This window comes from Algoriphagus boseongensis, assembly GCF_004362805.1.
GTDB classification, from domain to species: Bacteria; Bacteroidota; Bacteroidia; order Cytophagales; family Cyclobacteriaceae; genus Algoriphagus; species Algoriphagus boseongensis.
In genome coordinates, this window is the sequence record NZ_SNYF01000008.1 from 55539 (window position 1) to 421442 (window position 365904).

The 365904-nt window shown below is 40.8% G+C and carries 306 protein-coding genes and 5 tRNA genes (1 of these 311 cut by a window edge); 170 read left to right on the plus strand and 141 right to left on the minus strand.

Annotated features, from left to right (window positions below):
• The 3 genes from DFQ04_RS14090 to DFQ04_RS14100 form a co-directional block, all read left to right on the plus strand.
• Positions 1-59, plus strand: the end of a protein-coding gene (locus DFQ04_RS14090; protein ID WP_133556952.1) for a sodium-dependent transporter. The gene continues 1327 nt to the left of window position 1, outside the view; 59 of the gene's 1386 nt are visible here — the last part of the coding sequence; its start codon lies off the left edge, out of view; its stop codon occupies positions 57-59.
• Positions 60-165: 106 nt separating this feature from the next.
• On the plus strand, positions 166-537 hold the full coding sequence (locus tag DFQ04_RS14095) for a response regulator (RefSeq protein ID WP_133556954.1): 372 nt from the start codon (positions 166-168) through the stop codon (positions 535-537).
• A 68-nt stretch (positions 538-605) separates the two neighbouring features.
• On the plus strand, positions 606-1205 hold the full coding sequence (locus tag DFQ04_RS14100) for a porin family protein (RefSeq protein ID WP_133556956.1): 600 nt from the start codon (positions 606-608) through the stop codon (positions 1203-1205).
• Between the two features lie 55 nt (positions 1206-1260).
• On the opposite strand, the gene DFQ04_RS14105 is transcribed toward DFQ04_RS14100, so the two are convergent.
• The 4 genes from DFQ04_RS14105 to DFQ04_RS14120 form a co-directional block, all read right to left on the minus strand.
• Positions 1261-3771 (minus strand): WD40/YVTN/BNR-like repeat-containing protein, encoded by a 2511-nt coding sequence (locus DFQ04_RS14105; RefSeq protein ID WP_133556967.1) that lies wholly within the window; start codon positions 3769-3771, stop codon positions 1261-1263.
• A gap of 143 nt (positions 3772-3914) precedes the next feature.
• Positions 3915-4619: a gluconate 2-dehydrogenase subunit 3 family protein gene (locus DFQ04_RS14110; protein WP_133556969.1), complete on the minus strand. Its 705-nt coding sequence runs from the start codon at positions 4617-4619 to the stop codon at positions 3915-3917.
• A 3-nt stretch (positions 4620-4622) separates the two neighbouring features.
• Positions 4623-6365 carry a GMC family oxidoreductase gene (locus DFQ04_RS14115; protein WP_133556971.1) on the minus strand — a complete coding sequence of 581 codons (1743 nt, stop codon included), beginning with the start codon at positions 6363-6365 and terminating at the stop codon, positions 4623-4625.
• 159 nt (positions 6366-6524) lie between these two features.
• Positions 6525-7208 carry an arylesterase gene (locus DFQ04_RS14120; protein WP_133556973.1) on the minus strand — a complete coding sequence of 228 codons (684 nt, stop codon included), beginning with the start codon at positions 7206-7208 and terminating at the stop codon, positions 6525-6527.
• Positions 7209-7449: 241 nt separating this feature from the next.
• On the opposite strand from DFQ04_RS14120, the gene DFQ04_RS14125 reads away from it, so the two are divergent.
• Together DFQ04_RS14125 and DFQ04_RS14130 are read left to right on the plus strand one after the other, a co-directional pair.
• Positions 7450-8127 (plus strand): ABC transporter ATP-binding protein, encoded by a 678-nt coding sequence (locus tag DFQ04_RS14125; protein WP_133556975.1) that lies wholly within the window; start codon positions 7450-7452, stop codon positions 8125-8127.
• Positions 8120-10645: an ABC transporter permease gene (locus DFQ04_RS14130; RefSeq protein WP_133556977.1), complete on the plus strand. Its 2526-nt coding sequence runs from the start codon at positions 8120-8122 to the stop codon at positions 10643-10645. Before DFQ04_RS14125 ends, DFQ04_RS14130 begins: the two co-directional genes overlap by 8 nt.
• Before the next feature lie 223 nt (positions 10646-10868).
• On the opposite strand, the gene DFQ04_RS14135 is transcribed toward DFQ04_RS14130, so the two are convergent.
• From DFQ04_RS14135 to DFQ04_RS14145, 3 genes are all read right to left on the minus strand, one after another.
• Positions 10869-10952, minus strand: a tRNA-Leu gene (locus tag DFQ04_RS14135).
• A gap of 147 nt (positions 10953-11099) precedes the next feature.
• Complete coding sequence (locus DFQ04_RS14140) at positions 11100-11396, minus strand: putative quinol monooxygenase (protein ID WP_133556979.1); 297 nt, start codon at positions 11394-11396, stop codon at positions 11100-11102.
• Positions 11396-12166 carry an SAM hydrolase/SAM-dependent halogenase family protein gene (locus tag DFQ04_RS14145; protein ID WP_133556981.1) on the minus strand — a complete coding sequence of 257 codons (771 nt, stop codon included), beginning with the start codon at positions 12164-12166 and terminating at the stop codon, positions 11396-11398. Before DFQ04_RS14145 ends, DFQ04_RS14140 begins: the two co-directional genes overlap by 1 nt.
• A 104-nt stretch (positions 12167-12270) precedes the next feature.
• Between DFQ04_RS14145 and DFQ04_RS14150 the strand changes: the two genes are divergently transcribed.
• The 12 genes from DFQ04_RS14150 to DFQ04_RS14205 all read left to right on the plus strand — a co-directional run bounded on the left by DFQ04_RS14150 (position 12271) and on the right by DFQ04_RS14205 (position 23643).
• On the plus strand, positions 12271-13260 hold the full coding sequence (locus tag DFQ04_RS14150) for a PhoH family protein (protein ID WP_133556983.1): 990 nt from the start codon (positions 12271-12273) through the stop codon (positions 13258-13260).
• Complete coding sequence (locus tag DFQ04_RS14155) at positions 13229-13663, plus strand: GNAT family N-acetyltransferase (protein WP_133556985.1); 435 nt, start codon at positions 13229-13231, stop codon at positions 13661-13663. Before DFQ04_RS14150 ends, DFQ04_RS14155 begins: the two co-directional genes overlap by 32 nt.
• 32 nt (positions 13664-13695) lie before the next feature.
• Complete coding sequence (locus DFQ04_RS14160; RefSeq protein ID WP_133556986.1) at positions 13696-14274, plus strand: porin family protein; 579 nt, start codon at positions 13696-13698, stop codon at positions 14272-14274.
• Between the two features lie 86 nt (positions 14275-14360).
• Positions 14361-16235, plus strand: a complete 1875-nt coding sequence (locus DFQ04_RS14165) for a ComEC/Rec2 family competence protein (RefSeq protein ID WP_133556988.1) — start codon at positions 14361-14363, stop codon at positions 16233-16235.
• 90 nt (positions 16236-16325) lie between these two features.
• Complete coding sequence (locus DFQ04_RS14170) at positions 16326-17105, plus strand: enoyl-CoA hydratase/isomerase family protein (protein WP_133556989.1); 780 nt, start codon at positions 16326-16328, stop codon at positions 17103-17105.
• Positions 17105-19039, plus strand: a complete 1935-nt coding sequence (locus DFQ04_RS14175) for a RecQ family ATP-dependent DNA helicase (protein WP_133556991.1) — start codon at positions 17105-17107, stop codon at positions 19037-19039. Before DFQ04_RS14170 ends, DFQ04_RS14175 begins: the two co-directional genes overlap by 1 nt.
• Positions 19020-19613, plus strand: a complete 594-nt coding sequence (locus tag DFQ04_RS14180; RefSeq protein ID WP_133556993.1) for a hypothetical protein — start codon at positions 19020-19022, stop codon at positions 19611-19613. The genes DFQ04_RS14175 and DFQ04_RS14180 overlap by 20 nt, the downstream gene beginning before the upstream one ends.
• A 1-nt stretch (position 19614) precedes the next feature.
• Positions 19615-20166 (plus strand): NUDIX hydrolase, encoded by a 552-nt coding sequence (locus DFQ04_RS14185; protein WP_133556994.1) that lies wholly within the window; start codon positions 19615-19617, stop codon positions 20164-20166.
• On the plus strand, positions 20166-20600 hold the full coding sequence (locus DFQ04_RS14190; protein ID WP_133556996.1) for an acyl-CoA thioesterase: 435 nt from the start codon (positions 20166-20168) through the stop codon (positions 20598-20600). Before DFQ04_RS14185 ends, DFQ04_RS14190 begins: the two co-directional genes overlap by 1 nt.
• A gap of 38 nt (positions 20601-20638) precedes the next feature.
• Complete coding sequence (locus tag DFQ04_RS14195) at positions 20639-21349, plus strand: tetratricopeptide repeat protein (protein WP_243739694.1); 711 nt, start codon at positions 20639-20641, stop codon at positions 21347-21349.
• A 1-nt stretch (position 21350) separates the two neighbouring features.
• A complete protein-coding gene (locus DFQ04_RS14200; RefSeq protein WP_133557000.1) occupies positions 21351-22313 on the plus strand; it encodes an L-threonylcarbamoyladenylate synthase in 963 nt (320 codons plus the stop codon).
• A 130-nt stretch (positions 22314-22443) separates the two neighbouring features.
• Positions 22444-23643 (plus strand): phosphoglycerate kinase, encoded by a 1200-nt coding sequence (locus tag DFQ04_RS14205; RefSeq protein WP_133557002.1) that lies wholly within the window; start codon positions 22444-22446, stop codon positions 23641-23643.
• A 43-nt stretch (positions 23644-23686) separates the two neighbouring features.
• Here the strand turns inward: DFQ04_RS14205 and DFQ04_RS14210 are convergent, their stop codons facing one another.
• Positions 23687-24133, minus strand: a complete 447-nt coding sequence (locus DFQ04_RS14210) for a DinB family protein (RefSeq protein WP_133557004.1) — start codon at positions 24131-24133, stop codon at positions 23687-23689.
• A 16-nt stretch (positions 24134-24149) separates the two neighbouring features.
• Positions 24150-24998, minus strand: a complete 849-nt coding sequence (locus DFQ04_RS14215; protein WP_133557005.1) for an endonuclease/exonuclease/phosphatase family protein — start codon at positions 24996-24998, stop codon at positions 24150-24152.
• Between the two features lie 63 nt (positions 24999-25061).
• Here DFQ04_RS14215 and DFQ04_RS14220 point away from each other — a divergent pair, with 63 nt between their 5' ends.
• On the plus strand, positions 25062-25964 hold the full coding sequence (locus DFQ04_RS14220; RefSeq protein WP_133557007.1) for a flavin reductase family protein: 903 nt from the start codon (positions 25062-25064) through the stop codon (positions 25962-25964).
• 133 nt (positions 25965-26097) lie between these two features.
• Here the strand turns inward: DFQ04_RS14220 and sppA are convergent, their stop codons facing one another.
• Positions 26098-27864 carry a signal peptide peptidase SppA gene (gene sppA, locus DFQ04_RS14225; protein WP_133557009.1) on the minus strand — a complete coding sequence of 589 codons (1767 nt, stop codon included), beginning with the start codon at positions 27862-27864 and terminating at the stop codon, positions 26098-26100.
• Positions 27865-27931: 67 nt separating this feature from the next.
• Here sppA and folK point away from each other — a divergent pair, with 67 nt between their 5' ends.
• Positions 27932-28432, plus strand: a complete 501-nt coding sequence (folK, locus tag DFQ04_RS14230; protein ID WP_133557011.1) for a 2-amino-4-hydroxy-6-hydroxymethyldihydropteridine diphosphokinase — start codon at positions 27932-27934, stop codon at positions 28430-28432.
• Between the two features lie 12 nt (positions 28433-28444).
• On the opposite strand, the gene fabD is transcribed toward folK, so the two are convergent.
• Positions 28445-29320: an ACP S-malonyltransferase gene (gene fabD, locus DFQ04_RS14235; RefSeq protein WP_133557013.1), complete on the minus strand. Its 876-nt coding sequence runs from the start codon at positions 29318-29320 to the stop codon at positions 28445-28447.
• A 228-nt stretch (positions 29321-29548) separates the two neighbouring features.
• On the opposite strand from fabD, the gene DFQ04_RS14240 reads away from it, so the two are divergent.
• Positions 29549-30508 (plus strand): sodium-dependent bicarbonate transport family permease, encoded by a 960-nt coding sequence (locus DFQ04_RS14240; RefSeq protein ID WP_133557015.1) that lies wholly within the window; start codon positions 29549-29551, stop codon positions 30506-30508.
• Here the strand turns inward: DFQ04_RS14240 and DFQ04_RS14245 are convergent.
• Both DFQ04_RS14245 and DFQ04_RS14250 read right to left on the minus strand, forming a co-directional pair.
• Positions 30505-30921, minus strand: a complete 417-nt coding sequence (locus DFQ04_RS14245; RefSeq protein WP_133557017.1) for a thiol-disulfide oxidoreductase DCC family protein — start codon at positions 30919-30921, stop codon at positions 30505-30507. The two genes, DFQ04_RS14240 and DFQ04_RS14245, sit on opposite strands and share 4 nt — an antisense overlap.
• Complete coding sequence (locus tag DFQ04_RS14250; RefSeq protein ID WP_133557019.1) at positions 30921-33698, minus strand: T9SS type B sorting domain-containing protein; 2778 nt, start codon at positions 33696-33698, stop codon at positions 30921-30923. The genes DFQ04_RS14245 and DFQ04_RS14250 overlap by 1 nt, the downstream gene beginning before the upstream one ends.
• 320 nt (positions 33699-34018) lie before the next feature.
• On the opposite strand from DFQ04_RS14250, the gene DFQ04_RS14255 reads away from it, so the two are divergent.
• From DFQ04_RS14255 to DFQ04_RS14270, 4 genes are all read left to right on the plus strand, one after another.
• Complete coding sequence (locus DFQ04_RS14255) at positions 34019-34699, plus strand: succinate dehydrogenase cytochrome b subunit (protein WP_133557022.1); 681 nt, start codon at positions 34019-34021, stop codon at positions 34697-34699.
• A 14-nt stretch (positions 34700-34713) separates the two neighbouring features.
• Positions 34714-36648, plus strand: a complete 1935-nt coding sequence (locus DFQ04_RS14260; protein WP_133557023.1) for a fumarate reductase/succinate dehydrogenase flavoprotein subunit — start codon at positions 34714-34716, stop codon at positions 36646-36648.
• Between the two features lie 30 nt (positions 36649-36678).
• Positions 36679-37428 (plus strand): succinate dehydrogenase/fumarate reductase iron-sulfur subunit, encoded by a 750-nt coding sequence (locus tag DFQ04_RS14265; protein ID WP_133557025.1) that lies wholly within the window; start codon positions 36679-36681, stop codon positions 37426-37428.
• 64 nt (positions 37429-37492) lie between these two features.
• Positions 37493-37933: a GNAT family N-acetyltransferase gene (locus DFQ04_RS14270; protein WP_133557027.1), complete on the plus strand. Its 441-nt coding sequence runs from the start codon at positions 37493-37495 to the stop codon at positions 37931-37933.
• Here DFQ04_RS14270 and DFQ04_RS14275 read toward each other — a convergent pair whose 3' ends face one another.
• From DFQ04_RS14275 to DFQ04_RS14285, 3 genes are all read right to left on the minus strand, one after another.
• The gene (locus DFQ04_RS14275; protein ID WP_133557029.1) at positions 37934-39031 is read right to left on the minus strand and encodes an SO2930 family diheme c-type cytochrome; all 1098 of its coding nucleotides are present in this window, start codon (positions 39029-39031) and stop codon (positions 37934-37936) included. It abuts the gene before it with no gap.
• 12 nt (positions 39032-39043) lie between these two features.
• Complete coding sequence (locus DFQ04_RS14280; protein ID WP_133557031.1) at positions 39044-40339, minus strand: parallel beta-helix domain-containing protein; 1296 nt, start codon at positions 40337-40339, stop codon at positions 39044-39046.
• A 72-nt stretch (positions 40340-40411) separates the two neighbouring features.
• Positions 40412-40975, minus strand: coding sequence for a Crp/Fnr family transcriptional regulator (locus tag DFQ04_RS14285; RefSeq protein WP_133557033.1), 564 nt, complete (start codon positions 40973-40975; stop codon positions 40412-40414).
• Positions 40976-41044: 69 nt separating this feature from the next.
• Here DFQ04_RS14285 and DFQ04_RS14290 point away from each other — a divergent pair, with 69 nt between their 5' ends.
• Positions 41045-41596, plus strand: a complete 552-nt coding sequence (locus DFQ04_RS14290) for an outer membrane beta-barrel protein (RefSeq protein WP_133557035.1) — start codon at positions 41045-41047, stop codon at positions 41594-41596.
• Positions 41597-41627: 31 nt separating this feature from the next.
• On the opposite strand, the gene ruvC is transcribed toward DFQ04_RS14290, so the two are convergent.
• Entirely contained in the window at positions 41628-42203 is a 576-nt protein-coding gene (gene ruvC, locus DFQ04_RS14295) for a crossover junction endodeoxyribonuclease RuvC (protein ID WP_133557037.1), read from the minus strand.
• Positions 42204-42224: 21 nt separating this feature from the next.
• Here ruvC and DFQ04_RS14300 point away from each other — a divergent pair, with 21 nt between their 5' ends.
• The 16 genes from DFQ04_RS14300 (at position 42225) to DFQ04_RS14375 (ending at position 56428) form a co-directional block, all read left to right on the plus strand.
• Positions 42225-43328 (plus strand): glycosyltransferase, encoded by a 1104-nt coding sequence (locus DFQ04_RS14300; RefSeq protein WP_133557039.1) that lies wholly within the window; start codon positions 42225-42227, stop codon positions 43326-43328.
• A gap of 34 nt (positions 43329-43362) precedes the next feature.
• Positions 43363-43614, plus strand: coding sequence for a hypothetical protein (locus DFQ04_RS14305; protein WP_133557041.1), 252 nt, complete (start codon positions 43363-43365; stop codon positions 43612-43614).
• A 3-nt stretch (positions 43615-43617) separates the two neighbouring features.
• Positions 43618-44829, plus strand: a complete 1212-nt coding sequence (locus DFQ04_RS14310; RefSeq protein ID WP_133557043.1) for a PP2C family protein-serine/threonine phosphatase — start codon at positions 43618-43620, stop codon at positions 44827-44829.
• Positions 44830-44832: 3 nt separating this feature from the next.
• The gene (locus tag DFQ04_RS14315) at positions 44833-45459 is read left to right on the plus strand and encodes a polysaccharide deacetylase family protein (RefSeq protein ID WP_133557045.1); all 627 of its coding nucleotides are present in this window, start codon (positions 44833-44835) and stop codon (positions 45457-45459) included.
• The gene (locus DFQ04_RS14320) at positions 45459-46565 is read left to right on the plus strand and encodes a glycosyltransferase (protein WP_133557047.1); all 1107 of its coding nucleotides are present in this window, start codon (positions 45459-45461) and stop codon (positions 46563-46565) included. The genes DFQ04_RS14315 and DFQ04_RS14320 overlap by 1 nt, the downstream gene beginning before the upstream one ends.
• Positions 46562-47338, plus strand: a complete 777-nt coding sequence (locus DFQ04_RS14325; RefSeq protein WP_133557050.1) for a TatD family hydrolase — start codon at positions 46562-46564, stop codon at positions 47336-47338. Before DFQ04_RS14320 ends, DFQ04_RS14325 begins: the two co-directional genes overlap by 4 nt.
• Positions 47335-48402 carry an asparaginase gene (locus DFQ04_RS14330; protein WP_133557052.1) on the plus strand — a complete coding sequence of 356 codons (1068 nt, stop codon included), beginning with the start codon at positions 47335-47337 and terminating at the stop codon, positions 48400-48402. The genes DFQ04_RS14325 and DFQ04_RS14330 overlap by 4 nt, the downstream gene beginning before the upstream one ends.
• 91 nt (positions 48403-48493) lie before the next feature.
• Positions 48494-48581 (plus strand) — tRNA-Ser (locus DFQ04_RS14335).
• A 553-nt stretch (positions 48582-49134) separates the two neighbouring features.
• The gene (locus DFQ04_RS14340) at positions 49135-49941 is read left to right on the plus strand and encodes a MotA/TolQ/ExbB proton channel family protein (RefSeq protein ID WP_133557054.1); all 807 of its coding nucleotides are present in this window, start codon (positions 49135-49137) and stop codon (positions 49939-49941) included.
• 51 nt (positions 49942-49992) lie between these two features.
• Positions 49993-50322, plus strand: a complete 330-nt coding sequence (locus DFQ04_RS14345; RefSeq protein ID WP_133557056.1) for a hypothetical protein — start codon at positions 49993-49995, stop codon at positions 50320-50322.
• Position 50323: 1 nt separating this feature from the next.
• Positions 50324-50959, plus strand: coding sequence for an ExbD/TolR family protein (locus tag DFQ04_RS14350; RefSeq protein WP_133557058.1), 636 nt, complete (start codon positions 50324-50326; stop codon positions 50957-50959).
• A 1-nt stretch (position 50960) separates the two neighbouring features.
• Positions 50961-51425 (plus strand): ExbD/TolR family protein, encoded by a 465-nt coding sequence (locus DFQ04_RS14355; RefSeq protein WP_133557060.1) that lies wholly within the window; start codon positions 50961-50963, stop codon positions 51423-51425.
• Between the two features lie 60 nt (positions 51426-51485).
• Positions 51486-52790 (plus strand): MFS transporter, encoded by a 1305-nt coding sequence (locus DFQ04_RS14360; protein WP_133557062.1) that lies wholly within the window; start codon positions 51486-51488, stop codon positions 52788-52790.
• Positions 52791-52799: 9 nt separating this feature from the next.
• Entirely contained in the window at positions 52800-54266 is a 1467-nt protein-coding gene (locus tag DFQ04_RS14365; RefSeq protein WP_133557064.1) for an NAD(P)H-hydrate dehydratase, read from the plus strand.
• A 63-nt stretch (positions 54267-54329) separates the two neighbouring features.
• Complete coding sequence (locus tag DFQ04_RS14370; protein ID WP_133557066.1) at positions 54330-55517, plus strand: MFS transporter; 1188 nt, start codon at positions 54330-54332, stop codon at positions 55515-55517.
• A gap of 68 nt (positions 55518-55585) precedes the next feature.
• The gene (locus DFQ04_RS14375) at positions 55586-56428 is read left to right on the plus strand and encodes a DUF3667 domain-containing protein (protein WP_133557068.1); all 843 of its coding nucleotides are present in this window, start codon (positions 55586-55588) and stop codon (positions 56426-56428) included.
• 32 nt (positions 56429-56460) lie between these two features.
• Here the strand turns inward: DFQ04_RS14375 and asnS are convergent, their stop codons facing one another.
• Positions 56461-57912, minus strand: a complete 1452-nt coding sequence (gene asnS / locus DFQ04_RS14380) for an asparagine--tRNA ligase (protein WP_133557070.1) — start codon at positions 57910-57912, stop codon at positions 56461-56463.
• A gap of 173 nt (positions 57913-58085) precedes the next feature.
• Between asnS and rpoN the strand changes: the two genes are divergently transcribed.
• Both rpoN and DFQ04_RS14390 read left to right on the plus strand, forming a co-directional pair.
• Entirely contained in the window at positions 58086-59543 is a 1458-nt protein-coding gene (rpoN, locus tag DFQ04_RS14385; protein WP_133557072.1) for an RNA polymerase factor sigma-54, read from the plus strand.
• On the plus strand, positions 59543-60163 hold the full coding sequence (locus DFQ04_RS14390; protein ID WP_133557074.1) for a phosphatase PAP2 family protein: 621 nt from the start codon (positions 59543-59545) through the stop codon (positions 60161-60163). The genes rpoN and DFQ04_RS14390 overlap by 1 nt, the downstream gene beginning before the upstream one ends.
• A 30-nt stretch (positions 60164-60193) precedes the next feature.
• Here DFQ04_RS14390 and DFQ04_RS14395 read toward each other — a convergent pair whose 3' ends face one another.
• Positions 60194-60937: a porin family protein gene (locus DFQ04_RS14395; RefSeq protein WP_133557076.1), complete on the minus strand. Its 744-nt coding sequence runs from the start codon at positions 60935-60937 to the stop codon at positions 60194-60196.
• Between the two features lie 176 nt (positions 60938-61113).
• Between DFQ04_RS14395 and DFQ04_RS14400 the strand changes: the two genes are divergently transcribed.
• Positions 61114-61187 (plus strand) — tRNA-Arg (locus tag DFQ04_RS14400).
• A gap of 82 nt (positions 61188-61269) precedes the next feature.
• Positions 61270-61506 carry a YgdI/YgdR family lipoprotein gene (locus DFQ04_RS14405; RefSeq protein WP_133557078.1) on the plus strand — a complete coding sequence of 79 codons (237 nt, stop codon included), beginning with the start codon at positions 61270-61272 and terminating at the stop codon, positions 61504-61506.
• Here DFQ04_RS14405 and DFQ04_RS14410 read toward each other — a convergent pair.
• The 5 genes from DFQ04_RS14410 to DFQ04_RS14430 form a co-directional block, all read right to left on the minus strand.
• Positions 61503-62879, minus strand: coding sequence for a glycoside hydrolase family 140 protein (locus tag DFQ04_RS14410; RefSeq protein ID WP_133557080.1), 1377 nt, complete (start codon positions 62877-62879; stop codon positions 61503-61505). The two genes, DFQ04_RS14405 and DFQ04_RS14410, sit on opposite strands and share 4 nt — an antisense overlap.
• A gap of 45 nt (positions 62880-62924) precedes the next feature.
• Positions 62925-64151, minus strand: a complete 1227-nt coding sequence (locus DFQ04_RS14415) for an MFS transporter (RefSeq protein ID WP_133557083.1) — start codon at positions 64149-64151, stop codon at positions 62925-62927.
• A 203-nt stretch (positions 64152-64354) separates the two neighbouring features.
• Positions 64355-67828: a gliding motility-associated C-terminal domain-containing protein gene (locus tag DFQ04_RS14420; RefSeq protein WP_133557085.1), complete on the minus strand. Its 3474-nt coding sequence runs from the start codon at positions 67826-67828 to the stop codon at positions 64355-64357.
• 118 nt (positions 67829-67946) lie between these two features.
• The gene (gene yaaA, locus DFQ04_RS14425; RefSeq protein ID WP_133557087.1) at positions 67947-68699 is read right to left on the minus strand and encodes a peroxide stress protein YaaA; all 753 of its coding nucleotides are present in this window, start codon (positions 68697-68699) and stop codon (positions 67947-67949) included.
• A gap of 1 nt (position 68700) precedes the next feature.
• The gene (locus tag DFQ04_RS14430) at positions 68701-74214 is read right to left on the minus strand and encodes a T9SS type B sorting domain-containing protein (RefSeq protein ID WP_133557089.1); all 5514 of its coding nucleotides are present in this window, start codon (positions 74212-74214) and stop codon (positions 68701-68703) included.
• 82 nt (positions 74215-74296) lie between these two features.
• Here DFQ04_RS14430 and DFQ04_RS14435 point away from each other — a divergent pair, with 82 nt between their 5' ends.
• The gene (locus tag DFQ04_RS14435) at positions 74297-75343 is read left to right on the plus strand and encodes a PorP/SprF family type IX secretion system membrane protein (protein WP_133557091.1); all 1047 of its coding nucleotides are present in this window, start codon (positions 74297-74299) and stop codon (positions 75341-75343) included.
• Between the two features lie 9 nt (positions 75344-75352).
• The gene (locus DFQ04_RS14440; RefSeq protein WP_133557093.1) at positions 75353-76585 is read left to right on the plus strand and encodes a M48 family metallopeptidase; all 1233 of its coding nucleotides are present in this window, start codon (positions 75353-75355) and stop codon (positions 76583-76585) included.
• A 150-nt stretch (positions 76586-76735) separates the two neighbouring features.
• On the opposite strand, the gene DFQ04_RS14445 is transcribed toward DFQ04_RS14440, so the two are convergent.
• Entirely contained in the window at positions 76736-78160 is a 1425-nt protein-coding gene (locus DFQ04_RS14445; RefSeq protein ID WP_133557095.1) for a Gfo/Idh/MocA family oxidoreductase, read from the minus strand.
• A 195-nt stretch (positions 78161-78355) separates the two neighbouring features.
• Between DFQ04_RS14445 and DFQ04_RS14450 the strand changes: the two genes are divergently transcribed.
• The 3 genes from DFQ04_RS14450 to DFQ04_RS14460 all read left to right on the plus strand — a co-directional run bounded on the left by DFQ04_RS14450 (position 78356) and on the right by DFQ04_RS14460 (position 81228).
• Complete coding sequence (locus tag DFQ04_RS14450; RefSeq protein WP_133557097.1) at positions 78356-79240, plus strand: phytanoyl-CoA dioxygenase family protein; 885 nt, start codon at positions 78356-78358, stop codon at positions 79238-79240.
• A gap of 41 nt (positions 79241-79281) precedes the next feature.
• Complete coding sequence (locus DFQ04_RS14455; protein WP_133557099.1) at positions 79282-80301, plus strand: ThuA domain-containing protein; 1020 nt, start codon at positions 79282-79284, stop codon at positions 80299-80301.
• A 75-nt stretch (positions 80302-80376) separates the two neighbouring features.
• The gene (locus DFQ04_RS14460) at positions 80377-81228 is read left to right on the plus strand and encodes a sugar phosphate isomerase/epimerase family protein (protein WP_133557101.1); all 852 of its coding nucleotides are present in this window, start codon (positions 80377-80379) and stop codon (positions 81226-81228) included.
• 72 nt (positions 81229-81300) lie between these two features.
• Here the strand turns inward: DFQ04_RS14460 and DFQ04_RS14465 are convergent, their stop codons facing one another.
• From DFQ04_RS14465 to DFQ04_RS14475, 3 genes are all read right to left on the minus strand, one after another.
• Positions 81301-82974 (minus strand): N-acyl-D-amino-acid deacylase family protein, encoded by a 1674-nt coding sequence (locus tag DFQ04_RS14465; protein WP_133557103.1) that lies wholly within the window; start codon positions 82972-82974, stop codon positions 81301-81303.
• A 153-nt stretch (positions 82975-83127) separates the two neighbouring features.
• Complete coding sequence (locus DFQ04_RS14470) at positions 83128-84210, minus strand: serine hydrolase domain-containing protein (protein WP_133557105.1); 1083 nt, start codon at positions 84208-84210, stop codon at positions 83128-83130.
• Between the two features lie 50 nt (positions 84211-84260).
• Positions 84261-84710, minus strand: coding sequence for a nuclear transport factor 2 family protein (locus DFQ04_RS14475; RefSeq protein WP_133557107.1), 450 nt, complete (start codon positions 84708-84710; stop codon positions 84261-84263).
• Between the two features lie 124 nt (positions 84711-84834).
• Between DFQ04_RS14475 and DFQ04_RS14480 the strand changes: the two genes are divergently transcribed.
• Positions 84835-86202, plus strand: a complete 1368-nt coding sequence (locus DFQ04_RS14480; protein WP_133557109.1) for a sulfatase family protein — start codon at positions 84835-84837, stop codon at positions 86200-86202.
• Between the two features lie 55 nt (positions 86203-86257).
• Here the strand turns inward: DFQ04_RS14480 and bglX are convergent, their stop codons facing one another.
• From bglX to DFQ04_RS14495, 3 genes are all read right to left on the minus strand, one after another.
• Positions 86258-88543 (minus strand): beta-glucosidase BglX, encoded by a 2286-nt coding sequence (bglX, locus tag DFQ04_RS14485; RefSeq protein WP_133557111.1) that lies wholly within the window; start codon positions 88541-88543, stop codon positions 86258-86260.
• Between the two features lie 138 nt (positions 88544-88681).
• Positions 88682-89650 carry a metallophosphoesterase family protein gene (locus DFQ04_RS14490; protein WP_133557113.1) on the minus strand — a complete coding sequence of 323 codons (969 nt, stop codon included), beginning with the start codon at positions 89648-89650 and terminating at the stop codon, positions 88682-88684.
• Positions 89651-90024: 374 nt separating this feature from the next.
• Entirely contained in the window at positions 90025-90816 is a 792-nt protein-coding gene (locus DFQ04_RS14495; protein ID WP_133557115.1) for a hypothetical protein, read from the minus strand.
• A 339-nt stretch (positions 90817-91155) separates the two neighbouring features.
• Between DFQ04_RS14495 and DFQ04_RS14500 the strand changes: the two genes are divergently transcribed.
• Genes DFQ04_RS14500 through DFQ04_RS14510 form a run of 3 tightly spaced genes read left to right on the plus strand, consistent with a single transcriptional unit; the run spans position 91156 to position 94434 of the window.
• Positions 91156-91446, plus strand: a complete 291-nt coding sequence (locus tag DFQ04_RS14500; protein WP_133557117.1) for a hypothetical protein — start codon at positions 91156-91158, stop codon at positions 91444-91446.
• 31 nt (positions 91447-91477) lie between these two features.
• Complete coding sequence (locus tag DFQ04_RS14505; RefSeq protein ID WP_133557119.1) at positions 91478-92218, plus strand: LytR/AlgR family response regulator transcription factor; 741 nt, start codon at positions 91478-91480, stop codon at positions 92216-92218.
• Positions 92218-94434 (plus strand): ATP-binding protein, encoded by a 2217-nt coding sequence (locus tag DFQ04_RS14510; protein WP_166637312.1) that lies wholly within the window; start codon positions 92218-92220, stop codon positions 94432-94434. The genes DFQ04_RS14505 and DFQ04_RS14510 overlap by 1 nt, the downstream gene beginning before the upstream one ends.
• Positions 94435-94482: 48 nt before the next feature.
• On the opposite strand, the gene DFQ04_RS14515 is transcribed toward DFQ04_RS14510, so the two are convergent.
• From DFQ04_RS14515 to DFQ04_RS14535, 5 genes are all read right to left on the minus strand, one after another.
• Complete coding sequence (locus tag DFQ04_RS14515) at positions 94483-94692, minus strand: helix-turn-helix domain-containing protein (protein WP_133557123.1); 210 nt, start codon at positions 94690-94692, stop codon at positions 94483-94485.
• 3 nt (positions 94693-94695) lie between these two features.
• Complete coding sequence (locus tag DFQ04_RS14520) at positions 94696-95232, minus strand: DUF2975 domain-containing protein (protein WP_133557125.1); 537 nt, start codon at positions 95230-95232, stop codon at positions 94696-94698.
• Positions 95233-95328: 96 nt separating this feature from the next.
• Complete coding sequence (locus DFQ04_RS18455) at positions 95329-95541, minus strand: GDCCVxC domain-containing (seleno)protein (RefSeq protein WP_133557127.1); 213 nt, start codon at positions 95539-95541, stop codon at positions 95329-95331.
• A 34-nt stretch (positions 95542-95575) separates the two neighbouring features.
• Entirely contained in the window at positions 95576-96517 is a 942-nt protein-coding gene (locus DFQ04_RS14530; protein ID WP_133557129.1) for an alpha/beta hydrolase, read from the minus strand.
• Positions 96518-96700: 183 nt separating this feature from the next.
• Entirely contained in the window at positions 96701-98749 is a 2049-nt protein-coding gene (locus DFQ04_RS14535; RefSeq protein WP_166637313.1) for a lipoxygenase family protein, read from the minus strand.
• Positions 98750-99175: 426 nt separating this feature from the next.
• On the opposite strand from DFQ04_RS14535, the gene DFQ04_RS14540 reads away from it, so the two are divergent.
• The 3 genes from DFQ04_RS14540 (at position 99176) to DFQ04_RS14550 (ending at position 107338) form a co-directional block, all read left to right on the plus strand.
• Positions 99176-100594: a hypothetical protein gene (locus DFQ04_RS14540; RefSeq protein ID WP_133557134.1), complete on the plus strand. Its 1419-nt coding sequence runs from the start codon at positions 99176-99178 to the stop codon at positions 100592-100594.
• A gap of 6 nt (positions 100595-100600) precedes the next feature.
• Complete coding sequence (locus DFQ04_RS14545) at positions 100601-105724, plus strand: adenylate/guanylate cyclase domain-containing protein (protein ID WP_133557136.1); 5124 nt, start codon at positions 100601-100603, stop codon at positions 105722-105724.
• Between the two features lie 180 nt (positions 105725-105904).
• The gene (locus DFQ04_RS14550; RefSeq protein WP_133557138.1) at positions 105905-107338 is read left to right on the plus strand and encodes a DmpA family aminopeptidase; all 1434 of its coding nucleotides are present in this window, start codon (positions 105905-105907) and stop codon (positions 107336-107338) included.
• A 182-nt stretch (positions 107339-107520) separates the two neighbouring features.
• Here the strand turns inward: DFQ04_RS14550 and DFQ04_RS14555 are convergent, their stop codons facing one another.
• The 11 genes from DFQ04_RS14555 to DFQ04_RS14605 form a co-directional block, all read right to left on the minus strand.
• The gene (locus DFQ04_RS14555) at positions 107521-108507 is read right to left on the minus strand and encodes a HupE/UreJ family protein (RefSeq protein ID WP_133557140.1); all 987 of its coding nucleotides are present in this window, start codon (positions 108505-108507) and stop codon (positions 107521-107523) included.
• A complete protein-coding gene (locus tag DFQ04_RS14560; protein ID WP_133557142.1) occupies positions 108504-109352 on the minus strand; it encodes a peptidyl-prolyl cis-trans isomerase in 849 nt (282 codons plus the stop codon). Before DFQ04_RS14560 ends, DFQ04_RS14555 begins: the two co-directional genes overlap by 4 nt.
• A gap of 4 nt (positions 109353-109356) precedes the next feature.
• The gene (locus DFQ04_RS14565; protein ID WP_133557145.1) at positions 109357-111225 is read right to left on the minus strand and encodes a DUF3604 domain-containing protein; all 1869 of its coding nucleotides are present in this window, start codon (positions 111223-111225) and stop codon (positions 109357-109359) included.
• Between the two features lie 179 nt (positions 111226-111404).
• Positions 111405-112577, minus strand: coding sequence for an alpha/beta hydrolase-fold protein (locus DFQ04_RS14570; RefSeq protein WP_133557147.1), 1173 nt, complete (start codon positions 112575-112577; stop codon positions 111405-111407).
• 128 nt (positions 112578-112705) lie between these two features.
• A complete protein-coding gene (locus tag DFQ04_RS14575; RefSeq protein WP_133557149.1) occupies positions 112706-113167 on the minus strand; it encodes a GNAT family N-acetyltransferase in 462 nt (153 codons plus the stop codon).
• The gene (locus tag DFQ04_RS14580) at positions 113168-113530 is read right to left on the minus strand and encodes a hypothetical protein (RefSeq protein ID WP_133557151.1); all 363 of its coding nucleotides are present in this window, start codon (positions 113528-113530) and stop codon (positions 113168-113170) included.
• 295 nt (positions 113531-113825) lie between these two features.
• Positions 113826-114221 (minus strand): YybH family protein, encoded by a 396-nt coding sequence (locus tag DFQ04_RS14585; protein WP_133557153.1) that lies wholly within the window; start codon positions 114219-114221, stop codon positions 113826-113828.
• A gap of 70 nt (positions 114222-114291) precedes the next feature.
• Complete coding sequence (locus DFQ04_RS14590; RefSeq protein WP_133557155.1) at positions 114292-115170, minus strand: NmrA/HSCARG family protein; 879 nt, start codon at positions 115168-115170, stop codon at positions 114292-114294.
• A gap of 94 nt (positions 115171-115264) precedes the next feature.
• Entirely contained in the window at positions 115265-115846 is a 582-nt protein-coding gene (locus DFQ04_RS14595) for a Crp/Fnr family transcriptional regulator (protein WP_133557157.1), read from the minus strand.
• Between the two features lie 289 nt (positions 115847-116135).
• Positions 116136-116765 carry a hypothetical protein gene (locus tag DFQ04_RS14600; protein ID WP_133557159.1) on the minus strand — a complete coding sequence of 210 codons (630 nt, stop codon included), beginning with the start codon at positions 116763-116765 and terminating at the stop codon, positions 116136-116138.
• A 170-nt stretch (positions 116766-116935) separates the two neighbouring features.
• Entirely contained in the window at positions 116936-117313 is a 378-nt protein-coding gene (locus DFQ04_RS14605; protein WP_133557161.1) for a hypothetical protein, read from the minus strand.
• Positions 117314-117461: 148 nt separating this feature from the next.
• On the opposite strand from DFQ04_RS14605, the gene DFQ04_RS14610 reads away from it, so the two are divergent.
• Entirely contained in the window at positions 117462-118217 is a 756-nt protein-coding gene (locus DFQ04_RS14610; RefSeq protein WP_133557163.1) for a DUF6090 family protein, read from the plus strand.
• 13 nt (positions 118218-118230) lie between these two features.
• Here DFQ04_RS14610 and DFQ04_RS14615 read toward each other — a convergent pair whose 3' ends face one another.
• Positions 118231-118482 carry an FUSC family protein gene (locus DFQ04_RS14615; protein WP_133557165.1) on the minus strand — a complete coding sequence of 84 codons (252 nt, stop codon included), beginning with the start codon at positions 118480-118482 and terminating at the stop codon, positions 118231-118233.
• 151 nt (positions 118483-118633) lie between these two features.
• Here DFQ04_RS14615 and DFQ04_RS14620 point away from each other — a divergent pair, with 151 nt between their 5' ends.
• Positions 118634-120160 (plus strand): DUF1593 domain-containing protein, encoded by a 1527-nt coding sequence (locus DFQ04_RS14620; RefSeq protein WP_133557167.1) that lies wholly within the window; start codon positions 118634-118636, stop codon positions 120158-120160.
• A gap of 21 nt (positions 120161-120181) precedes the next feature.
• Complete coding sequence (locus DFQ04_RS14625; protein WP_133557169.1) at positions 120182-121750, plus strand: sulfatase; 1569 nt, start codon at positions 120182-120184, stop codon at positions 121748-121750.
• A gap of 51 nt (positions 121751-121801) precedes the next feature.
• Here DFQ04_RS14625 and DFQ04_RS14630 read toward each other — a convergent pair whose 3' ends face one another.
• From DFQ04_RS14630 to DFQ04_RS14650, 5 genes are all read right to left on the minus strand, one after another.
• A complete protein-coding gene (locus tag DFQ04_RS14630) occupies positions 121802-122137 on the minus strand; it encodes a HopJ type III effector protein (protein WP_133557171.1) in 336 nt (111 codons plus the stop codon).
• Between the two features lie 93 nt (positions 122138-122230).
• The gene (locus DFQ04_RS14635) at positions 122231-122860 is read right to left on the minus strand and encodes a YdeI/OmpD-associated family protein (protein ID WP_133557173.1); all 630 of its coding nucleotides are present in this window, start codon (positions 122858-122860) and stop codon (positions 122231-122233) included.
• A gap of 63 nt (positions 122861-122923) precedes the next feature.
• A complete protein-coding gene (locus DFQ04_RS14640) occupies positions 122924-123640 on the minus strand; it encodes an SDR family NAD(P)-dependent oxidoreductase (RefSeq protein ID WP_133557175.1) in 717 nt (238 codons plus the stop codon).
• Between the two features lie 99 nt (positions 123641-123739).
• Entirely contained in the window at positions 123740-124849 is a 1110-nt protein-coding gene (locus DFQ04_RS14645; RefSeq protein WP_133557177.1) for an FG-GAP repeat domain-containing protein, read from the minus strand.
• A 109-nt stretch (positions 124850-124958) separates the two neighbouring features.
• Positions 124959-128114, minus strand: coding sequence for a PVC-type heme-binding CxxCH protein (locus tag DFQ04_RS14650; RefSeq protein ID WP_133557179.1), 3156 nt, complete (start codon positions 128112-128114; stop codon positions 124959-124961).
• Between the two features lie 327 nt (positions 128115-128441).
• Between DFQ04_RS14650 and DFQ04_RS14655 the strand changes: the two genes are divergently transcribed.
• From DFQ04_RS14655 to DFQ04_RS14690, 8 genes are all read left to right on the plus strand, one after another.
• Positions 128442-131543, plus strand: coding sequence for a SusC/RagA family TonB-linked outer membrane protein (locus DFQ04_RS14655; protein ID WP_133557181.1), 3102 nt, complete (start codon positions 128442-128444; stop codon positions 131541-131543).
• 45 nt (positions 131544-131588) lie between these two features.
• Positions 131589-133100, plus strand: coding sequence for a RagB/SusD family nutrient uptake outer membrane protein (locus tag DFQ04_RS14660; RefSeq protein ID WP_133557183.1), 1512 nt, complete (start codon positions 131589-131591; stop codon positions 133098-133100).
• Positions 133101-133307: 207 nt separating this feature from the next.
• Complete coding sequence (locus tag DFQ04_RS14665) at positions 133308-135995, plus strand: c-type cytochrome (protein WP_133557185.1); 2688 nt, start codon at positions 133308-133310, stop codon at positions 135993-135995.
• Positions 135992-136825, plus strand: a complete 834-nt coding sequence (locus DFQ04_RS14670; RefSeq protein WP_133557187.1) for a 3-keto-disaccharide hydrolase — start codon at positions 135992-135994, stop codon at positions 136823-136825. The genes DFQ04_RS14665 and DFQ04_RS14670 overlap by 4 nt, the downstream gene beginning before the upstream one ends.
• Positions 136826-137034: 209 nt before the next feature.
• A complete protein-coding gene (locus DFQ04_RS14675) occupies positions 137035-138093 on the plus strand; it encodes an aldose 1-epimerase family protein (protein WP_133557189.1) in 1059 nt (352 codons plus the stop codon).
• 92 nt (positions 138094-138185) lie between these two features.
• Positions 138186-139394, plus strand: coding sequence for a hypothetical protein (locus DFQ04_RS14680; RefSeq protein ID WP_133557191.1), 1209 nt, complete (start codon positions 138186-138188; stop codon positions 139392-139394).
• A 104-nt stretch (positions 139395-139498) separates the two neighbouring features.
• A complete protein-coding gene (locus tag DFQ04_RS14685) occupies positions 139499-140515 on the plus strand; it encodes a sugar phosphate isomerase/epimerase family protein (RefSeq protein ID WP_133557193.1) in 1017 nt (338 codons plus the stop codon).
• Positions 140516-140668: 153 nt separating this feature from the next.
• On the plus strand, positions 140669-141835 hold the full coding sequence (locus DFQ04_RS14690; RefSeq protein WP_133557195.1) for a Gfo/Idh/MocA family protein: 1167 nt from the start codon (positions 140669-140671) through the stop codon (positions 141833-141835).
• Positions 141836-141934: 99 nt separating this feature from the next.
• Here the strand turns inward: DFQ04_RS14690 and DFQ04_RS14695 are convergent, their stop codons facing one another.
• The 5 genes from DFQ04_RS14695 to DFQ04_RS14715 all read right to left on the minus strand — a co-directional run bounded on the left by DFQ04_RS14695 (position 141935) and on the right by DFQ04_RS14715 (position 145872).
• Entirely contained in the window at positions 141935-143038 is a 1104-nt protein-coding gene (locus tag DFQ04_RS14695) for an acyltransferase family protein (protein ID WP_133557197.1), read from the minus strand.
• Positions 143039-143128: 90 nt separating this feature from the next.
• Entirely contained in the window at positions 143129-143767 is a 639-nt protein-coding gene (trhA, locus tag DFQ04_RS14700) for a PAQR family membrane homeostasis protein TrhA (RefSeq protein WP_133557199.1), read from the minus strand.
• Between the two features lie 6 nt (positions 143768-143773).
• Complete coding sequence (locus DFQ04_RS14705) at positions 143774-144244, minus strand: hypothetical protein (RefSeq protein WP_133557200.1); 471 nt, start codon at positions 144242-144244, stop codon at positions 143774-143776.
• A gap of 118 nt (positions 144245-144362) precedes the next feature.
• Entirely contained in the window at positions 144363-144959 is a 597-nt protein-coding gene (locus tag DFQ04_RS14710; protein ID WP_133557201.1) for a DUF2911 domain-containing protein, read from the minus strand.
• 91 nt (positions 144960-145050) lie between these two features.
• Positions 145051-145872 carry a sugar phosphate isomerase/epimerase family protein gene (locus DFQ04_RS14715; protein WP_133557203.1) on the minus strand — a complete coding sequence of 274 codons (822 nt, stop codon included), beginning with the start codon at positions 145870-145872 and terminating at the stop codon, positions 145051-145053.
• 132 nt (positions 145873-146004) lie between these two features.
• Here DFQ04_RS14715 and DFQ04_RS14720 point away from each other — a divergent pair, with 132 nt between their 5' ends.
• Together DFQ04_RS14720 and DFQ04_RS14725 are read left to right on the plus strand one after the other, a co-directional pair.
• Complete coding sequence (locus DFQ04_RS14720; protein ID WP_133557205.1) at positions 146005-147045, plus strand: 6-bladed beta-propeller; 1041 nt, start codon at positions 146005-146007, stop codon at positions 147043-147045.
• 34 nt (positions 147046-147079) lie between these two features.
• Entirely contained in the window at positions 147080-147460 is a 381-nt protein-coding gene (locus DFQ04_RS14725; RefSeq protein WP_133557207.1) for a VOC family protein, read from the plus strand.
• A 31-nt stretch (positions 147461-147491) separates the two neighbouring features.
• On the opposite strand, the gene DFQ04_RS14730 is transcribed toward DFQ04_RS14725, so the two are convergent.
• The 6 genes from DFQ04_RS14730 to DFQ04_RS14755 all read right to left on the minus strand — a co-directional run bounded on the left by DFQ04_RS14730 (position 147492) and on the right by DFQ04_RS14755 (position 154808).
• Entirely contained in the window at positions 147492-148052 is a 561-nt protein-coding gene (locus DFQ04_RS14730) for a LutC/YkgG family protein (protein ID WP_133557209.1), read from the minus strand.
• Positions 148049-149407: a lactate utilization protein B gene (locus DFQ04_RS14735; protein WP_133557211.1), complete on the minus strand. Its 1359-nt coding sequence runs from the start codon at positions 149405-149407 to the stop codon at positions 148049-148051. The genes DFQ04_RS14730 and DFQ04_RS14735 overlap by 4 nt, the downstream gene beginning before the upstream one ends.
• The gene (locus tag DFQ04_RS14740) at positions 149404-150162 is read right to left on the minus strand and encodes a (Fe-S)-binding protein (RefSeq protein WP_133557213.1); all 759 of its coding nucleotides are present in this window, start codon (positions 150160-150162) and stop codon (positions 149404-149406) included. Before DFQ04_RS14740 ends, DFQ04_RS14735 begins: the two co-directional genes overlap by 4 nt.
• Positions 150163-150176: 14 nt before the next feature.
• Positions 150177-151505 carry an FGGY-family carbohydrate kinase gene (locus DFQ04_RS14745; RefSeq protein ID WP_133557215.1) on the minus strand — a complete coding sequence of 443 codons (1329 nt, stop codon included), beginning with the start codon at positions 151503-151505 and terminating at the stop codon, positions 150177-150179.
• A gap of 91 nt (positions 151506-151596) precedes the next feature.
• Positions 151597-152634: a GntR family transcriptional regulator gene (locus tag DFQ04_RS14750; protein WP_133557218.1), complete on the minus strand. Its 1038-nt coding sequence runs from the start codon at positions 152632-152634 to the stop codon at positions 151597-151599.
• A 53-nt stretch (positions 152635-152687) separates the two neighbouring features.
• Entirely contained in the window at positions 152688-154808 is a 2121-nt protein-coding gene (locus tag DFQ04_RS14755; RefSeq protein WP_133557220.1) for a bifunctional aldolase/short-chain dehydrogenase, read from the minus strand.
• A gap of 271 nt (positions 154809-155079) precedes the next feature.
• On the opposite strand from DFQ04_RS14755, the gene DFQ04_RS14760 reads away from it, so the two are divergent.
• The 5 genes from DFQ04_RS14760 (at position 155080) to DFQ04_RS14780 (ending at position 159767) form a co-directional block, all read left to right on the plus strand.
• On the plus strand, positions 155080-156483 hold the full coding sequence (locus DFQ04_RS14760; protein WP_133557222.1) for a purine-cytosine permease family protein: 1404 nt from the start codon (positions 155080-155082) through the stop codon (positions 156481-156483).
• Positions 156480-156665, plus strand: coding sequence for a hypothetical protein (locus tag DFQ04_RS14765; RefSeq protein ID WP_133557224.1), 186 nt, complete (start codon positions 156480-156482; stop codon positions 156663-156665). Before DFQ04_RS14760 ends, DFQ04_RS14765 begins: the two co-directional genes overlap by 4 nt.
• Before the next feature lie 74 nt (positions 156666-156739).
• A complete protein-coding gene (locus tag DFQ04_RS14770; RefSeq protein WP_133557226.1) occupies positions 156740-157981 on the plus strand; it encodes a TIM barrel protein in 1242 nt (413 codons plus the stop codon).
• Positions 157982-158150: 169 nt separating this feature from the next.
• Positions 158151-158537: a hypothetical protein gene (locus DFQ04_RS14775; RefSeq protein WP_133557228.1), complete on the plus strand. Its 387-nt coding sequence runs from the start codon at positions 158151-158153 to the stop codon at positions 158535-158537.
• Between the two features lie 222 nt (positions 158538-158759).
• Positions 158760-159767 (plus strand): SMP-30/gluconolactonase/LRE family protein, encoded by a 1008-nt coding sequence (locus DFQ04_RS14780; RefSeq protein ID WP_133557230.1) that lies wholly within the window; start codon positions 158760-158762, stop codon positions 159765-159767.
• Positions 159768-159793: 26 nt separating this feature from the next.
• On the opposite strand, the gene DFQ04_RS14785 is transcribed toward DFQ04_RS14780, so the two are convergent.
• Positions 159794-161113 carry a Gfo/Idh/MocA family protein gene (locus DFQ04_RS14785; RefSeq protein ID WP_133557232.1) on the minus strand — a complete coding sequence of 440 codons (1320 nt, stop codon included), beginning with the start codon at positions 161111-161113 and terminating at the stop codon, positions 159794-159796.
• Positions 161114-161998: 885 nt separating this feature from the next.
• On the opposite strand from DFQ04_RS14785, the gene DFQ04_RS14790 reads away from it, so the two are divergent.
• The gene (locus DFQ04_RS14790; protein ID WP_133557234.1) at positions 161999-163441 is read left to right on the plus strand and encodes an arylsulfatase; all 1443 of its coding nucleotides are present in this window, start codon (positions 161999-162001) and stop codon (positions 163439-163441) included.
• A 120-nt stretch (positions 163442-163561) separates the two neighbouring features.
• On the opposite strand, the gene DFQ04_RS14795 is transcribed toward DFQ04_RS14790, so the two are convergent.
• Positions 163562-164113, minus strand: a complete 552-nt coding sequence (locus DFQ04_RS14795) for a GNAT family N-acetyltransferase (RefSeq protein ID WP_133557236.1) — start codon at positions 164111-164113, stop codon at positions 163562-163564.
• 129 nt (positions 164114-164242) lie between these two features.
• On the opposite strand from DFQ04_RS14795, the gene DFQ04_RS14800 reads away from it, so the two are divergent.
• Positions 164243-164605 carry a transmembrane 220 family protein gene (locus DFQ04_RS14800; RefSeq protein ID WP_133557238.1) on the plus strand — a complete coding sequence of 121 codons (363 nt, stop codon included), beginning with the start codon at positions 164243-164245 and terminating at the stop codon, positions 164603-164605.
• An 86-nt stretch (positions 164606-164691) separates the two neighbouring features.
• Positions 164692-165441, plus strand: a complete 750-nt coding sequence (locus DFQ04_RS14805; RefSeq protein WP_133557240.1) for an NIPSNAP family protein — start codon at positions 164692-164694, stop codon at positions 165439-165441.
• Between the two features lie 95 nt (positions 165442-165536).
• On the opposite strand, the gene DFQ04_RS14810 is transcribed toward DFQ04_RS14805, so the two are convergent.
• The gene (locus DFQ04_RS14810; protein WP_133557242.1) at positions 165537-168980 is read right to left on the minus strand and encodes a ThuA domain-containing protein; all 3444 of its coding nucleotides are present in this window, start codon (positions 168978-168980) and stop codon (positions 165537-165539) included.
• Positions 168981-169151: 171 nt separating this feature from the next.
• On the opposite strand from DFQ04_RS14810, the gene DFQ04_RS14815 reads away from it, so the two are divergent.
• Complete coding sequence (locus tag DFQ04_RS14815) at positions 169152-171479, plus strand: glycoside hydrolase family 3 protein (protein ID WP_133557244.1); 2328 nt, start codon at positions 169152-169154, stop codon at positions 171477-171479.
• Positions 171480-171543: 64 nt separating this feature from the next.
• Here the strand turns inward: DFQ04_RS14815 and galK are convergent, their stop codons facing one another.
• The 11 genes from galK to sucD form a co-directional block, all read right to left on the minus strand.
• Positions 171544-172692, minus strand: coding sequence for a galactokinase (gene galK / locus DFQ04_RS14820; protein WP_133557246.1), 1149 nt, complete (start codon positions 172690-172692; stop codon positions 171544-171546).
• Positions 172693-172795: 103 nt separating this feature from the next.
• On the minus strand, positions 172796-173830 hold the full coding sequence (locus DFQ04_RS14825; protein ID WP_133557248.1) for a LacI family DNA-binding transcriptional regulator: 1035 nt from the start codon (positions 173828-173830) through the stop codon (positions 172796-172798).
• A gap of 73 nt (positions 173831-173903) precedes the next feature.
• Positions 173904-174884: a M28 family peptidase gene (locus DFQ04_RS14830; protein WP_133557250.1), complete on the minus strand. Its 981-nt coding sequence runs from the start codon at positions 174882-174884 to the stop codon at positions 173904-173906.
• Complete coding sequence (cysS, locus tag DFQ04_RS14835) at positions 174874-176367, minus strand: cysteine--tRNA ligase (RefSeq protein ID WP_133557252.1); 1494 nt, start codon at positions 176365-176367, stop codon at positions 174874-174876. Before cysS ends, DFQ04_RS14830 begins: the two co-directional genes overlap by 11 nt.
• 194 nt (positions 176368-176561) lie before the next feature.
• Positions 176562-178088 (minus strand): bifunctional phosphoribosylaminoimidazolecarboxamide formyltransferase/IMP cyclohydrolase, encoded by a 1527-nt coding sequence (gene purH, locus DFQ04_RS14840; RefSeq protein WP_133557254.1) that lies wholly within the window; start codon positions 178086-178088, stop codon positions 176562-176564.
• A 140-nt stretch (positions 178089-178228) separates the two neighbouring features.
• Complete coding sequence (locus tag DFQ04_RS14845; RefSeq protein WP_243739695.1) at positions 178229-178774, minus strand: dihydrofolate reductase family protein; 546 nt, start codon at positions 178772-178774, stop codon at positions 178229-178231.
• 157 nt (positions 178775-178931) lie between these two features.
• Positions 178932-179492 carry a phosphoribosylglycinamide formyltransferase gene (gene purN / locus DFQ04_RS14850; RefSeq protein ID WP_133557256.1) on the minus strand — a complete coding sequence of 187 codons (561 nt, stop codon included), beginning with the start codon at positions 179490-179492 and terminating at the stop codon, positions 178932-178934.
• A 128-nt stretch (positions 179493-179620) separates the two neighbouring features.
• Positions 179621-180481 (minus strand): ROK family protein, encoded by an 861-nt coding sequence (locus DFQ04_RS14855; RefSeq protein ID WP_133557258.1) that lies wholly within the window; start codon positions 180479-180481, stop codon positions 179621-179623.
• Between the two features lie 93 nt (positions 180482-180574).
• Complete coding sequence (locus DFQ04_RS14860; RefSeq protein WP_133557260.1) at positions 180575-182902, minus strand: PIG-L family deacetylase; 2328 nt, start codon at positions 182900-182902, stop codon at positions 180575-180577.
• A gap of 236 nt (positions 182903-183138) precedes the next feature.
• A complete protein-coding gene (locus DFQ04_RS14865; RefSeq protein WP_133557263.1) occupies positions 183139-184593 on the minus strand; it encodes a DUF294 nucleotidyltransferase-like domain-containing protein in 1455 nt (484 codons plus the stop codon).
• Positions 184594-184703: 110 nt separating this feature from the next.
• Entirely contained in the window at positions 184704-185585 is an 882-nt protein-coding gene (gene sucD, locus DFQ04_RS14870) for a succinate--CoA ligase subunit alpha (RefSeq protein ID WP_133557265.1), read from the minus strand.
• A 115-nt stretch (positions 185586-185700) separates the two neighbouring features.
• Here sucD and DFQ04_RS14875 point away from each other — a divergent pair, with 115 nt between their 5' ends.
• Genes DFQ04_RS14875 through DFQ04_RS14895 form a run of 5 tightly spaced genes read left to right on the plus strand, consistent with a single transcriptional unit; the run spans position 185701 to position 192775 of the window.
• Entirely contained in the window at positions 185701-189156 is a 3456-nt protein-coding gene (locus DFQ04_RS14875) for a sensor histidine kinase (protein WP_133557267.1), read from the plus strand.
• A gap of 47 nt (positions 189157-189203) precedes the next feature.
• On the plus strand, positions 189204-190379 hold the full coding sequence (locus tag DFQ04_RS14880) for a hybrid sensor histidine kinase/response regulator (protein WP_133557269.1): 1176 nt from the start codon (positions 189204-189206) through the stop codon (positions 190377-190379).
• Positions 190380-190382: 3 nt separating this feature from the next.
• Positions 190383-191012: an ABC transporter ATP-binding protein gene (locus DFQ04_RS14885; protein WP_133557271.1), complete on the plus strand. Its 630-nt coding sequence runs from the start codon at positions 190383-190385 to the stop codon at positions 191010-191012.
• On the plus strand, positions 191012-192313 hold the full coding sequence (locus tag DFQ04_RS14890; protein ID WP_133557273.1) for an ABC transporter permease: 1302 nt from the start codon (positions 191012-191014) through the stop codon (positions 192311-192313). The genes DFQ04_RS14885 and DFQ04_RS14890 overlap by 1 nt, the downstream gene beginning before the upstream one ends.
• A gap of 51 nt (positions 192314-192364) precedes the next feature.
• Entirely contained in the window at positions 192365-192775 is a 411-nt protein-coding gene (locus tag DFQ04_RS14895) for a hypothetical protein (RefSeq protein ID WP_243739699.1), read from the plus strand.
• A gap of 44 nt (positions 192776-192819) precedes the next feature.
• On the opposite strand, the gene DFQ04_RS14900 is transcribed toward DFQ04_RS14895, so the two are convergent.
• Complete coding sequence (locus DFQ04_RS14900) at positions 192820-193641, minus strand: aminotransferase class IV (RefSeq protein ID WP_133557277.1); 822 nt, start codon at positions 193639-193641, stop codon at positions 192820-192822.
• A 125-nt stretch (positions 193642-193766) separates the two neighbouring features.
• On the opposite strand from DFQ04_RS14900, the gene DFQ04_RS14905 reads away from it, so the two are divergent.
• A complete protein-coding gene (locus tag DFQ04_RS14905; RefSeq protein WP_133557279.1) occupies positions 193767-194195 on the plus strand; it encodes a hypothetical protein in 429 nt (142 codons plus the stop codon).
• Here DFQ04_RS14905 and DFQ04_RS14910 read toward each other — a convergent pair.
• From DFQ04_RS14910 to DFQ04_RS14920, 3 genes are read right to left on the minus strand one after another with little or no spacing between them, the layout of a single operon-like run.
• Entirely contained in the window at positions 194189-194638 is a 450-nt protein-coding gene (locus DFQ04_RS14910) for a c-type cytochrome (protein WP_133557281.1), read from the minus strand. The genes DFQ04_RS14905 and DFQ04_RS14910 overlap by 7 nt on opposite strands.
• The gene (locus DFQ04_RS14915; protein ID WP_133557283.1) at positions 194635-195267 is read right to left on the minus strand and encodes an SCO family protein; all 633 of its coding nucleotides are present in this window, start codon (positions 195265-195267) and stop codon (positions 194635-194637) included. The genes DFQ04_RS14910 and DFQ04_RS14915 overlap by 4 nt, the downstream gene beginning before the upstream one ends.
• On the minus strand, positions 195264-195806 hold the full coding sequence (locus DFQ04_RS14920; RefSeq protein ID WP_133557285.1) for a CopD family protein: 543 nt from the start codon (positions 195804-195806) through the stop codon (positions 195264-195266). Before DFQ04_RS14920 ends, DFQ04_RS14915 begins: the two co-directional genes overlap by 4 nt.
• Positions 195807-195887: 81 nt before the next feature.
• Here DFQ04_RS14920 and DFQ04_RS14925 point away from each other — a divergent pair, with 81 nt between their 5' ends.
• From DFQ04_RS14925 to DFQ04_RS14935, 3 genes are read left to right on the plus strand one after another with little or no spacing between them, the layout of a single operon-like run.
• Positions 195888-196265 carry a hypothetical protein gene (locus DFQ04_RS14925; RefSeq protein ID WP_133557287.1) on the plus strand — a complete coding sequence of 126 codons (378 nt, stop codon included), beginning with the start codon at positions 195888-195890 and terminating at the stop codon, positions 196263-196265.
• A complete protein-coding gene (gene meaB, locus DFQ04_RS14930; RefSeq protein ID WP_133557289.1) occupies positions 196262-197242 on the plus strand; it encodes a methylmalonyl Co-A mutase-associated GTPase MeaB in 981 nt (326 codons plus the stop codon). The genes DFQ04_RS14925 and meaB overlap by 4 nt, the downstream gene beginning before the upstream one ends.
• An 11-nt stretch (positions 197243-197253) precedes the next feature.
• The gene (locus tag DFQ04_RS14935; RefSeq protein WP_133557291.1) at positions 197254-198006 is read left to right on the plus strand and encodes a DUF3298 and DUF4163 domain-containing protein; all 753 of its coding nucleotides are present in this window, start codon (positions 197254-197256) and stop codon (positions 198004-198006) included.
• 52 nt (positions 198007-198058) lie between these two features.
• On the opposite strand, the gene dnaA is transcribed toward DFQ04_RS14935, so the two are convergent.
• Positions 198059-199474, minus strand: a complete 1416-nt coding sequence (dnaA, locus tag DFQ04_RS14940; protein WP_133557293.1) for a chromosomal replication initiator protein DnaA — start codon at positions 199472-199474, stop codon at positions 198059-198061.
• Between the two features lie 354 nt (positions 199475-199828).
• Between dnaA and DFQ04_RS14945 the strand changes: the two genes are divergently transcribed.
• Genes DFQ04_RS14945 through DFQ04_RS14955 form a run of 3 tightly spaced genes read left to right on the plus strand, consistent with a single transcriptional unit; the run spans position 199829 to position 205271 of the window.
• Positions 199829-201211: a methylmalonyl-CoA mutase family protein gene (locus DFQ04_RS14945; protein WP_133557295.1), complete on the plus strand. Its 1383-nt coding sequence runs from the start codon at positions 199829-199831 to the stop codon at positions 201209-201211.
• A complete protein-coding gene (gene scpA / locus DFQ04_RS14950; protein ID WP_133557298.1) occupies positions 201211-203331 on the plus strand; it encodes a methylmalonyl-CoA mutase in 2121 nt (706 codons plus the stop codon). Before DFQ04_RS14945 ends, scpA begins: the two co-directional genes overlap by 1 nt.
• 47 nt (positions 203332-203378) lie before the next feature.
• Positions 203379-205271, plus strand: coding sequence for a DUF389 domain-containing protein (locus DFQ04_RS14955; protein WP_133557300.1), 1893 nt, complete (start codon positions 203379-203381; stop codon positions 205269-205271).
• A 15-nt stretch (positions 205272-205286) separates the two neighbouring features.
• Here DFQ04_RS14955 and DFQ04_RS14960 read toward each other — a convergent pair whose 3' ends face one another.
• The 7 genes from DFQ04_RS14960 to DFQ04_RS14990 form a co-directional block, all read right to left on the minus strand.
• Complete coding sequence (locus DFQ04_RS14960) at positions 205287-206120, minus strand: hypothetical protein (protein ID WP_133557302.1); 834 nt, start codon at positions 206118-206120, stop codon at positions 205287-205289.
• A gap of 19 nt (positions 206121-206139) precedes the next feature.
• Positions 206140-206781 carry a fibrobacter succinogenes major paralogous domain-containing protein gene (locus DFQ04_RS14965; protein WP_133557304.1) on the minus strand — a complete coding sequence of 214 codons (642 nt, stop codon included), beginning with the start codon at positions 206779-206781 and terminating at the stop codon, positions 206140-206142.
• A 91-nt stretch (positions 206782-206872) separates the two neighbouring features.
• Positions 206873-207190 carry an AtuA-related protein gene (locus tag DFQ04_RS14970; protein WP_133557306.1) on the minus strand — a complete coding sequence of 106 codons (318 nt, stop codon included), beginning with the start codon at positions 207188-207190 and terminating at the stop codon, positions 206873-206875.
• Positions 207187-208509 (minus strand): acyclic terpene utilization AtuA family protein, encoded by a 1323-nt coding sequence (locus tag DFQ04_RS14975; RefSeq protein WP_133557308.1) that lies wholly within the window; start codon positions 208507-208509, stop codon positions 207187-207189. Before DFQ04_RS14975 ends, DFQ04_RS14970 begins: the two co-directional genes overlap by 4 nt.
• A gap of 1 nt (position 208510) precedes the next feature.
• Entirely contained in the window at positions 208511-209785 is a 1275-nt protein-coding gene (locus tag DFQ04_RS14980; protein ID WP_133557310.1) for a CitMHS family transporter, read from the minus strand.
• 3 nt (positions 209786-209788) lie between these two features.
• On the minus strand, positions 209789-211396 hold the full coding sequence (locus tag DFQ04_RS14985; protein ID WP_243739696.1) for a carboxylesterase/lipase family protein: 1608 nt from the start codon (positions 211394-211396) through the stop codon (positions 209789-209791).
• Positions 211335-212036, minus strand: coding sequence for an NUDIX hydrolase (locus DFQ04_RS14990; protein WP_133557312.1), 702 nt, complete (start codon positions 212034-212036; stop codon positions 211335-211337). Before DFQ04_RS14990 ends, DFQ04_RS14985 begins: the two co-directional genes overlap by 62 nt.
• Before the next feature lie 96 nt (positions 212037-212132).
• Between DFQ04_RS14990 and DFQ04_RS14995 the strand changes: the two genes are divergently transcribed.
• Positions 212133-213767: a carboxylesterase/lipase family protein gene (locus DFQ04_RS14995; RefSeq protein WP_133557314.1), complete on the plus strand. Its 1635-nt coding sequence runs from the start codon at positions 212133-212135 to the stop codon at positions 213765-213767.
• A gap of 65 nt (positions 213768-213832) precedes the next feature.
• Here DFQ04_RS14995 and DFQ04_RS15000 read toward each other — a convergent pair whose 3' ends face one another.
• The 6 genes from DFQ04_RS15000 to DFQ04_RS15025 all read right to left on the minus strand — a co-directional run bounded on the left by DFQ04_RS15000 (position 213833) and on the right by DFQ04_RS15025 (position 218343).
• Positions 213833-214204, minus strand: coding sequence for a hypothetical protein (locus DFQ04_RS15000; RefSeq protein ID WP_133557316.1), 372 nt, complete (start codon positions 214202-214204; stop codon positions 213833-213835).
• Between the two features lie 47 nt (positions 214205-214251).
• The gene (locus tag DFQ04_RS15005) at positions 214252-215940 is read right to left on the minus strand and encodes an amidohydrolase (RefSeq protein WP_133557318.1); all 1689 of its coding nucleotides are present in this window, start codon (positions 215938-215940) and stop codon (positions 214252-214254) included.
• An 18-nt stretch (positions 215941-215958) separates the two neighbouring features.
• Entirely contained in the window at positions 215959-216408 is a 450-nt protein-coding gene (locus DFQ04_RS15010; protein ID WP_133557320.1) for a YybH family protein, read from the minus strand.
• Between the two features lie 62 nt (positions 216409-216470).
• On the minus strand, positions 216471-216794 hold the full coding sequence (locus DFQ04_RS15015) for a 2Fe-2S iron-sulfur cluster-binding protein (RefSeq protein ID WP_133557322.1): 324 nt from the start codon (positions 216792-216794) through the stop codon (positions 216471-216473).
• Positions 216795-216809: 15 nt separating this feature from the next.
• Entirely contained in the window at positions 216810-217826 is a 1017-nt protein-coding gene (locus DFQ04_RS15020; RefSeq protein ID WP_133557324.1) for an NAD(P)/FAD-dependent oxidoreductase, read from the minus strand.
• A 67-nt stretch (positions 217827-217893) separates the two neighbouring features.
• Positions 217894-218343: a MarR family winged helix-turn-helix transcriptional regulator gene (locus tag DFQ04_RS15025; RefSeq protein WP_133557326.1), complete on the minus strand. Its 450-nt coding sequence runs from the start codon at positions 218341-218343 to the stop codon at positions 217894-217896.
• A 124-nt stretch (positions 218344-218467) separates the two neighbouring features.
• Between DFQ04_RS15025 and DFQ04_RS15030 the strand changes: the two genes are divergently transcribed.
• A complete protein-coding gene (locus DFQ04_RS15030; RefSeq protein WP_133557328.1) occupies positions 218468-219568 on the plus strand; it encodes a Gfo/Idh/MocA family protein in 1101 nt (366 codons plus the stop codon).
• A 12-nt stretch (positions 219569-219580) separates the two neighbouring features.
• Positions 219581-221317 (plus strand): family 43 glycosylhydrolase, encoded by a 1737-nt coding sequence (locus DFQ04_RS15035; protein WP_133557330.1) that lies wholly within the window; start codon positions 219581-219583, stop codon positions 221315-221317.
• Positions 221318-221326: 9 nt separating this feature from the next.
• Here DFQ04_RS15035 and DFQ04_RS15040 read toward each other — a convergent pair whose 3' ends face one another.
• On the minus strand, positions 221327-221551 hold the full coding sequence (locus DFQ04_RS15040; protein WP_133557332.1) for a DUF3820 family protein: 225 nt from the start codon (positions 221549-221551) through the stop codon (positions 221327-221329).
• Positions 221552-221691: 140 nt separating this feature from the next.
• Here DFQ04_RS15040 and DFQ04_RS15045 point away from each other — a divergent pair, with 140 nt between their 5' ends.
• Genes DFQ04_RS15045 through DFQ04_RS15055 form a run of 3 tightly spaced genes read left to right on the plus strand, consistent with a single transcriptional unit; the run spans position 221692 to position 225705 of the window.
• On the plus strand, positions 221692-222834 hold the full coding sequence (locus tag DFQ04_RS15045; protein ID WP_133557334.1) for an outer membrane beta-barrel protein: 1143 nt from the start codon (positions 221692-221694) through the stop codon (positions 222832-222834).
• Between the two features lie 5 nt (positions 222835-222839).
• A complete protein-coding gene (locus DFQ04_RS15050; RefSeq protein WP_133557336.1) occupies positions 222840-224624 on the plus strand; it encodes a Kelch repeat-containing protein in 1785 nt (594 codons plus the stop codon).
• Positions 224625-224679: 55 nt separating this feature from the next.
• On the plus strand, positions 224680-225705 hold the full coding sequence (locus DFQ04_RS15055) for an LLM class flavin-dependent oxidoreductase (protein WP_133557338.1): 1026 nt from the start codon (positions 224680-224682) through the stop codon (positions 225703-225705).
• 215 nt (positions 225706-225920) lie between these two features.
• On the opposite strand, the gene DFQ04_RS15060 is transcribed toward DFQ04_RS15055, so the two are convergent.
• Positions 225921-226820 carry a hypothetical protein gene (locus tag DFQ04_RS15060; protein WP_133557340.1) on the minus strand — a complete coding sequence of 300 codons (900 nt, stop codon included), beginning with the start codon at positions 226818-226820 and terminating at the stop codon, positions 225921-225923.
• Positions 226821-226980: 160 nt separating this feature from the next.
• Between DFQ04_RS15060 and DFQ04_RS15065 the strand changes: the two genes are divergently transcribed.
• The 4 genes from DFQ04_RS15065 to DFQ04_RS15080 all read left to right on the plus strand — a co-directional run bounded on the left by DFQ04_RS15065 (position 226981) and on the right by DFQ04_RS15080 (position 230548).
• The gene (locus DFQ04_RS15065; RefSeq protein WP_133557342.1) at positions 226981-228093 is read left to right on the plus strand and encodes a Fic family protein; all 1113 of its coding nucleotides are present in this window, start codon (positions 226981-226983) and stop codon (positions 228091-228093) included.
• A 196-nt stretch (positions 228094-228289) separates the two neighbouring features.
• On the plus strand, positions 228290-228937 hold the full coding sequence (locus DFQ04_RS15070) for a vWA domain-containing protein (RefSeq protein ID WP_133557344.1): 648 nt from the start codon (positions 228290-228292) through the stop codon (positions 228935-228937).
• 5 nt (positions 228938-228942) lie between these two features.
• Positions 228943-229290, plus strand: a complete 348-nt coding sequence (locus DFQ04_RS15075) for a DUF6717 family protein (RefSeq protein ID WP_133557346.1) — start codon at positions 228943-228945, stop codon at positions 229288-229290.
• Positions 229291-229399: 109 nt separating this feature from the next.
• Positions 229400-230548 carry a hypothetical protein gene (locus tag DFQ04_RS15080; RefSeq protein ID WP_133557348.1) on the plus strand — a complete coding sequence of 383 codons (1149 nt, stop codon included), beginning with the start codon at positions 229400-229402 and terminating at the stop codon, positions 230546-230548.
• Between the two features lie 386 nt (positions 230549-230934).
• Here the strand turns inward: DFQ04_RS15080 and DFQ04_RS15085 are convergent, their stop codons facing one another.
• Genes DFQ04_RS15085 through DFQ04_RS15095 form a run of 3 tightly spaced genes read right to left on the minus strand, consistent with a single transcriptional unit; the run spans position 230935 to position 237372 of the window.
• A complete protein-coding gene (locus tag DFQ04_RS15085; protein WP_133557350.1) occupies positions 230935-234291 on the minus strand; it encodes a helicase-related protein in 3357 nt (1118 codons plus the stop codon).
• 3 nt (positions 234292-234294) lie between these two features.
• A complete protein-coding gene (locus tag DFQ04_RS15090; RefSeq protein WP_133557352.1) occupies positions 234295-236127 on the minus strand; it encodes a phospholipase D family protein in 1833 nt (610 codons plus the stop codon).
• A 6-nt stretch (positions 236128-236133) separates the two neighbouring features.
• On the minus strand, positions 236134-237372 hold the full coding sequence (locus DFQ04_RS15095; protein WP_133557354.1) for a DUF6361 family protein: 1239 nt from the start codon (positions 237370-237372) through the stop codon (positions 236134-236136).
• A gap of 235 nt (positions 237373-237607) precedes the next feature.
• Between DFQ04_RS15095 and DFQ04_RS15100 the strand changes: the two genes are divergently transcribed.
• The 19 genes from DFQ04_RS15100 to brxL all read left to right on the plus strand — a co-directional run bounded on the left by DFQ04_RS15100 (position 237608) and on the right by brxL (position 265274).
• On the plus strand, positions 237608-238222 hold the full coding sequence (locus DFQ04_RS15100; RefSeq protein WP_133557356.1) for an alpha-ketoglutarate-dependent dioxygenase AlkB family protein: 615 nt from the start codon (positions 237608-237610) through the stop codon (positions 238220-238222).
• Positions 238223-238253: 31 nt separating this feature from the next.
• Positions 238254-242723, plus strand: coding sequence for a DEAD/DEAH box helicase (locus DFQ04_RS15105; RefSeq protein WP_133557358.1), 4470 nt, complete (start codon positions 238254-238256; stop codon positions 242721-242723).
• A gap of 2 nt (positions 242724-242725) precedes the next feature.
• Positions 242726-243349 carry a hypothetical protein gene (locus DFQ04_RS15110; RefSeq protein ID WP_133557360.1) on the plus strand — a complete coding sequence of 208 codons (624 nt, stop codon included), beginning with the start codon at positions 242726-242728 and terminating at the stop codon, positions 243347-243349.
• 102 nt (positions 243350-243451) lie between these two features.
• Entirely contained in the window at positions 243452-244030 is a 579-nt protein-coding gene (locus DFQ04_RS15115; protein WP_133557362.1) for a hypothetical protein, read from the plus strand.
• A 251-nt stretch (positions 244031-244281) separates the two neighbouring features.
• The gene (locus DFQ04_RS15120) at positions 244282-244866 is read left to right on the plus strand and encodes a BrxA family protein (RefSeq protein ID WP_133557364.1); all 585 of its coding nucleotides are present in this window, start codon (positions 244282-244284) and stop codon (positions 244864-244866) included.
• A gap of 2 nt (positions 244867-244868) precedes the next feature.
• The gene (locus DFQ04_RS15125) at positions 244869-245447 is read left to right on the plus strand and encodes a DUF1788 domain-containing protein (RefSeq protein WP_133557366.1); all 579 of its coding nucleotides are present in this window, start codon (positions 244869-244871) and stop codon (positions 245445-245447) included.
• Positions 245444-248947: a BREX system P-loop protein BrxC gene (gene brxC / locus DFQ04_RS15130; RefSeq protein ID WP_133557368.1), complete on the plus strand. Its 3504-nt coding sequence runs from the start codon at positions 245444-245446 to the stop codon at positions 248945-248947. Before DFQ04_RS15125 ends, brxC begins: the two co-directional genes overlap by 4 nt.
• Positions 248944-249633, plus strand: a complete 690-nt coding sequence (locus DFQ04_RS15135) for a hypothetical protein (RefSeq protein ID WP_133557370.1) — start codon at positions 248944-248946, stop codon at positions 249631-249633. Before brxC ends, DFQ04_RS15135 begins: the two co-directional genes overlap by 4 nt.
• A 3-nt stretch (positions 249634-249636) precedes the next feature.
• Positions 249637-253104 carry a BREX-1 system adenine-specific DNA-methyltransferase PglX gene (gene pglX, locus DFQ04_RS15140; RefSeq protein ID WP_133557372.1) on the plus strand — a complete coding sequence of 1156 codons (3468 nt, stop codon included), beginning with the start codon at positions 249637-249639 and terminating at the stop codon, positions 253102-253104.
• Positions 253105-253181: 77 nt separating this feature from the next.
• Entirely contained in the window at positions 253182-253724 is a 543-nt protein-coding gene (locus tag DFQ04_RS15145; RefSeq protein ID WP_133557374.1) for a hypothetical protein, read from the plus strand.
• A 121-nt stretch (positions 253725-253845) separates the two neighbouring features.
• On the plus strand, positions 253846-254235 hold the full coding sequence (locus DFQ04_RS15150; RefSeq protein ID WP_133557376.1) for a WYL domain-containing protein: 390 nt from the start codon (positions 253846-253848) through the stop codon (positions 254233-254235).
• A 16-nt stretch (positions 254236-254251) separates the two neighbouring features.
• A complete protein-coding gene (locus DFQ04_RS15155; RefSeq protein WP_133557378.1) occupies positions 254252-255283 on the plus strand; it encodes a 3'-5' exonuclease in 1032 nt (343 codons plus the stop codon).
• Positions 255284-255298: 15 nt separating this feature from the next.
• Positions 255299-257320, plus strand: a complete 2022-nt coding sequence (locus tag DFQ04_RS15160) for a hypothetical protein (protein WP_133557380.1) — start codon at positions 255299-255301, stop codon at positions 257318-257320.
• 200 nt (positions 257321-257520) lie between these two features.
• Positions 257521-258438, plus strand: a complete 918-nt coding sequence (locus DFQ04_RS15165) for a DUF805 domain-containing protein (protein ID WP_133557382.1) — start codon at positions 257521-257523, stop codon at positions 258436-258438.
• 227 nt (positions 258439-258665) lie between these two features.
• Positions 258666-259250: a DUF805 domain-containing protein gene (locus tag DFQ04_RS15170; protein ID WP_133557384.1), complete on the plus strand. Its 585-nt coding sequence runs from the start codon at positions 258666-258668 to the stop codon at positions 259248-259250.
• Positions 259251-259252: 2 nt separating this feature from the next.
• The gene (locus DFQ04_RS15175) at positions 259253-259849 is read left to right on the plus strand and encodes a hypothetical protein (RefSeq protein WP_133557386.1); all 597 of its coding nucleotides are present in this window, start codon (positions 259253-259255) and stop codon (positions 259847-259849) included.
• Positions 259850-259852: 3 nt separating this feature from the next.
• A complete protein-coding gene (locus DFQ04_RS15180) occupies positions 259853-260644 on the plus strand; it encodes a DUF4339 domain-containing protein (protein WP_133557388.1) in 792 nt (263 codons plus the stop codon).
• 75 nt (positions 260645-260719) lie between these two features.
• Entirely contained in the window at positions 260720-263218 is a 2499-nt protein-coding gene (gene pglZ, locus DFQ04_RS15185) for a BREX-1 system phosphatase PglZ type A (RefSeq protein WP_133557390.1), read from the plus strand.
• Position 263219: 1 nt separating this feature from the next.
• The gene (gene brxL, locus DFQ04_RS15190; protein WP_133557392.1) at positions 263220-265274 is read left to right on the plus strand and encodes a BREX system Lon protease-like protein BrxL; all 2055 of its coding nucleotides are present in this window, start codon (positions 263220-263222) and stop codon (positions 265272-265274) included.
• 336 nt (positions 265275-265610) lie between these two features.
• Here brxL and DFQ04_RS15195 read toward each other — a convergent pair whose 3' ends face one another.
• From DFQ04_RS15195 to DFQ04_RS15210, 4 genes are all read right to left on the minus strand, one after another.
• Positions 265611-266705: a hypothetical protein gene (locus DFQ04_RS15195; protein WP_133557394.1), complete on the minus strand. Its 1095-nt coding sequence runs from the start codon at positions 266703-266705 to the stop codon at positions 265611-265613.
• Positions 266706-266882: 177 nt separating this feature from the next.
• A complete protein-coding gene (locus tag DFQ04_RS15200) occupies positions 266883-267095 on the minus strand; it encodes a hypothetical protein (RefSeq protein WP_133557396.1) in 213 nt (70 codons plus the stop codon).
• Positions 267092-267493: a hypothetical protein gene (locus DFQ04_RS15205; protein ID WP_133557398.1), complete on the minus strand. Its 402-nt coding sequence runs from the start codon at positions 267491-267493 to the stop codon at positions 267092-267094. Before DFQ04_RS15205 ends, DFQ04_RS15200 begins: the two co-directional genes overlap by 4 nt.
• The gene (locus tag DFQ04_RS15210) at positions 267490-268383 is read right to left on the minus strand and encodes a helix-turn-helix transcriptional regulator (RefSeq protein WP_133557400.1); all 894 of its coding nucleotides are present in this window, start codon (positions 268381-268383) and stop codon (positions 267490-267492) included. The genes DFQ04_RS15205 and DFQ04_RS15210 overlap by 4 nt, the downstream gene beginning before the upstream one ends.
• Positions 268384-268502: 119 nt before the next feature.
• On the opposite strand from DFQ04_RS15210, the gene DFQ04_RS15215 reads away from it, so the two are divergent.
• Genes DFQ04_RS15215 through DFQ04_RS15225 form a run of 3 tightly spaced genes read left to right on the plus strand, consistent with a single transcriptional unit; the run spans position 268503 to position 271373 of the window.
• Complete coding sequence (locus DFQ04_RS15215; RefSeq protein WP_133557402.1) at positions 268503-269462, plus strand: hypothetical protein; 960 nt, start codon at positions 268503-268505, stop codon at positions 269460-269462.
• Positions 269463-269474: 12 nt separating this feature from the next.
• Entirely contained in the window at positions 269475-270125 is a 651-nt protein-coding gene (locus DFQ04_RS15220; protein ID WP_133557405.1) for a hypothetical protein, read from the plus strand.
• Positions 270126-270182: 57 nt separating this feature from the next.
• Positions 270183-271373 carry a PDDEXK-like family protein gene (locus tag DFQ04_RS15225; RefSeq protein ID WP_133557407.1) on the plus strand — a complete coding sequence of 397 codons (1191 nt, stop codon included), beginning with the start codon at positions 270183-270185 and terminating at the stop codon, positions 271371-271373.
• Between the two features lie 56 nt (positions 271374-271429).
• Here the strand turns inward: DFQ04_RS15225 and DFQ04_RS15230 are convergent, their stop codons facing one another.
• The 8 genes from DFQ04_RS15230 to DFQ04_RS15265 all read right to left on the minus strand — a co-directional run bounded on the left by DFQ04_RS15230 (position 271430) and on the right by DFQ04_RS15265 (position 278063).
• The gene (locus tag DFQ04_RS15230; protein ID WP_133557409.1) at positions 271430-272056 is read right to left on the minus strand and encodes a hypothetical protein; all 627 of its coding nucleotides are present in this window, start codon (positions 272054-272056) and stop codon (positions 271430-271432) included.
• Positions 272057-272677: 621 nt separating this feature from the next.
• Positions 272678-274222, minus strand: a complete 1545-nt coding sequence (locus tag DFQ04_RS15235; RefSeq protein WP_133557411.1) for a bifunctional DNA primase/helicase — start codon at positions 274220-274222, stop codon at positions 272678-272680.
• Positions 274219-274506, minus strand: a complete 288-nt coding sequence (locus tag DFQ04_RS15240) for a CHC2 zinc finger domain-containing protein (protein ID WP_133557413.1) — start codon at positions 274504-274506, stop codon at positions 274219-274221. Before DFQ04_RS15240 ends, DFQ04_RS15235 begins: the two co-directional genes overlap by 4 nt.
• On the minus strand, positions 274496-274771 hold the full coding sequence (locus DFQ04_RS15245) for a helix-turn-helix domain-containing protein (RefSeq protein ID WP_133557415.1): 276 nt from the start codon (positions 274769-274771) through the stop codon (positions 274496-274498). The genes DFQ04_RS15240 and DFQ04_RS15245 overlap by 11 nt, the downstream gene beginning before the upstream one ends.
• Positions 274772-275023: 252 nt before the next feature.
• Entirely contained in the window at positions 275024-275965 is a 942-nt protein-coding gene (locus DFQ04_RS15250) for a hypothetical protein (protein WP_133557417.1), read from the minus strand.
• 36 nt (positions 275966-276001) lie between these two features.
• The gene (locus tag DFQ04_RS15255; protein WP_133557419.1) at positions 276002-276532 is read right to left on the minus strand and encodes a hypothetical protein; all 531 of its coding nucleotides are present in this window, start codon (positions 276530-276532) and stop codon (positions 276002-276004) included.
• A complete protein-coding gene (locus tag DFQ04_RS15260) occupies positions 276529-277749 on the minus strand; it encodes a site-specific integrase (RefSeq protein ID WP_133557421.1) in 1221 nt (406 codons plus the stop codon). The genes DFQ04_RS15255 and DFQ04_RS15260 overlap by 4 nt, the downstream gene beginning before the upstream one ends.
• A 229-nt stretch (positions 277750-277978) precedes the next feature.
• A tRNA-Ser gene (locus DFQ04_RS15265) sits at positions 277979-278063 on the minus strand.
• Positions 278064-278304: 241 nt separating this feature from the next.
• Here DFQ04_RS15265 and DFQ04_RS15270 point away from each other — a divergent pair.
• Positions 278305-279873 carry a sulfatase family protein gene (locus DFQ04_RS15270; RefSeq protein ID WP_133557423.1) on the plus strand — a complete coding sequence of 523 codons (1569 nt, stop codon included), beginning with the start codon at positions 278305-278307 and terminating at the stop codon, positions 279871-279873.
• A 45-nt stretch (positions 279874-279918) separates the two neighbouring features.
• Here DFQ04_RS15270 and DFQ04_RS15275 read toward each other — a convergent pair whose 3' ends face one another.
• Genes DFQ04_RS15275 through mltG form a run of 3 tightly spaced genes read right to left on the minus strand, consistent with a single transcriptional unit; the run spans position 279919 to position 282358 of the window.
• Positions 279919-280896, minus strand: a complete 978-nt coding sequence (locus DFQ04_RS15275; protein WP_133557425.1) for a YihY/virulence factor BrkB family protein — start codon at positions 280894-280896, stop codon at positions 279919-279921.
• A 12-nt stretch (positions 280897-280908) separates the two neighbouring features.
• Complete coding sequence (locus DFQ04_RS15280; RefSeq protein WP_133557427.1) at positions 280909-281313, minus strand: acyl-CoA thioesterase; 405 nt, start codon at positions 281311-281313, stop codon at positions 280909-280911.
• 1 nt (position 281314) lies between these two features.
• Positions 281315-282358 carry an endolytic transglycosylase MltG gene (gene mltG, locus DFQ04_RS15285; RefSeq protein ID WP_133557430.1) on the minus strand — a complete coding sequence of 348 codons (1044 nt, stop codon included), beginning with the start codon at positions 282356-282358 and terminating at the stop codon, positions 281315-281317.
• 186 nt (positions 282359-282544) lie between these two features.
• On the opposite strand from mltG, the gene DFQ04_RS15290 reads away from it, so the two are divergent.
• From DFQ04_RS15290 to DFQ04_RS15305, 4 genes are all read left to right on the plus strand, one after another.
• Positions 282545-282964 (plus strand): (deoxy)nucleoside triphosphate pyrophosphohydrolase, encoded by a 420-nt coding sequence (locus tag DFQ04_RS15290; RefSeq protein ID WP_133557432.1) that lies wholly within the window; start codon positions 282545-282547, stop codon positions 282962-282964.
• 2 nt (positions 282965-282966) lie between these two features.
• Positions 282967-283593, plus strand: a complete 627-nt coding sequence (locus DFQ04_RS15295) for an L-threonylcarbamoyladenylate synthase (protein WP_133557434.1) — start codon at positions 282967-282969, stop codon at positions 283591-283593.
• A 147-nt stretch (positions 283594-283740) separates the two neighbouring features.
• The gene (locus DFQ04_RS15300; RefSeq protein WP_133557436.1) at positions 283741-284364 is read left to right on the plus strand and encodes a WbqC family protein; all 624 of its coding nucleotides are present in this window, start codon (positions 283741-283743) and stop codon (positions 284362-284364) included.
• 81 nt (positions 284365-284445) lie between these two features.
• Positions 284446-286977, plus strand: a complete 2532-nt coding sequence (locus tag DFQ04_RS15305) for an ATP-dependent Clp protease ATP-binding subunit (RefSeq protein ID WP_133557438.1) — start codon at positions 284446-284448, stop codon at positions 286975-286977.
• 73 nt (positions 286978-287050) lie between these two features.
• Here DFQ04_RS15305 and DFQ04_RS15310 read toward each other — a convergent pair whose 3' ends face one another.
• The 3 genes from DFQ04_RS15310 to DFQ04_RS15320 all read right to left on the minus strand — a co-directional run bounded on the left by DFQ04_RS15310 (position 287051) and on the right by DFQ04_RS15320 (position 290853).
• Positions 287051-288451, minus strand: coding sequence for an MBL fold metallo-hydrolase RNA specificity domain-containing protein (locus DFQ04_RS15310; RefSeq protein ID WP_133557440.1), 1401 nt, complete (start codon positions 288449-288451; stop codon positions 287051-287053).
• An 86-nt stretch (positions 288452-288537) separates the two neighbouring features.
• A complete protein-coding gene (locus tag DFQ04_RS15315) occupies positions 288538-290493 on the minus strand; it encodes a PspC domain-containing protein (RefSeq protein ID WP_133557443.1) in 1956 nt (651 codons plus the stop codon).
• A 30-nt stretch (positions 290494-290523) separates the two neighbouring features.
• Complete coding sequence (locus DFQ04_RS15320) at positions 290524-290853, minus strand: PadR family transcriptional regulator (protein WP_133557445.1); 330 nt, start codon at positions 290851-290853, stop codon at positions 290524-290526.
• A gap of 370 nt (positions 290854-291223) precedes the next feature.
• Between DFQ04_RS15320 and DFQ04_RS15325 the strand changes: the two genes are divergently transcribed.
• Positions 291224-292339, plus strand: a complete 1116-nt coding sequence (locus tag DFQ04_RS15325) for a putative type IX sorting system protein PorV2 (protein ID WP_449353861.1) — start codon at positions 291224-291226, stop codon at positions 292337-292339.
• Positions 292336-297360 (plus strand): putative type IX secretion system sortase PorU2, encoded by a 5025-nt coding sequence (gene porU2, locus DFQ04_RS15330; protein ID WP_133557449.1) that lies wholly within the window; start codon positions 292336-292338, stop codon positions 297358-297360. Before DFQ04_RS15325 ends, porU2 begins: the two co-directional genes overlap by 4 nt.
• Here the strand turns inward: porU2 and DFQ04_RS15335 are convergent.
• The gene (locus tag DFQ04_RS15335; protein ID WP_133557451.1) at positions 297357-298052 is read right to left on the minus strand and encodes a VTT domain-containing protein; all 696 of its coding nucleotides are present in this window, start codon (positions 298050-298052) and stop codon (positions 297357-297359) included. The genes porU2 and DFQ04_RS15335 overlap by 4 nt on opposite strands.
• A 132-nt stretch (positions 298053-298184) precedes the next feature.
• Between DFQ04_RS15335 and DFQ04_RS15340 the strand changes: the two genes are divergently transcribed.
• Positions 298185-299330, plus strand: coding sequence for a cystathionine gamma-synthase (locus DFQ04_RS15340; protein ID WP_133557453.1), 1146 nt, complete (start codon positions 298185-298187; stop codon positions 299328-299330).
• Here DFQ04_RS15340 and DFQ04_RS15345 read toward each other — a convergent pair whose 3' ends face one another.
• The 4 genes from DFQ04_RS15345 to DFQ04_RS15360 are packed head-to-tail and all read right to left on the minus strand — an operon-like array spanning position 299331 to position 307010.
• A complete protein-coding gene (locus DFQ04_RS15345) occupies positions 299331-300164 on the minus strand; it encodes a hypothetical protein (RefSeq protein WP_133557455.1) in 834 nt (277 codons plus the stop codon).
• Positions 300165-300166: 2 nt separating this feature from the next.
• The gene (locus DFQ04_RS15350) at positions 300167-301117 is read right to left on the minus strand and encodes a Smr/MutS family protein (RefSeq protein ID WP_133557457.1); all 951 of its coding nucleotides are present in this window, start codon (positions 301115-301117) and stop codon (positions 300167-300169) included.
• Positions 301118-302413: a cryptochrome/photolyase family protein gene (locus DFQ04_RS15355; protein ID WP_133557459.1), complete on the minus strand. Its 1296-nt coding sequence runs from the start codon at positions 302411-302413 to the stop codon at positions 301118-301120.
• Between the two features lie 40 nt (positions 302414-302453).
• Complete coding sequence (locus DFQ04_RS15360) at positions 302454-307010, minus strand: translocation/assembly module TamB domain-containing protein (RefSeq protein WP_133557461.1); 4557 nt, start codon at positions 307008-307010, stop codon at positions 302454-302456.
• Positions 307011-307057: 47 nt separating this feature from the next.
• Here DFQ04_RS15360 and tsaD point away from each other — a divergent pair, with 47 nt between their 5' ends.
• From tsaD to DFQ04_RS15380, 4 genes are read left to right on the plus strand one after another with little or no spacing between them, the layout of a single operon-like run.
• Positions 307058-308071, plus strand: coding sequence for a tRNA (adenosine(37)-N6)-threonylcarbamoyltransferase complex transferase subunit TsaD (gene tsaD / locus DFQ04_RS15365; protein ID WP_133557463.1), 1014 nt, complete (start codon positions 307058-307060; stop codon positions 308069-308071).
• 1 nt (position 308072) lies between these two features.
• The gene (smpB, locus tag DFQ04_RS15370) at positions 308073-308543 is read left to right on the plus strand and encodes an SsrA-binding protein (RefSeq protein ID WP_133557465.1); all 471 of its coding nucleotides are present in this window, start codon (positions 308073-308075) and stop codon (positions 308541-308543) included.
• On the plus strand, positions 308506-309303 hold the full coding sequence (locus DFQ04_RS15375) for an SH3 domain-containing protein (RefSeq protein ID WP_133557467.1): 798 nt from the start codon (positions 308506-308508) through the stop codon (positions 309301-309303). The genes smpB and DFQ04_RS15375 overlap by 38 nt, the downstream gene beginning before the upstream one ends.
• Before the next feature lie 4 nt (positions 309304-309307).
• Positions 309308-309826 (plus strand): HNH endonuclease, encoded by a 519-nt coding sequence (locus tag DFQ04_RS15380; RefSeq protein ID WP_133557469.1) that lies wholly within the window; start codon positions 309308-309310, stop codon positions 309824-309826.
• On the opposite strand, the gene DFQ04_RS15385 is transcribed toward DFQ04_RS15380, so the two are convergent.
• Complete coding sequence (locus DFQ04_RS15385) at positions 309823-310050, minus strand: hypothetical protein (protein ID WP_133557471.1); 228 nt, start codon at positions 310048-310050, stop codon at positions 309823-309825. The genes DFQ04_RS15380 and DFQ04_RS15385 overlap by 4 nt on opposite strands.
• A 247-nt stretch (positions 310051-310297) precedes the next feature.
• Here DFQ04_RS15385 and DFQ04_RS15390 point away from each other — a divergent pair, with 247 nt between their 5' ends.
• The 13 genes from DFQ04_RS15390 (at position 310298) to hisIE (ending at position 322289) form a co-directional block, all read left to right on the plus strand.
• The gene (locus DFQ04_RS15390) at positions 310298-311710 is read left to right on the plus strand and encodes an anthranilate synthase component I family protein (RefSeq protein WP_133557473.1); all 1413 of its coding nucleotides are present in this window, start codon (positions 310298-310300) and stop codon (positions 311708-311710) included.
• Between the two features lie 12 nt (positions 311711-311722).
• Entirely contained in the window at positions 311723-312289 is a 567-nt protein-coding gene (locus DFQ04_RS15395; RefSeq protein WP_133557475.1) for an anthranilate synthase component II, read from the plus strand.
• Positions 312290-312311: 22 nt separating this feature from the next.
• On the plus strand, positions 312312-313322 hold the full coding sequence (gene trpD / locus DFQ04_RS15400; protein ID WP_133557477.1) for an anthranilate phosphoribosyltransferase: 1011 nt from the start codon (positions 312312-312314) through the stop codon (positions 313320-313322).
• Positions 313323-313332: 10 nt separating this feature from the next.
• Positions 313333-314154 carry an indole-3-glycerol phosphate synthase TrpC gene (gene trpC, locus DFQ04_RS15405; RefSeq protein ID WP_133557479.1) on the plus strand — a complete coding sequence of 274 codons (822 nt, stop codon included), beginning with the start codon at positions 313333-313335 and terminating at the stop codon, positions 314152-314154.
• Positions 314154-314780 (plus strand): phosphoribosylanthranilate isomerase, encoded by a 627-nt coding sequence (locus tag DFQ04_RS15410; protein WP_133557481.1) that lies wholly within the window; start codon positions 314154-314156, stop codon positions 314778-314780. Before trpC ends, DFQ04_RS15410 begins: the two co-directional genes overlap by 1 nt.
• Before the next feature lie 46 nt (positions 314781-314826).
• Positions 314827-316005, plus strand: a complete 1179-nt coding sequence (gene trpB / locus DFQ04_RS15415) for a tryptophan synthase subunit beta (protein WP_133557483.1) — start codon at positions 314827-314829, stop codon at positions 316003-316005.
• A gap of 136 nt (positions 316006-316141) precedes the next feature.
• On the plus strand, positions 316142-316918 hold the full coding sequence (trpA, locus tag DFQ04_RS15420) for a tryptophan synthase subunit alpha (RefSeq protein ID WP_133557486.1): 777 nt from the start codon (positions 316142-316144) through the stop codon (positions 316916-316918).
• Positions 316919-317072: 154 nt separating this feature from the next.
• Entirely contained in the window at positions 317073-318092 is a 1020-nt protein-coding gene (locus DFQ04_RS15425; protein ID WP_133557488.1) for a bifunctional 3-deoxy-7-phosphoheptulonate synthase/chorismate mutase, read from the plus strand.
• Between the two features lie 203 nt (positions 318093-318295).
• Positions 318296-319078 carry a phenylalanine 4-monooxygenase gene (locus DFQ04_RS15430; protein ID WP_133557490.1) on the plus strand — a complete coding sequence of 261 codons (783 nt, stop codon included), beginning with the start codon at positions 318296-318298 and terminating at the stop codon, positions 319076-319078.
• A 74-nt stretch (positions 319079-319152) separates the two neighbouring features.
• Positions 319153-319749 (plus strand): imidazole glycerol phosphate synthase subunit HisH, encoded by a 597-nt coding sequence (gene hisH / locus DFQ04_RS15435; protein WP_133557492.1) that lies wholly within the window; start codon positions 319153-319155, stop codon positions 319747-319749.
• Between the two features lie 149 nt (positions 319750-319898).
• Complete coding sequence (gene hisA, locus DFQ04_RS15440) at positions 319899-320618, plus strand: 1-(5-phosphoribosyl)-5-[(5-phosphoribosylamino)methylideneamino]imidazole-4-carboxamide isomerase (protein WP_133557494.1); 720 nt, start codon at positions 319899-319901, stop codon at positions 320616-320618.
• A 183-nt stretch (positions 320619-320801) separates the two neighbouring features.
• Positions 320802-321557 carry an imidazole glycerol phosphate synthase subunit HisF gene (hisF, locus tag DFQ04_RS15445; RefSeq protein ID WP_133557496.1) on the plus strand — a complete coding sequence of 252 codons (756 nt, stop codon included), beginning with the start codon at positions 320802-320804 and terminating at the stop codon, positions 321555-321557.
• Between the two features lie 135 nt (positions 321558-321692).
• A complete protein-coding gene (hisIE, locus tag DFQ04_RS15450) occupies positions 321693-322289 on the plus strand; it encodes a bifunctional phosphoribosyl-AMP cyclohydrolase/phosphoribosyl-ATP diphosphatase HisIE (RefSeq protein WP_133557499.1) in 597 nt (198 codons plus the stop codon).
• A gap of 31 nt (positions 322290-322320) precedes the next feature.
• Here the strand turns inward: hisIE and DFQ04_RS15455 are convergent, their stop codons facing one another.
• Both DFQ04_RS15455 and DFQ04_RS15460 read right to left on the minus strand, forming a co-directional pair.
• Positions 322321-323640, minus strand: a complete 1320-nt coding sequence (locus DFQ04_RS15455) for a S41 family peptidase (protein WP_133557501.1) — start codon at positions 323638-323640, stop codon at positions 322321-322323.
• Between the two features lie 43 nt (positions 323641-323683).
• The gene (locus DFQ04_RS15460) at positions 323684-324076 is read right to left on the minus strand and encodes a Dabb family protein (protein ID WP_133557503.1); all 393 of its coding nucleotides are present in this window, start codon (positions 324074-324076) and stop codon (positions 323684-323686) included.
• Positions 324077-324209: 133 nt separating this feature from the next.
• Between DFQ04_RS15460 and DFQ04_RS15465 the strand changes: the two genes are divergently transcribed.
• Positions 324210-325196 (plus strand): aldo/keto reductase, encoded by a 987-nt coding sequence (locus DFQ04_RS15465; protein WP_133557505.1) that lies wholly within the window; start codon positions 324210-324212, stop codon positions 325194-325196.
• 34 nt (positions 325197-325230) lie between these two features.
• Here DFQ04_RS15465 and typA read toward each other — a convergent pair whose 3' ends face one another.
• Positions 325231-327036 carry a translational GTPase TypA gene (gene typA, locus DFQ04_RS15470; protein WP_133557507.1) on the minus strand — a complete coding sequence of 602 codons (1806 nt, stop codon included), beginning with the start codon at positions 327034-327036 and terminating at the stop codon, positions 325231-325233.
• Between the two features lie 168 nt (positions 327037-327204).
• Between typA and DFQ04_RS15475 the strand changes: the two genes are divergently transcribed.
• Together DFQ04_RS15475 and DFQ04_RS15480 are read left to right on the plus strand one after the other, a co-directional pair.
• Complete coding sequence (locus DFQ04_RS15475; protein WP_133557509.1) at positions 327205-328269, plus strand: bile acid:sodium symporter family protein; 1065 nt, start codon at positions 327205-327207, stop codon at positions 328267-328269.
• Positions 328270-328334: 65 nt separating this feature from the next.
• Positions 328335-329114 carry a hypothetical protein gene (locus tag DFQ04_RS15480; RefSeq protein ID WP_133557511.1) on the plus strand — a complete coding sequence of 260 codons (780 nt, stop codon included), beginning with the start codon at positions 328335-328337 and terminating at the stop codon, positions 329112-329114.
• A 1-nt stretch (position 329115) separates the two neighbouring features.
• On the opposite strand, the gene DFQ04_RS15485 is transcribed toward DFQ04_RS15480, so the two are convergent.
• Positions 329116-329772, minus strand: a complete 657-nt coding sequence (locus DFQ04_RS15485; protein WP_166637315.1) for a GDSL-type esterase/lipase family protein — start codon at positions 329770-329772, stop codon at positions 329116-329118.
• A 240-nt stretch (positions 329773-330012) separates the two neighbouring features.
• Between DFQ04_RS15485 and DFQ04_RS15490 the strand changes: the two genes are divergently transcribed.
• From DFQ04_RS15490 to DFQ04_RS15500, 3 genes are all read left to right on the plus strand, one after another.
• Positions 330013-331113, plus strand: coding sequence for a DUF4407 domain-containing protein (locus tag DFQ04_RS15490; protein ID WP_133557515.1), 1101 nt, complete (start codon positions 330013-330015; stop codon positions 331111-331113).
• Between the two features lie 81 nt (positions 331114-331194).
• Positions 331195-331452 carry a DUF6364 family protein gene (locus tag DFQ04_RS15495; protein ID WP_133557517.1) on the plus strand — a complete coding sequence of 86 codons (258 nt, stop codon included), beginning with the start codon at positions 331195-331197 and terminating at the stop codon, positions 331450-331452.
• Positions 331449-331865 carry a PIN domain-containing protein gene (locus DFQ04_RS15500; protein WP_133557519.1) on the plus strand — a complete coding sequence of 139 codons (417 nt, stop codon included), beginning with the start codon at positions 331449-331451 and terminating at the stop codon, positions 331863-331865. The genes DFQ04_RS15495 and DFQ04_RS15500 overlap by 4 nt, the downstream gene beginning before the upstream one ends.
• A 23-nt stretch (positions 331866-331888) precedes the next feature.
• Here DFQ04_RS15500 and DFQ04_RS15505 read toward each other — a convergent pair whose 3' ends face one another.
• The 8 genes from DFQ04_RS15505 to leuS form a co-directional block, all read right to left on the minus strand.
• On the minus strand, positions 331889-332653 hold the full coding sequence (locus DFQ04_RS15505; protein ID WP_133557521.1) for a DUF5995 family protein: 765 nt from the start codon (positions 332651-332653) through the stop codon (positions 331889-331891).
• A gap of 8 nt (positions 332654-332661) precedes the next feature.
• Complete coding sequence (locus DFQ04_RS15510; protein ID WP_133557522.1) at positions 332662-333381, minus strand: VIT1/CCC1 transporter family protein; 720 nt, start codon at positions 333379-333381, stop codon at positions 332662-332664.
• Between the two features lie 3 nt (positions 333382-333384).
• Complete coding sequence (locus tag DFQ04_RS15515; RefSeq protein ID WP_133557524.1) at positions 333385-334548, minus strand: dipeptidase; 1164 nt, start codon at positions 334546-334548, stop codon at positions 333385-333387.
• Positions 334549-335028: 480 nt separating this feature from the next.
• The gene (locus tag DFQ04_RS15520; RefSeq protein WP_243739697.1) at positions 335029-335682 is read right to left on the minus strand and encodes a peroxiredoxin; all 654 of its coding nucleotides are present in this window, start codon (positions 335680-335682) and stop codon (positions 335029-335031) included.
• Between the two features lie 83 nt (positions 335683-335765).
• On the minus strand, positions 335766-336218 hold the full coding sequence (locus tag DFQ04_RS15525) for a c-type cytochrome (protein WP_133557526.1): 453 nt from the start codon (positions 336216-336218) through the stop codon (positions 335766-335768).
• 4 nt (positions 336219-336222) lie between these two features.
• Complete coding sequence (locus tag DFQ04_RS15530; RefSeq protein ID WP_133557528.1) at positions 336223-336834, minus strand: DUF2202 domain-containing protein; 612 nt, start codon at positions 336832-336834, stop codon at positions 336223-336225.
• 116 nt (positions 336835-336950) lie between these two features.
• The gene (locus DFQ04_RS15535) at positions 336951-337979 is read right to left on the minus strand and encodes a glycosyltransferase family 4 protein (RefSeq protein ID WP_133557530.1); all 1029 of its coding nucleotides are present in this window, start codon (positions 337977-337979) and stop codon (positions 336951-336953) included.
• Positions 337980-338063: 84 nt separating this feature from the next.
• Complete coding sequence (leuS, locus tag DFQ04_RS15540) at positions 338064-340838, minus strand: leucine--tRNA ligase (RefSeq protein ID WP_133557532.1); 2775 nt, start codon at positions 340836-340838, stop codon at positions 338064-338066.
• A gap of 169 nt (positions 340839-341007) precedes the next feature.
• On the opposite strand from leuS, the gene DFQ04_RS15545 reads away from it, so the two are divergent.
• The 10 genes from DFQ04_RS15545 to lpxB all read left to right on the plus strand — a co-directional run bounded on the left by DFQ04_RS15545 (position 341008) and on the right by lpxB (position 353754).
• Positions 341008-342597 carry an amidohydrolase gene (locus DFQ04_RS15545; protein WP_133557534.1) on the plus strand — a complete coding sequence of 530 codons (1590 nt, stop codon included), beginning with the start codon at positions 341008-341010 and terminating at the stop codon, positions 342595-342597.
• Positions 342598-342714: 117 nt separating this feature from the next.
• On the plus strand, positions 342715-343167 hold the full coding sequence (locus tag DFQ04_RS15550) for a GNAT family N-acetyltransferase (protein WP_133557536.1): 453 nt from the start codon (positions 342715-342717) through the stop codon (positions 343165-343167).
• 117 nt (positions 343168-343284) lie between these two features.
• A complete protein-coding gene (locus DFQ04_RS15555; RefSeq protein ID WP_133557538.1) occupies positions 343285-343911 on the plus strand; it encodes a 7-carboxy-7-deazaguanine synthase QueE in 627 nt (208 codons plus the stop codon).
• Between the two features lie 4 nt (positions 343912-343915).
• A complete protein-coding gene (locus DFQ04_RS15560; RefSeq protein ID WP_133557540.1) occupies positions 343916-345844 on the plus strand; it encodes an OmpA family protein in 1929 nt (642 codons plus the stop codon).
• A gap of 456 nt (positions 345845-346300) precedes the next feature.
• Positions 346301-349345 (plus strand): SusC/RagA family TonB-linked outer membrane protein, encoded by a 3045-nt coding sequence (locus tag DFQ04_RS15565; RefSeq protein WP_133557542.1) that lies wholly within the window; start codon positions 346301-346303, stop codon positions 349343-349345.
• A gap of 22 nt (positions 349346-349367) precedes the next feature.
• Positions 349368-350873, plus strand: coding sequence for a RagB/SusD family nutrient uptake outer membrane protein (locus tag DFQ04_RS15570; RefSeq protein WP_243739698.1), 1506 nt, complete (start codon positions 349368-349370; stop codon positions 350871-350873).
• An 11-nt stretch (positions 350874-350884) separates the two neighbouring features.
• On the plus strand, positions 350885-351343 hold the full coding sequence (locus DFQ04_RS15575; RefSeq protein WP_133557546.1) for a Calx-beta domain-containing protein: 459 nt from the start codon (positions 350885-350887) through the stop codon (positions 351341-351343).
• Positions 351344-351415: 72 nt separating this feature from the next.
• The gene (locus DFQ04_RS15580; protein ID WP_133557548.1) at positions 351416-352081 is read left to right on the plus strand and encodes a hypothetical protein; all 666 of its coding nucleotides are present in this window, start codon (positions 351416-351418) and stop codon (positions 352079-352081) included.
• 82 nt (positions 352082-352163) lie between these two features.
• Positions 352164-352583, plus strand: a complete 420-nt coding sequence (locus DFQ04_RS15585) for a 6-pyruvoyl trahydropterin synthase family protein (RefSeq protein WP_133557550.1) — start codon at positions 352164-352166, stop codon at positions 352581-352583.
• Between the two features lie 67 nt (positions 352584-352650).
• On the plus strand, positions 352651-353754 hold the full coding sequence (lpxB, locus tag DFQ04_RS15590) for a lipid-A-disaccharide synthase (RefSeq protein ID WP_133557552.1): 1104 nt from the start codon (positions 352651-352653) through the stop codon (positions 353752-353754).
• 32 nt (positions 353755-353786) lie between these two features.
• On the opposite strand, the gene clpX is transcribed toward lpxB, so the two are convergent.
• The 4 genes from clpX to DFQ04_RS15610 all read right to left on the minus strand — a co-directional run bounded on the left by clpX (position 353787) and on the right by DFQ04_RS15610 (position 357260).
• On the minus strand, positions 353787-355010 hold the full coding sequence (gene clpX, locus DFQ04_RS15595) for an ATP-dependent Clp protease ATP-binding subunit ClpX (protein ID WP_133557554.1): 1224 nt from the start codon (positions 355008-355010) through the stop codon (positions 353787-353789).
• Complete coding sequence (locus DFQ04_RS15600; RefSeq protein ID WP_133557556.1) at positions 355010-355684, minus strand: ATP-dependent Clp protease proteolytic subunit; 675 nt, start codon at positions 355682-355684, stop codon at positions 355010-355012. Before DFQ04_RS15600 ends, clpX begins: the two co-directional genes overlap by 1 nt.
• 75 nt (positions 355685-355759) lie before the next feature.
• Positions 355760-357088 carry a trigger factor gene (tig, locus tag DFQ04_RS15605; RefSeq protein WP_133557559.1) on the minus strand — a complete coding sequence of 443 codons (1329 nt, stop codon included), beginning with the start codon at positions 357086-357088 and terminating at the stop codon, positions 355760-355762.
• A 90-nt stretch (positions 357089-357178) separates the two neighbouring features.
• Positions 357179-357260 (minus strand) — tRNA-Leu (locus tag DFQ04_RS15610).
• A gap of 169 nt (positions 357261-357429) precedes the next feature.
• On the opposite strand from DFQ04_RS15610, the gene DFQ04_RS15615 reads away from it, so the two are divergent.
• The 6 genes from DFQ04_RS15615 to DFQ04_RS15640 all read left to right on the plus strand — a co-directional run bounded on the left by DFQ04_RS15615 (position 357430) and on the right by DFQ04_RS15640 (position 365395).
• A complete protein-coding gene (locus tag DFQ04_RS15615; RefSeq protein ID WP_133557561.1) occupies positions 357430-359646 on the plus strand; it encodes a RelA/SpoT family protein in 2217 nt (738 codons plus the stop codon).
• A 52-nt stretch (positions 359647-359698) separates the two neighbouring features.
• Complete coding sequence (locus tag DFQ04_RS15620) at positions 359699-360166, plus strand: Fur family transcriptional regulator (RefSeq protein WP_133557563.1); 468 nt, start codon at positions 359699-359701, stop codon at positions 360164-360166.
• The gene (locus DFQ04_RS15625; RefSeq protein ID WP_133557565.1) at positions 360166-360507 is read left to right on the plus strand and encodes an STAS domain-containing protein; all 342 of its coding nucleotides are present in this window, start codon (positions 360166-360168) and stop codon (positions 360505-360507) included. The genes DFQ04_RS15620 and DFQ04_RS15625 overlap by 1 nt, the downstream gene beginning before the upstream one ends.
• 157 nt (positions 360508-360664) lie before the next feature.
• On the plus strand, positions 360665-361936 hold the full coding sequence (locus DFQ04_RS15630) for an adenylosuccinate synthase (RefSeq protein ID WP_133557567.1): 1272 nt from the start codon (positions 360665-360667) through the stop codon (positions 361934-361936).
• A 130-nt stretch (positions 361937-362066) separates the two neighbouring features.
• Complete coding sequence (locus DFQ04_RS15635) at positions 362067-364376, plus strand: PKD domain-containing protein (protein WP_133557569.1); 2310 nt, start codon at positions 362067-362069, stop codon at positions 364374-364376.
• Positions 364373-365395, plus strand: coding sequence for a PorP/SprF family type IX secretion system membrane protein (locus DFQ04_RS15640; RefSeq protein WP_133557571.1), 1023 nt, complete (start codon positions 364373-364375; stop codon positions 365393-365395). The genes DFQ04_RS15635 and DFQ04_RS15640 overlap by 4 nt, the downstream gene beginning before the upstream one ends.
• The last annotated feature ends 509 nt before the right edge of the window (positions 365396-365904 follow it).

The window sequence follows — 365904 nt, forward strand, 5'->3', positions numbered from 1 at the left end:
TGATTATCCTTTTGATCTTGAATATGATTGGATTATTTGGGGCCCCTCAAGCAGCATAAGATTTAATTCTCAAGAATTTGAAAAGGGAGTTTAATACTCCCTTTTTTTATTTTGTTTAAGGATTTAAATGGACTATCTTATAGATCGTTAGTTCTAAAGCACCAAATGAAGGTCCTCCTAGTAGATGATGATTTGATCCACTTGACGATTTTGAAGAAGATCTTTGAGAAATCACATGATGTCGTGATCACTGCTAGAAATGGAATTGAGGCCTTAAGGCAATTGGAGTTTGATCCGGGCTTTAATGTGATTCTTACCGATATCATGATGCCAGAGATGGACGGGGTAGAGCTTTTGGAGCATATTCGGGAAAGTGATTCCACCAAAAACATCCCAACTATTGGATTCACGTCCGGAGATGTTGAATTTTTTAGAAATAAAGCCCACAACCAATTCGATGAATTAGTGGCAAAGCCAATGGACTTTTTTGACCTCTATACCTTGGCAAAATCTCAGGCCAGAACCACAATTAATTAATTTCTTTGGCAAGAGAATTGCGAAAGGTGCGTTTACACTTTGAAAATTAAACGCTAAACCACAACGCAATGAAAAAATTACTCTTTTCTCTTGCCCTTTTTTGGGGAGTAACTCAGGCATTTTCACAAAATGGAGTTGGAATCAAAGCTGGATTGAGCAGTACTAGTCTTGATTTTAAAAGCAAGCAATTCGTACCTGCAGACGCCCAAACTGGGTATCATGTGGGTTTATTTGGAAGATTTGGCGGCGCTGGATTTTTTGTGCAGCCAGAGGTTCTCTTTACACAGACCAGCGGGGAATTCGCCTTCATCCCAAATGGGGCCAGCGGAGGAACAGCTCCTGAGAATTACAAAGCAGAATTTAACCGATTGGACATCCCGGTGATGGTTGGATTTAGGTTGCTCAAAGTCATTCGATTAATGGCGGGTCCAATCGCCAGTGTCAACATCGATTCCAAGCTAAAGGATGCGGGTAATACAGTTCAAGATGTGGAGTTCAAAAAAGCCACTTTAGGCTACCAAGCTGGTTTGGGGGTTGACCTAGGAAATTTGTCTATTGAAGGAAAGTATGAGGGAGGATTAAGCAAAGTGACGGAAAATATTGGTTCCTTCAGCACCGACAATAGAATCAACCAGTGGGTTTTATCTGTGGGATTTAGAATTTTTTAAGTCCATTTGAAAGTCAAAAAAAAGCCTCTGATTTAAATATCAAAGGCTTTTTCATTTACTTATTCTCCATCATCAGTGGCCCGGGCTTGGACCAATCGTGGATTTGTTTCAAGTCGACCACATAAACGCTTCTACCATGAGTTCCTATTACGAGATGGTTTTCTCTTTCCTGAATTACCATGTCGTAAATCGCCACATTTGGAATTTCCCCTTGGAATAGATTCCAATTCTTTCCTAAATCTGTACTGACATACAAGCCGTGATCTGTCCCTAAATAGAGAATGTTAGGCATTTTGGGATCCTCGATAATGATGTTTGTGGATTCATCAGGAAGATTACTTTTTAGCGAGGTCCAAGTTTTGCCATAGTCTTCACTCATGTAGACATAGGTATTGAACTCGTCAAAGCGATAGCCATTCAGCGTAATGTAGACACGGCCCTCCTTGAATTTTGAAGGGGAAATGCTGCTCACCCATCGATCTTGAGGAAGTCCAGCGTTCAGACTGGTCCAGTTACCTCCATTATTTCTGGTGATCCAAACATTTCCGTCATCTGTACCGGCATAAATCGTCCCAAATTCCAAAGGAGATTCCTCAACCACAGATAGCGTTGCAAATGGCACGTTACCGCTTTTCTGGTTTTTAGTAAGGTCTGGTGAAATTGTATTCCAGGTATTTCCTTGATCCAATGATTGATATACATATTGAGATCCCATGTACACAATATCCTGATTGTGGTAGCTTAATTCAGCTGGAGTTCTCCAGTTCCAACGATTCGGAGCATTTCCGATGTCATGACCAGGGGTGATTCTTCTTCGTTCTCCCGTCTTTTTATTGATTCTGAAATAGCTACCAAACTGGGAGCCAGTATAGACAATGTCGTTGTCTCGGGTATCTACAGCGACGACCATTCCATCACCCCCCATCAATGGATCCCATCGATCTTCTGGCTTATTGGTAGACTTACCATACCAAACTCCATTGTCCTGCATGCCCCCATAAATGTTATAGGGAGTGGCATTGTCTACCATAATAGAGTAGAATTGAGATATCGGCATCTGAGTATTGAGGTGATCCCAAATAGCTCCGCCACCAAAGCTTCGGTAAAGACCTCCGTCATTGCCCAATAAAATATGTTTGCTGTCTTTAGGATTAATCCACATGCTTTGGTGGTCTGAGTGCGGATCTCCGATGGAGTCGGTTCTGGAGAAATTTTTCCCTCCGTCTCTGGAAACCAGAAGTGGTACACCTAAGACAAAAATTTCATCCGGATTGCTGGTGCTTACCCGGATTTCTCCAAAGTAATAGCCGTACGTATTGTAGAGATTTCGAATGTCTGATTCCGAAACTAGCTTCCAGCTCTTACCTGCATCCTCGGAGCGATAAACTTCTGCTCCTTTAATCGGCTGGCCAAACATGGCCGCATTGGCATCTACTGCACCTCCATTATAGCTGGCAATTTGTGTAGTAGTGATTTTACCTGTTTGGAGTTGACGCTTGATTTCAGCAGCATCATATTTGGTTGAAAATTGATTCCTTCTCAAAAATCCATCGAGCTTTTTATCGTCCAACCCAAGAGCTTCTTCCATGCTCATGGTCTTGAAGCTTTCAAAAGTCAATGGGTTTTCTTCCTGCTGCTGATTGCCTCTTCTTCTTGGTTCTGGGGCAGGCTTATCTGATTTTCCTTGATTATCTAAAAGAGCATAGACTACATCCGGATCGCTTTGGGCAAAATCAAATCCGATTCTTCCTACGAATTCATCCTGAGGAAAACCGGTTATGGATTTCTTCCAGGTATTTCCCCCATCCTCTGATCTCCAGATTGCTGAGCCTTTGCCATTGCCGATAAAGTCATGCGCCTGTCTGAATCTTTCCCAGCTGGAAGCCAACAAAATGTCCGGATTAATTGGATGGACTTTGATGTCAATGATCCCGGTATTGTCATCGATGAAAAGAACCTTTTTCCAGGATTTTCCCCCATCAGTGGTTTTGTAAAGTCCACGTTCCTTGTTTTTAGAATACAAAGAACCCATGGAACCTACCCAAACGATGTCCGGATTGGTCGGGTGAACTTGAATTTGCCCGATATGGTGGGAGTGGAGCAAGCCCATCATTTCCCAGGTTTGGCCTCCGTCGGTAGATTTATAGACGCCTGCACCGGCATAGGTAGAGCGGCTGGAGTTGTTTTCCCCTGTTCCCACCCAAAGGATGTCGTTATTGGATTTGGAAAGTGCCATTGCACCAATTCCAAGGGCTCCTTGATTGTCAAAAATGGGAGTAAAGGATTGCCCATTATCGACAGTTTTCCAAACCCCGCCCGAGGCAGCCGCGATATAGTAAGTGTTAGTGTTGTTGGCGACTTCAATGTCCACTATCCTGCCGGACATATTGGTTGGGCCGACATTTCGAGCTTTGAAATCTTTTAGAGGTGTGGAGGAAAGTAAGGATTTATGCTTTTCTACCGATTCCTGAAGTGCCTTTTCAGAGGTAGGTTTGATGTCTTGCGCAAAGGAACTAAAGGAAATTAGGCCCGCAGCGACAAGAATAAAGTAAGAGGTGTTTTTCATGTGGATTTTTTTGATCAGAAGGGAATATAAGCAAAGGGAATCAAAGAGTCAGAATCTCCTTGAAAGGAGGATTAATATTAGGTTAATGGGTAAAAAAAATCCGCAACATCTGCTGCGGATTCTTAATTTTCAGATTTTGAAAGTTATCCGATCAAATTCCCTTCGTCATCCCAAACCGCAACTTTTGCCCGATCTTCTGGTTTGAGGTAGATGCTGAGATATTTTTCAGGATTGGAAAGCCCATGTTTGTCCAAGACGTTTTGAGGAACGCCATCCCATACATTAGCCTGATTGCCCATATAGCCCATATATTTCCAGCCGGCTTCGGTTGAAAAATAACCTGAGCAAGTGAGGTTTCTCAGCATATTAAACCAACGCACGCCACCGGAATATTCGGGGGTTGCTTTGTCAGGCCAGGCTACCAAGTCGACGATTTGGATCACCTCATCCTGAGATAATTCATTGAAGGTTTTGCCGAATAGTTCACCCGCCTCAAAGTCTAGCCACATTAATCCACCACGCATTGGAGTCTGCATTCCTGATTGGTCCTTCATCATAAATTCGATGAAATCAGGGACTTTTAATTCAGTTGCGGAGGGAGAATCTGGACCGGCAGGCATAATGATGTCTACTAGGGTGTTAAGCTTTTTCTTTTCCTCCTCAGTGAAAAAAGTCTCCGAAAGCAACTTTGCATCCCGGGCTTTTTCTTCCTCAGTTCTCCCACCTGGGGTTCCTCCGGAAAATACCTGGCCTTGAACAGCCTCTTGTTCAGGTTCGCATCCTGTCAATAATAAGCCTGCACCGACAGAGCCAGTAAAGAGCAGTTTTAGGTTTTCTCTTCTGTTCATGGCTTAGATATTTTTTTGTTTCAATTGTTCAACAATGTAATCTGAGGTTCTCCAGGAAAGCGCCAAAATCGTCCAGGTTGGGTTTTTATCTGCTTGAGAAACAAATGAGCCTGCATCAACCACAAAAAGGTTTTTGCAGTCATGAGCCTGACAATTTGAGTTTAACACTGAGGATTTTGGATCATTTCCCATTCTTGTAGTTCCTACTTCATGGATGATTCTTCCCGGAGCGGCTAGCCCGTACATAGTATCAGGACCTGGTTTATTCCCCAAAAGAATTGCTCCAGCATTGGTCAGGATTTCTTCAAAAGTATCTTGCATGTGCTTGGCTTGCTTGATTTCCTGGTCGGTCCATTTGTAATGGAAGCGAAGTACAGGGATACCATATTTATCCACCACATTAGGGTCGATTTCACAATAATTGGAGTATTGAGGGATACTTTCACCTCGGCCTGACATTCCTAAAGTTGATCCATAAACACGACGGATATCTTTCTTTAAGCCTTCTCCATAGCCTCCATTTGGACTTGGGTTTCCGAATTCATCCTTGAGATATTTTCTCAAAGAATCCATTCCATTTCCTGCTCCATATCCTGGCTGTCCCATTCCTCCCCAGTATTCAATATGGTATCCTCTGGCAAAGTCCAACTTTTTGTTATCCATCCACCAAGGGGTATACATGTGCATGCCGCCTACACCATCTTCGTTATATCGCTCCCGATCGATCAAATCTGGCATAATTCCGGATCGACTTGCTCCTGTTGAATCATGGAGATAGCGACCCAAAACTCCAGAATCCCCACCGATACCATTCGGATGTGATTTGGATTTGGAGTTCATCATGATTCTTGAAGTTTCGCAGGCTGAAGCTCCCAAGACAACTACCCTTGACTTCAACTTATATTCTTTCATATCCACTTTGGAAACGAAAGAAACTCCGGTAGCAAGTCCTTGGTCGTTGGTTGTAACTTTTCTTACCATGGAATAGGTGTAAAGGTCAACTTTCCCCTTTTTCATAGCTGGGTGAATCAAGCAAGTGCCAGATGAGAAATCTGCATAAGCCTGACAAGCCCGATTACATTGCGCACAGAAAAAGCAAACCCCACGCTCATTATTGATCGGGCGGGTCAGCATGGAAAGTCGTCCGGGAATCATAGGAATTCCGGCTTTATCAGCTCCTTTTTTTATAAAAAGCTCATGAAGTCTTGGTTTGGGAGGAGGTAGGAAAAAGCCGTCTGGCTCGTTGTAGATGCCTTCTTTGGACCCGAAAACGCCAATTAATTTATCGACTTTGTCATAGTAGGGTTTGACGTCCTCATAGCCAATTGGCCAGTCATCGCCCATTCCGTCTATGCTGGCTCTTTTGAAATCATTCGGCCCAAATCGTAAAGAAATTCTCCCCCAGTGGTTTGTTCGTCCTCCCACCATTCTTGATCTGAACCAGTCGAATTGGGTTCCGTCTTTTCTGGTGTAAGGTTCGCCCTCGATCTCCCAGCCTCCGATTGCCTGGTCAAAATCTCCAAAAGGACGGATTTGAGTACCTGCACCTCTTCGGGGAGATTCCCATGGTGGCCTGAGTTGGGTTCTATCTTCTTCTTTTGCCGGGTCAAAATCTCCTCCGGCCTCGACCACTGCCACGCTCAGACCAGCTTCAGAAAGGATTTTTGAGGCCATTCCGCCTCCGGCTCCCGAACCTACAATGATTACATCATAGGAGTCTGGGGATTCTTTGATTTGAAAGCTCATTTGCAAAAATTTTAAACAAGTCTAAAATATAGGGTAAAATTTTAGCTCATTAAAATCCATTTGTATAGAAATCCAAAAAGGGTTCTGTAAAAAGTGTGTGGAATCATAAAAATCAAAAAAGGCTCCTGAATAATAGTATTCAAGAGCCTTTTTCAAAACTTAAAGTTTAGCTTGTATATAGGGCCAAATCGTCTCAAGGACAATTTTGTGTCCAGCTTCAGTGGGGTGAATTCCATCTGGCAGATTTAGTTCAGGCATTCCCGCCACTCCTTCCAAAAGGAATGGAATTAGGGTTACATTTTTCTCTTTGGCCACATCTGGATAGATGGCTTTGAACTCTTCGGTATACTCCTGACCCATATTTGGTGGAATCTGCATTCCTGCCAAAATGATTTTGGTATTGGGATACTTGGCACGAACCTTATCGATGATTGCCAATAAATTACTCTTTGTCTCGCTTAGCTGAATTCCCCTCAGTCCATCATTACCACCTAGTTCCAAAACAAAAATCGAAGGTTCGTCTTCCAGGAACCAGTCCAATCGACTCAATCCTCCTGCTGTGGTTTCGCCACTTAGTCCTCCGTTGATGACTTTGTAATCCATTCCCAGACTATCAATTCTGGCTTGGGTAAGACCGGCAAAGGAATCATCCTGATCAATCCCATACCCTGCAGTAAGGCTATTTCCGAAGAATAGAATTGTTTTTTGCTTGGTTTCTACGGAAGTGGTTTCTGTATTACTTTCCTCGGCAGCTTTCTTTTCTGCGGAATTTCCGCAGGAAAGGATGAAAAAAGCCAAAGCAATTTGGAGTAAAAAGGAAGAAGCGTAGCGTTTGAATTTCATGTCTTGGGTTTTTCTTTCAAAAGGATTTTGATCCAAAAGGTTTTTATAAGACTTCGGGTTCAAATTTAACCCTAAAAATAAATTAAGTGTTTGTCGACCAAAATCTCTCTTCTGTCGAGTCTCATTGGGCAGGCATGTATAATTTTCTTTTCTTTATGTCAAATCCTAAACTCAAGGGAAATTTCTAACAAACTGCATTCTAGTTCGTTTGATTTTCCTATCTCTAAACACCAAGCTTTTCATGAGTATTTTATCCATACGAAATCTGAGTAAAACTTATCAGAGCGGAAGCCGAAAGCTCACCGTTCTTGAAAATGTGAATTTTGACATCCAAGCTGGCGAAATGATCGCCATCGTAGGCCCTTCAGGAAGTGGAAAAACCACACTCCTTGGACTTTGTGCTGGACTTGATTCTGGATCTGATGGTTCGGTGGTTTTGAATGGAAATGCTTTGGAAAAGCTCAATGAGGATCAAAGGGCTGAGGTTAGAAACAAGGATGTCGGCTTTATTTTTCAAAACTTCCAATTACTTCCTACCCTGACTGCTTTGGAAAATGTCATGGTTCCTTTGGAATTGAAGAAAAGAAAAGATGCCAAAGAAAAAGCGTTGGAACTCTTGGAAAAAGTAGGCCTAAAAGACCGGGCAACCCATTACCCTACCCAGCTTTCTGGTGGAGAGCAGCAGCGAGTTTCTATTGCCAGAGCTTTTGCCAATGAACCAAAGATATTATTCGCTGACGAACCAACGGGTAATTTGGATACCGAGACTGGTGAGATGATAGAAAAACTCATTTTTGACCTGAACAAGGAAAAAGGCACCACTCTAATTTTAGTTACCCACGATTTGGATCTGGCTGCCAAAACCCAACGAATCATTCATATCAAAGGCGGAAAAATACAGGAGGATGCCCATGCCTGATTACGGTTGGATTATTAAAATGGCCATGAGGGATTTCCGAAAAAATCTCTCGCGCCTGTTGCTTTTTGTTTCTTCAATTGTGGTAGGTATAGCGGCTTTGGTTGCTATCAGCAGTTTTGGAGAAAATCTGGTCAAAGACATAGACAATCAAGCCAAAGAGCTTCTTGGAGCAGATTTGGTTCTTGAAAATAACAAGCCTCTTGGCGATCAGGCCTTGGATACAGTTGCCACTCAGTTGGCATCTGAGGTCAATTTTGCATCCATGGTTGCATTTCCTCAAACTGGTGCTAGCCGTCTGACTCAGGTTAGAGCTTTGGAGGGGGATTTCCCTTTTTATGGGAAATTAGAGACAGTTCCTGTTGAGGGTGATGCAAATTTTAGAAGCGGGGGAAGAAAGGCTTTGGTCGAAAAAACCTTGATGGCTCAATTCAATGCACAAGTTGGGGATTCGATCAAAGTTGGTGCGGTCACATTTCAGATTGTAGGTGAGTTGCAAAAGGTTCCCGGGCAAACTGGAATCACGGCTACCGTGGCTCCTGCAGTGTATATTCCTATGGACTTTTTGGCGGAAACAGGATTGGTGCAATACGGCAGTAGAGTTGAATACAATCGCTACCTGCAATTTGCCGAAGGAACGAATGTTGAAGAACTGATTAAACCTTTCGAAGACGTATGGGAAATTGAACGGGTCGATGCAGATACAGTTGAAGACAGAAAGAGATCAACAGGGAGATCTTTCGGCAATCTCTCTAATTTCTTGAGCTTGGTGGCCTTCATTGCACTTCTTTTAGGATGTGTGGGTGTAGCATCAGCCGTCAATGTCTTTGTCAAAGAAAAACTGGCTTCAGTTGCAGTTTTGAGATGTTTGGGAGTTTCTTCCAAGCAAGTTCTTTTGATTTATCTGACTGAAATTGTAGTCATGGGCCTTGCAGGAGCCATTATGGGATCTGCCTTGGGTACTTTACTTCAATTTATTCTTCCGGCGGTTTTCTCGGACTTTTTACCAGTGGAGGTAACTGTTGGGATTTCCTGGACATCAGTTGGATTTGGGATCATTACAGGGCTTTTTGTCTCAGTGCTATTTGCGCTTCTTCCCTTGCTAAAAGTCAGAAATGTCTCGCCGATGGCAACGCTTCGCCCTGAGACTGCTGATTCTACACTGATTAAAGATCCTGCGAGATGGCTAGTCATTATTGGGATCTTGCTTTTTGTTTGGGGCTTTAGCTTCTATTTGCTGAAGCAAATGCTTTGGGCTTTTGGATTTACCGCATTCGTTCTGGTCGCATTTGGAGCACTTTGGGGGGTTGGAAATCTGATCATGTGGGCAGTAAGGCGGTTTTTGCCAATTACCTTGAGTTATCCTTGGAGACAAGCTTTGGCAAATCTCTATCGTCCTAATAACCAAACCATTTCTTTGATTGCCACGATTGGATTGGGTACAGCTATGATCAGTACCTTGTTTTTCTTGCAAAATCAATTGTTGGAGGAGGCAAAGTTTGCTGACAAGGAAGACCAGCCTAATATGCTGATGTTTGATATTCAGACTCCTCAGTTAGAAAACGTCAAGCAAAAAGTTACAGACAGAAGCTTGAGGATTCTTCAGGAAGTCCCTATCGTGACCATGCAGCTCAATGAAATCAATGGAGTTGACAAAAAAGAAAACGAGGAATTGCCTGATGAGGAAAACTATTCGCGTTGGTTGTACAATCGCGAATTCAGAGTGACTTACCGAGATACCTTAATTTCATCAGAGACACTCACTTCAGGGGAGTTGATCCCACTTGGATCAAGGGGAGATAGTATTTTTGTTTCTTTAGAAAAAGGTTTTGGAGAAGGAAATGGGCTGAAAATCGGGGATGAATTGGAATTCAATGTCCAAGGCCGACCGATCAAAACCTACATCGGAAGTTTTAGAGATGTGAAGTTTAATCAGGTTTCGACCAACTTTCTGGTTTTATTCCCAAGCGGAGTTTTGGAACAGGCACCTAAGTTTCATGTGATCATTACAAAAACCAAGAATGACAGGCAAGCCGCCGATGTGCAATCTGAAATCGTACGGGAGTTTCCGAATATTTCCATCATCAACTTGGGAACTATTGTCGAGACCCTCGAAGAGATTTTAGGTAAGATCAGTTTCGTAATTCAGTTTATGGCCTTTTTCTCCATTGCAACGGGAATTTTGGTGTTGATCAGTTCATTGATCATCAGCAAATATCAGCGAATGAGAGAAAGTATTTTGCTCCGAACCCTTGGGGCAAGCTCAGGAATTGTTCGGTTGATCAATACTTTGGAATATTTCTTCTTGGGAAGCTTGGCCTCTCTATCCGGAATTCTTTTGTCATTCTTGGCGATTTTCCTTCTAGGGAAATTTGTGTTTGAAATGAATTTCAGTCTGGCCTGGAAAGAAGGATTGGTCATTTATCTGGCTATTACAGGATTGACCATTGTGCTAGGGTGGTTGAATGGCAGAAGAATAATCAATCAACCTCCTATGGAGATTTTGAGAGGAAATGGGTAAAAATTAGAAATGAGAAAATAAAAATAATAAGAAGCCTTCGGAGACGGAGGCTTTTTCCTTGGGTGAAAAAACAAAAACCCCTTCAAAATTGCTTCTGAAGGGGTTTTTTGTACCCAGGGCCGGAGTTCCCGATATTCGCTTCGCTTCATCGGGATAAACTTCTCCTCCGTCAAGTCTTTAAATCAAAAAAGCTCCATCTAAGAAGAAGGAGCTTTATTTATTGTACCCAGGGCCGGAGTCGAACCGGCACGAGTGTAACCTCATTGGTGTTTGAGACCAACGCGTCTACCAATTCCGCCACCTGGGCAGGTGTTTCAATGAATGCTGGGGGTGTTTGACTTTCGTCTACCGTCCACGATAGCCATCGGGACAGCCACTTTAGCATTTCAAGTGATTCCGTTCCTTGCTGAACGGGCTGCAAATATGAAAACATTTTCTTTTCTCTCCAATACCCTTAACGGACTTCCTGCAATTTTTTTGAGCTAAAAGCGACAGGTTTTGCAGCAAATAGAGTCTTGGTAAAGCCCCAAACGGATTTAAATAGCTCAGAATCACGATACTTATTTAAGGCTTCCTCGCTTTCCCAAATGCTGTAAGTCAAGAAAATATTTTTTTCAGAAAAGTCCTGCCAAAGCTCTAAATGGGTGCATCCCGGAAAATTTCTGATATTTTCTTTGTTTGCTTCAAAGTTGGAAAGGAAATCAGCCGTCTTTTCCGGTTGAAAGGTCATACGTACTATCCGGACCAGCATTAGGATTCAAAGTTGATATATACTACACTGTCCCGCTTGAGGCCTAGGAGATTTCCTCCATGACCGTGATGGATTCCGATTTCCAATAAATCCAAGCTATTGAAAAATGCATAAGGGTCGCCTGCTTCGACTTGGTCGTAGCCAGTTTGTAATTTTTGCACAGATTCCCGACCAAATTGAATGGTAAATTTTCCTGGATTGAGTTTTTCAAAGACTTCCCTGCGAATATTTGTAATCAAATTGCCGTAGCGATCTATTCTGATCACATGTCCTAGAATATGTTCTTTGGTGGCCTTTGCCTGTCGGGACATCAGCTTTCTGAAATTTGTCAGAGGCCCGCCAAAATCATGAATAGCTGCGCCTGAAGCCACTTTTGCTGCGATTGGTGCCAAAATATCCCTTGTTGGAAAGGGGGTATCTTTCAAGTGAATATCTGCAAACTGAACCATGATCCCAGGATCTTGATCAGCCAATAGGCTAAGGATGCCATTATTTGGCCCGACAAAAATGTGGTCTTCCAATTTCACTCCGATATAACCATGAGTCATCGTTCCTGTTGTATTGATACCTACCAGATGGACAGTTCCTTTTGGAAATTCCCGGAAAGAATACCTCAAAACAAATGCGGCATGCTCTAAATCGTAGGGTTCTATGCTATGAGAAATATCAATAATGCTCAATTGTGGATTGATGGAAAGCATTCTGGCTTTAACAGCCGGAACGTAATAATCTTGATCCCCGAAGTCAGAGAGGAAAGTAACCAATGCCATACAAGCAAGTAGATTAAAATTGTGTAATTTTGTTAATGGGGGGCGAACAAAAATATAAATTTTATCCTTTAGCCTTCAAGGTTTAATTAAATCAAAAAACAAGTTTGGTAGAAAAAGTAATCACCTTAGAAAATGTCCCATTGGCTGAATTTTTAGGCACTGCCAATGAAAACATACGTCAAATCGCCCAGGCATTCCCTCAAAGTAAAATTGTGTCGAGAGGAAATGAAATTCGAATTCAAGGTGGAGCCCCTGAAATTCTTCGGATTAACGATCTGATCAATTTGCTTTTGGAGCATTTTGATCGATTTGGACACCTTACGCCTGAAAATGTAAAAGACTACCTAGATATCGAGGGAATTCCTTTTGAGGAAGCCAACCGAGACCAAGTTATTGTTTTTGGAAATAAAGGTTTGGTGATCAAACCTAAATCTGCCAACCAAAGAAAATTGGTAGAGGCAGCTATGAAAAATGATTTGGTTTTTGCCCTTGGTCCTGCCGGTACGGGTAAAACCTACATTGCAGTGGCTTTGGCTGTTCGGGCATTGAAGAATAGAGAAGTAAAGCGAATTATTATTACCCGACCAGCCGTCGAAGCGGGAGAAAATCTCGGGTTTTTGCCAGGGGATTTGCAGGAAAAACTAGATCCTTACTTGCGTCCAATCTATGATGCATTGGCGGATATGGTCCCGCCAGAAAAGCTCAAATACTACCAAGAAACTCGTGTAATTGAGATTGCTCCTTTGGCTTACATGAGGGGTAGGACCTTACACGATGCTTTTGTGCTGCTAGATGAAGCTCAGAACACGACTTCCGAGCAGATCAAAATGTTCCTGACCAGAATGGGGCCAAATTCCAAAGTTATAATTACCGGAGACCAAACTCAGGTCGACTTGCCGGTAAGGCAAAAATCTGGTCTTTCTGAAGCTTTAAGAATTCTTCATGAGGTTAAAGGAATTGGGATCGTAAACCTTAGTGGTAAGGATGTGATTCGTCATAAGTTGGTGAAGGCGATTATCGAGGCTTACGAAAAAAATCAGGAGGAAAAAGTTCAGACTAGAAATGACTCCCTCGGTAGAAAAAATAACGGATAAGAGCTCTTTAGAATCTGCTTTCGAGATTCGGAGACAGGTTTTTGTGATCGAACAAAACGTGGATCCGCTTCTTGAAAATGATGAATTTGAAGAATCTTCAACCCATTTTTTAGCCAAAATAGATGGGAAGGCAGTGGGAACTGCCAGATGGAGAATTACAGAAAAAGGGGTCAAACTGGAAAGATTTGCAGTTCTCCAAAATTCAAGAGGACGTGGGGTAGGTCAGGCCTTAGTTGAAGCGGTATTAGCCGATATTTCCAAAAATCCGGAATCAAAGAATAAGCTGAAGTACCTAAATTCCCAATTGACAGCTATTCCGCTTTATGCGAAATTCGGTTTCGCAAAGGTTGGGGAAATGTTTGAAGAATGTAATATCCAACACTTCCAAATGCAATTGGCCTAAAACTTGAACTAAAAAACTTAAAATCAATTGTTATGAAAAAAATTATCCTTTCTCTAGCCATTTTGTGCTTTGCTAGCCATTTTTCTATCGGACAGCAAGTGATTTCCTCTTCCTCAGGAAACGCCAATAATCCTTACGTAGGAAACTTCAATAATGAAATAAAGCTAAATTTCTTGAATTTGATCTGGCTTGGATCTTTTGAAGTCGCCTATGAAAAATATTTGAGCGAAAGTCATTCTATTGAATTCCAAGGTCTATTTAATGATCGATTTGGGTTTAATAATGAGAATAATGGGAAAAAATATAAGACCAACTCGGTGCAAGCTGCCATGCACTTTTATTTTGGTGACAATCCCAACGGAAGATTTCATATTTACCCTTTATTAAAAGTTAGATTTGGGGATTTCGAAGAGGTGAAAAATGGAGACTTAACAACTACAGATATGACTTCCTTTATATTTGGTGGTGGCTTTGGGTATAAGTGGGAGGTTTCTGATCATTTTGCATTTGGACCTTATGCCAGTATTTCCAGAGGCTTTAGCAAGGAAGTAAATGATAGATTTTCTGAGATCGAAGTAAACGGAGGATTCAGCTTGGGCTATAGATTCTAAAACTTACCAAACAAAAAATTAAGAGCTCTTTGGGGCTCTTTTTTTTGCCCAAAAGATCCTAAATTCAGGATAAGATTTTTTTTACGATGCGTTTTTCAAACTTTCCATTTTTAAGGTATTTGCCCTTTTTTGCCATAGGCATTTTGCTTGGTGAGCAAGTTAATATTCCCATATGGATTTCAGGTTTGTCTCTATGCATTGGCTGGTTGATCTATTTTCTGATTTTAAATCAGGGAGGAAAAATCAAAGTCAACGTTTTGGCTTCACTGGCCTATTTTCTACTTTTTGTTTTCGGGTTTACTTTGGCCCAGTGGGATGGAGAACTTAGACGTGAGAATAATAAACTTCATCCTCATCCAATTCTAGCGTATACGGCTGTGGTCCAAAAATTTGATTTGGCAAAGCCAAATTCTTCTGAAAACCTTCTTCAAATCATAGCTATAAAGGATTCTCTTGGCTGGCATCCATATAAGCAAAAAGTATTGGTGTATCATCAGAATGAGAATGGTTTGATTCCCGGCCAGACTCTCTTGGTATCCAAAACTCCTGAGGAAGTTGCTGGACCCACTTTTCCTAATGAATTTGATTACAAGGAATTTTTACTTCGAAAAGGGATTGTTTACCGCCAATTCATCGGGAAGGATTTTCAAATTATTGACTCTATTTCTCACCCTTCATCAAGCCAAAAACTTCTTTTTTTCAAGAATAGGCTTTCAGAGATTTTAGATCAAAACTTGAATTTTCCTGAATCCAAACAAATCGCCTCAGCCTTATTACTGGGAGAAAAGGACAGTTTGGATAAGGAATTGAGAAAATCCTACGCAGAAACTGGAACTATGCATATTCTTGCGGTCTCTGGACTTCATGTTGGGATTATATACGCAATCCTTCTTTTTCCCCTAAATCGCCTTAGAATCAGTACTTCGAAAAGAAAAATCTATCTGACTGGAGTAGTGTTGTTGATTTGGGTTTATGCTGTGCTGACTGGTTTTTCTCCCTCTGTGATCCGGGCAGCTACTATGTTCAGCCTTTTTTCTTTTGGACAAATGCGAGCCAGAAAGCCTTCTGTATGGAATATTCTTGCCTTTTCTGCCATGCTCATGATGGTTTTGGATCCTGGAGTAATCCATGAAGTTGGATTTCAATTGTCGTATGCAGCTGTTGCAGGGATTGTGGGACTTCAGCCTTTGATAGTTCGCTTATGGCTTCCCCGGCATTGGATTTTGGAATATTTCTGGCAATTGGCGGCAGTCAGCTTAGCAGCTCAATTGGCCACTTTCCCCTTATCCGTTTACTATTTCCATATTTTCCCGACTTATTTTCTTTTGGCAAATCTCATCATTGTCCCCATGGCCTTCGTCTCCATGGCTATAGGTTTGGGTTTTTTCGGAGTGTTTTGGATTCCAGGTTTGGGAAAAATCACTGCCCTGCTACTGGATTGGTGGATTTTTTTACAAAACTGGGTGACCGGGCTATTTCAGAATTTACCGGGAGGAGTGATGGAGAGGCTGACGATTTCTTTTGCTGCCATGGTATTCGTTTGGGCGCTTTTGGTGATTTGGGGAAATTGGGAATGGGGAAATCGAAAGCGGTTGATTTACTTTGGTCTTATCGTATTTGTTTTTTGGAGAGTTGAACTCTTGATTCAGGAAATAAAAAGTCCTGCGAAGGAGATTTTTATCTATTCTAGAGAAAATCAAAAAATACTAGATCTTCGGGTCGGGAGTCATTTTCTCTCTTGGAATCTCAGTTTTCCCGCTGAACAGCTTTCATTTTCTGTTGACCCAAATCGCCTGGCAAACACTTGGCCTCTGATTCCTGAGGAGATTAAAGGGGTCTCAAAGGATTCTTTAGTGTTTTTTCCAAGTTTTGGCTTAAGTTTTTCCTCCTCTCAAAATAAATTCGAGCTTGATCCAAGCTTAGGATTTACTTTGAGGGAATTTGGAATTCCCCAAGAGTAAATTTTCTATAAAATACTTTCCAATTAAAAAGTCTTACTTGGCGAAAGGCTAAGTATGGCCTAATTTACACCTACCAAATCAGGTATTTCTATGGAATCTCCAATCGTTTTAACTCAAGTAGAAAACAGGGTAGGCTTTATCATTTTGAATAGGCCGGAAAAACGAAATGCGCTGAGCCCTCAATTGATCAAAGAATTGGGAGAGGCTTTTTCGGCCATGGAGAAAAATCAAGATGTCAAAGTTGTGGTTTTGAAAGGCGAGGGGAAGGCGTTCTGCGCTGGCGCTGACTTAGATTACATCCAAGAGATGCAAAACTTTACTTTTGAAGAAAACCTAACCGATAGCCGAAGGCTGAAGGATCTTTTTCTTCAGATTTATGAGTTTCCCAAGGTCGTGATCGCACAGGTTGAGGGACATGCCTTGGCCGGGGGGTGTGGTTTGGTTACGGTTTGTGATTTTGCTTTTGCGGTACCTCATGCACTTTTTGGTTTCACGGAGGTCAGGATAGGCTTTATTCCTGCCTTGGTTTCGGTTTTTTTAGGAGAAAAAATAAATCAAGGAAAAGCTTCTGAACTATTACTCTCAGGTGAATTGATCTCCGCAGAAAAGGCCAAGGATTTCCAACTGATTTCGGAGGTAATGGAGCCAGAATCGATCGCTGAAAAAGTGGATCAGTTTGCCCAGAATCTGGTAAAAGACAATTCAGGATTTTCCATGATGGAAACCAAAAGCATGTTGCGTTCTTTTTCCAGAAAGGCGAGAATTGATGCCTTGGAAACGGCAGCAGAACTCAATGCCAAAGCCAGATCCCATGAGGATTGCAAAAAAGGGATAGCAGCATTCCTTGCCAAAACCAAACCTGAGTGGTGATGGAAAATCAACTCAGAGAGATTTTGCAGCAGGTTTTTGGATTTGAGGATTTCCGTCCAGTCCAAAAGCAGGTGATTCTTTCTGTAGTCCAAGGGAAAAATACGCTCGCTCTTTTGCCTACCGGAGGAGGTAAAAGTCTTTGCTATCAATTGCCCGGAATAGCTAAAGAGGGGATTTGCCTGGTAGTTTCTCCCTTGATCGCCTTGATGAAAGATCAGGTGGATCAGCTCAAAGCCAGAGGAATAAAAGCTGCGGCAATTTTTTCGGGGATGAGTTTGCGAGAAATTGATACAACCCTAGACAATTGCATTTACGGGGATTATAAATTCCTGTATGTTTCTCCCGAAAGGCTAAAATCAGACCTGTTCATTGAGCGATTCAAGCAAATGTCAGTCAATCTCATTGCGGTGGATGAGGCGCATTGTATTTCTCAGTGGGGCTATGACTTTAGACCTTCTTATTTGGAAATCGCTCTGATTAGGGCTCATCACCCCGATGTCCCGGTACTTGCTTTAACAGCCACAGCTACGCCCAAGGTGATTGAGGATATTCTGGAAAAACTGGAGATGAAAGCTCCTTCAGTTTTTCAACAGAGCTTTGCTCGGGAAAACCTGAGCTTCAGTGTCCGTTTGGTTGAAAATAAATTTGAAAAGGGTGTAGAAATTCTCAAAAAAATCCCGGGCTCGGCAATCTGGTATGTAAGAAACCGACAAGGAACTCACCAAATAGCGAAGGCCTTGAATCAGCTTGGCTTTTCGGCCTCAGCCTATCATGCCGGCTTATCAACCGAGGAAAGGTCGCATAGGCAGGATGCCTGGAAGGCCAATCAGGTTCGCGTGATGGTGAGTACAAATGCCTTTGGGATGGGAATTGATAAGCCCGATGTGCGGGTGGTTATTCATACAGACCTCCCTGAAAATTTGGAAAATTATTACCAGGAAGCAGGTCGAGCTGGAAGAGATGGGAAAAAATCCTTTGCTGTTCTGATTTCCAATGAACAGGACTTTGAGCAATTACTATCCAGATCAGAGATGGTTTATCCTCCTTTGGATTTTTTGAGAAAGGTCTATCAATGCCTTGCTAATTATTTCCAAATGGCTGTAGGAAGTAATATGCTCAGCAGTTTTGACTTTGAACTTGCTGATTTTTGCAATACTTATAATCTCCAGGTTTTGGAGATGTTTTATGCGCTGAAGGTGCTAGAGGAGGAGGGCTTTGTGGAATTGAATGAGAGTTTCTTTGCTCCCTCTCGCATTCATTTTTTAGTGAATCCAAGCCAACTCTATGAGATTCAGATCAAATATGAAAAGTTGGATCCAGTGATCAAGATGCTACTTAGGACTTATGGAGGGAATCTTTTCTCGGAATACATCAAGATTCAGGAATTCAAGCTGGCCAAATCTCTTGATATGAAAGAGAGAGATTTGATTCAGGCTCTGAATCAATTGGCTAAGCTCGAGGTAGCGGATTACGATCAGCGAAAGGATAAGCCTCAGCTGACCTTTCTTACTCAGCGATATGATGCAGGGAAATTGCCCCTGAATTTCAAAAGGATTGCAGAGCGAAAGAAATTGACCCAGGACAATGCCAACCTAATGGTTAATTATGCCAAACAAACCCGGATCTGCAGGACTCAATTTATTCAGGAGTATTTTGGAGAAAATACCGACCGAGCTTGCGGAATTTGCGATATCTGTCTGGAAAGTAAAAAAGCTGATCAGCCCCTGAGTTCTGAAGAAAAGTTAAAGAACTTGATTCTGGAAACTTTAGCCCAAGGTGGAGAGTTTACTGAACACGGGCTATTTGATCAGATTAGAAAACCTACTTCCCCGCAAAATCTTAGCGTTTTGAGGCAATTGGTAGATCAAGGATTGGTCAATAGAAATGAAAACGGAATACTCAACTTAACCTTCGATGGGAAATTTTCTGGATGATTTGTTCAAAAAGGTCTTCAATACTGAAGCCAAACAGCCAGTAAATTTCAAGGAGAATTTTACGGTGAAAGAGGGGGATTTTAAGGAAGTGGAAGTTTGGCAAAACAGCGAAGAGGCAGAAAAGCTTTTTGCATTAGTTTATAAAAATTACCACTTCAAGAGGACCAATATCCAAGAACATCCACAGGTTCATGTTTTCAGTTCTCCTTATGCAAACGGATTTGCAGTGAGTTATGAAGCTCCCTTTGACCCGAAATCTTTTTCCCTGCTTTTCTTGGCTTTAAGCAGACGTATCTTAGATTTGGGATATAGGCAGGTGAGTTTGGATAGAAAATTTGAAGAAATTAACGAGCAGGTCAGATTGACCGAGAAGTTTTACTTCAAACCACCCATTCAAGATATTTCCGAAGGGGAATTGATTTCCCAGTTATTTGGAAATATTGCTCTGGAAAAAATATCAATTGACAATCAACCCAGTTATATCAAACTACTGGCGACGGTATATTCCGATCGTCTTTATCACGATGCCGATACATTCGATAACCTGATGGATCGGCTATTCGAAACCCTTTGAAATGAACAGAATCCAACTGAAAGACCAACTCGAAAACTACCGAACTCCTTACGAAGAAGAAGCTGAATTTATCCAAGATTTTATTGAGTTGACCTCAGATCCTTTGGCTTTTAAAAGGGAGAGGCTAGAAGGTCATTTCACTGCCTCTGCCTGGATTGTCAATAAAAAAAGAACCCATACACTTCTGACCTTGCATCGCAAGTTGGGACGTTGGCTACAATTAGGTGGTCATGCGGACGGAAATGAAAATCTATTGGAAGTGGCCATGAAAGAAGCTCAGGAAGAAAGCGGGCTTCAATCTTTAAGCATGGTTGATTCCACGATTTTCGATATTGACAAACATATCATTCCGAATCGTCCCCACGTGCCTGAGCATTTTCATTACGATGTGCGTTACCTATTGGAGGCCGATATCAAAGAACCCCTCCAAATGAGTGATGAAAGCATCTCTTTGGCTTGGATCGCCTTTGATTCTGTGGTGGATATGATCGGATACAATCCTTCCATCCTTCGAATGTTAGAGAAAACCAGCAAATCAGAAATTCTTCTTTAATGGCTTCAGTTGATTGGGATCAGTTGAATCAGGAGTATAAGTTTTCCACTCCGATTCAAATCCGTTTTTCAGATATCGATGGATATCTCCACGTGAATAATGGAATCTATTTTAGTTACTTCGAGCACGCGAGGGCAGTTTTTTTATACAAAGTAGCTGGATGGAATGTCCTCACCGTGGGTACTGTGGTGGGTAGAATTGAGATCGATTACCTGCGCCCAATTCATTTGGAAGACCAAGTAGAAGCTTTGGTTCGATGTTCCAGAATTGGGAATGCATCATTTGACTTGGAGCAGCTTTTGGTTGGGAAAAATGCACAGGGAGAATCCCATGTTTTTGCCAAGTGCAAATGTGTAATGGTAGCCGTGGATATGAAAACCATGAAGCCAGTTTCTGTTCCCGAGGAATACCGTTTGAAGTTGGCCGACTCCTAAGCCGCAAAATCCCTATCTTTGCCGAAAATTTTACCCAAGTGAAAAAACTAGGAATTATCGCCTTGCTGCTGGCAAGCATTTTCGCCTGCTCTCCCAGCGAGGAGGAGCTTCAAAAAGCTGGAATTGAACAAATGGATGCCCAGGCTTGGCCACAGGCGGTTAAGATATTTAATCAGTTATTGGAGAAAAACCCAAACAATGCAATCGCCTTGAATGCAAAGGGAGTTGCGCTTTTTCAGCAAGGGAAAATTCAGGAAGCTATTCCAGTTTTTGATTTGGCGATAAAGGCAGATTCTACCAGCTATAAACCTTGGTTTAACCGTGGAAATGCTAAGATGGAATTGGAAAAATATAAGGAAGCATTAGCCGACTTTAATATTGCAACAGCCTTGGATGCTGCTCAGTCCGATATCTATTTTAATCGAGGCACTGCACTTTTGAATATGGAAGAGTATGAAGATGCCTTGTTGGATTTTCAGACTGTGCTTCAAGCTAATCCTAATCAAGCAGAAGCTCATTTTAGAAAAGCTAAAGCCGAACTTGGAATGAACGATCCCATTCATGGAATGGAAAGTTTGACCAACACGGTTAATTTGGATCCGAAAAATGCTGAGGCATATTACCTGCTTGGAGTGACTCGTATGAGCGCTTTAGGTCAGAAAAATGAAGGTTGTGCTGATTTGAAAATGGCACTTTCCCTTGGATATGCTAAGGCAGAATCTTGGATCAAAGACTTTTGCGAGGAATAACATGGCTCAAATCGGCAAAGACCTTGACTTGGCAAAATCCTTTCTCGAGAAAGGAGAATTGGTGGGGATTCCCACCGAGACAGTCTATGGACTAGCTGGAAATGCATTAAATTCTGGGGCAGTTGCCTCAATTTTTGAAACTAAAAACAGACCAAGCTTCGATCCCCTGATCCTTCATACTTCTTCCTTAAAAAGAGCGGAGGAGTTTGTTTCGGAGTTTCCAGAGAAATTAAAAATCCTGGCAGAAGCCTATTGGCCAGGTCCTTTGACTTTGCTTTTGCCTAAAAAAAGCATTGTACCGGATTTGGTCACCTCTGGCCTAGACAGGGTGGCGGTTCGGGTTCCCAATCATTCTTTAACCCTAGAACTTCTTGAGAATTTAGAATTCCCTCTTGCAGCTCCCAGCGCAAATCCTTTTGGGTATATCAGTCCCACGAGACCTGAACATGTGAATTCTCAATTAGGAGATAAAATCCCATATATTTTAGATGGTGGTCCTTGTCAGGTAGGTTTGGAGAGTACGATTGTTGGCTTGGAAAATGGAAGTCCTGTGGTCTATCGCCTTGGGGGCTTGGAGGTTTTTGAAATTGAAAAATTACTTGGAGAGGTGTTGATCAAGGATCATAGTTCCAGTAATCCTTCTGCTCCGGGCCAATTGGAAAGTCATTATTCTCCTAGGAAGCCTTTTGTACTGGGATATCTTCGGACCTTGATTCAGGAGAAAACGGCATCTGGAGTGAATTTTGGGGTGCTGAGTTTTTCGGAGACTTTTTCCGAAGTAGCAAAGGAAAAGCAAATTGCGCTCAGTCCAAATCGGAATTTGCCCGAGGCGGCCCAAAATCTTTTTGCAGCCATGAGAAAATTGGATGAGAGTCCTGTCGACTTGATTCTTTCAGAGCTGATGCCTGAAATTGGACTTGGTCGGGCTATCAATGATCGATTGAAGCGGGCAGCGGCAAAGTAAAATTTTTTCCAGGCCAGAAATTAAGTCTTAGCAATTTGATCATTGCTTTGGGTCGACTTTTGATCGAATTTGCCTTAACTTACCACTCGTTTTTAAAGAAAACCAATCTTCAATCTATTAAACCAAGACTATGAGTTTGAATGTGAAAAATGTGGACAGCTTGAATTTTGCAGGCAAAAAGGCCCTGATTCGCGTAGACTTTAACGTGCCTTTGGATGAAAATCTACAGGTGACAGATGATACCAGAATCCAGGCAGCCGTCCCAACAATCAAGAAAATCTTAAAGGATGGTGGTTCAGCCATTTTAATGTCCCATCTGGGCCGACCAAAGGGTGGTCCCGAGGACAAATATTCCTTGAAACACATCATCCCCGCTGTGGAAGCAGCTTTGGGACAAAAAATAAAATTTGCCAATGATTGCATCGGTGCTGAGGCGGGTGAATTAGCTGCTGGATTGGGCGCAGGTGAAGTTTTGCTTTTGGAAAACCTTCGTTTTTACAAAGAGGAAGAAAAAGGTGACCAAGAATTTGCTGCCAAGTTGGCCAAATTAGGTGACGTGTATGTGAATGATGCCTTTGGAACAGCTCACAGAGCTCATGCATCTACCGCTGTGATTGCAGAGAATTTCTCCCAAAAAGTTGCTGGATATTTGATGGAGTCAGAATTGACCAATGCGGATAAGGTTTTGGGGAATCCTGAAAGACCTTATACCGCCATCATGGGTGGAGCTAAAATTGCCGACAAGATCTTGATCATCGAAAGACTTTTAGAAAAAGTAGATAATCTGATCATAGGTGGAGGTATGTCCTACACTTTTGCTAAAGCCAAGGGAGGAACGATTGGAACTTCCCTATTGGAGGAAGACAAGTTGGACTTTGTGCTTGAATTGATGACTAAAGCCAAGGCAAAAGGGGTAAACCTAATTCTACCTGTTGACACTGTCATTGCGGATAAGTTTTCAAATGAATCAAATCAGGGTTTGGCAACCAGCGGTGAGATTCCAGACAATTGGATGGGATTGGATATCGGGCCAAAGACGCGTGAATTATTCGGAAAAGTGATTTTGGAATCCAAAACTATCCTTTGGAATGGCCCAATGGGAGTTTTCGAAATGGAGTCTTTTGATAAAGGCACCAAAGCGATTGCTGAGTATGTAGCTGAAGCCACCCGTAATGGAGCCTTCTCCCTAATAGGTGGAGGCGACTCTGCTGCTGCCGTAAACAAGTTTGGATACACTGACCAAGTGTCTTATGTGTCCACAGGTGGCGGTGCTTTGCTGGAGCATATGGAAGGGAAAGTACTTCCCGGTGTTGCTGCCCTAGCTGAATAAATCCATAAAAATTTCAGGCCAGCCCGAAAGGCTGGCCTTTCTTTTAAGCTCCCCTTGAAAGTGTAAGTGATAGTTGACCTGCGTGATGGGCGTTGTGAAAAAGAATGTGTGAAAACAGCCTCATTTTTGAGACAGGGCCGAAAAAGGGAGTTTCGATTATTGTAGTCCAATCTTCCTCTGCCGTATTTTTCACCAATTGTTCTAGCATTTGAAATCCAACTTCAATAAGCATTCTACTTTCAGCTACTTCATACCAGTCGCCTTTGTCTTCCTTTCCCATGGTTGTATTGGAAGTAGATGGACTGAAACCAAAGAAGTAACCAAAAAGATTCATGGTTTCTCCGATATGTCTGAATATGAATCCAATACTTGCTGTTTTGGGATTTAGTCTCCAAGTGGAGTTTTCTTGATTGATTTTTTCAAAAGCGAAGGAACAGGTTAACTTATTTTGTTCCAACATTTCTTTTAATAGATGGCTCACGCTACTCATTGATAATCGAATTAAATTAGAATTGGACCTCTACCAACACAGGAAAGTGATCTGAAGGATACTTTTTCCCATAATTATCAGTCAAAATTCCATGTCGTAGAACGTTAACTTTTCCATTCACAAAGATGTGGTCAATGATTCCATCAGGCATTTTTTCCCAATCAAAACCAGTAAAGGTCCCTTTCGGTCCATAGGAAGGGAGCTGAGATACTAAACGGGCGTCTTTCCATTCAGAATGGGAGATGATCGTTGTGTAAGCTGGATTTTCAGGAGTGACATTAAAATCCCCCATCCAGATGACAGGAAGGTTTTCCGTGTTGATTGCCTTGATTTTTTCTAAAACCAACTTGCTACTCTCCTCTCTGGCTTTCTGCCCAATGTGGTCATAATGGATGTTGAAGACATAAAATCTTTCTCCTGCTTGATCTTTGAATCTTCCCCAGGTGCAGATTCGGTTGAGGGCAGCATCCCAACCTTTGCTAGGCTTTTCGGGAGTTGGAGAAAGCCAAAAAGTCCCTGAATCTTCCAGCTCATAGAGTTTGGGATCAAAGTGAATCGGGGAAAATTCTCCCTTATCCATTCCATCGTCCCTGCCTACTCCAATCGAATTATATCCAAGGCCTTCATTGAGCTGCTTCATTTGGTGAGCTAGGGCTTCTTGAGTACCAAAAAGGCCGATTTGATGAAATTGAATCAGTTGAATCACATGAGGAGCCCGGTCTTTCCAAAGATTTCCCTCATCATTTGGATTGTCCCAGCGGATATTGAAAGTTGCGAATCGGTGCGTTTGAGCGATTATAGCATTGCTTACCATGAAGGAAAGAAAAGCCCCGAGAAAGATAGATTTCAGATTTAGAAAGCACATTAAATATGAACTAATTGGTGAAAAAAGACTTATACCTTTAAAATTGCATGTTATTTTGATCAAATGAAAAGTATTTATCCCAAAGACCTTAAGACCCAAGATTTACAGGCTGTGCTTCAAAGTGTGGTTGCTCCACGTCCAATTGCATTCGCAAGTACAATTGATAAGGAAGGAAATGTAAATCTAAGTCCGTTCAGTTTTTTTAATCTTTTCAGTGCCAATCCTCCAATTTTGGTTTTTTCTCCTTCCAGAAGAGTTAGGGACAATTCGACCAAACATACGCTTGATAATGTTTTGGAAGTGCCGGAAGTGGTCATACATGTGGTGGGATTTGATTTGGTTGAGCAGCTTTCCTTGGCAAGTACTGAATATCCAAAGGGAGTAAATGAATTTGTGAAAGCGGGTTTAAGCAGCCTTAAATCTGATTTGGTCTCCCCACCGCGGGTCAAAGAAGCTCCAGTTGCCATAGAATGTAGGGTAGTAGAAGTGAAAGCTCTAGGAACTGAGGGGGGGGCAGGGAATCTCGTAATCTGCGAGGTTGTAAAAATCCATTTGGACGAAAAAATCCTGGATGAAAATGGAATGGCAGATCCAAGAAAATTGGAGCCGGTGGCCAGATTAGGAGGGAATTGGTATTCCCGGGTGACTTCAGAGTCTCTTTTTCAAATTCCTAAACCCCTTACTACGCTTGGAATTGGAGTAGATAGCATTCCTGATATTATTAGAAATAGCCCTGTTTTGACAGGAAATAACTTGGGGAGACTTGGGAATGTAGAACAGCTCCCAACTTTAGAAGAGCTTGTAGCATTTGCTCAGACTGAGCCAATGGTAGAAATGAGGATCAGGTTTCAAAATGACCCTGAGTCTTGGCTTGACCATCTCCATAGATGGGCCAAGGAAGAACTTGAAAAAGGGTATGTGGACTTGGCCTGGAAAATATTGTTACAAAAGCAGGATGTACTTTAAAAGGTTCGTTCCCAATTAGCATCTGTACATTGAGACTTGTGAAGTCAGCATGTAGATTTATAAACACCGCCAAGCCTTCAACTCCGCTCAGTCTGACAAAAAAAGGGACCCTACTTATGGGGTCCCTTTTTGCTTATTTAATTTTTATTTCTTGAGGCATTCGCACCTGAATTCCTTGGTAATTCTTGATTCTATTGATGTTTTGATAGGTTGGATAAAGGTCTCCAAGTTGGGCTTGTAGAACTTTCGCCTGAACCTTATCCGTAAAGGAGGTCATGAATTCCTCAAACCAAGGTTTCTTTTCTGGATAGTAAACTACCCGATAATCCTCACCTGCTCCGATTTTATTGGCCGCCAATTCAATAGCGGTATCCAGTCCACCCAAAACATCCACGAGACCTCTGGCTTTAGCTTGATTTCCTGTCCAAACTCTTCCAGAAGCTACTTTTCTTACCGAATCAGGATGCATTCCCCTTCCTTCAGCCACTCTGGAGATGAAGGTTTCATAGCCTTCCTCAACTCCTGATTGGATAATAGTTCTTTCTACTTCAGTGAGTGGTCTTCCGGGATTCATGAAATCTGAAAGTTGTCCTGTGGAAACCACATCGGTTGTTATTCCAAGCTTATCATTCAAAAGCTCTTGAACATTAAACCATAGTCCAAAAATTCCAATCGAACCGGTGATGGTATTGGGTTGGGCTACGATGGTATCAGCTGGAGCAGAAATGTAATATCCTCCAGAAGCAGCAACTTCACCCATGGAAACATAAAGAGGCTTAGCCTTTTTGGCTTCGGACATTTCTCTCCAGATTACTTCTGATGCCAAAATTGATCCTCCTGGAGAATTCACTCGAAGTACGATTGCTTTGATATTATCATCTTTTCTTGCCTTGCGGATTTCCTTCGCAAATTTTTCTGAACTGATGACGCCTTCCACATTTCCATCAACAATTTCGCCTTCTGCAATAATTACCGCAATCCTATTTTTGGAGGTGATGTTTTTACTTTTGGCCAAAGAGGCAAGGTCGGTAGCATTGATGGTAGAAATCTCATCATCCTCCCCAATTCCTAGTTTCTCGCGAAGTTTGGCGTGGACTTGATCTTCGTATAGAAGCTCTTTTGCCAATCCGTAAGTCAAGGCATCCTTAGGCCTTTTTACCAGCATTTCATTGTTGATTTTCGTAAGGCTGTCTTTTGACATTCCTAAGCTTTGAGCAATTATACCCAAAGCCTCTGAGTTGATATCATCCAAGAAAAATTGGGTTTGAAGCCTATTTTCAGGACTCATTTTATCCAAAATAAAAGGCTCGACTGCACTTTTGAATTCACCTACTCTAAATACTTCCGGCTGGATTCCAACTTTTTCAAAGAATCCTTTCAAGAATATGGATTCAGAAGCAAACCCATTGAAATCAATTCCACCAAGTGGGTTGAGATAAACTTCATCCGCTACAGATGCCAGGAAATATCCTCCTTCGGTAAAGGCTTCGTCATACGCCAAAATGAATTTTCCTGAAGATTTAAAATCTTCCAAAGCTTTTCTCAATTCCAGCAAATTGGCCTGACCGGCCATAATCATACCTGTTCTGAGGTAGATTCCTTTGATCTTGTCGTTGGTCTTGGCTTCTGCGATTGCTTTTTTCAAATTCACAAGGCCAGCGTTCATTTGATTTCCAAAGGGATTTCCAAAAGAACCTAAATTCAACTCGTCATCTGAAGTCCGCTCTACTAGCATTCTTCCATTCAAATTGAGTTGAAGAATAGTGTTTTCTTTCAGGCTCACCTCTTTTTCTGAGGAAGAAGCGATCATCCCAATGATTCCAATGAAAATCAAAAAGCTGAGAATACTGAAAATAAAAAGCCCAACAATGACTGCTAATACGTTACCTAGAAATTTCATATAAACTTATTTTGGTGGCAAATTAACCTAAATTGTCCTACGTATAAAATCACTTAAGTGATAAGCGATGCAAACTGAGGTTGTATTAAGTCTAGGAGGGAACAAAGGAGATCGGGAAAAGTTGCTTTTTCGAGCCATTGAATCTCTCAATGATCATTTTCAGTTGATTAGGGTTTCAAAAATTTATGAGACTACCGCATGGGGAGGTGTGGCCAAAGGCAATTTTTTAAATCAGCTTGCGATCATCTTTACTGGTTTGGGGCCAGAGGAAGTTTTGGAAATCATTCAGCAAATTGAACATGATTTAGGCCGGCAGCGCCATGAACCTTGGGGAGATAGGACCATGGATATTGACATTTTGTACTTTGGAGATCAAATTCTTTCCACTGAAAAACTTAAAATTCCCCATCCCTTTATTGCAGAGAGAAAGTTTATTCTGGTTCCCTTAGCTGAAATTTTACCTGAAAAAATTAATCCTGTTTTAGGAAAGAATTCTGTGGAAATGCTGGAAGAATGCAAGGATCAGGAGGAAGTAAAGCTTTATAAAAAAATAAATCCCGCCATTTGACGGGGTTTGAATTTATAGTCCGGATACTTCTGCTTCTGGGTGAATTTTTTTCACCAAACCTTGTAAAACCTTTCCGGGTCCACATTCCACAAATTGAGTTGCCCCGTCTTTTACCATGTTTTGAACTGATTGGGTCCATTTCACTGGAGCAGTAAGCTGGGCAATTAAGTTTTTCTTGATTTCCTCAACATCAGAGACAGCCGTGGTACTTACGTTTTGGTAAACAGGACAGCTAGGTTTGCGAAACTGAGTGGCCTCGATAGCCTTCTGAAGTTTCTCCCGTGCAGGTTCCATCAGAGGAGAGTGAAAAGCTCCGCCCACAGGTAGGGGAAGGGCTCTTTTTGCTCCAGCAGCCTTCATTTTTTCGCAGGCGATTTCGATTCCTTTGTTAGAGCCGGAAATTACCAATTGTCCTGGGCAGTTGTAATTGGCGGGAACGACCACTTCCTCAGTTATTTCAGCGCAGATTTCTTCCACTTTTTCATCCGCCAATCCTAAGATTGCTGCCATAGTGGAAGGGTTAATTTCACAGGCTTCCTGCATGGCCATTGCCCGCTGATAAACCAATTTCAATCCGTCTTCAAAAGCCAAAGTTCCGTTGGCTACCAAAGCTGAAAATTCACCCAAAGAATGACCTGCAACCATGTCAGGAGCAAAATCAGGAGTGGTTTTGGCCAAAACGACAGAATGCAAAAAGATCGCAGGCTGTGTTACTTTGGTTTGCTTGAGTTCCTCTTCAGTTCCTTCAAACATGATGTCTGTAATCCGGAATCCCAGGATTTCGTTCGCTTTTTCGAATAATGCTTTTGCTTCAGCATTTTCTTCGTAAAGTGATTTTCCCATTCCCGGGAATTGGGCTCCTTGGCCCGGAAAAACGAATGCTTTCATAGAAGTAGTTTTGATTTTCAATGGACCAATGGTGTTCCAAGTTGATCCTTGATTGCGGCACAAATATAGCCCTTTTGTCAAAAGTCAAGAATTGGGGTTTATACGACTGGTAAAGTGGATATTAGATAAAATCCTCCTTTTGAAATTAAAATTTCTGAGTAAAGACTTCTCCTTAACCACCTACCCGGATTCTCTTTTATTGGAAATTTATTTTTAGATATTTGCCACATGGATTTTCAAATTCTGATTAACAACCTGACGAATCCGAGTTTACTCTTTTTCGTCTTGGGTATTTTGGCAGTTCGGTTTAAGAGTGATCTTGAAATTCCCGGAACCAGTGCCAAATTCATTGCGCTTTATTTGATGCTTTCCATTGGATTTAAGGGAGGGCAGGAGTTATCTCACAGCGCATTCACCCTTGATATTCTTTGGGCTTTGGTATTTGGCTTGGTGCTTTCAGCAGGGATTCCTTTTTATACGTTTTTCTTGACTAAAAATCGTCTAGGAGTAGCCAATGCCGCCGCCATAGCCTCAGCCTATGGATCTATCTCGGCAGTTACTTTTGTGGCCGCTGTAAGTTTTCTTGACCTACAAGGGGTCAGCTTTGGTGGACACATGGTAGCCGTTATGGCATTGATGGAGGCTCCAGCGATTATTTCTGGGGTGATTTTGCTGAGAAAATATTCAGAAAAGAAGCAGAAAGGTGGGATGAAAGAAATCGTGGTTCATGCCTTTACCAATGGATCGGTTTTGCTGATCATGGGAAGTTTGGTCATTGGACTGATTGCAGATGAGCAGCAGGCAGAAGGAATCAAGCCTTTTGTTACCGATATTTTCAAAGGATTTTTGGCGGTATTCTTATTGGATATGGGAATTCGCAGTGGGAAAAAGCTCAAGTCCTTTTTCAAAACAGGGTATTTCTCTGCTCTCTTTGCGATTTTTGTTCCTTTGGTAAATGGCTGCGCAATCGCTTTACTCAGCCATTGGATTTCTCCGGAGGCTGGAGATCGTTTGATTTTTGCGATTTTGGCTGCTTCCGCATCTTATATTGCCGTGCCTGCAGCGATGAAACTTGCGAACCCTGAAGCAGATGAGGGGCTGTATGTACCTATGGCTTTGGCAATCACTTTCCCTTTCAACATCACCTTTGGCATGCCCTTCTATTGGATGATCATCCAGAGCTTTTAATTCGGAAGCTTTTCCAAGGTTAAAAATTTTGCTTTTTCTTCCGGAGTGGGAAGTCGGCAAGTCGTCTTTTTCCCAAACCAGGAGTATCGGTTTTTGCCTATCCAATCATAAACTGGATCTCTAAGCCAGGCTGGGAGAATAATTAATGGATAAAAAATCGGCCAAAGCCCTGAAAGGTTTTTGGCAATTTTTAATGCTGCGGTACTTCTAAAGAATATTTTTCCTTCCTCAACCAATACCAAAGAATCCAGGTAATCTGTCCTTGCATTGAATTTTTGCAGGAGGATTTTTCCAGCTTCCTCCTGCAATGCCCCGACGAGAAAAAGGTTCTTTTTGTCCCTTTTTAAAATAAAATCAATCGAGGCATTGCAGAGGTTACAGACTCCGTCAAATAGGATAATGGATTTCTCCATTAGCGGAGAATTTGAATGGTTCCTTTAAGTTCTCGTTCTTTCAAAGCTGGATCCAAGACATCGAAATAGACTTTTCCGGAATAGAAATAGGTTCCAGCTGGCAAGTCATTTCCATTTTTGTCTTTTCCATCCCATCGGATGAAAATATCATTTTCGTTGCTCTCCAAGCTGTTGTATCGGAATACTTCAGCGCCCCATCGGTTGACAATAAACAAGTCTACCGCAGTGACGAATCGTGGACAGGCTGAGAATGGGTTGTCAAAAGCGATGAAGGTATCGTTATTTCCGTCCCCATTTGGAGTAAATGCATTTGGCAGATTATACACTGGGCAATTGTCCACACAAACTATATTGCTTGGCTCACTTTCATTACCTGATCTGTCAACTGCAGTGATATAGTAGCAGCCTCTATAAGTAGGCAAATTGGTGATTTTAGTGGCAGTTTGAATAGAAGGATATTCTCCTATCAGATTAAAGGTTCCTTCTTCTCCGTCAGGAGTGAAGTATAATCTATAGCCACTTAGCTCATCGTCGCAATCCCCAGAGAAATCAGGTTCCCAACTCAGGTCATGTTCAAATCTATTAGAACCACAAGGCTGCTCAGCTACAAATGCTGCGCATTCCGGACCTTCAAAAGTCAATACAGGCGCGCAAGGTAGTCTGTTGTCGTCCGGCTTTGCACAAGTAATCTGGGACTTGTTTTCCAGAGGATATACCAAACCGTCTACATTGTAGGCCCCTTTGGTAATCACATAATAGCAGTAGTCTAATTCCTTCTTAAGCGGTACTCCATTAAAGCTGCCGTCATCCAAGTATTTGAAACCACCTGTGGTAACGTCTACCTCGGCAATTTTTACAAAGGTATCCTCGTCTTGGGCGGCTGCGTCGGTTCTATTTCTCCACACTTCATGTTTGTATTGAGAAATTTGATTGTTCCAAGGCACGTTGAAGGCCCATTTCAGTTCAATTGCCTCGTTAATAATGGTAGGTTCCAGCCTTACAGAAGAAGCCGAAGAGGAAGTATCAATTTTTATATTTTGATCCAGCAAGACCACTTTATAATTGTATACCAGATTCTCCGTATTCAGTCCCGTATCTGTGAAAAGAGTATCTGAAGTTATTCCTAGGGAAGTTCTGTTTTGTGTTCCGGTAAACCCTTCACTTCGAAGTAATTCATAGGTATACGGGCCAGGAAACTGAGTTTTGTCTATGTCATATGGAGGGGTCCATTTTACGAAAATCTCACCTGTTTGCGTATCAGTTGCTTCAATACTCACATTGGTAATGATTGGGACATCGACATCGATAGTGATACAGATTTCTTCTGAAACGATACTTTGACCAGAGCGAGGGTCAGGGAATGCCGCCACGAGTCTATAGCAATAAGTATTACCTGGAGCTAAACCTTCGCCTCCGTTTAAATCAGTAAAATTGAAGGTTTTCATATCGGTAATTCCCACCAATTCATAACCAGCTCGAATTCCCGTTTCGCAAGAATCTGGGACATAAGGGTCAGAGTTGATTCTTCTCCAGATTTGCATTTCTGAAGCAGAATTGGCACAAACGTAAGGATCCCACTTCAGCTCCACCGTTCTACCTGGCTGCTGGATCAAGTCATCCCAAACGGGAGGAGGACCCACTACTTTAATTCTCCACGTCTGTATATCTACCAATGAAGGGCCTGATCTTGGTTGATCGGAGATACGAACTCGGACGTCATATTCTCTCGCTCTTACGTGGTTGCAGACAGTTTGCCATTTGAAATTGACAATTCCAGGCTGTGGTTGGAAAGTGTTTTTAGGCGAATAATCGGCCGGAGAAGCATTAATTTCTATAGGTTCTCCATAAACTTCAATTTTTATTGGATCCCCATCTGGGTCGGAGCCTTGGATAATCTCTTCGATCAAAGTTCCTGCTTCCACGCATAGATCGGGAGGTAAAATCAGCTCAGGCCTTCTGTTATTTGAGTTTTCAATGATGATTTGCATGTCTCGGACCACATATCCGATTTGCTCAAATTTCCCGTCTATTTTTCTCCACTCGATAATTCTAAAGGCCACATTAAACTGGCCAGCGGTACCAGGCGCATCCCAGATCAAATCCCCGAAAACCGGATCAATACCTAAAACAGCGGGAGTTGATCCATCTTGTTTGCTTTTGCTGAATTCAGCATTTGCTGGGCTTCTGTAGTTGTTAACTTCTCTTTGAAAAGCCTGCTTGGGGATGTCCATGACATAGGAAAGGCTGTCTCCATCTGGATCATAAGCACCTGGATTGTGGATATAGCGGACATTTACAGCTCCATTGTCTACTGGAGGAATGGTCAAAACTGGAGAATTATTAACTCCGATAAATGGATCGATGTTGATTTCAGTTTCAACATAAAAAGGGGTTTCCACCGAATTATCCATGTTTAGGGTCAAATCATTTCGGTTGAATTCCTGAAATCGGATTTTGTATCTTCCCGGACCCTGAAAAGTATGGGTAATTACGAAAGTGTTTTTTTCAATTTGGTCACCCAAGTCTTCTACCAAAGAAAAATCACTTTCTGTATTCAATTGCTCTTCTCTTCCATCTCCGAAGTTGATTCTTCCGGGACCAAAGACCACACTGGATCTCGTATCTGTATAACCTACCACCGTAATTCGGTAAGTTAAGGTTTGCACAGAAATTCGCTCAGCGATAATTTCACCTGCCCGAATGTGTGTTGCAAAAGATTCTATTACTATCCCAAATAGGGAAATGAAAAATGCAACAAGCGAAAGTTTAAGCTTCATGTTGGTCGACTTTGGTCTTTGTATTTCTGAAAACGCCCCAGCTTTGGGAAAAGTTACTGAAGCTATATTCAAAATCTTAATTCCGTTTACGGATTTCACTCAAGAAAGGAGAAAATCAGGTGTTTTTCAAACAATAAAAATAAACACTCTGTTGGGAAGAAGATTAAAAACAGTAGAAAAGGTGAAGAGATGTCTTATTTAGAACAATTTAAAATAGACGAGTGGTAGGTGATTCGATTGTTTGCTGTCACTACTGCTTGTAAATTTGGCCGCAATATTTAAGCAAAAAGAATTTCTTTATAAACTAATCGTAAACTTGTATGAGTTGGGTTACAAAAACCTTAAGTAGCTCCTTGGGCAGAAAGTTGATCATGGCCTTGACCGGGCTTTTCCTGATCCTTTTTCTCACAGGTCACGTTTCTGGAAACATGCTTCTTTTCAAAGGAGATGGTGGTGAGGCATTTAATATCTATGCCAAATTCATGACTACCAATCCTGCAGTAAAGTTGCTTTCCTATTTGACCTACATCTCTGTGATCGGTCACGTGATTTATTCCATTGTACTTTCCCAGAAAAACAAATCAGCTCGTCCGATCGGTTATGCTGAATCCAAAGCCTCAACTAGCAGCGCTTGGAATTCCAGAAATATGGGGGTTTTGGGTACAATCATTTTAATTTTCTTGGTCGTCCACCTTCAAGGGTTCTGGGCAAAAATGCATTGGGGAGAAGTTCCAATGGTTACCTACGGTGAAGAGGAATACAAAAATCTTTACCTAATCGTCAACGAGGCCTTCAAACAAGAATGGTTGGTTGCCTTATATGTGATTTCCATGGGTTTCTTAGGATTTCACTTGTCTCATGGTTTTGCCTCTGCATTTCAAACCTTGGGATTGAATCACAAGAAATATACTCCGGCAATCCAGGCTATTGGCAAAGTCTATAGCATCTTGGTTCCTGTGCTCTTCGCAGCCATGCCTCTTTACATTTATTTCACTAGCTAATCTATCGTCCCAATATGATACTAGATTCAAAAATACCTGCTGGCCCTTTAGCTGAAAAATGGACTAAGCATAAGTTTACCAGTAAACTGGTCAATCCAGCGAACAAAAGAAAATACGATGTAATTGTAGTGGGAACTGGTTTGGCAGGAGCTTCAGCAGCAGCCTCTTTGGCTGAGTTGGGGTACAATGTCAAAGCATTTTGTTTCCAGGATAGCCCGAGGAGAGCGCACTCCATTGCTGCTCAGGGTGGAATAAATGCTGCAAAAAATTATCAAAATGACGGCGACTCTGTCTATAGACTTTTCTATGACACCATTAAAGGTGGAGACTATAGAGCAAGAGAGGCCAATGTTTACCGTCTTGCTGAGGTTTCAGTAAATATCATCGACCAATGCGTAGCGCAAGGTGTTCCTTTCGCAAGAGAATATGGAGGACTTTTAGCTAACCGATCTTTTGGTGGTGCTCAGGTTTCCAGAACATTCTACGCACGTGGTCAAACGGGACAGCAATTGCTTTTGGGAGCTTATTCTGCTTTGAGCAGACAAGTTGCCGCCGGTAAGGTTAAACTATATCCACGTACTGAAATGATGGACGTAGTGGTGATCGATGGACAGGCGAAAGGTATCGTTACTAGAAATCTGATTACTGGTGCGGTAGAAACCCATGCAGCTCACGCAGTATTACTTTGCACAGGTGGATACGGTAACGTATTCTTCTTGTCAACCAATGCAATGGGTTCCAATGTGACAGCGGCTTGGAGAGCTCACAAGCGCGGTGCTTACTTTGCGAACCCTTGCTTTACTCAAATTCACCCAACTTGTATTCCTGTTTCTGGGGATCATCAATCCAAGTTGACTTTGATGTCTGAATCTCTCCGAAATGATGGTAGAGTTTGGGTGCCAAGAACACAGGAAATTGCGGATAAGCTTCGTAAGGGCCAGATCAAGGCAAACGACATCAAAGATGAGGACAGAGATTACTTCTTGGAAAGAAAGTACCCATCTTTTGGAAACTTGGTTCCTCGTGACGTGGCTTCCAGAAATGCAAAATATGTCTGCGACGAAGGTCGTGGCGTAAACGAGACTGGAGAAGCAGTATTCTTGGATTTCAGAGATGCTATCAAAAGAGACGGCCGAGATGTAATCGAGCAAAAGTATGGTAACCTTTTTGACATGTATAAGCAGATTACAGGAGAAGATCCTTATCAAGTTCCGATGATGATTTATCCTGCTGTTCACTACACCATGGGTGGCCTTTGGGTGGATTACAACCTGATGACTACGGTCCCTGGCTTGTATGCACTTGGAGAAGCTAACTTCTCAGATCATGGAGCCAACAGACTTGGAGCTTCAGCTTTGATGCAAGGCTTGGCTGATGGTTACTTTGTGATTCCTTATACTCTTGGTGACTATTTGGCTTCTATTCCGCCTAAGAAAGTGGAAGAAAACCATCCTGAATTTGAAAAGGCAAAGGCAGATGTTAAGGCAAGAATTCAAAAATTACTCAGCATCAATGGTTCCAAAACTGTGGATTACTTCCATAAGAGATTGGGTAAAATCATGTGGAATGAGTGCGGAATGGCCAGAACTGAGGAAGGTTTGAAGAAAGCTAAGGCGGATATTCAGGCTCTAAAGAAAGAATTCTGGTCTGATGTTAAAATATTAGGAACCAATGAAGAACTCAATCAATCTTTGGAAAAGGCACACCGAGTGGCGGATTTTATTGAATTGGGAGAGTTGATGGTCGATGATGCTTTGAACAGAAATGAATCTTGCGGAGGACACTTCCGTGAGGAATACCAGACTCCAGAAGGCGAGGCTTTGCGAGATGACGAAAATTTCGCTTACGTGGCTGCCTGGAAATATATGGGCGAAGGAGTACAGGAAGAGCTAAATAAAGAGCCTCTTGTTTTCGAAAATGTGAAACTTACCCAGCGCTCATACAAATAATCAATCTTGAACTCGTAGACTAGAAGCGATATGAAACTGACTTTGAAAATTTGGAGACAAAAGAATGCATCTGATAAAGGTGGTTTTGTAACCTACCCTGTGGATGGCGTTTCCAAAGACATGTCCTTTTTGGAAATGTTGGATGTGTTGAATGAGCAATTGACCGAAAAAGGAGAGGACCCGGTTCACTTTGACCACGACTGCCGTGAAGGTATCTGTGGAATGTGTTCCTTGTATATCAACGGAAAACCTCATGGACCATTGCAGACGACTACTTGTCAGCTGCACATGAGATCATTCAATGATGGAGAAACAATCACCATCGAACCTTGGAGAGCTAAGGCTTTCCCGGTGGTAAAAGATTTGGTTGTTAATAGATCTGCATTTGATAGAATCATCCAGGCAGGTGGATATATCTCCGTTAGAACTGGTGGTGTACCTGATGCCAATGAGATTCCAATTCCAAAAACCATTGCTGACCTAGCAATGGATGCAGCTCAGTGTATTGGTTGTGGAGCTTGCGTAGCAGCTTGTAAAAACGCATCTGCAATGCTCTTCACCTCTGCGAAAATTTCTCAGCTAGCCTTGTTGCCTCAAGGTCAGGTGGAAAGAAAAACCAGAGCGGAGAAAATGGTTGCTCAGATGGATGCTGAAGGATTTGGAGCATGTACCAATACCGGTGCTTGCGAAGCTGAATGCCCTAAGGGAATTTCCATTACCAACATTGCCAGAATGAACAGAGAATACTTCTCTGCTGTAGTGAGCAGTGACAATGTTTAAAATGAATTAATAAAATTGAAAGCCGGGATTAATCCCGGCTTTTTTCATTTAAACCCTCTTTCTCATGAATAATTTCCAGGTTTTTTCTTCCCACAATCCTTTATCAATGGCTCAAAGAGAGCTAGTCGCAGATTTCTTGGTTGAAGAGTTAGCGGAATTTGGAGATCCAAAAGAAGCGGTTTTGAAGTGTTTGAATTTTGCAATGGCAGATCCTTCGGGATTGGGGGGCTTAGTTATTCTAGTGGGAGACTTCAGTAACCTTGATGGAGCTTTGGTTTTAAATAAAACAGGGATGTCTGAATACATCCCTGAAAATATCCTGGTCTATTTTGCTGTGTCAAAAGACAAAAGAGGACAAGGTTTGGGAAAAGCTATGCTGGATTTTTTGTTGGGCCAGATCGAAGGAAGTATAGCCTTGCATGTAGAACCAAATAATCCTGCAAAAGCACTTTACGAAAGACTAGGCTTTACAAATAAGTACCTTGAAATGAGGTTGACTCGGTAATTATTTTGATTTTTCCATGGAGTTGATCCATTCCCGAATGAGCTCGACGCCTTCTTTATGAATAGAAGTTCTGCCTAATTCAGGCATTGCTACTCCGATTTCGGTACTGTTCATTCTATGGGTAAGAATGGATTCATCAGCCTTACCCGGAACAATATCATACTTGAAACTTCCTGCTCCTTTCCCTGCTGCTACAGGTGTTTTGTTTACACCTAGCTTTAAAGGCTCTTTTTCATCATAGGTTAGGAATAATCCTGAAGTGCTGGCTGGACCTTCTGCACGATGGCAATGGGAGCAATTGATGTCCAAATAGGCTTTAGCCCGCTCGTCTAAAGCTTGCCCTTTGTCCTCATAATTGATCAGGCTTGGATGATTTTCAGGAGAATCAAAACCTTCCAACTTTTCTAGTTTGGCCCAGTGAACAAGCTGATTTTCCATTTCCATTCCATAATCCAGAGTATTATTCAAATGCTTGATTTGAACGCCTATTGGAGCTAAAGCTTCATTTTTATTATGGCAGCTTTTGCATTGGTTTTTGTTTGGAACCAAGTAATTGATCACTTGCTCTTTTCCATTGTAATCGATAAATGAAACCTCAGTTTCAGCTCCGACGATTTTTAAAACGGCATCGGTTTGTTCCTCATTCCAAAGGTAAGGGTAAGCTTGCCAGCCTTTTGTCTCATGAATCATAAGCCTCGTTTCAATGATTCTTCTTCCATTTTCAGGTTTTCTGAAATCTGTAGGGTAGTAGAAGTTTTTGATCAAAATTGTACCAACTGGAAACTCCAATTCTCCATCCACCAAATTGGCTTTTGTTCCCTCTGGAAAATGGATAAATCGGCTTTTCCAGGCATAATCAGTGAAAAGAGAAGAGGCAGGATTGTAATAAATGATTTCTTCAGAAGGGCTAAGTAAATTCATTTCTCCTTCGAAAAACCCATACGTAGAAAGTCTTCGGTAGGGGTATTCTCCTGTTGCTTCCTCAGGCGCCAAAGCCCTGGAGGGAGCTTTTTCCTTTTCTACTTCTGCTTTTTGACAGGACAAAAAGCCAGCGGAAAAAATCAGGAGTGTTCCAATTCCAAGTAATATCCTTCTCATTACGATTATTAATTAAGGGATTTGAAGAAAGCTAAGGTTGGTGGTTACCGATACCTTACAGTTTTGGAATTTTTGGTAATCATCAAAGGAATCAATTTTGTCCTCGCCTTCCATCAAGTAAAACCTTGAGAATCTCAATCCCTCCATATTCTCACTGATACATATTTTCATGGGATTGGAGTCAATGGTTTTACTCAAATTCTCATCCCAGATTCCATCGTAGACAATGTCTTGAGCTTTTCCAAAACCATGCGCATTATAAACAGCTACCATTTTCCCCAATTCACGGGTAAAATCCGGAATTGAAAAACTTTTCCTTTCGTAGGAATTATCATGCACATAGATTCCAGTAGTATAAGGAGACCAGTTTGGAGCCTCTGCTGGAAATCCTGTGACTTGATAACTAGCGATAGCCACCCCCACAGTTTTATTTCGGTGAATTTTATTGCCGAAAATTTCCACATCCTTGGCTGCCAAAAGCACAATCCCAGATCCTGGAGGGATCATGGTTACGGTATTTCCGTTAGGATCTTCCCCTATAGGAACTGCAAAGTTTTTATGGTTATTGTCGCGGACTTCGTTGTTGTAGATCTTAGTATTTTTCCCATCTGATTTTGGAAGTCCCGGTAAATTGAAAACCAAAATCCCTCCCGAGTTATCTCTGGCCACATTTCCAAAGACTTCAGCATTATCGCAGTTTTCGATTTCTATCCCGGCCACATTTCCAAAAGCAAGAGAGTTTTTCACCACGATGTTTTCAGATTGTCCAACATAGATTCCTGCGTCTTTGGAATGTGAGGCGATGCATTCATCGATGAGTACATTTTTACACTGAACAGGATAGATCGCATAAGTCCCGTTTTTTGACTTGTTTCCGTTTGTCCAAGTCACATTAATTCTTCTGAAGGTAATGCCATCAGTATGTTGGGCTTTGATACCGTCACCCGGAGCATCTTCAATACTTAAATCTTCGATAGTGATTCCCTGACCTACGATTTTTACCCCTTCACCTCCTGATTTCAAATCCTTGAATGAGAGTACAGTTTTGTCCATACCAGCACCTTTGATGCTGATGTTTTTCTTATTGTCTAAAATCAATTGGGTGGAAAGGGAATAGAATCCCTCAGGGATATCTATGGTCGTAGAATCTTCGGCAAGAATAAATGCCTCGATGATTTGCTCGGTTTCCTCTGCACTCGCTCTTCGAATTTTGGAAGTATCAAAGGTTTGTTCAGTTGTGGAGGTTCCACAGGAGTAAATACCTAGCACCATAAGGAGTGCCAGAAGGTAAAAGGATATTCGTTTCATAGGCTTTGGGTCAATTTTAATTGTCAAAATTACCCTGTATGCCAGTAGAACCTGTTGAGAAAAATCAAATAATCAGATTTTACCTCTTATTCTGGAGAGGGTCTCAATGCTCATATCCAGAAAAGAGGCGATTTGACCTACGGAGGCTTTATGGATAATTCTTGGTCTGGTTTCCATCAAAGAAAGGTATCGGTCTCTAGCTGATTTAAATTTGGTAAAAATAAGTTGTTCCTCTAGTGCGATATAATAATGCTCTAGAATAATACGGTAAGCTCTTTCCAAGCTTGGGTGTTTTTCAAAAAGCTCCAATAATCTGGCGTGACTGATTTTACCGACCGAGGAGGATTCCATGGCTTCAATGTTTTCATAACCTGGTTGCCTGGAAATAAAGGAGTACATCGAGGTGGTAAATTCTCCTTCCAAAGCAAATGAAACGGTAATGTCTTTATTGTCTTTGAAATAAAAACTCCTCAAAGATCCTTCTATTACAAAGTAAAGGTGGCTACATACCGAGTCCATTTTTTCCAACAGATCTCCTCGCTCTACCTGGACTAGCTCCAAGGACTCTGCAAATGCAAGTTTCGCTTTTTCCTCTACTCCGGAAAATCTATTCAGCCGATCCAGTATTTGTTCCATAGAAAAAATTGAAAGTAAGGATTTCGATTTTCAAACGTTAGTTTTACAAAAATTAAAAGTATTTGATCTATGAAAAAAATTTTGTGGGTTTTCTTTCTTCTTTCACTCGCAGGAACAGCCAATGCTCAGTTTGGAATAAGGGCAGGATACAGCTCGGCAAACTTCTCAGACACCAACTTTAGCTCGAGATCAGGGTTTCATGCGGGTGCATATTATTCGATTGGAACAAGCTTTATCAAGATTGAGCCAGGGCTTCAGTTTGCACAGAAGGGATATAAAGGGACCGATGATTTTGGGGTAATAATTGATGAGCAGCTTAATTACATTGATATTCCTGTTTTGGTCAGATTAAGTTTACTTCCCATGGTCAATGTGTTTGCCGGTCCCCAGGCATCTTTGTTGGTCTCTAGAAATTACCAATTGGGTCCAATTAATTCCACAAGTCTTGATGTATTGACAGCTTATGATTTGGAAGGTGTGGTAGGTGCGCAGGTGAATTTGCCAATGGGTTTAAATCTTCAAGCCAGCTATGACATCGGGCTTCGCTCTTTGAATTACTTTAATACAGATGTGAAAAATCGGGTGTTTAAAATTTCCCTAGGCTACTCCTTTAACAATTAATCCTCTTAAATCCCGGGTCAAAATCCGGGATTTATTTTTTCACCCTATTGGGATTTTCTTCGATAAAAGATTTCCATCCTTCATTTCTCCCGCGGGTTTGAACTCTGCCTTCATGAAAATGATGACACAAAGCCACTGCCAACGCATCCGTGGCATCCAATAATTTGGGCAGTTCTGCAATTCCAAGTAATGTTTGAAGCATAGCCGCCACTTGCTCCTTGGAGGCATTTCCATTGCCGGTAACAGATTGTTTGACTTTTTTCGGAGAATATTCCGTGATCGGGATCTCTTTGGAAAGTGCAGCCGCCATAGCTACACCCTGAGCTCTTCCCAGCTTGAGCATGGATTGCACGTTTGCTCCATAAAAAGGGGCTTCCAAAGCCACAGAGTCGGGTGCGAATTCCTCAAGTATCCCACTGATCCGCTCAAAAATTTTCTTCAGCTTCAATTCGTGGGTTTCGTACTTTTTAAGATGAATTACCCCGTACTGGAGAATTTTATATTTCTTTCCCTCGGTCAAAATCAACCCATAGCCCATGACCGTGGTGCCCGGGTCAATGCCTAAAATGATTTTTTCTTTCGGTGGTTTTTGTTCTTCTTTACTCACCCCTGCAAGTTAGGCGAAAAGATGATCAGTTTTTACCTCCTTTGGTGTATTGGCTACTTTATCCTATTGGCTTTACTAAGTCAAAAATGGCCAAAAGATCATTTAACCTTCCCTTTTCGTCCTCTTTCTAAAAAAGTCTCTTTGATCATTCCTTTTCGAAATGAGCAGGAAAACGCATTGCCGCTTCTAAAAGAACTTAAAAAAATGGAGCAGGAAAATTTGGAAATTCTCTTAGTCGATGACCAAAGCGAAGACGATTCCTTTCAAATTTTCCTAGAAAACAGCAAGGGTTTTTCCTCCCTTCGTTTATTGAGAAGTCCTGGGATTGGGAAAAAGGCTGCCCTGGATTTTGGGATAAAAAATGCCCAAGGTGACTTGATTCTAACCTCTGATGCGGATTGTTTTTTTCCTGATAATTGGGTTGAAAACATGGTTTCGGCATTTGATGATATTCATGTTCAACTAGTAGCGGGACCGGTAATTTCCGACAAGAAAGAATTTAGTTTTTCTCTAAGTTTTCAACAGATTGAGTGGGCAAGCATTCTCTTATTGACCAATTTTTCATTCCAAAATCAAGCCCCATTGATGTGTAGCGGAGCAAATTTGGCTTTCCGCAAGATTGCTTTTCTGGAAGTTGAGGGATATCAGGGCAATGAACATTTACTTTCCGGGGATGATGAGTTCTTGCTCAAAAAAATATTTTCCAGATTTGGGCCGGATTCCTGCAAATACCTTCCAAGCTCAGCTGTTTTAGTAAACACCTCTGCTCAGGATACATGGGCTGGTTTAATTAATCAAAGGGTACGATGGGCGGGGAAATGGAAGGTGCATCATTCTTTTAGCCATGGGTTTGCTAGTCTTTTGGCCTTTGGAATTCAAATAATCTGGCTTTCCAGTTTTTACTTTTTGTTTCACAATCCCAAATTTTGGTTGATGATGTTGGTTCTTTGGGGTGCGAAAGTTCAGGCGGAGAAGATGGCTCTTGGAAAGGTATTGGATAGTCTGGAAGTCCCCAGGTCTAATTTTGATTTTATTTTGACCTCAATTATTCATCCTTTTTATGTCATTCGGGTCGGAATTGGGGCTATTTTAGGAAAATTCTCCTGGAAGGGCCGCTCCAACTGAAGTTTGATTAATTTTAAGACACAAACCTTTTCCCATGAGTGACGCAGAATTTGACCTGCTCGATGAGTTGTATTTTGTCCAGCATTATTCTTACCTCCAAGAAGTCTTGGGTTGGGAGGATCAATTGATCCTGACCACCTTGGATTTGCTTTATCAAAAAGGGATGATTAAATGCCTTAACGAACCGGATCAGGAGCGATTTGATCAAGTTGATCTTTTTAAAGAGGGAGAAAACCTCTACTATTTGGCCACCAAAAAAGGGCTTATGGCCCATAATGCAATCTAGAAATTGGCACAGGAAACTTATAAATATCAGCGTAAGGAACTTGAGCTTAAGGCTCTTTTGGAAATTACTCAGGCGATTAATGAAAATCAGTCTGAGTCTGTGTTGCTGAATATTTTCAAGTTTACCTGCCTTGTCCACTTGGATATCAAATCCCTGATTTTATATGTAGAAAGGGAAGGGGTTTTTGAGAAAAAGATCGCTCATGGGGTAAAAGGAAAAATTCCAGCTGAATTAGCCAAAAGCAAGGTTCATGATCAAAGAGAAACCGGAGAGTTGGAGTTGGAGCTTTCGGATGGATATTCCTTTGCCGAGTTGGAAACCTACCTTCCCGTCTATCACAAAGACAAGATGCTGGCGATCCTTTTCCTAAAAAGGAAATCTGAAGAGGTAGAACTGGATCTTGATTTTACACAGGCCATTGCCAATATTTTGGTAGTGGCTCTTGAAAATAAGCGCTTTGCCAGAAAGCAATTGCAGCAAGAAGTATTTAATAGAGAGGTAGCGATCGCATCACAGGTTCAGCAAATGCTTTTCCCTGCAGAACTCCCGGACACCCAAGAGATGAAGGCAAAAGTAACCTACTTTCCCCATAGCATGGTGGGAGGGGACTATTACGACTTGATCAGAAAGTCCAAGGAAAAGGTCTACTTCTGCATTGCAGATGTTTCTGGAAAAGGAATAGCTGCAGCTCTTTTGATGTCTAATTTTCAGGCTACACTCAGGACTTTGCTAAGAAGTGATGCCAGCTTGGAAGTGATTGTTCACCAATTGAACTATACTCTTTTTGAGAATACCAAAGGTGAGCGGTTTATTACTTTTTTCTTGGGTGAATATGATTTCGCCAAAAAGAAATTGAGATATGTGAATGCTGGACATAATCCCCCGATTCTTTGTTGGGAAAAATCCATGAAAGCCGAATTATTGGAAGCAGGAACTACCATTCTTGGTGCTTTCGAGGAACTTCCATTTTTGGAAATCGGGGAGAGAAAGGGTCTTGAAAAATTCACAATCCATCTTTACACCGACGGACTTACAGAGGCTATGAATTCCATGGATGAGGAGTATGGTGAGGATAGGTTTAGGGAATTTGTTGGACAGCATTTTTGCATTGATCCTGAGGTTTTTCATGAGGAATTTTTCAAGGAAATGCAGGCCTTTTCCCAAAAAGTCCCGCTTAAGGACGATTTGACATTGCTTTCTATCCGCTTTTCCTGAGTTATGGTTTTCCATTCAGTCCCAAAACCCATTCAACTGATTTTTCCTAAAAGAAAATGGGAAGGGGATGGGAAGGACGACCAGGTTTATCTCACTTTTGATGATGGACCTGTTCCGGGAGTCACAGATTTTGTTTTAGAGGAGCTTTCAAAGAGAGATCAAAAAGCCACCTTTTTCATGGTGGGCGATAATGTAAGGAAGCATTCATCTCTGGCAAAAGAAGTCCTTTCGGAAGGTCATGGGATAGGGAATCATACCTATAGCCATTTGAATGGGTATAAGACTTCCTACGAGACCTATTACAAGGATTTTTTAGTGGGAGAAAATATTTTCCAAGACAACTTGGGAATTAAAACCTCACTTTTTCGGCCTCCATATGGTTTGCTAAAGCATTCTCAAGCTGAGCAAGTGCGTGAAACCCATCAAATCATCATGTGGAGTGTACTTAGCGGAGATTATTCAACTGCCCTAGATTCCTCCCAAGTCTTGGTCGAAACCCAAAAAAGAACAAAAGCCGGAAGTATTGTGGTATTTCATGACCAGGAAAAAACCACCCAAGTCTTACCAGAAATTCTTCCAAGCTTTCTGGACTTTTTGATCGATAGAGGTTTGAAAACTGCCTTGCTCTGATGATTTGGTTAGCCTTGGCAATTTGTGTTTGGGGGATTTTCCAAAATCTAATTCAAATTCTGCTGATTTATTTTCGCTGGAAAAATCATTCAGCGGCCTCTCCTTCAAAATGGCCAATGGTTTCCATTTTAATTGCAGTTCGGAATGAGGAATTGGAATTACCCAAATTGCTGGAAAGCTTGGATGAGCTGGATTATCCAGAATCCAAATTGGAAATTCTTTTTGCTGATGATAATAGCACTGACAGAACTCTAGATTTACTCCAAGAATGGGCTGGAGGAAATGGGAACAGGCGAATTTTTCATATTGGCACCTCGGAAGAAGGGGAATTTCACCCCAATGGTAAAGCCAATGCCTTGGCGTTTTTAGGAAAGGAAGCCAAAGGGGAACACTTTTTTTTCACGGATGGAGATTGTGTGGTACCAACATCATGGGTCAAAGAAGGGATAAGTTCCTTTATTGGAAATACTGGAATTTTGATAGGAATTACTGCTGTTAAGACCAAAGGGTTTTTCAGTCAAATGCAAGCCTTGGATTGGTGGAATACCTTGGGTATTGTCAAAGTGGTCACTGATTTGAGACTACCCACAACCGGGTTGGGAAATAATATGGTGATTTCTCGAGACGCTTATATTAAAAGTGGAGGTTTTGAGAACTTGCCTGAGGGACTTACTGAAGATCTGGAAATTTCAAGAGCTATCGTCAATTCAGGATTTACTATTAATCAGCAGGTTTCTGATAAAATATTGGTGCATACTAAGGCGGAGTATTCCTTGAGAAAATTACTCGAACAAAGGAAAAGATGGGTGGGAGGAGCCATGACGCTCTCGCTTGGTTGGAAAATTCTTTTGGGTCTTCAGTTTATTTTCTTTCCGGCAATAATTTTTCTGATTGCTATGGATTTCAAAACCGGGATTTCGATTTGGTTAATTAAAGTCTTCCTACAATCTGTTTTCATTGCATTTTTTGCAAAAAAGGCCCGGCAGAAAATTGGGTTTTTGTATCTATTTGTCTTTGATTTTTACCAATTACTCTCCTATACCCTTACTATTCTTTATTACTTTTGGCCCTCACCAGTAGAATGGAAGTCCAGAAGATACCCATGAATTTGATCGATACCCATGCGCACATCTATTCCTCTAAGTTTGACTCTGACAGGGATCAGGTAATTGAGGAAATTATCCAATCCGGTGTGGAGCGTATTTTCATGCCTAATGTAGATGTGGAGACCATTGATAGGATGTTGGAATGTGAATCCAGATACGGAGATCTTTGCATTCCGATGATGGGGCTTCACCCTTGTGATGTGAAAGATGATTTTGAAAAGCAACTCTCCATCATGGAGGATTGGCTCAATAAACGATCTTTTGCTGCTGTGGGAGAGATTGGTACGGATTTGTATTGGGACAAAACGACCTTTGATATCCAAAAGGAAGCCCTGGAAATTCAATTGGGTTGGGCGAAGGCCAAAGGCTTGCCCGTAGTACTTCATTGCAGGGAGTCTATTGATCAGACAATTGAGATTATTGAAAATGCTCAGGATGGCACTTTAACAGGAATTTTTCACTGTTTCACCGGAACTTTAGCCCAGGCAAAAAAGATTACTGAATTGGGGTTTTTATTAGGGATCGGAGGAGTGGCTACTTATAAAAATGGAGGACTGGATCAGGTGCTTCCTTTTATTGGATTGGATCATCTGGTTTTGGAAACTGATGCACCTTATTTAGCTCCTGTTCCATTTCGAGGAAAACGAAACACACCTGCCTATTTGCCTTATATTGCAGAAAGAGTGGGTGATTTATTGGAGATTTCTTCTGCAGAAGTGGCTTTGAAAACTAAAGAGAATGCGCTTCGATTATTTAAGGAAATTGAGAAATGAATTATAAAATCGTAAGACTTAAGACCAGCGGGAAAATTGGTAAAACCGCTTCCGTCTTAATTATATATACTGGAGGGACCTTAGGAATGGCTTATGATGATTCAGGAGCCTTAGTCCCATTTAATTTTGGGTTGATTCTGGAAAAAATCCCAATTCTATCCAACATGAATATCGCCATTACGGTGATTTCTTTTCCAGAACCCATTGATTCCTCTAATGTGACCATGCGGCATTGGAAAGACATGGCCTATATCATTTATGAGAATTATGATAGCTACGATGGCTTTGTAGTAGTTCATGGTACGGATACCATGGCCTATTCCGCATCCATGCTAAGCTATATGCTAAATGGATTAAATAAGCCTGTGATTTTTACAGGAGCCCAGCTTCCTATCTCAGCCATGAGGTCAGATGCGCGGGAAAATTTGGTGACTTCCCTCGAAATAGCTTCAGCTAAAGTAAATGGGAATCCGATAGTGCCGGAAGTATGTATTTTCTTCAATCATATGCTACTTCGCGGAAATCGCTCCAAAAAGGTCCAGAGCATCCATTTCGATGCCTTTGAATCAGAAAATTATCCTCCTCTTGCAGAGGCGGGGATCGTTATAGATTACAATACCAATGCGATTCGCCCCTATGAAGCCAATAGAAAGTTGGTAAATATGAATCAGCTGGATAATAATGTGATGGTCTTGAAATTATTTCCGGGAATCACGGATAAGATTATGGATTCCTGTTTTGCTACTCCGGGATTAAAGGGAGTAGTATTGGAAACCTATGGTTCCGGGAATAGTCCATCTGAAAGTTGGTTTATGAAATCTCTGGAAAAGGCTATAAAAAAGGGACTCATTATATTAAATGTGTCTCAATGTAATGGCGGTAGGGTGATCCAGGGAAGATATGAAACCAGTAAGGAGCTTTTGGCGGTCGGCGTAGTAAGTGGGGCGGATATGACTACCGAGGCGGCAATTACTAAGTTGATGTTTTTGTTGGGTCAGAATTATTCCAGAGAGGAAATCAGTAAAAAGCTTACCCAATCTCTGGCAGGGGAAATCACGGCTTGATTTTCGGGAAATTTTAAAAGCTGTTTGGAATCGGGAGGAATAATAATTTTCTTTGCACTCCGATTCAGAAATGGGTCAGTAAATTCAACACAGAGAGGTGTCCGAGTGGTTGAAGGAGCACGCCTGGAAAGTGTGTATACCCCTAAAGGGTATCGAGGGTTCGAATCCCTTCCTCTCTGCAGATAAGCCAACTTTAGCAATAGAGTTGGCTTTTTTGTTTTACAAAACTCTAAGAAATTCGAGAATGAATAGGAATTCTTTGCCTTGAAATTTTAAAAAAGAGGGAAACAAGAATCGAATCCCTTCCAGTATGGGGAGATTTTTAGAACTAAATTTTGATAGAAAATAAAAATTTGGAGACTCTAATTTTTGAGCATTCAGGATTTATAATTTTTAAAATATTCCGAATTCAAATCAATAATCAGTTAAAAGGTATTTTAATAATCTTGAGACATATGTTTTAGTGTATTGATTTTCAACTGATTCACTTTTTATTAGGATCGTCGAAGGCCTAAACTTGGTTTTCCATAAAGATTTTTGACGAATTAGAACTGTGGTGATTTTTGCTCCATTCATGTAAAAATTGGCTCAAATTCACTTTAAACAAGGCATTCTTTCAAAAAAGTTAAAAGCACCCATTGTTTTTTGAATTTAAAAAATGATAACTTTAAAACTCGATTTTAATCTGGAAACCATTTAACCTTTATCAAAAGTCTATTTAAAAAACACATTATGAGAAAGTTAATCGCTTTGTTCATGCTTGCAGGTATCCTATTCGTTCCTGTTTTCGCTAACGCACAAGATGCTTCCGCAGATACTTCTGCCACCGAAGCAACCCAAGCAGTAGAAACACCTGCTGCATCTCCTACAGTTGTTGACGACGAGATCGTTGCTGAGGAGCAAAGCTTTCACCAGGTGATCAAAGAAAAGTTCATCGAAGGTGATCCAGTGTACATGACTCCTGTATTGATCTGTTTGATCTTGGGTCTTGCAATTGCATTGGAAAGAATCATCACTTTGAATCTTTCTACTACCAACACCAAGAAGCTTATCAACAAGGTAGAAGAGGCTTTGGCTTCTGGAGGAATTGAAGCTGCAAAAGACGTGACCAGAAACACTAAAGGTCCTGTTGCTTCTATCTTTACCCAAGGTCTGATGAGATACTCTGAAGGTATCGAGATGGTTGAAAAGTCAATCATCGCTTACGGATCTGTAGAAATGGGTAGATTGGAAAAAGGTCTAGTTTGGATCTCTCTTTTCATCTCTCTTGCTCCGATGTTGGGCTTCATGGGTACTGTAATCGGTATGATCTTCGCATTCGATACGATCGAAGCCGCTGGTGACATCTCTCCTTCTATCGTAGCAGGTGGTATCAAAATCGCCCTTTTGACTACTGTAGCGGGTTTGATTGTTGCAATCATCCTTCAGTTGTTTTACAACTATCTAGTATCGAAAATCGATTCTTTGGTTAACGACATGGAAGACGCTTCTATCTCTTTGGTAGACGTGTTGGTTAAGCACAAATTGACCGGTAAGTAATTCTTACTCCCTTTTGTCTAAATCAGTTCCTCATTAATTAAAGAAAATACTATGGATACTTATGATATCATGCTCTATGTGAGCTATGCGTTAGTAGGCCTTGGAGCAGTAGTCTCTATTCTACTTCCGCTGATCAAATCTTTGGACGATCCAAAGAGTTTGTTGAAGACAGGGTTGGGAGTAGTAGCAATTTTAGTATTGTTCTTCATCTGCTACTCTATTTCTTCCAACGAAGTTTTGCCTAAATTTGAGGGAGAGCCATTTAATCTGACTCCTCAAATGTCCCAAATGGTTGGTGGTCTGATGATCACTACCTATGTGTTGTCAATTATTGCTGTTGTGGGAATATTCTTCACGGAAATCAATAAAAGCTTGAAGTAATATGGCGAGAAGTAAAAACAGAACGAGTCAGGAAGTAAATGCAGGATCCATGGCGGATATCGCCTTCCTCTTGTTGATCTTCTTTCTCGTGACTACTACGATCGCTTCGGACAAAGGTATCCTGAATATCTTGCCTCCGAAGATTGATCCAAACGTGCCGCCTCCAGATATCAAGAAAAACGAACGTAACATCTTCAATATTCTGATAAACGCCAATGATGATTTGTTGGTAGAAGGAGAATATAGAAGAACACCAGAAGGATTGGATCAAGATATCAAGGAGTTTATATTGAATTTTGGAGCTCCTACTGAGAAAGGTTCTGCGCTTTGGAGTACCCTTCCGGCATCTCTTCAAGCTCAGGCCTTGAGAAGACCAGAATCTTCCGATGATCCGACTGAAGCTGTAGTTTCTATCAAAACTAACAGAGGCACAAGTTATGAGCTATATCTTGAAGTGTTTGACATGGCAAAAAAGGCTTACTTCGAGATTTATGGTGAGCGAGTTGGTTTGACAGCTGATGAATATCGTACTCTTACAGGAGATGATGAAGCTTCCAAAGCGCTACAGGATAAAGGAAAAGAAGGAATCCCTATGGCGATTTCTATTGCTGAACCTGATAAAATAGGAGGAAATTGATATGGCAAAGTTTAAGAAAAAACCAAAAGCTGATCCTGGTGTTTCTACCGCTTCTCTCCCCGATATCGTATTTATGTTGTTGTTTTTCTTCATGGTGACCACCGTGTTGAGAGAACAAGATTTATTGGTAGAGCAGAAGATCCCCCAATCTACTCAGCTTCAAAAGCTTCAGAATAAGACCTTGATTTCTTATTTATTTATTGGGAAACCAAAAAATGTAGGACTTTATGGGTCTGAGCCTAGAATCCAGGCAAATGATGTATTGATCACTGCTCCAGAAATAGTTCAGTGGGGCAACCAAGAACGTGATTTGCTTGCTGAGGCAGATCGTGGATTGATGACCGTTTCCTTGAAGGTGGATAAGGATGTGAAAATGGGTCCTATCTCCGACGTACAGACTGAATTGAGAAATGCAGATGCGCGACGGGTGTTGTATGCTTCCACTGCAAAGATCTACGAAGATTAAATTTCCTAATACTTATATTTAAAGCCATTCGATTATCGAATGGCTTTTTTATTTTATACTATGAAACTAACTCTTACGAATAAATCCAAGGTTCAAGGTGCTTGGGCAATGTATGATTGGGCAAATTCAGTCTATAGCTTGGTCATCACTTCGACTATATTTCCGGTCTATTATAATAGTGTTACAAAGGGAATAGACGGCTCCGATCGAGTAAGCTTTTTCGGCTGGGAGGTAGTTAATACAGTTCTTTATTCCTATTCCATTTCCTTTTCCTTCTTGATAATTGCTTTGATTTCACCTTTGCTTTCGGGGATTGCCGATGCTTCTGGCAGGAAATTGAGCTTCATGAAATTCTTTGCCTACTTGGGTTCCATTTCTTGTATGGGGTTGTTCTTTTTTGACGGTTCCAATCTTGAATTTGGAATACTCTGTAGTGTTATGGCCAGTATTGGTTATGCTGGTAGTATTGTTTTTTACAATGCCTATTTACCTGAAATAGCAAAGGAAAGTGAATATGATTTTTTGAGTGCCAAAGGCTTTGCCTTGGGGTATATTGGTAGCGTAATTTTATTGGTTTTTACTCTATTGACTATTCAATACCCAGATTTGTTTGGATTTCCAGAAGGCAGCTTTGCAGCTAGATTATCCTTCTTAATTACCGGATTATGGTGGGCAGGATTTGCTCAGATTCCGTTTAGATATCTTCCCAAGAATCCTTACAAAAAAAATATTGAAAGCCAATTTTTGGTAAAAGGATATCAGGAAATACGGAGTGTATTTAAATGGGTTAAGCAGATGCCTGTCATGTATCGATTTTTGGCATCCTTCTTTTTTTATTCCATGGGTGTTCAGACGGTCATGTATTTAGCAGCATCCTTTGGAGATAAAGAATTGGGCTTACCTGGAGATCAACTTATTCTTACCGTTTTGATTATTCAGTTTGTCGCTATTGGAGGGAGTTACCTATTTGCATTTGTATCCAAGAAATTCGGTAATAAGATCAGTTTGATGATCATGGTTTTGATCTGGATAGGAATATGCGGTGCGGCATATTATGTTTATTCCGTCTATGAATTCTATGCACTAGCTTTTGTAGTGGGAATGGTGATGGGAGGAATTCAATCTCTCTCTAGATCTACTTTCTCTAAATTAATTCCTGAAAGCAGTACGGAACATGCTTCATTTTTCAGTTTTTATGATGTTACGGAAAAGGTGGCCATTGTAATTGGGACTTTTACCTATGGAGCAATTGAGCAATTAACTGGAAGCATGAGAAATTCTGCTGTTTCACTCGGCGTGTTTTTCTTAGTTGGATTGGGATTCTTGCTTTTGGTAACTATTCCCAAAAAATCTCTATCATCCTAATTATTTCCCATGCTTAAAATTATTAAAGGATCGGATGTTCGTCATTTGGATAGCTTACATATCCAAAGGAAGGGAATTTCTAGCCTTTTATTGATGGAGAATGCGGCTCTAGGTTTCGCAGAATGGTTTAATTCTCAATCCTACTTGGGAAATGAAAGAGTAGCCGTTTTCTGTGGAGCTGGTAACAATGGCGGAGATGGTTTTGCTATTGCAAGATTACTCAGCAAACTAGGTTGGAAGGTTACTCTTTTTACCTGTTTTGAACCTGGAACCCTACTTAGCCCAGATGCAAAATCCAATTTTGACTTAGTACCTTCAGCGGTAAGATTGCAATCTTGGAAGGAATTTAATCCTTCTTCTTTCGATGTTTTGATTGATGCATACTTAGGGGTTGGGTTGAAAGGTGAATTGAGAAAAGAGGCAAAGGATATTATTCAGGCCATTAATTCCTTTCAGGGACAGGTCCTTTCAGTGGATGTCCCTAGTGGCTTGCCTTCTGATTCTAATTGTTCTTGGGAATGCGTCAGAGCCTCTCATACGCTCACATTTGCCTTTCCGAAATTGGCCCTTCTTTTTCCAGAAAATGCTCAATTTACCGGTGAATTGGTTGTGATTGATATTGGAATTGAAGATTCTGAATTGATGGAAATTGATTCTGATTACTTTTTTCTCCAAAAAAAAGATGTCCCCAACTATCATAGAAAGTTTAATCGATTTGCCCATAAAGGAGATTTTGGAAAAATTCTTCTCGTTGCAGGAAGTAAAGGAAAAATGGGAGCTGCCTATCTTTCTGCAAAAAGTGCTTTAAGAACTGGTTCAGGATTGGTCACTTGTCTAATTCCTGAATCGGAAAGGTTCATTATACAGTCTTCTCTTCCTGAGACCATGGTGGTTTTTGAGGATCAAGTTGATTATTCAAAATTTGATGCAATTGGTGTCGGGCCTGGATTGGGAATAGATAGTGTTGAAGTTCTGGAAAAAGTCCTGGACAATTATTCTTCCCCCATGGTTCTTGATGCCGATGCGCTAACCATTCTTTCCAAGCATAAAAATCTGATTAAAAAAGTTCCTAAAGGGAGTATTCTGACTCCTCATTTGAGTGAGTTTGAAAGGCTTTTTGGAAAGACAGACTCTCATCTAGAAAGATTAAAAATTGCGAAAGAGTTTTGCCTGCACTATTCTCTTAATGTTTTGATCAAAGGGGCGAACTCAGTCATTTGTCTGGTAGATGGCCGACAGATTTTCAATTCATCTGGTTCCAGATTTATGGCTACAGCTGGATCAGGAGATGTTTTGACAGGAATGCTTACATCATTTCTAGGGCAGGGTTATTCTCCTGAGCAGGCCTTGATTTGCGGAGTCTTTCAACATGGACTAGCGGGGGAGATTGCAGGAAAGGAAAAATTGAGGTCAACAATTGCCTCAGATATACTAGAGGCAATTCCGGAAACATTTAAGCAATTGTCAATTAGCTAAAGTTTTTTCGATGAGCGTAAACTTATTTTTTGTGCTGGAGGTTTTCACACCATACATTTTCTTATGAAAAGCGAAAAGGCTTTGCTGTGGACACTTGCAGCAATCAATTTTATCCACATTGTTGACTTCATGATACTCATGCCTCTGGGTCCTCAGTTGATGCGGCTTTTTGAAATCAGTCCAAGTCAGTTTAGCCTTTTGGTTTCATCGTACACCTTTAGTGCTGGGGCATCCAGTTTTTTTGGAGCATTTTTTCTGGATCGATTTGATCGAAAAAAAATCCTTTTCTGGGTTTATATAGGCTTTACGGTCGGGACTTTAGGTTGTGCCTTTTCTCCTAGTTATGGAATTCTATTAGCTGCCAGGGTAATTTCTGGAATTTTCGGAGGCTTAACTTCCGCTTTAATCTTGGCAATAATCGGAGATGTAGTTCCTTACGAAAAAAGAGGAAGTGCCATGGGACTTGTGATGTCTGCATTTTCTTTCGCTTCAGTAATGGGGGTTCCTTTAGGCCTATTTTTAGCCAGCCTTTCCGATTGGCACACGCCGTTTTACATTTTGACAGGCTTGTCAATCGTCAGTTTGGGAATGATTTACAAGTTCATTCCTTCTATTTCTGAGCATATGAACTTGGAAATAAAAAGGCCAAGTCCTTTGGAAGTAGTGTCAAGAGTAACCTCAAATAGCAATCAGATGCGAGCGATCACGCTGTCTATTATGATGATGTTTGGGCAGTTTATGATCATTCCTTTTCTGAGTCCCTTTAATGTAGCCAATGTAGGGTTTTCAGAAATGCAACTTACCTATATCTATATCGCTGGTGGTGGGTTTACCATTTTCACTTCGCCTTGGGTCGGTAAGCTGTCGGACAAATATGGGAAGCTTAAAATTTTCACCGTTTTTATGCTTTTGAACTTGGTGCCGATAGGAATAATCACGCATTTGGGAGTTACTCCAATTCCATTTGTATTGATGATAACGACCATGTTTTTTGTTACCTCCAATGGGCGATACGTACCCGCTGCTGCTATTATTACCGGAACAGCTAAGCCGGAAAATAGAGGTAGTTTTCTAAGTTTTAATTCTGCAGTTCAGCAAGTAGCGGCAGGTTTCGCTTCCTTGATCGCGGGATTGATTATAGGAGAAAATGAAGCAGGCCAATTGACCAACTTTAATATCGTAGGCTATATAGCCATATTTTTCAGCGTTATCTGTATTCCTTTAGCGAAGCGAGTGAAGGTGATCAGCTAAACCAAAAGTTAGAGGCTAGTAATTCAAGAGATTTTTTTTCATCTTAAGATTCAAACTTTTGAGTTTCCATGCAATCGTCCAATTCTACCTGTGTTCGATGTGGTCAAACTATCCAAGGGTATTATTGCGGTAATTGTGGAGAAAAGCGACTTGAAGAAAAGGACAAAAGCTTGATTCATTTTTTTGAAGAATTGGTTTCTTCAATTTTTGTGGCAGATGGAAAATTTCTCCAAACGATCAAGCTTTTGGTCAGTAACCCAGGAGAATTGGTTCGGAGTTATGTTATGGGAATTCGAAAAAAATATCTATCTCCGCTTCAGGTATTCTTTTTCGCCAACTTGATTTATTTCATTTTTCCTTTGATCTCGACTTTCAATACTAACCTTGAGATTCAAATGTACCATTTGCCTTATAGCGCTCAAGTAAGAGAAGTTGTAGAGGATTACTTGGAAGGTTCTGGGTTATCGATTGATATCTTTAAAGTTGAGTTTGAAAAAACTTCGAGTTCAAATGCAAAGCTTTTATTGATTGTTTTGGATTTACTTCAAGGTTTGTTTTTGAAGTTGCTCTATTTGAAGAATAAAAAGTTATTCCTGATTGATTTCTTTGCTGGTTCAGCCTATTTCTATGGGTTTTATATTTTAATTATTCTGGTTCTCTTTCCTGCATCTCTAAATTTCATTTCCAGTTTATTTGGGGTTGATATGGAGTCCCTGATCAATGAGCTAAACATGACCATTTTATTTTTACTCATAATCTTTACTTATATGTTTTTTATACTCAGAAGGGGTTATCAAACAAATATGATTGGGTCAATTTGGAGAAGCCTTTTAGTCGGGATATATATTGTCCCAAGTTTTATTCTCTATAGGTACATCCTTTTTTGGGTTACTTTCTGGATGGTAAAATAAAAATCCCCGACTCTTGACGGGGATTTTTAGGTTTAAAATTCTGCGTTTCCTGGTGTTCTTGGGAATGCGATTACATCTCTGATATTTCCCATTCCGGTGACGAATTGGACCATTCTTTCAAAGCCTAACCCAAAACCCGCATGTGGAGTGGCTCCAAATCGTCGAGTGTCTAGGTACCACCACAGTTCCTCCTCAGGAACATTCATTTCCTGCATTCGCTGAGTTAGTTTTTCAAGCCTTTCTTCCCGTTGAGAACCCCCGATGATTTCCCCAATTCCAGGGAAAAGGATGTCCATTGCAGCTACGGTTTTACCATCCTCATTTTGTCTCATGTAGAAAGCCTTGATGTCCTTAGGATAATCGGTTAGAATCACCGGCTTCTTGAAATGCTTCTCTACCAAATAGCGCTCGTGCTCAGACTGAAGGTCCGCTCCCCAAGATTCGATTAGGTATTGGAATTTCTTTTTCTTGTTTTGATTGGAGTTTTTGAGGATATCAATCGCTTCTGTGTAGGTCAATCTGACAAAATCATTTTCCACCACAAACTTGAGCTTTTCAATCAAACCCAACTCAGACCTTTGATCAGCTGGCTTAGTATTTTCCTCTTCCTGAGCTCTTTGAGCCAAGAATTTCAAATCCTCAGCACAGTTTTCAAGCGCATAGCCAATAATATATTTTAAGAAGTCCTCAGCCAGATTCTGGTTGTCCTCTGCGTCGTAAAAGGCCATTTCTGGTTCAATCATCCAGAATTCAGCCAAGTGTCGCGTAGTATTGGAGTTTTCAGCTCTGAAAGTCGGGCCGAAAGTATAAATCTCCGCCAAAGCCATAGCCGCCAGCTCCCCTTCCAATTGACCGGAAACAGTCAGGTTGGTTTCTCTTTCGAAGAAGTCCTGCTTGAAATCAATTTTCCCCTCCTCATTTTTTGGAGGATTCAATAGGTCAAACGTGGTGACTTTGAATGTTTCACCGGCACCTTCAGCATCCGATGCAGTGATAATTGGTGTATGGATGTAGAAGAATCCTTTATCATTAAAGTACTTATGCACAGCGAAAGCCAAGGCATGTCTCACTCTGAATACCGCACTGAAAGTATTGGTACGCATTCTAAGGTGAGCGATTTCCCTGAGGAATTCCAAGGAGTGCTTTTTAGGCTGCAAAGGATATTTTTCCGGATCTGCATCTCCCAAAACTTCAATGATTTTGGCATTGAGCTCGGATGATTGTCCAGAACCTTGAGATTCCACCACGGTACCTGTGATTTTTAGACAAGCACCTGTGCTGCATCTTTTCAAAATATCTTCTGAAATGACATTTGGATCTGCCACCACCTGATAGTTGGTTATTATGGAGCCGTCATTGAGAGCAATGAAAGAGACATTCTTGTTGCTTCGCTTTGTCCGTACCCAACCCATAAGGGTGATTTCTTGTCCAATCAGGTTTTGATCCAGGACTGTCTTGATTTTGACCCGTTTGTTAAATGCCATTTGTTCTTTATTTTAAGAGAAAATAGGTTTCTCGCCTTCCCTAAGAGGAATGCAAAAAAACGATTAAATAACCTTTTTATCAAAAAATTGCCTCTTTTTCCTAACTTTGATCAACGGGCTTTTTCAACTGAAAAAGCTTTTTTTGAACCCAAAAAGCAGGTTTAACACATTGCATGCAAAAGCTTAATCTTTCTCAGACTCTTTCACAGAAGTTATCTCCTCAGCAAATTCAATTTATAAAATTGCTGCAGGTCCCTACTGCTGAGCTAGATGCCAGGATAGAAGAAGAATTGGAAATCAATCCTGCCTTGGAAGAAGGCAGAGAAGAAGAGCCCGAAAAGTCTCAGGAGGATGATTTTGAGGACTCTTATGAAGATGATTTAGGCAGGGATGACAATGAACTTAATCTCGATGATTACCTGGATGATGAGTACAGTGGGTACAAAATGCAAGGAGATGGAAATTACAATCCTGATGAGGAAGATCGAGAGATACCAATTTCTTCCCAATCCACGCTTCATGAGCAATTGATTTCCCAGCTGAATTTTTTAAAGTTGGATGACCGACAAAAGATTATCGGACAGCAATTGATCGGAAGTATCGAAAACGATGGGTATATCCGAAGGGATTTGGAAGCGATCATAAATGACCTCGCCTTTTCCCAAAATATCGAAACAGATATCGATGAGATGGAGGAAATCCTCCGAAAGATCCAGAATTTTGATCCGGCAGGGATTGCTGCTAGAAATCTTCAGGAGTGTCTTTTAATCCAATTGGAAAGAAAAGAACATCCGGATGACCCCGTTGTGGTTCATGCGCTTTCCATTATTCATGATTGTTTCGAGGAGTTTACAAAAAAGCATTATCCCAAGATCCAAAGAAGACTGGATCTAAATGAAGATGAAATCAAAGATGCAGTAAACTTGATTACGCGTCTGAATCCAAAGCCAGGAGGGGTTTCTGATGGTTTGGTGAGAACCCAATACATCATCCCTGATTTTATTCTGACCAATAATAGTGGAAAGCTGGAGGTAAGTCTAAATAGTCGAAACGCTCCTGAACTGCGAATCTCCAGGTCTTATGCGGAGATGTTTGATGCCTATGACAAAAGTGATAAGAAGGATAAGAAGCTTAAGGAGACAGTAACCTTTGTGAAGCAAAAACTGGATTCAGCCAAATGGTTTATTGACGCCATCAAGCAAAGACAAAATACTTTGCTTCGGACTATGGAGGCGATTTTGCAGTATCAGAAGGAGTTTTTCATCGATGGAGATGAGACCAATCTCCGCCCCATGATTTTGAAAGATATCGCTGAAAAAATCGACATGGATATTTCCACCGTTTCCAGAGTGGCTAACAGTAAATCCATTCAGACCGAATTTGGAGTTTATCCTTTGAAATACTTTTTCTCTGAAGGCATTGCAACTGATAGTGGGGAAGATGTAAGTAATCGTGAAGTAAAATCTGTACTCCAGAGCATGGTGGATGCAGAAGACAAGAAAAAGCCTTTGTCAGATGACAAGCTGGTGAAAATGCTAAACAAAAAAGGGTATAATATCGCCAGAAGAACTGTAGCAAAATACCGGGAGCAGCTTCAGATTCCGGTGGCAAGATTAAGAAAGGAACTTTAGTGCTGAGGATTTTTGCTTTAGTTATTACCGTAGTTTTCCAGCCATTGTTGATGCCTGCCTTGGTTTATGGCTTGATGCTTTTTGCTGTTCCAGAAGCTACAAGCATCCCAGAAGAATTCAAGCTTCGCATTTTCTACTTGGTCGTTCTTTCTACGCTTTTGATTCCAATGGTCACCATTATTGGGCTAAGGTTGAGTGGGATGGTGAAAAGCCTTCACATGCCTACAATTAAAGAAAGGACAGTTCCTTTCATAATTACTTGCATTTACTTCGTGATGACCACTTATTTCCTTTATCAGAAAAGTGATTTGGACGAAATACTTTGGAAAGGAATGGCAGTGATTTCCATTTCCGTTTTAATCCTATCAGTGATTTCTTTTTTCTGGAAAATGTCTGCCCATATGACTGGGGCCGGAGGATTATTGGCAGTAGTTCTAGTTTTGGGGAAGAACTTCCCGACTTTTAATGAACTTACTCCTGTATTGTTGGGAGTCTTTCTATGTGGAGTTATTGCTTCTTCAAGATTGTACCTAAATGCGCATAAACCGCTCGAAGTCTACATAGGTTTTTTTACAGGATTTCTTATCTGCTGGTTTGGATTCTCCTTTATTTGGGGATAAAAAAATCCGGCTGAAAAGCCGGATTTGTATTTAGAAGACTGTTACTGCAATTCCAAAATTGATTTGGCTGGCCTGAGTTGCAAATGGCCCTCTTCCTGGCTGCCACATTTGGTTTAGGTAGAAATTAGACCAAACATAGAATCCTGGACTTCCTGCCTTGAATGTGATGGCATAGCGGAATTTTTCGAGTCCGTAGTTTTGAGAGTCTTTAATTTTTACATTTCCCTCAGCAGCAGATTCATATTTGATTTTGGTGTGGGCTTCGTATAGGTAGCCTACTTTAGCTCCAAGGCTTACTCGGAAACTTTTGCTGTAATTGTTCTTGTTGAAATGGTATCTGATGTCAATCGGAACCTCAAAGTAGTTAGTAGAAAAATTATTTTTCTTCAGGACAATGTTATCTCCATAAATATCTGAAACTGGGATAAGTCTTGAGGACTCTTTTCCCAAAGTTGGATTTGGAAATAGGTTTTCAGAATCACTAAACTCCAACTTATCAGACCCAATTCCGAATCCAGGATTGATTGTAAAACCCGTCTTTTCACCGACTTCGATTGGAAATTGATAAGAAACGTTGAAGGTTCTGGAACCGAAGAAATTGACCCCGATATCAGATGGCCGATTATTCAATTGGTTAAATCCAAATTCAAAATTGAGATCGCTGGGGATATTTGGGCGTCCTCCGATTGGGGTTTTAGGTTTAGATTCAGTTTCCTGTGCCAGAACTGGATTCAGGGATACTACTGCGAAAATCAGAAGGAGTAATTTTTTCATCAAAAGATTCTTCTTTGCTTAGAATGAGGGCAAAAATATAAAAACCAATAGGATTAACCCCCTAAATGCTCTTAATTATTCTTAAGTATCCAAGGTGCTTTCAGAATGAATTTGAAAATTCTTAGAAGCTGCTGTTTGGAGAAAATAGATTATTCGGTACTTTTGCAAACCAATTCGGCCTCGTAGCTCAACTGAATAGAGCACCTGATTACGGCTCAGGAGGTTTTAGGTTTGAATCCTAACGAGGTCACAAAGCCCGTTTCTTCATGATTCGGGCTTTTTTGTTTCACAAAAGTTTCTTTTTGACCATATTCGAATAAATAAATTATTCCATGAGGAGGCTTTTCTTTTTACTCTTAATTCTTTTTTCAAGTTGTGAGAAGCTTATCGATATCAATGAGATCGATGGACCTTGCACCATAGTTTTGACAGATGGATCTACCATTACTTCCAACGGAAACATTGAAATTCTCAAAAGCACAGGGGTCTTAACCTATAGGGATGAGGATGGAAAGCTTTGGTCCCTGACCTCTGAAGAATACCAATCCTACGACTGCAGCCCCAATTAATCCAAAGCGTCAATTATCAAGACCCAGTCATTGCCTCTTCCTTGGCTTGGGGTTTTTATTTCTACAGGATTAGCTTTGGTCACCTGATTGATTTGACTCTCCGGAAAAGTTATTCCTATCCTTGGATCATACCAGGTTAGTTTAAACTGGGGCCCTTTAAGGGTGGAAAGATCAAGTAGAGTTGTTTTTCCATCAGGGAAATAAATAAAGGCATATTGCCCGGTTTTGCTTCTTGTCGCAGAAACATAGGAATCATCTTGATTCTGTGGGGAATGGATTAAGCTTTGATCAGGAATTCTATCGAAGAAATCCCGGCTTAATAGTAAGTTTTTCAAGTGCTTGACCTGATTGGCTACTTCTAATTCTAAAGACAAATGCCAGGGTTTCAATGGGGCATTTACTGGATCTTTATCCAAATCATACATTTGCCATACCGCATGGCATCCATAGCTTTGGCCCGCCGCCCCAGCAAATACATTCCAATACATGATTCTTCGGATATCGGCTGCCTCACTGTACCCAAGTTCTTTTGCATTGAAGCACTTAGGGTGTTCTTCGTACATCGGCTCCCCATCTATACTTGGTTTTTGTGGAGAAAGGGCCAAGTCATGGCTGATTTTTTCGTAGGTGGGTTGGTTAGGACAATGCCCCGTCTGATGCATATTGAAGCTTAGCCAATCCGCGCTATGGAACCAGTTAGAGCTTCCTCCAGGTTCTGCAGGTTGGGGGTGAAAGGTGATCAATATAGGATTTGAGGGATTTTGGGTTTCTAGAATTCCTTTAGCCATTTGGTTCCAGACTTCAACATCCAAAGAATTTTCCCTAGGATTTCGATCTCCTCCCAAAACCCAAATCAGATTTTTTTGATTTCTGTAGCGATTGCCTATCCATTTACCGTAAGCATAAGCTGTTTCTGGGGTAAATATTTCAGGACCAATTCCCCATGAATTTTTAAATAATTTATCCCCCCAAGTAGGTAGAAGAGCAAGATGAATTTCTCTCTCGAGAGCGAGGTTGAGGATTTTATCCACATGTTCAAAATAGGCCTCATTGTATTGCCACTTGCTTGGATCAATAAAAGGTAAATCTCCATTTGCATTAGGAGAATTTATTCCATCAAGCTCTGCTAAAACTACCGCTTGAACCACATTGAAGCCTTGCTCTTTTCTTTTGTTTAAATAGAATTTTGCTTCCTCCTCGTCCAGACGATGAAATAATTCCCAAGCTGTATCCGCCATCCAGAAAAATGGTTTCCCTTCTGAGGTTGTTAAATATCTTTGATCAGGGTGGACTTTGATCGGGCCTTGGATTTCTTGAGCTTTTCCTGTAAAGCAAAAGGAAAGAAAAAGTGCTAGGGTCAAGATTTTTTTCATAATCCAAGATAAAAAAAGGCAGCCATTTGGCTGCCTTGATTTAGATTAATGTGCGGCTGCTGCGGCTGGTTTAGAGCCTTTTTGCCAAATAAAGAAAATGATAAATAGGACGATCAAAATACCTGGGAAAGTGACCATTTTCATTAATGTATCCTGACCTGCTGCCAATTCAAGGGCATCTCCTGCTAATCCAGCTGCACTTTGCGCTGCTCTGGAAGAGTCAATCCAGCCACCGATGATAGGCTGGAAAATAGCGGTAGAAAACATTCCCACACCTCCTATGATGGACATTCCCAATGCTCCAGAAAGAGGAACCCGCTGGGCCACGGCTCCTACCATCACTGGCCAGAAATAACAAACACCAATTGCAAAGATTAGTGCTGCCACGTAGGCCATTGGTCCGGTTACTGTGCTGAACAAGAAAATTCCAAGGGCTGCAAAGATTGCTCCTCCTAAAAGAACTCCTGTTTGGCCAAGGGCTTTTACCACTGGACCTGCAAAGAATCGTCCTACTGCCATTACCCCTGTGGTCAAAGCAAGGATTAACATTGGGCTAGCACCACTTGAGCTCATGATCAATCCCACCCACTGCTGAGGGCCAAATTCGCTGATAGCCGTAAGGGCCATGCAGAAGAAAAGGAAGATAAATACCGGGCTGAACATCGCCTTGATGTTGGATCCAACGGAAGTTGCTCCTTCCACACTTGGCTTTGGAAATGCCTTCCCGAAGAAAAGAACTGCATAGGCAATGGTAGGGATCATCATCACCCAAACTTGAGACTGCCAAGTCATTCCACCGTCTGTCATAAACTTGGAAACCAATGAACCAATTACGATTCCACCAGGGAACCACATGTGGAATCGGTTAAGCATTTTGTTTAGGGTAGTTCCGGAGTACATGTCTGCAATCAATGGATTACAAGCAGCTTCTGTACATCCATTACCAAATCCGATAAAAAGTGTAGAGATCAATAGCGTCGTATAACCTCCTGCGAAAATGGTCATCAAAATTCCGAGTGTGTGCATGATAAATGCAATTCTCATGATGTTTGCTGGACCTACCTTGTGATAGAATAAGCCACCCAAAATCATGGAAATTGGGAATCCAAAGAACCACATGGAGTTAATAAAGCCCAACTGCTCTGCAGTCAGACCAAACGAATCTCCCAATTGAGGAAGGATACCCGCCCGAATGGAAAATGAGAAGGCGGTGGTGATTAGCGCCAGACAGCTTGCATTGAATAGAGCGCCACGATTGATGGTTTGAGTCATAGATAAGTGCTTTTGGTTTTTGGGATGAATTGTGACTAAGATTGAAACGGTTCAAAATAGAAAAAAAAAAGGATTTAGCTTTCCCGTCCAAAAAAAATAGTACCCTTTGCTTTTATTCTACTGTAGGACTAAAAGGGAAGATGTAGTCATTCAAATAATCTTAGCAATGTCAACATTAAATTAGTTTTCGATTTCCAGGCACCTTAATCAATCACTAGGATCGAACCAAAATCCTCCTCTAAAATATTTTTTTCTATGTTTCTATAATTGATTCTTACCGCATAAGTTCCCGGTAAAACCTTTTTCCCGTTGTAAAATCCGTCCCAAATACAAGTAGATTCATCTTTGATCGGAGATGAGTTTTGGCAATGGAAAACCAAATTTCCCCATTTGTTAAAAATCCAGACATCCAATTCATCGACTAGGTAATTTGAGTAAATCAAGAATCCTTTGTCTGGATTTCCTGGTTGGATGGCATTGGGATAGGAGACCTTCAAATCACATTCTTCCTCTGTCAAGAAACTCATTTGGTAAGCACATCCCTCCTGGCTAAAAACTATCAAATTATAATTTCCAATTTGACTAGGCTTGAAAGTTGGATTGGTAGATACAAGTTGATCCCCCAAATACCACTCATATCCAGAAAAGCTCCCAGGATTTAAAGTGGGAGCTATATCGTATCTTGGACAAATCAAATAGGAGTCCTCCAGAATCGGCCTAACCTGATCCGTGCTTCGAATAACCAATACATTGTCAAAACCAAGCAAACAACCAAACTGATTAATTATTCTTACCTCATATGTACCCTCTTCATTAGCAAGAATTTCCGTTTTCCCTTTTTCATTTATCAATTCGCTTTGATTGTTACTTAGGTCAGTAAACCACCATTCAATTTTCAAGGACTCTTCCAAATTTGTAATTAAGGTGAGTGCCGCGTCAGCCTGGTCTGGGCAAAGCGTCTCAGCTTCTATTTCTGCAGGAATCGAAAGTGTTGGGACAGGAATTTCAAATGGAATTTCCTGATTGGAGCAAGGGATAGAACCTTTAGGTTGAACTTCAAGAGTGAATTCGCCATAGGTCAAGGTTCTTAATTCAGAGGAAGTACTTACCAAATTCCCATTAGGATCTTTCCAAAAGAAATCCACTTCATTAACGGGATAATTTTCAACTACTGCCTGATAGGTATACTCTCCATCACAGGTCAAATCGACTAGTTCTTGAGAGAATTGAACAGGTTGGTTGATGACAACATCGAATGTTTTCTGATTGGGGCAAAGAGGTCCTTTGATATCCGGATCATACCCAAGAATGGTATAGGTTCCTTCCTGATCAATAATAAATGATTCATTCCAATTTTTGATTTGGATAGATCCATCTGGATAGGTGAGTTCAAATTCCAAAGGACTACTTGAATCAGGAATCAGGGAATAGGGATCACAAATGGAAAGTGTGCTAGGAACATCAAAATCAACTTTGTCAAGAATGAGATTTAGATCAATGGTGCTTCGTCCAAGTTCACAATCTTTATTGATAGATGGGATTCTGCTGTAAACTGAAGCTTCATAGATCCCTGCCACTTCGGCTAAAATCTGCTTTTTATCTTTGAATTGGGGAAGAGGTTCAATATTTCCTAATTCATCATATCTCCTCCATTCTATATCGGTAACTTCTTCAGGGAAAGTAAATAACAGATCCACTATTGCTTTTGGACCATACTCACAGAGTTTGGTGGGATTTAGCGTCAAGTCTACAGCTAAAATGGGCTCTTTAATTTCGAATTCAATGGGTTGAATAGGGCAGGATTCAGTGTTAGCAGGCTGAACTTCTAACTTGAAAATCCCATTGGACACAGGGTTAAGAAATTGTCCTGTTCCAACCAAGTCGTTATTTTCATTATACCATCTAAAAATTACAGTGTTTGGATCTTTTCCGAAAATATCCGCTTTGTATGTTCGGTTTCCAAAGCAGTCCTGATTGACTAGAACAGGTGCATAATCCACGGCATCTACTAAAGTCACTTGAAATTCTTTCAAATCTGGACAAATTTCTGTTTGGTTAGGAATGTAACCTATCAATTTGTGTAGGCCAGCTTGGGTCAATGTGAAGGGTTCTCCTTTTTGCTTTATTTCTTCTGTTCCATCAGGAAATTCCAATGTAAATACTAAGCCCTGATCTGTTTCTGGCATCAAATCATACGATTGGCAAATATTTATTTCATCCGGAATTCCAAATTGGACTAAATCAACGCTCGGAATAATTATTTCTTTGGGTTCAGGAAGTGAGCAGTCATTTTTATCAAAGATTTCGAAGAAATAGATTCCTCCAGGAATTTCAATAAAAATTTCAGATGTTGAGCCCGTATCCTCTTCTCGGATTATGGCTCCTCTTTCATTGACGATTCGGAAGGATCCATCAAAAGGGCCATTTTGTAAGATGACTTTAAAGGAACCATTTTGCTTGCCCTTAGGGGTGCACTTCTCAGGTTGGATATCCTGAATAGCGAACTCCAATTGATCGGGAGGATTATCCAATGGTACAATTGCCGTGAAGGTATTTTGACAGCCTCCTAGCTGTGCTGTGATTGTATATGATCCAGATTTTAGATTAGGGAAATTTAAAATATCACCTACTTTAATATTGGTATAGCTTAAAGATCCTCCTTTGATTTCCAAAAAATTTATTTCTGTCAAGGCTTCAATTGATACTTCCCCATCAGGAATATTACAACCACTCGAAATCTGAGGATCCAGAAATTTTAAATTAGGCTTTTCGAAATAGGAAAAATTCACGGTTTTTTCAATATCACAATTTGGATTGGATGGACTTTCAGCTCGAAAAATGGCGGTATAAGTTCCAGGATTTGGTAAGTCCAAAATAGGTCTTATTGAAAGTTGTGTGGAATACCCGAATGGGAATTCTATACCGGAACTAGTCTCTTTAATAAACCAATTTCCTGATAATTGAGGGTTGGTTTTAACTGTTATCGTTTCATCTGGGCACGCTGATATTTTATCAATTATCAGATTGGTAGTTTGGGTTTCAATAATTTCAGTTTTTAGTATTGTAGTACACTCTTTGATTCCAAGAGAATTTAAAAAATAGAATTCTACTGTATATGACCCTAAAATTTCTGTTGTGAATTCGTTTTTGTCCCCCACCTGAATTCCAAATGAATCCTTCCACTGGAAACTGTATTTGTCAAGGTTTGGGTCAGATGGTGAAATTGCAATGAGGGTAATAGCCTCAGAATTGCAGGTTAAGTATTGATCATTTAAGACTATTTCCGGTCCCTTTATTACATCAACAGTATTGCTAAATTTCCCCACCTCTATCCCGCCTCTCGTTACTTGCAACTCTACCTTGTGTTGTCCATTGATGGAGAAAGTAAAGCTGATCGTCTGAAATCCGGCTCCACCTGAGCCGGTAAATAAAACTTGATTACTTGGCCCCAAAATTCTCCAAGAATACACATCTGTTAAGGGATTTCCTCCCCCTGAAAATGATCCAATAATACTTCCAAAAACATTACAAAGTCTGTCTGGTCCAGTTAATTCCGGCTGATTTAGAAATTCAACTTGGGAAGTTGTCTCTTCGGTCTTTAAAAAAAAGAATGCAGTTCCTCCAGCAGCCGTTACCAGCGAAATAAATACAGCTAGAAAAAAAGTGATTTTTCTCATTTTTAAATTGAGATACTTAAGCCAAAATATTGGAAAACAGGCTTCTAAACTACCAAAAAATTAGCCGACCAAAAAATGAAAAAGGGCTCATTTTCAATTCATTGAACCCTTTCCCTGTTTATCTTACAAATACCCATTCTTCGGCCGAACTGAAAGGTTCCGAATATTCATAGCCCTCTTGCTGGAATGTCTTCAGCATTTCAGGGTCAGTAATTTTATTTTTGATTGCAAAGTCAGTCATCATGCCCCTTGCTTGTTTGGCAAAGAGACCAATGATTTGATAACTGTCGTTTTTAAATTCTTTAAAATGAATGGTAATAACTTTTGATTTCAGGGCTTTTAAATCCACCGCCTTGAAATATTCCTGGGATGCCAAGTTGATTATGGTTTGATCCTTAGCCACTTCATTTATCGCTTTGGCAATTTTTGATCCCCAGTATTCGTAAAGGTTTTTACCCTTTTTTGTTTCTAATCGCGTTCCCATTTCCAATCGATAGGGCTGAATCAAGTCCAGTGGTTTTAGGAGCCCGTAAAGCCCAGAAAGAATTCTGAGATGTTTTTGGGCAAATTCAAACTCCTCCTTGGAGTAGCTGTCAACATCAATTTTAGTATAGACGTCCCCTTTGAAGGCCAAAAGAGCCTGTTTAGAATTATCAGGATTAAATTCTTTTTGGAAAGTCTTGTATCTTTTTTCATTCAACTCGGCCAGATTCTCACTGATATGCATCAATTCAGCGAGGTCTTGAGCTTTTTTCTTTTTCATCACCTGTACCAAAGTCTTAATATCATTGGTAAAGTCTGGATGGGTGAATTCTTGATAATGAGGATTGGAATAGTCTAAAGTTTTTGCGGGGGAAATCAGAATTAACATGCTATTGAATAATGGTAATCGCTTTGGTTTCTTTTCGAGTTAGATTTTGGTCTCTGGAAGTAAACTGCACCACTACAGCATATGTTCCATTTGGTACATTTTTTCCATTATAGGTTCCATCCCAAGGGCAGAATGGTTGTTTGGGTTCGAGATTTTCATGCTCGCAATAGAAAATCAACTCACCCCAACGATTAAAAATAAAGACCTCCACCTCATCAATATATTCGTTGGCGTAGAGAATGAAATTCCGATTGGGGTCTCCCAAAACCACACCGCTTGGATAAATTATTTTAAGCTCGCAATCTTCAAATACCGTAAAAGTTGCAGAATATTCGCAGCCTAGATTATCAGAAACCACCAATTCATAATTGCCTGGAAGGGTAGGTGTAAATATTCCTTCAGTGGAAACTTCCACCCCATTCAGTCTCCAAGAATAATTATCATAGGTTCCAGGATTTATACTGGTGGTCACTCCCTCGACGGCACAAATCGTAAACTCTTCGGGAATCACAGGTGGGATAATAGTGGATTTCACAACCAAACCACTGGCTCTTCCAAGTTCGCAACCTTGTACGCTTCTAAGCAGAACTTCATAGGACCCTTCATTGCTTACTTGCACAATTGGTAAATCATCAAAAGCTGGAATTCTTGTTTTTACCCCACCATTTACCGAAAACCATTCGATTCCATCGACATTGGTTAAATCAGCATTGACTGCTAAAGTTGTGGAGGTTTGGCTAAAGCAGAATGGTGTGACATCCAAAGTCACAGGAACAGGGCTTGGAAGCGTTTTAGCTGTGAATGGAATTTCCTGACTGGAGCACAATCCACCTGATGCTGGTTGAACTTCCAAAGAATAATTCCCATCTCTGCTTGGGACAAAAGTCTGCCTCCTTCCGACGATTACTCCCAAATCATCTTTCCATAGGAAAATGACATCTGCAGGCAAAGCATTAACCAATACGGCTTCATACCTCACTCCTGTTTGGCAATCTTCAATCGGTCCTGAAAGCGAGAAATTAATAGGCTGGGTCAGATTGACTACCATTGAGATTTCCAAAGGACAATCTATTCCAGCAGGATCCTCGCCTCTTACCGTGTAGGTTCCGCTTTGTGTGAAAGTGAAATTACCGTTGGTGTCAGGTGTCAAAATTCCTCCTGAGGAATTCCTAGCCGTGTAATTCAAAGGTTTTGGTCCAAGTGGAGTAAAGGAATAGGTTTCACATGCCGTGACGGAAGTTGGTACGGAAAATACCACTTCAAACTTTTGCCCAATGCTATATACGGTTGGGTCAGGAATTGAACAACCCGATAGGTCACTTACCTCTACCAAATAATCTCCATAAGGTACCTCTACATCAAATGAAGCCTGATTTGGCAGGGGACCAGTAAAGACTTGTCCATTACCTTGTCTTACTATTCTATATTCTCCTTGCTGGGCAATTCCCGAGTTAAACGAGATGGTAATTAATCCCGGATTTACACCTGTTCCTCCACAGACTTCATCTGCTGTAGCTACAGTAAACTCCAATAATGCAGGAGGATTTAGGTTTTCTACTGTCACGGAGGCGGAGTAGAAACAACCGGTCGAATTGTCGGCCTCCACAGTATATACTCCCGGCAAAACTCCAGTAACAGGGATTACATCTCCTGCATTTACATTTGAGAAAACTAGACTCAATTCTGGAACTCGTACTTCCGAGGCATTGCCTTGCATCTGTATTTCAAACGAACCATCAGGCGTGTTGCAGTCTGTTGCTGGGTTGGTTGCAGTTAAAGTGAATTGGGGAAGTTCGTTGACCAATAAATCCAACTTTTTCTCTACCACACAACCCGCCAAAATAGGATCCTCTGTCACAAAAATGATTTCATATTGACCGGGTCCTGGAAGTGTGTTTACAAACAATTCCAATTCAAAGAACTCACCCAAGGAAACTCTTGTCCCACTTTGATTGAGGTCATAAAACCATTCCCCAGAGATAGGTGTGTCCGGTGCAAAGGAGACAGTGACATCTTCAAAACAAACTTCAGTGGCACTTTGGGTTAATTCAAATTCAAATGCAGGGCCTACAAAAACCTCCGCTGAAGAAGGACAGGTTTCAAATAAAAGAGCTTCATCTGGAGAAAGCCCGCTAGGAAGTCTATAAGAAACCTGAACAGTATAAATGCTCTCTTCATCCACAATGATGGAATTTGAGTTTTCGTCTCCAAATACTTGTCCAGCAGCATTCGTCCATAAGAAATCATAAAGCCCATCCGAAGGATCGTACCCGTCAATAGCAGTTAGTGTAACTGGATTTCCAGCACAAAGAGTTACGTCCGATTCCAAGGTTAATTCAGGTGGGGCAACTACTTCAAATTCGCCCTCAAACTCAGCATAAGCTACTTCAGCACATCGGTCAACCCTGAGTTCAACTGTATAAATTCCAGGTTCATTGAAGACTTGCTCTAGGCTTTGGAACTCTTCTCCTGGCCCTCCAAATGCATTCAGAATGACTGTTCCATCATCTTTTGTAATAGTCCAAAAATAGCTGTCGATATCTGGTTCTCCAGCTCCCTCAAACAATCCACTTGCTCCAGTGGCTGGATCCAAACACAATCTTGTAGGTAAGGAAAGCGCAGGCTCAGGGATTGAACTTCCTGAATTTTGGACAAAGTTGGGTAAACCGAGATTCGAGGTACCAGGCATAGGTTCTACAGCATCCAAAGTAAAGGTGCTGGTGCCTGTACAGCCACTTCCAACTTGAATTTGGCCGATTCTATTGTCTCCAACTACTGCCACATAAACCTGTCCGTCAGAAGCGATTTGAAGAGCTCCAAGGTTTAAATTGGCAGTACCGCTTACTTGTTTTTTGGTAGAAAGAATACATGCTTCGCGTTGAGCCCTGGTGGTGGCATTTGCAAAGCAAGCTGGACAGGCTGCCGCATTTGGATCGTCATTATCGACTTGCTTGATTATAAATTCCTCAACTCCCGGCCCTCCATTTCTATAGGAAACCAAGACTCTGTCAGATTCATTGCTGAATTCCAGCCCGTAGATATCTCCATTACAACCCAAATTCAATCGGGCGTATTCTTTCATTTTCCCGGTCTTTTGATCAAACTCAAAGATTTCTGCACGATTACATCCTCCTTCTGAAATAGTAACCGCGACCTTGGTTCCATCCGGGCTGAACTTCATTGTTCCCACCCCGGAATTAAATCCATGATTACTTCCCACTGAGCTCAAAACAGGTTGTCCAATTCCGTTTGTAGTCACTGGATAAGCCCGGAAAGTATTGTTTCCTAGTTCATGAAACATCACCCAAGTCGTATCCCCTGAAGTTATGGCAGCGCTTTGCTCTGTAGATGGACTGAAAAGAAAATTATTTTTAGTGGAGACATTACCCACTCCCGTCAGATTTTCTGACTTGATATCTACCAAAGAGTAGGAAACAGTACTCGTCCCATTGGCTGAGCTTTGGGTAGTAAATAGGTAGAATAAAGTCGGCTGTGTAGGAACTCCCACCGCGACGACAGATTGACTGGAAGAATTGTCTCCCCCAATATTGTCCCCATTCTGCATCAAATCTCCATTCAAATCCCAAACAGAGGATCCGTCGGTAAAGAACAGAACTTGCCCAGCCTGATCTGAAATAGTAGTCGTACCAGCTGGAATATTTTGAGGATGTCTTTGAGCAATTGGCCTAGGAACTGGTGCATTTTCATCATCAGGATCCGGATTAAAATCCAAGCCCGCTCCGTCTCCAAAATACCAGATGTTGTTGGTTTGGTCTGGCACATCCCACATTTTTACGCGAATCTCGGCATAGGCATAGCACTGAGACCCTGGCTCTCTTACCAAAACCCAATACAATCCAGGCTTACAAATCTCATTAGCCTCCTTACCAATCCATCCCCGGTCTCTTTTGTTGGACCAGAAATATTCGTAATTACTTCCTCCTGCCCCAGGTGCTTCTCCGCCTTGTTCCCCCTCAGCGGATTGAGCTTGAAGTAGAGGCTCAATATCAAAGCAAGACTCGCAAAGAGTTGTATCGGAAGGAGTAAAATTGGCCTCCAGATTATTTTCAGTTAGTGGAATGTCCTTGGAGACATTCTTTTTGGTTCCATCAGCAAATTCGACCGTTAGCGTCACTGAAATACTGGTTCCGGTGGTTGCATCTTGAGGAATCAAGAAATGTTCTTGCTTAAAATCAGCTGGAAGTGGATTTCCATCCGAATCGGTCAACGGAGGATTAAATTCCCAATTGAAAGAAATAGGTTGGTAATTCTCAGGAGTTATTTCGCTGGTTAATTGAACCGGGTTATTAGAGCAAGGTTCTTCAGGATCCCAGGTGAAATCAACTGTAGGTTCAATGTCAGCATTGGGTGCAAAAGTTGGGAAAATCTTCCCGCAAAAGTCTGTTCCGTTAAATGGATCCTCTTCCAAAGTCACCAAACTCAGGTCAGGTTCATTTGGATTGGTGACTCGTCCGATAAGTTGTGGCCCCCCAGCCACTTCCTCATAGATATAATACAATTGCCCATCAGGTCCGGTCTTTATGTCAAAGATTTGACTTGGTGCATTGGGAATGGTGATTTCTTCAGGTGTTGCTGACAGATTATTGCTTGGAACTCGGAAAAGCTGATTTCCCCTAGAGAAATAGATAAAATCTCCATCAGGGGAAAAATCTGCTCCACCGATTTCACCTGCTCCTCCAGAATTGGAAATGGGCTGTGGGGCTCCAAAATTCCCAGTTGAGGTATCAAATGGAATCACCAAAATATCATCTCCAGAATTCTCCGAAATCACTAAAAGACGGCTGTTTTCCTCATCGAAAATGATAGCCTTTGGGGTAAACGGAATCCCCCGGGTATCTTTTTGATTAAATGATCCTTGGGTTGGAAGAAGCTCTCTTGAAATTAAATTCCCACCTGAAAAGCTGATCAAATAAGAAGGTGAAGCAGAAATTTTTACCACTAAGAGCGCTCCTTGACCAGGCCCAATAGCCTGGTCTTTGGCGATTACTTCTCCCAATGGCCTCTCATTTCCAGTTGCCTGTCCTGGGGCATTCATGTCCACTACCGCGTATTGAAGCTGACCTCCAGGGGAAAGGTAGAAAATGTAGAAAAGCTTGTTTCCGTTTGGGTTATATTCTAAAAATCCTGTTGCTACTTTTTGTCTTCCGTCAATGTCTCCATTTAATCCGGGAGCACTTCCCTCTAAAGGATTTGAGCCGAAATCGTAGACTAATTCGCCATTGGTTAAGAAAAGGGGTTGGCCAGTAATTGGGTCAATTGCTAGCGCATTATTATTGGCCCCTACCAAAACTGTGGATGGCAAGGTTTGAACATTTGGACTGCCACCCTTCCCAAAAGAAAGGTAATTATTGTCGCTTCCCGGACAATAACCAAAAATCCATTCGTTCTCATTAAAGCCCTGACCATAAGACGGGGCATTCATTCCTACCAAAATCAAAAAAAGTGACTTGGTAAAAATTAAAATGAATCTTATGGAAATCGGGATGCTTTTCATATTTTTCGAACTGCTTTCTAAAACAACCTATCGTCGAAAACGTTCTAGAAGCTACTTGACATTCAAATAAACGAACAATTCCTTGTTACGGTCTCTGCTTCACTTGGTTTTTTTTGCAACACTTACGGCAGCTCTTTCATTTAGAGCTTTTGCCCAAGATCCGCAATATAGCCAGTATTATGCAGCCCCTCTCTATCTAAACCCAGCCATGGCAGGGGGAGAACTTACCGGTAGGGTTGGTTTCAACTACCGAAACCAGTGGCCTTCCATTGATGCTCAATTCACCACTTTCTCGGCCTATTACGATACTTACCTTCCTGACTACAACAGCGGAATAGGCTTTCATGTTATGCAGGATACTGAAGGGGCAGCAAAATTAAGATCGACTTCCATTTCTGCGATGTATTCTTATGAGTTGAAATTGGGTGAAAACTCCTACTTCAGACCGGGATTCCAGGCCAGTTATATTCGAAGAGAAATTGGCTTTTATGAAAACTTGGTTTTTGCCAACCAAATCAACCCCAGTGATCCCTTTGGCCCAACCCTACCCGGTTCAGATATTCCAGGTTTAGGTGATCCTGTTGGATTACTTTCACTTTCCGTGGGTGGATTATTTTTTACAGAAAATATGTGGGCTGGTGTTTCTGCTCATCATGTGAATGAACCCAATCAATCTTTTATTGATGGAATTAGCCCGCTTCCGATGAAGTTGTCCTTCCATGCAGGATACAGAATTGATTTGGGAGAGGGATCTATGAGAGGTGATTTTACCCACATGAGAAAACAAAGATCATTGACTCCTACAGTCAATTACAAAATGCAAGGGCCTTTTGAGCAACTTGACTTAGGTGCCTATTTGTATTTGGAACCAATTGTTTTCGGTCTTTGGTACCGAGGATTACCATACAAGCCAGTTGAAAACCAAAGTAACCGTGACGCAGTTGTTATGATGGTTGGGGTGAATCTACTCTCAGGGCTTAATATCGGATACAGTTTTGACTACACTGTGTCCCAATTGGGAATCCAGTCTGGCGGGGCGCATGAATTGAGCCTTTCCTGGACCTTGCCTAATAGCTATCAAGGAAAGCCTTCTAGACGGGATACCATCCTTCCTTGTCCAAAATTCTAATCAATTTTTATGGGTGCAGAAAGTTTGAACTACCTGTTGGTGGGTGTTTTGGTATTTGGGTTTTTGATCAGAAAAACGCTCAAATATCTTAACATCAAAAATCCTGTTCCTAGAATTCCCGACACACTTGCTGAATATCTCAGCCAAGAAAAATTAGAGGAATCCAAAGCCTATCAAAAGGATAATTTCCGGTTTGGTTTGGTGACTGGAACATTTTCATTTCTGTTGACTCTTTTCTTTATTTATCAGGGCTGGTTTGGTTGGATTGATACTTGGCTGGCAGGCTATGGGTGGAATCCTTTAATCAAGTCCCTTGCCTTCTTTGGATTGATTTTTATCGGTTCGGATATCTTGAGTTTGCCGTTCGATTACTATTCGACTTTTGTGATCGAGGAAAAATACGGATTCAACAAAACTACGATAAGTACATTTTTTAAGGATAAGATCAAGGGGTACGTACTCTCAATCCTTGTTGGCGGTGGTTTGTTAATGGTTTTTCTTTGGCTGATTCACCAAATGGGAAAAGACTTTTGGTGGCAGTTTTGGGTCATTGCTACCGTGTTTATGGTTGTAGTCAACCTGTTTTACACCGCTTGGATTTTGCCTTTGTTCAATAAGTTGACTCCATTGGAGGAAGGCGAATTGAAAAATAAAATCGTGAGCTATGCCAAGTCCGTGGATTTTCCTTTGGATAATATTTTCATTATTGACGGTAGTAAGCGTTCGGCAAAAGCAAATGCGTTTTTTTCTGGCTTTGGGAGGAGAAAAAAAGTGGTGCTCTACGATACACTTTTAGAACAGCACCCACCGGAGGAAATTGTGGCCGTTTTGGCGCATGAAATTGGACATTATAAAAAGAAGCATATCCTATTGGGGATGATTACATCTATTCTTCAGATAGGACTGATGTTGTTTCTTTTGGCTCAATTTATTTTCTCTGAAACCATGAGTCTTGCTCTTGGAGGTCAAGCCTGGTCTGCCGAGTTGAACATTATTGGCTTTACCATGCTTTTCACCCCGATTTCGATGATTTTGGGAATTGGAATGAATTGGCTGAGTAGAAAGAATGAATTTGAGGCAGATGCTTTTGCAAAAGAAACGTACAGCGGAGCTCCTTTGGCAGAGGCTTTGAAAACCCTTTCCGTAAAAAGCCTAAGCAATATCAATCCTCATCCTTGGTTTGTCTTCGTCAATTATTCTCATCCGCCTCTTTTGGAGCGGTTGGAGAGATTAGAGAATTGAAAGACTAGAAAATTAGAAATCTTATTCAGTCCATTTTTGATCCTAAAAATCAAGGTTTGAGTTTTAGAAGTATTAAAATTAAAAAACCGCTAGGCACTCCAGCGGTTTTTGATTTCTTATGTCTAGTGTCTTAAATCTATTTTCTAAAGGCTAAACCCTATAAAACTCTTCCCAGCCTTTTCTCGGAGGCATTCCTGCTAAAACCTGATTCGCAAGCGGGTTATTGGTAATCTGACGGGTCTCTCTGTCGAATTCCAATTTTACACCCATCTGTTGGGCCATTACTCCCAAGCAGAATACCTGACTTAATGGTCCTGCGATTTCGAAAGGAGATCTTGTTTTCTCCTCGCCTTTACAAGCTTTAAGGAAATTTGCAAAGTGATTGGAAGTACTTTCAGGTACTTCCGGAAGTTTAGATTCCCATTCTTTGGCCTTTTCCGTCGGAATGATAGAAAGCGTACTTCCATGTGAGCCACCCTTAAAGGTTAACTCTTTACTGTAGATAATCTTACCGGGATTGAGTTTGGCAGGCTGGATTTGTCCGTTGCTTGGCGGTGGAATATTCGGGTCTAATTCAGACACACCGTATCCATCGGGTACAGCAGGAATATTATCCAATCCATCATACCAAGTGATTGTCAAAGGAGGCATTGCTTCCCTTGCCGGGAATTTGAACTCCAAAGTGGTCGACATCGGATAGAAGAACATGTTATGTCCACTTAGCTTGGTGGGGTTGATTTCGTAAGGCAATCCCAAATCCAAAAATTCATGGGCAGTATCGATGATATGAGCTCCCCAGTCTCCTAGGGCACCCATTCCAAAGTCATACCAGCATCTCCACTGCCCGTTGTGGTAATCTTTATTAAATGCATGAGGTCTTGCCTGACTTGTCCATACGTCCCAATCCAAGGTGGAGGGGATAGGTTCGGCCGCCGGGAAACTTGAAATATTGGGATCCCATCCGTGCCATCTTCTTCGGCTATTCATATGGGCAGTGATCGCAGTGACATCTTTGATAATTCCTGCTTCTTTCCAGGCCTTAAATTGAAAATAGTTGCCTTCCGAATGTCCCTGATTACCCATTTGGGTGACTAGCTTGGGATTCTTTTTTGCGGCAGCCATCATCAGGTCTACTTCCTGAAAAGTTCGAGCCATGGGTTTTTCTACATAGACATGCTTTCCTTCTGCCAAAGCCATCATAGTCACCGGAAAGTGTGAAAAGTCCGGGGTTGCGATGCTCACAGCTTCAAACTCACCTCCGATTTCATCAAACATTTTTCGGAAGTCCTGATATTTTTTCGCGTTAGGGAACATATTCATCACTTCAAGCGTCTGCTTGGCTCCCATGTCTACATCGCAAAGGGCTACGATATTGCAAAGTCCAGTTTTATCTAGGGCCTTGATGATTTCATTTCCTCTATTTCCGATTCCTACACAAGCCAAATTTACTTTGTCGGATGGGGCAACATAGCCCATTGATTTCCCCAATACTGAAGGTGAAATCACCGAAATTCCTGAAAGCCCCAGAGCTGCTGTGGCTCCGGTTTTTAAAAAGTTTCTTCTATTTGTTTTCATAAAGAGGTTAGTGGAATGGGTTAACTCGTTAATGATTAGGGCAATTTTACATTTCTAATCTACTTAGATATCCTCATTTTTTTAAAGGTGAAACAGTTTAATAACGGAATCGATACCGAAACCCATTTTGATGAACCATGATAGCACCAAGTCCAAAATTTCTTATCTTTTTACCGCTCAATAAACCCAAGCCTCATGAAAGATCTGGCAGACTATCATCACCCCATTACCGAATTATTTCCCCAACCTTTAAAAGCTACCGATTGGGATCAATACCGCATCAGTAAAGAACAGGTTGAGTTTTTTCATGAAAACGGATACTTGGCGGATATCAAGCTTTTGGACGAAAATCAAATTGAGTCTCTAAAAACTGCTCTGGATGAGGTCATGGATCCCAAACACCCATTGCATCATTTATTCCATGAGTTTCATAGCAATGAATCAGGGGATCCGAATAAGGTCCTTTTTCATTCATTGGGTCATTGGAGAATTGCTGAAGCTTTCCATGATGTGATCTGGAATCCTGCCTTTCGAATAGTAGCCTCACAGTTGCTTGGAGATCGTCCAGTAAGATTTTGGCATGATCAGCTCTTTTGCAAGCCAGCCCACCATGGGGGAAATGTGGCCTGGCATCAGGATTATTCCTATTGGACTCGAACCATAGAAATGCAGCATTTGACATGCTGGTGTGGGCTGGATGATGCTACTGAGGAAAACGGATGCCTGCAATATGTGCCGGGTTCCCATCGCTGGGGTCTTTTGGAAAAACCAGCCCTTGCCGGAGAGATGGATGGGCTGATGGCAATGATGACGGAAGAGCAAAAAGCGAATTTCAAGCCGGTGGCTATTCCACTCAAAGCAGGTCATGCTGCTTTTCACCATCCGCTTTTGGTGCATGGTAGCTTTGCCAACTTTTCCCCTCGATCCCGAAAAGCCTTTGTGCTCAATGTTTTTGCCGATGGGACTGTTTCGGATACCAATGAACCTCTTCTGGAGGGAGTTCCAATAATTCCTAAAGGTCACAAAATGGGAGGTAAGTTTTTCCCTCTGATTTTTGATCCTAAAGAACTTGAAAATTGAAGTTTCTAAATTATTTCTACCCCCAAAAAAACCTTCTGAAAATGAGCCAAAACCAATTCAAATCTTTAATTCTATTTATTTTTCTCTTGGGTTTTGCTTCACAAGCTTGTGCTCAAAATGGAGTTACTTTTCTTCAATTTGAGGGCGGATCGGGCCCAGGAAAAGGGAAACATATTGTTTTGGTGGCTGGAGATGATGAATACCGTTCCGAAGAATCCATGCCGATGTTGGGAAAAATTCTTTCTGAGCGATATGGCTTCAAAACGACTGTTCTTTTTCCCATCCATCCAGAAACCGGAGATATCGTCCCAAATTATCAAAACAATATCCCCGGGCTTGAGCATTTGGAAACGGCCGATCTGATGATCATGTTGATCAGATTTCGGGAATTACCCGATGAGCAATCCAAGCACATCGAGAATTTTCTCAAAGTAGGTAAACCGATTATCGGTCTTAGAACATCTACTCATGCCTTTTCCTATCAAAAAAATCTAGAATCCCCTTTTGCTAAATGGCATTGGATGAGTAAGGCCGAAGGATGGGAGAGAGGTTTTGGACAGCGGATTTTTGGAGAGACCTGGGTGAACCATCACGGGAACCATGGAAAAGAAGGAACACGTGCACTTCCGGATGGGGTAGATCAATTGAATGGACATCCAATCCTGAGAGGGGTTAAGGATATTTGGGGTCCTTCCGATGTGTACGGAATCAAGCATTTGCCTGCTGAGGCCAATGTTCTTCTATTCGGACAAAGTACAGCAGGAATGACGGCCGATTCGCCGATGATGTATGAAAAATCGGTGATGCCGATTGCTTGGACCAAGCCCTATCAGATCGAGGGAGGCTCTCCCGGAATGGCATTCGCTTCCACGATGGGTGCATCTTTGGATTTTCAAAGTGCGGATTTGAGAAGATTGGTAATCAATGCTTCTTTTTGGCTTTTGGGGATGCCTGAGGCCATAACGCCAGACATGAATGTGGATTATGTAGGAAGTTTTGAACCAACCATGTTTGGATTTGATACTTTCCGAAAAGGGATGAGGGTTTCTGATTTTAAGTAGACCATAGTCAATAGCTCATAGTCCATGGAGTCCAAAATCTATGGTCTATGGACAATGGACCATAAACTAAACACTATGAACAAAATAGGATTTAATGTGCTGGCCTGGTCAGCAGAGATTTCGGAAGCTTTATTGCCAATTTTGGATAGACTAAAGGAAATAGGCTATGATGGGGCTGAATTTTTTATCGGAGGTACAGATGAAAAGGCATGCAAACTGGTAGGTAATCATTGTCAAAATATTGGCTTGGAAGTCACTACGGTGACAGTAATGGGAGCGGATGAAAATCCAATTTCTTCTGATCCTAAGATTCGAGAAAAATCAGTTGAAAAACTCAAATGGATACTTGACCGAGCTGCGGATCTTAATTCCCAGGTGCTTTGTGGTCCCTATCATTCTGCATTTGCCACCTTCGCAAGTAGAGCTCCAATCGAAGAGGAATATATTTGGTCAGCCGGAGTTTTAAATGCTGTTGCTGATCATGCCCAAAAGCTTGGAATTCTAATGACTCCCGAGGCTTTGAACCGGTTTGAATGCTATCTCGCCAATACCATGGAGCAATTGGATTACTTGCTTGCCAAGGTCAATCATCCCAATGTCCAAGCAATGTTCGATACTCACCATGCCAATATGGAAGAGAAGAAGTTGGGAAAAGCTATCGAGTTAATCGCTCCAAGATTGGGTCATTTCCATATTTCAGAAAATGACCGTGGTACTCCTGGTTCGGGGCATGTGCCTTGGGATGAAACTTTTTCAACCCTCAAGAAAGTAGGGTATTCCGGTTGGTTGACTATTGAAGGATTTACACGAAACGACCCCGCTTTCGCAAATGCAATTGGAGTGTGGAGAAACTTCTCAGAGCCATGGGATATGGCGGAGAATGGGTATAAACTGATCAAAAGTATGGGTGAAAAGTATGGGCTGTAAGCTCTGGTTTTAATCTCAAAAAGAACATCCCCGTCAATCATCAGATTATCGGGGATGTTCTTTTAGTAAGAATTATTCTTTTGCTCCCGGACCTTTTACCACTCTTCCTGGTAGAGCTCCGGTATGTTCTCCGTCTTTGAGTACTTGGGTTCCATTGACAAAGACATGAACCATTCCAGTTGCGTATTGCATGGGGTTTTCGAAGGTGGCATGGTCCTGAATTTTGTTAGGATCAAAAATCGCCAAGTCCCCAAAATACCCTTCTTTCAAAGCTCCCCTTTTCTTGATTTTCAGATTGTTTGCAGGCAAAGTAGTGAGTTTGTATATGGCTTCTTCCATTGGAATGACCTGCTCATCCCGAACGTATTTTCCTAATAGCCTAGAAAAGTTTCCGAAAGCCCGGGGGTGTGTGCTTGACTTCAAAAATACTCCCTCATTTGCTAAGGAACCCCCATCCGAACCAAAACTCATATAAGGCAATGCAATTTGCTTTTTCACATTTTCCTCAGACATCAGAAAATAAACTGTCCCAACCCGGCTCCCATCCTGCACAACTAAATCCATGGCTGTTTCTTCAGGAGAGGTCTTCCGCATGGCAGCTACTTCTGCCAAGGTTTTTCCTGTCAAGTATTTTAAACTGTCATTTTTGAACCCGACTAAAATAATCTTCTCAGGCCCTTCAACGGCTTGCATCAGGCTTTCCCATTCTGTGGTAGGGGATCTCATTTCTTCTAAAACCTTTTTTCGAATCGCAGGATCCTGAAGTCTTTCTGCCCATTTGTCGTAGCCTCCTTCTTGCACCCAAGGGGGCATAGAAGCATCCAGACCTGTAGCTCCTGCGACGTAATTGTACATGTCTGTAGTGATTTCCAGTCCAGCTGCTCTTGCAGAATCGATTTTGGCAACCACTTGATCATATTTGCTCCAATTGTCCCTTCCGCTCATTTTGAGGTGATAGACTTCAGCTCGGATCTTGGCTTCAGAAGCGATCCGGATGAGTTCGTCCAAACTTTCTAATAGGCGCACCCCTTCACTTCTCATGTGGGAGATGTACATTCCATCGTACTCAGCGGCCACTTTGCAGAGCTCAATCAATTCCTCAGTACTAGCATAAAAAGCAGGAGCATAAATTAAGGAGGAGCCTACGCCCAATGCTCCTTCTTCCATAGCTTGGCGAACCAAAGCTTTCATCCTTTCCAATTCTTCTGGAGTAGGAGCTCTATCCTCATAGCCCAGTTCATGGATGCGAACCGTCGTAGCGCCGATAAAGGAAGCGACATTGGTTGATACCCCTTTTTGGGTTAGAAATTCTAAATATTCATTTAAAGTGGTCCAGGAAATCGGGTATTTAATATCCCCTTGGGATTTAAGCTCGTCGGCTTTCATGGTTTCTGAAAGAGGCCCCATGGAATTTCCTTCTCCAAATACTTCCAAAGTTACCCCTTGGCGGATATCGCTTTGGGATTTTCCATCTTCGATCAGGGATTCCACAGCCCAGCTGAGCATATTGATGAAGCCCGGAGCCACCACCAATCCAGTGGCATCGATTTCCAGTTCGCCGACTGCATTTTCCAAATTTCCGATAGCAGCAATGGTATCAGCATTGATTCCGACATCACCTATGAAAGAGGGATTTCCTGAACCATCCATGATCTGTCCATTTTTGATCAGTATATCGAATTTTTGGGGGGATGAACAGGAGAAGATTAAGATTAGACAAGAAATAAGGTAGGCAAATGATTTCATAGAAAAGTAGGAAAGTGGTTTAATCAAAAGATAAGAAAACTAATTCATAGTTAGAGCTTTATGGATTATCCATGTCAAAAAACTATTCAGATTTCAGGGTAAAACAATTGTTGAATCGAATCCTTAAATCTTCAAGTTGGTTAGGTTTTAGTTTTACTTTTTCTCCTCCAATATCTTCCCGAAAATCGGAGCTAAGCTTCCTCTCCAGCCTCCGGAATAATTGGCTGCCATGTATAGATCGAGTTCAGGAATAAAAATCACCTGGGTGCCCCAAAAGCCGGAATGGCAATAGGCATCCATTCCATTGACTTTGACTCTATACATTCCCATTTGATAATCCATTCTGGCTTTTTCGGTATAGCTGACAGGTTCTAGCATTTGCCCCAAAGTTTCTGATTGTTCGAAGATTTTTCCCTGAAAAAGTGCCTGAAAGAAATCCACCAATTCCTGAGTATTCGAGACAATCCCACCTCCTCCAAAATAATCCATGGTAGGGCTGAAGGTGTAGGTGTCCCGTCCCTGGAAATATTGATGGATTCTGAGTTGGTCAGTTAGAGGATCGATCCGCTCGAAATCAGTTCTTTCCAACCCAAGATTCTCCAATCTTAGCAATTCTTTGATTCCCCCATCCAGACTTTTACCAGTATACTTCTCTATCAATTCGCCTAAAATCACATATCCTGTATCCGAATAACTAAACTGCTTTCCCGGTGGGCCAATGGGTTCGCCCTTTTCTACACACATGCGTAGCTGTTCCGTTCGGGTCCATTCATGGTCGGGGGTTTGAAGCACTATCTCAAAGAATTCGGGAGCATTGGTATGGTCAAATATCCCTGCAGAATGCCTCAAAATTTGCCTGATCGTAATTTGATCAAGGTCATAATCCTGAGAAAGAATTTCAGCATGCATTGGGGAAAGATGCTTGGAGATCGGATCATCTAGGTTCAAAATCCCTATTTCCTTTAATCTGAGAATGCTTGCCGCAACATAGGTTTTGGTGACGCTGGCGATTCGAAAAGTCTGATTGGACTTCAGAGAGTCTCCAATTTCCAAATTATTCAAACCGGATGCTCCCGACCAAGAGAAGGATCCATCTCCAGATTGGATAGCAAATAAAATTCCCGGATTAGATTCGTTGATCTCAGAATTGAGAATGCTTTGGAAGTCTTGGGCCTCAACCTTTTCTAAGAAAAAATTGAAAAAGGAAATGCAGAGAAAAGAGAATATGGTTTTCATTGGAGCAGAATCAGTTTTGGTCAATCGCTTTTTGAAGATTCAAAAGCCAGTCATTTAATCTCTTCTTCGGGAATTGCCATGGTATGATTGCCTAGGAGACGGTAGCCAGAATTAGTTTTCACATAAGTTCTCATGAAATTATAAAGGGTTGGGCTGGGTGCTCTATCCACCAAAGTATAACCCGTAACTATCGCAGTATTTTCCAAAATCACCACTTGATGATCTCGGGAAGTTCTGCTTTTGGTAGTAATGGCTTGACCTGATTGGATGCGTTTAGCGCTGGCTACTACCTGAGGTTTCCCATCGATTAAACCCGCATGATTATGGACCCAAATGAAGTCATCTGACAATAGATTTTCCAGAAATTCCACATCAGAATCCAAGAGAGCTTTTTCCCATCCCAAATCCAGTTTTATCAGATTCTCTTTTTCAGAATTCTGGGCGAAACTTAAGGTGGTCAAGGAAATGGCCAATAAAAAGGATAGGAAGAGGATTTTCATGGATAATAGAATTTAGGCTAAATGAAAAGTAGCAGTTTTTTCCTTGATTTCCAGAAAAGAAAATTCCGATTGGTACAGGATAAAGCAGGTTGGGAAAAGTGGAGAATTAGGTTAAAATTGGTTTATGAGAAAATTATTCGTTTTAGCAATTCTCTTTTTGGTACTTGTGAAAGGATATGGCCAGAATTCCCGGCCTAATATCATTTTCATCCTCACCGATGATCAGAGATGGGATGCTTTAGGCTTTGCCGGAAATCCAATTATAAAGACTCCAGAAATGGATAGACTGGCTTCTGAAGGCACCTATTTCGAAAATGCCTTTGTTACCACTCCCATTTGCGCTGCCAGTCGTGCCAGTATTTTGACTGGACTCTATGAGCGCACCCATGGCTATACCTTTGGTCAGGGAGATATTCAGGACCCCTACATTAGTCAATCCTATCCTGTCAAACTGCGGGAGGCTGGTTATCATACCGGCTTCTTTGGCAAATTCGGGGTGAATTATGCCGGGTTTTCTGGACTTTTTAATGAAGGTGAAGACTACGATAGAAATGGGCAATTCAAGGATAGAAGGGGCTATTTTTTCAAAACCATTGGAAAAGACACTGTCCATCTGAGTAGGTATACCAGCCAGCAGGCTATTGATTTCATTAAAGCCGCTCCAAGTGATCAGCCCTTCATGCTTTCCTTGAGTTTTAGTGCGCCTCATGCTCATGATCCCGCCGAACTCCAATATTTCTGGTCACCGGAATATGATGTACTTTATCAGGACATTACCATTCCAGATCCTAAACTCGGAGAAGAGTCATACTTTTTGGCTCAGCCTAGCTATGTTCGGGAAGAGGAGAATCGAAGAAGGTGGTATTGGAGATTTGATACTCCTGAAAAATACCAGCACAGCGTCAAGGGATATTATCGGATGATTTCAGAGGTAGACGCGGAAATTGGGAAAATAAGAAAAGCGCTGGAGTCCAAAGGGCTTGCAGATAACACGGTAATCATCCTTATGGGCGATAACGGGTACTTCCTTGGGGAGCGTCAGTTAGCTGGTAAATGGTTGATGTATGACAATTCTTTGAGAGTTCCCCTGATAGTTTTTGATCCAAGGGAAAAAGGAGGAAAGCGAGTGAAGGATTTTGCCTTGAACATCGACGTTCCTGCTACTATTTTGGATTTTGCAGGAGTAAAATCTCCTGAGGCATGGCAGGGTCTAAGCTTGCGCTCAAAACAATTAGGAAAGCGAAAAGAGTTTTTGACAGAACACCTTTGGAAAACTCCTATTATTCCTCCAAGTGAGGCGATAAGAACCGAGCGTTGGAAGTATTTTCGGTACATCAATGATCCCCAGCATGAGGAGCTTTATGACCTAAGCGTTGATCCTTTGGAAATAAACAATCTAGCTTCTAACCCTTCTTATCAGTCTGTTTTGAAGGATTTAAAAAGTAAAATGGAGAAAAAAATCTCTCAATACACTGAGGATAAAATGAAATAAAAATGGTGCTCGGAGATTAAATTTTATCCCTGAGCACCATTTCTTTCATGTAAATCTATTCTACCGTCAAATCTACATTCATCTCACAAGAGGAATCACCTCCTACAAAGAGTTTGAAATCCCCTGGTTCAACTACCCATTCTCCAGTCGGAGTGTAAAAGCCAAGGCTTTTCTCATCTATAGTAAACTTCAGCATTTTAGATTCCCCCGGGGCTAGTTCTACTTGTTGAAATCCTTTTAATTCTCTAATCGGACGACTAGTGGAAGCTACCAGATCTCGGATATAAAGCTGCACAGTTTCTTTTCCTTTAACTCCTCCGGTATTTTTTAAAGTCACGCTCAGTTCCACATTTCCTGCATTGCTCATTTGAGGTGCTGAAAGCTTAAGGTCGCTGTATTCAAAGGTGGTATAACTCAAACCATATCCAAAGGGATAAAGTGGCCTGTTTGGGGAATCAATGTAATGTGACCAAAAAACCATATCCTGTCCTGGAATATCAGGACGACCAGTACTTTTTTGGTTGTAGTAAATCGGCACTTGTCCTACATTTCTTGGGAAGGTCATAGGTAACTTACCGCTTGGATTATAGTCACCATACAATACCTTGGCTATGGCATTTCCGCTTTCGCTACCCAATTGCCAAGCTTCCACAATCGCAGGAATGTTTTTAGCAGCCCAGTCGATGACTAAAGGACGTCCGTTCATCAGTACTAGGACTATATTTGGATTGACTTTGAAGATTTCCTCCAGAAGCTCCTGCTGAAGTCCGGGAAGTCCTAAATCTGTTCGACTTCTTCCTTCACCTGACTGAAATCCATTTTCGCCAAGAACCATGATCACTACTTCAGCCTGTCTTGCTGCCCGAATTGCTTCCTGAATTCCTGATCTGTCCTGCTGATTAACTTTCACTTCAGAAGCAAAATTCTGAGTGCCCTCAAAAACTAAGGGCCCTCTTTCGAAAAGGATTTGATTTTCTCCGTTTGCAGTAAGTCCTTCCAAAACCGAAACTGCAGAATTAGCTTCGACCATCCCTCTCCAACTTCCCAAGGGGCTATCCTTGTCCGCTGCAAGCTGTCCGATCAAGGCGATTTTGGTTCCACTTTTTTTCAAAGGCAAAATGCTGCCCTCATTCTTCAGCAAGACGATTGACTTTTGGGCCATGTCCAAAACCGCATCCCTGATTTCCTTTCTTCCTGTGATTTCCTTTTCCCGCTCAGGATTGCAGTAATTGTAGGGGTCTTCAAAAAGGCCTAATTCAAACTTCAATTTTAAAATTCTTCTGACTGCATCATCAATATCGCTTTCCTTGACTTTGCCTTCCTTAACAAGAGATACTAAATGTTCGACATACAAAACGGACTCCATGTCCATGTCTGAGCCTGCATTAACTGCAAGTTCTGCGGCATGTTTGCCATCTTTTGCAAAGCCATGAACCATCATTTCACCAATTGAACCCCAATCAGAGACGACAAAACCTTCAAATCCCCACTTTCCTTTTAAAATTTCTCGCTGCAAAAAGGAGTTTCCTGTTGCTGGAATACCATTCAGGATATTGAAGGAATTCATGAAAGTTTTCACGTCAGCATCTATAGCCGCCTGGAAAGGTGGAAAAATATCATTGTAAAGGGTGGAAGTACCTACATCCACCGTATTGTAATCCCTTCCAGATTCCGAAAATCCATACCCGGCAAAGTGTTTCGCTGTGGCCAGAATCGTATGAGTCTGGGATAAATCGTCCCCCTGAAATCCTTTCACTCGCTCGTAAGCGATAAGGCTTCCGAGATAAGTGTCTTCACCTGCTCCCTCCATCACTCGACCCCATCGTGCATCTCTGGAAATATCCACCATCGGGGCAAAAGTCCAGTTTATGCCAGCGGCGCTGGATTCTTTGGCTGCCATTTCAGCAGATTTTCGAATGGCTAGTAGATCCCAACTTGCCGCCTCTGCCAAAGGAATAGGGCTTAAGGTTTTAAAACCATGAATCACATCGTATCCTATTAGTAGGGGAATCCCCAAACGGGTTTCCTCTACAGCAATCCGCTGGACGGCTCGAACATTTTCTGAACCCGTAACATTAAGCATGGAACCAACTAGACCTTTCCTAAGATGGTCATACTTTTTGGCTGCATCTCCTTCCTTCGGAGCGGGACCAGTTACTTCCCAAAAACCGTTGTATTGGTTCATTTGGCCAACTTTTTCTTCCAAAGTCATCAGAGCCATTAAGGAATCAACTCGGGCATCCAAAGTGGAATCTTCAGTTGAACTGGACTTTGGTCCCTGGCATCCCAGAATTACAAGGAACATGAAGCTTGCGAGAATACTAGTACCTAGGTATTTCATAAGACAGGACGTTTTTTTCCAAAAGGAAGAATATGGAAAATATGATGCCCTAAGGTACTTCCAGCTTGGTTAATTAGTTCTGGAATTTATTAGCTAAGGAACTGATAAAAGTCAGGTCGAATATTGGTTTCTCTTAAATCAAGGAGTGTTTCCTGTTTCATCTAAAATACCCTCCATTTTAAGGTGAGTGATGACTGGTTCTTTTGCCATTCTGACAAGAGAAATATGGTCAAAAGCCATGGAATCATTTTTATTTTGACTTCCTCCGGTAGTTCCCAATATCAGATAATCCCGCCCCTTTCGAATCCTATGGGAAAAAGAATGAACATGTCCATTGATCAGGGTATAAGGTCTTTGGGCTAGAATTTCCTCTAGTTTACCAAGGCCTTTTTCATCCTCCCGCATCCAAACTGGTTTGTGCATCAATACAAAGGTCCATCGGACATTAGGGTATTTTTCAAGGACAGATTTGAAGTACTCAAATTGATCAGTTCCCATTGCGCCAAGGCTTCTTTCTGGCATTTTGAAATAGTCGGATTCTTCATAAATCCCTTCGATTTCCCCACTGATGATTTTTAGTGCTTTGTCTCGGGCTTGGTAGATTTCTTCCATTCGCTGGTCCTCATAGTCTTCCGAATCCATCATCAGGAAAAGGACATTTTCGTAGACAAAATGATAATAGCGAGGACCATAGCGCTTTTTCCAAAAATCCCGCATTTTCAGATTGGTCAAATCATGGTTTCCACCTAGGTAGAAAAATGGCATTTGAAGTTTGGCAGTACGCTGGTCAAAAAAGTCCCATTCTTTTTTTAACTGCAATGAATCCTCGGTACCCCCATCAATCAAATCTCCGACGCTCAATACAAATGTTGGATCAAGTCGATTGAGTTGATCTACCGCCTGACTGTAAACCCCTTCTCGCTCTCCTCCATTCAAATCTGAAATAATGGCAAAGGTGAAATCCTGCTCTTCCAATTCAAAATTTTCACTAGTCCAAGGTTTTGGACCTTCGGTAATGTCATGTTCAAATTTTGGCTGAACCGGAATTGGCTGGGAACAGCCGAATCCCAGGAGGCAAATTAGGGCAACCAAGGCGAGGTTTTTCATGACTGATTGAATTAGAATTTGAGGAACTCCAAGATATCCAATTATTGTGGAAAAGGATAGACTGTCCTAAAAACCAAAAGAGAGCAGAATCTGGAATTCTGCCCCCTTTTGAAGATTGAAAAGTTGGTAATCACCCTTACAAAAAATAGCTTTACTTCTAGTGTTAAGTGTACTTCGGCTAAGCCTTTTTTTATCCATTTTGATTGGCAAAAGATGGTCTTGTAAAAAGCTTTTCGACTGTTTGGTTATTCGAGTATACCAAGTTCAAGCTTCCTGTCCTATGGCTATTTATCCTATGCCTACCTCATTGATCAAACGGTTGATCGAGTGGGTCTTTGGAACATTTAAACTTGAATTTTGGGCTTATTCGTAACTCAATCCATTTTGATATTGGCATTTATTCTTGGGTTTTTGTTTTGAAGTATCGTGGTGATTTTGATTGACAGTGATTTTGAAACTGTTGCCTCTTCACAGATTGGAGTTTCTTCCCAAGTTTCTTCATCCACAATACTTCCTTTGTAAGAATCTTTAACCGTAGCTCTTAGATTTAAAACATCAGCAGTCTCTGGCTCTAATAAATAAATGATAAATCCAGGCCATAACTCAAGAGGAACTAAAGTTGAGGTGACTTTTCCAATTAGAGTTCCGTTTCCACCTTCGCAAATATTGGAATAGAGAGGTTCAAAAATAGGCCATTGGATCCATCCCCAATCGTCATAACCTACAACCTTCTTTACATTGGCTATTGCTTTTTTGGAATTAATGGAAAACTGGATTCTTCCGTTTGGAAGATATTTCATATCAAATTCCCCAGCAGGAACTCCAAAATCATATCCCAAATCGACTAAATTATCCCCATCTAGATCTTGATTAATGATATAATACTGTCCATAGGGCGAGGTCACCACCATAGCCCCATTTCCCTGTCCATTGATTTTCGAGTTTGGATTAGAATAAATAGTTTCTAATGCCTTTTTGTATTCTGGACTTTGGAGAAACTTTGCCATTTCTGAATGAAGTGATTTTTCCACCTTGTTTAATTCGGGATCAACTAGGGTTGTGTTCTGATCGATACTACAGCCGAAAGACAGCAAAAGGAGTATTGCGACTAAAAGGAATGACCTTCCGTTGGCAAAAGGGTTTTGGGTACTAAAAATTCGTTTCATATAAAGTTTTGTTTGGTTGATGGCAAAGTTTATGAAGTTCGTAACATGCTCACAAAGAGAATTTATCCTGCGAATCAAGGCTTGATCAATTGGCTGATCTAGTGGAAAAATGACTTGGTTTTGCCGTTGGATTAATCGTTCATTGAAATTTCTCCCATTTCCCTAACTTTAATTAGAATCGAGAAAGGTGTGCTCTAAGTCCTCGGATTCCATTTTCTCAATTCGTCAATGGTTCATTCATCTTTTCCCAAATGATGAAGTTATTTCACCTTGGATTTTCCTACTTCACATATCGACCTTTCCAATGTGGAAGCCATTTCGAGGGGTGATCCTCAGCGTATGAAAAAATATATTCTGCAGTTTCAGGAGTTGATCCCGGAGCGTTTGCTCTTGCTCAAGGAAGCTCTTCAAACAAAGAATAGGGTACAGATTCGTCAGATTACCCATAAAATGATCCCCCAATTGCAATTTTTTGGTGTGAGAGAAATCAGTGTTCCCATAAGTCGGCTAGAATATGAGTACATGAGCATGTCTATGGAGGAATTAGAGGGGATTGTATCCCATATTATTTCTACTTTGGAGAGGGCTTTGGATGAAGTTTCAAAAATTCTAAAGGAACGTTTTGACTAGTAAGCGAGAAATAGCGAACCCAATACCTTGCATGATCATTGATGATGATCCATTCATTAGGGACCTTCTCACGGATAAGTTGAATCAATACTTTCCTGAAGTGAAAGTGATTGGGACAGCAGAAAATGGAAAAGAAGGAATCAGGATTCTGAATGGGGCTAATCCTCAGCTGGTTTTTCTTGATGTTGAGATGAACGATATGACCGGTTTCGAAATGCTGGGAAAGCTTACTCAGATCAACTTCAAGACAATTTTTATCACTTCCTATAGACATTATGCGATTAAAGCTATCCGGTTTAATGCGCTAGACTACCTACTTAAACCCATTGATCTGGAGGAGTTGAGAAATGCCATCAGCAGATTTAAAAGCCAGAGCACATCTACCGAGTTTCAGGAATCAATTCAACAAGCTTTGGTCAATTTTGGTAATCCTAATCCCAAGGATCAAATATTATCTTTAAATACCCAAGATGGTTTATTGAGGATTCCATTAAAGGATATTGTTCACATTCAAGGTGATCGGAATTACAGCTCAATTTTTCTTAGTAAAGGGAAAAAACATGTAGTTTCAAAAACCCTATCGGATTTGGAGGAAATTTTAGCAGACAAAAACTTTTTCCGATGTCATAAATCCCACCTTGTAAATAAAACGCATATCCAATCGCAGCCAAATAGCTTTTCTATTCAATTGGCTACGGACCTAATTTTGCCAATATCCAGGAGAAAAAGGGATGAATTTACTGTTTGGTTTAACTCACAAACATGGGATTGATGAGGAAATGGATAGTCTTTGGAATCATTTTTTTGTGGAGTCCATGGGTATGGGCACAGCAGTCGGGGATCCCTTTTGATGAATATGAAAGTTTGACCTCTCAATTAAATAAAGCTAAAATTCAGAATGATGTCCCCCAAGAAATCCAAGTGCTTTGGGAGTTAATCCAACTTAGTTCTGAGACTATCAATTACAATCAGACTTACGCTTATTGTGTCGAACTTGAGAGCTTAATCATTGACCATATTAATCTCCCTGTTGTAAAAAAAATTATTCATCCGTTTTATTCTGAAATGGGGAGATTGCTAATTGCCCTAAGTGAATACGAGAGCAGCATGGAATATTACAAAAAAGCCATGTTCTGGGCAGAGCAGTTGGGACTTCAAGATGAAAAATACCATGATCTTGGGGCCTTTGCTTTTAATAAATTTCTAGTAGGAAAAAGGCAAGAAGCAGATTCAATTTTGAGAATCTATCTAAAAGATGCAGAAAATCTTAAAAAGCCTGAATTGATAGCCGATGCCCATTTTCGGTTTTATAATATTTACATTGATACTCTTCCTCAGCTAGCAATTTACCATTCCCGAAAAAGTCTTGAAACAAAGGATTTAAAGGATTTTGCGCACAGGACAATTAACCTGGGCACTTGCTTTTTCAGACTAGGAGAATCAGATAGTGCTCTTTACTATACAGAAAAAGGATTAACCTTGGCCAAAACCAATGGGTTTAAGACTCAAGAATCCAATGCGATCATCCAAATGCGAGAGATTTATCTCATGCTCGGGGATTATAAAAAATCCTTAGAATATTTTGAGGCCTTTTACTGGTTGCAGTATGAGGCCAATACTTTTCAGAATGGAATGAAATTGATGGTGGTTAATCAGGAAATTTTGAAAGAAAAATTGCAATTGCAAGAATCCTTGGCAGAGGTCAAAATATCAAATCAGAGAACCTTGATTTGGATTTTTGGAATATCTGTCTTGGTGTTGGGGATTGTTTTATTTCTGTTAAACAACCGGATCAGACTAATCAATCACCAGAAAAAAAGAATTGAGGAAGAGAAAAATAGGGCAGAAGAATCTGAGCGATATGTCGAGCAGTTCCTGACCAATCTTAGCCATGAAATCCGTACACCTATGCATGCGATCTCAGGAATGATTAATGCCCTTTTGAGAAACCCTGATTCTGAATTTAAGGGAGAGTATTTGGAGGCAATGCGGATTAGCTCTGATAATTTGCTGGTTTTGCTTAACGACATTCTTGATCTCGCCAAGATTGAATCAGGGAAGATGGAGATTTCTCCAGAGCAAATGAAACCCATGCAGGTAGCTTCAGGGGTAGTTCACTTGTTCAAGTTTAAAGCCTCAGAAAAAGGCTTGGATTTGGGTATTGAGGTTTCTGAGAATTTCCCGGAAACCATGCTGAGCGACCCATCCCGACTAACCCAAGTCTTGATCAACTTGATTGGGAATGCAATTAAATTTACTGATTCGGGATATATCCGATTGAAATTAAGCAGGGTAGGTGACAAAGCTCGGTTTGAGGTGATTGACACGGGTATGGGTATCCCGCAGGAAAAGCTAAAAGTGATTTTTGACAGCTTTGAACAAGTAGACCAACTCCAATCCCGAAAACAGGTTGGAACTGGTTTGGGATTGAGTATTTCAAAAAAGCTGATTGAACTTCAGGGAGGCGAAATTTGGGTGGAAAGTGAGCTTGGAAAAGGAAGCTCTTTCATTTTTGAACTCCCGATAATAGCAGAGAAAAATTCGGCCATAGACGTCTCAAGTAAGGATGACGTTGATTCAACCAGTTTGGGAAAAAAGCTTAAAGGAATTCGAATTTTGCTCGTGGATGACGATGAGTTCAATATGATGGTAGTCCAGGATGACTTAAGTTATTTCATTCCAGAAGTTGAATTAACCATTGGGAAGAGTGGGGAAGAAGCCATCGAACTTTTCAAAACGAGACCATTTGATTTGATTTTGATGGATATCCACATGCCTGGAATGGGTGGAATTGAGGCTGCAAAGAGGATTCGTGAACTTGAATCTTCTCAAGGCATTGAAAGAAAGATCCCAATCATAGCTTTAACGGCCAATATCGTCCAGTCTGAAATAGATAAATTTTTGGCTTCTGGAATGGAAGAATATATTCCCAAGCCCTATAAGATAGAGGAGATTCTGGTTAAGCTCAGTAGGTTTTATAAAAAGTGAAAAGGAGGCGATTGCCTCCTTTCAAAATTCATTGATTTAATCAAATACTCACTCCTCCGTCCTAAATTCCAAAATATCCCCAGGCTGACAATCAAGGGCTGAACAAATGGATTCAAGGGTACTAAATCGGATAGCTTTAGCTTTTCCTGTCTTTAAAATCGATAAGTTGGAAAGAGTGATGTCTACTTTCTCAGAGAGTTCATTCAATGACATTTTCCGCTTTGCCATCATCACATCTAGGTTTACAATGATCGGCATGGCTTAGACAGTTAGGTCGTTTTCATTTTGTAATTCCAGCCCCTTTTTGAAAATCTGGGCGATGATAAAGATGATTCCTGCCATCATAAAAAAGGCCTGATAATCTTCCCAATAGCCGCCTACACTCCCCAATTCATATCCTCGCTTTTCTAACCAGCGGGAGAACTCCCGGGTAAACCAGCCCAAAATCCCAATGAAAAAAGTGGAATAGCTGATTTTGAGAATTAACTCCGAGACTCCCTCACTGAAAGGCTTGACCAGATTGAGTTTGCTTTGGATTTGGATAATCAGGTAAAATACATGGGCCTTGGAAATGGAAAGGATGATCAGCAAGCTCAATATGGATTGATAGTAAATCTCATTGGATTGGTAAAGTGCGGATAGGTCCAGACCATCATATAAATTATGCGTCGCTGCCGGATTGAACCAGGCGAAGATATAATTGAAAATCAAGGCTCCGGCTTTGATGCTTAATCCGATGAATACTATCCAGGAAAAGACTTTTAGGATTTTGAAAATGGTTTCAGTTTTGGCAGACATAGAGATATCGGTTAGAATTGACTTGTCAAAAATCGGTAATTATTTATTGAAAAACAATAAATAATTATTTTTTAATGAAAAATATTTTCCCTTAACCTAGCAACACTTTTTGTCTTGTTGGATAGGGGGACACTTTACATCTCCATAGCTGCAATACACACAACAATCTCCAGACTTGGGCTTGAGAAGAGTGTGGCAATTCTCGCATTCGTAAAAAAACTGACAGGAATCCTCGGGCATGGTTTCCTTTTTTTGAAAACCGCAATTGGGGCAGGTGAGGGTAGAGGTGAGGATGATCTTCTTAACCATGAATAATTAGAATTTCAAATGGTATGCTTTGGATTTACTCCCCTTTGCTTAGAAACTTATTTACATCCAGCCAGTGAATAAATGCGTCAAACCAACGGTTACTGGTTCGGTTGGGATTTCCAAGTCCGAAGCCATGACCTCCGTTTTGGTAGAGATGAAATTCCACTGGGATACCTGCTTTGAACCAGGAATCAATCACGCCAAACTGGCCGCGGAAAAGAAAATCATCCGAAGCGATCACGTTAAACATGGGAGGGGCATTTTTTGGAACTTCCACAGGCCCCATGCCTCCATAGATTGGACCGATAAAGGCCAATTTCATTTTCTTGGAATTAAGGGTCGAATGCATGGTCAATCCAGCACCTGCTGAGAAGCCAATCATGCCAATTCTTTTGGTATCGACTCCCCATTCTTCAGCTCGATCAAGGATCATCTGGTAAGCCGCCTCAGCATCTTCTAATTGGTTGGATAAATCCAAAGGAGGAGGAGGGGCTGTTTGTCCAGTGGATCCATCACCAGATGGGGCAGGAGCAGGACGGGGGCGATTCATCCAAGCCGTAAAGTCGTCCAAAGATTCCGGAGTTGGGTGAAGGCGATATTTGAGAACAAATGCAGCGATTCCTTGCTTTGCCAATGCTTCTGCCACTTCCCATCCTTCATTTCCCATAGAAAGCCATCGGAATCCTCCTCCGGGAGCCACAATCACTGCTGCACCATTTGCTTTCCCAGGTTCTGGTAAAAAAGGAGTGAGGGTTGCAGTTGAAATATTCCTTGCCATGGGATCTCCCCATTGCCTAAACCAAGTTTCTTTAGCAGGTTGGTTTTCGACACCTCCCGTTCCTAATAAAATGGCTCTGGGTTCGGCAGGAGCCTCTAGAGGATAGATTGTGCCATCTTGGGCGAGGCTTGATCCTGCGATCAGGACCAAACATGCTAAAAGGAAATTCTTGGAGAATGAAATAAGTTTGGTGTACATGGGTTTAGGGTTAAGAGGTTTCTTTAAAAATAGATGGTTTATAGGGTATTAAAAATCTGCTCATCAAAAAATTGACATTCTATCAATACCTAACATCGCTTAATTAAATAGTATAGGATTGACTCAACCAACAATAAACGAAGAGTAGATCAAGAGTTATCCTTTCTATAAATCTCAGCTGAATTAAATATTCGTTCGGGATTCAATATTTTCTACCTCAACTCCTAAATGCAGGAATTCCTCCTTCTTTTCCAATAGCATTTTTGAAAAAATCGGATTTACATCTCCTTCTTCATTTCGGGTTATAAATCCAAATTCGGTTCGTGATAGGAGGTTGACTATCCAAAGCATTTCAGTGGCACTTTTCAGGTCTGGAGCAATGCTTAAATCTGTTTCCGGAGCTAAAATCCCCTTTTTTTGGTCTCCATATCTTAATCCTACTCCATTAAAAAGTAATTCTCCAAGTTCATCGTATTGATGTTCATTGATCCAGGTGTGAAGGTAAGTAGCCACAAAAATGATATACACACAGCAATCCTTGAGGTTTTTTATGTCTTCTGGAGACACATTTTCTGGGTTGTGGTGTTGGGTAATCGGGCTAACGGCTTTCAGCTCTCCTTTGATAGTTTCCCTTTTTTGATCAGGGTGAAATCCATATTTGAAACAGTAATAATCATATCGGTTTTGAACATGAGCTTTTAAATCGAGATCTAATTCATTCTTGTTAATATCTGATAAAAAGACTGGGACACTATGCTCCACCAAATCTTTGGAAAAACAATAAATCTCCAACCAGTATTTTTTTATTTCTTCTAAGTGATTATCTACAAATTGATGGACATATTTCTCAGTGATTTCCCAAAACATCCAATCTGTTTTAGCCACATCATGCGAAGGGCTAATCGGATCCATAGGTTGAAATCCTTTCCAGTCCTGCATTCCTAAAATATCTCTGGTTCTATCCTTTAGCCCCTTCTCTGTTAATGCGGTCGAATGAGGTAAAAAATCTTTGAGAAGGATTTTATCCGCACTATGGTTGATCAGCACCACTTCTTTCAAATGAGGAAGGAGGAGATTGGCGATTGGGTTTATCCTTAGATTTCGATAGGCCGCTATCGCATACTGTTCTGTATTAAGATGAGTGCCTGTAAAGTGGTCATCGACTTCCGTACATAAGCTTCCGCTTACTCTGGCTATGCGTTTTGCAAATTCCCATTCCGTTCCGTCCTCAGGAGAAAATGACCTTTTGATCAAAGGATCTTTTTCAAACTTGTTTAGTGGTCCGGTTAAAATAATCTGGATCGGCAAGGGAAGGCCTTCTTCATCCAGCCGAAATTTAATTTCCGCATCTGGAAAAGCATAGATACCATTAGTTTCGTATTTGCAACTACCGAAATATTTGACCCAATATTCTCCTGGATGAGAAGAATCTGGGAAAAATGAAGCCCGGTTCATTCCATTCATCTGCCGGTGTCCAAAGTATTCGTCTGACCGGGTGTAGCCGGGGATTCTTTGTTCTATGCACCGGGATAGGTTGATTGGGTAATCCTTTTGGATATAGTCCAAACTGATTTTTTTGGATCCCAGTTTAAGCAATTCCAAATGTTTGGCCTTAGTCAGTTCATAAGGGATGAATTGCTGGGCCAGTACATCTTGTCTGGCTTGGGAGTAATATTGAGGAGCATCTTTTTCCTTGTCTTTGATGACTACCCTTGGAGCGGGGTAATCATCGCGGTATTCCCAAAAATCCAATCTGAAATTTTCAAGGAGAAAGGATTCCGTTTTTAAATCATCTTTTCGAACCCACATTTTGTGAAAAATCGAATAATGAGGGACTGCCTTATCTTCCTTGAAGTAGATGTGAGTTGTCTGGTAGACCTCCATTCGAAGATTAAAGTGAGCAGGAGATTTTGCTAGTTTTCGATCATAGCTAATTTCATATTCTCCCTGGTCGTTGGTCATGGCTTCTCCCAATTTTCTCCATTGGAACCACCAAGTTTTCGCCCAAAATTCAACCTGCATGTGGTGGATTGGTTTTGCCACACCATCTTTCCTGGAAAAAGTTACTTTTCCACTAATCTTACTATCGAAATTCTTCCCGAAAACCCTTGCTCTTCTGGGAAAAAGAAAATCATGAAACCTTTGCACTTCAGATCGAATCTTCTTGAAGATCACATGGCCAAATTCAGCTAAAATTGTCAGCGGATTGGAAATGATTTTTGACCGACCCACTTCAATGTGATTGATGCTTTTAAATCTTGGAGTAAAAAAGCCCCCTCGGTTTGGGTATTCAATTTTTGTTTCTTTCCTGCACTCCCGTATAATTTCTTTAATCTCTTGGTGGGTCATTTGGATTTGTTGATTTCAAAATTGTCTTTCCCAGATATTTCTGGTTCAAATAAGGTCTTCTTTGGGAATCAAAATGCTTCTTCTGAAAATAGTTCTTTTGCACTTAATTGAATAACTTCTTTCCTTGATGAATAAATTATTTTTTACTGAGCTTCTCCTGGATCTTTGGAAAAAATTCAAATCCTGAAATTTTTACTTATCTTTTTGATCAAATGGAATCTTTAATTTTGATAGTATCCTATCCCAATTGAGTTTTAAATCAAGTACCTTTTTCAAAGAAGTTGTCCATTCATCACCCAGTTTATTGTCATGAATCAACCTAAATATCTTTACGACCGAAAAGGTCCCTGGCCGCAGCCAAGTCCATCTCATCCTTTTGGAGAGGCCCCAGCAGTAGTTCATATCCCTAAAGATGAGCAGCGCACCTGGTTTTGGAATATCGGGTTTCGTTATATCAGAAATATTCTGTTTTATTGGCCAAAGGCAGTTTGGAAAGCTTGGCAGAATCCAACTTGGGAAATATTGGATGATGATGTTTTTTGTGATCAAATCTACACCACCCCACTAGCGAAATTTCTCAACCCAACGATTGACCCAGATCTACAGGAGATATTCGAGGCTCAACTTGCAGAAAAAGACCGCGATTCCACCTATTTCGTTGCAGATTTCAGATGTATGCAAAATGTAGTCCCTTTCAAGGGAATGTATGTTGCCTCAACTGCGGTATTGATGAGTAAGCATAAAGATGAGTCAAAGCTAAAGATTCATGCTATCTACATTTTTGAAACAAAGCTACTGCTCCTACCAACTGATGGCCAAGCTTGGGACCTTGCCAAGAACTTTGCTATGATGGGTGCTACTTATCGGATTCTACTTTCTACACATCCGATTCTTCATTTTCCCTTTGATACAGTCAATGCAATTACCAAAACGGCTTTACCCGTGGATAATACTGTTTTCAAATTGCTTTACCCTCATTTTCAGTTTACGTTGACGCTCAATGATTCGGTTTTGGAAAGTAAAAGCTCCCCGGTGTATAATGATCAAAAATATCCTTTCACAGGTTTTTGCGGTCCTCAAGATGGATTACTTACCCTCTTAGAATCTGGATACGCGGGGATTGAAGGTAATTCTTCCTATCCCAAGTTTAAATGGGATATTTACCCTACGGAGGTGTTTTCAGATTACAATGTCTACCTAATGGAGTATTACCAGGCATTCAAGCGATTTACGGATGGAGTAGTCAAAAATATTCCTTCAGATGAAATTCAGGATATTAAAATATGGGCGGATTATATTTCAGATTGGTTGCCGGGATTTCCCAATGGGGAAAAAATTATGGAAGGGGATTTATTGTCCGGATGTTTGGCAAAAATCATGTGGGATCTTTCTGTAGCTCATGCTACTGACCATCATTCCTATGGAACGATCCCGATTAATAGGCTACCTTTACGGATGAGAGTACCACCTCCATCTAGCAAAAAAGACACGTTTAACGTGAAGGATCAGGCAAAATTTATAGACGTTTTCAAATATGCTCTTGAATGGAAATTGTTTTTCAATGATCATACAGTGACCAAATTGATTGATGTAGACTATAAATTCCAAACCCCAGAGCTCCAAAAACTTCAGACTAATTTTCTGCAGGATTTGGAATTGGTAGATCTTCATATGCCGGTCAAAAAATATATGGATTTGAATGAAATCTCAATAAGTATTCAGTTTTAACTTTTTATGGTTAGGCTTCCTAATAGTACGTTTAAGGAAAACAAGAATTATCTCTTTTTCAGGGATTTTGATGTGGAGGCCAATTGTGAGGTGATCTACAAGATTCCTAATGAAGCAAATGGAAGCCTAGAGGAATTAGAAAGACTTAAAAATGAGCTGGATATAAGCGTTTCTATCCACTCGCCAAGAATAGTCCGGGCAATCCGCATTGATAGAGCTGGTGAAAAACAAGTCCTGGTCAGAACCTTTATCAACGGAGAAGACCTACAGGAAAAAACATTCGAGTTTTTTAAGGATTTTTCTCAAATCATTCGTCTATCCATTCAAATTGCTGAAGCTTTAAAGGACCTGCATGACTCGGGAGTTTTTCATAAGGACATCAAGCCGAGCAATATTATTTTTAATGAAAAAACCGGATTAGCAACGCTAATCGATTTAGGAATCGGCCAAAAAATCGGTGAGGTTCAAAAATTTCCAGAAAGGGAAGATTTGGATGGGACTTTGGATTTTATTTCTCCAGAGCAAACCGGCAGGGTCAATAGACAAGTGGATTTCCGAACTGATTTTTATTCGGCCGGGATTACCCTTTTCTATTTGGCAAGTGGGAAGCTTCCTTATTCCGGAGAAGAAAGCCTTTCCTTAATCCATCAACATATTGCTGCGGAGATTCCCTTTTTGCACATTCATTTTCCACATGTTCCGGTTCTCTATTCGAGGATTGTAGCCAAGTTAATGGCTAAAAATCCGGATGACAGATACCAAAGTGCTTCGGGTTTGCTGTTTGATTTATTCAAATGCGAAGAGCTCTTTGGGATTGAGCTTCCCCCCATCGATGAGGCTACCTATAAGCTTGGACAATTTGATGTCAGTACGGAATTGAAAATTCCTGAAAAGCTGTATGGAAGGGAGAAAGAAATCCAGATTTTGGAAAGGACGTTTGATCGGTTTCATGATTTCGTTCAACCTCTCATCCTGATACAGGGCACCTCTGGGTCAGGAAAAACAGCCTTAGCCCTTAGACTCAAAGAAATTGCCTTTCGCCACGGAAGTTTTTTTCTCGAAGGTAAATATGATCATTTACAGAAAAGTATTCCCTATTCTGCGATCATCAATGCGCTTCAGGCGCATGTGGAGAATTTGCTCCTGGAGGAAAATGAACGAGTAGAATTTTGGACAAAACGGATTCAAAAAGCACTGGGAAGATCCGGAAAGGTAATCACTGATATTCTCCCTAACCTCGAATTATTAATTGGTCAGCAGGAAGAAATTCCAGTTTTAAGTGGTACTGAAAGCCAAAACCGATTCAATAACGTCATGGTGAAGTTCATCAGATCCCTTGGGACTGAGGATCATCCTACTGTCCTTTTGATAGATGATTTGCAATGGGCTGATTTGGGCTCTATTACGATTTTGCAGATTCTTCTTCAAGAGTCTTCCAATTCAGAAATCCTAATTGTTGGCACTTATAGGGATAATGAAGTTCATGAAGCGCATCCTTTGACTATCATGTTACGGTCTCTTGCTAATTCGGGTCTGAATCCAGTCGAAATCGTATTAGGAGACTTGGAACTGGAATCTGTCATAGAGCTTTGCCAAGATAGCTTTGGAAAGGATAGCCCGGGAGTGGAGGAATTGGCTTCAATCATTTATCAAAAAACCAATGGTAACGCCTTTTTTACACGCCAGCTTCTGAAAGGTCTGTATGAGGAAGGTACCATTTCCATCAATCCCAAGACCAGACACTGGAGATGGGATATCCAAAAAATAATCCAGACAGAGTCCTCCCAGAATGTGGTGGATTACATGACAGCCAAGTTGTCGAGACTGACCTCGGAAGGAGCTTCCGTTTTAAAATATGCTGCTTGTTTAGGTAATTCTTTCGACCGAACAGTGTTGGAAAATATCAGCTCTATGTCTTTGGATCTTTTCGACAAAGGGATGGATGAGGTCTTGATCAATGGCCTATTGATCAGAATGGTAGGCCTGAAAGAAAAGAGCAATAATTACCTTTTTGCCCACGACAGAATTCAACAGGCAGCATATTCCGGGCTTTCTGAGGAAGAAAAAAGTAAAATTCACCTCAAAATAGGAAGGTATTTATTAGCAGAACAGGAGGATGAAGAAAGGGTCGAATGGAAGTTTGATATTGTTGACCATCTCAATAACGGCAGGGATAGTATAGCCGAAGAATCTGAAAAGAGGCTTTTGATTCAGATGAACATTCAGGCTGCTGAAATGGCTAAAAACTCTGCTGCCTATGATTTTGGATTGAAATATGCAAAAATCGGCTTATCGCTTTTGCCTTCGAATCACTGGGAATCCGATTATGATCGGGCTCTGGCATTGTACAATGAAATTGCGGAAAATGCCTTTTTGAAAACCGATTTTGTGGAGGCCCATCAATACATTGATGAGATTTTAAATCATGTTCACTCTTTATTAGAAACAGAGACGGCCTATAAAATCCGAGTTTTGGCCTACCATGCCCAAAACCAATTGCTCAAAAGTATTTATAGTGGATTGGAGTTTTTGGAAAAACTGGGAATCGACCTTCCCAAAAATCCCGGAAAGCCTACCATTATCAAATCCTTCCTGGAAGCTAGATGGGTATTAAGAAATGAGACAATTGAGTCGCTATACCATAAGCCACTCATGTCTGATCCGGAAAAACTTGCTGCCATTCGGATGCTTACCTACCTCAATGGGCCTACCTATGTAGGATTGCCTAATATGAATCCCATTTTAATCTTTGAGCAGGTAAAGCTTTCTGTCAGATATGGAAATACGCCCGCATCATCCAGTGGCTATGGGGGCTATGGTTTGGTCCTTTGTGGGCTTACTGGAGAAATGCAGCTGGGGGCTAAATTTGCCCAGCTAGCCCGAGACATAGTAGAGAAGTATGATGCCAGGGAGGAATTTCCAAAGGCTCACCTAATTACTAATGTGTTTGTTAGGCATTGGACAATGCCGCTGCTCAAATCACAAGAGACCACTGGTGAAATCTATATAAAGGGGGTAGAGGTAGGGGATTATGTTTTTGCTGCCTATGGGGCCGAAGTGTACTGCTTTATGCAGTTCTTCGCAGGTACGCCCTTACCCCAATTTTATGAGGAAGTGGAGACGTATGATCATGCGGTACTCAATATTATTCACCAAAGAAATACTGCTTTAGATGTGTCATCTATCAGGCAGATGATGGCGCACCTACAGGATCCCGACTTTCGTTCTGGCTCAATTCAAGGTAAATATTACGATTACGAAAAAACATTTGATTACCAAAAAAGCACAAATGCGCTAAATGGGATTTTTAAATCCTCGGTATATCAAATGATCATGTATTTTCTATTTGAGCGATATGAACGGGCTGCTGTGATAGCCAGAAGAGCAGATTTTTATAGGGATGCTGGGATAGCCCTGTTTCATATTGGGGCTTTTTATTTTTACAAGGCTTTGATCATTTTAGCCTTACTTCCAAAACTCTCGGGAAGAAAAAAACTAAAGGCAGAGGCAGAACTCAAACTATGCATTCAAAAGATCAAATGGTATAAAAAGAATGCCCCATTCTCATACGATAGCAAGTATAATTTGATCCTTGCGGAGATTAATCGAATTAGAGGAAATCATCATGCGGCTAGGGATTTCTATGAAAAATCAATTCAGGAAGCTAAAACAAACGGGCTGATGCATGAGAGTGCCTTGGCCTGTGAGCTCTATGCTGGGTATCTTAAATCCCTAGATTTGATGGAGTCTCATCGGTTTTTCCTTTCCAAAGCGATCACTACCTACAAAGCCTATGGTGCAAATTCAAAGGCAAATTTCCTAAGTGAAAAGTATCAGGAATTCGCGCAAACGCATTTCTCTCCGACCAGTAACTCAATATCTTCGACAAAAGGAACCTCCCTATCACATTTTAATCTCAACATGACTACCATTTACAAAGCCTCCCAGGTGATATCTGGAGAGATTGTACTGAATGAATTGTTGAGAAAAATGATGGAGCTGCTATTGGAAAATGCAGGAGCAAATAAAGGATGGTTTTTGATCAAGGAAAAAGGGGAATGGTGGATTCGTGCTTCAAATGATCTCTCAAAAAAAGAAGGAAATAGTACGGATTTAATCGAATTGGCAAGTTTGCCTAGAGACCAACACCCACTTTCCCTGAAGATTGTCCAATATGTGGAGCGTACCCAAAAGCCCATGGTGTTGGGAGATGCATCCTCTTTGGGGAAATTTGTTTACAATGAGGATGTTATGCGCTTGGGTAGCAAGTCGATTTTTTGTACTCCTATCATCAACCAAGGGAAAATTTTGGGGACCATTTACTTGGTAAATGATCTAATTACCAATGCATTTACGGAGGAAAATGTGGAGTTGCTCAATTTACTTTCTTCTCAGTTGTCCATTTCTCTCCAAAATGCCTTGCTTTATGATAGTCTGGAATCACAGGTAAAGGAGCGGACATATGACCTAATGAAAGAAAGAGATCTTTCGGAAACCTTGCTAAAAAATATTCTTCCTTCCAAAGTAGCTGAAGAACTCAAAACTCGTGGCGTAGTAGAGCCAAAGCATTTCCCAAAAGTAACTGTTCTGTTTACGGATTTTAAAGATTTTACAGAGCTTACAAAACACATCAGTCCTAAAAAATTGGTTGAAGAGTTGGATTATGTGTTTAGTAAATTTGATGAAATAAGTCTTAAGCATGGGATAGAGAAAATCAAAACTATTGGAGATTCCTATATGGCAGCTGGAGGAGTACCTCTTCCGGGAATAAATGACGAAATCCGAGTAATTGAGGCGGCCTTGGAAATGACAGAATTTTTAGATTCCGTAAAAAAACAACGATTGGAGCAAGGAAGTGATTTTTATTTTCAAGCTAGGATAGGAATTCATACAGGGCCAGTAGTAGCAGGAGTAGTGGGTAAAAATAAGTTTGTCTACGATATCTGGGGAGCAACAGTAAATTTGGCGTCCCGAATTGAATCCTCGGGGCTTCCCGGAAAAGTGAATATTTCAGGAGATACCTATGAGTTGGTAAAAGATAAGTTTACCTGTGCTCACCGTGGCCAGATTGATGTAAAAAGTTACAAGCAGGTAGATATGTATTTTGTCGATGGAAGAAAATTAACCTAACCCTTCTCAAATTGAGCATACTTTAGAATCGATTTTTTAACCGATCGCTACCTAACAATAAGGAAATATCCACTCCTAGTTTTAATGAAGTAACAATTGATTACATCAAGTTATAAGGGGTGAATTGCAGGTTTTTGGAATGGAGTTTAGTACATTGATAGTTACCAAACTCTTTTTATCATGCGAAAATCCATTCTTATCCTCTTTAGCTTTTTTCTAATTTCTTCACTTTCAGCCCAGCAAAAACGAGCGCGTGATCTGGGGATTCCTTTTAGAGGGACTCCCGGTACTTACAATGCAATCACCGATGTTAAAGGCATAGAGGTAGGGCATAGCACCATTATCAAGGGTAAGGGAGCCCTGAAAATTGGAGAAGGTCCAGCCCGCACTGGTGTGATTGCAGTATTTCCCAGAGGTAAAAAGTTCAGTCCGGTTTATGCCAATTGGTACAGCCTAAATGGGAATGGAGAAATGACCGGAACTACCTGGTTAACTGAATCCGGATTTTTGGAAACACCCATCATGATCACCAATACCAATAGTGTTGGGGTAGTTCGGGATGCAGTCTTAAAATGGTATGTCGATACCAATTGGTACGGGGATGAAAAATTCTGGTATACCTATCCTGTCGTGGCAGAAACCTACGACGGAGAATTGAATGATATTTATGGCTTTCATGTGAAAGAAGAAAATGTCCGTGAAGCTATTGAAGATGCTAAGCCAGGTCCTGTAAAGGAAGGAAATGTAGGTGGAGGAACAGGTATGAGAACTCTAGGTTTCAAAAGTGGGATTGGTTCCTCATCAAGAATGGTCCACGTTGGAGAAAATAGGTATACCCTTGGGGTTTTGGTTCAATCGAATTTTGGAACTGCTTCCCATCTGACCCTAGCTGGAGTGCCGATTGGATTGGATCTGATGCATCTTCCACACAATGAATTTTATGGGGATCCAAACACGGAAGGCGAAGGACGGGACGGATCGATCATTGTAATTGTCGCGACTGATGCTCCTCTTTTACCACATCAACTCAAGCGAATCGCCCAAAGGATTCCTTTAGGTATCAACCGAACCGGAGGATATGGGACTAATGGATCCGGGGATATTTTTATCGCTTTTTCCACAGCAAATGAAGGAGCTTTCAACCGAGAGGAAAATGTGCAAGTTGAGACGGTTTCTAATGACATCATCACCCCACTGTTCATAGCTACAACCCATGCAGTAGAAGAGGCTATCATCAATTCCATGGTAGCTGCAGAGACTCTGGATGGTATCCATGGCAATGTCATCTTCGAATTACCTGAGCAGGAGGTGGAGAAAGTCATGAAAAAATATAACCGCTGGTTAAGTCCTGAGGTAAGAGATCCAAGGAATTGGATTCAATACACGGGTATCTATGGAGAGGCTGAAGAGGTTGAAATTACCCTAGAAGAAAACCGATTCAAGTTTTCCATGAAAGATGGAGACAATTCGAGGCATTCCTATGCTACGCCAATCGCTGAGGATACCTTCGAAGTAGATTATTTTCCGATTTTGCTCAAGTTTAAAAGGGAAAGTGGCAAGGTCATATCCATAGAATTGAATGCGAATGGAGTGGAGGAGCTAAGGAAAAATTGATTGTTTTTTTAAGATTGCCAATTTCCATACAAAAGCATTTTAGAAATAAGGAAGCTTAGAAAAATCTGAGCTTCCTTCTTTTTGCAATCCAAGTTTCAGAGTTTCCTTTCTTTTTTTAAGTGACTGGATAGCCCTTGCAAATAGAAAAGTATGCTAAGATCTAAACTGTTATTTTTTACCTCTTAGATATTAATTATTCGCTCAATCACCCAAAATACTGCAATAGATCCTATACCATAAGGAATGACCTTTTTCTGCCATGGCTTGACTTGAACATGTCCTTGGATCAATTTCCAGAGACCAATAATTACTCCGACAAATAAGAGTTGGCCTAATTCTACTCCAAAATTGAAAGTGGCTAGTGCGACTGGGATTTCATTGGAGGGCAAGCCGATTTCTGACAAGGCTCCAGCAAATCCAAATCCATGCAACAAACCAAAAATAAAGGCTACCAGCCATGGTTTTTCACTAGTGAGCGTAGGTTTTCCACCTTGAAACTTCAAAACTTCCAGAGCCAAAAAGACGATACTCAAAGCAATCACCGTTTCCACTGGTGCTCCAGGAAGGGCTGTATACCCTAAAGCGGAAATACTCAAAGTAATGCTGTGAGAAAGCGTAAAGGCAGTGATGGTTTTGATCAGTTTTTTCCAGGCTGAGGAAATCATGATTAAGGCCAAAACAAAAAGTAAGTGATCGTAACCAAGCAGGATATGCTCGATTCCAAAAATCAGATAAGTCTTGGCAACTTGAAGTTTGCTGGATTTTTCGGGAATCCAAACAGCATTAGAGGTGGGCTGAAGAAGAAATGTATAATGTCTGCCATCTAAAAACCGAATGTCCACTAAGGCATCAATTCCTGTTTCTTTGAGGTTTTCAATGCTCAATTCAGAGTTTTCTAAGCTACTTTCTCCCTGTAGTTCATAAGAATAAAGCATAAATGCTTCCAAAAGCCTGGGTTCCTGAGTTTGATTTAGGGTAAAGTTGGATTCAAACTTGGGTTGGATATCCAAAACCTTGTCCACCGTTCGTGGAACTTTCCAAAAGACGCCAAACTTCCCAGGGGATTTTTCCTGAATCTGGAGAAAGGCAGGGCGAATTTCATGCCCCCATGCCAATTGGCTGGCAATCATACATAAGAACACTATCCCCAAAATAAATGAAGATCTCATGAGGCCAATCGGTTGATGATTTCTTGGGGGATTGACTTGGTGGTTATTTTGATCTCGTACTTTTTAAGCAATTCCTGATAAACCTTTTCTTGGGTTTCTAATTCAGTACGAAATTCAAATTCCTTTTGGATCAAGGCTTTCACTTCTTCAAATTCGGCTATTCTTTCAGGATTTTTTTTGGAGATAAAAACCAGATGATTTCCAAAGCCTGAAGAAATAGGCCCAACCCATTGGTTTAGGGGAAGGCTTTCTATTGATTTTGCAAAATCTCCTCCGAAGGCATTATCGATTTCATTTAAGAAAGCATTTTCCCAACTGTTAGAAATTGATAATCTGTTTACCAATTGCCCGGGGAAAGCAGTTTTCTCATTGAAGTTTTTCAGGCTTGCATGCAATTGGGAAGTTTCATTTTCTAAAAACAAAACCTGACGAAAGGAGAAAGAAGGCTCCAAGGAAAAGAGCTTTTTGTTTTCATTATAAAAAGCTCTTAACTCGTCTTCTGTCGCAGGAGCGATCATTGCACTCAAGTCATTAGATACTGCCTCCATCTTTTGGGCAAGTCGGCGTTTGATGATCAGATCATTATGATCCAAATTCATTTCCAATGCCTCTTTGTAAAAGACCTCCTGTCTCAAGTATTGGTCTAAAAAAGCTTCAATTTCATCGGTGTTGGGCTCACGATTCCATTGTTTTTTCCATGTACTCAGGAGGTAATCATACTCTTCTTGATCGATTAAAATTACGTTGTCACTTTCTTCTGCCTTATTTTTCCAAGAACTATACGCGAATATCAAACAACCCAAAATCAAAAAATGGATTAAGGGTTCTTTTAGTAATTTCTTCATAAAATCATTTCGATTTGACAGTCGGTTCGTACCAGATTGGGGATGCCCAGGCACGTTCCACGATTTCTTTTTTGGTGTCTTCAGGGAATTTCAAGCCCGGATTTCTTATTTCATCGAATAGGTTCCATCGGCCTGTAGGGAGCTGTAAAATACGCACGTAATAGAAGGCTTGTTGGTCAGGATTAAACTGAGGATCTTTCCAAACTCCCATCAATTCAGGAGCACCTTTAGTTTTGTCAAACTCACCAGTTTTTAAATTCACAGGAGCATCAATAGGGGTAACTGAACCATCAGGAAGAAGTCGATTGTCAGAGGCAACCACGTTGAAGATGGTGTCCCTGATTTCATTGTTTTCTACCCATCCTTTGATGATTTGAATTCTATCCAGACCCGGGCCAATTGGATCTTTTATAGCCCAAACCAGAAATTCAGGAGCAGAATTTCCTGAATAGTTTCCGCCCATAGGAACTCCTTTTTCATATCCATCTTTTACCAAGGCCTCATAAGATTCATAGGAACTTTTAAATCCTTGTCCTGCAAAAACTCTCACCTTAATTCTAGGACCAGAAGTAGCGTAGGTCTCTTTGGCATGCATACCGTCCCAGATCGCCTCTCTCGTATTCGAAGTTGCCCATACCGCAGTCAAGCCTCCTGGATTGGCATCTCTGGCATATAGCTCCCCATCTAATTCATTCTTTACTCGATCCTCGGCTGTTTTGTCTACCAAGCCATGACTACCTACGGAATAATTATCTTCCTCCACATTACTAGGTGTACCATTGTGGCTATCGGTTCCGCCTACGAATCCATATTTGAATGGGTTGGTGCCAAACTCTTCCCGATATTTTAGACCTCTTCCAAGGCCCCAACGGATGAAATTCCTTTTTTCGAATACTCTTCCATTGTACTGCTGAATCGAAACAGCGTTTTCAAAGTCGGCAAATTCATCATTTGGCCAAAAGTCTGGAACTACCTCAGAGTTTCCTTTGATTTGCATCATTTCCACCAAAGGCTCCATGGCAGCCCGGGTTTCTACATATTCTTTGGTGATAGGCTTACCGCTCAGGGTTTCTTCTGCAAATAGATACCCCTTGCTTTCATTTGGATTGTGAGGCACCGCAAAAACTTTGATTCCTTTATCCTTTTGGATTTTCATCCAAGCCCAAAGTTGTTCTGGATCTGCACCTTCATTGGAAGAAAAAGGAACTTCGGGTAGATTGGTATCTCTAAAGAAAACATTTCTGTGAAGGTTGGCGGTATTGGGAGCAGAAGTCCATTCGTAGGCATGGATGGTGGTAAATTTGCCCGGCTTATAATTCTTTTCAGTTGCCTCAAAATTGTTTTTCCAGCTAGAAATAGCCGCTTGAGGACCCTGATAAAATGGAGGGTGTGGATCTCCACCACCCGCTAAAACGTCAAGTACATATTTTTTATACAGCCCAAGCGCTTCCTTCAAATCCTTCGCCTCTCGCATGGCCGTAGCCACAGGGTGGTCATATCCCGGAGTACCTTCATTCAATAAGGTGAATGTCTCTCCTAAAAACTCGGAATGGTCTGTTACCGCTGTCCAATCCAAAGGTCTTTTGATTTTGTGCATACTTCCATTGACCATGATTTCTTCCCCTTGTGCAAATCGATAGGCATCATCCGGAGTCAGTCTGGTCCCGGCAATAAAGGCATCCATGGAAACTGCGGTATGCATATGCTGCTCCCCGAAAAAAGCCTCTTTCAAAGGGAAATAAGGAACCTCATAACTTGTCCCTTCATGTACATAAGTTTCTGTTGACTTAGTATCATCAGCTGAAGTTTTCTCAGATTTATTTCCAGTACAAGCTATTGCAAGACATAGAAGTAGGAGGATGTAATTTTTCATTGATGCAAGAATAAAGTAGAGATAAAGAATTCAAAAAATGTTTCTTGAAATACAATTAGAAATATAAAGGTTTAATAGTTGGGATTCAATAGCCTTCCACCGGAGTAATAAATTCCACCTAGTAAGAATTGATTTATACATAACCCTGAAAAGAATTGATGACCCAATGGATCCCCTTTTTAATCCTTTTTACCAAAGCTTTCCAGCTTTGTCCGGGCATGTTCATTTTCAGGGTTGAGCAGGAGAGACTTTTGGTAGTTTTCTAGTGCTTTCTCCTGATTCCCCAACAATTCATAGGCTTCTCCCAAGCTATCAAAGGCGTTATAGGATTTGGGGAAATTTTCAGTGTTTAGGATGAAAAACTCCAAGGCTTGGGATTTTTCTTCCTCATTTCTGCTTTGCAAAAGGGTATAGCCAATCCTATTTACCAAGTCCTCTGGTGGATTTATATCCCAAGAAAGGCGATTGGAAATGTTCTCGAAATGCCGATTGAGTTGATCTGTGGATTTGATATCTCGGTAGGAAATTCCATATCCTTCGAAAATGCTTGAAATCCCTTCATAAAATGCAATCACTGGGACAGACCCATGGTTTTCTTCTTCAAAATAATCCAGCTGAGCTCGCAATTCACCTTCATATTTGCTGTTTAGTGATTCGTAAAATCGCACATGCCGATCCCGATTTCTGATGTTTCGTTTGTCCCAATTGGCTGTCGCGATGTAAAGGAATCTTTCAAAACTTTGCGCAGGCATAGCTTCTAGCTTTTTGTCCATAGTTTCTTCATCCCAAGTTCCGAAACTAGGGTCCACAGCAATGAATGCCTGGAAAAGGGTATTTTCCTTCAAATACGCATGGGTAGCCAAAAGGCCACCTAAAGAATGTCCAAACAGAATCCGAAAAGGGTCTGTTCGATACTTTTGCTCTAATTCAGGAATGAGTTCACTTTCCAAGAAGCCCAAAAACTTATCTCCACCCCCAGAATTGTTTTCACGGACTGTAATGATTTTATCGGGAGTGAAGTCGCGCCTTCGATCTACGTTTTGAATTCCCACTACGATCATCTCTGGAATTCGGTAATTTCCATTGGCACCCGAACTCATGTAGTTGACCATCCCGGTCACTGATCTGAAATGTGCACTGCCATCCAAAAGAATCAATACGGGATATCGCTTATAGGAGGCTCCTTCTTCGTTATAGGAATCCGGGAGACTTATCCAGAATTCCCGATTTTCATTTAGAATATCGGAGTGAATTTGCTGCTTTGTTCCTATTACAATTTGCTCTTGAGCTTGGGATTTTACTTGGTAGAATTGAAAAAGAACTGGAACTAGAAAAAGGATTTTTTTAAGCATTTACTTGGTTTTTTTCTCACTTGGTAAGTCAAAATGGGTAATTAATCCCGTTTAAACCCGAGTTTTTTTTAAAAATCCAAGGAAAGTTGAGTTTTGGCTGGTTTCTGGTTTTTCACTTTTGATAAATTTCAGGGACTTAAAACCAACACTTTTTCAAAGCAAACACTCCCTTCTACACCTTCGTACTGACCGTAATTGGGTGTGCGTTTGTAGCCGGATTTTTGGTAGAGTCCGATCGCATCGGCCATGTCATCTCCTGTTTCCAAAACACATTTTGCCATTCCCAATTCTTCGGACCATTTTTCCAATTCTTGTAAAACCGCCCCTGCAATTCCCTTTCCTCGGAATTCCGGAAGAACAAACATGCGTTTGACTTCCATGGAGTATTCATCAAATTTCTTAATCGCGCCACAGCCAACGGCCTTGTCATCCAAATAGGCAACGACTACATGTTGGATTAGGTCAATTTTATTGAATTGGGAATAAAAGTCATTGCTTTCCCCATTTCGGATGGCGAGATACTGATCCAATTTGGAAACCAGCATTTGAAAATCAGGATTTTCGGAAGTGGCGCGGATTGTTTTCATCATTTACCAAATACCTTCTTTTTTCATAGCGAGATAGGTCCAAACTCCTCCTGCAAAATCAATCGCTCCAAAAATCAGCATTACAGGTTCCATCATTTCTAGATAAACAAAAACTGAAAAGAAAATGATGATGGTACAACGGATAAATGCGGTGACCTTGAATATGATTGAGAGTTGGTGTTTTACCGCAACGATATAGTAAACTGAGAGTGCGATGAGTAATATTCCAGCCAAACGAATCCAAATTTCACTCGTGTTTTCTACCCCGATGAGCGATAGAAACAGATTAGGGATAAACAAGAGAGTTAACCCAACTAGAGTAAGGTAGATGCCAAAATAAAATACGGATTTAGCAGAAGGGGTCATGGGGTTCTTTGTCAATGTTTTAAAACCGAATAAACTAAATGAGATACCTAATCCACTTTTCTCTGATAAACCAATTGCCGCATTTTATCATGAAAATGGGGATCAAATGCCCGATTTGGATCCATTTTGGAGAATAATCTGATCTATCAAACTAGGAAATAAAGCAAGGTTAACCAAGGATGAGAATTCTATTTAGTAAATAATAGAATAAATCAAGCTCAAATTGTTTTGGATTAAAACTAAAAAGGCCCGGAAGTCTAAGACTTTCGGGCCGATTTTATGCTTTTAATGATTTCTATAGTTGAGGTTCTGTTTTGTTAAACATATACCTGGCGATTTTCCAATCCCCATTTACTTTCTCAAATACAAAGAGTTCTCGATTGGCTTCCGCAACTGTATTCCCAGTTGCATGAATTAGGGTGGTTCCTTTGGAGCTGGTCACTGCAAAAGCCATATTTCCTTCCACCTGGATTTCTTCGATATAGAATTCGATATTCAACTGAATGTTAGAAAATACAAATTCATAAGATCTCAAAATCGCCTCTGAGCCAATGCCTGAGGGAGCTTCAGAAGGCATGAAAATCCCATCTTTGGTATATAGAGATTGAGCCAATTTCGCATCTGAAGTGTTCAATGATTTTTTGTATTCACCCAAAAGGGTTTCGATTTTTTCTTTTTCTAGCTTTTCCATGATTGCTGAGGTTTAAGTTGTTTTTGTTTTTCAGAATTCATCAGGGTATTTCCAGCCCTGTAGACTCAGATTACTTGTTTTCCTTGATCCAATCTTTCAAGGATTTAAACTCTTCCGTTGCGATTTCATTAGCCAGTTGGATCCTTTCTGAAGAATCTGGCCCCATATACTGATAGGAGTCGAAGTAGGAAAACATTTGAGCTATCTCTTCTGCTCCTTCAAAAAAGGTAGAAAAGACTTCTGCAGGGACTTCATTGAAAGTGTATTCTTTGCCATTCTCTTTAAATGCCAAGATCACATCCTGAAAACTGTTTAATTCTGTCGCCAAGGCTAAGTAGATTCCCTTTCCTACTTTTTCCGGATTCAAAAAGGCTCCTGCTACTACCTTCCCCAAATCATGAATGTCAGCCATATGGATGACCTTCTTCGAAACATGAATGGGAAGAGTCCATCCTAGAGATCCATCTTGCTGGGTTTGGGCACCCAACTGACCTGTCAAATTTTGAAAGTAAAATGGAGGTTGAACAAAGGTGTAATTTTCAAACCCGGCATCGATTACAAGCTGGTCTACTTCAGCCTTGCCTGTGAAGTGGGGAACTTCAAATTTCCCATTGCTTATTTTTTCCACATTGGGCAAAGTGGACCAGATAAAATGATTCACCTTGGCATTCTTTGCAGCCTGAATGGCGATTTTTCCTTGTGCCTTTTCATCAGCTCCCTCCCAAAAATTGGTGACCACAAAAACCCCATATGCCCCTTCAAAAGCTTGGGTTAAAGAATCTAAATCTTTCAGGTCACCTTGGACAACTTCGTCTGCGTTGCCTTGATAGTTTGAGGGGTTTCTGGTTATTGCTCTTACCGTAAATGAACCTTCCTTTTTCAGTGCATCTACAACCCCTTTTCCCTGAAGACCTGTGGCACCTACTACTGCGATTATTTTCTTTTCCATTTTGTATTGCTTTTAAGTTTATGAACAATACAAAGTTGAGCAAAGGCCGATTGGCTTACCTATGGAGTAGTTTAAGAAAGAGTCTTAAGGTAGATTAAGATTCCGAAAGTTTTTTTCGAATGGTGCTGAGGAATTCTGGGGTCACACCGAGATAGGATGCAATTTGGACATTGGAAATACGATTGAAAAAGTAAGGATAGCGCTTGACAAAATCCAGGTAGCGATCTTCGGCGGTGGAACTGATGTTTTGCAAAATTCTTCGTTGGGCGCTGACCAGGGCATTCTCAGTCAATACCCGGAAAATTCGGTCAAATTTGGGATACGCTTCAAATAGTCTCAACTGATCTTCTTTCTTGATCTGAAGAATAACAGAATTCTCCAGAGCCTCTACGGTAAGCTTGCTTGGCTCCTCGGAATGGAAACTGCCAATGTCCCCAATCCACCAATTTTCAATGGCAAACTGCAGGTTATGCTCTTTTCCATTAGGATCGATTAAGTACATTTTGAAGCAGCCTTCCACCACATAAGTGTAGTGCTTGCAGATATCCCCTTCCTGAAGAATAAACTGTCTTCGCTTTATTCTCCTTTCTTGGTAAACCTCTTCCAAAGCGTTTTTTTCTTCCTCGTTGAGGGGGAGAATTTGGTCGAAGTAGTTTATTAGGGGGGTAATGTTCATTTTATCTTAACAAATTGAGCCTGGATTAAAGAGGGGATGTCGTCATTAAACTTCTTCAGCTATAGCCATCTAAAATTGAAAACGAGGTCTAAGACCCAAAAGCTAAACAATAATTTATGCCTTTCCTAAGCATGGATTTGGCTCTAAGGAAAAAAAAAAAGGAAAATTCGGATGATCTGCAGGAAAGCAAGAATTTACCTTGAGTCCAAGCCAAGGGGCCAAAAGGATTGAAAAATTAATGAATCCTCATTTCATGATTTTCAATTTCAACTAAATTGATTTTGATGCTTTACTGAGAATTTGTCTGGGTTTGGGGTTCAAAGTCCTCGAGACTCGTGAAATATTCTATCCCCAAAACCAAAATGATAAAGACCAGAAATGATACCTTTTGCATGATAGCCAATACTTCCCAGTCCCCTACACCAAACAAGAATAAGGTAGAATAGAATATCAGCAAACTAACAATACACAAAAACTTAAATCCCAAAAGTCTGCTCCTTAGGACAAAGACAGTGATATAAAAAAGTCCTAGCATAGTCAGTGTACTGGAGACAGTCACCATGATATCGTGTAGTTCGGTTGCGATCAGAAAAGTAAAAAGCATATTGAACAAGCCCACAGACTTCAACACTAAGGCAGCGTGTTTTTGAGGTATTTTTTGGGAGGTGTGAAGAAAAAAAAGTCCATATCCAATGGAATTAAAAATCATGCCGATCAGGGCCCAGATTCTGGAAGGGTTTGCTGCTCCATTTAGGGCATTTTCTAAAAACAAATTGCTGAAGAAATTCTTGGACCAGTCAAAGCCTTCGGAATTCTCATCGAGAATTGAGCCTCCTGGATAAAGAAAAGTAGCAATCAGCAAAAAAATAGTCGAAATGAGAATGCAGATTAGCACGGAATACTTTTGAAAAAATGGCATCTAATTTTGATAGGTTAGGGGAGTTTCAAAATACTTTTTCTGGACGGGAAACCAACAAAAATAGACTTCCTTCTCCCGAAAATTAACTCAAAATAAAAGGAGTTATTGTCTAAATCAAGAGATCGAAGACAGACTGAAGCATAGTCCTTGGATTCTATTTCTTGCATTTTCTACTTCCAAAAACCAAATACTCTTGTGAAAATCTTTCTATCCGCCAAAGCTGCTGCACCTGCACCCAAAGCATAAACCAGAATATCTACTGGATCGAAAACACTGGCCAAAGCGTAAATCCCAAAGTACTGCAGGATTTCGGAGGTCGTACAAAGGATAAACACTGCGCTGGCTTTGACATACCAATTTTGAAGGAGCTCCAGTTGATCCTCCATCAGGATTAGCAGAAAGTAATAGCCAAAAGGAATGGCAAAATCCGCAAAGTAGCTGTGGTACATTTTTTTTCCCGCATCCCCTAGCCAATCAGAAGGACCGATAATAAAAATGCTTGCGATCAGCAGCATGATCAAGAGGACTATTGGTTTTTTACTTTTCATTTAATCAATCGGCTGATCAGTTTTGCCTCGAGTTCAGGTACGTTATATTGAAAATTTTCTGGGAATTCTAGTCCAAGGAATAAAATCCAGAGGATCATAAAGAAGCAAATAATTTTCCGATCTTACAGCAGATCAAATACCTAAACAGATGTTCAACTTTTTCAGAAAGCTTCGGCAAAGCCTTTTTTCCAATGGATCTGCCTTCAAATACCTCAGCTATGCAATCGGGGAAATTATCCTGGTAGTCATTGGGATATTCATTGCAATCCAAGCCAATAATTGGAATGTGGAAAGAAACTCTCAAAAAGAGCTGAAGCAAAGTCTGGAAAAACTGCTTGTAAATTTGAAACAGGATTCAGTCACCATTCAGCTTGATATTGCAACCAATAAAGAGATCGTCAATAGTTTAGACTCCAGCCTGATAATTTTAAAGGCACCAGATAGATTCACGAAAAAAGAATTTTCCAGCAAGCTTTTTACGGTAAATCAAACTACACATTTGGAAATTGAAAAAAGTACTTTCACCAGCCTTTCCGAAACCGGTAAGCTAGCTTCGATTTCAAATGGGCAATTATTGGACTTCATCATCAATTACTATAATAGGGAGTATTTTTTGAGTATTGAGGACGCCATTATCAATCATACCCGAGAGATTATTCGTCCCTATTTAATGGGCTTTGATTTTATCCTGATGGATGCTCCTGATTTGGAAGGCATAGATGAGGTTTCAAAATTTACAATTCCCTCCAAATCCATTCAAGATTATGCTTCAGATGCACGAATTGTAAATGGGATCCGATTCAAGATTTTTTTGCACACCAGGGTAATGAATGCCTATCGGTATAAATTGGAAGAGAATAATGCTTTGATCCAGATGGTGAAGGAAGAAATCGGTAAGGAGTAGCTATTGATTCTCCCTATATGAATTTCCTTTTCTTTAATTCCTCATTGACATCTTTGGAGCGATAGCCCGGACCCTTGATCAACTTATAGGCAAGGAATAAGGGGATGAGGGTCAAAAAACCAAGGGCATTATTTATCGCACTGTAGATTACAATTCCAATTAGAAATCCAATCAGGACTGCATGATAAATGGAACTTGATTTCACCTTTTTTGCCAAGTCCAGCAATTCCTGCTCAGTTAATTCGGATAGTTGTTTTTGTTCCATGGTTTGAAAAGTAGGTTAAAGAAAATGGCAGACTTGCGAGTTGACCACCTGTTCAGAAATTTAGTAATTATTGGGTTAAGGTTTTGGATTCGAGATTTCCAATGGTTTTTCCTTTCCTTTTTCTAATTTGAAACCTGCAAACCCAAAACCTATGAAAAACCTATATGCCTTCTTGGCTTTGATCCTCCTTTTTTCCTGCCAGCCTAAGACCGAAACCCAAACGGAACCTATTCACGAGCCCTCCAAGCCCAGAACAATAGTCACCACCGATGGAGAGATTGACGATGTGGATTCCTTTATCCGGATGTTGCTTTACGCAAATGAGTTTCGGATCGAGGGTTTGATTTATTCTTCTTCCATGTGGCATTACAAAGGAGATGGAAAGGGAACCCTTTTCACTTCCGAGATGGAAATGACCAAAAATATGTACGGGGCAAAGACTGACTTGCGTTGGCCGGGAGTGGAATGGATGAATCCCCTTCTGGATGCTTATGCTGAAGTGTATCCCAAACTAAGTCAGCATGCAGAAGGATTTCCAACTGCAGATTACCTGCGCTCTATAGTTCGGGTGGGAAATATTGATTTTGAAGGGGAAATGGAAGTGGATACCGATGGTTCGGACTTTATCAAAACCAAACTTCTGGATGAGGATATGGAGCCAATTTATCTCCAGGTTTGGGGTGGGACGAACACCATTGCCAGAGCTTTGAAATCCATAGAAGATCAATACAAGAATACTCCGGAATGGCAATCCATTTACCAAAAGGTAGTGGACAAGGCGATCATCTATGCGATTTTGGATCAGGATGCTACCTATAGAAAATATATCGCTCCTAACTGGCCAGACTTGAAGATCTATTACAATTCCAGCCAATTTTGGTGCTTTGCCTATGCTTGGAAAAGGGCAGTTCCTGAATCCCAGCATTACCTATTTGAAGGGAAGTTTATGGGAGAGGAAATTATCAATAACCACGGACCTCTGCTCAAGCAATATTATAGCTATGGAGATGGACAAAAGCAGGAAGGAGATGATGAGCATATCCACGGAGATCCGACCAAATTGGTCAATGCCCAATGGGGTACTTTTGGGGTCTATGATTTTATCTCCGAGGGAGACTCTCCTGCCTATTTGCACTTGATTAATGTCGGACTGGATAATTTGGATCATCCCGAGTGGGGAGGATGGGGTGGACGGTTGGTGCAGTCCACTGAGCAACCTAACCGTTGGGAAGATGGAAAAGGAGTTTTGGACTACAGCCCATTCAAAGATACCCTGGATGCTACCTATCCACAGGTTCGCTGGCTGGAGGCTGTCCAACAAGACTTTGCAGCCCGAGCCGATTGGTGTGTGAAAGATTTTGCTGAGGCAAATCATCCTCCGGTGGTCAAAGCCCTTGGCACTTCAAGACTTTTAGCCAAGCCGGGAGAAAACTTGACTTTAGAAATTGAAACCTCCGATCCGGATGGGGATACTTTGGAAACCAAATTTTGGATTTACAAAGAGGTGGGTACTTATTCAGGAGAGGCAAATATTGCGGTCGAAGGGAACCAAGCCAAGGTTCAATTAGATGCTCAGTCCACTGGAACTTTGCATGTGATCGCCGAAGTAAAGGACAATGGTATTCACCCGATGACTAGGTATGTGCGATTTGTGGTGGATGTGAAGTCTTCCAATTAAGCTATCCGAATTTTTGGCACCATGAAAAAATCAATCTTCTTTTCCTCTTTCCTAGTTCTTTTGTTTTCGCTTGTGCTGCAGGCAAATGGACAAGAGAAAAAGCCCAATATTCTGTTCATTTTAGTGGATGATCTGGGGTATCATGACTTAGGAATCACAGGAAGTAAATTTTATCTGACTCCCAATATTGACCGACTTGGAAATGCCTCTTACAGATTTACTCAAGGCTATACCAATTCTCCGGTTTGCAGCCCTGCAAGAGCAAGTCTCATGACAGGAGTCACTCCGGCTATCCATCATATCACGGATTGGATAGGAGCTGCTGAAGGAGAGGAATGGAGAAAAGCAGGTCGATTTACCAAACTCCTTCCACCAAGCTACGAACATCACTTGGATCATGCGGCTTTGACTTTGCCTGAGGCCTTAAAAGCGGCTGGGTATGAGACTTTTTTTGCCGGGAAATGGCATTTGGGTTCTGAGGGTTCTTATCCTGAAGATCATGGGTTCGATACCAATATTGGTGGATATGAGTCAGGAAGCCCAATGGGTGGGTATTTTGCCCCATACCAAAATCCTAAACTAGTCCAAGGTCCAGATGGGGAAAATCTCAGCATGCGCCTTGGTAATGAGACTGCCAGATTTATTGAAGGAAAGCACGACAAACCCTTTTTCGCCATGCTTTCCTTTTATGCAGTCCATAGTCCAATTCAGACTACAGAAGAAAAGTGGAAAAAATATAGAGACCGAGCCGAGGCCGCTGGCTTGACTGATCAGGGCTATGAAATGGAAAGAAGATTGCCGATTCGGGTGGTTCAAGATAATCCCGTGTATGCAGGATTGGTGGAGGTCATGGATGAGGCAGTCGGTCGGGTTTTGGAGGCTTTGGAGAAAAGTGGAGAATTAGAAAACACGCTGATCGTATTCACTTCTGATCATGGTGGAGTAGCCTCTGGGGATAATTATTCCACCTCCAATCTTCCCCTTCGAGGCGGAAAAGGCTACCAATGGGAGGGAGGACTTCGGGTTCCTTTTTTTATTAAAATGCCAGGTCAAACTTCAGGAAAGGAAATGGCCACACTTGCACAAGGGATGGATCTTTACCCGACTTTATTGGATGCTGTGGGAGTGAAAATTCCAGAAGGATTGGAAGGAATTAGCATGATCCCAGCAATTAATCAAAAGCAAGTAATTTCTAGAAATCTCTATTGGCATTATCCGCATTATGGCAATCAGGGAGGGGACCCAAGTTCTATAATTCGTCAAGGAGACTGGAAGCTGATTTATTACTGGGAGGATGGACATCAAGAGCTTTACAATTTGAAAAGTGATCCTCAGGAGCAGGTGGATTTAGCATCTAAAGAGCCTGCGGTGGTTCAGAAGCTATCTGGTGAGTTGATGACATACCTGGAAAAGACTAATGCAAATAAACCTCAGGTGGATCCGGAATACGATCCAGTAAAGGAAAAGGCGTATCTGGAAAAGGTTAAGAATGAGCGCTGGCCAGAACTGGAAAAAGCAAGAAAAGAAATCCTTCAGCCGGGCTGGCAGCCTGATCCTACTTGGTGGGGAAGTAAGGTGACTAAGGACTAAAAAAAAGGCTGCTTCAAGTATTTAAGCAGCCTTTTTTTATGCATTTTAAAATTATTTGGCAGTCAGGGCATTTTGGTCAAAGTGGATTCCTTCCCAACCAAACTGGATAAAGTTTCTGATATTTTGGTGGTCTGTTCCTTGGGGATTTTCCAGTACATCCTTTCGGTAGTAATCTCCAAAAAGTACCAGAGTTTGTTCTTTGGTCAAGCCTTGAAGCTTTGCAAAGGAGAAGATTTTGCAACTCCCGTTGTTTTGCCCTGCCTCATTTACCGTATTTCCATTAGTAAATCGGGTAGGAGTAAAGTCATAATGGGAATCGATAAATGCGATTACTTCTGCGAATTGAACGCTTTGAGGGTCTTTTTCTAGTTGATCGAGGATATTCATAGGCTGCGAAGATAGGTTTTCCTTACCTCCTCTTCCAAAATCAACTTCCTCATTTAAACTTTAAAATTTAAAGGATAGCTGAGCTTGCCTATTCTAGTCCATCATGCCCTTACCCTGAAAAATCTTTTCCACACACTTTTCGATTCTGGAAAGTCGGGTTTCGGCTTGCTTAGCCCCGGTGAAATGAATCAAATATCCTCTTTGTCTTCCGGGGGTTAGTGCAAAAAATGCCTTTTCCAGCCCCTCATGTTCTTCGAATTTTTGGGCTAATTCATCGGGAATTTCAGTTCCACTTTTTCGCGTAGCTTCAACTTTTTTACCCTGTTTCTCGATTTGAATTGTCTGTGAGACAAAATCCCGAATCTCCTTTTCCCAGCGATGGAATTGTTCCAAGTCGGTAAAACGAAAAACCTTTGCCTGCTGGGAATTTGGACCAGGAAATTCTAAAAGTCCCTGTTTGTCTTCAAGTAAAATTCCTTTCAAAAAACTCAGTACACAGGACTCGTTGAATACACCAAGCATCAGGACATTTTTTCCATTCAAAGTATAAGTCGGAACTCCCCATTTTCGCTCTTCCACCAATTCAGTTTCCAGAAGGATTTGGCGTAGGTTTTCCAAAATGGAAGTCCATTGATGAACCTTACAGGCTGGAGTTCCTCCTTTGGAACAACGCATGCATCCTTCGATTAGAAACTGATCTACTTGTGGATTGGGTTGGGACATGGCCTGCTCTATTTTTTCGTGATTCTGAAATCTATTGATTTTTCTCGTTTAGAAGGTTAGAAATCAAAGCCCTGATAGCTCTTCACACCATTGAATCAAACGGTTTTGATAAGCTTCATCCAAAACCGCTGGATGTGGACTTTTTACTTGCTTGTGCCGGAAATACTTTCCAGAAACATTGGCTTCCTTTTCTTCGCTTGTCGCCAGCCAAATCTGAGTTTCCACGCCTTTTTGCAAGTCATCGGGAGCGTTTTTGCCACCCATTTTGGTGGGAACCCATCCCGGGTCCACAGCATTGCAGCGTACTTCTGGATAAAGTATTGCAAAAGCAGCTGTCAAGGCAGTAATCATCAGTTTGGAGTCGGAATAGGTGGTTTTTTCCAATTGGCCTTTTTCAGAAAATTCCTTTCCTCCCAAATGCATGCTTGAGCTGAGGTAGATCAGCCTATTGGGTTTTTCCATTAAGGCTGTCAGTACATAAGGAGCAAGAACATTGACCTGGAAAATGGTTTTGGAATCTGCATGAAGGACTCCAGCATTGTGAATTACCGCATCAAACTTGCCAAGGTCATTTGCTGCCTTGGTAAGTTTTTTTGTTTCCTCCAGATTGGATAAATCGGCGATTAGAATGGGATAAGAGCTTGTTAATTGACTTTTCAGAAAATCTGCTCGCTCTTTATTTCGGGCGTGAAGGACCACTTGATGGCCTGCTGCAATCAATTTCTCAGCGGCCAATTTGCCTAGTCCATCAGTTGATCCAGTTATTAAAATTCTTGCCATAAGAAGGAAGTTTGAGTTAGTAGTAGAAAACTACTCCATTCACTCTAGTCTAGGGTGATTATTTAAGGCTTTGGTTTTGAATCAAACTTTGAAGTAATCTTATTTCTGAAAAAATACCGCTAAGCCATCTTTTCCAGCCACGGCAATATCAGGTTTCCCATCTTTATTAAGATCCTGAACTGAAAAATAAAGACCGGAACCTTTTCCCTCACCAAATGGTCCATAGCTGATTACATTTTTCACAAAGGATTTTCCATCCCATTTGAAATAATAAAGGCCCACTTCATCTTTCCCTCCGGGATCTTTTCCATTATGGGCTCGGAAGCGCTTTCCTGTCACCAATTCATTTTTTCCATCTCCATCCAGGTCCACCCATTCCAAAGTATGGTATTGAGAATGGTAAGGATCTATATCGTGACGAATGAATTCTATTTTACCATCCCTATCCACTTGCTCCATCCAATACAATCCATAATCGTGTCCATTTCCAAGGATTAAATCATTTTTTCCATCCCCAGTCAGGTCAGTAACAATTACCGGAATGCTGAGATCCTTGAATCCATCCATGGGGTGAAAAGTCCATTCCCCGTGCCGTAAATCTGCCGGAGCTTCATACCAGCCCATGGAACTGATCAAATCACCCCAGCCATCTCCATTGATGTCTCCGAAGCCTAGACCATGGCCTTGGGTTTCGAAGACCTGATATTTTTCAAACTGATTTGGCCCCACCCATTTATAAAAAGCCAAGGGCTTTCTGGGGTTATTGGGTACGATTTCAAGTGTTCCATCTCCGTCGATATCCCATGCTCTGGTGGTTTCAATATTGCCGGTTTCAGCAATGAGATGCTCTTTCCACTGGGATCCGTCTCCCGGATTTTCCTTCCAAATTAATTTGCCCTCAAACCATCCTCCTGTCACAAAATCCATCTTCCCATCTCCGTTCACATCCATGGGGATGGTGGAAAAATCCTCGTAATACTCCCCGTATCGCTTTACCTGACCAATCAGGAATCGATCAATAAAGGCTGGTCCTTTGTACCAATAACTTCCCGATACCAAATCAGGGTTTCCGTCCTGATCCACATCCATTATCCCCACTGATTCAAAGCTTTCAAAAGCAATCAGCTGCTTCTCAAACCGGAGATTTTTGGATTGAGCGAATGAAACCGATGAGATGGAGAATAATGCTAGAATTAGAAGGGGTTTCATTGATTTACGATTTATGATATTGGATTTACGACCAAAGCAAGGAGTTATGTGTCTGTTCCAAGGTTTCACCCAATTTTTCAATCTTTAAATTTTCAAATTTTTAATCCTTTTACTTCTCCATCGGATGCATCTTTAACAACTCAGCAGGACTCCAGAAACCTTCCTTGCCCTTCACTTCTTCCCGAACTTGCTTGACTAAATCTGGTGAAATAGGGGAGGCTTTATTTCCAAATGAATTTCGAACATAGGTAAGCACAGCTGCGATTTCGGTGTCATTGAGCATACCTTCGTAAGGAGTCATAGGAACTTGCCCTGGATATTCTCTTCCAGCCACTTCAATTGGCCCCATGATTCCTTTCAGGACAATCTTGATCATCCGCTCTGGACTTCCGGTCACCCATGGAGTTCCTCTAAGTGGAGGGAATTGAGAAGCCGTTAATCCTCCTCCATCAAGTTGGTGGCAGGTTCCGCAGAATCCTTCACGTGCATAAATTTCTTTTCCGAGAATGAAAAGCTCACGATCCGAACCGCTAAGAGAAGTCTTAATATCCTCCTCTTTTTTCTCTTCCACAGAAAGCCCATTCAAATGGGCCACGGCAGTTTCTAAAGTCCTAGGAATCCACACGTGATCCTTTTCCAATTTCTCAGCTTCAGCTAAAATCGGAATCCCAACTTCTCTTGGTAACCATGAGGCAGCTGCAATTGCCTCCATTTTTACCCGACCATTGGAATCCTTCACGGCCTCCATCAATAGGCTGGCCTGATCTTTTACCTGATGTCCAGTGTATCTCAACACCCGAACTGCGGCTGCTCTAGCGCGGTAATCTTCTGATTTTAAAACCTCTCGAAGAAGATCTTGATTGACCTTATTGATACCCCAGGTTACCCAGAGGGCTTCAAGTCGGTTATGCTCAAAGTTGGGGTCATTTTTATCCAAACTTGCTACCCAAGTTGCCACGGCATCATAAACTTCTTGGGCATTTCTTCCCCTCAATTCTCTTTTGGTTCTGTAGCGGGTTCGGTATTCAGGGAGTTTAAGATTTTCCAAAAGTTCCGGAATGCTAGCCCCGTCTATTTTAGCTGGGGTGACCAAAGGACGGGAAGGATAAGTCAGACGATAAATCCTTCCGTGAACATGGTCTCTAAGCGGATCGCGGGCATTGTGCTGCATGTGACCGATCAAGATATTGTGCCAATCCACCACGTAGAGCGACCCGTCAGGCGCTATTTCCATATCCACTGGTCGGAAATTTCTGTCTGTAGAGATCATCAAATCCTGTCTCCATTTAGTAGTAAAGCCAACCGTATCCTCGAAAACCTGATGTTGTTTGGTACCCAAAAAGCCAATTGTGTTATTGATAATTAGGTCTCCCTGAATGTCATCCGGAAAATGCCTGCTGGAAATAAATTCCAAGCCAGAAGTAGGTCTGACCATATGGTCTTTTTCAATCAGGTTGGGCCCTTTGAAGTTGCTGTTTCCATAGCGAGGTAAAACTGATCCCGGAAGCATCCAATTGACATTAGGTCCGGAAGTCTCGGCGTAGAAGTTTTGTCCCCAATCATTAAAGGCTATTCCCCAAGGATTTGGAATGGATACTTGATTGACTCGTTCGAGTTTGTGTCTCTTGGGTTCGTATCTATAGAATCCTCCGTTGGTAGCCCGAACCGGGCCATACGAAGTTTCTACATTGGTATGGAGGAAAACCCCTTCTGCCATGAAAATAGCACCACTTTCATCTGTAGTAAAAGCTGAAATGGCGTGGTGCGTATCGTGATCATCGAAGCCGCTGAGAAGGATAGTCTTTTTATCCGCTTTATCGTCTCCGTCGGTGTCTTCTAAAAGAATCAAATTAGGAGATTGAGAAACATATACCCCTTCTGCGGCTATTTCAAAGCCAACGGGAATATGGAGGTTGTCCGCAAAAGTAGTCTGCTTATCTGCCTTGCCATCCCCATTGGTGTCTTCTAAAATGATCAGTTTATCCTTGGGCCTTGGATCTCCTGGTTTGTAGTGAGGATAGCTTGGCATAGTTGCCACCCAAAGTCTTCCTTTATTGTCAAAGGATAGTTGGACAGGATTGGCCAAATCCGGGAACTCCTGCTCGGAGGCAAAAAGCTCCAATTTATATCCCTCAGGCACCTTGATAGTTTTCAGGGCCTCCTCTCCATATTTGTATTCCAAACTTCCATTGGCTTCTGGATTATAGTTGGTTTGCACCTCAGGAAGCGTCCTGGTTTTTGCATCTGCAGCCACAAGATCTTTGATTTTACCTTGATTGGCTTCCCAGATGGCTGTATCCCGAATGGCAGTCATCTGCCGTATTTTTTCCAATTCGAAAGGATAGTTGTCTGGACCAAAAGGATCATATCGTCTTCCAAAGACATGGACCCCATTTGGTATTTTATAATCATTGTGCCAAAGCCAGTTTTTCTCCATCACAGCCTGATGGACGAGATCCAAATTAGCCTCAACTTTCCTGTCCTCTTTCCCGAAAAGTTTATCGGAAAGTAAAAGTGCTAGCTTTTTGTAACCTTCCTCGGTCAGTTGAGATCCATCAATGGTCAAAGGTTCATCAGAAGACTCATACCATTTCTGGCTGACTGAAAATGCGTCCACAAACACCAAATCATGCTTTTTTGCTACCTCAGCCATTCCTTCAGTGTAAAGCTTTAAAAGCTCATTTTCTTTTTCCCCATTTGGTACATCAACCAGATCAGAAATATCCTCAAAGGCAATGGGAGATACCAAGGCTAATTGAGGAGGGGTGCCGCCATTGTATTTTTGAGCTTTGGAGTGCATGATCCAAGCTTCCAGTTCATCCTTGAAGTTTTGGAGTTTTTCCTTTCCCTGAAAAGATTCATTAAAACCAAAAAATCCCACTACGATATCTGCTTTCAATCTGGTGAGCCATTGATCAGGTTTTTCCAAAAATCCCTCGCTGCCTGAACGAGTGGCATATTCATCCTGAAAATCCTCTGCCCCGGGAAAAGCCCAAGGGTCATTGGTTCCTGATCTTGGTCTGAAACCCGGAGTATCCCCCGGATCGCAGAGATTCCTTATTATTAAAGTGCTATCTGGGTACCGGAGATGCATTTCAGTTTCAAACCAGCCGAATTCCATCATTCTTGAACCAAGGTTATTTCCCACTAAAGCAATGCTAGTGTTTTTCTTTAGGTCAAGGGTTTTTTCTGGAGTACAGCCAATTGAAATTGCCAGCAGCCCAAAAGCGATAAATCCAAAGAGGTAAGGGTTATTGGGTTTCATAGGGAAGGGATTTAATCTTAAGTATAGGCAGATTGATCAGATTTTTCAATTTAAATTATTTAGAGGGAGCATTCTTAAGATTTCATCCTTGACAGTTTTGGTTTTTCATTTTTTAAAAAAGGAATCAGGGAAAATCTTCAGTGCCATTAATCAAGTCTGAAATCCTTTTATCCTAAAATCCCGAGTTGTTTTCCGGTTAGTGTCCTGTAGTGTCCTGCCTTTTATGTGCTGATTTTCTGGTAATTAGACAGGATTCAACAGGATAGAAATAGGATGGATATAATGAATCTTGAAGGAAGTTTTATTTCAATCATTAAACCCACCTGTATGAATAACCACTATCTATCTAAAATAAAAACTCGGTTTTTTGGGTTTTTATTAATCATGCTCTGTCTGAGCATAGTGAGTTTCGGGCAGACCCAATCCGTTCGAGGGGTTGTCAAATCTGGTCCCGATAATGAACCAGTTCCGGGTGCCCTGGTCCTTATTAAAGGAACTCAGAAGGGCACAGTCACAGATATTGATGGCGCATTTACCATCGATGCTTCTCCAGGGGAGATTTTAGTCATCAGCTTTGTGGGTTACGCCACCAAAGAGGTTGCAGTCGTTGCAGGACAAACCAACGTCAATGTAAGTTTGGATCTTTCCACTTCAGATCTGTCCGAAGTCGTAGTTGTTGGTTATGGTAGCCAGATCAAGAAAGAGGTGACTGGTGCTATTCAAACCGTTAACGAGGCTGAGTTAAAAGACCTTCCCGTTTCTTCAGTAGCTCAAAAGCTTCAAGGCAGACTTGCTGGTGTTCAAATCAACCAAACTACCGGAAAGCCTGGTCAGGGTATGAGCGTCAGGATCAGAGGTCAGCTTTCAGTTTCAGGGGGTAGTGATCCTCTTTATGTAGTGGATGGATTCCCCATCACTGGAGACATCAACCAAATCAACCCGGATGAAATTGCCGACATTTCAGTATTGAAAGATGCAGCTTCCACTTCACTTTATGGATCCAGAGCTGCCAATGGTGTGGTTTTGATTACTACCAAAAAAGGTAAAGTAGGTCAAACCAATGTAAACTTAAATGTTTGGACAGGCTTCCAAAATGTCCCTGAGAAAGGGAGATTGGAAATGATGAATGCGGAAGAATTTGCCCAGTTTAAGAAGGAATATTACGAAGATGCGAAGCAGACAGTTCCTGAGGTTTTTCAAAATCCAGCCCAGTATAGAGATAAAAACAACGATTGGTATGATGCCATGTTGGTGAATGGAGCTCCAATCACCTCTTATAACCTTACAGTGACTTCAAATAAGGAAAGGGTAAATACAGCCGTAATCGCTGGGGTTTTTGATCAAAAAGGGGTGGTAGTAAATACAGACTATCAGCGTTATTCTCTCCGTATGAATACAGACTACCAAGTGTCTGATAAAATCAATATCGGAGTGAACATTGCTCCTCAGTATGTTTATGACAATACTCCAAGAACTGACGGTACCAGAGGTACAGGTATTCTATTCAATGCACTTCATACCTGGCCGGTAATGCCGATTTACGACGAACAAGGTGAATTGACTTTCTTTAACCGATTTCCAGCCAATACCGGAAATATCTTCGCCTATCCAAACTGGGTGAGATCAGCACAGGAAATTACCAACGAAACCAAAAGAACCAATGTGCTAGCAAATACTTATGCCGAGTGGAGACCAATTAAAGGTCTGTCTTTCAAGTCAACCTTTAACGTGGAAATTTCTAATTCCAGATTCTTCTCCTTCAATCCTTCTACTGCAACTTCTGCGATCAACGTAGCAATTCCTACAGTAGCAGTATCCGTTAGAGATGATATTTCAAGTTTGTCTTGGTTGAATGAAAATATCGCAACCTATCGTAAATCTATCAATGATCACGCTTTTGAGGTCTTATTAGGTTTTTCAAATCAGCAATTCAGAACGGATCGTACCAGAATACAGGCCGATACCTATGCAGATGACCGCCTTCCCACTATTCAGGGGGCAATTAACGTCAATAGAGGAGGTACCTTTACCGATGTAGGTGAATGGACTTTGACCTCTGTGTTCTCAAGATTGAATTACAATTACAAAGGAAAGTATTTGTTGACTGCATCAGTTCGGACAGACGGATCTTCAAGATTCGGATCTGAAAACCGATGGGGTGTTTTCCCTTCTACCTCCGTGGGATGGGTAATGTCTGACGAAGGCTTCTTACAAAATAATTCTACAATTTCATTTGCAAAAGTAAGAGCAAGTTTCGGTGTGACCGGTAATAATAACATCGGTAACTACACCCAGTATGCCTTGGTAAATAATACCATAAATGCAGTCTTTGGGAATAATGTAGTTTCAGGAGCAGGGGTAACCTCCCTTCAAAATACAAACTTGGGATGGGAAACTACTTCGCAGTTTGATTTGGGTTTTGATTTGGGTTTTTTGGATGACAGAATCCAGTTCACTTACGATTACTACACCAAAAACACTACTAACCTTCTTTATGCTGTTCAGATTCCACAGGAATCAGGATTTACCAACTTCAATGACAACATTGGGGAGATCAAGTTTTGGGGACATGAATTTGCTATCAATGCAATCCCAGTAACAGGACAATTTAGCTGGACTATCAATGCCAACCTTTCTATCAACCGCAACGAGGTACTTTCCTTGGCGGATGGAATCGACAGAGTATATGGATCTTGGCATATTACTCAGGTCGGTCAGCCTTTCGGTCAATTTTATGGATTGCAGAAGTTAGGAAATTATGCTAATGCGGAAGATTTGGCCAATTCTCCAAAAATCCCAGGTAGATCTACAGTAGGTAGTATCAAGCTTAAAGATGTGAATGGAGATGGGGTGATTACTTTCGGGGGAGATAATGACGATAGAACTATAATCGGAAACCCATTCCCTGATTTCATTTACGGGCTTGTCAATAATTTCAAGTTCAAGAATTTCGATGCCAGTATCACGGCATCAGGATCCCAAGGAAATGAGTTGTACATGAGACATTTGTTCTCTACAGCGAATTTGGACGGGGTATTCAATATGGTTAGAAGAGCAAAGGATCGATTCCGGTCTCCAGAGAATCCTGGAGAAGGAATTTTCGGGACCACCGTCGGTGGGGGTAATGTAACGGGAATTGAGAGGGATTGGCCTAACAGTAATTTTGTTTGGGATGCCTCTTATTTCACCATTAGAAACATCACAGTTGGATATACTTTCACCAAGCTACCAAAATCTGTAAAGTCTGCTAGACTTTATATGTCCGGCCAAAACATGTGGGTATTTACCAAATATTGGGGAGGTTCCAATCCTGAGGTTAGTATGCAGAACAATGGCCAGGGAGATGGGGGTAACTTAAGTCCAGGAGTTGACTTGGGACCATATCCAGTGCCAAGAACGATCACCTTTGGTGCCAATATTACTTTCTAATTGGCTGAAATCTGATCTATTCTAATCAACCTAAACATGACGAAAATGAAAAAATATATCCCAGTCCTTCTCGCAGCTAGTTTGTTTATAAGCAGCTGTGATGATTTTCTGACAGTGGTGCCCGAGACCCAATTGAGTTCGGCTACTTTCTTCAAAAATCAAAAAGACTTTGAACAAGCAGTCAATGCGGCTTATGTGCCCCTTCGTACCATAGTAAACGACCGGGCGTGGTTACTCGGTGAAATGCACTCTGACAATACCTACTATGCGAGAAACGTTCTCTTTGGAGCGACGGATAACCAAGAAGATTTAGCTGATTTTTCGGTTCCTGAATCTAACGGTACCACTGCCAATGTCCATGTTCTCAATCAATGGAGACAAGATTATTTGATTATAGCCCGCGCCAACCAAATTCTTGCCTTGATTGATGACGTAGATTTTGATGCAGCAGCAAAAGCCAATGTCAAGGGGCAGGCTCTCTTTTTAAGAGCCTATGCGTATTTCGAATTGGCAAGATATTTTGGAAAAGTTCCTTTGCATTTAACTCCAGTGGCATCCAGAGAAGAAGCTGCTCTGCCGCTTTCCGAGGAGGCAGAGATCTATGCTCAAATTATTTCTGATCTGAATGCCGCTATTCCGCTTTTGCTGGATAAATCCAAACAGGAACCAGGAAGAGTCACTGAGGGTGCTGCCAGAACCCTACTAGCCAATGTTTATATCAATCTCAAGCGTTGGTCGGATGCAGAGCAGGTGTTGACCCCTGTAATTACCTCTGGTAAATATTCGCTGATGTCGTCTTATGCAATGGCTTTTTCTGATAACGCTGCCAATAAAAACAATGCAGAATCTGTTTTTGAAGTTCAGTTTCAAGAAGGAGCCGCTGGATTGCAAGGTAATTTCACCTATCAATGGTTACCAAGACCGATTTCTGCCGCAGAGCTTCAGCCCCTTATGGGAACAAGTAATCCTCAGCCACAAGATGGTGAAGGAAATAACATTCCTACACCAGATATAATAGCTGCTTATGAACCTGGTGATTTGAGAAAAGATGCATCTATTGGATATGTGTTTTTGTCTGGGGCCTTTCAGGTTCCAAAGACTTTGCCTTACATCTTGAAGTTTTTCAAGAAGCACTCCCAGCATAACAACCATGGTCAAAACTTCCCAATTTATCGTTATGCAGAAGTCCTATTGTTCATGGCTGAGGCATTGAATGAGCAAGGAAAAACAGGTCAAGCGATTCCATACTTGAATCAAGTAAGAACACGTGCGGGACTGGCTGCTACCACCGCCACTGGCCAAGCTGGAGTAAGGGAAGCAATTTTCAAAGAAAGACGAGTTGAGCTTGCGTTCGAGAATAAGCGTTGGTTTGATATTCAGCGTACTGACCGAATCCAAGAGATCATTATTCCTCATGGTAACCGAATCAAAGCCAATCCTCAAGCCTATTATTATCCACCTCTTCCAGGTGCTGTGCCGAGAAGTAATGCATTCACCAATTTGAACAAGTTTTATGCTTATCCTGCTGATGAATCTAATTTGAGTCCTTATTTCTAAGTTGGTTTTCTTCTAATTGATAGCCCGGTGTCCAAAGAATTCAAGGGGGTTCTAAGGATGCTGGGTTATTTTTTTGGCAGACAAGGCAGGATAGTGAACAAATTGATAAATAGTAAATAGTCCTTGTGAATGGCTACTATGTTTAAGAATTAATTGGCAACTTGAGATAGAAGTATTCATAATTTGAAAGCAATAAATCCAAATCATATGGTCCTTAAAAAAATCCCTCAATCTCTTCTTCTTTTGGTTGGCGCTCTGGTATTGATTACCTCCTGTGCTAAGAAAGAAGAAACCGGTCGAAAGCTTACCGGAAATCCAAAAATCGATAAACTCAAATTGCCTGATGGCTTTGAAGCTGAGTTGCTTTACAGTCCCGGTGAAAATGACCAGGGGTCTTGGGTTGCCATGACTTTTGATGATAAGGGACGAATGATTACCTCAGATCAGTATGGCTTTTTGTACCGGCTGGAATTACCTCCGATCGGATCTGACTCCACCGTCAAGCCAAAGGTTGAAAAGCTGATCGTGGGCAATGTCCCAGATTCCCTGGTCGGAATGGGCTATGCACAAGGTTTGCTTTATGCATTCAATTCACTGTATGTCATGGTGAACCATAATCCCAATGAGACCTTCAGTCAGCCAACTGGATTGTATAGAATTCAGGATTTGGATGGAGATGATCAGTTTGAGACAATTACTCAAATCCGAGAACTTAAAGGTCAGCAAGGAGAGCACGGCCCTCATAGCATGAAGTTAACTCCTGATGGAAAAGGTATTTATCTGATTGCGGGTAACCATGTGGATGTTCCCGAGATGAATTCCTATCGTCTTCCAAGAGTTTGGAATGAGGATAATCTATTCCCATTGATCAAAGATCCAAGAGGTCATGCTAATAGCAGAATGGCTCCTGGAGGATGGATCGCAAGAATTGATCCTGAAGGAAAAGATTGGGAATTGATAGGAGCTGGATTTAGAAATGCTTTTGACTTCGACTATAATGAGGTAGGGGACATTTTCGCTTACGATGCGGATATGGAATGGGACTTTGGAATGCCTTGGTATCGCCCAACCCGAATCAATCACGTAACCAGCGGAGCTGAATTTGGCTGGAGAACAGGAAACTCTAAATGGTCTCCAAATTATCCGGACAATCTTCCTGCAATTTTGAATATTGGACAAGGCTCGCCAACCAATGCCATGTTTGGCTATGGAGCAAACTTCCCAAGCAAATACAAAAAAGCGCTCTATGCATTTGATTGGAGCTTTGGTATTATTTACGCGATTCATTTGACACCAAATGGGGCAACTTACGATGCCAGTGCTGAAGAATTTATTTCTGGTTCTCCACTTCCTTTGACAGATGGAATCATCGGTCCAGATGGTGCATTTTATTTTGCCACAGGTGGTAGAAGATTGGAATCTGATCTTTATCGGGTGACCTACAAAGGAGAATTGGATACGTATACTCCAATGACAGAGGCCGACCTTCCAGAGGCGGCAAAAATCAGAAGAGATTTGGAGCAATATCATAAGGAAGGAGCTCCGGCCGAAGGATTAGAAAAAGCCTGGGCTCAATTGAATAATCCGGATAGATATGTGCAGTATGCTGCAAGAATTGTTTTGGAACATCAGCCTGTTGCTTCCTGGAAGGATAAAGCGATTGCTGAAACCGATCCTGTGAAAAAGATTCACGCAATCCTTGCTTTGGCCCATCATGCTACCGATGCGGATGCAGCTGCTATGTTGAATAGTTTGATGCAGATAGGTTTCAAAACCTTGAGTACAAAGGATAGACAGGATTTACTGCGTACAATTGAGGTGATTCTTTATCGTTATGATAAAGGTGCCGAGTCAGTTAAGTCTCAGTTAGTAGCCTATCTGGATCCTAATTTCCCGGCCAATGATAACATGTTGGATAGATCGTTGAGTATTTTGATGGTTCATTTGGATGCACCTTCTGCTGTAGAAAAAACCTTGGCCTTACTTAGAAATGCTAAGGATGATCCTGATTACCAAAAGACTTTCACAGCCTCTTCGGACTTGATTTTCAGAAATCCACAATATGGAATGGACATTGCCAATATGCTTGCCAATGTTCCCCCTGCGCAGGCTACCTTCTATGCTACTGTTTTGGGTGGGGCTGACAAAGGCTGGACTACACATGAGCGTGAGGAATATTTTTCTTGGGTAAAAAATGCATTAACTCAATATAAAGGCGGTAGAAGCTATGTGGGTTTCTTGGATAGAGCTCGTAAAATGGCGCTTGCCAGTGTAGATAAAGCCGAATTCGAAAAGTATGATGAATTATCTGGAGGTAAGCTTTTGACTGCCAATGGAAATGATATAGTCAATTCTGGTGTTCAGCCAGAAGGTCCTGGAAGAAGATGGACGCTTGAAGAAGCGGAACCATTAGTAGCCAATCTAGTTGGTAGGGATTTGGTAAAAGGTAAAGCAATGTATTCTGCGGTACTTTGTCAGTCTTGTCATACCATGCAAGGAGAAGGAGGAGTCATCGGTCCAGATTTGACTCAATTGGGAACTCGATTCTCTCCAAAAGATATTTTGGTGGCCACTATCAACCCTAGCGAAACTATTTCTGATCAATACCATGCTACTGTATTAGAATTGAAGGAAGGCGGTTCAATTGTAGGAAAGTTAAATGATGAGGACGAGCAGAATTATTATATCTCTCAGAATCCATTTGCGCCGGATCTGATCAAAACTGTTCCAAAGAATACCGTGGTTTTGAAAAAGAACGCCGAGGTTTCCATCATGATGCCGGGCTTGATCAATCGACTTAACGAAGAAGAGTTGAAGGATTTAATAGCCTATTTGGTTTCAGGGGGAAATCCGGATCATGCAGTTTATAAAAATCAAGCAACAGCCCAGAAATGAAAACTAAGTTCAGTCCCAAGAAATCCTTTGTGATTCTTTTGGGGGCAGCCCTTTTGGTTTCTCTTGGATTGAGTTCCTTTCGAACAGTCAATCGGTGGGGAGAAGCCGCCTTTCTTCTAGGTAAAGCCTTTAGCTTTGGTTACTCCGATCCAAAAGTGGCTGATTTTGAATCCATCTTTGACGGAAAATCCTTGGAAGGCTGGGAATATGATCCTGCCTTTTGGACAGTGAAAGATGGTGCAATCCATGGAGAAACTTCCGCAGATAATCCCTTAAAAGCGAATACCTTCATTATTTGGAAGGGAGGGGAAGTAGGTGACTTTGAGCTGAAAATGGATTACTGGATTTCTGAAACGGGGAATTCGGGAGTGCAATATCGAAGTGATCGATTCACTGAAGTTCCTTATGCATTAAGGGGCTATCAAGCCGATATTGATGGTGGAAATCGCTACACTGGACAAAACTACGAGGAGAGAAAGCGTACTACCTTGGCTTATCGAGGACAGAAAACCAGAATTACTTCCCAGCCTGATAGCATCACCAATCTTCGCGAATTCGTAGAGAGGAATGCATGGAAGGGACTTAATTTGGTAGAAGACCTTGGAGATCGGGCCGAATTGGGTAATCTGATCAAAAAAGGAGACTGGAATTCAATCCATATCGTGGCCCAAGGCAATGTGTTGAAGCATTATGTCAATGGAACTTTAATGAGCGAAGTTCATGATGAGGATTCTAAAAATCGGATGCTAAAAGGTCTGATGGGCATGCAGATGCACGTTGGCCCTCCGATGAAGATAATGTTTAAGAATGTTCAATTGAAAAAGATGTAAAGGTTTGAACCACTTAAAGACAAAGGCACAAAGTAAATTTTGTGCCTTTGTGCTTTTAGGGTGATTTCAAATTTCTTTTTTGATCAACGGCAAAATTCTGTTTTTCATTTTGCCTAATTTAAAGCCTAGCTTTTCTGTGCTACCCATATAGGGCAGGATAGTCTCAGAGGGCCTTTTTTATAGGTTACAGTTTCATCCATAAACCCAAAATGAATCTTCAGAATCCAGCAAGTTGGAAGTATAAACTTTCAAATTCCCAGCAGATCGGGGGAATAGAAACCTCTGTTGTGGATAATGGAGCAGGAAGAGGAGTTAGGATTGCTTGGGTGAATACAGGAACAGGCCTTCGCTATAAGCTGATTCTTGACCGGGGAATGGATATCCTCGATGCTTTTTTTAATGAAAACAGCCTTGCCTGGATTTCGCATGCAGGAATGACTGCCCCACAACCATTTTCCAACAAAGGAATAGACTGGCTCCGAACTTTCGGTGGGGGATTATTAACCACTTGTGGACTCTCCAATGCAGGTCCGCCGAATTCGGATGAGGGAGAAGCCCGTGGTCTTCATGGGAATTATTCCAATACTCCTGCGGAATTGGTGTCCATAAAGCAGCCAGACATTTTCTCGGGAGATTTGAGTTTTGAGATTGTGGCTAAAGTTCGGGAGACGACCACTTTTGGACCAAGTCTGGAGATGCACAGAAGTATTTCAGGAGTCCTCGGATCGCCCGAAATTCGGATAAAAGATACTGTTATAAATAGAGGGAATTCGGCAGCTCCTCATATGCTGTTGTATCACATCAATTGCGGCTGGCCTTTGATCGATGAGGGAACTCGGATCGTTTGGCAAGGTGAAAAAAAACCGAAAGCTACTGATGCGAATAACACTGACTTCAACCGCAAGTATGAATTTACCCGCTGCGCTGCCCCGATGGATGAGCATTCAGGCTTTGGGGAAGATGTGGCATTTATTGATCCAAAAGCAGATTCAAATGATCGGGTGATTTGTGGCTATGCCAATGATGAATTGAGGTTGGCTTTGAAGATCACATTTTCCAAAACACAAATGCCTTGGCTGATCAATTGGCAACATTGGGGGAAAAATGAATATGTCACAGCCCTGGAGCCTGCTACGCATCCACCGATTGGGCAGGCTGCTGCAAGGGAAAATGGAACCTTGATTCTTTTGGAACCTGGAGAAAGTCGAACTTATGATTTGCTCCTTGAAGTGCTCACAGGAGAAAAAGTAAAGGAGTTTAAAGTTTAAAATTAAGAATTAGGAGAGCTTGGTTAATCTTTCAATTTTCCAATCTTTCAATTTCCAATAAATAGTAACTCAATAACCTAATAACCAATACCATGAGTTTAGCCAAAAAGGCCCTAGAACAGGGCGAAGGAATTTTAAGATTGACGCCTACTTGGGTGCCAAGATCTTTCTGTGTGCCCGGGCGTAGGATCAAACTTCACCCAGATGATTATTATGCTTTGGGTGGAAATAGGGGAGGAATAGATGAACGTTGGTTTGCTTCCACCACTCCAGCTCAAAATGGACCACTTACTTCCAAGAATGAGGGCTTGAGTCATGTTGCCTTTGAAGATGGAGGTAAGACCGAGTTATTTCTGTTGAAAGATGCCATTGATGAATTGGGAGCTCAGATCATCGGTTCCCGACTTTGGAACAAATACAAGTCCTGGCCCATGTATTCCAAATTCTTTGATAACATGGGACCTTTACCACATCACATCCATCCAAGTGATGAGTTTGGCGCCTTGACTGGGCAAAATGGTAAGCCAGAAGCTTACTATTTTCCTCCTCAGGTCAATAATCATGGAGGAGATTTTCCTTATACCTTCTTTGGAATTGCACCGGGAACAACCAAGGATATCATTCTGGATTGTCTAAAAAACTTCAGCAAAGGCGATAATAAAATCACCAATTATTCTCAGGCCTTCCGGCTTCAACCGGGAACAGGCTGGGATGTGCCTCCGGGAATGCTTCATGCTCCAGGCTCACTTTGCACCTATGAGCCACAAAAGGCCTCGGATATTTTCGCGATGTATCAAAGCTTGGTAAATGAAGCGATCATTCCAGAAGAATTGCTTTGGAATGCCACTCCAAAAAATAGATGGGGAGATTATGAATTGCTGGTTGAAATGATCGATTGGGACCTGAATGTGAATCCTAACCTGATGGATAATCATTACATGGAGCCAAAGCCTGTTCATAATGTGGATCAAATGCATGCTGCGGGATACAATGAAAACTGGATTTGCTATCGATCTCATGATTATAGTGCCAAGGAGTTGACTGTTTATCCTGGTCAAACCGTAGTCATCAAAGATTCGGCCGCCTATGGCTTTATCATGATGCAGGGTTATGGGAAAATGGGCGTTTGGGATATCGAAACTCCAGCCATGATCCGCTTCGGTCAATTGACACATGATGAATATTTCGTATCAGAAGATGCCGCTAAAGCCGGAGTGAAAATCACCAATCTTTCCAAAACTGATCCAATCGTGATGTTGAAGCATTTTGGACCGGATAATCCTGATTTGATAATAAAATAATTGTCAACAGACCACGGACTACAGTCCACAGAACTAAGAAGCTGTGGACTGTCGACTGTGGACCGTTGACCTATTCAATAACCAATAACCTAATAACCAATAACATGAACAATTTCCCAAAACTCCATAACGCCACATGGCCGGGATTGGTCGGAAAAGGACCTGATTCTGAGCCGGTGATCGCTTTTGATTCCTTGCTCCAAATGACCGCGGCAGCGGAAGTTAATGGGGTCAAGTTTGATGGAATTGATGTGGGCTTGCTCGAACCACATTTTGATTTGAATAACCCGGATGAGGCAAAAAAACTAGCTGATAAAGTTTCTAAGTACAATCTCAATGTCGGCTCCTTAGTAGCTCCTATTTGGGCTGGCTCGGCTATGGGTACAGCAGAGCAAAGAAAGACTTTCGTTGAGATGGTTCGCAAATCCTGTGAATTTGGACAAAAACTAAAGGGCCTTGGCGTAAGGCATTATGGAATTGTGAGGATTGATTCTGCTGCTGGTGTTTCAGATTGGGCAAAGGACCCGGTAGGGAATACCAAGCAAATCGCAGAAACATTCCGGGAGGCCTGTGATGTTGCAGCTGGTTTTGGTGAAAGACTTGCAGCAGAGGGCGAAATCTGCTGGGGAGCTATGCATAGCTGGAAGCATATGGTTGACCTTTTGGAAATGGTCGATCGACCAAATATTGGATTCCAGGCAGATATGTCTCATACTTTCCTTTATACTTTGGGATATAATGCACCTGAGCACAGAATCTTGCCTGCAGACGCAGATTTGAAGGATAGGGAAGTGGTGAAAGAAGCTTTGAAAAAAGTGACTGCGGCGCTTAGACCCTGGACTATTGATTTCCACGTGGCTCAAAATGACGGTTCTGTTTTTGGATCGGGTTCACACGATAAGACAGGTCGCCATTGCCAGGCAACGGATCCAAATGGACTCTTAGATATCGCCAATGATGCGGGCTACTGGCTTAGAGATGAAAAGGGAAATCTGACGAAGGCATTCCAACATATCTGTTGGGATGGTTGCATGTTCCCTAATGCAGTAATGGAGAATCAGCAAACCTGGAACGACATTCTTGCTGCAATGATAAAGGTGCGGGAAGCACATGGGTATTAAATTACGAAGTACGAATTACGATTTACGAGGGGAATGTCGGTGGCAAAGGGAATTTAGAAAATTAACGCTTTGAGTGTCCAAATTTTTCAACCCTAACACTATCAACCCTGCCAACCCAATTTTCCAATCTTTCAATTTTAAAATCTTAAAATTATGAGCAATAAAAAACTAATTCGAGTTGGGCTAATCGGAACTGGACTGATGGGCCGAATCCATACCAATGGCTATAAGCGCCTAGCGGATTTTTTTCCGGAATATGAATATAATCCAGTGCTTCAGGCTTGCTGCTCTAGAAGAGAAGCTAATGCAAAGGCTTTCGCAGAGCGCTGGGGCTATGCTTCCTATGAGACTGACTGGAGAAAAATCATAGAAAGAGACGATATCGATGCAGTGGACATCTGTACTCCAAATGATACGCATGCCGAAATTGCCATTGCCGCTGCAAAGGCTGGGAAGATGATTCTTTGCGAAAAGCCTTTGGCTCGGACAGTCGCTGAGGCAGAGGGAATGCTAAAGGCTGTGGAAGAAGCTGGGGTTCAAAATACCGTTTGGTACAATTACCGAAGAATTCCTGCAGTAACCTTGGCTAAAAACATTGTGGCCTCAGGTAAGCTGGGAAAGATTTTCCACTACCGAGCCAATTTCCTTCAGGACTGGACGATCAATCCTGATCTTCCTCAAGGCGGGGATGCGCTTTGGAGATTGGATGTAGATGCAGCTGGTTCAGGTGTGACTGGAGATCTTTTGGCCCATTGCATCGATACAGCGATGTGGATCAATGGGGGAATCAAGGATGTTTCAGCAGTTACAGAAACATTTATCAAAGAGCGAGTTCATCAAGGTACTGGACAAAAGCAAGCTGTTGGGATTGATGATGCCTGTATTTTCCATTGCCATTTTGACAATGGCTCTTTGGGGCTTTTTGAAGCTACTAGATATGCCCGTGGGCATAAAGCCCTTTATACTTTAGAAATCAATGGTGAGCATGCCTCTATCCGATGGGATCTGCATGATATGAACCGTTTGGAATACTTCGATCATGGAGATGAGGGAAAAGTGAGAGGTTGGAGATCAATCCACATTACAGATGGGGATCATCCCTACATGAATCGTTGGTGGATTCCAGGAACTTCTATTGGCTATGAACATTCATTCATCCACCAGGTGGCAGATTTCTTCTATAGCCTTCAATCTGGGGAACCATGCCATCCAACTTTCCGGGATGCTTTCGAAACTCAGAAAGTTTGCGAAGCTGTTCTGGATTCGGCGAGGGACAGGGCTTGGAAAGATACCCATGTCAAGTGGGTAGAGAAAGTTTAAACCTCAAGTAGAAAATAGGAAAAGGCTCAAATCGAAAGGTTTGGGCTTTTTTTCACTGTTTGAGAACAATGCCGAAAGATAGATTTATTAATGTAATTTTTAGATTCTGAAAAATATCCCCTTTCGATAAAGGAAATAACACAAGCCCCACATGGCTGTCAATGCTGATAATGATGCGATAAGGAAAAGTCCGTGCTCTCCGATTCCCAGCAGTCCAAAAACTCCGTTGCTAAAAATCCCAACAGTCTTATTCATCCATCTGCCCAGCATTTCTGCAAATAGGTAAATGAAAATCGAGTTCATCCCGACAACTAGGAAGGGAAAAACTCCTTTCCTTCTATTTTTTATATCCACTCTCCAAAAGGAAAATGCCAAGGATAATATTGCCCATCCGCCCGATGCAAAGACAAAAGCCGATGTGCTGATCCGTTTAATAATGGGAGTGATTCCAGTCCAATCCAATCCATATCCGATCAATAATCCAGCTATTCCTGCGAGTACAAAAAGTTTGATTTTTTCTTGGGAAGGTTTGGAAGAAAGAAGAAGATTTCCACATATCGCTCCCCAAATAGTATGAGCTGCTGTGGGAATGCAATTGATGGCTACCCATCCTCCTCGGTTGATTTTTCCCATCAAAATCATGTCCGTGTAATTACCAAAATTGCTTCCATGTTCATAAGGGACCTCTGGATTATAGGTTCGGTACAGTATTTCGGTCAATGCCAAAAGCCCTAAAGAAACACCTAACTGAACTTTCCACCCTTTGTCCAAAAGGAAAAAAGTAACCAAAATGGTAAATGAAAGCTGAGTTAAAACATTCCAAAGTTCAAAGACTATTTTCCCGGAATACACGCAGTGTAAGCTAGTCCCGAAAAAAAACAGAATAAGGCATCTCTTCAAAATATGAAGCGCCACTTTGTTTCTATCCTCTGATAAAGCTAGTCTCTTGTTTAGGGAAAAAGGCATCGCCACTCCCACGATGAACATGAAAAAGGGTTGAATCAAATCCCAGAACCGAAGGCCATTCCATTCGTGATGGGTAAACTGAAGGAAAAAGGGATGGAGAATATTTCCTTTAGGGAAAAGCTCCAGCGATGCATCATAAACCAAAGCGGCCTCTGCGACCAATAAAAACATGGTGAGTCCTCGGAAGACATCCAGCGACACCAAGCGCTGAGTAGGTTGAGGTGAAAGATCGTTCATTTGGAGGATTTGGGCTGTATTGAAGATAAAAAATCCTGCCTAAATGGTTTTCATTTTCCGGATTATTCTCAACTAGTTTTAGCCAGTTGATTAATGGGAAAGCAAGTGATAAACTGCGACAAAGTGAGCTGCGGTTCCTCCCAAGACAAACACATGCCAAATGGTATGAAAGTACGGCCGATTGCTTTGCACATAAAAAATAACTCCCAAAGTATAGCTCAATCCACCTACTCCTATCCAGACCAAGGTTTCCAGAGAAAGTCTTTCCACCAAATCATTGAAAAAGAAAACTGCCAGCCAGCCCATGGTTAAATAGATGACAACGGAAAGGGTCTTGAATTTTCCAGTGAAGAAAAGTTTGAAAAAAGTACCGATCAATACCGAAGCCCATATGATGGACAGAAAAAGAATCGCATCATCAGTTTTAAGAATTGCCAAAACCATGGGGGTATAAGAACCTGCGATCAGAAAATAAATCGAGACATGGTCCATGATCTGAAGCTTGGCTTTTTTCTTGGAGTTCTTTGCAGCATGATATGCCGTTGAAAATCCATAAACCATCACAATTCCCAAGCTGAAGGCTAATGTGCCTATGAGATACTTAGAATCATCCAGTCGCCATGCTTTTGAGATTAAAAATGGAATACCAATAATCCCCAACAAGAATCCCAGAGCATGAGAAAGGGCATTGGCTTTTTCTTCCGGAAGAGTTTGAAGTCTTTTGGGCATCGATGTTTAAAAATCGATCAAATTTCCCATTTCGTGGATACAAAGACGAAAATTATTCTCTTCTAAGGAAATGGTAATCGCTCTGATTTCTTCATTTTTCGGGAAATCCCAGCTTCTTCCTTTCCATTGGTTTAAAATTATTTCTTCTTCCTCATCCTCGCTTAGCCAAAGGTTGCGATTGTCGTCTGCCCCATAAATATCCACTAAGCCATCTATGAGTTTTTTCACTACGTCTAACTTAGACACATTGAAATCTTCATCGATAAGTTTCATGTGTCTGTTGTTGACATACTCTAAAGTGACTACCTCAATTTTTGTAAACATTCCAAAAATTGGTTCGTCGAGATATCTATAGGAAAAAAACTCCGGGAACCTTGAATATCTTCTTGCTCTTGCTTCAATTAAAGAATAAGCTGTACTGGGATAGTCCTCCAAACTAATTCCCAGGAATTCTTCGAGTTTTTGATTGTAGTTCATAGCTGAAAAAAGTTGAATTGAAACTCAAACTAATTTCGCTTTAAAAAATTAAAAATGGAATTTCCTAAACAAAAAAAAATCCCGCTGTTTGGCGGGATTTTGATTGGGTTGGTTCTTCTTAGAATTGAGTCTTAAACTGCTCCATTTTCTGCTCCACTTGGGTATCCACCGGGAAAGTAACTTTCACACCTTCGAAAGCCATAGTGATATGAGCCACTTTGTTGTCATTGGCAGAAATGTGGTACTGAAGACGTTCAGTTTTTCCACCTCTTTCGGTAGTTGCCTTGAAGGATGCTGCATCATCTTTAGCTACGGCCTCTTCGTCGATTTTGCCATCTTTCATATAGGCAAAAACAGAAGCAGCTTTGCTGTTCAAGTGTACAGTCCAGTCACCTGATTCAGTTGGGGTCATGAAGATGGAATACTTTCCAGCTCTTAGGTTTTTGCCACCTACACTCACAGGAGTGCTAAATTCGATAACGGTTTGAGCATTAGCTCCTGCTCTCCAAGTCACGCCATACTTCTCGATTTCACCGAAGATTTTTCTGCCTTTCACGGCTGGTGAAGAATAGTCAATGCTGATTTTGGTAAAGCCAACTACTTGACTTACTGTAGCTGCAGGGCTTAGAGCAGGTTGTTGAAGTTGAGCTAATGCTCCAAAGGTGGAGGTAATAAACAAGGCAAAAGCCAAGAAAAAGAACTTCGTGTTTTTCATGTGTTTGTGTATAAATGGGTTTGGTTTGGAAAACTAACAAAAAATCAGGCCGAAAGTTGCCTGATTTTTTCATTTGGAATAAATAATTGTTTTAAAGGTGCTTTTTGATGAAGGCAACACTTTGTGGAATTTGTTCTACCGATTTTGAACTTTCATCCTCAATGACCAAAAAGGCTGTTCCTTGTTTTTTGGCTTCCTTGATCAATCCTGCAATATCAATATCCCCTGTACCAAGAACTACATTAGTCTCTACATCCCCTCGTCCATCCGGAGAGCCAGGAGTTCCTTTTTTGCGGTCTTTAAGGTGAAGCTGTGGAAACTTACCCGGGTTAGCCTTCATGATTGCCAAAGGATCTCCTCCGCCCATTTTTACCCAGAAGACATCCATGTTGAATTTGAAATTTTTGGCATTTGCCAACATGTAATCCATTGGAGTTCCGGTTCCGGAATTCGCAAATTCATAACCATGGGGATGATAGGTAAGGGTGACTCCCTCTTTTGCGAAAATTTCCCCTGCCTGATTGAAAAGGTCGGTGGCTTGCTTTACCTCTTCCAAGGAAATCGGACCCTCAGCATGAGGAATCCAGTAGCAGGTAGCGAATTTTGCCCCGTATTTTTTTGCCTCAGCCAAGATGCTTTGGGGATCTGTTTTGAGTTTGTTGTAATCCGCTCCCACGCCTACAATCCTCAATTTATTTTCTGCGAGAAGTTTATTGTATTCGTCTTGGGACATTCCATAAGTTCCTCCTCCTTCCAAAGCCGAGATACCCCATTGATTTATCAGTTGGTGATACTTGACTGGATCAACTTTCATTTCATTTCTCAGGGAATAAAGCTGTAAAGCAATTTCCTGAGCCTGAATGCTAAATGGGATTAGCATTGATACTAAGAAAAGCCAAATTCGAGATTTCATACTAGGTCTATTTTGAGTTTCTCTAATCTAGGAAATTTTTGGGCAAAGATTGGAATTGAAATAGGCCACTTTCGGATAAATCCATATGCCTTTTACCCTAATTTCTTTAACTTGAAGAATTCTCCTTCAGCTATGAATTCACGAAGAAAATTCATCAAAGACACCTCTTTAATCGGAATGGTAATGACCCTATCTCCCAATCTTTCCCTTTTAGCCTCGCAAAACCAAATTCTCGGACATGGGGATTTTAAATACCAGATTGATCCAACTTGGGGCAATCTAGATCCAGCCAAATATCCGGTGATCAATTGCCATGAAATGGTTATGGATAGGAAAGGAAGGATGATCATGCTTACTGATGAGGCTAAAAACAATGTCTTGATTTATGATCAAAGCGGAAAATTGCTGGATAATTGGACTTTGGGATTAGATCGGGCGCATGGATTGTCGATCGTGGATGAGGGGGATGCAGAATACCTTTGGGTCGTGGATAATGGTGGTAGGGTTGTAAAAACTACCCTTTCAGGCGTAGTGGTTTCTGAAGTAATTTCTCCAATCAAGGAGGGGATCTATGAGGAAAAAATGCGCTGGGTTCCGACCGAAACAGCTGTGGCTCCAAATGGGGATTTATACATCGCTGATGGATATGGCTCCCAATATTTCCTTCAGTACGATAAGAACGGAAAATTTATCCGAAAATTTGGAGGTCCAGGTCAGGGGGATAGTCAGTTCAGCACGGCTCATGGGATTGCCATTGATCAGAGGGGAGGAAAGGAGCCGACCTTGCTCTGTACTTCTAGAGGGCATAATTCCTTTAAGCGCTTTACGCTGGACGGGAATTATATAGAGACGATTTTTCTTCCGGGTGCTTTTGTTTGCAGACCGGTCATTCACGGAGAAAATCTTTACGCGGGAGTATGCTGGTCTAGGTTGAAATATTTGGAACAAACCGATAATTCAGGCTTTGTGACCATTTTGGATCAAAACAATAAGGTGGTTTCCAACCCGGGTGGAACAGCTCCTGAGTACAGAAATGGGGAGCTTCAGTTGATGGTTCAAAAGGAAGCGGTTTTCAAGCATTGCCACGATGTCTGTATTGATCAGGATGAAAATATCTATGTCTGTCAGTGGAATGCTGGGAAAACGTATCCGATCAAATTAACAAGAGTCTAATTAAATCTTTGTATTCATTTTAATAACCCCAGCTATGAAATCAGTAACCGTAGGATGGTTTGAGATTCCTGTCAACGATATGGATCGCGCCATCAAGTTTTATGAACAAGTTTTTGATTGCACCCTCAATAAACAAGTGATGGGCGATTTTCAGATGGCATGGTTTCCCGGTGATGAAACTAGTCAGGGGGCGACTGGGAGTTTGGTCTATCACAAGCAGTTTTATGAAACCAGCGGACATGCTGGAGCCTTGGTATATTTTTCCTCTGAGGATTGCGAAATTGAACTCAGTAAAGTCAAAGATGCAGGAGGCGAAGTTCAAATCCCTAAAAGAATGATTGCTCCTGATATCGGTTTTATGGGGGTTTTCCTGGATTCCGAAGGGAACAGGATTGCGATTCACTCCAGGAAATAAAATGTCAGAGGCTTACTAGGATAAAACCGATCTATTTCCAGACAACCCGTAAGCTTTTTGCTCCATGGGCTCCTATGACTAAGGACTGCTCGATATCGGCAGTCTTGGATGGTCCAGCTACAAAAAGTCCAAATCCTGAGTGAGCATCTCCGATTCTTTGGTAGGCCTGATGAAGGGTAGGGACTAGGTTTTTTCTATCCAACACAATGACCAAATGCTCAGTAATAAAAGGTATTGCTCGGAGAAAAAGCTGTGAATCATCCAGCCATATTGCTCCATTTTCAGCAACTCCAAATTGACCCTCCAAAATCGCCAAATCCAAAGTACTTAGCTCATGAGGATCTTTTGGGAGCTCGATTGTGGAAAGATTTCGATAGGATTCTGTGAGGGAAAGAATTTTTGAAAAATCCTGGGTTGCCAACCAATTCTCGAAAACGGACTTTTCCAAAACCTCTCCTTTATTTCCTAAAATGGATTGAGTGAAGCCTTCTTCCAATTCCCCGGAAATACCAAAATCTGGCAAATCAGGAAGAGGTTTTTCTTCTCTTGGAATAGCCTTGATAGCTTCTAAAATGGATTTCCGGCTGCTCATTTCCTGTTTTTAAGATACCATTCTTTGAAAGTTTCCTCGGGTGTTTCTGGTAGATTCCTGCCTTTTCCCCAGCTATTTATAGGATGATAAATCAGGGATTTAGGTAAAGTTTTTAAGGCAGCCCGCATCAGATTTCCAGAGATTTTATAGGCCAATGGACTTTTGAAAATTCCACTCGCCAGTTTCATGGAAAGTCCTTTTCCCAATTCTCCATGGGTTTTGGTGATCTCCTGTCTCCATTCGTACAACTGCTCATGAATATTGATCTTCACAGGACAGACATCCGAGCAGCTTCCGCAAAGGGTAGAAGCAAATGGAAGCGTACTGTATTTTTTCATGTCCAAACCTGGAGAAAGTATGGACCCAATTGGACCGGGAACCGTGCTCCCGTAGCTATAACCTCCACTTCTTCTATAGATCGGGCAGGTATTCATACAAGCTCCACAGCGGATGCACTTGAGAGAGTTTCTGAATTTTTCCCGTGCAAGTTGGGCTGTCCTGCCATTGTCTACAAGGATGATATGAATTTCTTTTCCCGGTGAGGGACTGCGAAAATGTGAATTATAATTCGTGACGGATTGCCCAGTGGCTGATCTTGCCAAAAGCCTGAGGAAAACCCCCAAATCCTTTCGCCTTGGGATGATTTTTTCTATCCCCATGCAGGCAATATGCACATCTGCCAAGTGCACGCCCATGTCGGCATTTCCTTCATTGGTACAGACCACGAATTCTCCGGTTTCGGCAATTCCGAAATTAACTCCCGTTATGGCAACTTTTGCCCCCAAAAACTTTTCTCTCAAATGAATTCGTGCAGCTTGAGTCAGGTAAGTTGGGTCCTCATTCCCTTTTTCAGTGTGGAGTTTTTCATGAAAAAGTTCTGAGATTTCACCCTTTTTCAGGTGAATAGCAGGAAGGACAATATGGCTTGGAGGCTGATTTAAAAACTGAACAATCCTTTCCCCTAAGTCGGTATCCACTACTTCAATCCCGTTTTTTTCTAGATAGGGATTGAGATGGCACTCTTCAGTTAGGATCGATTTGCTCTTGACGATGGCCGTGCAATTTTGCTTGCGAAGAATCTCTAAAACAAGTTGATTGTGTTCTTCTCCATCCTTGGCCCAATGGACATGAATCCCATTGGCCTGAGCATTTTTTTCAAATTCAATAAGGTATTCATCCAGCTTGGATAGAACATTTTCTTTGATTTGTGAGGCTAGATTCCGTAGCTCTTCCCATTCAGGAATGGTTTTACTGATTCGATCCCTTTTATCCCGAACAAACCAAAGCGTTTCATCATGCCATTTGGCCTTCGGATGGTCTTTGAGAAATTCGCCTGCTGCCTGTGGATGACTCATTGTATGGCCTGATTTAAGATTTCTGCCACATGCATAAACTTCAATTTTCTTCCTTCCCTGCTCGCTATTCCTTGAAGATGCATAATGCAAGACATATCTCCACCCGTGAGGATTTCTACATCGTGGCTTAGGTGGTCATCCAAGCGGTCTTTTCCCATTTGCAAGGAAAGAGCTTCTTCGGTGACGGCAAATGTTCCTCCGAAGCCGCAGCATTCATCTGATCGACTGAGCTCCACCCATTCCAAACCTTCCAGATTTTCAAGAAGACTTTTTGCCTTATTGAAAGGTGTAATATTCATCTCTGAGCTTGAAGCGAGCCGAAGTCCCCGCTGTCCATGGCAGGAAGCGTGGTATCCTACCCGATGGGGGAAACTCCCTTTTGGCACTTTGACTTTAAGGATATCTGTGAGAAACTCAGTTAGCTCAAAGATTTTATCATGAATTGCTTTTTGGGCTTTTTCTTTTCCTGAAATAACCGGAAAATGCTCCTTTACATGAAGCACACAGCTTCCCGAAGGTGCCACTACGTAGTCGTATTCCTGAAATAGCTCAATAAATCGCTCAGAAGTGCCGACAGTATCGCGCTCATAGCCCGCATTGGCCATGGGTTGCCCACAGCAGGTTTGATCCAAGGGATAGCTGACTTGGCAACCAAACTTTTCCAATAACTCCAAGGTCGCTATTCCAACTTCTGGATAAAATTGATCCACATAGCAGGGAATAAAGAGGCCTATATGGGGTTTTTGGGAATTCATCTTGGAAGATAAGCTTAGGATAACATATTCACCAGCATAGCGGCTCCTAATGCGGAACCGTTTGGAAAATCACTGGGGATAATTTCTTTTCCCGGAAGCTTAATTCTCAGCATTTCCAGAAAAATAGAATTCGCATTAAATCCTCCATCCACAAAAACCCGGTTCACTTGAGTATCATTTAAAACAAGACTCAATGAAGCTACCTGAATGTCTGTCAATTCATGGATGAAGGTGTAGTAGGCCTCAGTAAAATCAGAAAATTGATTCCAATCTGAGGAATCTGCTTTTTCTAAGCCATAGTCTTGAGGCTTCAGGTAATGGAAACCGATTTTTTTCACTTTTGAATCGGCGACTCTTTGGTAAATACTTCTATCAAATTGCAGCTTTTTGTAGGTTCCTAAAGGCAAATTCCAATGGGAGTACATTTGCTCAACTTGGTATTTGTGCTCTTCCCCGATGAATAATCTGGAAATCTTGATTGGCTCTCCAGAGATACTTAAGAATTGAAGGCAATCCTGATAAAGCTCGGATTCAGTCAATGGAGTTTTGTTGAACGGATTAATACTGATCGCCCAAGTTCCGGTTGAGAGTAAAGCGAATGGCTGTTTCTCTTGTTCCAAATAAGGTAAAAGCGCTCCAGAAGAATCATGGACCCCTATTCCGCAAGGAATACTTCCTAATTCAGATTTGGTTTGCAGAAGGGAATTCCCGGGGAGAATGGGTGGCAAAAGAGGTTCAATACCTTCCCTTTTTAACCATTCATGATAATCCATTTTAGAGAAATCCCAAAGTCCAGTATGGCAACCAATGCTAGTGTAATCAGAAACCATCTGCCCCGTAAAAATCAAACTCAAATATTGGGGTAAATGGAGGCAGTGCTTTACATTTTTGAATTTTTCAGGCTTGGCATATTTGAGAAAATAAATCTGCAGACCCGAGTTGAGCATAGCCAGAGGAGGAGAGGAGGTTTGCTGGCAAAAGCTCATTTTGCCCCCGTTTTCGGTATAAAAACGCTCTAATAAATCTTCTGGAAAGGGCTTTAGGTAATCGTAAAGTGGCGTGACTGGTTCCCCTGTTTCGTCGGTATGGACAAAAGAGGCTCCATGTCCGGAAAAGTTCAGTTTTTTTATTTCGAATTCGGTGGAAGCTAGGGCGTTTTTGAAAGTTTCTAGCATCCAATCCCGCATTGGCAGGATGGGCTCGCTTGGAAAACCATCCTCATCAGGGATGGCTTCCATTCGAGTGTAGGTATGGTAAACCTCTTTTAGATTTTCATCAAAAAGGAAAAATTTCTTGTTCGTTTTCCCGATGTCAAAGACAGCTGTTACGGGAGTTCTGGACATTTATGGGTACGATTTACGATGTATGAGTTTCGATTTTTAGAAAGTCCTTTGAAGGCAATTTTCAAATTTTTCAATCTTTAAATTTTCCAATCTAAAGCGACTTTCTCAAAGTCATTCGGAAAGGATTTTTGATTGGAATCCGATCTTCTTTACCTATGATTTGCTCGGCTATTGACTTACCCATGCTGTGAAAATCTGTAGAAATGGTAGTGATGCCATCTGCAAGGATTTCTTTTAGAGGGGTATCGTTGTAAGAAATCACCCCAACCTCCCGTCCAAGTCTGAGCAGTTGTTCTCTGGATTTTTTGACAATATTCACCAAGTCAGATTCTGCCAAAACGATATGGCAATCGCCGGCGTCTAATGGTTCGTCATCATCTACTCCATCAACAATTAGGTTTTTGAAATCATGGAAAAAGCAAAACCGCTTGAATCCATCCATAATCTCTACTGGATACAAATCCCCTTTTGGAAACACCAAGATCAAACGCTGGTATTTTCTCAAATGGGAAATTCCTGATTCCAATACTTCAAAAATATCCTTGGCGAAATCCTGGTAAACTCCCGGAAATTCATTTTCATGATCTTTTACTGCCCGGTCTAAAATCAACAGTTTCTCTTTTGGAATTCTTTTAATCAGATCATAGGCGCTCTCCGGATGTCCATTTGAGTCAAAGAAATGAGGAGCCAAAACGTAGTAATTGTATTTCCCAAGATTTTGCTCCAAAAGGTCTTCCAAAAGGTTTCGATTGTAATGGTGGATATGTAAATCCACCGTGGCATTAGAGCCTAGAGTTTCTACAATAGAGTAATAAATTATCTTTTTGTAGGAACTCAGCTTGTTGAAAAGTAAAAGCACTTTTGGCTTGTTCCCCATATTCGTAGAAGAGATATAAAATCCCTTGCCTCTCACAGAAGTAATGATTCCTCTGTCCCTTAATTCATTGTATGCTTTTTCCACCGTATCGCGGGAAAGCAAAAAGTCAAAACTGGTTTCATTGATCGAGGGAATTCTATCACCTATTTTAAGTTTGCCTTTCTCAATTTCCTCTAGGATCAAATTCACGACTTGCAAATACTTCGGCGTGCGCGAGTCCACGGCGATTTTTTCAGATTTGTCTAGTAGCATAGGTTACTGGGTTATTGGGTTCGGGTATGGGGTAATAAGTACTTCGTTCGGACTTACCGAGGGAAAGCAGCCGCAAGGCCTCCATCCACATTGAGCATATTTCCTGTGGATTTACTCAGCAATCCACTGACAAAGGCAAAAGCAGCATCAGCTATATCGCTGACTTTGACGCTTTCTTTGAGTAAAGTTCTATTGGCATAATACTGAGGAAGATCCTTCACCTCAATGCCGTAAGCTTTCGCTCGATTTTCGGCCCATCCTCCTTCCCAGATATTTGAATTTTCAATCACAGCATCTGGGTTTACTACATTGACGCGGATTTTGTCCTCGGCCAATTCCGCTGCCATTAACCTTGACATATGCAATTGAGCAGCTTTGGCAGTTCCATAAGCCACATTTTTCGGTCCCGCAACCAGGGCGTTTTTACTGACTACATTGACGATGTCTCCACCCAATCCCTGCTTTCTCATCAAATCCACTCCGACTTTTGAGACATGGTATTGTCCCATGACCAAAATGTCATTTAATCTGTCCCAATCCTGTTGGGTATGATCCTCGAATGCTCTTGAAATAGAGATTCCTGCATTATTCACTACGATGTCAATTCCTCCAAATTTCAGGCAGGTAGCTTGGATGGCTTCCGCTAAACTTTCGGTATTGGTGACATCAAGCCTAGCGCCTAATACCACATCTTTGCCGTATTTCTTCTCAAAATCAGCTAAAGTTCCATCTAGCCTTTCTTGGTCGATGTCGGTCAATACCACACAGGCACCTTCGTGAACAAACTTTTCCGCGATTCCTTTTCCGATACCACCAGCGCTGCCTGTGATTAGAGCAATTTTTCTGGAAAGAGGTTTTTCTTTAGGCATACGCTGAAGTTTGGCCTCCTCAAGCAACCAATATTCGATATCAAATGCTTCCTGAAGCGGAAGCGAAACGTAAGAAGAAACAGCCTCAGCCCCTCGCATTACATTGATGGCATTGATGTAAAATTCAGAGGCAACTCTACTGGTTTGCTTATCCTTTGCATAGCTAAAAAGTCCAACTCCAGGCCATAAAATGATCACTGGATTTGGGTCTCGCATGGCTGGGCTATTCGGATGTTTATGCTTCTCGTAATAATCCGCATACATTTCTCGGTAGGCCTGAAATGCAACTCCAATTTTTTCCTTCAAAGCTTTTGCATCGCTCAAGTCAGCATTTGCTGGTAAATCCAGAACCAAAGGACTGATTTTTGTCCTTAAGAAGTGATCTGGACAAGAGGTACCCATAGGTGCTAACTTGCTTAGATCATGGCTATTGATAAACTGAAGTACGGTTTCTGAATCGTTGAATGTACCCACCATTCTTTTTTCCGAAGAAGCGAGGCCTCTAAGGATGGGAGCCAGTTTTGCAGCTTGAGATTTTCTGGTTTCAGCATCCAAGGAACTTACCTTTTCCCCTCCGAAAACAGGTCTGGTTTTGCCATAATTAGCAGCCAAAAATGCAGATGCCGCTTCGATCACCTCCAAACTGTTCATGTAGCATTCGTAGGCAGTATCTCCCCAAGTAAACAGACCATGACCTCCAAGCATAATTCCTCTTATGCCTGGGTTTTTCTCTAAAGTCTCTTTGAGTTTAAGACCTAAGTCAAAACCAGGTCTCTGCCATGGAACCCAAGCAATAGCTCCTTTCCAGAGTTCTTGGGTGATTTTTTCTCCTTCTTTGGATGCCGCAATGGCAATGGCAGCATCTGGATGAAGGTGGTCTATATGCTTGAAAGGTAAAAATCCATGAAGTGGAGTATCTATAGAAGGGGCCTTTGAAGCCAGGTCATAGATGCAATGGTTAAAAAGCTCCACCATTTCATCTTCAAATTCAATTCCTCTATAAATACCTTCCAATGAGCGGAGTTTTTCTACATACAATCCAGCCAAACCAGATCTGGTCATGGTTCCTATGTCCCCTCCGGATCCTTTGATCCACATGACCTCCACGGGTTCCTTGGTTAATGGATCAAGTTCAATGGTCTTACAGGAAGTGTTACCTCCCCCATAATTGGTTATTCTTAGGTCTGCACCTAATATATTGGATCGATAGATTAACAGGTCAACTTCATTACCTTCCATTTGGGATGCTTTTTTATCATCCCAGAGATAGCTTACGTGCTTAAAACTCATAATAGGTGTATTCATATAGGAAACAGGTCTTCTTGTTATTTGATGAATTTCAGAGAAATCAAGGTTTCAAGTATCCTGTAGTGTCTTGAGTGAATTTATTTTTCTTTCATTGATTCTAAATGAATATAAAATCAACTAGTGAAATTCATTTGATTAATTTTTAAAATCTATTCCCAAATTCCTTTTTTGCAAAATAAAAGATTGCAAAAGGTCTAAAATGAATTCGGACAGGGCAGGATAGGGGTAGAATCAAATTTACTTTTATTTCCCTCTATAAAAAATCAAGATGAGTAATCGATTCTTCAAAAAAATTGTCGCTGAAACGAATGAGTATGAGCGAACTCCAATTCCGGATTCCAGTCTAAAGGGAAGCAAAAGTTTTTTGGGAATGTATGCGGGAGAGCATACTGCAGGAACTGAATTTGTAATCGGGCCTTTATTCGTAGCGCATGGAGTCAGCGCAGGCGATCTTGTATTTGGGTTATTGATCGGAAATTTTTTGGCTGTTCTTAGTTGGGGATTGATTACTGCTCCAATAGCTACTTCCAAGAGACTCACCTTATATTATCAATTGGAAAGAATTGCTGGTAAAAATGTAGTCCGATGGTATAATCTGGTTAATGCATTGATGTTCTGCTTTTTGGCAGGGTCCATGATTGCCGTTTCTGCAACGGCTGTGGGTATTCCTTTTGATTTAGAAATGCCAACACTTACAGATTGGCTTCCCAGGACTCCGGGCTGGATTTTGACCGTTTTGCTAATGGGTGCAGTGATTACTTTGGTAGCGATTCAAGGCTATTCTCAGGTGTCGAAATTTGCCAATATCATGTCCCCTTGGATGATTTTGATATTTTTCGCTGCCGCTATCGTTGGTTTGGCTCAATTGGGGGTGAACTCTGCGGATAGCTTGATTTCTGTCGCTCAGGAAGTGATTTGGAATGGAGTTCCATTACCGGGAATGTCCAGATTTTCCATTTGGCATATTATCTTTTTCGCATGGTTTTGCAATATGGCCATGCACATCGGAATGTCCGATTTGACCATTCTTCGCTATGCTAAATCCTGGAAATATGGCTTTACTTCTTTCGCCGGCGTTTACTTGGGACATTTTGTGGCCTGGATTGCTTCAGGAATTTTGTATGCGGTTTTCCTTCAGGCCAATGCAACCTCACAGGAATTTGCTCCGGGAGCTATAGCCTACCAAACTTTAGGAATTGCAGGAGCAATTTGTGTGGTGATTGCAGGTTGGACCACAGCAAATCCAACTATCTATCGAGCTGGTTTGGCCTTGCAGGGAATTTTCCCCAAAGTACAAACCTGGAAAATCACCGCTATCGTAGGTGGAATTACCAGTATAGCTGCCTGCTTTCCAGCGCTGGTGATGAAATTACTCGATTTTGTAGCCCTTTATGGATTACTTTTAATGCCAATGGGTGCTGTAATTTTTGCGGATTTTTATTTCTCCAAGAAAATGGGTTTTCAGGCTGAAGGAGCTTTGTCCTCAGGGTCAAATTTTAGTCTTCCGGCTCTTTTGAGCTGGGTTCTAACTTTGGGATTCTGCCTTGGATTGAATCTGATGTATGGAGTGGAAATATTCTTCCTCGGGCTGCCAGGTTGGTTCGTAGCTGTGGCGATCTTCGTAATTCTCTCTAAACTCAAGTACCCTACCAAACCATCCCTTGCCTTATGAAAAATCTAGCTAAAGTTTTTTCTTTATTAGGATTGCTATTGACAATCGTCCCTCCGGTTTTATTCTTTATGGGCTCCATGGAAATGGGAACCATGAAAATTGCCATGGGAATTGGAATGGTAGCATGGATTGCGAGTGCTCCTTTTTGGATCAATAAACCAGCTGGCAGTGATCAGGGATGAGTCCATAGTCCATATACTTTAACCAAAATGTGAAAACTCACAACAGATAATCGATAACTAATAACCAACACCCCATGTCAACCGACTTTCACAACCGGTCTTTTTCTCTACTTTCAGAGCAATTGGTCTCCAAAGGAATGGACGTTGAGTCTCTGATTTCAAAAATTGCCAAATTTCAAATCGCAGTGCCCAGTTGGGCGCTTGGAGCTGGGGGAACTCGATTTGGACGATTTTCTATTGGCGGAGAGCCTAGAAATTTGGAGGAAAAGCTGGAGGATATTGGACTTTTAGCCAAAATCACCAAGCGCACGGATGCGGTTTCATTGCACATCCCATGGGATATTCCTCAGGATGCGGAAGCTGTAAAACAAAAGGCATCAAGTCTTGGGATTGGTTTTGATGCGATGAACAGTAATACGTTTCAGGATTACGGACAGACGCTTTCCTATAAAATGGGTTCGCTGAGCAATGCCGATTCATTAGTTCGAGCTCAGGCAGTAGAGCATAACCTTCAGGTGATTGAAATTGGAAAAAGCTTGGGAAGCAAAGGCTTGACTGTTTGGCTGGCGGATGGAAGTAATTTTCCCGGACAGGCGAACTTTAGAAATAGCCTTCAATGGACCACAGATTCGCTCAAAGAAATTTATGCCGGATTGCCTTCTGACTGGAAATTGCTCTTGGAGTACAAACCTTACGAACCCAATTTTTACCATACCGTCATTCCGGATTGGGGGACTTCGGCATTAATTTGTCATCAATTAGGAGATCAGGCAAAAGTACTGGTGGACTTAGGACATCATTTGCCTAATACTAATATCGAGCAAATTGTTGCTACCCTGATGCATTTGGATCTCCTGGCTGGATTCCATTTCAATGACAGCAAATATGGAGACGATGATCTGAGTACGGGAAGCATCAAGCCGTATCAGCTTTTTCTAATCTTTTGCGAGTTGATAGGCGGATCCTCAGATGGAGCTCAGGCTTGGGATTCCATCTCCTGGATGATCGATGCCAGCCACAATGTCAAAGACCCCATTGAAGATTTGATTCAGGCTTTAGAGGCCATTTCACAGGCTTATGCCAAAGCCCTTTTGGTGGATAGGAAGAAGCTTTCCCAATGTCAGATTGAAGGTGATGTGGTAGGAGCTCAAGAAGTGCTTCAGGAGGCATTTTTAACTGATGTGAGGGCTTTGGTTAGAGAAGCCCGAATCCAAAGTGGAGGAGAAGCCGATCCCCTAGCTTTTTATAGAAGAGAAAAAATTAGGGAAAAGCTAATTGCTAAGCGAGGAAAGAACGCGCAGGCGAGCGGGCTTTAGTCCTAAATCCAACTCAGACGTGTGTAAAGAAATCTGGATTTGGACAGGTAGAAAAATTGTGAGTTTCAAAGGGGTTTGAATATTTTTAGAAGAGAATGAGTTTTCAATAATTATTGAATAGATAGAGTTTTTTAACATGAGGTTGTATCATAAGATATCTAAGATAGTAATGCAATTTTTTTGTGTCCTATTAATTCAAGGATGCGAAATAGAGGAGCCAACCATCTTTTCTGGAGAAGTGGTCGATCTTCAGACTGGCCGGGAAATTCCCAAAGTCACGTTATTATTCAGTGTTTATGAAAAGTCTCCATTCCTTACCATTCCTAGTATTGTCAGAGAGGATACAGTTGAGACGGATAGCCAAGGAAAATTTCATCTAGTCGTCCCCTACAATGAACAGTATTCTCGATTCACAATTAATGTTTTGAAAAAGTTGTCTAATGGTAGCTTTGAATTTGTTAATGAGAGTAGAGATTGCTCTCCCTATGATTGCAGTTCCTTTAAGGCTGGAAACGCTTACAAATTCAAGCTTAAAATCCCATTGGACTCATTATAAAAGACATATCGTCCAGTTTAGCTTTCCTCCAATGAGCTAAGGAGAAAGTTGATTAGGACTGGGTTTAGATTGCCTCCCCTTAAATCTGGTCTTTAGCTAAAAGCTTTACCAAAGCTTTTCCTGACTCTCGATCCTACCTTTCTATAAAAACAAATTTGTAATTTGTTAGAGTTACAAGACAATAGGAAAAATGACCTTCATCTTTCTCAAAACCAACCCCTCATGAAAAATTCCTTTTGGTTTATCCTTTTTGCCTTCGGTGCATGCTCCACTCCGAAATCTCAGGAATCCGTTGAGCAGGAAGTCATGACGATCGGCTCAGTCGAGCGATTGGATGCTGTAATAAATGCCCTGATTTCTGAGGATGCCCAAATCGAAGTGTTGGCATCGGGCTTCGAATGGGCCGAAGGTCCGCTTTGGTTGGAGGAACAGCAGGCCTTGATTTTTACCGATGTTCCTACTAATAAAATATGGAAATGGACCGAGAAGGATAGCTTAGCTCTTTATTTGACCCCTTCGGGTTATCTGGGGGATCGAACAGACAAGCGAGAGCCTGGAGCTAATGGCTTGGCATTAGATTCAGAAGGCAACCTGATCCTTTGCCAGCATGGAGAAAGGCAGGTGGGGAAAATGCTTTCTCCATTAATCACTCCAAAACCTGAATTTGAAGCACTTGCGACGGGATTTGAAGGCAAGCGTTTCAATAGTCCAAATGACCTGGTTTATAATTCCAAAGGACAACTCTTTTTCACAGATCCACCTTACGGAATGGACCCTTGGGATGAGAAAAAATTGGATTTTCAGGGTGTTTATCGATTGGATTCGGATGGAAAAGTAAATCTCTTAGTGGATTCCCTTTCCAGACCTAATGGAATTGGCTTGAGTCCAGATCAGAAGACTTTATATATCGCGCAGTCCGATCCGGAAAAGGCGAAGTATTATGCCTTCGATTTGGATGAGCAAGGAAATGTAGTTTCCGGTAGGGTGCTATTTGATGCCACTTCTCTACAAAGTGAAACCCGAAAAGGGCTACCGGATGGATTGAAGGTTCATTCGAGCGGGATGATTTTTGCAACAGGTCCTGGAGGGGTGCTAGTCTTGAGTCCAGAAGGGAAGCATATAGGTACGATTCTGACTGAAAACGGCACCGCTAATTGTGGGTTTGATTTGGGAGAAAAAAACCTCTACATGACTGCAGATAGCTTTCTTTTGAGGATAAAGCTGAATTGAAAAGAGGGATGCTGAAATCGTAAATTCTACCCTTTAGGCAAAACCCATGGTTCCCGATAGCTAGGCCAGACCAGTTCATTGGCCGCTTTGTTCCCTTCAAATTCCCGTTTTGCATCATTCCAAATTAATTCCTCTGCCCCAACCCGAGCGGCGATATTGGGAATATGGGCATGAAGTGCCGCGATTCTCCCAGCTTCTGGAGGGCAAATAGTTTGGTTTCGGGTTTTGATGCATTCCACAAAATTGGCCACATGGAGGTTATGGGATTCCTTCATGCCTTCCAGTTTTTTGGCTTCGATCTTTGGTGCTTTTGCCTCGGGGTCCCATTCTGGATAGATTTCATATCCATTTCGATTAACGACTAAGGTTCCTTTTTCCCCTACATATCCTATCCCATAAGGTTTTCCATACGGGCCAGTTTGTAGTCCACCATTCATGTCGTAGTTAATCAAAAAGTCTTTTTTAGGATATAGGACATTCATCGTGTCAAAGGTATCCCGATCCCGATTTTCCAGATTGACATTACTGGCATAGGTAAGTACCCTGCTCGGAGCGGCTGGATTTTCCTCGATCCAGATCGCCATATCCAATAAATGGACTCCCCAGTCTGACATTAGCCCTCCTCCATAATCCCAAAAATGCCTCCAGCTACCATGGAATCGATTGGGATTAAAGTCTCTCTTCGGGGCAGGGCCTAGCCAAAAATCATAATCCACTCCATCCGGGACGGGTGTTGGGGATTTCTTCAGATTACCCAAACCGTAGTTGAAATTGGACCAGATATTCACTTTCCGGATTTTGCCCAAATACCCGCTTTTGACAAGTTCCCTGGATTCGATAAAGGCCTGTCCGGAGCGCTGCTGCTGACCAACCTGCATGATTCGGCCATAGTTGGATGCAGCCTGTGCCATCAGGTCGCATTCTCCGATCGAGTTAGCCATAGGTTTTTCTACATAGACGTCCTTTCCTGCTTCACATGCCGCAGTGGCTATCAGACAATGCCAATGGTCAGGCGTACCAATGATGACGGCATCCAAATCCTTTTTCTCCAGAAGCTTTCTAAAATCCGTAAATCGCTCCGGAGATTTACCGGTTAAATCATTCACCTCCTTTATCCGTCGATCCAATACGTTCTGATCAATATCGCATATTCCTGCACAGACCACTTCGGGTAAGGCAAGGTGATGGCGAAGAATTCCAAAACCCATATTGTTGGCGCCAATAAGACCTACTCGGATTTGATCACTTGGAGCTATCCGCCTTTTGGCTTGAAGTAAGGCTGGGGAAGCTAAAATTCCTGCTGTAGTCAAGGCAGAATATTTAATAAATCTTCGTCTTGGATTCATGGGATTTTGGTTTTGGGTCCTATTGTTTGGAATAAGTTAATGGGAATCGGCAAAGAATAAAAGGGGAGGAAGGTAGTGCGAATTAGGATTTGCCAAATAAGGTTCTGGAAATCCCGGGATTTTGTGGATAAGTCAAAAATTACGGTGAACAACCTGTTCTTTTACATAAAATTTTGTGGGGGAAAATTGTGGGAAAATAAGGTTTGGAAAACTTGTATTCAGGTAGAATATGATGCAACTTTGATTATACCAAATGAGAGATAAAAGGCCGGGAATACGATCCCGGATTCAAGTTTGAAAGTTTGAGATCGGGCGCAAAGGGGAACAAATCTTCGGAAGAGTTTCTGAGACGGGTAACCGCAGAAGTGCCAACAACGATTAGACTGAGTTTGAAAAGTCTTAGGACAATTCAAATAACTTGGCGTGAAAGACTGGAAGTGCAAACGGAAGGTTGAAAGAGGTAACTCCAAAAGCGCAAAACAAGTGAGTCAGTCGGCTGAGTTTCTTCGGAAACAAAACGCCAATCGGGCACAAAGGAATCGAGGCTTAGCTGCATCGATTTGAAACGGACCACCGCAGAAGTGCTACACTAGATCGGCCCTGAAAATGCTCCCAGAGCAGATTCGGGATACCTGACAGGAAGGAGCTTTTAGAAATAAAAGTTTGAGATGGGCAACCGCAGAACTGTGACACTGGTATCTAAAAAGGGACAATCCTTTCGAGGAGGCTTCAAACATCAGAATTTTGACCTGGGCAACTGGGAAAAGTCTTTGAACAGTAGTTTGGAATAAGTTGAAGGCTATGGTTTTCAGCTTATTAAACGGGAAGATTTCGCTAGAAACTCTTCCCGTTTTTGTTTTTTAGGCTAATAGCCTAAATTCCAGAATGAAGCACTGTCTGGTTATCTTTTTAGCATTGGTTTTATTTTCATTTCAAGGGAAAAACCAAAGCGAAGCTCCTCTGAAATCTCCCCCAAATGTGATTTTTATTCTAGCCGATGATTTAGGTTACGGGGATTTAGGCTTTTTAGGTCAGCAGTACATAGAGACTCCAAACATCGATCGATTGGCTGCTGAGGGAATGGTTTTCACCAACCATTATTCCGGAGCCACAGTCTGTGCACCATCCCGATCAGCTTTTATGACTGGATTGCATACCGGACATACCCCGATTCGAGGGAATTCGGAAGTTCAACCTGAGGGTCAATATCCGATGCCGGATACCTTGATGACTATTTCAAAAGTTTTCCAAAAAGCAGGTTATGTCACTGGAGCCTTTGGGAAATGGGGATTAGGGATGAACGAAACTACAGGCGATCCGCTCAATCAAGGGTTTGGAGAATTTTATGGCTACCTCTGCCAGCGGTATGCGCACCGCTACTATCCTGCCTACCTCTGGCAAAACGGAGTTCAGGTAAACTTGCCTGGAAACGATTGGACGAATAAGGTTACCTATGCTCCGGATTTGATCCAAAAGGAATCTCTGGCTTTTATTGAGAAAAATAAGGATATGCCTTTCTTTCTTTTTATGCCTATCGTCACCCCTCATGCAGAATTGGCAGCGCCTGATGATGGGCTTTTCCAGAAATACAGAAATAAATTCGGAGAAGAAAAACCTCATTTGGCTCCTCCAGGTGGGGATTATGGACCTGAGATGAAAATTCCCGGCTACCAAAGTGAGCCTTATCCGCATGCTGCTTTTGCTGCCATGGTGGAGCGAATCGATCGATATGTAGGGGAGGTTGTTTCGAAGTTGGAAGAATTGGGATTGAGCGAAAATACGCTGATTGTTTTCACCTCAGATAATGGTGCTCACCGAGAGGGTGGTGCCGATCCGGACTTTTTTGATTCCAACGGGCCGTTTAGAGGATATAAAAGGGATTTGTATGAAGGAGGAATTCATGTGCCGCTCGTGGTCAAATGGCCAGGAAAAATCAAAGCCAATTCCAGTTCGGATCATGTTTCTGCCTTTTGGGATTGGTTGCCTACTTTTGCTGAACTTTTAGGCGAAAAATCTCCAGATGGTATTGATGGAATTTCTTTGGTTCCGACTCTTCTAGGAAAAGGAAATCAAGCGGAGCATGAAACTTTATACTGGGAATTCCATGAATTGGGCGGAAGGCAGGCGCTGAGAAAAGGAGACTGGAAGTTGGTCAAATATCAAGTCAAGGATTCCTCAAAAACGTCTGTTGAGCTTTTTGATCTTAAAAATGATCCGGGGGAGCTGACAGATTTGGCAGCCCAAAATCCCCAAATCGTGGAGGAGCTTGAAGTTTTATTGGAGAAATCTCGTTGGTCCAATCCGGTATTCAACCTTTTTGAAAATTAAAAACGGGAGCTTTTGACTCCCGTTTCCCTTACCCAATCAATTACTTATTACCCTATAAGTAGTTTGAAAATAGCTCATTATCAAGCCTTAACTATCCTTCTCTGACCTGCTTCTGGAAATTTATTTCCAATCCCAAGCTACGATTGCCCAAGGTTGGGTTTGGTCGGCAAATTCATGAATTGTTCTAAACCCCACTCGTTGATGTGCAGCCAGAGACCTGGTATTGCTCAAGGCAATTTCTGTGATGGCAAACTCGTATGAGGGTGAGTAGGCTTCTTGGTAAGCTTTGTACATCTGATCAAAAAGTCCAGTTCCGCGTTGATTTTTTCCAACACAAATCTGCCCGATCACCATGTAGTCCATTTCAGCCACTTTTTTTCCTTTAAAATTGAGCTGATCAAATTGCTCGAACATGGGGACCAAAACAGGTACTAAATTTCTGGAAGCCTTTGTCATGGCTAAAATATAGCCCACCACCTCTTCTTCATCTTTGGCAATGATGTGAGGGGCGAGAGCATTCATCGCTGCCAATTGTTCCATAGTGTGTCGTACGGTGACAAACCCTTCTTTGGATTTTTCTTCAGAAGAAATAGTACTTAGGTGGTTGGCCCATTGAAGTGCCAAAATTCCTTCTAAATCAGAAGAGGTGGATGCCGCTTTTATCTCGACCATGCCCAGCTTTTGTTTTCCGAACCAAAATACCTGAATTTTTCCTGACAAAAATCTCTTTTGCCGAATATCCCAAGACGGCTTGATTCTTTTTTAAAATGCTTAGTTTTAAAAAATTCAACCCAAAATCGTATGAAATTCAATAAATACTTCTTCGGAATTTGGTTTTTCCTCTTTGCCCTTTTCGCCTATTGGCAGTTTAACGACCCCGATCCTGAAGTTTGGGTAAGCATTTATGGAGTAGCTATGGTCTTTTGTCTACTTGGTGTGAGAGGGATTTTTCCTAAAATACCATTGACGGTTACTGTGGTGGTGGCTGTTTTAGGAGCCATTTACTTCTTCCCAGGCGGGGTGGGAGATTGGATATCTCAGGAATGGGCCCAAAAAGACTTGACCATGAAAACTCAGCAGATGGAAGAAAACAGGGAGACTTTCGGCTTGGCCATCATCGCACTCGTCCTTAGCCCAGCTTTATATAAGGCTTGGAAAAAGTGAATTAGTTTATTGTCCATTGACCATGGACTTATCTAAAAATCGATTTTCTAACTATTCAATAAAAACCATTTAAACCCATTAACCTTATGAAAAAAATCATGCTCTTAGCTTTGGCCTTTTTTATGGCCTTCGGAGCTTTCGCGCAGCTGCCAAAAGTGTCCAAATCCAAGTATTTCGAAATCAGAAAATACTACGCTCACCCAGGTAAATTACCTGATTTGATCAAGCGATTCGAAAATCACACGATGAAGCTTTTTGAAAAAGCGGGAATGGAAAACATCATCTACTTTATCCCGGATGAGAATACGGACAACTCCATGACTTATATCCTAGGCTATCCTGATGAAGCGTCCAGGGAAGCCAGCTGGGAAAAGTTTTTGAATGATCCGGAGTGGAAAGCGGCCTATGAGGCTTCCCACGTCAATGGACCTTTGGTCGCTAAAATCGATCAGACCTTTATGGTTTTGGCTCCCGAACTGAATGATACTCCAATTCCTACTGGAAGCGGGATTTTCCAAATGAGAACCTATTATTGTTTTCCCGGGAAAATTGAGAATATCCAGGCAAGATTTAGAGATCACACCAGAGCCTTATTTGAAAAGCAGGGATTGAAGAATTATCCATATTGGTTGACTGTAGAGAAAGATGGAAGTCAGCCTAAGCTGGTATATCTATTGGGTCACGATTCTAAGGATGCATTTAATGCTGCTTTTGACAGATTCAGAACAGATCCTGAGTGGATCAAGGCAAGAGATGCATCTGAGGCTTCAGGAAAAATTGTAGAAAAAGTAGATGCAATTTTCTTTAAGACTTTGCCTTTTTCCCCTATGAAATAACTTTGAATTCAAGGATTAAAACTTGATTTCCTAAGACATAAAAAAAGCCATTCCGATACTTCGGAATGGCTTTTTACTTTTAATAATTCAATGGATTACTTGGCGTTGAAGGTAATACCAATCAAAATTGCTGTGCCTAAGTCAGATCCTTGAGCATTGCTGACAAAGTAAAGCTTATGTTTTTGGCCGTCTTGTCCGCCAGTCACTTGTAAGCTCGTCATGTGCATAGGAATTGGCATTCCAGGTACTTCCATTCCTTTTCCAGGATTTACCGCTCCCTGACCGACAACAGGTCCTGTTGGGCTATCTTGTCTGATCTCGAAAGTGAGAGGTTTTGTGATTTCTCCTTGGATGGCAAGATTCAAAGAAACTGAACCAATACCTGTCAGATCTGTAGCAGGAAATGCAAACGATCCTGTTTCAGCAGGAATAGTCAATAAGGTTTGACCATTGAAGACCATTTTATTGTAGCCTGCGAATTCTCTTGCCAAAGCCAAACTTGGGGAATTGGAGGTCAAAACTAAGGTGCTCACCCCAGTCAATGGTTTGATATTTTCTCCACCTTTATCCGTGTAGCTGGAAGAAATTACCAAAGCTCCGGTAGGTGAGGCAGTCTTTCCAAGAGTAGGATCAAGTGAACCACTAGCTGGAAGGTTTGGCTTCTGCTCTCTTCTTAGAGAAAGAATATAAGTGACCAATGCATTTGCGTCAGCAGCTTTTAGGTCTGGGTTGGCAGGCATGGCTGTTTCACCCCAAACTCCTCCGCCACCTTTGCGGATTTTGTCCAGTAAGTAGTTTCGGTCTCTTTCTCGGTATTTCTTAGCCACATCAGTATAAGCTGGGCCAATGGAGGTTTCACTTTCTTTATGGCAAGTTTTACAAGTCAGAGATTGTACTAAAGCTTTTCCAGTCATCGCTTCGGTCATGACTTTGTGGCCCATATCAGCCTCAGCCATGTCGATTCCTTGAAGATAATCTGCCGATACAATTAGGGAAGACAAATCATTTCCGGCATTAGGGTCATCCTGATCACTTACGCTAACAGAATATGCCACCTTTTTACCTGGGAAATAGAAAGACTGGTTGCCTTGAATCGAGATCTTTACTTCAGGAGCAAAATTTCCAGAATAAACCGAAACTGGAAGGCTGCTTCCCTGCATTCCTGCTGGGTCGGCGGCAGAAACTTTGATTTCAAAGTCGCCTACAGTCTGGTAGGTATAAGTTAAGCTTGGTTCCTGAGTGGTTTGAGTTTCCCCATTTCCAAGATCCCAGGTATAAGTCATCGGATCTTTTTCAGGATCACTTGCAGTAGCTGTAAAGGTCACTGTCAATGGATTGCTACCTGAAGTTTTATCCACGGTAAGTGAAGAAACTACAGGTGCTCTGTTTCCTCCATTGAAATCAATTCTGAATAATCCAGCATCCGGATTTTTAGTAAACCAACCGTTACCATATTCCAGAATGTAGATTTTTCCGTCTGGACCCATTTCCATATCCATCAAGGCATTGAATTTAGTGCCTGGCATGAACGGTTCCATTTTGTCAAAATCCCCATTTTCCTGCATGGTCACTACCTTGATCCATCCTCTGATCCAGTCATAGATAAAGAATTTACCATCAAAATAATCCGGTATTCTGGTATCCGCTGGATACATGTTTGAATAATAAACGGGACCTGCCATCGCATTTCTACCTCCTGTACCGACTTGAGGGAAGTCTGGAGATACTGCATAAGGATACCAAATGAAAGCTGGCTCCACAGGCGGTAATTTCTTCAATCCAGTATTGTGAGGTGAATTATTTTCAGGACCAGCTGGGTCAAAAGCCCGTCCATGTTCGCCTGTTTCGTAGTTAAATTCTCTGTAAGAGAAATTATTTCCAATGGTGTACGGCCAGCCGAAATGACCTGCTTTTCTGGCTTGATTTACCTCGTCGTAGCCTCTTGGACCTTTGACATCCAGGGAATCATTATTGGCATCAGGACCTACTTCACCCCAATACAAGAAACCAGTCTTTTGGTCAACTGAGATTCTATATGGATTTCTAAGACCTTGAACAAAAATTTCAGGTCGGGTGCCTTCAGTGCCTTGAGGATAAAGATTTCCTTCAGGAATGGTGTAGCTTCCATCTTCAGCCACCTTGATTCGGAGGATTTTACCTCTCAAATCATTGGAGTTACCAGAGCTTCTTCTGGCATCCCATTGCTTGTTTCCTTCTCTACCGTCCAATGGAGCATAGCCATTCAAGGTATACTTAGAATTTGGCTGGTTGAATGGAGTAGAATTGTCACCGGTGGAAAGGAATAGATTTCCTTCTGCATCAAAAGCAATAGATCCACCTGTATGGCAGCAAATGTTGCGCTGGGAATACAGTTCCAAAATGATCTGTTCAGATCCCATGTCCCATACTCCATTCACAAATTTAAATCTGGAAAGCCTGTTGATTTCCTTATCTCCTGTAGGAGAGTAGTAGGCATAAATCCAGTTGTTTTGTGCGAAATTCGGATCCTTTTGTAATCCCATCAAGCCTTCTTCGGCATTGACTCCCTGCACCTCAGCCTTCCAGTAAACATCCAATTTGACGATTTCTTTTAGCTCCCCTGTGGCGTTATTGTAGTGCACGATTTCGCCTCTTCTTTGGGCCACCAAAATGTCCAAATTAGGTAAAACGGTCATTTCTGTTGGTTCGGTAAATTCACCTACAGAAAGGGTGGTTTTGGTAAATCGGTTTTCTTCAGGAGTTCTCTTGGATTTTGCTTTGCTGTAATCCAATTGGTTATTATCACCGATTGCATATAGAATACCTGCCAGCAAATGCTTCAAAAAGTCGGCTTCTTCAAAGGATTCTTTGGTATGTCCGCCACCGGTATACCAAGCTCGGCCACCATCGAAGTCATGATACCAAGCAATCGGGTGTTCGCCCATATCCAATCCACCCTGATAGGATGATTCGTCTAGCATCAGAAGTTTTTTGGTGTTTGGATTGACCTTTTTATAGCTGTACCATTCGTCAGTTCTTTCCCAAGACTCAGGCAAAAAATCCGCGGAAGGATGTTTTTCTCCTGTTTTGGTGATTTTGCCTGGCTGAACATTTGGATGTGGATCGTTGATGCCCGGGTGATCGGCGAAGTATCCTCCTACCAATCTTCCATACCATCCCCAATCGTATTCAGAATCGGCAGCGGCATGAATACCCACAAATCCTCCTCCTGATTGGATGTAGCGTTCAAAATCAGCTTCCTGGTAATGATTCAAAACATCTCCAGTAGTGCTCACAAAGATTACTGCCGCATATTGCGCTAAGTTTTCTTCGTTGATGTTTTCCGCATTTTTGGTAGTGTCTACCTCAAAGCCGTTTTCGGCTCCGAGTTTTTGAATGGCTGCAATCCCATTCGGGATGGATTCATGATAGAATCCAGCTGTTTTACTGAACACAAGGACTTTGGGTTTGCCTTCACGCTTTTTGGAACAAGAGGCAAGACCCAAACCAAGTACCAGTAGCAAAAGCAATAGGCTACGTAGGTTTTTCGGGTAATTCATAGGGTAAAGTTTAATTTTTTGCAAAATAGGGTATTCTCTGAATCTGAGCTCTAAGTAACTGAATTTCGGTAATTTTTAGTGATGAGAATCCTATTGTTTCAATTTGTGACAATAAAAATCCGATATTGCGGGGAAGAATTAAAATCACTTCTTTCATAAAATCCTATTTGAATGAAAAATGTTATCAAGGCTTCTTTGATTTTTTCCATTGGGCTTGCATCCTGTGGAGGAAATGAAATCTCTGAGCAATCACTTAACGAATCGATAATCCTTCTTTCCCAAACGGAAGGAAAAACTTTAGGGTATTCGACAACTTCCGGTATTAAAATCTTGAAAGAAGGTGGTTATGCATTTAAAGATTTAAATAAAAACGGCACCCTCGATCCCTATGAAGATTGGAGGCTTTCAGTGGAGGAAAGAGCTAAAGATTTGGCTTCCAAAGTGACTAAAGAACAGATCGCCGGATTGATGCTCTATAGCTCACATCAGTCTATTCCAGCTAATCCTCAAGGATTTGGTGCTGGAACTTATGATGGAAAGCCTATCAGTGAAAGCGGGATGCCTACTTCTAGTATTTCAGATCAGCAAAAAAAGTTTTTGGAGGAGGATAATCTCCGTCATGTCTTGATCACTCGAGTAGAGAGTCCAAAAGTTGCTGCAGAATGGAATAACAAAGTTCAGGCCTTCGTGGAGGGTCTAGGAATGGGAATTCCTGCGAATAACAGTTCTGATCCAAGAAATAGTCCAGTGGCAAGTACGGAATACAATGCTGGTGCAGGTGGACAAATTTCCATGTGGCCAGAGTCCTTGGGAATGGCAGCAACTTTTGATCCTGCCTTAGTTCAGAGATTTGGAGAGGTTGCTTCCGAGGAATATCGAGCCTTAGGGATTTCAACGGCTCTTTCACCCCAGATTGACCTGGGAACTGAGCCTAGATGGAATCGAATCAAAGGTACATTTGGAGAAAACTCCAGGCTGGCAGCTGAAATGGCTAGAGCCTATGTGGATGGATTTCAGACTTCTACAGGAGCTGCGGAAATCTCTGGGGGCTGGGGATACCATAGTGTAAATGCCATGGTTAAGCATTGGCCGAGTGGAGGACCTGAAGAGGGGGGAAGAGATGGACATTTTGCTTACGGAAAGTTTGCTGTTTATCCGGGGAATAATTTTGCAGACCACCTGATCCCATTTACCGAAGGAGCTTTTAAACTGAATGGACCAACGGGAAAGGCAACTGCTGTCATGCCCTATTATACCATTTCCTACGGCCAGGATAAAAATGGAGAAATCGTAGCGAATGCCTATTCTTCTTATTTGATTACGGATCTTCTGAGAGGGGAGTATGGATATGATGGAGTAGTCTGTACAGATTGGGGAGTCACAGGAAATGAAGGTCCGAAGGTGGAAGTTTTCGCAGGCAAACCTTGGGGTATGGAATCCGCCACCATAGCTGAGCGGCATTTTAAGGCGCTAATGGCTGGTGTAGACCAGTTTGGGGGAAATAATGATAAAGTTCCTGTTTTGGAAGCTTTCGAAATGATGGAAAAGGAATTAGGACCTGAAGCAGCCAGAGCCCGAATTGAGCAATCCGCAGTTCGATTACTCAGAAATATTTTCAATGCCGGCTTGTTTGAAAATCCTTATCTAGATCCTGAATCCACCCAGCAAAAAGTTGGAAATCCTGCCTTTATGCAGGAAGGATATGAAGCCCAACTTAAGTCTGTGGTTTTGTTGAAAAATGAAAATCAGGTTTTGCCTATTAAGGACAAGAAAAAGGTTTTTATTCCTCAGCGTTATTTGCCTTCAACCACAAACTGGTGGGGGATCAAATCTGAGGCTAAGTGGATTGATCCTGTGAATTTGGAGATTGCCTCTAAATACTTTGAGCTGGTTTCCTCTGCTGAAGAAGCGGATTTGGCTTTGGTATTCGTTGAAAGTCCTGAATCAGGGACAGGTTATGATCCTTCAGATAGAGAAAAGGGTGGGAATGGGTATGTGCCTATTTCTTTGCAATACGGCCCGTATAAGGCTGAGCTCGCCCGTGAGCAGAGCATTGCTGCAGGAGATCCAGTCCTAGAGCCCACCATTACAAATAGATCCTATAAAAACAAATCGGTAGAAACTGCTAACTATCAGGATTTGAAAACTATTCTGGATACGAAGAAAGCAATGGTAGATAAGCCTGTATTGGTTGTCATCAAGGCAAACAATCCAATGGTTATGGCTGAATTCGAAAAAGAAGTTCAAGGGATTTTCTTCCACTTCGGAGTCCAGGATCAGGTTATTTTTGATTTGATCAGCGGGAAATCAGAACCTTCTGCTTTGCTTCCAGTACAGTTGCCGGCTTCCATGGAAACGGTGGAAACTCAATTGGAAGATACTGCCCACGATATGGAAGTTCATGTGGATGCCAGCGGGAATTCTTATGATTTTACTTTTGGGCTGAATTGGTCAGGGGTTATCCAAGACGACCGCGTTACGAAGTATAAGAAGAAGTAAGTGATGTTGTAAAAAATTAAGGCCAGTCAGGTTAACTCTGACTGGCCTTTTTTGTGGTTTACTTTCAGGAAATTATTCTGGCTCCTTCTCCTATTTCAACAAGGATAAAGTCAGGAGTTTTGCCAAAGGAGGTTTCATACCCTTTCCGAAGAGTGTCTTTGAAAATATCAAGTTCGGACTCTTTAACCAGATTAATGGTACAGCCTCCAAAGCCTCCTCCCATCATTCTGGAGCCTAAAACTGAATGCATGGCTTGAGCAGTTTCTGCCAGAAAATCTAATTCAGGGCAGCTGACTTCATAGTCTTCACTCAAGCTTTTATGGGATAAATTGAGCAGCCTGCCAAATTTCGCTAAATCCTTTGCCTGTAATGCTCTTGCCGCTTGATGAACTCGATCACATTCAGTGATTTCATGTTTGGCTTTGGGGTAAAGTTCTTTGGGTAAGAATCCTTCTACTTTTTTCAAATCAGCAAGTGAAAGATCTCTGAGAGTTTTGATTTCCGGGAATTCATTCAGCAGAATTCGTACACTTTCTTCGCAAGCTTCTCTTCTTTTATTGTAGGCTGTGTCTGCCAAACTGTGTTTGACTTTGGTATTGACCAAAACCAACGCATAATCCCCAAAATCGGCGGCAATTTCTTGATGAGTATTGCTGCGGCAATCTAATAATAGAGCTTTGCCTTCCACTCCGAAAGCAGAGGTATAGGGATCCATGATTCCGCATTTTACCCCTGCGTAGAGATGTTCCGATTTTTGAGCGTAGAGAACGATATTCTTTTTGGGGATTTTAAAATCAAAAAGTCTGGAAATAGCTGTTCCGATGGCGACGGATAATGCTGCTGACGAAGATAATCCTGCTCCAACCGGAATATTTCCTCCGATGACCATGTCGAATCCGGATACTTCATAGCCCGATTGCTTGAGCAAGGCTACCATGCCCATGACATAGGTTGCCCAATGTCCATTTTTGGGAGAGAGAAAACCCAAGTCAAAACTATACTCCTGATCAAAATCCATGGAGTAAAGTCTGCAAGTTTTGGAGCTATTTTTTTGAATCCCAACCCAAATCCCTTGCTTGACTGCAGCAGGAAAAACAAATCCCTCTTGGTAATCTGTATGTTCTCCAATCAGGTTTATTCTCCCCGGAGCAAATGCAACGAGGGGAATGGTCTCAAAATAAGATTGAAATACCTCGGTAAGTTGGGAGATCATGGGATGGAGGATAGGGTTATTGGAAAATGGGTTGGAAGTTATCGGTAGAACAAATGAATGGGTATCTCACCTGTACCAAAATAACTATTCACTCAATAACTCACTATTTTTTCACTTCGAAGTGCTGGGAGGATTTCCTTGGAACCAAAGTAGTTTCCAAAACAATGGAGATAGGATCTTCTGAAGCAATTCCGTCCAATTGATCCAAAAGGTGGCTAACTGCTAGTTTGCCCATTTCATAACCTGGTTGGGATACGGTAGTCAAAGGAGGTTCCACCACTGCGGAGGTCGGATTATTGGTAAATCCAGCCAAAGCCATGTCTTCAGGAACTTTTATCCCAAGGGTCTTCCACTCAGTCAGAACATCCACCGCCACTGGATCTATCATGCAAAAAACTGCATCGGGTCTGGGTCTCATGGAAACGATATCTCTGGCGATCTTGATATTTCCTTCCTCGGTAAGGTCTGTGATTTTGATCAAGGAATTGTCCTGATGAACTCCAAATTCGGCCAATGCTCTTAGATATCCCTCTTTTCTTTTCTTTGAAATGTAAAGGTCTTCGGGCCCTGAGACGTAGACGATTCTTCTAGAACCATTTTCCAACAAATGTTTGACAACCTGATAAGCTCCGCCCGCATCATTGAAAGTCACCTTGGAAACTGGGATATCTTCCTGAACCCGGTCAAATAAAACGAAGTTGATTTCCCGGCTATAAAGGTCATACAAGTGGTCAAATTGGTTGGTCTCCCTGCTGAGGGAAATCAACAAACCATCCACTTGGGAAGAAACAAGGGTTCGGATGTTGGCTTTTTCCTGCTCTATAGATTCATTGCTTTGGCAAATCATCACATTGTAGCCACGCTTGTTGGCAGTATCCTGAATGCCACTGATACAGGAAGCGAAAAAATGGGAAGTGATTTCAGGAACGATCACTCCTAATGTTTTTGAGCGGGAAATCCGGAGACTTTGAGCCAAAAGATTTGGCTGGTAATTCATCTCCTTTGCCGCTTCCACGATTTTGCGCTTGGTCTCAGGGTGCAATTCCGGGGAATCTTTCAATGCCCTAGAAATGGTGGAAACCGACACACCAAGTTTTTTGGCGATTTCCTTCATCGTAATCTGATGCCCCTTTTTCATGTTAGTGCTTTCTTAATTCTTACCCTGCAAACGTCTGCAATTGCGAATAAAGCAAAGATTTTTAGAAAAAACCCTATTCTTGGTAAACTGTGAACAAAACCGTTTCGCCGACAGCCTTCAAGGTTCGGGAATCAATCAACTCCATATTGTCCTGATGGGTATGGTGGTAATGGCCAAAACCATAGTCAGGAGAAAATTCGATAATGTCAATCATCGGGATTTTAGCCCATTCGTTGACAAAGGCATGGTCGTCCAAGATTTCTGGAGCATCCTGCTGAATAAAAAATCCAGAATGGCCCAGTTGAGCTGCATTTCCCCAAACTTTGGATAAAATCTCGCCGGCAAATTGTCTGGAATATCCTTCCCGGTAAAATCTGGCATTTTTTCCTCCAACCAAATCCACCAATATTCCATAGTAAGCCGAATAATTCGGAATATGTTTGTTTTTGGACCAATACTGTGAGCCATGGCACCACCAGATTTGGGAGTTGTTTCGCATGCTGGCTTGCTCTGGTTCCCCATCATCTTCTCCGTCAAAGAAAATAAAGTCAATCCCGACTTCCGGTTTTAATCCTTGAGCAGCAATAGTTCTGGCAATTTCCAACAAAACGCCTACACCTGAAGCCCCATCATTAGCCCCGTCGATTGGCTCATTCATGCGCTCTGTGTCTTTATCAGCAATTCTTCTGGAATCCCAGTGTGCCGCAAGTAGAATTCTTTTGGTTGCCTGAGGATTATAGGAGGCGATAATATTGGTCAAATTCCAAGTCAATCCATCGTAGGTTTTTGCCTGAAAATCTTGGGTTTGAACGCTCATTCCATACGCTTCTATTTTTTGGATAATCCAAGCCTTGGTATTCGAATGACCTGAGGTTCCAGGAATTCTTGGACCAAAATCAACTTGCTTTTGAACAAAGGCATATGCCGAATCTGCGTTGAAGCTTGGGTAGGGCTTGACAACTACTTCGGGAATCTGAGTCTCTGTGGTTTTTTCTCCAGAACAGGCCCAAAACCCAATTAATAGAGCCAGAAGCCAGATTTTTCTATTCTTCATACGCCCAATCAATTTTTTCTTTCATGTCTTTGACTACAAAGCCCATAGCCTTAAGTCCTGCTCTGATTTCATCCACCTTGGCGTAGTCTCGGGCTGTTTTCGCTTCTGAATATAGCTTCAATAAAAGCTCAATCATGGAGTCCTGTACATCACTCTTCTCCTCAATCAAACCCAAAATATCCACCACGAAAGTGATGAATGTTTCCTTCAACTTGGTAAAAACTTCCTCACCCAAGGCTGCTGATGAAAGTTGTCCGGTGAATATGGAATTGATTTTCTTCAACAGATTAAATAGATGACCAATAGCCTGAGCAGTATTGAAATCATCATCCATAGCTCGGTAGGCTGCAGTGATGCTACTTTCGACTTGCTTGATTTGGGCTTCATCCAAAGCAACTTCGGTGTTTGGAGTATATTCCAGCAATCGGGCTATTCGGAGACCATTGATAATCTTTTTGTAGCCTTTTTGTGCAGCTTTTAGCGCTTCATTGGAAAAGTCCAATGTAGAACGGTAATGAGCCGTCAACATGAAATATCGAATGGTCATCGGGCTGTAAGCTTGTTCTAAAAGCTTATGATTTCCGGTGAATAATTCCTGCAGGGTAATAAAATTCCCCAAGGACTTACCCATCTTTTGCCCATTGATGGTAATCATGTTGTTGTGCATCCAGTATTTGGCTGGATCCTTATGATTGCAGGCATTTCCCTGGGCAATTTCACATTCGTGATGAGGGAACATCAGGTCCATTCCGCCTCCGTGAATGTCGAATTGGGTTCCGAGATACTTGGAACTCATAGCAGTACACTCCAGGTGCCAGCCCGGGAAACCCACTCCCCAAGGAGAATCCCATTTCATCAGATGCTCCGGCGCAGCATTTTTCCAAAGTGCGAAATCCACAGAATTGCGCTTTTCACCTTGGCCGTCTAGATCTCTAGTTCCGCTTACCAAGTCATCCAAAACACGACCTGAGAGCTTTCCATATTGGTATTCCTGATTGTATTTCAGGACGTCAAAATATACCGAGCCGTTTACTTCATAAGCCAAACCTTCCTTTAGAATGGCTTCTACCAAAGCAATTTGCTCAGGAATATGGCCAGTTGCACGAGGTTCAATACTTGGTTTCCATGTGTTTAAAAGAGCCATGTCCCGATGGTAAGTGTCCGTATATTGCTGGGCGACCTCCATAGGTTCAAGCTGTTCCAATTTGGCTTTTTTGGCGATTTTGTCCTCGCCCTCGTCAGCATCTCCAGTCAAGTGACCCACATCTGTGATGTTGCGAACATAGCGAACTCGATAGCCTAAATGGGTTAGGTAGCGATTTACCGTATCAAAGGTTACTGCTGGTCTGCCATGACCTAAATGGGCATCTCCGTACACGGTTGGTCCGCAGACATACATGCCCACAAAGGGCGGATTGATTGGTGCAAACTCTTCTTTTTCCCTTGAAAGGGTATTGTATAGCTTGAGTTGATGTGACTTCATAAGTCTTCAAAAGTACGAAATACGAATTACGAAATACGAGATTAGAGAACCACAGTTCTAAACTGGGGGCAAAATAAACGATAATGCCGGTAATTTTTGGATAATCAAATTTGAAATACCTGAAATACAAAAGACCTCCGATTCCATGGAACCAGAGGTCTTGATACTAAAATCTAGCTACTTGATACTTCAAATCAATGCTTGAAATGTCTAACTCCTGTCATCACCATGGACATTCCATGAGCATCACAGAAATCAATGCTGTCTTGATCTTTAATGGATCCTCCAGGCTGTACTACCGCGGTAATTCCAGCCTGATGAGCGATCTCCACGCAGTCTGGGAAAGGGAAGAAGGCATCAGAAGCCATCACAGCACCCTTCAAATCAAAGCCAAATTCTCCGGCTTTGGTGATCGCCTGACGAAGTGCGTCAACTCTGGAAGTCTGGCCTACGCCTGAGGCAAACAGTTGAGAATCGTTGCTCAAAACGATTGTATTGGATTTGGTGTGCTTGCAGACTTTGGCTGCAAAAACTAAAGCGTCTAATTCTTTTTCAGATGGGGCCACTTTGGTTACTACTTTGAAATCAGCTTTGCTTTCTGTAGCCAAATCTTTGTCTTGTTCGATTACCCCGTTCAAAAGGGTTTTGATCATTTTAGTTCCTGGCAAAGCCATTTTCTGGCGAAGTAGGATTCTGTTTTTCTTTCCTTTTAAAACAGTCAAAGCCTCCTCAGTGAATTCAGGAGCAATCAAAACCTCGAAGAAAAGGGAATTCATTTCTTCAGCAGCAGCTTTGTCTACAGTTTGATTGGTCACCAAAACACCTCCAAATGCAGAAGTTGTGTCTGCTGCGAAAGCTTTTTGATAAGCCTCTTTTACTGTACTTGCAGTCGCACAACCGCAGGCGTTGGTATGTTTAAGGATGGCAAAAGCAGTCTGTTCCGGGAATTCAGCAATTAAATTCACTGCGGCATCTACGTCGACCAGGTTATTATAGGAAAGTTCCTTGCCATTGAGCTGATCAAAAAGATCGTCCAGATTTCCGTAGAAATGCGCTGCCTGATGAGGATTTTCTCCGTAGCGAAGTGCTTTGGCTTGGTTCTCTGAAACTTTCAAAGCCGGAATATTTTCACTTCTGTTGAAATAGTTGAAAATATGGGTGTCGTAATTGGAAGACACTTGGAAGGCTTGAGCCGCAAAATATCTTCTGTCTTCAAGGGTTGTTCCGCCATCTTGAGCTTCCAATTTAGCTTCGAGTTCTCCGTATTGATCTTTGGAAGCAACGATGATTACGTCCTTGAAATTCTTAGCAGCAGCTCGGATCAGGGAGATTCCTCCGATGTCAATTTTCTCGATGATATCCGCTTCGGAAGCTCCAGAGGCTACGGTTTCCTCAAAAGGATACAAATCCACAATCACCAAATCAATCGCAGGAATATCATATTCGGCAGCTTGGCTTACATCACCCTCATTTTCTCTTCGGTAAAGGATCCCTCCAAAAACTTTAGGATGGAGGGTTTTTACCCGACCTCCGAAAATGGACGGATAAGAAGTTAATTCTTCCACTGGGATGACTTCGGCACCTTGTTCTTCAATGAATTTTTGAGTGCCTCCAGTGGAATAAATTTTCACTCCGTGCTTTTTCAAAAGAGCGATAATAGGTTCAAGATTGTCCTTGTAAAAGACTGATATAAGCGCAGATTGTATTTTTTTGACAGCCATTTTTTAGATGGAAAGGTGAGAATTTCGAGAAGGTGCAAAGGTAGGAAAAAAGACCGGAAGGGGAAGGGTAAAATGACAGATTAGCCGCTGATTGACTTGGTCTTTCTGGTCTTTTTGAGAAAATATCTATAAGCTTTTGCCTAATCTCTTTTCCTTAAAAAATGATTCTGGACGATTTTATCAACGAAGAGAGTTGTCTTTTTGCATTCAAAAATCAATTTCTGATTCAGCTTTCCAAATAAAGGAAAGCCTCCTCCCAACAAAACTGGAATAACCGTCACCACCATCTCGTCAATCAAATCCTCCTGAAGAAAGCTTTGGATAGTTTTACCGCCATCGATATACAATCGTCCAAGCCCTTTTCCATGGATATAGGCTAGGACTTCTCTGAGATTTCCTTTTACCAATTCAGCCTTCCCTTGGTACTTTTCTGGAATTTCATTTAAGGTATTACTTAGGACGAAAACTGGTTTTTGATAAGGCCAGTCTATATCAAATCCACAAACAGTCTCGAAAGTGGTTCTTCCCATGACCAAAGCATCGATCCCAGCAGTAAAGGAATAATACCCGGAATCGATTTGGTTGATTTCCGGAAAGGTGTCCAGAAAGTCGATTTTTCCTTCTGAATCTGCTATATACCCATCCAAGCTCGTGGCAATAAAGACGCAGTTGCTGGTTTGCATCATGTGTTTGTTTAATTTTAAAACTATTCCAAACCTCCGTATCCGGTATTTACGATTTATGATTTACCTAGTACCGACCTCGATCAGATCACGGTCTTCTTGTTTCTTCTGACTTCGCTCTTCGGTCTTCGGTCTTCCCACATCCTACATCGGACTTCCATCATCCTAACAAACTGTCAATTACCTCTGGGAAATAGCGATGTTCCAAAGCATGTACTTTTTGGGCAATGGTTTCCGGAGTGTCTTCAGCACTGAGGGAGGTAGCTGCCTGAAAAATGATTTTTCCCTCGTCGTAATGCTCATTGACCAAGTGAATGGTGATTCCGGTTTCTGTATCTCCACCAGCTTTTACGGCCTCATGCACATGCATGCCATACATGCCTTTTCCTCCATATTTTGGAAGTAGTGCAGGGTGGATATTAACCATTCGATTGGGAAAAGCCCGAATCAGTTCATCTGGAATTTTGAGTAAAAAACCCGCCAATATCACCCAATCGATTTTTTCCTCCTGAAGTTTGGAAAGCAAGACTCCCGCTTCCATTTCTTTTCTGGAAAAAGTAAAGGTCGGAACTCCGAATTTCTTGGCTCGCTCGAGGACAAAAGCATCTGACTTATTGGAGGCCACAAGGGCAATTTCCCCTTTGGAGGAATTTTGGAAGTGCTCCATTATTTTTTCGGCATTGCTGCCGCTGCCGGAGGCAAGGATGGCGAGGCGTTTCAAGGGATTGGGATTTGTAGATTTCCTCCAAAAATAAAAGGTCCTGTGGTTTTCCTTCTAGAAATGCATAAAAAAAGCGGATCCTGGGGAACCGCTCTTTTTGACTTACTAAACCAACTTTTAATTTTTTTCTATGCTTCGACTTTAATTTCCTCGGTGTCTACCAAGGCCACAGCACCGTGAATGGCTGTTTCATCCAATTCAGAAATAAGAATTTTTAGATTTTCTAAAACTGTGGGATAAGAAAAAGTCTGCAAGGTTTCGTACATGGACTTTTTGAATAAAGGGAAAGTCTTCCGGATGGATCCACCAAGGATTATTGCTTCCGGTGCCAAGGCGTAGAGAATAGTTTTCAATAATTCTCCCAAGTGATGCCCAAATTCATCAAATGCTTTTTGGGCTTCTGCATCACCGGTCAAAGCCAGTTTTGCAAGGGCCTTTGGTTTGCTATGGTAAAAGTTTTGAAAAAACTTCCCACTGCAATAGTATTCGTAATTATGGTCCAGATAGGGAGCGCTACACCATTCTCCTGCAGCTGAAAATGAGCCTGAGTACAGATGGCCATTGATTACAATTCCCCCTCCGGTTCCGGTTCCTAAAGTAATTCCAACCAGATTTTTGAATGGTTTGCCGACTCCATATTTATGGACTCCAATGGCAAAGCAGTTTGCATCGTTATTGATAAAGACCGGCTTTTGGAATTTTGTAGTCAGATACTTTTTCAATTCCACATGCTGGAAAGAGGGTATGTTTGACAAACCCAAAACAATTCCCTGTTTGGTATCTACCAGTCCGGGAATTCCGATTCCAATTCCTATCAATTCATGGTATTCATAGGTATGGATAAAATCTGCAATGGTTTGGAGTATGTATTCCTGTGATTCATGGGCTGGGGTAGGAATAGATCGGATGTCTTCCAAATGTCCATTCACTAACACACCGCCTTTAATCCCGGTGCCTCCTATATCCAATCCTAAAATGGCCTTTTGCATAGGCTCTGGGTTATTTTGGGTTATAATATGGTTTTAAAATAGAAAGCGGCCGGTAATTCCGGCAGCTTTCTAACATAGGTTTGTGGGTATGTATTAAAGCATTCCTTCTATGGACTTTTCCAATTCCCTTGCTGTGGCCAAGAACTCATCCACACTCATATCTCTAAAGAAGATCAAACCATGGCTGGCTCGAACTTTTGCTCTTTCATGTAGGTAGAAGTAGTTTTTCCCTAACAAAAGCTGGATGTCATTTAGCTGACCCACCCAAGTTCGTTTTGCAACGGTACTGAACTTTCCATTATGGGAATAGCTCGGGAAGGAAGCATTGACCTGGCTTAGGTAGCAATTGGCAAAGGAATCCTCCATCACGGACATGTCTCCTAAGGATACTGGCACGATGACATTAGCCTCATGTGGTTCAAATTTGAACCAAACATTTCGATAGCCGATGATTCTCAGTTTGCTGGTATCATGTTCTTCTCCCCATTTTTTGACTGCAGCTGCAGTAGCCTGCAAGACTTTGTAGTGAGTGTCAGGACCAGAACCCTCCGGATCGAGCGTCAAGCTAATCTTTGTAGGTTTGATTTTGCGGAACATTTCCACAATTGGTTCCACATCTCTGGTTTTATCCGGTTGCTCGGTGAAAATATCTCCAGTGTAGAAGCCCAATCTAAGGTGGTGTACATTTTTCACCTGTACTCCAAAATGCGCCCAAACCAATTCCTCCTCAAACTCCCGGATCATGCCTTTAAGTTTTTGGATTTTGGATGGGTTCTTTTCCCCATCATAGGAATTTCTCAAAATGCTGATCACATCGTTGATGGTTTCTCTTAGCTGAGATTTGTTTTTTATTCCCCAGATAATCACCAAAGCTCGGATCACTCGGTGAGAAAGCCCTCTCTTTCGGGCATCTGCATTTTCCGAGGCTACATTTGTTAAGAAATGATAGACATCTTTGTCGGTCTTAAGGCTGTAACCAATTTCAAAGAAGTCCTCATAATTGACCATTTGGATTTTTCCCTCATCCAATAATTTTCGGGTGTAGATTAAGGTATCAATTACAAAGGTGTTGGTTACCGCGGTGAATCCAGAAGTCAAAACCGAAAAATGAGCTTTATTACTTGGCTCGTGGAGCTGGTTGGTAATATGAGGAAGAATCCCCAAGGAAATATCGTCATGGTGAGGTCCAGTGTGAAGTAGCACCTCATTGCTCTCTTGCTCCAGACCTTTTGTTAGCTTGGATTCAATGTTTTTCATTACTTGACTGACCGTTTCTTCCGATAAATCCGGGATCAGCTTAGTGTATTTGTCAGCCTTGAGGTCAGCCAATTTGACGCGGTGACCATACTTGTTTAATTTCTTGCAAAGTTCAATGACCGCTCTTTCTGTCTTCTCGAAGGTCCATTCCCCCTTTTGATAATAGGAGTCCATGGAATCGGTCAATTTTACCGCGGCTCCTTTGGTGAGGTAGAATCGGCCATTCTTTAATTTTTGGAGAACAGTGGCAGGATAGACATTATTCATTGGAGTTTCCAAAGAATCTTTTACAATTCCTGCCTTGGCTTCACCGGCTGCAATGATGATTCCCACCGCATCTTTATTGTAAACTATGGTATCCAAACCTATGGTGATTACCAATCTGTTGGCCGAGACTTCAATCCCGCCCAAGTCACCTGCAGCAACCGCCTGGGTTTCAAAGTTGGTTTCAGTCAATCGGGTTACTGAATAAAGGTGAGAACCGCGGGTGTTGAAGGCAATATGACCATCTGGTCCGATTCCTCCCAAGAAAAATCCGATTCCACCTTTGTCTCTGATTTTTTGCTCATACTCCCCGCACCACTGATCGATCATATAGATCGAGGTTTGTTGGAGCTTCTCTAAGTCATTGACTGGTTCACGGAATCTTAGGGAAAGGTCTACTTTTAGGTCTGGGAATATCTCACTGAAATGCTTCCCTTCTGCCAAAGGAATTTCGTCCGAATTGATCAGGATGGCTTTTTCTTTAGAAAGCCCAAATCCCTGTAAATAGAACTTATTGACATAGTCAAAAAAGCTGTTGTGCTGCTTGGAGGAAATAGGATAAAACTCATCGATTTGCACAAAGGTCAAGTCCTTAAGGACAGGCTTTTTGGTAGTTCCCAAGCCATATTTTTCACGAATTTCTTTTCCTTTCTTGCTATCCCAGTTTTCCAATAAATACTGAGTCCATTTGATAAAAAACTCTGGAGTTTTTCCTGTTGGAAGGCTTATTACTCCCTCAGGATTGGCGGCTGCCCATTCTAAAAATCGGCAAGCTGTCAGGAGACCTAGTTTTGGAAAGTTATCGACCATCAAGTAAGGAATCAGGGTCGAGATTTTTTCTACTCCAGATTCTGTGAGGAAGGCCTTTTCAACTTCGGAGAGGGGATACTTGCTGAGCATAATGAACAGACAGGTTAGGGTATAAGATTTATTGTTAAGGTTTTGATTTCCGATTTTTCAAGAGTTCAATTCCTTGTTTTCCAAACAATGTATTGAGTCCTCATTTTTAGCAGAAATAAATTCCGGGTTTAGCCCGAGAAACTTCAATTTATAAATTGAAACAAAATTAAAAAAGTTTATTTAATAAAAAACAACTTTTATAAAAATTTTTAAAAAGTATCTAAAGAACAGAGAAATTATAGTGTTCGGGTAAAGGAAATCCGGATCCTTGCCTGGAATTCTTCAATAACTTTAAAGATTTCCACCAAGGTTACTTGCTGAACTTTGGTGAGATCACTGACTAGAAGATAATTTTTTGGCTTATTTCCTTTTTCCAAAATGGAAAGAGCCTGACTCTCTAATCTAAGATTCATTAAATATTCAAAAGCATGGGTGAGCTCTTGCACCTCTTTTCGGGTAAAAATCCCCTTGGATTCTAAAAGCTGAATCCGCTGAATTGTTCCTGTTTCCAAAATACTATGCTTCAAAGCATAAACTCGAGCCAAGTCCACAATCGGACGCATCGTTTTTTTCAGGTTGATTTGCTTTTCCCCATCAATTTCCTCGGTTTTGATCCTTTTAAAAAAAGTCAGGGGAGGCTCATATTGAAGTGCATTGTGACCAAGACTGACAAAAAACCGCTCTGGAGCCCTCTCCATCAGGTCTGCCATGTGCGATTTGAGCTCATCCAAAAGTGAAAGCTCACCAAAGATCGCCCGGCAGTCAAAAAATGTGGAATAATTCATGGCGGTCTCTTGGGAAGCATCCGAGACCCAAGTGTCATAGTTTCTTTTCCAATGAGAAAGAGAATGAGTCCATTTAGGATTCATAGCCATCAATTCTCCTTCACAAAAATCAATTCCAATTTGATTTAAGGCAGTGGAAACACGGGTGGCAAAATCCAAAAAGTAAGCCCGAACTTCTTCCCGGTGCTCATTGGCTTTGTCTTCATAGATTATGGCATTGTCCTGATCTGTTTTGAGCGTTAATTCTCCCCTTCCTTCGCTTCCAAAAACAATGAAAACAAACTTTGCAGGAGTAGGACCGAGTTCTTTGATTACCCGCTCAATTACTCGTTGAGTGATGGTATCAGCTACAGTGGTGATGATTTGATTCACATTAGCGGCTTTCATTCCACGGCTGATCAGGAGGTGGATCAATTCCGGCATGCGAACCCACTTGTCCTGCAATTCAGCTATATGCCGAGCTTCTTTTACGGATTGGATAAACATAAAAGGTCCTTGGCTCTGCTCGGTAAGGATTTTGGTACGGCTCACCCAACCGGTATACCCCTCATTTCCTTTTACCAAAAGGTATCTGGCTTTAGTTCGAAACATCAATAAAAGTGCTTCTACCAAGGATGATTCAGGATCGATAGAAATTAACTCAGTTTCATGGATCTGATCTACAGAAATATCAGGAGAAAGTCCTTTTGCGAGAACCTTGTCCCTTAAAGTCAGGTCTGTGATGTAGCCGATGATGTGATTTTGATCCTCACCTATAAATAAACAGCTCACTTGCTCAGCAGCCATTTGTCTTGCGCAATCACCTACACTTGAATTCGGGTGAGCTATCCGAATACTCCTTACCTGAAGGTCTTTGATTTTTTTGGAGTAAAACTGATCCGAAAAGTGAATAGCTGATTGCTGCATAGATTGAAAATACAAAATCAAAAGTGAAAAAGACTAAAAAAAAACCGCTCCGAAATTATTTTCGGAGCGGTTTGTATTGATTTTAGATAATGATCTCCTATGGGATAAACTTAAGCGTTCACTCCAAGAGCTTTTGCCATAGTAGCACCGATTTCGGCTGGAGATTCTACCACGTGGATTCCATTTTCTCTCATGATTCTCATTTTAGCAGCAGCGGTATCGTCAGCTCCACCGATGATTGCACCGGCATGGCCCATTCTTCTACCTGGAGGTGCTGTTTGTCCAGCGATGAATCCTACGACTGGCTTCTTGTTTCCATTTGCTCTGATCCACTTTGCAGCTTCTGCTTCGTAGTTTCCACCGATTTCACCGATCATGACGATTGCATCAGTTTCAGGATCATTCATCAACATTTCTACAGCTTGCTTGGTGGAAGTTCCAATGATAGGATCTCCTCCGATACCAATAGCAGTAGAAACTCCCAATCCTGCCTTAGCAACCTGATCAGCTGCTTCGTAAGTCAAGGTTCCTGACTTGGAAACGATGCCAATTCTACCTGATTTGAACACAAATCCTGGCATGATTCCGACTTTGGCTTCACCCGGAGTGATTACGCCTGGGCAGTTTGGTCCGATCAAAACACAACCTCTTTCTTTGATATAAGGCTTGGCTTTCATCATATCTGCTACCGGAATGCCTTCTGTGATAGCGATAATCACCTTAATTCCCGCATCAGCAGCTTCCATGATTGCATCCGCTGCAAAAGCCGGTGGAACAAAAATGATGGAAGTATCGGCACCAGTATTCTGAACGGCCTCTTCCACTGAATTAAACACGGGTCTTTCCAAATGCGTGGAGCCACCTTTTCCTGGAGTCACACCTCCAACTACATTGGTTCCATACTCTATCATTTGTTGGGCGTGAAACGAACCTTCCGAACCGGTAAATCCTTGGACGATTACCTTAGAATTTTTATTTACTAGTACACTCATCGATGCGCTTATTAAAGTTTGGCACAAAAATAAAAGAAACCACCCGCTGACAAAAGAAAACAGCAACAATCTCCAAGGAATTTGGGATGCGGAATCTTTTCCTAATTTTATCCTCATGCTCAGGAAATTCACCCTGCTAGTGCTAATTCTTTTTGGTTTGATTGATTCAAGCCAGGAATTGCTCGCCCAAACTTTCAAATTCAACACCTCCCCAAAAGGAGTTCGTCTTCCTGTGCAGAATGTTCTTCAGATTGAACAGGACTCCTTGGGGCAAATGTGGTTTTCTACCACACGGGGTGTGGTGTATTCTGATGGAATCCAGACTTATGAGCTCCCAGACACGCTTTTGAGGAAATTTGTGTACAGGATTTCGATCCTGAAGGATGAGGATGGAGTTCTTTGGTTGTATAATGGAAGTGGGGTACCGGTTCTTTTTGAAGGTGCTGCTGAGGGATGGAAAGAATTTCCCTTTGAGGAAAATCTGAAGTCTAATTTTTCTAATAAAATTCTTTTTCATTCCATTCGAAAAAAAGAAGATAAGCTCTTTTTTCTGGACAACGGGAATCAGCTTCTTTTTTGGAGGAACGGCGAAAAAAGTGTCAATACCATTAGTAGAGATGTCTCCAAAACCGGCTTGTTGCTTTCTGTAATTGATCTGGAAGGCAGGATATTGCTGAATTTCCAAAAAGGAGCGTATATACTGGAAAACAACTTTTTGAAGGAGTATCAATTCAGAGGAGTACCCCTTCCTTCTCCTCCGTTATTGGTTAAAAAATCTCCTACTGGTGAATACTATTTCTTAGGAGATGATTACTTGGCAAAAGGGCCAGAGGCTGAATTTCCAGTGGAAATTGTCGATCAGGATTTTTCCACCTTTGACATTAGCATTTCACCTTATTTTTCCCTGGATTTCAGTGGTAACTATGTTTTTTACCACTTTAATTCCCACTTCAGAAGATACAAGCCGGGAAGTTCAAGGCCTTTGGTTGTTGATCTTACGAATATTTTTCGAGCGACTTCGATTCAAACACTTTTTGTGGATCGAGAGGATATCCTTTGGGTTGGCTCAAGTCGGGGTTTGGCAAGTAATAACAGTCAGATTTTTCAGAATTATGGGGGTGAATCCACCGGATTTCTTGGAGAGGAAGTGACTGCAATCATCGAATTGGGAGTTAATTCATTTCTTTTTGGCTTTAATAATGGAATCCAGATTTTTGAAAGAAGAGGTATTCAAACCGTATATGAGGATAAAAATCCTCTAGGAAATCCAAATCAACGCATTATCAATTTTAGTAAGTCTGAGAAAGGAGATATTATATTTTCAGCCAATTGGGGGGGAGTTGGAATGTATTTTCCTCAGTCAAGTCAGGTAAAATTTATTAAGCCAAGGGAAAATTTTAACATCTCTTCTGTTCAGTTTGATGGAGATAGTGTTTTAGTCACAAGCCAAGAAAGAGTCTTTCATACTTCGTTTGCTTCTTTGAAAAAGGGAGATTTTGGAAAAGAGTTGACTCCTTCAATTCTTGAAAAATTGTCGGGAGGAAAGTCATTTTTTCGAAAGACGGCTCGATTAAAAAATGGAAAAATCATTGTTCTCAGAGCCAGCAAACTTGAAAATCAATACCCAATAATCGAAACTCCTGAATATGTTTTGGCGGAGGGATATGACTTTTTGGAAATGCCTGATGGTTCCATTCTCCTAGGCACAGAATATGGCTTAAAAATTTACAAAGAAGGCTATGTTGGGTATTATGTTTACATAGGAAAGACTGTTACAAACCCTGTTTATACGCTTTTTTTGGAGGATAATGGTTGTGTTTGGGCAGGTTCGGATAATGGGATTTTTGTCCTTGGTAAAGGGAAGTTTCATCATTTTAACGAGACTAATGGCTTGGTGGGGGATGAAGTAAATCGGGGTGCTTTAATCAAGTCCTCCTCTGGTAGGGTGTTGATTGGAACCCAAAAAGGACTATCGATTTATTTATCCGATGAAAATTTCTACGCTAAGGGTTCACCTGAAATTTATCTCAAAAACATTTCGATAGGGAATAAAGCCTTGAATACAAATGGTATTTCAAAATTCTCAGCGGAGGAAAATTCGGTAAAAGTCGAATTTACTGCCCCTGCCTTTAATGAATCCAAAGAGCTTTGGGTTCACTATCGATTGATTCAAGAGGACTCGACCGATTGGGAGATTTTAAAAGATCCCAGAACTAATGAGCTTTTCTTTGCAAACCTTCCCGCAGGTGAATACCAATTTGAAATCAAAGCTTCCTACAATGGAGAAGAGTTTTCAAAGACTTTAAAATCCTCCAAATTTCAAATTCTAAGGCCATTTTATCTCCGAACTTGGTTTTTGATTTTAGCGGTTTTGTTCTTGGTGGGAATAGGAATCTTGATCAACCTTATTTTTAGGCAAATCCAAAATTTGGGTTTACTCAGGACTGAGGTAGATCAAAAAAGTAGGGATAAACTTTTGGCTGAACAGCAGTTCAAGAATGTTTGGAACAGTTCCCAAGACGGGATGATCTTGATCTTAAATGGCAAATCAATTCTCACGGTAAATCCTGCTTTTGCTCAGATAATGAGAAAGACGATCGAGGATTTGGAGAATAGAGCCATCGAAGAATTATTTGATCCTAAATTCTCTTTGGACAAATACTTGGATATAATCCATTCAAAAGTAAAGCAGGAGCCGGGAAAAGGATTCTCCAGCGAGATGATGATTCAGTGGAAATCCAGAACCCTAGAGATGGAAGTTTTTGCAGTGTTGCTGGAAAAGGATTTTACAGGAAAAGAATTGGTTTTATGTGTTTTTAAAGACATTACCGCCCAAAAACTCGCAGAGAAAAATCTAAAAGAAGCAAAGGACAAAGCCGAGGAAGCCAACAGATTCAAGACTAGCCTGCTTTCAAATATTAGTCATGAAATCCGGACACCACTCAATGGAATTATCGGTGGAGCAGAACATATCATGATGGTCAGAAAAAATGACCATGAGCTTCAGGATCTTTTGGATATCATTTTGCAAAGCGGTGAAAGACTTTTGGAGACGATTAACTCGCTTTTGGAACTGGCAAAAATTGAAGCGAACAAGATGCCGGTAGTATATACCCTTACCAAAATCAACCAATTTATCTGTGATATTTCAAAGCAACATATCAAATCTGCAGAGAGGAAGGGATTGAAAATAAAGGTTGAATGTGTAGGTGACGAAAAAGAGAGCAAGATAGACCGTCGTTTTATTGAGATTATTTTGAATAACCTTTTAGGTAATGCAATCAAGTATACCGAGTCGGGAGAAATTTTATTTAAGACATCCTATCGATCAAACTCTTTGGTATTAGACGTTACCGACACAGGCATTGGGATGACCAAAGAGTTTCAGGATAAAATGTTTGATCCTTTTGAGCAGGAAAGTACCGGGAATGAGCGGCTTTTTGATGGGTCCGGCTTAGGGCTAAACATCACCAAAAACCTGGTTCAATTACTCGGAGGAAAAATTCAAATCTGGAGTCAAAAGAATTTAGGGACTAGAGTTGAAGTAGAAATCCCATTGCCTGAAGCTTAAATTTTGTAATTTACCCAACAAATGACCATCCAATCCTCTTTTAGTCCATGTTTACACTGAAAATCCTCATTGTCGAGGACGATTCTGTTTCAGCACTTTTACTTCAGCGTGCTTTAGAGAAAAACGCTCATCAAATCATAGGAATAGCCGATACCGGGGAAAAAGCCCTTGAAATTTTAGAGGAAAACAGGGCTGATATCGTCATGATGGATATCAATCTTGCCGGTGAACTGGATGGGATCAAAACCACTGAAATCATCAATGAGAAATTTGATATTCCGGTAGTTTATCTCAGTGCGAGTTCGGATGCGGAAACTCTAAATAAGGTAGTAGGAACAAATCCAAGTGCCTATGTAATCAAGCCATTCAATATCCGTGAATTAAACATGGTAATTGAATTGGCGATTTTTAAGGACAGGAAAGAAAAGGAATTACAAAAGCTCAATAACGAGCTCGAAGAAAAAGTAAAACAGCGGACTGCCGAATTGTACGAGGCAAATAAGGAACTGACCAAGGCCTTGGAAAAGGAAAGGGAAATCAATGAATTGAAGTCCAGAATTGTCCTCAACGTCTCCCACGGATTTAAAACTCCACTGACTAGCATATTAAGTTCTGCTCAGTTGCTTCAGATTTATGCGGAAAAGGACCATCCTTTTAAGCAAAAAATTGCCAAGCATGCTTTTAAGATAGAAAACTCAGTTAGGGCCCTGAATAACCTGCTTACGAGTGTTCTATTCTTTGGAAAAGCTGACGAAAATAAACTTGAATTTAAGCCAAAGAAGATTTTTACTGGAGCATTTGTCAAGGAATTAATTGATACAGTCAATGCCGGGATCGAAAATGAAGTAACGATTCATGCAGAGATTGGAGATATGCCAAAGACCATTACTTCGGATCCCGAACTGGTTTATCAAGTCCTTGAAAACTTGCTGTCCAATGCGGTAAAATATTCCAAAGATGGCAAGCAGGTTCAGTTCAAAATGAACATAGAAGAAGGCAAACTCAAAGCAGAGGTAATTGATAAAGGAATCGGAATTCCAAAATCTGAACAAGGGAAGCTATTTGACCGTTTCTTCAGAGCAAAAAACGTAGGAATTGTAGAAGGATCAGGTTTAGGTCTTTCTATTGTCAAAAAATGTCTTGAAGTACTCAATGGTGAAATTGAATTCCAAAGTGAACAAGACAAAGGGACTAAATTCCAAGTCACAATTCCGGTAAAATAAAGTATGCTGCTCCAAACCAGCTCGCTCAGTTTCTCTCATCCTGGACAATCCCCAATTCAATTCCCAGATATTCACTTGAATTCAGGGGATTCTCTCTTGATTCTAGGAAAATCAGGCAGTGGAAAAACCACTCTCTTGAATCTCCTTTCAGGCTTACTCCGTCCCCTAACAGGAGAGGTTATTCTGGATGGTAAATCCCTTTCCAAACTTTCCTCACATGAACTTGACGAGTTTCGGGGTAAAAAAATCGGTATCGTATTTCAAAAACCTCATCTGATTTCAGCCCTGAATGTCAAAGAAAACCTCCAGCTAGTACCTTATTTTTCTAAGGAAAAAGCCCAGAATCTGGATCAATTGTTAATTGATCTGGGAATTGGAGGAAAAGCTAAATCATCGGTTTTGACCTTGAGTGAGGGGGAAGCTCAGCGAGTATCCATTGCAAGGGCTTTGGCCGTCTCACCAAAGTTGATTTTGGCAGATGAACCCACTTCCAGTTTGGATGATGAGCATGCCGAAAAGGTAATTCAACTTCTGAAGTCTCAATCAGAAAAAATCGGTGCGGCATTGGTTATTGTCACGCACGATCAGCGGGTAAAGAATCATATTTCCAATTTCATTGAAGTCAAAGCCTGATGAATCTCTTTAAAATAAGCTGGAAATATTTGACTTTCAGACCTCTTTCGACTGGGTTGAATGTGTTTTTACTTGCTTTAGGCTTGGCGATTATCACGGTTTTGCTCTTGATCCAAGACCAATTGGAGAAAAAAATGAATCAAGATGCGGCCGGTATAGATATGGTGGTAGGGGCAAAGGGGAGTCCTTTGCAATTGATTCTTTCTTCGGTTTATCATGTGGATTTTCCCACTGGAAATATTCCAATTGATGAAGCCAAAAAACTCTCCAGAAACCGATTGGTAAAAAATGTGATTCCATTGGCGCTGGGGGATAATTATCAGGGATTTAGAATTGTCGGGACCAACCATGATTACCTAGAATTATATCAAGTTGATTTTTCCTCAGGCAAAGCTTGGGAACTGCCTTTCGAGGTGGTAGTAGGGGCAGAGGTTGCTAAAAAACTCCAGCTAAAAGTTGGGGATGAATTTCTTGGAAGTCACGGGATCAGCATGGGAAGCCATGATCATGACCAGCATAATTTTGTAGTCTCTGGAGTTTTGGCTCCAAAAGGAAATGTGGTGGATCGATTGGTTTTGACAAGCTTCGAATCGGTTTGGTATACCCATGATGAGGGAGAAGAAATTGCAACTGAGGATGAGTCATCGCCAGATTCATTGACGGTTCTTCGCTCAGATTTAGCTTCAGAACCAAGTGAGGGCCATGATCAATTTCACCAAAAGGTTAAAACGAAGGGTTTTCCAGAATCTGATCAGCCTCGAGAAGTGACAACTCTGCTTCTCCAATTCAGAAATCCAATGGCGGCCGTTCAGTTGCCTAGAATGATCAATTCAGGCACCTCCATGCAAGCTGCCTCTCCTTCTTTTGAGATCTCTAGATTGTTTGAGCTTTTGGGAGTGGGTGTGAGTTTGCTCCAGGGAATTGCGGTGATTTTGATTGTAGTAGCTGGATTGGGAATTTTTATAGCCTTGTTCAATTCCCTTAAAGAGAGAAAATATGATCTGGCAATTCTTCGGGCACTTGGAGCCTCGAGGATGCAACTCCTGATTTTGGTCTTTTTAGAGGGGATTTTGCTGACCTCTTTTGGAGCGATACTTGGGATGGGGTTGGGACATGGATTCCTAGCTTTGCTGGTTAGTCAATCAGACCAAATGATGGTTTCTTCCATTCAGCCTTGGATTTTCCTCAACCAAGAACTTTGGATACTGGTTTATGCGTTAGTAGTGGGTGTTTTGGCCTCTGTTATCCCTGCATGGTCCGCTTATCAGACCAGTATTGCGAGACAGCTGACAAAAGCGTAATTAGCATTCAAATTAGAATTAGCGATGAAAAAGTGGAGTTTTATCTGGGTGATGGTCTTTTTTCTTGGGGGAATTTTCAACCAAGTTCAGGCGCAGGGGGTTTGGAAAAGCCTTACTGAAGTGTCCTACAAAATAAGCGAGGACCAATACGGTGAGCTTTATGTTCCTGTTTTCTCAGAAAATATCAAAAAACTGGAAGGCAAAGTGGTAGAAGCAGATGGATACATCATTCCTTTTGAGGGAATGTTTAAGCCTGATCACATCATCCTTTCCAGCCTACCGCTGGCTGAATGTTTCTTCTGCGGTTCTGGTGGCCCGGAAACTGTCATGGAAGTCATGCTTGCCAAGCCTATCAAATACACCTCAAACCGGGTGAAGGTCAAAGGAACCCTGACTCTAAATTCAAAAGATCCAGAGAAGTTGATGTATATTTTGAAAAATGCTCAACTGATTTCTCAATAAAAAAAGCTCCCAAAAGGAGCTTTTCTTTTTTAGGTTGATTTCAATTAACCGACCAATTCTTTTTCCAGGTTTCTAAATCTTTCCAGAATGGATCGGGTTACTGGGCCCACTTTTCCATTTCCTATTTTTCTATCATCAAGTTGAGTAACTGGCAAAAGTACCTTGGTGGTGCTGGTAATAAACGCCTCATCCGCATCCCAAACTTCCTCTAAGGTTATTGGTCTAATTACAGCATCCTTGGCCAGTTGAAGAATATGCTTTCGTGTAATTCCCAATAAGATATGTTGGTCTGGAGTATGGATGATCCCATTTTTTACTATGAAAAAATTACTTCTGGAGCTCTCACTCACCATACCATTCCAGTGATAAAGGACATCTTCTGCTCCCAAATTTTTCCAATGGTAACTATGCCAAACCGGTAAGGCATAATTGGTTGTTTTGATTTCGGCGATGGGGCGCACATATTCCAAGGTCAACAATTTGATGCCTTGATTGTATTTTTCTTCTGCTGGAAAATCCAAAGACTCACAGAAAATAAATAATTTCCCCTCTGCTGGAGAAAAGTGATTTTGGGATACCCCACCACTCAAGACCATTCTGAATCCACCTTGCTTCAGGTCGTTTTTTTCAGTGAGCTCAGAAATGATGGCCTTTAGTTCTTCTCTGCTATACTTCAAAGGCAAATGTGTTTTTTCTGCAGAAGCAATGAACCTATCCAAGTAATGCTCTATAAATAGAGGCTGATAATTGGATGTTCTGAAAAAGTCAAAAATCCCATAACCACGGATTAAACCGAGATCCATAGGATGGATGGTTGCAGATTCGGAAGGGATGATAGTGCCATCGGCAAAACAGAAAGGTTTCATAAGCTTAGGATAATCTCAGACAAAATTAACCATTGCATTGGGATTTCCAGAAATTCCATTTTTCTCTTAGTTTTTAATTTTAAGGGTAATAAATTGTACCTTTGGAATCTGTTAACCGTCCTAATATGAAATACCTGCTTTTTTGTTTGGTTATTGGAGTTTCTTTCATTTTTCAATCTTGTGGAAATAAACAGGTTGAGGAAAATAAAAAGTTGAGAGAAGAAGTCATCGCTGTTCATGACGAGGTGATGCCTAAAATGGGGCAACTAAAATCCTTTGAAAAGACTGCCTTGCAAATGGCGGAAGACATTTCTAAAGCCTCTCCCATGGATTCGGTTAAGATTCAGGAGCTCAAAAATTTAGCTGCTGAGCTAGATCAAGCCTATGAAGGAATGTTTGTCTGGATGAGGCAATATGACGTGGAGGATGGGGAGAAAACTCCTGAAGAGGTGAAGACTTACCTCGATGATCAAATGGAAAAGGTGAGCAAGGTCAATCAGGAAATCAAAGCAGTTTTAGAAAAAGCTGAAAAATCCCTTCGCTCAGGTCAGTAATTTTCTGGCTTGGTTTGTAAATATTTTTCCACGTCAGGAGCAGAAATTACCCCTTCTTCCATTCCCCAAATATTGTAGAGATACGTGGTGATCTGTGCAATTTCCAATGGCTTCAGTTGAGGATTGGCTGGCATTTTTTGGTCATAAATTTCACCATTCACTTCAATTGGACCTTCCTGCCCATGGCGAATGATCCATATCGTCCGGTGCACGCTTTCTTTGAAATAGTCAGCTTCTCGAAGTGGGGGGATTAGTTTTCCCAGTCCTTTTCCGTCTGATTGATGGCAGTTTCCACAATAATTTTCATAAAGCGTTTTCCCATTCACCGCATAAATCATCACGTCCGGATCAGAAATTTGAGCCAAAGTGTTTTCCTCATTGGTTGACTTAGGACTGCAGGAAGTAATCCAAATCAAGCCCAGCAAACCGAAAATCAATCTCATTTCTTCAGCAATTTGGGGATGTCATTGAGCAGACGATCCACTTGATCGGCTTTCGTACCGTCGTATACTCCTCTGATTCTTCCATTTTGGTCGATCAATAAAAATGCTCCGCTATGCAAAAATCCACCTGGTTCCATCTGGTCAGCCATGGCAGTAGTGAGATAGCTGGTTTGACCTATTTCAAATATTTTTTCCTGGTCTCCAGTGAGGAAATTCCAGGTTGAAGCATCTTCCACACCGAGCTTTTCAGCATAATCTTTTAAGACCTCTTGGGTGTCATGTGTAGGATCAATGCTATGGCTTAAGATTTTAAAATCAGGATTGTCCTGGTATTTCATAAATACCCTAAGCATTTCCTTTTTCATGATAGGACATATCGTCGGGCAGGTGGTAAAAAAGAAATCTGCGACATACACCTTGCCTGACATATCCGCTTTTCGAACGGTATCACCTACCTGGTTTACAAAAGCAAAGTCTGCAATGGTATGATAAACGGTGTCCTGATTTTCATCCACATATCTTTCTCCGAGGATAGGGAGTTCAAGTGGTGAATCAGAATCTGTACCTGAAGGCTTGCAGGATACCAATCCGATAAAAACTAATCCAACTAGTAGTATAGATATTTTCATTGTCCCTTTTTTGATCTGTAATTTTTATAAATCTTAATTCCCAGCATGAGCAAAACCGCCAAACCAATCAGGCCGGCAATTCCCCAGACCATGCTGACCGTGTTTTTTAAGACGATGAGGAATACTATAGCAAAAAGCAAAATTGTACTCACTTCGTTCCATAAACGGAGTTTGGTTGAGCTCCATCTTGCTTTGCCTGCTTGCAACTCTTTAAAGAGTACGTGTGAAAACCCATGGTAAACATAAAGTAATACCACAAACCCCAGCTTGGCATGCATAAAGCCAAGTTCAAGGTAGCCCCATCTGTATGTCAAAACCCATGTCCCAAAAATCAAAGTCAGGATTGCAGAAGGCCAGGTGATGATATACCAAAGCCTGGAAGCCATAAGGTCCAGCTGGGGCTTAAGAATATTTCTTTCCAACTCAGGCTTCTCAAGTGCCTCGGTCTGGTAAATGAAAAGCCTGACAATGTAAAAAAGGCCTGCAAACCAGGTGACTACAAAAATGATGTGCAATGCCTTGACGTATTCGAAACCCATTATCAGAATTTTGGCCTAAATTAAGGCCTAAACCCCGTAAACCCTCAATAGTTTTTGAAAAGGAACCGAATCATTTTCTACTTGCTCACTCTAATTGTGGCAATAATCCTACTTCAGATCATTCGAACCAGCTTTTCTGGGCCGGGATTAGAAAGGTTCGAAGGCAAATTAGAGGAGGTTGGATTTTTCAGAAATGAAAATAATACCGGGCCGGTGCTAAGGGTTTATGCTGTGAAAGTTATTGAAGCAGATAGGGAGACCATGAGAGCTTTTGCAGATGCTCAACCCCATACCAAATATGGAAGGACGCTGGTTTTTTTCTTTTCTGATCAAATTCCTGAAAAGGTTGAATTAGCTCCGGTTGAGCCTTATTTTCCACAGGAATACCTTCCATTGCTTTTAGCTAAATTTGAAAAAACTCCCATGGGTGAGGGTCGATTTGAAGTAGTTCAACCATGAAAAAAAGACTTAGCCTTCCTGAATATCGAGACGGAATTCTTTCCGGCAATCGGGTTATCCTGAGTAAGGCAATTACTTTGGTTGAAAGCAGGCTGGATTCTGATCAAGATTTGACGGCAAGTCTTATACAGGAAATTTTACCCAATACAGGGAAATCCATTCGAATTGGAATTACAGGTGTTCCCGGAGTTGGAAAGAGCACTTTTATTGAAGCCTTTGGGAAAATGTTGCTTGACTCGGGGAAAAAGGTAGCTGTATTAGCTGTGGACCCTAGTAGTCAGCTTACCAAAGGAAGTATTTTGGGGGATAAGACCCGAATGGAAAGTTTGGCGACGGATAAGAGAGCTTTTATCCGGCCTAGCCCATCTGGACAAACTTTGGGAGGCGTAAGTAATGCTACACGGGAATCCATGCTGCTATGTGAGGCGGCAGGTTTTGATGTTATTTTGGTCGAAACGGTAGGTGTGGGTCAAAGTGAAACTGCTGTGAAAAACATGGTCGATTTTTTCCTACTGCTTATGCTGTCAGGAGCAGGAGATGAACTCCAGGGGATTAAAAAGGGGATCATGGAAATGGCAGACGGTATCGTTATCCATAAGGCTGACGGAGACAATTTGGACCTCGCAAAAAAAGCCAAGACCAATTACCAAAATGCCTTGCACCTGTTTGCTGCTTCTCCGAAAAATTGGAATCCCCAAGTTGTTCTGGCTTCCTCCATTGCCAAGACAGGTTTGAATCAGATATGGGAAATGATCTTGTCCTATCAGGACCAGATGATTCGTAATGGTTTTTGGGAAAAAAATCGGGCTGCCCAACGTTTAAATTGGCTGGATGATCAGATTAGCTATTTGTTGGGACAGACTTTTCTGAAAAATCCAGAAGTCAAAAAGACTTTGGATTCTAATCGGCCTAAGGTGGAATCTGGGGATTTGAATCCCGGAACTTTGGCCAAAAAATTAATCAAACTGGTATTTTAGATTTCCTAACTATGCGATTCCTGTATCTAATTGTCTTCATTGGTTTCTTTTCATGTTCAACCAAAAATCCTGAGAAAACCATTTCTGAAGAAACTAAACTAACCTTTGAGTTGGATTCCTTAATTCAAGAGAAGTGTGTTGGAGAAAATTGTGCTACGCTGAGATTGGTTTGGCCAAAGGCGAATGGAAAGAATCAGGAATTGATTAATCAGGAAATTCAAAGTCAGCTTACTTCCATGCTCATGTTTGGGGAGAAGTCCAGCGAATCCAGAGATAGCCTGATCGCAGATTATTTCAAGGTTTTCGAGGAATTCAAAAGAGATTTTCCGGATTCCTATGGGGGCTACGAACTTCAAGTCGAGGCAGGAATTCCTTATGTTTCGGACAGTACGATCAGTATCAAATATTCCTGGATGAGCTATATGGGTGGAGCACATCCTAATCATGGAGTTCAGTTTTTGAATTTGGACAAAAGCTCTGGAAGAGCACTTTCCATAGATCGGCTTGTCAAAGATGAGGGTCGATTAAAAGAGCTAGTCGAGCAAAAATTCAGAGCTTTTCACGAAATCAAACCCGAGTTAAAAATTGAGGAGGATGGCAGGTTTTTTCTCTCTGAAACAGGTTTTTTCCTTGCTTCAGCCATGGGGTTTCAGGAGGATAAAATTTGGGTGATCTACGTTCCCTACGAAATTGGTCCATATTCCATGGGTTACACCGAATTGGAATTTACCAAAGAAGAATTGGGAGAGCTAGTACGCTGGTAGGGGGAACTTTGAGCTTGGAAACTCGATTCAAATTTCAAATCTGAATATCCAATCAATACGATCTGATTTTGAATTTCTTTTTCAGTTCATTCACTGAATTTCGGAAACTCGCATCGGTCTCCATCATGTCATTTACGGTTTGCACGGCATGAATTACGGTGCTGTGATCTCGTCCTCCAAAATGGTAGCCGATTGACTTCAAAGAGTGGTTGGTAAACTCCTTGGAGAAGTACATCGCAACCTGTCGAGCGATGACAATTTCCTTCTTCCGGGTTTTTGCTTTGAGATCTTCCAGCTGGATAGAAAAATATTCAGAAACAGACTTTTGGATAAAGTCAATCCCAACCTCTGTCTCGATATCCTTGATGAAATTCTTGATGACCGTTTTGGCCAATTCAAGGCTGATTTCTACTCTATTTAGCGAAGCATGAGCGATCAAGGAAATCAAAATACCTTCCAATTCCCGAACATTGGTATCTACTGTGTAAGCAAGATATTCCACGACATCATCGGGAATAAAAATTCCCTCAGACTGCATTTTTCTGCGAATGATTGCCACCCTGGTTTCAAAATCAGGCATTTGCAAGTCAGCAGTCAATCCCCATTTGAATCGGGAAAGCAAACGCTCCTCCAAACCTTTCAGATCTCTTGGTGGACAATCTGAAGTCATGATAATCTGCTTTTTGCTCTGATGCAGATGGTTGAAAATATGAAAGAACATTTCCTGAGTTCTATCCTTTCCAGCCAAAAACTGAATATCGTCAATGATCAAAACATCGACCTGCATATAAAAATTGGTGAAGCTTTTCACATTTCCATCCTTGATGGAATCCATGAATTGGTTCACGAATTTTTCTGAAGAAACGTAAAGGACAAATTTCTCCTCAGGGCCGTTTTTGATCTCATTGCCAATGGCCTGTACCAAGTGGGTTTTTCCCAAACCTACCCCTCCATAAACCATCAAAGGATTAAAGGAAGTGATGCCTGGTTTGGTCGCGACTGCAAATCCAGCTGAACGGGCCAATCTATTGCAATCTCCCTCGATATAAGTGCTGAAGGTATAGTTTGGATTCAAATTGCTTTGGGTAAGCATATCTGCATCCAAGGATTGCATTTCAAATGGAGTTTTTACTTCCGAACCAGGAGCAGGTTTTTTATTCGAAGAATTACCTTGAGGATAAGAAACTGCAATAGGTTGGTTAGAGGAATTGCCTTTATCCACTACCACTGCATATTCCAAACGGCCGTTTTGACCAAGGGTACTTTTGATGGCCAATTTCAAAACCTGTACATAATTGTCCTCCAGCCATTCATAGAAGAATTGACTTGGGACTTGGATGGTAAGGCTAGAGCCTTCCAATTTCACAGGCTGAATGGGCTTAAACCAAGTAGAAAAGCTCTGCTCGTTTACGTGTTGTTCGATAACACGCAAACATTCATTCCAAACGGCACTAGCTTCTGAACTCATTTAAAATTTTGCTTAAAAAACTTGGTTTCCTTGTTTTTTCGGAGGGGGTCAAATTTGTGGAAAATTAACTTAAATAAAAAATCAAAATTCCCTTGAAAAAGTGAAAATTCCGTGAACCAGATTTGAATTCAGAACTTTCTATTGTCTCCAATACCGTTCCAAAAGGGAAATAATTCAATAAAAATTTCCGTAAAATTTTCACTTAAAAAAGCGGTTTTAAATCGCTTGTCAATAAGCCTTCTGATTATCAGTTTTTTAGCAATTACCTAAAAGGCTAGGGTCGAATCCAAAGAATATTTCTGGAGTATAGCAGGGGATTGGTTATTTTTGAATGCGTGTATAAACCCAAATAAAATGAATGAACTTTTTTCTGAATTTGATTCTGTGTCAAAGGAAGAGTGGATAGCTCAGGCTAAAAAAGATCTAAGAGGAAAAGACTTTGATCAGAATTTAAAATCCGCACTATGGGATAGGTTAGCAATCGATCCATTTTATACTCTTGAAGATAGGGTAGCTGAATCATTTCCAACAGAATTTCAGGCTAAATCAGAAATTCCCGGTTTGCCTCCAAGAATTTGGGGAAATGTGGTCAGCGTCCTTCCTGGGGATACCAATAGCTCCATTTTAAATGCACTCGAAAATGGTGCCGATGGATTGGTTTTGCATTTGAATGGATTTGAAAATTTGGATGAATTAGTAAAGGGAGTTTTCCCTGAATACATTTCTATTTGGATCAAACCTATTGGAAATCCCTTGTTCGTTCTAAATACCTTTTTGGGCTGGATAGAGAAAATTGATTTGGATCCAGAGAAACTCCAAGGAGGGTTTTTATGGACTCCCTCCGATCTTGTTTTCGAGCAAAATGAAGTATTTCAATTGGGAGTGGAATTGTTCACTGAGATTTTTGAACTCACAGATGCCTTTCCAAACTTCAAAGCATTCGCCTTAAAATCTTCACGATATTCTGAATCAGGAGCCAATCCCTTGGACGCCTTAATTTTTACCTTAGGAGAGTTGATTGAAATCATCGATCAAGCTCAAATCAAACCAGAAAAGGTTTTTAAAAAAGCGCTTTTAGAAGTTTCAATTGGGGACGCTCATTTTGGTGAAATTGCCCGACTAAAGACTTTCCGGGAAATAGTATCTATGCTTGCAGGGCAATATGAGGTAGAATTGGAGTCCAAAGAATTGAGCCTTTTCTCCCAAACCTCAGATTGGTCCAAATCTATTTTGGATATCAATACCAATTTGATCCGCCAAACCTATGAGGCGATGGCGGGAGTTTTTGGAGGTGCAAACTTTCTCTGGGTTAGGCCTTTTGAAGAAGAAAATTGTACTGAGCAGGAAAGAAGAATCGCCCGAAATGTATCCTTGATTTTGCGAGATGAGGCGTATTTGGATAAAATGATTGATCCTGCAGCTGGATCATATTACTTGGAAAAACTTCAGGAGAAAATCACACAGGAAATTCAATCTGGACTTCTGGATTTAGAAAAAAATGGAGGATGGATGGCTGCTTTGAATTCAGGGGAAATTCATTCCAGAGTAAGGGCCTACCGAGAAAAAATCCAGAATAAAGTTTTGGATAAAAATTTGTCAAAAATTGGCGCGAACAAATACCCGGCTTCTGAAAAGCTTAGAAATGACTATCCTTTCCATGATTTTGAAGAAAAGTCCTTTGAATTAAAGCCTACTCGGGCGACCTATCTTTTCGAACTACTCAACCAACAACTGTGATGAGACCGGATTTGACTAATTGGAACAAGAGCAGAAAGAATACGACTGATGCTAAGGCTAAATCGGTTTGGGCGAGCCCTGAGCAAATCTCAATTCCTGATAAAATAAACCCGGAATCCATTCTTCAACTCAAACAGGTCCATTTCGCGGCTGGAATTCCTCCCTATTTGAGAGGTCCATACAGTACCATGTATGTTCAGAGACCTTGGACTATTCGTCAGTATGCGGGATTTTCAACGGCTGAGGATTCCAATGCATTTTATAGAAGAAACCTTGCGGCAGGGCAGAAGGGACTTTCAGTAGCCTTTGACCTTGCTACCCACAGAGGTTATGATTCAGATCATCCAAGAGTTCAGGGAGACGTGGGTAAAGCAGGGGTTGCAATAGACTCTGTGGAGGATATGAAAATCCTTTTCGACCAAATCCCTTTGGATCAGATGTCTGTTTCCATGACTATGAATGGGGCTGTTATCCCGATTTTGGCCTTTTACATAGTGGCTGCAGAAGAGCAGGGTGTAAGTCCTGAACAGTTGAGCGGGACCATCCAAAATGATATTTTGAAGGAGTTCATGGTAAGGAATACCTATATCTACCCACCTCAGCCAAGCATGCGAATCATTGGGGACATTTTTGAATTCACCTCGAAGTACATGCCTAAGTTTAATTCTATTTCCATTTCCGGTTACCATATGCAGGAAGCAGGAGCCACTGCTGATTTGGAATTGGCCTACACCCTTGCAGACGGATTGGAATACCTGAGAACTGGAATTAAAGCAGGATTGGATATTGATGACTTTGCCCCTAGGCTTTCTTTTTTCTGGGCGATCGGGATGAACTATTTCATGGAAATCGCCAAAATGAGGGCGGGGCGATTGCTTTGGTCAAAAATCGTCAACCAATTCAATCCCAAAGACCCAAAATCTTTAGCTCTCCGAACTCATTGTCAGACATCTGGTTGGTCTTTGACTGAACAAGACCCTTTTAATAATGTCACCCGGACAGCAGTTGAGGCTTTGGGTGCCGCTATGGGACATACCCAGTCCCTTCATACCAATTCTTTGGACGAAGCGATTGCATTGCCAACCGATTTCTCTGCCAGAATCGCGCGAAATACCCAATTAGTTCTTCAGGAAGAAACTGGAATCACTCAGGTTGTGGACCCTTGGGGAGGCTCTTTTTATGTGGAATACCTTACTGATCAATTGGCCCAAAGAGCTTGGACTTTGATTCAGGAAGTGGAAGGAATGGGCGGCATGGCTAAAGCAATAGAAGCAGGTTTGCCAAAGCTCAGAATTGAAGAGGCCGCTGCGAAAAAGCAAGCTCGCATCGATAGTGGGAAGGATATTATTGTCGGAGTCAATCGCTACCAAGTCGATGATTCGACCGAGATTGATTTGTTGGAAGTAGATAACCAGGCAGTTAGAGAGGGACAGATTCGAAGAATCCAAGAGGTAAAAAAGAAAAGAGATTCAGACGCAGTTCTGCAATCCTTGGCGGCGATCACTGAAGCAGCGCAATCTGGGAACGGTAATTTACTGGCTTTGGCTGTGGAAGCAGCTAGAAAAAGAGCTACTTTGGGAGAAATATCCGATGCTATGGAAAAGGCTTTTGGACGACACAAAGCCCAAACCCAAGCCGTTTCGGGAGTTTATGCAGCTGAAGTGAAAAATCAGGAATCATTTAAAAAAGCCCAAGAATTATCCGACCGATTCGCCGAAATGGAGGGAAGAAGGCCTAGAATTATGGTGGCCAAGATGGGGCAAGACGGACATGACAGAGGAGCAAAAGTCATTGCTACCGGTTTTGCGGATTTGGGATTCGATGTAGATATCGGACCCTTGTTTCAGACTCCTCAGGAGGTTGCTGAGCAGGCCATCGAAAATGACGTCCATATTGTCGGAGCATCTTCACTTGCCGCAGGACACAAGACCCTTGTGCCTCAATTAATCCAAGCGCTCAAAGAACTCGGACGACCCGACATCATGGTGGTAGCCGGGGGAGTAATTCCACAAAAAGATTACGATTTCCTTTTTGATGCCGGAGTTGCGGCGGTTTTTGGACCTGGAACAGTACTTTCTGAGGCGGCGATTCAGATTTTGGAAAAATTGATGGAAGAGTAGAAAAGGAATTAGGTCTTCTTTCTTTCAAGTACTAACTTAAGTAGACTATGGTGGACTATACTTTAGTTTATGACCCAGGCTTGGAAGAAAAGGACCAAAAAGCCTTTTTTGAAAAATTGGATCCAGCTCCCAAGGAAATTTTACCCTTTCCGGAGTTTTCCTTGAGCAATTTCACCAAAAACGACACCCTTCTTTTATGGGTTTCGGACGAGCAGGGCCACAAAATCCTAAGTCAGATTAAAAAGGAAAGCCCTTGCTTGGTATTTCTACCTCACCCGGACTTGATTCAATTGGCCAAATCCTTTGGGGTGAAATCCTCAAAAAGTGATGCCTTCGCCCAATTCAAGGAAAATCCCGAGCCAGAAGCCTTAGACCTTTTAGAGGTCAATGCGACTCCCTGCTACAATTCTTTGGTCATAGGAGAAAAACTAAGCGTGCTGTATGACCCAGTTGATGAGCATTTTTTCAAGGCCTTTAGAAGTAGGTTTTCCAAGTTTATCAAGCTCTTCCGAAAAGTAACGCTAAAAACCTACCAGATAACTTATCAATCTGGAGAGGATGAAAAATCTCTGGAAGTGGCAGCGATGGGGATTTTGGCAGTCGGAAACAATGAAAGTAATCTGATTTTCAAACGCCTCATCAAAGATTCCGGCTTGAATGATGGGTACCTTCATGTGCTGATTTTGGCACCTAAAAGTCTTTTTTCCATTTTGGGATTTGGGCTCCAAAATCTCTTTTTCCCCATCAAAGGAGGTAGAATTCCTGATTTCATCAGTTACATCTCTACGGAAAAAATGGAAGTTGCCTGCCAGGAAAAAACGATTTTTGCTAAAGACGGCGTGGAGTCTGATTCTGAATTGGTTCAACTTAAGATTTCCGAAAAGAAAATCAGGGTTCTCACTGGGTTTGAAGAGAAGGAAAAAGAAAAGAAGCAAAAGGAACTAAATGTGGCAAAATTGCCCACTGGAAAACTTCGGGAGGAACTTACCAAGAGCTATTTGCCTTGGTTTAGGCACGCCACTACTGAGGAGTTTAAAGACTTGTTTATCCTACTCAAGCAGAATAGCCAGACTTCCTCTACCTACTTGGTGTTAATGGCCTTGTCTACGTTAATTGCCACTTTTGGACTGTTTGCAGACTCAGGACCGGTTGTTATCGGAGCTATGATTTTGGCACCATTGATGGGGCCTATTGTTGCTTTGGCCATGGGAGCTTTGAGGCAGGATGGGATAATGATCAAAAGCAGTCTAATAGCAATTTTTTGGGGAGTACTTCTAGGCTTGTCTTTTGCTGTTTTGATTACGTGGCTTACTCCCTTACAAACAACCAATTCTGAAATATTAGCCAGAATTCGTCCCAATCTATTGGATTTGGGAATTGCCGTGGCATCAGGTGTTGCTGGTGCTTTTGCTTTTTCCAAAGAAGAAGTGGCCAAAACCCTTGCCGGAGTTGCTATTTCTGTGGCTTTGGTTCCTCCATTGGCAGTGGCTGGAATAGGTTTGGGGTGGGGAGAATGGAATATTTTCTGGGGAGCCTCTCTTCTTTTGGGTACCAATTTGGCAGGAATCGTCATGGCTGCTGCCTTGACTTTTTTGGTCTTGGGTTTTAGTCCATTTCAGTTAGCCAAAAAAGGAATTTTGGTTTCTTTGCTTGTTTTGGTTTTGATCACCACTCCCTTGGTATTGAGTTTTCGAGAAATGGTTAGAGAAAACCGTATAATTCAAGAATTAAGTGGGAAAGAAATTCCCCATGGCCTTCTCAGAGAAGTGAAGGTTTTGAATTCAGATCCTTTGAGGCTTTCTTTAACCATCCTTTCTGGAGAGGAACTTAATCAAAAAGACTTTCTAGAGATCAAAACTGAAATAGAAGAAAAACTCAACCAAGAAGTTGAGTTAGAATTGACCCTAGGAGTTATGGTAGGACCTGTCTCGGTAAAATAGATAGTGAGAGGATTTTTATTTGACCTTAAATGATATGGTCTCTATAAATTGATCGTCCTGGGAATAAAGCTCAATAAAGTAACTCCCCTTATCTTCAATCGTAAAGCTAGCCTGTGCTGCATTCCAATCTTTGCTTGGAATTGACCAGGAGGTTTCTTTATAGAGCTGAATGTTTTCTCTAGTCGGCCCAGTTTTGGCAGATACCTTTGGTTCATAACTCGAAATTTTGGCCTTCAAAGAGCTCAAACGAAGCGGAGAATTCATTCTTACCACAAAATAAATTTCTGCTTTTCCATCCCCCATTTTGAATGTCCATTCCGGATCTGACTTTAATCCCCCATCTGCTTTTGCCTCATAGAGGTAGAGCGTAGCATATTCATAATAACTCATACCCGTATCTGTAGTCAAAAACTTTTCCTGTGGCTTGCCTTTTATGTTTAGATTAAACTCTTTGGTTGTAAGGACTATTTTGGAATAGTCATTTGTTCGGACCGCATCTCCGTATTGCTGATAAAGCGTAACTCGATAATATCCAGATTCGGTAAGGCAGGCTGCTCTAAAGGCATCACTTGCCTTATACTTATCAGCGAAAATCCCATCTTGAACACTGTAGGCTTCTCCGCTGGATAGCAATCTTTCAACCATATAATAGATCGTAGTGGAGAAGGAAATAGCCCCATTTAGTTCAATTTCCATATTTACACAGACCTCCTCCATGTCCAGGTATTCCCCGTTTAGTCCGTAATCACTGCTTCTGCCTTCGAGATCAGTAGACATGGAAAAACTTACCTGCTGTGCATAAACTGAGTAAGCAAGAAAAAAGAGAAGGAGGGAAAGGATTCTTTTCATTTAAATCCAGAATGGGTGCCTAGTTTATTTTGATCAACCGGATGGACATTCCGTTCATGAAGTTGCTTTGTGCCTTTTCAAAAGGGAATTTGTTTTCGGTTAAATTTCTGTTCAATGCTAGGTCATCTTCCAAAGTACTGCTCCAGAAATAGGCTCCAAACCCCAAATCATTAAAATAGCCTTCTGTGTCAATCATGCCTATAGGATATGCAGTAAAGCCGCTTTCATCCGTTCCATTTTCCTCAGCCCATCCATCCACACTTTTGAGTTTGGCGGTAGCAGCTTCAGGGCCTCCTAGAGTTTCAGCCAGGATGTTCCAATCTTCATCAGTGGGAATTCTCCATCCATCTGGGATTATTCCCCGTGGATCTATAATGACAAAAAAGTTGTAAAGCTTTCCAAAATCAAGGCTGTTGATCACATCAAATTCGATGTCTGCAATACAAGGCTCACCTGCTTCTCCTGAAAGCCACCAGGTATCTGAATCCTCCGCTAAATAAATTAAATCACCATTTCGAAATGTGGATACGTTTAGGTTTTCAGCCATCCAGGTTTGATTGCCTATAGTGACTGTTTTGTAGGTTCTTCCCTCGTGATCTGTCACCTGGCAAAAGGCTAAAATCGGGAAAAATAAAAGAGTGAAAAGGAGAGCTTTTCTCATAGGTTGGGAGGTTTAAATTCTCCAAATTTATCTCCTTTTATTTCGATTTTTGCTACGTCATTTAGCGTATTTTTTTGCTTTTAATCTCCTGTTAGTTATTGGTTTCTACCTCCAATTCCAGGAGTGCAAAACTTAAGCTTTTTCCATGTGAATCGAGAGCCAAAGAGGTAGTGACTCCTGTTGAAAGCGCATTTTCACAAGTAAAAAGTAAACCCTGAAGTTCGGGCAAAATATGACGGGTAATTTCTCCTTTGATTTGCTCAGAAAAATGGATTTTGACTTTTTCTGCAGTCACTTGGTCAACCAGGGTGTCAAAGTCTTTTTTATCAAAAGGGAAAAGAGAAAGTACCAAGGTGTTTCCTTTATCCCCAGCACGGCTATGAGCTATTTCTGCTAATTTTCTTTTCATGATTCCAAAAGTTCAACCTGGGAAGCAATGCTTGATCTGTCCTTTAGAATAGAAACCACTCCCAAGAGTTCGGTTACATTTTTTCTGGCTCCTCCTCCACCTGCAGGACCATTGGTATAAAGGGCTTCCACTTCCTCTCCCACGAGCTGGGCTAAAAACTTTTCCTGAGTTTTTCCGGCTATCCGAAGTCTTATTTCATAGGGATTGGAGTTTTGAGAAAGAAGCTCCCCATGCAAGGAACTCATTCCAATGTAATCTACTCGAAACTCATGGTAAAGATGACTAATTCGTTTTCGGATTATATCCCCAGCAAGCTTGGCCCTTTCCAAAGCATGGGCCCCAGCATAGGAAATTTCTCCTTCACCCATCCAACCTGCCTGATATCCCACGCTTACTTTAAGAGTTTGAGGTCTGGGTTTTCCTTTTCCACCAAGAACCTCAATTTCATCTTTTGCGATTTCTTTGATTTTCACTTTTGAGAAATCTGCCACCACATCCGGAGTGAAGTAATTTTCTGGATCCAAAACTTCGTAGAGCAATTGCTCTTTAGCAGTTTGAACAGAGACCATCCCTCCTGTACCTGAGACTTTTGAAATTTTCGCTTTTCCGTCTTTGAAAACATCCACGAAAGGATGTCCTAATCGATCCATATTAGGTATGGGTTTAGTTACTGGATCTGCGAAATATCCTCCGGTGATCTGTCCTGCGCATTCTAAAAGATGGCCGATTACTGTTCCTTGACCTAGTAAATTGGCATCATTTATATCCCAACCGAATTCTTTGATCATCGGAGCCAAAAAAAGTGAGGGGTCCGCCACTCTTCCGGTAATAATTATCTGCGCGTCCGTGTCTAATGCAGGTAAAATCGCATCCGCACCCAAGTAGGCATTTGCTGAAACAAGTTTTCCATAAGACTTGAGTGGAAGATTCCCTTCCATGGTCAATTCTTCTCCACTGAGTTGAGAAAAAACATCGTCACCCAAAACCACCGCTACCTTGATTTTAATCCCTTTTTTTTGTGCGATTTCAATGATTTTTTTTCCTCCAGCAATTGGGTTGGCCGCACCCATATTGGTAATTAATCGGGTTTTGTGCTGAATTAAAAGTGGGAGAAGTCCTTCCATCCTCCTTTCCAACAAAACATCGTATCCCTGACTCGGGTCCTGTTGTTTTCTTTTTTGGGCTAAAGCAATGGTTCTTTCAGCTAGACACTCCAAAACCAGATAGTCCAAATTGCCCTTTTCAGTGAGGATCAAAGCAGGTTCCAATCGGTCTCCCGAAAATCCTGCTCCGCAGCCGATTCTTATTTTTTCTTTCATCCTAAACCGAAATTATTCCCATCACCACTGAAACCAAAAGAATTACCAAAGTCACCAAAAAAGCCAAAGGAATGGTCTTTTTCTGATGATCTCCCAATTCCACTCCAGCCAAACCCACCAATAAAAAAGTGGATCCTGTCAAAGGGCTGATCGGAAAACCAGTGGTCATTTGTCCCATAATTGCGGCCTGACCTACCTCCAACCCACTTGCTCCGAAAGCTTCTGCAGTGGAGGAAAGCAAAGGCAGTATTCCGAAATAAAATGAGTCTGGATCAAACAATAAGCTTGCAGGCATGGCTACCAATCCGGTTATAAGCGGAAGTTGCCGACCCAATTGCTCGGGCAAGAAAGTCTGAACGGTTCCCGCCATAGCTTCCATCATCCCGCTTCCCTTTAAAATTCCAGTAAAACAGCCTGCGGCAAAAAGTATACTGGCCATCAACATGGCTTCCTTTGCATGGGCGTCAATTCGTTTTTTTTGCTCTTCTACTTTGGGGAAATTGACTACTAATGCGATAGCAAAAGCCACCATAAACACCACGAAGGGAGGTGCCCAACCTAGAATAATAAAAGAAATGGCAGCCAGAATGAGGATTATATTCAGCCAAAATAATCTAGGTAATTCACCTGATTCTTTGGGAAGATCTAGGTCTAAGGGTGCCGTACTTAACAAGGCTTTTTCCTTTTTTCCCAACCAAAAGGCAATTCCTAAAACAGTCCCTAATCCAAAGACAAATGGAATTAAAATCGGGTTGAAAAGCTCAGTCACGGGAACATTCAAAGCGGAAGCTGCCCGGATAGTAGGACCTCCCCAAGGCAAAATATTCATCGTACCTGCTGAAAGGGCTACGATACAAGCGAGGGTAATTCTTTTCATTCCCATTTGGTCATAAATTGGAGCCAAGGCGGGAATCACAACCAGAAATGTCACTGCCCCGGATCCATCTAAATGAACTAACATGGCTAAAACAGCTGTAGCCAATGCAATTTTCACCGGGTCATTTCCGGCAATTTTTAGAAGTCTGGAAATTATCGGTTGAAATGTCCCAGCATCCAAAAGGATTCCGAAAAAGAGGATGGCAAATACAAACATGACTCCCGTAGGAGCAATGGCCTGCAAACCCTCACCAATCATCCCGGGTAGTTCAGTGGTTTTTCCGGCCAGAATTCCTGTAAAAATGGGGATTAAGGTCAGGGCAATAACTGGGGATGCCTTCTTTGTAATTACCAAAAAAAGGAGAAGAACAATCGTCAATAAACCCAAAAATGCCAGCATGGATTAGGGATTTAGGCTTTCCATAAACTTCATTTGAGCCCAATAAGGGAGAGCTCTAGTTTTTACCTCAGTCCCCAAATCCATTACCAATGGGTTTTCAGGATCGAAAATTGGCCATTCCGGAAGTCCGGCTCCATTTGGATTTCCAGTTTTCACAAAATTGACCCAATAGCTGGACATGGTTTTTTCCAACTCATAATCTGTCTGCTCAAAAGGTCTTTTCCAATTTCTCAAGGTGTGAAGAGCATAGCTGAATTCGGCAGAATGGAAGGCTCCATAATTGGGTTCACCTGGAGGAATTCGGGTGAAGAAATACATGAAAGCGTCCTTTTGGCCTTTTTCGCTTTGCATTTTGGCCCAAGTGTAATTTTGAAGGCCAAAGAAAAGGGTAGACATCATGGCTTGGGTTTCAGCCAATTGTTCTGGACTTTCCGCAGGAAAAAGTTCCAAATATTCCCCAGCTCGACCGCCATATTGCTTTTTTGCATTGGTCTTGAACTCTTCTACTGTCATGGGCTGTGGAGCAGAAACCCGATCATCTGCATTCCATCCTGTCAATAAGGGGACATCTGAAAAAGTACCGTTTTCAAAACTTTGTCTTGCCCCTTGGACCACCTTGCCATCGACGACTATGCCAAATCTTCCCGGGAATTTCAGCAAACTGTCAGCTGGAATTTTTCTAAGATCTGCGAGACTTAGCTTAAGCATATCCGTTAGTTGCTTTCCTCTTTCCTCAGCACCTTCCAGACCTGCTGTCAATCCAGAGCCTCTGTTAAACATCCCTCCACTTTGCGCAATCGCTTTATGGAACAGTCCTTTTGCCTTTGGAGAAACAACCAAAGCATTGACGCTAAAAGCTCCGGCACTTTGCCCGGCGATAGTTACATTATCGGGATCTCCTCCGAATTGGGCTATGTTTTTCTTCACCCATTCCAATGCCGCGATTTGATCCAGTATCCCATAATTTCCTGAAGTTTGGTCAGGACTTTCCGCACTTAGTTCAGGATGGGCAAAGAAGCCCAACATTCCCACTCGATAATTTAGATTGACCACTACAATTCCTTCCTTGGCAAGGTCCGTCCCGTCATAAAGCGGAACTGTGTTTCCTCCAGAGCTAAAACCTCCACCATAAATCCAAACCATCACCGGACGCTTTTCATCTGTTTTTTCAGCAGCTGTCCAAATATTGAGGTAAAGGCAATCTTCTGAAATGGGCTCTTTTGGAATCAGGAATTCCTCAGACCAGGCAAAAAAAGGAACTGGGGGATTCTGCATGGGAGCAGGAGGATTTTCCACGCAGGCTTTGATGCCCTCCCAAGGCTGAACTGGTTGAGGAGCCTTCCATCTTAATTCTCCAACTGGAGGAGAGGCAAAAGGAACACCTTTAAAAATCTTTACCTGTCCTGAGGAATCCGTAGTCCCCGAAATTAGCCCTCCTTCCACGGAAACTTGGTCTATTGAAAGAAGAGTTGGTTCTTGTTTTGCCTGACAGGAAATCAAAAGATAACTCACCAAGGCAAGTAAAAGAAAAGCAGGATTTCTCATGGGATTAGGATTTGAAGCTGTAGAGGTAGGGTGCTTTATGGCTTTTTCCGGTAAATAGTTTTTCATGCCTTTCCAAGATGTCTAGGCTGAGCATTTTTCTCTGAAAGCTGGTTCTTCTGAGTTTTTCCCCAAGAATTGCTTCGTATACAGCTTGCAATTCATTCATAGTAAATCGCTCCGGAAGGAGATTTCCACCGATCAGTTTTCTTTCCAAGTTTGACCTCAGCGTTTCCAAAGCTTTTTGCACGATTTTGCTGTGATCCAGAATCAATTTCGGAAGTTGGTTGACTTCGTACCAGGAAATAGAATCAGAGAGTGAGTCTGGGGTCAGGACCACTTTTTCAAAATCAATCAAAGCATAATAAGCAATGGAAAAGAACCTGTCCAGCATCCAATAGCCCTCTGGTACCACGTGTCCATTTGCCTCCAAAATGGTCCTCATTACCTTAGGGTTATGTCTTTCTTTGGAGCCAAAAGTGTGAAATTGTTCGAGATAGACATCTTTTAAACCGGTTCGCTCGAAGAGGCCTCTTTTCACCGCACTTTCCAAATCCTCATCTTTTCGGACAAAACCACCCGGTAAGGCAAACCAACCTGTATCATGATATTCCATCAGGAGGATTTTGAGTTTTCCTTTAGAAAAACCAAAAACAACCGAATCGTAAGCTATATGAGGAAAGTATCTGTCTGTGCTGGGGAGGGTCATATTCTGAAGAATTCAGTTCTAAGTAAATAGGAAATTTCCGTAGAAGCAATTATTATTGTCTCAATTCGAAACAATAGAATTTAGAAAAGACTATTTATGAGAAAGTTTCTAAAAGTATGGACGCTGATCTTCTTCGTGTCCACTTTAGGTTTTTCACAATCTGATAATTCCATGCCTGTGCAGGCTACCATCAAAAATGGAGTGATTGAGGGAAATTATAATGTCACCAATGGAATCTCCACCTATTTCGGGATTCCTTTTGCCAAACCTCCTGTTGGAGAACTCCGCTGGAAGGCTCCAGTTCCAGCCGATTCTTGGACAGGTATCAAGGAGACCAAAAAGTTTGGACCAAGGCCAGTTCAGGGATTGGTTTTCGGAGATATGAATTCCTGGTCTGACGGGGTTTCTGAGGATTGTTTACATCTGAATGTCTGGACTCCTGCAAAAAGAAATGATAAAAATCTTCCCGTGTTGGTTTATTTCTATGGTGGAGGATTCGTAGCCGGTGATGCTTCTGAGCCAAGATACAATGGAGAATCTATGGCTAAAAAAGGGGTAGTTGTCGTGACGGTAAATTATCGATTGGGAGTTTTTGGATTTTTAGCCCACCCAGAACTCAGTCAGGAAACCAAGTATAAAGCTTCCGGAAATTATGGTTTGCTGGATCAGGCTTTGGCCCTGCAATGGGTAAAAGACAATATCGCGGCCTTTGGAGGAAATCCAAATCAAGTGACGATTGCCGGGGAATCTGCGGGTTCCATTTCAGTTTCTTATCAAATGGCTTCTCCTCTATCCAAAAATTTAATTCATGGAGCGATCGGAGAAAGCGGAGCTGGAATCAATCCTACCTTAGCTCCAACGACTTTGGCTGAGGCGGAACAAATTGGACAGGAATTCTTGACTAAAGCAGGAGTAACTTCCATTGCACAAGCTAGAAAAATGTCATCCAAGGATATTTTTGAGATCTACCAAGAGTCCGGAAGGTTTGGTTTTCCGGTGGTGATTGATAATTATTTCTTGCCCAAAACACTTCCTGGAATCTTTGAAGGTGGTGAGCAGGCTCAGGTTCCATTACTCTTGGGTTGGAATTCTGCTGAGATTCCTGGAATGGCTTTTATGCAAGGTCAGCCATATACGAAAGAGGCATTTATTGCCAAGGTAAAAGAAACTTACCCGCAAGATTGGGAGGAAGTTCTCCAACTTCACGAGCATGAAACACCTCAACAGGTCGAATATTCAGCCACCGATTTGGCTTCGGATAGATTCATTTCTTACAGCACCTGGAAGTGGTTTGATTTGCACAGAAAAAATAGCCAGCAGCCTGTTTATAGATACTTATATTCCAAGATTCGTCCAGATTTAGTGGATAAAAGTCGAGTTTCAGGATTGGCGGGTGGAACACAAAGCGCAGATGCAGCTCCGCCTGCTCCCAAATTGATTGGAGCTCCTCATGCGGCCGAAATCGAGTATGCTATGGGAAATTTACATTTGGTGAAAGACTACCAATGGGGTCCGGATGATTTCAAGACTTCTGATACCATGCTGAATTTCTTCACCAATTTTGTGAAAACCGGAAATCCCAATGGGGAAGGAGTGCCGACATGGTCAGCTGCTCAGTCCAGTGACGCAAATCCTCCAGTGATGGTCATTGATGCAACTTCCAAAGAAATTAAGGCAAATCATGATGCGAGGTATTTGTTCCATGATCGCTTTTATGGGAATAAAAAGTAGAAGAAAAACCTAATAAGCTTAACACAATCCAAGAAAAAAGGCCGATTTATCGGCCTTTTTCAATTTTAATTCACGAGGATGGGTTTTCCTCCTTCACAGGTTACTCCTTTTGGAGCCACTAAAATTGAGCAGTCTGAGATCACGTCATATTTCTTGTTGTAAGCTTCCTGTCGGCTGGTGTATTCATTCACCAAATCCAAAAATTGATTTTCGACAGAAACATGGTAGGCAATGTAGCGGGTAGGACCTCCGCAGGCTTTGCTTCCCATGGGTGTGAATTTCCATTCTGTGGAATTTGAACAAGGAACTGATGCCGAGAGGGCATTGATTTCAGCTTCCAGTGCCTCCAGAGATTCCAAAGAAGTTTCCTGTTCCTGATCGATACAGCTAAAGCTAGCCAGGATCAAACTCAACATGACAAAAATGCTTCGTTTCATATTTCTGATGATTTTCCTAAAAAACGCAGGTTAGCAATTTTCCGCTACTACTTTTCAAAAACTTTTTTTCCTCCCACCCAAGTTGTCAAGATCTCTGCTTCGTGGATTTTCATCGGATCTATTGTGAATATATCCTGAGAGAAAATAACCAAGTCTGCCAGATAACCCGGCTTCAAAAGCCCTTTCTTATTTTCTTCAAATGAGGAATAAGCTCCCATATAAGTGTAGGCTTTCATAGCCTCGAAAATGCTGATTTTCTCCTGAGGAATCCATCCTCCATCAGGATATCCTTCAGGATTTCGGCGATTGACGGCAATGTGAATTCCCCGGATTGGATTGAGACTGATGCATGCCGGCCAGTCAGAGCTAAAAACCAACTCTGCCTTTTGATCCAACAAGGATCTCCAGGCAAAGGAATAGGGCAATCTTTCCTCCCCAACGGCATTAGACCAGACTACGGTAGTTCCGGGCTCGGCATGGATAGGTTCCATGCTTGGCAGCACTCCCAACTGAGCAAACCTTGGAATATCATCGGGATGAATCGTTTCGATATGCTCAACTCTATGCCTTTTTCCTTTGGATTGATTTTCTGATAAGGCTTTTTCGTAGGCATTTAGGACCTCCCGAACCCCTCGGTCTCCTATCGCATGGGTATAAAGTCGGAATCCTTTTGCATCCAGTATTTTCACCAGTTCCTGATACCGATCCAAAGGATAATTCAATTGGCCAAGGGCCAAAGGGTCAGTGGATGGAATATCCGAATAGGGCTCAAGCATCGCTCCGGTATGTCCTTCGATTACCCCATCAATCATAAATTTGATCGCATCGGCTCTCAGCCAAGGATTGGATGTGCCCACACTATCTTTCAAAAAGGTGAATCGATCCAGTTGCTCAGGGGTACTGTTTTTATTGACTGAAAAAGCCGCTGAATAGCGGAGCGTTAGTTCTCCATTTTGGTAAAGGGTCTGAAAAAGTCTCAGATCCTCTTCAGAGCCGCTGGCGTTTTGGGCGCTGGTGATTCCTAAAGAAGCGGCATAAGCCAAGCCTTTTCGAAGGGAATTCAGCTTGTCTTCGAAGCTGGCCTCAGGTACCAAATTACCCACCAAACCCATGGCATCTTCTTTCAATGCCCCGGTGGGATTTCCGTTTCTGTCTTTGACCAGTTCCCCAAAACCCGAAAATTCAGTGTCTTTGGTGATTCCCGCCAATTCCAAGGCTTTGGGATTAGCATAAGCACTATGCCCATCGTAGGCTTTGATAAATACTGGTTTTTCTGAGTTTAAAAATTTCATGGTTTCGTGATCGGGGAGGCCGGATTCGAAAAAAGTGTATTGCCAACCTCTTCCTGTGATCCATTCTTTTTCCGGATTGGCTTGGATGAAATCCATTGTCATTTTTTCCATTTCGGTAAAAGTCTTGGCCGAAGAAAGTTCCACTTGGGTCAGTCCCATTGACCCACCTAAGAAGTGGATGTGCGCATCGTTAAATCCTGCGGTCACCAATTTTCCTTGGAGATCAATAATTTCTGTTTCTGGTCCAGCCAAAGAAGAAATAAGCTCAGAATCCCCGATTTGGAAAATCGTATCACCTGAAATAGCAATGGCTTCGACAAATGAATCGGTTCCCTCTCCGGTCCATATTTTCCCATTGATCAAAATCACCGAAGGCGGTGGGGTGGTTTTTTGGCAGGAGAATAAAATCAGGCTGGCGAAGAATAATGTGAATAGGTTTTTCATCAGATATGGGGTGGGTAATTAATTTGGAGTAGTTGGGTTCATGTTTCGGATGGCTGAGATTTTCCATTCTCTTTTTCGGAAAACCACCGTAAAGCTGCTCCACATATTTCTGGTGGTTCCATCAGGGCTTTTGATGGTGTATCGGCAGTCGATAAGGGCAATTTCGTCGGATAGGAATTTGATTTTTTCCACTTCCAAAGTCCTTGTTCCGGGACTCTCAGTGGAGCTTCGAAGCATGCCCTGAATTGCAGCAGAGATTCCTGTTCTCCATTCACCAGAAGAAACTAGCTGATCCACATCCTCGGTCAAAATGCTCTTGAGTAAAACCGTATCCTGCTTTTCTCTGGCCTCAGAGTAGTGTGCGATTAAGTGATGGATTTTGACAGCTTCTCCTTTTTTATCTGCTGTGGTTTGCCCAAAAGACAAGAAGGAAATGCTTAAAAAAAGAAAGGATAGGAAATGCTTCATGCTTAAAAATAAGAAAAACCACCCGTTTCTGAGTGGTTTCCATATTTATCTTGGGTGTAGAATCAGACTACATCTTCTCCTCTAAGTTTGACTACTGCCCCTTCTAAAATGTCTCCAATTCGGATTTGGCAAGCCAATCTGGAAGTTGGGAAGTATTCGGGAAGGTTTTCCAATTGATCGAGTTCTACATCAGTCGCATCTCCCAGTCCATCTTTCCCTTCTAAAATCTCCACATGGCAGGTGGCGCAAAGTGCCATACCCCCACAGGTCGCCAAAATTGGATATTCAGACGCTTTCAAAACCTCCATAAGGCTCAAGCCCATGTCAGCTGGAGCTTCTATTTCTTGACGGGAACCGTCTTGGTCTTCTACGGTAAATTTGATCATAGTGCAAAGATAGGCTTAGAATGCGTTGACTCCGTTAACGGTCGTGTATTTGAAACTGAGTTTTTGATCAGGATATACATACTTGAAAGCAGAGTGCATCATGATGGCAGCCTCGTGGAATCCGCACAGGATTAATTTCAATTTGCCTGGATAGGTATTGATATCGCCGATGGCATAGATTCGCTCTACCCCAGTGGAATAATCTCTGGTATCTACCTCGATTGCATTTTTATCGATGGTCAATCCCCAATCTGCAATTGGACCAAGTTTCGGGCTAAGGCCAAACAATGGAATCAAATAATCCGCTTCAATCTCCAAGTCTTGCTTGTATTTGTCCTCAAGCACTACTTTTTCCAATTTTCCATTTCCGTTTACCTCTTTTAGATTGGCAGAAAGGATCAAGTCAATTTTCCCCACATTAGCTAGGTCGAATACTTTGGAAGCTGAATCAGGAGCACCTCTGAAGGTTTCATTTCGGTGTACCAAGGTTACTTTTTTGGCAACTTTGGCTAGGAAAATAGTCCAGTCCAAAGCAGAATCACCACCACCTGCGATCACGACATTTTTATCTCGGAAAGTCTCCGGGTTTTTCACCATGTAGGAAATTCCTTTTCCTTCATAAGCTTCCAGATTTTCCAAAACGGGCTTTCTAGGTTCAAAACATCCCAAACCACCTGCAATGATGATGACCTTTGCATGTACATGAGTCTTGTCGCTCGTAGTTATGACATAGCTTCCGTCGGGCTGCTTGTCCAAGTGATCTACGCGTTCGCCCAAAGTGAAAGTCGGCTGGAAAGGCTTGATTTGTTCCATTAGGTTATCCACCAAATCCTGCGCTTTAATCTCCGGATAACCAGGGATGTCGTAGATGGGCTTTTGAGGATAGATTTCCGAAAGTTGTCCACCGACCTGAGGCAAAGCATCAATCAAGTGACAGCGCATTTTCAAAAGGCCTGCTTCAAATACCGCAAAAAGGCCTACTGGTCCTGCTCCGATGATGCAAAGATCAGTATGGATCGTGTTTGTATTCATTGCTTCTTTTGGGATAACCCGTATAGGTTTGATACTGTAGTTAAATTAATTAGTATGCTAACTAGTTTTATTCCTCAATGGTTTGACCATCCAAATTTTGGTAGATGGTATTTAAAATCCTCTTGAATTCTTCGAAATCGGTTTCGTTTAGATTTTCCCAAGCCTTTTCGCGAATCTCCAATACTTTGGGTTTTAAGGCGGTAACCTTTGCCACTCCGGACTCGGTAAGATGAAGCTGGAAACTTCTTCTGTCCTGTGGATGTGTGATTCGCTCGACGTATCCTTTTTTGCAAAGCAAATCAATGATTCGGGTCAGAGTCGGATGATCCTTGAATACCAGATTTGCGAGTTCAGTTTGACTGAGGAGCTCGTTTTCAGAGAGATTTTTTAGTACCAACCATTGATCCACCGTCACATCAAATTCTCCGGATTTGAACTGTTGCTGCGCATATTGCTTCACTTTTCTAGCCGTACGGTCCAGAAGGAATGAATATTTGGCAAATAGTTCTTGTGTCATACAAATAGTTAGTGTGACAAATATATGAAGAATTTCAGCTTATTCTAAAAATCAGGAATTTGTATTCAGGTGATGGATTTACAATCCAGCTGGAAAAATTGATCTTTCTCGTTTAACTTCCAGAATGAAAAACCTCCTCTTTCAATTCATTTTTCTTTTGTTTTTAAGTTCCCTTGCCTCTGCCCAGGAAAGGCCACTTCGAATCGGAGTCGCTGGGCTACATCATGGACATGTGGGTTGGGTACTGAATGCAAATAAGCGAGTTGATCTTGAAATAGTAGGAATAGCAGAACCTAACCGGGAATTGGCTGAGCGCTATGCCAAACAATATGGGTTTTCCATGGACTTGGTTTACGATTCGATTGAGGAAATGGTCGAAAAAACCCAGCCTGAGGCCGTTACTGGATTTGGAAATACCTTTCAGCATTTGGAAATCGTCCAGATTTGTGCTCCCCGAGGTATTCACGTCATGGTGGAAAAACCTCTGGCAGTTTCTTTGGAGCACGCCAAAGAGATGGTTGATTTGGCTAAGAGAAATGGCATTCACTTGATTACCAATTATGAGACTTCCTGGTATGCTTCCAATGAAAAAGCCAATGAATTGCTTCAAGCTGGGAAAATCGGAGAAGTAAGAAAGATTGTAGTCAGAGATGGACATAAGGGTCCAAAAAGGATTGGTGTCGGGGAGGAGTTTTTGGAATGGCTGACTGATCCGGAACTGAATGGAGCAGGGGCTTTGATGGATTTTGGATGCTATGGAGCCAATTTGAGTACCTGGCTGATGAATGGAGAAAGACCCCTTTCTGTAACCGCAATCACCCAGCAACTCAACCCTAAGGACAACCCCAAAGTAGACGACGAAGCAACCATCATTTTAACCTATCCAAAATCTCAAACCATCATAGAAGCTTCCTGGAATTGGCCGATAGGGAGAAAGGACATGGAAATCTATGGTTTTGATGGGGAGATTTTGGCAGATGGAGGGAGTAAATTGCGCCTGAGAATTTCAGAAGGGTATAGCGGTTTTCAGGATGAAAAAATGGAATTGCCTCCTCGCGCGGCACCCTTTGATGATCCTTTTTCAGTCCTGATAGCAGTGGTTCGAGGGGAAATTGAACTCTCACCTTTTGATCCCTATTCTTTGGAAAATAACCTGATCGTAATGGAAATTCTTGAAGCGGCAAAGGAAAGCTCTGCATCCGGAAAGACTGTTTTTCTGAAATAAAAACCCACTCTCATGAATCCTAAATACCTGCTTCTTTTCCTCCTTTTTCTTGGAACGGCTCCAGCCTTTTCCCAAAACCAAACCTATTGCAACCCCATCAATCTGGATTATGGCTATACACCAATTCCCAATTTTTCGGAATGGGGAAGACATCGAGCCACGGCAGATCCTGTAATTGTTAATTACAAGGGAACATTTATTCTGTTTTCTACTAACCAGTGGGGGTATTGGACCAGTGAGGACATGAGTAAGTGGACTTTTCATTCCAGACTATTCTTGCGTCCATGGAATAAGGTTTATGATGAACTCTGTGCCCCGGCTGTGGGGGTTTTAGGTGACACTGTGATTGTGATAGGCTCTACCTATGAAAAAGACTTTACTATTTGGATGAGTACAGATCCGAAGGCAAATGATTGGAAACCATTGGTTGAGAAATTTGAGATAGGAGGCTGGGATCCGGACTTTTTCACAGATGAGGATGGTCGCTTATACATGTACAATGGAAGCTCCAATCGGTATCCATTGTATGGGATTGAGTTAGATCGAAAAACACTTAATCCTATCGGGACAAGAAAAGAAATGTATTTGCTAGAACCGGATAAATACGGCTGGCAGCGATTTGGAGAGCATATGGACAACACTTTTTTGGATCCTTTCATGGAAGGGGCTCATATGACCAAGCACAATGGAAAGTATTACCTACAATACGGTGCTCCTGGGACGGAATTCAGTGGATATTCCGATGGGGTAGTTGTTGGTACTTCTCCTCTCGGACCTTTTGTTCCTCAGTCTGATCCCTTAAGCATGAAATTGGGAGGATTTGCCCGCGGAGCTGGTCATGGAGCTACTTTTCAGGATAATCAGGGCCGATACTGGCATGTGAGTACGATTATGATTTCGGTGAAAAATAACTTTGAACGCCGATTGGGGATTTGGCCTGCTGGATTTGATAAGGATGATGTGATGTGGAGTAGTACTGCTTTTGGAGACTATCCCCATTATCTTCCTAATTCCCCGAAGGCAGGTGAGTTTACAGGTTGGATGCTCCTGAATTACAATAAGCCCCTGGCCGTTTCTTCGACCTTGGGAGGGTATTCCGCCAATTATGCTAATGACGAGGACATCAAAACCTACTGGAGTGCCGTGACCGGAAACAAAGGAGAATGGATTCAGTCTGATTTGGGAAAGATTAGTACGGTAAATGCAATCCAGATCAATTATGCCGATCAGGATGTAGACCAAGATCGCCTGGGAAAAAGAACAGATCAATTCCACCAGTATCTCATTTACCATTCCCTAGACGGGAAAAAATGGGAAGTTTTAGTGGACAAAAGCCAAAATAAAACCGACGTTCCGCATGACTATATAGAGCTGGAAAAACCTGTTCAAACCCGATACCTCAAATTGGAAAATATCCACATGCCGACTGGAAAGTTTGCCATCAGTGGATTTAGGGTCTTTGGAAATGGAGGAGGAGAAAAGCCTGAAAAAGTGAAACAGTTTATGGTTTTTAGGACTGAAAAAGATAAGCGTAGTGCCTATTTGAAATGGTCTCCCATGACTGATGCTTATGCTTATAATATTTATTACGGTACGGAACCTGATAAACTTTATACCTCCATTATGGTCTTGGGCAATAATGAATATTGGCTCAAGACGCTAGATCGCACCAAAACCTATTATTTCTCCATTGAAGCGATAAATGAAAATGGGGTGAGTCCCAGATATGAGCTCCAAAAAGTTGAGTAATAGAGAAAATCAGAATTTTCCATACCTCCTTCGTAGTTCAAATAGAATGCTTTCCAGGCCATTTAAGCGGATTTCATAAAGGGTATGAAGCCACATCCCGAGTTTTCCTTCAGGGAATCCTTTACCATGCATCCAGACTAGATATTCTTCAGGAAGGTCACAAAGCAACCTTCCTTTATATTTTCCAAACGGCATGGTCTTCGTGACTAGGTCGATTAAAATGGCTTGGTCCATCAACTAAAAGTAGAATTATTTAAGAGATGGCCTTGAAGATTTTTTAAAAAATTTTAGATCGAGAGCCTGAAATTTTTTGTTTTCTCTGAATTTTTTGATTCAATTTAAAACCTAGTTTCAAGATCATTAAACTTTAATTTATGTCACAAAAGATTTGGATTTTTTTAATTCCAAGAAAGTATTTGTTTTTCAGTTTCTTATGGTTTTTAGTGGGCTCAGCCTTAGCTCAGACTCAGGGAAAAAGAGACTATATCGTTTTAGCAGATACCATTTATAGCCAAGGGAAGATTGATGATATTCCTTCTGAGGAGAATACAGTCTTGTTTTTTTCAAGATCAAAAAAAGAAGAATTCAAAAAATACACGATTAAGGAAATCAATGAATTTCGGGTTTCAGACAGACTATTCTTTAGAAAAAGCTTTCAACTCAATGGGGAAGATAAATTGGCATTTTTGGAAAAGCTGCCCCATTCTACCGATAAGGTTTCACTTTGGAAATGGAATGGGAAAATCAATTATTTTTTTGTAGAAACTCCATCGGGTATACATCAGTTGGAAGCTGAATTCAGGCCCCAATTGCTGGATGCTTATGGAAATCTTGATTTGGACCCCTTAATCTCTCTGACTAGACCTAAAGAACTTTCTTTAATCTATTTGGCAAAAACAGCGAAAACTATCCAAAAACCCAGGACTTTTACTAACCTGTTTGGAATTACTCCCTGGGTAGGATATAGCAGTCAAACGGTAGGCTTTGTCATTCCAAATACCAATAAGGAGGGAAAGATTCAAAGTGCGTCCCCTTCATTTGGTCTCAATGCAGAGGTGTTTGTGACCTTTCTAAGGAATCTTTCTTTCAACGTTGGAGCCATTCTTAGCAAGTTTGATTCGCAGGACTATTTCATGTATGAGCAAAATTCCATTCGCTATGAATCTGATATTTTCGCCGATTTTAATCAGATTCAGATTCCAGTCACTGCAAGATATTACCTGGATTTGGACCCTAATCGATGGAGGCTATTTGGAGAGGTTGGGTATGGTTACTCCATGCAGAAATACAATTCCATGGGAATTTATCAGGCAAAGTTTGAAAGGAATGAGGTAGAAACTTCGATAGCTCCATTTTCCCTTGAAGACTCTTTTTCAGGAATTACCTGGGGAATTGGAGTTGAAAAATACATTCGAAAAAACCAGGGATTTTCCTTTGGGCTAAGACAGTTGGATACCAAAGGCTTGAATCAGCAATCCATAAATAGCCTGATTTTTTACCTGGGATATAAATTTTAAGTTATATGAGAAAACTAGTTTCACTAGGATTACTATGGGCATTTTTTGCCTGTGAGCAAGAAGAATTCATTACCCAGCGTGACTATCCATTTGTCGAAAGCGTTGGGATTTCGGATTTGAATGAGACCGGAGTAACGGTCAACTTTGAAATTTTAAAAAGCGGGAATAGTTCCATTGATGCTTATGGACTAGAATTTATCGAGGCAAGGAAACTTACCAATGGAAGTTCTGGAGAATTTGAAAAAATCATCGAATCTAAGGCGCCATCCGAGAATGTAATTTCAATCCGAATAGCTTACGATTTGATTGATAAAGAAGAGTACGTGGTCAGGCCTTTTGTAAGTTCGGGGGGGAGAATTGTTTATGGTGAAAATTTAGTATTTCTAAGTCAGGGAGTCCAAACTCCCAAAATCACTGAGGTGACGCCTAAAGAATTTTACCTGAATTCCACCATCGAAGTAAAAGGTGATTATTTCAATTCTAGACTAGAAAATAATTCAATTGAGGTCATTAACTCCGAAGAATATCGCATCTATTTAGATAGTGTATTTAGGGATAGAATCAAGTTTCGGATCGAAGTAAAATCATCAGCAAGACCGATAGAAAACCAAAAACTACTTTTGAAGCTAACTTCAGGAGGCAAGGTAGTTCAATTTCCAAGTGAGATTACCTCAATTGTTCCCAAGATCACCTTGATTAATCCGCGGGAATTTTATGTAGGTGATAAAATTCAAGTCCAGTTCAGTTACCCAATCGATTTAAGATTTTATGATTTTAGACTGAACACGGACCAGTTCAATGGCTATTCTGTGAGTTATCTAGGAAATATCAATCCTAACACTGCAGAATTTTCTATTCCTCAAATACCTGCAGGAGAGTATTTTCCAAGTTTGTCTGGCACCTTTTTTCCACAGGAATATCCAGAGCTTAAAATAAAAGTCCTTCCTAGCTGGGAAGTTTATAGGAATGGTATTCAGGGCCCTAAATGGAATGAAACCAGAAATATCCCAATCAGAAATCAGCTACTTTTGATTGGAAGAGGGGATTCAGACCAAGGAAGTATTAAACTATTATCCTTGGGATCTTCGAACCCAGAAAATCTTCCCTTACCTCCAACATCCAATTTTCTTAGAACCTCGAATTTGACTCAGTCAGATGGAGACAAGTTTCTGTACTATGGTTTGGGATTCAATTATATACCTGGATCTACGGAGTCATACCGCGACTTTTTCAGGTTGGACATTCAAACGAAACAATGGAAGAAATTGGCAGATTTTCCATTTGATTTCACCTCTGTCAGTAATTCATTTTTTTATCAAGGTAAGCTGTATGTCGTTTTATGGAACTATTTGAATTTTCGTGTGTATGATCCAATTACAGACCAATGGTCGCTTTCTGCAATTCAAGTTCCCAACTTGCTAAAATCAGGAAGTAATTACATCGAGAAAAATGGGGCGCTTTATTTTCTTTCCTCAAGTGAGCCCAATCAGATTTTGCGATATGTCCCAGGTGGTCAGGTTGGTGTTTTTACCCAGCTGGATTATTCACAAAATGGGGTCAACCAACTATACCTTTATAAGAATTTCTTCTTAAGTTTTTATAATGGAAATCCAATAAGCAGGATATCATATGAGACAAAGGAAATTTATAGGATGCAACAAGTGTTTGAAAGTCCATTCTCAGACTTTTTGCCATGGCAGACATCTGATGGGTTTTACCTTGCCTTTCCGATCTCAAGAAATTCCTATGTTCAGGAAAATAAGATTTATCGATTGATTCAAGATTTTTAAAGGCTGGAATCTATTTTGCGCTATTGCTGTTTTCGCTGAAAAGAAAGGAAAAACGATGGAAATCGGAATTGATAGTTTTGCAGCATTTGTAACGGATAGAGAAGGAAATCCAGTTGGAACTGCCCAGCAGGCCATGGAAGAATTGCTCCAGCGGATCAAATTGGCTGATGAAAAGGGTTTGGATATTTTTTCCATAGGAGAACATCACCGAAAGGAGTTTTTGGACTCTGCCAATTCAGTGATTTTGGCAGCTGCGGCTGGAATGACCAAAAAAATAAAGTTGAGCAGTGCGGTGACTGTACTCAGTGCTGCTGATCCGGTTAGGATTTTTCAGCAATTCGCCACCTTAGATCTGGTGTCTGGAGGTAGAGCAGAAATGGTTGTGGGCAGAGGTTCGTTTACGGAAGCTTTTCCTCTATTTGGCTTGAATTTGCAAGATTATGACAAACTCTTTGCGGAAAAGCTTGGCCTACTGCTCCAAATTCGAGAGCAGGAGATAGTCACTTGGTCAGGAAAATTTCGCCCTGCACTTCATAATCAACCTATTTACCCAAGACCTGTGCAGGAAAAATTGCCCATTTGGTTGGGTGTTGGGGGTACTCCTGGGTCTTTTGCCAGAGCTGGAGCTTTAGGGCTTCCATTAATGGTTGCTGTAATTGGAGGAGAGACGCATCGATTTCGGCCATTAGTGGATTTGTATCGGGAAGCTGGAGATAAAGCAGGATTTTCCCAAGATGAGTTGAAGGTTGGACTTCATTCTTTGGGTTTTGTTGGAAAAACCCATGAGCAAGCTGTGGAAGATTACTATCCGGGTTATGCCCAAACTTTCACCCGAATTGGACGGGAGCGCGGCTGGCCTCCTGTAACCAAGCAACATTTTGAAGCTCAAAATTCCAAATGGGGAGCGTATTTAGTGGGAGAGCCCGAGGAAGTCGCGGAAAAAATCCTTCGTCATAGCGAATCCCTTGGTGGTATCGACCGATTTACTTTCCAGATGGATAATGCAGGCTTGAGTCATCAGCAGCTTTCTGAAAGTATTGCCCTGATCGGAGAGGAAGTGATTCCAAAAGTCAAGGGATAAAAACAAAAAAGCCAAGCAGTTTGCTTGGCTTTTTTATGCAGAGAGAGAGGGATTCGAACATTAAGCTGTAATTAATTGGTAAACAAATAATTATATTCTTAAATCTTAGATAGGTCTCGATTTTTCTTACCACATTTTTATCAGAAAAAATGTGATGAACGGTAAATGTTGGGATTCGAACCTGGAAATCCCGGAATTCTTAAATCTAATTGGTCTTACAATTGATTTACGTTATAACTGTCAAGTTTGATTGAATTATTCAAAATTGATTCGTGGAAATTTGAAAATGGTTTAAGAGTGGGATCGGGTTTTGCAATTGAAGGGTCTAACCAATCTGCTTTGTCGTTAGCCCAGCTGATCCATTCGCTCAGATTTTCAGTTCCTTTCCATTCATCTGGATTATTCTGAATTTGGTTTAAGAAGGCGCGAATGGATTGAGCTTTTTCCCATCTGAGACTCTGATCCAAGAGTGTTTTGAAATTTTTGAATTCCTTCTCTTTTCGAGCGTTTGTTTCTTTGATTAGTTCCTCCTTGATTTTTTGAACTCTCCATCGTTCCTCTCGTTCCAGTCGCTCTGCTTTTTCCTTTTTGGCATAGAACTCCAGACTGCCGATGACTCTTCCGAGCTTTTCCTCAAGTTTAACGTATGTCGCATCGCTCCATTCTCGCTCCACATAATTACCAATTCTAAAATATTGAATGGAAAGGATACCGCTGAGCTCCATATCTCGATAGATGTTTTCATTTTGGTTTCCGATGTATTTGCTCTTTTCCCAAAATCTTATTCTTAGTTTTTCTCCAAAAGCCTCCAAATAGGAGTGCTCATCATGGATTAAAATGGAGTGACCTCTTCCTTCTATAGCTTTGAAAAAAGTGTCAAGAATAAGCTTGGCTCTCATCAAGTTTGATTTCCCAACGATAACATCAAAATTTTTATCCCCAGGATAGGCCTTTTTTCCATGATAACTGCCCCAACTTTTTGAGGAATTAAAGTGTAAACTCTTAATCATTGGGTGTGGGTTTTTCAGTTCAGCAGGAACTTTGAGGTTGATTTTTGGATCAGTCTCTACTGTTTTTACCTGGTCTTCTAATTCTTGGTTTCTGACTGGCTTCATTACTTTATTTGTTTAGGTTAAAGGGTAAATCTATCAGAGTCCAATAATCTCTCAATTAGTATTTTGTCTAAAATGCGGAGATTAACTTTACTAATCTCCGCATATTTTGCGGATTTAATTACTGCTTTGCGGAGAATAATCACTATATTCACCGCTAATTATGCGGAGAATATATATTCATCAAGACAAAAACTGGCCAGATTTCACATTTGATCTAAATCTCCTCACCCCGATTCTTTTAAAGGTAAAAGAAATGCAAGGGAGGTTATTGGGGAGAATGGAGTTTATGGGCTTTGAATTGAGAGAAGAGGCCTTCTTGAATACCCTAACACAGGATATTCTCAAGACTTCTGAGATCGAGGGAGAACTTTTGGATGTGGATCAGGTTAGGTCTTCGCTTGCGAGAAAGTTGGGTATGGAGGTGGTTGGGTTGGTTCCATCGGACAGGAATGTGGATGGAGTTGTTGAAATGATGCTTGACGCTATGACAAATTATGCATCAGATTTAACAGAAGATAGATTATTTGGATGGCATTCCTGCCTGTTCCCCAGCGGGCGAAGTGGGATGTTTAAAATCCAAGTTGGAGAATGGAGAAGTGAGGAAAAGGGACCTATGCAAGTGGTATCCGGTCCCTTGGGAAAAGAAAAAATCCATTTTGAAGCTCCTCCCGCAGAGCTCCTTGAACAAGAAATGAATCGATTTTTGAAATGGTTTAACCAAAACTCCGACTTAGATCCGGTAATAAAGGCTGGCATTGCCCACTTGTGGTTTGTTACAATTCACCCTTTTGATGATGGAAATGGAAGGATTGCAAGGGCTATAACTGATTTGCAATTAGCCCGTGCTGAAGAATCTGACAAACGGTTTTATAGCATGTCATCAGCTATTCGAAAAAGACGAAACGAATACTATGATATTTTGGAAAGAACCCAACAAGGAAGTTTAGATATTACACCATGGCTGAGCTGGTTTTTGGATTGTCTTTATTTCGCATTGCAAGATACAAACCAAGTAATAGGAGGAGTTTTAAATAAGGCGAAATTCTGGCAGCTTCATTCGCTTACAGCGATGAATGACAGGCAAAAGTTAATGATCAATAAATTGCTTGACGGTGACTTTTTTGGAAACCTCACCTCTTCCAAATGGGCCAAAATGACCAAGACTTCACAGGATACAGCCGGCAGAGATATCAAGGATTTGCTTGAAAAAGGTGTGTTAGAAAAAGGAGAAGAAGGAGGTAGAAGTACTGTTTATCACATCTCACAGTTCTGATTTCGGTTAGTGAAAAATGCCATTTCAGTTAGTAATTAAAAGCTGACTTAAGGTCGGGGAATTAGAATTTACTTTTTGTTGAGGTAGAATTCAGTCGGTTAGAATGATAATCGCAAGGTGGTAGACTACAAGCTTGCAGAGATTTAGCGTCATCATGGCTTTAACGGAACTTTCGGAAGATTTAACAAACAAAGCCATGAAAAAACAAACGTATTATCATCTGGTCTTGGACCGAAGCGGCAGTATGGATTCTTGTTGGAATGAGGCAAGACAAAGTTTTCAAACCCAATTGCAGGGATTCAAAGACAAACAAGTGGAATTCGCAGATCAGGATTTATTCTTTTCCTATTGCGCGTTCAATCAGGTATTGAAGTTTTCTGAAAGCATCCTACCTATTTCCCAAGCAGGGATTGATTGGAGAGAAATTTTTCCTGATGGAATGACCTCCCTTTACGATGCGATCGGTATTAGCATCCAATTTCTGAAAACAAAACTTAGGGGTGAGCTTGAAAACGAGCATACAGATGTGGTCATGTTAATTTTGACTGACGGCTTCGAAAACGCTTCAAGGATATTTAATGCTTATGAAGTCAAGCGCCAGATCAATTTTTTAGAATTGGGCGGGAAATGGAGATTCCTTTTCTTAGGAGCAGGGCTGAATGTGGAAGAGGCAACCCGAGAATTAGATAGAAAAGGAAAGGACTCTTTTAGTTTTCAGAAAAATTCAATGATGTGCTCAATGGCTATTGTCAGCGAAGAGATTACTGATTTCATGAAATTGAAATCGAAAGGATTGAAAAAGGAAGAGTTTTTTAAAAATAGGACTGATAAAAATCAATTTTAACAGCTATGAAAAACCTGAAATTTTATAAAGAAAAGGATGGTCGCTGGTACGTGGATTTACCGCAATGGACAGGATCAAAAGCAGATTTGGAAATGGTTTGTGGAGCTGACACTTTGTTGGATAAGCTGAGTAATCAAGGATCGGAAGTAGTTTGTAAGGTTTCGGAAATACCTATCGAGAACTTTGATTTGCTTGAGTATATTCGAGATGCAGATGAATGGCAAAACGGGGCTTTTTATCGAATAAAAAGCATCTTTGGTCAAGATTTTAATCTACAAGTTTGGTTGTGTGATGTGACCAAGTTTGTATTTGGGTATTTCCCAAGAAGAATCTATTTAGGTATTGAGGTATAGATCCCAATTTCACCTTTCCGTCGCCAGCCCTTGATATCTGGCAAAGATTTTATAATATAAATCCTGGCTTTTATGAGTCAGGATTTTTCAATCCACCGATACTTGACAAATGCATACAATCTGGTTGATTCGATCTCATGAATACTCCTCTGAAAAATTTTGGGAGGTACTTGAATTGTTAAAAACTTTTCAGGGTCCACTTCAATTTAAGACCCAAGAAAAACACTTGGAAATTCCTCAGGACCGAATGGAAGAAATTTCAATTACCGATGTTGATCTGAAAAGTCAGAAATTGGAGCCGATGACTTTTTATGAAAAGAAATTATCCTCCAAGGATCTACATTACAGCGAGGAGCCTTGGATACACCATAAAGTTTCTTGGGAAACCATTTTTGAACAATGTCAGGAATATCGAATTAAAGAGAAGATTTCGGAAAATGATTTTATAGTTCTTTTGACAGAGCACTCCAATGAATACGGCTGGTTTACGGCAGGTGATCCTAAAGGACAGCGAAACTTGTTTGTCCATACTGCTTTTTGGGAACATTATACTGGGAGTGATCATCGATATCCCGTTGCTTACCATGTGGCGTCGGCTGTTTTGAAGCGGCTTACATTTAATAATTACAGCGATTTAAATGCCCACTTACACATTGAAGCCCGCGGCTGTATAAATGATTTTTGTGCGGAAAAAAAGAAGGTTTCCCTGAAGCTTCGTACAGCAGATATCTGTCCAGCATGTATGGATCTAATGGATAAACGAAATGTGGACAGGTCTGTCATACGCCAAGTCTTGTCAATAATTGAGGGAATTCGGGATCAGATGCTTTTCAAAAGCAGATGGAAATTGGATCCCAAACCATTGAAACTTCAAGTTAAAGGAGAAAGCAAACGAATCATTTTTCCTGAGCTTGGCAACTTGGAGGTAAAATTTACTCCTTTGGAAAAAACTCTATTTCTATTGTACTTGAATCATCCCGAGGGTATTAGATTGGTTGAGCTTAGTGATTTCAGACCGGAACTAAAAAGAATCTATGCCGGACTTTACACGGGAAGTGATCCGACTATGGTTGATGCTAATATTGAGTCCTTGAGTAATCCGCTGAGCAATTCAGCCAGTGAAAAGCTCTCGAGAATCAAATCCAAAATGATCCAGGCTTTAGGAGCAGACTTGGCTCCCTTCTATTTTCCTAAGGGTGAAAACGCTGAACCCAGAAAGATTGAGGTTGGCAGGGAGTTGGTGGAGTATTGGGGTTAAAGTCAAAATGTAACCTTCCCCCAAAATTGGAACTTCATATAAAGTCAATTTATGTAACATTACCCTCAACCTTTCCAATCAGTCAAGAACAACATGTTACCTTGAACTGTATAGGTTGCGGAATACCCTCTCTTACAAGCTGTATTTGGAGCTACAAGTGGGTAATGCAAAGCTGCTTGTTTCAGGTAATCCCATAAAAGTTCTGAATAGATTTAGTAGGTTTTATTATTATAGATAAGTCTATCTGCGAATTGGTGAGTCATTATTAAGTCTTAGTTTTTGAACGTTACATTGTTTACTTCTTTGAAATTTCATTCTTTAATGTAGAAAGCTTGAAAAAAGGAAATCATCAATTTGATCAAAAAGGGGTTATAAAAATTCATTTTTCAATAAAACACGACAGGACTTAATTCAATCATAAGCTCTTTAAGTCTGGCTTTTTCTTCCGAATCCAAATCAACCGCATTAAGGGCTTCGATCAATTCGTCTTGGCGAGGCTGTCCAAATGTCAATCGATAAAATGCCAGTACCTTAATCAAATGCTGATATCTCTCAATATCTCGGCTGTAAGGGTATAATGGCACAAACCTTTCAATCTTTAAATTTTCTAAGGGTTCCGTATGCCAATACGGGACAAGGTCACATGGGAATGTACTTTTAGCCTTTTCACTTTCTGCCAGAGTAAAGATTTCCTCCCAAATGCTGGAAGAACCTTTTAACTCCTCCTTGTATTTAGCTGCCAAATTTTGTCGTATGATCAATCCTTTATACCTGTTAATTCTGCCCTCACGCTGCTCAAAATCAATGGGATTAGATGGTAAATTCCAATGAAAAATCTTCTTACAATAGAAGTGGAAATCCAGCCCTTCCTGTCCTACTGAAGTTGATGCTAAAACAAAAGGCCGAAAAGGGGAATTGAAAGCTTGTCTAACGTTTATTGATCTACCTGAACTTTTGGCCGTATTAAATTTTTGGCTGCCAAAATCAATGGCAAAGTGTGCTCTCATGGAATTTCTTTTCGTCTTATTTCCTTCTATTTTCTTTTTAAATTCTGAGAAACCTTCAGCTTCAATGCTTGCTGTCCTAATGGATAAGACATCGGTGACAAATTCCGTGATCTCTTTTAAAGTGGAAAGGTTCTCACAGTCTTTCAGCATAAAGAAATACTCATCCAACATGGCTTGTATATTCCCATCAATACCATATTGGAGGCATTGTTCCCAATAGTTTTTCTTATCAGAGGTAAATAACCTCAGAGTGGCTATACTTTCAGGTTTATTGTATAGTGTTAAAAATGCCGAGGCAATATGAAAGGCATGCCCCATTGATTCCTCATTAGATCCAAATAACCTGGACAAAGCTCTGAGTGAGCAAATGGCAGGTGAACCTAAAACCAAATCAACCATCATCTCTGCTAAAGGGCCAACTTTTGATTCGTTTAAATAGGGTAATGGGAGTGGCACTTTGGACAAATATGCATCTTTGGCGGTATCAAAGTGTATTTGTTTTCCACTTGATTCGGTGTGATCATTTGGCGTTTCGCTATCAGGATCAGCTGTTCCTGAAGGCATACCTTTTTCGAACCAGGACCTCGTGAGATCCTTGGAGATTGAAATCTTTTCCAACAATAATGGCGCGCACCATTCCCAGTCTTGATCATTTCCTTCCCCTAATACCTGAAGACGAATTTCGTCAGAAAGCAATCTTTGAATCAGCTTTTCTTTCAATTCCTCCTTTATATCTCTTAAGCTTGATTTTTTAAAAAGATTCGATGAAGGATCATAAAGATTTGCCAAAAACAAAGACGGAAACAACAATAGAAAATTATTCATCTGCTTAGCTCCTTGGTCTCCGACATCTATTTTAAAAGTAAGCTGTGGAATAGGAGTTCTTTTTTTCTTAGGGGGATGGAAATATTGTCTTTTATCCAATGTCCATTCCCTTTCTGAAATAGTCTTTTTGTTTCCTACTGTAAGCCGTTCAGCTTCATATGAAACCAAGGACGCAACCATTTTAGGAACCATTTTCCAGGATGAAAAAAGAAGGGTTTTACTATATCCCGAACTGCCTTTAAATGCCCCTTGAAATTCATAATAGGGTAAGGACGATGGTATCCATAAATATTTCCAACCTCCTGATTCAATTGTCTCCTTTAACAATAAGCGAATCTTAGCATTGGGAATACTCTTACCCTTCTTAGGAACCAATTCTTTATATTGATTGATTGCATTTAGATCAAGCCATAAGTCTTTTTTTTTGGTTAAAAGTTTTATTAGCTCCGGATCAAACTTAGCTTTTTCTTCCAGCTTTTTTTTATGAGCATAAGAGTCAAGGAATGAAAGTGGGTATGGACAGGACTTCACATATTCCATGGGAATATTCAGATTCGTATCGTGTACTTCATTCAAATACTTCGTAACCTGATCAAACGCTATGAACTCCTGAATATCCTCCTTATTGATTTCCAAAGGTTCATGGTGGGTGTTAAGAATATTAGATCCGGAGTTTGTTACCAAAAACCTTTCTGTTCTTGACAAAGCCGACCTTAAATGATTCTCAAGATTGCTTTTGGTTTGATAGGCCTGATCGAAAGTGTGTTTTAATTTATTTGGATGCCTGATAACCTCGAAAAACGCTTTTCTGTCTTTTTCATAATTATGCCAAAACTCATCTGTGTTTTCTCCGATCAAAAATCTAAGAACGGTTTCAAATTCTTCATGGTGCACTTCGCCCGATATTGCATCAAAATCATTGGTATATGGCTTGAAGGGGGTCGCTGATAACATAATTACTTTTGAAGAACCAATTGAGAAAATATCCCTTGCGAGCTCTATAGCAGGACTTAAATTCTCTGTTTCCTCAGTATGATCAATCAATTGCTTGAAACGCTGAAATTCATCCAGGACAAATACATCTGCCTCCAGGAATTCCAGACAGGCTTTGGAAAGTCTGAATCTTAATTCACTGATCAATTCATTATAAAAATCATAGTCTCTCCAATTTTTTGAATTAATTTCTATTTCACATAATTTCTTTAGTATAGTCCAAAGCTTCATTGGATACCTTATACCTGTTTCACGAAAACAATTAGGTAATAATTCGGGACTTACAAGTTCATCTAATTGATCTTTAAAAAGCTTTTTTACTCCTCTTCTCAAACCTCTAACTTTACTATCATTTTCTTCAAAATCACTTATTCTATTTTTCCAAGTTTCTTCATTTACTCTGCCTTTAAGGATGTATTTAAAAGTTTCAGAATTTGACTGAATGTCCTTGTAACCAATTAGGAGTCTATATAATAGGAACCTTTCATCGGCTTTCCCCGCACTTGTCTTGTTGTCAAATGAAGTAGCTGGTGTAAATGCCTTTATGCTAAAATTAAAGTTTGAATTGAATTCCTTTTGCTCATAAGCCAATGCTGTTATCCGATCGTCTTCATTTGAATAATCGATGACAGAAGGATCACTCGTGAAATTTAATTTCTTAAGATTCTGTTTGGCCAAAGCCTGATTAGAACAGACATATACAACCTTAAAAGACTTTTCCCCTTTAGACTTTTCGAAAGTGTCCCAAAAAGCTTTTGCCAGAAGACCTTTAGTTACAATAGTTTTTCCCAGACCAACTTCATCCGCAATCAACATTCGGTTTCTTCCCCGAGTATAAAGTTGATCATATACATAATCAACAGTCTTCTTTTGGAAGTCTTTTAATCCAGACAAAGTTTTTTCAATCTGTTCCTTCATAGGTTACTTTTTGGGTACAAACTCTTTAAAAATTGACCAAAACTTTTCGAATTCATCATCAATTATCTCCTTTTCTTCCTGCTTCTCTGATTTCAATCGCTCCACCAAATCATCCACGGCCTTTAACCTTGATGGATTTCTGCTTGAGGCGAGCATCATTTTTTCAAATAAAGGAGTGCCATCCAAAAATCCATTTTTACCTAAGTTACCATCAGCAGCTTTTTTGACATTTGGATCTGAAATAAGACTTGTCTCTTCTCCGGTGAGCAAGAATGTGAGGTACTTCAAAAACTTATCCCTATTGTCAATAATCAAAGAGAAAATCCGACCCAATCTTGATTCGGGCAATTCTACATCCATTTCCAGCAAAAAAGAACTCAGCTGAATATCATCCTTGTAGATCGTGAAAACTATGAAAGGACTCAACTCCGCTTCTGAGTATGGTCCAAATGAATAGATTTCATTTATTTCACCCGCCTTGATTAAATAAGGCTTTTTAGAATTTTCTACAAGGGGTTTTAGTGTAATTTTAAAGCCCTCTTCAAGTTTGAGCTTTCTTGCATCGTAATTCATGAAATAGCCAAAACTTGATCGTTGCTCTGATTCTTCAATTCTACCTTGGAGCTTGGCTTTTGAAATCGAGTACTTTAGTTTTCTGATCTGGAGATCAAGGTTTATAGTTGAAGGCTGATCCACTCCTTCTTCTAAGTCATAAGGTTCAAACAATTTGATACCTTTCGAATCTGCCAGTTCACCAGTCAATTGCTTCTTGATGGAAAAAGGCTTAAACCTGTCTTTCCCTTCCGAAACCAGTCGTATTAAAAATTCAATATTTCTTTCCATGGCAGGATCTGTACAATTGGCTGAACCGATAAACCAATTTGACTTTCCATCCCTTAGTCCAATAAAAAATTTAGCGTGAAGTCCCTGATCCACACCATCTGATGATGCCTCATCAACAGAGTCTAAATTTATCGCATACTCTAAAACAGGAGAGAATTTCCATAACTCAAACTTGTTCTGTAAAACTGCCCTATCAATCCCATCCAACGCTTCCTTTGAACTGAATAAAGCAATCGGCTTCTTGGTTTTTTGTTTAAAATGTTCAAGTGTTTTATTGTCCAGAAATGGGGAGACTATCAGAAGTTGATCCCAATCCTCAAACACTAAAGGAGATTTTACAATGGCATTATTTTTAAATCTATGGTTAATTCCAATTGGATGAAATTTTATCTGCTGAACACCATCAGGCAACTTGAATTTTACCTTTGCCAGTTCGAACAGAAATTTTCTATCGATACGTTTTTTAGTATTGGAATACAACTGTTCTATAAAATCAATTAAAGTTTGATTTTCTTCAAAAGCTTCATTGCCAACCACACCCATAGTTGAGAAAGCCATATCCCAGGATTGGTCAAATGTCAAATTCCGGCTGGTGACCATCAACCTGTAGACGGCAGATAAACCTTCTTTTTCATACCGCGCTATCCAGACTTTGGGATGAAAGGATTGATTATCCTTTTTCATTTGGACTTGTACGATTCCATTCTCCCAATAGGCCATCAGCGGATGGTATTTCTTAGGAACCTTGATCTGGCCTTTTTGACAAAAAAGTGTGATTTTCTTAGATGCATTCGTTATGGCATCCAACATATCATAGCGGATCTGATCAGGATCGCCTTCTATAGGCTGGGCATAAAAAAGGGAAACTGGAATCAGCATTAGGGCTTCCATATCCAATGAATACGTAGTACCTATAGCTGCACTCAATTCATAGCCATCAGGTGGAGCCAATTGACTTCCATAATCCACTCTGTTTTGTTTCGGATCTAACATATTTGATTATTTGGGATTCCGGATATCGTTTATAATCACCTTAGCTTGCCTAAACCTATATTCAAAATGCCTTAGCCCTATCCATTCTTTTTCTTTTACATCGTGAAGTTTTTCTGGAAATATTCGTGCTTTTCCTCCTTTTACACCAAACTCTTGATTGGTGATTATCCTTTTTAAGGATTTCTCATCTTCAAATCCTTGATTAGCCATTTTCCAAAATTCCTTAATGAATAGGACAGTCTCGTCCCTATTGACTTTACCAAGACTGAAAATTTCATCAGGATTAAAAGCATTACCCAGCATCAAATTATCTAAGATTCTGTTTTTCCACGATTCCCATTCATTCAAATAAAATCCATTCCCAAACTTCTTTTCCTGGATCATCACATTATAAAACAGATGACTACCGTACATCAATTCTGAAAAATCATGGGCCAATTGTATTTCCTTAAAAATCGGGGATGGCATTTTTAAGCTTTCACAAGCCGTTGCGAATTCGCTGAAGTTATCAGCTGCCGAAAAAACATTCCATATTTTATCTTCCTCAACCAATAGGCTAAGCAAAGTTTTATTTGCCCTGCTTTTGATATGATCCTTTAATATCTGTGCTTCTCCCTCGTCCAATTCAATGGTCAAATTGTTTCTCCAGTCCTTTTTGTAGGGAATCTTAATCCTGAAGATATTCTCAAAATCCACTTCAGCATCATCCTTGGTCACATCATCTCCATTAGATGAAGAAGAAAGCAGGTCAGAAAGAGTTCTTTTTGCGCAATTCTTTAAAAAAGATTCAGCACCAAGACCTCTTGTGTCGATTAAACCAAAAGTGTATAAGCCATTCCAATAAATAGCAGAAGGTCTTCTGGCAATTCTTTCAGTTTTTTTTTTACTTATCCCGATAACCCCATCTCCATCTTGATACTTTGGTGCCAATTCCCACATTATTTCATGCTCAGTATCATCCAAGAATTTGGAAGGACTGATTTTCTTTTTCTGACCAGGAGGTAGCAACTGGTAATCCCAGAGGATATAAGGGATGTAAAAGAAGTATTTTGCTTTGGTCTGGATGGTACTGATACCAGGAAACATCCTGTCTGCTAAAATATCCCTTACGGTTCCAAGACCAAGCTCATCTACCATTCCTTCAAATTTGAGTAGATCGAGTACTGCACCTACCTTGTTTCTTTGCTCTTTGGAAAAATCTATCCAGCCAAAAGAGGTAGTTAAAGTTAAGTCGTTGACATCCATTGGTATTGTTTTTCGCTGAGGTTGACTAAAATTTTATTTAGATATAAGCACAAGTTTATTGTAGATCCAGCGGTTCAAGATGATTTTCCATTTTTTCCAATTTCCAAGAAGTATTTCATATTTTTTCGCGACAAATTTGAAATTGGAGTTAGATTTTCATGTAAACTAAGAAATTGTAACCAATCAATCATTCAGTCATTTTTATTTATTTAGTGCTTTTGAAAGCTGTTACTTTATGGATCAACTCAACTTATTTGGACTTTTTTCAAACCCAAACGAACCTGTTCAGATCAATGGGGGATCCTATATTTATATCCCTGATTTTTTCCCTCATTCAAAGGCAAGTCAATACCTCAAGGCTTTTATAGAGACGATAGAGTGGAATCAAGAAGGAATGATGATGTATGGAAAATATGTGAAGTTCCCAAGATTAACTGCCTGGTATGGAGATAACGACAAACCATATTCATTTTCAGGCATAACCCTTCAGCCAAAGCCTTGGAATACTGAGCTTCTTGAAATTAAGAAGTTAATAGAACCTTTGTCGGGAACTACTTTTAATAGTGTTTTATTGAATCGTTACCGAGATGGGAGCGATTCGATTTCGTGGCACACTGATGCTGAAAAGGAATTGGGCAGAAATCCCATAATTGCCTCTGTGAATTTCGGTGCCGAAAGGGTATTTCAACTAAAGCATATGAAAACCCAAGAACGAATTGACATTCTTTTAAAGCATGGCAGTCTTTTGATCATGATGGGGGAACTTCAGCATAATTGGCTACATCAAGTACCTAAAACTCAAAAAATAATTGGAGAGCGAGTAAACCTGACTTTTAGAACTATTAAATAGCTTGGAAAACTATATTACTAAAATCTTAGGATTGGAAACACCATCCTTTGATACCATCCGTCGTTTTGCGATTCAGGAAATAGCTTCCTTTTCAGAAGCCAAAAAAAAGGATCTTTTTGACAGATTAGATAGAGGGCTGGCTTTATTGGATGATCACCTCACCCTTTGTCAATACATGAATTCCTTCGGGAAAATGCATAAGGCAAAGCTTCAAGATGCATTCAAAGAATTACCTTCAGAACTCTTCGATCAAAAATTTGATGTGATTGACTGGGGATGTGGTCAAGGGATGGGCAGTATCAATCTATTTGATCATATTCTCAAGCGAGGGAAATCTTTAAATGTTAGGAAGGTTACCTTAATTGAACCCTCCTCCAAAGCTTTGGAAAGAGCCAGACTGCATACTTCTGTTTATTTGAACAAGGAGGTAGAATTGGTTACTATCAATAAGTTTTTTGAATCTATTTCCAAGGAAGAGATCAAGGGGTATCCTGACATTCCTGTGATCCATATTTTTTCCAATATTCTTGATGTAGCTCAGATTGATCTTAAATATTTATCCAGGCTGATTGATTCAACTGTTCTTTCAGATAATTTTTTAGTTTGTGTCGGCCCTCTCAATCCTGGTAATCAAAGGATTGATGCCTTCATGAGCTATTTTGATAAAAAGCTTATTGATCTGATTTTTGAAAAAGAAGATCCTTATTTCTATGAAAAATGGACCTTTAAGTGTAAACTTTATAAGCTTGAAGTCAATGAAATAGGTCATTTGATTCCAATCGAGTACTTTCCACCGGTTCAGTTTCAGGCAGGGTACGTATTGGATATAGTTAGGGATCAAGTGAAAGATTCTTACTTAGCTGAGCAATTAAAATTTATTTCACATTTTGAAGTTGCTGCTCCTTTTGATTTGGGTGCCAGTGTCTATGAAGACATACATCCTATTCTTGCTGTTCTTAATAATATCATTACTCGAGGTGTCCCAACCAAACCGAGCATTCTTGTCGAGGAAGTTTTTTCCAAGTGTTTTGGGCTAACTGACCGGTCGATCAGATTAGGAGGGATTTCATTTCCATCTAAACCTAATGTAAGCCTTAAGGGTGTTGAAAAAATAGTTAGGTTCGAGCGGGTAAATCTTGAGCATTTAAGTGAATATGAACTTGTCCTTGCTCAATTGATTTTATCCCCTTTAGCCATAGGTCGGTTTCATAAGATTTTGATTGAAGCACTGATTACGGGTCATATCAGTTTGAAGTCAAAAGTCTGGAACCTTCTTATTGAAGAGGCAGATGTTCCTTTTGCTGCATTGGCAATCGAAGATTTTAAGCAGCTTTTTACCAATTTAACAGAATTGACCTTTGAGTATGATGGGTTGAAGCTTCCTGAAATCAATCTTACCATTATCGGAAATGATCTATTTAAAGATTCTGGTTTGCATTTGGGCCATCCAGTTCATGAGACCCTACCTAAGGATAAGTCAAGTGTGGGTTTTGACTTGGTATTCACTTTATCCATGCTTAAAGCTGTGGATGAAAAAATTGAAGGATTCAGTTCATTCAAGGCTAAAAACAACTGTTATTTCAATACCCGTAATATTCAAAATTACAGATCAAAAAGGCAGATTTATACCTCCTCTTTGATTAAATATAAAAACCTTGTAAAAAAAGATACAAGGGGTAACTATCAGGAGATTGAAGAGAATGTCACAAAACTGACTTATTTCCTTCAATTACTTTTTCGAAAGGAAAGCTTCCGCCCTGGTCAACTCCCGATCTTGGATAGGGCATTGCAAAATTTACCGGTAATTGGACTTCTTCCTACAGGGGGAGGTAAGTCTTTGACTTATCAGATTCCTGTTTTGATGCAGCCCGGAATAGCATTGATTGTAGATCCTTTAAAATCTCTAATGAAGGATCAGTATGATGGTTTGCTGGCAGCAGGGATCGATTCCTGTACATATATCAATTCTTCTTTGACTACTGAAGAAAAAAAGAAAAGAGAAGATGAGCTTGAATCCTCTCAACTCCAGTTCGTTTTCCTTTCTCCTGAAAGACTTTCAATACTATCCTTCAGAAAGAGGCTCTATCACATGCATTCTTATAATGTTTACTTTTCATATGGAGTCATCGATGAAGTTCATTGTGTTTCGGAATGGGGACACGATTTCAGATTTTCGTATTTGCACCTTGGAAGAAACCTCTATAATTATGTTCGGGCAAAGGAAGGCCCAATTTCCCTTTTTGGACTTACCGCGACCGCATCCTTTGACGTGTTAGCAGATGTAGAGAGGGAACTCTCTGGAAATGGAGCCTTCGATTTGGATCCTGATACCATAGTCAGGTATGAAAATACAAACAGACTTGAACTTCAATACAAAATTGAAAAAGTACGGGTTGAATTCAAGGATGATGAGTATTATGATAGGAATAAAAAAATGCCTGCTTTTCTCCCCCGAGCCAAGAATATTACGGACAAGTGGACTCCGTTCAAATTCAAAGCAGCATTCTTACGAGATTATGTCGGAGAAATTCCATTTCATTTAAATTATCTCCAAGAACCTGGTGCTCTGGCTAAAATTTTCGATCGATATGAACAAAGGCAGGAAGCCTCCAGTCTGAGTCCATCTGAAATAAATGTCTACGTTCCTGCCGATTTTTATTCTGAAAGAGATACCTACGAGCATGCTGGGATTATTTTCTGTCCACATGCTTCAAAGACTGATTTATCTGTTGAGAAAAACGCCGAAAACTTAAGGAATGATATAAGTCCGGATATAGGGTCATTTACTGGTCAAGATGATGATGATTCTTCTATAGAAAATCTCGAAAAATTCAGGGATAACCAATTGCCAATCATGGTTGCTACAAAAGCTTTTGGGATGGGGATTGACAAACCTAATGTAAGGTTTACAGTCAATATGAATTACTCAAGTTCACTAGAAGCTTTCGTCCAAGAGGCCGGGCGATCTGGGAGAGATAAGCGTACGGCATTGTCTGTTATTTTGGTTTCGGATTATAGGCTTGCAAGGATCAATCCCAACTATTCAGATCAAAGCTTTCCATTGGGAATCATCAAAAACAAATGGTTTTATGAAGAGGATCTTGATCAGATTTTGAATTATTATAATCTAAGAATTCCTTCAGCGTACATTACCATTGCCACTCCAAGCAATGATGTTGTCAAGCTACATTGTACGAAAGACAATAGAATGTTCGCGTTTAGTGAATGCAGTACTGAATGCAGTGAATTCAAAAAATGTAACCTTCGAAAAGTTTCTCCAGAGTCTAAAGGTTGGAAAACCGAGTTGGAGCTGGTTCAGGAAATTAAAGCACAAGGACTTAGTATAGGGAAAAGGAATTTTCAATATCTAAATCCGGATTATGATACAGTGATGTATTTCTTCGGTAATTCCTTCAAGGGAGACATCGAGGAAAAGCGATCCATGTTTGAGTTGCTGAGTCAAATAAGGGTTGCGGTGGAGACATCAGAGGATCAAAAAGAAGTTTCATTTTTTCAAGGGTTTTTAACACCCTTGTTGAAAGCGATAGTGGGAGAAAGGTTAATCGTATACGTCCCATATACAGAGGAAAACAAAACTGATCTTTCTAAGTCGATTTACCGCATGTGTTGTATCGAATTGATTGAGGATTTCACGCAAGACTATGCCAAAAACCAGTATAGGATCGAGGTAGTAAGGAAAGAAGAGGGAGGATATTTTGAAGGCCTTGAAAGGTTTCTTCAAAGGTACTATACGCCAGATCGAGCCAAATTGGAAATACAGCGGGCAATAAATTTTCCACTAAACAAAGAAGCAGAAAGCAAAATCGCTGAGGAGATTTTCAAATGTTTAGGCTTTCTGACGGAGTTTGTTTATGATAAAATTTCCGAGAAGCGGAAGCGGGCCATTGACGACATGCGAAACTTTTGCATGGAAGGTTTGCAAGAGGACAAAGATTGGACAGACCTCAATGAAGATTTAAAAGACTTCCTATTCTATTATTTCAACTCCAAGTTTGCCAAGACAGATTATGTTACGGACCAGGGAGAACCGTTTTCATTAATGGTGGACACTGAAGAAGGTAAATACTCCCATGAGTCGATTCTGTTCAAATTCCTTCGAGTAATTGAGGATGATGTGGTGGGAATCGGTACTCCACTTGATAATGTAAAACATCTTTATGGTGCTGTCCGCCTGATCAGCAGATCTTTGACTGACGAAAACCCAACTCTTGCCTTGTTGGAAGCTTTTTGTTTAGCATACCTTCAGGTCAAAGAAAATGAGAACTTAAAAAACCAACTGGTAAATAGATATGCTGCAGGCATGATTGAATTTTATGAACGGATTGAAATTGAATCAGAATTTTGGGATCTGTTCCAAGTTTACAATGAAAGAATTTCACCTTATTTGGATGAAGAGCAGCTGGAAACTTTGATTGAGGAAACAAGCTTCCTCATTCATGCTAATCAATTGAAAAAAATAACAACAAACTATCTTGCCTAACTATGAATAATTCATTGGTCCAACAGACTTTGGTAGACATTGAACAAAATTTAAAAAATCTCCAGTCAGCCAGGGAGCAAGTTAACTCAGTTTCATTATCCAGTCAGAAATTGACCGAAACCATTTCGTCACTTGTCAAAAACTTCAAAACACTTGAAGCAGACTTCCTAAAGGATAGCAAAGAATTTTCTGATAAGATTGAAAAAGAATTTGTCAGGTTTCAAACAAACATGGAAACTGGAGCCAAAAATGCCATCAATCAATCCTCCAAAATCCATCAAAAACATGGAGTTGAAATAGACAAAACTATCGATAAGCTATCGGAGCTTCAAAAGGCTGTTTTGGCATTGAAAAATGATCTCTCAGGATTTGATTTGGCGTCCCAGTTCAATCCCATTATTGAGGCGCTTCATTTGATGGAAGGACGAATCGATGCTTTCAAAATAGAGATGAATTCGCTCACATCGAGATTAAATCGCCTGGCCGATAATATGTTGAAAGACCAACAAGAGTGGGCTACCAAACTTGATCAAAAGTATGATTCAATTAAAAGCGCAATCCAATACACTCAAATATTCATTGCAGTAGCGACGACCGTTTTGGCCAGCCTTATCCTTATCTTCTAATTTCATTCCTAACGGAAGGGTAAAACTATATAGGTGTCTTAGTTTATTTTATATGCATAAGGGAAAGAGTCAAGAATTACTCTGTAAAATTAATTTTTATACATGAAGTTAATTGAATTCATTATCATCAATTCCCAAAAAGAAGAATCTCCTTTGGGAGATTTTTGCTCAGACATCCTTCGAGATCCTGATTTCCCATTTGATTCCAAAATGGCTGACCAATTTCAATATCTTAAGTCTGTTGCTCTGTTGAATGGTCTTTCAGAACAATATGAGATTCTTAAGAGTGAATATGAATACTACATTCAAGACCTCGACTACGAAAGAAACCATGGTATCAACTCCAAACCTGATGATAGTATCAGGTTCAAATCAGGTGCTTGGGCTGACTTAAAATCAGATTTCCAATTTCAATCAGTGCTGTTCGTAAAAGGAAGTAAGGAGTACTATAAGGCCTACCTGATTGATGATTTCCAAAAGAAGGCACTATTTCTCGAATTTAATTCACCAATGCAAAATCCTCAGCCTCGCATTTTTGAATTCATGAAAGCCGAATTGTTACCAAAAGGGGAGCTACATTCTACTGAATCGGCATTAGTAATTTTTAAAATGCTCCGAGACTCTCCTTTGATCTTGAACAAGTTTCTGATTGAAAAAGCCATAGATTTATTGTTGCCTTAATTTCTCAAGGTATCGTTGGTCATTCCACGAATTCAGTCTAATTTCCTTCATCAAAACTTTAATTTTTCTTTATCTCATGATCCTGAAAGAGCTCTTTCAATTTAAGCCATTCAAAAAGAGGTGGTTGGCCGAGAGGCTCGTTTATTCTAGGATTATAGTAGGTCCGAGAGGATAGGAAATAGCCTCCTTGCCAAAAGGCATTAGAAAAAAATCGGTAAGAGAGGGAATGTTTCAATAAAGAAGATTTGTCAATGAGTAATAACACATACGAGTTCTCATTTACCGCATGTTCACTCCATATCCAAGAAATGATTCAATTTCTCAAGGTGGAACAAGGGCTAATACCAGTTCTTGAAGGAGGGAAGTCGGCCTCTATCAAAAGGAAAAATCAGGAATTCAGAAAACGACTTGAAACATTAAACCCTGACCAAACTAAAGCTCTCTTAGAAGGAGATTTAATTACCCAACGGCAACTGGCTTATCTTTCCGTTTGTAAAATCTACGGGTTTTTTAGGGAATTTGTCTTGGAGGTTCTCCGAGAAAAAATGATCTTAATGGATTATCAGGTGACAGAGGGTGAATACCTATCTTTTTTTAGACGAAAAATGATGGATCATCCCGAGTTGGAGGAGTTAAGTGAAACTACTGAGAAGAAAGTAAAGCAAGTGGTATTTCGGATTTTGGCTGAGGCAGGAATCATCAATTCTGCCAAGGAAAAAGTTTTGCAATACCAGATTTTAGAACCTAAAATGATTCAACTGATTAAGCAGGATCATCCTATGTGGTTTGAAGTTTTTTTATTGAACGATTTTGAAATTAGCAATTACGCTCGCTGAGTATGAATCAAGTCAGAAGACAATTTGACCATATTTTTAAAGTGGTCTCAAGTGAAGGATTCCTTCGCAAAGAATCCCTGGGGGGAGAAATTCCATTTTTTATCGCGGCTTACCCGGCAAAAGATGAAATTGCTGTCAGGGATGAAATTCGGATGCTTAAAAATAAATTGACCTCCAAAGGGATTGAAATATTGGAGATTAACTTGTTTGATTTAACCTGTGAGATACTTGAAGAAAAAGGTGGCGTAGAGCGGATGTTTCGTGTAGAGAGGACAAAGGGACCTGAGAAATTTTTACGGGCACTCCAATCCTCCTTGAATATTCATGAGGTCCTGCTTCCCAAAATCAAAGCTATGATTGAGGAATCTGGGGCTCAGCTTTATTTTCTAACTGGAATCGGCTTAGTATTCCCATTTATCCGTTCCCATAACGTATTGAATAATTTACAATCCATAGCCAAGGATTCCCCTACAATTACCTTTTTTCCTGGGGAATACAACGGCCATACGCTCAATCTTTTCGGGTTGCTAAAAGACGACAACTATTACCGGGCATTTAATATTGAAAAAATAGAAGCATGAAGATTAATCAGTTTTTTCAAAAGGATATTCATCGCAATATCGAAACGGTTATCAAGGCCGACGATCGTGAGAACATATCTGATGAAGTGGCAGAATATGTGATCACCCATGAAATCGGGAATAAGATCAGAGACTTTTTCAGTGCCTACAATGACTATGCAGGGGCCAATGGAGTTTGGATCTCCGGTTTCTTTGGTAGTGGTAAATCTCACTTACTCAAGATTCTTTCCTATGTTTTGGAAAACAAAGAGTTTGATGGTTACTACAGCGGAGAACTCTTTGCAGAGAAGATAGAGAACGATCACATACTGAAAGCAGATGTCATTTCTGCCACCAAGGTTCCTTCTGAATCAATTCTTTTTAATATTGATCAACAAGCTCAGATCACTTCAAAAGCCAATCAGGATGCCATTTTAAAGGTATTCTATAAGGTGTTCTATGACCACCTTGGATTCTATGGATTTCAACCCCATGTGGCGGAATTTGAGATGTGGCTGAAAAGAAATGGGCAGTTGGAAGAATTCACTTCCCGTTTTAATTCAAAGAGTTCGGCTCCTTGGGAGAAGGCACGAATTGATTATTTCGATCCAATGGTAACAGATACCATGGCGGAGGTTTTGGCAGACCTGAACGGGAAATCGGCTGCGGATTACGAAGATATTTTGGATCAAATTGAGGACAAAAGCAAGCAGTCAATCGATGACTTTTGTGATCGGGTGATGGAGTACATTAAGTCTCAAGGACCTCACTTTCGACTCAATTTCTTCGTAGATGAAATCGGGCAGTACATCAGTGAGAATACCAAACTGATGTTAAATCTCCAGACCATTGCCGAGACCTTGGCAATTAAAACCAAAGGACGTTCCTGGATTTTGGTCACCTCCCAGGAGGATATGGAGAAGGTGGTGGGAGATATGAACAAGAGCCAACAAAATGACTTTTCACGAATTCAGGCTCGATTCAAAATCAAGATTCCCCTGACTTCTGCCAATGTGGATGAGGTAATCGAAAAGCGATTGCTCAAAAAATCCGAACCTGCAACAGAACTCCTCAAAGACCTTTACCAAATAGAGCACGTTCACTTGGGAACCTTGATTTCCTTCTCAGATTCAGGGGTACAATTTAAAGGCCTGCAGGGGGATAAAGACTTTGTCAATAAGTATCCCTTCCTTCCATACCAATTTGATCTATTTCAACAGTGTAGAAGAGCCCTCTCCACACACAATGCCTTCCAGGGTAAACATGCCTCAGTAGGAGAGCGATCAATGCTTGGGGTATTTCAGCAAGTCATCAAATCTATAGGGGATAACGATGAAAAAACTATCGTGGGATTTGATCAGATGTATGAGGGTATCCGAAACGAACTCCGTGGAGAAATTCAAAGCTCCATTATTCTTGCCGAGAAGAATATTTCCAGTGACTTTGCCATACGTGTCTTAAAGACTCTCTTTATGGTGAAGTATTATTCCAGCTTCAAGCCGACTAAACGGAATATCTCAGTACTACTGATCGACTCTATGGAGGTAGATTTGAAGGCCCATGAAACGCTAATCGATGAGGCGCTGAATCTGCTCGAAAACCAAAGCTATATCCAGCGAAATGGGGAACTGTTTGAATTTTTGACAGATGATGAAAAAGATATCGAACAGGAAATTAAGGAGGTGGATATTGATGATCAGGCCATTACTCAGCAGCTGAAAGAGTTATTTTTTGATGAAATCATCAAGGATGGTAAAATCCAATATTTGGATAACAAACAGAACTATGACTTTACCTCCAAAGTCGACGGGGCTACGGTAGGAAGAGAAAAAGAACTGGCCATAGAAATCATTACCGAAAACAATCCTGATTACGAAAATACGGTCTACATCTACAACCAGACTATGGGTAGTCCGATCATGAGGATGGTACTACCTCCCAATTCAATTTTCATTAAAGATCTGAAGATGTACCTGAAGACCAACAAGTACATCAAGCAAAATCAGACCACATCAGTCAAGGTAGAGCGAAGACGGATTCTTCAGGATAAGCAAGTTCAAAACTCTGAGAGAAGAAGAAACCTGATCCTTTTGGCCAATCAACTTTTGGCAGGTTCGGATGTGATTATCAATGGAACCAAACAGGAGATGGGAAGTCATTCTGATGGTAGGGCCCGAATAGTTCAGGCATTTCAGATTTTAGTCAAGACCGTATATCCCAATCTACGGATGTTAGGGCATGTTACCTATACGGAGGATACAATCAAGCAGATCATTTATTCTACGCAGAATGATCTTTTCCAAGTGGAACAAAATCTGACGGAGGCAGAGCAAGAGATACTTACTCTGATCAATAGAAGGAAGATGAAATCTGACCGGACCAGCCTTTATGATCTGAAGGAAGTCTTAGGTTCTAAGCCTTATGGCTGGTATCCCAATGCGGTGTGGTCGGTCACTGCTAAACTGTATAAGAGGGGTCAGGTAGAGCTCAAGCAGGATTCCAATCTCTTGGAAGACCGTGACGTACTTCAAGCCTTTCTGAATTCCGCCCAATACACCAATACTTTGGTGCAGGTACAGGAAGCGGAAGATCCACGTGCCGTCCGGGCACTAAAAGAACTCTATGGAGATGTATTCGATGAGAGCTGTCCCTATACTCTGGGTAAGGAAATCGCTACCGCTTTCAAGGAAAAGCTTAAGGCCTTGATCCAAGATATGGAGTCCTACTTCCGTCAGCGGAGTGATTATCCATTCTTGGCTGCCTTGGAGGAGCCTTTGGAGTCGATGAGAAAATTGGGTTCCAGGGATTATGCCCAGCTTTTGACTCAGGTCAAGGAGTACAAAGATGAGCTCCTGGACGCTAAAGAACTCCTGCTTGATCCCATTCGAAGATTTATGAACGGAGATCAACGCAAGATCTACGATGATATCCGAAATACCTTTAATGGAGATCGTTCCAATTTTGAGTATGTAGACGATGAGGAGCTGGGTATTCTAAAAAGACTGATGGATGATCCGAAGCCCTATCAGGGGAATGCCATCCGGGACGGAAAGGTTGCGAAGGATCAACTTACGGAGAAAGTTCTTGCCAAGATTCAGGAGGAGCGAACACTAACCCAAGAGACTATCCATGAATGTGTGCTTCGACTAAAGAACGAACCAGACTTTTCCAAATTGACACAGACCGATCAGGGATTGATCCTTGAACCTTTGGAATCAGAACTGAAAAAGGTTCAAAACCAACGCTACATCGGTGTGCTCAGGGATAGCCGAAACCGGATCAAAAACCAACTCCTGACCAAGCAGCTCAATGAGATTTACAAAAAGGCACATGAGAATTCAGAAAAGGTAGGAGAGAATCCAGGAGGAAAATACGTCACCAAGATTATCCATGCAGCATCGATCGAAATAGACTTCCCTGGCCATCAGTTAAAGACTGAAGAAGATGTAGATGCTTATGTCGAGGCATTGCGAGCTGAGTTCAAAAAGCAGATTCAAAACAATAAAAGGATATCCTTATGATTGACAAGAATAAGAAAATCGATTTTTTCGATGATTTTACCTTAGAGTACTTTTCAAGAGGTTTTTCGAATATGCCGAAAAGGGATTTAGATGTTCTCATTTTTCATTTACTTGAAAAACATGGAGCATTTAAAGGAATGTCTAATTATGATATCGCCCGATTTCTACGAACTACACCGACCAAAGTAAAGTCTGCAAAATATGAATCCGTATTAAGGTTTGACTATAAAGATTTTGAAAAAGGAGATTATTTAAAATCAGCCTTAAGGGAATATTTTAAAAAACCGCTTTTACATTTCGACAATAATTACCTCTATATGCAAATTGAAAACCCAGTTTTAATGGATGCATTGAAAGGGAAATTAAAAGAGGGTGGGTTATTTTTCGATGGTAGCTTCAATAGTGAAGTTATTAAGATGACCTCAGAGGGATATACTAAATTTATAAAAAAGATTGCCCTTGATGATCTTGGATCTAAATCTTCTAAAAAAGCTATTAAAGAATTTGAGAAGTTAGATGGAAAAACAGTTTCAGAAGTATCAGAAAAGATCTTTGAAGTGGCAAAAGAAAAGATTTTGGAAAAATCAATCGATGAGGGCTTTGAAATAATTAAAGATCAAACTTTTAATTTTTTCTCAGAAAATTTTGAATCTATCTCTGAATTTGTAAAACCATTTTTTGAATAGTAAATGAACACCAACACCCTCAAAAAATTCGCTCAGGAAGCCCGTAAGAAGCTCATCGCTCAGATCGGTGCCAAGCTTGACTATGTGTTGAATACCGACTCGGTAGAGCTACGGGAAAAAGAATCTCAGGTGAAGCGACTGAAGGAAGAGATTGCCAAATCTTCCAAAGCTCAGGTGATCGATAAAGTAGCCTATACATGGTTTAACCGACTGATGGCGCTTCGCTTTATGGACATGAATGACTTCCAACCCTTAGGAGTGCGGGTGATTTCCCCAAAGGACGGTTTTACCACTCCTGAGCTTTTGGAAGAGGTAAAGCAAGGACATATTCCCGCAGACCTTCCTGTCAAAAAAGATAAAATCTTTGACCTGTTGGACGGGAAAATCCCAAGTCCTAATCCACAAAATGAGGTTTTCAAAGAGCTCCTGATAGGCGCTTGTAACCACTTGCACAAGACCCTTCCATTTCTTTTTGAGCGGATCAATGACTACACCGATCTCCTACTTCCTGATGACTTGATCTCCGATTTTTCTATCGTGCAGGATATTCGAGATGGAATGAGTGCTGAGGACTGCAAGGAAGTGGAAATTATAGGGTGGTTGTATCAGTTCTACATTTCTGAATTGAATGAGGAATTAATCAGTTCGAAAAAGCAGTACAAAAAACATGAATTAGCCCCTGCTTCACAGCTCTTTACTCCACGTTGGATAGTGGAGTACATGGTGGATAATACTTTGGGACAGGTGTGGACAGAGATAAATCCAACTACTCGGGTTACTGACTTCCTTAAGTTCTATATCAAGCCAAGCTATTTGGATAAGCTTAAACCAAGGAAGAAGAAGAGCATTGAAGAGGTCAAATTCTTTGAGCCATGTGTGGGTTCAGGGCATATTCTTTCTTACGCCTTTGATGTCTATCACAAGATTTATGAGGAGGAAGGGTACGATCCAAACGAAATTCCTACTTTGATATTAACCAAGAACCTTTTCGGAGTAGATATCGATCCACGGGCTGCTCAGCTTGCTTCTTTCGTGCTAATCATGAAAGCACGGAAAAAGGTGAGAAATTTTTTCAGAACGATCGAGCGAACTAATCTTCAGCCCAACATCTCCTATTACCAAGATTTTGATTTCGATAAAAAATTCAAAAGTGCAACTGCCTTAGGATCCTTGATCAAGGTTGAACCTCAAGAAGTTGAAGATTTCAAAATAGAGTCCAATTCACTGTTTACTGCAAGACAGGAGGAATTAAAAAAGCTTTATGGACTTCTCGGACAGTCCTATGACGTGGTAGTAACGAACCCGCCTTATATAAACTCATCTCGAATGGAAGGAGAGCTAAAGACCTTTGTCGAGCAAAACTATCCTGATACCAAAACTGACCTCTTTGCCACATTTATCATTCGATGCCTTGAATTTTGTAATGAAGATGGGTTGACTGGATACATGACCCCCTTCGTTTGGATGTTTATATCAAGCTTTGAAAAGCTTCGGAAGAAAATTCTTACGGAAAATACAATAAATAACCTTGTTCAATTAGAATATTCAGGATTTGAAAGTGCTAAAGTTGCAATTTGTACTTTCACAGTTTATAAAAGAAAAATTCCTAATTTTTTCGGCGCATACGTTAGGTTAGATCAGTTTAAAAGTCCTTCCCTTCAAGAGCCAAAAACCCTCGAAGCAATTAAAAATCTCGAATCTTGCAATTATTTCTACAGATCAAATCAAGATAATTTTAAAAAAATAATGGGTTGGCCAATTAGTGGCTACAGAATTAGAAAATCTGAACAATTTAGACTGTTCAATAGCCAAGAAACTCTTAAATCTATAACGATTTCAGATGGGCAAAATATAACTGCAAACAACAACAAATTTTTAAGGCTATTTTGGGAAGTAAATAAGAATAATGTTGCATTAGATGAAAGATGGAGGTTTTATGCCAAAGGCGGAGATTTCAGAAAGTGGTGGGGGAATCTTGAATATGTAATTGATTGGTCACAAGAGGCCATTAAAAAGTATAAATCAGATAATTCTGCAAGAATTATCCCTGAATATTTAAGATTTAGAAAAGGGATTACTTGGACCTTACTTTCATCCAAGGACACTGCATTTAGGTTATTACCTGATTATGCAACTTTTGATAAGACTGGATCTTCAGTTTTCTTGTCAAATGATAATGATTTAAAGAAAATTTTAGCATTATTAAATTCAAAGGTTTCTAAATTCTTTCTTAGTTTTTTCAGTGAGTCTTTTGCCTTCCAAATAAAGGAAATCAGGCAAATTCCTTTAAAAAGTTTTGATTTGAATGAAGGTCAGTTAGACGTTTTGATGGAAATTTCCAAATTAGATTGGAACAAAAAAGAAACATCGGGGGAATTTGAAATAAGCCATCTTCTAAAAAACAAAGGAATTGAATTAGAGGATACCTTTTTACTTTATCAACAGATTTGGACAAATAAGTTTCTCCGCAATCATAAAATAGAGGAAAAGTTAAATTTTGAACTTATCCGATTTTATGAACTTGAAAACGACCTTGATGCTGATGTTCCTTTGGAAGAGATTACCATTCTACAGGACGAATTGGATCGAGAAGCACTGAAGGCTCAGAATGCCCGATTGGAGCGAGATCCGGTGACTGGATTGGTAAGTGATTACAGCGGAATAGAATTAAAATTTGATGCAAAAGAAGTCTTCGCTCAGTTTATCAGCTATGCCGTCGGCTGCATGTTTGGTCGATATTCCCTTGACAAAGAAGGTCTGATCCTCGCTAACCAGGGTGAGACTTTGGAGGATTACTTAAGGATTGTCAGGTCGAGCGGAGTCGAGACCTCATTCCTTCCAGATGAAGACAACATCATCCCCGTCCTCGACGACGAATGGTTTGAAGACGACATCGTATCCCGATTCAAGGAGTTTCTTCGAGTCACTTTCGGTAAGGAGAACTTGGAGAAAAACTTGGCCTTTGTGGAATCAGCCATCGGAAAGGACATCCGCAAGTACTTTGTGAAGGACTTCTACACCGACCATATTCAGCGGTATAAGAAGCGTCCGATCTATTGGATGTTTTCCTCACCCAATGGCTCCTTCAATGTGCTGATCTACATGCACCGCTATACCCAAGATACCCTAAGCAAGATTCTGAATGACTACCTGAATCAGTATCGAGAGAAACTCCGAGCACGAGTCGAGCACCTCGATCAGGTGATAGTCTCAGGGAGCTCCACCGAGCAGACCAAGGCTGCCAAGGAAAAAGATAAGATCAGAGCGGTACTCCTTGAGCTACAGGAATACGAGAGGGATATCCTGTACCCATTAGCTACTGAGCGTATCGGCATCGACCTTGACGAAGGGGTGTTGGTGAACTACAATAAGTTTGGCAAAGCTATCAAAGAAGTCTCAGGCCTGAACGATAAGAAGGCTAAGGCGAAAGTGAGGGAGTTTGATTGGATAGATACCAGTACCATTCGATGATAGAAAATGGGTCAAAAAAGTTGCCTTTAGTTAGTTAGAGGTGAGAAAAAGAGAAAAATAGCAGACAAGATAAAGTTATGGAAGGTTGTAAGCATCGATTAGAGGATTGTAGAAACTTAGTACCAAAGACTTCAAGGATTGGTAAGTTTACGGGACAAAAATTTCTTGGCTGCAAAGAATATCCTTTATGTACTTACCTGATTCCATTACATTTAGATGAGGAAAACATTACGGATAATCAAAAAAAAATAAGCAAGGCATTTTGGTTATTTGTTCGGTCAAATAGTTTTATGGCGGCAACTTTTGGCGCTGTTTATTTCAATCTTAGGGAAGTAAATCTTTTAGACTCGTTATTACGGTCTGATCTTATTCTCCCTACAGATGGGGTAGAAGTTGGTTTAACTAAGGCCAAAATATACTATCAGCTTTTTTACTACCTCTTTTTAATTCCTTCGCCTGAAATAAAATTGTATTTGATTAATAATTTTCCAAAGACCTATTCATATTTTTTAGTAGATGATCCCAAAAACAGATATTTTATTGAAGGAATTGATAATGAAAAAATGGTAGTAAATGAAGATTTCTTTCGGGAATATTCTAATCTGGATTTTATAAGTTAAGATTAGAAGAAAACCCTTAAGTTCTTTTCAAACACATAAATGTTAAAAAATTGACTTAGACATGGTAAGGGGGGGTAGTTTCATAATTTTAAAGGATTGATTTAAATGAATTGAGAATTTTATGGGTGATGTTTTAGTTGAAAAATTGATATGGTTTGGAGTCTTTTTTTTAATTTTTCTATCTTTTAGATGGTTATCGAAAAGCAGTGAACCTAATAAATCAAGAGAAATTCATAGAAATGACACTCCAATTCGCCAGCCACCAAAAACCAGGGTTATTTCGCCTACTATTGAGGAGACGGTAAATTTTGCCATCCAAAATGGAAAGGATTTATACATAGAGTATCAAAATTACAACGGAGAACTTAGTACGAGGAGGTTAAGTAATCTTTCTTTGAACAATGAATACTCTGGCTATCACAATGCGCATGTTAAAGCATACTGCCATAAAAGGAATGAGGAGCGGAATTTTAAAATCTCAAGAATATCAAGAGCACAAATTGTAGACTAATCTAAATAAATCCATCATGTCAAAAGAGTCATGGTATATAAATGAGTCCGAGCTGGATGACTACCAAGTCCCGATCATTCAAAAGAAAATGAGTGCATCTTTTATAGTCAAAGGGTGCGCGGGTTCTGGTAAGACAGTTCTTGCTCTATGGAAAGCAAAAGAAATTGCTGATGCAAAGTTAGGTTCGTACTATGTGATCGTTTATACCAAGGCTTTGAGACAGTTTATCAATGATGGAGTCAGAGAAATTGGAATTGATGGAAACCATGTATTGCATCATCATTCATGGAAAGGAAAAGGGAAGCCCTCTGCTGATTTTATAATTGTCGACGAAGTCCAGGATTTTACAAAAGAAGAATTAACAGAATTACAATCTGCCGCAAAAAAGGCGTTCATTCTTTTTGGAGATTCTGCACAGCAACTCTATAAAGGCCTAAAGTCAGGATTGATGACTATGGAGCAAATAGCATATCACACCAGCCTTTCGATGGAACAGTTGGTACTAAATCACCGCCTACCAAAAAAAATTGCTCGAGTAGCGGAATACCTGAATGAAGGAGGGGATTCATTGGTAAGTAGATGCAAAAAAGAAGGGGCAAATAAACCATTTTTGGTAAAGGCAAAAAGTTGGGAGGCTCAATTGGATTTTATCAGAAATGCAATTGAAGAAAGAGGCTACGTTGATGTAGCAATCCTCTTTCCAGAAAACCATGCAGTCAAGAAAGCTGATAAATATTATAGCAGCAAAGGATATCTTGTAGAAGCGAAGTATGACATTAGTTGGCCGGATGATACCAAGTTTAATTTAAACTTTTATAGTGAAAACCCGAAATTGCTAACCTACCATAGTGCAAAAGGATTGCAATTCGAAGCGGTCTTTATTCCAGATTGTTCCATGGATTCATTACCGGGAGGAAGTGCAAATTCCCTGTATGTCGCGATAACTCGAAGTTATCAAGATTTATTTCTGATTCATTCGAATGGACTAACTGACTACTTGGATGATGTACCTTTGAATATTTTCGAAAAAATTGATTTACCGGGTTAAACTTGATTTGAATAGATGGATAGGTTTTATTTTATACCAACCAGTAGTCTGAATTTCAATAATATACTTTCCTCCGAAAGTATATCTCCCCATTCATTCTATGAAAAAAGAGGGTATGGTTTTAAGCGATTTGAAAAAGTCGTTTCAAACTCTTTATCAAACTCTTTTTTGGCCTATAGCATAATTCCAAGAGTACCAATTTTAATTACTGAAAGAGAAGAGTTTCTAATTTACTTAGCGGTTCCTGAAAGCTATTTTAAAAGCTATAAAACCATTGAAAGAGGTCATTTTCAAATTTTACAGATTGACAGGCCAATATACATCAACCCTATTGAGTGCTTTTTTTTGGTAAGAACAGATGAGGAACGGAGAAAACTAATTGCTGGATCAAAGAAGAGTTTAGAAGTAAAGCATGCGGATTTATACTGCGAAAAAGTCTTTTTATTAGATGAATATCATTTGGATTCATTTGCCTGGGACGATAATGTTTTGGAAGGCATAGCAGATTTGAAAAGTATTAAACCTGAAGTTCTTGAAGAAGATAAAAAATTCAATAAACTTAAAGGCTTAATATATGGCTATGTTGCTGGAGCAACAATGAATCAGCCAAAAGAGATAATCGAAGGGAAACGCTACTTTCAAAGATTCATTAACGTATTTTCAAGCCTATTGAATGATCTATCTGTGATGGCAGCAGGTAAATCAAAGCAATTACCAAATAAGAATAAGCTCGAAGCACAGGTATCAGAATTAATTGACCTTCAGGGAAAAATAGCCACACTATTTCGAGGAAATGAATCCATAGAAATAAATGAGGTTATTTCACGTGATTTTTCTATTGACAAAGAGGTTCTAAAGAGTTTTGAAAAACTAAGATATAAAAACTCCCAAGAATCAGTTTTGACAATCTTGTCTAAGTTTATTAAAGAAAAAGAGCCTAACTATTATTCCATTGGGGAGCTTTTGGGTCGCCTTATCACTCAAATTAAACAATTTATTAGGTACAGTAATCCCCAGTCCTATGAAAGATTGGAGAATGATTTTAGCAGTATTTCTAATGTTGTAAACTCTAAAATTTCAACTTTCAAATCAGATCATGGCTCAACGGAGAAGTTCAAGGTACTTCCGTTTTCTATTGTTGGAGACTTTGAACTGAAGGTGCAAGATACAATTTTGTCTAAAGACGAGCAGCTAATTTTCGAATTGATTATCAATGATTTACTAAGCTGGACCGAAGTGTCTTCGCAGGATGAAATAGCCCAAATAAGAACTGAACTTATTCAGAGTGTAGGTAAAAAAATTAAAGAAACAGTAGGGAAAGAATCAACTCCAGAATTGGAATATCTTAGAAGGCTATTTCAAAGTTTAAAAACTATTGGAACGGGTTTTAGGCCTGACGAATCTGGTTATATTACTCTTCAATCTTTAGCCTGTTTTTTAAATCGATATTCAGAATTAGAGAAACTTCAGGATTTCATGGAGAAAAATGGAGTAAGAATATTCAATTATGCATATACATACTGGGGTGCTGCTTATGGATATGCCAACCTTTCAAAACTTCTTATTTCATCAATTTCCCAGAATCCTGAACTTTTTAAAGTAATTAATTCATTTTTTGAAAAAACCACAGGAGTAAAGGGAAATCGCCATGACCTTGTTTCAGAATTTCTTTTCAAGTATAAAGGAGAAAAGCCAATTGTAGTTGAATTAAAGCCAGTAATTCCTTCAAAATTGGAGACTCCCAAAATTCCTGGAAGTAATTCGAATCCAGAGCTTCAAGAAAAAAAATCGTTTGAACAGGTTTTAAGGAGTCAAAAAGAGCTTGCTAATAAAGAAGATTTGATAATTCAATTGGTAAATATTTCAATCCAGGCTATAAAGAATTCAGAAAACCCTGAAATGTTCTCTTTTCCCAAAAATAAGACGTCTGAGTTTAGGGATATACTTAAATCGAATTCCAAAAAAATGAAAGGAATTGGACCGAAAGGTATTGAATTTATCACATCACTTTTTGAATCCTATTATGGGCATGAGTAAAATAGAAGAAGGCCTTAACCGGTTATATAAATACCTTCGGGTGATCTTTTGGTATGATGAAAAGGGCAAGAATTTAGATTGGATATATAAGAGTACAATTAGGTAATAATAGGTTGCCTAATTCAAATACTACTTTTTTACTTTTAGTGTCTTTGTTTTTTAATAGAAATGTTTTAAACTATTTTATTATTTACGTAGGGATGAAAAAATACTTTTATGCCAAAGGCAATGAGCAAGTGGGCCCTTTGACCCTGAATGAATTAAGGCAAGCGGATATTAAGCCAGATACTTTGGTATGGTTTGAAGGCCTTTCAAAATGGGAAAAGGCCGAGAGACTTGAGGATCTGAAAGGGATTTTTGAATTGATGCCTCCTCCTTTGGAAACTGAGGTTTCAAAATCGAGCATGGGTGGGAATAATAGTTTCACTTCACCTCCTCTTTTTTCGGAAGGCAAAAAGCAAAAGATGTTTTCAAAATTATTTACTCCGGAGGGCAGAATTATGAGGACTGAATACGTTTTGACTTTTATTTTCTATACCATTATTTTATATTCAGTAGCTGCGCTAAACTTGTTTTTCGAATTGCAAACCCAAGAAATTGGGATTTATCCGCCAAGGCTTAACCCTTGGTTTTATTTTATTCTTTTTCCTTTTTGGATTGTTTTATTATTCCAAGGAGCAAAAAGATGCCACGATTTGGGAAATAGCGGTTGGTTCCAAATTATTCCATTTTACATTTTTTGGATGTTTTTTGCGGAAGGAGAACCGGGTCCCAATAAATATGGTCCTAACCCGAATGTTTCGAAATCTCCAATCAACAGAAAAAATAATTCAAGGAATATGAAAGAGAAAATTACAGGAATAATTAGCTTTTGTGGGGGATTAGGATGGGGAGTTTTTGGACTTTATGTATTCATAGATGAGATTAACTACATAGATGGTGATGAGTTTTTTATTTTTTTATTGTTTTTAATAACTGTATTATCTACAATCTTGTACGTGTTGTGGACCAAATTCGGTAAGAAAGAACTTTCTGATCTCGAAAAAATAGAATACGAAAATAAACTCTTAAAACATCAAATAGAACAAAAGGAATTGAGAAAAAAATTACTTGAATAAACTACCATAGATTACAAATATAAGATGAAAAGGTGCGGTAATAATTGTTTGTCAATGCCTTCAATGGATTTTTTTGGCCCAAAAAAAAGAAAGTAGAATGTTTTATTTGGATACTTCAAGCATGATTAGATAGGAACAGGTAACAAGAATAGGAACATCTTTTTACCAAATACCCTATTGTTTTTTAGTTCAGAATATTTTAAACTGATTTATTAAATTAATTATTTATGAGAAGATATTTTTATGCAAAAGGCAATGAGCAGGTAGGCCCAATGACGTTAGAAGAATTAAAGAATGCCGATATAAAACCTGATAACTTGATATGGTATGAAGGTCTTTCCAATTGGGAGCCTGCTGGCGGATTGGAAGAGTTAAAAGAAGTCTTCGAGCTTATGCCACCACCTCTGGAAGTGGAAGGTTCAGGTTTAGCTGGAGAGTCTGAAAAAAGCTTTCATAAAAGTCTTAATTCTTTGGAAAGAAAAAAGAGAAATAAATTTTCTGAGATTTTTTCACCGGAAGGTAGGATAGGAAGGACCGAATATGGGTTGACTATTATTTTGGCTTATGTGTTTATTTTTATTGCTTCCATAATTATTCAAGAAATGGACCCCAATAATGGAATATTAGCCATGATTTTACTGGTTTGTTATGTGTTATTATTTATAATCATTACAGCTCAAGGAGCCAAAAGGTGTCATGATCGAGGTAATTCTGGTTGGTTTCAGTTTATTCCATTTTATGGATTTTGGATGCTCTTTGCTCCAGGTGAAAAAGGAATCAATAAATATGGACCAAATCCGAAGGGGCTTTGATCATGGGAATTATTTTCAGCCTTTGGTTTTTCATCATTTCTACACTGATTCCGGTAAGAAGTGAAGTTGCCACATTAATGTCCATACAAAATCAATTAGGTGAATACCACAGTATAGCAGATCATCCAAAAGCCAAGGGTGTTAATTTGAAATTTAAAGTTCCTAAAGGTTGGGAAATCCAAGAAGGAGATCGTCCAAATATTGTTGTAAAATTTATTTCGGAAGGGGATAGCTATTTAGTTCAAGTGAATGAAGCCCCCACGTTTGTTTCAAAAAACCAAGCAAAAGAGTTGTTATCGGATTCTGAATATTTGGATGGTTTAATAGAAGAATATAATTCAATTTTTAATGAGGTGGAAATGATTAGCAATAGACTTGTGACCGTCGATAATTATCCGGCTCTGGAAATAGAACTAAAAGGGTCTATGGAGCGGGTTGGTGCAGTAATAAATTTTAGAATGAAAATTTGGCAGATTGTTTATGAAGATCGTTTTATAACACTTCAAGGAGGAGTATTTACCGGGAGAGAATATCAATCAAAACTTAATCTTTTTACCCAAATTTCTAACACAGTAATATTTCCTGACCAATATAACTAAGGCATGAAAAAATACTTTTACACGGATGGAGTTACCAAATTTGGTCCTTACTCTATAGAGGAACTTCTCGACAAAAATATTTCTCGAGATACTAAAGTTTGGTTTTATGGACTTGCCACATGGACACCTATAAACGAGATTGAGGAATTAAAGGAAGTAGTCTCCAAAATTCCTCCGCCTATTCATATTCCGGTTGGGCCTCCTCCTTTGGATTTTATTGAACATTTTTCACCTGAACTTTTACCTGAAGAGAAATCGAAATACAAGCAAGCTGATATTTTTGTCATCATTTTCATTATCGTTTGCATCCTTATTGGAATGTTCGTTATGTATTTAGATAAGAAAAATGAAGTTTCAGATTTATACGAAAAAGTGTTGATGGACTCTTTTGATGGGGATGAGGATTTCTCTTTGTATTTGGATAAATTTTACCGGGATTTAAATGTTTTTGGGATCTATCCAAAGAAGCCCTCAAATGTTACCATAAAGTTTGCAAGGTTAGATCAAATTACCAATACTACTCATATTCATGCAATGAGCTATGGTGGGGATAATGATGACCTGATAGAAATTTACATCAATCCTTCCTCTTGGGATAAATTCAATAAGCCGAAACGGCATTATTTGATGTATCATGAATTGGCTCATGATATTCTTAATTTAGATGACTTACCAGGAATAGAGGCTAATAAGGGAAAATTAATGTATCCCGCAATTGAGTCCTATGAACGGATAACTATGGATGAGTTTATCGAAGCTTATCAGGAATTGTTTGAAGAGGTTGCTTCAGAGTAAACTTTCTTGTAGTTATGAATTTGTAATTCTTTAGATTAGGAATTAGTAAATTCAGTTATGGACTGAAATTAAATCATGGGTAAAATAGAAGAAGGGCTTAACCGATTATTTGATGACCATAGGGTGATTTTTTGGTATGATGAAAAAGCCGAATTAAAGGACGATTTTGAAAATCTTCAGTTGAATGGAGTTGAAAAAATCCGTGTAGAACACAATCCCTTCGAGATCAAATATCTCCTCAATAAAACACAACCTGAATCCAAGTTTCTACTTTATTTCGATTATCCTAAGCCTTCTCCTGAAGAGAATTGGCTGCTTGATATGGAGCTTGCTTACCATGTGTTTCAGACAGATCAGGCAGCCCTATTCATTCAGGAAATGGAATTGGGTTTTCATTTTAGGGATTTGGTTGTCCAGCATTTGGATTTCTTCAAGTCTAAGGAAAGAAGATCTAACCTTAAAGAATTGGCGACCAAGGACGATGGACATCAGGAGGTCCGATATAAGATGCTCTCCATACTTTTTGGAGTTGATAATTTGAGTCTTTCAACATTTATTTTGGCACATATATCAGCATATGCTGAGGATAATGATCGTTTGGATCGAGATCTTGAAAGGTTTCAATTGGAGGAGTTTTATTGGAAAGAGATTGCTAGGATCTATGGATTTCAGTCTAAGTCCAAGTCCATTTTTGAATTTATTCTGGAAGTTTTTCAGCAAAATTATGTTTTTGGGAAAAATTTGGGAATTACCAAGGAGTCTAAGCTTCTCCTTTCCCAATGGAGAGATTCAATTCTTTTCAGAACCTGTTATGATGTAATTTCTGCTAAAGTTGCCGAGGCCATGGACATTTCAAAAATTTTGGAAACATCTCCATTGGATAAAATCATTGAGGATGAACTGTTCCGATTGACTGATCAGAAAATCATTCATGAATGTCAAACTCTACTTATGGAGAGAGGCATTTCCTCCGAACGTATTTTCCAAATCATAAAAAAGCGGGAGAACAAATTTTGGTATGCTGATTTTGAACCTCTATACCAAGCCATTTGGCGTGGCGCAGAGTTGATTGAATTAGTGCAAAAGTATGGAAGGAAAAGCTATGTTGCCTTTGAAGAGGGGGTAAAAGACTATACTGAAAACCTTTTTGAGGTGGATAAAACTTACCGAAAGTTTATCTGGCACTATCGTGAATCCAAGCAAAACCGAATTCTTGCAGATTTATACGGTCGAATTGAAAAAGTTTATTCCAACGATTGGCTCTTGGAATACAACAACAACTGGCAAAGGGTAATTGATGCCTTGGATAACTGGCCTACTCAGAAGAAATTCAGCCAGCAGCAGTTTTTTACAACCCATGTCAAACCAGTTTTGGATAAAAAACAGCGTCTCTTCGTGATCATTTCAGATGCGCTAAGGTATGAATGTGGGCAGGAACTTTTTGAACGATTTCAATTTGAAAATCGATACACCGCTTCACTTGATCATCTGGTAAGTTCGATTCCTTCCTACACACAATTGGGTATGGCGGCTCTATTACCCATCAAAAGATCATTGCTTATCAATCCCAATTCGGATACAGTTTGGGTGGATGATATGGTAAGCTCAGGTTTGAATGGGCGAATGAAAATTTTGGAAACTAATTCGGGAGTTAGAGCTACAGCGGTTCAGGCAGAGAGCTTTATGGCCATGAATTCAGCCACTGAGGGAAGAACTTTTGTAAAAAACTATGACCTGATCTATATCTACCATAATGTCATTGATAAAAGAGGAGATGACAAAACTTCTGAAGAAACGGTTTTTGAAGGGGTAGAAGAGGAGTTAAATTACCTCATTGATTTGGTAAAGAAAATAGGCAACATGAATGGTAATAACATTTTGATTACCTCTGACCATGGATTTGTTTACCAGCATCATACTTTGGATGAGAGTGAGTTTTCTTCTCCTGATTTTGAAGGAGAAATCTGGAAGGAAAACCGACGATTTGTGATTGGCCGTACTATCACTCATGATAGGACGGTAAAGAAGTTTACAGGAGAGCAGTTGAGTCTCAATTCTGATCTGGAAGTCCTGATTCCAAAGTCCATCAACCGCTTGAGGATCAAAGGAGCGGGAGCAAAGTTTGTTCACGGAGGCACAACCTTACAGGAAATAGTTACTCCTTTGGTGAAGGTTACCCGCAAGAGGGAAGATACTAATCGCCAGGTTGAAATTGATATCATTCAATCAACCGATAGGATTACGACTAATATTCTGACCGTTTCTTTCCTACAGCAGGAGTTGATTTCGGAGCAGATTCTGCCCCGTACCATTCGTTCGGCTTTGTATGCTGCAGACGGGGAGCTACTCAGTGATCAATTCAAATTTACATTTGACTTTTCCGAAGGTACCGAACGTCAGCGTGAAGTGAAGCATGCATTCCACCTTGGTGCAAAGGCCAGTGGTAAGTATAAAAATCAGCGTATTAAGTTGATCTTGGAAGAGCCAATCGAGGGAACCACTAAATGGAAAACCTACAAGGAGTATAACTTCTCATTAAATATTTCCTTTACCTCAGATTTTGACGAGTTTTAAAATGAAACCATTAGATCAAAAAATCAATCAATACTTTGCAGGTAAAGTCGTCCGAAAGGATCTGACCAAATTGGTAAAGGGAAATGCTATAGTGCCTACCTATGTATTGGAATATTTGTTGGGACAATATTGTGCCACCGATGACGAGGTAACCATAGAGCAGGGAATTCAGACCGTCAAAAATGTAATATCCAATCACTTTGTTCATCGGGATCAGGCTCAAATTATTAAGTCTACGATCAGGGAAAAAGGTTCGCACCGTATAATAGACAAGATTTCTGTAAGGCTTAATGATAAGGAGGACCAATACGAGGCCAGTTTTGCGAATCTGGGTTTAAATAAAGTTCCTGTATCAGATCAAGTGGCAAAAGCCTATCCCAAACTCTTAACAGAAGGGGTGTGGTGCATTTTAACCATGGGATATTTGAGAACGGATGAAAAGGGAACAACACCTTGGGTGGTAGAAAATATTAAGCCTATTCAGATATCCAATGTGGATTTGGAAGAGTACAAGCAATCAAGAAAATACTTTACCAAGGAGGAATGGATTGATCTTTTGATTCAGACGATGGGATTAAATCCGGATGAGTTTTCCTTCCGATCCAAGCTCCTTCAATTGACTCGTTTGGTGCCCTTTGTGGAAAATAATTACAATCTTATCGAGCTTGGGCCTAAGGGAACAGGAAAGTCCCACGTATTTTCAGAATTATCACCTCACGGGATCCTATTGTCCGGAGGCGAGGTGACTAAAGCGAAACTTTTTGTAAACAATAGTACAGGAGCAATTGGTTTGGTGGGTTTTTGGGATGTGATTTCCTATGATGAATTTGCTGGCAAGACTAAGAGGACTGACCGAGGTTTGGTGGACATCATGAAAAACTACATGGCAAATAAGTCCTTCTCTCGGGGAACTTCAGTTTACGGGGCATCGGCATCTATGGTATTTGTAGGCAATACAGACCATACCGTTCAGTACATGCTTAAGCATAGTGACTTATTTGATGCATTGCCAAGGGATTACTACGATACTGCATTTTTGGATAGAATGCATGCTTACCTGCCAGGTTGGGAAGTTCAGAAACTCAGAAACGATATGTTCACTTCTGATTATGGATTTATCGTAGACTATCTGGCTGAGATTCTTAAAGACCTTCGAAAGGAGGATTATACTCAGGAATTCAAGCGCTTTTTTGATCTCTCATCAACTATTACAACACGAGATAAAGATTCGATCTCCAAAACATTTGCAGGATTATATAAAGTGATTTACCCTAACGGGGAGATATCAAAGGAGGAAGCGAAAGAACTTCTTGAATTTTCAATTGAATGTAGAAAACGTGTAAAGCTTCAGCTTCAGAAAATGGATGAGACCTTTTTGGCTGATAAGGTTGATTTCAGTTATGTTGATCGAACCTCAGGTAAAAGCATGCGGGTTGACACCTTGGAGGAAATTCAATACGCGAATGCAGAACTTAATGTGCCTGAGTTTAAAGAAGGGCCTTTGGAATTAGGTACTAACCAAGACAAGAATCCTATTCCGGCTCAAGTTGAGGAACCACAAATCGCCAATAATCGAAAATTTCTTAAAGAGGGACAGGTGATCTTGAGGGACAATCAGACAGGAATCTCTTATGATAAACTGTTTGGGGATTATCTGGAGGGAGCATCCGAAATCACAATAACAGATCCTTATATACGGTTACCTTATCAGTTTAGAAACTTGATGGAGTTTATTGAATTGGTTACAAAAAAAGCTGATTTGGAAAATGAGATCAAAATTCATCTTATCACGGTAAATTCTGAGGAATATATTGAAGGATTCAAGGATAAATTAGATCAGTTGGACTATTCTCTCGAATCCATCGGGATCAATTTTTCCTTTGAGTTTAGTGATACCATTCATGATCGATCAATTATCCTCGATAATGGCTGGAAAATCATTCTTGGCCGTGGATTGGATATTTGGCAAAAGACTAACGGGTGGTTTGATCTCAGTGAATTTCTGCAGGAAAAGCGACAGTGCAAAGGTTGTGAGGTGACTTATTTGAAACTCTGAATTAAAAATATGGATAAGTTCGAGCCATTTTGGAAAATAGTAGATACATGCCGGAGTTTGCTTCAGAATATTTCAGAAGCCATTGTGAGTTTAGATGAAAAAGGCATTTATGCAAAGAGAATTTAAGGACTAAATTTAGTGAGTATACAGTTTACATAAATGAGAAACTTCAATCAGAATTCACTAATGAATAATATGGCCTATTCCGTTTTTTCAGAGTTGGACATAATACTTACCAAAGCGAGAATTTGAGGGAGGATGTAAACTCTGGTAGGTTAGCATCGTATTTTGGTAGTAATTACGAGTTTTTAAAAAGTAAGATTGATCAATTTTGCCCTAATCAAATTCATTTTCTGACCAATGTGGAATGGGTAGTTCCTCACTCCATAAACCAAAGGGAATTAACATCCCATTTACCGATGCTTTTTTTCTGATTCCTAAATGGAACCTTAAAGTGTAAAATTTATCGAGACTCAGGCCATCTTCTTTAGTGAAGTATTTTTCAGTCTGCCTTGATGTAAAGGCAAAATATTTCATAAATAATTGAAGCTGCCTGGGTTTAAACCATGCCCAAAGTTTGGCGAATTCATCAAAAATCCCATCAACCAAATAAAAGTTGAATTTTTTGAAAAAATAATTGTCATGGTGCTTCCAAAGCCATATCAAATATTCATGGTGATTATCCATTAATATCTCTTCTATGTAGGTAATTATATGGATTAAGTTTTCCTCAGAGAGAATACTCTCTTCATAGATCTCCTTTAAAATGGATGACTTGGTGAACAATTCTAAAAAATTAATCTGATCTAAAAATCCGTCGTATTCCATTATAAAATATCTCCATGAGAAATATCCTTTAGAAGAAAAATTCTTAAAAAAATCATAAGTAGGTTGATAATGCAAAAGCCATGATCTTAACTCTGAATCCGTCATTTGGTCAGGTTTATATTTTAATTCATTCATGGCCTCCTTTTTCTTACTTAAATGAATAATGAGTTCAGGACTCTTGTAGAAATCTGCCTTTTCATCATCAAAGAAGAAAAAAGAGATGTCATTGGTATACCAATCCAATGGTTGATAGCATTGAAATGAATGACAGGCATATATGTCCTTTATGTAATGATCTTTTAAATCATCAGTGATTTCTGTAATGAATCGGAGGTCCAAAAATAGTCGGGTCTTTTCCCCGGTGAACCTATAAGCTGTCCGAATTGAATCAGGGTTACAATAAAGGTTACAGCAAGTTCCAGCCTGACAAATCAGATATGTTTCGCCTTCTTCTTTAAATGATTCAAAAGTCTCGGCTAATCTTTCAAGAAAAACTTCTTTTGGGACATCAGAATAAGGAATTGAAGGATCTAAAAGAGCTTCTAAATCATCAACATTCATGGTTGAAAAAGCATTTAAAACCTTATTGAAGTAGCTGTCCATCTATCAAAAATTTGAATTTTTAGAAAATAAAAATCGGACAATTAAAGAGTATTGATTCCAGCGCCAGTCAAAAAGAAACATTTTTGGCGAGAATTGTCAAACTTTAAATCTGATTCATTTTGGAGAGATTTGTTATCCATCGAATCAATTAGGGATAGTTGTCGAGATCCTATAGATTTATCCTAATCGTTTTTTCTCTTCAAGCACTTTCTTTTCTCTGTCGGATTTCATTTCCGCATAACCTTCTTTTCCATAGATATTCTCAAAGTAGTTGTCCCCTTCCAAGGAAATATGATCATCGTTTTCCGGTGATTGGAAGGAATTGATAAAGGCTCTCAGAAGTTCTTTATCATCCTCAGGATTGGAAGGGTTTGATGGGTTCTTTTTCATTGTAAATCGGTGTTTTCTTTTTTCTCTTCCTTTTCCTTTATTCTTCTTCTGATATCTTCTTCTACTCTTCTCCAATACCATCCTCCAGTTTTCAAAGGCTCATATCCCCTGGACTTCCATTCGTCGAAATGACCGGACCAAATTTTATCCAAGGTTAGCCAAAGAATCCAGTGTGGATCTTTATTTGGATCATCAGAATTATTTGGGTTGATCTCATTTCTAAGTTTTTGAATTTGTTCTTCGGTAGGGCCATGTTCATAAAACATATCTAACCAAGCCCAAAATTCATCTTCTGAAAAATCAGAAATGAATGGTGCCAGCCATTCTAAGACTATCTTGAAGTCTGGAGTAGCTGTAAGTGGGCTACCATCATCTAATTTGAAATGGGTAATATTCATTTAATTTTTGATTGGTAAATGTTATGAGCTTTTTCCTTGACAATCTCCTTCAACCGTTCTGGATACTCCACTTTCACTTCATCTCCATGAGAAAGAACCACTGAAATCAGCTCGTAGTTGATTTTGACTCGCAGACTAATTTGGAGTATGTGCCCATCATTGATCAGAATTTGTTGGGTTGGATGTATGGGCATGGACTGAATGTATCGGCCTTTGAACTCAGTAAAGGTTAGGATGACGGTTTCCACTGGTTCAGTAGGACCATTGATAATCCCGATGGTTTCCATAAATCTGGACTCCAAATCGGGGGCAGATGGGAGACTGACTTTTCCAAGAAGGCTCTCTATGCTTTTAATTCGATCCAATCCAAAAAAGTGTAATTCATCTTTTTCATTCCAGGCCATGACATACCATCGATTCAGGTATTCTTTTAGGGCAATAGGTCTTAAAACCCGAGTCTCCAATTCCCAAAGCCAATACTTTTCATAGACGATTTGGATCGCTTCCTGATTTTCTATGGCTTCCAAGATCGGTTTGAGATATTCAGTACCTCTTGCAGTCCTTGGTTCAAAAAAGACTTTTCCTGTCAATTTATGCGCTCTACCGAAGGCTTGGATGGTTTCAAAGGATTCCAGCAATTCCAGATGGTTTTCAGAGCTTTCTTCATGATTCAATTGGTAATGAGCTGATTTAAAATCAAAAGAAATGACCAAGCCAAAAAGCTGCTCGATTTCTTTCAAATCCCGATTTAGTGTTCGCTTGGAAATGCATAGGTTTAAATCCCCGGACTTTTTCTCCAGATGATTTTCTAATTGGTTCCAATCAAAAGGTCCTTTTTTGGCCAATTTGATGATTTCCAGTTGGCGGTATAGAGAAGTTAATTTGCTCATTGTTGATTTGACAATTCAAATAAATATATACCCCATGTCAAAATATGGCTTAGGGTAATCAAATAAAAATATTTTTTGCTATGCCTTCTTTTGGCTGAGGCTAAAAGGACTTTGGTAGCATGATTGAACAGGATCAATTTGTAATAGCCAGGAAGGCCCTTAAAAAACTCCATCCTAAGTGGAGTTTGTTTATTGATGAAATGATGGATCTGCTTTTACCATTTTGGAAAGGAAGCCAATCCAAGGAGCGAGTGCATTTTATTCACCTGATTGGTTATGGAAAAAGGCAAAAAGCTCGGGAAATTCTGACTGACTTGATGGAGTTACTGGACTGGCAGAGCGAGGCTGTTTTACTTTGGAATAATTGGGACATCAATTCTCCTTCTGGTTTTAGTCAGGCAATAGGATTGCAAGAGTTACATCGCCAATTTCCCAAAGTGGTTTTGACGGATTTTTTAACTGAGTTTTTTGCTCAAGCCTATTTTGAGGAAGATCCTTGCGATGATTTCCTTCGAGTGAAAGATTTTCTTAGAACCCGGAAGCAGCTTGACTTTAAACCTGGATTAACTCCACTGGATGCCAGGGGAGGATTAATCATCAGTTTTTTAGAATCATTCGGGGAAAGCGATTTTGTCCGAACTCGAGTGATGTTCCAGTTTCTTGTGGAAAACCCGATTCCTTATCTGGAGGTACTCAGAAAAAGCTTTATTCCAGAAGATCTGAGTTTGATGATTAGGAAAGGATATGTTTTTAGAGAGGACTTGGTCTTTTTTTCCAAAGATGAGCCCAGGCATATCCAATTGGCTTTTGACTTGGTGAAAATCAAGACAGCGCTTGAAGAAAGAGGAACAGAAGTTTTAAAGACTGCTGTTCAGCTTAGCTTCAATGCAATGGACTATTTTATCACTTATATTTTTTACCAAAAGCTAACCGCCTTCCAAATTAGACAAGCCGCCTTGGATTTTTTTCTTCCCGTTTTAAGGGGATATCCCATCATGGCTAAAAATATAGACCTCAACCCAACCAAAATTTTGCTTGATTTTCAGGGAGGGTGGAAATTTTATTCCATTACTGACTAAATTAAATGCTATATGAAACGAAGATTATTTCTCAGAACCCTTCCCATTCTTGCATTATCGCCTTTAGCCCTTTCAGAGAAGGGGTTTGCAGGCAGTTCCAATCCTCGTCATTTAATTGCGTTGGGAACAGCGGCAAGTAGGGTAGCAACTAAAAATTGGGATAGCCTCAATTTTGATTCTTTGACTCTTATTGATAGCGAACCACTTGAGTTAATGAGGGAAGATTCAAAGTTTTTTGAATTTTTTTCCTCAGAATTGATCTATTCTGTTGTAGGAGATATCTGTATTCTTGAAAATGGGTATTTGCCTATTCTTCCCGTTCCAAAAGAGATTGAAGATCATCTGAGATCATTGGATGGAGAATTGGTTTTTTATGCTGGATTAGGGAAGGCAATAGGTTCTGTTCTTTTTCAATCTTTTGGAGTACACTATAAAAATCACAATCAATCACATGAATGGGTGGCAACTTTGCCTTTCAATTTTGAAGGCATAAAAAAGGTTGAAAGAGCAAGAAGCGTATTGGCCGTTTTAGCAGAAAATGGGATAGAACCCAGCTATCTTTCATTGGAAGAATTACGACCCCAACTTGGGAATATACTTGTCAGATTGGCTTTTGAAAAGGGGGATGAGTGGATTTTAGAGGCATTAAATAATCAAATTTAAAGTAGAGTTTAGTTGGAAATAAAATTCCAAAAACTCAAATTGGATAAATAATTTTTTATGAGCGAAATTTCTTCAGCAAGGCATCTTTTGAGTCAAGTTAACCTTGTAGTTCAAAACCACGAAAAGTTTCAAAAAGAAACAGGGAATGCATTCAGTTTTACTCATGCCTTGGACATTGAGAGTGATGAAGTTCGTTTGCATACCCGGTTGATTGGGTATCTGATCAATCCAAAAGCTGGACATTTTCAGGGGGATAAGTTTCTTAAGTTATTCTTTAAAGCAGTTGACATCAAAGAAGATACAGATGGCTTTAAAATTGAAATCGAAAAATCAATAGGAAAAATAGATCGGGACAATGAAGAAGGGGGAAGGATAGATTTACTTATCTCCCATGAGAAGAAAAGAATTGGCTTTGCCATTGAGGTTAAAATTTATGCCGCTGAACAAGAAAAACAGTTAAAGCGGTATTCTAAATACCTGACTTATAATTTTAAATCTGAAGAATCAAAAGTTTATTTTTTGACACTTGAGGGGAATGAGAGTCAGTACCATCAGGAGTTTGATAAGTATGAGAAAATATCATTCAGGGAACATATTCATAAATGGATAGAAAGCTGTCGCTTAGCCTCTGTAGACCAACCGATTATTCGAGAAACCTTAACCCAATACCTCGCCAATATCAAAAGGCTTACTAACCAAAATCCGGATAAAAATATGGAAACTGAATTGTTTGAGATTGTAACAACTAAAGATAATATTAAGGCCTACTTCTCTTTATTGGAATTGCAACAGAAGGTAAGGCAAAGAATGGTTATAAACTTGGCGGAAGATTTAATTACACATTTTAAGGGAACCAGAATCCTAAAAGTTGAATATTCTGAAAAGCTTGGTATAGCACATTCAAGTATTGATTTTATTCTTCAGCAAGAGAGTGTAAGGATAAGGCTTTATTGGCTCACAAATTGGGGCAAAGTGGGAATTGGGATTATGTGCTCAGAAAAGTTAACTCCAGAATCAAAAAACCTATTAAGGAACTCATTAAATTTCTTAAAACTTGGCGCTTATAGAGACTTTGCTGATTGGGGTTGGTTTATGAATATAGACGAATTGGAAGGGAGGCCACTATTAAATGAAAAAGATTGGAATAGATTTGGTTCTGGATTTTGGAAGGATAAAATTTCAAATTGGGTTGAACAAATTAGTGATACTTATTTAGAGGTGAAGAAAAAAATGGAAAATGGAATCTAATTTCCCCCCTTTTTTTGTATGCCTTATTTGAATTTACAATAGAAAAAGGAAGCCAATCACGGCTTCCTTTTAAATTTCCAGACATCAGATAGGACACCCTTAAATACTCGTGGCTGGTGGTCAAACTCAATGATGTCATAATTTTCTAAAAGTATTCTTAAGACGTCTTCAGGAAATACGTATCCATCATAGGTATACATTTCTTTCCCCTTAATCGGGTAAGTTTGAAAAATGTATCCCAGATTGAATTTATCCTTAGGTTCATTAGGTTTTCCGATAGGATATTTTCCTTTGAAATTTGATTTTTTTAGAAAGCCATAGGTATAAAGTTGCCTAAAGTAGATAATGGCTTGTTCAAATTGATAATAGGTTTTCATCCCTATGGCAATCCCCAATGCGATTTTTTCAAAGTCCATGGCATCTTCCTTTAAAGATTCTTCCATCAAGACCCTATATAAGGGGAAAAAGGTTCTAAGGATTTCTTTTACCTCATCTTTAACCAGGAACTGATTTGTTTCAAAATCGAAGGCTAACAGGTGATATTCCTGACCATCCTTGTGAATCATTAAATAGGATTTGTTGAGAGTTGGATAATTCTTGACAATTTTAGTGTTATCCAAATAATAGAATTTTCCTTCCGGAGCTGGATAAGCTTCCTCCAGATTTTTTTCCTCGTTGAGCATATGAAATATTTGTTTTAAATGGTTGCTGATCGATAAAGAAGTCTTGAATTCCAGGGGGGATGAGAATAAAAAAATCAAGGGCAATTCACTTTTTGAAAACAAAAAAAATTATGGATTAAGCGGTATTGGAAAACGTTTTCCCATGGCGAACCATAGGGGGGTATACATTTCGATGCACTCCCGATCGGCATTCATATAAAATTTTGTAGGGGGGCGTGTTATAAGTTAATCACCTGCATTCTTGCCGGTAGCTTGTGCTAAGCCAAAATGAATTAATTCGGTCCTTAGCATTATTGGGTTTTGCCTACGAGGAAAACAAAAAAAATATTGAGGCACAGGAATTTGTCTTTTTCAATAAAAAAGACTCAATGGAAGGCGATTATTGGGCTCCTTCTAATTCAACTTACAAGTTCATGTTCCTATCAACCCTCCTTTAATCCCCATCCCCCCACCCCTAAAGGGTGGGGGATGGGGGATGGAAAAAAGCTTGGGTTCTGAGGGATAAAAAATTCAGGTATCTAAAAATTGGGAAAAGTTGTCTCTCTTATTTACCCTGAATACATGTTAAAATGCAGAGCCGAAAAATGCCATTTTTTTGTTTTCAGGGATGGTTCTCCGCCCTCATTGCCTACTAAATTTTGGATTGGCATATAATCCTTTTTCGACACGATATTGGCCCAGGTCGGAACTGATGAGCTTTTCTACTTGCTTCCACGTCATTGAGTATTCAGTTGAGGCCTTCTGGAGAATTTCATTTGTTCTCATCAACTGGTTGTCTCCAAAGACCTTCATCCAATCTATAGTGGTACTTTTATTGACTGGACTTACAAGTTCGGCCTTAGAGAACCACAGCGTTTCAGGATCTTGCTTTAGAAACAATGTGAATTCTGGCGATTTGAATTTTGCATCAATATCATTGCCTTTGACAATTCCCAATTCAATAAATGCCGGGTAGGATTTTGTATGTTTTTTCATTTCAAACATTACCCTGGACTTTGATTCAATGGCCTGACTGCCGATGGAGTTTGCTTTGCTGAGCGCCTTGCTATCTTCAGAAGATTTAGTGACATGATTGATAAATATCACCGCAAGATCGTATTTCATTGAAACCTTTTTCAATAGTTGCATTTGCTCTCGTACAGAGGCGGGGTTGTTCATGTCCGTTCCTGCAAGAATCTCTGTTAATGGGTCAATGATGATTATCCCAGTGTCTGGATTTAGCTCCATGAAGTTTTCTATCTTTTGCTCAATTCTGTCAGGGTCGAGCTCAAAAAAGATCTTGCTGAACACCATCTCTTTTTCACCTTCTGGAAAGTTGGCTACAAGCTTTGAAAGGCGCTTTTTAATCGAATTGGAGTCATCCTCGAAAGAGAAAAACAAGACCTTTTTTCCGCCTTTTACAGGTCCATCCAAAAAGGATTTATTGAGGATATAGGAGATGGAGAACTGAAGCAAAAGCAAGGATTTCCCAGTGTCCGAACCTCCAATGAGGCCGACCAGATTTGATTTTGGCAGAATGTCTTTGATAATAAAGTCAAAGCTTGCTTTGGACTCCATTATTTCCTTGCCGGTGAATGAAGTCTTGTTTTCCTGTTGTGTTTTTATAGCAAGCTTAATGAGTTGATGCAATTCTTCTTTGGTTCTACCACTTGCTTTAAAGTCATAAATATCCTTTCCATCCAAATCATCCGGTAACTCGATTCTGGGGAGGCCATAATATTTTTCCCACTTCTTTGAAAATTTTACTCCTGTTTCATCGATATCGTAGCAGATCAAGATTTTATCAAATCTTTGCCTCAATTCTGTGATCAAGCTAAGTGGAATATTGACAGTTTCACTTTGCATCGATATCGCAGGGATACCAAACATGTCAAACGCCAGCACATCCTTTTCACCTCCTGTGATTACAACGAGTTTACCCTTTGGGGGGAGTTGATGGTATCCGAATGGAGGATTTTTCTCCTTCGAGCGATTTACTGTCTTCCACTTATCTGCCGATCTTGGTCTACATTCTTTATAATTTCCATTTCCAAAATGGTATCGAATAATTAGTTCGTCATTTCCATCTCGTGTGCATTCGATATTGAATTTTATTAGTGTTTCAATGGCAACATAAAACTCATTGAATTGCCCTTCAGATACTTGTTTTCTTAGGTCTGTACTCATCTTAAAATTTGACTAATGATTTCTACTGCTTTTTGAAAATTGGTTTTTTCCATTTTTATAACAAAAGTGATGACATTTCCCACTTCCCCTGTACCATAGTCTTTAAATAGGTAGTCCCCATCTTTTCCCTTGAATACATTAAAAGAGGGGGTATTCTGTTTGGTGGTGAGGAAAGGGTTGGAAATGTTTTTGCCGGGAATGACCCTGCCAAAAGGGTATTTGTTTCCAAGATAAAAATCGAAAATTTGCAGGCTGTTATGCATGATTTTTCGCTTAGTTATCATTGCCAGAATAGTTTTTTTCAATAAGGTTCTGAATGTCTTCTTCCCTGTAATAGATGGTTCCAGCTATTTTCACGAATGGCAATGTGCCGTTGCTGCGTAGGGTGGCGAGCGTGCTGTCTTTGATCTTCAGGATTTTTTTGATCTCCGATGTTCTCAGGAGATTTGGGAGTCCTGTTTTAGTCTGAAGGAGGATACTCTCGATTTGAACCAATTTGGTTTGGATTTCTTCGATCCTTTTGGATTCAGTCAAAATGAAGTGATTCATTGCAGTTATATTGATTGATTATGCTGCAAATGAAAAATATATAACCTACTTATTTCTCGATTTTCTGGTGGTTAAATTGGTGATTTTTTAAGGTGTAAAGAATCAAGTCCTTATATCATTGGGATTTTGTTCAATCGATTCCTTCCAATAAAAAAAGCTGTATTCTAAAGATTATGAATACAGCTCTTATTCAAAATTGAAAAAATGTGTTTGAGATTTCGATTGCAGGCCTGTATAGAATTTAAATTAGCCTCAATCAATTTTATGTTTATTCTTCATTTTACCCGTTTTCTCCTTTTTAAGGAATTCAACCATGCCTTCAAATTCAATAACCATTTCCTGAAGATCCTTGATCAGGTCATCGATTTCATCATCATGGATTTGGCTGAAAATAGAGTCTTTTAGTTTTTTTTTGATTGTTTCACTGCTTATGGAGCTTTCTACCAAAACTCCTTTTTCAATTTTCAAATTGTAAAAGGTGTTTGAGAAAATTTCGCAAAATTTCTTTTTCGTAATTGTCTTTGAATTTAATTCAAAGCCTTTAAACATATCCAAACCTTTTGTTTTACTCCTTTTTTCAGCCGGGTCTCTTACCAATAAGAAATTGTGTTTAATTAATAAAGCAAAAATTCCAGAAATTTTATTTATGGAGCCCCAAATTGGAATTTTATCAATATTTGAATAGGTTGGCTTAAATGGAGGGAATCCCTCATTTTCCTGATAAAATTCTAAGTTTTGATTTAGTTCTTGTTTGAATTTTTTAGCTGTTAAAAGAGGTTTTTGCCTTTCAACGAAGTGGTTGAAGAACTCATTCATACTCGAATTGTTAATCCTCCATTCTGATCCAAAATTATCAAATCTTTGCAATGGAAAGTTTAGCTTCTCTGTTTTTGAGACTTCATCAAAACCATTTATTTCCAATTCTGAGTTTTGAAGTGAATTATTTATTTCCAGGTTAAAAAAAGGATAATCACCGATCAGCTTATCTGTAAAAAAAGTAAGCTCATCGGTGATTTTTGAGATTATTTCATCGGTTAAAGTTAGGAGAAAACATAAGTCATCTTTCCAAACTCGATTTTTTTCATTAAGCCAATCTTCGGTAAATTCTCCTATGGTGTAATGAAGCGAGATTTCTATGTTTTTCGATTCGGAGAATTTTTGTAGAGAAATAAGAGCCTTTTCAAAATTTTGCATTTTTTAATTGCAAAAAAAATAGGGCAAATGTTAAAATCAAAGCCTGATATTTTTTGAATACTCGACAATTGTGAAGTCGTCAAGGTCAAATCGTGAATTGTCAAACAAGTTGGAATCTTTCAAATATTGACCAATATCTACCTTGTCTTCTTTGAGGAATTGAAAGTTAAAATAGCCCGTGTAATCAAAATAGCTTACATCGTGGTCTATTCCCCTATTAACACCAATTAGTACACAGGGATAGGTATAAACATCATACATTGATCCTTTTGGAATTGGAATTAAATTAGAGAAATAATGATTGAACCAGAGAGTGCTCTCTTTTACAATTGAGCTTTCGGCTTCACATATTTCATCGGTGAATTCTATTCTTTCGAAATTGCAAGGCTCAAATTCTACCATAGAATAGGGAGTAGTTTTTATTCTCACGTAATCGTCAGACAAGGACTTTGATTCAATTTTTTTCCATTGCCTGATTTGTTCTTCAGTCCACCATAGTTTGATTCCCCTGCTTATTCCCTCGATCTTTAGGGAACCTCTGTAAAGAATTTTTGAATTTTCGCTCATAATGCATATTGTTTAAGGTTAATACTCACTTTTTTAAATTCCTCTTGGATCCTATCGTTTTGAAGTTCCGCATACGATTCTTGGGTAATTTTGATATTGCTATGCCCCAGTGCTCTACTAAGTACTTCCATGCTCATGCCATTTCTTAGAGCAATGGTTGAAGCAAAAGTCTTTCTGGCTGTATGAGTTGTTATTTGCTTTTCAATTTTGGCCAACGTTGCGATTTCCTTTAGATATCCATTGAAATTTTGATTGGAAGGAATTGGGAAAAGTTTTTTTTCAATGATTCTTTTAGGATGGGTTTCATATTTTGCGATCAATTCAATTGCAATTGGAAGTAGGGGTATTTCAGGGATGTTTTTGCTTGTCTTCTGTCTTGTCATGATGATACCATAGCCTCCGGAAATATTTTTGGAAAGGTTTTCTTCTTTGAGTCGTTCAATTTCATTAAACGGTAGGCCTGTGTGACACATAAAAAGGAATGAATCTCGAATTACTTCTAACCTCGGAACCAACTTCAGTGCTTTTATTCGATTGATTTCTTCTTGTGTGAGGAAGATGATTTCTTTCTTTTGTTTTTTGATCTTGAATTTTTTACTGACATCCTTATCACAATAATCCATTTCATAGGCCCACCTCAACATTGCTTTTACCCTTTCGATTTTCTTGCAGGTTGTATTGTGTTGATTACCCTTAGTTTTTTTAAAAAAATGTTCGAGTCGGATAAATTGTTGGTTGTTGAAATCCTCAATTTTTATGGAAAGCTTGCCTTCAGTGGTAAGGAATTCTACAAACTGGTCATAGGTAATTTTATTCGTCTCCAAGGAAGATTCTGAGTAGTCAGATCCAGTTCTGTTTTCAAGTTGTTCGATAAAAAGCTTATATACTTCAAGGAGTGTGTGAGCTTTAACCAACTTGCCCTGCATGGCGAGTTTGAGATTATTTGCATTTATGTCAAACCGTTGGATTTTGATTTGATCTAAAGCTTCAAACACCTGCAGGTGAAGCCTCTGAAGCTGTTGGTTGTGACGGATAGACAATGGGTCTTTGCCCTTGATAAGTCCCCTTTTTTTATCCCAATTTGCAGGAAGGGAGTAGATTTTTGTTGTTATTTCAGCTCTTGTTCCATTAAGAGTGATCCGTAGATAGATCGGAGCAGTGCCATCATTTTTGGCCTTTTTCTCCTGGAGGATAAAACTAATTGAAGGGATGTTCATAGCTTTTTCGATTTTGAACAAAGCTATTTTTAACACTTTTCTTGAACCAGCCTTTTTCCATAATCACCAAAAAGATCACCAAATCATAGGTCTCGATTGAAAATGGAATAGGTCTCGCAAAAACTCTCTGAAATCCGAAGATTATGGATGATTTCGGATAGATGAAAAAACAAAAAAGCCCCAAATCGCTAAAATTTGGGGCTTTTCGAAACATTTGAATGTTTTTCAGCAGAGAGAGAGGGATTCGAACCCCCGGAACCTCACGGTTCAACGGTTTTCAAGACCGCCGCAATCGACCACTCTGCCATCTCTCTATTTAAACCTCCATCGGATTTCCTTTGGAGAGTGCAAAAGTATATTCTTTATCCTTTTCAGACAAGATTCGGGTTCGATTTTCTTTTAAGTGATTGATTTTTTGATAAAAAACTTTTGAAAATCCTCGCAGCCCAAAATTATCCATTCGATTTGCTTTCTTTTTGGATTCATACCTAGTACTTTCTTATCGTGAAAATGACTTTCATCCCAATTGTAATTCCATCACCAATAAAACCCATTATGAAAAACCGAATTTTTAGTAAAGTCACGGGGCTATTCCTTTTAGGAATTACACTATTCACAAGCTGTGGATCTGACCAAAGTCAGCAAAACTCACAGCCTAAGGCTTCTCCTAACATCATTTTTATTTACCTAGATGATTTGGGGTACGGGGATGTCAGTGCCTATGGGGTTGGTACACTTTCCACCCCAAATATGGATCGCTTGGCTAATGGTGGAATTAGATTTACCAATGGGTATGCATCTTCAGCGACATGTACTCCAAGTCGATTTGCCTTGCTTACAGGGATGTATCCCTGGAGAAATGCAGATGCAAAGATTCTCTCAGGAACGGCTCCCTTGCTAATCGATACGGCTCAACTTACCATTCCTAAATTGTTGAAAGAGCAGGGTTATCATACAGGGATTGTTGGAAAATGGCATTTGGGGCTGGGAACAGGTTCTGTGGACTGGAATCAAGAGATAAGCCCTGGGCCAAATCAAGTTGGGTTTGATTATTCTCACATCTTGGCAGCGACCCAGGACCGTGTACCCACAGTCTATATTGATAATGGGAGAGTCCTAAATCTGGATCCTAATGACCCGATTATGGTGAATTATGATGAGAATTTTGAAGGTGAGCCAACTGCCTTAACTCATCCTGAGCTCCTAACTATGAAATGGCACCACGGGCATAATAATAGCATTGTCAATGGAATTCCAAGGATTGGATTTATGAAAGGAGGGGAAAAAGCCAAATGGAGCGATATCGATATGGCTGATCATTTTTTGGGCAAAGCAAAAACCTATGTTCAGGATAGAGTTAAAGCTGGAGAGCCTTTTTTCCTTTTCTATGCATTGCAAGAACCACATGTTCCCAGAACTCCACATCCAAGATTTGAAGGTACTTCTGGTATGGGTCCTAGGGGAGATGCAATTCTTGAGGCGGATTGGGTAGTTGGGGAATTATTGAAAGAATTAGAGGAACAGGGGATTTTGGAAAATACGCTCATTTTCTTCTCCAGTGATAATGGACCAGTGCTCAATGATGGATACTACGATGATGCGGTGGAGAAAATTGGAAATCATACTCCGGCTGGACCATTGCGAGGAGGGAAATATTCTCTTTTTGAAGCAGGAACCCGAGTACCTTTTATCACCTATTGGAAGGGAACAATCCAGCCTGGAGTTTCAGATGCTTTGGTTACTCAAATTGATTTATTGGCTTCTTTGGCTGCACTTACTGGAAGTGAAAAAACTGCAGCAGATAGTGAAAATTTGATTGATGTTCTAATGGGTAAAAGCCAAAAGGGGAGAGAAGCTTTTGTCTTGGAAGCGACCACTAAAACGGCCCTTCGAGCTGGAGATTGGTTGATGATTCCTCCCTATAATGGTCTAGAAGTGGCTGCTCAGGTAAATATCGAATTAGGAAATAGTCCTGAATATCAATTGTATAATTTGAAGGAAGATATTGGGCAGACTAAGAATCTAGCTCAAACCAATCCTGAAAAGCTTCAGGAAATGATTAGCATTTTTGAAGGAATTCGAGGGCCAAATGATAAGCAGATCCAACAATTGGAATTGAAGTAAAATAACAAAGGCCTGGTAAATTCCAGGCCTTTGTTATTTTAAGATTTACTCATTTTCTGGAGATTCCGCTGCAAATATTTTCCTTCGATTCTCCCGTTCTTTTGCCTTTTCTTCTGCCAGATCTAGACTGACATTGACTTCAAAACATACCAGTACGATCATCGAGGTAATGAATAGCCAAAGCATCAGGGCAATTAGAGTTCCGATCGATCCGTAAAGCTTATTGTAGCTGGCGAAATTTTCCAGATAAAAAATAAATCCATAAAAACCCAAAGTGATCAATAATCCAGAGAGTTGAGCGCCAATGGAAAAGAAATGCCATTTGTCATGGACTGCCGGGGCAAATCTGAAGATGAATGCTGAAGTCATGTAAAAAACTGCCAATAGAATCAAAAACTTCAAGGTATTGAACAGAAAAATCATGAAGCTGCTATTGAAAACCTGAAGCTCGTCAAGCCTTGAAATCAAGATGCTACCAAAGATCATTACGGTGCTGGCAGCTATAATCGTCACCACAAGCATAGTTACTATGGCAATCGCAATCATCCTAGTGCCCATAAATCCTCGGTTTTCTTTCGTTTTATACACAGAATTAAAGGAATCCATCATGGAAACTACCCCTTGGGTGGAGGCAAAAAGTGCAAAGAAGAAACCGAATGACAACAAGCTCTGCCTAGGCCTGGACACAATGTCCATAATGGTGGTGTCAATATTTTCGTAGATATCCTGTGGAATGATACTTTGTACAAAGGATAAAATATTCTCTGTGGTAATTACCGGAAATAAATCTTGGAGGTATGGAACAAGATTCAATAGAAAAAGTAGGAGAGGAAATAAGGCAATCGTATAACTGAAGGCCATTGAACCAGCCCGCTCGTTGATATCGTCTTTTTTAAGCTGCTGAATAAAAATCCTTGTGACATCGTATAGATTCTTGTCAGGATGCCCAAAATGAATCTTTTTGAGTTGCCTTGCTTTAAGCTGTAGACGAAGTCGATATTTGAAAATCTTTTCTTTTACCACCTGAATAAGACTCTAAAAATAGGGTTTCATTAAAGCTAGTAAATTTCCCGGGGGGCGAGTGGGTTGATGGGTATCTTTTTTCAGAAATGCCAAGGTGGTCCAACCTTCAGTGATCAATTCATTGGACTCATTAAAAACTTGGTATTCAAAGCGGATTTTCACTCCTGGCATTTCGGGAATTACCGTCTTGATCGTCAAGAGCTCGTCATATTTTCCTGGCTTGAAGTAACGAAAATGACTTTCCAAAACCGGCATCATTATCCCTCCCTCTTCCATTTCCTTATAGGAAAAATTAGCCGAGCGCATGGCTTCTACGCGAGCCACCTCAAAGTACATCGCGTAATTTCCGTAATACACGTACCCCATTTGGTCGGTTTCGGCGTATCGTACTCGGATTTGAGTTTCAGCTTGAAACATGCTAGTAGATTTTTGCTGCATTAAGGGCAGATTGGTATCTCCGGGCATTGGCCAGGTGCTCATTATAGGTTACAGCGAAAGCATGGTAACCTGAAAAATCCTCCTTGGCGCAGAAATACATGTAGTTGTGTTTTTCAGCGTTTAAGACTGCATTTAATGAATTGATATCCGGAAGATTAATTGGTCCTGGAGGTAAGCCGGTGTATTTGTAGGTATTGTATGGGCTGTCTATTTCTTTGTGAATATTCAAAATCCGCTTTAGCGTAAAATCTCCCGTAGCATAAACTAAAGTGGGATCGGCTTGCAAAGCCATTCCTATTTTCATCCGGTTCAAATACACTCCGGCAATTTTTGCCCGCTCGTCTGCTTTTTGACTTTCTGCCTGTACGATCGAGGCCAAGGTACTAACTTCCTTTTGGGTCAATCCTAAAGCCTGAGCTTTTTGCTTTCTTTCATCCGTCCAAAAAGATTGGTATTCTTTATACATACGATCAAAAAGTCCATCCGCACTGGTATTCCACCAAAGTTCGTAGGTGTTGGGGATAAACATGGAAATGACCGTCTCCTCATCAAAATCAAACTTTCGGATATAGACCGAATCTTGAAGCAAATTGAGGAATTGATCCTTGGTCACTTCAAGGTTTGCAGTAATTTTTTCTGCCAAATCCTCCTTTGTTCGGATGTTATTGAAAGTGACTTTTACCGGGATTTGATCCCCTGACCTGAGCATACGCACTAGGTCCAGATTACTCATTTTGGGCTCGATTTTGTATAAACCCGGTTTTACAGCTTCCTGATAGTCTAGAACCTTAGACACGAAACTGAAGCTAAGCGCATCATTGATGACTTTGTCGTCGTAAAGTTGATCCACCACGTTCTTGAAAACTGAATTAGTGGGGATCTTCAGGATATAAGGCTGATCGAACTCTACCAGTGTATTCGGGCTAAAAAATACCTGATAGAAATAAAAGGTCAGGGAAATCGCCAATACCGAGGCCGAAATCAAAAGGATCAGCAGAAATTTTTTCCGTTTTTCAAGTTGCATAAGGGACAAAAATAGGAAAGGTTGAGGAAAATCTTTCTGGAAAAAAGCCGTCCAGAAATCTAATTGATGTTAAACTTCACGCCAATTAGTTGATTTACTTAGGTTTTTCTCTGAATTCTTGGTTGTAGCTCTTTCTTTTCTCGAAAACTTTCGATTTTAAATCCAAAAATTTTAGGTTCGCAAACCATGAAATCTATCTCCGTCACCTGCGCCATTATAATTCACCAAGGGAAGATTTTAGCTGCTAGGCGCAGTCAAACAATGGATTTATCAGGGAAATGGGAGTTTCCGGGTGGAAAAATGGAAGAAGATGAAGAAGCTGAGGATTGCCTGATCCGAGAGATTCTTGAAGAGTTGGGAATTACTATCATTTCTTTAAAAGCTCTCACTCCAGTGAATTATTCCTATCCAACCAAAACTATCCGCTTGATCCCATTTTTGTGTTCTTGGGAAAGTGGGGAAATCTCTCTTTTGGAACATGAACAAGTCTGTTGGCTGGAGAAAAAAGACCTTTTTTCATTGGATTGGGCGGAGGCAGATCTTCCAATTGTGCACGAATTGCAAGAAAATTGGGTTAAGCTTGTAGGACAAACAGAAAGAAACTAGTCATGGCCGAGTTTATTAGGCTTTACGAAGAAAATCCTGAACCCAGACGGGTCAGGCAGATTGTGGAAATCCTCCGAAATGGGGGAGTAATCATCTATCCCACCGATACCGTGTATGGGATGGGTTGCGACATCACCAATCAAAAAGCGGTAGAAAAGATCTGCAAAATCAAAGGTATAAATCCTAAAAAGCACAACTTTTCCTTTGTTTGTGCGGATTTGAGCAATATTTCTCAATACACGCGGGTGATCACCAAACCGGTGTTTAAAATGATGAAAAAGGGTCTTCCCGGACCTTTCACCTTTATTTTGGAGGCAAGTTCACAAGTACCGAAAATCCTACATAGCAATAAAAAAACGGTAGGTATCCGGGTTCCTAATCATGGAGTGCCTAGGGCAATTGTCGAGGAATTGGGTCAACCTATCCTTTCTACCTCCATACATGATGAAGATGAAATCATTGAATACAGCACGGATCCTGAATTGATATTTGAAAAATATCAAAACCTTGTGGACGTAGTGATAGACGGTGGATATGGATCAAATATTCCTTCAACGATTTTGGACTGCACCGGAGATGAGGTGTTGGTAATCAGGGAAGGCTTGGGTCAGGTGGAGGAGATTCTTTAATAGATATAAGAAGCAAGACGTAAGACTTTAGATATAAGAAAATAGAAGTTTGAGAAAAGGATCTATTTCGTTTCATAGGAGGAGTCCCTAAGCCTAATATGGACCTTTTTACAAGAGAATTCTCAATAACCAGTAACTATCAGTTTCTTGAAAAGAGTAGCAATCGATTTACATTATTTGCCAACCTTGGAGTTCTTTTCGGCTATCTACGATGCTGAGGAAGTCCTGCTTTTTCCAAAGGATTTATACCAAAGGCAATCCTTTTTAAACCGGACAAAAATCCTTCTAGCCAATAAAGTGGAAACCTTGAGCATTCCTATCAAAGGGAGGAGACCAAGGATTCCTATGGATCAGGTGAAAATCGATTTTTCTCAAAAATGGCAGGCAATTCACCTGAGAGGAATTCAAAGTGCCTATGGGAAGGCACCTTTTTTTGAATATTTCTTTCCCTATTTTGAACCTATATTTCAAGAGCAGGAAGAAAGTCTTTGGAAATTCAATCTGGAATTGCTGACAATCTGTCTTAAACTTTTGAGATGGCCTGTCAGACTTGTCTCGGTTGAAAAAGGTGAAGATTCAATTGAATATCTGGATATAAGGGGGCAAATCACGCCGGGGAGGCCGTTTTTGGAGAGAAACTTTTACCGTCCACAACCTTATCCCCAGCTTTTTGGCTTAGACTTTGAACCCAACCTGAGCATTCTGGATTTGTTGTTTTGCCTAGGGCCAGAGGCTGGGACAAGTTTAAAAAACTCGGCAAAAAAAGAATGAACAATCGTTAAAAGGATTGTGTTTTTAAAACAAATTCGGTAACATACGTACAGATTTATTATACAATCAGAAAGGAATTAAATGGAAGCAAAATTTTCAAATAGGGTCAAAGAGGTGATCTCTCTCAGTCGCGAAGAAGCTCTTCGTCTGGGGCATGATTACATTGGCACAGAGCACCTCTTGCTAGGGATGATTCGAGAGGGGGAAGGTGTAGCTGTTTCCATTCTTAAAAAACTGGGCGTACCTCTGGACGAGTTGCGCAATGCTATTGAGCGGGCTGTGAAAGGCACTGCAAATCACAATGTGAAAAACATGGCCAATATTCCATTGACCAGACAATCAGAAAAAGTATTGAAAATCACTTATCTGGAAGCCAAGATATTCAAGAGCCAATTAATCGGTACCGAACATCTTTTGCTTTCTATCCTTCGTGATGAAGACAATATTGCCACTCAGATTCTGAACAAATTTGAGATAGGATACGACACAATTAAAGATATGCTGGAAATGCAATCTGATCCAGGAGCAGCTCCAAGAGCCAAGGCTGAAGCTGAGGATGGAGATGATGATGGTTCAAAACTATTCGGTTCCTCAAATCCAGGTGGAGGATCTTCCAAGCCAGGTGCAGAAAAATCCCGTACTCCTGTGCTAGATAATTTTGGTCGTGATTTGACCAAAATGGCTGAAGAAGATAAGTTGGATCCAATTATTGGTCGTGAGAAGGAAATTGAGCGAGTAGCTCAGATTCTTTCCAGAAGAAAGAAAAACAACCCAATTCTTATCGGTGAACCCGGAGTTGGTAAAACTGCTATCGCTGAAGGTTTGGCGCTAAGAATCGTTCAAAAGAAAGTTTCTAGAGTCTTGTTCAACAAGCGAGTGGTGACTTTGGATTTGGCATCTTTGGTCGCGGGTACCAAATACAGAGGTCAGTTTGAGGAGAGAATGAAAGCAGTGATGAACGAGCTGGAGAAATCTCCAAACGTGATCTTGTTCATTGATGAGTTGCATACCATAGTTGGAGCAGGTGGAGCTTCTGGTTCTCTCGATGCTTCCAACATGTTCAAACCTGCTTTGGCGAGGGGAGAAATTCAATGTATTGGTGCTACCACTTTGGATGAATACCGTCAGTACATTGAAAAAGACGGAGCTTTGGCTAGACGTTTCCAAATGGTAATGGTAGATGCCACTTCACCTGAGGAGACAATTCAGATTTTGAACAACATCAAGGATAAATACGAGGATCATCATAACGTAAACTATACCGATGCGGCGATTGATGCCTGCGTGAAATTATCAGATCGATACATTTCAGATCGTTTCTTACCGGATAAGGCTATTGATATCTTGGATGAAGCAGGTGCCAGAGTCCATATCAACAATATTCACGTTCCTGAGGAAATTCTAAAGCTTGAAGCTGAAGTAGAAAATATCAAAGCGGAGAAAAACCGTGTGGTAAAATCCCAGAAGTATGAGGAAGCTGCTCAGTTAAGAGACAAGGAAAAGAAATTACTGGAGCAGCTTGAGGTTGCAAAAGCGAAATGGGAGGAAGATAGCAAGTCCAAGAGATTCACAGTGGATGAGGATAATGTTGCAGAAGTAATTGCAATGATGACAGGAATCCCTGCGAAGAGAATTGCTCAGAATGAGGGCAACAAGCTCTTGAACATGGGTGAGGAACTCAAAGGAAAAGTTATCGGTCAGGAAGAAGCTATCAAAAAATTAACCAAGGCAATTCAGAGAACACGTGTCGGTTTGAAGGATCCTAAAAAACCAATTGGTTCATTCATTTTCTTAGGACCAACCGGTGTAGGTAAGACTGAATTGGCTAAAACTTTGGCAAATTACCTATTTGACAAAGAAGATGCTTTGATTAGAATTGACATGTCGGAATACATGGAGAAATTCTCCGTATCCCGACTGGTTGGAGCGCCTCCAGGCTACGTAGGTTATGAAGAAGGTGGTCAATTGACAGAAAAAGTCCGAAGAAAGCCATATTCTGTGGTTCTTTTGGATGAGATCGAAAAAGCTCACCCAGATGTCTTCAACATACTTCTTCAAGTACTTGACGATGGTATTCTGACTGATGGATTGGGTAGACGAGTTGATTTTAGAAATACAATCATCATCATGACTTCCAATATTGGCGTTCGTGATTTGAAAGACTTCGGAGCTGGAATTGGTTTTTCTAACAAGGCTAAGCAGGAAAACATGGATGACATCATGAAGTCAACCATTCAATCTGCTTTGAAAAAGGCTTTCAGTCCTGAATTCCTGAACCGTCTGGATGATGTAGTGGTATTTAATTCTTTGAGCAAGGAAGATATCTTCAAAATTATCGATATCAGTTTGGGCAAGTTGTTCCGAAGAATCACCGAATTGGGCTATAAGATCGAACTCACTGAAAAGGCTAAAGAATTCCTAGCTGATAAGGGTTACGATCAACAATATGGTGCCAGACCACTGAATCGTGCGATCCAGAAATATTTGGAGGATGCTATCGCAGAAGAAATTCTGAAAGGTGATTTATCCGAAGGAGATGTGATTACAGCGGATTATTCCGGTGAGGGTAGCGAGCTTTCGATTTCAGTTAAGAAAAAGGAAAAGGCTGATTAAGCTGATTTATCTTAAATAATAGAAGGCCTCGATAATCGTCGAGGCCTTTCCTTTTTACGGCTGTTTTTCAAGATTAAATCCCTTCAAAGAGAACAAATGATTCCAAATATTGAGGAATTGTCACGTTCCAGCCCATCTCGCTTTTCAACTTAAAAGCCAAGGCTTCTGAACTCTCTTTTTCTCCATGAATGACAAAGGTCATCTTGGGTTTGTCGCAAAATCCCTCTGCCCAATCCATTAATTCGTCCTGATCTGCATGGGCTGAAAGTCCTTCAATCTGGTAGATTTTAGCCTTTACCGAAACTTCAATTCCATAAATTCTAACTGATTCTTCCCCGTCAAGCAGCCTTCTGCCTCTTGTTCCTTCAGCTTGGTAGCCTACTACGATAATCCCGTTTTTTTCTTCAGGAAGGTGATGAAATAAATGGTGCAACACCCTTCCCCCAGTAGCCATACCGCTTGCAGAGATGATGATGGCTTTGCCTCGATACTCATTCAAAGACATGGACTGTTCCTGCTTTTGGAAATAATGAAGATTGGGGTGCTTAAAGGCATGCTGATCATCATCCTCCAGCATGGCAGAAAGCCTATGATCCTTATGAAAATCCAAATAAAGCTTTGTCGCATCAATCGCCATTGGACTATCCACAAAAATGGGAGCTTTAGGAATTTTTCCTTTTTCCATCAATTGGTAGAGATGATACATGATCAATTGGGTTCTGCCAACTGCAAAAGCAGGAATTATAGCCAACCCATTTCGATCAAAAACATCCAAAATAGCCCTAGCTAATTCATCTTCAGGTTTATTGGTTGGGGCTTTTCGGTCGCCATAGGTTGACTCTATCCAAAGAATATCAGCCTTGGGAATTCGGGTAGGGGGATACATGATGGGATCGTGATATCTGCCCAAATCTCCAGAAAAAACAAGCTTTTTGGTTTGCTGGTCTCCTTGGATTACGATTTTCACAATGGCTGCTCCAAGAATATGCCCGGCATAGTAGTAGGTGACTTTAACTCTGTCTGAAATAGAAAATGGTGTTTCAAAGGGTTGAGGAACCAAAAGTGGAAAAACAGCTTCTGCATCTTCCATGGTATAAAGAGGTTGAGGGTCTTCATGCTTTGAATACCCTTTTTTTCTTGCGTATTCTGCTTCTTCTTCTTGGAGTTTCCCGGAATCCAGCAAAAGAATTTTAGCTAATTCCGCAGTAGCTTCTGTGCAATAAATAGGCCCCCGGAATCCCTGTTTGACGATTTTAGGTAGATAGCCAATGTGGTCCAAATGGCCATGAGTCAGAACGATAGCTTCCATTTCATCAACCGGCATGGGGAATTTATCCCAGTTTCGCGCTCTCAATTCACGCGGACCTTGAAAAAGTCCACAATCCACCAAAAATTCAAAATTCCCCAAATCGATTAGGTATTTGGAACCAGTGACTGCTCCTGAGCCTCCTAAAAACTTTACGTTAACATTCATTTTCTCAATAGTTATTACACTAGAAGGTACAAAAAAAGAGGCACCTTAGGAGTGCCTCTTGGAGATAAATTAAATCTGCTTGGGATTTAATCTTTCATAAAAAATGAATCCTTGAACTTCTCTTTAGATAGACTGTCCAAATTAGCTTTGGTCAGTGAATCCATTTTTGCATTTTCTTCTTCCCAATCATCCCAATCTGAATTTTCTGATTTTCTATCTGGACAAGTCAGGCAGATCAAGCCGGCTTGATTGAATACCCAAACTGCCTCAGGACGGACATCGGAAGATCTATAGCCATTGGCGTAAATGGTGCTTCGGAGAATTTCAAGAAGGGATCGCTCCATGATAAATGGCTTATCATAAGGGATTTTAAGCGTCAAGTTTATGCGCTGATCTCTGAAGACATCCAAAGAACTTAAATCATATCCTTCTTCGAAAGTGATCACAGAGTCTGCTACAGCGTAGGAATAGCTTAGTTTTTTGGCATTTTCCTGAGCCTCAGCTTTTGTTTTTCCTCTTGCTGAAAACTCCTGAACCAATACCACTACCGAATCAGCACTACCCTCAATTTTCAGGTTTGCCTTGTTGAACAATTCCTCGTCTTCGATATCATTTGCTTTTAGAATCAATATTCCAGGACTTGTGGCGAGCTGTTCCACTTTTTCGAATTTGTTTTCTTCCTTAAACTGAGCAACAATCTTAGGGATTTGGAATGCTGCTATTCCTATACACAGAAGCCACAATCCAAGAGCCACCAATCCGAATCTTCCTCCGATCAGATTTTTCTGAGCCAGAACACTTAGTCCTAAAAGAAGAATCACAATTCCCGGGATGAAAATTAAACCCAAGGAGGCAACGACAAGCCAAATTGGAACTAGGTCAGTAAATAACTCTACCGGGAAATTATCCATCCAAACTCGATAATCAGCATCAGTTACTCCGAAGTAAGCAAACAGGGCGATCAATGGAGCGATCGTCAATCCTAATCCAAGGAAGAAAATGATAAGGCCAAAGATGATCCGAATCACATGCGCAATCACTTTTCCCACTGGTCCCAAAGCTGAACCTATCGCATCAATGACTTGACCCAAAACTCTAAATGGAGTCATCACGATTTTTCGTGCTGTTGATTCTGGTTGAGGGGGTACCGGGTTGATACTTTCTTTGATCGTGGAATCAATATTATCCAGGGTAATTTCTCCACCTTTCATTTTTATTCGCTCAGTAATTGAACTGGCAACCGGAGTGATGATCCATAGAATCAGATAAATCAAAATCCCTGATCCACCTGCGAATGCAAGTACTAAAAAGGCTATTCGTACATAGAGAACTTCAATCCCGAAGTAGGCAGACAAGCCACTGGATACACCTCCTAGAACTTTATCATCCGGATTTCTAAACAGCTTTTTGATGTTTTTATCCTCAATAACCTCATAGGAAACCGGAAGAATTATCCAGAGTACGATGTAGGCTACAAAGGCAAAAAAGCCAAAGCTCAGATTGATTTTGAAATCATTGAATGGGAGAAAATCCAAGAATCCCAACTTGAAGTTTAGATGACCGCTGAAAAGCAAAAGGATTGCAATCAACCGGGTCCAAAGAGGATCAATACTGAAATAGTTGGCTATTCCTGCGCAAACGCCACCCAAGATTTTCTTGTTTTCCAGACGCTTGAGTTTTTTGTACCCTCCGGTTTCACTTCCTGGAGGTGTCACATATTTGTAAAAATCATCTTGAGAGTAATTTTCTTCCTCCTTTACCTCAACTTCTTCTTCTTCGATGGAGGTGAAATCCGCGATGGTCCCCATTTTTTCAATGAGCTTATCCACGTTTTCAGCAGTGATGACTTGCTTGTTGTTTTTTAGGTTGGAAAGGAAAATTTCCGCAATACGATTTTCAATATCAGAGATGATTTCCTTGCTGTCCTTATATCCTGAGAAGTGCTTATTGATCGCATCCAGGTATTTTCGTAGTGTATCGTATCCGTCTTCCTCGATGTGGAAGAGAATGCCACTAATATTAATGCTTATTGTCTTTTTCATGGTTTTCGCGTTGTGGTGATTGGGCTTTGATCAATTCTTGGCAGTAATTTGAAGTGTGGAATTGACCAGCGATTTCCAGGTTTCGGATAGGGTATCCAAAAACTTCTTTCCCTCCTCGGTAATGGAATAGTATTTTCTGGGAGGGCCAGCTTCGGACTCTACCCAGCGGTAGGTGACCAGCTCGGCAGTTTTTAGCCGATTGAGCAAAGGGTAGAGAGTTCCTTCGACCACGATCATTTCTGCCTGAGTCAGCTCCTCAATTAAATCTGAGGTATACACTTCTCCTCTGGAAATGATATGCAGCACGCAGTACTCCAGTAGTCCTTTGCGCATCTGAATCTGTGTGTTTGATACATTCATTGGTATGGCGGTTAATATATTTTGGAAGGGAGAGATTCTCCTTTTCCTATCCTCCAAGAGAGAAAAATGATACCAATCTTTTCCAAGCTACCTTGTATAACCTAATTCCTTGCTTTAGACAGGATAAATTTTCCACTCATTAGGCCAATAATGCCTGTTTAGATGAAATGGAGGCTAATTTTCTCTTGAAAATAGAATTTTTGAAATTTTTCTAAGTAAAAGTTGAAGCTTTACTACTCAGAAAAAATATGTCCCCCTGTGTAACATCCAAGTGTCCGCTGGTGTACAATTATTCGGGAATCGATTAAATTCACAGAGGGAATTCGCAGAGGGAGGGAAATTGAATTATTTTGTAGTTGTGAAAAAATCATTGAGGAGACTTTTACTCGTTTTTTTTGTCCAGGTTATTTTACTCTTTTCGGGGGCGGAGCTTTTGGCTCAAGACCTGACTCCTAAATATTCCAATGAATTTTTGAGTATTGGAGTTGGGGCGAGGGCTCTGGGAATGGGTGGCGCCCAAGTGGCAGCAGTACGAGATGTGACCGCAGCGTATTGGAATCCTGCAGCCCTAGCTGGAATTCGCCACAAATATGAATTTTCACTCATGCACGCTGAGTATTTTGCAGGGATTGCCCAGTACGATTACCTGGGATTTTCTAGTTCCTTGGGAGATCAAAACCAAATTGGGGTTTCGCTGATTCGGTTTGGTGTGGACGATATTCCCGATACGCGTTTTTTATATGATGCAAACGGAGCCTTGAATTACGATAATATTCAGTTTTTCAATGCTGCTGATTATGCCATGTTACTCAGCTTTGCCAGGGATTTTTCTGACAAACTTAAGGTAGGGGCAAATGCTAAAATCATTCACCGAAATGTTGGGAAATTCGCTCAGGCTTGGGGTTTTGGTTTGGACCTAGGAGGGATTTACATCCATAAAAAAATGACTCTTGGCCTGATGCTCAGAGACATTACCACTACTTATAATGCCTGGTCCCATAATGCGGATTTGGTTCGGGATATCTATTCCCAAACCAATAATGAGATTCCTGTCAATTCAGTCGAAATCACTTTGCCAAAGGCAATTGCAAGTATCGCTTACCAATGGAGTTTGGGCAAATCCTTTGGCTTATTGACTGCATTAGATTTGGAAACAACTTTTGATGGGGCCAGGAATACCTTGATATCTTCTCAGACTTTGAGTATTGATCCAAGAATTGGCCTGGAGTTGGGTTATAAACAAATGGCCTTCCTCAGGGGAGGGCTAAGCAATTTTCAGTACATCAAAGATTTTCAGGGACAAGAAAGTCTTGACTTTCTTCCAAGCATTGGCTTGGGAGTTTTGCTGAGTGAAAGGTTTCAGATCGATTATGCGCTATCTGATTTGGGGGACGTTTCAGAAAGTCCTTATTCACACATTTTCAGTGTAAAAGTGAGCTTGGAAAAGTTAAAAGACGAGGGAAAAAAATTTAAGGCTTGGCAATGAAATCGCGTTGGATAACTCTTCTTTTATTTTTCTTCCTGATTTTCAATCAGGGGTTTGCACAGGCTCCAGAACCGGTTTGGTACGACTATTCCTCGACCTATTACAAGATTCCTACTGCCCAAGACGGCATTTATCAGATTAATTCCCAGGCTTTGACTTCTTCTGGGATCAATCTTTCTACTCTTGATCCACGCTTTATCCGCATTTTTCATCGAGGAAAAGAAGTGGCTGTCCATATAGAGGGGCAGGACGATGGAAAATTCGATGCTGGAGATTTGATTCATTTCTTGGGGAAAAGGAATGATGCTGAGCTGGACAAAAAGCTGTATACCAAGTTTGAAAAAATCCCTAACCCCTACTACAATACCTATACGGATACCACTGCTTTCTTTCTTACGGTAACACCTGGAGTGGCTGGAAAAAGGATGTCGGTTCGCCCAGTGGCCAATGTAGGATTACCTCAAATCAATGGCTTTGAGACAGAACAACTTCAGGTTTTTTCAGAAAATTATTCCTTAGGAAGGGCTTATGCTTTTGGGTTCAGGTTGTCTTCCTACGATTTGGGGCAAGGCTGGATGAGTGGAATAATCAGCAAAGGGGCGAGTAGAGACTTCACTTTTTCGAACCTTGGATCTATCCCAAATTCAGGGACAGCCACCTTGGAAATTGGACTTGTTGGCCGATCTGAGTCCTCCCATTCAACAGTTATATCGGTCGGCCCTAATGCGTCTAGTCAGCGGGTTCTTACTACCACAAACTACAGTGGGTTTGAATACCCTCAGTTGAGTCTAAATCTTTCCATGAGCGATTTCAACACTAATGGGACTTTGGTGGTACGGGTAAATTCAAATGGCCCTGAAGCTACCGACAACACCTCGGTCGCTTATGCGAAAATCACTTTTAGGAGAAATGTTTCTTCTGGAGATTTTTCCTCTCAAGTGATGATTTTCCCTACAGGAAATCAGCAGGTTGTTCTTAATCAAGTTCAGGAGGAATATGTAGCCGTAGAAGAATCAGATCTTTTCAACGCAGAATGGATACCTGTTACCAAGCAAGGAACTGTAGCTAGGTTTGTCGCAACTGTCACTTCTAAGCCAAGTAAAATCCGGATCCAACAAAGGAAAAACTTGATCCAGGTTGGGCAAATGAAACCGGTTAAGTTCAGAAACTATTTGGCTCAGCCGGCAAACTTTATTTTAGTAGGGCATAGTGAGCTTGAAAAGCCAAGTAAGCAATTTCAAAATCCTTTAAAAGCTTATGCGGCTCATAGAGCATCCGCTGAAGGGGGAAGATTCGATACGCTGACCATCCGAATGGAGGAAATTTATGACCAGTTTGCGTATGGGGAAAAATCTTCAGTCGCGCTTTATGAATTCCTCAGAGCATACTATCCAGTCCATAAGCCTACACATCTTCTTTTGGCGGCTCGATCTTTGGCCATTTTTGCACAAGGAAGAATAAACAATCAAACTGTATTTTATAGAAATGGCCCCTCGGCATTTTCCTTTCAGGATTTGGTGCCTGTAGCAGGGTTCCCTTACTCTGATAATGCTTATGTAGTCGGCCTTGACCCTCAAAATCCCGAATTGCCTGCAATGGCAGTAGGAAGAATCCCTGCCAAAAACTCCCAGCAGCTCTCAGACTATTTGGGTAAGGCAATTGAAAAAGATCTATTGGGAGCGACAGAACCCTGGCAAAAGGAGATTCTTCATTTAAGTGGAGGCCTATCTGAATTTGAACTGGAGCGTTATTTTGCTTTTCTAAATAGCTTTAAAACTATTGCAGAAGGCCCATACCTCGGTGGGTCGGTAAAAACTTACCGCAAGAGATCCAATTCTGTAGTTGAGGTAATTGATATTACCGGGGATTTGAATTCAGGGAAGAGCCTTTTGACCTTTTTTGGCCATGGTGCTCCCACGGTGATTGACATTGAAATTGGATTTGCTTCAGACCCAACCTTAGGCTATGCCAATAAGGGTAAATACCCAGTTATGCTTTTCAATGGCTGCGATTATGGGGAGGCATATTCGACTTTTTATACCCAAGGAGAAGATTGGGTGATTACTCCGGATAAAGGTGCCTCTCATGTCATGGCGAATACTGCGCTTGGTATAGACGTGTACCTGAGATTTTATTCAGATCAGTTTTATAAAAAATCATTTGCGGACAGTAGTCTGATCTATAAAACAGTAGGAGAGATCAAGCAATTAGCTGAGCAGGATTTCCTCAGAATTTACGGGCAAAATCCTTTGATTTATTCTCATATGGAACAGATGGTCATGTTGGGTGACCCTGGTGCTCGAATGTTTCCGGCAAATAAGCCGGATTATTCCTTGAAGGCAGGCGAAGTATCCTTGGGTACTTTTGATGATAGTCCTCTTTCAGCCATTTCAGATAGCCTTAAACTTAGCTTTGCGCTTAGAAATATCGGAATCACCAATTCTGATTCTATCGAATATCGGGTATCAAGGAAACTTCCTAATGGAACGGAGATCCAATTTGACCCAGTGAAAATAGCCTCAGTTTCGAGGCTGGACACCTTGACCTTTTCCGTTCCCAATCTTGATTTGGAAGCTGCCGGAGATAACGTTTTTACCATTTCAGTAAACGCCAATCGAGTGGTGGATGAAATGACTTTTTTGAATAATACTATTTCCTATACGGCATTTATCCCACTAAGCGGCACGGTAAATATCTATCCAGTGGATTTTGGAATAGTCAATGAAAAGGAAATCAAACTCATTACCCAGGCACCTGGAAAATTAAAGGAAAACCGAACCTTGATCATCCAGCTGGATACTACAGCCAGATTTAATTCATCCTTTAGAAAGGAAATACGCTTAACTACTTCCGGATTGGCTGAGTGGCCTGTAAGTCTTTCGGCTGGAAATGATTCCACAACTTATTTCTGGAGAAGTAAGTTTCAGGAACCACTTCCCGGAGAATCTGAGGCATGGACGGTTAGCAGTTTTTCTTTTATCCCGAATGGACCTAATGGATGGACTCAGCGGGTTGGTGACCAATTGAGGTTGAATCAACTGGATAATCTTTCGATCAAGGAAAACACCAAAACTTGGGAATATTTAAAGCAACAGTCGGTAATTGAAGTGTTTACGGTTGGAGCTGGGGTTGATTCCCTGACTTTTAGAAATACCCAGTTTTACCTAAATCAAATTCCCCAAATCATCGATAATGCGAACAATGCCAACAGCAGGCTTTGTCCAAATGGATCTCTTGGGATGGTTTCTTTTGATTTTAAATCTCTTTTGCCTTACCTGGCTATACCTATTCCTGGCTTTGACATCTTGGATGCCAGAGCTTGTGGCCGTGTCCCTCAAATGATCCAAAGCATTCAAAACTCTTGGATTACCACTCCCGGAAATACTTTCCTTCAGGATTATGTCAGGGCAGTTAGAGATGGGGATTATGTGGTCATTTTCTCAGTTGGGAATGTGAATTTTGATGCTTGGCCTGAAAGAGCCTATGAAAGCTTAAAGCAATTTGGAGCTAGCGAGGCTACTTTGAGAGCTTTGAGTAATGGTGATCCATACATCCTTTTTGGAAGAAAAGGAATGAGGCCGGGTGAAGCCATAGAAATTGTAGGAAATCCAAATTTTGAAGTTCCTGCCAGACAGCAGACCTTGAGATTCGATACCCAAGTAGAGGGGTATATTACCAAAGGAGTCATTTTAACTCCTAGAATTGGCCCGGCAAGTACTTGGGAAAGATTCTTCCAAAACATCAACACCCGAAACTGGATCCAAGAGGAGGAGACCTATTTTGATATCTTGGGTGTTCGGGAAAATGGACAAGAAGATTTGATTCTTTCTGAGGTTAGGGATCAGGAAATAGACCTTTCTTTCGTCAATCCTACCAATTACCCTTACCTCCGGCTCAAGTATAGCATGGATGATTCGACCTCTACTGCTCCAGCGCAGTTGGACAAGTGGCAGGTGAATTTCGAGGGTGTTCCTGAAGGAGTTTTGGTTCAAAAAACACCTGGTGAACCCATTCGCTTGAGAGAAGGACAGAATGCCCAAATCGGATTTGTTTTCAGGAATGCATCCCGTTACAATTTTCTTGATTCGATTCAGGTGGATTGGAAGATTACCAATTTGACCTCGAAAAAAGTCGAGAATTTTAGTAAGAAATTCCCTTCTCTACCTGCTGGAGAATCGCTGGAGTTTGTCGTTGATTTTTCCAGTGTTGGAAAAGCCGGAGAAAACGAGTTGGAGGTTTTTGCCAACCCGAGAATTCAGCGCGAGCAAAACTTCAGAAATAATGTGATCAAGCTAGGGACGGCTTTTGTCGTGGAGGGTGATAATTCCACCTCTCTTTTGGATGTAAACTTTGATGGGGTCTATATCATGGATGGGGATTTGGTTTCTCCCAATGTAATGATCACCGCCTTGCTCAAAAATGACCAGACTTTGCTCTATAAAAAGGACACCGTTGGCATGGAAATTTTCCTGAAGAAGAACTGTGAAGCCTGCCAATTCCAGCGGATCAACTTTTCTAACCCAAGCGTAACTTGGTCCCCGGCGTCAGAGAATGAAGATTTCAGGGTTTCTTTTATCCCTGGACCTTTGGAAGATGGAATTTATACGCTAAGGATCACCAATGAGAATTCAAATCAACCCTATGAGATTACTTTCGAAGTAGTCAATGAATCTCAAATCAGTAATTTCTATCCATATCCGAATCCGTTTAGCACTTCGGTGAGGTTTGTGTTTACTTTGACCGGTTCTGAAATTCCCGATGAGATCAAGATCCAAATCATAACTGTGACTGGAAGGGTGGTTCGGGAAATTTTACAGGATGAATTGGGTCCTATCCGGATAGGAAATAACATTACAGAGTATGCTTGGGATGGGCGTGATGAGTTTGGAGATCAACTTGCAAATGGGGTTTATATTTATCGGGTACTGATCCGAAAAAATGGGCAGTTTATGGAACATAGACCTACCGCAGGTGATAGAGGATTTACCAAGGGATATGGTAAAATGTACCTGTTACGTTAGGATTTGTTTTTTTTCCAACTCCAATAAATTCCCCCTGTACTTAATAGAAGCAGGACAATCAAAATAACCCATTGCATGGGATGATTGATGGCTTCTCTTGCTCCTAAGAATGAATTTGCAATCATTCCTGTGATAAAAGCGATGAGGGTTCTTGGGAGCATTCCAGGTATCCCAAACAAAAGGACTTTTTTTAGTGGAACACCCAAGGAGGCGAAGAGGAAATTCGAAATAGCAAATGGAATCACAGGGCTGATTCTGACGAAAAAAATGAGGCTTGCCGATTGCTTTAGTCTAGATTCAATCTCCTTTTCTAAAGAAGAATTTTTTCGATAAAGGAGGGGCATAAAGTCTGAATTGAGTTTTGACCCTAACCAATACCCCAAGCAATTCGCCAAAATGTATCCAAGCACAAGGTCAGGAAAGCCTATCCAACCCAAAAAGAATCCGCAAGCCAAAGAGGTCAAGGTAGTTGGCAATAAAGCAAGGCCTAAAATCAAGGCAAGAAAAAGTGAAAGTATCAGGTGATCCCAAATGGAAGCCAATGTGATTTGCTCCAACCAAAAGTATTGGGAAATCAACAAAAGGGATCCCAAAAAAGGGGTGAAACTGACCCAAAACCACCCAGCTATGGCTTGGGGATGAGTACCGAAGTACTCACCTAAAAGTTTGAAAATGCTGGGCTTTTTTGACATCTTTGCGGGGCTAAAGTAGGGAAAACGCCTCCAATTAGGCAAGAATCTATAAGGTTTGGAAATTTCACCCTTTGAAATCTAAACTGGCCCAAAATTCGAAATTTTAAGATCCAACGCTTCAATTCATTATCCATGAAATTTGGTACCAAAGCCATTCATGCCGGTGTCAGTCCTGATCTTTCTACAGGAGCAATCATGACTCCGATTTTCCAGACTTCTACCTATGTTCAGAAATCCCCAGGAGATCATTTGGGATACGAATATAGCCGGACACACAATCCTACCAGAACTGCCTTGCAAAACAGCCTTGCTGCACTGGAAAACGGAAAACACGGAATCTGCTTTTCATCCGGACTTGGAGCTATCGACGCTGTAGTTAAGCTATTCAACCCAGGTGATGAAATCATTTCCACTAATGATCTGTACGGAGGTACTTACCGGCTTTTTACAAAAGTTTTTGAGCGCTATGGAATCAAATTCCATTTTGTTCCTATGGATAAGCCAGAGACCATTGCTTCTCATGTGAATGAGAAAACCAAAATGATCTGGGTAGAAACCCCAACCAACCCAATGATGAATATCATTGATATCAAGGCGGTTTCAGAAGTTGCAAAAAAGCATGGATTGATTTTAGCAGTAGACAATACTTTTGCTTCTCCTTTCTTGCAAAACCCTCTTGATTTAGGTGCTGATATAGTCATGCACTCAGTAACCAAATATTTGGGAGGTCACTCCGATGTGGTGATGGGAGCTTTGGTGGTCAATGACGATGAATTGGCTTCCAAGCTAGTTTTTCTTCAAAATGCCTGTGGCGCTACTCCAGGTCCTCAAGATTGCTTTTTGGTTTTGAGAGGAATCAAGACTCTTCATCTTCGTATGGAGAGACACTGCCAAAATGGTAAAACCATCGCTGCTTTCCTGAAAAACCATCCTAAAATTTCCAAGGTTTACTGGCCTGGGTTTGAAGATCATCCAAACCATTCCATTGCCAAATCCCAGATGAGAGATTTTGGAGGAATGATTTCATTTACTCTGGTTGGCAATAAGCTGGAGGATGCTAAAAAGGTGATGGAGAATCTTCATCTGTTTGCTCTTGCTGAGTCCCTGGGAGGAGTGGAATCTCTTTGTGGGCATCCAGCAAGCATGACGCATGCTTCAATCCCAAAGGAGGAAAGAGAAAAAGTAGGTTTGGTGGATTCCTTGATCCGACTAAGTGTCGGTGTGGAGGATGCTGAGGATTTGAAGAATGACCTAGCGCAAGCTTTGGCTAAAATCTAATCAGGAAGAAATTTTCTGAAGTAATTGGATGGCCTGTTTTTCTATTTGGGAAGACAGGCCTTTCTTTTCTACCCGAAGTTCTTTTGCCCAGTCGAGATATTTTTTGGAGGGGTTTTCTCTTTCAGCAAGAAAAGCCGACAAGGCTTGCAAAGTCAAATGATTGGTGTACCAAGGCTTGAGATTTTCCTTGAGCGACTGAATTTCTTGGTGGATTTGGTTGATGAAAATCGGATTGAAGCCAAGGTGTACCAAAAAGTTTTCCAGCATAATTATCCTTCTTAAACTTTCAAATAGCTGAGAAAAAGCCTGGGTACTCAGTGGAGTCCTGATATCCTGGTGTAAGAATTCCAACTCTTCCTGAACCAGTTGATTGATAGCGGTACTGATCATTAAGGGTTTGATGCCTTTGCTACTTTCATAGGTTTTGTCAAGCAAATCCTCCCAGATTTTTAAGGGACTCCCCACCATCAAATCAAAGGCATCTTTTTGGCCTTTTCGCTTTTGAGAAAGAAGGTAATCCGAAAAACTATCCATTTTCACCGCACTCAGTGTTGTTTTTTCCTGAATGCTTTTTTCGACCAACTTGAGGTGCTGGATTACACGAAGTGATCTTTTAAGTTTTTTGAAAGGAGAAAAGAGGTTGGTTCCCAGGTTTTCTTTCCCGAAATAGATTTTGGACAAAAGATCAGCGTACAATTCCAAAAACTCCAATTTGCCCAGGAGCTCGATGGCTTTCTTGGATTTAATCTGCTTTCCTAAAACGAGAAATAGTGCTCTCGCCTCTTGATGCTGCTGCTCAAAAATTTGGAATACCGGGGATGTTTTTGCCTGCATACTTAGGAAATTCTCACCAGTGTGGCACCGTAGCCCCACTGGTCTTTCTGAGTGTCCTGAAAGTACTTAATATTTCCTAATTGACTTAATCGCTTGTGAATTTCTTTTCTAAGTACCCCATTCCCTAAACCATGAATAAAGGTTATTTCGTCCATTCCAGAGGCAATTGCCTGATTTAGATTTTTCTCAAAAATCTCCAATTGGATTCTCATTTTTTCCGAATTGCTCAATTTTTCCGGATTGGGATGTAGCTCCTCAATATGCAAGTCAATGGATCTGGGAGGTTTTTGGACTGGAGTAGGTTTTGGTGTGGCCACAATTTCCTGAAGCTCAGAATTGAGACTTCTGATGTCGAGCTCCTTGGTGGTTTGTTCCAAAGCAAACAAATAACCGTTTTTGCCGAGAATTGGCATTTTACTCAAATGCTTGAAAAATTGGGTTGGCTTCACTTTCAGTTGCTTTTCAAAAGGTGCGATTGCCTTTTCCAATTTATTCTGGATAGGGATAAATCGGAGCAAGAATGCAGGCCATTGATCCATCTCTTTGAGCATTCGATCATCGATTTTTTTGGCTTCTCCAGAAGAAAGATTTCCCGCAAAAAGTGTCCTGGTATTATCCCCATAGACTTCAGAGGCGTGAGCCAAATAGTTTTGCCGACTATCATTGATCAGATAAATACTATGGTTTTGATCATTGATCGGAAGAAATGCCAAATAAAGCCCTTGGTCCTTTGGAGCTGAAATAGGCAGAGGAGCTTCTGTTTCTTTTTCGGGATTTGGGTTTTCTCCAAAATAAGATTTCTCGGCAGCCGCAATCAAAACCACCTCGGATTTCATGGCAGGAATGACAAATCCGTCCTCTATTTCCACTTCAATCCTCCCTCCAGAAGAAACTTTTCGGATTATCCCTTCTTCTTTACCGTGTAGGAGTCGGACTCTGTCGCCAATGTTCATTTATTCTAATGCTTTTTTGTAAGTATCGATTGCTCTTTGTCGGGCAAATTTATGATCTACAATGGGTTTTGGATAGGATGAAGTACCGATTTCAGGCACCCATTTTTTGATATACTTGAGGTCTTTGTCAAATTTCTCAGTTTGAGAGTCTGGGTTAAATACCCTAAAATAAGGTTGGGCATCAGTTCCTGTACCTGCAGCCCATTGCCAACCCCCATTATTAGAGGCAAGTTCAAAGTCGAGTAATTTTTTGGCAAAATATCGCTCTCCCCATCTCCAATCAATCAATAAGTGCTTGGTCAAAAATGAAGCTACGATCATCCTTACCCGATTGTGCATATATCCGGTGGAGTTGAGTTCTCGCATTCCCGCGTCTACGATGGGATAACCGGTTTTACCTTCACACCATGCTTCGAATTCCTGTTCATTATTTCTCCACGGGATTCTATCGTAGGCTGGCTTGAAAGCTTTATCTATTACTTGTGGATTGAAAGCCAAAATCATCATGTAAAATTCCCTCCAAATCAGCTCATTGAGGAAGGTTTCATTGAGCTTAAAAGCTTTTAAGGCAAGTTTTCGAATAGAAATCGTTCCGAAACGGAGGTGAATTCCCAATCTGGATGTGCCATCTATTGCAGGGAAGTTTCTGGTCTTATCGTAATGTCTGATGATTTCCTGATCGGCCAGTTTAGAAGGAATTTCAATTTGGGTTTTCTGAAATCCCAAATCTTCCAAGCTCACCTTAGGAAGAGCTGAGGTTTGAAATAAATTTTTCCAGTTTGCTTCTTCCAAAGGCTGAATAGAATTCTGCTTGAATTTCTCCAGCCAAGATTTACTAAATGGGGTAAATACTTTGTAGAATTCCCCGGATCCATTTAGGATTTCTCCGGGCTCAAAAATCATTTGATCTTTAAAAGTTAGGAAAGGGATGTTTTTTGATTTGAGCAACTTCTCGATTTTCTGGTCTCTTTCCTTTGCATAGGGTTCATAATCCCGATTAGTGTACACGGCCTGAATATCGAATTCTTCTACTAATGCCGAATAGACATTCTCAGGTTTGCCATGTCGGATTAGCAGAGAACTGCCTTTTTGCTCCAGTTTTTCCTTAATTCCCAAAAGCTGGTTTAGGATAAACTCAACCCTAGCATCCTCCTTGTCTTCAAGCTTGTCAAGAATGTGGGAGTCAAAAATGAAAACAGGTAGAATATCTTTTTCTTGTTGTAGGGCATAAAATAAACCAGTGTTGTCTTCTAAGCGAAGGTCCCTGCGAAACCAGAATAGGGTAATCTTTTTCATTTTCTTTTTTTAAAGGAAAAAGAATTTATCGGGTAATTGTTTAAAAATCTTCTTTTCTAGGAATAGTTTTCTCCTGGATTACTGGGCTTGGATTTTCCTTATTCAAAGGAAGTTTTTCCAGATCTATAGGTTTCCAATTTCCATCCTTTTGGTAATCCTGGCGAAGAAAATCATCCGTATCGTTGATGGTCATTTTAGCAGCTTTCTTACCCGTTATTTTCTTGAAGAGTTCTGAAAAGGAGTTGAAGGAAACGTTTTGTGTGACCGAAGCTCCGTAAGTGAGAAGGTTTTGGGAAAGGGAAAGTGAGGTGAATGTATTATAATTGTTTCGATTGAAGACCCTTAATCGATAAACCCCATCCTCAGTCAACATATATTCCGCCTGCCAATCTCCGATGATTGAAGCGGCGCTTGCATTTCCCTGATTATCAGTAAATCCTCCATCTCTTGATACTCTCAATCTGCCATCCAAGAAAGTGTAGGCTACGCTCAACTGGAAATTTTCTAATGTGTTTTGATCCAAGGTTGCCAAGTCGATATTGATTTCCAGATTCTTATCCATTTGGCTGATGAACGTGTTCAGCTGGGAAGAGAGTAGATTACTTAAACTGGATGAAATGTTGGAAACCCCTGACAATTGGCCTGGAGGTGAGAACTGCCGGGTCATAATAACGGAAAATACCTGCCGATTCATCTCCTGGTCATCCGAAGCGACTCGGCTCTGAAATGCCGAAATCGTGGTCTGCACATCGCCTCCTGAAGGATATTGAGAAAAATCAAAACCAAAAGAGATGTTTGGTGACATGAGTTCTCCATCCAAATTCATAGTCACCTTGAGAGGATAGCGTCGTCTCATTTGGCTATTTTCCGAACCAGTGGTATTAGTCAAAAGAGGCTGTAGGGAAACATTGTCATCATAGACTGCCCTGATATTCATGATTCCCTCATAAGGATTTCCAAACCAGGTGATTTGGCTTCCCGCTTCTATGTCAAATTCCTTTTTCACCACATTGTAGAGGGAGAAATTATATTTCCCTTGGGTGATTTCATAATTTCCCGATAGTCCGAAATTACCCTGGGTATCAATATTCATGGTTAAAACCCCACGACCTCTTCCCTGAATACTTTCCCCGGTTTTAGGATCAATGATGATCTCCACAAAAGCATCCGGGGTCACATCCATTACAAAATTCATTTGGATGTTTTGGATATCCAGACGGTTTACTTCCTCAGCCAAAGCATTGATCCGTACCGTGTCCTGAATATTGATGATCTGGATAAATTCCTCCTGGAACTGATCGTTGCTGCTTGTCAAAGGAATATAGACTCTGGTATTTGGATCGGAGGTAACTCTTGCTGTGATGTCCAGATTATTAGTGCTTCCTCTTACTGAAAGTGTTCCTGTCGCATAGGCAGTCCCAAAGAAGGATTCATTGTCGCTAGCTGTTGTATTTAATACTTGGAAACCTGTCAATCTGGAATTGATATCCAGATAAATATTGCTAAAACCTTGATGGTTCAGACCACCTGTAAAAGTTGCCCTGTTTCCATTGACATCTCTAAAGACGAGATCCCTAAAGCTGATTTGAGTTGGCTGAAAAAGAATACTACCGTCAGCTAAATAGGAGGTATTTAGGTAATTGATATGCAATTTGGCTTCATTCAGTCTTCCCGAACCGATTACCTCTGGGCTGGATAAACTTCCTCTGATCTGAAGATTTCCCGTGACCGTACCACCTAACTGAGTGATGTATTTGGAAAGGAAGGGTTCGAAGATTACCAGGTTGGCGGCGTCCAGCCTAGCCTCCAAGTCCAAGGTGTTGTATTCCAGACCTATGATTCCATTGATATCAATTTTCTTGGAACCAAGGAATTCATTTTCCACTGATAAAATCAGATTGGATTCATCCAAGTCTGCTCGTGCTGCCAGATCTCCAACAGGAAATTGGTTTATTTCTGTATCCTTGATTGTCAAAACACTTTTAATTTTTGCCTGATTCATCAAGTCCGAAAGCAAAATTGACCCATTGGCTATTCCATCAAACTCATAGGGTATGACCGTATTGAGGATATCGATATTTACCTCGCTAATATCAATTTTAAGTATGTCCAATGGATTAGGACTAATCTTTCCACCTATTGCCAAAAACTGCTCATCATTGAAGATTTTAAGGTTTTCGATTTGAATCTCACCATTTGAGATGGTGACTTGATTTTGACTGTCAAACTGCCATTCCCGATTTAAAACCTGAAGCAAGGAGGGGTTAAATTTCAATCTGGTGGAGTTTGCCGAAAATGCCGCTTCCGCATTGATTCTAGCTTTACTCTGTGTGGAATCCTGATCCAAACTCAGTTGGATATCTAGGTTGTCCCTATCCCAAATAGCCTCAAACCCAAAATTGGTGAAGTTGAGTTTTTCCTGAACCGACTGTTCCTTAGAATACACATAAAAAGAGGCCAAAATATCCTCACTGTTTATCAGCTTGGAAGTGTTAAAGTCAATGTTAATTGCTTTTGCAGTATTGCCATTGAAATCAAGCTGGTCAATGCTGGTAAAAAAGTTGAAAACCGTATTTTCCGGGGTTTGGTAAAATGCCCCTTCCAGAATGGTATTTTCTGAAATCCTCAAATTCGGCTCAAAAAGCTGAATAATAGGATTAATGTCCAGCATCTTGACATTTAAGTCTAGGTTGTAGCTTTCGGAGAAAAACTCCTCTAGGTTGGCCACTGGTTGAGGTTCATTTAGAAGAATAGCCAAGTATTGACTTCCCAGCATTTGCAGGTCCCGAGACATCCGATCCAGGTTAAACTGTCCAGAGGCTGCCGCTACGACATAATCAGAATTGAGAGAAAGAGTCCGGGTACCACCTGCGAAAAGGGACTGGAAAAATGCGCTGCCAAGTTCCAAGAAACGGTCCTCATAGCCGATTTTCATATCGGTGAGTTTTACAATTCCTTGAATGTCATCCAGCTCAATTCCTTTGGTGTTAATGTCAACCTTTCCTGATATAAAAGCAGGCTTTTCTGTTAAATTGATTTGATCTAAAAACACCGTATCTATTGATGCTATCATCTGAACAGAATCGATGGATTCTTTCAGGTTAAAATATCCTTTCAGAGAGGCTTTTAAATTCGGATCATTGATGGTCAAATTACCTCTGAAAAGGTCCAATCCGTAAGCTGCGTCAGTTCGGATTTGGGTATAGTTGTAGCCATTTATTCCAATTTGACTTATTCTGGCATCAAGGTCCAGAACTAGATTTTCGATCGAATTACCCTTTAAATTCACTCTTCCTTCAAGAGATAATTTCTGCAAGAGTTCCTTGTTTTCAGCAAGTACTCCCAAATCCAAATTCTGGATTTTAACATTTGAAACGATTGTAGGAATGTCTTTGACCATGTCATAATTCACCCGACCCGTGAGGTTCCCAATACTGGTTTGAAATTTACCATTGGTTGTAAACCTGGAAGGCAAACCGGTAAAATCTGCATCAAATCTGATCAGGTTGAATTTATTGATTTCCTTTTGGATGGAGGTAGGTAAATAAGGGGAAAGGTCTCTAGAGGAAACCACAGAATTTTTCAGTGAAAGATTAAGGTAGGTCTTTTCAAAATCTGGAAGACCATCTAGGTAGAAAGATCCAAAAATTGCAGTTTTTTGGCCTAGCCTGACTAAAAACTCATCTGATTTGATGTCAGAAACAGGTCCTATTACCTCTCCACTGAGGAAGATTTCATCCTCAATTTCTGGCAATGCTGTAGCGAAGAGTTGCAAGTCTTTCACATAGATTTTGGTCTCTTCCAACCTTGCCGTGATTTTGACCTGATCCATAAATTCGGAATAGCCTTGAGGTCCTATCAAATCGAGCCGCAAGTAGTTTTTGATATGACTCTTTTCAGTTTTTAAACTGAGATTAGCCAATTCTAAAAATTTCGGATCGTAGGTAAGATCAGTTTTAAGTTCTTGGATTTTTAAGCCGGAATTTTTCTCTACACCTGAAAGCATTTTCAGCTTGATTCCAATCTGTGAACCCTCCAATTTGAAATCCTCAGCGTTCCCCGTCAATTCAATGAATTGAAGGTGACTGTAATCCATTCCTTCGGCTACAGGCGCAACATTGTAATCAATTAGAGAAAATTCCGATTGCCGAAGTTCAATTTTACTGATGTAGAATTTGGCAGTAGAAGAGGTAGTATCCGATGAACCGAAAAGTTCGCTTAGCTCAGTGGTCCACAGGTTGATATTCATCACACTATCCCCCGGATGGGTTAGGAGATTTACTCTCGCTTTTTCCAAGCGCACCTGATCAATGACAGGATCTCCAGGAGGCAATAAAGACAGCAAGGCAAAGTCTGCGTGGACTTTTTCTGCCCCAATCATCAGACTGTCGTGAGGATCTGTGATTCTTACATTTTCCAATTCAAGAGCATCCCACCAAGTCAGGCGAATCTTGCCAATCTCTGTAGTAAATTCTGAATTATCATTGAGGTATCCGGTGACTTTATCGATCAGCCAATTTTGTACAAAGGTGACCTGCAGTAGCAAAGCCAAGGTCACAATCAATAAAAGGGTAGAAAAGATCACCCATGACAGCACTCGCAGAGCTTTGTGTAAAAAATCCGTAACTTTCGGGCTCTTTTCCAATGGGTACCAAAGATATTACTATTCTAGCTATTGAATCCTCGTGTGACGAGACTTCTGCCTCTATTATCTTAAATGGCAAAGTACTTAATAATATTGTGGCCACACAATCAGTCCACGAAAAATATGGGGGAGTTGTTCCCGAGTTGGCTTCCCGTGCCCACCAGGAAAATTTAATTCCCGTGATCCATGAAGCCATTTCTACCTCGGGAATTTCCAAGTCAGATCTTACCGCTGTAGCCTTTACAAGAGGACCTGGATTAATGGGATCCTTACTTGTTGGGGTAAGTTTTGCGAAAGCTTTTGCTCAATCGCTCAATATTCCTTTGATCGATGTGAATCACATGCAGGCGCATGTTTTGGCACATTTTATAGAAGATCCGAAACCGAAATTCCCTTTTATCTGCCTGACTGTGAGTGGGGGACATACGCAACTTGTGTTGGTGAAAGATTACCTGCAAATGGAAGTAATCGGCCAAACTCAAGATGATGCGGTGGGTGAAGCTTTTGATAAGACTGCCAAACTCCTCGGGTTGCCGTATCCGGGAGGTCCCTTAATTGACAAGCATGCTAAGGAAGGAAATCCTAAAGCTTTTGAGTTCCCAATCACCCGAATGCCGGGATTGAATTATTCTTTCTCAGGAATCAAGACTGCAGTACTTTATTTTCTTCGGGATAAACTTCAGGAAAACCCGAAATTCATCGAGGAGAATTTGAATGATCTCTGTGCCAGCATTCAATATTCTTTGATCCAAATGTTATTGATCAAGCTGAAAGAGGCAGTCAAAGAATATAAGGTCAAGGAAATCGCCATTGCAGGTGGAGTATCTGCAAATTCAGGTTTGAGAAACACCCTTACCCAATTAGCCAAAGAAAAAGGCTGGAACCTTTACATCCCTAAATTCGAATATTGTACAGATAATGCCGCTATGATTGCAATGGCAGCGCATTACAAGTACCTTCAAGGTGAATTTGTCGGTATGGATGTCACACCATTGGCAAAAATGAAATTCTGAAATGTCCGCTAAGCCAAATAGATTCGAAAAGTCAGTCAATATCAAGAACAAGAAAGCGAGTTTTGAATTCGAGTTCATTGATACCTATGTGGCTGGACTGATGCTGAAAGGCACGGAAATCAAGTCCATTCGGGAGGGGAAAGTTTCCTTGACAGAGGCTTATTGTGTTTTTCATCAGGGAGAATTGTACATCAGGCAAATGCATATTTCTCCCTACAGTATGGCAGCTAGCTATAACCACGATGCGGTAAGGGAAAGAAAACTCCTGCTGAATAAAAAAGAATTAGAAAAGCTGGAAACTAAGTCGGCTGAAAAGGGGCTTGCAATCATTCCGGTTCGTATATTTATCAATGACCGAGGCAAAGCCAAAATGGAAATTGCCTTGGCCAAAGGAAAAAAACTCCACGATAAAAGACAGGACCTGAAGGAAAAAGATGCAAAAAGGGAGCTCCAAAGAATGGCCTTTGATTGATGCTTATGGGATTTGTCGGCAGACAATTTTACCAGTTTATCGGCAACCCACTTTTGATTCTGCGCTAGTTACTCAATTACTTTTTGGCGAATGCTACCAAATAGTCGGACTGACTTCTGATCGGGAATGGTTCAGGGTTTATCATGAGGATACCGGAATAGGGGGATGGGTTTGGGCTAAACTCATCAAAGAAATTACAGGAGAAGAATATCAGAAATTTTCCAATCAGGATTTTCAGGTCGTAACCAGTCCGATTGCTGCAATCGAATATTTAGGGACAAACCTTTATTTACTTCCCGGTAGCCGACTTCATTTTTCTGAAGTAGAATTATTCAATTGGCAGGATCATATTGGGTTTACCGGAAATTATCGTCCCCATGCCTTGAAAGCAAGTCGGGAGGAGTTTCTGGAAATAGCACTCCGCTATTTAAATGCACCATTTCAAGCCGGGGGGAGAAGTATTTTTGGCTTGGATGAAGAATTGGGATTTGCACTGATTTATGGAATTGCTGGCTACTCTTGGATTTCTGGAAAAATTCCTGGGAAAAGTGTGGAGCCAGAGCAGGTAGTTCCGGGAGATCTTTTTATTTTCAGAGACTTAGAAAAAAAGGAATCCCATTTTGGAATTTTTATTGGAGCCGAAGAAATCCTCTGGATGGACAATAAAATGAAAGTTTCTGATCTGGATGAATGGGAAGACTTTCTGAGAAACAATTCAAACGAACAGGTGGTTTTCGATGCAAGATCTATTTTAGGATAAGGGAATGGAAAAGAGAGTTTTGGTACTGAATTTAGATCATTCGCCAGTAGCTGTGGTTAGTCCTCAGAAAGCTATTGTTTTGGTTTTGCTAGAAAAAGCAAACGTGCTTTCCACTTATGATTTATTGGAAATCCGAACTGTCAGCAGAAGTTTTGAATATCCTGCCGTAATCAGACTCACGCATTATAAAAATATCCCTTATCGAGGAGTCTTGCTGAATCGAATGAATCTCTTTCGTAGGGATAAAGGAGAATGCCAGTATTGTGGAAGCAAAAGACATTTGACTATTGATCATATTGTCCCAAGGTCTAAAGGAGGCAAAACCACGTGGACTAACCTCATCACAGCCTGCAATCGCTGCAATGTCAATAAAGGTGACAAGACTCCGGAGCAAGCAGGCTTGGTGTTGAGATCAGAGCCTTTCAAACCCTCACTTTCTCACTTTTTAGCCGAATATGCGGAGCGGAGAGCGGAAGAATGGCTACCCTACTTAGCTTCAAGAACAATTAATTCCGAGGTTTAGGCTTTTGACAAGAGAAGCTGGAATTCCAAAGGGCTGCAAGGTTGGAATTCATCTTCTTTAAGGTCATCAAAAATTTCCTCGTCGGCTTCGATTTCTGTTTTCTCAATCTTTCCATCAGGATGAACAATAAGTTCAATCCCAGTCCAATCCCCTGGGTTGACCATAACCAAAACCTGATAATCTTCAAAAATCCGCTTGAAATACTGAGAAATTGCCTTTGCCATTGATGTCAACTTAATTTTTTTTCAAAAATAACCCGAAATAATTAGAATGAGATTTTGTGGATTCCGATCTGTTCCTAAATTTGTCTCAATCTTATGAAAACAATCGCAAACAAATACTGGTGGTGGCATTCTGAATCTTTCCAAGGGAAAGTACAGCAAGCCGTTGCCTAATTTTGCGCAACACATAGTATCAAAGGCTTACTGGATTTCCCAGTAAGCCTTTTTTCATGTCAAAAAATAACCTCGAATGAACCATTTGAAATTTCCAATTCTGACTACTTATCGAAAGCGACTCGCTGATACGATTACGCCTGTGAGTATTTATCTGCAGATTCGGGATCGTTTTGCCAATCCGATCTTGCTGGAAAGTTCCGATTATCATGGGCAGGAAAACAGTTATTCTTTCATCTGTTTCAATCCTCTCGCCACCTTTAGCTTTAATGCAGGAACTGTCAAAGAGTTTTTACCAACAGGTGAGACCGTCCAATATGAAGTATCCGAGAAAAATAGGCTAATGGATTGCTTGCGGGCTTTTGGAAATAAATTTGATCCAACTCCAGACACCCTGAAATTCAGTACTAATGGGCTTTTTGGTTATATCCAGTATGATACAGTAGCATGGTTTGAAGACATCAAACTCAGTAAAACCAAACCTTCAGATGTGCCGATGATGCAATATTCGATGTATCAGAACATCATTGTGGTGGATCATTACAAAAACGAATTGCACCTATTCGAACATCGGGTTGCTGGGGCTGATAACCCTGAGTATATCTCAGAGATAGAACAATTACTAAACAACAAAAACATTCCAGCCTATTCCTTCAAAAAAGTTGGTGAGGAGGTATCAAACTATACGGATGAGGAATTCTTGAAAATTCTGAATCAAGGTCGGGAGCATTGTTTTCGTGGAGATGTTTTTCAAATAGTTCTTTCCAGAAGATTTACCACTGAATTTAAGGGCGATGAATTTAATGTCTATCGTGCGCTCAGATCAGTAAACCCTTCTCCCTATCTATTCTATTTTGATTACGGATCATTTAAGGTTTTTGGAAGTTCTCCCGAAGCTCAGATTGTAGTCAAAAGCAAAAAGGCTACAATCTATCCTATCGCCGGAACTTTCAGAAGAACAGGCAATGATGCAGAGGATGCGATTTTAGCTAGAAAGCTCTATGATGACCCCAAGGAAAATTCCGAGCACGTGATGCTCGTGGATTTGGCCAGAAATGATTTGTCCCGTTCCTCAGATGTTGTAAATGTGGAGGTATTTAAAGAAATCCAATATTATTCTCATGTGATTCATTTGGTTTCGAAGGTTACCGGAGAATTACCTGCCGGAGCAAATCCGCTCCAATTGGTTGCCGATACCTTTCCTGCAGGCACACTTTCTGGTGCTCCAAAATACCGTGCAATGCAGTTAATTGATGAATTGGAAAATATCAGCCGCCAATTCTACGGAGGAGCGATTGGTTATCTGGGATTTAACGGGGACTTCAATCATGCCATTTTGATTAGGTCTTTTGTTTCTGAAAATAATCAACTCCGTTTTCAGGCTGGTGCAGGAGTTGTCGCTAAATCTTCCATTCCTTCAGAGCTCCAAGAAGTAGCCAATAAGTTGGAGGCACTGCGAGTGGCTCTTAGAGCGGCAGAAAATATTTGAACCTATTGAACCATGAAAATACTGGTACTTGATAATTACGATTCCTTCACCTACAATCTGGTTTACATTGTCAGACAATTAGGCTATGCGGAGGTGATGGATGTCTTTAGGAATGATAAGATTTCCCTGGAAGATGTGTCTCAATATGATAAAATCATTCTTTCTCCTGGTCCAGGGGTTCCTTCGGAGGCGGGGATTATGCCGGAGTTGTTGAAAAGGTATTCTTCCACTAAGTCGATTCTAGGTGTTTGCCTTGGACATCAGGCCATTGGGGAAGCTTTTGGAGGAAGTTTGATAAATCTCTCCGAAGTTCTTCATGGTGTTGCCTCTACGGTGAAAGTAGAAAAGGATCTTTTATTTGAAGGCATGCCGGATACCTTTAAGATTGGAAGGTATCATTCTTGGGTTATTGATGAATCAACTCTATCTCCTGAACTGGAAGTGATCGCCCGCACTCCAGACAAACAAATCATGGCGGTCCGTCATAAAACCTTTGCTGTCAGAGGGGTTCAGTTTCACCCAGAAAGTATTCTCACAGAAAACGGAATAAAAATTGTCCAGAATTGGTTAGAATCTTGATTCTGCCCAAAATCACCCAACCATGAAAGAAGTACTTAATCACCTAATAGAGCATAAAACCCTCTCTCAAGAAGAGTCAAAAGAAGTCCTGAAAAATCTGGCTTCCGGAGCTTATAATTCCAGTCAGGTGGCTGCTTTTATGACAGTCTACTTGATGCGATCTATTACTGTGGAGGAGTTAAGAGGATTTAGAGAGGCGATGCTGGAACTTTGTATCCCTGTCGAAATTGCTGAATATGACGCCATGGATCTTTGCGGGACAGGAGGAGACGGAAAAGATACCTTTAATATTTCCACCTTGTCTTCATTTGTAGTAGCCGGTGCTGGGCAAAATGTAGCCAAGCATGGAAATACTGGGGTTTCCTCCATTTGTGGTTCTTCTAATTTGTTGGCCTACTTTGGTTATGAGTTTACCAATGATATTTCAGAGATCAGAAGATCATTGGAAGAGGCAGGAATTTGTTTTTTACATGCTCCTCTTTTTCACCCGGCGATGAAAAATGTTGCACCGATCCGAAAAGAGTTGGGGGTGAAAACCTTCTTCAACATGCTCGGTCCAATGGTGAATCCAAGTTTCCCGGATAAGCAACTGGTAGGCGTGTTTAGCTTGGAATTAGCAAGGCTTTATGCCTATCTCTATCAGGAATCTGAAGCTCAGTTTTCCATTCTGCATGCCTTGGATGGATATGATGAGATTTCTCTCACGGGGGCCTTCAAGATGATTTCTAATTCTGGAGAAAAGGTTTTCCAGCCCGAACAAATTGGCTTGTCAAAGCTTACCGCGGAAAGCATCAAAGGAGGGGAGACAGTACAAGAATCAGCCAAGATTTTTGAAAATATTCTGAAAGGGAAAGGCTCCAAATCCCAAAATGAAGTGGTTTTAGCCAATTCTGCAGCAGCTTTGGTCACTGCAAATCCTGCTTTGTCTTTTCCAGAAGCAGTGGCTATAGCCGAGGAGGTTTTGATGAGCGGAAAGGCTTTAAAAGTTTTCAATGGCTTAGTCAACCCAAAAACAACAGTTTCACTAGCATAAGATTAAAACAATGAATATCCTGGATAAAATAATCGCAGATAAGTATAAAGAAGTAGAGGAGAAGAAGAGCTTGGTTCCAGTGAAATTGCTCGAGAAGAGTGTTTATTTCCCTGGTTCAGTGGTTTCGATGAAAAAATATGTGACCCAACCTGACAAGTCCGGTATTATCGCGGAATTCAAAAGAAAATCTCCTTCCAAGGGAATGATCAATGGAGCTGCAAGTGTGGAAACAGTAAGCATAGGATATATGCAAGCTGAGGCTTCGGCATTATCCATTTTGACTGATAAAGAGTATTTCGGTGGTACAAATGAAGACTTGAAAATTGCTCGGAAATTCAACTTCTGTCCTATCCTTCGAAAGGATTTTGTAGTAGATGAATACCAAATCATTGAAGCTAAATCCATAGGAGCCGATTGCATCTTATTGATCGCTGCTGCTTTGGAACCGGAAAAATTGAAGTCTTTAGCCTATTTCGCCAAAAGCCTCGGATTGGAAGTATTGATGGAGGTTCATGATGGGGAGGAATTGGAAAGAAGCCTTTGCGACGGATTGGATTTGGTGGGAGTAAATAACAGAAACCTTAAAACTTTTGAGGTTTCTCTGGATACTTCACTGGCTTTGGTCAATCAAATACCAAACTCATTTGTCAAGATTTCTGAAAGTGGAATTTCTGATCCAAAAACTTTGATCCAATTGAGCGAAGCTGGATTTGATGGGTTTTTGATAGGAGAAAACTTTATGAAATCAGCACGCCCGGAGCAGGCAGCTTACAATTTCATCAAAGAGTTTAAAAAATTAAAATCCAAAGAATCCGAACCTAGCCAAGCCTGATGGAAATCAAAGTTTGCGGGATGCGGGAGCCGGAAAATATCCGGGAATTGATAAAAGTGATTCAACCCGATTGGATGGGTTTGATCTTTTATCCTAAATCACCACGATTCGTTTCGCTTGAAAACCAAGCCTGGATTTCATCTTTGGAAGTCAAAAAAGTTGGGGTTTTCGTAAACGAAAATGAAGAGGAAATACTTCGCAAGATTCAGGATTTCAAGCTTTCCGCAGTTCAATTGCATGGGCAGGAAAGTCCGGATTTTGTAAAATCGTTGGCGAGCAAAACTGAGGTTGAACTTTGGAAGGTGGTTTCGGTGAAGGAGGAAATAGAGTGGGATAGGCTTAAAGAGTATGAGTCTTTAGTGGATAAATTTCTCTTTGATACAGCTTCTGTTTCCCATGGTGGGACAGGGAGAAGATTTGATTGGACTTATTTGAAAACTTATCCCTTCAACAAAGGATTTCTACTAGGTGGAGGCTTGGAAGAGGGAATTGAGGAAGAAATTTTAGCTTTGGCAGCCGAAATCCCCACACTCATTGGAGTGGATTTGAATTCCAAATTTGAAGTTGCTCCTGGGCTCAAGAATATTGAAAAATTAAAGCGTTTTAAAGAAAATATTAGACCATAGCTGAGGGTCCATAGTTTATGGACTGCTAACTATCAACTTGAAGAATATGATACGTGTAGATGAAAAGGGCTTTTATGGCAAATTTGGAGGAGCATATATTCCCGAAATGCTTTACCCCAATGTGGAGGAATTAAAGGAAAATTATGAAGCGATTATGGCTTCTGAGGATTTCCAGAAGGAATTTCGAAGCCTGTTAAAAGACTACGTAGGAAGGCCAACACCTCTTTATTTAGCCAATCGGCTTTCGGAAAAATATGGCGCTAAAATTTATCTAAAGCGGGAAGATCTTTGTCATACTGGTGCACACAAGGTCAATAATACCATAGGTCAAATCTTGTTAGCTAAGCGCTTGGGCAAAAAGCGAATCATCGCAGAAACAGGAGCTGGACAACATGGGGTAGCGACCGCTACGGTTTGTGCACTGATGGGCATGGACTGCACGGTTTACATGGGAGAAATAGACATTGCAAGGCAAAGACCGAATGTGGAGCGAATGAAGATCTTGGGGGCAAAGGTGGTTCCTGCTACCTCCGGTTCAAAAACCCTTAAGGATGCCACTAATGAAGCCATGCGTGCTTGGATCAATAATCCAGTCGATACCCACTATATCATTGGATCAGTTGTAGGTCCACACCCTTATCCAGAGATGGTTGCCAGATTTCAATCTGTGATATCTGAAGAGATTAGATGGCAATTGAAGGAAAAAGAAGGTAGAGAGAATCCGGATATAGTTATTGCCTGTGTAGGAGGTGGATCCAATGCTGCTGGCGCTTTTTATCATTATTACAATACTCCTGAAGTTCGTTTGGTCGCCGCTGAAGCAGCAGGCCTTGGCGTGAGTTCTGGAAAATCAGCCGCTACTACTGCTCTTGGAACTCCAGGCATTTTACATGGATCCAAAACGATTTTGATGCAAACTGAAGATGGACAGGTAGTGGAGCCACATTCCATTTCTGCTGGCTTGGATTACCCTGGAATCGGCCCAGTTCACGCGCATCTATTCGATATCGGTAGAGGCGAATTTGTGGCAGTTGAAGATAAGGATGCTATGGCAGCAGGGATCGAGTTGAGTCGCTTGGAAGGAATAATCCCTGCAATTGAATCAGCTCATGCTATCTATGCCCTAAATCAGATCGAATATGGAAAAGATGATATCATTGTAATCAATCTTTCCGGTAGAGGAGATAAGGACTTGGAGACTTATATCAAGTGGGGAGGATATTGAAATTCTAGAATTCAGAATTACGATTTACGAGGTAAAACTGAACTTCAACTCGGATTTCCAAGGCTTTTACTTGTGGAAAAGGAGTTGGAGGATCAACTAGGCATCGTAATTCGTAACTCGTAACCCGTATTTAAAAATGAATCGCATACATTACCTATTTAACCATAAAAAGGAGCGCGTCCTCTCCATCTATTTTACCGCTGGATTTCCAAATCTGGAGGATACGGTTTCTATCATGGAAGCTATCCAAGCGGGTGGGGCAGATATCATCGAGATTGGAGTTCCTTATTCTGATCCAGTTGCCGATGGTCCTACCATTCAGGACAGCAATAAAATTGCCTTGGACAATGGCATGACCATGAAGTTGCTTTTTGAGCAGCTCATTGGATTTCGGGCAAAAATCCATCTCCCAGTTGTTTTGATGGGGTATTTGAACCCGATCATCCAATTTGGAATGGAGGAGTTTTGTCAAAAATGTAAGGAAGTGGGAGTGGACGGGTTGATCGTGCCAGATTTACCTATGCAGCAGTATTTGGATGAATACAAAGCCTTATTCGATCAATTCGGAATCGTCAATACTTTCTTGATTTCTCCACAGACTTCTGAAAAGCGAATCCGGGAAATCGATGAAAACACCGATGGGTTTATCTACATGGTTTCTTCGCATTCCATCACAGGAGCTAAAGCGGAAATTTCAGAAGAACAGATCACCTATTTCAAGCGAGTGGAGGAAATGAATCTCAAGAATCCTAGACTGATAGGATTTGGTATTTCAGATTCAGAAACTTTCAGCACAGCGTCCAAGTATAGCAATGGAGCCATCATCGGATCGGCTTTTATCAAAGTGATTAAAGATTCCAAAAACCTGAGCGAAGACATCCAGAAGTATTTAAAAGGAGTTAAAGCTCAGTGAGCAACTATAAACTACATACAATTTCAGAATTTTGATTTACGATTTATGACCCAATTTTAATCTTCAATCCCCAAACCTAAAGTCAAACGTTTGGATGTGGGGATTGAAGTACAAAATGACCTTGTAAATCGTACTTCGCAAATCGCATATACCTATGATTATCCAACTTCAACCCGATATTTCCGAAAATCAAAAGGAAAAATTGATTTCTAAAGTCAATGAGATCGGCTACAAAACTACCGAGGTAAAAACTCAATTGGGAGATTACCTGATCGGAATCGGAAAAAATGAATTCGATATCAGGAAAATCGGCCAAATGGACGGTATTCGAGATATCCATATTGTCTCTGATGAATATAAGTTGGTTTCCAAAAAGTGGAAGGTAAAACCTACTTCGGTTGATTTGGGAGACGGAGTTTTTATCCAGGATGGCGAGATGGCCATCATCACCGGTCCTTGTTCGATTGAATCTGAGGAGCAAATTCAAAAGGTGGTGGATCACTGCGTAGAAAATGGAATTCGCATGATGCGTGGTGGCGTATTCAAACCAAGGACTTCTCCTTATGCTTTCCGGGGAATGGGGATCGAGGGCCTTCAATTGTGGCATTCCATTGCTTCCAAAGCCGGAATCAAGATCGTAACTGAAGTGATGCAGACGTCCCAAATCGAAGAAATGTATCCTTACGTGGATGTGTATCAGGTCGGTGCTCGAAATTCCCAAAACTTTAACCTTTTGGACGAACTGGGAAAGGTCGATAAAGCAGTCATGATCAAGCGTGGGATTTCTGGAACCATCGAGGAATTGCTTCAGTCAGCAGAGTATGTTTTCTCCGGAGGAAATGAAAAACTGATCCTGTGCGAGAGAGGCATACGTACGTATGAGAAGGCTTCAAGAAATACCTTGGACCTGAATGCAATTCCAATTTTGAAAGCCAAATCTCACTTGCCCGTAATTGTTGACCCTTCTCACGGAATTGGTATTCGGGCCTATGTGCCTCAGATGGCTTTGGCGGGAGTGATGGCCGGAGCTGATGGAGTGATCTACGAATCTCATGAGGTGCCTGAAAAAGCCTATTCTGATGGACAGCAGACTTTGGATTTTGCTCAGAGTGCCAGGCTTGCCGCTTGGATCCGCGAGATTTTCGCTAAAAGAAAAACATTTGAGTTGCTGTAAATAATTTTGTCCTAAGTCAATAACCTGATTAACTTTATAGCATGAATCCTACACCAAGAACCTACGTACATCATTCTTATCACTTCCTCCAATGAGGGATAGGGATGTATTGGTTTGAAATGTAAAATCAAAAGGCCTATTCCAACCGGATTAGGCCTTTTTTGGTTATTGGATTAAGCGAAAGAGATATAAACCCAAATTAAATGATTAATAAACCTAAGGATTGGGTCTTTTCTGACCCGAGATTGAAAGAAATGAAGCAGGACTATGCTGCTTACTCAGAGGAGGATTTTAAAGTCTGGAAAATCCTTTTCGAAAGGCAAATGCCAAACCTTCCTAAGGCGGCATCTAAGGCCTATTTGGAGGGAGTGGAAACTGTGAAGTTTACCGCCGATCGGATTGCCAACTTTGAGGAACTAAACGAGATCCTCGACAAAACTACAGGTTGGGCAGTACAGGTGGTTCCGGGTTTGATTGATGACGATTTGTTCTTTGGATTGCTAAACAACAAACGCTTTCCTTCTTCTACCTGGCTTCGCAAAATGGAACAGCTGGATTACCTCGAAGAGCCAGATATGTTTCATGACGCCTTTGCTCACATGCCTTTGTTGACGAATCAGCACTATGTGGATTTTCTGGAAAAATTGAGTGGAATTGCCCTAAGGCATATCCAAGACCCTTGGGCTATTCAATTGCTGAGCCGGATTTATTGGTTTACGATTGAGTTTGGATTGATTCGGGAAGAAGGAGAATTGAGGATTTATGGAGCGGGGATATTGAGTTCGGCAGGAGAGACCAAGTTTTCACTTTCTGATGAACCGAAGCATTTTCCTTACGATGTCCGCAAGATTATGAATACCGAATACTGGAAAGATCACTTTCAGGATAAATATTGGGTGATCGACAGCTACGAGCAGCTTTTCGATTCGCTTTCTGAAATTGAGGAAGTTTTGGAAGAGATGCTAAAACAAAAGATGGAAAATTAAACTGACTGAAGACCGAAGATCGAAGACCGGAGCGCTGACTTCCGTCTTCGGTCTTCTGACTTCCGTCTTCACACATGAAAATAGCCGTAATCAAATACAACGCAGGCAACGTCCAATCAGTCCTTTATGCCTTAGAAAGACTTGGCGCGGAGGCCGAATTGACGGACGATCCGGAGAAAATCCTCCAAGCCGACAAGGTGATCTTCCCTGGTCAAGGCGAGGCGAGTACCGCAATGAGCTATCTCAAAGCCCGAAAACTGGATCAGCTGATTAGGGAAATTAAGCAACCATTTCTCGGGGTTTGTTTGGGTTTACAATTGCTTTGTGAGCATTCGGAGGAAAACAATACGGATTGTTTGGGGATCTTTCCAGTGAAGGTAAAGCGTTTTATTCCTGAAAATTCTCAGGAATTTAAAGTGCCTCATGTGGGTTGGAATGAATTAGAAAACCTAGCTGACAACCCTTTGCTCAAAAACCTTCCCGATCCCAAATTCCTCTATTATGTGCATAGCTATTATGCTGAGATTAGTGAGGTGACCATAGCCACTACGCATTACATCCATGATTTTACGGCTATTCTCCATCAGGGAAATTACTGGGCAATTCAAGCTCATCCAGAGAAAAGCAGTACGGTTGGGGAGAAGTTGTTGAGTAATTTTCTAAATATTTAATGATTTTCGATTTACGATTTTTGATTTAAGACCATTTCCTGAACCTCAAATCTGAAATCCAAAAGGTCAACTTGTGTGATTAAGGAAAGAGGTTCAAAATCACCTCGTAAATTGTCATTCGTAAATCTCATTCCATTTCAAATCATCTTATGTACATCATCCCCGCCATCGACCTCATCGGAGGAAAATGTGTCCGTCTCAGCCAAGGCGATTATAGTAGCAAAAAAGAATACCACGATAATCCTTTGGAAATGGCGAAACGCTTCGAAGGGGCTGGAATTCGGCGCTTGCATCTGGTAGACTTGGATGGGGCAAAAGCTAAGAAAATCATCAATGGAGATGTTTTGGAGAGCATATGTTTAGAGACAAGTCTGAAAGTTGATTTTGGAGGAGGAATACAAGCCAATGAGGAGATTGAAAAAGCTTTCGCTTTAGGAGCTAAACAAGTGACGGGAGGAAGCATTGCTGTGAAAAATCCAGATTTATTTAAGTCATGGATAAAAAACTACGGTGCCGAAAAGATCATTTTGGGAGCCGATGCCAAAGACCGCAAAATAGCTGTTGGAGGTTGGGAAGAGACTACTAAGGTTGATTTGATTCCTTTTATCAAAGAATATTTTGACTTGGGAATTCGCTATGTAATCTGTACCGACGTGGCCAAAGATGGTTTGTTGCAAGGCCCTTCTATTGATCTGTATCGAGAGATTTTACAGGAAATTCCGGATTTAAAGCTGATTGCCAGCGGAGGAGTTTCTTCTGTTCAGGATTTGGAGGAACTGGAGAAAATCGGAGTTTACGGGACCATTGTCGGTAAAGCCTACTACGAAGGAAGGGTGACGCTGGAGGAGCTAGCAGGTTTTAATTTATGATTTACGATTTTTGATTTTGGATTTACGACCTTCAATTGGGCCTCAACCATTTAATTCAGAGGAGGCGTAACTATTTAGAATCAGGATTGAAGTTCATATTCACCTCGTAATTCGTATTTCGTAAATCGTAAATTTCAATATCGAACACCGAATGAAGAATAATAAAGTTTTGAATACTATATAATGCTAACAAAAAGAATCATCCCCTGTCTCGATATCAAAGATGGCCGTACAGTCAAAGGTGTAAACTTTGTTCAGTTGAGAGATGCGGGAGATCCAGTAGAATTGGCAAAAATCTATTCCGATGAAGGAGCGGATGAGTTGGTCTTTTTGGATATCACAGCCACAGTGGATAAGCGGAAGACTTTAGCAGAATTGGTGACCAAAGTTGCCAAGGCGATCAATATTCCTTTTACCGTAGGAGGTGGTATCTCCACAGTGGAGGATGTCAAGGTTCTTTTAGGTGCTGGAGCTGATAAAATATCCATTAACTCCGCAGCTGTTTACAACCCAAAAGTAGTGGATGAAATGGCCAGGGAATTTGGTTCTCAGTGCGTGGTGGTGGCGATCGATACCAGAAGTGTGGATGGAATTGATTTTGTTCATACCCACGGAGGGAGAAAGCCAACTTTATTAAAAACCCAAGAATGGGCCAAGGAAGTGGCCGATCGTGGTGCAGGGGAAATTTTATTGACTTCCATGGATCACGATGGGACCAAGGCTGGCTTTGCCAACGAAATCACGTCTGAGATTTCCTCCGCTTTATCCATTCCGGTAATTGCCTCGGGTGGTGCTGGGAATATGCCTCATTTCAAAGATGTGTTTACCTTTGGAAAAGCAGATGCGGCTCTGGCGGCGAGTATTTTCCATTTTAAGGAAATCGGAATTCCGGAGTTGAAAGAATATTTGAGTATAGAAGGATTAGCGATTAGGAAATAATTGGAAATACTATTGAAATAAAATAGAAATAGATCCTGATCAGGATAAACTTATAGTTGAAATTATTTCCATTTATTTCTGCCCGATTTATCGGGCATTATTTCAACTGTATTTCTATTTAAAAATGAGAAAAACATGAATATAGATTTCAATAAAATGAACGGCCTTATTCCAGCCATTGTCCAGGATGCGATAAGCGGAGTAGTGCTGATGCAGGGCTTTATGAATTCCGAGGCTTTGGCCAAAACCCAGGAAACTGGGATGGTTACTTTTTATTCCCGTAGCAAAGAAAGACTTTGGACTAAAGGGGAAACATCAGGCAACTTTATGGAAGTGGTGAGCATCAAAGAGGATTGTGATGGAGATTCACTTTTGATCAAAGCCAACCCTCGTGGGCCCGTTTGCCATACTGGTGCGGATACTTGCTGGAATGAAGTCAATTCCTCTAAAACTGGATTTATCGATCAGCTTCGAGCCATCATCAAGGATAGAAAAACCAACCCATCGGATCAGTCCTATACGGCCTCCCTTTTCGCAAAGGGAATCAACAAGATTGCCCAAAAAGTAGGAGAGGAAGCGGTTGAGATTGTCATCGAGGCCAAGGATGATAACAAGGAACTATTTCTTGGAGAGGCTGCGGACCTACTTTTCCATTACTTGGTTTTGCTGGAGGCAAAAGAAATCGAACTCGATGAAGTGATGGAAGTCTTGATCAAAAGACATCAGAAATAAAAAAAGCCCGATTTCAAATCGGGCTTTTCTGTTAGAATGCTGGAAATTCTTTTTGCAGACCTTCAAAGGCATCTATCATTTCCCATTTAGGTTTGTAATAAGTATCCATCATTCTTGCTCCTACACTTCCTGTAGTTACATACTGAATAGCCGCTGCCAATCTCAAATCTCTTTTATCCCCCCAGTTGAATTGAGGAGAATCACCTACGGTAAAGTTGGCTGGAAATCCATCGAAATATTCTGCTTTACCTTCTGAGTTTGCAATGGCAAAAGTAATTGGCACCACTTCCACTTTATTGGTTTGGAGCACCCGGTTATAAGGTGAAAGAGGGAAAGAGCCAACAGGTTTTCCGAACGTATTATCTCCGATCAGTACGACCTGCATGTAAGGAGTCAAACTATTAATTATAAGTTCCGAAGCGGATGCCGATCCTCTAGAGGTGATAAAGACGATTTTAGATAAAGACAAAGTTCCAATCTTAGCGAAATTGCGAGAGGTATTCTGGCTGAATTTAAGGGAGTTCAGCTTGTTGGTATACATTACTTTTCCGGAGTGAACTGCCGGAACAAGGTAATTTAGGATTTGCTCTGCTACTGCAACTGATCCTCCACCGTTGTATCGAAGGTCAATAATCAATTCATTGATCGCCTGGGATTGGAAATACTCCATAGAGTTTTTCACTTCGGTGCTTTGTGTAGGAGATAATCCGGCTGTTGCTTTGAAGCTTTGGTAAGCCCAATAGCCGATTTTTTTACCTCCTTCTTCAATCACTCTTCGATCTAATACCGAATTGCTTTGGTATTCCGCCTTGACGTTTGTTCGGGTGGTGGTAGTGCCATCCGGGAGCTTAAAGGTGAAGGTATTGGAAATCCCAGGAGTGCCTGCTCCTAATTTGAAGTCATAGCCACCCGTGCTGGTTTTGTAGCTGGCAATGGGTTGCCCATTGATTTGGGTGATTTCCCAGCCTCTTTTCCAGCCATCTTTTCCAGCTGGGGCTTCATCAAATACATAGGTTAAAAACAGCCGTTCATCTGCAGTAAAACCAAAGCCGAAACCATGGCCTGCATTTATTCCCACAAAAGCATTGTTAAAACTCTCCTGAGTGGTCAGGTAAGAAAAACGATCCAAAGGTTTGTAGATGATCGCGTTTAGCAAATCTGCATTTTCAGCATAATCTGCGTATTTTACAGAAGTAGGCATTTCTAAATTCCAGAAATACCATTCTCTCATAGTTTCAAAGATTGCCTTTTTGACCTCTTGATTTGGGTCTACAGGCTCTGGAGAGCCCTCCTCTTGGCAAGCCCAAAACCCCAACATCAACAGTCCAATTATCCAATTGAGCTTTTTCATAAGTAATATTTTTTTCAGAAACGGAAAATTAATACCAAAAGGTTTAGATCGCGATATCGTAAACTTTTACAGTCTTCCACATATGAGCATATTTATCGATAAACTCTAAATGCAAAGGGTCTTTTTGGTAAGCAGCCTGGGCTTCCAAAGAATCAAAAAATAAGGTACAAGAGACATGAAAGCTGTGGTCGACTACCTCTCTTTTTTCAGTAGGAGCAGGTGTGCCCATAATAAATTGTGCTACATCTTTACATCTGCCGAGCATTGGAGCTGCATCGGTCATGAATTCTTTCAGATCAGAGTCTTTGTGCAAATAGAAATAAACTTGGTGAATTAATTTTTGAGCTGGCATAGCTGAAAGTTGAATTGGAATGGTTAAAGAAGCCGAGGCACTTGCCAAAGCTATGGTTTGAATAAATTTTCTACGAGTAGGCATTGCTGATTTTGATCTGCTTGACCATCAATCATCAGATGGATTTCAAGCGGGATTAAAGATAAAAATTTAAATTGCTTTTGTATAGTTAGCAACTTAATCAGATTAGAATTACACCTTCTCAAAATAGTGTTTTATGAAGTATAGGATTCTTGGAAAAACCGGTTGGAATGTTTCCGAAATTGGATTAGGGACATGGCAGGTTGGCGGTGGCTGGGGTAAACCCTTCGATCCCAAAAAAGCTGAGGAGATTTTGCATACCGCATTTGACAAGGGGATAAATTTCGTCGATACGGCGGATGTTTACGATGGGGGATTAAGTGAAGCGGCAGTGGGAAGGGCAGTAAGGGAGCGTTCGGAAAAAATCTATGTGGCCACCAAGTGTGGACGCAGAATTCAACCACACTTCGCTGAAGGCTATACCCCGGAGAGGTTGAGGAGATATGTGGAGGATAGTTTGAGAAATACCGGTTTGGATCGACTGGATCTGATCCAGCTCCATTGTCCTCCAACCATTGTTTACCAGCATGATGAGATTTTCCGCTTGTTTGAAGACCTGAAAAAGGAAGGTAAAATTGCGGCTATGGGGGTAAGCGTGGAGAAAATCAACGAAGCCATGACAGCGATGAAATATGATATCGTCTCTACGATTCAGGTGATTTTTAATTTGTTTAGACAAAGGCCTTCAGAAATGCTTTTCAGTTATGCAGAGGCCAATAAAATCGGATTGATTATTCGAGTTCCTTTGGCTAGTGGACTTCTTTCTGGTAAAATCACTAAAGAAACCAGTTTCTCAAAAGACGATCACCGGAATTTTAATCGGGATGGGAAAGCATTTGATAAAGGCGAGACTTTTTCTGGAGTTCCTTTGGACAAAGCATTTCCCGCAGTGGAAGAACTGAAAAAGGAATTTGCAGACGGGCATGATTTAGCCGCCCAGGCTTTGAGATGGATTTTGATGTTTAAGCAAGTTGGAACAGTTATCCCTGGAGCATCGACAGTAGAGCAGGTGGAAAAAAATATTCGAGCTTCCCAATTACCACCTTTGAGTCCACATCAGATGCAGGAGGCGGTTCAGGTATATGAGGAATTCATCAAACCTGAAGTCCATCATCAATGGTAAAAAAATAGGCTCTGAAATTTCAGAGCCTTTATTTTTAGTCTTCTTTCTTAGACATTCTTGTTCTTTCATTTTCATCCAAATAGATTTTTCTCATTCGGATGGACTTTGGAGTGATTTCCAAGTATTCGTCCTTTTGGATGTATTCCATGGACTCTTCCAAGGAGAATCTTTTCGGAGGGGCAATTCTCACGTTATCATCAGAACCAGAAGCTCTCATGTTGGTCAGTTTCTTGCCTTTTTGAACGTTTACCACCAAGTCATTATCACGGGAATGTTCACCGATTACTTGTCCAGTATACAATTCATCTCCTGGCTCGATGAAGAAAATTCCACGATCCTGAAGTTTGTCAATAGCATAAGCAGTACACTGACCACCTTCCATAGAGATCAAAGAACCGTTGATTCTTCCTGGGATTGGGCCTTTGAATGGTTCATAGGCTGTAAATCTGTGGTTCATGATGGCTTCACCCTGAGTAGCGGTAAGTACGTTGTTTCTCAAGCCGATCAAGCCTCTTGAAGGAATCTTGAATTCCAAGTGCTGCAAATCGCCTTTTGGCTCCATTACCAATAGCTCACCTTTTCTCTGAGTAGCCAATTCGATTACTTTACCGGCAGTCTCCTGTGGTACGTCTACTACTAGTGTTTCGATTGGCTCGCACTTTACTCCGTCGATTTCTTTGAAGATAACTTGAGGCTGTCCTACCTGAAGTTCATAGCCTTCTCTTCTCATCGTCTCGATCAATACAGACAAGTGAAGAATTCCTCTTCCATAAACCAAGAATCGATCTTCTGAATCGGTAGGCTCCACACGAAGTGCAAGGTTTTTCTCAGTTTCCTTCATCAAACGATCTCTCAAGTGACGGGAAGTCACGAATTTTCCTTCTTTACCGAAGAAAGGAGAATTGTTGATGGTGAAGAGCATGTTCATCGTAGGCTCATCGATGGAGATACGAGGAAGTGGCTCGGGATTTTCTACATCAGCGATAGTGTCGCCGATTTCGAAGTCTTCAATACCTGTTACCGCGCAAATATCACCCGCGCTTACAGTTTGAACTTTATTTTTTCCAAGACCTTCAAAAGTATGAAGTTCTTTTACTCTCATTTTTTTGATGGAACCATCAGCCTTACAAAGTGCGATTTGCTGATTTTCTGATATAGTTCCTCTTGCAATTCTTCCAATGGCAATTCGACCCACGAAGTTGGAATAATCCAAAGAGGTGATCTGCATTTGAAGTGTTCCTTCAGAAATTTTTGGTGAAGGAATAAATTCCAAAATAGCATCCAAAAGTGGAAGGATTGAATCGGTTGGATTTTTCCAATCCGGACCCATCCAGTTCTGCTTGGCAGAACCATAAAGCGTATGGAATTCCAACTGCTCTTCCGTAGCGTCCAAGTTGAACATTAGCTCAAATACCGCCTCGTGAACTTCATCTGGACGACAGTTTTCCTTGTCTACTTTATTTACTACTACAATTGGAGTCAGTCCAAGTGCAAGTGCCTTTCCCAAAACAAATCGGGTCTGAGGCATAGGGCCTTCAAAGGCATCCACCAAAAGAATTACCCCATCAGCCATCTTCAAAACACGTTCTACTTCTCCTCCAAAGTCGGCGTGACCAGGAGTGTCAATGATGTTGATCTTGGTGTCTTTGTATCTTACTGATACGTTTTTGGAAAGGATAGTAATACCTCTTTCCCGCTCCAGATCATTGTTGTCAAGGATTAGATCGTCAAACTGTTGGTTTTCTCTGAAGATTTTTGAAGCGTGGATGATTTTATCCACAAGGGTTGTTTTACCGTGGTCAACGTGAGCGATGATCGCGATATTCCGAATATTCTGCATGGTTTGCCTAATTGAAGCCGCAAAAGTACGAATAATATTTGGGAGTAAAGTTATCCCCCTGTGAAGTTTCTGAATTTGTAAAAGGCCTTTCGTCAAATGGTTGAATGATTCAAGGCTTGTAAGTGAAAAGAAAAAGGTGCTTTTTTATTCCATCATATCCAGCCAAAAATGTCAAGACTTGCTTTTCAAATCCCCCTGATTCTTTTAATCATTTGGATTGGAAGAATTTTTAACTCAGGGATTGAAGAGTCGGGTTATGCCTTTGTCATGTTTTGGTTTGCATTGGCAATTGGACTGCGCTCAAAAGCTGAATTAAAGGCATTTAGTTTTCCGGTTTCAATTTTGGGAGTGGTGGCTTTGGCCATGTTTTTTCCCCAATATTTTCAAGAAGTCAAAGGTTTTAAGCTTACTCAATTAATTAATCCACTTATTCAATTGATTATGTTTGGAATGGGGGCAACTTTAAGCTGGAAGGACTTTGCTGCCGTTGCCAAAAGTCCTAAATCAGTTGGAATCGGTGTTTTTGCACAGCTTACCATCATGCCTTTGGTCGGTTTTGGACTTGCACAATTTAGTGGGCTAGAACCAGAGGTGGCAGCTGGATTGATTTTGGTGGGTTGCTCTCCCAGTGGCACCGCGTCCAATGTGATGGCATTTTTGGCCCGGGCTAATGTTGCCCTCTCGGTGACCCTAACCTCGATCACCACGCTTATGGCGCCATTGATGACTCCAGTTTTAATGAAATTGTTAGCGGGTCAGTTTATCGAAATCGATTTGCTGAAAATGATGTGGGATATTTTCAAAATCATTCTTCTACCTGTTGGTGCGGGACTATTGGTGAACCAGTTTTTGGGTGGAAAATCAACTTTTATCGAAAAGCTTCTTCCATTAGTCTCGATGCTTGGAATTGCCTTAATTATTTTAGTGATCACTGCAGCAGGACGAGATAGCCTGCTGGATATTGGGCCAATTCTGATTGTACTGGTGCTGGTGCATAATCTTCTTGGCTATGGAATTGGTTATGGCTTTTCAAAATTGATTGGGATGAAAGAGCAAGATGCCCGGACAATTGCCATTGAGGTAGGCATGCAGAATGCCGGACTGGCTTCAGGTCTTTCTCAATCCTTGGGTAAACTCGTCACTGTTGGTTTAGCGCCTGCCGTTTTTGGTCCTATGCAAAATGTAACCGGGTCAATTCTTGCGACTTTTTGGAGCAAGAAAGGATTTAAGTAAAAAATAGTTTTAACTAAGTACAATTTTTTATTTTAAACTTAGTTATAAATAAAATTGATTTACTGATGAAAGTTTTTTATTTACTCTTATTGAGCTTCGGAATAGTTAGTTATTCTTTTGCTCAGGTGCAAACCAATTCAGTTAAGAAAGCCTCTAGAATTGTAAAAAGCGAGGATTTCAGGTCTTTAAGTGATGATTCTGGATATTATTTATTTCCTCATTTTGGGATGAGATATGGCCCATATATCAAAGATCAGTATTCTGGAATTCAAGATTTAAGCCTGTACTACGGGCTTGGGTTTGGTTTTCGCAGGCAAAATTTATCCTTGGAATCTGGCCTTTCCTTTTTTCACCATGACTCAAGTCCTTACTATGTGGAGGTGACGGGTGATTTCTTAGGAATTTCAGGTTCAGGCTCTCCAAATCTGGTTTTGCCTTTTACTTTCCGATATGATATTCCTACAGGAGCAAGAGGAAATATCCGAGTTGGGGCATTTTTAAATTCCAACGTGTCGGTTTTTGGATTTGAAAGTGATGTGAAAAATAGGTCAGGTCAAATTCTGACACGAGAAGGAGAACTAGTCGATTATACACTCGATTTGGTTAGAAAAAGCCCTTTTTTCTTTAAAACGGGTATTCATTCCAGAATACGGGTATTTAACTCTGCTTTTCTAAATTTTGAGCTAGGACAGTTTTTTACTTTGGGCCCTAATCGAATATATGAGTTAAGGATAGAGAATAATCCTCCCATCAGGCTTTCTAGAAGTTGGGAAGGGTTCTCATGGACGTTTGGTGGGATTTTACCTTTGACTGTTTTTGAAGAAAAGCTCCGCAAGAAAGAATAGGCTAATTCTTGAAATATCCCTTAAATATCCCAGCCCAAATCACATATCCTTCCTGATTCAAATGCAGCATATCCTGGATATACAATTCAGGCCGTGCATTCCCCTCAGTATCGGTCAGCGCCTTCCAAGTGTCTACATACTGGACTTGCTCTTTGGTTTGACAGTATTCTTTGAGCATTCGGTTAAAAATCAGGTAGCTATCCTTTTTCTCCCAACGGGAAGGACTAGGCTTGGCCCCAATCAAGAAAATTTCAATATCTGGGTTGACCAAGTGAATACGGGTCACAATATTATCCAGACTGGTGAGGATAGCAGATACTTCTACACCAGCCCAGAGGTCATTGTCTCCCTCGTAAATAAATACCCGTGAAGGTTCAAATTTGATCACCAAAGGAAAAAGATGCCGCTCCAAATCAGAGGCTTTGGAACCTCCAAATCCAGTGTTGATTAAAGTTTCGTTTGGAAATGTTTCTTCTAAGGATTTCCACATTCGAATGGTTGAACTTCCTGTGAAAACAGTAGAGCCAGGACTCCAACCTGTGCTGTCTATTCTAGCTGAAATTCGCTTTACCTCTTCCTCAAATGGGATGGTTTGAGAGGTGACCTGGGCTATAAAAAGCCCGAAAAAAACCAGGGAAAGTAGAAGGTGCTTTTTCATGTGCATAAACCTAAGTGAAAAATTAGCTGAATCAAAACCGTTCATGGTATGGACGATTCCGAACAAAGTGGACAATTCTACGAAATGATCTGTGAAGCTGATCAGAAATTGGAAATCTTGATTTCTGCCCCGTAAATGAATGTTTTCATCCCAAAATGGCTATTAGATGAGATTGATTTTAGTGATTGGAAGGGTTTTAGCGTTTAATTCCAATAAGCCAAATCATCAAACACCCTTTCCATGAATCAACTGACGAAATTTTTCTGGTTTTGTAGCGGAGCTAATTTTCAAATTCTGAAACGGACTCCCACAGAATCCAACAAATACATTGGCATTGGCGCTACGGTTTTCTTTACTGGAGTGCTCGCTGCCCTTGCTGCGGGATATGCCCTTTATACTGTATTTCAAGAATGGCTTCCAGCCGTTTTCTTTGGAATGCTCTGGGGTTTGATGATTTTCAACCTAGACCGCTTTATTGTGTCGAGCATGCGAAAGAAGGAAAATGCTTGGGCAGAGTGGAAATTGGCTATTCCTAGATTGGTCTTGGCGGTTTTATTGGCTTTGGTCATTTCCAAACCCTTGGAATTGAAAATGTTTGAGCGGGAAATCAACCGAAAACTGGATGAAAAAAAGACTGAATTTATCGCTCAATCAAAGGCAAATCTGGCAAAGGGATTTCCGGAAATTCAGGAGCTTGAGGCAAAAATCGATACGCTGAAGAAAGAAGTTTCCAATTCAGAAGCATTTCGGGATCAGGTTCAAAAGGAATATGATGCAGAGCGCTTTGGAGAAAAAACCTCCAGCACCAGTGGGATTGTGGGTTTGGGTACCAATGCTAAAAAGAAAGAGCAACAGCTAGACGCGGCTCAAGTTGCTTTGGATGATTTAAGAAAGAGAAATCAAATTCGAATCGATACGATCGAAGCTCAGATTCGGGAATTTATCGCCCTGCGCCAAGCTGAATTTGAAAAACAGCAACCTGGAATTGAGGGCTTTGATGGCTTGGCTGCGAGGATGGATGCGCTTTCTGCCTTGACTTCTGAAAGTTCCGCTATGGCTATGGCAAATATGTTTATCATGCTGTTATTTATTGCCATTGAGACTTCTCCGATTTTTGTCAAACTGATTTCTCCTAGAGGGCCTTACGATGAGTTTTTAGAATTGCATGAGGATAAGGTTAAACTCTTTAAAGGAGAACGATGGACTGTAGCCAAGGGAGAATCGGAAGCAAGGGTTGATTACTTTCAGGGAACCCATTTCTATGCGACCGAACTGAAAAAGGAAAAAACTAACCTGAAAAATCGAGCCGAAACCGATCGGGAAATGGCCAAGTGGCAATGAGAATGCAAAGAAAGTCAAAGGATTTTTTGATTTACGTATAGATTTATTTTTATTTACGGCAGTATTATAAATCAACGAGTTATGGACACCAAGATCACGTTGTCTTTCAATAAAGACGTCATTGACAGAGCCAAGAATTTTGCTGAGCAAAACAATATTAGTCTTTCCCGATTGACTGAGTTTTTATATGCTCAGATGACCTCCAAGAATTTTAAATCTTTGGATGAGCTTCCTATTTCGGATTGGGTCACTATGGTGTCTGAAGGACAGGTGGAATATAAGCGTACACCTTCTGGTCGTAAGGAAATGAAGGATGAGTTTTTTGAGCGCAAAAAATGAGGATTTTTCTGGATGCAAATGTGTTAGTATCCGTCTTGAATAAGGAATACCCACTTTTTCCACATTCGGCCCGGATTTTAAGCTTGGCAGATCAGGTTCAATTTCAGCTTTTCACCAGCCCGATTTGTTTGGCGATCGCCTTTTATTTTGCAGAGAAAAAAAGCGGAACGTCTCTGGCCAAGCAAAAAATACAAATACTATCTTCCAAACTTCAAGTCTCGACCGTGGATAAGGAAACGGTATCAAAGGCAATTTCTAATCCCAGAATACTAGATTTTGAAGATGGATTGGAGTACTATTCAGCTTTACAACATGATTGTGAGGCGATCATCACTGAAGATCCGAATGGGTTCTACTTTTCAGAAATCCCAATCTATGATTGTCGGAAATTTTTGGATGAGGTAGTGTTTTGATCTTTACCTTACCCCCGAAGGATTCAAAACCTTTGGAGGGTCCTAGTGGTAACCAGATCCAATTGCTCCATTATCCGGCTGATAGATTTCCATTCTGCCAAGCCAATTGCTTTTATTATAAATGCCAAGACCTTTCCTGGATTGATGAGCTTTTGGGCTAAGGCTGCGATGTTTTTGTCCCGGTCTTTGATCTGAAAATCCTTGTTTGGATCAGAATGATATTCACCGGCAAATTTCCATGCTCCGTCCCTTGCGATCTGGATAGAGAAATTGAGGAGCATTTCATCTCTTCCTTTGGCCAGAGGAATCAGCCATCCGAAAATAGGCGAGACCTTACTGATATTGGCTTTTACCCCATCTACAAGTTCAGCAAGAACAGCATTGATTTTATTAAAATCATTCTGAATTCCGACCAGATTTTTTCCTTCCATCGATTCGGAAGCTGCTATTCCCAAATCCAAATTGATATGGGCATTAATGCCTAGAAAAAGGTGCTGAAGAACCAGGTGTTTTGGATTTTTGTTTGCTTCAAAAGCCAATCTCCAACTTTCGGTAGGTTTGCTTCCTTTGGTCCAAAGTTCATAGGCATCAATAAAACGCTTCGCAAAAAGAACATCCAGTTTTTCCATTCGAGGATTGTCCTCAAATTCTCCTGCAATAATCCCATCACGAACCCTTCGAGTAACTTGTCTGTAAAGAATCGCAAAATATCCAATCCTACTTTGCCTGGATTTGCATTCCTCTACGATCTGATCCATTCGGATAAGGACTTCCTGAATAGTATGCATAGCTAAGATTATGTGAAAAAGCTTTCTAAAAGATCACCCACATAGTAAGCAACTACTGCTGCCAAAACTCCCAAGGCTACGGTCTCCAAAATACTTCTTAGCGCTGAAGTTTGGTTGACAATTCCTTTGAGCCATCCTACGATCAGGAATGCAAGTCCAGTTAGGATACTGGTCCAAAGAAATGTATTGATCTGAATGGGGAAGAAAAAGTCCCATAAATAGACCATCAAAGGAATGAATCCTACTAGGATGAATGAAATCAAGGTTGCCAACCCGATTTTAAAAGGACTTTTGCTGTCTCGCATCATTCCCAATTCATCCTTCATCATCTCAGCTACCCAAAGATCCTTGTCCGAGCAGATATGGTCCACGATTTTTTCCAGTAGCTCACCTTTAAAGCCTTTTTCTCGGTAGATGTCAGCGATTTCCTCACGCTCGATTTCAGGTAGATTTTCAATTTCCCAATATTCTATCTTTTCGTGTTTGTCAAAATTGTCTCGTTCGCTTTTGGCAGAAAGGTAAGCTCCGACAGACATGGAAAACCCGTCAGCCAGCAGATTGGCAAAACCCAGAATAATCAAAATTCCCGGGTCCAAATTGGCCCCATATCCTCCGGCAACTACTGCGAAGGTGGTAACAGCACCGTCTATCCCCCCATAAACAAATTCACGAAGGTACTCCTGAAGTTTTCCAAACTTGGTATTTTCTAAGTGGATGTCTTTTTCCATTTTTTAATTCAGGTTGGTAAGAAAAAATCGCTTTACATTTTCACCCATTACAGCCCTAATTTCCTCTTCCGAAAAACCCGCATTTACTAATCCTTCCACGATTAAAGGAAGGCCTGTAATGTCAAAAGGAACAGCGACAGAACCATCATAATCTGAGCCTAAGGCTACATACTCAATTCCAACTAGATCTCGAACATGTTTGATTGATGCGACGATATTGGGTAATTCAGGCTCACCGACAGCCATGTCAAAAAATGCTATCCCGATGATTCCACCATTCGCTGCGATTTTTTGTATTTGTTCATCGCTGAGGTTTCGTTGTGAGTCTAAAACAGCTCTTACCCCGGTGTGAGAGACTATGATTGGTTTAGAGGTTAGGTTAAGTACATCTTCCACAATTGCAGGGGAGGAGTGGGCGAGATCAATAAAGATTCCCATTTCATTCATCTTTCTGACAGCTTCTTTTCCAAATTCCGACAAGCCGGCGCCATTTTCACCATGAGCGGATCCTCCGAATTCATTGTCAAAAAAATGGGTTGGTCCGATCATTCGAACTCCGGCAGCATATACTTTTTCCAGGTTTTCCAAACTTCCTTCCAAAGCATGCCCGCCTTCTATTCCGAGCATGGCTCCAATTACCGTTTTGTCAGTTTTTCTAGCTTCAATAAGCTTTTCAAGATCTGCTTTTGACTTGATGAAAATGGCTTTTCCGTCTTCTTTATCTACAAATTGTGACAAAGCCTCACTTTGACTTAGTGTTCGATTGAACAAGCTAAACCAATTCCATGGACTTTCCCCTTTGGCAATGGTCAAAGGAGTGATGTTGTCGAAAGCGTCCTCACTATTGGATTTCATATTTTGCCCTGCTGGTGATTTGGAAACAATGGTAAACATCTCCAAGGCAACATTGGCCTCACGCATCCTAGGGAAATCTACATGCCCTCTTTCACCACGTTCATTTAAATTTCTTCCCCAGAGTAAGGCATCACAATGCAGATCCGAAATGAAATCCAATCGGTCATAAAGCGCTTGTGCCTCTGAAGATACTGTGTAGGGCGAAGGGCTCTTGACTGGATTTCTTTGGGACTCAATGTATTGTGGGACGGTATTGATCCCGATCAGGTAGACGATAAAGAGCAAGACCAAAAAGAAGAGGATTTTTTTCATGCGCAGGGGTATTGATATTTCAAGTTAAGAGATTTCATGGGGAAGAAATATGGAGTTTGATGAATTTATGGATAAAGGCTAAGAAAAATATTTTAGAAATTTTTTTCTGAAATTTTGATTATTTGGCGGCTTTTCATAGGTTTAAGAAACTTTTGCAGAAAGAAAAATTGCTTAACCCAGCGCTTTGCCAAAGTTTATATGGTTTTAATCCATTAACAATAAACCCTGACCGGGAGCCTAATTTCAAAAAGGCTCCCTTTTTTTATGCATGATTTTTAGATGATTTTGTTCAGTTTTCAAAAACCGGTTTAAAAAATCAACAGATTGTATTCTTTTTTTGTAAAAAATCAAAAAAGTGGTTTTAGAAACTTTAAATATCCGAAATAAAGAAGATTCTGAATTTTAAGCCAAAAAGAAAAAAACCTTCCCGAAAATTTCGAAAAGGCTTTCCCATTTAATTAACCCTTTAATCCAAAATTTTTAATTCAAAGGCAATTCTTTTTTGGCCAAATAGAAGTCTACCATCTCATAATCACTTGCTTCCCTTTCGATCATTTCTTCAACGGTCTTTGGTGGCGGCACTATGGCTTTGTCTCCAGGGGTCCAGTTTAATGGAAGAGCAACTTTGTATTTGTCTGCTGTTTGCAAGGCAATCAAGACTCTTTTGATCTCTTCCATGTTCCTTCCCACGTTGAGCGGATAGTACATGATGAGTCGTATCTTTCCATTCGGGTCGATAAAGAATACCGCCCGCACTGCTGCTGTTTCGCTTTCTCCCGGCTGAAGCATCCCGTAGAGTTTGGATACTTTCATATCTATATCCGCAATGATGGGGAATTCAAATAAAATTCCCGTGTTTTTCTTCACATTGTTTACCCAAGCGATATGAGCATGAATGGAGTCAATACTTAATCCTATCAACTTGGTATCGTGTTTGTCGAAAAACTTTTGATCCAAAGCGAATCCACTCATTTCAGTGGTGCAAACCGGTGTAAAATCTGCAGGATGTGAGAACAGGATTGTCCATTTCCCTTTGATATAATCGGAAAACTTGATTTTTCCGGTCGTGGTCATTGCCTCAAAGTCTGGAGCAATGTCCCCGATTCTCGGCATTGTTATAGGTTGTGTTTCCATGGTTTAGTCTATTAAGTAATTCAAAGCTACTTATTCAATTTCCCTTTTGCCGTGACAGAGGTCACAGGAGAGAGCCAGAATGATTAATGATTTCCATTGGAATGATGCTGATCATACCAGGCTGGTCTTTCGACCTCATTTTTCACCAGGTAGTCTACAATCAACCGGATTTCTTCCTCCGAAACCTGTGGTTTTGGCATTACCCCAAATCGCTTGACAGGTCCTTTGAGCAAGGCTTTCTCTTCATTTGGGTTAAGAATAAATCCTACCATAGCAGTCTTGATTTCCTCTTGGCTGGTGAAAGTCTTTTGGTAATGGTTTTTTATTCCAAATAAAGGTGGAGCAATTAGCTCATCGTGAGAAGCTGTCTTGGGATTATGACAGGTATAGCAATGCTTTTGCAGGAGTGCCAAACCCGGATCGTCTAGTTCGGCAATGCTTGTTAAGTTTTGATCTAAAAGGAGGTCTTTTTCAAAACTCTTAGGGACAAATAGAATTCCCAACAAAGGGAATATCATCAAAATGTTTTTGAACATGGGATTAATTGGAATTGCAGGAGGTAATCGAACTGCTGATTATCTGATTGAAGTATGATGGACTGATATACTGAGGTATGTAGGTGATGTTGTTATTTAAGGCTTGATTGTAGAAAGAGCGCATATGATTCTCCGAGCCGCATTTCAGACTAGAATAAACTTGGATCAGACTAGACTGAGAGGTTTCCGAAATGGCATTTTGGAGATCAAGGATGTCCAAATCCTCGATAGTCAAACCTACTTTTATGGCTTCACCAAGGGATATGTCAACTTTGGAAGTTAGATCCTGATAAAGTTGGTTGATAACAGGATCAGTGAACTCTCCCATCACGGTAGAGCCTTTCAATGGATCAGCCAATTGGAATAGGTTCATCTGCTGTAAAACAGCAGAAACGTGGCTGGTTTCACTGTTTGCAATATTTTGAAATACTTGCAGCCCATATTTTTGAAATGCATAGATATAGACATCATGCGCCAGTTTTTCCTCCTCACGAGTAAACAGGAGCGTTTCAATCTCTTCTTGGCTTAGCAGGGAGGATTGGATTGGTTTTTCATCTTCTTGACAAGAAAATGAAAGTAGGGCCAAAAGCAGGAATAGAATGCTGGACTTTTTCATGGCATGTTGGTTTAGTCAATCTAAAGTCCGGCAAAATCAACAAAGACTCAGTGAGAAACATCACCTAGGATTTTGCATTACCATGGTGGGTCAAAATTGGAAAGGAGAGGGATTAATTACTTAACGCCAAGGCCATCAAGAAGCAATTCTTTTCTTCTTTGGAAAGAAAAATAAGTTTTAATCCGCTCTATGGCTTGAGAAGAAAGTTTGGAGAGATCTTCCTCTCCTAATTTGAAAAGTAAGTTTTCTAAATAATCCAGATCTTTGGTTTGAAGAATCAGCTTTGGGTTTTCAACAATATCAGGAATAGCACCAACCGCCGAACCGATCGGTATGCAGCTGCAGGCCATGGCTTCTCCCAATGCATTTGGGAATCCCTCAGAAGTAGAAAGCTGCAAGTAAAACTGATGGGAATTGTATAGCTCCAGAAGCTGATTGGGAGACATTTTTCCCAGAACAGAAATATTAGAATTTGAGCTAGAATAAGAAGAATCACCAACGACTGTGAAATTCCAATCTGGGTGTTTTTGGGCCAATAATTCTATTAAATCATATCCTTTGACTATGGCTCTGGATGGGTTGGAAGTACCCGTGGCAACAGATATAAAGCTGAATGGCTTCCTTTCGTTATTCAGATCCCTCCAAAACTCGGTATCAAAACCATTTGGAACGATCTTGATTGGAGTTTTTAAATCAGGTATCAAGTTGAGCAGACCTTGCTTTGGAGTAATCTTAGAATCGAAGCGATAATCCTGTTTTACCAAAGATTCGGCCACTGGAAGAATTAAAGAGCAATTCTTGAAAGAAAAAACTGTTGCTTTTCGAAGCCACTTTTTTCGAAAATTTCCATAGCCTATCTCCGGCATATTCATGCAGTCCATCCCACCTGCCTGGATGGTGCATTTTTTTCCAAAAACTTTCCCAAACCAAACAGGAAGCACACTATGATATCCTCCAAAAAAGCAGAGGTATTGACTAGTTCTGGGCAAAAACCAAAGCAATTGAAAAAACTGGAGGATGAAGTAGAAGGGCAGTTGGAGAGGTTTGTTGGTGAATTCCAGCGGTTTGATGGATTCTACTGGGCTGATCATCTCCAAATCACGATCGATAAAGGCAGTGCGAACTGGAAATAAGTAGAGGATCATGATTAGAATGAATTCAACTTCAAGGTAAATTAGAAAATGAAAAAGGGGAAACTTTGCTTCCCCTTCTTTTGGATTTTCAATCGGTTAAACGACTAGGTTAATAATCTTGCCGGGTACGATAATCACCTTTTTAGGGGCTTTTCCTTCCAACCATTTTTGGACAGTAGCATCCGCCATAGCCGCTTTTTCGATTTCCGGAACAGCAAGTGAAAGAGGCAAATCCAACTTTGCTCGCATTTTCCCATTGATCATAACCGGATATTCAAAATTGCTTTCCACAAGGTATTCCTCTTTGAACTCTGGGAATTTTGCCTTGGTGATGGATTCTGAATTACCCAACAAGGCCCATAGTTCCTCCGAAATATGCGGGGAATATGGAGAGATCAAAACCGCCAATGGTTCCAAAACTTCCTTCTTATTGCATTTCAAGGCCGTCAATTCGTTCACGCAGATCATGAAACTGGAAACTGAGGTATTGAAAGAATGATTGGCCATGTCTTCTTCCATCTTTTTGATGGCTTTGTGGAGGGCTTTTAATTCTTCCTTGCTTGCTTTTTCATTTGAAACAGCAAATTCACCTGAAGCGGTATGGTAGAGATTCCAAAGCTTTCTGAGGAATTTATAAACTCCATCAATTCCATTGGTGTTCCAAGGTTTGAATTGCTCCAAAGGTCCCAAGAACATCTCGTACAATCTGAGAGTATCAGCTCCGTATCGTTCGATGATATCGTCCGGATTCACCACATTGTATTTGGACTTTGACATTTTTTCCACCTCAGCTCCGCAGATGTATTTGCCTTCTTCCAGGATAAATTCTGCATCAGCCAAGTCTGGTCTCCAAGCTTTGAATTTTTCCAAATTCAATTGGTCATTATAAACAATGTTTACATCCACGTGCATGGCCGAAGCATCGTATTGATCTTTCAATCCATGGGAAACAAAGGTATTTGTGCCTTTGATTCTGTATACAAAATTGGAACGACCTTGGATCATGCCTTGGTTGATCATTTTTTGGAAAGGCTCATCAATGCTTACTACACCAAGGTCATATAAAAATTTAGTCCAGAATCGGGAGTAAAGCAAGTGACCCGTAGCGTGTTCGGATCCTCCGATGTATAAATCTACCGCACCCCAATAGTCAGTCTTTACTTTGTCGGCAAAAACCTGATCATTTTTAGGGTCCATGTAGCGGAAGAAATACCAACTCGAACCTGCCCAACCCGGCATGGTAGAAAGTTCCAAAGGATATTCACCCTCTGAGATTTTATAGGTCCAATTAGTTGCTCGGCCAAGTGGTGGCTCTCCGTCTTCGGTTGGTAAGTATTTATCCACTTCTGGAAGAACTAGCGGCAGGTCTTTTTCATCCATCAAATAAGGAAGGCCATCCTTGAAATAAACTGGAAGTGGCTCTCCCCAATAGCGCTGACGGGTAAAGATTGCATCACGCATTCTGTACTGGATTTTTCCTTTCCCGATTCCTTTTTCTTCCAAGAATTCAATGCATTTCTGCATGGCATCTTTCATGTAAAGACCAGAAATAAAGCCTGAATTGATGATCAAACCGCCTTTTCCTGGGAATGAACCATTTTCCATAGACCCCTCGATGACTTGTCGGATTTCCAATCCAAAGTGCTTCGCAAAGTTGTAATCTCGCTCGTCGTGAGCTGGAACTGCCATTACAGCGCCTGTTCCGTAACCGGCCAATACATAATCAGCCACCCAGATCTGGATTTCTTCTCCGTTGAATGGATTGATGGCATAGGAGCCAGTGAACGCTCCGGAAATGGTTTTCACGTCGCTCATTCGCTCGCGCTCGGAGCGGTTTTTGGCAACTTGGATATAGGCTTCAGCCGTTTCTCTTTGATCGTCAGTGACCAATTCAGAAGCCAAATCAGATTCAGGAGCCAAAGCCAAATAAGTAACCCCGAAAATGGTATCAACACGGGTGGTGAATACTTTGATTTTTTTGTCTGAGCCCTTTACATCAAAAAGTACTTCTGCTCCAATAGACTTTCCTATCCAGTTGCGCTGCATTTCTTTGATCGGCTCAGACCAATCCAATTTATCCAGACCTTGAAGTAAACGGTCAGCGTAAGCTGTGATCCTCATGGACCACTGCATCATTTTTTTGCGCTCTACAGGATGTCCTCCTCTTTCGGAAAATCCGTCTTTGACTTCATCATTGGACAGAACTGTTCCCAATGCCGGGCACCAGTTTACTGTGGTCTCTGCCAAGAAAGTTAAGCGATATTTAAGCAGCATTTCCTGCTGCTCTTTCTCAGAAAAAGCCTTCCAATCTTCTGCTGAAAATACAGGAGTATCTTCATCACAAACGGCTTTTACGTTTTTGTTGCCTTCTTTTTCAAATCTGGAAACCAAGGATTCAATGGATAAAGCCTTGTCGGTATCCAAATCATAGTAGCTTTTAAAAAGCTGCATAAAAATCCATTGGGTCCACTTGTAGTAAGAAGGATCGGAAGTTCTCACTTCTCTATCCCAATCGAAGGCAAAGCCAATATTTTTCAATTGCTCGGTGTAGCGGGCAATGTTTTGTTCAGTAGTAATGGCTGGATGCTGTCCGGTTTGAATGGCATACTGCTCGGCAGGAAGACCAAAAGAATCGTATCCCATGGGATGAAGGACATTGAAGCCCTTGAGCATCTTGAATCTGGATACAATATCCGATGCAATATATCCAAGCGGGTGTCCTACATGGAGTCCTGCTCCGGAAGGATAAGGAAACATGTCTAGGGAATAAAACTTTGGGCGATTAGGATCTACCTCGGCTTTGAAAGTTCCTTTTTCTTTCCAGTAGCCTTGCCACTTTTGTTCTATTTCCCTGAAGTTGTACTCCGCCATGATTGAAATTTTCTTGATTTTTTTGCTAAACGCTTGCAAAAATAGAAAAATCAGGCGGCTTTGGTAGCCATATTTCTAAATCCTCTTAACTCCGACTTTTTGCCTTTGGTCATTTTTGTTTCTGAGCTTGAGCTCTTTTTTGTATTTTTCTAATTCAACCATTGACCTTATGAGAAAAAGCCTACTAGTAAGCTTGGTGTTGGGAGCGATCTTGTCTTCCACTTCCTTAGCGCAGAAAAAGTACTCCCCAAAGCAAATAGAAGCCCTTAAAGCCGAAGTGGCTCAAATTGTCCAAAACAATCACAAGCAGAGTCAGGTGATGGTGGACAAGGTTTTCAGTTTTGCTGAATTGGGATTTCAGGAAATTGAATCTTCAAAATATCTCACAGGAGTTTTGGAGAAAAACGGATTTACCATTGAGCGGGGAATTTCCGGAATTCCTACGGCTTGGGTTGCAAAATGGAGTAATGGTGAAGGACCTGTAATTGCCCTAGGATCAGATGTGGATGATATACCTAAAGCTTCCCAATACCCCGGTGTTGCTTATCATAAGCCAATTGTGGAAGGTGCTCCAGGCCATGGAGAGGGTCACAATGCAGGTATTCCCTTAAATATCACAGCTGCCCTTGCGGTAAAGCAAATCATGGAGCGTGAAAACATTGGAGGCACCTTGGTTCTTTGGCCTGGAATTGCTGAGGAATTGGTAGCTGCAAAGGCTTGGTTTGCTAGAGATGGTGTTTTTGATGGAATTGATATCTGCATTTTCACCCACGTAGGGAATAACCTTGGAGTAAGCTGGGGGCAGGCCTCAGGAACGGGATTGATTTCGGTTGAATATACTTTTGAAGGAGAAGCTGCTCATGCAGCTGGAGCACCCTGGAGGGGAAGAAGTGCCGCCGATGCTACAGAATTGATGAATATTGGCTGGAACTATAAGAGAGAGCATTTGGATCCTTTGAAGCGTTCTCACTCTGTAATTACAGATGGGGGTGATCAGCCTAATGTGGTCCCTTCTCAAGCTTCCATTTGGTACTATTTCCGAGATGTGAAGTATGATGGCATTATGGATATGTACAACCAAGCCAATGATGTGGCAAAAGGTGCGGCCTTGATGACTAAAACAACGATGACCTCCAAAATCATGGGTACCGCTTGGCCAAGACACTTTAATAAGGTGATTGCTGAGACCATGTATAGCAATATCCAGAAGGTAGGTTTGCCGCAATGGGATGAAAATGACCAGACTTTAGCGAAAGCTCTTCAAAAAGAACTAGGTTCGAAAGAAGAAGGCTTGCCTACTAAATTGGATACCCTTGACGGTCCGGCAAGAGAACTAAGATCCGGAGGTTCGGATGATATCGGGGATGTTTCTTGGGTATTGCCTACGGTTACGTTGAGATTCCCATCTAATATCCCTGGACTTCCTGGACACCATTGGGCAAATGCGATCGCTATGGCTACCCCAATTGCCCACAAGGGGGTAACTGCAGGTGCGAAAGCTGAGGCGATGACTATTTTGGATTTTTTACTGAAGCCGGAATTGGTGGATCAGGCTTGGGACTATTTCAAAAATGTCCAAACCAAAGAAGAAACCTACAAGCCAATGATCACCAAAGAAGATGCTCCTCCAATTTATCTGAATGAGGAGATTATGAAAAAATTCCGACCTGAATTGGAGAAATACTACTACGACGAGACGAAGTACGATACGTATTTGGAGCAGTTGGGAGTGAAGTATCCGACGATCAAGAAAGATTAAAAGGAATTACGAGCAGAAATTGTACTTCATTCCAAAATTCAGAGGCTTCTCTTTTGGAATTAGGATAGAGGTTTAACATAACCTCGTAATTCGTCACTCGTACCTCTTAAATCAAAAATGACATCTTCAAATTTCACATTTATAATTAGAGAAGCCTTTCCCGAAGAACTCCTCTGGGTGCATGAACGCATCCCGGAGTTCCCAGGAAAGGCTTCTTTGGATTTTTATACCGAACGGTTGAAGCACCGGCTATTTTTGGCCTTAGTAGCAGAGAAAGAAGGTGAGTTACTTGGATTCAAGGTGGGCTACCAAAGTGATACCGCAGATTCCTTTTATTCTTGGATGGGCGGGGTTAGGCCAGAATTTCGAAATCAAGGCATTGCCGAGGCATTGGCGGATCATCAGGAAAAATGGGCTAAAGAAAAAGGCTTCAAGTCTGTTTTTTTCAAAACCCGAAACCGCTTTCCGGCCATGATTGCTTTTGGGTTGAAAAGAGGATTTAAAATCATCGAAGTCATTCCCAAAGGAAGTGTGGAGGATTATCGGGTGGTGATGAATAAGCGATTGTAAGATTGAAATATTCGAAAATTGGAAGATTGGGTCCTAATTTTTCAATCTTGTAATTTTTCAATCCTATCTTTGCCCCTCATTCAGCGGTGGAATAACCCGCTTTACCAAAAATTCAAAATGTCTACCCAAGAACAAGTGGCCGCGGGGCTACAGCTTCCAGTCATGGAAGCTTTTTATACTATCCAAGGAGAAGGTCGATTTACCGGGCATCCCGCTTATTTCATAAGGCTGGGAGGTTGTGATGTAGGTTGCGTTTGGTGCGATGTCAAAGAAAGCTGGGAAGCCGGAAAGTGGCCAGTTTTATCCATTGAGAAAATTGTAGACGAGGCCTTGAAGTTCCCCGGTAGACTCGTGGTGATCACAGGAGGTGAGCCTTTGATGTATGATCTGGGGCCTTTGACCAAGCTTTTGAAGGAAAAAGGATTCACTTTAAATATAGAGACCTCTGGAGCTCATCCTTTTTCTGGGAATTTTGACTGGGTTTGCTTTTCCCCCAAAAAATTCAAAAAACCCGATCCTTCCATTTACGCTGTAGCAGATGAATTGAAAGTGGTGGTTTACCATCATTCTGATTTTGCTTTTGCAGAAGAGCATGCCAAATTGGTCAGGACTACTTGCGAATTGAGACTTCAACCTGAATGGTCAAAGGCCTCAAAATATACTCCTGAGATCATAGAGTATGTTAAAAATCGTCCAAATTGGAAAATTTCTCTACAAACGCATAAATTTATGGACATACCCTAAGTTCATGCGCCCTGTTTTGTTTTTCCTGTTGATTTTAGCGATCTGCTTTCAAGTTGAGGCACAGACGTATTCTATTATTGATGGAAGGGCAATTCGACTGTATGAAGAAGCTGAGCAACTGACGATTTCCCGTCAGTACGAACAGGCGATCGAAAAGTATAAAGCAGCAATTGCAAGAGAGGGATCATTTTTAGAAGCCTATGTCAAGGCTTCTCAGCTTTACATCACGATGGGCCAATTGAATGAGGCAGAGAAGATTGCCTTGGTTGGAAAAGGTAGGTTAGGAGGAAAAAACGCGACTCCAAGAAATGTAGCTGACTTTGGCTGGCTTTTTTCCAATTTGTATTTAAAGCAGGGAAGGTTTCAAGAAGCCTACAGGGAGTTTAATTGTGCCGATCCTATTTTTGATGCTGGATTTAAGAAATCCATGTATTACCAGCAGATGAAAGCTCAAATGGATTTTTTGCAAAGTCAATTGGGAGATGTTATGGTGATCGAAAAGGAGATTTTACCTCCTCCGATCAATGAATTTCAGCTCCAATATTTTCCTGTTTTAACTGCTGACGGTGAACAGATTCTTTTTACAAAGAGGGACGGAACAGGAAACTACGACAAAGAAGACATTTATACTTCTTATAAAAAGGCAGATGAGGGTTGGACCCCACCCCAAAGCATAGCCCAGACGATTAACTCGCCTTATAATGAAGGAACATGTTCGGTCACTGCTGATGGTAATATTTTGATTTATACTTCCTGCGATGCCCCTGATTCAAATGGAAGCTGTGACTTGTATGTAGCCTACAAAGTAAATGGCACCTGGCAAAGACCTACCAATATGGGGACCAAAGTCAATTCCCGATCCTGGGATTCCCAACCCTCGCTTTCAGCGGATGGTAGGCTTTTGTTTTTTTCTTCAAATAGAAGAGGAGGATATGGAGGAAATGATATTTGGTATTCGGTAAGGCAAAAAGACGGGAGTTGGTCTGAGGCCAAAAATCTAGGGAATGTGGTAAACACAGCAAAAGACGAGATTTCTCCATTTATGTTCTTTAATAATGAGATCCTCTTTTTTGCTTCTGACGGGCATCAAGGATTTGGGGGAATGGATATTTTTCTTTCCAGGGTTGAAAATGGGGAGTTTCAGGAACCTGAAAATATGGGAATCCCGATCAATGACCACTTGGATCAAGTGGCCTTGTTTATTACTGCACAAAAAGATTACGCGTATTACACAGAATTGACCAAAGGGGAAAGTGGCTCTGAACATGACCGATCCCTGATTTATAGATTCAAATTCCCAGAAGAAATTTACCTGGGAGATAATCTCACGGTGACCGAGGGGAAGGTTTTTAATGCCAAAACAGGACAGCCTATAGAGGCAACCCTTTCTTTGGTTTCTCTTACCAATGACAGCACGCTCTATGAGTTTAAGTCAGATGGGAAAACCGGGGACTTCATGATGCTTTATCCAGAAAAGGCAGTTTCAGGGCTTTATGTGGAGAAGAAAGGATTTCTGCCAAAGATTTATAATGTGGAGAGGGACAAAATTCAAAACGTAAAAGATCTTAAGGTTGAATTGACCCCAGTTGCTTCAGGAGAGGAATTTGTATTTGAGAACGTCTTCTTCGAATTTGACAAATATGATTTAAAACCTGAATCCCTTTCTTCTTTGAAGAGGCTGGTTAAGTTTTTACAGGAAAATCCCAACGTGAATATTTTAGTATCTGGGCATACGGACAATATTGGAAGCGCTGCCTACAATAAAACCCTAAGCCTGCAACGAGCAAAAAGTGTCCAAACCTACTTGGTGAAGGAAGGACTTCATCAAGGTAGAATACTAGTGGAGGGAAAAGGAGATGCCGAGCCGATGGTTCCCAATATCAATCCGGCTAATCAAGCTTTGAATCGGCGGATCACAATCAAAGTTCTTTAGATTCTCGAAATGAAATTTTGAAAAAATATATAACTCATATAGTTTATATAACTTTTTATAAAATTATATATATAACACTAGTTTTGTTTGTTATAAAACAAAATAAAATTCCAAATAAAATAAAATAAGGGGCATTTTTCCTCGTCCCAAAGGGGCTAAAAATCACACAGGAATTTTTCCGTTCAAATAAAAATTGAAACTGACACCTTGATTTTTAGGACTATTTTCAAAAAAATGAAAAAAAATTAACTTTTGTTAACCTATCCTTAACATAAGTTAAATTTCAAAAATGTAGAATATTCCATCAAAAACAGAATTTAATTTTTTCAAAAATCCACTTTTCAGATTTAATCTAAATAAGAGTAAAAAAACATTTCCTATCCATTAGTGGTAAGTAGTTTTGTAAAATCAATTTTCGAGGATAAAATTGATCTTTAATAAACCAAATTTTAACATATGAGGAAAGTTTTACTTCTAGGACTCATGCTGTTTTTGGGAAGTGCTATTGCATTTGCCCAAAGCCGTGTGATTACTGGTATCGTAACCTCTACCGAAGACGGTATGGGTGTACCAGGAGCGACTGTTCTGGTTAAGGGAACTACAATAGGTACTGCCACAGATATTGATGGTAAGTATTCTATCACAGTCCCTGCCGGAAACAATGTGTTGGTATTTAGCTTTGTGGGCTTGTTGTCCCGTGAAGTAACCATCGGCAGCAGAACCACCATCGATGTGGCTCTGGAATCAGACGTCACCGCATTAGGTGAAGTAATCGTAACGGGTTATGGTACCCAGCCTAAAAGAGAAGTAACCGGTGCGGTTTCTTCTGTAAAAGGTGAAGCCATCCAAAACCTACCACTTCAATCATTTGACCGTGCTCTTCAAGGACGTGCAGCTGGTGTTCAGGTAAGATCTTCTAACGGTCTCCCAGGTGGTGCAGTAAACATTCGTATTCGTGGTGTTGGTTCAATCAACGCTGGTAACGAGCCTTTGTTTATTGTTGATGGTGTTCAATTGAACAACCAGTCCAACGCTGCATTTACCCAGTCTAACCCGCTTGCCTTTTTGAATCCTAACGACATCGAGTCTATGGAAATCCTTAAAGATGCTGCATCTGCAGCTATTTATGGTTCTCAGGCTGCTAACGGTGTTGTAATTATTACAACCAAAAAAGGTAAGCAAGGTAAAGCGAAATTCGAATTCAATGCCTTCGCCGGTGAAACTCAGCCAATGAAATACTTGGACGTACTTGGTGGATCTGAATGGTTTGAAATGAGAAGAGATGCTTACATCAATTCTGGTAATACCCTTCCTGAGGCCAACACTTTAAGTAACATGGGCCGTCTTCCTTCAAACTGGCAGCAATTGTCTAGAGAAGAACTTAACCAAATTGGTTTGGATCTTCCTACTTATGATTGGCAAAGAGAAGTTATGGGATCTGGTAGACTTCAGAACTATGAACTTTCAGTTTCAGGTGGAGATGACAAAACAACCTTCTTCCTTTCTGGATCTTATAACTACCAAGAATCTTCATTCAAGCCAGTTGACTTTGAAAGAGGTACAGTAAGAATTGCATTGTCTCATCAGGCGAATAGTAAGTTGAATATTGAAACCAATATGAACCTTTCTACTTTCCAGCAAAATGTACCTTTTGCAGTTTCAGGTTCATTCTTGGGTAGCCCTGCTTTCTCTTCCTCTGCTATTTTGGCTCACAACCCAATTTACAATGAAGATGGAACCTTTAATACTTCCATTGGTGGCGTTCTTGGTCAAAACGTAGTATTGGTAAATGAATACAACTCAGGTCTTCAGAGAACCAACACTGCAGTAGGTAACATGATTGGTACATACAAAATCCTTCCAAACTTGTCTTTCAGATCTTTGTTTGGTTTGGATTACAGATTGCTTCAGGGTGATTCCTACCGTGACCCAAGAACTCCTGATGGAGCTGGTGTAAGAGGTAGAAGCTCTGTTCAGCAAGATTGGAGAACTCGTTTCATCACGACCCAGACTTTGAACTGGAATAAGTCATATAACAACGTTCATAACCTTTCAGCTATCCTTGGTTTTGAATTTGTGTCTGAGACTAGAGAAGGTATTTCTGGTGCTGGTATCGGTTTCCCAACTTTCCAATTCAGAACTATTCAGTCTGCTGCAACTCCTGAATCTATTACTGGTTTCTGGACTGGTTACAGAAGAATGGGCTTCTTCGGATCTGTTAATTACGATTACAAGAAAAAATATCTTGCTACTGTAACTGCCCGATATGACGGTTCTTCCCGATTCGGTGAAAACAATAGATATGGTTTGTTCCCTTCTATCCGTTTGGGTTGGAGCATTGTTGAAGAAGATTTCTTAAAAGAATCTAATTCAGTTTCTGAATTGAAATTAAGAGCTTCTTACGGTTTGACTGGTAACGACCAGATCGGAAACTTTGATGCAAGAGGTCTTTACGGTGGAGGAGGTAACTACTCTGGTAGTGCTGGTATCCTACCTACTTCCTTGGCCAACTTAAACCTAGGATGGGAAACTAACACAACCTTGAACTTAGGTTTGGATTATGGTTTCTTTGGAAACAGAGTGACAGGTTCCTTGGACGTATTTGACAGAAGAACCAAAGACTTGTTGTTGAATCAGCCTATCCTTTGGACAAACGGTTTCAGCGATATTGCCAATAACGTAGGTGAATTGCAGAACAAGGGTATTGAATTTGAAGTCACTACAGTAAACATTGATAAAGGCGGATTCCGCTGGAATACAAGCTTCAACTTCAGTAAAATCAAAAACCAGGTGGTAAGCCTTTATGACGATTTGGAATTTCTTCCTGCTAACCCAGGGATCGCCGTTGGTCAGCCAGTTGGTAGAGATGGTACAGGGGCAAACTTTGTTCAAGAATATGCAGGTGTAAACCCAGCTACTGGTCGCCCAATGTGGTATGATATCAACAGAAATATCACTTACCTTCCTTTGGCTGCTGATAGAATCTACTATGGTTCTAACCTTGCAACAATTTTTGGTGGTTTGAATAATACTTTCTCTTTCAAAGGATTTGAATTGACAGCCTTCTTCGTATACGAATATGGAGCGGTATTCACAGACGGTCAGTATAGCTTCTTGAGAGAAAACGGTACTCGTTTGACTTTGAATGCACTTAGAGAAGTAAACGATAGGTCTTGGACTACTCCTGGTCAAATCACAGATATTCCAAGAAACTTGACCACCAATGCTGGTAATGAAACCAGAGGTGCTAGTAGAAATACTGGTTCTGCTTCCTTGTTGAAAGGAGACTTTATCAGACTTTCTCAGTTGACAGTTGGATATAGCTTCCAGCCTTCTTTGGTAAGCAAAATTGGTTTGTCAAGAGCTAGAGTTTACCTACAGGGTTTGAATCTTTGGACATATGCTGACTATCCAGGATATGATCCTGAATTCACAGGAGCTGGTACAGGTCAAATTCCTTTGACTAAGAATTACACCTTCGGTATTCAAATAGGCTTCTAATCACCTAAATGAGATGAAAAACATGAAAATATTTAATAAAGCTGTGTTGTCACTTGCCTTGGTGGGATCTTTCCTTATGGGTGCTTGTGATAGCGCATTACAGGTAGATCCAAGACAATCCATTGATGCCAATGGTGCCTTGAATACTCCTGATGCAATGGATGCGGCTCTCAACTCGGTATATGCCCGTTTGAGGTCTGTTAGAAATTATGGTAGAGATTTGTTGGCTCTTTCTGATGCACTAGCTGATGTAGGACAAACCACCAGTAACTCTGGCCGTTTGATTGGTGAAAATAACAATCAGCCAAATGCGCATTTTCAAGCTGGTTTCTGGCAAAACAGCTACTTCGGAATCAACGAAGCTAACCTAATCATCGACGGCTTATCTGGTGTAGAAGGTGCTTCTGCAGCTCAGTTGGCTCGTTGGGAAGGTGAAGCTAAGTTCTTGAGAGCTTTGTATTACTTTGATCTAGTAAAAGTTTATTCCTACATCCCAACAGCTATTTATCAGCCGGGTGTAGTTGATCAGGGTGGTATTCCTTTGGTTACTGAAGGTGTAATTACCTCTGATGCAGCTTTCAACAGACAGCCTGCAAGAGCTACAATCGATGAAGTTTATGCTCAGATCTACACTGATCTAGAGGATGCAAAAAGATTGTTGACTTCAAGAGGTGTTCAATACGCATCATCAGCTTCTGCTTCTGCTTTGTTGTCAAGAGTTGCTTTGTACAAAGGTGACTGGAACAAGGCTGTTGAAGAAGCTACCACTGCATTGGCATCTAACGTAGGTGTGGTTCTTTCAGGAAGTGCTTATGTGAATGGATGGAGAGCTCCAGTTAACCCAGAGTCCATGTTCGAAGTTAGATTTGCATTGGCAGAAGAGTCAATTGGTGTTAACGAATCTCTTCAGTCTTCTTATACTGCTTTGTTGAACCTTACCAATAAGAATTCTCAAGGTGGATGGGGTGATTTCATTCCAAATGCTACTGTACGTGGTTTCTTTGGGTTAGCTCCACTTCAGCTTGGCTCTCCAGCTAGTGATAATAACAACTGGGACGTAACTAGAAACTCAGATATTCGTGCTCAGCTGTACACTACTGGAAATACCGTGAGAGGTGCTGGACGTCAAATCGAAAATACCAAGTTTATGTCTAAAAGTGGTTTCGCTTATGCTGACAACGTTCCTGTTATCAGAAAGTCTGAAATGCACTTGAACAGAGCAGAGGCAAACTATCAGTTGAAAAATGAATCAGCTGCCTTGACTGAATTGAATGCGTTTAAAGCTTTGAGAGGACTTACTCCTGTTACTTTGACTGGTCAGGCTCTTCTTGATGAGATCCTTTTGGAAAGATTTAAAGAATTTGCTTTCGAAGGTCACAGATGGTTTGATTTGAAGAGATATGGTAAGCCAGTTATTAAGACTACACCTGCTGTAAACCTTCAGTTTGATGACTTCAAAATCTTGCCTCCTATTCCTCAAAGAGAAGTAGACGGTAACCCAAATCTTAACCAAAACAGAGGATACTAAAATAAGAAATCATGAAAAAGATATTATCTCTAGTAACACTGGCCTTGGTTCTAGTATTCTCTTCTTGCATTGAGCAAGACTATCCTCTTTGGGATGGCTCTTTGGTGGAATTTCAAGATGCAGTTGTAAGAACTCCTGTAGCAGGTCAGAAATATCCAAGAATTACAGTAAACAATAAAGTGGGTACTGTAAGTCTTCAAGTAAACTTGGTAGCTCCTCAGAGATCTACTGATGAGACAATCAATTATTCGGTGGTAGCAGAAGGTACGACAGCGGTAGCTGGTACTGATTATACTACTGCAGGTACATTGGTTATCCCTGCTAACTCAAGTGTAGGTACTTTGACCATTAACGTAGTTAATACTGGTTCACTTGGAGGTTCTGTTGACTTGTTATTGCAATTGGATGGAAATGCTACTATTTCCCCAAGCGAAAACTACAAGCAAGTTCAAATTAGAATTACAAGATAATCCTCCATTTGGAGGAGAATATCTAACTTTACAAAAAGACCGGTTTATCCGGTCTTTTTTTTCCTTGAATCTATGAAAACTGAAAAATTAATTTTCGTCCTCGTTTTTCTTCTTTCCTTTACTAAATTCTCTTACGGCCAGCTTTCTGTGCTGAGAGATAATGGAACTGGTAATCCAATAATGAATAACCCTTATCGTGAGGTTAAGGGCTCTCCATATGTTGCCGATTTCAAGGAAGGAAAGATCTATTTATCAACCGGGCAAACGGTAGAGGGTCTTCAAATAGCTATTAATGGGTACGAAAATACCTTGGAATACAAACTAGAAGGCAATCTATATTCCTATGCCCCAGAAAAATTAAATGGGTTTTCCTGGATTGGAGAAACTGGTGAATCGGTGGAATTTACTTCCAGGTATACTATTCCTACCCTTGGGAAAAAGAGGTTTTTGCAGGTATTGGAGACGGGTAAATACACTTTGCTTATTTACCGGTATAAAATCATGACTGACGATGTTGCTGCTACCTATGGTGCGCAAGCTGCAAAAGTATTTCAAGATCAGGAGGACCTATTTATTGTAAAAGACGATCAGGTTTTCCTTTTCAAGAATAAAACAAAGGAAATGGAATCAATTTTTGGAGATGAAATGTCCAAAGTGAATTCGCTCCAAAAATCTCAAAAACTAAACCTCAAGAATACGGAAGATGTCCGGGTATTGGTTCGGGCTTTAAATCGGTAATTTTAGGAATTCTGAAGATTGAGTCCCTGAATTTTCATTCAGGGACTTTTTTTATAATTTTGCGAGCTATTTACGTTAAGAAATGATTTACATTTCCAGGAAGGAACATTTTAACGCTGCCCATAAACTTTGGAATCCGAAATGGTCAGATGAGAAAAATTTTGAAGTTTTTGGTCCTTGCGCCAATGTAAACTGGCATGGTCACAACTTCGAATTGATTGTCACCGTGAAGGGTTTGCCAGATCCAGAGACAGGTTTTGTAGTAGATCTCAAGCAGTTGAGTACATTAATCAGGAGATCGGTTATTGATAAAGTAGATCATAAAAATCTTAATGTAGATGTGGATTTTATGGTGGGCAAATTGGCAAGTTGTGAGATTTTGGTGATGGAATTTTGGAAAATCCTTGAGCCTGCCGTTAAAGAAATCACCAAGAATGGGGGGTTGTATAAATTGACTCTTTACGAAACCCCACGGAATTTCGTGGAATATTATGGGGAATAAATCTTAAATACCTTGATTGAAAAGTAGGTCGTAGCACCTACTTTTATTTTTTTAAACCATTCAAGTTTTGAAAAAAGTTTACATCATTTCAGGCGAGCGATCAGGAGACCTTCATGCCTCTAATTTGGTTTTGGCGATGAAAAGATTAGATCCTGAAATTTCATTTCGAGGAATGGGAGGGAGCTATTCTGAAGAAGCAGGAGTAGAGCTGGCTGTCGACTATAAAGACGTTGCGTTGATGGGTTTTTTGGAAGTGGTTTTGGGCTTTCGAAAAGTAATTAAGTACCTCAATCTGGTCAAGAATGATATTCAAAAATACAGACCAGATGCTTTGATCCTAGTTGATTATGGTGGATTCAATATGAAAATTGCTGCATATGCCAAAGAGCAAGGGATTGCAGTTCATTATTATATTCCTCCAAAAGTCTGGGCTTGGAATCAAAACCGAGCGCTCCAACTAAAGGCAATTACTCATCAGATTTATTCCATTTTACCTTTTGAGCCTGAATTTTTTGAAAAGTTTGGAATGAAAGTCCATTATGTGGGTAACCCCCTTCTGGATGAAATTAGTAAGTTTAAAACCCATGATTTCTTCTTTCAAAAAAATGAGCTGAATTACCTGCCTATCATTGCTCTTTTGCCAGGAAGCAGAAAACAAGAGATTAAGGGCATGTTGGACAAAATGATTGCTTTGGTCAAAGAATTTCCAAATGCCCAGTTTGTGGTGGCTGGAGTGGATAGTTTGCCGGAATCCCTTTATGCTCCTGCCAAATCTGCTGGAATTAAGTTGGTGTTCAACCAGACTTATGATTTGCTTTCCCATGCCACTGCAGCCGTGGTGACTTCTGGAACTGCGACTTTGGAGACCGCTTTATTTAGAGTTCCTCAAATAGTGGTTTATCGTACTTCATCGATTTCATACCAAATCGCTAAGCGTTTGATACGTGTTCCTTTTATCTCACTGCCTAATTTAATTGCAGGCAAAGAAGTAGTCAAAGAGTTGATTCAGGATGATTTTTCAGTGGGAAATCTGAAAAATGAGCTTCAAAGGATATTTACCAATGTGGTTTATAAGGGTGAAATGCTACAAGGGTATGACCTGATTTTGGAAAAAATTGGTGACCAAAGCGCATCTGATACTACAGCAAAATATATCTTGGATAGCATATAAAAATAAAGCCCTGCTGAGTGGCAGGGCTTTTATTAGGCAACTTGAAGTCTTTTAAATTTCGATTTTTCAAACTGGAATTTGGCATAAGCCGAGTCAATCACCAATTCTTTAATAGTATCATCGGAAGGCAATTCATACATGGCGTCAGTGATAATCGCCTCACAAATTGAGCGAAGACCTCGAGCTCCCAAATTGTATTCCACTGCTTTGTCTACAATAAAATCCAAAGCGCTATCCTCGAACTTCAGCGCTACTCCTTCCATTGCCAAAAGCTTGGTGTATTGTTTTACCAATGCATTTTTTGGTTCGGTTAGGATTCGCTTCAGGGCTTCCTTGTGCAAGGGATCTAAATGAGTCAAAACAGGAAGCCGTCCGATCAATTCTGGGATCAATCCAAAGGCTTTCAAATCTTGTGCAGTAACGTATTGAAGTAGATTTTCCCTGTCCGCCACCATGGTTCCTTTGGCTTTGCTGAACCCCATCGGCTGGGTGTTCAATCTTTTTCCGATATGTCTTGCAATTCCGTCAAAAGCTCCACCGCAAATGAACAGGATATTTTCCGTGTTTACCGCAATCATTTTTTGATCCGGATGCTTTCTACCTCCTTGTGGGGGTACATTTACTACAGTTCCTTCAAGAAGCTTGAGCATGGCTTGCTGAACACCTTCTCCACTTACATCGCGAGTGATGGATGGGTTGTCTGATTTTCTAGCAATCTTATCAATCTCATCGATATATACGATTCCTCTCTCAGCGGCCTCTACATTGTAGTCAGCAGCCTGAAGTAATCGGGTAAGTATGCTTTCTACATCCTCACCAACATATCCTGCTTCTGTAAGAACTGTGGCATCAGCGATGCAAAAAGGAACTTCAAGAATCTTGGCTAAAGTCTTTGCCAAATAGGTTTTACCTGTTCCGGTATCACCAACCATGATAATGTTTGATTTCTCAATCTTGATTTCATCATGATCTTCCTTTTGTTGAAGACGCTTGTAATGGTTATAAACCGCCACAGTAAGCACCTTTTTCGCATCTTCTTGGCCAATGACGTATTGATCCAAGTAGGAGGTAAGTTCCTTCGGTTTTTTGAGATTAAACTTTGGTTTGGCGGTAGATTTTTTGGTCTTTTCCTCCTCTCCTAAGATTAAGTGAGCTTGTTCGATGCAGAAATTACAGATATGGGCAGAAATACCCGATACCATCAGATCCACATCTTTCTTATTTCTGCCACAAAAGGAGCAGGTAACTTGAGCCATTATTTAGTTTTTTTTACTAAAACTTCATCAATTAAGCCGTACTCTTTGGCTTCAGGAGCTTTCAACCAATAATCACGGTCTGAATCTCTTTCGATTTCTTCAAATGTTTTCCCTGTGTGATTGGAAAGGATCTGATACAATTCTTGACGCATGGCAAGAATCAATTTCAATGAAATTTCCATGTCCTTGGATTGACCCTGCATGCCTCCAGAAGGCTGGTGAATCATCACTCTGGAATGTTGCAAAGCAGATCTTTTATCTTTTGCACCTCCTGCCAAAAGTACGGCACCCATAGAAGCTGCAATACCTGTACAGATGGTTGCCACATCAGGGCCGATGTATTGCATGGTGTCATAGATTCCCAGACCTGCTGTCACGGAACCTCCTGGGCTATTGATATAAAGCAAAACGTCTTTTTTAGAATCTACAGATTCCAAGAAAAGCAACTGAGCAACGATGATATTGGCAATATGATCGTCTACTCCGGTACCCAAGAAAATTATCCGATCCATAATCAATCGGGAGAAAACATCAATTTCCCGGAAATTTTGCGGTCTCTCTTCGATTACCGACCGAGTCATATTTTCGATATGAGTGGTATACTGGTCAAATGCAGTTCCACTAACGCCTTGATTGTGAATAGCGTACTTTCTGAATTCTTCTTTGTTGATCATTTTTGAGCTTGTTGTGGTAACAAAAATAAAAAAGTCCTTAAAAAAGGACTTTTCAATATAACTCTCTAAATCGATTTACTTCTCCAAAAGTTCCTTGAATTCGTCGATTGAAATGTTCTTTTCTTTCAAATCAATCTTTTCCTGAACGAAAGCAAGTACTTTATCATTCTGGACTGAGGTCAACATGTTCATGTAGTTTTGACCTTCATTTCCTTTTAAATAATTGTCTACAAAAACGTCCATGCTCGCTTCCAATTGAGCGCCAAGGCCTGAAGAGGCAAATTGTTCACGGATCATTTCCTTAGTCTTCTCAATTACGTCAGCATGCTCAGCTTGGATTCCGTTGTCTTTGGCAATTTGATTTGAAATCAAAGACCAAGTCAGTTGGTTGGCGTAGATTGGATATTCTTTCTCCACATCTTCTTCAGTCACTTTTCCATCATTGGCTCTGATCAACCATTCTTTAAGGAAAGTATCTGGCAAGTCAATTTTAGCTTTTTCAACCAAAACTTTCTTCAATTCTTCTTCAGTGAAGACTTTAGATTCGCGATCATAGCTAGACTGCAAGGTCTCGCGAACTTTTTCAGTAAATTCTTCCAAAGATTTTACCTGATCAGGTCCGAAGATTTTATCAAAAAACTCTTGGTTAAGCTCAGCTTCAGCAGTTCTATTGATGTTTTTAACAGTGAATGTGAAAGCTCCTTTTGCCTCAGCAGCTTCTTCAGCAGAAAGTCCAAAAGCCTCAGACCATTCGTCTTTCTTAACTTCCTTAGCCTCAAATTCAACAACAGCTTCTTTAGAAATGCCAATGAATTTTGCAGCTAGTTTTTTAGAAAGTTTAGAAGTTGGAAGGGAAAGAGTCTTGGAAAAATTTCCATCAATGACTTTAAGGTCACCGTAAATATTGTCACCTGCCTCTGAAACTTCAGGGTTGGTACTTTCACCGTATTGAGACTTCAAGTTGTCGATTGTCTCATTCACCAATTTGTCATCTACCTTAATAGAATATTTTGTTCCTTTGGTTTTATTATCTAAAGGAAGTTCTACTGACTCAACAAATCCAATTTTGTATTCGAAGTCAAAATCTTTTTGAGCCTTCCAATCGATGGAATTATCTTCTTTTTCTACTGGAAGTGGTTCGCCTAAAATGCGAAATGTTTGCTCTTTTAAGTAGTTGTTTAGGGATTCACTCAGGATGGAATTGATTTCGTCCACCAAAACAGACATTCCGTAAATATTTTTAACCATGGAAACAGGAGCCTTTCCAGGTCTAAAACCTTTGATGGCAGCTTTCTTTGCGTAATCTTTTAGTTTCGCATCTACCTTTGGTTGATAATCTGCTTCGTTTAGCTTAATTTTAATTAAGGCTTGATTTGCTGAATGCTTGTCTAATGTAATTTCCAAGGTGTATCGTATTAAACAGATGTTGAATTAAAAACCCCCAATCACTTTCCTGTCTGATCAAAACAGTGGAGTGATTGAGGGCTTGAGCTGTGCGGATGGAGGGACTCGAACCCCCATGCCTCGCGGCGCTAGATCCTAAGTCTAGTGCGTCTACCAATTTCGCCACATCCGCATTGGATTCAATCAGACCGAGATTATTTGATCAAATGACCTCGTTTTCCAATTGTGGTTGCAAAGGTAAATACATATTCCAATTTTTCGCAAGTGTGAAGAAAAAATAATTCAGAAAAAATTGGAATCAATCCCATACTATCTCAAACTTTGAATAAAAATCCTCTCATATGATCCAAGTGGATTTAGAAGAAGAAAGAAACGAAATACTCAAACGCTACAGAAGACTGCTTCGTCAGGCAAAGCCGATTTTAAAACCCGGCGATACCAAGCTGATCAAAAAGGCATTCAACATATCCCTTGAGGCCCACAAGGATATGAGAAGAAAGTCTGGCGAACCCTACATTTATCATCCCTTGGAAGTAGCCCTAGTCTGCGTAGAAGAAATAGGTCTGGGTACAACATCTATTATCGCAGCCCTACTTCATGATGTGGTGGAGGATACTGACATGGAGCTGGAGGATATTCAGAGGGAGTTTGGCCACAAGGTCATGACCATTATTGATGGGTTGACCAAAATTTCCGGTGTATTTGATTATGGTAGCTCTCAGCAGGCGGAAAATTTCCGTAAAATGCTGCTTACCCTCTCGGATGATGTTCGGGTGATTTTGATCAAGATTGCAGACCGTCTCAATAACATGCGGACTCTTGGAAGTATGCCAAGGCATAAGCAGTTGAAAATTGCCTCCGAGACCATGTATCTCTATGCTCCCTTAGCGCATAGGCTTGGCCTATATGCGATCAAGTCAGAGTTGGAAGATCTGTATCTGAAGTTTACTGATACAGAAACCTATCAGGAAATTGTCAAGAAAATCAACGAGTCTAAAAGCTACCGGAATAAATTCATCAAGAATTTCATTCAGCCGATAGAGGAGGAATTAACTCGCCAAGGTTTCCACTTTACAATAAAAGGAAGACCCAAATCTGTTTATTCTATTTACAACAAAATGAAAAAGCAGGGGATACCTTTCGAAGAAGTGTATGACCTTTTTGCCATTCGAATCATTTTGGACAGTGAGTTAGAAAATGAAAAGGCAGATTGTTGGCAGGTTTATTCTGTAGTGACAGATTTTTACAGGCCAAATCCAGACAGGCTAAGAGACTGGATTAGTACCCCTAGGTCAAATGGCTACGAATCCCTGCACACCACGGTCATGAGTAATACCGGTCAATGGGTGGAGGTGCAAATCCGAACCTCCAGAATGGATGAAATCGCGGAAAAAGGGTATGCAGCCCATTGGAAATACAAGGAAAAGGATTCCTCTGGTAAATCCGGCTCTGGACTAGATGATTGGATTAATCAGGTCAGAAGTATGCTGGAATCCAATGACGGAAATGCCATTGAATTCATGGATGACTTCAGAGGCAATCTATTCCACGATGAAGTTTTTGTCTTTACCCCTAAAGGAGATTTAAAAGTATTGCCTTTTGGCGCAACTGCCTTGGATTTTGCTTTTGAAATCCACACTGAAATTGGCGCAAAATGTATAGGGGCCAAAGTCAATCAAAAGCTGGTTCCTATCACCCATAAGCTGAAAAATGGGGATCAGGTTGAGATTCTAACTTCCAATAAACAAAAGCCAAATGAAGATTGGCTGAATCACGTAGTCACTTCCAGGGCTAAGGCAAAAATTAAAGACGCTTTAAGAGAGGAGAAAAAATCCGCTATCTTGGATGGTCGAGAGATTGTGCAGAGAAAACTCAAAGCGATGAAAATTGAGTTTACCTCGGAAACAATCGAACAGCTTCGAGCTTACTTCGAACTCAAAACAGCTAATGAATTTTATTATCGAGTCGGGAAAGGAATTATTGATCCGACTTCTATCAAGTCTTTCAAGGACTTTAAGGAAAATCAAAAACTAAAGGCGAAGTCCTCTGAAAAAGTAAAAGACGAGTCTTCCTTTACCAAGGAAATCAAAAGCCTCAAAGGTCCGGATCACGATCAGTTGCTGATCGGAGAAGATATGGACGTCGTGGATTACATCCTTGCCAAATGCTGTAATCCAATCCCCGGTGATGATGTTTTCGGTTTTGTGACTGTCAATGAAGGGATAAAAATCCACCGAACTTCCTGCCCAAATGCGCTCGAACTTCTTTCTAATCATGGAAATCGAGTGATTAAAGCCAGGTGGACTAGTCAAAAGGAAATTGCTTTTTTAGCAGGGCTAAGGATTGTAGGTACAGATCGGGTTGGTTTGATCAATGATGTTACCAAGGTGATTTCAAATGAATTGAAAGTAAATATGAGATCCATTACCGTGGATTCTGATGCTGGAATTTTTGAAGGAACCATCAAACTTTATGTCCACAGTACCGAACACCTCGACCACCTGATAAAAAACCTTCAACAAGTAGACGGAATCATCAAAGTTTCCAGGTTTGATTAGGCTTGAATCATTTCTTATCAACAAAAGTTATATTTGAAAAAAATACGAAAAGATGACTTTGAACACTGCTCATTTCGAGGAAGTCAAAAAGATATTTACTGCTTATCTGGAAACCCAAAAACTGCGAAAGACTCCTGAGCGATATGCTATTTTGGAGGAAATCTACAGCCGGACGGGACATTTTGATGTAGAAGGTTTGTACATCAGCATGAAAAACAAGAATTACCGAGTCAGTAGGGCTACAGTGTACAATACTTTGGATTTATTGGTTGAGTGCGATTTGGTGACCAAACATCAGTTTGGAAAGAACCTTGCCCAATTCGAAAAATCGTATGGGTACAAGCAGCATGACCATCTTATCTGCGTGGATTGCAACCAAGTACTGGAATTCTGTGATCCAAGAATCCAAAACATCCAAAATACCGTAGGAGAAATTCTTGACTTTAAGGTCTTGCATCATTCCTTGATTCTTTACGGAAATTGCCACAAAGTAAACTGCCCAAATAAAAAACTAAACTGATGAAACTGACTTACACGCATCAAAAAGATGAAAAAGCCAACTATCTATTTATCCAAGGTGATCTGATCGGGGATGAGATAGGTCCAAAATTGGTGGAATTGGTTTCAGACGCTATTCAGGAAGGAGCAAAAACCTTTGTAATTGATCTGAGTGAGGTTCGTTACATTAGTTCGAGCGGAATTGGGCTTTTGATCACTATGCTTACAAAAATGAGAAATGTCGGAGGAGAGGTTTATCTCACTTCACCTTCTGAGCATGTCAAGAAGCTTTTGATCATTACTAAGCTGAATAACATTTTCACTGTATTTGATTCAGTGGAGGATTTTAAGGCAAAGAAATAGGTAGCACATACTCAATTTGTAAAAGGCTGCTTTTGGGCAGCCTTTACTGTTTTTTAATTTCAAGCTGAAATAATAGCTGTTTCCCTTGGTTTTCTTTGCCCTTATCGCAAATTTCGCCCTTTAAAAAACTCAAAATTTCGCTTAGATCGCACATCAAATGAAGATGGATGTATTGCTGGGTCTCCAGTGGGGAGATGAAGGAAAAGGTAAAATCGTTGACGTACTTGCGCCTCAATATGAGGTAGTTGCCAGATTTCAAGGTGGCCCAAATGCGGGTCATACACTAGAATTTGATGGCATAAAGCACGTCTTGCATCAAATTCCGTCTGGTATTTTTCGCTCTCAAATCCTCAATATCATCGGGAATGGAGTCGTTCTTGATCCGATTATTTTGAAAAAGGAAATCGATGGATTGGGGAAATTCTCCATTGACTACAGGAAAAATCTGGTGATTTCAAAAAAGGCTACCATAATAGTTCCTACCCATAAATTACTTGATGCAGCATACGAGCAGTCTAAAGGAGATAAAAAAATTGGCTCAACCCTTAAAGGGATTGGACCTACGTATCAGGATAAAATTGGTAGATCTGCTTTAAGAATCGGAGATATTTTGAGCCCTGATTTCAGAGAAAAATATGATACGCTTTTGGAAAAGCACAAGACCACGCTTTCCTTCTACAATTATCCTTTGGATAAGTTAGAGGAAATGGAAAGCCAGTTTTTCGAAGCTGTTGAGTTTGTGAAAACGCTAAATCTGATTGACAGCGAATATGTGGTCAATGATGCTTTAGCTTCTAACAAAAAGATTTTGGCAGAAGGAGCTCAAGGCTCTCTTTTGGACGTTGATTTTGGAAGCTATCCTTTTGTTACCAGTTCTAATACCATGACCGCTGGCGCTTGCACTGGCCTTGGTGTAGCTCCTTCTCGAATCGGTGAAGTCTTCGGGATTTTCAAAGCCTATTGTACACGAGTAGGTAGCGGACCTTTCCCTACAGAGCTTTTTGATGAGACTGGGGAGGCAATGAGAAAAGAAGGGAATGAATTTGGAAGCACCACAGGTCGTCCGAGAAGATGTGGATGGTTGGATATCCCTGCTTTGAAATATTCCATCATGATTAATGGGGTGACCCAATTATTTATGATGAAGGCTGATGTGTTGAATATTTTTGATGAAATCAAAATTTGTACACATTACGAATTGCCGGATGGAAGCAAAATAGACCGATTGAGTTTTGAAATTACTGACATGGATGTGAAGCCAGTCTACAAGACAATGAAAGGCTGGCATTGCTCATTGGCAGATGTTCGCAAGTATGAAGATTTCCCTACAGAATTAAAAGACTATGTGACCTATCTAGAGTCTGAACTCCATGTGCCTATAAAACTGGTTTCGGTAGGCCCTGATAGAAGTCAGACCATTTTGAGGTAACTAAAATAAATCTTTTAAGAAGCTCCTAGGATAATTCCTTGGAGCTTTTTGTTTTATGCGGCTATAGCCCCTATTTTCGAGAAAAAGAATTCCTTTGAAGAGGCTGGGTTTATTTTTAATCATTTTCTGGATGGGATGGGGGATTTTACCTGCGTCTGCGCAGATCGGCTTTCCCTATTGCGAAACTTTTCAAACTCCCAATACCCTCAATGAAACGATTTTTGGAGGAGATGCCAGATTAATCGAAGGGGTTTTGCGACTTACCTCAAATCAAAATAATCAACGGGGGTATGTCTATATCAATGTCCCTTTTCCTTCTTCCTATGGATTAAAGGTTGAGTTTGAATATTTCAGTTATGGTGGAATAGGACAATTTCTGGCGGATGGTTTGGCGATGTTTCTTTTTGATGGAGACACTCCAGTGTTCAATGCTGGTGGATTTGGAGGTTCCTTAGGATACGCTCAAAGAGATAGTGAATCAGGATTATCCAATGGATATTTAGGTTTAGGCTTTGATGAGTTTGGGAATTTTGGAAATAGCACCGAAGGAAGGGTAGGAGGCTTTGCCGCTTTAAATGCAAACGGAAGGGCTCCAGATGCGATTGTCCTACGAGGTCCTGGCAATGGAAGGAATGGTTATCCATTTGTTGTGGGAAGAAAAACCAATGATGTAGGGACGGATAAAGATGGATTTAATCCCGGTTCTCAGTTTACCATTAGCTCTGGTGGAGCGGGTACCTTTAGAGTGACCGATCCCAATCAAATAGGCTATCGGAAGGTTTTTGTGGAACTCCAGCCAGATCCTGATGGAGTTGGGTATTTTATAACTGTCAGAATGATGGTGACTACCAGTCCCAATCAGCCTAGAATGGTAACCATTTTTGATCGACCCTATGATTTTCCTGCCCCAAAAAACCTTAAAATTGGATTTTCAGCTTCTACGGGAGGGTTTTCAAATTTTCATGAAATCAGAAACTTAATTGTCGAAGTTTCCAATGACGAGGCCTTACAAAACCCAGAAGGGGTAAATATTGTAGACTTTTCCTCCTGTGCAGGTCAAGAAAATCAATTTGTGATTGAGGATAAAAATGTAAGGCTTCCCAATATCAATAGTACTATACGCTGTTTGCAATTTTTCAGAACAAAAGAGGATATCGTCAAAAACGAAGGAGACCTATGTAATCAAGCACGTTGCCTGGAGCAAAATAGATTTTTGGTCGTACCTGAGGGAGTTTTTAGAGCCAGTGACAATGCTGGTGGATTTAGCTTTACTCCAAATGAGGAATTTATTGGAAAGCAGGTAACTGTATTTTATACGATCACGGATAATTATGGGAAAACCTCAGAGGGGAATTCCATCACATTGGATATTAATGAATCTCCAGAGCCAATTTCCCTTTTTGTGAAAGGAAAATCCGAGGTTCAGGAAAAAGTCGACTTATGTATTGGAGAGTCGGTTGTTTTAGAGGGACTAGGTCCGGAAAAGTATCAGCGATTTGAATGGTATAAAGATGGGGAATTAGTGGAAGGAGAATTCAATCAGGAAATTCAAATTAGCGAGGAGGGTGAATATGAAGTATGGGGCTACAATCTAAAAGGCTGCCCTGCCAAATCCCAAAAGCTAATTGTTGAATTTCCAGACACTCCGGTTCTTGAAGAAGGGATTGTCTTGGTGAGCTGTGATCCTACTCAGGCAGTGGATGCCACTCAAGCTATCCAGGGGTACGATAAAGAGAAATTTGACTATTTGCTTTCTGGTCAGGCTGGAAGATTTTTAAATGATGAAATGAAAGCCATTAAGGCGTCTGGGATTTATTCCCTACAAGTCAAACCTAAATCCCTGGATTGTTATTCTGAGCCTGTGGAATTGGAAGTTTACATTCAACAGAAAAAATTGGAAGTTGATTTTGATTTTGTAGTAGAAGGGACGGACATAAAAGATGATGAAAGCGGGGGAATATTTCCTTCAGACCCCATTGAATTTACCAGTGAAGTGGATGATAAAGCGGAAAAGTGGCTTTGGGATTTTGGCGATGGACAATCCTCAACAGAAAAAAATCCAGTTCATGTGTTTGGGAAGAAGGGACAATTCATGGTCAAATTGACTGTGGAGGATAAATATGGTTGTCCCTCAACTAAAGAGAAAACTGTTTCCATCACTCGAAGTTATCGGGTCATGTTTCCGACAGGGTTTACACCAAATAGCGATCAAAACACCACATTTATTCCTAAATGGAAGGGATTGGTTCAAATCGAACTATTGATTTTTAATATTTGGGGAGAATTAATTTTCCGAACCGATGATCTGAATTCCGAAGGATGGGATGGGACATTGGAAGGCAAGCTTCAGGATCCCGGGGTCTATGTTTATCGGTTTAATGGTTTGAGTACAGAAGGAGAATCAGTAAGGGAAAGCGGAAAATTCAGGTTGATCAGATGAAATTTTTTTTGTGTATAGGGGTGATTTTTTTTGCTATTTCCTTGACAGGAAATACCCAGGATATTCAATACAGTCAATATTACGCCAACCCAATTTATTTAAATCCCGGTATGGTAGGAAGCACTGGGATGAGTCGAGCAGGTGTAAATTTTAGAAACCAATGGCCAGCTTTAGACCAGACTTTTTTGGCGTATACTGGATATTATGATTTTTATAATGAAAAGATGAATTCAGGATTCGGGGTAATTATTCAAGGTGTAAATGAATCTTTTACTCAAACGAGTCTGGTTGAACTTGGGGTAGCCTACAGTTACAGGTTGAAAATCTCTGAAAGTGATTTTATTCAGGCAGGGGTTCAGGGGAGTTTCATTTCTAGAGATGCATTTTTTGATAGAGTTATCTTGGGAACTCAGTTAGACATTAATAAAGGAACAATTCTGGGAAATCCTGGAGACGGCTTTGAAGGTGATAGTCAGATCAAGTCAGCTGATGCCCATGCCGGATTGATTTATTTTGGTAAAAAAGTTTGGCTAGGAGTTGCTGCATCCCATCTGTTGAGACCTGAAATTAGCTTTTTGGCTGGTAGCAATTACAAACTTCCGATGAAATATGCCCTGCATGGAGGATATCGATTTAATCTTACCTCTGGGGACATCAATGATTATTTTAATAATGTGGATCAAGAAAGGTCTGTAGCTCTTGGTTTTAATTTTAAAAAGCAGGGGCAATATTCCCAGTTAGACCTTGGAGCTGAATTTTTCTTTGAGCCTTTGGTTTTGGGTTTTTGGTATCGCGGACTTCCTTCTAAATACGATTTACCTAATAATGAATCGTTCGTGGCCCTTTTTGGGGTGAGTTTAGATTCAGGTCTGGAACTGGGTTATAGTTTCGATTTTCCTATATCCAAATTAGGCTATCAGGGTTCTGGTGGTTCTCACGAAATATCTGTTAGGTATGTCTTTTCGTCAAAAGACCCAAGAAAAAGATATTTTGCACCTTTGCCAACCTTTAGATATTAGGTGTTGTACCAATTTTTTAGAATAATATTTTGACTTATGTGATTTTTGTCGCAAAAAACGAGTCTGAAATGATCTTGATTTGTTAATTCATTAGTGAAAATTTTATAGATCATTTTCAAGCAGTTATCCAAAAAGCAAGGATTTTTAGGGTTTTGCTATTGTAGTGGAATAAAATTTAGAGATATTTGCACTCCCAAACGACGCGAACGGTGTTGTGGGGAATTGAAAAGAGGGCGAGGGGAGGCAGGGAAGGAGAAAAAGCCTGAAGAAAAAATAAAATTTTATTTTGCTTTGGGTGTTGTGAAGAAAGAAAAGATGGTTACCTTTGCAACCCTGTTCGGAAGGAACGGGGAAAAATAAAACGAAAAACTGTGCTGGAGACAGCGGTTTTTGACAGGCTCGGAACAAGATCCGGGACAAGTTCTTTGAAGTGATGTAAGGCGAAAAAAACCTGAAGAAAGACAGGGCAGCTGTGATGAAATTTAGTAGTCATAGCGTGTACAAATGAT

Coding starts and splice junctions, on each gene's coding strand:
- DFQ04_RS14670 (WP_133557187.1), top strand. CDS start 135,992: ATGAAAACTAAGTTCAGTCCCAAGAAATCCTTTGTGATTCTTTTGGGG.
- DFQ04_RS14615 (WP_133557165.1), bottom strand. CDS start 118,482: ATGGAACAAAAACAACTATCCGAATTAACTGAGCAGGAATTGCTGGAC.
- DFQ04_RS14560 (WP_133557142.1), bottom strand. CDS start 109,352: ATGAAGAAATTACTAAAAGAACCCTTAATCCATTTTTTGATTTTGGGT.
- DFQ04_RS15170 (WP_133557384.1), top strand. CDS start 258,666: ATGAGAAGATATTTTTATGCAAAAGGCAATGAGCAGGTAGGCCCAATG.
- hisH (WP_133557492.1), top strand. CDS start 319,153: ATGAAAATAGCCGTAATCAAATACAACGCAGGCAACGTCCAATCAGTC.
- DFQ04_RS15555 (WP_133557538.1), top strand. CDS start 343,285: ATGTCTACCCAAGAACAAGTGGCCGCGGGGCTACAGCTTCCAGTCATG.
- trhA (WP_133557199.1), bottom strand. CDS start 143,767: ATGCCCAAAAGACTTCAAACTCTTCCGGAAGAAAAAGCCAATGCCCTT.
- DFQ04_RS15295 (WP_133557434.1), top strand. CDS start 282,967: ATGGCCGAGTTTATTAGGCTTTACGAAGAAAATCCTGAACCCAGACGG.
- DFQ04_RS14130 (WP_133556977.1), top strand. CDS start 8,120: ATGCCTGATTACGGTTGGATTATTAAAATGGCCATGAGGGATTTCCGA.
- DFQ04_RS14995 (WP_133557314.1), top strand. CDS start 212,133: ATGAGAAAGTTTCTAAAAGTATGGACGCTGATCTTCTTCGTGTCCACT.
- smpB (WP_133557465.1), top strand. CDS start 308,073: ATGTCCGCTAAGCCAAATAGATTCGAAAAGTCAGTCAATATCAAGAAC.
- DFQ04_RS15260 (WP_133557421.1), bottom strand. CDS start 277,749: ATGAACATCCCTTCAATTAGTTTTATCCTCCAGGAGAAAAAGGCCAAA.
- hisF (WP_133557496.1), top strand. CDS start 320,802: ATGCTAACAAAAAGAATCATCCCCTGTCTCGATATCAAAGATGGCCGT.
- DFQ04_RS14675 (WP_133557189.1), top strand. CDS start 137,035: ATGAATCTTCAGAATCCAGCAAGTTGGAAGTATAAACTTTCAAATTCC.
- DFQ04_RS14540 (WP_133557134.1), top strand. CDS start 99,176: ATGAATCAACCTAAATATCTTTACGACCGAAAAGGTCCCTGGCCGCAG.
- DFQ04_RS15240 (WP_133557413.1), bottom strand. CDS start 274,506: ATGATAACTAAGCGAAAAATCATGCATAACAGCCTGCAAATTTTCGAT.
- DFQ04_RS15620 (WP_133557563.1), top strand. CDS start 359,699: ATGACTTTGAACACTGCTCATTTCGAGGAAGTCAAAAAGATATTTACT.
- DFQ04_RS14095 (WP_133556954.1), top strand. CDS start 166: ATGAAGGTCCTCCTAGTAGATGATGATTTGATCCACTTGACGATTTTG.
- DFQ04_RS15110 (WP_133557360.1), top strand. CDS start 242,726: ATGAATAATTCATTGGTCCAACAGACTTTGGTAGACATTGAACAAAAT.
- DFQ04_RS15380 (WP_133557469.1), top strand. CDS start 309,308: ATGGAAAAGAGAGTTTTGGTACTGAATTTAGATCATTCGCCAGTAGCT.
- DFQ04_RS15375 (WP_133557467.1), top strand. CDS start 308,506: ATGCAAAAAGGGAGCTCCAAAGAATGGCCTTTGATTGATGCTTATGGG.
- DFQ04_RS15090 (WP_133557352.1), bottom strand. CDS start 236,127: ATGTTAGATCCGAAACAAAACAGAGTGGATTATGGAAGTCAATTGGCT.
- DFQ04_RS14480 (WP_133557109.1), top strand. CDS start 84,835: ATGAGAAAATTATTCGTTTTAGCAATTCTCTTTTTGGTACTTGTGAAA.
- DFQ04_RS14545 (WP_133557136.1), top strand. CDS start 100,601: ATGGTTAGGCTTCCTAATAGTACGTTTAAGGAAAACAAGAATTATCTC.
- DFQ04_RS15640 (WP_133557571.1), top strand. CDS start 364,373: ATGAAATTTTTTTTGTGTATAGGGGTGATTTTTTTTGCTATTTCCTTG.
- DFQ04_RS15035 (WP_133557330.1), top strand. CDS start 219,581: ATGAATCCTAAATACCTGCTTCTTTTCCTCCTTTTTCTTGGAACGGCT.
- DFQ04_RS15510 (WP_133557522.1), bottom strand. CDS start 333,381: ATGGAAAAAGACATCCACTTAGAAAATACCAAGTTTGGAAAACTTCAG.
- DFQ04_RS14465 (WP_133557103.1), bottom strand. CDS start 82,974: ATGAAATCATTTGCCTACCTTATTTCTTGTCTAATCTTAATCTTCTCC.
- DFQ04_RS14570 (WP_133557147.1), bottom strand. CDS start 112,577: ATGCTTAAAAAAATCCTTTTTCTAGTTCCAGTTCTTTTTCAATTCTAC.
- DFQ04_RS14970 (WP_133557306.1), bottom strand. CDS start 207,190: ATGAAAAGAAAATTAGCAGAAATAGCTCATAGCCGTGCTGGGGATAAA.
- DFQ04_RS14955 (WP_133557300.1), top strand. CDS start 203,379: ATGGTGGACTATACTTTAGTTTATGACCCAGGCTTGGAAGAAAAGGAC.
- DFQ04_RS15340 (WP_133557453.1), top strand. CDS start 298,185: ATGAAATTTGGTACCAAAGCCATTCATGCCGGTGTCAGTCCTGATCTT.
- DFQ04_RS14590 (WP_133557155.1), bottom strand. CDS start 115,170: ATGGAAAAGAAAATAATCGCAGTAGTAGGTGCCACAGGTCTTCAGGGA.
- DFQ04_RS15515 (WP_133557524.1), bottom strand. CDS start 334,548: ATGAAAAAAATCCTCTTCTTTTTGGTCTTGCTCTTTATCGTCTACCTG.
- DFQ04_RS14725 (WP_133557207.1), top strand. CDS start 147,080: ATGAAATCAGTAACCGTAGGATGGTTTGAGATTCCTGTCAACGATATG.
- DFQ04_RS14740 (WP_133557213.1), bottom strand. CDS start 150,162: ATGAATTCCCAAAAACCCCATATAGGCCTCTTTATTCCCTGCTATGTG.
- DFQ04_RS15225 (WP_133557407.1), top strand. CDS start 270,183: ATGAGCGAAATTTCTTCAGCAAGGCATCTTTTGAGTCAAGTTAACCTT.
- DFQ04_RS15485 (WP_166637315.1), bottom strand. CDS start 329,772: ATGAAAAAGCACCTTCTACTTTCCCTGGTTTTTTTCGGGCTTTTTATA.
- DFQ04_RS15530 (WP_133557528.1), bottom strand. CDS start 336,834: ATGAAAAAGTCCAGCATTCTATTCCTGCTTTTGGCCCTACTTTCATTT.
- DFQ04_RS14660 (WP_133557183.1), top strand. CDS start 131,589: ATGAAAAAATATATCCCAGTCCTTCTCGCAGCTAGTTTGTTTATAAGC.
- DFQ04_RS15080 (WP_133557348.1), top strand. CDS start 229,400: ATGCATACAATCTGGTTGATTCGATCTCATGAATACTCCTCTGAAAAA.
- DFQ04_RS14815 (WP_133557244.1), top strand. CDS start 169,152: ATGAAAAATGTTATCAAGGCTTCTTTGATTTTTTCCATTGGGCTTGCA.
- DFQ04_RS14890 (WP_133557273.1), top strand. CDS start 191,012: ATGAATCTCTTTAAAATAAGCTGGAAATATTTGACTTTCAGACCTCTT.
- typA (WP_133557507.1), bottom strand. CDS start 327,036: ATGCAGAATATTCGGAATATCGCGATCATCGCTCACGTTGACCACGGT.
- DFQ04_RS14710 (WP_133557201.1), bottom strand. CDS start 144,959: ATGAAAAACACGAAGTTCTTTTTCTTGGCTTTTGCCTTGTTTATTACC.
- DFQ04_RS15315 (WP_133557443.1), bottom strand. CDS start 290,493: ATGAAAAAGACAATAAGCATTAATATTAGTGGCATTCTCTTCCACATC.
- DFQ04_RS14745 (WP_133557215.1), bottom strand. CDS start 151,505: ATGTCCAGAACTCCCGTAACAGCTGTCTTTGACATCGGGAAAACGAAC.
- DFQ04_RS14475 (WP_133557107.1), bottom strand. CDS start 84,710: ATGAAAATCCTCTTCCTATCCTTTTTATTGGCCATTTCCTTGACCACC.
- DFQ04_RS15575 (WP_133557546.1), top strand. CDS start 350,885: ATGAAAAAGATATTATCTCTAGTAACACTGGCCTTGGTTCTAGTATTC.
- DFQ04_RS14895 (WP_243739699.1), top strand. CDS start 192,365: ATGGTCTTTTTTCTTGGGGGAATTTTCAACCAAGTTCAGGCGCAGGGG.
- brxL (WP_133557392.1), top strand. CDS start 263,220: ATGAAACCATTAGATCAAAAAATCAATCAATACTTTGCAGGTAAAGTC.
- DFQ04_RS14450 (WP_133557097.1), top strand. CDS start 78,356: ATGAAAGATCTGGCAGACTATCATCACCCCATTACCGAATTATTTCCC.
- DFQ04_RS14320 (WP_133557047.1), top strand. CDS start 45,459: ATGATTTGGTTAGCCTTGGCAATTTGTGTTTGGGGGATTTTCCAAAAT.
- DFQ04_RS14360 (WP_133557062.1), top strand. CDS start 51,486: ATGAAACTAACTCTTACGAATAAATCCAAGGTTCAAGGTGCTTGGGCA.
- hisIE (WP_133557499.1), top strand. CDS start 321,693: ATGAATATAGATTTCAATAAAATGAACGGCCTTATTCCAGCCATTGTC.
- leuS (WP_133557532.1), bottom strand. CDS start 340,838: ATGGCGGAGTACAACTTCAGGGAAATAGAACAAAAGTGGCAAGGCTAC.
- DFQ04_RS15465 (WP_133557505.1), top strand. CDS start 324,210: ATGAAGTATAGGATTCTTGGAAAAACCGGTTGGAATGTTTCCGAAATT.
- DFQ04_RS14145 (WP_133556981.1), bottom strand. CDS start 12,166: ATGGCATTGGTTACTTTCCTCTCTGACTTCGGGGATCAAGATTATTAC.
- DFQ04_RS14805 (WP_133557240.1), top strand. CDS start 164,692: ATGAAAAAAATCATGCTCTTAGCTTTGGCCTTTTTTATGGCCTTCGGA.
- DFQ04_RS14190 (WP_133556996.1), top strand. CDS start 20,166: ATGGCTTCAGTTGATTGGGATCAGTTGAATCAGGAGTATAAGTTTTCC.
- DFQ04_RS14860 (WP_133557260.1), bottom strand. CDS start 182,902: ATGCTCAGCAAGTATCCCCTCTCCGAAGTTGAAAAGGCCTTCCTCACA.
- clpX (WP_133557554.1), bottom strand. CDS start 355,010: ATGGCTCAAGTTACCTGCTCCTTTTGTGGCAGAAATAAGAAAGATGTG.
- DFQ04_RS14370 (WP_133557066.1), top strand. CDS start 54,330: ATGAAAAGCGAAAAGGCTTTGCTGTGGACACTTGCAGCAATCAATTTT.
- DFQ04_RS14635 (WP_133557173.1), bottom strand. CDS start 122,860: ATGTCCCAACCCAATCCACAAGTAGATCAGTTTCTAATCGAAGGATGC.
- DFQ04_RS14345 (WP_133557056.1), top strand. CDS start 49,993: ATGGATACTTATGATATCATGCTCTATGTGAGCTATGCGTTAGTAGGC.
- DFQ04_RS15635 (WP_133557569.1), top strand. CDS start 362,067: ATGGGATGGGGGATTTTACCTGCGTCTGCGCAGATCGGCTTTCCCTAT.
- DFQ04_RS14645 (WP_133557177.1), bottom strand. CDS start 124,849: ATGAAACCCCTTCTAATTCTAGCATTATTCTCCATCTCATCGGTTTCA.
- DFQ04_RS14765 (WP_133557224.1), top strand. CDS start 156,480: ATGAAAAATCTAGCTAAAGTTTTTTCTTTATTAGGATTGCTATTGACA.
- DFQ04_RS15145 (WP_133557374.1), top strand. CDS start 253,182: ATGGAAGGTTGTAAGCATCGATTAGAGGATTGTAGAAACTTAGTACCA.
- DFQ04_RS14445 (WP_133557095.1), bottom strand. CDS start 78,160: ATGAAAACAAATAGAAGAAACTTTTTAAAAACCGGAGCCACAGCAGCT.
- DFQ04_RS14980 (WP_133557310.1), bottom strand. CDS start 209,785: ATGCTGGCATTTTTGGGTTTATTGACGATTGTTCTTCTCCTTTTTTTG.
- DFQ04_RS15280 (WP_133557427.1), bottom strand. CDS start 281,313: ATGTTTCAAGCTGAAACTCAAATCCGAGTACGATACGCCGAAACCGAC.
- DFQ04_RS14610 (WP_133557163.1), top strand. CDS start 117,462: ATGTTCAACTTTTTCAGAAAGCTTCGGCAAAGCCTTTTTTCCAATGGA.
- DFQ04_RS15215 (WP_133557402.1), top strand. CDS start 268,503: ATGATTGAACAGGATCAATTTGTAATAGCCAGGAAGGCCCTTAAAAAA.
- DFQ04_RS14355 (WP_133557060.1), top strand. CDS start 50,961: ATGGCAAAGTTTAAGAAAAAACCAAAAGCTGATCCTGGTGTTTCTACC.
- DFQ04_RS14460 (WP_133557101.1), top strand. CDS start 80,377: ATGAACAAAATAGGATTTAATGTGCTGGCCTGGTCAGCAGAGATTTCG.
- DFQ04_RS14515 (WP_133557123.1), bottom strand. CDS start 94,692: ATGCCGATCATTGTAAACCTAGATGTGATGATGGCAAAGCGGAAAATG.
- DFQ04_RS15010 (WP_133557320.1), bottom strand. CDS start 216,408: ATGAAGCATTTCCTATCCTTTCTTTTTTTAAGCATTTCCTTCTTGTCT.
- DFQ04_RS15060 (WP_133557340.1), bottom strand. CDS start 226,820: ATGAAGCCAGTCAGAAACCAAGAATTAGAAGACCAGGTAAAAACAGTA.
- DFQ04_RS15255 (WP_133557419.1), bottom strand. CDS start 276,532: ATGAGCGAAAATTCAAAAATTCTTTACAGAGGTTCCCTAAAGATCGAG.
- DFQ04_RS14650 (WP_133557179.1), bottom strand. CDS start 128,114: ATGAAACCCAATAACCCTTACCTCTTTGGATTTATCGCTTTTGGGCTG.
- DFQ04_RS14685 (WP_133557193.1), top strand. CDS start 139,499: ATGAACAATTTCCCAAAACTCCATAACGCCACATGGCCGGGATTGGTC.
- DFQ04_RS14825 (WP_133557248.1), bottom strand. CDS start 173,830: ATGAAAAAGGGGCATCAGATTACGATGAAGGAAATCGCCAAAAAACTT.
- DFQ04_RS15455 (WP_133557501.1), bottom strand. CDS start 323,640: ATGAAAAAGCTCAATTGGATAATTGGACTGTTGATGTTGGGGTTTTGG.
- DFQ04_RS15600 (WP_133557556.1), bottom strand. CDS start 355,684: ATGATCAACAAAGAAGAATTCAGAAAGTACGCTATTCACAATCAAGGC.
- DFQ04_RS14730 (WP_133557209.1), bottom strand. CDS start 148,052: ATGAGCAGCCGGAAATCCATTTTAGAAGCTATCAAGGCTATTCCAAGA.
- DFQ04_RS15395 (WP_133557475.1), top strand. CDS start 311,723: ATGAAAATACTGGTACTTGATAATTACGATTCCTTCACCTACAATCTG.
- DFQ04_RS15425 (WP_133557488.1), top strand. CDS start 317,073: ATGATTATCCAACTTCAACCCGATATTTCCGAAAATCAAAAGGAAAAA.
- DFQ04_RS14905 (WP_133557279.1), top strand. CDS start 193,767: ATGAAATACCTGCTTTTTTGTTTGGTTATTGGAGTTTCTTTCATTTTT.
- DFQ04_RS14300 (WP_133557039.1), top strand. CDS start 42,225: ATGATCAGTTTTTACCTCCTTTGGTGTATTGGCTACTTTATCCTATTG.
- sucD (WP_133557265.1), bottom strand. CDS start 185,585: ATGAGTGTACTAGTAAATAAAAATTCTAAGGTAATCGTCCAAGGATTT.
- DFQ04_RS14155 (WP_133556985.1), top strand. CDS start 13,229: ATGACTCCCTCGGTAGAAAAAATAACGGATAAGAGCTCTTTAGAATCT.
- DFQ04_RS15335 (WP_133557451.1), bottom strand. CDS start 298,052: ATGTCAAAAAAGCCCAGCATTTTCAAACTTTTAGGTGAGTACTTCGGT.
- DFQ04_RS14550 (WP_133557138.1), top strand. CDS start 105,905: ATGCGAAAATCCATTCTTATCCTCTTTAGCTTTTTTCTAATTTCTTCA.
- DFQ04_RS15505 (WP_133557521.1), bottom strand. CDS start 332,653: ATGCATACTATTCAGGAAGTCCTTATCCGAATGGATCAGATCGTAGAG.
- DFQ04_RS14585 (WP_133557153.1), bottom strand. CDS start 114,221: ATGGAAAAGCTAGAAAAAGAAAAAATCGAAACCCTTTTGGGTGAATAC.
- DFQ04_RS15175 (WP_133557386.1), top strand. CDS start 259,253: ATGGGAATTATTTTCAGCCTTTGGTTTTTCATCATTTCTACACTGATT.
- DFQ04_RS14690 (WP_133557195.1), top strand. CDS start 140,669: ATGAGCAATAAAAAACTAATTCGAGTTGGGCTAATCGGAACTGGACTG.
- DFQ04_RS18455 (WP_133557127.1), bottom strand. CDS start 95,541: ATGGTTAAGAAGATCATCCTCACCTCTACCCTCACCTGCCCCAATTGC.
- DFQ04_RS14945 (WP_133557295.1), top strand. CDS start 199,829: ATGAATGAACTTTTTTCTGAATTTGATTCTGTGTCAAAGGAAGAGTGG.
- DFQ04_RS14110 (WP_133556969.1), bottom strand. CDS start 4,619: ATGAACAGAAGAGAAAACCTAAAACTGCTCTTTACTGGCTCTGTCGGT.
- DFQ04_RS15210 (WP_133557400.1), bottom strand. CDS start 268,383: ATGAGCAAATTAACTTCTCTATACCGCCAACTGGAAATCATCAAATTG.
- DFQ04_RS15250 (WP_133557417.1), bottom strand. CDS start 275,965: ATGCAAAATTTTGAAAAGGCTCTTATTTCTCTACAAAAATTCTCCGAA.
- porU2 (WP_133557449.1), top strand. CDS start 292,336: ATGAAATCGCGTTGGATAACTCTTCTTTTATTTTTCTTCCTGATTTTC.
- DFQ04_RS14990 (WP_133557312.1), bottom strand. CDS start 212,036: ATGACCCTCCCCAGCACAGACAGATACTTTCCTCATATAGCTTACGAT.
- folK (WP_133557011.1), top strand. CDS start 27,932: ATGCAAACTGAGGTTGTATTAAGTCTAGGAGGGAACAAAGGAGATCGG.
- DFQ04_RS14965 (WP_133557304.1), bottom strand. CDS start 206,781: ATGAGAAAAGCTCTCCTTTTCACTCTTTTATTTTTCCCGATTTTAGCC.
- DFQ04_RS14180 (WP_133556993.1), top strand. CDS start 19,020: ATGGGAAATTTTCTGGATGATTTGTTCAAAAAGGTCTTCAATACTGAA.
- DFQ04_RS15180 (WP_133557388.1), top strand. CDS start 259,853: ATGAAAAAATACTTTTACACGGATGGAGTTACCAAATTTGGTCCTTAC.
- DFQ04_RS14640 (WP_133557175.1), bottom strand. CDS start 123,640: ATGGCAAGAATTTTAATAACTGGATCAACTGATGGACTAGGCAAATTG.
- DFQ04_RS14800 (WP_133557238.1), top strand. CDS start 164,243: ATGAAATTCAATAAATACTTCTTCGGAATTTGGTTTTTCCTCTTTGCC.
- DFQ04_RS15155 (WP_133557378.1), top strand. CDS start 254,252: ATGTCAAAAGAGTCATGGTATATAAATGAGTCCGAGCTGGATGACTAC.
- DFQ04_RS14735 (WP_133557211.1), bottom strand. CDS start 149,407: ATGAGTCATCCACAGGCAGCAGGCGAATTTCTCAAAGACCATCCGAAG.
- mltG (WP_133557430.1), bottom strand. CDS start 282,358: ATGCAACTTGAAAAACGGAAAAAATTTCTGCTGATCCTTTTGATTTCG.
- DFQ04_RS14430 (WP_133557089.1), bottom strand. CDS start 74,214: ATGAAAAGCATCCCGATTTCCATAAGATTCATTTTAATTTTTACCAAG.
- DFQ04_RS14770 (WP_133557226.1), top strand. CDS start 156,740: ATGTCAACCGACTTTCACAACCGGTCTTTTTCTCTACTTTCAGAGCAA.
- DFQ04_RS14605 (WP_133557161.1), bottom strand. CDS start 117,313: ATGAAAAGTAAAAAACCAATAGTCCTCTTGATCATGCTGCTGATCGCA.
- DFQ04_RS15570 (WP_243739698.1), top strand. CDS start 349,368: ATGAAAATATTTAATAAAGCTGTGTTGTCACTTGCCTTGGTGGGATCT.
- DFQ04_RS14120 (WP_133556973.1), bottom strand. CDS start 7,208: ATGAAATTCAAACGCTACGCTTCTTCCTTTTTACTCCAAATTGCTTTG.
- DFQ04_RS14530 (WP_133557129.1), bottom strand. CDS start 96,517: ATGTACACCAAACTTATTTCATTCTCCAAGAATTTCCTTTTAGCATGT.
- brxC (WP_133557368.1), top strand. CDS start 245,444: ATGAAGATTAATCAGTTTTTTCAAAAGGATATTCATCGCAATATCGAA.
- hisA (WP_133557494.1), top strand. CDS start 319,899: ATGTACATCATCCCCGCCATCGACCTCATCGGAGGAAAATGTGTCCGT.
- DFQ04_RS15040 (WP_133557332.1), bottom strand. CDS start 221,551: ATGGACCAAGCCATTTTAATCGACCTAGTCACGAAGACCATGCCGTTT.
- DFQ04_RS14215 (WP_133557005.1), bottom strand. CDS start 24,998: ATGTGCTTTCTAAATCTGAAATCTATCTTTCTCGGGGCTTTTCTTTCC.
- DFQ04_RS14290 (WP_133557035.1), top strand. CDS start 41,045: ATGAAAAAAATTTTGTGGGTTTTCTTTCTTCTTTCACTCGCAGGAACA.
- DFQ04_RS14960 (WP_133557302.1), bottom strand. CDS start 206,120: ATGAAAAGAATCCTTTCCCTCCTTCTCTTTTTTCTTGCTTACTCAGTT.
- DFQ04_RS15480 (WP_133557511.1), top strand. CDS start 328,335: ATGAAAGTTTTTTATTTACTCTTATTGAGCTTCGGAATAGTTAGTTAT.
- asnS (WP_133557070.1), bottom strand. CDS start 57,912: ATGGCATTTAACAAACGGGTCAAAATCAAGACAGTCCTGGATCAAAAC.
- DFQ04_RS14555 (WP_133557140.1), bottom strand. CDS start 108,507: ATGAGATCTTCATTTATTTTGGGGATAGTGTTCTTATGTATGATTGCC.
- DFQ04_RS15015 (WP_133557322.1), bottom strand. CDS start 216,794: ATGATCAAATTTACCGTAGAAGACCAAGACGGTTCCCGTCAAGAAATA.
- DFQ04_RS15350 (WP_133557457.1), bottom strand. CDS start 301,117: ATGAACATTGGCGACAGAGTCCGACTCCTACACGGTAAAGAAGAAGGG.
- DFQ04_RS14365 (WP_133557064.1), top strand. CDS start 52,800: ATGCTTAAAATTATTAAAGGATCGGATGTTCGTCATTTGGATAGCTTA.
- DFQ04_RS14915 (WP_133557283.1), bottom strand. CDS start 195,267: ATGAAAATATCTATACTACTAGTTGGATTAGTTTTTATCGGATTGGTA.
- DFQ04_RS15385 (WP_133557471.1), bottom strand. CDS start 310,050: ATGGCAAAGGCAATTTCTCAGTATTTCAAGCGGATTTTTGAAGATTAT.
- trpA (WP_133557486.1), top strand. CDS start 316,142: ATGAATCGCATACATTACCTATTTAACCATAAAAAGGAGCGCGTCCTC.
- DFQ04_RS15235 (WP_133557411.1), bottom strand. CDS start 274,222: ATGAGTACAGACCTAAGAAAACAAGTATCTGAAGGGCAATTCAATGAG.
- DFQ04_RS15070 (WP_133557344.1), top strand. CDS start 228,290: ATGAAAAAACAAACGTATTATCATCTGGTCTTGGACCGAAGCGGCAGT.
- DFQ04_RS14200 (WP_133557000.1), top strand. CDS start 21,351: ATGGCTCAAATCGGCAAAGACCTTGACTTGGCAAAATCCTTTCTCGAG.
- DFQ04_RS15625 (WP_133557565.1), top strand. CDS start 360,166: ATGAAACTGACTTACACGCATCAAAAAGATGAAAAAGCCAACTATCTA.
- DFQ04_RS14315 (WP_133557045.1), top strand. CDS start 44,833: ATGGTTTTCCATTCAGTCCCAAAACCCATTCAACTGATTTTTCCTAAA.
- DFQ04_RS15245 (WP_133557415.1), bottom strand. CDS start 274,771: ATGAATCACTTCATTTTGACTGAATCCAAAAGGATCGAAGAAATCCAA.
- DFQ04_RS15200 (WP_133557396.1), bottom strand. CDS start 267,095: ATGAAAAAGAACCCATCAAACCCTTCCAATCCTGAGGATGATAAAGAA.
- DFQ04_RS14375 (WP_133557068.1), top strand. CDS start 55,586: ATGCAATCGTCCAATTCTACCTGTGTTCGATGTGGTCAAACTATCCAA.
- DFQ04_RS15495 (WP_133557517.1), top strand. CDS start 331,195: ATGGACACCAAGATCACGTTGTCTTTCAATAAAGACGTCATTGACAGA.
- DFQ04_RS14620 (WP_133557167.1), top strand. CDS start 118,634: ATGAAAAACCTATATGCCTTCTTGGCTTTGATCCTCCTTTTTTCCTGC.
- DFQ04_RS14260 (WP_133557023.1), top strand. CDS start 34,714: ATGATACTAGATTCAAAAATACCTGCTGGCCCTTTAGCTGAAAAATGG.
- DFQ04_RS14255 (WP_133557022.1), top strand. CDS start 34,019: ATGAGTTGGGTTACAAAAACCTTAAGTAGCTCCTTGGGCAGAAAGTTG.
- DFQ04_RS15630 (WP_133557567.1), top strand. CDS start 360,665: ATGAAGATGGATGTATTGCTGGGTCTCCAGTGGGGAGATGAAGGAAAA.
- dnaA (WP_133557293.1), bottom strand. CDS start 199,474: ATGAGTTCAGAAGCTAGTGCCGTTTGGAATGAATGTTTGCGTGTTATC.
- DFQ04_RS14630 (WP_133557171.1), bottom strand. CDS start 122,137: ATGAATATCCTCGATCAACTAGAAAAAGACCCTCAAAGCGTTCAATTC.
- DFQ04_RS14695 (WP_133557197.1), bottom strand. CDS start 143,038: ATGAACGATCTTTCACCTCAACCTACTCAGCGCTTGGTGTCGCTGGAT.
- DFQ04_RS14205 (WP_133557002.1), top strand. CDS start 22,444: ATGAGTTTGAATGTGAAAAATGTGGACAGCTTGAATTTTGCAGGCAAA.
- DFQ04_RS15065 (WP_133557342.1), top strand. CDS start 226,981: ATGCGGAGAATATATATTCATCAAGACAAAAACTGGCCAGATTTCACA.
- rpoN (WP_133557072.1), top strand. CDS start 58,086: ATGCAAAAGCTTAATCTTTCTCAGACTCTTTCACAGAAGTTATCTCCT.
- DFQ04_RS14705 (WP_133557200.1), bottom strand. CDS start 144,244: ATGAACTACAATCAAAAACTCGAAGAATTCCTGGGAATTAGTTTGGAG.
- DFQ04_RS15135 (WP_133557370.1), top strand. CDS start 248,944: ATGATTGACAAGAATAAGAAAATCGATTTTTTCGATGATTTTACCTTA.
- DFQ04_RS14625 (WP_133557169.1), top strand. CDS start 120,182: ATGAAAAAATCAATCTTCTTTTCCTCTTTCCTAGTTCTTTTGTTTTCG.
- DFQ04_RS14440 (WP_133557093.1), top strand. CDS start 75,353: ATGGGTGCAGAAAGTTTGAACTACCTGTTGGTGGGTGTTTTGGTATTT.
- DFQ04_RS14285 (WP_133557033.1), bottom strand. CDS start 40,975: ATGGAACAAATACTGGATCGGCTGAATAGATTTTCCGGAGTAGAGGAA.
- DFQ04_RS14790 (WP_133557234.1), top strand. CDS start 161,999: ATGAAGCACTGTCTGGTTATCTTTTTAGCATTGGTTTTATTTTCATTT.
- DFQ04_RS15390 (WP_133557473.1), top strand. CDS start 310,298: ATGAACCATTTGAAATTTCCAATTCTGACTACTTATCGAAAGCGACTC.
- DFQ04_RS15000 (WP_133557316.1), bottom strand. CDS start 214,204: ATGAAACGAAGCATTTTTGTCATGTTGAGTTTGATCCTGGCTAGCTTT.
- DFQ04_RS15550 (WP_133557536.1), top strand. CDS start 342,715: ATGACATCTTCAAATTTCACATTTATAATTAGAGAAGCCTTTCCCGAA.
- DFQ04_RS14220 (WP_133557007.1), top strand. CDS start 25,062: ATGAAAAGTATTTATCCCAAAGACCTTAAGACCCAAGATTTACAGGCT.
- DFQ04_RS14160 (WP_133556986.1), top strand. CDS start 13,696: ATGAAAAAAATTATCCTTTCTCTAGCCATTTTGTGCTTTGCTAGCCAT.
- DFQ04_RS15115 (WP_133557362.1), top strand. CDS start 243,452: ATGAAGTTAATTGAATTCATTATCATCAATTCCCAAAAAGAAGAATCT.
- DFQ04_RS14395 (WP_133557076.1), bottom strand. CDS start 60,937: ATGAAAAAATTACTCCTTCTGATTTTCGCAGTAGTATCCCTGAATCCA.
- DFQ04_RS14580 (WP_133557151.1), bottom strand. CDS start 113,530: ATGACCCCTTCTGCTAAATCCGTATTTTATTTTGGCATCTACCTTACT.
- DFQ04_RS14250 (WP_133557019.1), bottom strand. CDS start 33,698: ATGAAGCTTAAACTTTCGCTTGTTGCATTTTTCATTTCCCTATTTGGG.
- DFQ04_RS15580 (WP_133557548.1), top strand. CDS start 351,416: ATGAAAACTGAAAAATTAATTTTCGTCCTCGTTTTTCTTCTTTCCTTT.
- DFQ04_RS15430 (WP_133557490.1), top strand. CDS start 318,296: ATGATTAATAAACCTAAGGATTGGGTCTTTTCTGACCCGAGATTGAAA.
- trpB (WP_133557483.1), top strand. CDS start 314,827: ATGATACGTGTAGATGAAAAGGGCTTTTATGGCAAATTTGGAGGAGCA.
- DFQ04_RS14175 (WP_133556991.1), top strand. CDS start 17,105: ATGGAAAATCAACTCAGAGAGATTTTGCAGCAGGTTTTTGGATTTGAG.
- DFQ04_RS14100 (WP_133556956.1), top strand. CDS start 606: ATGAAAAAATTACTCTTTTCTCTTGCCCTTTTTTGGGGAGTAACTCAG.
- DFQ04_RS14985 (WP_243739696.1), bottom strand. CDS start 211,396: ATGAAAAACTATTTACCGGAAAAAGCCATAAAGCACCCTACCTCTACA.
- DFQ04_RS15005 (WP_133557318.1), bottom strand. CDS start 215,940: ATGAAAAACCTATTCACATTATTCTTCGCCAGCCTGATTTTATTCTCC.
- DFQ04_RS14720 (WP_133557205.1), top strand. CDS start 146,005: ATGAATTCACGAAGAAAATTCATCAAAGACACCTCTTTAATCGGAATG.
- DFQ04_RS14865 (WP_133557263.1), bottom strand. CDS start 184,593: ATGCAGCAATCAGCTATTCACTTTTCGGATCAGTTTTACTCCAAAAAA.
- DFQ04_RS14830 (WP_133557250.1), bottom strand. CDS start 174,884: ATGAAGAATAGAAAAATCTGGCTTCTGGCTCTATTAATTGGGTTTTGG.
- DFQ04_RS14210 (WP_133557004.1), bottom strand. CDS start 24,133: ATGAGTAGCGTGAGCCATCTATTAAAAGAAATGTTGGAACAAAATAAG.
- galK (WP_133557246.1), bottom strand. CDS start 172,692: ATGATCTCCCAACTTACCGAGGTATTTCAATCTTATTTTGAGACCATT.
- DFQ04_RS14975 (WP_133557308.1), bottom strand. CDS start 208,509: ATGAAAGAAAAAATAAGAATCGGCTGCGGAGCAGGATTTTCGGGAGAC.
- DFQ04_RS15020 (WP_133557324.1), bottom strand. CDS start 217,826: ATGAATACAAACACGATCCATACTGATCTTTGCATCATCGGAGCAGGA.
- pglZ (WP_133557390.1), top strand. CDS start 260,720: ATGGGTAAAATAGAAGAAGGGCTTAACCGATTATTTGATGACCATAGG.
- DFQ04_RS14810 (WP_133557242.1), bottom strand. CDS start 168,980: ATGAATTACCCGAAAAACCTACGTAGCCTATTGCTTTTGCTACTGGTA.
- DFQ04_RS15205 (WP_133557398.1), bottom strand. CDS start 267,493: ATGAATATTACCCATTTCAAATTAGATGATGGTAGCCCACTTACAGCT.
- DFQ04_RS14665 (WP_133557185.1), top strand. CDS start 133,308: ATGGTCCTTAAAAAAATCCCTCAATCTCTTCTTCTTTTGGTTGGCGCT.
- DFQ04_RS15490 (WP_133557515.1), top strand. CDS start 330,013: ATGAATCAACTGACGAAATTTTTCTGGTTTTGTAGCGGAGCTAATTTT.
- DFQ04_RS15520 (WP_243739697.1), bottom strand. CDS start 335,682: ATGGAAACACAACCTATAACAATGCCGAGAATCGGGGACATTGCTCCA.
- trpC (WP_133557479.1), top strand. CDS start 313,333: ATGAATATCCTGGATAAAATAATCGCAGATAAGTATAAAGAAGTAGAG.
- DFQ04_RS15535 (WP_133557530.1), bottom strand. CDS start 337,979: ATGATCCTCTACTTATTTCCAGTTCGCACTGCCTTTATCGATCGTGAT.
- DFQ04_RS14350 (WP_133557058.1), top strand. CDS start 50,324: ATGGCGAGAAGTAAAAACAGAACGAGTCAGGAAGTAAATGCAGGATCC.
- DFQ04_RS14415 (WP_133557083.1), bottom strand. CDS start 64,151: ATGACTCAAACCATCAATCGTGGCGCTCTATTCAATGCAAGCTGTCTG.
- DFQ04_RS14305 (WP_133557041.1), top strand. CDS start 43,363: ATGAGTGACGCAGAATTTGACCTGCTCGATGAGTTGTATTTTGTCCAG.
- DFQ04_RS14490 (WP_133557113.1), bottom strand. CDS start 89,650: ATGAAAAACCTCGCCTTGGTTGCCCTAATTTGCCTCCTGGGATTCGGC.
- DFQ04_RS14185 (WP_133556994.1), top strand. CDS start 19,615: ATGAACAGAATCCAACTGAAAGACCAACTCGAAAACTACCGAACTCCT.
- yaaA (WP_133557087.1), bottom strand. CDS start 68,699: ATGTTAATTCTGATTTCCCCCGCAAAAACTTTAGACTATTCCAATCCT.
- DFQ04_RS15475 (WP_133557509.1), top strand. CDS start 327,205: ATGTCAAGACTTGCTTTTCAAATCCCCCTGATTCTTTTAATCATTTGG.
- DFQ04_RS15305 (WP_133557438.1), top strand. CDS start 284,446: ATGGAAGCAAAATTTTCAAATAGGGTCAAAGAGGTGATCTCTCTCAGT.
- sppA (WP_133557009.1), bottom strand. CDS start 27,864: ATGAAATTTCTAGGTAACGTATTAGCAGTCATTGTTGGGCTTTTTATT.
- DFQ04_RS14885 (WP_133557271.1), top strand. CDS start 190,383: ATGCTGCTCCAAACCAGCTCGCTCAGTTTCTCTCATCCTGGACAATCC.
- DFQ04_RS14270 (WP_133557027.1), top strand. CDS start 37,493: ATGAATAATTTCCAGGTTTTTTCTTCCCACAATCCTTTATCAATGGCT.
- DFQ04_RS15085 (WP_133557350.1), bottom strand. CDS start 234,291: ATGAAGGAACAGATTGAAAAAACTTTGTCTGGATTAAAAGACTTCCAA.
- fabD (WP_133557013.1), bottom strand. CDS start 29,320: ATGAAAGCATTCGTTTTTCCGGGCCAAGGAGCCCAATTCCCGGGAATG.
- DFQ04_RS14165 (WP_133556988.1), top strand. CDS start 14,361: ATGCGTTTTTCAAACTTTCCATTTTTAAGGTATTTGCCCTTTTTTGCC.
- DFQ04_RS15045 (WP_133557334.1), top strand. CDS start 221,692: ATGTCACAAAAGATTTGGATTTTTTTAATTCCAAGAAAGTATTTGTTT.
- DFQ04_RS15560 (WP_133557540.1), top strand. CDS start 343,916: ATGCGCCCTGTTTTGTTTTTCCTGTTGATTTTAGCGATCTGCTTTCAA.
- DFQ04_RS15160 (WP_133557380.1), top strand. CDS start 255,299: ATGGATAGGTTTTATTTTATACCAACCAGTAGTCTGAATTTCAATAAT.
- DFQ04_RS15270 (WP_133557423.1), top strand. CDS start 278,305: ATGAAAAACCGAATTTTTAGTAAAGTCACGGGGCTATTCCTTTTAGGA.
- DFQ04_RS15615 (WP_133557561.1), top strand. CDS start 357,430: ATGATCCAAGTGGATTTAGAAGAAGAAAGAAACGAAATACTCAAACGC.
- DFQ04_RS14340 (WP_133557054.1), top strand. CDS start 49,135: ATGAGAAAGTTAATCGCTTTGTTCATGCTTGCAGGTATCCTATTCGTT.
- DFQ04_RS14105 (WP_133556967.1), bottom strand. CDS start 3,771: ATGAAAAACACCTCTTACTTTATTCTTGTCGCTGCGGGCCTAATTTCC.
- DFQ04_RS14470 (WP_133557105.1), bottom strand. CDS start 84,210: ATGAAAACCATATTCTCTTTTCTCTGCATTTCCTTTTTCAATTTTTTC.
- DFQ04_RS14410 (WP_133557080.1), bottom strand. CDS start 62,879: ATGAAAAAAATCTTGACCCTAGCACTTTTTCTTTCCTTTTGCTTTACA.
- DFQ04_RS14880 (WP_133557269.1), top strand. CDS start 189,204: ATGTTTACACTGAAAATCCTCATTGTCGAGGACGATTCTGTTTCAGCA.
- DFQ04_RS15120 (WP_133557364.1), top strand. CDS start 244,282: ATGAGTAATAACACATACGAGTTCTCATTTACCGCATGTTCACTCCAT.
- DFQ04_RS15095 (WP_133557354.1), bottom strand. CDS start 237,372: ATGGATGTCAACGACTTAACTTTAACTACCTCTTTTGGCTGGATAGAT.
- DFQ04_RS15585 (WP_133557550.1), top strand. CDS start 352,164: ATGATTTACATTTCCAGGAAGGAACATTTTAACGCTGCCCATAAACTT.
- DFQ04_RS15100 (WP_133557356.1), top strand. CDS start 237,608: ATGGATCAACTCAACTTATTTGGACTTTTTTCAAACCCAAACGAACCT.
- DFQ04_RS14520 (WP_133557125.1), bottom strand. CDS start 95,232: ATGTCTGCCAAAACTGAAACCATTTTCAAAATCCTAAAAGTCTTTTCC.
- trpD (WP_133557477.1), top strand. CDS start 312,312: ATGAAAGAAGTACTTAATCACCTAATAGAGCATAAAACCCTCTCTCAA.
- DFQ04_RS15355 (WP_133557459.1), bottom strand. CDS start 302,413: ATGAAAAAGATTACCCTATTCTGGTTTCGCAGGGACCTTCGCTTAGAA.
- DFQ04_RS14240 (WP_133557015.1), top strand. CDS start 29,549: ATGGATTTTCAAATTCTGATTAACAACCTGACGAATCCGAGTTTACTC.
- DFQ04_RS14565 (WP_133557145.1), bottom strand. CDS start 111,225: ATGAAAAATTACATCCTCCTACTTCTATGTCTTGCAATAGCTTGTACT.
- DFQ04_RS15055 (WP_133557338.1), top strand. CDS start 224,680: ATGGAAATCGGAATTGATAGTTTTGCAGCATTTGTAACGGATAGAGAA.
- DFQ04_RS14795 (WP_133557236.1), bottom strand. CDS start 164,113: ATGGTCGAGATAAAAGCGGCATCCACCTCTTCTGATTTAGAAGGAATT.
- DFQ04_RS14855 (WP_133557258.1), bottom strand. CDS start 180,481: ATGCAAAAGGCCATTTTAGGATTGGATATAGGAGGCACCGGGATTAAA.
- DFQ04_RS15195 (WP_133557394.1), bottom strand. CDS start 266,705: ATGGACAGCTACTTCAATAAGGTTTTAAATGCTTTTTCAACCATGAAT.
- DFQ04_RS15410 (WP_133557481.1), top strand. CDS start 314,154: ATGGAAATCAAAGTTTGCGGGATGCGGGAGCCGGAAAATATCCGGGAA.
- DFQ04_RS14760 (WP_133557222.1), top strand. CDS start 155,080: ATGAGTAATCGATTCTTCAAAAAAATTGTCGCTGAAACGAATGAGTAT.
- meaB (WP_133557289.1), top strand. CDS start 196,262: ATGAAAAAAAGACTTAGCCTTCCTGAATATCGAGACGGAATTCTTTCC.
- DFQ04_RS14280 (WP_133557031.1), bottom strand. CDS start 40,339: ATGAAACGAATATCCTTTTACCTTCTGGCACTCCTTATGGTGCTAGGT.
- DFQ04_RS15290 (WP_133557432.1), top strand. CDS start 282,545: ATGAAATCTATCTCCGTCACCTGCGCCATTATAATTCACCAAGGGAAG.
- DFQ04_RS15460 (WP_133557503.1), bottom strand. CDS start 324,076: ATGCCTACTCGTAGAAAATTTATTCAAACCATAGCTTTGGCAAGTGCC.
- DFQ04_RS14655 (WP_133557181.1), top strand. CDS start 128,442: ATGAATAACCACTATCTATCTAAAATAAAAACTCGGTTTTTTGGGTTT.
- DFQ04_RS14900 (WP_133557277.1), bottom strand. CDS start 193,641: ATGAAACCTTTCTGTTTTGCCGATGGCACTATCATCCCTTCCGAATCT.
- DFQ04_RS15075 (WP_133557346.1), top strand. CDS start 228,943: ATGAAAAACCTGAAATTTTATAAAGAAAAGGATGGTCGCTGGTACGTG.
- DFQ04_RS14755 (WP_133557220.1), bottom strand. CDS start 154,808: ATGAATACACCTATTATGAGTTTTAAGCACGTAAGCTATCTCTGGGAT.
- bglX (WP_133557111.1), bottom strand. CDS start 88,543: ATGAAATACCTAGGTACTAGTATTCTCGCAAGCTTCATGTTCCTTGTA.
- DFQ04_RS14115 (WP_133556971.1), bottom strand. CDS start 6,365: ATGAGCTTTCAAATCAAAGAATCCCCAGACTCCTATGATGTAATCATT.
- DFQ04_RS14935 (WP_133557291.1), top strand. CDS start 197,254: ATGCGATTCCTGTATCTAATTGTCTTCATTGGTTTCTTTTCATGTTCA.
- DFQ04_RS15025 (WP_133557326.1), bottom strand. CDS start 218,343: ATGACACAAGAACTATTTGCCAAATATTCATTCCTTCTGGACCGTACG.
- DFQ04_RS14785 (WP_133557232.1), bottom strand. CDS start 161,113: ATGAATCCAAGACGAAGATTTATTAAATATTCTGCCTTGACTACAGCA.
- DFQ04_RS15125 (WP_133557366.1), top strand. CDS start 244,869: ATGAATCAAGTCAGAAGACAATTTGACCATATTTTTAAAGTGGTCTCA.
- DFQ04_RS14140 (WP_133556979.1), bottom strand. CDS start 11,396: ATGCTGGTCCGGATAGTACGTATGACCTTTCAACCGGAAAAGACGGCT.
- DFQ04_RS14405 (WP_133557078.1), top strand. CDS start 61,270: ATGAGGAGGCTTTTCTTTTTACTCTTAATTCTTTTTTCAAGTTGTGAG.
- cysS (WP_133557252.1), bottom strand. CDS start 176,367: ATGAAGTCACATCAACTCAAGCTATACAATACCCTTTCAAGGGAAAAA.
- purH (WP_133557254.1), bottom strand. CDS start 178,088: ATGGCTGTCAAAAAAATACAATCTGCGCTTATATCAGTCTTTTACAAG.
- DFQ04_RS14595 (WP_133557157.1), bottom strand. CDS start 115,846: ATGAACATTACCCCCCTAATAAACTACTTCGACCAAATTCTCCCCCTC.
- DFQ04_RS14510 (WP_166637312.1), top strand. CDS start 92,218: ATGAGGAAATGGATAGTCTTTGGAATCATTTTTTTGTGGAGTCCATGG.
- DFQ04_RS14495 (WP_133557115.1), bottom strand. CDS start 90,816: ATGAAACGAATTTTTAGTACCCAAAACCCTTTTGCCAACGGAAGGTCA.
- DFQ04_RS14125 (WP_133556975.1), top strand. CDS start 7,450: ATGAGTATTTTATCCATACGAAATCTGAGTAAAACTTATCAGAGCGGA.
- DFQ04_RS14775 (WP_133557228.1), top strand. CDS start 158,151: ATGCAATTTTTTTGTGTCCTATTAATTCAAGGATGCGAAATAGAGGAG.
- DFQ04_RS14325 (WP_133557050.1), top strand. CDS start 46,562: ATGAATTTGATCGATACCCATGCGCACATCTATTCCTCTAAGTTTGAC.
- DFQ04_RS14455 (WP_133557099.1), top strand. CDS start 79,282: ATGAGCCAAAACCAATTCAAATCTTTAATTCTATTTATTTTTCTCTTG.
- DFQ04_RS14265 (WP_133557025.1), top strand. CDS start 36,679: ATGAAACTGACTTTGAAAATTTGGAGACAAAAGAATGCATCTGATAAA.
- DFQ04_RS15165 (WP_133557382.1), top strand. CDS start 257,521: ATGAAAAAATACTTTTATGCCAAAGGCAATGAGCAAGTGGGCCCTTTG.
- DFQ04_RS15565 (WP_133557542.1), top strand. CDS start 346,301: ATGAGGAAAGTTTTACTTCTAGGACTCATGCTGTTTTTGGGAAGTGCT.
- DFQ04_RS14715 (WP_133557203.1), bottom strand. CDS start 145,872: ATGAAATCTCGAATTTGGCTTTTCTTAGTATCAATGCTAATCCCATTT.
- DFQ04_RS14750 (WP_133557218.1), bottom strand. CDS start 152,634: ATGCTACTAGACAAATCTGAAAAAATCGCCGTGGACTCGCGCACGCCG.
- DFQ04_RS14500 (WP_133557117.1), top strand. CDS start 91,156: ATGAAAAAATATATTCTGCAGTTTCAGGAGTTGATCCCGGAGCGTTTG.
- DFQ04_RS14780 (WP_133557230.1), top strand. CDS start 158,760: ATGAAAAATTCCTTTTGGTTTATCCTTTTTGCCTTCGGTGCATGCTCC.
- DFQ04_RS15500 (WP_133557519.1), top strand. CDS start 331,449: ATGAGGATTTTTCTGGATGCAAATGTGTTAGTATCCGTCTTGAATAAG.
- DFQ04_RS15345 (WP_133557455.1), bottom strand. CDS start 300,164: ATGCAGGCAAAAACATCCCCGGTATTCCAAATTTTTGAGCAGCAGCAT.
- tsaD (WP_133557463.1), top strand. CDS start 307,058: ATGGGTACCAAAGATATTACTATTCTAGCTATTGAATCCTCGTGTGAC.
- DFQ04_RS14330 (WP_133557052.1), top strand. CDS start 47,335: ATGAATTATAAAATCGTAAGACTTAAGACCAGCGGGAAAATTGGTAAA.
- DFQ04_RS15050 (WP_133557336.1), top strand. CDS start 222,840: ATGAGAAAACTAGTTTCACTAGGATTACTATGGGCATTTTTTGCCTGT.
- DFQ04_RS15310 (WP_133557440.1), bottom strand. CDS start 288,451: ATGAATGTTAACGTAAAGTTTTTAGGAGGCTCAGGAGCAGTCACTGGT.
- DFQ04_RS15320 (WP_133557445.1), bottom strand. CDS start 290,853: ATGAATGTATCAAACACACAGATTCAGATGCGCAAAGGACTACTGGAG.
- DFQ04_RS14680 (WP_133557191.1), top strand. CDS start 138,186: ATGAGTTTAGCCAAAAAGGCCCTAGAACAGGGCGAAGGAATTTTAAGA.
- DFQ04_RS14910 (WP_133557281.1), bottom strand. CDS start 194,638: ATGAGATTGATTTTCGGTTTGCTGGGCTTGATTTGGATTACTTCCTGC.
- scpA (WP_133557298.1), top strand. CDS start 201,211: ATGAGACCGGATTTGACTAATTGGAACAAGAGCAGAAAGAATACGACT.
- DFQ04_RS14170 (WP_133556989.1), top strand. CDS start 16,326: ATGGAATCTCCAATCGTTTTAACTCAAGTAGAAAACAGGGTAGGCTTT.
- DFQ04_RS15545 (WP_133557534.1), top strand. CDS start 341,008: ATGAGAAAAAGCCTACTAGTAAGCTTGGTGTTGGGAGCGATCTTGTCT.
- DFQ04_RS14275 (WP_133557029.1), bottom strand. CDS start 39,031: ATGAGAAGGATATTACTTGGAATTGGAACACTCCTGATTTTTTCCGCT.
- DFQ04_RS14245 (WP_133557017.1), bottom strand. CDS start 30,921: ATGGAGAAATCCATTATCCTATTTGACGGAGTCTGTAACCTCTGCAAT.
- DFQ04_RS14600 (WP_133557159.1), bottom strand. CDS start 116,765: ATGCCATTTTTTCAAAAGTATTCCGTGCTAATCTGCATTCTCATTTCG.
- pglX (WP_133557372.1), top strand. CDS start 249,637: ATGAACACCAACACCCTCAAAAAATTCGCTCAGGAAGCCCGTAAGAAG.
- DFQ04_RS14420 (WP_133557085.1), bottom strand. CDS start 67,828: ATGAGAAAAATCACTTTTTTTCTAGCTGTATTTATTTCGCTGGTAACG.
- DFQ04_RS15220 (WP_133557405.1), top strand. CDS start 269,475: ATGAAACGAAGATTATTTCTCAGAACCCTTCCCATTCTTGCATTATCG.
- DFQ04_RS14920 (WP_133557285.1), bottom strand. CDS start 195,806: ATGGGTTTCGAATACGTCAAGGCATTGCACATCATTTTTGTAGTCACC.
- DFQ04_RS14875 (WP_133557267.1), top strand. CDS start 185,701: ATGCTCAGGAAATTCACCCTGCTAGTGCTAATTCTTTTTGGTTTGATT.
- DFQ04_RS15030 (WP_133557328.1), top strand. CDS start 218,468: ATGAAAAACCTCCTCTTTCAATTCATTTTTCTTTTGTTTTTAAGTTCC.
- DFQ04_RS15230 (WP_133557409.1), bottom strand. CDS start 272,056: ATGCTCAACGAGGAAAAAAATCTGGAGGAAGCTTATCCAGCTCCGGAA.
- DFQ04_RS15525 (WP_133557526.1), bottom strand. CDS start 336,218: ATGTTCAAAAACATTTTGATGATATTCCCTTTGTTGGGAATTCTATTT.
- DFQ04_RS14575 (WP_133557149.1), bottom strand. CDS start 113,167: ATGATGAAAACAATCCGCGCCACTTCCGAAAATCCTGATTTTCAAATG.
- DFQ04_RS14845 (WP_243739695.1), bottom strand. CDS start 178,774: ATGATGCAAACCAGCAACTGCGTCTTTATTGCCACGAGCTTGGATGGG.
- DFQ04_RS14505 (WP_133557119.1), top strand. CDS start 91,478: ATGATCATTGATGATGATCCATTCATTAGGGACCTTCTCACGGATAAG.
- DFQ04_RS15150 (WP_133557376.1), top strand. CDS start 253,846: ATGGGTGATGTTTTAGTTGAAAAATTGATATGGTTTGGAGTCTTTTTT.